Consider the following 421894-nt stretch of genomic DNA (forward strand, 5'->3'; position numbering starts at 1 on the left):
TCGAGCTGCCGACCCCGCGCGGAAACCTGCGCGCGGTCGATCACGTCGACCTTTCGCTGCAGGCCGGCCGCACGCTCGGAATCGTCGGTGAATCCGGTTGCGGCAAGACCATGCTCTCGCGCGCCGTGCTGCAGCTGCTGCCGAAGAAGGCGAAGCTGACGGGCCGGGTGATGTTCGACGGCGAGGATCTGGTGCGGCTCGAGCCTGAAAGCCTGCGGCGGCTGCGCGGGCGCGACCTCGCGGTCGTATTCCAGGACCCCATGACCTCGCTCAACCCTGTGCTCACCATCGGCACGCAGCTGATGGAGACGATCCAGGAGCACCTCGAGCTTGACGCTCCCGCCGCGAAGGCCCGCAGCATCGAGCTGCTCGCCGCCGTCGGCATTCCCGCCCCGGAGCAGCGGCTCGCGCAATATCCGCATCAATGCTCCGGCGGCATGCGCCAGCGCATCGCGATTGCGATCGCACTGTCCTGCGAGCCGAAGCTCCTGATCGCGGACGAGCCGACCACCGCGCTCGACGTCACCATCCAGGCGCAGATCCTCGATCTGCTCGCGCGCGAGCAGCGCCGCCGCCACATGGCGATGATCATCATCACCCACGATCTCGGCGTGGTAGCCGGCCGCGCCGACGAGGTCGCGGTAATGTATGCCGGCCGGGTGGTGGAGCGCGCGCCGACGCAAGCCTTGTTCAAGCGCATGCACATGCCCTACACCGAGGCGCTGCTGGCGGCGATCCCGAAGCTCGATACCGCGCCGCATACGCCGCTGCCGGCGATCTCGGGCCGTCCACCCGATCCGACGCGCCCGCTGAAGGGCTGCTCCTTCGCGCCGCGCTGCAGTTATGCCGGCGGGCGCTGTCATGAGGCCAAACCGGTCCTGACCAGCGCCGAGGTGTCGGGACATCTCTATGCCTGCTTCCATCCGATCCGGATGACGGAGGGGATCGAGGCATGATGCAGCTTGCCGCGCGCCCCGCGCCGCTTCTCAACGTCGACAATCTCGTGGTCGAATACGGCCTCGGCAACAAGATTGTTCATGCCGTTTCCGGTGTCAGCCTCCAGGTCGCGCGCGGCGAGACGCTTGGGCTGGTCGGCGAATCCGGCTGCGGCAAGTCGACGCTCGGGCGCGCGGTGCTGCAACTGCGCCGCGCCAAGTCCGGCCGCGTGATGTTCGACGGCGAGGACCTCACCACGATGGAGGGCGAGGCGCTGCGCCGGATGCGCCGCCGCGTGCAGCTGATCTTCCAGGATCCGATTGCTTCGCTCAATCCGCGCCGGCGCATCGGCGACATCGTCGCCGAGCCGCTGATCATCGCCGGGATCAAGGATGCCGCCGAGCGCAAACGGCGCGTTCACGAGGTGCTCTCCGCGGTCGGGCTCGACCCCGATCTCGTGGCGACCCGCCTGCCGCACGAATTCTCCGGCGGCCAGTGCCAGCGCATCTGTATCGCGCGCTCGCTGGTGCTCAACCCGGAGTTCATCGTCTGCGACGAGCCGGTGTCGGCCCTCGACGTCTCCATTCGCGCGCAGATCCTCAACCTGCTGGAGGAGATGAAGGCGCGCTTCGGTCTGACGCTGCTGTTCATCGCGCACGACCTCGCGGTGGTCAAAGCGGTCAGCGACCGCGTCGCGGTGATGTATCTCGGCCGGCTCTGCGAGGTCGCCCCCTCCGAGCAATTGTTCGCGCGGCCTGCGCATCCCTACACCGCGCTGCTGTTGCAGGCGATCCCGGTGCCGGATCCGGACGTGCGACCCGCCGAAAGTGTGGCGGCCGGCGAGCCGCCATCGCCGATTGCGCCGCCGTCCGGCTGCCGCTTCCGCACCCGCTGCCCGCGCGCGGATCAGCGTTGCAGCGCGGAGATACCGGAGTTGCGCCAGGTCGCACCCGGCCAGTTCGCGGCTTGCCATCATCCGCTGGCCTGAACTAAGACCGGTTTGTCTGGTCGCGCCGACCATGGCATGGTGGCGCGACAACAAGAAGCATGCGGGAGGACGCCGATGAAGAGTTTCAAGGTTGCCGATTTCAAGGCGCCGCTGCAGGAGGTCGACGAGGCGACGCCGCAGCCCTCGGGCACGCAGGTGCTGATCAAGGTGAAGGCCGCCGGCGTCTGCCACAGCGACCTCCACATCTGGGAAGGCGGCTACGATCTCGGCCATGGCCGCAAGCCGCTCTCGTTGAAGGACCGCGGCATCAACCTGCCGCTGACCATGGGCCACGAGACGGTCGGCGAAGTCCTCGCCTTCGGCCCCGACGTGAAGCCGACCGACCAGGGCGACCTGAAGGTCGGCGATGTCGGGCTGGTCTATCCCTGGATCGGCTGCGGCAAATGTGCAACGTGCCTCGCCGGTGACGAGAACATGTGCCTGACGCCGCGCTCGCTCGGGGTCTATTGCGACGGCGGCTATTCCGATCACATGCTGGTGCCGCATCCGCGCTACCTGCTCAATCTGAAGGGCCTCGATCCCGCGACGACCGCGCCCTATGCCTGCTCGGGCGTCACCACCTACAGCGCGCTGAAGAAGGTCGAGCAGCATTTCGACACGCCGATCGTGATGTTCGGCGCCGGCGGCCTCGGCCTGATGGCGTTGTCGCTGCTCAAGGCGATGGGCGGCAAGGGCGCGATCATGGTCGATATCGACGCGAGGAAGCGCGAGGCGGCGGAGAAGGCCGGTGCGCTTGCGACCGTCGATCCCAAGGCCCCTGACGCGCTGGAGCAGCTTGCCAAGAAGGCGGGCGGCCCTATCCGCGCCGTGATCGACCTGGTCGGCAACGCTGCTACGACGCAGCTCGGCTTCGACTGCCTGACCAAGGGCGGCAAGCTCGTCCTTGTCGGCCTGTTCGGCGGCGGCGCGACCTGGGCGTTGCCGCTGATTCCGATCAAGGCGGTGACGATCCAGGGCAGCTATGTCGGAAACTTGCGCGAGACGCAGGAGCTGCTCGACCTCGTGCGGTCCAAGAAGGTGCCGCCGATCCCGGTGACGCCGCAACCGCTCGCCAAGGCCAACGACGCGCTGCTGCAATTGCAGCAGGGCGCGGTGGTCGGGCGTACGGTGCTGACGCCGTAACGAATGCTCTCTCCCTCGTCATTGCGAGGAGCGAAGCGACGAAGCAATCCAGAATGTCTCCGTGGATGCAGTTCTGGATTGCTTCGCTTCGCTCGCAATGACGACCTGGTTGACACCTCCCTTGAGGCCTTAAATGTCCGCAAACAACGCCTTCCACATTGCCGTGCTCGCCGGTGACGGCATCGGCCCTGAAGTCATGGCGCCGGCGCTGGAGGTGCTGCGCAAGGTCGGCGAGAAGTCCGGCCTCGGCTTCCGCTTCACCGAGGCGCCGGCCGGCGCCAACCATTATCTCGCGACCGGCAAGTCGATGCCGAATAGCACCATCAAGCTTTGCGAGGAGGCGGACGCGATCCTGCTCGGGGCCTGCGGCCTGCCGTCGGTGCGCTACCCCGACAACACCGAGATCGCGCCGCAGATCGAGCTGCGCTTCATCTTCGATCTCTATGCCGGCGTGCGCCCGGCGCGCCTCATTCCGGGCGTGCCGAGCCCGATCGTCGGCGCGGACCAGCGCGGCATCGATCTCGTCGTGATCCGGGAGTCAACCGAGGGCCTGTTCGCCTCGATGGGCAAGGGCGTCGTCACCCACGAGGACGCGCGCGAGACCATGGTGATCACGCGCAACACCTCCGAGCGTCTGTTCGAGTTCTCGTTTCGCCTTGCCGAGCGGCGCAAGGCGCGCGGCAAGCCGGGCGCACTCACCTGCGTTGACAAGGCGAACGTCTTCAAGGCCTTTGCGTTCTTCCGCGGCATCTTCGACGAGATCGAGAAGAAGCATCCTGACGTGAAGACCGACCGGCTCTATGTCGATGCCTGCTCGGCGATGCTGGTCAAGCGTCCCTGGGATTTCGACGTGATGGTGATGGAGAACATGTTCGGCGACATCGTCTCCGACATCACCGCGAGCCTGATCGGCGGCCTCGGCATGGCGCCGTCCGCCGACATCGGTGACAAATACGCGGTGTTCCAGCCGTGCCACGGCACGGCGCCTGACATCATGGGGCAGGGCAAGGCCAACCCCACCGGCATGATCCTGTCCGCCGCGATGATGCTGGATTGGCTCGCCGACAAGCACGGCATCGAGAGCGCTGCGGAAGCCGGCGAGACGATCGAGCGTGCGGTGGACCAGGTCTATGCCGGCGGCATCAAGCCGATGGAATTCGGCGGCGGCAATGGCACGGCTGACATCACGAAAGCGGTGCTGGGAGCGCTGTAGGGGCTGTGCTCCTGGCCTCTCTCTACGACGAAATTACGTCCCCCTAAACTGCGGCTTCCGCTTTTCCATGAAGGCCTGCCGGCCCTCGCGGAAATCCGCGCTGTCCATGCAGGCATTGCCGATCACCTTGATCGCCTCCATGTCGCGCCGGCTCTCGTCCTTCAGCACCTGCGCGATTGTGATCTTGGCCGCCTTGATCGCGAGCGGGGCGTTCTGCGCGATCGTCTCGGCCATCGCCATGGTCTCGCCCCAGAGCTCGCCTTGCGGAAACACGCGCTCGACGAGGCCGATGCGCAGCGCCTCGGCGGAATCGATGCGCATGCCCGTATACATCAGCAGCCGCGCCCAGGACGGCCCGACCAGCGACACCAGATGCCGCAGGCCGTCATAGCCATAGGCGATGCCGAGCTTGGCGGCGGGAATGCCGAACTGGCTTTCATGCGAGGCGAGGCGGATGTCGGCGAGCATGGCGACCTGCATGCCGCCGCCGAGGCAATAGCCGTCGATGCAGGCGATGGTCGGCTTGGGATAATCGGCGAGCAGCGCGCGCTGGGCGGCGCTGCGCTTGGCGTATTGCTCGGATGCCGCCGCATTGTGCCTCACCTTCTCGAACTGGCTGATGTCGGCACCCGAGACGAACGCCTTGCCGCCGGCGCCGCGCAGGATCACGACGCGCACCGTGTCGTCGTCGCGCAAGGCCGTCAACGCCTCGCCAAATCCCTCCCACATCTCCAGCGACATCGCGTTGCGCTTGTCGGGATTGTTGAAGGTGAGGACGCCGACGCCATCGGCCGTGTGCGTCAGAATCTTGCCGTCGGCGTAAGGTGTTCCGGTCGTGCTGATAACGTCTGGCATCGCGCGCTCGCTGCTCGGTGGCGAGGCGCAATGTGCGGCGCAGGCACCGCCGCGGTCAACCGGCGCGGGAGAGGAGAGCCCGCATCCGCCCGTGCTGCGATTGCATGGCGCGCGGCGTTCGACGGAGGCGGAAAGGTCGGGGGAAGACCGCCAACAAAAGGGGCGGCCATGCCGCCCCGAGACCGGCCGCGCGCGGTTGCGCGCAGACATCTTTCGGCCGATCTCGTGCAATCCGGCCGCGCCCCCGTGACGCGGCGGATTGAACGTCGGCCGTGAAGGCCGGACCGTCGACCGGCCTCAGCTCTCGTTCGCCGCGATCGATTCCATCAGCGAGACGAGCTGACGCTGCACCGTCTGATCCTTGATCTTGCTGTAGGCGCGCAGCAGGCGGAGGCTGAAGGCCGAATCGAGAAAGAGCAGGCTCTCGACTTCGCGGGCCTTGTTGTCGCCGTCGTAGAAGAAGGTCACGGGCACATCGAGGGCGGAGGCGATCTGCTGAAGCCGGGCCGCGCCGACGCGATTGACGCCCTTCTCGTATTTCTGCACCTGCTGGAAGCTGACGCCGAGCTTCTCGCCGAGCTCGGCCTGCGAGATCTTCATCTCGACGCGCCGCAGACGGATCCGCTTGCCAAGCTCGATGTCCGGCTTGCCCGCGCTGCGCTGCTTCATTCTTTTGGCCGCTGCTTTCATCTCTGTTTTCACCTTTGTTCTTCGGTTGAAAATCCCCCGAAGAGCTGGGTCAGGGGTTCGCCCATATACGAGTCCTTGAATTCATGCGGGTGCACGAACTCTTCCTTAAACCACGGGAAGCGGGCCGGATTGAAAGCCTCGATCAGCCAGTCAATCATGTGCCGCACGCGCGGGATACGGCCGCTACCAGGGTGGTAGGACAGCCAGATATCCAGCGGTCGGTTCAGCTCGACCTCCAGTGGAATTAATTTCCCGCCGAGCGCAATGGCGTAGCTCGGGAAGACGCCGATGCCGGCGCCATTCGCGACCGCCCAATAGTTGGCGCTCGAGACGTTGGTCTTCATGACCAGAAGGTCACGTTCGGACACGCCCGGGAAGAAGCTTTCGAAGGATTCCTTGGCGGCGAGCTGGTCGGCGAATTGCAGCACCAGACGATGCTTGATCAATTCCGCCGCCGAGCGCGGCGCGCCATGCTTTGCGATGTATTTCTCCGAGGCCCAGAACATCAGATGCATGCGGCCGAGCCGCACCAGCTTGATGTCCAGCGCCGAGGGACGGGACAGATGAATGGCGACGTCGGCCTCGTGGCGCGAGACGTCGGCCGAGCGCATCGCGCAATGCAGGTCCACCAGGATCTTCGGATAGGCCTGCTGGAATTCGACCAGGCGGGGGGCAAGCCAAAATGTGCCGAGCCCTTCGGTGACGGCCACGCGGACCTCGCCCGACAGCGCGTTGGCCATCGAATCGCTGGCGCGCAGCACGTCGAAGGTGGCCGCCTCCATGCGTTCGACAGCGGAGACTACCAAGGCGCCCTCATCGGTGAGATGGGTGCCGTGGACGTCGCGCGTGAATAACGTGGTGCCGGTCTGGCGTTCGAAATCGTCGATGCGGCGCCGCACGGCGTTGATCGACAGAGACAGGCGCTCGGCCGCCGAGCGAAAGCTTCCGCATCGGACGACTTCCAAGAATATGCGGGCGGCGTCCCAGTCGGAGAGGCCGCTGATATTTGTCTTTGGGCGTTCCTCCAGAGGAACGCCCCTTTCCGCCAAGGAGTGCATACAATTCCCTTTGGAACGCTAAACTGGCAGAATCTGGCGCAAACCACAACCACGACGGGTTGGGGAACGACGAGTTTTGAACGTCATCCTTACTACCTTAGGGCGGTATTTGGATGCTCCCATGGGCTGGGAATTCGGGCGAGGCTAATCGGCTCGAGTGAGGGGTATGACGTGAGTTCCGTTGCGAGCCGCGAGATGGCTGCGGGAGTGCCGGCGCTGACTGCAATGAACGGTCTTGCGCAGGAGTCGGTGCTCTTCGCCGTTGCTGGATCAATCGCACCGCGTCAGGCGTTCGCTCCCGGAGCATTGCGGCGGTCGCCAAAGGCGCCGCATGGCGATGCGAGCGGGAACCCGGTTCCACAGCAGAAACACACTGAAATCAGGTTCGAAGGCGCAGTCGCCTCGTGCTATCTATCGTCTTCCATGGGGGCCGAAGGGGGCGTGACAGATACGTCTCGCAGGCCGAATTAACGGAAAGAACGCCGGTGTCGCATTCAGACGAACAGTTGCAGTCGGTGCTGGAAACGCTCGAGGAGTGCCGCAGGGTTCTCAATGCCTGCAACAGCCGCGAGTCGGCCGAGATGCTGTCCATCGTCATCCTCGACGTCAGGATGAAACTGAAAGGAATCGACAGTGCCGATCTCAAGGCGCTGTGCGACGAAATGCTGCGGAGCGCTGCCAGCGAGCCGCCGCCCCCTTCCAAGCAGACGCAGGACCAGCCCCGGCGTCCGCTGCTCCGCGTGGTGAAGTAGCCGCGCCGCCCAATCTCGCTTTCCGGCGAGGTTTGTGCGCGTCCCGATGCCGCATCTGTGATCACGGAGGGCATCGGGCGGAGCCCTGGCTTTGTGCGCCTCTGTTGCGCATTCTCCGGCATGGGCTACACCAGAGCCGGTTCGGCTCCGGGCCGGGCGCGGTTCCTGCGCGCCCTGACGGGGCCTGAGATGGCTCCGATTGCATCATGCAAAATGTTTCGATTCCGGCCGCACTGATTGCCGGCCTCGTCAGCTTCCTCTCGCCTTGCGTCCTGCCTCTGGTTCCGCCCTATCTGGTTTACCTCACGGGCGCCACGATCGAGCATGTCGAGAGCGACGAGCCGGTCGCGGCCTCCAAGCGCGCGATCATGATGTCGGCGCTCCTGTTCGTGCTCGGCTTCTCCACCATCTTCGTGGCGCTCGGCGCCAGCGCTTCGTTGATCGGCGGGCTGATCCGTGCCTGGTCGGCGGAGCTGTCGATCCTCGCCGGCATCGTCATCATCATCATGGGCCTGCACTTCCTCGGCCTGACGCGGATCGGCTTTCTGATGCGGGAAGGACGCCTGCCGATCCCCAAACCGGTCGGCCTGTGGGGCGCCTATATCATGGGCCTCGCATTCGCGTTCGGCTGGACACCCTGCATCGGCCCGATCCTCGCCGCGATCCTCTCGGTCGCCGCGGCGGAAGCCACGGTGACGAGGGGCGCCGGCCTGCTCGCGGTCTATTCCGCGGGCCTCGGCATCCCATTCCTGATCGCCGCGCTGATGATCGAACAGTTCTCCGCGCTGTTCGCGCGCATGAAGGGCCACCTCGTCAACGTCGAGCGCGCCATGGGCGTCCTGATGGTGCTCACCGGCATAGGCTTTCTCACCGGCGCGGTCTCGAATGTGAGCATCTGGCTGCTGGAGACGTTTCCGGTGCTGCAGACGATCGGTTAGGGCGCGCGGGGACCGGGTTTTCACGGACGAAAAAGTAGAGGAACCGTTGAAATCGGTCAGGCATGCTGTCACGGAACGACGATTCCAAACCTTTCCGGTCCCGAGGCGTTGCATCGGGGGACAACTCGCATGGTGGAGATCACGTGACCAAGACACTGCGCTTAGAACCCCTGTCGGACAACGCGGCGTTGGTTGCCTGGCAATTTTTGGGGCAGCCGCTGCAGGAGTGGCCGAGCTGGGTTCAGTCGAATTGCTCGCTGCAGAAGGATGCCGACGGAAAATTCGAGCTTCGGCACGAGCGGCGCAGCGGCACACAGATCGTCTATCTCGGCGAGTGGCTGGTGAGAGATCTCGATGGCGGCGTGGACTTCTACACGGACGCTGAGATCTGGTCGCGGTTCGCTGCCAAGCGCTGACGCGCTGAGAGATTCAGCCGACGCGTCGATCGCGCCTTAGTCTTTCCTGCTCGAGCTTCGGACGATCAAAAGCCTGTGTGGCTGGTGGGGCAAAAAGCCTCGCGGTAGGAGCCGCCCAGAGAATGCAATCTGTAGTAATATTTCATCGTACTACACCCTGAGGGGCAATTCTTCTGAACGTATACTGAAACGAGAATTTTGGAAGCGACATCTTCGGCGCCCCTCTCCCCTAAAGCATTTGAGCAGGAGCAAGCGATGGGAACCGACGTGAATGTTCATCCCGGTCACGGCAAGGCCGGACGTCAACCGACGCGACAATTTCTGGATACGCTTTCCGGACACGACGATCCGGGCATGTTTGGCCGGATGTTTCCGACCCTGGAGCCGCTGGCTGTCGACGACGGTCCGCTGCGCGAGCTCGCCGACGCGATGAAGGATCCCGCCCCCGGCGACGCCGCGGGAAACAACCTCAATGTCCCCGCGGGTTTCACCTATCTCGGCCAATTCGTCGATCACGACATTACGCTCGATCTGACCTCCTTCGGCGAGAAGGAAGCCGATCCGACGGCGGTCACGAATTTCCGCACGCCCGCACTCGATCTCGACAGCGTCTATGGTCTCGGCCCCGACGGCAGCCGTCATCTCTACGCGCGCAATTCGGCCAGCGACAGCGGCAAGACACCGGGCCCCAAGCTGCTGATCGGCAAGACCGTCAACGTCGATGACATCACCGGCGATCATCGCAACGACCTGCCGCGCAATCCCGAGGGGTTTGCCCTGATCGGCGATCACCGCAACGACGAGAACCTGGTCGTCGCGCAAACCCACCTTGCGATGCTGAAGTTTCACAACAAGGTCTGCGATCAGCTCGCGGCGTCCGGCAAGCCGGCGGGCGAGATCTTCGAGGAAGCGCGCCGGATCGTGACCTGGCACTACCAATGGATGGTCCTGCACGATTTCGTGGAGCGGATCACCGAGAGGGGGCTCGTCGCCAAGATCCTCGAGCAGGGGCGGCGCTTCTACCGCTTCAAGAAGATCCCCTACATGCCCGTCGAGTTTTCGGGCGCCGTCTATCGTCTCGGCCACAGCATGGTGCGCCAGGTCTATAGCCACAACCGGATCTTCACGCCCGGTGGCCTCGCGCCGGCGACCCTGGACCTGCTGTTCAGGTTCACCGGGCTGTCGGGCGGCATCATCGGCGATCTGGCACCAAACCCGATTCAGCCACCGCTCCCGCTTCCGGTGCTTTCGAGCAACTGGATCATCGACTGGCGGCGCTACTATAAGCTGTTGCCGAACAATCCTGCGGGCGTGGGGTTCAATCCCTCCCGCAAGATCGACCCGTTCATCGTGCCGCAACTCCATACCCTGCCTGGTGACGGCGGCAGCCTGCCGTTCCGCAACCTCAAGCGCGGCGTGTTGCTGGGATTGCCGTCCGGGCAGGACGTCGCCAAGGCCATGAAGATCAAGAATCCGCTGACGCCGGAGGAAATCTCGAAGGGGAGCGACGGCGCCGTGGCGAAGAAGCATGGCCTGCACCAGCACACCCCGCTCTGGTACTACATCCTCAAGGAGGCGGAGCAGCGTGGCGACGGCGAAAGGCTCGGCCCGGTCGGCGCGACCCTGCTTGCCGAGGTCTTCGTCGGCCTCGTCCATGGCGACCACCAGTCGTATCTCTGGCTCAAGGGCAAGACCTGGAAGCCGACGCTGCCGTCGCAAGTGCCGGGCGAATTCACGATGGCCGACCTGCTGCGTTTCGTCGGGGATATCAGCCCGATCGACGGCATCTCGACCGTCTAGACCAGACGCCCGCCAGCGTTGCAGACGATGGGCCGGACCGGCGCGCATCGCGCGCCGGTCTGGACGTTTGCAACAATGCTCAGGGCTTGAACACGTAGCCCGGCGTGATCGCCGCCGTCTCCGGGATCGGCGGCAGGTCGGCGAACAGCTGAGGACGGTCTTTCATGACCTTGAGAATGTGCTTCGGCTCGATATGCGCATTGACGTCGAAGGTCGATTTGAGGATGCCGAGCCGGGTGAGCCGGTCCTGGGCGCTCCACAGCGCGCGGTAGTTGTTCGCCGACAGCCGGCGGTCCGCCTGCTGGATGTTGAACTGCATCGCGGCCTCCGCGACCTCCTGCTTCAGGCCTGGAATCCAGCGCGTGGCGACTTGTGCCGCCAGCTTCGGGTTCTTGCGCATCCATTGGTCGGCCTCGGAGACGGCGGCGAGGAATTTCTCGATGGTCTCGCCGTTGGCCTGCACCCATGGGCGCAACGCGACGTTGAAGCCGATATAGGAGATCACGTCGCCGCCCCGAATGATCTCGACGGCGCCCGGCACGTCCTTGCCCGCGACGATCGGCCAGGGGTCCCAGCCCGAGAACGCGTCGATGCCCTTGGCGAGCAGGGCGACGGTCATGTCCGGGGGCGGGGTGTTGACCAATGTTACGTCGTCGGGTTTCAGTCCGGCCTTCTCCAGCGTCGCCAGGATATAGAGATGGTTGATCGTGCCGAACGACGCCGCGATCTTCTTGCCCTTCAACGTCGACAGGTCGCCCTTGACGATGCCCGAGCCTTCGCGCGCGATGATCGCCATCGTGGCATCGGAGCCGGCCTTGGTGGCGTTGCCGCTGTAATTGCCCAGCGCGACGAGGTCCATGCCGCGCAGCACCGCGCCGATCATGGGTACGCCGACCTGCACGATCTCGCTCTCGCCGGCCTGCAACGCGTTCAGCGCGTCGACACCGGTGGCGTAGGGGCGTGCGATCGTGACGTCGAGCCCGTACTTCTCGAAGAAGCCGCGCTCGAGCGCGATAGGCAGGCCAATCTGGTCGATGCCAGTGACCATGCCGGCCTTGAGTTTCGTCAGGGTTTGGGCGCTTGCCGGCACCATGCCGGCGAGAAGCGCCAATCCAAGCAGCAAGAGTCGTTTCATAGTCTCAGCCTCCCTCTTTTATCGGCCCCACCGCCGTCACCCAATAGGGCCGGGCCACGGCATTGAGGTCCGTTCTTTTGACACCGCGCAGCTCGATCGAATGCTCGTCCGTGCCCGAGACGCGTCCGTATTGCTGGAAGGCGAGCACGTGGAAACGCTCCGGCGTGAACGGCAGCTCGATCTGCACGTTCACCTTTTCCGACGTGCCCGTGAGCTGCGGCGAGATCTTTCCGGGCGCCGCGATGGTCAGCCAGAGCTGAAACAGCGCCCATGCCGCAATTGCGCCGAGCGCGATGCGCAGCTTGGGTGATCGCAGGGCTTCGGAGGCGATGCTCATGCTGCGCGCACCATCTGCAGCACGCGCGCCGAGAGCTGCTTGAACTCATCATCCCTGACGAGATCGTCCCAGATGCGAGGACGCGGCAGGTCGACCGCGACCTGATCGAGCACGCGTCCCTTCGACAGCACGACCACGCGATTGGCGAGAAACACCGCTTCCGACACGTCATGAGTGATGAAGATCACCGTCGGCTTGCGCTCCTGCCAGATGCGGGTCAGTTCCTCCTGGAGCGTCATGCGCGTCTGCGCGTCGACGCTGGCGAACGGCTCGTCCATCAAGAGGACGTCGGGGTTGTTGGCGAGTGCGCGCACCACGCCGACGCGCTGCTGCATGCCCCCGGAAAGCTCGTTGGGATAGCGGTGCGCCGCATGCGAGAGCCCGGCAAGCGCGAGATATTCATGCGCGATGCGGTCGCGCTCGGCCTTCGGCACGCCGCGCATCTTCGGCCCGAAGCCGACATTGTCGAGCACGGTCTTCCAGGGAAACAGCGCGAACGACTGGAACACGACGCCCCGCTCGGGGCCGGGCCCGTGCACCGGCTTGCCGTCGAGCAGGATGTCCCCCTTCGAATAGGGAATGAAGCCGGCGATCATGTTCAGGATCGTCGTCTTGCCGCAGCCGGAGGGGCCGACCACCGAGATGAACTCGCCGGGCTCGACGTCCAGTGAGACGTCGTGGACGGCGGTGACATGCGCGCCTGCATAAGGGTCGAAATAGGTCTTGCCGAGATTGCGCAGGGAGAGCGTCTTCATGATGTCACCAATCCCCAACGCTGGCCGGTCGCACGCTCGAGCGGGGCGAGAATCCAGGCGTCCACGATGTACCAGAGCAGTCCGAGAATGATCATGCCGAGGATGATCTCGACGGTCGACCCGGCGCGGCGCGCATCGAACATCATGAAGCCGATGCCCGACGTGCCGACGATCATCTCGACCGCGATCAGCGCGCGCCAGCCGTAGCCGAGTCCGTTGCGCAGGCCGGTGATGATGTTGGGCAGGGCGCCCGGCAGCGTCACCTCCCACAGCACGCGCGCCCGCGAAGCCCCGAGGCTCAAGGCGGCGCGTGACAGATCGCGCGGTACCGATTCGACGCCGAGCACGGTGTTGAGCACGACGGGGAACAGCACGGTGTAGACGATGACGAAGGTCATCGTCGTCAGACCGAAGCCGAACCAGATCAGAAGGATCGGCAGCCAGGCGATGTCGCCGATGGCCTGGAAGAACAGCAGCACCGGCCAGCAGATGCGATGCGCCCAGCGGCTGGTGCCGATCAGGATGCCCAAGGGTATGCCGAGCGCCATGCCGACCGCGGCGCCGGTCGCGAGCCGGATCAGGCTGTCCTGGAGATAGTCGGGCAGGATGCCCTTGTAGGTCAGCGTGAAGAATGCGCGGATGACGTCGGCCGGGCCGGGGAAGAACGCGCGTGGAAACAGCCCGGCCTCGCTGACCGCGGTCCACAGCGCCAGCACCGGGATGAAGGGAATGATCGCGGCGATGCCCGGCCAGCGCCGGGTCAGGCGGGCATAGCCGGCCCAGATTTGCAGCAGGACGTTCATGCGCGCCTCACCATGCCCCAGCGCTCGATGGTCGCGCGTTCCAGCGGGACCAGCAGCAAACGGTCGATCAGAAGCCAGAGCACGCCGATCACGATCATGCCGAACACGATCACCTCGGTGCGGTAGAAATCGCGCGCGACGAACAGCATGTAGCCGAGCCCGACATTGGTCGCGATCATCTCCGCGGCGATCAGGCCGCGCCAGGCAAAGCCCAGGCCGGTGCGAATGCCGGTGACGATATTGGGCAGCGCGCCCGGCAGCAGTACTTCGGTCAGCAGCGCCCAGCGGCCGGCGCCGAGCGAGGCGGCAGCGTTGCGCAGCGTGTGCGGGATGGTCCTGACGCCGAGAAGCGTGTTGTAGGCGACGACGAAGAATACGGCGTTGAAGATCACGAAGACGATCGCGCCGAAACCGTAACCGAACCACAGCGTCGCGATCGGGATCCAGGCAATGCCGGCGAGCACCGAGAAGAACCGGAACAGCGGCGTGAGAAAGGCCGCGACCGTCGGGCTGACGCCCATGGCGATACCGAGCGGCACCGCGGTGGCGATGCCGATTAGGGTCCCCAGGCCGACGCGCAAGAGGCTGGCGCCGACATGGGCGAACAACGTGCCGTCCCGGATCGAGTCAAGCGCGGCGGTGCCGACCGCGCCGACCGAGGGAAACACGCGCGGATTGACGTTGAACAGCGGGATCACGGCGGCCCAGACCGCGACCAGCGCAAGCAGCGGCGCGACGAACATTGCAGCGCCGGCCAGCGAGTTGACGCTGCGCATCAGCCGCGACGATCGGCCTTTCAGACTGCCCGTCAGCTGCATTCGACCTCCCTGACGCTCAGCTATGCCTGTACCGGCATTTCCCACTGATCATTGCTGGTATCGTAGCCGCGTCTCGCGCAATCGCATATCTGTATCGGTTGCGACCCTCCTCGCGATCCGCGCCGAGCGGGGATCCGGGCCGAGCCCCTCATGTCACGGTGCATGGCGCTTTCTCTTGCGGTTGAGGCTCGGCTTCCTGACGGCGCGCAGGGTCGATCCGTCCGCCTTGCGAGCCGCCGCGGCGATAATGGTCTTTCGGTTCGACAGCTTCGATCGGGTGTAGCCCAGCAGCCGTTCCATCGCGGCGCGCGCCTTCTCCGGGTTGCCGCTCTCGATGGCCCGCGCCGCCGTGACGTGGTTCGGCAGATTGTCCTTGAACCAGCCGCCGGGGCCGCCGACGGCAACGGTGAAGACGGTGCCCAGAATGGTATCGATCGCCCCGCGAAAGCCCTGGAGGACCGGATTGTGGGTCGCGTCCAGGATGGCGAGATGGAAAGCCTTGTCGGCAGCGAGGGCGCTGGCCTGGTCCTTTGCAGTCTGCATCGCCGCCAGGGCCGTGTCGATCCGCCAGCGGTCGTTCCTTGTTGCACGCTCGGCCGCAAGCGCTGCGGCAGCGGGCTCGATGATCGAGCGCACCTCCTGGATTGCCAGCAGAAGGTCCCGATCCGGCTCGTCCTGACCGACCAGCCAGCTTAGCACGTCGCGGTCGAGCAGGCTCCATTCGTGGCGCGGCAGCACGTGCGTGCCGTGGCGCGGCCGCACGCTGACCAGACCTTTGGCGGCGAGCGTCTTGATGGCTTCGCGCACCACGCCGCGCCCGACTCCGAAGCGGGCTTCGAGCTCAGGTTCCGGCGGCAGGGCTGTCCCGACCGGAATGAGATCCTGCGCGATCTCCCGGCCGAGCGTCGTCAGCACGGCGCGAATGCGGCCGGGCTTGATCGGCTTGTCGACGGGGCTCGGGCGCGCTCTTGCCACTCGTACGTTTCTCCCGTCCGGCCTGTCGCGGCTGGTTCGTTTGTAATTGGCTGCCACGCCCCGGCAGCTGCAATCATCGGATGTTTAACATCGGATGAATGGATGAGGGCAAGCGCAATTGTCGCAGCACACCCCGTGTTGCGTTGCGATATGCGCGTGGACCGCGGATCAAAGCGTCTCCTCCAGCGTGCAGGTCACAGTGCAGACGACGCCGCGCGGCAGGGGCAAGCCCCCGTGATCCGCTGCACCTCGGCATCGAGCACCATGCGCATGCTACGCACCGTTTCCAGCAAACGGCGCGCAGCCTCGCTGCGATCCTGATGGTAGTTGTAATAGGCAAGGCCCACCGCGAAAACGATCAGCGGTAGCGTCGTTCCGGCGACAAGGAGGCGAGCCGAACGGGCAGGGTAAGCTTTGGCGAACGCAGGCGTCCCGGTTCCAGCGCGGCAGCACCGGACAATGATTTTGAAGAGACCATAGGCGCAGGAATTGTGCTGCGCCACGAATTTTCGCCGTCCGTCCAGCGCGCTCCTGATCGCCGGAGACCTCGCGCCTCCGCCGCATACCGAAGCGGCGAGTTGCAGTGCAGCAGGCGTTTACGTGCAGTCCTGCGACGAAGGGGTAGCTCCAGCCCACGCGAAATGACTTCCGTCCCGCCGAGGTTTTTCATACGCTTGCCTCTCGCAAGCCGCATAACGGCTGCGCTCACGGCCCGGCGACAGGGCCGGAGCATCAAAGGGAGGGGAGACGATGAAGCGAAGGTCATTTCTCGCTGGGATCGGTGCAACCACTGCGGCAGCTGCCATCGGCATGCCGTCGATCCTGAGGGCGCAAGCCCCGATCACACTGAACGGTGCCGTGCAGTTCAATGACGACCATGCCTTCAATCGGGCCCTGCTGCGGTTCGAGGAGCTGGTGAAGAAATATTACGGCAAGCCCGTCAACTTCACCCTGCACAGGAACTCCTCGCTCGGCCTCGAGAAGCAGTATTTCGAGTACATGTCGCAAGGCAAGGCAGTCGATTACGGCATCGTCTCGCCGGCTCACATGTCGACCTTCGCCAAGGCCGCCCCGTTCATCGATGCGCCCTTCGTGTTCAAGGGCATCGAGCACATGAACAAGGTGGTCGAAGCCAATATCCTGGCGCCAGTCGCCGACGAGGTCGCGGCCAAGGCGGACGTGGTTCTGATCGGTTATGCCGGCGGCGGCATCCGCAACATCTTCGCCAACAAGCCGCTCAAGAACCTCGCCGACCTCAAGGGCCTCAAGGTGCGCGTGCAGGGCGCGCCGATCTGGTCGAAGACCTTTGCGGCCGTTGGCATGAGCCCCACGGTGATCGCCTATAACGAAGTCTACAACGCGATCCAGAACGGGGTGATATCAGCCGGCGAGAACGAAGCGGCCGGCGTCGAGGCGATGAAGTTCTATGAAGTGGCGCCGCATCTCAACCTGACCCAGCACGCCGTGTCGATCCGGCCGATCTGCTTTTCCGTCAAGACGCTGAAGACCCTGCCGAAGGATCTGCAGGACGCGATCATGAAAGCGGGCAAGGAGGCCGGCGATTACGGCCGCCAGCTCGAGTCGAGCGAGGAGGTCGTCAAGCTCGACACGCTGGAGAAGGCCGGCAAGCTCAAGCGCGTTCCGTTCGAGGAGCGGGACGCCATGAAGAAGCTCGCCGACCCCGTGATGGCCACCTACGCCAAGGAGATCGGCGCGGAGGGCATTTTCGAGAAGATCAACGTCGTCTGAGGCCGCCCTGTCCGCCGACAGCATTCCGGGCAGGCCCCGCTTCCTGCCCGGACATGGCGGATGAGCGCCGTACGGAGCTCCAATGTCCGAAATGCACGTCCCGTCCACACCGTCGCTGTGGCGTCGCGTCACCGCGGCCTATGCGAAATTGTTGGAATTCCTGCTTGCCGCCTGCGTCGGCATCCTGGTCATCCCCGTCACATTGCAGATCGTCTCGCGCTACACGCCGTTCATTCCCTCCTACATCTGGACCGAGGAGATGGCGCGATTCCTGTTCATCTGGACGATCATGATCGGCGCCATGGTCGGCATCCGCGAGGCTCAGCATTTCGAGGTCGACGTGTGGCCCGATTTGTCGCGGCGGTCGGAGGCCGCAGTGCGGATCCTCGCGCGGCTCGGCGTGCTGGCACTGGCCCTCGTGTTCGTGTCGGCCGGCATCGAATTCACACGCTTCGCCTGGAACAGGACGTCGGAGCTGGCCGATCTGCCGCTCTGGCTGATCCACGTCGCCTGGCCGGTGGCCGGCGTGACATGGATTGTGTTTGCGGGCGAACAGATGCTCGATGAACTGCGCGTTCTGGTCGGGGCACAGCAATGAACGGCACCGTACTTTCTGCCGGACAGGCCGCCATGGTGCTGTTCGGGGTCTTCGTCGGCCTGCTGATCGTGCGGGTGCCGGTCGCCTTCGCGCTGGGTCTTGCCTGCGTGCCGATCCTTCTGATCGAGCCGCGCCTGTCGCTGATGACGCTCGCGCAGGAGACTTTCAACGCATACAACTCGTTCATCCTGCTCGCGGTGCCGTTCTTTCTGTTGACGGCGAACCTGATGAGTATAGGCGGTATCACGGATCGCCTGGTGGCGCTGTCGCGCTCGATGGTCGGGCACTGGCCGGGGTCGCTGGCGCAGATCAACGTCGTGCTGTCGGTGTTCTTTGCCGGCATCTCCGGCTCCTCCACTGCGGATGCGGCGAGCCAATCGAAGATCTTCATCGATGCGCAGACCAAGGAGGGCTACGATCTCTCGTTTTCCATTGCCATCACGGCGGCCTCCGCGGTTCTTGCGGTCGTCATTCCGCCCTCGATCCTGATGATCGTGTGGGGCGGTCTGATCTCGACCTCGATAGCGGCGATGTATCTGGCCGGTATCGTGCCCGGGCTGCTGATCGCGGGCGCGCAGATGGCGACGGTGCACGTCTATGCGGTGCGCCGCGGCTACCCGACCTATCCGAAGTCGACCTGGGTCGACATGCGATGCGCCATCTGGCGGTCGATACCGGCGCTGATGACGCCGTTCATCATCGTCGGCGGCATTCTGCTCGGCTGGTTCACCGCGACGGAATCCGCCTGCGTTGCCGTGCTCTATTCCGTCGTGCTCTCGGCGTTCTTCTACCGCGAGACGGGAATCCGCGAATTGTACAGAGCCTTGCTCGACACTGGGCGCCTCGCCGGCGTAGCGCTGTTCTGCGTCGGCACCGCCAGTGCGTTCGGCTGGCTGCTGGCCTATTACAAGATCCCGCAAGAACTGCTGGCGAACGTTTCGACATGGGGCATGGGTCCCGTCGCGGCCGGCTTCTTCATCGCCTTCTGCTTTCTGGTGGTGGGCTGCTTTCTCGACGCCATCCCCGCGATCATCATCGTCGGCACCGTGCTGGAGCCGCTCGCCAGGTCCGTCGATCTGCATCCGGTCCAGTTCGCGATCATCTCCATCGTCTCGCTGGCCTTCGGATTGGTGACGCCGCCCTACGGCCTCTGTCTGATGATCGCCTGTTCGATCGCGGGCGTGCGGCTGCGCTATGCCCTGAAGGACACGGTCATCATGCTGATCCCGATGCTACTCGTGCTGGCGGCGGTGATCATTTGGCCCAGCGTGTCGCTGTTCCTGCCGCGCCTGATCGTGCCGGAAATGCTCAAGTGACCGCCTGATAGGAGGACCCCGCAGCCGGGCAGGGCTATCGCATCTGAGGGATTTTCCCCGTGGCCATCCTTCGAGACGCCCGCTTTAGGCGGGCTCCTCAGGATGAGGACGAAGTGTGCGGCAGCAGTCGAAACGGGCACTGACGCCGATTAGCCTCATCCTGAGGAGGCGCGTAAGCGCCGTCTCGAAGGACGAGGCGTGCTCGCAGGCCGCCGCAGCGAGTCATATGCGATCGTGCTGCCGCGGCCGACGGCCGCGGGTTCGTCGCGGTGGGCTACAGATTGCTTTCAGTGATCGCGGCGTAGATCATGCTGCGCAGCTCGCGGCGGATCGGATAGGCGCTCGACGGCAGCACTTGCGTCATGAAGATCGCGATCAGGTCCTCGGCCGGATCGATCCAGAACGAGGTCGTGGCGGCGCCGCCCCAATTGTATTCGCCGGGGCTGCCGGCGATCAATGTCTCGGCCGGGCGCATGGTCACGGCGAAGCCGAGACCGAAGCCGATGCCGTTATAGGTCGCTTCCGAGAACAGCGAGCGCGAGACGTCCGGCAGCGCACGGCCGCCCGGAATGTGGTTGGTGGTCATCAGCGCCAGCGTCTTCGGCCCGATCAGCCTGACGCCGCCGAGCTCGCCGCCATTGAGCAGCGCACGGCAGAAGGTCAGATAGTCGGCAACGGTCGAGCACAGCCCGCCGCCGCCGGAGATGAACGAGGGCGGCGACAGGAACGAGCTCGTTGCCGGGTCGTCCTGGAGCGTCAGCCCCTCGCGGCGCTGGCCCGCATGGAAGGTCATGCCGCCGCCGGGATCGGCGGAATAGCAGGCGGCGAAGCGATGCGCCTTCGAGGCCGGGACGTGGAAGTCGGTGTCGGTCATGCCGAGTGGATCGAGGATGCGCTGTTTCAGGAACTGCTCGAACGGCATGCCGGAGATCTTGCCGACGAGATAGCCGATCACGTCGGTCGCAACGGAGTAATTCCAGGACTCGCCCGGCGAAAACTCCAGCGGGATCTTGGCCAGGCCCTCGACCATGGTCTGGAGTGTGCCTGATTTTTCGACCTCGCCGATCTTTTCACTGCGGTAGGCGGCATCGACGTTGGAGCGTTGCTGGAAGCCATAGGTTAGGCCGGAGGTGTGGCGCAAGAGGTCGACGATCAGCATCGGCCGCGACGGCGGCCGGGTCAGGAACGCCGGATAGGTGCCGGCGACGAACACGCCGAGGTCCTTCCACTCCGGAATATATTTCGCGACGGGCTCGTCGATGGCGACGAGGCCTTCCTCGACCAGCATCATGAAGGCGACGCTGGTGAGCGGCTTGGTCATGGAATAGATGCGATAGATCGTATCGTCCTTCACCGGCACCTTGCGCTCGACATCGGCAAAGCCCTGCACCGAGCTGTGCGCGACCTTGCCGCGGCGGTAGACCAGAAGATGCGTGCCCGGGAAACGCCCGGCATCGATGTACCGGCGCTTGAGATGCGCATCGACGCGGTCGAGCGCGGCCTTGGACATGCCGACGGATTCGGGCGAAGCGGGGGTGGGGGCGAGCATCAGTTCCTCCGGGGCGTTTTGTCGGAAAGTTGATACCGAAATGACGGCCGCATTCCAAGCCGGTTGCGCTTAACGAGGCCGGGCCGGCTGGTGTAGACTCGGGCTCGGAACGCAAGGAGCCCGCCGGGGCCAACGAGAAGAACGCGAGGGCAAACGCACCATGACTCAGTTCACCGAGACCGAACTCACCGAAGCCGTCGTCAGGAGCTTCGACCACACGCCCGACACGCGCGCGAAATTTCTGCTGCAGGAATTGGTGAGGTCGCTGCACGATTACGTGAGCAAGACTGGTCTCACCTTCGCGGAATGGGAATATGCCATCGATTTCCTGACCCGGACCGGGCAGAAATGCACCGACACCCGCCAGGAATTCATCCTCTTGTCCGACGTGCTCGGCGTCTCCATGTTGGTCGACGCCGTCAATCACAGGGATCGCGACGGTGCCACGGAGACCACAGTGCTCGGCCCGTTCTATGTCGGCGAGCACAAGGTGACTGCGCACGGCACCGACATCTCGCCGAACAACCAGACCGGCGAGCGGATGTTCGTGCAGAGCCGCGTCACCGACCTCGAGGGCAAGCCGCTCGCCGGCGTTCCCGTCGACGTCTGGCACGCCGATGACGACGGCTTCTACGATTCCCAGAAGCCGAACTACGATGAGGTCGGCGCCTCGGCGCGGGCGCGCTTCATCACCGATGACGATGGCCGCTTCTTCTTCCGCACCATCCTGCCGTGCAGCTATCCGATCCCGACCGATGGTCCGGTCGGCGAGATGATCGTGCAGACCGGCCGCCACCCGATGCGCCCGGCGCATGTGCACTTCCTGGTCAATGCCAGAGGCTATGAGCCGCTGATCACGCACGTCTTCATGGACGGTGACAAATATCTCGACTCCGACGTGGTGTTCGGCGTGAAGGACGACCTCGTCGCCAAGGTCGAGCCGCGCAACGACCTTGAGATGCCCGACGGCACCAAGGCGAACGGGCGGTGGCATTTGATGACTTACGAATTCCACCTCAAGCCGGGCGGCGGCATGGCACCGAAGCCGCTCGGGATGAAGGCGACCGAGCCGGCGTGAGGATGCGAAATCTCAGTCATCCCCCGATATAGGCTGCCAACTCGTCGGGCGTTCCCTTTGGAAAGGCGTCTCTCAGATAATCGAGGAAAGCGGAGACGCGCGCACTGAGCAATCGCCGCGAGGGATAGAGCGTCCATAGGGCGATGTCGGCTCCCTCGACGTCGCCCCATCGAACGAGCGTGCCGGCGGCAAGATCGTGGCTGACGAGCGACAGCGGCAGCCTTGCGGCACCGATACCGGCTCTCACGGCATCGCGAACCATCATCAGGGATGACAGTCGAAGCACGGGATCGATCGCGATGTGCGATGGGCCGCTTGGCCGTCTGATGTCCCAAACCGCAGCTTTGTCATCGCCGCGCACGATGGCCGGAACGGCGAGGTTTCCTCTCGGGTGCTTCAGAGCGGGGCTGGCGACGACCAGCATTCGGTCGCGCAAGAAGATGCGGCCGACCAGGCTTTCATCCGGATCGGGATTGACCCGGATCACGAGATCAAAGCCTTCCTCGATCATGTCGACGTAGCGGTCATCGGTCGTAACTTCGAGCCGGACCTGCGGATGTCGAAGGGCGAAGCCGGCCGCGAGACGGCCCATCGCGGTTTGCGAGAAGAGCAGGGGTGCGCTGATCCGCAGCCTGCCCTTTGGCTTGTCTCCGCCCGAGGCGATCGCGGCCGCGGTTTCGTCGAGCTCGGTGAGAAGTGCGCCCGTCCGTTCATAGAGCGCGCGCCCTTCCTGGGTGAGCTTGAGCGTGCGCCCGCCGCGCTCAAACAGACGCAGATCAAGACTGCTCTCCAGTTCGGACACACGTCGAGACAAGGTCGCTTTCGGACGTCCTGCTGCCCGCGCGGCCTTTCCGAACCCTCCGTGACGGGCGACGAGATTGAAATCGGCAAGCGCAAGCAAATCCATCTGTTCCACCAGTGAGACGGTCTGACCAAATATAGCGTCTATCGGCTCGCGTGTGGATCATTAGTTTCCGGGTGTCTTCCAAAACCCAACCGGAGTGATCCCATGACCATCCTCGTTACCGGCGCCACCGGCACCATCGGCCGCAACGTCGTCGAGCAACTCGTCAAGCACGGCGCCGATTTGCGCGCACTCGTCCGAAATCCCGAGAAGGCCAACCTTCCGGCAGGTGTCGCCGTCGCCCAAGGCGACTTGCTGGACGTCGATTCCGTGCGCGCTGCGTTTTCGGGCGTCTCGACACTGTTCCTGCTCAACGCCGTGGTGCCCGACGAATTCACTCAGGCGCTGACTGCGCTCAACCTTGCCCGCGAGGCCGGCATCGAGCGGTTCGTCTATCTGTCGGTCATTCACAGCGACCTCTACGTGAATGTGCCGCACTTCGCCGGCAAGTTCGGGGTCGAGCGCATGATCGAGCAGATGGGCTTCAAGGCGACCATCCTGCGGCCCGCCTATTTCATGAACAACGAGCTCATGATCAAGGATGCCGTGACCGGATATGGCGTCTACCCGATGCCGATCGGCAGCAAGGGGCTTGCGATGATCGACGCGCGCGACATCGGCGAGATCGCTGCGATCGAACTGATCCGCCGCGAGACATCCGCAGCGCCGCTTCCGCTCGAACGCATCAATCTTGTTGGCCCTGAGACACTCACTGGCGCGAAGGCCGCCGCGATCTGGTCGGAGGTGCTCGGCCGCGCGATCGCCTACGGCGGAGACGACACCGCGGGGTTCGAGAAGAACCTCAGGCAGTTCATGCCGCCCTGGATGGCTTTCGACATGCGGGTGATGGGCGAGCGTTTCCTCACCGAGGGAATGATCCCTGAGCCCGGCGACGTCGAGCGTCTGACCGGCATGCTGGGCCGTCCCTTGCGCTCCTATCGCGACTTCGTCGCCGAGATCGCGGCCCCCGTTTGAGGCTTGCCAGAGCAGAAGCGCAGGCGGGCTGGCTGCGCCGCTCGCTATTAATCATGTGGCGAGCGGCAATCTCGATCAGCGCGCATGCAGCAAGGCCAGCAGCACGACGACGGCGCAGGCGAGCGCCGCCGTTGTCAGCTTCCAGAACATCAGCGGGCTGCGCTCCAGGAGCGGTGTGATGCGCGTGTCGAGATAGGCCGGGTTGGGCGTGCGAAGCTCGAAGATGAATTCCGAGAGATCCTCGTGCCGCTTGTAGGGATCGGGATGGAGCGCGCGCCGGAGCGCGCCGTCGACCCAGGCGGGGACGTTGCGGTCATCGTCGGCGGCGCGATATTTAAGCTTTCGCACATCCGCCTTGCGCCGGATTTTGGCGATTTGGGTGCCGTAGGGCAGCTTTCCCGTCAGCATCTGGTAGCAGATCACGGCCAGAGAAAACATGTCGGAGCGCGGCGAGCCGCCTTGCCCCAGGAAATATTCCGGCGCCGTGTACTGGACGGTGCCCAGGATTTCGTCGGCCTCCCCTGGCGGCGCCGCCTCGGCCACGCCGGCGACCCTGACCGATCCGAAGTCGATGATCTTGGCGGTGCCGGTCTTGTCGATCAGGATGTTGTCGGGCCTGAGGTCTTGATGCAGCATCTCCATGCGATGGAAGGCGCGTAGGCCTGCAGCGATCTGCTCGATGAGGCCGCGCACGGTTTCGAGATCGGGCCGCGGATTGTCGGTCATCCACTGCTTCAAGGTCTGCCCCTCGACGAACTCGGTCGCGACGTAGAGATAGCCGCGTCGCCGCGACTGCGACAGCGGCTTGAGCACATGCGGGCTGTCGATCCGGCGTGCGATCCATTCTTCCATCAAGAAGCGCTTGAGATAGGCGGCGTTGTCGCGTAGGTCGACCGACGGCAGCTTGAGCGCGACCGGCTGCTCGGTCTCGGTGTCGACGGCGAGGTAGATATGGCTGCGGCTGCTGCCGTGGATCTCGCGGACGATCCGGTAGCCGTCGAAGATCGCCCGCGGCTCCGGCAGCGTCGGCAGCGGCAATTCCGAGCTCTGATTGAAGATGCCGGCCGGATCGCGCTGCGGCACCGCATCGATCCGCAGGATCTGCACGGTGATGTTGTCGTCGCTGCCGCGCCGATAGGCTTCCTCCACGATCGCCTTCGCCGCCCCGTCCAGCTCGGCTGCGTGCTCGTCGATTGCACTCGTGACGAAACGCGCATCGACGAACTCGTACGCACCGTCGGTTGCCAGCAGGAAGGTGTCGCCGGCCTCGATTTCGATCGCCTGATAGTCGATCTCGAGCTGCGGATTGATGCCGAGCGCGCGGCCGAGATAGGTCTGCTCGGACGAGACGATGATGCGGTGATCGTCGGTCAGTTGCTCCAGCGCCTTGCCGGCGACGCGATAGACGCGGCAATCGCCGACATGGAAGATGTGCGCGGTGGTTGCCTTGATGACCATGGCGCTGAGCGTGCAGACATAGCCCTTGTCGCGGTCATAGGCATATTGGCTCTTGCGCGTCTGCGCATGCAGCCAGGAATTGGTCGCCTCCAGCACGCGGCGGGCGGAGGTCTTCACCGTCCACGATTCCGACGTGCAGTAATAATCCATCAGGAAGCTCTTGACCGCCGACTCGCTGGCGATCTGGCTTACCGTGCTCGAGGAAATTCCGTCGGCGAGAACGGCCGCGATGCCCTTCAAGCTGAGCAGCGGCTCTTCCGGAATCAGGACGCCGTGAAAGTCCTGGTTGATGGGCTTGCGACCCTTGTCGGAATGCTGGCCGACCGAGATCTGGAGTCCGCGGGGCATCGTCATCACCGGGAGAGGGGAGCCTCACCGTGCTTGGGCGAGGCTCCCCTGTCGATACCTATTCGATCAGGCCGCGACGCGGGGCTTCGCGGGCTTCTCCGCCTGTCGCTTCGGCAGGGTCATGACGTGGGTGGCATAGAGGGTCATGCCGGTGAAGGCGAGGCCGCCGACGAGGTTGCCGAGCACGGTCGGGATCTCGTTCCAGATGAGATAATCCATGATCGAGAACTTCGCGCCGAGCAGCAGGCCCGACGGGAACAGGAACATGTTCACGACGGAATGCTCGAACACCATGTAGAAGAACACCAGGATCGGCATCCACATCGCGATGACCTTGCCGGGGACGGAAGTCGAGATCATGGCGCCGACGACGCCGGTCGAGACCATCCAGTTGCAGAGCATGCCGCGCAGGAACAGCGTCGCCATGCCGGCCGCACCGTGCGCGGCATAGCCAAGGGTTCGGCCCTCGCCAATATTGCCGATGGCGGCGCCGACCTTGTCGGGCGCCTGCGTGAAGCCGAAGGTCGTGACGAAGGCCATCATGAAGGCGACGGTGAAGGCGCCGGCGAAATTGCCGACGAAGACGAGACCCCAATTGCGCAGCACGCCGTTGAGCGTAACGCCCGGGCGCTTGTCGATCAGCGCGAGCGGCGAGAGCACGAACACGCCGGTCAGGAGGTCGAAGCCCAGGAGATAGAGCATGACGAAGCCGACCGGGAACAAGAGCGCGCCGACCAGCGGCTGGCCGGTGTTCACGGTGATCGTGACGGCAAACCAGGCTGCGAGGGCCAGGATCGCGCCGGCCATGTAGGCGCGGATAATGGTATCCCGGGTGGACATGAAGATCTTGGACTCGCCCGCATCCACCATCTTGGTGACGAATTCCGAAGGCGCGAGATACGACATCAATGGTTCCTTTGCTTCGTAAGTGAGATCGACACGCCCCCGACGAGGGCGCGGCTGAACGTCATCGGCCGTGCGGGCAGCCTGCCGCGCACGAGGGCTATGGAAAGTTTGGAAGCCTTGGGAATCGCGTCACGAGGACTCTGAAGCCGGAGACCGCGAAGCAGGTGAGCTTCCGGGATGCAGCCGCCAGAGGCTGCATCAATGCGGCCAAGCCGCAGTCGTCGTTGACGCAACCTTAGAAGCAATTTGTGTGCCGTGGCGCGTCGATCGAAAAAGCTAGCAAATTCAGCTAGATGTCAGCTGCAGGGGGATGATTGGCAGAACTGCGGCGCCTCTTGCTTGAGCGGCTGCACAACGTTTGTGCGACGCACAAGGATTGAGCAGATCGCAAACTTCGCGTGCGGAACAGGGCTGCGTTAGTCAGACGCGGAATTACCAAGCATATGATTATCCATCATTTTTGGCGGTGGCAGGCTTGGCATGAAGCTTGAATAGTTCCAGGCCGACGCCATTGAAGCCGTCCCGCGAGACTTCTCATCCGAATTGCTGACGCACCCAAACGGGGTCTCCCCGTCGCGCGTTCGCATGCGCCTTTTTCTGGCGTCACGGACGGACGGGCTGCTCGTGCGCACTGACGCAATCATTCCGCAACGACGCAAAAGGACGACACGACCTATGACCAAGCGCATTCGCCGGCCCTCCGAGACTGGCCTCAGCCGCCGTCAATTGTTGAAAGCCACCGGCTCGACCGCCGCACTGCTCGCCGCCGCCAAGCTGAATTTCCCCGCCGGCGCCTTCGCGCAGGACGCAGGCCCCGAGGTCAAGGGAGCCAAGCTCGGTTTCATTGCGCTCTCCGATGCCGGCCCGCTGTTCGTCGCCAAGGACAAGGGCCTGTTCGCCAAGCACGGCGTGCCCGACACCGACGTGCAGAAGCAGGCGTCCTGGGGCACCACGCGCGACAACCTCGTGCTCGGCTCCGAAGGCAACGGCATCGACGGCGCGCACATCCTCACCCCGATGCCGTACCTGATCTCGGCCGGCAAGGTGACGCAGAACAACCAGCCGACGCCGATGTACATCCTGGCGCGACTCAATCTCGATGCGCAGTGCATCTCGGTCGCCAAGGAATATGCCGACCTCAAGCTCGGCACCGATGCGGCGCCGTTCAAGGCGGCGCTTGAGAAGAAGAAGGCGTCCGGCAAGGCCGTGAAGGCTGCGATGACCTTCCCCGGCGGTACCCACGATCTGTGGATCCGCTACTGGCTCGCCGCCGGCGGCATCGATCCCGACAAGGACATCGAGACCATCGTGGTGCCGCCGCCGCAGATGGTGGCGAACATGAAGGTCGGCACCATGGACTGCTTCTGCGTCGGCGAGCCCTGGAATCTCCAGCTCATCCACCAGGGCATCGGCTACACCGCCGTCAACACCGGCGAGATCTGGAATAAGCATCCGGAGAAGTCCTTCGGCATGCGCGCGGCCTTCGTCGACAAATACCCGAAGGCCAGCAAGGCGATCCTGATGGCCGTGCTGGAAGCCCAGCAATGGGCCGACAAGGCGGAAAACAAGCAGGAGCTGGCCGCCATCATGGCCAAGCGGCAGTGGATCAACTGCCCGGTCGAGGACGTCTACGATCGCACCGCCGGCAAGTTCGACTATGGCATCCCCGGCAAGGTGGTCGAGAACTCGCCGCACGTCATGAAGTACTGGCGCGATCATGCCTCCTATCCGTTCCAGAGCCACGATCTCTGGTTCCTCACCGAGGACATCCGCTGGGGCAAGTATGAGCCGAACTTCGATACCAAGGCGCTGATTGCCAAGGTCAACCGCGAGGACATGTGGCGCGATGCGGCCAAGACCCTCGGCGTCGCCGCCGCCGACATTCCGGCCTCCGCCTCGCGCGGCAAGGAGACCTTCTTCGACGGCAAGGTGTTCGATCCTGAAAATCCGGCCGCCTATCTGAAGTCGCTCGCGATCAAGCGCGTCGAAGTCTGATGGAGCCCTGCGGCCGCCTTTAGGGGCGGCCGCATCGTCCCTGCCACGCCGGAGAGAGATAGCGATGAACATGACTGCCACGAAGATCGAGGTTGAGACCGCGACGCCTGCTGCAACGATTGCGCCGGTCGTCACGCTGACGCCGAAGCGTCCCCCGCGTACTGAGGCTTACGCACGCATGGCACGCGAGACCGCCGTGCGCGTGATCCCGCCGCTGGTCGTGATCGCTCTGCTGACGCTGGTGTGGGAGCTGGTCTGCCGCAGAGCCGGCTCGGCGCTGCCGCCGCCCTCAAAAGTGTTTGCGGATACCAAGGAGCTGATCTTCGATCCGTTCTTCGACCGTGGCGGCATCGACAAGGGCCTGTTCTGGCATCTGTCCGCCAGTCTCCAGCGCGTCGCCTTCGGCTATTCGCTCTCGGCCATCGCCGGCATCGCGCTCGGCGTGCTGGTCGGGCAGTCGGTCTGGGCGATGCGCGGGCTCGATCCGCTGTTCCAGGTGCTGCGCACGATTCCGCCGCTGGCTTGGCTGCCGCTCTCGCTCGCGGCCTTCCGCGACGGCCAGCCTAGCGCGATCTTCGTCATCTTCATCACCTCGATCTGGCCGATCATCATCAACACCGCGGTCGGCATCCGCAACATCCCGCAGGACTATCGCAACGTCGCCGCGGTGGTGCAGCTCAATCCGCTGGAATTCTTCGCCAAGATCATGATCCCGGCGGCGGCGCCCTACATCTTCACGGGCCTGCGCATCGGCATCGGCCTGTCGTGGCTCGCGATCGTCGCCGCCGAAATGCTGATCGGCGGCGTCGGCATCGGCTTCTTCATCTGGGACGCCTGGAACTCCTCGCATATCAGCGAGATCATCCTGGCGCTGTTCTATGTCGGCATCATCGGCTTCGTGCTTGACCGCCTGATCGCGGGGCTCGGCAAGGTCGTCACCCGCGGCACGGCGCAGAACTGAGGAGAGGGGACATGACCGCCTACCTGAAACTCGACCACATCGACAAGGTCTTCACCCGCGGCACCGCCACCACGGAGGTGCTCAAGGACATCAATCTGACGATCGAGAAAGGCGAATACGTCTCGATCATCGGCCATTCCGGCTGCGGCAAGTCGACCCTGCTCAACATCATCGCAGGGCTGACCGGCGCCACGATGGGGGGCGTGCTGCTGGAAAACCGCGAGGTGAACTCGCCAGGGCCCGATCGTGCCGTGGTGTTCCAGAACCACAGCCTGCTGCCGTGGCTGACCGTCTACGAAAACGTCAGGCTTGGCGTCGACAAGGTCTTCGCCAAGACCAAGTCCCGTGCCGAGCGCGACGCCTGGGTGATGCACAATCTCAACCTCGTGCAGATGGCCCATGCCAGGGACAAGCGTCCATCGGAGATCTCCGGCGGCATGAAGCAGCGCGTCGGCATCGCGCGGGCGCTGGCCATGGAGCCGAAGGTGCTGCTGCTCGACGAGCCGTTCGGCGCGCTCGACGCGCTGACCCGCGCCCACTTGCAGGACTCGGTGATGGCGCTGCATCAGAAGCTCGGCAACACCATCCTGATGATCACCCACGACGTCGATGAGGCCGTGCTGTTGTCCGACCGCATCGTGATGATGACCAACGGACCGAGCGCGCGCATCGGCGAGGTGCTGGAAGTGCCGCTGGCGCGGCCGCGCAAGCGGCTCGACCTCGCGACCAACGCCACATATCTGAAGTGTCGCCAGCGCGTGCTCGAATTCCTCTACGAGCGTCATCGCTTCGTCGAAGCCGCGTAAGTCACGCGTTCACGCGAGATCTGCCCGCGCCCAATTAATCGACATCAAGCTCAATCCTTGTGCGTCGCACAGGGATTGAGCGAAACGCAAATTTTGCGTGCGGAAAAGCCCTGCAAACAATTCGGGCAATACGAATAACATCCTGAAATCCCTGTGTTTCCCGTATGCGCGCAACTGGCACGGAAATTGAAACGTCTTTGCGCGACGCCAACGACGACGTCCCTCAACATCATCAATCAGCATCGTGATCTCGCCACCGGGGTGAAGCCTCGGAGCGCGCCTCCGTGACCGGAGGCAGAGCCTGCAACGACGCAGCGGTGAGCCTGGAAGGGATACGCAATGACGAAGAATCCGACCCTGAACTCCAGCTGGATTTCAGACTGGCGCCCCGAGGATGAGGCGTTCTGGAACAATACCGGCAAGTCGATCGCGCGGCGCAATCTGATCTGGTCCATCGTCGCCGAACATATCGGCTTCTCGGTCTGGTTGATCTGGAGCATCGTCACCACCAAGCTGCCGCAGGCCGGCTTCCACTACACCACCGACCAGCTGTTCCAGCTCGTCGCCGTGCCGGGCCTGATCGGCGCCTTCATGCGCTTTCCCTACACTTTCGCGGTGACGACGTTCGGCGGCCGCAACTGGACCATCTTCAGCGCGGCGATCCTGTTCATCCCGACCTTGTCGCTCGCCTATTTCGTCAGCCAGCCCGACACGCCGTTCTGGCTCATGCTGCTGGTCGCCTCGACCGCGGGTCTCGGCGGCGGCAATTTCGCCTCCAGCATGACCAACATCTCCTTCTTCTTTCCCGACCGGATGAAGGGATGGGCGCTCGGCCTCAACGCGGCCGGCGGCAATATCGGTGTCTCCAGCGTGCAGCTCCTGACCCCGATCCTGATGACGCTCGCCGTCTTCAACCTGTATCAGGCGACGCCCGTCGACGGCATCTTCCTGCAGAATGCCGGCCTAATGTGGGTGCTGCCGATCGCAATCGCGGTGTTCGGCGCGGTGTTCTTCATGAACAACCTCACCACGGCGAAATCGTCGGTGAAGAACCAGCTCGCGATCGTCAAGCGCAAGCACACCTGGATCATGGCGTATCTTTATATCGGCACGTTCGGGTCCTTCATCGGCTATTCGGCGGCGTTTCCGCTGCTGCTCAAGACGCAGTTCCCCACCGTGACGATCTCGATCGCCTTCCTCGGCCCCCTGGTCGGCTCGCTGTCGCGTCCGCTCGGCGGTTGGCTCGCAGACCGGGTCGGCGGCTCCATCATCACGTTCTGGAATTTCATCGTGATGGCGGGCGCCACGGTCGGCGCGCTCTATTTCGTCGGACACAAGGATTTCATCGGCTTCCTGTCGATGTTCCTGATCCTGTTCGTGACGACGGGCATCGGCAACGGCTCGACCTACCGCATGATCCCCTCGATCTTCCGCGAGGAGAACCTGTTCAAGGTGCGCGGCAAGGGCGATGCGGCACGCAGCGCTGCCCTGAAGACCGCGAGCATCGAGAGCGGCGCGGCGGTCGGCTTCATCGGCGCGGTCGGTGCCGTCGGCGGCTATCTGATCCCGAGCGGCTTCGGCAAGTCGATCGCCATGACCGGCGGGCCGCAGCTCGCGCTCGTGGTCTATCTCGCCTTCTACGCCTCCTGCCTCGCTCTGACCTGGTGGTTCTACCTGCGTCGCAGCCCGCAGGGCGAAGGCGCGCCAAGCCTCGCCGAGGCGCGTGTGTGAGCACGACAAACTGGCACGAATGTCGCTTCTCCCCGTACGCGGGGAGAAGTCTCTCTGATGACGTTTGATCCATGAACTTTGTCCGCAATGGCGCGGACGAAGGCAGACCGAAACAGACAGGAGAACATTATGACGCCCGAGCAGATTACTCTCATTCAGCAGAGCTTCGCCAAGGTCGCCCCGATTTCGGAAGCCGCCGCGGTGCTGTTCTACGACCGCCTGTTCGAGGTGGCGCCGTCCGTGCGCGCGATGTTTCCCGAGGACATGACCGAGCAGCGCAAGAAGCTGATAGGCATGCTCGCCGCCGTGGTCGGCGGCCTGTCGAACCTGGAATCGATTCTTCCCGCGGCCTCCGCGCTCGCCAAGCGTCACGTCGACTATGGCGCCAAGGCCGAGCACTACCCCGTGGTCGGCGCGACCTTGCTGTGGACCCTCGAGAAGGGCCTTGGCGAAGCCTGGACGCCTGAACTCGCCGCAGCCTGGACCGACGCCTATGGCGTGCTGTCCGGCTACATGATGTCCGAGGCCTACGGCGCGCAAGCGCAGGCCGCCGAATAGGAGATGCGTTGTGAGTGAACCGCTGGTCATCGTCGGCAACGGTATGGCGGCCGCGCGTCTGGTCGACGAGCTCGCCAAGACCGCGCTCGGCCGCTATGCGGTCGCCGTGATCGGCGAAGAGCCGCGGCTCGCTTACAATCGCGTGCTCCTCTCCTCCGTGCTGGCGGGCGAGACCGGCGCGCACGAGATCGAGCTGCGGCCGGCCGGTTGGTGGCGAGACCGCGGCGTCACGGTGCGCTACGGCTATCGCGTCAGCGAGATCGATGTCGGCCGCCGTGAGCTCAAGATCGCGGGCGAGGAGAGCATGGAATATTCCAAGCTCGTGCTCGCCACGGGATCGACGCCGCTGCGGCTCAACGTGCCAGGCGCCGATCTTGCCGGCGTGCACACGTTTCGCGACACCCGCGACGTCGACCTGCTGCTGACACTGGCCGCGGCCAGGAAGCGCGTCGTCGTGGTCGGCGGCGGCCTGCTCGGGCTGGAAGCGGCCTACGGTCTCGCCAAGGCCGGCGCGCCGGTGACGCTGCTGCATCTGATGGATCGACTGATGGAGCGTCAGCTCGACGCGCCCGCGGCCGACCTGCTCAAGACGCTGGTCGAGCGCAAGGGTATCCGCGTCATGCTCAATGCCGCGACGGCCCGCATCCACGGCGAGGGCCACGTCCAGGCCGTCGAGCTGGCCGATGGCAGCCGCATCGAGGCCGATGCGGTGATCTTCGCCGCCGGCATCAAGCCGAACGTCGCGCTGGCGAAGGAGGCGGGGATCGCGGTCAACCGCGGCGTCGTCGTCAACGACGTGATGCAGACCTCCGCGTCCGATATCTTTGCGCTTGGCGAATGCGCCGAGCATCGCGGCACCTGCTATGGCTTGGTCGAGCCCGCCTACGAGCAGGCGCGCGTGCTGGCGCGGCATCTGGCCGGCCGGCCCGCCGCCTATCAGGGCAGCGTGGTCTCGACCAATCTGAAGGTCTCCGGCGTCAGCGTGTTCTCCGCTGGCGACTTCATGGGCGGGGAGGGCAGCGAGAGCCTCGTGCTGTCGGATCGCAGGCGCGGCACTTACAAGAAGCTCGTCATCGCCGACGGTCGGCTCACCGGGGCGGTGCTGATCGGCGATACGATCGATGCGCTCTGGTACCTCGAGCTGATCCGCAATCGCGACAAGGTCGCTTCGATCCGCACCGACATGATGTTCGGCCGCGCGCTGGCGCAGCCTTCGAAAGCGGCGTGATATGACGGCGATCGATCCAAATCTCCGCACCACCAAGACCACCTGTCCCTATTGCGGCGTCGGCTGCGGCGTGCTCGCAACGCCCGACGGCAAGGGTGGTGCAGCAATCGCGGGCGACCCCGATCATCCCGCCAATTTCGGCCGGCTGTGCTCGAAGGGCTCGGCGCTGGGCGAGACCGTCGGCCTGGAAGGGCGGCTGCTCTATCCCATGATCCGCTGCAAGGGCGTGCTGGAGCGCGTTGCCTGGAGCGATGCGCTGGACCACGTCGCCCACCGCATGCAGCACATCGTGGCGCGCGATGGTGCCGACGCGGTCGCGTTCTATCTCTCCGGCCAGCTCCTCACCGAAGACTATTACGTCGCCAACAAGCTGATGAAGGGGTTTGTCGGCACCGCCAATGTCGACACCAATTCCCGGCTCTGCATGTCGTCCTCGGTTGCGGGCCATCGCCGCGCTTTCGGCGCCGACACGGTGCCTGGCTGCTATGAGGATCTCGACCAGGCCGATCTGCTCGTCTTCGTCGGCTCGAACGCGGCCTGGTGTCATCCGGTGCTGTTCCAGCGCATGCTGAAGAACAGGCAGGAGCGCGGCGCCCGCATGATCGTGATCGATCCGCGCCGCACCGATACCGCCAGCGATGTCGACCTGTTCCTCGGCCTCAAGCCCGGCACCGACACCGCGCTGTTCTCCGGCCTGTTCGTGCATCTCGCCGACAATGGCGTGCTGGACCAGGATTACATCGCGCAGAACACGTCTGGCTTCGATGATGCGCTGGCGCGCGCGCGCAGCATCGCCGGCAGCGTCACCGCGACCGCGCTCGCCACGGGCCTCTCCGAGCAGGACGTCGCCGCCTTCTTCAGGATGTTCCGCGACACCGAGAAGGTCGTCACGCTGTATTCGCAAGGGGTCAACCAGTCGGCGCAGGGCACCGACAAGGTCAACGCCATCCTGAACTGCCATCTCGCCACGGGCCGCATCGGCAAGCCGGGCGCCTCGCCGTTCTCGCTGACCGGCCAGCCCAACGCGATGGGCGGCCGCGAGGTCGGCGGCCTCGCTAACATGCTCGCCGCCCATATGGGCTTTACGCCGCCCGACATCGACCGTGTCAGGCGGTTCTGGAAGGCGCCGCGCATCGCCACCCATGAAGGCCTGAAGGCGGTGCAGCTGTTCGAGGCCATCAACCGCGGCGAGGTCAAGGCGCTCTGGGTGATGGGCACCAATCCCGCGGTGTCGCTGCCCGATGCCGACATGGTGCGCGATGCCCTGAAGAAGCTCGAGCTGTTCGTGGTGTCCGAGAACGTGCTCTCCAACGACACCGTCGCGGCCGGCCCGCACGTGCTGCTGCCGGCGCTGGCCTGGGGCGAGAAGTCGGGCACGGTGACCAATTCCGAGCGGCGCATCTCGCGCCAGCGCGCGTTCCTGCCGGCGCCGGGGGAAGCGCGTCCTGACTGGTGGATCCTGAGCGAGACTGCAAAGCGTCTCGGCTTCGGCGACAGCTTCAACTACAAATCGGCCGCCGATATCTTCCGCGAGCATGCCGCGCTCTCGGCATTCGAGAACAATGGCAGCCGCGATTTCGACATCGGCGCGCTGACCTCGCTGTCGGACGAAGCCTTCGATGGTTTGAAGCCGGTGCAATGGCCGGCGCGCGAAGGCGGGACGCCCGGCGAGCGCTTCTTCGCTGCTGGCGGCTTCTTCACCAATGACGGCAAGGGCCGCTTCGTTGCGCCGGAGGTGCCGGCGCTGCGCGGCGAGACCGGTCCGTCGCACCCCTTAAGGCTCAACACCGGGCGCATCCGCGACCAGTGGCACACCATGACGCGCACCGGCCTGAGCCAGCGCCTGGGCGCGCATCTGCCTGAGCCTTTCGTCGAGATCCATCCCGACGACGCCGGCAAATACGGCATCGTCCATGACGGCTATGCCCGCATCACCACCGATTACGGCCAGTGCATCCTGAAAGTCGTCGTCAGCGAGTGGCAGCAGCGCGGCACCCTGTTCGTGCCGATCCACTGGAGCGCGATGAACGCCTCGCACGGCCGCATCGGGGCGATGGTCGCACCGTTCACCGATCCGTTCTCGGGGCAGCCGGAAGCCAAGGCGACGCCGGCCGCGATCGCGCCTTACGAATTTGTCTTCCGCGGCTTTGCATTGTCGCGCAAGCCGCTCGATCTGCCGCAGAACCTGTTGTGGACGCGCGTGACCGTCAGCGGCGGCTTCGGCTATCTTTTCGCCGACAACGCGGATCTCGCCCGCTGGCCCGCCTGGCTCGAGAGCGTCGCCGGCGAGGACGTTGCCGAATATCGCGATTTCGGCGGCGGGGTTTTTCGCGCAGCTTCGTTCGCAGGCGATCGCATCGAGACCTGCCTGTTCGTCGGCCCCGCGCATGATGCCGGCGACTGGGAGGTGGTGAAGAGTCTGTTCGCGGCCGATCAGGTCAGCGACGAGCAGCGCCGCATGCTGCTGTCGGGCAGGTCAAGCGAAGGCGCGGCCTCGACCGGCCCCATCGTCTGCGCCTGCTTCGGCGTCGGCCGCGGCACCATCTGCGACAGCATCGCCAGCGGCGCGCGCACCGCCGCCGACATCGGCGCCAAGCTCAAGGCCGGCACCAATTGCGGCTCCTGCATCCCCGAGCTGAAACGCCTGATTGCGATGACGGAAGTGCCTGCACAGCAGGCGAAGGTCGCGAGCGCGGCGGGATAGGTCTCGTAGGGTGGGTTAGCGCAGCGTAACCCACCACTCTTCGTCAATGCGGAAGCGAAAGAGAGGGGTTACGCCAAGGGACTGCGCTTCGCGCAGCCCCGGGGCTAACCCACCCTACGCAGCGCCCGCACCATTGCAATGTGGACCACCCCAATCGACGCGCCGGCTAATGTGCCGTATGGTGCCGCGCTCCTTTCAACATCCACAACAACCATGATGTACCTGGAAACGCCGCCGCGCCTGATCGAGACCAGGCTGTTCACCGCCATGCCCGAAAAGTTTCGCCGCAAGGGCGTGCGAACCGATTGGGCCGACGCCAATCGGCCGAACATACCGACCGAGAGCTTCATCGAGGGGCCGTCATTCGACAAGGACGGTAATCTCTATATCGTCGACATTCCGTTCGGCCGCATCTTTCGCATCGCGCCCCATGGCGAATGGTCGCTCGTGATCGAATATGAGGGCTGGCCGAACGGGCTGAAGATCGCATCCGACGGACGCATTCTGGTCGCCGACTACAGGCATGGCATCATGGAGCTCGATGCCGAAGCCGGCCGCGTCAAGCCGGTCGTGACCGGGCGCAATTCGGAATCGTTCCGCGGCTGCAACGATCTGCATCTCGCCTCAAACGGCGATATCTATTTCACCGATCAGGGCCAGACCGGCCTGCACGATCCAAGTGGCCGGGTCTATCGGCTGGGATCGAACGGCCGGCTCGACTGCCTGCTCGACACCGGCATCAGTCCGAACGGCCTGGTGCTCGACCCAGCCGAAACCGTGCTGTTCGTCGCGATGACGCGCGACAACGCGGTGTGGCGGCTGCCGTTCATGAAGGACGGCAGCGTGTCCAAGGTCGGCCGCTTCTGCTCGCTGTTCGGCACCAGCGGCCCCGACGGCTTGACCATGGATGCCAAGGGCCGCCTGTTCGTCGGCCACCCCTCGCTCGGCCACGTCTTCGTGTTCGCGCCGAACGGGGAACTGATCGCGCGCATCAAATCGTGCGCGGGACCGAACTGCACCAATGTCGCGATCGGTGGCGAAAACAAGGATCGGCTCTATATCACGGAGTCGTCGTCCGGCAGCGTGCTGGTGGCCGAAATCGGCGGATTGTAGCGCTGACGTTTCGCCTCTCCCCGCTTGCGGGGAGAGGCCGACGCGCAAAGCGCGGCGGGTGAGGGGGCCTCCGCGAGTCTCTTTGCTATCGAGTTTGCGGAAGCAGCCCCTCACCCCGACCCTCTCCCCGTAAGAACGGGGAGAGGGAAAAATAACAGCGGAGATCGGAGCGACCATGAACAAGAAACCCTTCGGCGAGATCGGCGCCAGCGTCTCCGTCATCGGGCAGGGCACCTGGTATCTCGACCACGGCGACCGCAAGCGCGCGATCGCGGCGCTGCAGCGCGGGCTCGATCTTGGCATGACCCACATCGACACCGCCGAGATGTACGGCGATGCCGAGCTCGTCATTGCGGATGCGATCGCAGGCCGGCGCGATGAAGTGTTCCTCGTTTCGAAAGTGCTGCCCAGCAACGCCTCGCGCCGCGGCACCATCACCGCCTGCGAGCGCTCGCTGAAGCGGCTGAAGACCGACCGGCTCGACTGTTATCTGTTGCACTGGCGCGGCTCCTATCCGCTGGAGGACACCGTCGCTGCGTTCGAGGAGCTGGTGCAATCAGGCAAGATCAAGTCCTGGGGCGTCTCCAATTTCGATGCCGACGATCTCGATGAGATTCTCGACGTCTCCGGCGAGGGGCGGATCGCCTGCAACCAGGTGCTCTACCACCTGAAAGAACGCGCGATCGAGCATGCGGTGATCCCGTGGTGTGAACGGCATAATGTTGCCGTCGTTGCCTACTCCCCTTTCGGCCACGACGATTTCCCCGCAGGCAGCAGCAAGGGCGGCGCCGTGCTGGCGCGCATCGCGGAGGCGCGACGTGCGACGCCGCGTCAGGTTGCGCTGAGCTTTCTCACCCGTGCGACTACGGTGTTCGCCATTCCGAAGGCCTCGTCTGCGGAACATGCCGGCGAGAATGCGGCAGCAGGCGACCTCGTGCTGACGAAGGACGAGATTGCGGCGCTCGACGCGGTGTTTCCGCGCGGGCCGAAGCCGCGCGGCCTGCCCATGCTGTAGTGCACAACGGGCAAGATTAACGGAGCATTGACGCGCGCGGCGGCTCGCGCATATCGGCATCCTGTTTTCGGAAGTTGTGAATGCGGAGCAGATGTCGTTTTTTACGGCTGTTCTCGATTCGCATTTTGCCCGGGTTCCAGCCGTGACACCGCCGCCCGCCGCAGCCGCAAGGCTCGACAGTATTCCCATGCCCGTTCCGGAGAAGAAGCAGCAGGCTCGCCGCGCGCCTGCGCGCGTCGATCATCCCTTCAAGGGCATTGCGCTGGTGTTGCTCTCGACGATCTTCCTCGGCTGCTCCGACGTCACCGCGAAATATCTGTCGACCAGCCTGCCTTCGATCGAGATCACCTGGATCCGCTTCGTCACGTTCGCGCTGCTATTCACGCCCGTGATGCTGCCGGGCTCGCCACTGCATGCGATGCGCACCGAGCGGCTCGGTCTGCAATTGATGCGCGGCGCCGCACTGCTCGGCTCGTCGCTGTTTTTCATCACCGGGCTTGCATTTCTGCCCATCGCCGAAGCCTCCGCCACCGGCTTCGTCTCGCCGCTATTCGTCACCGCGCTGTCGATCATCTTCCTGAGCGAGAAGGTCGGCATGCGCCGCTGGATCGCGACCGCGATCGGCCTGACGGGCGTTCTGATCATCCTGAGGCCCGGCACGAGCGCGTTCCATGCCGCCGCATTCTTCCCGATCATCTCGGCGTTCTGCTGGGCCGCCGCGCTGATCCTGACGCGGATGATGAGCGGTCGCGAAGCGGTGCTCACCACCATGGCCTATTCCGCGCTGACCGGCGTTGCGATCCTCAGCGTCATGGTGCCGTTCGTCTGGGTCACGCCGAGCTGGACCGCGATCGGGCTGGGCATCGTGATCGGCGTCGCCTCGACCGTGGGCCAGTGGATCATCGTGCTGGCCTATCGCTACGGCGATGCCTCGGTGCTGGCGCCGTTCTCCTATACGCAGTTGCTCTGGGTCAGCATTCTGGGCTTCTTCATCTTCGGCGAGGTCCCGGATATCTGGACGGTCGTCGGCGCCGCCTTCATCGTCGCCAGCGGTCTTTATATCGCCCATCGCGAGCGGGTGCGCCGCGCCCAGCTGCTGGTGCTGGAAGAGCGGTCCCCGAACCCCTGACGCAAGTTTGCACGTCCTGCTTCGTGCTATCACTCGCTCCAAAGGGGAGGAGCCGGATGCGCGCCGCGATTTTCAGGAACGGTGAGATTGTCGTAGGTCGGATGGCCGAGCCGACGCCGGGCCCCGGCCAGGTTCTGGTCAAGACGCTCGCCTGCGGCATCTGCGGCTCCGACCTGCACGCGCGCCAGCACGCCCATCGCATGGTGGAGATGGCGCGGAAGACCGGGCGCAAGCCGATGGACCTCAGCCGCGACGTCGTGTTCGGCCACGAATTCTGCTGTGAGATCGTCGATTACGGCCCCGGCACATCGCGCAAGCTGAAGCCGGGAACCCAGGTCTGCTCGCTTCCCGCGCTGGTGACGCCGCAGGGCATCGAAGGGATCGGCTACTCCAACGACAATATCGGCGGCTATGCCGAGGCGATGCTGCTGAGCGAAGCGCTGCTGCTCGAAGTACCCAACGGCCTCGCGCCGGAGCATGCCGCGCTGACCGAGCCGCTCGCCGTCGGCGTTCATGCCGTCGCCAAAGCCAATATCCGTGGCGGCGAGGTACCGCTCGTGATCGGCTGCGGCCCGGTCGGACTCGCGGTGATCGCCGCGCTGAAGCTCAAACGGCTGCATCCGATCGTCGCGGCCGACTATTCGCCGGCGCGGCGCGCGCTCGCCGCAAAACTCGGTGCCGACATCGTCGTCGATCCCCGAACGTCGCAGCCTTACGCGACCTGGGCCGAGCACGCGCAGATGTCGGAGGCCGAGAAGGCGGCGCGGCCGCCGTTCCAGGCCATGCTGCCCGCGTTGAAGCCCGCGATCATCTTCGAATGCGTCGGCGTGCCCGGCCTGTTGCAACAGGTGTTCGAGGGTGCCCCGCGCGATGCGCGCATCGTCGTGGTCGGCGTCTGCATGGAGAGCGACAGAAGCGAGCCCATGCTCGGCATCATGAAGGAGCTCAACGTCCAATACGTGCTCGGCTACACCCCGGAGGAGTTTGCTGCGTCGCTGCGCCTGATCGCCGAAGGGCAGGTGGACGCGGCCGCGATGGTAACCGCCGAAGTCGGCCTCGACGGCGTCGCCAAGGCCTTTGCCGATCTCGCCAACCCCGAAGCCCACACCAAGATCATCGTGCAGCCGTGGCGGTAGGAGTGTCAGTATTTCGCCGGCACGTACATCTCTGGCGGGACCGGGCCTCGCTGATAGTCGGGATGTCGCACGCGCGGCGGCAGCGTCACCGGAGCCCGCACGACCTCCTGGTACGGGATCTGAGTCAATAGGTGTGCGATGCAGTTGAGCCGGGCGCGCTTCTTGTCCACGGCATCGACGATCCACCACGGGCTATCCGGCAGATGCGTGTGCTCCAGCATCGTCTCTTTGGCCTTGGTGTACGCCTCCCAGCGACTGCGGGACTCGACGTCCATCGGGCTCAGCTTCCACTGCTTCAGGGGATCCTTGATGCGCATGGTGAATCGGAATTGCTGCTCGTCGTCGGTAATCGAAAACCAGTACTTGACGAGGATGATGCCGGATCGGATCAGCATGCGCTCGAATTCCGGCACGGTCTTGAAGAACTCCTGGTACTCCGCCTCCGAGCAGAAGCCCATCACGCGCTCGACGCCGGCGCGGTTGTACCAGCTTCGGTCGAATAGCACGATCTCGCCGCCGGCCGGCAGGTGCGCGACGTAGCGCTGGAAATACCATTGCGTACGCTCGCGCTCGTTCGGCGCGGGGAGCGCCGCGACGCGGCAGATACGCGGATTGAGCCGTTGCGTGATGCGCTTGATCACGCCGCCCTTGCCGGCGGCATCGCGGCCCTCGAACAGCACCACGACCTTCTTCCTCTCGCTCTGCACCCAGTCCTGGAGCTTGATCAACTCGCCCTGGAGGCGAAGCAGTTCCCGGAAATAGAGCCTGCGATCGACCGTCGGTTTCAGCGTTCCGGTCTCGTCGAGGAGCTCGTCGAGACGGGCATCATCCAGCTCCATCTCAAGTTCCTCGTCGAGATCGTCGGCCATTTCCTGGATGATGCGCTCGCGCTTGGATATCTCGGATTTGCGATCGGCTGCGGTCATGGGTTCTTCTCTCGGCTCGGATACCAGCACAACGACCATCGGCGGGGTTTGTTGCGCCCATGTGACAACATGCAATCCGGCGGACGCTTGGTCACACCGGCAGCGCGATCGAATATTTCACCTGGCTGAGCGCAAAGCTGGACTCGATCGAGGCAATGCCGTCAAGCCGGGTCAGCTTGGTCTTCAGGAACGTCTCGTAGGAGGCGAGGTCGGCGGCGACGACGCGGAGCAGATAATCGCGGTTCCCGGTCATCAGATAGCATTCCAGCACCTCGTCCCATTTCGAGATGGCGCGGGCAAAGCGGTTGAGATCCTCCTCCTTCTGCCGTGCCAGCTTGATCGAGATGAACACGCTGACATGCAGTCCCAGCGCCTTCTGGTCGACGGTCGCGACATAGCGCGAGATGACGCCGCGCTCCTCCAGGAGCTTGACGCGGCGATGGCAGGGCGAGACCGAGAGCCCGACCTTGTCGGCGAGCTCCTGCATGGTCAGGCGGCTGTCGTTCTGAAGATGGCTGAGGATCTTGCGGTCGATGGCGTCGAGCTCGGGCATTGGGATGAAACCTGCATTTTGTCCGCTGCGTTGGTAAAGTATCCCAATATCGGCGGGGATGGCGCGAAAAATTGAGAAGTTTGACGCACCGCGCAGGCGTATGATCGGTGCATATTTCCCGGAGCATCGCCATGCCCGTTGACCGCGCCCGTCTCGACATCCTGACCGCCCTCAGCCGCAAGGCGCTGTGGCTGTCGTCCTGGACCATCCACCACGCCAACCACATCCGCTCTAATGCGGATGGCCTCAAGGTCGGCGGCCACCAGGCCTCGTCCGCCTCGCTAGCCACCATCATGTCGGCGCTGTACTTCCACGTGCTGCGCCCTGAGGACCGCGTCGCGGTGAAGCCGCATGCGAGCCCGGTGTTCCACGCCATCCAGTATTTGTTCGGCCGGCAGAGCCGCGAGAAGCTGGAGAATTTTCGCGGCTTCAAGGGCGCGCAGTCCTATCCCTCGCGCACTAAGGACGTCGACGACGTCGACTTCTCCACCGGCTCGGTCGGCCTCGGCGTCGCGCAGACGCTGTTCTCTTCGCTGGTGCAGGATTACGTCAAGGCGCATGGCTGGATGAAGGATCGCCGCGAGGGGCGGATGATCGCGCTCGTCGGCGACGCCGAGATGGACGAAGGCAACATCTTCGAGGCGCTCGCGGAGGGCTGGAAGCACGGCCTGCGCAACACCTGGTGGGTGGTCGACTATAACAGGCAGTCGCTCGATGCCGTCGTGCGCGAAGGTCTCTGGGAAAAGTTCGAGACCATGTTCCGCAATTTCGGCTGGGACGTCGTCATCGTGAAATACGGCCGCCTGATGCGCGAGGCCTTCGCCGAGCCCGGCGGCGAGGCGCTGAAGACGTGGATCGACAATTGCCCGAATGCGCTCTACGCGGCGCTGTGCTTCCAGGGCGGCGCGGCCTTCCGAAAACATCTGCATGACGAGATCGGCGACCAGGGCCCGATCACAAAACTGATCGACAAGCGCAGCGACGAGGAGCTGCTGGCGCTGATGTCGAATCTTGGCGGCCACGACATGGCGAGCATGCTGGAGGCGTTCGATTCCATCGACCACGACCGCCCCGTCTGCTTCATCGCCTACACGATCAAGGGCGTCGGCTTGCCGTTCCAGGGCCACAAGGACAACCACGCCGGCCTGATGACGGTTGCGCAGATGGAGAAATATCGCGACAGCCAGAACATCCGGCCCGGACACGAATGGGACAAGTTCGAAGGGCTGCCGCAGGATGCAGCCGAGCTCGAGGCCTTCCTCGCGCGGGTGCCGTTCAATCAGGATGGCCGCCGGTTCACGGCGCCCGTCGTCGAGGTGCCGCAACAGCTCGCCTTCAAGCCGTCGCCGCAGATGTCGACCCAGCAGGGCTTTGGCCTCGTGCTGAACGAGATCGCGCGCAGCGACAGCGAGCTCGCCAGGCGCATCGTCACGACCTCGCCGGACGTCACCGTCTCCACCAATCTTGGCCCCTGGGTCAACCGCCGCGGCCTGTTCGCGCGGGCCGAGAAGGCGGACTTGTTCCGCAGCGAGAAAATTCCTTCGACCTACAATTGGGACGCTTCGCCAAAGGGCCAGCATCTGGAGCTCGGCATCGCCGAGATGAACCTGTTCATCATGCTCTCGGCGCTCGGCCTGTCGCACCAGATTAACGGCGAGCGGCTCTTGCCGGTCGGCACGCTCTACGATCCCTTCATCGAGCGCGGCCTCGATGCGCTGAACTACGCCTGCTACCAGGACGCGCGCTTCATGGTGGCGGCGACGCCGTCCGGCATCACGCTCGCGCCCGAAGGCGGCGCGCATCAGTCGATCGCAACGCCCTTGATCGGCATGGCGCAGGACGGCCTAGCCTCGTTCGAGCCGGCCTTCGTCGACGAGCTCGCCGTGATCATGGCTTTCGGCTTCGAGCACATGCAGCGCGAACCGGGCGAGGGCGGTTCGGTCTATTTGCGCCTCTCCACACGCGCCATCGAGCAGGCGCAGCGGATCATGACACCGGAGCTGCGACAGGGCATCACCGACGGCGCCTATTGGCTGCGCAAGCCGGGCCCGAATGCCGAGGTCGTGATCGCCTATACCGGCGCGGTCGCGCCCGAAGCGATCGAGGCGACCGGCTTCATCGGCGAGAGCCGCCGTGACGTCGGCCTGCTCGCGATCACTTCGGCCGACCGTCTGCATTCGGGGTGGACCGCCGCGCGGAAATTGCGGCGCGACCGCCGCGGCGTGCAGCATCTCAGCCACATCGAAAAGCTGCTCGCGCCGCTGCCGCGCGACTGCGGCATCGTGACCGTGATTGACGGCCATCCGTCTGCGCTCGGCTGGCTCGGCAGCGTCCGTGGCCATCGCGCCGAGGCGCTCGGTGTCGAGCAGTTCGGCCAGACCGGCAGCATCGCGGACCTTTATCGGCACTATGGCATCGACGCCAACGCCATCATCGATGCGGCCGAAAGCCTCACCACCGGCGGGCCGGTGCTGCATCGGAAGATGGCGGTGTAGCGGAGGTAACTGCCTCGTCATTCCGGGGCGACGCGAAGCATCGAACCCAGAATCTGGAGATTCCGGGTTCGATGCTTCGCGTCGCCCCGGAATGACGCCGTCGTCCACCTTGCCTCGTTCCCGCCATCGGCTCATATAACCTCCGCTCGCCGCAACGCTGGCCCCGCATATGGCGGGTTCAATTGCCGGCGCTTTCGTGCAAGGATGCCTGCCGAAACGCCCCCTCCAAGCCCCCAAGAAGAGGTTAACGATGGTCAATCGCATGCAATTCTACATCGACGGCGCCTGGGTCGACCCCGCCGTCAAGAAGTCCACCGCCGTGATCAATCCGGCGACGGAAGAGGCGATGTACGAGGTTGCGCTAGGCTCCAATGCCGACGTCGACAAGGCGGTTGCCGCCGCCAAGCGCGCTTTCGAGACCTTCTCCCAGACCAGCCGCGAAGAGCGCGTCGCGCTGCTCAGCAAGGTCATCGAGGTCTACAAGGGCCGCCTCAAGGAGATCGGCGCCGCCGTCTCCGACGAGATGGGCGCACCGCTGCCGATGGCGGAGAAGCTGCAGGCCGGCGCCGGCCTCGGCCATCTCATGACCACGCTCGACGTGCTCAAGAACTATCATTTCGAGGAGCCGGTCGGCACCGCCATGGTGCTGCGCGAGCCGATCGGCGTGGTCGGCATGATCACGCCCTGGAACTGGCCGCTGAACCAGATCGCCTGCAAAGTCGCGCCCGCGCTCGCCGCCGGCTGCACCATGATCCTGAAGCCATCTGAGTTCACGCCGACCTCGGCGCTGATCTTCGCGGAGATCCTTCATGAAGCCGGCGTGCCCAAGGGCGTGTTCAACCTCGTCAACGGCCTCGGCCCCGAGGTCGGCGCCGCCATGAGCGAGCACCCTGATATCGACATGATCTCCTTCACCGGCTCGACCCGCGCCGGCATCGACGTTGCGAAGCGCGCAGCGCCCACCGTGAAGCGCGTCAGCCAGGAGCTCGGCGGCAAGTCGCCGAACGTCATCCTCGAAGGCGCCGACCTCACCAAGGCGGTGACCGGCGGCGTGATGCACATGTTCAACAATTCCGGCCAGTCCTGCAACGCGCCCTCGCGCATGATCGTGCCGCTGTCGAAGATGAAGGAAGTCGCCGCGATCGCCAAGGCCGTCGCCGACAAGACCAAGGCCGGCGATCCCCGCGCCGAAGGCACCACCATCGGCCCGGTCGTCAATCGCGGTCAGTGGGACAAGATCCAGGGCCTGATCAAGAAGGGCATCGACGAGGGCGCAACGCTCGTCGCCGGCGGTCCTGGCCTGCCCGAAGGCGTCAACAAGGGCTTCTATGTCCGTCCGACCATCTTCGCCGACGTCACGCCTGACATGACGATCGCGCGCGAAGAGATCTTCGGGCCGGTGCTGACCATCATCGGCGCCAAGGACGAAGCCGACGCGGTCAAGATCGCCAATGATACGCCGTATGGCCTCGCGGGCTACGTCACGGGTGCGACGGTCGAGGACGCCAAGCGCGTCGGCCGCCAGATCCGCGCCGGCAACATCAACCTGCAGGGCGTACCCAACGACCGCACCGCGCCGTTCGGCGGCTACAAGCAGTCCGGTAACGGCCGCGAGTGGGGCAAGTTCGGCCTCGAGGACTTCCTCGAAGTGAAGGCCGTCGCCGGCTTCAACGCGGCGTAAGTTCTATCGTCTGAGTAAGCAAGACGCCGGAGCGGGCACCGCTCCGGCGTTTCTCTTGTAGCCCGCATGGAGCGAAGCGTAATGCGGGACCGGCCCCGGATTGCGCTTCGCTCCATCCGGGCTACGAAGTCTCTCCGCCGTCATTGCGAGCGTAGCGAAGCAATCCAGAATCTTTCCGCGGTGACAGTCTGGATTGCTTCGTCGCAAGAGCTCCTCGCAATGACGAAGGAGAAAGACGCGCCTATCCCCCCACCGCGCCCTGCGTGTTCACATACAACGCATAGATCGACTGGCTCGCGGCCATGAACAGGCGGTTGCGCTTGACGCCGCCGAAGCAGACATTGGCGCAGCGCTCGGGCAGGGCGATGCGGCCGATCATGACACCGTCGGGTGCGAACACCACCACGCCGTCGAGCTCGGGATCGCCCATGCCCCAGCCGCACCAGAGATTGCCGTCGATGTCGCAGCGCATGCCGTCGGGCGTGCCCGGCCCGGCATCGATATGGACGCGCTTGTTCGAGATCGTGGTGCCCTCGGGCGAAACGTCGTAAGCGAGGATCTTGCGGTTGGGCACGCCTCGCGATTCCACGACATAGAGGATCTTCTCGTCCGGTGAGAAGCACAGGCCGTTCGGTCCGAGCACGCCTTCGGCGACGATGGTCGCCTTGCCGGTATCGGGATCAAGCCGATAGACGTTGGGCTCGATCTCGGGCTCGGCCTTGTAGCCCTCGTAATTGCCGAGCAGGCCGAAGGTCGGATCGGTGAACCAGATCGAGCCGTCCGATTTGACAACGACATCGTTCGGCGAGTTCAACCGCTTGCCGTTGAATTGATCCATCAGCACGGTGATGCTGCCGTCATACTCGGTGCGCACCACGCGCCGGCCGCCGTGCTCGCAGGTGATCAGCCGGCCTTGCCGGTCGCGCGTGTTGCCGTTGGCAAAATTCGAGGGCTTGCGGAACACGCTGACCGCACCGGTCTCTTCCTCCCACTTGAGGATGCGCTGGTTCGGGATGTCGCTGCACAGGAGATAACGCCCATCGCCGAACCACACCGGCCCCTCGGCCCAGCGCAGGCCGGTCGCCAGCCGCTCCACCGCCGAAAGCTTCAGCCAGTATTTTTCGAAGCGGGGATCGAGCGCTTTGATCGCGGGATCGGGGTAATAGGTCGCCGGCCGCCAGCCTGGCCGTTCCTCCGTGTGGGACGATGCCTCATTCATGCCGGTTCTCTCGTTTCGTTCCCTCTGGACAATCCTGCTATCATTAGAGACACGTGACCGCAAATTCGATCACCAACGGCGAGGGACGACATGGCGCGTATTTTGATGACGGGAGCTTCGGGCGGAATCGGCACCAGCCTGCGGAAGCTGTTGCCGCCGATCTACCCGGATCTCCTTCTGTCCGATATCAAGCCGCCGGCCGATCTCGGCCCCGATGAAAAATTCAAGGCCGCGGACCTTGCCGATCTCGCGCAATGCGAGGCGATCTGCGAGGGCGTCGACGGCATTCTCCATTTCGGCGGTTATTCGGTCGAAGGCACCTGGGATCAGATCCTCCAGGCCAACATCATCGGCGGCTACAATCTGTTCGAGGCGGCGTACCGCAAGGGCGTCAAGCGCGTGGTGTTCGCCTCGTCGAACCACGCCGTCGGCTTCTATCCGCGCCATCACAAGATCGGCACCGATGTCACCCCGCGGCCCGACGGCCGCTATGGCGTCAGCAAGGTGTTCGGCGAGGCCGTCGGCGCGCTCTACGCCGACAAGCATGGGATGAAGGTGACGTGCCTTCGCATCGGCAATTTCGGCGACATGCCGCTGGACAAGCGCCGGCTCTCGATCTGGCTCAAGCCGGACGATCTCGTGCAGCTCTGCCGCATCGGGCTCGAGCATCCCGACATCCATTTCGAGATATTCTACGGCGCCTCTTTCAACGAGCGCGCCTGGTGGGACAACCACCGCGCCTACGAATTCGGCTATCGCCCCACCGGCCGCGCCGAAGATTTCCGTGAGCACGCCATGGCCGAGCAGGCCAAGCTGAAGCCGGACCCGGTCGGCGACTATTTCCAGGGCGGCACGTTCTGCAGCATGGAGTTCGACGCTGATCCGGATCGTGTGATCGACTGGAATAAGCGGTAGAGATCGTTCACCGGCCGAGCGTCAACAGCGGCTTGCCGGTCTCGACAATGTAGGTCGCAAGCTCCGCGGCGTTGCCGCTGCCGACATTCTTCACGGCGTGATGCACTCCGTGAGGAATGAGCAGCACGTCGCCGGCCTTCAGGATGACGGGCGGCCTGCCGTCGAGCCGATATTCCAGCTCGCCTTCGATCAGATAGACGAGCTCTTCGCCCGGGTGACTGTGCCTGACGGCAACGACGCCCGGAGGAAAGTCGACGCGAACCTGGATGACCTCGCGCCCGGGCGCACTCAGCGCTTCCTTCATGAGATGTGTGCGCTTGATGTCGCCCAGTCGTGGCTCTTCGGATCGTGCCGAGAGTGAAGCCAGGCTGATTGCGGCGATCAGCGCCGCCGCAACCACGGTTCCACGTTTCGTCATGTGAATGTCCTTTCGGATTGTGCAGGATGTTGTCGGTGAGCGCATCAACCGGCGGCAGCCGCCGGCATTGCGCGAAAGCTGATGGCCATGCGGTTGTAGGCGTTCATCAGGCTGATCGCGATCGTGAGGTCCACGAGCTCACGTTCTTCGAACACAGCGCGTGCGGCCTGGTATGCCTCGTCGGGCACGCCGGTCTCGGCGACCCGCGTCACCGTTTCCGCCCAGGCCAGGGCAGCCCGTTCGCGTTCGTCGAAGAGATTTCCGGCCTCGCGCCATGCCTGCAGCAGCGCGATCTTCTCGACCTTTTCTCCCTTGTTGAGCAGGTCGCGGGTGTGCATGTCCAGGCAGTAGGCGCAATTGTTGATCTGAGAGATCCGCAGATAAACCAGCTCGATCAGCGTGGCGGAAAGCCGGCTCTGCAGGACGTATCCGTAGACGCCCCCGAGCGCCTTGATGCCTGCCGGCGCGATCTGGTTGTAGTCGAGACGCTTACTCATGTTTCTCTCCTTGGCGGTGATTCTGCTGGATGGCGGTGGTCGGATCCTTCTCGCTGCTATCGATGGCGAACACCGCGAGCAGCGCGAGCCCCGCCGAGGTTGAATCGTATTTTCATGGCGGGGCTCCTGTTCGAGTTCGGCTATTGCGCTGTGGCTGAGCTCTCACCTGCGGATGACGGCCTTCAGCGAGTCCGTGAACACCCAGAAGGAAGCGGCGAGCAGGCCGACGTCCTTCAGCAGGAACTGACCCGGAGCGACCGTGATCGCGGGGACCCCGAGCTCCGGCACGACGACGCCGGGCGTCGAGATCATGAAGCTCAGCGTGGTGACGAACAGCCCGGCCGACAACAGGCCGCCGGCCGCGGAGTAGATCGGGCTGGACAGGCGGAGCGCGATCAGGAGCCCGATGCTGAGTTCGACGAAGCCGAGAAAGGTCGAGAAGCCGCGCACCGAGAACAGCGTGTAGAACCATCGCAGCAGCGGACTGTTCTCGACCAGGGGTACGAGTCCCTGTGCTTCGTAGTCGGTGAATTTCATCCCGCCGAACCAGGCGTAGATGATTGCGAGCGAGGCGTAGAGACCGATCCGGCTGATCGGTTCGGCGTAAGCGAGCAGGCGTTCAGACTGTTCGCGCCAACTGATCGTGCGACGCAGGGCGATGGATAAGGTGGACGATTGGCTGATGATGCGTGACATGGTGATCTCCGTTTGATGCCGGTTGTTCGCTCACGCATTCACGTGCGTGTGCAGGTTGTAGCGAGGGGCGGGAATAGTGCTCGAGAGCTTGTTCGTCATGGCAAGCCGCGCGCTCTCGTGGCGATCCCACTCCGACTTGTCGGCCAGCGCCGGGATCGTCACGACTTCGCCGAGGTCGAGACCGGCGAGGGCGGCGTCGACCAGGTCGTCGGCCGACATGACGATCTCTGCCGGAAGCTGGTGAACCGGCGTGCCCGCGATGTCCCAAAACTCCGTCGCAGTGGCGCCCGGCAGCACGGCCTGAATGCGGATGCCCTTCCCGGCGAGCTCGTGAACGAGTGACTGGGTGAATGCGAGCACGAAAGCTTTCGAGCCGCCGTAGACGCCGTTGAGCAGCTCCGGCGCGATCGCGACGATGGAAGCGATGTTGATGATCGTGCCGTGGCCGCGGGCGATGAATCCGGGCACCGCTGCGTAGGTCAGGCGCGTCAGTGCACCGACGTTGAGACGGATCATGTCTTCCATCTTGTCGATGTCGGAATCGATCAGCGGGGCCGAGGCGCCGACGCCGGCGTTGTTGACCAGCACCGAAATGTCGCCGTTGGTTCTGATGAGTTGCTCGACGCGGCGGAGGTCGGCAGGGGATGTGAGATCGGCTTCCACCGTTTCCACCTTGCGGCCAGTTTCGTTGCCGAGCCTGCGCGCGAGCGATGCGAGCCGCTGCCTGTTGCGCGCAACGAGGATGAGGTCGTGGCCGCGCTTCGCCAGGCGATCGGCGTAGATCGCGCCGATTCCGGTCGAAGCTCCGGTGATGAGGGCAGTGCCTGTTCTGGTCTGGGTCATTTTCGTCTCTCCTTCGGTTTGGGTGCGGAGAGGAATAGGCACTTCCGGCAATGGTGGGTATCTGGCAAAATCGGGATCTTTCCTTCCAGAATATGGAAGTGTCCCATGGATCGTCTCGAAAGCATGTCGGTGGTCCTGGCGGTGGCGGAGGCGGGCAGCCTGTCCGCCGCCGCGCGCCGTCAGAAAATGCCGTTGGCAACGGTGAGCCGGAAGGTTTCGGAGCTCGAGGAGCACCTCCAGACCAAGCTGTTTCATCGCTCGAGCCGCGCGCTCGTCCCAACGGACGCCGGTCGCTCCTACATCGCCGCGGCCAAGCGAATTCTCGCCGATCTCACCGAAGCCGAGCGCGTTGCCTCCGGCGAATACACCACGCCGCGTGGTGATCTCAGCATCACGACGCTGGTCGCGCTCGGTCGGCTATGCTTGCAGCCGATCCTTGCCGAGTTTCTTGCGGCATTTCCGGAGGTGGATGTTCAGCTCATCTTGCAGGACCGGACGCTCAACCTTCTGGACGAGAACATTGACGTCGCGCTTCGTGTCGGCGATCTCGCCGACAGCGGCCTGATCGCCGTGCGCGTGGGGGAAATTCACCGCGTCGCCTGCGCCAGCCCGTCCTATCTGAAGCTGCGGGGAACGCCGAAGGCTCCCGATGATGTCTCCGCCCACGACTGCATCAGCTATCCTCCGCTTCAATCGCCGGGCACGTGGAGATTCAAACGAGGGCAGACCGAGTATGCAGTGCCGGTGCGGTCGCGCTTCATTGCGAGCAATCTGGAATCGGCCATCGATGCCGCGCGCGCAGGCATCGGGATCACCGTCGTGTTCTCCTATCTGGCGTCGGATGCGCTGAGGTCTGGAGAGCTCGTTGCGGTCCTGCAGGACTTTCAACCGCCGCCGCAGCCGGTCAGCTTCGTCTACTCGCCCAACCGCTTCATGCCAGCGAAGCTGCGAGCGTTTCTCGACTTCGCAGGGCCGCGCCTGAGGGCGCGCTTGGCCGACAGTCCCGGAAACGTTGCGCCGCGGAGGCCGCGGGCGTAACTGCGGGCCCGCACATCAGAAATGCAGGTTGAGCCGCAACAGCGCCTGGTGCCGCTCGAACTGATCGAGGTTGAGGCTGCGAACGTCGCCGATCGCCTGGCCGGCAACCTGCATCTGCCAGGTGCCGGAGATGCCGACCTCCTTCGAGATGTTGTAGGAGAAGGTTGGGCCAGCAAAGACTGCGTCTCCCAAAAAGCGGTCGAGGCCGCCGCCGTCATAGGCCCGCGCGTAGCGCACGCCGAGGCCGAGCACGAGGTCTGGCTGCACTACGTAGGAGATCGCGGCCTGGAGCTGCATCTCGGAATCGTGTCGCCAAAGATTGGTCGAGATCTCGCGGGTTCCGCCGGTCCCGTACCAGACGTTGAAGGCGGCGAACAGCCTGTCCTTGACCAGCTCGCGATCGAACAGGGCGGCAAATTCTGCACCATATTGCGCGATGTGCATGCCGCTGCCGTCGTCGATCCGGCTCCAGCCGGGCTGCGCATGGAGAGTCAGCCCAAAGGGCGCGACGGCACGATCGAGCAGCTTGTAGCGCAGTTCGAGCGCCACCCCGCCGAAAGCGAGGTCGCGATGATCGGCAAGTCCCGGAACGCCATTGATGTGATGTCCGGTCAGTGCAAATCCTGGCGCGATCCGGAAGTTGTCCGAGACCGTGTATTTGACCTGATTGAGATTGGCCCAGGCTGCGTAAGTGCCGGAGCGCTTGCCGAATGCGCCGACATTCTCGAACTCGATCTCCATTTCGCCGGGCTTGCCGATGTCGGAGCCCATGCTGAAACCGAAGATGTGCTCGGTGTCGATCTCCGAATGAGCCGACGGCAAACCTCCCGTCAGCTTGCTGACGCCGGGGGCCGGTTCTGAGCCGGGCCAGGCATAGGCGAGGCCGCGTGGACCGTCGTCGGCAGAGGCGGAGACGCAACTCGCCAGATGACCGGCGACGACAATTGCGGCCGTTATTGCGCCCCGCAAGCTCAACTTTCTCAGCACGACATCCACCAACCCGCGCGAACCAAGGACACTGATCGACGCAAGGAGCTTGGTTCACGCGAAGCCCCTGCGATTGCAAGTCATTCGCAAGAACAATTCCACAGAATGGCCGGCCGTGCAACTACTTGCTAATCATTCTTAGTTGCGTTCAATGGAATTCACTTCGGCTGGGCGGCGGGTCGGGTCCGATCCACGCTGGAGAGGCTGGAAACGGGAGATTCCCTGCGCGTTCGGCGCCGTCCCGTGCGGCAATGCCGCGCGGTGCTCAGGAGTGCCAGAAACCAAGCGTCAGGCCTGCAAGTCGAGTTATTGACAATCAGGGCGCTGGCCTTACCACCACGACAAAAGCTGAAGGGAGCGCCCTGATGACGAGTGGCTTGCGCAAGGGTCTGACGAGCTATGGCGATGCCGGCTTCTCGCTGTTCCTGCGCAAGGCGTTCATCAAGGCCATGGGCTATTCCGATGACGCGCTGGAGCGCCCGATCGTCGGCATCACCAACACCTATAGCGACTACAATCCCTGCCACGGCAACGTCCCGCAGATCATCGAAGCCGCCAAGCGCGGCGTGATGCTGTCGGGCGCGATGCCGTTCGTGTTCCCGACCATCTCGATCGCCGAGAGCTTTGCGCATCCGACCTCGATGTATCTGCGCAATCTGATGGCGATGGACACCGAGGAGATGATCCGCGCCCAGCCGATGGATGCGGTGATCGTAATCGGCGGCTGCGACAAGACGCTGCCGGCGCAGGTGATGGCCGCGATCAGCGCCGACCTGCCGACCGTGGTCATCCCCGTCGGGCCGATGGTGGTCGGTCATCACAAGGGCGAGGTGCTGGGGGCCTGCACCGATTGCCGCCGTCTCTGGGCGAAATATCGCGCCGGCGACATGGACGATGCCGAGATCGAGGCGGTGAATGGCCGCCTCGCGCCGTCGGTCGGAACCTGCATGGTGATGGGCACGGCCTCGACCATGGCCTGCATGATCGAGGCGATGGGCCTGTCACTGCCGATGAGCGCGACGATTCCGGCGCCGCATGCCGAGCGCTTCCGTCTTGCCGAGGCCAGCGGCAAGGTTGCCGCGGAGATGGCCAAGACCAAGGGTCCGAAGCCGAGCGAAGTGTTGACGCCGGCCTCGTTCAAGAACGCGCAAGTCGTGCTGCAGGCGATCGGCGGCTCGACCAACGGCTTGATCCATCTGACCGCGATGGCGCATCGCTCGCCGCACCGGCTCGATCTCGCAGCGTTCGACCAGATCGGCCGCGAGGTGCCTGTGCTGGTCGATCTCAAGCCGTCCGGCGAGCATTATATGGAGCACTTCCACCACGCTGGTGGCGTGCCGAAGCTGCTGGCGCAGCTCGGCGATCTCGTCGACCTCGATGCCAAGACCATCAGCGGCCAGACGTTGCGGGAGATCGCGGCGAATGCGGAGGACGTGCCGGGCCAGGATGCGATTCGTCCGCGTGATAATCCGATCAAGAAGGAGGGCGGCCTCGCCATCCTGCACGGCAATCTCGCCCCGCGCGGCGCGGTCATCAAGCAATCCGCCGCCAGCCCGAAGCTGCTGCAGCACACCGGGCGCGCCGTCGTGTTCGAATCCGTCGAGGACATGACCTTGCGGGTCGACGATCCCGATCTCGACGTCAACGCCGACGACGTGCTGGTGCTGCGCAACGCCGGCCCGAAGGGCGCGCCGGGCATGCCGGAAGCCGGTTATCTGCCGATCCCGAAGAAGCTCGCGCGCGGCGGCATCAAGGACATGGTGCGCATCTCGGATGCGCGCATGAGCGGCACCGCGTTCGGCACCATCGTGCTGCACATCACCCCGGAATCCGCCGTCGGCGGGCCGCTGGCGCTGGTTGAGAACGGCGACATGATCCGCCTTGATGTGGCCAAGCGCAGCATCGAGCTCTTGGTTGACGCCGCCGAGTTGGAGCGGCGCCGCGCTGCGTTGAAGCCGGTGGCCGCGCCGGAAGAGGCGCGGCGCGGCTACGCCTGGCTGTTCAACGAGACCATCCTGCAGGCCGACGAGGGCTGCGATTTCGACTTCATGCAGAGGACGGGCCCGGCGAAGGGCTGAGCCGCCGACCGCAGTGGTATCGCATTTGGGAGCTTTCCCTGCGGCCATCCTTCGAGACGCCCGCTTTAGGCGGGCTCCTCAGGATGAGGTCGGAGTGCGCGGCTGCAGTTTCAACGGGCACTGACGCTGATGAGCCTCATCCTGAGGAGGCGCGTAAGCGCCGTCTCGAAGGACGAGGCGTACGCACCGGCGCCGCCCTGCCACCGATCGTGTGGCCGCTACTTGCTCTTGCTCGTGAACTTCTTCACGGCGGTGCGGAACGCTTCCGTGTTCATCGCCATGATGATCTTGTGCTCCTCGGCATCGAGCTGCTGCTTCACCGGCGTGGTCGCCGCCTGATAGACCAGCTGCTTGGTGCCGGCGATTGAAGCCGGCGGGTTCTGCGCGAGACGCTCGGCAAGTTTTCGCGTCGCGGTCTTCAACTCGGCCGCGGGGACGGTCTTGGCAACCAAGCCCCATTCATAGGCCTGCTGCGCGGTAAAATTATCCTCGGCGAGAAAGATCTGCAGCGCCCGGCGGGAGCCGACCGTGCCGACGATGCCGACCGTCGAGCCGCCGTCCGGCGACACCCCGATCTTGGCATAGGCCGGCGTGAACTTGGCATCGTCAGCGGCGATGCAGAGATCGGTGACGAAGGCGAGGCCCATGCCGGCGCCGGCGGCCGAGCCGTGCACGCTCGACAGCGAGATCTTCGGCATGCGCCTGATGATCTCGATGAAGGCGTGATAGTGCTTCAATAGCTCGCCGACGACGGGCGTCACCGTGCCGGCTTCGGCGGCGGCCCCGATCGTCTGCAGGTCGCCGCCGGCGCAGAACGCGCGGCCTTCGCCTTCGAGCACCACGACGCGGATGTCGTCGGCGCCTTCGAGATAGGCCGCGAGCTGCTCGAGCTTCTGCGCAATCGCAAAGTCGATTGCGTTGAATGCGGCAGGGCGGTTCAGCGTGATGGTCGCGATCGGGCCGTCGACCTTGAGCAGGGCGGGATCGTCGGGCTTTGAGACGGGAGCGGTCATCTGGATTCTCCGGCAGGAGGTCGAGGCTCGAACTAAATCGCAGAAGGGCAGGGGTGACAATCCCCGAACCACCGCTCTTGCGCCGGGCGGAACGATAGGCTCAAATGGAGCCGCTTTCGCCAAGGGACGGACACGAGCGCCGGCTCCTCGCAAGGCCAGCAAGCAAAATCAGCGAGAGAGGAGGCGGCATGGGTCACGCTCGTGTCTTCCGGAAATGGGCTGTCCGATGACTGGCCCGGTGATCATCGTCGGTGCCGGCCATGGCGGCTACCAGATCGCGGCATCGCTGCGCCAGGCCGGCTTTGCCGAGCGCATCTGCCTGATCAATGACGAGCCGCATCTGCCCTATCAGCGGCCGCCGCTGTCCAAGGCCTACATCAAGGGCTCCGCGGGCCCGGAGAGCCTGATGTTCAGGCCTGAGAAGTTTTACCAGGACCAGAGCATCGAGCTGATCGCCGGCCGCGCCGCCTCGATCGACCGCGCCGCGCGTAAGGTGCATCTCGCATCCGGCGAGACGCTGGACTATTGGCACCTCGTGCTGGCGACCGGCGCGCGCAATCGCCTGCTCGATCTGCCCAATGCCAATCTGCCCGACGTGAAATATCTGCGCATTCTCGATGACAGCGAGGCGCTGCGCGCGATCATGCCGTCGAAGACGCGCGCCGTGATCATCGGCGCCGGCTTCATCGGCCTCGAATTTGCCGCGACCGCCCGCATCAAGGGCCTCGAGGTCGACGTGCTCGAGCTCGCCCCGCGTGTGATGGCGCGGGCGGTGACGGCGGAGGTCTCCGAATATTTTCAGGCGCGCCACCGCGAGGCCGGCATCCGTATCCATCTCGGTGTGCAGGCGACCTCGATCGAAGCCGAGGCCGGCAAGGTCACCGGCGTGTCCTTGAGCGACGGGCGGCATCTGCCGGCTGACCTCGTCGTGGTCGGCGTCGGCGTGCTGCCGAACATCGAACTCGCGGCCGAGGCAGGGCTGCCGGTCGCCGCCGGCATCATCGTCGATGAATATCTGTCGACGGCTGATCCCAACATTTCGGCCATTGGCGATTGCGCGCTGTTCGCAAGCCCGCGCTTCGGTGGCTCGCTGCGGCTGGAATCGGTGCAGAACGCCACCGATCAGGCCCGCTGCCTCGCGGCAAAGCTGACCGGGGATAAGAAACCGTACGACAGCCATCCCTGGTTCTGGAGCGATCAGGGCGACGACAAGCTTCAGATCGCGGGACTGACGACCGGCTACGACCGCGTCGTGCTGCGCGGCGATCCCGCCAAGAAGGCATTCTCAGCGTTCTGCTATCACGGCGACAAGCTGCTCGGAATCGAATCCATCAACCGCGCCGGCGATCACATGTTCGGCCGGAGATTGCAGGCTATGGACCGCTCCATCACGCCGGAGCAGGCCGCGGACGAGAGCTTCGACCTCAAGAGCGCGCTGGCATGAAGTTCTTCTCCCTCTCCCGTTCTTACGGGGAGAGGGCTGGGGTGAGGGGCTTTCTCCGCGCATAGGATGGCAGTCGGACTCGCGGAGAGTCCCCCTCACCCGGAATTTGCTCTCGCAAATTCCGACCTCTCCCCGCAAGCGGGGAGAGGCGAAGAGGCCTCTACAGTATCGCCGCCACTTCCGCCCCCGTCGGCATCGACGGGCCGGCGCCCATGCGCTGCACGCTGATCGAGGCCGCGGCGTTAGCGAAGACGAGGGCCGTGCGCAAGGCTGCGCCCTCGGCCAGTTGCGCGGCGAGCGCGCCGACGAAGCAGTCGCCGGCGCCGGTGGTGTCGAGTGCCTTCACCACACGGCCGGCCACCGAGATCTCCTCGTGCCCGGCCAGCGCGAGCACGCCGCGCTTGCCGAGCGTGACGCAGATGGTCTGGTCCTCGCGCGCCTGAAGTTTTCGCGCGACATCGATGATGCGGCCGGCCGCGTCGCTCTCGGAGAGCTCAACGCCGGCGAGGAAGCCGAGCTCGGTTTCGTTCAGCACGAGGATGTCGACCAGCGCCAGCAGCTCGCCCGGCATCTTCTGCGCCGGCGCCGGGTTCAGCACGGTCACTGCCCCCGCCGCGCGGGCGCGGTGGAAGAAGGCAGCGATCGTCGGCAGCGGAATCTCGAACTGGCTGACGGCGACATCGCCCTTCAGCAGCGGCACGACCTTGACGTCATCAGCGCCGACCAGCCCGTTGGCTCCGGGAACGACGACGATGGTGTTGTCGGCCTCGGCCACCGTGATGATGGCCGTCCCGGTGTGCGCCTCGGCCGTCTCCACGACGTAGCCGAGATCGATGCCCTGGTCGCCGAGAAAGGCCTTCAGCTCAGCGCCCAACGAATCCCTGCCCAGCCGCCCGATCAGCGTGGTCCGCGCCCCTAACCGCGAGGCCGCGACAGCCTGGTTCGCGCCCTTGCCGCCTGGGAAATACAGGACCTGGCGGCCGGCGACGGTCTCGCCGATTCGTGGATGGCGATCGGCCGTCGCCACCACATCCATGTTGATGCTGCCGGCAACGAAGACCCGCCCCATCTCTTTCTAGACCCTGACCTCGAACTCGTGCCTGACCTTGGCGATATCGACCAGCGTCGGCAAGCCGGCCTCGTTGCCGAGGCGCTGGATCTTGTAGGTCGAGGCGGCGCGGGCAAAGTCGAAATGCTCGCGCCAGCTTTTGCCGGGATGGGCGAGGTAGGAATAGACATAGGCGCCGTGGAAGACGTCGCCAGCGCCGTTGGTGTCGATCACGCGCTCGCGCGGGATCGGCATCGCCGGCATCACCTGCACCGTGCCGGTTTCGTCGTACCAGAACAGGCCCTTCTCGCCCATGGTGACGCCGCCGATCTTGCAGCCGCGGCTCTTGAGATAGTCGAGCATCTTCTCCGGCGTCAGATCCATCTGCTCGCACAGGCGCTCGGCGACGATGGCGACGTCGATGAATTCGAGCAGCTCATGGGTGTTGGTGCGCAGGCCGCCGCCGTCGAGCGAGGTCAGGATGCCGGCCTCGCGGCACACCTTGGCGTAGTGGATGGCGGCATCCGGCTGGTGGCCGTCGACATGCAGCGCGCGGCAGCCGCCGAGATTGAGCATCGGAAAGGGATGGATGTGCTCGTCGTCGCGGCAGCGGACGATGGCGCGCTTGCCGTCCTTGGGCATGATGAAGGAGAGCGAGGACTGGTTGACCTTGCGCCCATGCAGCGAGATGCCGTACTTCGCGCACATGTCCTGGAACATGCGCCCCAGCCAGTCATTGGCTGCGGTCGCGATCAGGTCCGGCACGATGCCGAGCTTGGCGCAGCAGAACGCCGCCGTCACCGCATTGCCGCCGAAGGAGACCGCGTAGTCGCGCGCCACGTGCTTCTCGTCGCCGGTCGGCATGTGGTCGGTGATGAAGACGACGTCGATATAGGTCTGTCCGATGAAGAGAGCCTGCATTGCTTGTCCGTGATGCGCTTGTGGTCCCGGCCGGCGAGATTACTCTAGCACCGGTTCCGCTCCGGAGGGACGCTGAAATTATTCGCAAAACTGCCGTCCGAAGCGCTTGAGGTCAGCATGGTCCGGGAATACGACCATCACTGGCCCATGCCAAGCCCGGACAAACGCCGTCTTTCGCTCCCGGGGTTCCCGGTCCACAAAAAGGGTGCAGAATGATCACCGGCCTCGATCACATCGTCGTTCTCGTAGGCGATATCGGCGCGGCCAAGGCGGCCTATCAGACGCTGCTCGCCCGCGCGCCGGCCTGGCAGAACTCGGGCGAGGGCGCCGACCGGGTGCTGTTCACCCTCGACAACATGACCATCGAGCTGATGGCCCCTCACGGCTTCAGCGTCACCGCCGACCGTATGCGCGCACTGCTCGGCGACCAGGAAGGCATCCTCGCCAGCCTGTGCTTTCGTGTCGCCGACATCGGCAAGATGCACCGGCGGCTGGAGCGGGTGGCCCTGAGGCCTGATACGGTCGCCGAGGTCGAAAGCAGCCACGCCGCCACCGACGCCGTGCTGCACTGGAAGCGCACGCGGGCCGCGACGGAGCTGACACGCGGCGTGCGCATGTTCTTCCTGGAGCTGGCCGACGAGCGTCCGAAATCGGCCGCGACCGACATCGCGCCGATCGAGGGACTCGACCACGTCGTCGTCACCACGGAGGATTCCGAGCGCGCCGCCGCGCTCTACGGCGCCCGGCTCGGTCTTGATCTCGCGCTCGACCGCTCGCACCAGGACTGGGGCCAGTTGATGTTCTTCCGCTGCGGCGACCTCATCGTCGAGGTGGTGCGCCGCCCGGTCGCGGGCGGCGATGCCGCGCATGACCGGCTCTGGGGCCTGAGCTGGCGGGTCGGCGACATCGACGCCACCCGCGCCCGCCTGATCGCGAGCGGACTCGACGTCTCGGAGGTCCGCACCGGCCGCAAGCCGGGGACGCGCATCATGACCGTGCGCAACGGCACCTGCGGAATCCAGACCGTGCTGCTGGAGCGTTCGCCGAGGCCGGTGGAGTGATTCTGTCATTCCGGGGCGATGCGTAGTATCGAACCCGGAATCCATTTCGCGGCTGACTCTGCCGCCCAATGGATTCCGGGCTCGCGCCAAGAGGCGCGCCCCGGAATGACGAACATTCTCAAACTCACGCTCGCGTGCTACACGCGTCTTGTCGGCACCCAGCGAGCACCCGGTTTGGCGAAGGCAAAGCGAACTCTGAAATGGCAGCGTGACCCCGAGGGGATGCGGCTGCGCATTCTCGAAGCCGCCAAGCAGGAGTTTTCCGCCCATGGCCTTGCCGGCGCGCGCGTCGACCGCATCGCCGCCAAGGCCGGCGCCAACAAGCGCATGCTGTACTATCACGTCGGCAACAAGGACGAGCTCTATCTCGCGGTGCTCGAAGGCGCCTATGACAAGATCCGCAGCGAGGAGCGGGGGCTCGACCTCGAACATCTCGATCCGCCCGAGGCGATCCGCCGCCTGATCGAGTTCACCTGGAACTACTTCCTGCGCAATCCCGAATTCCTCTCGCTGCTGCAGACCGAGAACCTCGCGCGCGCCAAGCACCTGAAGAAATCGACCAAGGTCAAGTCGATGCACTCGCCCTTCGTCGAGATGATCCGCACCGTGGTGCGCCGCGGCGTCGACAGCGGCGACTTCCAGGTCGCGGTCGACCCCGTGCAGCTCTACATCTCGATCGCAGCGCTCAGCTTCTTCTATCTCTCCAATTCGGCAACGCTGAGCGTGATCTTCGGCCGCGATCTCCTGGACAAGAAGGCCAAGGAGGAGCGGTTGGCGCATATGGTGGGCCTGGTGCTGGCCGCGCTGACGGGGCAATCCGCGGCGCTGTTCGAGATCGCGAAGACGCCGAAGTCGCGCGCCGCGGTCGTGCAGGCGGTGTAGCCCGTAGCCATGATGGGGCGCCTTGCTCCGTTATTGCGAGCGCAGCGAAGCAATCCAGACTGTCTCCGCGGAAAGATTCTGGATTGCTTCGCTGCGCTCGCAATGACCACGTGGAGGCGCGTGCACCTCACTCCGCCCCCGTGCCCCGACGCAGCGCAGCAACGCTTACATTGCAGCGCGTCCGGGACACGGAAGGCGATAGTCCCGTCCCCAAAAGCTCCCGGAACCCCGAGCACAAAACGTCACAGGGAAAGCTCTGGACAGTATTTATCCAACGGGTTAATTTCTCCCCATAACGAAGAAGACTGCCGGGAGTGAAAATTGGCCGAGCCGAAGCCGCAAAACGCTGTTTCCAAGCTGCTGAATGCAGCCTGGGTTCGGCCGTTCTTGTTCCTGGTCTTCATCGTCGTCGCCTGGGATCTCGCGATCCGGCTGTTCAGAATCCCGGCCTACCAGATACCGGCGCCGCTCGACGTCGTCGCCGTGCTGCGCACCGAATGGCCGGAGCTGCTGCGCCAGTCCTGGCCGACCACCTATGCGACCGTCTGCGGCTTCCTGCTGTCGGCGCTGTTCGGCATTCCCGTCGCGATGTTGATCGCGGGCTCGAAGACGGTGGAGAGCTACGTCTATCCACTGCTGGTGTTCTCGCAATCGGTGCCCAAGATCGCGATCGCCCCGCTGTTTGTGGTGTGGTTCGGCTTCGGCATCATTCCCAAGGTGATCTCGGCGTTCCTGCTCGGCTTCTTCCCGGTCGTGGTCTCCGCGGTGCAAGGCTTCAAATCGGTCGATCCCGATATGGTCGATCTCGCCCGTGCCATGCAGGGCAGCCGCCTGCAGGTGTTCCGCGCGGTGAACCTGCCGCATGCGCTGCCGGCGATCTTCTCCGGTCTCAAAGTGTCGGTGACGCTGGCCGTGGTCGGCGCGGTGGTCGGCGAGTTCGTCGGCTCCAATTCCGGCATCGGCTACGTGATGCAGCGCTCGATCGGCACTTTCGACCTGCCGACGATGTTCGCGGCGCTGGTGATCCTGGCGCTGCTCGGCGTGGTCCTGTTCTGGATCGTCGACCGGGTCGAGAAGCTGGTCATTCCCTGGCATGTCAGCCAGCGCGAGGACATGATCTTTGCATCCTGACTAAAGCAACGAGCGGCCACCAACGGCCGACGCAACCAACGGCAAGGGAGAGAAACGATGAAGCGGTTGATTGGAGCTGCATCCGTAGCACTGATGGCATTCGCAGCCATGCCGGCGCAGGCAGCCGACAAGGTCGTGCTGATGCTGAACTGGTACGTCTATGGCGAGCACGCGCCGTTCTATTACGGCAAGGCCAAGGGCATCTACGCCGCCGAAGGCATCGAGCTCGAGATCCAGGAAGGCCGCGGCTCGGCTGCGACCACGCAGGCGGTTGCCGCCAAGACCGCGGACTTCGGCTATGTCGACGTCCCCACCATGATGCGCGCCGCGATCAAGGGCGCGCCCGTGGTCGCAACCGGCGTGCTGCTGCAAACGAGCCCGATGTCCGCCATGGGCTTCGCCGACAAGAACATCAGGAAGCCTGAAGACATCAAGGGCAAGACGGTGGCGATCACGCCGGCCGATTCCATGACGCAGATCTGGCCGCTGTTCCTGAAGAAGACCGGCCTGAAGGAAAGCGACTTCAAGACCGTCGCCGGCGACGGCCAGACCAAGCTCAACGCCGTCATCAACGGCCAGGCGGATCTGTTGCTCGGCTACGTCATGGATCAGTCGATGAAGATCAAGGACGCGACCGGCAAGGATGTCTATCCGATCAAGTTCGCCGACTACGGCATCAACATGGTCTCCTCGGGCGTCATCGCCAACACCGACTACGTGAAGGCCAATGCGGACCTCGTCCGCCGCTTCATGTCGGCGACGACCAAGGCGGTCGAAGCTGCCGAGAAGGAGCCGAAGGCGGCGGCGCAATCGATCCTCGATGCCAACCCCAAGGGCGGCAAGATCGACACGCTGACGCAGGGTTTTGAGCTGACCATCCCGCTCTACCGGACCGCGGAGACCAAGGGCAAGCGGCCGTTCCAGGTCACCGACCAGAACATGACCGAGACCGTCAACCTGCTGGTCGAATATGGCGGCCTCGACGCCAAGGCCAAGGAGAACCCGAAGGCTTTCTACACCAGCGATTACCTGCCGAAGAGCGGCTCGTGAAACCTGCGACTGTCATGAGTGAAACCGCGCAGTCGGCCGCTCATCTGAGACTGGTGAGCGACCGGGCTGCCGGCGATGCGTCGGGCATCAAGCTGTCGGGCGTGTCGAAGACCTACCGGACGCGCGACGGCGATGTGCCGTCGCTGCGGCCGCTCGACTTCCACATCAATGACGGCGAGTTCTTCGTCGTGGTCGGCCCTTCCGGCTGCGGCAAGTCCACGTTGCTCAAATTGATCTCGGGCCTGCTGGCGCCGACCACGGGCGAGATCCTGGTCGAGGGCCAGAAGGTGACGACGCCGCACGGCAATGTCGGCATCGTGTTCCAGAACGCGCTGCTCTTGCCCTGGCGCAACATCCTCTCCAACGTGATGCTGCCGATCGACATGAAGCGCCTGCCGCGCCAGGAATATCTCGACCGCGCCAAGTCGCTGCTGAAGCTGGTCGGCCTCGAAGGCTTCGAGAAGAAGTTGCCCTGGCAGCTCTCCGGCGGCATGCAGCAGCGCGCCTCGATCTGCCGCGCGCTGGTGCACGATCCGAAGATCATGCTGATGGACGAGCCGTTCGGCGCGCTCGACGCGCTGACACGCGAGCGCATGAATGTCGAATTGATGCGGATCCAGCGCGAGACGAAGAAGACCGTGCTCCTGATCACGCATTCGATTCCGGAGGCCGTGTTCCTCGCCGACCGCGTGCTGGTCATGACCGAGCGCCCCGGCGCGATCGCCGCGATCTACGACGTGCCGCTGCCGCGCCCGCGCTCGCTCGACGCGATGGCCGACCCGGTGTTTACGGAGCTGGTGCAGCGCATCCGCAAGCATTTCTTCTCGCAAGGGGCGTTGGACTGAAACCATGTCCCCCCGCCTGAAGCTGCGAGACATCGCCTTCTTCGAACGTCCCGTGCAGTTCGCGCGGCCGTTCCGCTTCGGTGCGATCACGATCAACGCGACGCCGCAGCTGTTCGTGCGGGCCGAGATCGAGGTCGAGGGCCGGGGCACCGCCGTCGGTGCCAGCGCCGAGCTGCTGGTGCCAAAGTGGTTCGACAAGCGGCCGGAGCTGTCGCCAGCGCAGACGGTGGACGAGTTGCGTCGCTCGCTGGAGATCGCGCGCGGACTCTATCTGGCACGGACCGGCTTCCAGACGGCGTTCGATCTGCATGCCTCCTGCATCGGTGCCCAGATCACGACCTGCGCGAAGAAGAATATTCCGGCGCTGGCTGCTGCCTACGGCCCCGCGGAGATCGACAAGGCCATTCTCGATGCGCTGCTCCGCGCCGTCGAGACCAGCTTCTTCGACGGAATAGCCGGCAACATCGCCGGCATCGATGCGCGGCTTTCTCCTGACGTGAGCGAGAAAGACATCAGGACGTTCCTCGCCGGCCGGGTGCCGCTCGAGCGTGTTGCGATCAGGCATACCGTCGGCCTTGATGATGTCGTGGAAGGCGAGGGCGGCGTTGCCGATCCACGCGAGAATACCAGAGCACGCTATTTCAAGCTCAAGCTGTCCGGCGATCCGGCTGCCGATGCGGCGCGGCTCGCCCGGATCGGCAAGCAGCTCGACACGCTTGGACGCGACTACAAGGTGACGCTCGATGCCAACGAGCAGTATGCCGATCTCGCCGCGTTACAGGCGCTGATGGACGGGCTCAATCGCGACGCCGCGCTGCGCCCGATTGCCGCGCGCCTGCTCTATGTCGAGCAGCCGATGCCGCGCGACATTACGCGGCGAACGCCGCTCGGCGCGCTGGGCACACGCGGCTTCATCATCGACGAAGCCGACGATTCCTACGACGCGTTCCCGGCAGCACGGGCGCTCGGCTATCGCGGCATCTCCTCGAAATCTTGCAAGGGACTTTACAAGTCCATCATCAACGCCACGCGTGTGGCGAAATGGAGCGCGCAAGGCGAAGCCTTCTTCATCACTGGTGAGGACCTCACCTGCCAGGCCGGCCTTGCCGTGCAGCAGGATCTTGCGCTCGGTGCCTTCATCGGCGTCACCCACGCCGAGCGCAACGGCCACCACTACGTCGATGGCTTCGGTGAAACGCCCATAGCAGAAGCTCAGGCCTTCGCCGCCGCGCATCCCGATCTCTATGCCGATGCCAGGCGGGGTATCCGGCTCTCCATTCACGACGGCGATCTCCTGACGGGATCGCTTCATTGCGCGGGCTTCGCCTCGTCGGTCCATCCGGACTGGTCGGCATTGCGCCCGCTCGCCCAGCCAAGATCTCAGGAGCAATTGGCATGACCACCCAACGCCTCGGCCTCATCATGAACGGCGTCACCGGCCGGATGGGGCTCAACCAGCATCTGATCCGCTCGATCGTCGCGATCCGCGACCAGGGCGGCGTGCGCCTGAAGAACGGTGACCGTGTCATGCCCGACCCGATCCTGGTCGGCCGCAGCGCCGACAAGGTCGAGGCGCTGGCCAAACGCTACAACATCACGCGCTGGACCACCGATCTCGATGCCGCGCTCGCCGACAAGAACGACACCATGTTCTTCGACGCCGCGACGACGCAGGCCCGTCCCGGCCTGCTGACCCAGGCCATCAACGCCGGCAAGCACGTCTATTGCGAGAAGCCGATTGCGACGAATTTCGAGGAAGCGGTCGAGGTCGTGAAGCTCGCCAATGCCAAGGGCGTCAAGCACGGCACGGTGCAGGATAAGCTGTTTCTGCCGGGGCTGAAGAAGATCGCTTTCCTGCGCGATTCCGGCTTCTTCGGCCGCATCCTCTCGGTGCGCGGCGAGTTCGGCTATTGGGTGTTCGAAGGCGGCTGGCAGGAGGCGCAGCGGCCCTCCTGGAACTATCGCGACGAGGATGGCGGCGGCATCATCCTCGACATGGTCTGCCACTGGCGCTACGTGCTCGACAACCTCTTCGGCAACGTCCAGAGCGTGAGCTGCATCGGCAACACCGACATCCCCGAGCGTTTCGACGAGCAGGGCAAGAAGTACAAGGCGACTGCTGACGATTCCGCCTACGCCACGTTCCAGCTCGAAGGCGGCATCATCGCCCACATCAACATGTCCTGGGTGACGCGGGTCTATCGCGACGACCTCGTCACCTTCCAGGTCGACGGCACGCTCGGCTCGGCGGTCGCGGGGCTCACCGACTGCATGATCCAGGCGCGGCAGGCGACACCGCGCCCGGTGTGGAATCCCGACGAGAAGCGGCTGCACGACTTCTACGGCGACTGGCAGAAGCTCCCGGATAACGTCACCTACGACAACGGCTTCAAAGAGCAGTGGGAAATGTTCATCCGCCACGTCTACGAGGATGCGCCCTACAAGTTCACGCTGCTCGAAGGCGCCAAGGGCGTTCAGCTCGCCGAATGCGCGCTGAAGAGCTGGAAGGAGCGCCGCTGGATCGACGTCGCGCCCATCAAAGTGTGACATTCCGATGCTCATGATTTCGTCATTGCGAGCGAAGCGAAGCAATCCAGACTGCCTCCGCGGAAAGACCCTGGATTGCTTCGTCGCTTCGCTCCTCGCAATGACGGAGAGAGGACCAAAATGAACAAGCCCGTCCAACCAATGTCATCCCTGTCGCTGAAGCTGCCCAAAGCCGATCGCTCGATCGAGACCTATCGGCTCGCGGCCTCGCGCACGTTCCCCGCAAAGCTCGAGGGGCCGCTGAACCGCATCGCCTTCTCGGCCGTGCACACGGTGGCTGATCCCTTTGCCGACAACGATCCCTGGCTGTCGGCCGCCGTCGACTGGGACAAGACCATCGCCTTCCGCGAGCACGTCTGGGACCTCGGCCTCGGCGTTGCCGAAGCCATGGACACCGCGCAGCGCGGCATGGGGCTGGACTGGCCGACCTCGCTGGAGCTGATCACGCGCTCGGTCGCCGCCGCCAAGCGGCGCAATGCGCTGGTGTTCTCCGGTGCAGGCACCGATCATCTCGCGGTCGAGGACGCTGGGAGCCTCGACGACGTGATCCGCGCCTATGAAGAGCAGATCTCGGCGGTGGAGAAAGTCGGCGGCCGCATCATCCTGATGGCCTCGCGGGCCCTCGCAAAACTCGGTCGCAATGCCGACGATTACGCCAAAGTCTATGACCGCGTGCTCTCGCAAGTCCGTGAGCCCGTCATCATCCACTGGCTCGGCGACATGTTCGATCCGGCGCTGGCGGGCTATTGGGGCACGAGGGATCTCGACAAGGCCATGGACATTGCCGTCGCCATCATCAACGGCAATGCCGCCAAGGTCGACGGCGTCAAGGTCTCGCTGCTCGACAAGCAGCGCGAGATCGACATGCGCCGGCGTCTGGACAAGCGGATCAAGATGTATACCGGCGACGATTTCAACTACGCGGAGCTGATCGCCGGCGATAGCGAAGGTTTTTCACACGCGTTGCTCGGCATCTTCGATGCCATCGCGCCGGCGGCGTCCTACGCGCTGTCGCGGCTGGCGGCAGGCGACGAGGCCGGCTTCCACGACGTGCTTGGCCCGACGGTCCCGCTGTCGCGTCACATCTTCAAGGCGCCGACGCGGTTCTACAAGACCGGCGTCGTGTTCATGGCCTATCTCAACGGACACCAGGATCACTTCACCATGGTCGGCGGACAGGAGAGCACGCGGTCCACGCTGCATTTGGCCGAACTGTTCCGTCTCGCTGACAAGGCCGGCCTGCTCGCCAACCCTGAACTCGCGACGCAACGGATGAAAACCGTGCTCGCCACCCACGGTATCGAATCCTGATGCGCGATTTTTCGTCCGACCACCGCTGGCTGTCGCTGAACACGGCGACCGTCCGCAAGCAGGGTGACCTCGTCGCCATCATCGAGGCCTGCGCGAAGCACGGCATCCGAGCCATCGATCCCTGGCGCGACCAGGTCGCGAACGTCGGTCTCGACCGCGTCGCGCGCGCGGTGCGCGAGGCTGGCCTTGATCTCTCAGGCTATTGCCGCGGCGGCATGTTCACCTCGGATGTCTCGCGCCGGGGCGAAGTGCGCGACGATAACAGGCGCTGTGTCGATGAAGCCAAGGCACTGGGCGCGCCCTGCATCGTCCTCGTCGTCGGCGGCCTGCCGCAATATTCGCGGCCGGGCAGTCAGGCTTCGAAGGATCTGGTGGCAGCGCGCGGGCAGGTCGAGGAAGCGCTCGCTGACATGCTCGACTACGCGAGGCAAGCCAAGCTGCCGTTGGCGATCGAGCCGTTGCATCCGGCCTATGCGGCCGACCGCGCCTGCGTGAACACAACCAAGCAGGCGCTCGATATCTGCGACCGGCTCGACCCCGGCCGCACCGGCATGCTCGGCGTCGCGCTCGACGTCTATCACATCTGGTGGGATCCGGAGCTGATGGACCAGATCGCACGCGCCGGCCGGGACCGCCTGCTGGCGTTCCATGTCTGCGACTGGCTGGTGCCGACCAGGGACGTCCTCAACGACCGCGGCATGATGGGCGACGGCGTCATCGACATCAGATCGGTGCGTGCAGCGGTCGAAGCGCAGGGCTTTGCCGGCTATTCCGAGATCGAGATCTTCTCCAACGAATGGTGGGGCAAGCCGATGGACGAGGTGCTGAAGACCTGCATCCAGCGACATCGGACGGTGGTGTAGTTGCCTCGAGTGTCTCGTGAAAAGTCAGACAATTGCGCTATCATCGATTTTACCGTCGAATCCCGGACTATCACTCGTCAATTCGATCTGCGAAGCTCTGCCGACACAAATGCGCTTGCGACCAAGCAGGCGCGGAGGGAGGTTCGCAGTGGAGAAAGTGCGACGCTTGCGTGCGATGAGCTCACTGTGCCGTCAACAGGCCGCGTACAACAGCATGAACAAATGGAAGCTGCTCGCAGAGGCAGAATACTGGGATCATCTGGCTGACCTCGAGCTATCTTCCCATTTCCAACAATGCAACGCCATTGGCTTGAATGAGGTAGAGCAGCCTCAAGCGATCACAGATGCGAAGTGCTGAGCGGAAGACGATTTCCGCCGCGTGAGGACAGAAAGGCCGTGTACTCATAAAAGGAAGTCGGGCTGATCGTCCAGAGCAGCACTGCTTGTGACCCACAGCGGAATTGCCTCGTGTTCAGATCCAATAACGCAAGTACAGGGTTGCCGTATCATCTGTGTGCTCGCTGTGCGGCAACGTCTGAAGCTTGAAAAGGCGCGCGATCATGATCGGGAAAGCTCCTCCATGAGCGCCTTGGCGGAACGAAGGTCCGGCGTTTCGAAGCCTTCCGTAAACCATCCGTAAACCGAGCCAAGAAGGCACCGCGCGTCGGCTATCCTACCCTGGTCGTGCCAAAGCCGAGCCAAACTCATTGCGGCACGTAATTCAAAGGACTTTGCGCTCTGGCTTTGGGCGACCTTGAGTGCAGTTTGCAAATACCCCTCGACCTCGTCAGCTGGAGCACCACGAATCCGGTGCAGTTCGCCATCGATGCATGCAAGTTCTGCCTCCCACATATGCTCGTCACTGCGCGCGGCAAGGACCTTTGCTTCGGCAAGGGCATCGACGCCGTTGTCGTAGTCACCTGAGTGGAGGTAGGTGGCCGCGAGCATCCATAAGTACCGAACCTGGTACCAACTGGCTCCGAGCCTGTTCCGCTCGTTCAGGCTGAGGCGCATGAGCGCCAGGCCGCCCTCCACGTTGCCCTCTTGGGCCATGGCCCAGCCCCGCAGGATGAGGCCGCTCTCGCGCCAATAGTTCAAGCTGTTCTGATCGGCGAGATCGATGATGGCCTCGGCGTGCGCTTTGACGGCCGCCACGTCACCCATTAGCTCCGCAGTGGCCGCCCCGCCATAGACCTGCACATGCGCGGTAAGGTTCGTCTGATTCAACTCAATAGCGTATTGAGATGCGGCACGGCTAGTCCGCTGAGCCTGTTCGGGGTAACCCAGAATCCAAAGCACAATCGCCAAGTAGGGTAGCGCCGAGGCCTTTGGGTCATGTACGTAGTGCACAGGTGGCGGCCGATGCGCCTCCGGCTGATAGCGACTCAAGATCGTTTCGAACTCCGAGCGTGCGGTCAGAAACTCACCGGCATGCATGGCGGTTAGCGCAGCCAGACGATGCACAGCTAGTTCCAGCGCTGTGTCACTGGTGCGCTCGGCGGCGCGCTGCGCCTCGGCAACGAGGCTCTGCATGGCAGCAAAGTCGCCGCGCACGAAGTGGAAAATGAATTTGCCGCTAAGGGTGGAAAACAAGGCGCTCGTGTCGTCGAGTTCATAGCAGAGCGCATGAGCCCTGCTGAAGGCTGTGCCAAGCTGCGGAGCCGTGTATCCGTGAATGGCAATCAGTGGACCTCCGATTGCTGTTTGCAGAGCGAGCTCCTGGCGATCGCGCTCCGGCCCTTGTGGATTGGACCTGAGTGCCTCCAGCCCCCTTGTGAGATGAGTGATCGCTTCGAGATTTGCGGAACGCCCAGCCGCAATGCGGCCGGCCCGCAGCCAATAATCCACCGCCTTTCCTGCCAGTCCACCCTCGGTGAGATGCAGAGCGATCGTCTCCGGCTCCGCCTCCGCACGGGCAGGGTAATGTTGTTCGAGAGCTGCAGCTATGCGGGCATGGATCTGCTGCCGCTTGCTCTTTAGAAGACTCTCGTGCGCGATGTCCTGCACCAGCGCATGTTTGAAGCTGTAGCCAACATTCGGAGGTACGCCACGACGGAATATCAGTTCCGCGGCCAATAGGTCATTGAGAGCATGCTGGAGCGCGTGCTCGTCGAGCGCCGTTACAAGGCGCAGAAGATCGTGTCCGAATTCGCGTCCGATGCAAGCTGCAATCTGGGCAACTTCCTTGACCGGCGCCAATCGATCAAGCCGGGCCATCAAGGAGTCCTGCAGCGTCGTCGGGATCGCCAGCGGCGGTAATGGGCCGATCAGCTCATAACGGCTGCCGTGGTCTTTGAGCAGCCCGGATTCGACGACGGCTTTGGTGAGCTCCTCGACGAACAACGGCACGCCATCGGTCTTGGCCAGAATCTGCTCAAGCACCTCCTGAGGGAGTGTTTTGCCGCCCGTGATCCGGTCAACGACTGCCGCCCCTTGCCGACGTCCTAATCGGCTTAGAAAGAGCGCTGTCACATGTCCATGACCCGTCCAGCGCGGAACGAACTCGGGCCGGAAGGTAATGATCATCAAGATCGGAAGCCGCTGCATCTCGTCGACAAGCCGATCGAGAAATTCGAGCATGGTAGGGTCCGCCCAATGGACGTCCTCGTAAATGGCAAGGACCGGCTGTCTTGCCGCCAAGCCTTGTATCTGTTCCAGAAGGGCCTGGAATGTTCGCTCCTTCTTCTGGTGTGGACTAAGTGCAAGGGGTGGGTATCTGTCCCGTGTCGGGATTGCCAAGAGGTCCGCGAGAATCGGCGCGCTCTCCTGCACATCGTCCGTACCAAGCGCGAGCATGGCCTCGAGCTTGTCGAGCTGTTCGTCGGAAGCGTCCTCCCGCCGTATTGCCGCTGCCCGTTCAAGGAGGCCAACGACGGGATATAGAGCGGTGTTGGTATGAAATGGTGAACAGAAATGACTCAGCGGCGTGTGCGGCACACGGGCGACCTGGTCGCGTAAGGCTCGCACGAGCCGCGACTTGCCAATGCCAGCTTCGCCGCCGAGCAGGACGATCTGTCCTTCCCGCTCTTTCGCCCGATCCCAGCGATCCAGGAGCAATGCAAGTTCTTCATTCCGTCCGACCAGTGCGGTCGTTGCCAAGCCATGCCGAGCCTCGAACCTGCTCTCTGCCGCGCCTTCACCAATGACAAGCCACGCCTGCACCAGTTCCGGGAAACCTTTGAGAGGCACCGTGCCGAGGTCGCGGTACGTGAAAGCTTCGCCGAGTAGGCGGCGGGTCGATTCCGCAATCACCACATCACTTGGGTTGGCCAGATCTTGCAGTCGGGCGGCTAGGTTTGGTGTTTCGCCGATGACTGCGCGCTCGCGAGCCTCTCCCTCGCCAATCAGCTCGCCGACCACGACCAGACCGGTTGCGATGCCGACGCGAGCGGCGAGCGCTGCACCACTGGGTTCGGTAAGCGATGCGACCGCCTTGGTCACCCGAAGCCCAGCGCGAACGGCGCGCTCCGCCTCATCTTCGTGCGCGCGCGGCCAGCCGAAATAAGCGAGTACGCCATCGCCCAAGAACTTGGCTATGTGGCCTTCGAATCGGTCGATCTCGCCGACCACGGTGTTGTGGTAGGCCTGCAAGAGGTCACGCAGCTCCTCGGGATCGCGCCCTGAAGCAAGTGCAGTCGAGCCGACCAGGTCGACGAACATGACTGTGAGCTGTCGACGCTCCGCGTCCGAAGGGATCGATGGCTTCACGTAGCCGGCAGGGCGATTGGCCTCGACCGCCACCGGGGTGATCGGCGGAGCGAGTGCATGGATTGCCTTTAGCACAGCCTTGCGTGGGCCGAGTGGCAAGCCAAGCTCCCGCAGGTCGGCTTCGGTCAGTTCTGGCAAAATTTCGGACGTGATTTCAGCGTCACAAAAGGTCTTTATGTAGCGCTCCAGCCCGAGACCGCGAAGCCATTGCGCGATATCCACGACAAGCCTCCTCGTGCCGCATCAGGCAACGGTCAGCTCAATTGAACGTATGCAACTTCAGCTTCAGCGAACCATCTGCCTGACGCTCAAACACGTGGGTTGCGATCCCGCCTGCAGGTTGGCTGGCGCCATCCGCTGTCTTACCGTTGGCGCTCCAATGGGCCGTGCCGTAGACGATCTTCTCATCTCCGCCGGCGTCGATGACGACCAACCTGTGATCGGTGAATCCGCTTGAAAACAGCCCAGCAAAGAAGCTCTCGATCTCTGTCGGACCGGATATCACCTGATGCGTTGGCGGCAACAATTTGGCGTCTGGCACGTAAGTCGCCGTGATAGCCCTGGCATCTGCTTTGTTGAATGCTGAATCCCACGCGGCGTACGCCGCAGCAATGTCGTGTCTTATGGAGGAAGCTAAGGCTGTCATGATCCCTCCCTCAAACGCGGGCTTGCTTTCGTTGGAGAACGATAACGTCACCTGACGTCGTTCGACCGCTGCAAACTGCAACGAGGGAACGCGACGCCGCCTTCATTGGGCTGCGACCTGTTGCAGTCTGTTGAAGCGCGCCTTCTGCTCGCTGCTCAGCGTGGCATAGAACTCGTCCAGGGCGGGTTCGACCAGCTTGGCGGCCGTCAGCATGGCCTCGAGCCGATGCTGCATCGTCTCCAGCCGTCCGACAGGTGTCAGCGGCGCATCGTTCGGACAGGCCGCCTGTAGGCCCTCAACGCCCTTCGCCGTCGCTTCGCTGAGGCGGTCGAGCGCCTCCTTCTGCTTGCCGGCTGGGTGGAGCACAGCCTCGATCCTCTGGATCGGCAACTGCGTCAGCCCGGACTTCGGATCGCCACAGCCCTCGCTACTCGCCTCCTGCTGCTGCGGCGAGCGCTCGCCGACATTGGGGCCAAGCGCGTTGAAGCGGGCCTGCTGCTCGTCACTGAGCGAGTTGTAGAAATTCTCCAGTGCCGGTCGAACGATCTTGACGGCTTCAAGCGTCGCGCTGATGCGGTTCATCATCGCGCGCAAGCGGCCAGGGGGAGTCAGTGCATAAGTCTCCGCGCAGGAATCCTTGAACACACCGGCAGCGTTGGCCGCCGCCGTCTTCAGCTCGTCCAACAATGCGCGTTGCTCCGGCGTCGGCCGCACCGCCTGTGCGATATCGGCAAGCGGCCAGGCGGTCACGCCCTTGTCCGGCGTGGCACACAATTGCTGAAGCGTCTGCGGGCTCACGCTGGCACGCTGGCGCGCGCGGTAGCCGCCGCCGGCTTGAGGGTAGTCATACGAGTTGGTGCTGGCATAAGCGGAGTAGGGGCCATCACCGCCCCAGAACACGGTGTCGACGAAGTCGTCATAGGCGTACGCCCAATATCCGGGCTCGTAGCCATAGGACCAGAATGTGTAGTTGAAGATGTCGGAATAGGCGTAAGGCCAGAACAAGGGCCCAAGCCAAGCCACGAACACCGCGGGATGACGGTGACGCCAGGCCTGCCGGGGTGCCCAGCCGCTTTGGCGCGTGACGAGAGCCGCTTGGGTCAGCGCAGTGGACTGCTCGCGGAAGCGTTCCGCAAACCGTCCGCGCTCGGCGGCCTGCGCAGCGGCTGCAAGTGCCGGAGCGCGCTCCGCCGGAGCCTGCAGCCCAAGCCGCTGCTGGCGCGCCAGGTCAATTTGCTGCGCGCGCTGCTCTCGGCCAAGCAAGCGGTTTTGCGCCTGGAGCATTCGCTGCTGCGCCCGTTGCGCTTGCACGCCTTCGGGCTTTTGCGACTGCAATTGCTGCACCCGCTGCTGCAGGCGTTCGATGCGGGCCTGGCGCTCCGTCGTCTGGCGCGACAGCATGTCGCGCTGCCGCTGCTCGACGTGCTGCGAGCGCTGTTGCACGCGTTGCTCGCGCTCAAGAAGACGGCTCTGCGACTGCAGCAGCCGTTGCTGCTGTTGCTGCGCCCTTGCGCCTTCCGGTTTCTGCGATTGCAGTTGCTGCACGCGCTGCTGCAAGCGGTCGATGCGGTCTTGGCGTTCCGCGGATTGGCGCGAAAGCATCTCACGCGGCGGTCCCGAACGCTCGCTCACGGCCGGGGGTGCACTTGGGCGCGAAGGGGCGGCGATCTGCGGCGTCGGCCGCGGCGCCATGGCCGGACGTTGCGGCGCTGCCGGCGGGCGATGGATTTCGCGCCGGGGCGCTGCCACCTGCGGGGCGGCTCGGGGGGCACTGATTTGTGGGGTCGGACGCGGTGGCGGTGAGGCGATGTGGGGCGCCGGACGTGGCGCCATCGCCGGTCGCTGCGGCATGGCTGGCGGCGCGGCGGGACGCGCCATGGCTGGCGGAGCCGCCGGACGTGCCATGGCTGGCGGTGCTGCTGGCGGTGCGGCTGGACGAGCCATAGCCGGTGGTGCTGCCGGGCGGGCCATGGCCGGTGGTGCTGATGGCGGCGCTGCGGCTGGTCCTGGTGGTCCTCCACCCCGTCCGTGTCCGAGAGGTCCCTGGGCTGGCGCGCTCGTCGTCAGCATCGAGACGCCAACCAAAACAGCCGTCAGGCAAACGCCACGCGGAAGCATGATCCTAGCTCCCAACTCGTAATCGCCCACGACTTTCAACGCACAGACTGTGGAATCGTTCGTCCTTGGCCACGGCCGGCATTGCGATCTTCCGACGCAGCCAGTCTCAAGAGAAATCCTGCGTCAGGATCGCGGCGAACCGCTCCAGCGCCCAGTCGACCTGGTCGCTTGTGATCACGAGCGGCGGGGCGATGCGGATCGTATGCTCATGGGTATCCTTGGCGAGGATGCCCTTGCCCTGAAGCGCCTCGCAATAGCGGCGTGCCAGCCCGGCCTCGGGATGCAGCTCGACCGCCAGCATCAGGCCGCGCCCGCGCACCTCGCGGATCGTATTGGCGCGAATGTCCTTCAAGCCCTCCAGAAAGCGCGCGCCTTGCCTCGCCGCGTTCTCAATCATGCCTTCCTCGACCAGCACGCGCATCGCCGCGCGGGCCACGGCGCAGGCAAGCGGGTTGCCGCCGAAGGTCGAGCCATGCTGCCCGGGCCTCAATGTCCCGAGCACGTCGTTGTTCGAGAGCACGGCCGAGACCGGATAGAAGCCGCCGGACAGGGCCTTGCCGAGCAGCGTCACGTCCGCCTCAATTCCCTCGTGCTGTTCGGCGAGCAGCTTGCCGGTGCGACCGAGCCCGGTCTGGATCTCGTCGAGCACCAGCATCACATTGTTGGCGGTGCAGAGCTCCCGGACCTCAGTGAAATAGCCGGCCGGAGGAATGACGACACCGGCTTCGCCCTGGATCGGCTCGACCAGAAAGGCGACCGTGTTTGGGGTGATTGCTTCCGCAAGCGCCGGGGCGTCGCCGAACGGGATGACCTTGAAGCCCGGCGCGAACGGCCCGAAGTGTCCGCGTGTCTCGGGGTCGGTTGAAAAGCCGACGACGCCCAGCGTGCGTCCGTGGAAATTGTTGGCACAGACGATGATCTCGGCCTGGCCGTCCGGCACGCCCTTCACCTCGTAGCCCCATTTGCGGACCGACTTGATCGCGCTTTCCACCGCCTCGGCGCCGCTGTTCATCGGCAGCACTTTGTGGGAACCGGTGAGCGCGGCGATCTCCTCGTAGAACAAGGCGAGCTGGTCGTTGTGGAAGGCACGCGAGGTGAGCGTCAGCCTGTGCGCCTGTTCGACCATCGCCGCCAGGATCTTGGGATGGCAGTGGCCCTGGCTGACCGCCGAATAGGCCGAGAGGCAATCGAGGTACCGGTTGCCTTGGGTGTCCCAGACCCAGACACCTTCGCCGCGCGACAGGACGACCCCGATCGGCTCGTAATTGCGGGCCCCGAAGCGCGCTTCTGTCGCGATGAAATCAATGACCGACGAGCTCATCTGCCGTCACTCCATTGCTGCGCGCGGGGGCGTCAATCGACCGCACCGGCGGGTCGCGCCCAAATGAATGTGGGTATCGGTTTGTCAGCTCGGAAGCCTTGATGCGCCGATGGCGCGGCGCGGCCTGATAGTCCCGAAATGTCAGGTGGTTCTGCCGGGCCACAGGGCACCGTTCCGCGACCCAGGCTCTACTGTGCATGGGGTTGTTTTCGCAGTTTGGTTGCCGGCCCCTCAGCCAAGCGCGCAGGGCACGCTCAAAAAGCCGCGGAACCGCACCCGTCCGCCGCGCACCGGCTGACCGCTGACGGCATAGTTCGGAAAGCGCGCCAGGAAGCGCGAGATCGCAATCGCCCCCTCCAGCCGCGCCAGGGCCATGCCTGCGCATTGATGCGCGCCTGTGGCGAAGGCGAGGTGCCGGTTCGGCGTGCGCGCGATATCGAAACGCTCGGGGTCGGGAAACTGCGCGGGGTCGCGATTGGCAGCCCCGATGCACAGCGTCACCGACGTGCCGGCATCGAGCATGACGCCGCCGAGCTCGACCTTCTCGGTGGTCATGCGGTTGCCGAGCTGGTTGGAGCTCTCGTAGCGCAACATCTCCTCGACCGCAGTCTTGATCATGTCCGGGTTCTCGATCAGGCGCTGCTTCTGGTCGGGATGGCGGTCGAGCGCCACGAGGCCGTTGCCGATCAGGTTGGTGGTGGTCTCGTGGCCGGCATTGAGCAGGAAGATGCAATTGTGCAGCAGCTCCTTCTCGGTCAGCCGCTCGCCGTTCTCTTCCCCCTGGATCAAACGCGTCAGCACGTCGCGCTCGGGATTGCCCGGCTTCGCGCGCCGCCGCGACACCAGCGTCTGCAGATAAGCGAGGAAGTCCGCCACCGCCTTGTTGCCGCGCGCAGCTACTTCGGGCGACACTACGGGTTCGAGAGCACCCAGGATCGCCAGCGACCAGTCGCGCAGCGGCCCGCGCTCCTCGTGAGGCACGTCGAGCAGGTTGCCGATCACCTCGATGGGAATCGAAGCGGCAAAATCCTCGATCAGTTCGCAAGCGCCCTTGGTTTCGATGGCATCGAGCAGGCCGTCGACCAGCTTGATCAGGTCCCCCTCCATGCTGGCGATCGCGCGCGGCGACAGCGCGCCCATGATCAGGCGGCGGACGCGGGTATGGGACGGCGGATCGTTGAACACGAGGCTCGTGGTGTGGTGCTCGTAGAGCGGGGTGTCGCCGTATTTCGGCGCGAACTCGCGCTTCTTGTCCGAGCTGAACGACTTGGTGTTCTTGTAGGTGGTGACGAGATCATCGTAGCGGGTCAGGAACACGGTGCCGTTGCGCAGGCGCTTGACCGGCTCGTTCTCCCGCAGTGCACGATAGGTCGGATAGGGGTTGTCGTAGAACTCCGGCGTCAGCTTCTCGAGGTCGAAGCTTGCCGCCAGCGCCTTCGCATCTGCGTTCATCCCGTTATACTCGCCGGTTAAAGCCGATATGCCGTTTTTGTTGTTCTGGTCGGCGCATGCATGCGTCTACAGTCTTTCTACCTTGCTAGCCGACCGGACAGGAAAATGCACGCACGCGCTGACGCTGCCGACACGGCGCCGAACTGGCCCGACGATATTTTCGCGACCCTCCAGCGCTTTGACGTCCGGCAGGTGCCTTACGTTCCGGACGCCGGTCATTCCAAGCTGATCCAGCGCGTATTGGCCTCCTCCACCATGCGCGGCATTGCGCTGACGACGGAGGAGGAAGGCGTGGCGCTGCTCGCCGGCGCCTGGGCGGGCGGACAGCGCGGCGTGCTGCTGATGCAATCGAGCGGCGTCGGCAATTGCATCAACATGCTGTCGCTGATCCCGATCCTGCGCTTTCCGTTCCTCACGCTCGTGACGATGCGCGGCGAGTGGGGCGAGTTCAATCCGTGGCAGGTGCCGATGGGCTCGACCACGCAAGGCGTGTTCGAGCTCTCCGGCGTCAAGGTGCTGCGCGCCTCGCACGCTGCCGAGGTGCCTGCCGTCTTGGAAGCGGCCGCGGCGCAGGCCTACAACGCGCTGACGCCAACCGCCGTCCTTCTGTCGCAGCGCCTGATCGGCGCCAAGGTTTTCACCAAATGAGCAAGGCCAATCTCCTCGACCGCCGGCAGGTGGTGTCCACGCTGCTGGCGAACCGCAAGAACGTCGTCGCGATCGGCGGCCTTGGCGCTTCCACCAACGACATGTGCGCCGCCGGCGACCACGCCCGCAACTTCTACCTCTGGGGCGGCATGGGCGGCGCCGCGATGATCGGGCTGGGTCTGGCGCTGGCGCAGCCGAAGCTGCCGGTATTGGTCATCACCGGCGACGGCGAGATGCTGATGGGCATGGGCAGCCTTGCCACCATCGGCCTGCAGAAGCCGGCCAACCTCTCGATCGCAGTGCTCGACAACGAGGCCTATGGCGAGACCGGCGGCCAGACCAGCCACACCTCCGCCGCCGCCGACCTCGTCGGCATCGCCAGGGCTTGCGGCATTAACGACAGCCGGGCCGTCACGACCATGGCCGAGGTCGAGGCCTTCGCCAAAGCCGTCCATGACGTCTCTGCGGGTCCGCGCTTTGCCAATGTGAAGATCGACAGCGGCGGCCTGGAGCGGATTCTGCCGACGCGGGACGGGACCTACATCGTCAACCGGATCCGTGCTGACCTCGGCTTCCAGCCGATCTAGGCGGTCCGTCCATCCCCGAACGCCTGCACGCGGGCCGTGCAGGCTCGACCAATTTCCATTGATTCTAGGTCGCACGCAGGTTGCGATGCAACATAGTGCTTGACTCCTGCGTGGGTGAGTGCTTACTCACCCAGCATGAGCTCATTGCGTATGACGAGCGACCTGAGGCGTCAATTGATCCTCGGCGCCGCAAAGCGCTGCTTTGCCCGACACGGCTATAACGGCACCACGACCAAGAGCGTGGCGGCCGCCGCTGCCATTTCTGAAGCGCTGCTGTTCAAGCATTTCCCGTCCAAGGCGGCGCTCTACGCCGAGATCCTCAGCGACGAATGCGAGGCGGATCCCGCTCTGATGGAGCTGCTCGAGCGCGAGCCGTCGACGGCTACGCTGGTCGAGGTGATCCGCGGCATGGTCGAACACTTCCTCCAGATCGCCGACGGTCCCGATCAGGAAGAGGCCCAGCGCCTGCGGCTAATGGCCACGAGCCATTTGGATGACGGCGAATTCGCCCGATTGCTGTATGCCAAGATCGAGACGCTGATCGGCGCTGTCTTCGTCGCCTCGCTCGAGCGTGCGGTTGCGAGCGGTGACGCGCGGCCCTGCGCTGGCGATCCGCTCAACCTGTTCTGGTTCGCGCATCATGCGGTGATGACCGCGGCGCTGACCAGGCTGCCGGCCACGCCCTGTCTTGCTTACGGCAGGGCGACCGACCTGGAGCGGCAGCTCTGTGAGTTTCTCCTGAGGGGTATCGGACTTAACGACGCCGCAATTGCTTCGCATCTGGGCCGCAATCAGGCCGCGGATGCGAACCGGGCGGCGATTGCAGAAAGTGCATGACATGAACATCGTGGCCGAAAACAAGATTTCGGGGCAACCGATCGACAACAAGGCTCCCAAGCGTCCGGTCCGGCCAGTGCGTTGGTTCATCATCGTTGGCACGCTTCTGGCCGTGCTCGTCGGAGGGCTCGTCTGGTTCAATTACTTCCGCGGCCAGATGATCAAGCAATTCTTCGCCAACAACAAGCCGCCGCCGACCGCTGTCAGCGCGGCCGAGGCGAAGTCCGAGGTGGTGCCGAACCTGCTCACCGCGGTCGGCAGCCTCGTCGCCGTGCATCAGGTCGACGTCAGCGCCGACGTCAACGGCCGTGTCACCGCGATCAAGTTCGAGCCGGGCACGCGCGTCGAGGCCGGCACGCCGCTGGTGCAACTGTTCGACGCGCCCGAGCAGGGCGATCTCGCCAATTACAAGGCGCAAGCGACCGTCGCGCAGCTGTCGCTTGAACGCGCCAAGCAGCTGGCCTCGCGCCAGTTCGGTCCGCAGGCGACCGTCGATACCGCGCAGGCTGCCTATGACCAGGCCCAGGCGGGCATCGCCAAGACCGAGGCGTTGATCTCGCAGAAGCTGGTGCGCGCGCCGTTCGCCGGCGATCTCGGCATGCGCAAGGTCGAGGTCGGCCAGTATCTGACCGCCGGCACGGCGATCGTGTCGCTGACCGATCTGTCCGAGCTGTGGGCCAACTTCACGGTGACGGAAAAGGATTCCGGCAGCCTCAAGGTCGGCCAGGTCGTGCGGTTGAAGGTCGACGCCTATCCGGGCCGCACCTTCGAGGGCAAGATCACCACGATCGAGCCCCAGATCTCGACCGATACTCGCAACATCCGCGTGCAGGCCACGATTGCCAATCCGGAGAAGATCCTGAAGCCCGGCATGTTTGTCACCACGACCGTGGTGCTGCCGGAAAAGCCGGCCGTGATCACGGTGCCTGAAACGGCAGTCGATTACACGCTGTACGGCGACTCGGTGTTCGTGATCACCGAGAAGAAGGAAGAAGACGGCAAGACCAGCCTGTCGGCGGTGCGCACCTTCGTGCAGACCGGCAACCGGGTCGAGGGTCGCGTCGAAATCGTCAAGGGCCTGAAGGTAGGCGACAAGGTCGTCGCTCTCGGCCAGCTCAAGCTGCAATCAGGCGCGCCGGTATCGATCTCGACCGATCCGGCCCCGCAGATCCCGGCGCAGCCGCCGCGCTACTGACAATATCCTCGCGTGATCCGGCCCGGCCGGATCACGCGTCTTGAAAAAAAGAAATCGAGATCGCCCGCGATGGCCTTTACCGACATTTTCATCAAACGACCGGTCCTGTCGGTCGTCGTCAGCCTGCTGATCCTGCTGATCGGCCTGCGCGCGGCAATGGTGCTGCCGATCCGGCAATATCCGAAGCTGTCGAATACGGTCATCAACATCACGACCGTCTATCCCGGCGCGTCCGCAGACCTGATCCAGGGCTTCATCACCACGCCGATCGAGCAGGCGGTCGCGTCCGCCGAAGGCGTCGACTACATCACCTCGTCCTCGGTGCTCGGCACCTCGACGATCCAGGTCTACATCAAGCTGAATTTCGATCCGAACCAGGCGCTCACCGAGGTGTTGGCGAAGACTAATTCAGTGAAGTACCTGATTCCGAAGGAATCCAACGACCCGATCGTCACCAAGACCACCGGCCAGACCACGGCCGTGATGTATCTCGGCTTCTCCTCGGACGAGCTGTCCGGCTCGGCCATCTCCGACTATCTGACGCGTGTGGTGCAGCCGGTGCTGTCGACCGTCGACGGCGTCGCCTCGGCCGACATTTTGGGCGGCCAGACCTTTGCGATGCGGCTGTGGCTCGATCCCGTGAAGATGGCGGGCCGCAACGTATCGCCGGCTGACGTTGCGGCGGCGATCCAGGCCAACAACTTCCAGTCCGCGGCCGGCCAGACCAAGGGCTATCTGATCGTCTCGAACGTCTCGACCAACACGGGCCTGACCAACGTCGATCAGTTCAAGAAGATGATCGTCAAGGCCAAGGACGGCGGCTTCGTGCGGATGGAGGACATCGCCACCGTCGAGCTTGCAGCCCAGAGCACGGATGCCAGCGTCGCCTTTAACGGCGAGCGCGCGATCTTCATTGGCGTGCAGGCGACGCCACAGGGTAATCCACTGACGCTGGTCAAGGGTGTGCGCGCGCTGTTCCCCGAGCTCGAACGCAACCTCCCGCCCTCGATGAAGATGAAAGTCGCCTACGACTCGACCAAGTTCATCCAATCTTCGATCGACGAGGTGCGGAATACATTGGGCGAAGCCGTCATCATCGTGATCGTGGTCATTTTCCTGTTCCTGGCCTCGCTGCGCTCCGTCATCATTCCCGTCGTCACCATTCCGTTGTCGATGATCGGCGTCTGCACGATGATGCTGGCGCTGGGCTTCAGCTTCAACCTGCTGACCCTGCTCGCGATGGTCCTGGCGATCGGCCTCGTCGTCGACGATGCCATCGTCGTGGTGGAGAACATCCATCGCCATCTGGAGGAGGGCAAGACGCCGGTCCAGGCCTCGCTACAAGGCGCGCGCGAAATCGTCGGGCCGGTCATCTCCATGACCATCACGCTCGCCGCCGTGTACGCGCCGATCGGGTTCCTCGGTGGCCTCACCGGGTCGCTGTTCCGCGAATTTGCCTTTACCCTCGCAGGCTCGGTCATCGTATCAGGCGTGATCGCGCTGACGCTGTCGCCCATGATGTGCTCGGTGCTGCTGAAGAACACCGAAGAGGGCCGCTTCGCCAAGTTGGTGAACCGGGTGTTCGGCGCCATGACGCGGTGGTATGGCCGCAAGCTCGACCGCTCGCTCGACTACAAGGCCATCACCGGCCTGTTCGCCGTGACGATCCTGGGACTCGTCGGCTTCCTCTACATGAACACTTCGAAGGAGCTGGCGCCCGAGGAAGATCAGGGCATCGTGTTCGCGGTGACCAAGGCGCCGAAATACGCCAACATCGACTATGTCGATTTCTACGGCGAGAAGCTCGACAAGGAATTCCAGAAATTCCCCGAGACCGATCTGCGTTTCGTGCTGAACGGCATCAACGGCCCGCAAGGCGGCATTGCCGGCATGCTCTTGAAGCCCTGGGACGAGCGCACACGCTCGTCGATCGCCTTGAAGCCGCTCGTGCAGGCCGAGCTCTCCAAGATCGAGGGCGTGCAGGCGTTCGCGTTCAACCTGCCGCCATTGCCGGGCGGACCCGGCGGTCTGCCGATCCAGATGGTGATCAATTCCACGGCCAGCTTCCAGACCGTCTATGAGCAGATGGAGAAGCTGAAGGAGGCTGCACGCAAGAGCGGCATGTTCATCGTCTCCGATAGCGACCTCGCCTACAACCAGCCGAACGTCGAGGTGACGATCGACCGCACCAAGGCTCAGGACCTCGGCGTCAACATGCAGAACCTCGGCTCGACGCTCGCGGTGCTGCTCGGCGGCAATTACATCAACCGGTTCAACCTCGAGGGCCGCTCCTATCAGGTGATTCCGCAGGTGCCGCGCGGCAAGCGGCTGTCCCCGGAATCGCTCGGTGGCTACTATGTGACGACCAACACCGGGCAGCAGCTTCCGTTGTCGACCGTGGTCTCGATCAGGACCAAGACCGATCCGAATTCGCTGACGCACTACAACCAGCTCAATTCGGCGACGTTCTCCGCCGTGCCGATGCCCGGCGTGACCGTCGGCGCTGCGGTCGACTTCCTCGAAGGCGAGGCCAAGAAGCTGCCGCAAGGCTTCAGCCACGACTATCTGGCTGACTCCCGGCAATACGTGCAGGAAGGCAATCAGCTTGCCATCACCTTCGGCTTCGCGCTGATCATCATCTTCCTGGTGCTGGCGGCCCAGTTCGAGAGCTTGCGCGACCCGCTGGTCATCATGATCTCGGTGCCGATGGCAATCGTCGGTGCGCTGATCCCGCTGTTCTTCGGCATGGCGACCATAAACATCTACACCCAGGTCGGTCTGCTCACCCTGGTCGGCCTGATCACCAAGCACGGCATCCTGATGGTGGAGTTCGCCAACGAGCTCCAGGTTAACGAGCGGCTCGACCGCCGCTCGGCCATCGAGATGTCGGCCCGCATCCGTCTGCGGCCGATCCTGATGACCACGGCCGCGATGGTGACCGGCCTGATCCCGCTCCTGACCGCGACCGGCGCGGGCGCGGCCAGCCGCTTCTCTATCGGTCTCGTTGTCGTCGCCGGCATGTCGATCGGCACGCTGTTCACGCTGTTCGTGCTGCCGGCAGTCTATGTGGTGCTGGCGACCGACCATCGCGCGGCGGCCGATTCGGAGCGGAACAAGCAGATCGGCGAGCTGGACCTCGATTCAAAGGCGCTACGGCCGACCTGAGGCCGCCGGCAGGCTAGTCCCGAAAGGGCGGCAGCGGTGATCCGCTGCCGCCCTTTTCGTTGGGTCTCGGGCGAGCTCCTCGCCGCGCTTGCGAGAGACAAGGTCCGGTCTTCTTGCTAGGTTCCGTGGAATGAGCCTGTCCCTCCACCCCGATACACCTCGAGCCGGGACATTGCCGAGCGCGGCCCCAGGCGAGGTCGCCTCCGGCGACACGGCGGGGCGCGGAATCCGGACCCGGCTCTTCGCCAAATACGTCGCGCTTTTCGTGGCGGTCGTCGCCATTGCGCTGCTCGGCAATGGCCTGTTCGAGGTCTACTTCTACTATCGCGAGCACAAGGCCTCTCTGATCCGGGTCCAGCACGAGCAGGCCGAGGCGGCCGCTGCCAAGATCGGCCGGTTCGTCAAGGAGATCGAGAACCAGCTCGGCTGGACCACGCAACTGCCCTGGTCGGGTGGCTCGATCGAGCAGCGCCGGTTCGACGCGCTGCGCCTGTTGCGCCAGGTTCCTGCGATCACCGAGCTGGCCCAGGTGGATTCGACTGGCAAGGAGCGGCTGCGGGTCTCGCGGCTGGCGATGGACGTGCTCGACAGCGGGATCGACCTGTCGAGCGATCCGAAGTTCACCGAAGCGGTCGCGCGCAAGGTCTATTACGGGCCGGTCTATTTTCGCCGGGAGTCCGAGCCCTACATGACGCTGGCGCTGGCGGGCGCACGCAAGGATGCCGGCGTCAGCATCGCCGAGGTCAATCTCAAGCTGATCTGGGACGTCGTGTCCCAGATCAAGGTCGGCGAGCACGGCAACGCCTACGTGGTCGGCCCGGAGGGCCGCTTGATCGCGCATCCCGACATCAGTCTCGTGCTGCGCAACACCGACATGTCCGGCCTTGCGCAGGTACGCGCCGTGCAAGCCGGCGGCGCCATGCCAGACGTGCTTTCCGAGGCCCACAACATCCAGGGGCAGAAGGTGCTGACCGCATCGGCCCCGATCGAGCCGCTGCGCTGGACCATGTTCGTCGAGCTGCCGGTCGAGGAAGCCTATGCCGCGCTTTATGCTTCGCTGCAGCGCCTTGCAATCGTGCTGCTCGCGGCATCCATCTTCGCGGTGCTGGCCGGGATCTTCCTGGCGCGCCGCATGGTCGGGCCGATCCAGGCGCTGCGGAGCGGCGCGGAACGAATGGGCGGTGGTGATTTCTCCCAGCGCATCTCGATCAAGACCGGCGACGAGCTCGAAGGACTCGCCGACCAGTTCAACGACATGGGCGCGCGCCTGCAGGAATCCTATGCCGACCTCGAAAAGAAGGTGGAGCAGCGCACGGCCGAGTTGCGGGAGGCGCTCGAACAGCAGACCGCGACGTCGGAAGTGCTGGAAGTCATCAGCTCCTCCCCCGGCGAATTGGAGCCGGTGTTCCGCAAGATGCTGGAGAATGCTACGCGGGTTTGCGGGGCTCAATTCGGTACGATGAATCTGTGGGACGGCAGTAAATTCAATATCGCCACGGACTACAACATTCCGCCCGAATTCTCCGCCTACCGCAAGCGGACGCCGATCCTTCCACACCCAGGATCGATTCTGGCTGCAGTCGTTTCGACGCATCAGCCGGCGCAGATCCGTGATTTGAGAGAGAGTCCGACCTACAAGGCCGGCGTTCCCAATGTCGTTGGAATGGCAGATATTGCCGGGGCCCGGACGCTCCTCGTCGTTCCAATGCTGAAAGAGGACGATCTGATTGGCGCGATCACCATTTTCCGACAAGAGATTCGCAGCTTCACGGATAAGCAGGTCGCTCTCGTCCAGAACTTTACCAAGCAGGCCGTCATCGCAATTGAGAATACGCGTCTGCTGAAGCAGCTTCGGGAGCGCACCACTGAGCTGTCGCAGTCGCTCGATGAGTTGCGCACCGCGCAGGACCGCCTGATCCAGACCGAAAAGCTCGCTTCCCTCGGCCAGCTCACCGCCGGCATCGCGCACGAGATCAAGAACCCGCTCAACTTCGTCAACAATTTCTCCGCGGTCTCGACCGAGCTGATCGACGAGCTCAACGAGATCCTGCAATCGGCCGTGCTCGACGGCAAGACGAAGGAGGAGATCGACGAACTGACCGGCATGCTCAGGGCCAATCTCGAGAAGGTGGTGCAGCACGGCAAGCGCGCCGATTCCATCGTCAGGAACATGCTGCTGCATTCGCGCCAGGGGTCCGGTGAGCATCGTGCCGTCGACATCAATGCGGTGGTCGAGGAGAGCCTCAATCTCGCCTATCACGGCGCGCGCGCCGAAAGGCCCGCCTTCAACGTCACGCTCCAGCGCGATTTCGACCCGGATGCCGGCATGATCGAGGTGTATCCGCAGGAGATCACGCGCGTCTTGCTGAACCTGATCTCGAACGGCTTCTATGCCGCGGCCAAGCGCAAGGAGAGCGAGGGCGATGCATTCGAGCCCACCTTGCGCGCGGCAACGAAGAATCTCGGCGACAGGGTCCAGATCCGGATTCGCGACAACGGCACCGGGATTCCAGCCGAGGTGAAGGAAAAGATGTTCAATCCCTTCTTCACCACCAAGCCGGCCGGCGATGGCACGGGACTCGGCCTTTCAATGAGCCACGACATCGTGGTGAAACAACACGGCGGCACGATCGACGTGGACACCACACAAGGTGTATTCACCGAGTTCATCATCACGCTGCCGCGGACGATGGCAGCGGGCGACACTTCCGGAGGAAAGTCTTGAACGTTTACATCCTGGTCGTCGATGACGAGCCCGACGTCGAGGCACTGTTTCGGCAGCAGTTCCGGCGCGACCTGCGCGCCGGCCGGTTTCAGATGGAGTTTGCCCTCTCGGCCCCCGAGGCGCTCGAGCGCGCCGCCGAAGTCCGTGATCCCTCGCTGATCCTGATCCTGTCGGACATCAACATGCCCGGCATGAGCGGGCTCGACATGCTGCCGAAGGTGCGTGCCGCGCATCCCGATGTTCCCGTCATCATGATCACGGCCTATGGCGATGCGGAGACGCGCCGCAAGGCGATCGAACGGGGCGCCGTCGGGCTCCTCACCAAGCCGATCGACTTTGCGCTGCTGCGGCAGGAGATCGACACGAGGCTCGAGCAAGCCGCATGACTGCGACCATCCTCTTCGTCGACGACGAGCCGGATCTCGAGGCGCTGATCCTGCAGAAATTCCGCAGGCAGATCCGCGATGGGCAGCTCGCGCTGATCTTCGCGCGCGACGGCCTGGAGGCGCTGGAAGCGCTGGAGCAGAATCCGCATGTCGACATGGTGGTCTCCGATATCAACATGCCGCGAATGGACGGCCTGTCGCTACTCGCGAAGCTCCAGGAGGCCCAGGAGAAGAAGTCGACCATCATCGTCTCGGCCTACGGCGACATGAGCAACATCCGCACCGCCATGAACCGCGGTGCGTTCGACTTCCTGACCAAGCCGATCGACTTCGCCGACCTCGAAGCTACGATCGAGAAGACCGTCCGCCATGTGGAGATGCTGCGCGAGGTGCGGCGGCGCCAGATGGAAGCCGAGCGCGCCCATGCCTCGCTGTCGCGCTTCTTCTCGCCGGAGATTGCAAGGCGGCTGGCCGCGAACGTCGATGGCGACGGCATTGAGGTGCAGTGGCGCGATGTCGCCACCCTGTTCACCGATATTACAGGCTTCACCTCGCTGGTCGAGACCGCGCCTCCGCAGACCCTGGGCGAGCTCCTCAACGAATATGTCGGCGGCATGACCGAGATCGTCTTCGCCCATGAGGGGACGGTCGCCAAGATCATCGGCGATGCGATCCAGGTGCTGTTCAACGCCCCCGGCGACCAGCCGGACTATGCAACGCGCGCGGTCGCCTGTGCCCATGCTCTCGACGCCTGGGCGGAGGACTTTTCGGCGCGCTGGAAGGCAAGAGGCGTGAATTTCGGAGCTACCCGCATCGGCGCTCATGCCGGTCCGGCGCTGGTCGGCAATTTCGGCGGCAACCGTTTCTTCGACTACACGGCCTATGGCGACACCATCAATATTGCGGCCCGGCTTGAGGCGGCGAACAAGCACCTGGGAACGCGCATTTGCGTTAGTGCCAGCGTTGCGAATGGGGCCGAAAACTTTCGTGGCCGTCCCGTGGGCGACCTGATGCTGCGCGGACGCAGCGAGCCGCTGCGCGCATTCGAGCCGCTGCCGCAGGCGAGGTTCGAGGCGCCAGCGACGGCGCAATATGCCGAAGCGTTTGCCAAGATGGAGGCCGGCGATGCCGCGGCCATGCCGTCCTTCGCCGCGCTGGTCGGCATGCACGCCGACGATCCGCTGGCCGGATTTCACCTGAAGCGCCTGCTCAACGGCGCCAAGGGCACTCGCATGCAACTGGAATAGGAGTCCGTCATGACGCGCGAATTCTCGGCCGGCAACTATCGTTTCATTCCGTCCGTCTTCCAATATTCCGCCGGTGCTGCCGCGGATGAGGGCTACGAGATCGAGCGGGTCCGGTTCGACCGCCTGGTGCCGCTCGCCGAAGGATTTGCGCTGGCGGCAAAGTTCATCCAGGAGGCGGGCCGCCCGCTGACGGCGTTCTGCGCCTGCGAGCTGCGCTCGCCAGCGGCCTTCAGCGAAGAAGGCTTTCGCGCGTTCAATCTGCACTATGTGAAGACGCTGTCCGAATGGGGCATCTTCGACGGCAGCACCAATCCGGTGGCGCGCAGCAATGTCTGCCCCGAGATCGATCCGCCGTCCGAACCGTCGTTCTATGCGTTCTCCTTCACGCGTCCGACGCGGTCAGATTTGCCGAGCTTCGTCATCGCCGGCGGCGCCGAGGCGCGCGAGGGCAGCGGCTCCTATGTCGAGCGCACGGTGCGCTACCGCGATCTCAGCCCGGAGGGGCTGCGCGAGAAGGTGCGCTTCACCACCACGTCGCAGATGGAAAACCGGATGGCAGCCTTCGGCTTCGGCTGGAAGGATACAACCGGGGTGCAGGCCTATTCCGTGCACGACTTTCACCATGCGCTGGTGGACGAGTTGGTCCGCCGTGGCGCGCTCCGCTCCGGGCTGACCTGGCATTTCGCCCGTCCGCCGGTGGTCGATCTGGAATTCGAGATGGATTGCCGCCGCGTGCTGCGGGAAGTGGTGATTTGAGGTCCTCACCAAGAGGAATAATCAGCGCTGCCTTGGGTCGAGTGCGTCGCGCAGCCCGTCGCCGAGCAGGTTCAGCGACAGCACGACGAGGAAGATCGCAAGGCCTGGCCAGATTGCCATCCAGGGCGCCTGGGTCAGGAAGCGTTGTGCCGCGTTGAGCATGCTGCCCCAGGACGGCGCCGGCGGCTGCTGGCCGAGGCCGAGGAAGGAGAGGGCGGCCTCGGCGATGATGGCCGCAGCGATCGAGAGCGTCGCCTGCACCAGAAGCGAGGGGAGGATGTTCGGCAGGATGTGCGAGAGCGCGATCCGCCACGGCGGATTGCCGAGTGCGCGTGCGGCCTCGACATAGTCTTCGGCTTTGACGACGAGCACCTGGCCGCGGGTCAGGCGGATGAAGATCGGCGTCGCCGAGATGCCGATCGCAATCATGGCATTGCCGAGGCTCGGGCCGAGGAACGCGGCGAGCGCGATCGCCAGGATCAGGAACGGGCAGGCCAGCATCGCATCGGTGATGCGGCTGATCAGCGCGTCGGTGAAGCCGCCGCGGTAGCCGGCGAGGAGACCGAGCGGCACGCCGATGCCGAGCGCGATCGCGACCGAGATCAGGCCTGCGAGCAGCGAGGCGCGCGCGCCGTAGACGACGCGGCTGAGGATGTCGCGGCCGAGCTCGTCGGTGCCGAACCAGTGGGCCGAGGTCGGCGGTTTGCGCACCAGGCTCCAGCTCGTCGCGACGGGATCATAGGGCACGATGAGCGGAGCGAGCACGGCAAGGGCGATGAACATCGTGAGCACGACGAGCCCGAACACCGCTGCCTTGCGCTTGAACAGCCGCCGACGCGCGCGGCGGGCCGGGCTATCCAGCTCGTCGGCTCGCGTGAGAGGGCTCGGCAGCGCGGCGTCGGTCATGGATCAGCCCCGGAGCCGCGGATTGACGAGGATGTAGGCGATGTCGGCCACCAGATTCAGCGTGATGTAGACCGTGGCCGTCACCAGGACGACGCCCTGCACCACGGCATAATCGCGGTTGAATACGGCATCCACGATCAGCTTGCCGAAGCCGGGAATGGAGAAGATCTGCTCGGTCAGGACCGCGCCGGAGAGCAGCGTACCGAGCTCGAGCGCGCCGAGCGTGATGACGGGGGTCAGCGCATTGCGCATGGCATGCTTGAGGATCACCGTGCGCTCCAACAGTCCTTTGGCGCGCGCGGTGCGCACGTAGTCGCTTTCCAGCACCTGAAGCATGGCGCTGCGCGTATGCCGCATCAGGATCGCGGCGATCGCATTGCCGAGCACGAAGGCCGGCATGATGGTGACGGCCAGGCTTGCGCGCCAGTTCTCGGTGAGCGGCACGTAGCCGGAAGCCGGCAACCATCCAAGCTCGATCGAGAACAGGAAGATCAGCATGATTCCGAGCCAGAAGTTCGGCGTTGAGATGCCCCACAGCGCAAAGAGATTGGCGCCGTAGTCCCACGCGGAACCCTTCTTCACGGCCGCGACGATGCCGGCGGGAATGCCGATCAGCAGCGCGATCAGAATCGCCATCGAGCCGAGCTGCAGCGTCACCGGCAGCTTCTGTGCGATCAACTCGCGCACCGGCATCTTGTTGCGCAGCGACTCGCCGAAATCGCCAGAGAGCACGCCCTTGATCCAGTAGGCGTACTGCACCGGGACGGGCTGATCGAGCCGGTACTGGCGGCGGATCTGCTCGATCACGGCGGGATCGCGCTCCTCGCCCGCCATCACCAGCGCGGGGTCACCCGGCAGCAATTGCTGCAGCGAGAAGATCAGCACCGAGACGAAGAACAGCGTCGGCACGATCTGCACAAGGCGGCGGGCGAGGAAGTTCAGCATCCTCGCAGCGTCACTTCAGCTTGAGGCCGACAACGCGGACGAGGCCGTCCGGCATTTGCCTATAGCCTTCGAGCTTGGTCGTGTGCGCGATGATGATGCGGCGGTGATAGAGGTAGAGGATGGCGTGATCTTCCAGCTCCAGCTTCGCAAGTCTCTCGTAGGCGGCCTTGCGCTGAGCCATGTCCGACGTACGGCGGGCATCGTCGAGCGCCTTGTCCGCGTCGGCGTTGGTCCAGGCACTGTAGTTCTGCGGCGCATCCTTGCGCAGGAACACGTAGGAATTGCCATCGGGATCGATGCGTCCGCTCCATGCCAGCATGAAGGCCTGGTATTCGCCGGACTCGGCCTGCTTCAGCGACGTCGCAAACTCGGTGACGCGGATCTTCATATCGAAGCCCGCCTCGCTCGCCATGGATTGCACCACTTGAGCCACCGCTTCGGTCTCGGCACCCTTTGGTACCAGGAAGTCAACGCTGACTGGCCCAGTGACGCCGGCTTCCTTCAGGAGGGCCTTGGCTTTGGCGATGTCGCGGCCGTGGATCGGAAATGCGCCCTGATAATAGGGGTGATCGGGATTGACCCATTGGTTGCCCGGCTTGAATTCGCCGTTGAACACCACTTGGTTGATCGCCTCGCGGTCGATCGACCAGTCGAGTGCCTGCCGCACCTTGGCGGATTGGCTGAGCGGGCCCTTGGCCTTGTCCTTGCCGATGTTGAGCGTGATGCCCTGATAGCCGAGCTCGATGGCGGTCGCGACCTTCAGCCGGGAGTCGGCGCGCACCTCCTTGAGGTCGGTGGCGAGCACGCGCTCGATCAGATCGAGGCCGCCGGATTTCAGGTTTGCGAGCCGCACGGTGGCATCGACGATCGGCTGGAACACGATCTTGTCGATGAAGACGTTGTCCTTGTTCCAGTAGTCGGCGAATTTCTCGAACACGATGCGGTCCTGCTGCACGCGCTCGACGAACTTGTAGGGGCCGGCGCAGACCGGGCGAAGGCCGAACTTGTCGCCGGCCTCCTTGGCGGCCTTCGGCGACATCATCATTCCGGCGCGGTCGGTGAGCTGAGCGAGCAGGGGCGAGAACGGCGACTTCAACACCAGCTTGATCGTGAGGGGATCGACGATTTCGACGCGATCGACCGAGGCGAGCTCCGGCTTGCGGAACGAGCCGGGGAACGTCAGATGCCGTTCCAGCGAGAATTTTGCGGCCTCGGCATCGAACGGCTCACCGTCGTGGAATTTCACGCCGGGCCGCAGCTTGATGACCAGCGCCTTGCCGTCGTCGGCGGTTTCGCTCGAGAGCGCCAGCTGCGGCACGATGTTGAGCTTCTCGTCGATGTCGAACAGCTTGTCGCAGAAGGAGGAGAACACGATGCGGCCGACATAGGTGCGCGCCATCGTAGGGTCGAGGATATCGGGGTCTTCGGCGAGGCCGATGCGCAACGTGGTCTGGGCCTGCGCGGCCCCGATCGACACCAGCACAGCGGCGGCTGTTGCGGCCAGGCGAAACATCTTCATCGGTCAATCCCCATTGCTTCGGCTATTTCGTTGCGGACGCGGCGCACTGTATACCAACCCCGTCGGGGCTGCTGCCTTCCGTCTTTTGGCTGAAGGCCGCGACCAGCTTTGCAAGCGCCGGCGAAAACCCGCCGGCGGTGGGTAGAATGGCGTCGGCAGACGGCAGCTCCGCGGTGCGGTGACAGGCGGTGGCATGGCCGGTGCGGTCAGCTAGAAGCGCAGGCGCCTCATTGCGGCAGCGCTCGATCACGAACGGGCAGCGGGTGTGAAAGCGGCAGCCGGCGGGCGGATTGAGGGCGCTCGGGATTTCGCCCTCCAGCAGCACCGTCGTTCGTTTCGCCTTCGGCTGCGGCAGCGGGATCGCCGACAGCAGCGCGCGGCTGTAGGGGTGGCGCGGCGCGGCGAACAGCGCGTCGGCTTCCGCCGTCTCGACGATTTGGCCGAGATTCATCACCGCGACGTGGTCGGCGATGTGCTTGACCACGGCAAGGTCGTGCGAGACGAAGATGTAGGCGAGGCCAAGCCGGTCCTGGAGCTCGCGTAGCAGATTGAGGATCTGCGAGCGGATCGAGACGTCGAGCGCCGAGACCGGCTCATCGCAGATGATGAGCTTCGGCTCGACCGCGAGCGCGCGGGCGATCGCGATGCGTTGGCGCTGGCCGCCGGAGAATTCATGCGGATAGCGCCGGGCGAGGCGCGGCTCCAGCCCGACCAGCCGCAGCAGTTCGGCGACGCGCTCGGCCCGCCGCGCCGGCGGCACCAGATCGTGCAGCGCTAGCGGCTCGGTCAGGATCTGGCCGACTGTCATGCGCGGATTGAGCGAGGCGTAGGGATCCTGGAAGATGATCTGCGCCTCGCGGCGGAAGGCGCGCAAGGTCCCGGCGTCGAGCGCCAGCAGGTCGCGGCCGTCGAAGCGAATCATACCAGCGTCTGGCTCGATCAGCCGCAGCACCAGGCGGCTGACGGTGGACTTGCCGGAACCGGATTCGCCGACCAGGGCCAGCGTCTTGCCGGCCTCCAGCGAGAAGGACACGCCGTCGACCGCCTTGACGTGCGCCAGCGCGCGGCCGAGCAGCGAGCGCTGAGCGACGAAATGCTTGACCAGGCCTTCGACTTCGAGGAGCGCCATCACGACACCAGCAATTCGAGCGGCGCGCGGATGCAGCGCGAGAGGTGGCCGTCGCTGAGTTCGACCAGTGGCGGCGGCACCTTGGTGCAGGCGTCGAGCACGAAGGGGCAACGCGCGGCGAAGCGGCAGCCGGCGGGCGGCTGTGCCATGTTCGGCACCATGCCTTCGATCGTCGCAAGCTGCTCGGCGCGGTGGTCGAGCCGCGGGATCGAGCCGAGCAGGCCGACCGTGTAGGGATGCTGCGGCGCGGAGAACAACTCGTCGACCGGCGCCCGCTCGACGATCTCGCCGGCGTACATCACCGCGACCTCGTCGCAGACCTCGGCGACGACGCCGAGATCGTGGGTGATCAAGATGATCGCGGCGCCGCTCGCGGCCTTCAGCTCGCGCATCAGCTCCAGGATCTGGGCCTGCAGGGTGACGTCGAGCGCGGTGGTCGGCTCGTCCGCGATCAGCAGCCGCGGGTCGCAGGCGAGTGCCATCGCGATCATCACGCGCTGGCGCATGCCGCCGGAGAGCTTGTGTGGGTAGTCGTCAATGCGACGCTCAGGCGAAGGGATATGGACGCGGCGCAGCAGCTCGATCGCGCGGTCGCGCGCGCTCCTCCGCGAGCCGCCCCGGTGACGCAGGATCGTCTCGATGATCTGGTCGCCGATCGTAAAGCTCGGATTGAGCGAGGTCATCGGCTCCTGGAAGATCATCGCCAACCGATTGCCGCGCAGATCGCGCAGGGTCTGGTCCGGCGTGGTCAGCAGGTCGAAACCGTCGAAGCGGATCGCGCCACTTATTTCCGCGCTCTGCTTCGGCAGCAGGCCCATGATCGCCAGCGACGTCACGCTCTTGCCGCAGCCGGATTCCCCGACGAGACCGAGCGTCGCGCCATTGGCGACGCTGAGATCGACGCTGTCGACCGCGTGGGTGATACGGCCGTCGTCGCCATGAAAGCGGATACGCAGATCCTTGATCTCGATGAGGGGGCTGGCGCTCATGATCGTCTCGCGCGCGCCGCTTCGATGCTGGCGTCGATGACGCTGCGATCGGTGTTGCCGGCCGGGTTCTGCCGCGTCGGCATGGAGGCGCGGAAATGCACCCAGAGCTCGTGGCTGACGCGCTCGAGCCGTTCGAGCTCACCGAGCGGATCGGAATGGTCGTCGGCGCGAATGTCGAGGGCCGGCCATTCCTCCTCGCCGTGGATCACGAGCGCGGCCGATTGCTTGCCGCGCTTGTCGCCGCCGGCGGCTTCGCCGGCGCGCATCGCCGCGATTAGTCGACGAGGGAAGGGCAGGCTGTCATTTGCGATATATGTCTTCGCGGTCTCGTCGAGCACGTCTGGGCCGGCGAGCATATTGCCGGCGATCGAGAAGCCGCTGCCCGCGACGTGGCCGCACCAATCAACGCAGTCGCGCCCGGTATGCGCGGCGATTGCGCCGCTGGCATCCATGATATGGACCTGGCGGCTCTCGCGGCCGCCATCGGTCGTCAGCAGCGTGGCGAGCACGTCGTGCGCGTTGAGGCCCTCGCGCAACAGCTTGACGCCGTCAATGCCGTAATAGGGATTGACGAAGGCCTGCGTCGCGATCGCGCCGAGGCCGGCGGCGATGTAGGGCACGCGCGCGCCGACGGCGAAGAAGCGGGTCGCAACCGCGATGCCGAACTGGCCGGTGGCAGGATCGCGCGCGATGATCGACCAAGTCATGTGCTGCCTTCAGCGTCCCGCCGCGTAGCCCTGCATGCCGCGCGGATTGGCGGCGGCGCGCCGGCGCGGACCCACGCGTGAGGCCGCGGTCAGGCGTCCCTCGGACCAGTCGGGACCGATCTCGACGATATGCCCTCGCTCGCGCAGGTTCTCGATCGTTGCCTTCGGCACGCGGTTCTCGACCACGAGCACGCCGGGACGCGCGGTGCGCGGCCAGAACGAGATCGGGAAATGTTCGGAATGCCAGGCCGGCGCGTCGATGGCTTCCTGGAGATTGAGGTTACAATGGACGTGGCGCAGGAAGAACTGCGTGATCCACTGGTCCTGCTGATCGCCGCCCGGCGAGCCCCAGGCGAGGTAAGGCTCGCCGTCGCGCAGCGCCATGGTCGGAGAGAGGGTGGTGCGCGGCCGCTTCCCCGGCGCGAGCGCGGCGGGATGGCCTTCCTCCAGCCAGAACATCTGAGCGCGGCTGCCGAGGCAAAAGCCGAGCTCGGGAATGATCGGCGAGGATTGCAGCCAGCCGCCCGACGGCGTCGACGACACCATATTGCCGTCCCTATCGATGATGTCGAAATGCACGGTGTCGCCGCGCACCTCGCCGAAGCGGCCCACGGTCGGCTCGCCGGCGCCGAGCGCGCCGACCGCCTCGCGCTGGCCCTCCGCGCGGCGCAGCTTGACGACACCGCCGAAGCCCTCAACCGAGCCCGGAATGAAATCGAGCGAAGCCTTGTCGGTGACGAGCTTGCGGCGCTCGTCGTTGTAGGTATCCGACAGCAGCGTTGCGATCGGGATCTCGTTGAACTTGGGATCGCCGTAAAATTTTTCACGGTCGGCGAAGGCGAGCTTGGCGCATTCGATCTGGAGATGGATGAACTCCGGCCCGGTCGGATCGAGGCCGTCGAGTGCAAAGCCCTTCAGCAGCGCGAGCTGCTGCAAGGTGACCGGACCCTGACTCCAGACGCCGGCCTTGCAGACGGTGTAGCGGCCATAGTCGTAGGTGAGTGGCGCCTCGACTGTCGGCTGCCAGCGCGCCATGTCGTCGGCGGAGAGCACGCCGCGATGTGGCGAGCCGCTGACGTCCATCACCTCCTGGGTTCGGCAGAACTTGTCGACGGCTTCCGCGACGAAGCCTTGCGACCAGGCTTTGCGCGCGCGCTCGATCTCCGCATCGCGGCCACCGCCGCCGCTTTCCGCCTCGCTCAGGATCCGGGCGTAGGTCGCAGCCAGTGTCTTGTTGGTGAACAGCGTGCCTGGCTTCGGCACTTCACTGTTCGGGAGGTAGACCGCGGCGGACGTCGGCCAGTGCTTGCGGAACAGCTGCTCGACGGTCTGGATCGTGGCGCAGGCGCGCTCGACCAGCGGATAGCCGTCGCGGGCGTAGGAGATCGCCGGCTCCAGCACGTCGCGCACGCGCATCGTTCCGTAGTCGCGCAGCAGCATCATCCAGGATTCGAAGGTGCCGGGAACGCAGGCGGCGAGCAGACCCGTGCCCGGCACCATGTCGAGGCCTTCGCTTCTGTAATGCGCGATGGTGGCCCGCGCCGGCGCCGGGCCCTGGCCGCAGATTACCTCGGTGCGGCCGCGCTTGACGTCATGCACGATGATGGGCACGTCGCCGCCGGGACCGTTCAGATGCGGCTCGACCACCTGGAGCGTGAAGGCGGTGGCAACGCCGGCATCGAAGGCATTGCCGCCCTTTTCCAGGATGGCCATGCCCACGGCAGTCGCAATCCAGTGCGTCGAGGCGACGACCCCGAACGTGCCCTCGATCTCGGGCCTCGTCGTGAACGGATCGGGATTGATATTACTGCCCATGGGACTTCACCACCTTATTTCCGGCGCGTGCAATTGATCACAGGGCCACGCCGCTTCCAAATGCGCAGGCTGCATGGCACGCGCGCGTCACGCCGGGACCGGCGCGGTGTTGACCGCATGGCAGGCGACGCCGTCGATCAGTTCCGGGGTCTCCTTGCGGCAGAGATCGAACGCCAGCGGACAGCGCGGATTGAAGGCGCAGCCGGAGGGCGGATTGATCGGGTTGGGGATCTCGCCCTTGACCGGAATGCGCTGGCGGCCGCTCATGGCAAGATCAGGCACGGCGCCCAGCAGCATCTTGGTGTAGGGCATGCGCGGATTTGCGAACAGCTCGCGTCCGTCCGCGATCTCGACGATGCGGCCGAGATACATCACGCCGACGCGGCTCGCCATGTGGCGCACCACGGCGAGGTTGTGGCTGATGAACATGTAGGTCAGGCCGAACTTGTCCTGGAGGTCGCGCATCAGGTTCAGGATCTGCGCCTGCACGGAGACGTCGAGCGCCGAGGTCGGCTCGTCGCAGACGATGAATTCGGCGTCGGACGCGAGCGCGCGCGCGATCGCGATGCGTTGGCGTTGGCCGCCGGAGAATTCGTGCGGATATTTCAGCCGGTCGTCCGGATGCAGGCCGACGAGGCTGAGCAGCTCGCCGACGCGAGCCTGGATGTCGCGCTCGCCCTGGATCAGGTCGAAGGCACGGATCGGCTCGGAGATGATGGCATCGACCCGGAAGCGCGGGTTCAGGCTCGCATAGGGATCCTGGAAGATCATCTGGATGCGCCGGCGCAGCTTCCGCCGCGCTGGCGCCTGCCGCGGGTCGGTCATGGAGACGCCGTCGATCAGCACGTCGCCGGCGCTTGGCGGCAGCAGGCCGACGACCATGCGTGCCACCGTGGTCTTGCCGGAGCCGGACTCGCCGACCAGGGCAAACGTCTCGCCCTTCCTGATGTCGAAGGTAACGTGATCGACTGCCTTGAGATATTCGAGATGTCCGCCTTCAAGCACGCGGTTGAGCCAGGGTTTCGAGACGTCGAAGACGCGGCGCAGGTTTGTGGCCTGGACGAAGGGAGCACTCATGCCACGCTCTCCGCCGGCACGTCGTCATAGAGGTGGCAGGCCACCGATTGCGCGCCGCGCGGCAGCGGCTCCGGCCGATCGACACGGCAACGATCGAAGGCGAAGGCGCAGCGCGGATTGAACGAGCAGCCGCGCGGGATCGCCGACAGGCGCGGCATCGAGCCCGGGATCTGCACCAGGCGCTTGTCCTCGCCCGCAAGCGTCGGGATCGCGCCCATCAGGCCCTTGGCATAAGGATGCAGCGGATTCTTCACGACGTCCTGCACCGGGCCGATCTCGGCGACGCGGCCGGCATACATCACCGCGACGCGGTCGGAGGTTTCGGCGATCACGCCCATGTCGTGCGTCACCAGCATCACCGCGGTGCCGTGGTCGCGTCCGAGCCGCTTGATCAGCGAGATGATCTGGGCCTGCACGGAGACATCGAGCGCGGTGGTCGGCTCGTCCGCGATGATCAGCTCGGGCTCGGCACAGATCGCGAGCGCGATCACGACGCGCTGGCGCATGCCACCGGAAAACTCGTGGGGATAGCCGTCGATACGCTTTTCCGGCGCGGGAATGCCGACTTCGGCCAGGAGGTCGATGGCGCGGCGGCGGGCGGCCGACTCGGACAGATTGAGGTGGGTGCGGATCGTCTCCACGATCTGGTCGCCGACCTTGTACAGCGGATTGAGCGATGTCAGCGGATCCTGGAAGATCATGCCGATGCGCTTGCCCCTGATACGGCGCATCTCCTCCGGCGGCAGATTGTCGATGCGCAGGCCCGCGAGATGAATCTCGCCGCCGGCAATGCGGCCGGGCGGATCGATCAGGCCGATCACCGCGAGGCCGGTGACGGACTTGCCGGCTCCGGACTCGCCGACGACGCCGAGCACCTCGCCTTTGGCGATGTCGAAGGAGACGCCGTCGATGGCGCGCAGCGTGCCGCGGCGGGAGGCAAACTCCACGTGAAGATCGCGCACGGAAAGGACGGGTTCGGTCATGGACGAGGCGTATTCATCGAAGCTTCGGATTGAGCGCGTCGCGCAGCCAGTCGCCGAGCAGATTGATCGACAGGATCAGCGCCGCGAGCGCGAGCCCCGGGAAGGCGACGATCCACCATTCGCCGGCGAACAGATAATTGTTGCCGATGCGGATCAGCGTGCCGAGCGAGGGCATGGTGTCGGGCAGGCCGACGCCGAGGAAGGACAGCGTCGCCTCGGTGATGATGGCGAGCGCGAGGTTGATGGTAGCGATGACCAGAATCGGGCCCATCGTGTTCGGCAGCACGTGCCGCAGCATGATCTTCGGCGCCGGCAGGCCGATCAGCTGTGCGGCGGCGACGTAGTCCTTGTTCTTCTCGACCATCACGGAGCTGCGCACCGTCCGGGCATAGCCGACCCAGAAGCTCAGGCCGATCGAGATCACCAGCACCACCAGCATGCTGGTGGCGTCCAGCCGGTTGCCGAGGATCGACTTCGCGATGCCGTTGACCAGCAGCGCGATCAGGATCGCAGGGAAGGTCAGCTGCACGTCGGCGATCCGCATGATCACGCCGTCGACTGCCCCGCCGAAATAGCCGGCGATCAGGCCGAGGGCGATGCCGAGCGCGCCGGCGAAGATCACGCCGGCGACGCCCACGGCGAGCGAGATGCGCATGCCATAGAGAATCGCGGAGAACACATCGCGGCCCTGCTCGTCAGTGCCGAGCAGGAACGGGCTCTGGCCGTCCGCAGTCCACAGCGGTGAAATCCGCGAATTCATCAATTGCAGCTGTGCCGGATCGAACGGGTTCTGCACCGCGAGCACGGATGCAAAGATCGCAAGCAGGAAGAACAGGACCGTGATGGCCGCAGCCACCATGGTGAGCTTGGAGCGGCGGAACGAATAGAACAGGTCGCTGTCGAGCGTGCGGCTGAACCAGCCATGGGCGGCCTGCACCGGTTGTGCGCTCTGCTTGTCGGAATTGGAGACGACTGCGTCGGACATGCAGGTTGTCCTATGCGGCGCGACCGACGGTCGAGCGCAGGCGCGGATCGACCACGGTGTAGAGAATGTCGACCACCAGATTGATGGTGACGAAGATCAGTGAAACCATCAGCAGGTAGGCGGCCATGATCGGAATGTCGACGTTTTGCACGGCCTGGACGAACAGAAGCCCCATGCCCGGCCATTGGAACACGGTTTCAGTGATGATCGAAAATGCAATAACCGAGCCAAACTGAAGCCCTGCGACGGTGATCACCGGAATCAGCGTGTTCTTCAGCGCGTGGCCGAAATGGATCGCACGCGTGGTCAGCCCCCTCGCGCGGGCGAAGCGGATATAGTCGGTCCGCAACACTTCCAGCATCTCCGCGCGCACCAGCCGCATGATCAGGGTCATCTGGAACAGACCGAGCGTGATCGAAGGCATGATGAGCGCCTTCAGTCCCGACACCGTGAGCAGGCCCGTCGTCCACCAGCCGAGCTTGACCACCTCACCGCGGCCGAACGAGGGCAACCAGCCCAATGTCACGGCGAACAGGTAGATCAGGAGAATGCCGATCAGGAAGGTCGGCAGCGAGATGCCGATCAGCGAGACCGCCTGGAATAGTTTGGCCAGCACGGTATCGCGCTTGAGCGCCGAATAGACGCCCATCAGGATGCCGAACACCATTGCAAACACGGTCGCACAGATCGCAAGTTCCAGCGTCGCGGGCATGCGCTCCATCAACAGGGCCGCGACCGGCTGGCGGAACTGGTAGGAGACGCCGAACTTGAACTGCGCCGCATCGGCGAAATAGCGCACGAACTGCACCGGCACGGGGTCATCGAGGCCGAGCGACTTGCGCACGATCGCGCGTTCGGCGGCCGAGGTGTCGATCGAGACGATCTGGTTGACGGGGTCGCCGGCGAAGCGGAACATCGAGAACGCGATGATGCCGACGGCGAACATGACGCCGATGGCCTGAACGGCGCGGCGAAGCGTGAAAGCGAGCATGCCTTCCACTGTCCTTGGGTGAGCGTACGGCCGACGTCCTTGGCGGCCGGAAAAGAAAAGGTCCCGGAAGGTGGATGCCGCCGGGACCTCGTGTTCAACCGACGCTATTCCTTCTTGGTTGCCCAGTGGAACATGACGAGATTGTCGGCGCGCTGCGGCAAGTTCACCTTCTTCGACACGCCCCAGGCCAGCGCCTGCTGGTGCAGCGGGATGTAGGACCAGTCCTTTGTGCCGATGTCGTAGGCCTGCTTGATCAGCTGGTTGCGCTTGGCGGTGTCGGTTTCGACCAGCACCTTGTCGGTGATGGCGTCGAACTCCTTGTTGCAATAGCCGCCTAGATTGGCCTCGCCGCGCGAGGATTTCGCATCGTCGCGGCAGCCCATGATGTCGTAGAGCACGTTGTGGGAGTCCATCGTGCTCGGGGTCCAGCCCAAAAGGTAGAACGAGGTCTGGTAGCCGCCCTGCTTCAGCACCTTGGCGAAGTACTGGGCCTTCGGTTGCGCCAGGAGATTGATCTTGACGCCGATACGGGCGAGCATGCCGACCACGGCCTGGCAGATCGCGGCGTCGTTGACGTAGCGATCGTTCGGGCAGTCCATGGTGACCTCGAAGCCGTCGGGGTAACCGGCTTCGGTCAGGAGCTTCTTGGCGCCGTCAGGATCGAATTTCGGCCGCGTGAACTCCTTGGACAGCACGAACAGTTCCGGTGCGATCATCAGCGCCGACGGCGTCGACAGCCCGCGCATCACGCGCGTCTTGATCAGCTCGATATCGATCGCCTTGTAGAAGGCCTCGCGGACGCGGACGTCCTTGAACGGGTTCTTGCCCTTGATGTTGGAGTAGAGCAGCTCGTCACGCATCTGGTCAAAGCCGAGGAAGATGGTACGCAGCTCCGGTCCCTTCAGCACCTGGGCGTTCGGGCTGGAATCGACGCGGGAGATGTCCTGGATCGGAACCGGCTCGATGACGTCGACTTCGCCCGAGAGCAGGGCGGCGACGCGGGTGGCGTCGGAAGCGATCGGGGTGAAGATGATCTCCTTGAGATTGCCCTCGACCTTGCCCCAGTAATTGGGATTGGCCTTGAACACCGTCTTCACGCCGGGCTGATGGCTTTCAATGATGAAGGGACCGGTGCCGTTCTCGTTCAGTGAGGCATAGCTCGGCGTGGTCGCCGCCACCGGCGTCGGATCGACGACGTTGTTCTCCTCGGCCCATTTCTTGTTCATGATGTACCAGACATCCCACGCGTTATGCAGAATGGGATTTGGCGAGGGCAGGACGAAGTCGACGGTATAGTCATCGACCTTGACCACCTTGACGTCCGGCGCAAGGCGAGTCTGCATGTTCGACCCCTTCTTGCGGACGCGATCGGCCGAGAACACCACGTCGTCGGCGGTGAAGGGGTTGCCGTTGTGGAATTTCACGCCCTTGCGCAAATGGAAGCGCCAGCGCGTCGGCTCTGGGGTTTCCCAGCTTTCCGCCAGCGCCGGAATGATCTTGAGGTCCTTGTCGCGCGCCGTGAGGCCCTGATAGACGTGGCCGAGATGAGCGTGGGTGGTGCTCTCGTTCAGGGTATAGGGATCGAGCGACTTCAGGTCACCCTGGTTGGCATAACGTAGCGTCTGGCTCGATGCTGGCGAGACCGCCAACGCGAGCGTACCGGCGAGTGTCGCCGCAAACAGACTTTGACCGACTGACATTCTTGACCCTCTCCACACTGCCGCGCCGGTGATTTTTGATTGTTCGGCGAGGCTGACTGATCCATGTTGCCCAGAGTTCTCGAGCCGTGCAAGCGTCATTCCAGCAAGGAACGCGCCAAGTTGCGCCGCTGTGCAGCAATGCTGCCCGGCAATCCCCGGCAGGCCGGCGAGCTTCTGCGCGGGGCGCGGGCCGACAATTTGATTGACCATACCCGTCGATTGGGGAAGCTGGTCCTAGCGGCTTCCCCTCAGGTCGCTTGCCTTGCAGACCTTCTCGCGGTGATACTCCGACAGGCCGCTCGAATCTCATCCGGAGGGGACATGAAGGTTAACATCGAAATCGACTGTACCCCCCTCGAAGCCCGTCAGTTCTTCGGTCTGCCTGACGTGGCGCCGATGCAGACCGCCGTCATGGACAAGCTGCAGCAGCAGGTGCTCAGCAATATTGAGAAGGTCTCGCCGGAATCGCTGATCCAGAGCTGGTTCACCTTCGATCCCAAAATCGCCGAGCGGTTTCAGGACATGTTCGTCGCGATGGCAGGCCTCGGCGGCACGCGCAGCGGCGACAAGAAAAAATAGTGTCGCCCGGGCCGGACGGGGCGCTGCAAGAAGGCCGGCTTCGTCCGCCGGGTCTCGGCCTGCTGCTCGCCGAGGCCCGTGGGCTATTCGAGTTGAATGCGAGCCTCTTGCTGTCGCCGCTCCTGATGCGGGCGCCGCGGGGCGATGGCCATCCGGTGCTGGCGCTGCCGGGCTTTCTCGCCAGCGACCTCTCGATGGTGCCGATACGGCGCTACCTCAGCGAGCTCGGTTATGCGGCGCATGCCTGGCGGATGGGCCGCAATCTCGGCGGGCTCGGGCGCATGCGGGATTCGCTGCGCATGCGCTTGGCCGAAATCCATGCCGCCACGGGACGCAAGGTCAGCCTGGTCGGGTGGAGTCTCGGCGGCGTCTATGCCCGCGATCTCGCGCTTTGGGCGCCGGACAAGGTCCGCTACGTCGTCACGCTCGGCAGCCCTTTTGCCAACGATGTGCGGGCGACCAACGCGACACGGCTCTATGAGACGTTATCCGGCGAGAAGGTGGAGGACTTTGCGGAAGCGCGCGAGGCGATTGCCGGCGACCTGCCGGTGCCGGCAACGTCGATCTATTCGCGCGCCGACGGCGTCGTGAACTGGCGGACCTGTCTGCTGCGCCCCTCCGACCGTGCCGAGAACATCGAGGTGCACCTGGCGAGCCATATTGGGCTTGGCGTGAACCCGGCGGTGCTGTGGGCCGTGGCGGATCGCCTGGCGCAACCGGAGGGAGACTTCCGGCCATTTGACCGGGCGGGGCCGTTTGCCATTGCATATGCCCCGCCGGACCGGGCAGTATCGGCCTGACGAGAAGCGCCGCCAAGGCGCCCGTCGAATACTCGGGAGGGAACCATGGCTGACGGTAAGAAGCTGTCGTCGCTTGACGCGTCGTTTCTCTATCTGGAAACACCGGAGATGCCGATGCATGTCGGCAGCATGGCAATCTTCCGCCTGCCTGACGACTACAAGGGCGATTTCTTCGAAGAGTTCAAGGCGATGATCGTCTCGCGCCTGCACATCGCGCCGATTCTCAAGGCGCGGCTGGAGAAGGCGCCGCTCGACATCGATCATCCCTCCTGGGTCGAGGACGACCAGTTCGACATCGATCGCCACATCTTCCGGGCAAGCCTGCCGCAGCCGCGCGACCGCGCCACGCTCGAGCGCATCGTCGGCTGGATGCATGCCAAGCTGCTCAACCGCGCCCGTCCGCTCTGGGAGTTCTACGTGTTCGAGGGCATGAAGGACAACGAGGTCGGGCTCTATTCCAAGATGCACCATGCCGCGATCGATGGCGGCGCCGGTGCGGCGCTGACCAACATGATCTACGACATCTCGCCGATCCCGCGGAAGGTCGATCCGCCGACCGCGGGCAGCAAGCCCGGGCAGGAGCCGCGCGACATCGCCGCCAACCTGCTCGACTCCTATCAGCAGCTGTTCAGCCAGCCGCTGGAGGCTTCGCAAGCGGCGAAGAACCTGCAGCTGCCCCGCACCGGCAAGAGCGATATCGGCTCGATCCTGTTCGACAACGCTATGTACCAGATCGAGAGCGCGGTGCGCTTCGCCGGCAACATCCCGACCGTGCTCAAGAGCGTCTCCGACGTGCTCGGCAAGATCGCCGATCCGAAGTCGCGCGAGAGCCTTGCCAGCATGGTGTCGCCGCCGACCATGCTCAACAAGACGATCTCCTCAGAGCGGAGCTTTGCCGGCGTATCGATCCCGCTGTCGCGGGCGAAGGCGCTGGCCAAGCAGGCCGGCGGCAAGCTCAACGACGTGGTGCTGGCGCTCGCCTCCGGCGTCGTCCGCCGCTATCTCCTGCGATACGGCACGCTGCCGGCGAAATCCCTGACCGCAGCGGTGCCGATCTCGCTGCGGGAGGAGGGCAACACCGAGGCCAACAACCAGGTGTTCGGCATGATCTGCTCGATCGCCACCAACATCGAGGATCCCAAGGCGCGGCTGGAAGCGATCATCGCGCAATCAACCAAGTCCAAGGAGATGTCGCATCCTTTGCGGGCTTTGATGCCGCAGGTCTCCAACATCTCGATGCTGGGCGCGCCGATCATGGTGCAGATTCTGGCGCTGCTCTATAGCCGCTCGAACCTCTCCGACGTGCTGCCGCCCGCGGCCAACATCACCGTGTCCAACGTGCCCGGGCCACGGCAGACGCTCTATGCCGCCGGTGCCGAGCTCTTGCACATCTTCCCGGTGTCTATCTCGACCCACGGGCAGGCACTCAACATCACCGTGCAGAGCTATCGCGACCAGCTCGATTTCGGCTTTATCGTCGGTGCCAACATCATCCCGCATGTGCAGGTGATGTGCGACATGCTGCCTGAGGAATTCGCCGCGCTGGAGGCGGCGTACACGCCGCCGGCCGCTGATGTCAAGGGCGCCGCCGAGTAAGGACTTTGCAATGATTGAAATGCCGCCGCTCAAGTTCGCGACGACGAACGGAATCCGCATGGGCTATTACGAGGCGGGCCCGTCCGATGACAAACCGCCGGTCGTGCTGTGCCACGGCTGGCCGGAGCTCGCATTCTCCTGGCGTCACCAGATCAAGGCACTAAGCGAGGCCGGCATCCGCGTAGTCGCGCCCGACCAGCGTGGCTACGGCGCGACCGACCGGCCCGAGCCGGTCGAAGCCTATGACATGGAGCACCTGACCGGCGATCTCGTCGGTCTGCTCGATCATCTCGGGATCAACAAGGCGATCTTCGTCGGCCACGACTGGGGCGGCTTCGTCGTCTGGCAGATGCCGCTGCGGCATCCCACGCGCGTCGCCGGAGTCGTCGGCGTCAACACCCCGCATTGGGACCGCATGCCGATCGACCCGATCGCGCTGTTCCGCCAGCGTTACGGCGACCAGATGTACATCGTCCAGTTCCAGGATCCCGCGCGCGAGCCGGACAAGATCTTCGGCAGCCGCGTCGAGCAGACCTTCGACGCCTTCATGCGCAAGCCGCTGGCAAAGCCGGCAGCGAAACCGGACGAGCCGCCGATCGCGGGTGTCGGCGCCTCGTCGAAGACCAACCTGGCTTTCCCGCAGATGATTGCGGCGTACGACGCCAAGGTCGATCCGCGCACGCCGATCCTGTCGGCTGATGAGAAGAAGGTGTTCGTCGACACCTTCACGAAGACCGGCTTCACCGGCGGCATCAACTGGTACCGCAACTTCACCCGCAACTGGGAGCGCGCCGAGGGGCTGGACCACCACATCCACGTGCCCTCGTTGATGATCATGGCGGAGAATGATGCCGTGCTGCCGCCCTCGGCGGCCGACGGCATGGAGAAACTGATCGATGATCTCGAGAAGTATCTGGTGAAGGACAGCGGCCATTGGACGCAACAGGAGAAGCCGGAGGAGGTCAGCGCCAAGCTGATCGAGTGGCGGAGAAGGCGGTTTGGCTAGCGGTCGTCATTGGGAACGCGTCATTCCGAGGAGCCCGCGACAAATTGCCAAGCAATTTGCGCTGGCGACGAAGCAATCCAGACTGCCTCCACGGATACATTTCTGGATTGCTTCGCTTCGCTCGCAACGACGACATTGAGGCAGGGGGACTACATTTCGATGTCATCCAAGAACCGTCTGGACCCGATTCCGCAGCCGCCGACCAAGCCAGTGGTCGGCAATATGCTGTCGCTGGACGCGGCCGCTCCCGTGCAGCACCTGACGCGGCTTGCCAAGGAGCTCGGTCCGATCTTCTGGCTTGACATGATGGGCTCGCCGATCGTCGTCGTCTCCGGCCACGATCTCGTCGACGAGCTCTCCGACGAGAAGCGGTTCGACAAGACGGTGCGCGGCGCGCTGCGGCGCGTGCGTGCGGTCGGCGGCGACGGCCTCTTCACCGCCGACACCCGTGAGCCGAACTGGAGCAAGGCGCACAACATCCTGCTGCAGCCTTTCGGCAACCGCGCCATGCAGTCCTATCACCCGAGCATGGTCGACATCGCCGAGCAGCTCGTCCAGAAATGGGAGCGGCTCAACGCCGACGACGAGATCGACGTCGTCCACGACATGACCGCGCTGACGCTGGATACGATCGGCCTGTGCGGCTTCGAGTACCGCTTCAACTCGTTCTACCGGCGCGACTACCATCCTTTCGTCGAGTCACTGGTACGATCGCTCGAAACCATCATGATGACGCGCGGCCTGCCGTTCGAGCAGCTCTGGATGCAGAAGCGGCGCAAGACGCTGGCCCAAGACGTCGCCTTCATGAACAAGATGGTCGACGAGATCATCGCCGAGCGGCGCAAGAGCGCGGAAGGCATCGACGACAAGAAGGACATGCTCGCCGCGATGATGACCGGCGTCGACCGTTCCACCGGCGAGCAGCTCGACGACGTCAATATCCGCTACCAGATCAACACCTTCCTGATCGCAGGGCACGAGACCACCAGCGGCCTGTTGTCCTACACGCTGTACGCGCTGCTCAAGCACCCGGAGATTCTCAAGAAGGCCTATGACGAGGTCGACCGGGTCTTCGGCCCCGACGTCAACGCCAAGCCGACCTATCAGCAGGTGACGCAGCTCACCTACATCACGCAGATCCTCAAGGAGTCGTTGCGGTTGTGGCCGCCGGCGCCGGCCTATGGCATCTCGCCGCTGAACGACGAGACCATCGGCGGCGGCAAGTACAAGCTCAGGAAAGGAACGTTCGTCACCATTCTGGTGACGGCGCTGCATCGTGATCCAAGCGTGTGGGGTCCCAATCCCGACGCGTTCGACCCCGAGAATTTCAGCCGCGAGGCGGAGGCAAAACGGCCGATCAATGCCTGGAAGCCGTTCGGCAACGGCCAGCGCGCCTGCATCGGCCGCGGCTTCGCCATGCATGAAGCAGCGCTCGCACTCGGCATGATCCTGCAGCGCTTCAAGCTGATCGACCACCAGCGCTACCAGATGCATCTGAAGGAGACGCTGACGATCAAGCCGGAAGGCTTCAAGATCAAGGTGCGGCCGCGTGCCGACCGCGAGCGCGGCGCCTATGGCGGGCCAGTTGCGGCTGCGTCCTCGGCACCAAAGGCGCAGCGTCAGCCCACCACGCGGCCCGGCCACAACACGCCGATGCTGGTGCTCTACGGCTCCAATCTCGGCACCGCCGAGGAGCTCGCAACGCGCATGGCCGATCTTGCCGAGATCAACGGTTTTGCCGTGCATCTCGGCCCGCTCGACGACTATGTCGGCAAGCTGCCGCAGGAGGGCGGGGTGCTGATCATCTGCGCCTCCTATAACGGCGCGCCGCCGGACAATGCGACGCAGTTCGTCAAATGGCTCGGTGAGGATCTGCCGAAGGATGTCTTCGCCGGTGTGCGCTACGCCGTGTTCGGCTGCGGCAACAGCGACTGGGCCGCGACCTATCAATCGGTGCCGCGCTTCATCGACGAGCAATTGTCGAAGCATGGTGCGCGCGCGGTCTATCCGCGCGGCGAGGGCGATGCCCGCAGCGATCTCGACGGCCAGTTCCAGAAATGGTTCCCCGCCGCCGCGCAAGTCGCGACCAAGGAGTTCGGCATCGACTGGAATTTCACCCGCACCGCCGAGGACGATCCGCTCTATGCAATCGAGCCGGTCGCGGTGACCGCCGTCAACACCATCGTCGCCCAGGGCGGCGCAGTGGCGATGAAGGTGCTGGTCAATGACGAGCTCCAGAACAAGTCCGGCGCGAATGCTTCCGAGCGCTCGACGCGCCACATCGAGGTGCAGCTACCGGCCAACCTCAGCTACCGCGTCGGCGATCACCTCAGCGTCGTTCCGCGCAACGATCCTACGCTGGTTGATTCGGTTGCCCGCCGCTTCGGCTTTTTGCCGGCCGATCAGATCAGGCTTCAGGTGGCCGAAGGCCGGCGCGCGCAATTGCCGGTCGGCGCGGCCGTGTCGGTTGGCCGCCTGCTCAGCGAGTTCGTCGAGCTGCAGCAGGTCGCGACGCGCAAGCAGATCCAGATCATGGCCGAGCACACCCGCTGTCCCGTCACCAAGCCGAAGCTGCTGGCCTTCGTCGGCGAGGAGGCGGAGCCGCTCGAGCGCTATCGCAGTGAGATCCTCGCCAAGCGCAAATCGGTTTTCGACCTGCTGCTCGAATATCCGGCTTGCGAACTGCCGTTCCACGTCTATCTCGAAATGCTGTCGCTGCTGGCGCCGCGCTATTACTCGATCTCGTCCTCGCCGTCGGTCGACCCCGCGCGTTGCAGCGTCACGGTCGGCGTGGTCGAAGGTCCGGCTGCCTCCGGCCGCGGCACCTACAAGGGCATCTGCTCGAACTATCTCGCCAACCGGCGGGCGGGCGATACGATCTACGCAACCGTGCGCGAGACCAAGGCGGGCTTCCGCCTGCCGGATGATCCATCCGTGCCGATCATCATGATCGGCCCGGGCACCGGACTTGCGCCGTTCCGCGGCTTCCTCCAGGAGCGCGCGGCGCGCAAGGCGAAGGGAGCCACCCTCGGTCCATCCATGCTGTTCTTCGGCTGCCGCCATCCCGACCAGGATTTTCTCTACGCGGAGGAGCTGAAGGCGATGGCGGCGAGCGGCATCACCGAGCTGTTCACGGGGTTCTCGCGCGCGGACGGGCCGAAGACCTATGTGCAGCATGTGCTCGCGGCGCAGAAGGACAAAGTCTGGCCGCTGATCGAGCAGGGCGCGATCGTCTATGTTTGCGGCGATGGCGCGAAGATGGAGCCGGACGTAAAGGCCGCGCTCGTCGCGATCCATAGCGAGAAGAGCGGCAGCGATGCTGCGGCAGGCGCGCGCTGGATCGAGGAGATGGGCGCGAACAACCGCTATGTGCTGGACGTCTGGGCGGGAGCGTAGCCGCAGATCGTGGGGTGGGTTAGCCCCGCGGATTGCGCGAAGCGCAAACCGCTAGGCGTAACCCACCAATTCTGTCCGAGCGGTGGGTTTCGCCTTCGGCTAACCCACCCTACAATCCTGTTCGTGCTAAAGCATTCCCATGATTCCCTGGGAAAAGATCGACACCGCCAAGATCCCCGGTTCCGACGAGGAGCTCCGCCTGATGCGGCGGGGCAAGGAGTTCTCCATCAAGCTCGGCACCAACGAGCTGATGAACAGCCGCCTGTCGGGGTCGGAAGCGGCGCTGGCAACCCTTGCCGCGAAGCAGATCGAGAAAGTCGCAAAGCCCGTCGTTCTCATCGGCGGTCTCGGCATGGGTTTTACGCTACGCGCGGCGCTGGCCGTGCTCGGAGCCCAGGCGAAGATCGTGGTCTCCGAGTTGGTGCCGTCGGTCGTCGCCTGGGCGCGAGGCCCGATGGCCGAGGTCTTCGGCGATAGCCTCGATGATGCCAGGGTGAGCATTCGCGAGATCGATGTCGGTGAAATCATCCGGGCGAAGCGTTCGGCCTTCGACGCCATCCTGCTCGACGTCGACAACGGGCCCGAAGGGCTGACCCGGAAGGGCAATGACGCGCTCTACGATGCGAGCGGGCTGCAGGTTGCGAAGACGGCGCTGCGGGCGGGAGGCGTGCTGGCCGTCTGGTCGTCGGGACCCAATCCGCCGTTCACAGGGCGCCTCAAGCGCGCCGGCTTCGACGTCAACGAAGTCAACGTTCGCGCCACCGGCAGAGGCGGCGGCGCGCGCCACGTGATCTGGATCGCGCGGAAAGGCGCGCCTCGAGGCTAGAACATCGTGTTGCCGTTCGCCGGGTTTTCAGGAATCTCCTGAATGACGTCCCAATGCTCGACGATCTTGCCGTTCTCCAGCTTGAAGATGTCGACGATCGCGCGGCCCCTGGTGCCGGGCTCGCGAACGGAGTGGACGTGCAGGATGACGAAGTCGCCCTCCGCGAAGCTGCGCTTGATCTCGCTGCGCGAGTTCGGAAACTTCTCGCGCAGGAAGCCGATGAACTTCCGGAAGCCCTCCGGCCCGTCGGGAGCGGTTGGATTGTGCTGGACGTAACGGTTGCCGACATAGGCGAGGGCGGCGTCGGCGTCCTTCTGATTGAGGCCCTTCTCATAGAAGGCCAGCACAGTTTGGCGGTTGGCTTCTTCCTGCGCGCTGGCCGCCATCGCGGCGCCGCCGGCGAGAGACAACATGAGAATGGAAGCGGCCATTGCCGCCGATCGAATGATGAAGTGCATGTGAGCTCCGAGAGGCCGCAGCCTCTGTCTGGCGTCTGAGACGGTCTGTATAGCCTTCATCGGAACCCGCGTTAAGACAGGCACCGGCTGCTCACATGGTCACCTGGAGGAGACCGGCCGGCCTAGGCCGCCTGCGCCGCCGCGCCATGCGCGTGCTTGTCGATCGCGTCGATGATCTCCGGCCAGAAGCGCATGGGCAGCGCGTGGCCCATGCCCTCGATCATCAGCAGCTTTGCGTTCGGGATCGACGCGGCCGTGTCCTTGCCGCCTTCGGGGCGGACCAACGGATCGACGGTGCCGTGGATCACGAGCGTCGGAGCCTTCACGGCGTGCAGCCGTTCCTTGCGGCTGCCGGAGGCAAGCACGGCGCGGAGCTGACGGCCGACGCCGGCCGGATTGAGCCCGCGCGCGAACACCCGCTCGGCGCGGCCGGGGTCGAGCGCTTCCTCTTCCGGGAAATGCCCGGCGCGCAGCACCTTCCAGGTCTGGCCATAGCGGACGATGAACTCCTCCTTGCTGCGCGGCGGCGGTGCCATCAGCACCGCGGCGGCCTCGCGCGTCGGCGGCGGCACGCGCGGATTGCCCGTCGTCGACATGATCGAGGTCAGCGAGCGCACGCGGTGCGGAAACGACAGCGTCACCTCCTGCGCGATCATGCCGCCCATGGACGCCCCGACGAGATGCGCCGACTTAATGCCGAGCGCATCCATCAGCCCGACCGTGTCCTTTGCCATGTCGATCAGCTTGTAGGTCGCGGCCACCGGGATGCGCAAGAAGCGCAGCTTCAGCAGCTCGAACGGCGTCAGCCGCTTGCCGCCGGTGAGATGGCTCGACTTGCCGATGTCGCGATTGTCGAAGCGGATCACGCGGAAGCCGCGTGCGGCGAGCTGCTCGCAGAATGCATCGTCCCAATGGATCATCTGCGCCCCGAGGCCCATGATCAGCAGCAGCGGCTCGGCATTGTCGTTGCCGAAGATCTCGTAGCAGATATCGATGCCGTTGGCGCGGACGGTCTGGGGCGGTTGATGGGCGGTCACGGGTTCCTCCTGCTGACCGATGCTGTATCGCACGGTTTCATTTCACGAAGAAGCCGCGTCTCCGACGTTGCGTCGGTTGCTTGCCGGTTGACCGGCACCGCGCAACGGTGTGGTATGGCGGGACAAGAAGGGTGCAAAGCCCTCCGCATTGGGAGGACGCCGATGACCGACAAGATCACTGATCCGGTCGCCTTGTGGCAGAAGATGGTTGGCGAAATGGAGAAGGGTTTCAACTCCTTCGCGACCAAGGCGATGGAGACGCCCGAATTCTCGCAGGCCATGAACCGCGCCGGCGGCGTTGCTGCAGGTGCTCAGAAGCAATTCGGCGATCTCATGGAGAGGTACCTGATCTCGATGAACCTGCCGAGCCGCGAGCAGATGACCGGCATTGCGGAACGGCTCCAGTCGATCGAAGGCCAGCTCGGCGAGATCAAGTCGATGCTGAGCCAGATGTCGGCCACGTCGGGCGCGCCGCAACCCGGCGCCGCGCCGCGGCCACCGCGAACCAAGCGTCCGCCGTCCGAAGGCGGAGACCAAAAATGAACGCGCCGGCGGGACTTGATCTTGCCTCGATCCCGGAGCGCATCCAGTCCGAGGTGCAGCGCGCGATTCAGCGCAGCATCAAGGGCGTCGAATATTTCTCGACCTCGGGCCCCTCGCTCGGCTCTACGCCAAAGGACGTGCTGCACTCGCGCGGCACCATGAGCCTCTATCACTACCGGCCGATGTCGGACGAGATCTACCGCGTGCCGGTGCTGATCGTAATGGCAACCACCAATCGCGGCTACATCCTCGACCTCGTGCCCGGCCAGAGCTTCATCGAGTTCCTGCTGAAACGCGGCTACGACGTCTACATGCTGGACTGGAGCGCGCCGAGGCCGGAGGAGAAGAGCCTGCGCATGGAGGACTATGTCCTCGACTTCATTCCGGACTGCGTCCGCCGCGTGCAAGCCGATTCCGGCGAGCAGGACGTCTCCGTCATCGGCTATTGCTTTGGCGGCGTGCTGTCGCTGCTCTACGGCTCGATCCACAAGGACGGGCCAATGAAGAACCTGATCTGCTTCACCACGCCGATCGACTTCCGGGAGATGAAGCTGTTCTCGAACTTCTCCGACCGCCGCTATTTCGACGTCGACCACCTCGTCGACAGCGTCGGCAACGTGCCGCCGGAGATGATCCTGTCCTCGTTCGAGATGCTGCGGCCGGCCTCGCGCACGGTGAGCCAGATCCAGCTCTGGGAAAACATCTGGAACGACGAGTTCGTGAAGTCGTACCGCATGTTCGACCGCTGGGCGACCGACACGCTGCCGCTCGCCGGCGAATATTTCCGCACCATCACCAAGGACCTGATGTGGGATAACAGGCTGTTCAACGGCACCATGTCGGTCGGCGGCCGTGCGGCCAGGCTCGAGAACATCACGGTGCCGATCCTGCATGCGGTCGCCGAGCACGATCACATCGTGCCCTATGAGGCCGCCAAGCACCTGATCGCCAAGATCGGCTCGACCGACAAGGAAGAGGTGATCCTGAAGGGCGGTCACGTCTCGCTCGTCGCCGGCGCCAACGCGGTGAAGCGGCTGTGGCCGAAACTGGATTCCTGGCTGGGAAAGAGATCGACATGAGCGAGCAGCGTTCCTATCCGCGCGACGTCAAGACCGACGCGGGCGCTATCGAGATCCGCCTGATGTCGCCCGCAGACGAGGCCGCGGTGCTGGCCTTCGGCAAGGGCCTGCCGACCCACGACTTGTTGTTCCTGCCGCGCAACATCAGCGAGCCGAAGGTGCTGTCGGCCTGGGTCAAGGAAATCGAGCGCGGAGCTATTCAGAGCCTGCTCGCGGTGAGAGAGGGCAGGGTCGTTGGTTGCGGCACGCTGGTGCGCGATCCCCATTCCTGGTCGCCTCATGTCGGTGAGATCCGGATGGTGGTTTCGCCCGAGGTCCGCGGCAAGGGCGTGGGCAAAGCGCTGTCGCAGGAGACTTTTGCGCTGGCGCTCGGAGCGGGCCTGGAAAAGCTCTCGGTCCAGATGACGGTGGATCAGCAGGCGGCGATCGCCCTGTTCGAGAGCCTCGGCTTCAAGGCCGAGGCCCTGCTGCGGGACCATGTCCGGGACGTCGACGGCAAGACCCACGACATCGTCGTGCTCGGCCATAACATCGCGCAGGTCCAGGCTCAGATGGAGGCCTACGGCCTGCCTGGCGCCGTGCAGCACTAAGCAGGAGGCGTCCGACATTGGGTCCGGATCGGAACCCATTCACGTGCCCCCATGGCTACGGAAGCATCACGATGTCTCTCGTGAGAGTTGTTCACAATCTCGTGATATCGCACTGCAATATCAATATTGCGATGCACAATTAACCGTGCCATATAGGTCGTGCCCCGGGCCAATGCGGACGGGGTGAGCCCATAGCTCAAACCATTGAGGATGGAGAGAACCCCATGACCACTGAAACCAACACCGCTTTCGAGGGCTTCAAGGACGCTTTCAAGAACATCCAGAACCTGGAAGTTCCCGAGGCCGCCCGCGAATTCGTCAAGAAGACTGCCAATACCGCCAAGGACCGTGCTGCCGAGGTGTTTGCTGGCTCCGAGCGCGTGACCGCCGCCGTCGAGAACGCGGTGACCGAGTCCATCACCGAGGCCGGCAAGATCAGCCGCAACATCCAGCAGGCGATCTACGAGGACGCCGAGGCGTTCTTCTCGGGCATCGACAAGCTCGCGTCCGCCAAGTCGGTCAGCGAAGCCGTCGAGATCCAGTCGAGCCTGCTCCGCTCCCGCGGCGAAGTGTTCGTCTCGCGCGCCAAGGCGACCGCCGACTATCTCGGCAAGCTCGCCGCCAACGGTGCGAAGTCCGCTCAGGACAATTTCGCCAAGGTCTACAGCAAGACCGCCTGATCTGGCGCCTGAGCACAAACTGAATTTGAGGCCCGCTTCGGCGGGCCTTTGTTTTTGCGCCGCCGTCATTGCGAGGAGCTCGCGACAAAATTGCGTAGCAATTTTGCGCTGATGCGACGAACAATCCAAAGTCTTTGAACGATTCTGGATCGCTTCGCTCGCAATGACGAGTACTGTGATGCAGTCATGGACTCATCTGTCACCTTTTCCTTCGACGCCCCCGGCGATGCCGCACGAGCGGCCGAGCTGCGCCGCGTCAAGGCGCTGGCGACTTTGGTGCTGGCCGCGACGCTGGCACTGTTCGTCGTCGCGAAATGGCTTCTGCCCGTGCATCCCGTGTTCGGCTTCATTGCCGCCTTCGCCGAGGCCGCGACCATCGGCGGGCTCGCCGACTGGTATGCCGTGGTGGCGCTGTTCAAGCGGCCGCTCGGCCTGCCGATCCCGCACACCGCGATCATCCAGAGCAACCAGGCCCGCATCGCCGACAAGCTCGGCGAATTCATCCAGGTGCATTTCCTCGAGGCGGGTCCAGTCGAAGCCAAGCTGAAGGAGATCGACTTCGGCTCCTTCGTCGCCGACTGGTTGCGCGACCGCAAGCGCAGCGACGACCTTGCGCGCTTTGCGCTGCGGCTGTTGCCGGAGGCCGTATCCGCAACCGAAAGCTCCGGCCTGATGACCTTCATCATCCGCCGCATGTCCTCGCAGCTCCAGGCGATCGACCTCGCGCCGCTCGCGGCCGGCACGCTGCGCGGCTTCGTCGCGGAGGGACGGCATCAGATCCTGTTCGACGATCTCCTGCGCGTGATGCACGAGACCTTGAACCAGACGGAGACGATGGCGATGATCCGCGAGAAGGTGCGCGCGGAATTGCCGACCCTGCTCAAGCTCTATCGTGCCGACAAGTTTCTGGTGAACAAGATCGTGGCCTCCGCCACCGCCTTCTTCAACGAAGTGCGCAGCGACCCCAAGCATCCGTTCCGCGGCGAGTTCGACCGCATGGTGCTGAACTTCGTCGACAGGCTCGGCACCGATCAGGCCTATATCGACCGCATCGACGGCCTGAAACGCGATCTCCTGGCGCGGCCGGAGCTCGCCGATCTCGCCCGCACCGTCTGGGCCAACACGCGCTCCTTCATCGAGCGCAGCGCGAGCGGCGAGACGCAGGTGCTGCAACATCATCTCGCCGGGATGTTCGTCTCAGCCGGCGAGGCGCTCGCCAGCGATGCCGAGTTGCGCGGCGAGATCAACAAGGGTCTCGTCACCGTGCTGCGCAGCTTCGTCGCGGACCAGAAGAGCGGCGTCTCCACCTTCATCTCCGATCAGGTCAAAGCGTGGAATATGACCCAGCTGATTTCGCTGATCGAGATCAACATCGGCCGCGACCTGCAATACATCCGCTTCAACGGCTCGTTGATTGGCGGGCTCGCCGGGCTCGCGCTCTACACCGTAGAATTCCTGCTCCGATGGTTGTGACTTTTGCGTCACGGCCGTTAGCATTAACGCGCGGACCTATTGTCGCCCCGCGTCTCTCCCGCTTGAATACCAGGAACCGGCCGCCTAGCTGATTCATGTTGCGCTGCGGAACGATCCAGAAGCCGGCGAGTTGGAATCTGTCTACGCATTTGCCGGCCTCGCCGGCCTCCTTTTCAGCGATTCTTCCTAGGGGACCATTGATGACCGCTACTGCCCAAACGCTGCGTCCGCCGTCCCGTACCTTGATGTTTCTGGAAGGACGCGCGATCCACGAGTTCGGCGCATTCCTCGGCGCGCTGCCGCTGCTGAGCCTTGCGCCGCGCGGCGATGGGCATCCGGTGCTGGTGCTGCCGGGCCTCGTGGCCTCCGACACCTCCACTGGCGCGCTGCGCACGTTTCTGAGCAGCAAGGGCTATGCAGTGGCTGGTTGGCGCCAAGGCCGCAACTACGGCCTGCGGCCCGGCGTGCAGGATGCGATGCTCGGTCAGATCCGAGAGCTCAACGACACCCACGGCCGCAAGATCAGCTTGGTCGGTTGGAGCCTCGGTGGCATCTATGCGCGCCAGCTTGCCAAGATGGTGCCGGACAGCGTGCGCCAAGTGATCACGCTTGGTAGCCCCTTTGCCGGCGATCCACGCTCGACCAACGCCTGGCGCGTCTATGAATGGGCGAGCGGCCGCAAGGCCGACGAGGTTGATCCGCGTTTCGGCGGCGAGCTTGTCGCTCCGCCGCCGGTGCCGACCACCGCCATCTTCAGCCGTACCGACGGAGTCTGCGCCTGGCAAGGCTGCATGGAGAAGACGGGCGCACAGACCGAGAGCATCGAGGTCGAGAGCAGCCATTGCGGCATGGGCCATCATCCGGCCGCCGTCTATGCCGTAGCCGATCGCCTCGCGCAGAAGGAAGGCCAGTGGCGCCCGTTCGATCGCAGCGGCTGGCGCAGCGTGGTGTATCCCGATCCGCATCGGTAGCGCTCCTCTTCACCTCTCCCTGCAAGCTGGGCGAGGTCGGATTGCATCGGAGATGCGATAGCGGGGAGAAGGAGAAGAGCCGTCGTCCCGCTCCACTGTCGCGCCTGCACCAAACGCGCTAAGGCTGCCGCATGGCGCATCCGCTCTCTCGTATCATCGACCAGCTCAAGCGCGAGCCCTCGCGCACCGGCTCCATCGTCATCACAGTGTTTGGTGATGCCATCGTGCCGCGTGGTGGCTCGGTGTGGCTCGGCACGCTGCTGGAATTCTTCGAAAGCCTCGACATCGTCAGCGGCGTGGTGCGCACCGCAATGTCGCGGCTTGCCGCCGACGGCTGGCTGACGCGCGAGAAGGTCGGTCGCAACAGTTTCTATCGCCTGGCCGACAAGGGCCGCCAGACGTTCGAGGCCGCGACGCGCCACATCTACGATCCGCCGCCGTCCGACTGGACCGGACGTTTCGAGCTGCTGCTGATCGGCAATGGCGAGGATCGCGACGCATCGCGCGAAGCGCTGCGCAATGCCGGCTTCGGCAGCCCGCTGCCGGGCGTATGGGTCGCGCCATCGGGCGTTCCGGTGCCGGATGAGGCCGCGGGCGCGATCCGCCTCGAAGTCTCGGCGGAAGACGACAGCGGCCGCCGTCTGCTCAGCGCGAGCTGGCCGCTCGATCGGACCGCCGATGCCTATCTGAAATTCATGAAGACGTTCGAGCCGCTGCGCGCCGCGATCGCGCGCGGCACGGATCTGTCCGAGGCCGACGCCTTCACCGCGCGGATCCTCTTGATCCACCATTACCGCCGCGTCGTGCTGCGCGATCCATTGCTGCCCGAGAGCCTGCTGCCGCCGGATTGGCCGGGCAGGGCGGCCCGCGAACTCTGCGGTGAGATCTATCGCGCGCTGCTTGCTCCGTCCGAACAATGGCTCGACAGCCATGGAACCAATGAAAAAGGGCCGTTGCCGGCCGCGCGAAAGCTGCTGGAACGAAGGTTCGGCGCCTGATCATTATGTTACAGAAATATCTTGCATGATGTAAATCTTGTTATATATTCTCTCCCAATAAACGGGAGGATGCGCATGTACACCCAGGCGCTGAACACGGCCGAGACCGCTGATCGCGATCTCGAGGACGCAGGCAAGGCTGCGCAATTCCAGGCCCGCATCGATGCCGAGGAGCGCATCGAGCCGAACGACTGGATGCCGGCGGCCTATCGCAAGACGCTCACCCGCCAGATCTCCCAGCACGCCCATTCTGAAATCGTCGGCATGCTACCAGAAGGCAACTGGATCACGCGCGCCCCGACCTTGCGCCGCAAGGCCGCGCTGCTCGCCAAGGTGCAGGATGAATGCGGCCACGGGCTCTATCTCTATGCCGCCGCCGAGACGCTCGGCTCCTCGCGCGAGGAGCTGGTCGACGCCATGCTCGCCGGCAAGGCCAAATATTCATCGATCTTCAACTATCCGACGCTGACCTGGGCGGACATCGGCACGATCGGCTGGCTGGTCGACGGCGCCGCGATCATGAACCAGATCCCGCTGTGCCGCTGCTCCTACGGGCCTTATGCGCGCGCGATGATCCGCGTCTGCAAGGAGGAGTCCTTCCACCAGCGCCAGGGTTACGAGATCATGGTGACGCTGTGCCGCGGCTCGGAGGAGCAGAAGGCGATGGCGCAGGACGCGCTGAACCGCTGGTGGTGGCCGGTGCTGATGATGTTCGGCCCGCCGGACGCGACGAGCCAGCACAGCGACACCTCGACGAAGTGGAAGATCAAGCGCTTCTCCAATGACGAGCTGCGCCAGAAGTTCGTCGATGCCACCGTGCCGCAGGCGCAATATCTCGGCCTCACCATTCCCGATCCCGGCATGATTCAGGACGCCGACGGCCACTGGCGCTACAGCGAGATCGACTGGACCGAGTTCAAGCAGGTGCTGGCCGGCAACGGCCCCTGCAATCGCGACCGCATCGCCGCGCGCCGCAAGGCGCACGAGGAGGGCGCCTGGGTGCGCGAGGCGGCAGCTAGCTATGCAGCCAAGCGCGCCCAGCGTCAGACCGCCCAGGCTGCCGAATAGGAGACCGATATGGCCACGCCGAACACGCCGCTGTGGGAAGTCTTCATTCGCAGCCGTAACGGGCTCGCGCACAAGCATGTTGGTTCGCTGCATGCGAGCGATGCGACCATGGCGCTGCAGGCCGCCCGCGACATCTACACCCGGCGCGGCGAGGGCCTGTCGATCTGGGTCGTGCCCTCGAGCGCGATCACCGCGAGCGATCCCGCCGAGAAGGGCATGATGTTCGAGCCGGCGGAATCCAAGATCTACCGGCACCCGACGTTCTACGAGGTGCCGGATGAAGTGGGGCACATGTGATGGTGGTCGCCAACATCCAGGTCTCCGAAACCCCGCTGGTGATCTACGCGCTGCGCCGCGCCGACGATGCGCTGATCCTCGGTCACAGGCTGTCGGAATGGTGCGGGCACGCGCCGATGCTGGAAGAGGACATGGCGCTCTCCAACATCGCGCTCGACCTGATCGGCCAGGCGCGGGAGCTCTACACCTTTGCCGCCAAGGTCGAAGGCAGGGACAACGACGAGGACAAGCTCGCTTACTTGCGTGACGTGCGGCAGTACCGCAATCTTCTCCTAGTCGAGCAGCCCAACGGCGATTTTGCCCAGACCTTGGTGCGGCAATTCTTCTATTCCGCCTTCGCCGATCTCTACTGGCGCGCGATGATGAATTCGCGCGATGCGACGCTGGCGGCGATTGCTGCGAAATCGGAGAAGGAGAGCGCGTACCATCTGCGCCATGCCTCGGAATGGATCATCCGGCTCGGCGACGGCACGGAGGAGAGTCATCGCCGGGCGCAGGCTGCGATCGACAATCTCTGGGCCTTTACCGGCGAGATGTTTGCCGTCGACGACGGCGAACGCGCTCTGATCCATGCCGGCATTGCCGTCGATCCCGCAAGCTTGCGCGGGCGCTGGCTGGCGACTCTCTCGGAGGTCACGCGTGAAGCAACGCTCGCGCTGCCGCAGAACGACTGGATGCAGCAGGGCGGTCGCTCCGGTCGTCACAGCGAGCATCTCGGCCACCTCCTGTCGGAGCTGCAATCGATGCAGCGAACTTTCCCGGGGCTGATATGGTGACGGTGACCGATGACGCCGTGCTGCGCCAGCGCGCCTGGGACGCCGCCGCAAGCGTGGTCGATCCGGAAATTCCGGTGCTGAGTATCGCCGATCTCGGCGTGCTGCGCGACGTCGTTCTCGACGGCGATCATGTCGAAGTCGCGATCACGCCGACCTATTCGGGCTGCCCGGCCATGAACATGATCGCGCTCGAAATTGAGCTCGCGCTGGAGCGCGCCGGTTTCCATCAACCGAAGGTACGAACCGTGCTGTCGCCGGCCTGGACCACGGACTGGATGAGCGAGGAAGGCCGCAAGAAGCTGCGCGCCTACGGCATCGCGCCCCCGCAAGCCGCGAGCTCGCGCCGCGCGCTGTTCGGCGCGCAGACGGTGGCGTGCCCGCAATGCGGCTCGGACAAGACCGAGCTGCTGTCCGAATTCGGCTCGACCTCCTGCAAGGCGCTCTGGCGCTGCAAGGCCTGCCGCGAACCCTTCGACTATTTCAAGTGCCATTGACCATGTCCGCAGCCGCACCGCGCTTCCATCGCCTCGCCGTCAGGGACCTCCGCCGCGAGGCCACGGACGCCGTCTCGATGACCTTTGCCATCCCCAACGAACTCGCCGGCGATTACGCCTTCACGCCCGGCCAGTATCTGACGCTGCGCGCCACGCTCGACGGCGAAGAGGTGCGCCGCTCCTATTCGATCTGCTCCGGCCCTGACGACGGCGAGATCCGTATCGCCGTCAAGAAGGTCGATGGCGGCGCATTTTCGAGCTGGGCCGCCGAAGATCTCAAATGCGGCGACGAGCTCGACGTGATGACGCCGACCGGCCGCTTCGGTCTGGTCCCGCCGACAGATCGTGCGCGCGTTCATGTCGGCTTCGCCGCCGGCTCCGGCATCACGCCGATCCTGTCGATCGTGAAGGGCGTGCTCGCGCGCGAGCCGGGCAGCCGCTTCTTTTTGTTCTACGGCAACCGCACCACCGACAACATCATGTTCCTCGAAGCGCTCGAGGAGCTCAAGGACCGCTTCATCGATCGTCTCTCGATCTTTTACGTGCTCTCCGGCGAGGAGCAGGACATTCCGATCCTGCATGGCCGGCTCGACGGCGACAAGGTGAGGGTGCTGCTCCGCGCGCTGGTGCCGGCGGCCAGCGTCGATCACGTCTTCATCTGCGGTCCTCTTGGCATGAGCGAGGACATCGAGGCGACCTGCCGCGATCTCGGCATCGCCGACGAGCGCATCCATGTCGAGCGCTTCGTTTCCGAGTTCGGCGGCAAGCCGCGGCCGAAAAAGGCGGTTGCGCCCGACGCGCCGCCGAAGGCGATCGCCTCGCTGATCATCGACGGCAAGCGCCGCGACGTGCCCGTCGCCGAGGACGAGGCCATCCTCGATGCCGCGCTGCGCGCCGGCGTCGATCTGCCCTTCGCCTGCAAGGGCGGCATGTGCTCGACCTGCCGCGCCAAGCTGGTCGAAGGCGAGGCGCCGATGGACATCAACTATTCGCTGGAACCGTGGGAGCTCGAGGCCGGTTTTGTTCTCACCTGCCAGGCCAAGCCGTCCACCGAGCGCGTCGTGGTCGATTATGATCATGTCTGATCAGGCGTTCTGCGGCTCCGCAATGCAAATGCGTCGCAATATTTGACAGTGTGAGCCAACCAGAACAACATCATGAGCAAACGTCTGGCCGGGAGAAGCACGTGAACGTGAAAGCCGCCCTGTCGTCTGAGGATATCGCCCGCGCCTGCGCCGATGCGATGTGGGCCGAGGACGATGCCTCCAAAGGTCTCGGCATGGAGATCGTCGAGATCGGCCCGGGCTTCGCGACGCTCGCCATGACGGTGCGGCCGGACATGGTCAACGGCCAGCGCATCGCCCATGGCGGCTTCATCTTCACGCTCGCCGATTCCGCCTTCGCGTTCGCCTGCAACTCGCACAATGAGCGCGTCGTGGCGGCGCAGGGCCAGATCACCTTCATCAAGCCCGGCAAGCTCGGCGATCGTCTCATCGCCAAGGCGCGGGAGATCACGCGCGGCGGCCGCTCCGGCATCTACGATGTGCGTGTCACGGTGGGCGAGGTCGTCATCGCGGAATTCCGCGGACATTCCCGCGTCATTCCCGGCAAATGGCTGCCGGCGCAAGATCAATAAAACCAAACAAAAAAGAACAGGCAATGTGGGGAAACGAGGATGGCTCTGACGAGGCTCAAGGAAGGTGGCAACGCCTATAGCGCCGAGATGGATGCGCATGAGCGCGCCTCGCGCGGCGAGATCATGGCGCTGCAGAAGCAGCGGTTGGCGTGGTCGCTGAAGCACGCCTACGACAACGTCGCGCATTACCGCAAGGCTTTCGACAAAGCGGGCGTGCATCCGTCCGACTTTCGCGATCTCTCTGATCTTGCCAAATTTCCGTTCACGGTGAAGACGGACCTGCGCGACAATTATCCCTTCGACATGTTCGCCGTGCCGCGCGAAAAGCTCGTGCGGGTGCATGCTTCATCCGGAACGACCGGAAAGCCGATCGTGGTCGGCTATACGCAGCGCGATATCGACACTTGGTCCGAGGTGATGGCCCGCTCGATCCGCGCCGCCGGCGGCCGCACCGGCATGATCATCCACAATGCCTATGGTTATGGCCTCTTCACCGGCGGTCTCGGCGTGCACTACGGCGCCGAGAAGCTCGGCTGCACCGTGGTGCCGATCTCCGGCGGCATGACCGAGCGGCAGGTGCAGCTCATCAACGATTTCCGCCCCGACATCATCACGGTAACGCCGAGCTACATGCTGGCGATCCTCGATGAGTTCAAGCGCCAGAAGCTGGATCCGCGCCAGTGTTCGCTCAAGATCGGCATCTTCGGCGCGGAGCCCTGGACCAATGCAATGCGCGCCGAGATCGAGGACGCTTTCGACATGGACGGGACCGACATCTATGGCCTGTCCGAGGTGATCGGCCCGGGCGTCGCTCAGGAATGCATCGAGACCAAGGACGGCCTGCACATCTGGGAGGATCATTTCTACCCGGAAGTGATCGACCCCGAGACCGGCGCGGTGCTGCCTGACGGCGAGAAGGGCGAGCTGGTCTTCACGTCGCTCACCAAGGAAGCCTTTCCGGTGATCCGCTATCGAACCCGCGACCTGACGCGGCTGCTGCCGGGAACGGCACGGCCGGGCATGCGGCGGATGGAGAAGGTGACCGGGCGCTCGGACGACATGATCATCCTGCGCGGCGTCAATCTGTTCCCGACCCAGATCGAGGAGGTGCTGCTCGCGACCGACTGGTGCGGCGGCCATTTCATGCTCGAGCTCACCCGGGAAGGCCGCATGGACGAGCTCACCATCATCGCCGAGGCGCGGCCCGAGAGCTGGGACGGCCGCGGCCTCGTCGACCATGCGGATCGAATTTCGACCCACATCAAGAATACGATCGGCGTCAGCTCCAGGGTGCAGGTAGTTGCGCCGGCCACGCTGGAGCGCTCGCTCGGCAAGGCCAAGCGGCTCTTCGACAAGCGGCCAAAGGACTGACCGGACGGATTGACTCGACCGGCGCCAGAGGCGACAAGGCCCGCGAGAAATCGCGGGTCTTTTCATGTCAGCCGATGCCAAAACCGTCGAAGCGCGCTGTGTGCGCCTCAGCGCCAAAGCTGAAAATGCCGCTGCGCTTGCGCCGACAATTGAGCGGCAGATGCTTGCGCGCGGGCCGAACGATCTTCTGATCGAGGTGAAGGCTGCCGCGGTCAATCCCTCCGACGTCAAGGCTGCGACCGGGCTGATGCCCTATGCCGTGTTCCCCCGGACCCCCGGCCGCGACTATGCCGGCGTGGTGATTGACGGGCCCGCCGCCACCATTGGGAACGAAGTGTTCGGCTCGTCCGGGGACCTCGGCATTCGTCGTGACGGCACTCATGCGAGCCATCTCGTGGTCGAAGCCGATGCGGTCGTGGAGAAGCCGAAGACTGTGTCCTGGGAGGAGGCCGCCGGCATCGGCGTGCCCTTCGTGACCGCGATGGAAGGCTTTCGCAGGGCGGGCGTGCCGAAGCGCGGCGAGACCGTTCTGGTTTTCGGGGTGAATGGCAAGGTCGGTCAGGCCGCGGTGCAGATCGCGACCTGGCAGGGCGCGCGCGTGATCGGTGTGGTGCGCAGGGCGGAAGCCTATGAAGGCCACACCAACGCGCCCATCGAGGTGATCGACGCCTCCGCCACCGAAATCGCCGCGCGCGTGCACGAATTGACCGGCGGCAAGGGCGCCGACGTCGTCTTCAACACGGTCGGCGATCCCTATTTCCAGGCCGCGCACAAATCGCTCGCGCTTCGCGGCCGCCAAATCCTGATCGCCGCGATCGACCGCATCGTGCAGTTCAACATCCTCGAATTCTATCGGGGCCAGCACACTTATGTCGGCATCGACACGCTGGGTCTATCCTCGGCCGCGACGGGCGCGGTGCTGCGCGACATCGGGCCGGGTTTTGCCAGCGGCCATCTGAAGCCGTTTCCGATCAGGGCGAATGCGATCTATCCGCTGGAGCGCGCGAAGGAAGCGTATGTTGCGGTCGCCGGCTCGTCACGTGACCGGGTGATCCTGAAGCCGTAACCATGGAATCCACGCAACTCGTTATCCTGGCAGGCCTGGCCATCGGTCTCGTCTACGGTGCCGTTGGCCTGCTCAGCGGTTTCTGCCTGATGAGCAGCATGCGCGGGTTTCTGGCGGAGGGCGACGGGCGGCTGGTGCGGACCTACGCGCTCGCAATCGCTGTTGCGATCGCCGCGAGCCAGTTCCTCGCCGGCAGCGGCACGGTCGATCTCGGCAAGTCGATCTATCTGCAGCAATCGTTTTCGCCGGCGGTGCTGTTCCTCGGCGGCCTGCTGTTCGGCTACGGCATGGTGCTTTCGAACGGCTGCGGCTCGCGGGCGCTGGTGCTGCTCGGCCGCGGCAATCTCCGCTCCTTCGTGGTCGTGATCGTGCTCGCGATTGCCGCGCAGATGACGCTGAAGGGCCTCATCGCACCGGCGCGCATTGCGCTGGTCCAGGCAACGCAAGCCACGGCTCCTGCCAATTCGCTGCCGTCGTTGCTGGCGACGCTCGGCTTCACGGAATCGCTTTCACGCGCGCTCGCCGCGGCCGCGACAACCGTCGCGCTGAGCCTGTTCGCTTTCGCGCATCCTGCGTTCCGTCGCTCGCCCGGTCAGGTCGTGGCGGGCATCATTGTGGGCCTCCTCGTCGCCGGGGGCTGGCTGGCCACCGGCTATCTCGGTGCCGACGACTTCAATCCGGTCCCCGTGACCTCCCTTACGTTCGTCGCGCCGATCGCCGATAGCCTGCAATATGCCATGCTCTCGACTGGACTGACGCTCAACTTCGGCATCGCGACGGTGGCCGGCGTCTTCGCCGGCAGTCTGGTGACGGCACTCGCAACTGGCCGCTTCAAGCTCGAAGGCTATTCCTCGCCGCGCCACATGCTCCGCTCAGGGACCGGTGCCGCGCTGATGGGGATCGGCGGCGTGATGGCGTTCGGCTGCTCGATCGGGCAGGGGCTCACCGGCGTGTCTACGCTCGCGCTGGGATCGTTCGTCGCGGCTGCCGGCATCCTGCTCGGCACCGCGGCGGGCCTGCGCGGGGTTCTGCGGGTTCAGCCTCTCGCGGTGGCCTGACTGCGCAACAACCGATCGCCCAGCGTCGCAAGGCCGATGCCGGAGACGATCAGCGCGGCCGCGACGGCAAGGCTCGCGTCGATGGGTTCACCCAGAAGGATCGCAGCGCTGGCGATGCCGACCAGCGGTGTCCCGGTGGTGCCGAGCGACGTCGTCAGGGCTGAGATGCTCTTGTTGACCATCGACATCGCCCAATAAGCCAGGACCGTTCCGACCAGGCCCGAATAGAGAAACAACAATACGAGCCTCCACGACCACTCCACATGCGGGAGGCCATCCACAGCTGTCGCGCCGACCGACAGCACGATCGTTGCCACGAGCACCTGCCAAAGCAAAAGCTGAAGCGGAGATCCGATCCAGCGATGCGCGCGGATATAGATGATGTTCGCAGCCCAAGAGATCGCGGCCAGGATGACCATGCCGGCGCCGAGCAGCACGTTTGGGTTGGTCCAGTCGATCGAGGATGGATTCAGGATGACGGCAAGGCCGATCAGCCCGAGCAGAGCGCCGGCGAGCTTCGGCGCCGTCAGCGTGTCCTTGCCGAAAAGGGGCGCGGCGAGTGCGACCCAGAGCGGCGTGGTGTAGCCGAGCACGATGCCCTTGCTTGCGGGCAGGAAGCGAAGGCCGCTGGCAACCAGGATCGAGAACAGCGTCATATGCAGCAGCGCCACGCTCAGGATCACGGGAAAGTCGCGTCGCTCCGGGATCACGAGATTGTTGCTCAGTCCGAGCAGCACGAACAATCCAGCCAGCGCGATCCAACTCCGGATTGCCGCGCTCCACAACGGCGGGACGAACTGCACGAGCTGCTTGGTCACCGACCAATTCACGCCCCAGGCCAGCACCACGATGAGGAACAGGCCGATGGCCGCACGGGGTGACAGGGTGTTCATGTCGCAGGTCCTTGAAGCAGTCCGAGCCGCCGGATAGCATCCCGACTGGCATTTGAAAAAGTGCCAGATTGGAGAAGAAGAGAGTGCCAGTATCCGACACGACGATCTCCGCGTTGATCGAGCTGAAGCGGACCGATGGCGAGGGGCTGGTGGCGCAACTGACGAGCCAGCTGCGAGGCCTGATCGCGACCGGCCGCCTCGGCAAAGGCTGCGTTCTGCCGTCGAGCCGACGGCTTGCGAGCGATCTCGGCGTCTCGCGCAACACCGTCACATACGCGTTCGAGCAGCTCGCGGCCGAGGGATATGTCGCGGCGTCTCATGGCCGCCGTCCCGTGGTCATGATCGACGGCCACGAACGCATCGAACGGGGCGCCGTCGCAGCGGGCGAATGCGTCGGCAAACTGCAGCTCTCGCCTTGGGCTACGAAGCTCCAGCAGGCCGACTGGCCGATGTCTTATCGAGGGGAGCTCAAACCGCTGCGCCCGGGGCTGGGCGATTTCAGGGAGTTTCCGAACGAGGTCTGGGCACGGTGCCTGCGCCGCAGCGCCGTGCATGCAGGCAGGCGCGAGCTGGGACCGGTCAACCGGCTGCGCCTGCGGGAGGCGCTGACGCATTATCTGGCGACGAACCGGGACGTCCGCGCCACGGCGGAGCAGATCATGATCCTGCCGAGCGCGCAGGCCGCGCTGACCTTGATTGCTGCCACACTCATTTCACCGGGCGATCATGTATGGGTTGAAGACCCCGGCTATCCCGGCGCGGCGGCTGCCTTTCACGCATCCGGCGCGCGCCTGACCGGCATCAGGCTGGATGAACAGGGCATGCAGCGAATGCCAGGCCTTGGAGCTCCCGGGCTGATCTTCATGACGCCGTCGCATCAGCACCCAACCGGCCGGTTGATGTCGCTGGCCCGTCGAACCGAGTTTCTCGCGGCAAGCCGGCCCGGCAGGACCTGGATCGTCGAGGACGATTACGACGGCGAATTCCACTACGACAGCCGGCCGGTGCCGGCCTTGCAGGGGTTAGATGCCCATGGCCGTGTGTTCTATGTCGGCACATTCTCGAAGGCGATGAGGTCGGACATCCGGCTCGGCTATCTGGTAGCGCCGGCGGCGCTGGTCAGCACCTTGGAGATCGCGCAGCAGCACATGGGACTGATCGCCGCCAGCCACATTCAGGAGGCGCTGGCCGAATTCATCGCCGATGGGCACTTCCTCGCGCATCTGCGCCGCATGCGCCGGCTCTATCACGCGCGCCGCGATCATCTTGTCGAGGAGCTGCAGCGGCATCTCGGTGGCATGCTCTTGGTCGAGGTGCCCCCCGGCGGTATCCAGCTCGTCGCCCGTCTCGAGCGCGGCCGCACTGATCGGGCGGCGGTGAAGCGGCTGGTCGAGGCGGGCGTCGAAACGCGCGCCTTGTCCAGCCTGGCGCTCGGCAAGCCGCGCGATCACGGCCTGCTGCTCGGCTTTGCGGCGTGGCGCGAAAACGAGATCAGCGCGGCCGTGCGCACGATGGCGTCGTGCTTCTAGTGGGGCATCGCTACTCCACCGCTTTCGTCACGATCCGGATCTCCGATGTCAGCGTCCGGTGCACCGGGCACTTGTCGGCGATCTCCATCAGCTTCTTGCGCTGCTCGGCATCGAGCGCGCCGTCGATCGCGATGTCGCGCTCGATCTGGTCGAGCATGCCCTCGCGGGTCTCGCACTCCGCACAATCCTTGGCGTAGATCTTGGAATGCTTCAGCGTCACCGTGACGCGGTCGAGCGGCAGCGACTTGCGGTCGGCATAGAGACGCATGGTCATTGAGGTGCAGGCACCTAAGCCGGCGAGCAGGAAATCGTACGGGCCGGGTCCGGCATCCGCGCCGCCAGCCGCGAGCGGCTCGTCCGCCACCAGATGATGCGGGCCGACGGTGATGGTCTGGTTGAACTTGCTCTTGCGGGTCTCCTGCACCACGACCTTGCGCGGCTCCTCCGGCAGATCCATCGCCTTCGCGGGCGTCGCTGCATCGACGTAACGGCTGGCCCAGGCCACGATCACGTCGGCGGCGTAGAGCGCGTCAGCAGGCTTGGTCAGAAGATGATCGGCATGGTCGAGCGAGACGAAGCTCTTGGGGTGTCTTGCCGCGACGAAGAGCTTCGTTGCGTTGTCGATGCCGACGGTGTCGTCGAGGGGCGAATGCATCACCAGCAGCGCCTTGTGCAGGCCGGTGACGTCCTTCATCAGCTCGTGCTCGGCGATATCGTCGATGAATTCGCGCTTGATCCGGAACGGGCGTCCCGCAAGCGAGACTTCGACCTCGCCTTGTGCGCGGATGTTGTCGAGATGCTCCCTGAACAGGCCGGTGACGTGGGCGGGATCCGAGGGCGCCGCGATGGTGGCCACCGCTCTCGCCTCGGGAATCCGTCCGGCAGCGGCGAGGATCGCGGCGCCACCCAGGCTATGGCCGATCAGGATCGAGGGCGCCTTGCGGGTCTCGCGCAGATGATCGGCCGCGCGCACGAGATCGGCAACGTTGGAGGAGAACGTCGAGTTGGCGAAATCACCGCCGCTGGAGCCGAGCCCGGTGAAGTCGAAGCGCAGCACCGCGATGCCCTTGGCGGCGAGCGCGACCGAGATGCGCTTGGCCGCCAGCGTGTCCTTGCCGCAGGTGAAGCAATGCGCGAACAGCGCGAAAGCCGCGGGCTCGCCGTCAGGCAGCTCCAGCGCGGCCGCGAGCTGATGGCCGCCTTCGCCGGTGAATTGAAAGCGTTCCGTCGGCATGGGCTTCCCCCCGTCTTGCTCGAACCTAATCGCCCGAATAGCGCTGCTCGGCCCAGGGATCACCGCGGTTATGATAGCCGCGGACTTCCCAGAAGCCCGGCGCGTCCTCGGTCAGGAATTCGATGGCCTGGAGCCATTTCGTGCTCTTCCAGAAATAGAGGTGCGGCACGACCAGCCGCACCGGGCCGCCATGCTCCTCCGTCAGCGGCTGGCCGGACCAGCTGTGGGCGAGCAGCGCGTCCTCGGCGGCAAAATCCTCCAGCGCGAGATTGGTGGTGTAACCGTCATAGGAATGCAGCACGACGAAGCGAGCATCCTCGCGCGGCTGGCAGGCCACCAGCAGCTCACGCGTGGCGAGCCCTTCCCATTCGTTGTCATAGCGCGACCAGGTCGTGACGCAATGGATGTCCGAGGTGAACCGGGACTGCTTCTGCGCGGCGAATTCGGCAAAGGTCCAGAAAACGGGGGTCTCGACCGCGCCATAGACGTCGAGCCGCCAGCGCTCGCGCGAGACCGGCGGCGTGACCCCGAGATCGAGTACCGGCCAGTCCTTGGTGAGGTGCTGCCCGGGCGGAAGCCTTTGATCCTCCGGGCGTGTCATCTTGCCGGTGAGAAAGCGGCCCTCGCGCGCCCACTTCTCCTTGGTGCGCGTCAGCTTGCTGTCGGATGGCGTCTCGTCGGTCATGGCCTGTGCTCGTGGCGATGCATGGCGGAGGCGTGCTTGGTGTCGCGCCCGCCATGAAAGGCCTGTCCGCTTCCTTTGGGAAGGCCTTACATCGCCTTTCCGAGCAAAAATGGCAACTGGCGGGGGCCGCGCACCGTTCCTTGCGACCAAGTCACAGTGCCTGCCGGATCGAGCCGGAAGTCGGGAATCCGCTTCAGCCATTCCTCCAGCGCCACCTGCATTTCCATGCGCGCGAGGTTGGAACCGACGCAGCGGTGGATGCCGAGGCCGAAGGCCGCGTGACGATTCTCGCGCCGGTCGATCACGACTTTGTCAGCGTCCGGAAACATCGTGGGGTCGCGGTTGGCTGCCGGGAACGACAGCAGCACCATGTTGCCCGGCTTGACCGGACAGCCGGACACCGTGGTCTCCTTGACCACCTCGCGCGCCATCGTCACCGGCGAATAGGCGCGCAGCAGCTCCTCCACGGCGGTTGGAATCAGTCCGGGCTCGGCGATTAGCCGCTCGCGGTCGGCCGGCGTCTTCGCAAGATGCCAGAGCGAGGAGCCGATCGCGCTCCAGGTGGTGTCGATGCCGGCGATCAGCAGCAGGCGCAGCGAGCCCATCACATGGGTGTCCTCGAGCGGATTGCCGTTCTTGTCCCTGGCGTTCATCAGGTAGGAGATCAGGTCGTCGGTGGGCTTGCTCTTGCGCGCTTCGATGTGGCCGCCGAAATAGGCCGTCATCTCCTGCACGGCCTGGAGCAGCTTGCTCTCGTCCTTGATGCCGAGCTCGAGGATCATGTGGATCCAATTGATGAAAAGGTCGCTGTCGCTCTCGGGAATTCCGAGCATGTGCGCGATCGCCCGAACCGGGATGTGCTTGGTGTAGCGCGCCGCAGCGTCCACCCTCTGCTCGGCGAGGAAGTCGTCGATCAGCTCGTTGCAGATGGCGCGGACGCGCGGCTCGAGCTTCTTCATCGCGTCCGGGGTGAACGGCGGCAGCAGCAATTGCTTGGCCGGCTTGTGCTCGGGCGGATCGGAGGTGATCGGCGGGGCTGCGTTCCTGCTGGTGATTTCCGGCCGTACGTCGCGGACGATGATGCGGCGGGAGGAGAAGTGCTCGGTGTCGTTGGCGATCTCGCGCACGGCCTCATAGGTCGTCGGCAAATAGCAGCCGAGGAAGCGTTTCGTGTGCACCACGGGGCTTACGGCTCGCAGCTCGTCCCAGATCGGGAACGGGTCCTCGGTCCATTGCGGATCGGTGTGGTCGAAATCATGAACCCAGTCGGTAACGGGCGGATGGGCGACAGGCTGGTCGACGTCGGACATGGCAGGGAATCCCTTGGCTCGTATTCGCTGAACGCAGCGGGGCGGCAACGGCCGCACTATTCCTCGATCACATCGATTGCGATTTCCGGGCAGTTGGATTTCGCAAGCCAGGCCTTGTCCTCGAGTCCCGGAGGGACGGTGCCGTCACCAGCTTCGTGCGCGTTGCCGTATTCGTCGAGCTCGAAAAGCTCCGGCGCGAGCGCCTTGCAGCGGGCATGGCCCTGGCATTTGTCGGGATCGACGTGAACCTTCAGTCGCTCTGCCATTCTCGGCTTCCTTGGTCGTGTGCGCGCGACGGCCCGAAGGCGGCGCGTTTCCTCATCTCGGTTCTATTTAAGTTATATACTATTACATTCGCGGCGGGCTTCCCTTGTCAAGCGGGAACTTGTAGGCTTCGCCCCGACATGCGTTCACGACCAGCCCGCAAGCCCGCGAAGACCTACCACCATGGCGATCTTCGCGATGCGTTGATCGAGGCCGCGCTGCAAGAGGCGGAGCGGGGCGGCGCGGAGGCGATCAGCATCAAGGCGCTTGCCAAGAAGCTCGGGGTCTCGCAGCCGGCGCCATACCGGCATTTTGCCGACCGCGAGGCGCTGCTCGCCGCCGTCACCGCGCAAGCATTCCGGCAGCTCTCGGCGCTCTTGCGTGATGCGATGGCAAAGCCGTCGCAGCAATCGAAGCTCTCGCGGCTCGCACAGGCGACGCTCGATTTCGGCTTGCGCCGGAATGGCATCTACCGCCTGATGTTCGCCTCGCGCACGGTGTCCTGCGCGGCCAAGGGCAGCGAGCTGCACGAGGCAACGCGGGAGACCTTTGCGCTCGTCATCGAAGCTCTGGAAGCGCCCGCCGTGGGCTATTTGCGCGAACGGCAGGCGCTCAAGATCTGGGCGGCGCTGCACGGCGTGGTGATGCTGGCCGAGCAGGGCCTGTTCACGGGCGAGGCGGCGCATGCCACGCGCGAGGAGCTGGTCGAGGATTTCGTCAACGAGACGAAGGCTGCGCTTGCGGTCGCGATCAAGGATGCGCGACGTCGGACCAAGGCCGGCGCTTAGAGCATGATCCGGAAAAGTGCATGGCGGTTTTCCGAAAAGATCATGCTCAAACAATAACCTAAAGCGCGATGACGATCCATCCTAATCGCATCGCGCTTTAGGCCTTCGCCTTCAGCAGCTTCATCAGCTTTTCGACCGCGCTGTCCGGCGTGGTCACGACGGGGCGGCCGGTGGCCTCCGCGACCAGCGGCGCCGTCGCGGCGATGCTGAATTGCGCCAGCGCGATGACGTCGCAATCGCGCAAGCTCCGTGAGGCCTCCGCGATCAGCCGGTCATGCGTGGCGCGGTCGCCGCGGTCGAGCGCGGCCAGCGCGCCGTCGGCGAGCTTCGGCACCACCTCGACGGAGGCGGGAAACTCGGGCGGCATCGACGCCAGCGTCGGCTGAAAGGTCGAGAGCAGGCCGATGCGCCGGCCGATGGTCACCGCCCTCTCGATCATGGCCTCGTTCGGCTTCAGCACCGGCATCGGCGCATGCGCGCGCGCGACGGCCTCGATGCACGGGCCGAAGGCGGAGCAGGTGAACAGGATTCCATCCGCTCCCGTCGCCGCTGCATAGTCGCCGAGCGCGAGGAACCGTTCCGTCATGGCATTGTTGAGTTGCCCGTCGCGGGCGAGATCCGCCGAGAGACTGTCGTCAAGCAGGTTCATCAGCCGCGCCTCGGGCCACGCCTGCGCAAACGCTGCCTCGATCGGGGCGATGGAATGCTTGAGGGCGTGGATAAGGGCGATGCGCATGGGGGGGCTCGATGCTTCTTCTCCCTCTCCCCGTTCTTACGGGGAGAGGGTCGGGGGTGAGGGGCTCTCTCGGCACAAAAAGGTGAGAGTTGGACGCGCGGAAACTCCCCCTCACCCGGATTGCTGCGCAATCCGACCTCTCCCCGCAAGCGGGGAGAGGTGAACTCCCTTACTTGAACGGAATGGCGTACATCAAGCCGCCTTTGCTCCAGAGGCCGTTGAGGCCGCGATCGAGCTTGAGCGGGCTGGCCTTGCCGACATTGCGCTCGAAAATCTCGCCGTAATTGCCGCCGGCCTTGATCGCCTTGACCAGCCATTTGTTGTCGAGCCCGAGCCGCGAGCCGAGGTCGCCGCTGGCCCCTAGCAGCCGCTGGATCGCAGGCGTTTGCGACTTCGTCATCTCCTCGACATTGGCTTGCGTGACGCCGAGCTCCTCGGCCTCGATCAGGCCGTAATGCAGCCAGGCGATGATGTCGCTCCAGACCTCGTCGCCATTGCGGGTGAAGGGTCCGAGCGGCTCCTTGCTGATGGTCTGCGGCAGCACAATGTAGTCGGCTGCGTTCGGCGCGGCCGTGGTCACCGCGCCGGCGAGGGCCGAAGCGTCCTGGGTCATCGCATCGCAGCGGCCGCCGAAGAAGGTCTGGTACATGGTGTCGACGCGCTCGAACACCAGCGGCTTCCAGTCGATGCCGTTGGCGCGGCCGTAATCGCCGAGCGTGACCTCGTGCGTGGTGCCCTGCGCGACGCAGACGGTGGCGCCCTTGAGGTCCTTCAGCTCCTTGACGCCGAGGTCCTTCTTCACGACAAAACCCTGGCCGTCGTAGAAGTTGATCGGACCCTGCCGCAGGCCCAGCGTCGCGCCGCGCAAATAGGTCTGCGTCGAGTTGCGATAGAGCACGTCGATCTCGCCCGATTGCAGAGCGGTGAAGCGGTTCTGAGCCGTCAGCGAGACGTAGCGCACCTTGGTAGGATCGCCGAGCACGCCGGCCGCCAGCGCGCGGCAATAATCGACGTCGAGACCCCTGTAATTGCCTTGCGAGTCCGGCGCCGAGAAGCCGGCAAAACCGGCACTGACGCCACACACCAGCGTGCCGCGGCTCTTCACCGTATCGAGCGTCGCCGCCGCTGCGATCACCGTCGATGCCGCGAGCAGGCCCGCTGCGATAACCACTTTCCTCATACTACTCTCCCCTCACTGATTGACACTACGCAACACGCTGTCGACGGCCGTGCCCAGCTTGTCGACGATCAGGTCGATTTCGTCCGCCGAGGCGATATAGGGCGGTGCCAGCAGCACGTGGTCGCCGCGCACGCCATCGACGGTACCACCGGTGGGATAGCAGCCGAGGCCACCGGCAAAGGCCTCCGCCTTGATCTTCTGGTGCAGCTTGAGGGCCGGATCGAACGAGGTGCGGGTAGCGCGATCGGCGACCAGCTCGATCGCCCAGAACAGGCCGCGGCCCCTGATGTCGCCGACATGGCGATGATTGCCGAAGCGTTCGGTCAGGCGCTGCTCGAGCTGCTTGCCGCGCTCCTTCACGCGGTCGAGCAGGCCATCCTCGCGGATCACATCCTGCACCGCGAGCGCCGCAGCGCAGGCGAGGGGATGCGCCAGATAAGTGTGGCCGTGCTGGAACGCGCCCGAGCCTGCGCGGATGGTGTCGATGATCTTGCCGCTTGCCAGCATCGCACCAATCGGCTGATAGCCGCCGCCGAGCCCCTTTGCGATCGCCTGGATGTCGGGGGCGACACCTTCTTGCTCCCACGCATGCATCGTGCCGGTGCGGCCCATGCCGCACATGACCTCGTCGAGAATGAGCAGCGCACCGTGACGGTCGCAGATCTCGCGCATCGCTTTGAAGTAGCCGTCCGGGGCGGTCACGGCGCCGGCGGTGGCGCCGACGACGGGCTCGGCGAGGAAGGCGGCGACGGTGTCGGGGCCGAGCCGCTGGAACTCGGCTTCGAGCTCGGCGGCGAGGCGCGCGACGAACCGCGCGTCCGACTCGCCCTCGCGCTTCTCGCGATAGGCGAACGCCGGCGTGACGTGGCTGAAAGCGGTCGAGAGCAGCGGCGCATAGGGAGCGCGACGCCAGGCATTGCCGCCGGCGGCGAGCGCGCCGAGCGTGTTGCCGTGATAGCTCTGCCGCCGCGCGATGAAGTGCTGCCGCTGCGGTTCGCCGCGCTCGATGAAATATTGCCGCGCCAGCTTGATGCTGGCTTCGATCGCCTCCGATCCGCCGCTGACGAAATAGGCGTAGGCGAGCCCGCCGGGCTCGTGTCCGACCAGTGTTTCAGCAAGTGCTTCCGCCGGCTCGGAGGAGAAGAAAGCCGTATGCGCATAGGCGAGGGTGGACGCCTGCTTGGCCATCGCCGCGATCACGCGCGGATGCTGGTGGCCGAGGCAGGAGACCGCCGCCCCGCCGGAGGCATCGATGATGCGACGTCCGTCCTCGGCGAAGAGATAAACGCCCTCGCCGCCGATCGCCTTTGGCGGGGTTTCGCGCAGCGAGCGATGCAGCACGCGGCTGGTGCGAGTGCTCATGGGTCAACCTTTCTCCGGGACGTAGGTGGAGGCAGCAGTGAGCCGCGCCTCGGTGTTTTCCAGCCGCTTCTTCGCGGCGGCGCCGCCGAGCGAGAATGTGACCGCCGCGAGCGACTGCGCGATCGCGATCGCGCCCGTGAGACTGGGGAAAAAGCCGGGCGAGGAGGCTGCCTCGAACAGCAGCACATGGTCGGCGCCTTCGGCCATCGGTGCCGACAGGCTGTCCGCAATCGCGATCAGCGTCGCGCCGCTGCGATGCGCGGCCTGCGAGACGCGGACGCTCGCATGCGTGTAAGGCAGGAAGCCGATGACGATGACGGCTTCGCTGGGCCGGAACGCGCCGAGATCGAGGTCGTCGGGCCCGGACGTGCCGACGAGCTGCACCTGTTCGGGCCGGAACAGGCGCAGCTCGTAGTTCAGGAGTTCCGCGACGCTGCGGCAGCTGCGATAGCCCGCGATCCAGATCCGCTTGGACTCGTGCAGCGCGCGCGCCGCTTCCGCGATCGGCTGTGCCGGGATGCGCGGAAGGCCGGCGGCCTCGGCCTCGAGCTTGTCGAGGATGAGCGTAACATCGGCGTTCGGCCCGTGACGGCGGCCTCTTGTGCGGCCGGAGAAGGGCGCGGTCTGGGACGGCCGCCGCGCCTCGGTCAGCGCCGCACGCAGCTCGTCCCATCCGGAATAGCCGATCGCTTTCGCAAGCCGCGTGAACGCGGCGGGATCGGCACCGGCTTCCGCTGCGAGATCGCGCATCGAGCGGGTGGTGGCATCGTAGTCGTTGGCGGCGACGAAACGGCCGACCTCCTGTAAGCGCAGGGGGAGCGACGGCAATGCGATGCGCAGTTCGCTCAAGGGCGAGGATTTCGCGGGCTCGGCCATGAAACATTTGTTGCATGAATCTGAGTTCGATGCAACAGTTGACGTGCGTCGCCGGAAACCGCTGCATTCGACGAAGGATTTTTGTGCTGTGACCGCCGATCATCCCAGGCCGCCGCCGCGCCGCCGCTTCGTGCTCGGCCGCAACCAATTGAAGGGCCTGTTCTGGCAGGTCCTGGTGGTCGGCATCGCGATCGCAGTGATCGCCTTCCTCTGGTCCAATACCGTCACCAATCTGTCGGCCCGCCGCATTACGACCGGCTTCGCTTTTCTCGGCCGTGAGGCCGGTATGCCGATTGCCGACAACCTGCTCGCCTACAATCCTGGGGATACCTACCTCTGGGCCTTCGTCGTCGGCGTCGCCAACACCTTGCGCGTCGCCGTGATCGGTATCGTGCTCGCGACGATCCTCGGCACCCTGATCGGGATCTCGCGGCTGTCGGCCAATTGGTTGCTGTCGCGGCTTGCCGCGGTCTATGTTGAAACGCTCCGCGACATCCCGCTGCTGCTCCAGCTGCTGTTCTGGTACGTGCTGATGCAGGCGCTGCCGGCTGCACGTGCCGCCTGGCGGCCCGTCGAGGGCATATTCCTGTCCAATCGCGGCCTGATCCTGCCTGCGATCCCGTTCGGTCCGCCGCAACTCACGGTGCTCGGCACCGCGGTGCTGGGCTGTGCGGTGTTCTTCCTCTTCCGTCGCTGGTTGGTCGCACAGCAGATGCGCGACGGCAAGCCGCGGCCGGCCTGGCCGTCTGCGCTCGGCCTCATCGTCGTGGTGCCGGCGGCGGTCTCGCTGGTGCTCGGCGCGTCCTGGACGGTCGAGTGGCCGCAGCTGCGCGGCTTCAATTTCGTCGGCGGGCTGACGCTCGCGCCGGAATACTTCGCGCTGCTGATCGCACTGGTGACCTACACCTCCGCCTTCATCGCCGAGATCGTGCGCAGCGGCATCCAGTCGGTGCCACGCGGGCAATGGGATGCCGCCAACGCACTCGGCCTGCGTCGCAGCTTCATGCTGCGGCAGATCATCCTGCCGCAGGCGCTGCGCGTCATCGTGCCGCCGATGACGAGCCAGTATCTCAACCTGACCAAGAACTCCTCGCTCGCGGTCGCGATCGGCTACCAGGACGTGGTCTCGATCGCCAACACAACGCTGAATCAGACCGGACAGGCCATCGAAGCCATCGCGCTGATCATGGCGGTGTTCCTGACCATCAGCCTTTCGATCAGCTTCTTCATGAACTGGTACAATGCGCGCATCGCGCTGGTGGAGCGCTGATCATGACCGCGATCACGGACATCCCCGATGCACCCCGGGCCGCTCGCCGACCGCAGCTGGGCAATCCGGTGCTGCACTGGCTGCGCAAGAACCTGTTCTCCTCGATCCCGAATGGGATCATCAGCATCCTGCTGCTGGTGCTGCTCGCCAAGGGCATTTTCAGCTTCGTGCAATGGGGCATCGCCAATGCGGTCTGGCTGACGCCCACCAACGATTCCAGCGCCTGTCGCGCCGCGCGTGGCCTCGGCGCCTGCTGGGCCATTGTCCCCGAGAAGTATCGCTTCATCCTGTTCGGCACCTATCCGTTCGACGAGCGGTGGCGGCCGGCACTGTCGGTTGTGCTGTTCATCGCACTGTACTACCTCTCGACCCGCCGCGCGCTGTGGCGGCGCGAGCTGGTCTATCTCTGGATCGGTGCACTGGCGCTGATCAGCGTGCTGATGTGGGGCGGCGTGCTTGGCCTGTCCTTCGTCTCGCAGGACCGCTGGGGCGGCTTGCCCGTGACGCTGATCCTGGCGACGTTCGGCCTCGCTGTCGGCTTTCCGCTCGGTATCCTGGTCGCGCTCGGGCGGCGCTCGAAGCTGCCGGCGATCCGCTCGCTCAGCGTGCTCTATGTCGAGCTGATCCGCGGCGTGCCGCTGGTGAGCCTGCTGTTCATGGCGAGCGTGATGTTTCCGCTATTCATGCCGGCCGGATTCAACATCGACAAGCTGCTGCGCGCACAGATCGCGATCATCCTGTTCGCCGGTGCTTACCTCGCCGAAGTGATCCGCGGCGGGCTTCAGGCCGTGCCGCGCGGGCAATATGAAGCCGCCGACGCGCTCGGCCTGTCGTACTGGCGCAAGCACCGGCTGATCATCCTGCCGCAGGCTATCCGCCACGTCATCCCGCCGCTGGTCAACACCTTCATCGCCTTTTTCAAGGACACCAGCCTGGTGCTGATCATCGGCATCTTCGACCTGCTGACGACGGCGAAGACCGCGATCATCGATCCCGCCTGGCAGCAGTTTTCGGTCGAGGTCTACATCTTCGTGGCCGCGATCTACTTCGTCTTCTGTTTCGCGATGTCACGCTACAGCCGGAGCCTGGAGGCGCCGACAACGCCGAAGTGACGGTTTCTCGTTTGGTGCCGCTTGTTTGCGCTTGCGCCGATTTCTGATCTTGATCTCTAATACCAGAGGTTGCTCCTGCGGTCGATCTGGCGAGGCTGTCATGCGCGTGGCCGTTTTGCGGCAATTCACCGCCGCCCAGATTTGCGTCCTGATCTTCACAACCGCTCTCGGCGTGTCATCGTGCGCCGCGGAGGGGTTGCGGCGCTATCGCGCGCCGATCGGTGAGAGTTCGATTTCGGGAATTTCGTCGGGCGCGTTCATGGCCGTTCAGTTCGGCACGGCATGGTCGTCGGTGATCAAGGGCGTCGGTGTGGTCGCGGGCGGCCCTTATTGGTGCGCAAAGGCGGACGCGTTCGACGCCGTCACCTGGTACTGGGGGCCGATCCGGCGGGCCACGGGTGCATGCATGAAAGGGCCGGCGTCGGATCTGAATCCGAAGGATTTTACGGCAAAGGCCGACGCGAAGGCCGCAGCGGGCGAGATCGACCCTCTCAGCAATGTAGGCAGGCAGAAGATCTATCTCTTTCACGGCTACAATGACGCGATCGTCGACAAGGCCGCGACCGATGCGGCCGCCGATTTCTATCGCCATTATCTGGGGGATGCTAATCGCGGCAACTTGTTCTATCAGGCCACGCTCGGCGCGGGCCACTCGTTCGTCGTGGCGAAACAGGGCGCACCCGGGCTCAACGACTGCAAGGCCAACACGGCGCCCTATATCGACCAATGCGGCTATGACCAGGCCGGCGTCATACTGCAGCATATTTACGGCCGCCTGAATCCGCCCAATGCCGCGCAGCTTGCAGGTTCGGTGAAGAGCTTTGATCAATCGATCTATACCACGCCGCATCTGCCCGATGCGCTGAGCATGGGCGATACCGGCTATGTGTTTGTACCCAGGGATTGCGAGCAGGGCAGTCCGTGTCGAGTCCACGTCGCGCTCCACGGATGCAAGCAGGACGTCGCCGATATCGGACGCAAATTCGTGGATGAGGCCGGCTACAATGAGTGGGCGGACACGAACCGCATGATCATTCTCTATCCGCAGACCAAGACCAGCCCATACTGGCCAAGCAATCCGCAGGCCTGTTGGGATTGGTGGAGTTACGTCAACCATCAGGATAGCTACGTGACGAAGTCCGGATCGCAAATCAAGGCGATCAAGGCGATGCTGGATGCGCTCACGGCCGCTGCGGCGGCGCCCGCCGGCGCGACCGCGCCCTCGCTATCGGCGCCGCAGTCGCTCACGGTGATCGATACGTCGGATAGCGGCGCTGACCTGGCCTGGTCTCCAGGAGACGACGGAACAACCTACCGGGTTTCGCGTGCGGGACCCGATGGTGCGTTCCAATCGGTTGGCGACGTGACAGGCGCGAGCTTTGGGGATTCCGGTCTGACGCCGCAAACAACATATCGATGGCGTGTCTCGGTCATTCTGAACGGGGCGGTGGGCCCGAGCTCCGAGGAGGCGACCGGCACCACGCGATCGACGCCTCCTCGCTGCGCTAATCCCGGCTCCTGCCCGATCGCCAAATAGCGAACCGAGCAACCGCCCCAGCCTGGAAGCGGCCAGCGGGAGGTGAGGTCTCGTGTCCCGGCTCTGCGACGCAGCGCTGGCGCGCTGCCCCTTGTCCGTGACACGAGAGTGAGGCTAGTCCTTCACCTTCGGATCGATCGGCGTCGTACCGCGCAGGCCCAGAATATCCTCCAGCACCTTCGCTCCGGCGATCACCTGCGCGTCGGCGCGCGGCGCGCCGACCACCTGCACGCCGACCGGCAGGCCCGAGGCCGTGAAGCCGCAGGGCAGGGAGAGAGACGGGCAGCAGGCCAGCGTGATGGCGTAGACGATGCCGAGCCACTCGACGTAGTTTTCGAACCTCTTGCCGGCGCATTCGGCGACATAGCGATGCTCGATCGGGAAGGGTGGAACGATCGTGGTCGGCGTCAGCAATAGATCGTAGCTCTTGAAGAACTCGACTGCCCGCGCCGTCATGCCGACGCGCTGCGCCTCGGCGCGCGCAAGCTGCTCCACTGTGAGCTTCAGACCCTCCTCGATGTTCCAGATCACCTCGGGCTTGAGCAGGTCGCGCTTGGTGCGCAACAGATTGGCCTTGGTGATCGCAAAGTCGAAGGCGCGCAGCACGTGGAAGCATTCATGCGCCTCGCGCCAGTCCGGATGCGCCTCCTCGACGATGGCGCCGGCTTCGGCGAAACGTTCGGCGGCCTTTCGTGTGATCGCCTTCACTTCGGGATCGACCGGGGTGATGCCGAGATCGGGCGAATAGGCGATGCGCCTCGGCCGCTTGCCCGCCTGGGCCGCCGACAGGAACGAGGTTGCGGGAGCCGGCAGCGACAGCGGATCGTCGGCATAGTCGCCGCTCATGGCATCCAGCAGCAGCGCGAGATCCTCGACGTTGCGCGCCATCGGGCCGACCACGCCGAGATTGCGATCGATGCCGGACTTTGGGGTATGCGCGACGCGGCCGATGCTCGGCCGCATGCCGACGACGCCGCAGAAGGCCGCGGGGCTGCGCAAGGATCCGCCCATGTCGGAGCCCTGGGCGAGCCAGGCCATGCCGGTCGCCAGCGCCACCGCCGCGCCGCCGGAGGAGCCTGCGGCCGATTTCGTCGTGTCCCAGGGATTGAGCGTCGCGCCGAACACCTCGTTGAAAGTGTTGCCGCCGGCTCCGAATTCCGGCGTGTTCGACTTGGCGTAGACGACCGCGCCGTTGGCCTCGAGGTTCTCGACCATGAGGTCGGATTTCGCGGGGATGTTGTCCTTGAAGATCGGCGAGCCCTGCGTGTTCAACACGCCCGCAACGTCGGTCAGATCCTTGATTGGCACCGGCAGCCCGGCGAGCAGCCCGCGCGCGCCGGCCGGCTTCTGCATCAGTGTCTTCGCACTCTCCCGCGCGCGATCGAAGCACAGCGTCGGCAGCGCGTTGACCTTGCCGTCGACCTCCTTGATGCGCTTCTCCAGCACGTCCAAGAGCTCGAGCGGCGAGACGTCGCCGGAGCGCAGCTTGTCGACGACGGTGCAGGCGGTTTCGCGGATCAGATCCTGGGACACTAATTTACTCCTGTGCTTATTCGAGGCTCGTCATTGCGAGGAGCGAAACGACGAGCAATCCATACTGGTTGCTGCAGAGGCATTCCTGGATTGCTTCGCTGCGCTCGCAATGACGAGAATAGAGTTAACCCCATCCGGCGCTGATGCCGCCGTCGACGGTGTAGATCACGCCCGACGTATAGCCGGCGCGATCCGACGCCAGGAACGCCATGAGGTCGCCGATCTCGCGCGCATGCGCGGGACGGCCGAGCGGCAGGCTCTTCTGGAATTCCTTGTAGCGGCTCTCGTCGCCGAACTGGTGCTTGGCCCGCGTCTTGAGCAGGGTGACGTGGCGGTCGGTGCCGACGGGGCCGGGATTGATGCCGACCACGCGGATGTTGTCGCCCAGGCTCTTGCCGCCGAGCGCCCGTGTGAACGCCATCAGCGCGGCATTGCCGGCGCTGCCGCAGATGTAGTTGGCGTCGAACTTCTCGCCGGCCGCGCCGATGTCGTTGACGATGACGCCGCCGCCCCTGGCTTTCATCTGGGCGTAGATGTAGCGAGTCAGGTTGATATAGCCGAACACCTTCAATTCCCAGGCGTGCCGCCAGGTCGCCTCATTGATCTTGTCGATCGAGCCGCCGGGAATGTCGCCGGCATTGTTGACGAGGACGTCGATGTCGGCGGCTTCCTTCGCCAGCCGGGCCACGTCGTCCTCCTTGCGCAGATCGACGATGCTCGTTGTGGCGTCGATCTGGTGCGCGGCGCGCAAGCGGTCGGCCAGCGCCTTGAGCTGATCGCCGCTACGCGCCGCGAGGAGGAGATGCGCGCCTTCCTCGGCGAAGGCCTCGGCGGCGGCTGCGCCAATGCCCTTGGACGCGCCGGTGATCAGGACGCGCTTGCCGCGCAGATGCAGATCCATGGGGTACTCGTTCGTGGGAACAGGATCAAATCAGTAGGCGCTTGGCCGCGCCATGGTCAACATTGCAGTGCAGCGTTGCACTGCCGCCGCGTTTGGTCCATTGCAGTGCAGTCAGAAGGCGGCGACTGCCGGACCAACCAAGGACGTTCTCGATGAGCAAGAAACAATACCGGATCGCGGTCATTCCCGGCGATGGCATCGGCAAGGAGGTGATGCCGGAGGGCCTGCGCGTTTTGGAGGCGGCGGCGAAGAAGCACAACGTCTCGCTGCATTTCGACCATTTCGACTTCTCGTCTTACGACTATTACGAGAAGCACGGCCAGATGATGCCCGACGACTGGAAGGAGAAGATCGGCGAGCACGATGCGATCTATTTCGGTGCGGTCGGCTGGCCGGCCAAGATCCCGGACCACGTCTCGCTGTGGGGCTCGCTGATCAAGTTCCGCCGCGAGTTCGACCAGTACGTCAACCTGCGCCCGGTGCGGCTGATGCCCGGCGTGCCGTCGCCGCTGGCGGGGCGCAAGCCCGGCGACATCGATTTCTGGGTGGTGCGCGAGAACACCGAAGGCGAATATTCCTCGGTCGGCGGCCGCATGTTCCCGGACACCGACCGCGAGTTCGTGACGCAGCAGACGGTGATGACCCGTACCGGCGTCGACCGCATCCTGAAATTCGCCTTCGAGCTCGCGCAGTCGCGGCCCAAGAAGCACCTGACCTCGGCGACCAAGTCCAACGGCATCTCGATCACCATGCCCTATTGGGACGAGCGCGTGGAGGCGATGGCCAAGAAGTTTCCAGGCGTGAAGTGGGACAAGTACCACATCGACATTCTCACCGCGAACTTCGTGCTGCATCCGGACTGGTTCGACGTCGTGGTCGGCTCCAACCTGTTCGGCGACATCCTCTCCGATCTCGGCCCGGCCTGCACCGGCACCATCGGCATCGCTCCGTCCGGCAACATCAACCCGAAGGGCGATTTCCCATCCGTGTTCGAACCGGTGCACGGCTCGGCGCCCGACATCGCAGGCCAGGGCATCGCCAACCCGATCGGCATGATCTGGTCCGGCGCGATGATGTTCGAGCATCTCGGGGAGAAGGAAGCCGGCAAGTCGATCGTCGAGGCGATCGAGCGCACGCTCGCCGAACGCACGCTGCGCACCAAGGATCTCGGCGGCAATGCCGACACGACGGCGTGCGGCAAGGCGGTTGCGGATATGGTGGATTAGTTCGCCGCTTCACCCTCTCCCCTTGTGGGAGAGGGTGGCTTCGATGCGAAGCATTGAAGACGGGTGAGGGGTCTGTTTCCGCAGAGGCAGACCTATCAGCCGTAAAATTGTTCGCCGAGAGAACCCCTCATCCGGCGCTTCGCGCCACCTTCTCCCACAAGGGGAGAAGGGAACGGCAGCAGTGCTTTGGCCTACGACTACACATACGACTTCCGCGACGGATGGAATATCGGCGGATAGTCGTTCTCGTCGAGCAGATCGAGAAACGGATCGAGCCCCCTGGACTTGATCAGCCCGAGCTCCTGATGCGAGATCAGGTTCACGGTCAGGATCTCCACCGGATCGCCCGCAATCTCCAGCGCCTCGGCGATCTCCTTGTCGGGGCCGATGATCGGTGTGAGCAACAGGAACGTCTGGAAGTCCGTTCCTGCAACCGGCGGCCACGGAAGCGCGACGCGATGGCCGAAGCCGAACCAGGTCGTGTCGATGAACGGCAGATTGGCCAGCCAGCGCAGATTGGCGCAAACGTCCTGCGTCGGCTCGCGGACGTACCACATCAGCTCGGCCCGGGGCTTCGCGTCGCCGGGGACGCCGTGCATCCGTTGCTCGCTCATCCCGTTGGTGAGAAGGACATAGCCTTCGTCGGAGCCCTCCTGGCAGACCGGGACGAAATCGCGGCCGAAGGCGTGGATGTCGATGCGGCGCTCTGCGTTATCAGTGAATGTGCGCTCGGGCTCGCCAAGCTCGCTCTCGTAGATGGCGAGCCGTTGCCGGTAGAGATCGGACCCGGGCGACGGAAGGTTTGAGCCGGACACGAATTTTGCGAGACGGGAGAGCATGCGAACCTCGGGCGGATGCAATCGGATATCCGCATTGTCGCAAGGTCATGCGGGGCGGTTCAAACCCGTGCCGTGCGCACGTCGACATTTCGCCGCCGTCCAGTCTCTCTTGCGCGATTGGTCATGAGGCGCGAGGCGACGCCGAGGAGCGCGCCTCGCTCCGATCAGCTCGCGATCTTCTCGATCGCCGTCTGTTCCAGCCCGAACTTCTTCCCGGCATCCAGGATCTCCTGCCAGGTGGTTGGGTCGACCGGGATGCCCTCGGCGAGACGTTTCTTCTTGATCTCGCGCTCCGGCTCGCCCGCGATTCTGACCTTGTCGACGCCGGGGGCAGGCGGCGAGCCGGTGTGCCAGCTCACGAAGCTCTCAACTTCGCGTGCAAGGTTCTCGCCGGTGCCGAGCTTGCCCGGATCGATGACGATCGAGAGCATGCCGTTAAGGACGTTGTACTTGCCTTCGGACGAGCCCTTGACCACCTGGCCGCCGGAGAGCGCGCCGCCGAGGATCTCGCACACCAGCGCAAGGCCCGAGCCCTTGTGCTCGCCGAACGGGAGGATGGCACCGTAGGGCGGAATCACGGTGTAGCGCGGATTGATCGTGGGCTTGCCCTCGTGATCAATGATGGTGCCGACCTCGAGCTCGACGCCCTTGTTATGGGCAACACGGGTCTTGCCCTGCGCGATCCTGCTGGTGGCGAAGTCGAGCACGATCGGATCCTTGCCGGCGCGTGGGATGCCGACGCAGAACGGATTGGTGCCGTGGCGTGCGTCGCTGCCGCCCCAGGGCGCCACGATCGGGCGCGAGATCACGTTGACGAAGTGGATCGAGACCAGCCCGTGGTCGATGCACTGCTCGGCCCAGTGGCCGATGCGGCCGATGTGATGCGAATTTGAGAGGCCGACAAGGCAAACACCGTTCTTCTTTGCGCGCTCGGCCGCGAGCTCCATCGCTTCATGGCCGATCACCTGGCCGTAGCCGGTGAGGCCGTCGAGGGTGAGAAGCGGGCCGGTGTCGAGCACGATCTTGACGTGCGAATTCACGGCGAGGCCGCCATTGGTGACGCTCTGGACGTAGCGCGGAATCATGCCGACGCCGTGCGAGTCGTGTCCCTTCAGATTGGCTTCGACGAGATTGGTGGCCACGAGCTCGGCCTCGCGGTCCGAGGAGCCGCCGGCCCTGACGATGGCATGGATGGCCTTGGTGAGCGGCTCAGCCTTGATGATGCGATAGTCGGCCATTGTTGTTGCTCTTATCCCTTCACGATCCGGCGGCAATGAACCAGCGCCGCTTCAATCAGGTTCTCGCTCGCTTCCGGCGTGCGGAAGGCCGAATGCGCCGACAACGTCACGTTCGGCAGCTTCGTCAGCGGATGATCGCCGGGCAGCGGCTCGATGTTGAAGACATCAAGGCCGGCGTGGCGAATATGGCCGGACTTCAGCGCCTCGATCATGGCGGCCTCGTCGACAACAGCGGCGCGGGCGGTGTTGATGAGAATGACGCCGCGTTTCATAGCAAGGATCTTCTCGCGCGTGATCATGCCGCGCGTCTCGTCGTTGAGCAGCAGGTGCAGCGACACCACGTCGCTTCTCGCCAGCACGCTGTCGAGATCGGTAAATTCGACCCCCGGATAGCTCTTCGGCGAACGGTTCCAGGCGATCACCTTCATGCCGCTGCCGGACGCGATGCGCGCGACCTCCGCGGCGATGCCGCCGAAGCCGATCAGGCCGAGCGTCTTGCCGGTGAGCTGCATGCCGTCCTCCCGCAGCCAGTTCCCGGCGCGCATCTCGCGGTCCATCATCGCAATGACGCGGGCCGACGCCCACATCAGCGCGATCGCGGATTCCGCAACCGCCGTGTCGCCGTAGCCCTTGATCAGATGCACGGAGATGCCGAGCTCGGCGAGCTCTTCCGGATTCATGTAGCTGCGCGCGCCGGTACCGAGGAACACGACGTGCTTCAGCCCGGTGCATTTCTTCGCGACTTCGGTCGGCAGTGCGGTGTGGTCGACGATCGCGATCTCGGCGCCGTCGAGAATATCAGGATATTGCTCGGGCGTGATGTCGGGATTCCTGTTGATCCGCACCTTGGGATCGCCGGGCTTCTCCAGCCGCTCCATGATCACGGCCAGCGATTCATTGGCGTCGACGAAAACTCCGCGCATGGTTCTCTCCGCTCAGGATGCGACGCCGGCGACTGCCAGCACGGTATGCATGAGGACGTTGGTGCCCGCGGCGCAGTCGCCCTGCGTCGCATCCTCCAGCTCGTTGTGGCTGATGCCGTCCTTGCAGGGCACGAACACCATCGCCGCCGGCATGATCGTGTTGAGGTTGCAGGCGTCGTGGCCGGCGCCGGAGGTGATGCGGCGCGAGGAATAGCCGAGCGTCTTCGCGGCGTTCTCGACGGCAGCAATCAGCTTCGGATCGAAATGCGTCGGCGGCTTGCGCCATACCAGATCGATCTTGACCTCGACCTTGCGGCGCGCGGCGATCTCGGCGATTGCCGCCCGCAGATCGCGGTCGAGCGCATCCATGATGGCGCCATCGGCACTGCGGCAGTCCATGGTGAAGGCGATCTCGCCGGGAATGACGTTACGCGAGGGATTGGCGATGACGGCCTCGCCGATCGTGCCGACGGCGTTCGGTCCGTGCTTCGTCGCAATCGACTCCATCGCCAACACGATCTCCGACAAGGTCGCCAGCGCGTCGCGCCGGAGCGGCATCGGTGTGGAGCCCGCATGGCTCTCGAAGCCGGAGATCTTGCCGTCGTACCAGAGCACGCCCTGGCCGGAATCGACCACGCCGATGGTCTTGCCTTCGGCTTCCAGGATCGGCCCCTGCTCGATGTGCAGCTCGACGAAGCAGCCGAGCTTCTGGAAGCCGACCGGCTTGGCCCCGCGATAGCCGATGCCGTCGAGCGCCTGGCCGACGGTGGTGCCCTCGGCGTCCTTGCGCGACAAAATGTCGTCTGTGGTGAAGTCGCCGACATAGGCGGCGGAAGCCATCATCGCCGGTGCGAAGCGCGAGCCTTCCTCGTTGGTCCAGTTCACGACGCAGATTGGCGCCTCGGTTTCGATGCCGGCATCGTTCAGCGTGCGGATCACCTCCAGCGCGCCGAGCGTTCCCAGGATGCCGTCATACTTGCCGCCGGTCGGCTGGGTGTCGAGGTGCGAGCCGATGCCGACGGGCAGCTTCGACATGTCGCGGCCCTTGCGCAGGCCGAACTGTGATCCGAGCGCGTCGACGTGGACTTCCAGTCCGGCATCCTCGCAGGCCTTGCGGAACCAATCGCGCACCTGCTTGTCTTCACGGCTCAACGTCAGCCGCCGCACGCCGCCTTTGGCCGTCGCGCCGAATTGCGCGGTCTCGTGGATGGAGCCCCACAGGCGGGCGGAATCGATTTGCAGGTTGGTCGCGGCTCGGCTCATGCGGTCGTTCTCTCTTTTGTCCGGCGCCTTTTTCAATGACGCGCCTGTGCGGGCGCGTCAACCGCGAGGCTGCTCTGCGCAATTTGCCGTGCAAGCTCGGCGACGCGCTCCACGGCGACGACATCAGGCGAGGCCAGCCAGCTCGCGGTGAAGGTCAGCGGCGCGATGGAAAGATCGGTGTCGAGCAGCTGCAGCCGTCCGTCGGCGAGTTCGTTCTCGACGATGGCGTCGGGGATCACGGCGATGCCAAGGCCCTCGACCGCCATGTGGATAACGGTCGCCAGCGAAGCGGACGCATGCAGGCGGATCGGCGGCAGCTCCGGCCGGTCGAACACCTCGCGCACGACCTCGTAGGGCTTGGTCTTGCGCGGGAAGGTGATGATCGGAAACCGCGCGAGGTCCGCCGGCGTCACCGGGCCCTTGCCGAGCCCGAGCGACGGACTTGCGAGGAAGCCGATCGGATAATCGGCGAGCACGCGGTTGTGCACGCCGGAGGCGGACAGCGGTCCGACCACGAAGGCGAGCTCGATCTCCTGTGCGAGAAGGCGCGCGGTGAGGTTCGGCGTGATATCGACCTCGATCTCCAGCGACAGGTTCGGATAGACCTCGTTGACGCTCTTGACGAGCCGCGGCAGCCAAGTGTGCACGATGGTCTCGGCGACGCCGAGCCGCATCACGCCGCGCATCGCGGAAGCATCGCCGATCTCCGCCATCATCGCAGCGCGCAGGCCGATCAGCTTCTCCGCGTAGACCATCATCTGTCGGCCGCTCGGGGTCGGGGAGGCGATGCGATGATCGCGGTTCAGGAGCTTCACGCCCATCTCGCGCTCGAGCTGGGCGATGCGCTGGGAGATCGCCGGCTGGGTGGTGTTGAGGCGTTGCGCGGCGCCACGAAAGCTGCCGAGCTTCACGACCCATAGGAATGTCTCGATCGACCTGAAGTCCAGCATTGGAAGGATTTTCCAAATCGATAAATCAGATTTATCGAGATTGATTAGAAACGAAGATTAGACTTTATAGCACGCTTGGTGTTGGCTTGTCTTTGTCGAGTTTATAGGCAGGTCGATCACATGACTGTTTTGGTGGCAGCGCAGCAAACTGAAACACCAGACGCCCTCCCGAGCCGCAGGGCCCGGCTCGCCTACCGCGAGGGGCTGGTCGCATCCACCGCCGGCGCCGCCCCCGGATATGTCCAGGGCAATCTGGCGATCCTGCCGGCGGAATATGCCGGTGCGTTCCACCGCTTCTGCCAGCTCAATCCCAAGCCGTGCCCGATCATCGGCATGTCCGATGTCGGCAGCCCTTACATCCCCTCGCTCGGCGCCGATCTCGACATCCGCACCGACGTTCCGCGCTACCGCGTCTGGCGCGACGGCGAGGTCGTGGACGAGCCCACCGACGTGAAGAGCTACTGGCGCGACGATCTCGTCACCTTCGTGCTCGGCTGCTCGTTCTCGTTCGAGGAGGCGTTGCTCGAGGAGGGCATGCCGATCCGCCACATCGAGAAGAACGTGCGCGTGCCGATGTACCGCACCAACATCGCCTGCGGTGTATCAGGTCCGTTCGCCGGTCCCATGGTGGTGTCGATGCGTCCGTTCAAGCCGGCCGATGCGATCCGCGCGGTGCAGATCACCTCGCGCTATCCGGCCGTGCACGGCGCGCCCGTGCATCTCGGCCATCCGCATCTGATCGGCATCAAGGATATCGCCAAGCCCGACTACGGCGATCCGGTGCCGGTCGCCGACAACGAGATCCCGGTGTTCTGGGCCTGCGGGGTGACGCCGCAATCGGTCATCAACGCCGCGAAACTGCCGTTCGCGATCACGCATTCGCCCGGCCTGATGCTGGTGACCGATCTCAAGAACAGAAACATGGCCGTGATTTAGTGGGCAGCGTCTGCTGCTTCTTCGGGCTTTACCGCATCCACCAATCGCTTCATTCGATCAGCCGAAATTCAGTAACAGGGGACTTTGCCATGACGATCACTCGCCGCGACGTGTTGTTGGGGGCCACCGCCACTGCCGCCCTAGTGCCGCTGGCAGCGCGCGCACAGAGCTCGGAAGTCGTGATCGGCGTGATCTATCCCTTCTCCGGCGGCAGCGCGCAGCAGGGCGTCGACGCGCAGAAGGCCTATGAGACCGCGCTCGAAGTCATCAACAAGGATAGCGATTTCGACCTGCCGCTGGCAAAGGGCGAAGGCCTGCCGGGCCTCGGCGGTGCCAAGATCCGTCTCGTGTTCGCCGACCATCAGGCCGATCCGCAGAAGGGCCGCGCCGAGGCCGAGCGCCTGATCACGCAGGAGAAGGTCTGCGCCGTCATCGGCACTTACCAGAGCGCGGTGGCCGTCACCGTCAGCCAGATCTGCGAGCGCTATCAGGTCCCGTTCCTGTCCGCCGACAATTCCTCGCCGAGCCTGCACCGCCGCGGCCTGAAATATTACTTCCGCGCCTCGCCGCACGACGAGATGTACTCGGCTGCGATGTTCGACTTCTTCGACGCCATGAAGAAGAAGGGCACCAAGATCGAGACGCTGTCGCTGTTCCACGAGGACACCATCTTCGGCACCGATTCCGGCAATGCCCAGACCAAGATCGCCGGCGAGCGCGCCTATAAGATCGTCACCGGCATCAAGTATCGCGCCAACTCGCCCTCGCTCTCTGCCGAGGTGCAGCAGCTCAAGACCGCCAATGCCGACGTGCTGATGCCGTCGAGCTACACCACCGACGGCATCCTCCTGGTCAAGACCATGGCCGAGCTCGGCTACAAGCCGAATGCGATCGTGGCGCAGGACGCCGGCTTCTCCGAGAAGGCGCTCTACGATGCCGTCGGCGACAAGCTCGAAGGCGTGATCTCGCGCGGCACCTTCTCGCTCGACCTCGCGCAGAAGCGGCCGATGGTCGGCAAGATCAACGAGATGTTCAAGGCCAGGTCCGGCAAGGATTTCAACGACCTCACCTCGCGGCAGTTCATGGGCCTGATCATCCTCGCCGACGCCATCAGCCGCGCCAAGTCGACCGACGGCGAGAAGATCCGCGACGCGCTGGCCGCGACCGACATCCCGGGCGAGAAGACCATCATGCCCTGGAAGCGCGTCAAGTTCGACGAGATGGGCCAGAACAACGACGCCGATCCGGTGCTACTGCAATATGTCGGCGGCAAGTTCGTCACCATCTTCCCGCCGCAGGCCGCGATCGCCGAGGCGATCTGGCCGATGAAGTAAGCGCTGCGGGGGCAGCGGAGCAGGCGGGGTGGGAAGCAAGCTGCTCCCACACCGTCATTGCGAGGAGCGAAGCGACGAAGCAATCCAGACTGCTTCCTTCGAAACATTCCTGGATTGCTTCGCTTCGCTCGCAATGACGAAGCCTGTCGTGACGTTTCGAACGGGGGACCAGAGTTGACAGCCCAAGCCATTATCCAGAGTCTCGCGAGCGGCCTCCTGATGGGCCTGCTCTACGGATTGATCGCGGTCGGCCTCGCGCTGATCTTCGGCCTGATGGACGTCACGAACTTCGCCCATGGCGAATTCCTGATGATCGCGATGTATCTGTCTTTCTTCCTGTTCGCGTTCTTCGCCATCGATCCGCTGTTGTCGGCCCCGTTGGTCGCCGCGGCACTCTTCATATTCGGAGCGGTCGTCTACCTGCTCCTTGTACGTTTCGCCATGCGGGCCAAGGCCAACGCCGGCATGGTGCAGATCTTCACCACCTTCGGCCTCGCCATCGTCATGCGCGGCCTTGCGCAGTATTTCTTCACGCCGGACTATCGCAGCATCCCACAATCCTGGCTCGGCGGCAAAACCATCTCGGTCGGCGGAATCTTTCTGCCGGAGCCGCAACTGGTCGGCGCGCTGGTCTCGATCGCCGCTTTTGCAGGTCTCTACTTCTTCATCCACCGAACCGATTTCGGCCGCGCGATCGAAGCGACCCGCGAGGATCCCGGTGCAGTCGCGCTTGTCGGCATCGACAAGAACCGCGTGTTTGCATTCGGCTGGGGGCTCGGCGCCGCGCTGGTTGGTCTCGCCGGCGCGATCATGGCGGTGTTCTTCTACATCTATCCCGACGTCGGCGCGTCCTTTGCGCTGATCGCCTATGTCACGGTGGCGCTCGGCGGCTTCGGCAGCGTGTTCGGCGCCTTCGCCGGTGGCATCATCGTCGGTCTCGTCGAAGCGGTCACCGCGCTGGTGCTGCCGCCGTCGCTGAAATCGGTCGGCATTTACTCGGTCTATCTGCTGGTCGTCTTCATCCGGCCGCGCGGCCTGTTCGGATCGATGTGATGGACAAGGATTTTGCAGCGCGGCGCCGCCGCGACCTCATCATCGCCGCAGCGCTCGCTACCATTGCCGCGCTGACGCCGTTGTTCGTGAAGGACGTCGTCGTCCAGAACATCCTGATCCTGACACTGATGTATGCGGGATTGTCGCAGAGCTGGAATATCCTGTCCGGCTATTGCGGGCAGATCTCGCTCGGCCACGCGCTGTATTTCGGCCTCGGGGCCTATACCACCGAGCTGCTGTTCACGAAGTTCGGCGTGCTGCCCTGGTTCGGCATGCTGGCGGGCGGGGTGGTGTCGGCGCTGATCGCGATGGGGCTCGGCTATCCCTTCTTCCGCCTCCGCGGCCATTACTTCGTGATCGCCACCATCGTCATCGCCGAAATCGGCTTGCTTCTGTTCCACAACTGGGAATGGGCAGGCGCTGCGATGGGTATCACCATTCCGATCCGCGGCGACAGCTGGCTGAAATTCCAGTTTCTGCGCACCAAGCTGCCCTACTTCTATTTCGCGCTGGCGCTGTGCTGCCTCGCCTGGTTCGTGACATGGTGGCTGGAAAACTCCAAGTGGGGATTTTGGTGGCGCGCCGTCAAGGACAACCCGGAGGCGGCCGAGAGCCTCGGTGTCGACGTGTTCAATTCCAAGATGGGTGCGGCCGCGGTCTCCGCCTTCCTTGTCGCCGTGGGCGGCAGCTTCTACGCCCAGTTCGTCTCCTACATCGATCCGGAAAGCGTCATGGGCTTTCAGTTCTCGCTGCTGATGGCGCTACCGGCCGTGCTCGGCGGCATCGGCACCCTGTGGGGGCCGGTGTTAGGGGCGGCCATCCTGATCCCGCTGACTGAGCTGACGCGCTTCAAGTTCGGCGGCTCGGGGCGGGGTGTCGACCTCATTGTCTACGGCACGCTGATCGTTCTGATCTCGCTGGCCCTGCCGCGCGGCCTGCTGAGCCTGTTTTCACGCCCGAAGAAGACGGGAGCTGCCCGATGAGCGCGCTGCTCGAAACCCGCGGCGTCTGGCAGCGCTTCGGCGGCCTCGTCGCCAACAGCGACGTCTCGATCTCGGTCGGCCGCGGCGAGATCGTCGGCCTGATCGGCCCGAACGGCGCCGGCAAGTCGACGCTGTTCAATCTGATCGCCGGCGTGCTGCCGCCGACGCAAGGCTCGATTTGGTTCGACGGCGAGGACGTCACCCGCATGCCGGCGGCGATGCGCTGCCGGCGGGGCATCGGCCGCACCTTTCAGGTCGTGAAGAGCTTCGAGACCATGACGGTCATAGACAACGTCATCGTCGGTGCCCTCGTGCGTACCACCGTGATGCGCGAGGCGCGCCGCAAGGCGCATGAAGTGCTGGAGTTCACCGGCCTTGCCGCGCGCGCCGACGTGCTCGCGAGCGACCTCGTGCCGGCCGAGAAGCGCCGGCTCGAAGTCGCCCGTGCGCTCGCGACCGAGCCGAAACTGCTGCTGCTCGACGAAGTCCTCACCGGTCTCACGCCGACCGAAGCGCAGACCGGCGTGGCGCTGGTGCGCAAGGTGCGCGATGCCGGCATCACCGTGCTGATGGTTGAGCATGTCATGGAGATCGTGATGCCGCTGGTCGATCGCGCCATCGTGCTCGACCTCGGCAAGGTGCTGGTCGAGGGCAAGCCCGCCGACGTCGTGCGCGATCCCAAGGTGATCAAGGCATATCTGGGAGATCGTCATGCTGTCGGTGCGTGAAGTCACCACCGCCTATCAGGGCCTGGTCGCGATCTCCGCGGTCTCGATCGAGGTCCAGAAGGGCGAGATCGTCTGCGTCGCCGGCGCCAACGGCGCAGGCAAGTCGACGCTGCTGAAATCCATCGCCGGCGCCGAGCGTCCGCGTTCCGGCACGGTGACGTTCGACGGCAAGCGCCTCGACGGCATGGCGCAGCATCACATCACGGCCACCGGCATCGCCTATGTGCCGGAAAACCGCCGCCTATTTCCGCGTCTGTCGGTGCGCGACAACCTTCGCCTCGGCAGCTATCTCTACAGGGGCGAAGCGAACCGCGAAGAGCCGCTCGATCTCGTCTTCAAGCTGTTTCCGCGCCTTCAGGAGCGCCTGGAGCAGCGCGCCGAGACGCTCTCCGGCGGCGAGCAGCAGATGCTCGCGATCGGCCGAGCGCTTATGACCCGCCCGCGGCTGTTGATGCTGGATGAGCCGTCGCAGGGCATCATGCCGAAGCTGGTCGACGAGATCTTTCAGGCCGTGAAGCTCATCCGTGACTCCGGCATGACCGTCCTAATCGTCGAGCAGCGCATGGCCGAGTGTCTCGAAATCGCTGACCGCGCCTACATCCTGCAGACCGGCCGCGTGCTGATGCAGGGCTCGGCGGCGGAGATCAAAGGCAATCCGGATGTGCGGAAGGCGTATCTGGGGCTGTAGCTCCGAGCGTGCTACCGTAGCCCGGATGAGCGCAGCGATATCCGGGGCAGGTGGTCACGCATGTCGCTTCGCTCATGCGGGCTACGCTTTCTTCGCCGCGGAAGCGGCCTTCAACATTTGCTCGACGATTCCATCAAATTCGCTTTTGGCAATCGGGTCTGCCTTGCCGATCTCGTCATATGCCGGGCTTGTCTCTGGCCACCAACGATAGTGACGCCCGGCCCGATCAAGGACCCGGGCCGCTGCTTCAACCTCTGCGTCCGTCGGGCTCGTTGCCTGCATCGCTACATGCTCGTGCCCATGCTCCGGCAGTGTCACCCCGAACACCTTCACCAGATCTGTCACCTGCTCCGGCGATAGGTACCGCGGGTTCATCCCGCGCAGCAGCAGGTACAACTTGGCCGTCTCCTCCAGCTCCTCCGTCGCGAACACCGCAGCTTCCAGCGTGTTGCTGGCGACGACCGGGCCGTGATTGGCGAGCAGCACGGATGAATATTTCCCAGCCAGCCCCTTGATCGCATCTGCGACCGCGGGATCGCCAGGGCGGTAATAGGGCACGAGCGCGGTGGCGCCGCATTTCATCAAATAATAGGCCGTCATCGGCGGCAGCGCGGCGCGCGGATCGATCTCGGGCAGCATCGACAGCGCCACCGAATGCGTGGAGTGCAGATGCACGATGGCCCGCGCGCCGCCGCGCGTGTCGTAGAGCGCATTGTGCAGCGGAACTTCCTTGGTCGGGGCATCGCCCGAAACCAGCCGGCCCTGCTGGTCCAGCCGTGATAGTCTTGCGGGATCGAGGAAGCCGAGCGAGGCGTTGGTCGGCGTCACCAGCCAGCCGCCATCGTCCAGCTTGACGCTGATATTGCCGGAGGAGCCCGGCGTCAGCCCGCGCTCGAACAGGGATCGTCCGAAGCGGCAGATGTCCTCGCGCAGCAATGTCTCATTGCTCATGGCCGTCATGCCTGCTTGTCTCACGCTTTGGCAGCGCGGCCAAGCCGTGTTATTCGGTTGCCAAGCTGCCGCAAAGGGCGGCCATCTGGGAAACGCTCGCAAGGGTCAGTTGCATATGTCCGCCTCCACCTCACAAAATCAGCGTATTGCCGTCGTCGGGCTCGGCTCGATGGGATTTGGCATGGCGACCTCGCTCAATCGAGCCGGCCATGTCGTGACCGGCTGCGACGTCTCGGCGGATGCCGTCGCGCGTTTCGTGAAGGACGGCGGCGCGGGGGCCAAGACGCCGGCCGAAGCGGCCAAGGACGCCGCTATCGTCGTCAGCGTGGTGGTCAATGCCGCGCAGACCGAAACCATCCTGTTCGGCAAGGATGGCGCCGCCGAGACCATGCCGAAGGACAGCGTGTTCGTCTCCTCGGCGACGATGGATCCCGACGTGGCGCGCCGTCTTGCCAAGCAGCTGGAGGCGACCGGCCGGCACTATCTGGATGCGCCGATCTCCGGCGGGGCGCAGCGCGCCGCGCAAGGCGAATTGACGATTCTTGCCTCGGGCAGCTCGGCCGCATTTGCCAAGGCGCGGCCGGCGCTCGATGCCATGGCTGCAAAGCTCTACGAGCTCGGCGATGCCGCCGGGCAGGGCGCTGCGTTCAAGATGATCAATCAGCTGCTCGCCGGCGTTCACATCGCCGCCGCCAGCGAAGCCATGGCGTTCGCAGCCAAGCAGGGCCTCGACATCCGCAAGGTCTACGAGGTGATCACGGCCTCGGCCGGTAATTCCTGGATGTTCGAGAACCGCATGCCACATGTGCTCGACGGCGACTACACGCCACGAAGCGCGGTGGAGATCTTCGTCAAGGACCTCGGCATCATCCAGGACATGGCGCGCAGCGCCCGATTCCCCGTGCCGGTCTCCGCCGCCGCGCTCCAGATGTTCCTGATGACATCGGCCGCCGGCATGGGCCGCGACGACGACGCATCGGTCGCGCGCATGTATGCGCAGGTCACCGGCGTCAAGCTGCCCGGCGACAAGTAACAGAGGATTTCCAATGCCCCGTTTCGCCGCCAATCTCTCGATGATGTTCACCGAGGTGCCATTCCTCGACCGCTTCGATGCCGCCGCGCAAGCGGGCTTCACCGCCGTCGAGTTCCTGTTTCCCTACGAGCATCCCGCCGAGGCCGTCGGCGAACGGCTCAAGCGCAACGGCCTGACCCAGGCGCTGTTCAACCTGCCGCCGGGCGACTGGAACGCCGGCGAGAAGGGCTTTGCTGCGCTGCCATCGCGCTTTTCCGATCTCAAGGCGAGCCTGGAGACGGCGCTGCCTTATGCCAAGGCGACGGGCGTCAAGCGCCTGCACCTGATGGCCGGCATCGCCAATCGCGGCGAGCGCGTCGCGATCGAGGCCTTCTACAAATCGGTGGCCTGGGCCGCCGAGTTCTTCGCGCCTCACGGCATCGATGTCGTGATCGAGCCGATCAACGCCCGCAACGTGCCCGGCTACTTCCTCAACGATTTCGGCTTTGCGCGGGATCTGATCCAGGAGCTGAGGCTTGCGAACCTGAAGCTCCAGTTCGACATCTATCACTGCCAGATCATCCATGGCGACGTCACCATGCGGCTGCGCGAGATGATGCCGATCATCGGCCACATCCAGATCGCGAGCATTCCCTCGCGCAACGAGCCAGACGGCGAGGAGCTGAACTATCCGTTCCTGTTCGATGAGCTCGACCGGCTCGGCTATGCCGGCTTCGTCGGCTGCGAATACAATCCGCGCGGCAAGACCACCGATGGCCTCGCCTGGTTCAAGTCCTATGCGGGAGTGAAGCCGTGACCCCAGCGTTGGGCTGCATCGCCGACGATTACACCGGCGCCTCCGATCTCGCCAACACGCTGACGCGCGCCGGCCTGCGCACCGTCCAGACCATCGGCATCCCTGCCGACGATCTGGCGCTGCCCGAGGTCGATGCCGTCGTGGTGTCGCTGAAGAGCCGCTCGATCGAGGCCGGCCTTGCCGTGTCGCGCTCGCGCGCGGCGGACAAATGGCTGCGCGGCCGCGGTGCGGGCCACGTGCTGTTCAAGATCTGCTCGACCTTCGATTCCACCGACGCCGGCAATATCGGTCCGGTCATGGATGCGCTGCGCGCCGATTGCGGCGAGGGAGCCGTGCTGGTGACGCCGGCCTTTCCGGAGACCGGGCGCACCGTCTATCAGGGCAATCTGTTCGTCGGCGCCGTGCCGCTCAGCGAGAGCCCGCTGAAGGACCATCCGCTCAACCCGATGCATGATTCCAACCTGGTGCGCGTGCTGGCGCGCCAGAGCAGCACGCAGATCGGCCTCGTCGATCTCGCCACCGTCGCGCGCGGCGCGGAGGCCGTGCGGGCGCGGCTGGCCGAGCTCGCCGCCAGAGGCATCGGTGCTGCGATCATCGACGCCGTGTTCGACCGCGACCTCGAGACCATCGGTCTCGTCGCCGCTGAACATCTTCTGTCGGTCGGCGCGTCCGGCATGGGCCTCGGGCTTGCGCGCGCGCTGGTGTCGACGGGCAAGGTGAAGCCGGCACCGAGCAGCGAAACCGGCGCGGCCGTCGGCGGCCTGGCGGCATGCCTTGCCGGCAGCTGCTCGCAGGCGACGCTTCAGCAGATCGCCAGCGCCGAACGCATCATGCCGGTGCTTCATCTCGATCCGGAGCGGATCGTCGCGGGCGCCGCTGAAGCGCAGCGTGCGCTGGACTGGGCGAGGCCGCGGCTTGCGGAAGGTCCGGTGCTGATCGCTTCGAGCGCGACGCCGGACGCCGTTGCGGCCGTGCAGGCACGCCGTGGCCGCGATGCCGCAGGCCACGCCATCGAGCAGGCCATGGCCGGCATCGCCGAGGGGCTAGTGCAGGCCGGCGTCCGTCGCTTGATCGTCGCCGGTGGCGAGACATCCGGCGCCGTGGTCGATCGGTTGAAAATTCCTGGATTTCTCGTAGGAGTAGAAATCGCGGCGGGAGTCCCGGTGCTGCGCGCGGTCGGTGCAAGCTCCGGCGAGATGTTGCTCGCTTTGAAATCTGGAAACTTTGGCGGTCCGGACTTCTTCTCCGACGCGCTTAGGCTCATGCGCTGAGCGCAGAGCCTCCTTAGTCCATCGTTCATTTCTTTCGGCTTCGGTACTCGTACGGAGCCGCAGTTAACATTTGCGCAGGTGCTCTGCGCTCAGATGTCGCCGCAGCTCCTCTTTGGTTGATTCTTAGAGCTTCGACGCGCATCCGCGCCAGCACAACGAGATCCGATTATGTTCGCCAACATTTCCATCCGCGCCAAGATCATCAGTGTCGTGGCATTCCTGCTCGTCGCGATGGCCGGCATGGGCCTGCTCGCCATCATGAAAATGCGGTCGATGAACGCCAACACGGTCGACATCACGATGAATTGGATGCCCAGCGTGCGGGTGCTGGGCGAGCTTCGGGCGAGCGTCATCACCTATCGCAACGTGGTCCGCCAGCACATGCTTTCCGACACGCTGGACGAGAAGCTCGCCAACGAAAAGACGGCCGTGACGGTGCTCGAGGCGCTTGCCAAATACCGCAGCCGCTACGAGCCGATGATCACCTCGCCGGAGGAGAGGGCGCTCTACACCCAATGGGCAAAGCTCTGGGACGATTACAAGAGGGGCACCGAAGAGGTGATGGCGCTCTCGCGCAAGGAAGCCGGCAAGATCCCACACGAGGCCCGGGAGCTGAATACGAAGACCGTCAACAAGCTCGGTCTTCAGGCAGACGAGGTCCTGACCAAGGACATCGAGCTCAACACCAAAGGCGGAGAACAGGCCGCTCAGGACGCCGCCGACAGCTACGCCTATACCTTCATGCTGGTCTCGGCAATTCTCGGCGCCGCCATCGTCATCGGCATCGCCGTCAGCTTCTATCTCGTCCGCGACGTCTCTAGCGGCATCAACTCGATCACCCTGCCGATGCAGGCGCTGGGCCGAGGCGACCTCTCCGCCGAAGTCCCGCATCGCGGCGAGAGGACCGAGATCGGCGCCATGGCCGACGTGCTCCAGATCTTCAAGGAGGCGTTGATCGCCAAGAAGGCCGCCGACGAAGCCGCCGCGGCCGACGCCGAAGCCAAGATCGAGCGCGGCCGCCGCGTCGACGACATCACCCGCGAATTCGAAACGATGATCGGCGAGATCGTCCAGACCGTGTCATCGGCCTCGACCCAGTTAGAGGCCTCCGCCTCGACCTTGACCGCGACCGCCGACCGCTCGCAGCGGCTGGCGACCACGGTGGCCAGCGCGTCGGAGGAAGCCTCCGCCAACGTGCAGTCGGTGGCCTCGGCGACCGAGGAGATGGCCTCGTCGGTCGGCGAGATCAGCCGCCAGGTGCAGGAATCGGCGCGGATGGCGGGCGATGCAGTCGGTCAGGCCCGTGCCACCACCGAGCGCGTCAGCGAATTGTCCAAGGCCGCCGCGCGCATCGGCGACGTCGTCGAGCTGATCAACACCATCGCCGGCCAGACCAACCTGCTGGCGCTGAACGCCACCATCGAGGCGGCGCGCGCCGGCGAAGCCGGCCGCGGTTTTGCCGTCGTCGCCTCCGAGGTGAAGGCGCTCGCCGAGCAGACCGCGAAGGCGACCGGCGAGATCGGCCAGCAGATCTCCGGTATCCAGGCGGCGACCAACGATTCCGTCGGCGCCATCAAGGAGATCTCCTCGACCATCGAGCGCCTGTCGGAGATCTCGTCGGCCATCGCCGCTGCGGTGGAAGAGCAGGGCGCCGCGACGCAGGAGATAGCCCGCAACGTTCAGCAGGCGGCGCATGGCACCCAGCAGGTGTCGTCCAACATCACGGACGTGCAGCGCGGCGCGACCGAGACCGGCACGGCCTCCTCGCAGGTGCTGTCCGCGGCGCAGATGCTGTCGAATGATTCGGGCCGGCTGAAGAACGAGGTCAGCAAGTTCCTGACCAACGTCCGCGCCGCGTAGACAGACGTGGGTTCCACAAGCAAGGGCGGCGCCATCGGCGCCGCTCATAGTTTTTCCTGCGCGCGTTGCGCTGTCGATATGCCCGTAGAATTGCGACGTACTCTTCAGCGAAAGCTCCGTACTACTGCGTAGCGTCGTTAAACCTAACAATCCTGAGCGACGGTAAGATCGTGGCGGAAGTCGTAGCACGATCGGAGCCGGTCCGGACCAGCAACTCCCGACCGTCAGCATTGGGGAGGATTTAATGTCTTGGATCAACAACCTTCGTATTTCCATTAAGGTTTCCGCCGTATTCGCGGCGATCTGTCTCGTCGTCGCCGGCAGCACCGCAGCCATCTACAACTCGCTGAGCGTAATGAATTCCACGGCGAAGATGACAGTGCATACCTATCAGGTGCTGGAGCAGCTTTCCGAGCTTGTCGGTGCGATGGTCAATCAGGAAACCGGCGTTCGCGGCTATCTCGTGTCTGGCGATGCCGGCTTTCTCGCTCCTTACGAAGCCGGGCTGAAACAATTTCAGACTGCGGCGGCCAAAGTCGGCAGCCTGACCTCGGACAACGCCACGCAGCAGAAGCGACTCGAGCAGGTCAAGGCGCTTGCCAACGACTGGGCAACCAACGTCGCGCAGCGCGAAATCGCGCTGATGAAGGATCCGGCAACCCAGGCGAAGGCGCGTGAGCTCGAGGCTTCCGGAGCCGGCAAGAAGTCGATGGATGGCCTCCGCGCCGTCGTCCAGGAAATGGACAGGGAAGAGCGGTCGCTGTTGTCAGTGCGGGCGGCTGCCTCCGACGCCGCCTCGTCCAGCGCCACCATGGCCATGCTGATCGGAGGCCTCGTCACCCTGCTGCTCTCGCTCGTGGGCGCCTTCGGCGTCGCCTTCGCGGTCACCCGCCCGATCCAGCGCATCACGACCGAGATGGGTGTTCTCGCGAATGGGGACACCTCGGTGATCGTATCGGGTATCGAACGCAAGGACGAGATCGGTGAGATGGCTCAGGCGGTCCAGGTGTTCAAGACCAATGCCATCGAGGTTGAGCGGCTGAAGGCGGAACAGGCTGAAACCGAGCGTCGCAATGCCGAGCAGCGCAAACGCGACATGGTCAGGCTCGCCGACGACTTCGAGAGCGCCGTCGGCCAGATCATCGGAACAGTGTCGTCGGCATCGACCCAGCTGGAAGCATCGGCCACCACCCTCACAGGTACGGCCGAGCGGTCCCAGAAGCTCGCGACCACGGTGGCCGGCGCTTCGGAGGAAGCCTCCACCAACGTGCAGTCGGTGGCCTCGGCGACCGAGGAGATGGCCTCGTCGGTCGGCGAGATCAGCCGCCAGGTGCAGGAATCGGCGCGGATGGCGGGCGATGCAGTCGGTCAGGCCCGTGCCACCACCGAGCGCGTCAGCGAATTGTCCAAGGCCGCCGCGCGCATCGGCGACGTCGTCGAGTTGATCAACACCATCGCCGGCCAGACCAACCTGCTGGCGCTGAACGCCACCATCGAGGCGGCGCGCGCAGGCGAAGCCGGCCGCGGTTTTGCCGTCGTCGCCTCCGAGGTGAAGGCGCTCGCCGAGCAGACCGCGAAGGCGACCGGCGAGATCGGCCAGCAGATCTCCGGTATCCAGGCGGCGACCAACGATTCCGTCGGCGCCATCAAGGAGATCTCCTCGACCATCGAGCGCCTGTCGGAGATCTCGTCGGCCATCGCCGCTGCGGTGGAAGAGCAGGGCGCCGCGACGCAGGAGATAGCCCGCAACGTTCAGCAGGCGGCGCATGGCACCCAGCAGGTGTCGTCCAACATCACCGACGTGCAGCGCGGCGCGACCGAGACCGGCACGGCCTCCTCGCAGGTGCTGTCGGCGGCGCAGATGCTGTCGAACGATTCCGGCCGGCTGAAGAGTGAGGTCAGCAAGTTCCTGACCAACGTCCGCGCCGCGTAAGACGCGGCCGTGGATTGATCAAACCAGGAGCGGTGCCAAATGCGCCGCTCTTTTTTTCTGCGGTAGCGTGATGTCGTCTGGCGGTAGGATCATGGGGAGCCGACCGTAAACATACGGGGCGCCCATTTCATGGATAGTTAAATTCGCCTTACGAGAATTGAGGGAAGACGCCTCGAACAGCGGCCGTCCTGTCTGGAATGAACGCATATCGCATTGTTTGGGGGCTCTGATGCGCAAGAATCTTCCCGTCACCACCGTTGAATATCCGGTCAGTGATGAGACGTTGATCGTTTCGCGGACCGATCTGAAGGGCAAGCTCACGTACTTCAACGAGGACTTCCTCGCGGCCGCCGGCTTCACGTCCGCGGAACTGATGGGCCAGCCGCACAATATCGTTCGTCACCCGGACATGCCGCCGGAGGCATTCGACAATCTCTGGGACACGCTGAAGGCCGGCAAGCCCTGGCTCGGCGCAGTCAAGAACCGCCGCAAGAACGGCGACTTCTATTGGGTGCTGGCGACGGCTTCTCCGATCCGCGAGAACGGCGAGGTCAAGGGCTATACGTCGATCCGCACCAAGCTGCCGGCCGACCAGCGCAAGCTCGCCGAAGAGGTCTATGCCGCCATCGGCGAGAAGAAGCCGCATGGCTATCGCATCGACGCCGGCATCATCCGCCGCCGCTCCTGGCTCGACCACTTCAGCATCTTTACCGGGACGCTGAAGGCGCGCCTGGTCACGATGATGGTGCTGCAGTCGCTGTTCATGCTCGCGCTCGGCATCGGTGGCGCGGTCGCCACCGGCGGTTCGACCAGCCTGATCCTGTCGCTGCTGGCTGTCGCCGGTGCGGCTATCGTCGGCTTCGCAGGCCTTGCGATCATGCGTGCTATTCAGGGACCGATGCGGCAGCTCAACGACACGCTGGTCAACCTCGTGCAGGACAAGCTTGACAATCGCATCGTGATCGAGCGCGACGACGAGATCGGCGAGGCGCTGCGCAACCTTCAGACCGTGCAGACCATCGTCCGTTTCAGCCGCGACGAGGTGCAGGCGGTGCAGCGCCGCGCCGAGGCGCAGCGCAAGGCCGACATGACCAAGCTTGCCGACGGTTTCGAGGCGGCGATCGGGGAAATCGTCGAGACCGTATCGGCCGCCGCGACCGAGCTCGAGGCATCGGCCTCGACCCTGTCCTCGACCGCGGGCCGGGCGCAGGAGCTGGCCACGGTGGTCGCGTCCGGCTCGGAGGCCGCCTCCAGCAATGTCCATTCGGTGGCTTCGGCTGCCGAGGAGATGTCGTCCTCGGTGCGCGAGATCGGGCGGCAGGTGCAGGATTCCTCCCGGATCGCCAGCGAGGCGGTCAGCCAGGCGCATGCCACCACCGAGCGTGTCAGCGAGTTGTCGCGGGCTGCGGCGCGGATCGGCGACGTCGTCGAGCTCATCAATGCGATTGCCGGCCAGACCAACCTCCTGGCACTCAACGCTACCATCGAGGCGGCGCGGGCTGGCGAAGCCGGCCGCGGCTTCGCGGTGGTGGCCTCCGAGGTCAAGGCGCTCGCCGAGCAGACGGCCAGGGCCACCGGCGAGATCGGCCAGCAGGTCGGCGGCATCCAGGCGGCGACGCAGGATTCGGTCAGCGCCATCGGGGAGATCAGCTGCACCATCGCGCGTCTGTCGGAGATCGCTTCGGCCATCGCGACGGCCGTGCAGCAGCAGGGCGCAGCGACCCAGGAGATCGCCCGCAACGTGCAGCAGGCCGCCCTGGGCACCCAGCAGGTCTCGTCCAACGTCGGCGACGTGCAGCGCGGCGCCTCGGAGACGGGATCAGCGTCCACGCAGGTGCTGTCGGCGGCCCAGATGCTGTCCCGCGATTCCAACCGCCTCAAGCTCGAGGTCGGCAAGTTCCTGAACTCGGTTCGCGCCGCCTGACTCTCGACCGCGTCGGAAAAACAGGCGCCGAAGGGCTGAGATCTCGTAGGGTGGGCAAAGGCGCTCTTGCGCCGTGCCCACCATTCTTTCCGGATCACACGAAGGCCGTGGGCACGCTTCGCTTTGCCCACCCTACGAGATCACGCCACCCGGCACTCGGGCACGTTATCTTCTGCCATAGCGATTTCGCCGAGCGAGCCGACCGGGGTGCGATCCATGGCGAGCAGATGCGCCAGCGTCGCGCCGTCGCTCGCCGGGACCCGCGCCAGCGTGCGGCGATCGTCCTCTGTCCGCAGCATCACGACGCCATGCTCGATATTGCCGCCGCGGCCGTAAAGCACGGTGAAGCTCTCGACCTTGCCCTTGCCCGTGGTCTCCGTGACGAACTCCGGCACCGCGCGCTTGTTGCGGTCCGCCTCGGCCTGCACGCTCGTTTCCTGCACCAGCGCCTCGCGCGGCGCCGTCTTCGACACCACCAGCGCGTGGTGCTTGGTGACGAAGCCGCCCTGGCCATAGAGCAGGCCGAGCTTGGCGCCGTCGCGCAGTCGCCGCACCATCGCGCAGGCCGCATGCGTCATGTAGGTGTTGAGCGGCGCGCCGAAGAAGGTGAGGCCACCGGTCACGGTCGGCTGCACGTCGGGGCCCAAGCCCAGCGTCCGCCGCGCCATCTTGGGCACGCAGGGGAAGCAGCTGTAGAGCTCGATCGCGTCGAAGGTCTTGCGGTCGCCGCCGGCGAGGTCCATCACGCTCTTGAGCACGGCATTCTGCGGGTGGCTCTCGTAAAACTGGTCGCGCATCAGATAGTCGCGCGGCTCTTCCGCCGAGGCACCGCCGAGCGGGTAGACCAGTTTGTCTTCGGCGATCCCGGCCGCGCGTGCCTTGGCGAGACTGGTGAGCAGCAGCGCACCGCCCATGTTGACGCTGGGATTGGCCACCATCAGCTTGTTGTAGGGCCAGGCGATCAGCCGGTTGTCTGCGGTCGGCGTCGTGATCTCCTCCGGCGCATAACGCCGCTTCAGCCAGGCGTATGGATTCTCCGCGGCGGCTTCCGAATAGCGCGACCACAGCGTGCCTGATTCCGCCATAGCTTCGCGCGGCGTCTGCCCCCAATGCGCCGAGGAGGCCGCCTCATAGAACGGATAGACGGTCACAGGCCGAAATACGCCGAGCTTCACTGCTAAGGGCTTCTGGAACGCCGCGCCGCGCTTGGGTTCCTCGACGTCATGGGCGAACGGCGTCCACGGCAGCTTGACGCCGGCGCGCTCCGCCTTGGTCGCGCTCGATTGCGCTTCCGCGCCGCACACCGCCGCAACGCTGCACTCGCCGCGCGCGATGCGCTTGGCCGCCTCGTGGATGTAGCGGATCGGGCTCTCGCCGCCGACTGGGCCGTAATAGCAATGCGCGGGCGAGATGCCGAGGCGCTCAGCCAAAAGCTGCTCCGGATCGCGATAGCGCCAGCTCAGGAAATTGACGACGTCGAGCGATTGCACCTCGCCGAGCAGCTTTGCGCCGGCGTCTTGTTCAGCCCGCCGCAGCGCCTGTTCGAGCAGGTCGAGCGGTTCGAGACCCTCGGCGATCTCCTTCGGGCGATCGACGATCTCGCCGATGCCGACGATGACGGGGATGCGGTCTTCGGGGATATTGGTCATTTCTTCTTGCTTCAGTTCACGATGTCAGTTGTTCGTCATTGCGAGCGCAGCGAAGCAATCCAGGATCTTTCCGCGGAGGCAGTCTGGATTGCTTCGCTGCGCTCGCAATGACAAGTGGGATCGTCACTCCGCCACCAGCGCATTCATGTGCTCGACGGCTTCGGCGAAATCCTGCTTGAACTCCTGTACCACCGCACCCGCCGATTTCACGCTGTCGATCAGGCCGACGCCCTGGCCGACGAAATAGCTGACGAGATCGCGCGCCTTGGCGTTGCCGCTTGCGGCGGCTCGGTCGATCGAATGGAAGGCGTCGCGGCTAATGATGCTTTGCAACGGCATCGGAAGCGCGCCCGGGCTATCCGGCGCGCGGTCCCAGGCGTCGGTCCAGACTGAGCGGAGCTGCCGGGCCGGCTTGCCGGTGCGGCCCTTCGAACGCACCGCATCGCGCGAGGATGCCGCGATCATCTTCTCGCGAAAGATCTCGCTTGTCTCGGACTCGACCGTGGCCAGCCACACCGAGCCGGTCCAGGCGCCGGCCGCGCCCATCGCCATGCAGGCCGCCATCTGCCGTCCCGTCATGATGCCGCCGGCCGCCAGCACCGGCACGTCGCGGATCGGCTTGATCGCCTTGATCACCTCCGGCACCAGCACCATGGTCGAGACCTCGCCGCAATGGCCGCCGGCCTCGGTGCCCTGCACCACGAGGATGTCGACGCCGGCCGCGACCTGGCGCAGCGCGTGCTCCTTGGCGCCGACCAGCGCTGCGACCGGCACGCCATGCTTCTTGCCCATCTCGATCATCGCCTTCGGCGGCACGCCCAGCGCATTGGCGATCAGGCGGATCGGATGATTGAAGGAGACCTCGAGCAGCTGAAGCGCGGTCTTGCCGTCGAACGGCTGCGGCTGGTTGTCCGCGACCTCGGTGGTGGTCAGCTCGATGTCGTACTTCTTCAGGAGATCGCGCGTGTAGTTGCGGTGCTCCTGCGGCACGCGCGCTTCCAGGCTCTTCCAGGTGACGTCCTTCTCGCCGGCTGTCGAGATGTTTTCCGGGATGAGCACGTCGATGCCGTAAGGCTTGCCGTCGACGTGATCATCGATCCACGTCAGCTCACGCTCGAGCGTGTCCGGCGTATGCACGGTCGCGCCCAGCACGCCGAAGCCGCCGGCGCGGCTGACGGCGGCAACGACGTCGCGACAATGGCTGAAGGCGAGCAGCGGGAATTCGATCCCCAGCATGTCGCAGATCGGCGATTTCATGGCTCTCTCCCGGCGGCAGGCTTCGCATTCTCGTTGCTTTCGCTGGCAAAGCAAAGTGACGCTAGCGGATCGATGACATGCCGGATCTGGCGAGGCATCTTGTGTATAGACGTCGCTCTATCCGCGCGCCGCAGGCCCTGCGGGCACCCCGGAATGACGGAGGGGAGGGGCTGCCATGACAAAACGCAGAGTTGTCCCATCCGGCAATGCATTGCGGCGCCCTTGTCATCGGCCGTTTGCGGGCTAATTAATGCAGACGCATCTTTTTGCCCGGAGCCCCGCATGACCGATGCCCCTTACGTGCCGCCCAAAGTCTGGACCTGGAACAAGGAGAACGGCGGGCAATTCGCCAACATCAACCGACCCATTGCCGGCCCTACCCACGACAAGGAGCTGCCAGTCGGCAAGCATCCGCTTCAGCTCTACTCGCTGGCGACGCCGAACGGGGTCAAGGTCACCGTGATGCTGGAGGAGCTCCTGGCGCTCGGCCACAAGGGCGCCGAATATGACGCCTGGCTGATCAAGATTGGCAATGGCGATCAGTTCGGCAGCGGCTTCGTCGACATCAATCCAAATTCCAAGATCCCGGCGCTGATGGATCGCTCCGGCCCCGAGCCTGTCCGGGTGTTCGAGTCAGGCTCGATCCTGTTCTACCTCGCCGAGAAGTTCGGCGCCTTCCTGCCGAAGGACGTCAAGGCCCGCACCGAGGCGATGTCCTGGCTGTTCTGGCAAATGGGCAGCGCGCCCTATCTCGGCGGCGGCTTCGGCCATTTCTATGCCTATGCGCCGACCAAGATCGAATACGCCATCGACCGTTTCGCAATGGAGACCAAGCGCCAGCTCGACGTGCTCGACCGGCGTCTCGCCGACAACGAATATCTCGCGGGCAAGGACTACACCATCGCCGACATCGCGGTGTGGCCCTGGTATGGCGCGCTCGCCAAGGGGCTCGTCTATGGCGCCGGCGAATTTCTGTCGGTGCAGGACTACAAGAACGTGCAGCGCTGGACCGACCAGATTGCGCAGCGCCCCGCCGTGAAGCGCGGCCGCATGGTCAACCGGGTCTCCGGCGATCCCGCCAGCCAGCTCCACGAGCGCCACGACGCGAGCGACTTCGAGACCAAGACCCAGGACAAGCTCGTGCCCGCAACGTAGCTGACGGGTTCATCACCTCTCCCCGCAAGCGGGGAGAGGTCGAATTCGATCGCAGATCGAATTCGGGTGAGGGGGTACAGGTCCCTCGACAGTCTCGCGCGTGGAGAAAGCCCCTCACCCCAACCCTCTCAGCGCGAGCCAAGCTCGTCGCGGGCCCGTAGGAATGGGGCGAGGGAGCGCACCGTTGCTGCGGCCTATTTCTTCATGCCCTCCGCCGCCGGAAACACCACGCGGTCATCGGTGCGGCAGTAACGGTCGGCGAACATGCGGCCGATCGGGTGATAGCGGTCCATGTGCACCCGCATCGCCTTGTCGTCCCAGAGCTCGTCGCGGATGTGGAAGTGGAGGCCTTCGCCCATGATCAGCCGGCGATCGTCGTTGACGTCGATCAGCTTCCAGAGCTTGCACTCCATCGCCCAGGGCGTGTCAGCTAGCCGTGGCACCCCGATCTTCGTCGAGGGCGCAAGCTTCAGCCCGAGATAATCGGGCTCGCTGATCTCAGGCGGAAAATCGCCGCTGCTCTCGTGCATCGCCCGCGCCAGCGGCTCGTCCGTGAGGTTGACCACGAATTCACCGGTGCGCTGGATGTTGAGAAACGTGTCCTTGTCCTCGCCGTTCGGCTTGCGGTTGGCCGCGAACATGCAGAGCGGCGGATCCTCGCAGAAGGCGTTGAAGAAGCTGAACGGGGCGGCGTTGACCACGCCGGTCGGCCCGAGCGTGGTCACCCACGCGATCGGCCGCGGCAGAATGAAGGACGTCAGCACCTTGTAGCGCTCGCGTGGCGTCAGCTCGCTGGCGGCGTAGTCCATTGGGGCTCCTCGGCTTTCTTCGCCTCTCCCCGCCTGCGGGAAGAGGCCGATGCGCGGAATGCGCGGCGGGTGAGGGGGCTCTCCGCGAGTCCGACTGTCACCGTCCTCGCGGAGAATCCCCCTCACCCTCTCCCCGCAAGCGGGGAGAGGGGAAAGAGATAAGGCGCCTTACGCCATGCTCAGCTCGTGGCGGCCCACCACCATCCAGTGCACCTCGTCCGGACCGTCGGCGAAGCGCAGGTGCCGCACGTCCTGATACATCTCGGCGAGCGGGGTCCAGTGCGAGATGCCGGTGGCGCCGTGCATCTGGATGGCCTGATCGATGATCTTGCAGGCGCGCTCGGGCACCATGGCCTTGACCATGGAGACCCAGACGCGAGCCTCCTTGTTGCCGAGCACGTCCATTGCCTTCGCCGCTTTCAGCACCATCAGCCGCATCGCCTCGATCTCGCAGCGCGCCTGCGCGATGATCTGCATGTTGCCGCCGAGATGGGCGATCTTCTTGCCAAAGGCCTCACGGGTGAGGCCACGCTGCACCATCAGGTCGAGCGCCTTCTCGGCCTTGCCGATGGTGCGCATGCAGTGATGGATGCGGCCGGGGCCGAGGCGGAGCTGCGAGATCTCGAAGCCACGGCCTTCGCCGAGCAGGATGTTCTCCTTCGGCACGCGCACATTGTTGAAGCGCATGTGCATGTGGCCGCGCGGGGCGTGGTCCTGGCCGAACACGTACATGGGACCGAGCACCTCGACGCCGGGCGTGTCGCGCGGCACCAGGATCTGCGACTGCTGCTTGCTCGGCGCCGCGTCCGGATTGGTCTTCACCATCACGATGAGGATCTTGCAGCGGGGATCGCCGAGACCCGAGATGTAGTACTTCTCGCCGTTTATCACCCATTCGTCGCCGACCAGTTTCGCGGTGGTCGAGATGTTCTTGGCGTCGGAGGAGGCGACGTTCGGCTCGGTCATGACATAGGCCGAGCGGATTTCGCCGTTGAGCAGCGGCTTCAGCCATTTCTCCTTCTGCTCTTTGGTGCCGACGCGTTCCAGCACCTCCATGTTGCCGGTGTCGGGCGCCGAGCAGTTCATGGTCTCCGAGGCCAGCGGACTCTTGCCGAGCTCGGCCGCGATATAGGCGTAGTCGAGATTCTTCAGGCCCTGGCCGGTCTCGTCATCGGGCAGGAAGAAGTTCCAAAGGCCTTCCTGCTTGGCCTTGTTCTTGGCCTTCTCCAGCACCTCGAGCTGCTTCGGCGTAAAGCTCCAGCGATCTTCCTTGCCCTCGCCGGCCTTGGCGAACTCGATCGACATCGGCTCGACGGTATCGCGGATGAACTTCTTGACGTGATCGTAAAGCGGCCGGACCTGGTCCGACATCCGCAAGTCGTTGAGCTCGTCGCCGGGATTGAGCGTGTAATTGGTGGTGCGGGGAATGTAGGTGTGTTTTGTCATTGGTCCTCCCGGGATCGCTAGAATGTGTTGTGCCCAAGAATAGTCGCAGCGCCGGCAAAGTGCGAGGGCGCATTTTCACGCGTGAGGCCATGCCATGCGATGGAATATCGCAAGGCCGTTTGAAATGTTGTTTGAATGGGAGCGACGCGCAAGTCAGCTCTAGCGCCCACCGATCCCCAGGGCGCCGTCATTGCGAGCGTAGCGAAGCAATCCAGAATCTTACCGCGGCGGCAGTCTGGATTGCTTCGTCGCACCCGTGCAAAATTGCTTCGCAGTTTTGTCACGGACTCCTCGCAATGATGAGGAGAGACCGGTCGGCCTTAAGCCGGCATCCGATGCATCGCGCAGATCTTGTTGCCATCGAGATCGCGCAGGTAGGCCAGATAGAGCTTGCCGCCCGGGCCCTGGCGAATGCCGGGCGGATCCTCGATCGATTTTGCGCCGGCTGCAACGCCCGCCGCGTGCCACGCATCGACCTGTTCCGGCGAATTGGCGGCAAAGCCGATCGTGCCGCCGTTGGCGCAGGTCGCCGGCTCGCCGTTGATCGGCTTCGATACCGAGAACACTCCGGTCTTGGTGATGTAGAAGATGCGGTGGCCGTCGACCCTGGCCGGCCGCACCTCGAGCGTGCCGAGCAGTTGGTCGTAGAACGCCTTGGCCTTGTCCAGGTCGTTGGTACCGATCATGACGTGTGAAAACATTTGCCCGTTCCCTCAGTGTTGTAGCCCGGATGGAGCAGAGCGAAATCCGGGTCTTGCTTGCTTTTGGCCGTCCCGGATTCGCTGCGCTCCATCCGGGCTACGAGAATCAAAACGCGGTATAGCCGCCGTCGATCACGAACGTATCCGCGGTGTGATACGACGACGCCTTGCTCATCAGATACACCGCGATGCCGCCGAAATCGGAGGCTTCGCCGAAGCGCCGCATCGGAATCCGCGGCATCACGTTGGCTACGAACTTGTCGTTCGCCATGAGCCCTGCGGTCATGTCGCTCTTGATCCAGCCCGGCAGGATCGCATTGGCGGTGACGCCGTGACGTGCCAGCTCGACGCCGAGCGCGCGCACCAGCGCGTTGATGGCGGCCTTGGTCGCGGCATAATGCTCGTTGCGCGCCGTGCCGAAGATCGAGGCGAGGCTCGAGGTCGCGACCAGCCGGCCAAAGGGATCGCCGGCATTGGCGCGATCCGTCATGTGCTTGGCGGCGGCCTGGAACGCGTGGAACACGCCGTCGAGATTGGTCGCGAACATCGTGCGCCATTCTTCCTCGGTGCGCTCGATGAAGGCGCGCCGGCCACCGCCGCCGATGCCCGCATTGGCGAAGCAGCCATCGACCCGGCCGAAGGTGTCGAGCGTCGCCTTCATCGCTGAAGCGACCGAGGCCGGATCGGTGACGTCGCAGACGCGGCTGTCGACCGTGCCGGACAGGCCCTCCATGCTCGCGGCAGCGGCCTTGTTCTTGTCAGCATTGCGGCCCCAGATCGAGACGTTGCAGCCCTGGCCCGCGAGCGCCTGCGCGATACCGAGCCCGATGCCGCCATTGCCACCGGTGATCACGGCCACGCGGCCGGAAAGGTCGAAGAGATTCATGGCGCGTTTCCTGTTTTTTGACTGCGGCGCATCAGCCGCTGCGCACAAGATTGCTTGCTATGCTCCGATCACCATGGACAAGACCGCGCCAAAAATCAAATATGCGCCCCGGCAAAACGAATTCCGGCCTGCGAAACTGGTGCGGGCCGCAACTGATGAGGAAACCATGCAGTTCAAACACGTCACGCTCGACTTCGATGGCTCGGTCGCGATCCTCAAGCTCGACCATCAGGAGGTGATGAACGCGGTCTCCGTCGACATGCTGGGCGGTCTTTCCGAGGCGCTCGATGCGATCGAGGAGAAGAAGGACGAGGTGCGCTGCGTGGTGCTGACCGGTGCGGGGCGGGCGTTCTGCACGGGCGCCAATCTGCAAGGCCGCAACAACCAGGCGAAGAAGACCAAGGCCGGCCTTACGCTGGAGACCGGCTTTCATCCCTTCCTGCGCCGCATCCGCAACCTGCACTGCCCGATCGTCACCGCGGTCAATGGCCCGGCCGCCGGCGCCGGCATGAGCTTCGCGCTGCTCGGCGACATGATCCTATGCGCGCGCTCGTCCTATTTCCTGCAGGCCTTCCGCCGCATCGGCCTCGTGCCGGATTGCGGCTCGACCTGGCTGCTGCCGCGCCTCGTCGGCCGCGCGCGCTCGATCGAATTGTCGTTGATGGGCGAGCGCTTGCCGGCCGAGAAGGCGCTGGAATGGGGCCTTGTCAACCGCGTCTATGATGACGGCGACTTGATGGAGGAAGCGATGAAGCTGGCGCGCGATCTCGCCAGCGGGCCGACCGTGGCGCTGTCGCTGATCCGCAAGCTCTATTGGGACAGCCCGGAAAATTCCTTCGAGGATCAGCTCAATCTGGAATTCCAGTGCCAGCTCCGCGCCGGCGACACCGAGGATTTCCGCGAGGGCGTCGGCGCCTTCCTCGAGAAGCGGCCCGCGCAGTTCAAGGGCAAATGATCGAGGCGGCGCTTTCACGCAGCGTCCGGCGCTGGTGCAAAGGGGCGACCGGCGTCACCGGGGCGGCTAAATTGTCGGGCGGCGCCAGCCAGGAAACCTGGCGCTTCGACATCACCCATCCCGACGGGCCGATCGGCGCGATCTTGCGGCGCTCGCCAAAGGGCTATGGCGCCGCGCCGACCCGTGCGGCTGGCCTTGGCGCGGAAGCGCAGCTGATGCAGCTCGCCTATGAGGCCGGCGTGCCGTCGCCCCGCGTGATGCATGTGCTCACGCCGGAGGACGATCTCGGCACCGGCTTCATCATGCAGCGGGTCGAGGGCGAGACCATCGCGCGCAAGATTCTTCGCGATGAGGAATACGCGGCGGCGCGGCCGCATCTGGCGCGGCAGATCGGTGGCATCCTCGCGGGCCTTCACAGGCTACCGCAGGAAAAATTGCCTGCGCTGCGCAACAGGGGCGCGACCCAGGAGATCGCCGAGTTCGAGCGCGACTATCGCAGCCTGAACTGGCCCAAGCCCGTGTTCGAGCTGGCGCTGCGCTGGCTGCGCGACCGCGATCCGGGTCCCTCGGCCGAGACCACGCTGGTGCACGGCGATTTCCGCAACGGCAATCTCATCATCGGCGCGGATGGCGTTCGCGCCGTGCTCGACTGGGAGCTCGCCCATCTCGGCGATCCCATGGAGGACCTCGGCTGGGTCTGCGTGAACTCCTGGCGCTTCGGCGAGATCGACAAGCCCGTCGGCGGTTTTGGCACGCGCGAGGAGCTGTTCGCCGGCTATGAGGCCGCAGGCCGCAAGGTCGATCCGGACCGTGTCAAGTTCTGGGAGGTGATGGGCACGCTGCGTTGGGGCATCATGTGCGGCGGCATGATGCAGCGCTTTCGCGAGGGGCCCGACCATTCCATGGAGCGCGCCATGATCGGCCGCCGCGCCAGCGAGACCGAGATCGATCTGTTGCGGCTTCTGGCGCCGCGCGGGAGCTGACACATGCAGGACGAGCCGACCCCGATCGAGCTGACCAAGGCAGTTGCCGATTTCCTCCGCAGCGACATCACGCCGCTGATCTCCGGCCACCAAGCCTTCAAGCTGCGCGTCGCCATCAACATCCTCGACCTCGTCACGCGGCAGCTGACGCGGGAGGAGGGAAGCGATGCGAAGGAGGTGGAGCGCCTGCGCGCGCTGCTCGGCATCGACGGCTCGGTCATGGAGCTCAACCGTGTTCTCGCACATCGCATCGCGAGCGGGGAGATGGATCTCGCGACCCCAGGCCTCGCCGAGCACCTGTGGGCAACCACGATGGACAAGCTGGCGGTCGATCAGCCGAATTATGCCTCGTACAAGCGCGAACTAGGACGAAGCGGGTAGGTCTCTCCCCCTCATTGCGAGGAGCCCTTGCGACGAAGCAATCCAGACTGTCTCTGCTGGGCAGCCTGGATTGCTTCGCTACGCTCGCAATGACAGTGTTGAGAGAGGGGGCGCTCCTCTCTCCGCCGTCCTTCCGGGGCGTCGCGAAGCGACGAACCCGGAATCCATTCATCCGCACGTTCTGTCGCTCAATGGATTCCGGGCTCGCGCCTGTCGGCGCGCTCCGGAATGACGAGTGGGGAGACCCGTTTCCTACTTCCCCACCCATTTCGGCGGCCGCTTCTCGGAAAATGCCTTCGGGCCCTCGATGTAATCCTGCGAGGCGACCATCGCCTGCACGGCCGGATAATCGCGTTGCTCCGCGATCGCCTGCTCCAGCGACACGCCAAGCCCCTTCTGAATCGCCTGCTTCGAGGCCCGGATCGACATCGGCGAATTCTTGGCGATCATCTCGGCCCAGCGCAGCGCGGCCGCGAGCGCCTCGCCCTGCGGCACCACCTCGTTGACGAAACCGAGCTCGAGCCCTTCCTTGGCGCTGACATGGCGCGCGGTGAGGATCATGCCCATGGCGCGCTTCAGCCCGATCTGGCGCGGCAGCCGGTGCAAGCCGCCGGCGAGCGCGGCAAGGCCGACGCGCGGTTCGGGCAGGGCGAAGGTCGCGTTGTCCGCGGCGATGATGAGGTCGCAGGCGAGCGCGATCTCGAAGCCGCCGCCCATGGCAACGCCGTTCACCGCGGCGATGATCGGCTTGTCGCAGTCGAAGCGTGAGGTGAGGCCGGCGAAGCCGCCCTTGTCCCAGCCGCGTTTTCCCCCCGCTGCCTGCCACTTCAGATCGTTGCCGGCGCAGAACGCCTTATCGCCGCTGCCCGTGACGATCGCGATCCACTGCTCGGGATCGGCGGAGAAATCGTCAAACACCTTCTGAAGCTCGAAGTGCGCATCGGTGTGCAGCGCGTTGTAGACCTCGGGCCGCGACAGCGTCACGATCGTGATCGGCCCCTTGCGTTCCACCTTTGAGAATTTCAGCTCCATCGCGCGCTCCCGGATTTTCTTTCAAAGGAATATTGGCCCCATACTACCGTGCGGGTGCGCCAGAGCACCATCGAATTGCGCGGGCGCGCCTTGCGCTCCTCACATCTCGGCTTGCTTGACTTGCACGCGCTCTTCTCACCTTAATCGCACCAAGCAAGAATGCGCCCAGCGCCTTAACGCAAAACGATAAAATCAATCCGGGAGAGAACCTGTGGATTTCTCATTGCCTGCCGATCTCGTCGCCTATCTCGGAGAGCTCGACCGTTTCATCGAACGCGAGATCAAGCCGCTGGAACGGGCCGACGACAACATCCGCTTCTTCGACCATCGCCGCGAATGGGCGCGCACCGATTTCGACAATGGCGGCCTGCCGCGTCACGAATGGGAGGCGCTGCTGCGCAAGGCCAAGGATCTTGCGGATGCCGCCGGGCATTTGCGCTTTCCTGTGCCGAAGCAATACGGCGGCAAGGACGGCTCCAACCTCTGGATGGCCGTGATCCGCGAGCATTTTGCCGCAAGGGGTCTCGGCCTGCACAACGACCTCCAGAACGAGCATTCGATCGTCGGCAACTTCCCCGTCGTCACCATGCTCGACCGCTACGGCCGCGACGACCAGAAGGCGATGATCGACGGCTCCATTAAGGGCAAGTACCGCATCACCTTTGGCCTGACCGAGCCGCATCACGGTTCGGATGCCACCCACATGGAGACGCGCGCGGTGGCAGCCACCCGCGACAACGTCAAGGGCTGGATCATCAACGGCGAGAAGATGTGGACGACCGGCATGCACGTCGCCACGCACTGCGCGCTGTTCGCGCGCACCAGCGGCAACGATGGCGACGCCCGCGGCATCACCTGCTTCCTAGTGCCGGCCAAGAGTCCCGGCGTCAGGGTCGAGGAGTACATGTGGACCTTCAACATGCCGACCGACCATCCGCGTGTCAGCTTCACCGACGTCTTCGTGCCGGAGGATGCGCTGTTCGGCGAGGTCGGCCGCGGCCTGTCGCTGGCGCAATGCTTCGTGCACCAGAACCGCATTCGCCAGGCGGCAAGCTCACTCGGCGCCGCGGTCTACTGCATCAACGAGAGTGTGAAATACGCGCGTGAGCGCAAACCGTTCGGCAAGGCACTGGCCGAGAACCAGGCGATCCAGTTCCCGCTGGTCGAGCTCGCCACGCAAGCCGAGATGCTGCGCCTCTTGATCCGCAAGACCGCCTGGGAGATGGACCAGCTCGACGAGGAGCAAATCGAGCGCACCCTGTCCGACCGGGTCTCGATGTGCAATTATTGGGCAAACCGCCTCTGCTGCGAGGCCGCCGACCGCGCCATGCAGGTCCATGGCGGCATGGGCTATTCACGCCACAAGCCGTTCGAGCACATCTACCGCCACCACCGGAGATATCGCATCACCGAAGGCAGCGAGGAGATCCAGATGCGGAAAGTGGCGGGATTCCTGTTCGGGTATATGGGGCCGGGGAAGCATTAGACGCTCGCACCGCTATCGTAGGGTGGGTTAGCGCTGCGATTGCGCGAAGCGCGATCGCAGGGCTTAACCCACCAGCGCCATCCGCGTGGATTGCAAAGAGGTGGGTTACGCCTACGGCTAACGCACCCTACGGCACCGCGGATCAATTCACCCGCCGATCCTTCCCCGCCCAATACGGCTCGCGCAGCTGCCGCCGCAGGATCTTGCCAGACGGATTCCGCGGCAGCGCAGGCAGGAATTCCACGCTCTTCGGCGTCTTGTAGCCGGCGATGCGCGTCCGGGTGAAGTTGATGATCTCGGTGGCGGTCGCCTGCGTGCCGGGCTTCATCACCACCACCGCCTTCACCGCTTCGCCCCATTTGTCGTCGGGCACGCCGATCACGGCGGCTTCCGCGACATCGGGGTGGTCGCACAGTGCGCTCTCGACCTCGGCCGGATAGATGTTCTCGCCGCCGGAGATGATCATGTCCTTGATGCGGTCGTGGATGTAGAGATAGCCGTCCTCGTCCATGTAGCCGGCATCGCCGGTGCGCAGCCAGCCGTCGCTGCGCAGCGTGGATGCGGTCGCCTCCGGCAGGTTCCAGTAGCCGGCCATGTTGGAGCCCGAGCGCGTTGCGATTTCGCCGACCTGCCGCGGCGGCAGCGGCTTGCCGTCCGGATCCAGGATCGCGATCTCGACGCCCGGCAGCGCCTTGCCGGCCGAGCGCATCCGCTCCAGCCCCTCGACGTGATCCTCCGGCGGCAGCGCGACGATGGTGCCGGTGGTCTCGGTCATGCCGTAGAGCTGCACGAAGCCGCATTTGAAGACCTCGATGCATTCCTTCAGCAGCGCTGCGGGAATCGGCGAGGCGCCGTACAGCATGTATTTCAGCCGCGAGAAGTCGACCGTCCTGGCGCGTGGCTGCCGCACCACGAACTGCATCGCCGCCGGCACCATGAACAGTTTTGTGATGCCCGACTGCTCGAAGAAATCCAAAACCTTGGTCGGGTCGAACTCGCGTGCGATCACCCCGCGGGCGCCGTGATAAAGTCCCATCACGCCCCAGCCGGAGCCACCGATATGGAACACCGGCATGGCCACCAGGGAGACGTCATCGGTCGACCACCGGTTCCACTCCGGCTTGTCCTCGGCATTGCCGGATTGCACCAGGTTGAGGAAGTTGGCATGCGACAACATCGCGCCCTTCGGCTTGCCCGTCGTGCCCGACGTGTAGAGCTGGATCGCGATGTCCGTGGTGTCGATCGGCACCTTCGGATCATCGCCGCTCTGCGCATCGCGCCATGCCGTAAAATCCGGCCATTCCGGCGCGCCGCCCTCGGTGGTGATGACGGTGCGCACGCTTGGTATCTGCTCCCTGATCTGGCGCACTTGAGTGATGAACTCCGGCCCGGCGAACAGCACCGGCGCCTTGCAATCTGAGACGATGAAGGCGACCTCGGGCCCTGCTAGCCGCCAGTTCACCGGCGCCATCACGACGCCTGTCTTCATCGCCCCCATCAGGAGCTCGAAATAGATGTCGCTGTTTTTGCCGAGATAGGCGATGCGGTCGCCCTTCTTTACGCCCATTGCGAGGAGCGCGTTCGCGACCTTGTTGGTCTTGATGTCGAACTCGGCGAAGCTGGTGGTGCGGCCCTCGAATTCATAGGCGATGGCGCTGCCGCGGCTCTTTGCACGCTCGCGCACCATGTCGGCGAGGTTCGCCAGTTTCTGTATGGACATGTTTCTCCCGCAGGCGTTTGTTTTTATGCCCGGGAGTGTGGCGTCATCCGCCGGTGAAGACAAGATGGGCTCCGCTGTCGTCCCGGACAAGCGCGCGCCTCAAGCGCGCGCAGATCCGGACCCATAGCCACAGGAAGTTGTTTGGCGAAGACACGCAGTTACCTGTCTCGCGCCACGACTGCTCCCTGTGGTTATGGGTCCCCGCCCCCGTGCGCTTTGCGCACTAGGCGGGGACGACAACTGGGGGCGTGGTGAAAACGTCAGCCCCTTACATGTCCGCGCATTTGCAATGCGCCGTCATCCCCGCTTCGCGCGGTCCTTCTCGTTCTGCGCCATGATGCTCTCGCGCGCGGTCTTCCAGTCGTCGTCGCTCCAGTCGCGGAGCTGGTAGAAGTTGCCGCCCATGGCGAGCGCCTGGGCGCCGTCCATGGCGATGGTCTCGCCGTTGATCCAGTCGCAGCCGCCGGAGATCAGGAACACCGCGACGTTCTGCAGTTCCTCCATGGTGCCGACCCGGCCCATCGGGTTCATCGCCCTGGTGCGCGCGCCGGCTTCGTCACCGGGCTTGATGCGCTTGCTCATGCCTTCGGTCGGGATCTCGCCCGGCGCGATGGTGTTGAGGCGGATGCCGTAGCGGCCCCATTCGGTCGCAAGCGACATCGTCATGGCATGGATCGCCGACTTGCTCATCGCCGACGGCACCACGTAGGGCGAGCCGTTGCGCACCCAGGTCACGGTAATCGAGACCACGTTGCCGGGTTGCTTGTCCGCGATCCAGCGCTTGCCGACCGCATGTGTCACGTAGAACGTGCCGTGCATGACGATGTTGGCGACCGCATCGAAGCCGCGCGGCGAGAGCTCCTCGGTCCGAGAGATGAAATTGCCCGCGGCATTGTTGATGAGGTCGGTGAGGGGGCCATCGCGGAAGATGCTCTCGATCATCTCCTCGACCGCAAGCGCGTTGCGGATGTCGACGCCGTGGCTGGTGACGCGGCCGCCATACAGATCCATCAGCTCGGTTGCGGTCTCGTCGCACACGATCTTGCGCCGACCGCAAATGTGCACCTCGGCGCCGAGCTGGAGAAAGCGCGCCGCCATCGATTTGCCGAGACCGGTGCCGCCGCCGGTCACGAGAATGCGCCGGCCGGCCAGAAGATTTTCCTTGAACATGGCTGTTTCCCCCGTAGGGATTGTCAGTTAATTGGTCGATTGACTAAATCCGGCCGCCGGCGTCCTGTAAAGCGGCACTGAACAAGAACAGGCAGGAACTAGGGGAGAATTCGTCCATGGAAGATCGCGTCTCGATCTCGATCTCGGAAGGCGTCGCCGATGTGCGCCTGGTGCGCGCCGACAAGATGAACGCGCTGGATCAGCCCATGTTCGAGGCCCTCGTCGCCGCAACCGACCGGCTGTCGAAGGCGAAGGGCGTGCGCGCCGTCGTGCTCTCGGGCGAAGGCCGCGCCTTCTGCGCCGGGCTGGACATGGGGCGTTTTGCCGCCATGAAGGAGAAGGGTGGCAACGGAATTCCGGGTGGCGAAAATCGCGATCTCACGGTGCGCACCTATGGCAAGGCCAACTTCGCGCAACAGGCGGTGTGGGGCTGGCGCCAGCTACCGATGCCTGTGATCGCGGCCGTGCACGGCGTCGCCTTCGGCGGCGGCTTCCAGCTCTCGCTCGGCGCCGACATGCGCTTTCTCAGCTCGGATGCGCGCATGTCGATCATGGAGATCAAATGGGGCCTCGTGCCCGACATGGCTGGCACGCCGATCCTGGCCTCGCTGGTGCGCGATGACATCCTGCGCGATCTCACCTACACCGGACGGATCTTCTCGGCGCAGGAGGCGCTGGCTTACGGCCTCGCCACGCGCATCTGCGACGATCCGCGCGCTGCGGCGCTTGATGTCGCGCGCGAGATCGCAGGGAAAAGCCCCGATGCGATCCGCGCGGCCAAGCGGATGCTGAACAATCTCTCGGTCGATCCGGGCCCGGCGCTGCTCGCCGAATCCGTCGAGCAGCAGAAGCTGATCGGCAGCCCCAACCAGACCGAGGCCGTGCGCGCCAATCTGGAAAAGCGCGCGCCGAATTTTGCGGATTAGCTTTGGGTCATTCCGGGATGCGCCGTAGGCGCAGGCCCGGAATCCATCGAGCCGCATCGTTCGCTGTGAAATGGATTCCGGGTTCGATGCTGCGCATCGACCCGAAATGACGGCACAAACAACAACAAAGAAAAACAACAATGAGCCAAACGTCCCCCTTCCTCGGCATCGTCTCCGGCGAGCGCCGCCGCTCTCACGGCGAGGTCACTGAGCGCGCCGACCGCATCGCCTCCGGCCTCGCCAAGATCGGCGTCCGCCAGGGCGATTGCGTCTGCATGCTGATGCGCAACGACATCGCCTTCCTCGAAGCCGCCTACGCCGCGATGCGGCTGGGCGCCTATGGCGTGCCGATCAACTGGCACTTCAAACCGGAGGAGATCATCTACATCCTGAAGGATTCCGGCACCGCCGTCCTGATCGCTCATGCCGACATGCTGCACGGTTTGCGCGATGCGATTCCTGAGGGAGTCACCGTGCTCAGTGTGCCGACGCCGCCGGAAATCCGCTCCAACTACAAGATCGATCCGGATCATCTGACGAAGCCGGACTTCGCGATCGACTTCGAAGCCTGGCTCGCGCAACACCCGCCCTATGACGGCCCGATCGTGCCGCAGCCCATGAACATGATCTACACGTCGGGCACGACAGGCCATCCCAAGGGCGTCCGCCGTAACGCGCCGACGCCGGAGCAGCAGGCTGCCGGTGAGCGCATGCGTGCGATGATCTATGGGCTCAAGGCCGGCGCCCGCGCATTGCTGCCGGGGCCGCTCTATCATTCCGCGCCGAACTCGTTCGGCATCCGCGCCGGCAAGCTCGGCGGGGTGCTGGTGCTGATGCCGCGCTTCGAGGCGGAGGAATTCCTGCAGGCGATCGAGCACTACAAGATCGACACCATCTTCATGGTGCCGACCATGTTCATCCGCCTGATGAAGCTGCCCGAGGAGGTGCGCAGGACGTACGACGTCTCCTCGCTCCGCCACGTCATCCACGCCGCCGCGCCGTGCCCGGCCGACGTCAAGCGCGCCATGATCGAATGGTGGGGGCCGGTGATCTACGAGTTCTACGGCTCGACCGAATCCAGCGCCGTGACCTTCGCGACCTCCGAGGATGCGCTGAAGAAGCCCGGCACCGTCGGCAAGATCTCGCCGGGCGCCGAGCTGCGCTTCATCGGCGACGACGGACGCGTACTCGGCGTCGGCGAGATCGGCGAGATCTATTCGCGCATGGCCGAGATGGCCGATTTCACCTATCACAACAAGCCGGAGAAGCGCGCCGAGATCGACCGCGACGGCTTCATCACCTCCGGCGACGTCGGCTATATCGATGAAGACGGCTACGTCTTCATCTGCGACCGCAAGCGCGACATGGTGATATCAGGCGGCGTCAACATCTACCCGGCCGAGATCGAATCCGTGCTGCATGCGGTGCCCGGCGTGCATGATTGCGCCGTGTTCGGCATCCCCGACGCCGAGTTCGGCGAGGCGCTGATGGCGGTGGTGGAGCCGCAACCCGGGGTCACGCTCGCTGCTTCCAATGTCCGCGCCGCGCTGAAGGCGCATCTGGCCGACTACAAGGTGCCCAAGCACATCGAGATCCGCACCGGCCTGCCGCGCGAAGATTCCGGAAAAATCTTCAAGCGCCGCCTGCGCGATCCCTATTGGGAGCAGGCGGGGCGGAAGATCTAGCTACTTCGTAGCCCGGATGGAGCGAAGCGTAATCCGGGATCTCTCGCCGTGGAAAGATCATCCCGGATTACGCTTCGCTCCATCCGGGCTACGCCCCGCGCGCTGGAAGCGTCCTAGCACGGACAAATTCCGAGCCTATATGGATGGGATCATCCACCTCCGGATCGTCCCATGGCCCCCGTTTCCATCCTGCTCAACATCCTCTGGATCCTCATCGGCGGCGCCTGGATGGCGTTCGGCTGGCTGATCGCCGCGATCGTCATGGCGATCACCATCATCGGCCTGCCCTGGGCGCGGGCGGCGTTCAACATCGCCGTCTACACGCTGCTGCCGTTCGGCTCCCGGGCGGTCAACCGCTACGATGTCACCGGCGTCGAGGATATCGGCACCGGCCCGCTCGGGGTGATCGGCAATATCATCTGGTTCGTGCTCGCCGGCTGGTGGCTCGCACTCGGTCACCTCCTGACCGCGCTCGTCCTCGCCGTCACCATCATCGGCATCCCGTTCGCCTGGGCCCATCTGAAGCTCGCCGGCATCGCGCTCTGGCCGATCGGCAAGGTGATCGTGCCGGCTTAGGACGTCGCCTCAACGTCGGCGTTCGGCGGCAGAGCGGAGCCGTGTGGCGCCGTCGCGGACTCAATCGCGCGGGCTACTTCTTTTTTGGTGTCAACCAGTCCTCGTCTTCCAGGGACGGTGCTTGTTTCTGCTGTTCCAGGATTTTTCTGTACTCCTCCGGGATCACCTGGCTGCGAGATGCTTCATGCAGCGTGTGCGGGAACCAGGTCGCAATGCCGGGGAAGGCAATCATCAGGCCAACGCAGATCACCTGCAGCACCATGAACTGGAACATGCCAGCGTAGATCGTTCCGAGACTCCAGCCCTTGACCACCTGCTTGAGATAGTACGCTGACATGGCGACGGGCGGCGACAGGAAAGCGGTCTGCAGCACCACCGCAACCAACGCTCCGAACCATATGAGGTCGATGCCCATGCCTTTCACGACAGGATAGAAGATCGGCAGAAACACCAGGATGATGGCCGGCCACTCAAACGGCCACCCCAGCAGGAAAATGAGAAGGAGCACGACAATCAGCATGAGGCTCGGCGGCAACTGCAGGCCGAGCATCGTCTCGGTGATCCAGTTCGCTGAGCCAAGGCGGGCGAACACCGCACCGAAAATGTTCGACGTGACCGCCAGCAGGAGGACCATGCTCGACGTCGCCATCGTCGAGATCAGCGCCCGTTGCAGTCCGCTGAGCGAGAACCTGCGATATGCGATGGCCAGGATCAGCGCGCCGACGCTGCCGATGCCGGCGGCCTCCGTCGGCGTCGCAAGCCCCCCGATGATCGAGCCGAGCGTCGCCGTGATGAGCCCGAGCAGCGGCAGCGTTCCGACGGCCACCTCGCGTGCAATGTATCCAGCGGAGTAGATCCGCTCATCCTTTGGCACTGGCGGCCCGAGCTTGGGATTGATGAAGGAGCGGCCCATCAGATAGATGATGTAGACGCCGGCCAGCAGAAAGCCCGGTCCGAAGGCTGCAGCATAGAGATCGGCGACCGAAACCCCGAGCACCGGCCCCATCACGATCAGCATGACCGACGGGGGAATGAGAATACCGAGCGTGCCGCCCGCCGTGATGGTGCCCGCTGAAAGCTTGGCATCATAGCCCGCCTTCGTCATGATTGGCGATGCCATGATGCCAAGAACGGTGACGGCTGCGCCGACGATGCCTGTCGCCATCGCGAACACGGTCGAGGTCAGGATGACGACGAGGAAGAGTGCGCCGCGCACCGGCGCAAGCAGCATGCGGAACGCCGTAAAAAGGCGCTCCATGAGTCCCGCCTGCTCGGTGATGAAGCCCATGAAGATGAACAGCGGTACGGCGGCGAGAAGTTCTTCCTTCATCATGCCGATGGTCTGGAAGTAACCAAGCTCGAAGACCGTCCCGCCCATGCCCCAGTAGCCGAACGAGAAGGCGAGAAACAGCAACGTGAACGAGATCGGCACACCGATGAAGATCGCGCCCAGCAGCACCAGCAGCATGATGAGGCCGATGAGCGCTTCTGCGGTCATATCTCGACTTTCTCCTTATGCTCCAGCTCGACGCCGGTGCGCGCCATGTAGATGCTCTTGATCAACTCGGACACGCCCTGGACCAGCAGCAGGAGGCAGGCGAGCGGCACGACGAATTTGAACGGCCACAGCACGGGCCGCCAGGGAGTCTGGTCCGAAGTCTCGTTGATCAGCCAGGCGTAGTGAAATTCGTTCCAGCTGATCAGGAACAGCATGATCAGGCTCGGGAAGAAGAAGACGACATAGGAGATCGTATCGATCCAGCCCTTCCTACGGATCGAGAACTTCTCCCAGAAGAAGTCGGTACGGATATGAGCACCCTTGTGCAGCGCGTAAGCGGCGCCAAGCATGAAGAGCGAGCCGTAGAGCATGTAGGTTGCGTCGTAGGCCCATATGGTCGGCGCGTTGAACAGGTAACGCGCCCCAACCTCATAGGCGACGGCGAGAACCAGCGGCACCGAGAGCCATGAGATGATCGTGCCGGTCCGGTCGGTGAAGCCGTCGATCATCCTGATGATAGCCAGAAGCGCCGGTGGCTGCCCGCCTGTTATCTCAGCCATGCCTCGCCCCTTTCGCCGATCATTCGTGCGGCGCAAAGCAGGCCGCCTGCGTGCGAATTGAGGGCGGTCAAATCGGCCGCCCTCGGAGGAAGTCCTATTTCTCGGTTGGGAAGTAGTAGTTCGCCATGAAGGAGTATGGCGGGAAGTAAGACCTCTTGTACGGGACCACAGCGCTGGCATACGCCTTCTGCGAGTCGTGCACCTTCTTGAAGAACGGGTTCCTGGCGCCCTCGGCGGCCGCGATCTCGTCCCATTTCTTGATGAAGGCCAGCAGGATCTCCGTCGGCGTGCGGAGAATCTGTACGCCGTGCTTCTGCTGCATCTCAATCAGCGCATCGGCGTTCTGGCGCTGCCACTTGGTCCACCAGACGAGGAATGTCTCGTTGGCCGCCGACTTGATGATCTCCTGATGTTGCGGGCTGAGCTCCTTCCACACATCGCCGTTGATGACGAGCTCGCCGACCGTCACGTTCTCATGCAAGCCGGGTGAATAGTGATACTTCCAGACGTTGTGGAAGCCGAGCTGCATGTCCTCGATGCCGCCGACCCATTCGGCGCAATCGATCACGCCGCGTTGCGCGGAGGGAATGATTTCTCCGCCCGGCATGTTGACCACCGTGAAGCCGAGCGCCTGCCACACTTCGCCGGCCATGCCGGTCTGGCGGCATTTCATGCCCTTCATGTCCTCGACCGTCTGGATCGGCTTCTTGAACCAGCCGAACGCCTGCGGCCCTGCAGGCAGGATTGGAAACACGACGAGGTTGAGCTTGAGCTCCTTCTGATAAAACTCGTTGTAAAGCTCGAGGCCGCCGCCGTGATAGAGCCAACCCATCACGTCCATGAAGTCCATGCCGAAGGTGCCGCCGGGACCGCCGGTGAACAGGATCGCGGTCTTGTTCTTGCCGGTCCAGTAGCCGGCCCACGCATGCGCTCCGTCGAGCACCTTCTTGTTGGTTGCGTCCAGCACCTCGAACGCCGGCACGACCTGGCCGGCGGGCATCGCCTCGATCTTCAGCGCGCCGGCTGACAGCTTGTTCACTCGATCGACGAAATAGGTGAAGTTGTCATAGAGCGTGAGCGACGCCGGCCATGTGGCCTGCATCTTCAACACCTTCGTCTGCGCCATGACTGTTGTGGTGGATACGACAAACGCCGAAGCGATCAGGGCAACGGCGACCAGTCCCAGAAACATGCGTTTCATGAGCCATCTCCTCCCTTGGACAACGTGACCGCGGCGAACTATTCTCTTCGTTGTTCTTGGTCGCCAAGTCTTCAAACCACGTCTGTCATCATTCTGCCACCATCGCCGCAAGTTGTCATCTTGCTTTCTGGCCGTAGCAAGCGCTGGAATTGGACATGGTCGACTCAGCTCTTGGCCACGAACCTCATTCGTTTGTTGCGCTGGCTGTCGGTGGCAAACCAGACGCCGGGGGCAGCCTTTGGCTGCGGCGGGACGGGGCCAGGCGATGCGGCGCACACCATGCTCGCGTTGCCCGACGGGCAAAACACGCCAATGCAGGTCAAGTGGCGGGAGTGCAAATATTCTGATTGACCGAATTCGCTGTTTCGGGTAAACCGCAGCACATCCCGGCTCGTCAAAGGGACGTTTCGCGATCGTCACGATACGTAGGCCGGGATGCGATGGACGCGGCAGCGCCGCGCGCGTGACGGGATGGCAGGGCGGGCAAACCCGTGAGCCATCGCGATCCGCGGCACGACACGGTGTGGTCACAGCGTTGCTTTTCGGCACTGGGGGCGAGCACGCGCGAGCTTCCGACTGTCCGGGGAGGGACGTCCGCGGACGGCAAAAGCGTGTGGTCCTGACGCCCGGGGTCTGTGCGTCAAGGCTTGCGGTGGTGAAGCGGCCCGACCGGGTGCGCGCATCAGTGATCCGCAAGGCGACGGGGGCAATAGTGCATCGCTCCCCGGGGAGAGCGCGCCATAAGCCGTAAAACCATTGCGCAGGGAAGGCCGGGATGTTCCGGCATCACCTGTGGTCACCCCGCGTGCGTCTTGTCGCGTGCGGACCTTGGGTGCCGGCTGGCGCCCGGCCTTCCCTGCGCCCTTGCTTCTCGATGAGGGCGAAACGGACAGCAAAACTTCGGGCGCCTGCGCCGCGAGACCGCGAAGGCATGTTCTATGAAAGACAAAGAGAAAGCTTCCGTGCCCCGGACGCAGCGCAGCGCGACGCGTCTTCGCGGCGTGGTGCGCTGCTGAGCCGGGGCCCATATTGCGGGCGTTGTGCTCTGTGGCTTCTGGATCCCGGCTCGGCGCAGCAACGCTTGCGGCGTTGCTGCTTGGGGACACGCGATCATGAGCCCGGCCCTGCCGCGCCGCCACCAAGTTCATCTTGCACTGCGCTAGCTCGTAGGATGGGTAGAGCGCAGCGAAACCCATCATCTGTTCGCCGATTGCCATGCTCAGGCTATTCGCCTTCTCTTCAAGAAAAGCATCAAGGCAAAGATTGAGTATGCAAGGCCACACCCCACCATCACAATGAGGTAATGCAGCGCCGTGAATGCGTTTGTCGGCTCACCCGCGGCGTCCGGATCTATTGTGCTCCATAGACCAATGAACGCTGGCAACGCTGCGAGCAAACATCCAAAGACGCACAGGTGGATGATCCATGGTGGGCCTTGCGTCCGCAGAGCAGATACTCCGCCCACCATTGTCACGAAAATGGGGGCGAGCCAAATCCAATCGAAGACGATCAAGAAGGGGCGCGCCATTTAGTCGAACTGCTCCGAATATGAACGACCTTGCCGTTTTGCTTGTTTCGCGGCAGTTCAATCTACAGTTCTGGTGCCATTCAGCCAAGTGCGCGGCGTCCGCTTGTAGCCCGAGCAAGCTCGTGGAATGGGTAGAGCGTCTGCGAAACCCATCAACCTGTCCGCCGATGACGCAACGTGATGGGTTTCGCAGCGCTCTACCCATCCTACGCATTTCGAGATAGCGGAGCCTATTTTTCAGCGCCATGGCTCGTGGTCTGCGCCCCAATCCCTCGCGCTGCCCGTCGGGCAAAACACGCCAAATGCAGGTCAAGGGGCGGGAGTGCAAAATATTCTGATTGACCGAATTCGTTGTTTCGGTTAAACCGTAGCGCATCCCAGCCCGTCAAAGGGACGTTTCGCGATCGTCACGATACGTAGGCCGGGATGCGATGGACGCGGCAGCGCCGGCGCGTGACGGGGTGGCAGGGCGGGCTGAGGCCCGTGAGCCGTCGCGATCCGCGGTACGACACGGCGCGGTCACAGCGTTTCTTTTCGGCATTGGGGCGAGCACGCGCGAGCTTCCGACTGTCTGGGGAGGGACGTCCGCGGACGGCAAAAGCGTGTGGTCCTGACGCCCGGGGTCTGTGCGTCAAGGCTTGCGGTGGTGAAGCGGCCCGACCGGGTGCGCGCATCGATTATCCGCAAGGCGACGGGGGCAATAGTGCATCGCTCCCCGGGGAGAGCGCGCCATAAGCCGTAAAACCATTGCGCAGGGAAGGCCGGGATGTCCGGCATCACCTGTGGTCACCCCGCGTGCGTTTTTCGCGTGCGGACCTGGGTGCCAGCCGGCGCCCGGCCTTCCCTGCGCCCTTGCTTCTCGCTGAGGGCGAAACGGACAGCAAAACTTCGGGCGGACCACGCCGCGAGACCGCGGAGGCGTTTTTATTTCCAGAACTAGCTCATCTCGTGCCCCGGACGCAGCGCAGCGCTTCTTCAGCGATGCGCTGCAGAGCCGGGGCCCATATTGCAGCAATGTGCCCTGCGGCTCTTGGATCCCGGCTCGGCGCAACAACGCTTGCGGCGTTGCTGCTTGTCCGGGACACGCGATCATCACCCCGGCCCTGCCGCGCCGCCATCAAGTTCATCTTGCACTGCGGTAGAAAAATATCGCACACTCCGCCGGACCGGGCCGCCAAGGGCGCGAGCAGGGGAGCGAGCCATGTCCCTCCAGACCGTACCATCCGACAGCACTGAGCAGCGCCCCAACCGCCCTGAGGATGTCCAGGCGATGGAGGCCGATGCCCGGCTGCGGGACGATATCCGCCTGCTCGGGCGCATTCTGGGCGACACCGTGCGCGACCAGGAGGGCGCCGACGTGTTCGACCTGGTCGAGCGCATCAGGCAGACCTCGATCAGGTTCCACCGCGACGAGGACCGGCTCGCCCGCCGCGAGCTCGAGCAGATCCTCGACAGCATGTCGACCTCCGAGACGGTGCGGATCGTCCGCGCCTTCAGCTATTTCTCGCACCTCGCCAACATCGCCGAGGACCAGAACAATATTCGACAGATGCGCGCACGCGCGGCGGCCAAGAATGGCAGCTCCGGCGTGCTGGCGGAGACACTGGCGCACGCCAAGGCGGCGGGCATTGGTCCCGATCAGCTCCGCACCTTCTTCAAGACCGCGCTGGTCAGCCCGGTGTTGACCGCGCATCCGACCGAGGTCCGCCGCAAGAGCACCATGGACCGCGAGATGGAGATCGCAGCCCTGCTCGATCGCCGCGAGCGTGTCGCCATGACCGCGGAGGAGGCCGATGCCGGCGACGAGCAGCTCCGCCGCGAGGTGCTGACGCTGTGGCAGACCAATCTGCTCCGCCGGACCAAGCTCACCGTGCTGGACGAGGTCGCCAACGGGCTGTCGTTCTACGACTACACCTTCCTGCGCGAGGTGCCGCGGCTCATCAACGCGCTGGAGGATCGGCTGGAGGAGGGCGGCGAGCAGGCGGCCGGCGAGCTCGCCTCGTTCCTGCGCATGGGCAGCTGGATCGGCGGCGACCGCGACGGCAATCCCTTCGTCACCGCCGACGTGATGCGCGGCACGCTGCGGCTGCAGTCGAGCCGGGTGATGCAGTTCTATCTCAACGAGCTGCACGTGCTCGGCGCGGAGTTGTCGATCGCAGCCCATCTCGCCGACGTCTCCGAGGAGCTGCGCACCCTGGCGGAGCGCTCGCCGGACACCTCGCCGCACCGGAGCGGCGAGCCCTATCGCCTGGCAGTCTCAGGCATCTATGCCCGCCTCACCGCGACGGCCGAAAAGCTCGAAGTCGAGATCACGCGCCGGCCTGTCGGCAAAGCGGCGCCTTACGAGAGCGTCAGGGAGCTGCTGGCCGATCTCGACGTGCTGCATCGCTCGCTGATCTCCAACAACGCCCGCGTCATCGCCCGCGGCCGGCTGCGGCTCTTGCGCCGCGCGGTGGATTGCTTCGGCTTTCACCTGGCCCGGCTCGACATTCGCCAGAACTCGGCCGTCCACGAGCGCACCATCGCCGAGTTGATCGACGCCGCCAATCCCGGCATGTCCTATCTCGCGCTTGGCGAGGACGCCCGCATCTCGCTGCTGACGAACGAGCTGCGCTCGACGCGCGCGCTGGTCTCGCCCTTCGTCAAATACAGCGACGAGACCATGGGCGAGCTCAACGTGTTCCATGCCGCCGCGGAAGCGCATGCGAAATTCGGCTCGGACGCCATTCCCCAATGCATCATCTCGATGTGCAAGGGCATGTCCGACATGCTCGAGGTCGCCGTGCTCCTGAAGGAGGTCGGCCTCGTCCATCCCTCCGGCCGTAGCGCCATCAACATCGTGCCGCTGTTCGAGACCATCGAGGATTTGCAGGCTTCCAGCGGCATCATGGACCGCATGCTGTCGTTGCACGATTACCGCCGGCTCGTCGACAGCCGCGGCAGCGTGCAGGAGGTCATGCTTGGGTACTCCGACAGCAACAAGGACGGCGGCTTCGTCACCTCGGGCTGGGAGCTCTACAAGGCCGAGATCGGCCTCGTCGAAGTGTTCGAGCGGCACCACGTGCGCTTACGTCTGTTCCACGGCCGCGGCGGCTCCGTGGGGCGCGGCGGCGGGCCGAGCTATGACGCCATCATCGCGCAGCCCGGCGGCGCGGTGAACGGCCAGATCCGCATCACCGAGCAGGGCGAGATCATCTCGTCGAAATATTCCAACACCGAGGTCGGCCGCAACAATCTGGAAATCCTCGCCGCGGCGACGCTGGAGGCAAGTCTGCTGCATCCGCGCCAGAGCGCGCCGCGCCGCGAATATCTGACCGCGATGGACGAACTCTCGAACCTCGCCTTCAAGGCCTATCGCGGCCTCGTCTACGAGACCGAAGGCTTCGTCGAGTACTTCTGGTCGTCCACCGTCATCAACGAGATCGCCACGCTTAACATCGGCAGCCGTCCGGCTTCGCGCAAAAAGACCCGCGCGATCGAGGATCTGCGCGCGATTCCCTGGGTGTTCTCGTGGGCGCAATGTCGCCTGATGCTGCCGGGCTGGTACGGCTTCGGCAGCGCGGTCGAGCAGTGGATCGCGGAGCATCCAGAGCAGGGCATGCCGTTCCTGAAAGAGCTCTACCAGGAATGGCCGTTCTTCCGCATGCTGCTGTCGAACATGGACATGGTGCTGGCCAAGAGCTCGATCGCGATCGCCTCGCGCTATGCCGAACTGGTGCCGGACGAAGCCTTGCGCGAAAAAATCTTTGGCCGCATCCGCCGCGAATGGCATTCCTGCATCGAGACGCTGCTCGACATCATGGGCCAGGACCGGCTGCTCCAGGGCAACCCGCTGCTGGAGCGCTCCGTGCGCCACCGCTTCCCCTATCTCGATCCGCTCAACCACGTGCAGGTTGAGCTCTTGAGAGAGCACCGCGCGCAGAACCCCGACGAGCAGGTGCTGCGCGGGATCCAGCTGACGATCAACGGGATTTCGGCGGGCTTGCGGAATACGGGGTAGGGCGAATTGCGAATGGCGAGTAGCGAATAGAAACCCTATTCGCCATTCGCCACTCCCTATTCGCGCAATCTCACACCGGATCCCAGGTGAAGATGTCGGCCGAACGATCGAGCTTGTAGAACGAGCCCTTCAGCGCCGGCATGCCGTGTTCCGCGATCGACTGCGGAGTCCAGCCTTCGCTCCGCTGCACCGAGCGGATCGGACGGTTCTGGCTGAACAGGAAGATCTCGTTCATGCGCACGCCAAAAATCTGGCCGGTGACGTCCTTGGCGGAATCGCCGAGCAGGTAGCCGCAGAGCGGCGCGATCTTCTCCGGGCCCATCTGCTTGATCTTCTCGACGCGCGCCTTCTCGGCGTCGGTCTCGGTCGGGATGGTGCCGATCATGCGGGTCCAGGCGAACGGCGAGACGCAGTTGGAGCGGACGTTGAAGCGGCCCATGTCGAGCGCGATCGACTTCGACAGCCCGACGATGCCGAGCTTGGCCGCGGCGTAGTTGGCTTGGCCGAAATTGCCGATCAGGCCGGAGGTCGAGGTGAAGTGCACGAACGAGCCCGACTCCTGCTCGCGGAAGATGCGCGCTGCGGCGTGGCTGACGTAGAACGAGCCCATCAGATGCACCTTGATGACGGCTTCGAACGCTTCCACGCTCATCTTGTGGAAGATCATGTCGCGCAGGATGCCGGCATTGTTGACGACGCCGTCGAGCCGGCCGAAATGATCGGTCGCGGTCTTCACGATCTTGCTGGCGGGGATCGCTTCCGCGACGCTCTCGAAATTGGCGACCGCCGTGCCGCCGCGCTTCTTGATCTCCTCGACCACCTCCTCGGCAGGCGCCGCGTTCGCGCCGGCGCCGTCGGCGGCTCCGCCGGGATCGTTGACGACGACCTTGGCGCCCTCGGCGGCGCACAGAAGTGCAATCTCGCGCCCGATGCCACGGCCTGCGCCGGTGACGATGATGACCTTGTCTTGCAGTGATTTGCTCATGTGGGTTCTCCGCTATGCGTTCCGGCGTTTCTTACCTCGCCCCGCTTGCGGGGAGAGGTCGGATCGCATCGAAGATGCGATCCGGGTGAGGGGGTACAGGTCTCGCGGCCATCTCATCCGTGGAGAGAGGCCCCTCACCCCAACCCTCTCCCCGTAAGAACGGGGAGAGGGAGAGGCGAGCGGCGCATTACCTCTCGTTCGTAAACACGATCGTGCCACTCGCCGCGAACATGCCGCCGACGCCGTGGCACACCGAAATCTTCGCGTTCGGCACCTGTGCCGGCGCGATGCCGCGCATCTGGCGCACGCTCTCCTGCAGCGCGTACATGCCGTACATGCCCGAATGCATGTAGGACAGGCCGCCGCCATTGGTGTTGAGCGGCAGTTTCCCGCCGGGACGCGTGTTGCCGTCGGCGATGAACTGGCCGGTCTCCTCATAGGGCATGAAGCCGAGATCGCCGAGGCCGAACAGCGGCAGATGCGCGAACGCGTCGTAGATCATGAGATGGTCGACGTCGCCGTGGGCGATGCCGGCTTCCTTGAACGCCAGCGGCCCGGCGGTCTTGAACGCACGCGAGGAGTTGAACGTCTCCATCTGGCTGACCATCGGCGTCTCGACGCTCTCGCCGGTGCCCATGATGTAGACCGGCTTGCGCGGAAAATCCCTGGCGCGGTCGGCCGAGGTCAGGATCAGCGCGCCGCCGCCGTCGGTGACGAGGCAGCACTGCAGAAGCCGGAACGGATAGGCGATCATGCGCGAGTTGAGGACATCGTTGACCGTGATCGGCTCCTTCATCATCGCGCGCGGATTCTTCGCCGCCCATTCCCGCTGCACCACCGCCACTGAGGCAAGCTGCTCGTGGGTGATGCCGTAGGTCTTCATGAAGCGCAGCACGGGAATCGGGAACATGCTTGGCGGGCCGTAGACGCCGAAAGGAGCCTCGAACTGGCCGTTGAGGCTGTCGGCCGGCGTCGAGCGCGGCAGTTTGCCGATCATCGACTTGCCGCTCTCGGCATGGGTGATCAGCACGGTCTTGCACAGGCCGGCCTCGATCGCCGCAGCGGCATGGCGGACATGCAGCATGAAGGAGCAACCGCCGACCGAGGTGCCGTCCACCCAGGTCGGCTTGATGCCGAGATAGTGGCAGACCTGCTGCGGCGTTTCGACGGCGGTGGCAAAGCCGTCGATGTCGGACAGCTTCAGCCCGGCGTCGGCAATGGTGTTGAGCGCGGCATCCGCGTGCAGCTGGAGCTGCGAGGCGGTCGGGATGACACCGAGCTCGGTGGTCTCGGCTGCGCCGACGACGGCAACCTGGTTCTTGCGCATGGCCTTACCCCTTCGCCGGGCGGAAGACGGGGAGGGTGATCTTGTCGTCGAGCTCCTGGAACGCGACCTCGAGCTTCATGTCGAGTTCGAGCGCCTCGGGGGTCTGCGGGCAGTCGATGATGTTGCTCATCATCCGCGGGCCCTCGTCGAGCTCGACCACCGCGATGGCGTAAGGCGGCGTGAAGCCCGGCGCGGCCGGACGATGGTTGATCACGTAGCTGTAGAGAAAGCCCTTGCCGCTGGCCTTGAAGATGCTGACCTTGCGCGAGGCGCAGGAGGGGCAGAACGGGCGCGGCGGGAAGTAGACATGGGCACAGGCATCGCAGCGCTGCAGGCGCAATTCGCCGGCCTTGGTGCCGTCCCAGAAGTGCTGGGTCTCCGGCGTCGGTTTCGGTCGCGCGCGCTGCGGTTCGGCCATGTGGGCGGCTCCTCCCAAAAGCAGGTCTCGCGCCCGCCGGTTTCGAACTTGATGCGACAATCGACCATGGCGCGTCAACGGTCCAGCAATGCGCATGCATGCCATCATGCGCACAATGCTTGTGTCGAGCTGAGCCAGCGCTATAGATTGCGCGCGAAATATTCCGTGAGACAGACATGCCTGATTTTCCGACACTGGCGCAGCTTGCCGAAGACCTCGAAAGCGGCCGCACCACCTCCCGCAAATTGGTCGAGGCCTGCCTCGCCAGGATCGCCGACCCCGCGGGCGAGGGCCAGCGCGCCTTCATCCATGTCGACAAGGACGCCGCGCTCGCGGCGGCGGATGCGATGGATGGCTTGCGCAAGGCCAAGGCGGCGCCGTCGCGCTATGCGGGCATCCCGGTCTCGATCAAGGATCTGTTCGACATCAAGGGCCAGGTGACGCGCGCCGGCTCGCGCGCGCTGGATGACTCAGCCCCTGCCGAGCACGATGCCGCGACGGTGGCGCGGCTGCGCAAGGCCGGCTTCGTCGTGATTGGCCGCACCAACATGACCGAGTTCGCCTATTCCGGCATCGGCATCAATCCGCATTTTGGCACGCCGAAGGGGGTCTGGAACCGGTCCGAAGGCCACGTGCCGGGCGGCTCGTCCGCCGGCGCGGCGGTGTCCGTGCTCGACGGCATGGCGCATGGCGCGCTCGGCACCGACACCGGCGGCTCCTGCCGGATTCCGGCTGCCTTCAACGGCATCGTCGGCTACAAGCCGACGCAGCGCCGCGTGCCGCTCGACGGCTCGGTGCCGCTGTCGTTCTCGCTCGATAGCATCGGGCCGCTGGCACGATCGGTCAGTTGCTGTGCCATACTCGATGCCGTGCTCGCGGCCGAGCCGATCGTCGCCTTGAGGCCGCGGCCGATCCAGGGCATGCGCCTCGCGGTGCCCACCACGATCGCGCTCGACGACCTCGACGCAGAGGTGGCCAAGACCTTCGAGCGCGCGCTGAAGACGCTGTCCGATCACGGCGCCATCGTCGAGCGTATCGAGATGGCGGAGTTCCATGACGTCGGTCCGATGAACGCGAAGGGCGGTTTCGCGGCGTCCGAGAGCTATGCCTGGCACCGCTATCTGATCACGGCCAAGGGCGACGTCTACGATCCCAGGGTCGCGGTGCGCATCATGCGCGGCGAGGCGCAGAGCGCGGCCGACTACATCGACCTGCTCAACGAACGCCGCTCGCTGATCGCGCGCGTCAATGCGCGCATCGCGCCCTATGATGCGCTGGTGCTGCCGACCACGCCCAACACACCGCCGAAGATCGCCGACCTCGCCGACGATCAGGCGTTCACCCGCGAGAACATCCGCGCCTTGCGCAATTGCAGCCTGATCAACCTGATCGACGGGTGCGCCATCTCGCTGCCCTGTCATCGCGAGGGCGACGTTCCCGTCGGCCTGATGCTGGCGGGCGCAGGAGGCTCGGACCGCCGTATCTTCGAGCTTGCTGCCGGCATGGAGGCCGTCATCCGTGTTTGATCTCACTTTCACCGTCGATGCCCAGGACACCACCACGCCGCTGACGCTGGCGATCGACCAGCTGGTCATCGCCGGCTGGACCGGCCGCGACACGGTCGCGCGCGACAAGCACATCGCCGAGCTGGAGGAGATGGGCATCGCCCGCCCGGCCTCGACGCCGATCTACTATCGCGCCTCGGCGCGCCGGCTGACCCAGGAGGACAGCATCGAATGCACCGGTGGCGATTCCTCCGGCGAGGTCGAATTCGTGCTGATCGGCTGGCAGGGCCGCATCTTCGTCGGCTGCGGCTCCGACCACACCGACCGCAAGGTCGAGGCCTACAACGTCACTGTGTCCAAGCAGATGTGCGACAAGCCGATCGCCTCGACGCTGTGGGAGCTCGAGGACGTCATCGGCCATTGGGACAAGATGATCCTGCGCTCCTACGCCACCATCAAAGGCGAGCGCGTGCTCTACCAGGAGGGCACGTTGGATGCGATGCTGCCGGTCGCCGACCTCATCGCGCGCGGCTTTGACGGTGGCAAGTTCCCAGCCGGCTGCGCCATGTTCGGCGGCACGTTCGCCGCCAAGGGCGGCATCCGCCCGGCCGACCGCTTCGACTTCGAGCTGGAAGACCCCGTGCTGAAGCGAACGATCAGGCACGGCTACGACGTGGCGACGTTGCCGGTGAGGGGGTAACTCGCGCCACAAGCGACGGCCTCGTAGGGTGGGCAAAGCGAAGCGTGCCCACGTATTGCGAAGACGTGGGCACGGCGCAAGAGCGCCTTTGCCCACCCTACGAAACTGCCGGTGAGGGGCTGATCTCTCTCCGCGGAACTAGTCTGGATTGCTTCGTCGCAAGGGCTCCTCGCAATGACGGGAGAGATACGGAAATCGGGTGGCCGTGGCGGTCGCCGTCTGCCACACCCCGTCATTCCGGGGCGCGCCCACTTGGGCGCGAGCCCGGAATCCATACTCCCGATCGTGGTTATGGATTCCGGGCTCGCGACTTCGTCGCGCCCCGGAATGACGGATGTGAATGGGATGATTGCTATGGCCATCGCGAAACGCGTTTCCGCACCAGACTCCGTTCCCAACCTCGCCGCCCATGTCGACGCCCTCGACTGGCCGCAGATCACCGCCGAGCTCGACACCCAGGGCTGCGCCGTCCTGAAGAACCTGCTGACGCCTGACCAATGCCGCGCCATCGCCGCGCTCTACCCGGACGATGCGCACTTCCGCAGCCGCATCGTGATGGGCCGCCACGGCTTCGGCCGCGGCGAGTACAAGTACTTCGCCTATCCGCTGCCCGATCTGATCGCGCAGCTGCGCCCGGCGCTCTACGCGCATCTTCAAGCCGTCGCCAATCGCTGGAACGAGGCGATGGGGATCGACATCCGCTATCCCGCCGCACACGCGGCGTTCCTGAAGCGCTGCCACGATGCCGGGCAGGCGCGGCCGACGCCCCTGCTGCTGCAATATGAGGCCGGTGATTACAATTGCCTGCACCAGGACCTCTATGGCGAGCACGTGTTCCCGCTCCAGGTCGCGATCCTGCTCTCCGAGCCCGGACGCGACTTCACCGGTGGCGAGTTCGTGCTGACCGAGCAGCGCCCGCGCATGCAGTCTCGCGCCGAGGTGGTGCCGCTGGCACAGGGCGATGCGGTCGCCTTCGCTGTGCATCATCGTCCGGTGCAGGGGACACGCGGCACCTACCGCGTTAATCTCCGCCACGGCGTCAGCCGGATCAGGTCCGGCCAGCGCCACACGCTGGGTGTGATTTTTCACGATGCCAAATGAGCGGAGCCGTTGACGGCTGATTTGTTCGATAGCGTCGCAGAAGCCCAACCGTCGCGCGAAAACATCGCCGATGGGGCCGTGCTGCTGCGCGGCTTCGTCAAGCCGATCGAGAGCGGGCTGATCGACGCCGTGCGCGCCATCGTGGCGCAATCGCCGTTCCGGCGGATGACGACGCCGGGCGGCCATCTAATGTCGGTGGCGATGACCAATTGCGGCGAGCGCGGCTGGATCACGGATCACACCGGCTATCGCTATGATCCCATCGATCCGCGCACCGGTGCGCCATGGCCGGCGATGCCGCCGCTGTTGGCCGATCTCGCCCGCGGCGCCGCGGAGCAGGGCGGCTTTGAAGGCTTTGCGCCCGATGCTTGCCTCGTCAACCGCTACGAGCCCGGCACGCGGCTGTCGCTGCACCAGGACAAGGACGAGCTGGACTATTCCGCGCCGATCGTCTCGGTCTCGCTCGGCCTGCCCGCGACCTTCCTGTTCGGCGGCCTCGCGCGCAATGACAAGCCGCGCCGCTTCCGCCTCGTCCATGGCGACGTGGTGGTCTGGGGCGGGGCCAGCAGGCTCGCCTATCACGGCGTCGCGCCGCTCGCCGACGGCGAGCATCCGCTGCTCGGCCGGAAGCGGATCAATCTGACCTTCCGCAGGACGCGCTGACGCGTTTCCTCGCCGCCTTCGCTCGTCTAAGCTTCGGGCGGGGAGGCGGCGACATGACCACCACACAGAACTCGACCGGCACGGGCACGGCGAACCGCACGGGGCTTTATCTCGCAGGCCTGCAATTGGTGTTCACGCTGGGCTGGACGACCTACGTTGTCTACCTGCCAAAGCTGGCCGCAGAGGTCGGCATCGCGCCGTCCGCCGTGATCCTCATCCTGATGCTGGATCAGGCGATCTTCACCATTGCGGACACCGCGATGGGAATCGCCGCCGACAGGCTCGCGCCCCATGTCGGCAGGCTCGGCCTGTTCGTTGCCCTCGTGACCGCGATCTCCTGCGGCGCCTTCGTCGCGCTGCCCTTCGTTGCCGGAGCCGGCGCGGCGGCGCAGGGCTGGTTCATCGCGCTGATCGTGGTCTGGTCGATCACGTCCTCCGCGTTGCGGGCGCCGCCGCTGACCTTGCTCGGCAAGTACCGCGCCAAGCCGCAGGTGCCGTTCCTCGCCGCGCTGACCATGCTCGGCTACGGCGTCGCCGGCGCGCTCTCGCCCTATCTCGGCGTGGTGCTGCGCGAGCACGATGCGCGGTTGCCGTTCGTGATCTCCAGCGTGGTGCTGCTCCTGACCGCGCTCGGGCTGTCCAGGATCGAGCACGACGTGGCGCGCGACACCGTGCCGCCCACACCGGACGAAGCGGCAGCACCGCTCGGTCTCGTCCCGATCGCCTTCATCGTCGCGATGGTCGCGCTCGCACTCGGCTACCAGCTGCACTTTGCCATGAACAGCGCGCCTCTCTATTTGCGCTTTGCAGCTGCCGGCGACCTGCAATGGCTGATGCCGGTGTTCTGGATCGGCTTCAACATCGCGATGTTTCCGGCAAGCCTCGTCGTCAAGCATCGCGGCGGCCTCGTCGTGATGGGCGCCGCCGGCCTGGTCGGTGCGGTGGCGATTGCGGCGGCCGAATTCGCCGGCAACCTCAACACGCTGATCGCCGCGCAATTTCTCGCCGGAGCTGCCTGGGGCTGCATGCTGATGAGCGCGGTCTCGGCTGCGCTCGCGATCGGCTCGACCGGCGCGGAAGGCAAGGTCACGGGCCTCGTCTTCTCCGCGCTTGCCCTCGGCACCTTCGCGCGGATGGCGGCGGTTGCCGGCGGCCTGCAGAAGATGCCGGAATACATGCCGCTGCTGCACTGGGCGCCGGTCGCCTGCTGGTCGGTCGCAGGCGCCGGTCTGCTGGTGATTGCAGCCGCGCGGCTGCAGGGAAGGTCCGGCCTCAAGGCTTCGGCGGGTGAATGAAAGCCCACGGGCTGACTTCGGAATCCCTGGGCACCTCGACTGAAATCAGCACCGGCCCGCCGTGGCCGAGCGCCTTCTCCATCGCCGCCTTGAACTGCTCCGGCGCGGTGACGCGCGCCGCGGCGACGCCAAAGGACTCCGCAAGCTTGACGAAATCCGGATTGATGAGGTCGGACGCCACCACGCGGCCATCGAAATGCTGGCGCTGGTCGCGGCGGACATTGCCATAGGCGTTGTTGTTGAACACCAGCGTCACCACACCGATGTTGAACTGCACGGCGGTGGCGAGCTCCTGCACGCCGAACATGAAGCCGCCGTCCCCGGTGATGGCCACCACCGGCTTGTCGGGATTGGCGACCTTGGCGCCGAGCGCGGTCGGAAAGCCCGAGCCGAGCGTGCCCTGGTAGCCCGAGGTGATGAAGGTGCGCGGCTGGTACACCGGAAAGCCGTACCAGGAGGCGAAGCCGACCTGCGATAGTTCGTCGGTGACGATCGCGTTCGCCGGCAGTACCTCGCGCAGGATGTTGAGATAGGCCATCTGCGGCTGGACCCGCTGGATCTCAGCTTGCGCGGCCGCGGTTGCTTCGCGGATCGCGCCGCGCCGTCCGGAGGTCTTGCTGTAGCCGGCCTTGCCCACGGCGGCAGCGAGATCGCGGGTCGCGGCCCTGGCGTCGGCGACGATCGCAGTGTCGGACGAGAGCCGCCGCATCTCGACCGGATCGATGTCGATGCGGATGCACTTCAGGCCAGCGGGCCGATACGGCCAGCGCGACATGGTCGGCAGCTCCAGCCGCGTGCCGATGCCGATCATGAGATCGGTGTTCGGCCACAGCCTGTAGGCCGCGGCCATGGTGAGCCCGAGCTCGTGCGCATTGGAGACGATGCCGCGGCCGCTACGGAAGGCGACCACGGGCGCATCGATCATCTCGGCGAGTTCGAGGATCTCCTCACCCGCTTCGATCGCGCCGCTGCCGACGAAGATCATCGGCGCCTTGCTGGTCCTGATGAGCGCGGCGGCCTGCTTGATCATATCAGGATCGGGCTGCGGCGCCGGCAGCGGCTCCAGCACCTGCGCAGGCACTGTTGCCGCGCGCTGCGTGAAGACGTCCCAGGGCATCTCGACCGAGGCGGGGCCGCGCCGTCCCGACATCATCTCCTGGAACGCGCGTGCCACGATCGTCGGCGCATTGCCGGGATATTCGATGCGCTCGGCCCATTTCACATAGGTGCGCAAGGTTGCGAGCTGGTCCGGCATCTCATGCAGATGGCCGCGACCCTTGCCCAGGAACGAAGTCGGCACCTGGCCGGTGACGCACAGCACCGGCTCGTTGCAGCCGAACGCGGTGAGCAGCGCCGCGCTGGCATTGAGCACGCCCGGGCCGGGTACCACGCTGAACACGCCGGGCCGGCCGCTGGAGCGCGCATAGCCGAATGCCATGTAGCCGCAGGCCTGCTCGTGCCGCGCGCCGATCACCTTGAGCTGGGCCTGGTGGAAGGCGTCGAACAGGCCGTAGACCTGCGCGCCGGGCAGGCCGAACACGGTGTCGACGCCGTGGGCGACAAGCCCGCTTACGATCGCTTCGCCGCCGGTGAGGCTGGTCATTTGGCTATTCCATTTCGCTTGTTGTTCAGGCTTCGTCGACCACGCCGTTGCGCAAGCGTCCGATCCCCTCGGCCTCGACCTCGACGATGTCGCCGGGCTTCAGATATCGCGGCGGATCGAACCGCGCACCCGCGCCGGTCGGCGTGCCCGTGACGATGATATCGCCGGGGACGAGGGTTGCGAAGGTCGAGATATAGTTCAGGAGATAGCGGAACGAAAACATCAGCCGGCTGGTGCGATCATCCTGTCTGAGCTCGCCGTTGACATGCGTGGTGAGCCTGATGTCGGCGACCTGCGATTCCCGCGTGTAGGGCACGAGCCACGGGCCGAGGCTGCCGCTGGAATCGAAGTTCTTGCCTTGCGTCACGTTGAACTTGGCGTGGCGCAGCCAGTCGCGCACCGAGCCCTCGTTGCACAGTGTCAGAGCCGCAATGTGATCGAGCGCTGTGCTTTCGGGGATATGCCGGCCTGGCTTGCCGATCACCAGCACGATCTCGCCCTCATAGTCGAGCTGCGCGGAGGCGCGCGGGCGCACCAGCGGCGTGTCGTGGCCGACGAAGGAGCGGGGCGAGCGCATGAACATGCTCGGATATTTCGGCGCCTCCTGGCCGTCCTTGTACTCGGCATTGCGGTCGGGATAGTTGACGCCGATGCAGATGATCTTCTCCGGCGCCGGGACCGGCGGCAGCCAGGTGATCTCAGTGAGCGCGTGATCCGGTTTGCGGCCAGCGGCCTCTTCGGCAAAGCTGATCAGCTTGCCCGCAGCGATCACCTCGCGCAGCGTGGGATAGTCTCTGGCGTGACGCGCGGAGAGATTGACGATGCCGCCCTCCAGGACGGCGCCATAGCTGACATCACCCTTGACGGAATAGGTGGCGAGACGAGGCAGCTTCATCAATCCGCCACCAGCACATCGGCCACGAATTTCGGCTCGCGCACGGCCTGCCCCGTGAACGGCGAGCCCTGCTCGAACCAGGAACGCGGGGCAGGGGCGCCCCACAGCGTCTGACGGCGCGGATCGCGCAGCGACCAGCGCAGCGGCTCGTGGTCGTGGTCCCCGGTGAAATAATCGCTGGTGTAGAGCTCGAGGCGGTGTCCGTCGGGATCGCGCACATAGAGGAAGAACGCGTTCGAGATGCCGTGGCGTCCCGGACCGCGTTCGATGTTCTTCACGAAGCCCTGCGAAGCCATGACGTCGCAGAGATGGATGATGTTCATCGCCGTCGGCGTCCAATAGGCGAAATGGTGCAGCCGCGGACCCTTGCCGTTGGTGATGGCGAAATCGTGGACATTGCCCTTGCGATGCATCCAGGCCGCGGCGATGCGCCCGTCCGGCCCGTCCTCCTCGGCATATTCGGTGAGGCGAAAGCCGAGCCGGGCGTAGAATTCCATGGTGTCCTGCACTTCGGCGGCGAAGACGTTGAAATGGTCGAGCCGCTGCGGGTGGCAGCCCCGATAGAGGTCGTAGCGGCGCAAGAGATGCGGCCGCCGCTCCATCGCCGCGTAGAGCTCGATTCTAAAGCCAAAGGGATCGGTGAATTGCAGCGTGCGGCCCTGGAACGGCTGGTCGACGAAGGCGTAGGCGAGGCCGTTCTCGGACAGGAACGCGGCGGCCTTGTCGAGATCTTTGTCGTTGCCGACCTTGAAACCGAGCCGGGCGCAAGCCGGCGCGGGGGCTTTCCGTAGCACCAGGGAGTGATGCTGGTGCTCCTCGGCCGCGCGCAGGTACACGACCTCGTCGTCCGCGTCCTCGACATGCAGGCCGACCATGCTTTCGTAGAACTCGCGGCTCAGCTTCAAATCGGTGACGTCGAGCACGACGTGGCTCGAGCGAATGATGTTGAACGGCGGCTCGAAGACGTGTTGCGGTACCGGCATGTGCGTTTCCCCTCTCTCGGCTTCGTCATTCCGGGGCGTGCGAAGCACGAACCCGGAATCCATTCATCCACCAACTCTGCTGCTCGATGGATTCCGGGTTCGGCTCTTCGAGCCGCCCCGGAATGACACCGCCGCTAAATTCCCAGCTTCTGAATCTTGTGCGTGCCCCGCGCCAGCGAGACGTGCTTGGTTTCCATGTAGAAGTCGAACGAATAATCGCCGCCGTCGCGCCCGATGCCTGAAGCCTTCATGCCGCCGAACGGCGTCGGCAGGTGGCGGACATTCTCCGAGTTCAGCCAGATCATGCCGGCCTCCAGCGCATCGGCAACGCGCAGCGCGCGTCCCATGTCATTGGTCCAGACATAGCCGGTCAGACCGTAACGGATGTCGTTGGCGATCTCGACCGCGTCCGCCTCGTCGCGGAACGGCAGCACGGTGAGGAACGGCCCGAACACCTCTTCCTGCGCCACCCGCATCTTGCCGTGCGCCCCGGTCACCAGTGTCGGCTCGACATAATGCCCGCCGCCGGGCCCGTCATAGGCCTTGCCGCCGACCGCGATCGTCGCGCCGTCCTGGCGCGCCACGTCGAAATACGAGCAGACCTTTGCCAAGTGCCGCTCGTGGATCAGCGGGCCGATCTCGGTGGCGGGATCGAGGGGATGGCCGACCTTGAGCGCCTTCACCCGCGCCGTCAGCTTCTCCACGAATTCTTTCGCGATGCTCTGCTGGATCAGCAGCCGGCTCGAAGAGGTGCAGCGCTCGCCATTGAGCGAGTAGATCATGAACACGACGGCATCGAGCGCGCGGTCGAGATCGGCGTCGTCGAACACGATCACCGGGTTCTTGCCGCCGAGCTCGAAATGCACGCGTTTCAGCGTGGGCGCGCCCTGCATCATGATGGCCGAGCCGGTCGCGCTCTCGCCGACGAAGCCGATTGCCTTGATGGCGGGATGCTCGGTCAGCGCCTTGCCCGCTTCCTCGCCAAAGCCGTGCACGGTGTTGAGCACGCCGTCGGGCACGCCGGCTTCCTTGACGAGCCTGGCGAGAACGGAGGCCGTCACCGGCGACCATTCGGCCGGCTTGTGCACGACCGTGCAGCCGGCCGCAAGCGCTGGCGCGATCTTCCAGGTCGAGAGCATGAACGGCGTATTCCAGGGCGTGATCACGCCGACCGGGCCGATCGGCACCCGCGTCGAGACGTTCCAATGCTCGTCGCTCGGCGTGTTGAGGCCGTCGCGCGCCTCAGCGCATTTGTCGGCGAAGAAGCGGAAATTTTCGGCGGCGCGGATCGCGGCCTTGGCCATGAAGCGATAGGCCTGCCCGGTATCGATGCATTCGAGTACCGCGATGTCCTCCGCATTGTCCTCGATCGCGTCGGCCACCCGATGCAGCAGCTTCTTCCGCATCGCCGGCCCCATGTCGCGCCACGACTTGAACGCGAGCGCAGCCGCGGTCGCCGCCGCGTCGATATCCTCGGCATTGCCCCGCGCGACGCTGGCGAGCACGGCGCCATCGACCGGCGACCTGGTCTCGAAGGTCTCGCCGGAGATCGAGGCGACGGTCTTTCCGTCGATCATGTGACCGATGCCGTCCGCGCGCAGAGTCTTCAAAAGCGGCGCGAGGCGGTCACGGTTGGCCTGGAACAGATCGGCTTTCGGCGTGGGCTTATCCATGAGCGGCCTCCGCTTTCAGGGCGTCGTGAATGTTGTTGCGCTTCCAGCTGGTGTCCTTGTCGTTGATCTGCATGTCGAACGACAGGGCGAACTTGCTGGCGGCGAAGACGGGATCGAGATGTCTTGAGAGCGCCTGGAAGACGTGCTCGCCGGCCTTCTGGCGGGTAGGCAGGTCGCGGCCCTCGCCGATGCGCAGCACCATGTCCAGGAATCCGTAGTCCTGCCGCGCGTCCGCGATCGCATAGTGCTCGCACCTGACAGCACGAACGCGGATGCCGCCGAGCGGGAAGATACCGGTCTCGCTAGCTGCCTTGCGCACGACCTCGCACACCGCGGCGATGTCGAGGCGGCCGTCGAGATTGGCCGAATATTCGATGGTGAAATGCGGCATCGCGGTTTCACTCCCTGTCTTCAGGCGAAGTAGCAGCTGACCGAGCCATAGGCGCCATAATCGGCCTGGATTGTGTCGCCCTTGCGGGTCTCGATCGGACGGATGAACGAGCCGGCGAGCACGACCTGGCCCGGCTCGAGCGCCAGCCCAAGCGGGGCGATCTTATTGGCGAGCCAGGCGACGGCAGTCGCGGGATGGTTGAGCACGCCGGCGGCAAGGCCGGTCTCTTCCAGCTGGCCGTTCTTGAAGCACAGCGCTCCGATCCAGCGCAGGTCAGCATCCAGCGGGCGGATCGGCCGCCCCCCGAGCACGATGCCGGCATTGGCCGCATTGTCGGCGATGGTGTCGAAGATCTTTCGCGTCGCCTTGGTCTTGGGATCGACGCGCTCGATCCGTGTATCCAAAATCTCCAGCGCCGGCACCACGAAGTCGGTGGCGTTGAGCACGTCGAATAGCGTGCAGTCGGGCCCAGAAAGGCGCTTGCTCATGACGAAGGCGAACTCGGCCTCGACGCGCGTCGCGATGAAGCGCTCGGTCGGCACCAATCCGCCATCGGCGAAGAACATGTCGTCGAGCAGCACGCCGGAATCCGGCTCGTCGATGCCAAGCGCGCTCTGCATCGCCTTCGAGGTCAGGCCGATCTTGTGGCCTTTGACCACGCGCCCCTCGGCGATCTTGACGTCGACCCAGGCCTTCTGAATCGCGTAGGCCTCCGCGATGCTGATGTCCGGGAAGTCCTGCGAGAGCTGCCGGATCTGCGTGCGGGTCTTCTCCGCCTGGTGCAGACGCCTCGCACAAGCTTGGATATCGTCGTTGGAAAGCGCCATTTGTGATCTTACAAATCGTGGTGCCCGAGATACTTAACATGTTAAGTGAATGCGTCAAACACAAATTCGGCTTGCTGCACTGCAAACGTTTTGCGGCTTGAAAGGGCGTCATGACGAAGAAATCCGCCGATCCCGTCAACGGTCACCCGCCTGCTACGCGCCAGGTGCCGATGCGCGATTTCTCGCGTTCGCTGCCGATGTCGCTGCTGCGGGCCCGGGAAGCTGTGATGCGGCAGTTTCGTCCCTCGCTGCGCGAGCACGGCCTGACCGAGCAGCAATGGCGCATCCTGCGGGCGCTGGCGGCGATCGAGGCGGTCGAGGTCACGGAACTCGCGCGCACCGCGTTCCTGCTCGGGCCGAGCCTGTCGCGCATCCTGCGCGACCTCGAGGCGCGCAGCCTGATCGAGCGCAAGACGGCGAAAGCGGACCAGCGCCGCAGCATGGTCTCGATCTCGAAGGAGGGGCTGAAGCTGATGGCCTCGGTCGCGCCGACGTCGGAGGCGATCTATGCCGAGATCACGCGGCGTTTCGGCGCCCGCAAGCTCGCCGAATTGCAGGAGATGCTCGGCGAACTCGAACGGAGCCTTGCGGGGCTCGGCAGCACCGATGATACCCTCGCGGAGGGATGAACCCTGATATGCGTGCGTGCGCGGCGAGAGCCATGGACATTGACGCTTTTTTTCGCTCAAAGTGCGGCCCAACCCGATCCGCGGCGAAGTGAGAGCAACAGGGAAGGAAAGGCAACGTGGCCAATAAAGTCAAAGAGATCTGGAAGTCGGGCAAGGCGGTCGTCAACGCGTGGCTTGCCATTCCCTCCGGCTTCTCGGCCGAGATGGTTGCGCAATGCGGCTTCGACAGCGTCACGGTCGACATGCAGCATGGCGTGCAGGACTATCTCTCGATGGTGCAGTGCTTCCAGGCCATGGACAAGCATCCGGTCACCCCGATGGTCCGCGTGCCCTGGAATGAGCCCGGCATCATCGGCAAGGTGCTCGATGGCGGCGCCTATGGCGTGATCTGCCCGATGGTCAACACGCCGCAGGAAGCCCGGAACCTGGTCTCCTATTCGAAATATCCGCCCAAGGGCGTGCGCTCCAACGGCCCGATCCGCGCCGGCATGTACGGCACCGCCGGCTCCTATCAGAAGACGGCCAACGACGAGATCGTGCTGCTGCCGATGATGGAGACGCGGACCGCCGTCGAGAACATGGAAGCGATCCTCGACGTCGAAGGCATCGACGGCGTCTATATCGGCCCGTCCGATCTCGGCTTCTCCTATGGCCTCGAGCCCAAGCTCGACCGCAGCGAGCCCGAGATTCTCGCGATCTACGAGAAGATCATCAAGGAGTGCGGCAAGCGCGGCCTCAACCCGGGCATCCATTGCAGCGGCGCCGAAGGCGCGGCGCGCGCGATCAACATGGGCTTCAAGCTGGTGACGCTGTCCAATGAAGTCGGCCTGATGACGACCTACGCCAAGATGCAGGTGAACGCCACCCGCAAGGATTCGGGCGGCAAGGCCTGATAAACTCGCGAACGGCGAATGGGGAGTAGCGAATAGGGCTACTCCCTTTTCCATTCGCCACTCGCCATTCGCTATTCGCCTCCGAAGGAGACTCCCATGACCATCAGTCCCGTCATCCGCCTGCATCCCGATGATGGCGTGGTGATCGCGCGCGCCAGCCTGCCGCCGGGGACATTGGTGGCAGAGGGCGTGACCACGGTCGATCGCATCCCCTCCGGCCACAAGGTCGCGATCAAGCCGATCGCGGTGGGCGAGCCGGTCAAGCGCTACGGCCAGATCATCGGCTTTGCCACCCAGGCGATCGCGCCGGGCCAGCACGTGCACACGCAGAACTGCGGCATGGGCGATTTCGCCAAGGACTACGCCTATTGCGCCGACGTCAAGCCAACGCCGAATTTCGACCTGCCGGCGACCTTCGAAGGCATCCGCCGCCCGGACGGCCGCGTTGCCACGCGCAACTATATCGGCATCCTCACCTCGGTGAATTGCAGCGCCCATGTCGCCAGCCTCGTCGCCGACGTCTTCAAGAAGAACCCCTTCACCGGCGACAATCCGCTGGCCGACTTCCCCAATGTCGACGGCGTGGTCGCACTGACCCACAAGACCGGCTGCGGCATGACGCAGAACGAGCCGCTGGCGCTGCTTCGCCGCACGCTTGGCGGCTATGCACGGCACGTCAATTTCTCGCACGTCATCGTGCTCGGCCTCGGCTGCGAAGTGAACCAGATCGGCGGCCTGATGGAAGAGCAGAAGCTCGCGGGACGCCTGCGCGCGATGGATATCCAGGAGGTCGGCGGCACCCGCAAGACGGTGGAGGCGGGCATCGCCTTCGTGCGCGAGGCGCTCGCCGATGCCGACAAGGTCAAGCGTGAGACGGTGCCGGCAAGCGAGCTCACCGTGGCGCTGCAATGCGGCGGCTCCGACGGCTATTCCGGCGTGTCAGCCAATCCGGCGCTCGGCGCTGCCAGCGATCTCATCGTCCGTCATGGCGGCACCGTGATCCTGTCGGAGACGCCGGAGACCTACGGCGCCGAGCACCTGCTAACGCGCCGCGCCGTCAGCCGCGAGGTCGGCGAGAAGCTGGTCGACCTGATGCGCTGGTGGGACGAGTACACCGCACGTGAAGGCGCCGAGATGAACGCCAATCCGAGCCCCGGCAACAAGGCCGGCGGCCTCACCACCATCCTGGAGAAGTCGCTCGGCGCGATGGCCAAGGCCGGCACCACCAACCTCGTCGAGGTGCTGCGCTACGCCGAGCCCGTCACCAAGAAGGGGTTCGTGTTCATGGACACGCCCGGCTACGACCCCGTGGCCGCGACCGGGCAGGTCGCAGGAGGTGCCAACCTCGTCTGCTTCACCACGGGCCGCGGCAGTGTGTTCGGCTGCAAGCCGGCGCCGTCGATCAAGCTCGCCACCAACACGCCCATGTACAGGCGCATGGAAGAGGACATGGACGTCAATTGCGGCACCATCCTCGAAGGCGAGGAGAGCGTCGAACAATGCGGCCAGCGCATCTTCGATCTCATCCTCAAGACCGCCTCGGGCCAGCCGACCAAGAGCGAGAGCTTCGATTTCGGCGGCGCCGAGTTCGCGCCCTGGGTGCTCGGCGCGACGATGTAGTCGCGCGAGCATCGCCGCGCAACCCATCAAGCGCCGCCGGTATCCGATGATCGCAACCGGAATCGGAGCGCGTGTGGCGATCCGAAATGCAACGGCCGTTCGCTAAGTAATGATACGGAGGTGGGCGCCTCCCGTGAGAAGTTCCCGGCTTACACCTGGTTAACACTGTTGCCGTAGACAGGAGGCGATGCGGCTTCACAGCGTGGTGGGGCCGGCGTGATTTGAGGATCGAGCCGATGCAAGCGATACGTCCCACTGGGGTGGAAAATCTCCTCGGTGAGGAGGAGCTGATCGTATCGAAGACCGATCTCAAAGGCCGCATCACCTACGCCAACGACGTCTTCATCCGCATGGCGAAGTACTCGTGGAAGGAGCTGATGGGCGCGCCCCACAGCCTGATCCGCCATCCCGACATGCCGCGCGCCGTCTTCAAGCTGCTCTGGGACACGCTGCAGTCCAAGCAGGAGATCTTCGCCTACGTCGTCAACCTGGCGAAGGACGGCAGTCACTATTGGGTATTCGCCCACGTCACGCCGACATTCGACGAGCGCGGCAACATCGTCGGCTATCACTCCAACCGTCGCAAGCCGGATCCCGCGCAGATCGAGCGCATCAAGCCGATCTACAAGACGCTGTGCACTGAGGAGGCGCGGCATGCCAACGCCAAGGAGGGCATGCAGGCGAGCTTCGAGGCGATGGTCGGGCTGCTCAAGCAACAGGGTGTCGGTTACGATGAATTTGTGCTCTCTCTCTAAGGCGCAGGGAGCAACCGCGCTCGCGTGTGGTCTTGCCGTCCTTGCGTTCGTTCTCTCGCTTCTCGGCATGACCGGGATCGCGAGTGCCGCTTCTCTCGGCGCGACGATCGCGCTCTCCGGCTATGCCGTCTGGTGCCAGCACCGCACCGCGGTTGCCGTCGACGAGGTCGCCGCTGTGTGCCGCAAGGCGGCGGGCGGCGATCTCGAGGCGCGCATCCTCAGTGAGCGGCAGGCCGGGCGGATCGGCGCCATCCAGAGATCGGTCAACGACATGCTCGACATTACCGATGCGTTCCAGCGCGAAGCTTCGGCGTCGATGGAGTATGCCAGCCGCGGCAAGTATTTCCGCAAGATCCTGGCGCGCGGATTGCCCGGCTCGTTCCGCCGCTCGGCGACCGTCATCAATGCCGGCACCGACAGTCTCGGCCGCCGCGTCGTCGAGATCGCGGACCTCGCCAGGCGGTTCGGCACGCATCTCGATCAGGTTGCGGGCACGCTGATGGGCGCCGCGACCGATCTCGAATCCGATGCCGGCCAGATGGCGGCGGCGGCGGAGAAGACCAGCCTGCAAACCTCCGGCGTGCTCTCCGCGTCCGACCAGGCCTCGCGCAACGTCGCCACTGTCGCCAGCGCCGCCGAGCAGCTCGCATCGTCGATCGCCGAGATCAATCGCCAAGTGGCCGGCTCGACCGCGAGCACGGGACGGGCGGTGAACGAAGCCAATCGCGCCGGCAGCGAGATCCGGAGCCTTGCGGACGCCGCGATGCAGATCGGCGACGTCGTCAAGCTTATCAGCGAGATCGCCTCGCAGACCAACCTGCTCGCGCTCAACGCCACCATCGAGGCGGCGCGGGCAGGGGACGCCGGCCGCGGCTTCGCGGTGGTGGCCTCCGAGGTCAAGAGCCTCGCCAACCAGACCGCCAAGGCGACCGAAGAGATCAGCGCCAAGGTTGGCGAGATGCAGCAATCGACCACCAATTCGGTCGCGGCCGTCGAGGCGATCGCGCAGACCATCGCCGAGATCAACGGCATCACTGCCTCGATTGCCGCCTCGATCGAGCAGCAGGGCGCGGCGACGCGCGAGATCGCCCGCAACGTTCACGAAGCCTCCGCCGGCACCTCGCAGGTCTCCTCCAACGTGACGGGCATCAGCGAGGCCGCCGCCGACACCGGCCGCGTCGCTGCACGCGTCAACCACGCCTCCGAACGCGTCCACGGCGAAGTCGAGACGCTCCGCCGCGAAGTGACCCAATTCCTGCAAAGGCTGACCTCGGCGGCGTAGGGCTTTCAAACCCTCTCCCCTTGTGGGAGAGGGTGGCTTCGCTGAAAGCGAAGCCGGGTGAGGGGTCTCTATCCTCACGAGCGGTTTTGCGGGTTGAGAGAGACCCCTCATCCGGCGCTTCGCGCCACCTTTTCACAAGGGGAGAAGGGAAGAGCCTCGCCGGCGCGGCCCAATAACAATCACCATCACCCGCCCCGCACCTTACCTAGGCACCCCGTGCCCGTTGTTAGTGCTTGATCGCGTTCACCTCAGGTGTTCTGCTCAAAAAAGCTGCTGGAGCACCGCAACCCGTGTCGATCTACGTCGCGCTACACCATGTCACGCATTACAAATACGACCGCCCGATCGACCTTGGCCCGCAGACCATCCGGCTGCGACCGGCGCCGCATACGCGCACGCCGATCCTGAGCTATTCGCTCAAGGTCACGCCTTCCAATCATTTCGTGAACTGGCAGCAGGACCCGCAGGGCAACTGGCTGGCGCGCTACGTCTTTCCGGAGAAGACCACCGAGCTGAAATTCGAGGTCGACTTCACGGCGCAGATGACGGTGGTCAACCCGTTCGACTTCTTCGTCGAGCCCTATGCCGACAGCTTCCCGTTCGACTATCCCAAGGATCTGAAGACGGAGCTCGCGCCGTATCTCGAGACCATCAAGCCCGATCGCCTGTTCGCCAAGTTCCTCGATTCGATCCCGCACGAAGCCCCGAACACGGTCAATTTCCTGGTCGACCTCAATCGCGAGATCCAGAAGAAGGTCCGCTACATCATCCGCATGGAGCCGGGCGTGCAGACGCCGGAGGAGACGCTTGTCTCCGGCGCAGGCTCATGCCGTGACTCCGCCTGGCTCTTGATCCAGACCTTGCGCCATCTCGGGCTCGCCGCCCGCTTCGTCTCGGGCTATCTGGTCCAGATCCGTCCCGACATCGATCCGATCGAGGGGCCGCCGGAAGTCGAGAACGATTTTACCGATCTGCACGCCTGGGCCGAGGTCTATCTGCCCGGCGCGGGGTGGATCGGATTCGACGCGACCTCGGGCATGCTCGCAGGCGAGGGGCACATCCCGGTCGCAGCCACGCCGCACTACCGTTCGGCGGCGCCGATCTCTGGTGGGGCCGGCTTTGCCGAGGTCGAGTTTTCCTTCGACATGAGCGTGAGGCGCATCCGCGAGGCGCCGCGCATCACAAAGCCGTTCTCCGACGAATCCTGGGCGCGCCTCGACGATCTCGGCGAGCAGGTCGATGGCGATCTCGCCAGCGCGGACGTGCGCCTCACCATGGGCGGCGAGCCGACCTTCGTCTCGGTCGACGATCTCGAGGCCGGCGAGTGGAACACGGAGGCCGTCGGTCCGACCAAGCGCACGCTCGGCGACGATCTGATCCGCCGCCTGCGCACGCGCTTCGCGCCGGGCGGGCTGCTGCATTACGGCCAGGGCAAATGGTATCCGGGCGAGAGCCTGCCGCGCTGGGCCTTCGGCCTCTATTGGCGCAAGGACGGCGTGCCGATCTGGAAGAACGCCGACCTCATCGCCAGAATCGAGAAGCCCAGGAGACCGGAGGTCAAGGATGCCGAGGCCTTCATGGAAGGCACGGCGGCGCGGCTCGGCGTCGACCTCGGCTACATCATGCCGGCCTATGAGGATCCCGCCTATTGGCTGCAGAAGGAAGCGGAGCTTCCGGTCAACGTCGATCCCACCGATTCAAAGCTGTCCGATCCCGAAGCGCGCGCACGGATGGCGCGGGTGTTCGATCAGGGTCTGAATACGCCGCGCGGCTTCGTGCTGCCGATCCAGCGCTGGAATGCGCCGCCGCGCTGGCGCAGCGAACGCTGGCCGCTGCGGCGCAATCATCTGTTCCTGACGCCGGGCGATTCACCGCTCGGCCTGCGCCTGCCGATCGGCTCGCTCGGTCACGTCCCGCCCAACCAATATCCCTACATCGTCGAGCAGGACCCGATGGAGCCGCGGGGCAGGCTGCCGGTGTTCACCCGCATGGCGCGTCCGCCATCGCCGCCGCGTACGGCCCCCGAGCATCTCAACACCGCTATACCCGTGCGCACGGCGATGGCCGTGGAGATCCGCGACGGCGTAATCTGCGCCTTCATGCCGCCGGTCGAGCGCATCGAGGATTATCTCGAGCTGATCTCGGCGCTCGAGGACACCGCCGAGGAGATGCAGCTTCCGGTCCATGTCGAGGGTTATCCGCCGCCGTTCGATCCGCGGATCGAGATGATCAAGGTGACGCCCGACCCCGGTGTCATCGAGATCAACATCCAGCCGGCCAAGAGCTGGCGCGATGCGGTCGAGATCACCACCGGCCTCTACGAGGATGCGGCCAAGGTCCGCCTCGGCGCCAACCGTTTCCTGGTCGACGGCCGTCACACCGGCACCGGGGGCGGCAATCACGTCGTGGTCGGCGGCTCCTCACCGCAGGACTCGCCGTTCCTGCGCCGGCCCGATCTTCTGAAGAGCCTGGTGCTGTATTGGCAGCGCCATCCGGCGCTGTCCTATTTCTTCTCCGGTCTTTTTATCGGCCCGACCAGCCAGGCGCCGCGCATCGACGAGGCGCGCCACGACAGCATCTACGAGCTCGAGATCGCGCTCTCGCACGTGCCGCCGCCCAGCTACCAGACGCCGCTCTGGCTGGTGGACCGGCTGTTCCGGCATCTATTGGTCGACATCACCGGTAACACCCACCGCGCCGAGATCTGCATCGACAAGCTCTATTCGCCGGAAGGACCCACGGGCCGGCTCGGCCTCGTCGAATTCCGCGCGCTCGAAATGCCGCCGGATCCACGCATGTCGCTGGCGCAGCAGCTCCTGATCCGTGCGCTGATCGCAAAGTTCTGGCGTGAGCCGCTGAGCGGCAAGTTCGTGCGCTGGGGCACCGCGCTGCACGACCGCTTCATGCTGCCGCATTTCATCTGGGAAGATTTTCTCGATGTGCTCGGCGAGCTCAAGCAATCGGGCTATCCGTTCGAGCCGGAATGGTATCTGGCCCAGCTCGAATTCCGCTTTCCCGCTTTCGGCCGCATCCACCATGGCGGCGTGACGCTGGAGCTGCGGCAGGCGCTGGAGCCCTGGCACGTGCTCGGTGAGGAGGGCTCGGCCGGCGGCACCGTGCGCTATGTCGATAGCTCGGTCGAGCGGCTCCAGGTCAAGGCCGAAGGCTTCGTCGAGGGCCGCCATGTCGTCACCTGCAACGGCCGCCGCCTGCCGATGACCCCGACCGGCCGCTCCGGCGAGGCTGTGGCTGCCGTCCGCTTCAAGGCCTGGCAGCCGGCCTCCGGCCTGCACCCGACCATCCCCGTGCACGCGCCGCTGACCTTTGACCTGATCGATACCTGGAACGGCCGCTCGCTCGGCGGCTGCGTCTACCACGTCGCCCATCCTGGCGGGCGCAACTACGACACCAAGCCGGTCAATACCTACGAGGCCGAGGCCCGGCGGCTGGCGCGCTTCCAGGACCACGGCCACACCCCGGGTCCGATGCAGCCGCCGCCCGAGGAACGCACAAATGAATTTCCGCTGACCCTCGACTTGCGGACCCCGCTCCTGCAATGAGTATGATGGTGGGGGAGGGAAAGGCCCATGGGCGAGGGCGCAGCCGAAGACAACGACCAGGCGGGCAGGGCAAATGCCCAGCAGCGGATTGCGCAGTGGGTCCGCGACTATAGCCGCCTGCCCGGCATCCCCGACGAGTTCCTGGGGCCCGACGGTGCGCCGCGCGCGGTCTGGAGCCGCTTCTTCGACGCCTTCGGCGCGCTGGCGCCCGACGAGATCGAGCGCCGCTTCGGCATGGCCGATCGCCATCTCCGCGAGGCCGGCGTCACCTACCGCGCGCCCGGCGATAGCGCCGACCGGCCCTGGTCGATCAGCCATCTGCCGCTTTTGATCGACGAGGCCGACTGGCAGCAGCTTTGCGCCGGCATCACCCAGCGCGCCGAGCTGCTCGAGCGCGTGCTGCGCGACATTTATGGCGAGGGGCGCCTCGTGGCCGAAGGCGCGCTCCCGGCCGCGGCGATCGCCGGCAGTCCCGAATATCTCCGTCCGGTCTGCGGCGTGCCGCCGCCCGGCGGACGTTATCTCTCGATCTATGCCGCCGATGTCGGCCGCGGGCCCGACGGCCGCTGGTGGGTGCTCGGCGACCGCACCCAGGCGCCATCGGGTGCGGGCTACGCGCTGGAGAACCGCCTGGTGCTGTCGCGCGCCTTCTCCGATCTCTACAAGTCGATGAACGTGCCGCGCGTCGCGCCGTTCTTCGAGGCGTTCCGCGACAGCTTGCGCGCGCGCGCCGATCGCGACGAGCCCAGGATCGGCGTGCTCACCCCCGGCAGCTTCAGCGAGACCTATTTCGAGCACGCGACGCTGGCGCGCTATCTCGGCTTCCTGCTGGTCGAGGGCGACGATCTCGCGGTCAGCGACGACCGCGTCCACATCCGCACCGTCGCCGGCCTGAAGCGGCTGGATGTGCTCTTGCGCCGGGTCGATTCCAACTCGCTCGACCCGCTCGAGCTCGATGCCTCCTCCCGGCTCGGTGTGCCCGGCCTGATCGACGTGCTGCGCAAGGACGGCGTCGTCGTCGCCAACATGCCGGGCTCGGGCGTTTTGGAGGCGCGGGCGCTGCTCGGCTTCCTGCCGGCCCTGAGCCGCCGCCTGCTCGGCGAAGACCTGAAGATGCCGCACATCGCGACCTGGTGGTGCGGCCAGCGCGTGGCGCGCGACGAGGTGCTGGCGCGGCTCGACGAGGTCGCGATCGAAGGCGCCTATCGGCGCGGCGTTCCCGGTTTCGACAGCAATGGTCCGGTGCTCGCGAGCGAGCTCGACGCCAGCGGACGGCAGCGCCTGATCGATGCGATCAGCGCGCGCGGCATGGACTATGTCGGCCAGGAGGTGGTGCGGCTCTCGACCATGCCGGTGTGGGAGCACGGGCAGCTCACGCCGCGCCCCTTCGTGCTGCGCGTGTTCGCCGCCGCCACGCCGGACGGCTGGGCCATCATGCCCGGCGGCTTCTGCCGCATCGCCGAGCAGCCGGACGCGCGCGCGGTGTCGATGGGCGACGGCGCGCGCGCCGCCGACGTCTGGGTCGTCTCCGACAAGCAGGTCGCGACCGCGACGCTCCTGCCGGCGACCGACAAGGTGCGCATCCGCCGCATCGCTGGCGTGCTGCCGAGCCGCGCCGCCGACAATCTGTTCTGGCTCGGCCGCTATCTCGAGCGCGCCGAGGCGACGCTGCGGCTGGTGCGCGCTTTGGGCTCGCCGAGCGGGCCGAACAAGGGCACGGCGGCCTCGGTGCAATCGGCCGAACGCATCCAGCGCCTCCTTGTCGCCTGGGGCGCGGTCTCGCAATCCTCGCGCACGGCCGCGGGGCGTATCGTCGCCGAAGCGCTGCAGGGCGCGGAGCGTTTCGGCTCGGCCCTGTCGCTGGTGAGGGCGGCGCAGCGCACGGCGACCTCCTTGCGCGAGCGGCTGTCGCCCGATGCCTGGCAGGTGATCACCGAGATGGCCGAGCGCCTCGCCATCGAGGTGGAGGACGACGACAGCGTGCTGAGCGCCGCCGAGCTGACCTTGCAGGAGCTGGCGAGCTTCGCAGGGCTCGCGCAGGAGAATATGAATCGCGCCGCGGGCTGGCGCTTCCTCGACATCGGCCGCCGCATCGAGCGCGCCATCAACACCACGCGCTTCACCCGCCAGTTCGCCTATGACGAGGCCGGCGACGAGGATCTCGACATCCTGCTGACGCTCGTGGATTGCCAGATCACCTACCGCTCGCGTTATCTGCTGGCGCCCATTCTGGCCCCGGTGCGCGACCTCGCGGTGCTCGACGGCTACAATCCGCGTTCGGTGGCGTTTCAGGTGACGACGCTGAACGAGCACATTGCGGCGCTGCCGAGCCTGAAGGAGCATGGCCTGATCGAGAAACCGCAGCGTCTCGCCGTGGCGATGCAGGCGATGCTCGCGACCGCCGAGGCCGAGAAGCTCGAGGTCAAGACGCTGTTCGCCCTGGAGCAGGATCTGCTCAGCCTCGGCGAGGCGATCGGGCAGCACTACTTCCCGCACGGTCCCAATGCCAGCCGGCCGGAAAAGTTGACGGGGCTGGCGTGATCTACGACATCCGTCACGTCACCACCTACGAGTACGAGAATCCCGTCAGCTTCGCCCGCTGCACGCTGCGGCTGGAGCCCAGAATCGGCGTCGGCCAGGAGCTGATCTCGCACGAGGTCGAGATCCAACCGCGCCCGGCCGAGCGCAATGTGCGGCGCGACTTCTTCGGCACGCTGACCGAGAGCGTGACGATCGAAGCCGCGCATCGCAATCTGCGCATCGACTCGCGCTCGCGGGTTTCGATCTCGCGCCGACCGCCGGCGCGCGATGCGGTCAGCCCGCCCTGGGAGAGCGTCCGCGACATCGCGTTCGAAGCCACCAGCCTCGGGCCGTCCTCGCCGGTCGGTTATGTCTTTGCCAGCCCCCTGGTGCCGGTGCTGCGCCCGGTCAGCGCCTATGCCGGGGTGAGCTTTCCGCCCGGCGTGGGCATCCTCACCGGCGCCGTCGACCTGATGCGACGCATCCGCGGCGAATTCCGCTACGATCCGAAGGCGACCGTGATCTCGACGCCGCTCGACGAAGTCTTCGACAAGCGTCACGGCGTCTGCCAGGACTTTGCGCATGTCATGATTGCCGGGCTGCGCGGGCTCGGCCTGCCGGCGGCCTATGTCAGCGGCTATCTGCGCACCATTCCGCCGCCGGGCCAGCCGCGGCTGCAAGGGGCCGACGCCACCCATGCCTGGGTGTCTCTCTGGTGCGGGGCCGAGCTTGGCTGGGTCGATCTCGATCCGACCAACGATCTCCTCATCGGCAACGATCACATCGTGCTCGCAATGGGGCGCGATTTTTCCGACGTCTCGCCGGTCGACGGCATCATCGTCGGCTCGCCCAAGCAGAAGCTCGGCGTCGCCGTCGACGTGCTGCTGGTGGAGTAGGGTGGGTACGTCAGCCTCTTCGATGCAGCACAACCACATGCCCAGGAGTGGCGTATGCCGCCCTCTTTACAGCGCTAAGCGGTCAGCACGTCTTCGATCCGGATCGGCAGGGTGCGGACGCGCTTGCCGGTCGCATGAAAGACGGCGTTTGCGATCGCGGGGGCGATACCGACCAGGGCGATTTCGCCGAGACCCTTGACCCCGAGTTCATTGACGTGCGGATCAGCCTCCTCGACGAAGTGCGCTTCGATCTGGGGAATGTCCAGGTTGACGGGCATCAGGTAGTCGGCCATGTGAGCGTTGACCGGCCGGCCGTCGCGCGCGTCGAGAACGGTGCGCTCCATCAGCGCCATACCGATGCCGCCGACCATGCCGCCGGTGCATTGGCTGTGGGCGAGACGCGGGTTGACGACGCGGCCGATGCCATAGGCGCCGACCGCGCGGCGGACGCGGATCGTGCCGACGTCGGGATCGACGGCGACCTCGACGAAGACGGCGCCGAATGAATGCATCGAGAACCTGGCAGCGGCCTCGGGGTCGCGCTGAGACGATGCCGTGGCTTCGATCGGTCGATCGTTCCGGCCCTTCGCGGCCTGTTCCCGCACGGCGATGCAGGCGGCGCGGATCGCGGAGCCCACCGAGGCCATGGTCCAAGAGCCGCCGTGGGATGGGGCAGGCGGATAATCCGAGCGACCAAGGCTGAAGCGCACCTTTTCGACAGGGAGCCCGAGAGTCTCGGCGGCGACCTGCGTCATCGACGTATAGGTGCCCGGACCCATGTCGCTGGCCGCGATCTCGACCTCGGCTGTCCCGTCGCGAAGCAGCCGCGCCCGCGCAGTGGCCGGTGCGTGAAAGGCGGGATAGCTTGCCGAGGCTACTCCCATCCCGATCAGCAGGCGGCCGTCGCGCATCGAGCGCGGTTCGGGCGTACGGCGCGACCAGCCGAACCGTTCGGCCCCGAGATCGTAGCATTTCATCAGCGATCGGCTGGAGAAGGGCTTGTTTTCTCCCTCGTCGATCTCCGGCTCGTTCCGGCGCCGCAGATCGATCGGATCCAGGCGGAGCTTATAAGCCAACTCGTCCATGGCGCATTCGAGCGCGAAAACGCCGCTGGCCTCACCGGGACCACGCATGTGGTTTGGCGTTCCGGTATCGAGCGGGACCAGACGGTAGCGCGTCCGCACGTTGGGCGAGGAGTAGAGGAACGTCGTGACCGAGGTCAGAGCTTCCATGAATTCTTCGTAGCGACTGGTCTCGCCCGTGCCTTCGTGCACCACGCTGATGAGCGTTCCGTCCGCCGTGGCGCCGAGAGCGATCCTCTGCACCGTGCGCGGCCGATGTCCGGTGGTGAAGAACATCTGCTTACGCGTTAGGACGAGCTTCACCGGGCGCCCCACGTGCCGGGCGGCCATGGCCGCGAGCGTCACATGGGGCCAGGTTCTGAGCGAGGTCCCGAAGGCCCCGCCGATGAACGGGCAGATGACCGTCACTTTTTCGGGCGACAGACCGAAGATCGCCGCGATCTCGGCCTGCTCGTTGACGACGAACTGGCTCTTGCTCCAAAGCGTCAGGCGGTCGCCGTTCCAGCTGGCGATCGTCGCATGCGGCTCCATCGGATTGTGGTTCTCGCGCGCGATGTCATAGGTCTCATCGACCTTCACCGGCGCGTCGGCCAGGGCCTTATCCGCACTTCCGCGCGCCTTGTCGGCGGGCAGCCGGGCGTCCGGCTGTTTGCCAGCCTCGGGCACGATGGGACGGGCTTCGGGACCTGCGGAATCGATGATTGGCCGCTCGGCCTTGTAGGTGAGGCGCAGCGCCGCGGCGGCGCGCTCCGCCTGCGCAATGGTTGCGGCAACGACGAGCGCCACCGGCTGTCCGTGGAAGCGCACATGGTCGTCCTGCAGCACATGCAGCCGCTCGCCCGTCGCCGGATCGATGTAGCTCTTGTGCGGGCGGTACGCCAGGCGTGGCGCGTTGAGATGCGAGAGGACGGCGAGAACGCCCGGCATCTTCTCGACCGCCGCGCTGTCCACGCCGGTCACTCGTCCAAGCCCTATTGTGGCGCTGACGATCACGGCATAGGCCTGGCCGGGCTGATTAAAATCGGCCGCGTACCGCGCGGAGCCCGTGACCTTGGCACGGCCATCCACGCGGGGCAGCGGCTGTCCGATGACGCTGATGGTCATGCAATTCCTCCCGTCATTTCGAAGGCGCGGACGATCGTCCGCGGCAGGAGTTCGAGTTTGTAATGATTGCCGGACAGCGGGCGGGCCCCTTCCAACGCCGATCGGGCGGCCGCCTCAAACACCTGCCGGCCCGGTACCTTGCCGATTAGCGCCGCTTCCACCGCGCGCATGCGCCAAGGTCGGGTGCCGACCCCGCCAACCGCGAGCCGCGCGCCGCGGATCACGCCGTCCACAACGTCGAGCGCCGCTGCCGCGGAGACCAGCGCAAATTCGTAGGACGCGCGGTCGCGCACCTTGAGATAGCGCGCCCGGCGGCTATCAGGCCCCTCGGGGACCCGCACTTCAACGATGAGCTCGCCCGGCAGCAGCGTGTGTTCGAGATGGGGAGTGTCGCCGGGCAAGCGAAACAGCTCCTCGACCGGGAAAGTGCGCTCGCCCTTCGGCCCCCTGACCCGCATAGTGGCATCGAGCGCGACCAGCGCGACCGCAACGTCCGAGGGGTGCGTCGCCACGCAGTGATCGCTGGTGCCGAGAATGGCGTGACCGGCATTCAGGCCGTCGCGTGCGGCGCAACCCGAGCCAGGGCTGCGCTTGTTGCAGGATGCGTCGAGCATCCGAAAGTAGGGGCAGCGCACGCGCTGGAGCAGGTTGCCGCCGATCGAGGCCATGTTGCGCAGTTGCGGCGAGGCGCCCTCGATCAGGCTCTCGGAGATCAGCGGGTAAAGACGCTGAACATCGGAATGGGCGGCGATGTCGGCCATCCGCGCGAGCGCGCCGATGACGAGGTCGGACCGGTCGACGCGAATACCGGACAGCGGAAGCGCGTTGATGTCGACGAGCTGCTGTGGCTGCTCCACCTCGTCGCGCATGAGATCGACCAATGTCGTGCCGCCGGCGATGAGGCGGCCTCCGGAGGATGCGGCGGCGACGGCGGCCTCGATGGAGGTCACCTTCTCGATCGTGAACGGGAGCATGGTCAGACCCTCTTGGCGGCGTCGGCAACGGCGGCGACGATCCCGGGATACGCCCCGCAGCGACAGATATTGCCGCTCATCCAGAACCGAATGTCCTCCGGCGAGCCCGCATGGCCTTCGGCGATGCAGCCGACGGCCGACATGATCTGCCCGGGGGTACAGAAGCCGCACTGCAAGCCGTCGTGCTCGACGAATGCGCTCTGGAGCGGATGAAGCTCACCATTCTTCTCGAGGCCCTCGATCGTCTCGACAATGGCCCCGTCATGCATCGCAGCCAGCGTCAGACACGACACGACCCGCCTGCCGTTGAGAAGGATGGTGCAAGCGCCGCAGGCGCCCTGATTGCAGCCCTTCTTCGTACCGGTGAGACCGAGATCTTCGCGCAGAAGGTCGAGCAGGGATTGCCGCGTATCCAAGTCGAGCTCCTGTCTCGTTCCGTTCACGTTCAGACGAACCCGTGCCGTCGATGCAGCGGGCTTGCTTTCGGATGCGGGTTGCGCGGTAACCTGGGGCACCACCGCCATGGAAGCCGCTCCGCCGACAGTCAGCAGGAGCGAACGGCGCGATACTCCGCCCCGCGTGCTTTCGGTCTCAGCAGCGCCGGCGGCGAACGGTTCTTGGTTTTTCATGGTGGTCGGGATCCCCTCGGATGATCCGGCCCAGTAGGCCATGATCCCGACGGACGCACCGTTCCGATATTGCGGCGACTATCGCAATCTTGCGACGAAGTGGCGCCCGCGCCTGTGGACTCTGCTTCTCGCCCATCGCGGCCAAGGCAGCCCAGCTGTGAGTGGTAGACCGGGCGCAATGAGATCAAGCCCAACCCACGTGCCACTTGCCATCGGAGTTGTCTCGATACCGCGAAGTCAATCATGCGCACTATTTGTGCAATCAGCCAGACATTGCGACATTTCGACCGCAGCTTCCATTCCCGCCATGTCGTGAAACATGGTATGTCGATGAAGCGCCTGTCGCGGGTGCGGCCAAATATGACATAACCAAAGCGATGCCTGATCGAAATCCTTTTCAGACGATGGTCCGGCTGCTATCGGAAGCCCCGCCGCCTTTGGCACCCATCCAGTTAAACTGCGGCACACAACTCACTCATCGTTTTGTTCGCGGCACGCGTTATGGCTATGCCCCAGGCATGCCCGGACACCTTGTCGGCACCTACTATGGAGAGCCTCAGCACAGTGCGTGGACGGTTGAGCGACGGCGGCTCTCTGCCCCGCTGCGGCCGAATTCTATCACTGTGATTCCCGACCGGCATGATGGAGATTGGGAAGTTGAAGGACCGCTCCACGTGTCCCATGTCTATCTCACCAACGAACGACTGGAGCATTGCCGAACACTCATCGGTGGGCGAGGCAAGGTAGAGCTGGCGCCACGCGTCGGCAGCGAAGACGCTGTGACCTCACAGCTTCTTGCAATCCTCAGCGACCCCGACGTCATTGTCGATCCTTCGGCAAAGTTGCTGGTCGATCGCGCGGTTGACCTACTCTGCATCCAGCTATTGCGTTCGCACAGCATAGTGCAGATGCCGCAGAGCCTCGCTTATACTCGCGGCGGGCTCGCGCGCTGGCAGCTCAGGCGTGTGACCGAATACATGCTGGCGCATCTCGACAAGCCGATCGGCCTTGACGAACTAGCGTCCCTGGTCGGCCGCAGCCGCTATCATTTTTGCTCGGCGTTCCGTCTCTCGACAGGATTGACGCCGCATGTCTGGCTAACTCGGCAACGCATGTTGCTTGCACAACGCCTGCTGAATGATCCAAATCTATCGATCAGTGAAGTTGCGCTCGCAGTCGGATATTCAACGCCGTCGGCTTTCGCCCAGACTTTCCGCAGAATTGTCGGCACGACGCCGCGAAATTTCCGCCGATCCTTGTAGCCTCACATCGGATGTCAGCTTCTGGCCCATCTCCGACCCGGGCGAGGACGCCAGCGCGCTGCTATCGAGGTGGAGCGGACTCTCCAAGGAGTGCAGCGCGGGCTTATGAATACGCGCCCCTGGAAAGGGTCGGCGCTCGCCGTCACCGCACCATGGTCTCGCGATCCCAGGCCTTGTAGTCGGGCGAACCTTGGATGCGGATCGGACCGTCGTAGCCGTATTCCACCATGTGCACGGTCACATAGTCCTCCCCGAAAAATGCGACGCCGTAGGATTGCGGCAGGTCGCAGGCGCTCAGCAGCTGCGTCTCGGAGAACAGCGGAAAGCTCGCATGGTTGGTGCCGCGCAGCGACGAGACGGGGACGCCTGCAATCGAGCCTGCGAGAGGCAAGTGGCAATGCCCGAAGAAGACGTGGCGGATCTTCGCACGATGACGGCTGACGAGATGGCGGAAAGGAGCTTCGTCGATCAGGCCGATCTGGTCGAACGGGACGAGATGCACAGGCATCGGGTTATGGTGCATGAAAAGCAGGAACGGCCCGTCATGCTCGGTAAGCCGGGCCTCGAGCCAGCCGAGACGATCGTCGCAATAACGGCCGGCGTGCGTTTCCGGATGGGCGGTGTCGAGGAACAGGCAGCGGCCGGCAGCCGTATCGTGGATGCCCTGGACGAAGCCGTTGTCGTCGGCGAGGTCGGGGAACACGCTCAGGAAGGCGGCGCGCCGATCATGGTTGCCGATGCACAGGCGCACCGGCAGCGGATATGCGTCGAGGCGCTGCTTGAGCCATTGATAATCGGCGAGATCGCCCCAATCCGAGAGGTCGCCGGTGATCACCATCAATTCGGCGTCGTGATGATCGTGCAGCGCATGCGCCAGCGCCCGCTCGAAATTGACGCGCGGATCGCGGCCGCCGATGGTCGCACCGGGCGCCGTCAGGTGAATGTCGCTCAGATGCAGCAGTTTCATCGCCAGCTCCGGTCATCGAGGCGGCACGGGGCGCCGAGGACGTCCCGTGCCGGGGGATGTGAGGATGGTCAGCGCGCCGCGCCTGTGGTCTTCGGCAGCAGCTTCTGCACGTCAGCCGTCATGTCGGCGAGGACGGCCTCCGGCTCCTTTGCGCGGGCGCCCGAGATGATCGAATTGAGATGATCCTTGATCACGTCGGTGATCTTCAGGCCGTTGTCGCCGGGGAAGGCGTACCATTTGGTGAGCAGCGCGAGCTGGCTGACCGCGGTGTAGTTGTTGGGGTTCTTGACGTAGAAGTCCTTCAGATAGACCTCGTTGGCGACCTTGTTCGGCGGCATGTAACCGGTGGTCTCCGCCATGATCGCGGCGCCCTTGGGGCCGGTCCAGAATTTCACCGCTTCCCAGGCGGCATCGCGCTTGGCCTTGTCCTTGGCGAGGATCAGCACGACGTTGCCGCCGGCCGGCAGCCTGCCCTTGGTGGAGGCGACGTCCGGGAACGGAATCGTCTTCAGCGCGAACTTGCCGCCGGTCATCTGCGTGACCTTGTTGAGGTCCGAGGTCGAGGTGACGTGGAAGCCGGTCTTGCCGGCCGCGAACGCCGCGCGCATCGACGGCTGGTCGAGATTGGGCATGCCGGCCTCGTTGACGAGCCGCGCGATCGTATTGATGGCGAACTTGCCTTCCGCTCCGTCGAACGCGACCTTGGTCTCGTCGGCATTGAGCATGGTGCCGCCGCGCGCGAACACCGGCGCCTGCCACAGCCAGTTGCCGGTGATGTCCCAGGCATAGGTGACGCCGTTGGTGTCGTTGCCGAGCGCCTTGATCTTCTTGGCCAGCGCGATCAGCTCGTCCCAGCTCTTCGGCAGATTGTTCACGTCGCCGCCGGCCTGCTTGACCAGGTCGAGGTTGACGTAGACGATCGGCAGCGAGATCGCGAAGGGCAGGGCGTAGACCTTGCCGCTGGCGGTGCCGATGTCGAACATCGCCTGGTGGAAGCCCTGCTTGTCGAAATCCTTCTCCGCGGCGATGTAGCCGTCGAGCTCGGCCGGGATGTTCTTGTCGACCAGGACGCGGATGCGGTTCAAGCCCTGGAACGAGACGTCAGGCGTCTGATTGGTCACGGCCTCGCGCAGCACCTTCTGGGTGCCGTCCTCGTAGGATTCGTAAGGCGCCCGCATCGTGACCTTGATCTCCGGGCGCACCTTGGTGAATTCCTCGGCGATGCGCTTGTGCGTCTCGGTGAACAGCTCCGGATAGGGATATTGCATCACGATCTCGGTCTTTGTCTGCGCGAGCGCAGATCCGGCCGCAAGCGACAGAGCCGCCGCGGCGATGATGGTCTTCAGCATGATAGACTCCTTGTTTGAGGTGACGTGGCTACTTGATCCCGGTGAGGGTGATGCCCTCGATGAAACGGCGCTGGGCAAAGAGGAAAGCGATGACGAGCGGCGCGATGATCACCATCGCCGCCGCCATCAGCGGGCCGTAGCTGGTGCCGGCCTCGCTGTTGCGGAAATGGGCGACCGCGAGCGGCGGCGTGCGCAAATGCTCGCTGTTGAGCACGATCAGCGGCCAGAAATAGTCGTTCCAATGCGCGACCACGGAGAAGATGCCGAAGGCGGTCACTGCGGGAATCGCGGCCGGCAGCATCACCCGCCAGACGATGCCGAATTCGGAGATGCCGTCCATGCGCGCGGCGTCGACGAGATCGTCGGGCACGGTCTTGAAGAACTGGCGCATCAGGAAGATGCCGAACACCGAGATCGTGAAGGGCAGCACCAGCGCGGCATAGCTGTCGAGCAGGCCGATCTTGTGCAGCAGCAGGAAGACCGGGATCGCGGTCGCCTGCGGCGGGATCAGGATCCCGAACAGCACGAGCGCGAACAGCGTCTCGCGGCCGAGGAAGCGGAGTTTTGCGAGCGCGTAGGCCGCCGGCAGCGCCACCATCACCTGCAGCACGAAGATCGAGGCCGTGACGATGATTCCGTTGAGCAGGAAGCGCAGCAGATTGGCCTTGGCGAAGGCCTCGCGCAGATTCTCGACAAGCGCGAACTGGTGCGGGATCAGGTGCAATTCGCTGGAGAAGATCTCGGTCTGCGGCTTGGATGCGGTCGAGATCATCCAGATGAAGGGGGCCAGCATGAGCGCGGCGCCCGCGATCAGCAGCACGTGGCGGAGGATCGCCCGGACTGGGATGGGATGCGCGTTGCTCATGTGTAGTGCACGCCGCGATCGGCGAGCCTCGATTTGATCAGGGTGAGCGCGAGGACGAAGACCAGGAAGACGACGGTGATGGCCGCGGCATAGCCCGAGCGGAAGAATTCGAAGCCTTCCGTGTACATCGTGTGGATCAGAACCTCGGTGGATTTCGACGGGCCGCCCTTGGTCAAGACGTGCACGGTGTCGAACACCTGGAACGAGCGGATGCCGGAGATCACGACGACGAAGGTCGTGACCGGCCCCAGCATCGGCCAGGTCACGAGGCGGAAGCGTGCCCAGCCGCTCGAGGCGCCGTCGATCTCGGCCGCCTCGTAGAGCTGCTTGGGAATGGAGACGAGGCCGGCGAGGAACAGCACCATGTTGAAGCCGACGGCCTGCCAGATGCCGATCGCGCACAGCGCATAGAGGGCGGTGCTGCGGTCCTGGAGCCATGCGAAGGCCGGCAGGCCCGCGCCGCGGAGCAGCCCGTTCACCAGGCCGAATTGCGGATGCAGCATGAATTCCCACACCACCGCCATCGCGATCAGGGTCGCCATGACGGGGAGGAAATAGATCGTCCGGTAGAGGCTGCGCAGGCTGGTGCCGCTCTGGATCAGAAGCGCGATCGCAAGGCCCGCGATCACGGCGCCGGGCACCACGATCACGACGTAAGTCAGCGTGTTGCGCAGCGCGGTCCAGAACACCTTGTCGGCGAACAGGTCCTGGTAATTGGCGAGCCCGATCCAGGAGAAATGCGGCGCGCCGAGCTGATAGTCGGTGAAGGAGAGGGCGATCACGCCGGCGAGCGGACCGAGCAGCATGACCAGCATGAGCGCGGCGGCCGGCGTCACCAGCGCGTAGGCGGCATGGCTCCGCCTGCTGCCATGGGCCGGCAGCGTGCGCCTTGTCGTGCCCGCGGGAGCGCCGGCGGCCCCGATCGTCATGGAGCCGTCAGACATGGGCGGGCTCACGGATGCGCTCGGCCTGCTCCATTCTGAGCTCGATCCGCTTCCCGGCGGGATCGAACATCCGCACCGCGTCTGGTGCGAAGCCGAAGGCGACGGAGCTTGCCATCGCCGGCAAATGCTTGAGGTCCGCGAGCCGCGCGATCAGGCGCGACCCGGTGCCTTCGACCGCCAGATGCACGAAGGCCTCGGCGCCGAGATTTTCCAGATGGACGACGGTTCCGGAGAACGGCCCGGTGCCGAGCTCGATCCGCTCCGGGCGGACCCCGATGCGGCAATCGCCTGCCGCCGCATGGCACGTGAGCTTCAGCGTGGTCCCGAGCACATCGACGCCGCCGTCCTTGCGGATCCGGCCGGGGAGAACGTTGATCTTGGGGCTGCCGATGAATTCGGCAACGCGGATGTCGCCGGGCTCGTTGTAGATCTCGGCCGGCGTGCCGGCCTGGACCAGCTCACCGCCCATCATGACGGCGATCCGGCTCGACATCGTCATCGCCTCGGCCTGGTCGTGCGTGACGTAGACGAACGTCGCCTTGAGGCGGCGATGCAGCTCGGCGAGCTCTGCGCGCATGTGGACGCGCAGCTTGGCGTCGAGATTGGAGAGCGGTTCGTCGAACAGGAAGGCCACCGGCTCTCGCACCATGGCGCGTCCGACCGCGACGCGTTGCCGCTGTCCGCCGGACAATTGTCCGGGCTTGCGCCGCAGCAATGGGGTGATGTCGAGCTGCTCGGCGATGCCTTCGATGTCGGCGCGAATGTGCCGTTCCTTGGCGCGCCGGCCCGGCAGCAGCGCACCCAGTAGCGGCAGTCGCTCGATCGCGGAGAGGCGCCGCATCCGCAGCGGCACCGCGATGTTGTCGAAGGCGCTCAAATGCGGATAAAGCGCATAGGATTGGAACACCATCGCGAGGTTACGCGCGCTCGGGCGAATGCCGTCCACGGGGCGGCCGTCGATGCGGACCTCGCCGGAATTCTGCGGCTCGAGCCCGGCAATGATGCGAAGCAGGGTCGACTTGCCGCAGCCGGACGGGCCGACCAGCGAGATGAATTCGCCGTCGGCGATGCGGAAATCGATGCCTTTCAGGACGTCGGTGCCGTCAAAGGACTTGCGGATTGCGGAAAGTTCGATTTGCGCCATGCGCGCTGATCCCCTGCTGGCCCATTTGCGGCGCACGAGGAGTAGGAGGCGCGTCTGACATTCACATAACGGTCAATGGCCCGGCTTATGGTCGTCCCAAGTTTTGCTTTCAGGTCCGGAAGACGGGGAAGAACGATCTTGGGTTGCTTGTTGTGGCGTTGACGTCGTCGCGTGTCCGGGCGGTCAATGCGGTGTTCGAGACCGGCAGCTTTGCCGCTGCGGCAAGGCGGCTCGGGGTGTCGCAGCCGGCCGTTGCGCAGCTGGTGCGGGATCTGGAGGCCGAGTTCGGGGTGGCGCTGTTCGACCGACACGGCCAGACCCTGATCGCGACGTCGCTGTGCCGGCGGCTCTATGCCGCAACGAGCCGCATGCAGGCGGTCGAGGCGGATGCGCTCGCCATCCTGCAGCAGCGCGACGAGCTCACGGGGGGTGAGCTTCGCATCGGGCTCGGCAACGCCATGCCCGGCATGGCGTTGATCGCGGCGTTCCGCAACCTCTATCCGAAGATCCAGATCAACATCGAGATCGGCAGCTGGTCGGCGATCATGGCCGCGGTGGTCGACCAGCGCGTCGACGTCGCCGTATTGCCGGAGGTGCCGCAGGACAACCGCTTCCGGCGCGAGCCCTGCGTGCAGCAACGCGTCGTTGCGATCTGCCATCCCGTTCACGACCTCAGCCGCCAGTCGCGCGTGTCCATCGCCGGCCTCGTGCAATATCCGCTGGTGTTCCGGACCCGGGATTCCGCGACCCAGCGCGCCGTCGACCGGGCGTTTCGCGCCCTCAACCTGCGCGCCAGTCCGGCGATCATCGTCAATACGCGCGAGGGGATGCTGGAGGCGGTCGCCAACCGGCTTGGCGTCGGCTTCGTCTGGGAGCACGGCTCGAGCCGCATCGACCGGATCGCGAAGGTGGCGATCGCGGAAATCGAGGCGGAGTCGCCCGAATACATCTTCTCGCTGGCGGGCAAGCGCGGCAAGCTGGTCGAGCTGTTCTATCTCGCCAGAAGCCTTTTGCGCCCGGCCGACGGCGCCGATATCCTGGCCGCGCCCTGAGCGGCGGCCGCCTTCCCGCCGCTTTGGGTTGTGCTGAACTGTGACGGCAACCGTGATGTTGCGCAGCGGGACGGTAAGGTATTTGCGTATTTTCCGTCCCCGAAGTTTGGTTACCCGGCCCAAGATGGGCTATGCTCCCCGCTGCGTCGACGACAAGAATGAGACGTCGGGAGATGGCATGGGATACCAGCGGCGGACGGGGCTGCGTCCATGATAACCTTACCCAGACTGGCAGCTGAATCGCTGGAGCAGTTCCTCGGCAACTTCATGCGCCGCCGGTACGATGAGACTTCCGCAAGCATCGTTGCCAGCGCAACCCGTACCGCGATGGAATGCATCGGCAACAGCGATGCGCTCTACCACAATATCGAGCATACGATGCTGGTGACCCTGGCCGCCCAGGCGATCCTCCGCGGCCGAAGCCTTCATACCCATCTTTCGGCGGAAGATTACGTTCATGTCCTGATCGCCTGCCTCGCCCACGACATCGGCTATGTCCGCGGCCTGTTCGAGGAGGATGACGCCGACGGCTTCGTCATCGACGCCGCCGACAACAAGATCTCGCTGCCGCGCGGTGCATCGGACGCGAGCCTGATGATGTATCACGTCGACCGCTCGAAGCTGTATGTGACGCGGCGGCTGCGCCATATCCCGGGAGTCGATCCGGAGCGCGTTGCCCGCGCCATCGAGGGGACGCGCTTTCCCGCCCGTGAAGGCCAGGAATACGACGACGAAGCCTCGATCCTGCGTGCGGCCGACTTCATCGGCCAGCTCGGCGATCCCAACTATCTGCGCAAGGCCAACGCGCTCTATTACGAGTTCGAGGAGGTCGGCATCAACCGCCAGCTCGGCTACGACTCGCCCGCCGACATCGTGAACCGCTACCCGCAATTCTATTGGAACAGCGTCGCTCCGCACATCCAGACCGAGATCGGCTATCTCAACAAGACCGAGATCGGCCGGCAATGGATCGCCAACCTCTACAGCAACGTGTTCCGCGCCGAACGTGACATCTCGCTGTCCGGTCCGCAGAAATAAGCCCCTTGTAGCCTCGTAGCCCGGATGGAGCGTAAGCGAAACCCGGGATTGGCGGATACAGGCGTCCCCGCATTGCGCTTCGCTCCATGCGGGCTACAAGAGCTCTGCGCAACGAGATCATCCGTGAGCAAATCATGCAACAAAAAACCATCACCACTGATATCCTCGACATCGCTTATCGCGAATACGGTGCGCCGGACGGCTGGCCCTGCGTCATGGGGCACGGCTTTCCCTATGACGCGAACGCCTATGCCGAGACCGCGCCGATCCTCGCCGAGGCCGGCGCCCGCGTGCTGGTGCCCTGGCTGCGCGGCTACGGGCCGACGCGGTTTCGCTTCGCCGAGACGCTGCGCTCCGGCGAGCAGGCGGCGTTAGGTGCCGATCTCCTGGCCTTCATGGATGCGCTCGGTATCAGGCGCGCCGTCGTCGGCGGCTACGATTGGGGCGGGCGTGCCGCCTGTGTGGTCTCGGCGCTCTATCCGGAGCGCGTGGTCGGTCTCGTCTCCGGCAATTCCTACGATATCCAGAACATCGCCCTCGCCATGGAGCCGGCTTCGCCGCCGGAGGAGGCGGCGTTCTGGTATCAATATTTATTCCACAACGAGCGCGGCCGCCGCGCGCTGGAGCGCAACCGCCGCGGCTTTGCCCGTCAGCTCTGGACGATGTGGTCGCCGAAATGGGCCTTCGACGACGCGACGTTCGAGACAAGCGCCGTGTCCTTCGACAATCCCGATTTCGTCGATGTCGTGATCCATTCCTACCGCCATCGCTACGCCCTCGTGGCCGGCGATCCCGCCTATGCGGGGATCGAGGCAAAGCTCGCCGCGCAGCCGCCGATCCGTGTCCCGACGATCGCGGTCGACGGCGACAGCGACGGCGTCAATTCCGGCACCGCCCACCACGCGCGCAAGTTCGAGGCATTTTTCGAGCGGCGCGTCTTCACCGATGCCGGTCATAATCTGCCGCAGGAGCGGCCGGCCGAATGGGCTCAGGCCGTGATCGACGTGCGGAAAGCGGCTGCGTCATAGGCGGCCCCGAGGCGCCCTCGGCGCACCTCATCATGAGGGGATTGGCGGGTCGGCACTAGGCCATCCATCCGTTCCCCAAATTTCCCCGACTTTCGGGAACCTTTTCCGATTGCGGCCGTCCAAGCTGTGGGCCCGCTTCCATATGCGGGCTCGTTGCAGGGGAGAAGCTTGATGAAGTCACAAGTGCGCAAGCTGGAACGTGTCGCCGTGGCGCAGACGCCGACCGATCGGCCTGACAGGGCGGAGGTCGAAGAGGCGATCCGGACCATGATCCGCTGGGCCGGCGATGATCCCGCGCGCGACGGTTTGCGCGAGACACCTGCTCGCGTTGCACGCGCGTTCGCAGAGTATTTTTCCGGATACGCGCAGGATCCGACCGAGATCCTGCAAAAGACCTTCGAGGAGATCGAGGGCTATGACGAGATGATCGTCCTGCGCGGCGTTCGCTTCGAGAGCCATTGCGAGCACCACATGGCGCCGATCGTCGGTCGCGCCTGGGTCGCCTATATTCCGCAGGGGCGCGTCGTCGGCATCTCCAAGCTCGCACGCGTGGTGGACGTCTACGCAAAACGGCTCCAGATCCAGGAGAAGATGACCGCACAGATCGCCAACACCATCAACGACGTGCTCAAGCCCGAAGGCGTCGGCGTCATCATCAAGGCGACGCATCACTGCATGACCACGCGCGGCGCGCACAAGCCCGGGACCGATCTCGTCACCAGCCGTATGCTGGGTGTGTTCCGCGACAATGCGCTGACGCGCCAGGAACTGCTGGGGCTCGCCAGTTCGGACGATTGACCTGCGCTCGGCGCTGACCCGCCGCATTCGATCTTGATTTGCGTCAAGGTTGCGGCAGGCGAGGTCTGCTCTGCTGGGTGTTGTCTCGGTCGGGTGCGTGCTATCATGGCGTGTGCCCGGGGGCTTCGCATGCAGGAGTGGCCCATGACAACTGCGTCAGATACGTCTCATCCGTCCGGTCTCGGCTCGGGAATGGCTGCGCTACACGCCAAATGGGGCTGGATCGTCGCGCTCGGCGTCGTCTACCTGATTGCCGGCTTCGTCGCGCTCGGCAGCATGGTGATGGCAACGGTGGCGAGCGTGATCGTGGTCGGCGCAATGATGATCGTCGCCGGCGTCACCGAGGTGATCGGCGCATTCCAGATGAAGAGCTGGGGAAAGTTCCTGATCTGGGCCTTGCTCGGTGTGCTCTACATCGTTGCCGGCTTCCTCACCTTCGCGAACCCGCTCTTCGCCGCGGTTCTGCTCACGCTGTTCCTCGGCGCCTCGCTGCTGGCCTCCGGCGCGGTCAGGCTGTTTCTCGCCTTCAGCATGAAGCGCGAAAGCCCGTGGGGCTGGGTGGCGGTGTCGGCCGTCGTCACGCTGCTGCTCGGGCTGCTGATCCTGGTGCGCTGGCCGGTGAACAGCGTCTACATCCTCGGCCTGTTCCTCGGCATCGACCTGATCATGGCCGGTGCCGGATGGGTCAGCTTGGGCTTCGCCTTGAGGCGGCGCGGCTAAAGCATGATCCGGAAAAGTGCCGAAGCGGTTTTCCGGAAAGCTCATGCGTCAAGAACAACCTGACGCACGATGACGATTCATCAAAATCTCGTCGCGCTTCAGGCGATGCCATCAGCAACTCGACGCAAGACCATCTTGATGAACTCCGCTGATCTGACGCGCTGACAAGAAGCAGCGCGCCGCGCGGTCGTTTCGCCGCGGCGACAATCATTGGGGAGAAACCATGAAAGCCGCTTTGGCCCTGGCCGCAGCGCTGGCTGCCGCCTGCTTGTCCGCTCCTGTCTCCGCGCAAAAATCCTACGGTCCTGGAGTTAGCGACACCGAGATCAAGATCGGCAACACTATGCCCTATAGCGGCCCGGCATCGCCGCTCAGCATCACGGGACGGGTGATCTCCGCCTATTTCGACGAGATCAACGAGAAGGGCGGCGTTGGCGGCCGCAAGCTCAACCTGATCTCGCTTGACGATGCCTTCTCGCCGCCCAAGACCATGGAAGCCGCGCGGCGCCTCGTCGAAGGCGACGGCGTCGCCTTCATCTTCGCCACCATGGGCACGGCGCCGAGCTCGGCGATCGCAAAATATCTCAACAGCAACAAGGTGCCGCAGATCTTCCTGATCAGCTCGGCCTCGAAGTGGAACGATCCCGCCAACATGCCTTGGTCGATCGCGCTGCCCTGGGCGCCGAACTACACCAGCGAGGCTGCGATCGACGTCGCCTATGCCCGCGCCAGGAACCCGAATGCGCGCTTTGCGGTGCTCTACCAGAACGACGACGCCGGCAAGGAATATCTTCGCGGCGTTAAGGAGGCGCTCGGTGCCGACGCCGACAAGGCGATCGCGATGGCCTCGAGCTTCGAGGTCGCCGATCCCACCGTCGATTCCCAGGTCCTGACGCTCGCCAATACCAAGGCCGACGTCTTCATGATCTATTCGGTGACGCCGCGCGCCTGCGCGCAGGCGATCCGCAAGGCGCACGAGGTCGGCTGGCAGCCGACGCGCTTTCTGGCCTCCGGCTGCGCCAACAAGGCTACCGTGATGGCGCCCGCTGGCCTGGAGGCCGGCAAGGGTGTGCTGTCGCTCGGCGCGCTCAAGCCGTTCGTCGAGGCGCCGAAGGACGATCCGGCGATGACGGCCTATATCGACTTCATGAAGAAGCGCCTGCCCAATGCCGACATCAACAACGTCGCCGGCCTCTATGGCTACACCGTCGCCGAGGCGCTGGTGGCGCTGCTGAAGCAGTGCAAGGACAATCTGACGCGCGAGAACATCATGGCGCAGGCCGCGAATCTGAAGAACGTGCCGCTGTCGCTCCTGATGCCCGGCATCACCCTCAACACCACGCCGCAGGATTTCCGCCCGATCAAGGACGGCTACATGCTCCAGTTCGACGGCAACGACTGGGTGGTGGCAAGCGAGCTGTTGCGCGGGACGTGAGAGGCGGGTTCTCGCGGCGGATGCGAAATCGTAGGGTGGGCAAAGGCGCACTTGCGCCGTGCCCACGATCTATCAATGATGACCGAGAAAGAGCGTGGGCACGCTTCGCTTTGCCCACCCTACGAGACTGATGTCTCCATCACGTCATGGCCGGGCTTGTCCCGGCCATCCACGCATTTCCCCGCGGCACGAAGAACGTGGATGCCCGGGCCTTCGCCTCGCCGAAGCGGCTTCGGCCGCGCAGGCGGGATAAGCCCGGCATGACGACCTCAAATGTAGCGAACAGGAGACCACCATGGACTTTCACCACTCCGCCCGTTCGCTGGAGCTCCAGGACCGCGTTCGCCAGTTCATGCAGGCCCATGTCGAGCCGGTCGAGGAGCTCTACTACGAGCAGGTCAAGCCGGAAGCTTCACGCTACAAGACTCCGCAAATCCTTCAGGATCTGAAGCGGCGGGCGCGCGAGCAGGGGCTCTGGAACCTGTTCCTGTCCGGCGAGCACGGGCCGGGTCTGACCAATCTCGAATACGCGCCGGTGAAGGAGATCATGGGCCGCATCCTCTGGGCGCCCGAGGTCTTCAACTGCTCCGCGCCCGATGTCGGCAACATGGAGGTGCTCGCAAACTACGGCACCAAGGCGCAGCAGGAGCGCTGGCTGAAGCCGCTCCTGGAGGGGCGCATCCGCTCCGGCTTCTCGATGACGGAGCCGCAGGTCGCCTCCAGCGACGCCACCAACATCCAGTGCGAGATCCGGCGTGACGGCGACGACTACGTGATCAACGGCCGCAAATGGTTCACCTCGGGCGCGATGAACGAGGATTGCGAGATCCTGATCGTGATGGGCAAGACCGCACCCGACCATCCCGACCGCCATCGCCAGCAATCCATGATCCTGGTGCCGAAGAATACGCGTGGGGTGCGCATCCTCCGCGACATGCTCACCTACGGCTATGACGATGCGCCGGTCGGCCATCCCGAGATCGTCTACGACAACGTCCGCGTCCCCGCCGAGAACATTCTGCTCGGCGAGGGCCGCGGCTTCGAGATCGCGCAAGGCCGGCTCGGCCCCGGCCGCATTCACCACTGCATGCGCCTGATCGGCTGCGCCCAGCGGGCGCTGGAATTGATGTGCCAGCGCGCGGTCTCGCGCGTCGCCTTCGGCAAGCCGCTCGCAGAGCAGGGCTCGGTACGCGAGGACATCGCGCACTCCTTCTGCGAGATCGCGCAGGCGCGCCTGCTCACCTTGCAAGCCGCCGACAAGATGGACCGCGAGGGCAACAAGGCCGCGCGCGACCTGATCGCCGCGGCCAAGATCGTGGTCCCGAGCATGGCCGCCCGCGTCATCGACCGCGCCATTCAGATCCACGGCGCCGCCGGGGTCTCGCAGGACACGTTCCTCGCGCGCGCTTACGTCTATGCCCGCTTCATCCGCATCGGCGACGGGCCGGACCAAGTGCATCTCGCGGCCGTCGGCAAGGAGCTGATCAGGCGCGGCGGGGTGATGGGGTAGCGCCGTGGCCCTTGGCCGGATTGCGCATCGGCGGCGCTTCGAAGCGCCGCGACGGGCAAGTCTTTTGGCCGCGATGCAGTATGGCCTCAGATCAGTGTAGTACGATAGTAACTGCTGACCGAGAGTGACCCTGCACGCCATGGCGGGTTCACCCAGGTGAAAGAGCACAGATCGCTTTTGCGCGAGAAAACGTCCGATGCCGAAGGCGAGCGCGCAAGACTGGACAGCATCATCGATTTCGAGCGGCGGCACTTGCTCGCGGACCTGCGCGCCGGTCGTCCGGATGTGATCCTCGTGGATACCCGGCTGCTCAGCGCGGTCCCGTTCGACTGGCTGGCCTGGGCAAGGTCCGATCCGGAGCTCCAGGCCGAGCTAAGTCGTTACCGCGAGCTCGAGGATGCCGGCGGCCGCGTCCGGATCTTGGTCGCTCGATCGGGTTCGGAGCGGTAACCCCGTTCGGTTGCCAGCCGCGGCACAGGCGCCACGCTCGGCATGCTGACATCATGCCCCTGTTTTGCCCGACGAGTCAAAATCGGTCCGTAAAAACAGCAGGGCTTCGCGCCGGGCCGCCAAGCCATTGAAAAAGCTGACCCCCGTCTACTGTGCATGGGGTTGTTTTTCCGTTTTTGCTGGAGCGACCGTTTTCGCGGCGCCAGGCGGGCCGCTACCCCGCCTTGGCGATGCGACCGTCCGCCGACCCCGCGCGCAGATTCTGGAAGAACGTCTCCACCTCCCGCGACAGCGTCTGCGCCGTCTCGGTCAGGCTGCTGGCGGCGGTGAACACCGAAGCCGCCGCAGTATCGGTCTCGCCGATGGCATCGCGCAGCGAGGTGATGTTCGCCACCAGCGTCTCGTTGCCTTGGGCAGCGCTTTGCGCGTTGGAGGAGATCTCGCGCGTGGCCTGGTCCTGCTGACTGACGGCGCCGGCAATCGCGGACGTGACCTCGTTGATCTCGCGCACCGCCCCGCCGATCTCGCGCACGGCGTCGACGGCGTTCCGCGTCGAGGCCTGGATCATCGCGACGTTCTCGCTGATCTCGGCCGTGGCCTTGGCGGTCTGGCCCGCGAGCGCCTTCACCTCGTGGGCGACGACGGCAAAGCCGCGGCCGGCATCGCCGGCGCGCGCCGCCTCGATGGTGGCGTTCAACGCGAGCAGGTTGGTCTGCTCGGCGATCGCCTGGATCAGGTTGAGCACGCCGTCGATGCGTTGCGTGGCTGCAGCGAGGCTCTCGATCTCGGAGATCGACTTCTCGGTGCGCTGGCCGGTCTGCTCGACCGCGCCGGCGCTCTGTCGCACCTGGCGGCCGATCTCCACCACCGAGGCCGAAAGCTCCTCGGCCGCGCCCGCCACCGCGGTGACGTTGTGCGAGGCCTGCTCGGTGGCGTTCGCCGCGGTGCCGGCGCGGCTGCTCGCATCCGCAGTGACACGCGTGATGGTCTGCGCGGTCTCGCGCATGACGGAGGCGTTGTCGCTGAGGCCGCGCATGATCGCGCCGATCGCCTCGCGAAATTGCTCGACGGACCGCTCGACGTGACGGGCGCGCTCCTCGCGCGCGGCGGCGTCTTGCGACACTTGCGAGGCGAGATTGCGGTTGCGCCCCATCGAGTCCTGGAACACCTGGATGGCGCGGGCCAGCGCGCCGATCTCGTCGGCGCGGTCGGAGTGCGGCACCACGACATCGGCGGCGCCGTCGGCGACCTGCTTGATGGTTGCGGTGATCGCGGCGAGCGGCCGGGCGATCGAGCGGGCAATGATGACGATGCCAGCGACGACGAGGGCCAGCGCCACGCCGCCGAGGCAGGTGAGGATGAACGACAATGTGCGGGCGGTCTCGGTCTGCTGCGCGATCTGCCTGCCGCGCTCGGCATAGACCTTTGACAGCGCCTCGAGGTCCTTGTTCAGCGCCGAGCGGACGCTGCGGTTGGCGTCGTTGTCGCCCCATTCGCGGCCCGCTGCCGCGTTGATCTCGACGCCGCGCCGCACTAGCTCCTTGCGGAACTCGACGAACTGCTCGATGCGCTTCTTGAAGGTCGCGAACTGCTCGGCATCGTCGGCCTTGACGATGGTCTCCCAGCGCTTCACGACGTCGAGGATCTGGGCGTTGAACTTGAGCAGGCCGTCGCCGTATTTCTTCACCACGGCCGGCTCGGTCGACATGTAGATGCCGCGCGATTCCATCACCACCGCATAGACGAGGGAGTTGACCCGCTCGACGTTCAGCGCGGCGGCATTGGCCGTCTCAATCGCGACTGCGAGGTCCGCGCTGCGGCGGCTGTTGTAGTCGGACAAGATCGCGATCGCTGCCGTGAGCAGCGCGAACAGCGCGAAGATCGCATAGAGCTTGCTGGCAAGCGTGAAGCGGCCTGCCGGCTTGGCGGCATTCCCAGATCGGTCGGATGTCATGCTGTTCAAGGAGCCCGGATTGGCCTGACCGGCCGGTGAACGGGGTCAGGCAAATTGTTGCAAAACTATGCAGAACGAAGATGGACGCCTCGTTAACGCGCGGCCTGGCCGCCTCCGTCCTTGGTCGAAGGAAAGGCAAGTCATTTCAGCGTCTTGATCCGAAGGTTTAGTTTCAGGATAGTCTTTTGGGATAGTCTTGGAGTCGGCCGTTGGCCGAGCAACCCCGGAGAGACCCTTGGTCTACCGCCACAGCATCGACGCCACGACCTACAGCTTCCCTGACCTGCGCGACCTGCTCGCCAAGGCGACACCCCCGCGCTCCGGCGACCGGCTGGCCGGCATTGCCGCTGCCAGCTCCGAGCAGATGATCGCCGCGCGGATGGCGCTCGCCGATGTGCCGCTCGGCCAGTTCCTGCAGGAAGCCGTCGTTCCCTACGAGGCCGACGAGGTCACCCGCCTCGTCATCGACAGCCATGACGCCAAGGCGTTCGCGCCGGTGGCATCGCTGACGGTCGGCGCCTTCCGCGACTGGCTGCTGTCGGACGCCGCAACGCCCGAGATCCTGCGCAAGCTGGCGCCCGGCATCACGCCGGAGATGGCGGCCGCGGTGTCGAAGCTGATGCGCAACCAGGATCTGATCCTGGCGGCGCGGAAATGCGAGGTCACCACCGCCTTTCGCAACACTATCGGCCTGAGGGGGCGGATGAGCACACGCCTGCAGCCGAACCATCCCTTCGACGATGCCAGGGGCATCACCGCCTCGATCCTCGACGGCATCCTGCTGGGGGCGGGCGATGCCTGCATCGGCATCAATCCCGCCAGCGACGACCCCGCCGTCATCGCGCAATTGCTGCGGCTGCTCGACGAGATCATCGCGCGGCTGCAGATCCCGACGCAAGGCTGCGTCCTGACCCATGTCACGACGACGCTGTCGCTGATCGGGCAGGGCGTGCCGGTCGACCTCGTCTTCCAGTCGGTCGCGGGCACCGAGGCCGCCAACCGCAACTTCGGCATCGACCTCGCACTGTTGAAGGAGGCGCAAGAGGCCGGGCTGTCGCAGTCGCGCGGCACGGTCGGGCGGAACCTGATGTATTTCGAGACCGGCCAGGGCTCGGCGCTGTCGGCGGGCGCCCATCACGGCGTCGACCAGCAGACCTGCGAGGCGCGCGCCTATGCGGTCGCCCGCGCCTTCGCTCCGCTGCTGGTCAACAGCGTGGTCGGCTTCATCGGCCCGGAATATCTCTATGACGGCAAGGAAATCATCCGCGCCGGGCTGGAGGATCATTTCTGTGGCAAGCTGCTCGGCCTGCCGCTCGGGGTCGACATCTGCTACACCAACCACGCCGAGGCAGATCAGGACGACATGGACAATCTCCTGACGCTGCTCGCCGCCGCCGGCGTCACCTTCATCATGGGTGTTCCCGGTGCCGACGACGTCATGCTGAACTACCAGTCGACGTCTTTTCACGACGCGCTCTATGTCAGGGACGTCTTCGCGCTGCGCCGCGCGCCGGAATTCGACGACTGGCTGGCGCGCTCGGGCATTGCAGGTGCCGATTTCCGGATTGCCGGCGATGCAGGCCTGCTGCCCGATTTTGCCGCGCGGCTGATCGCATGAGGCGGAAGGTCAACTCGGTTGGGAAACCATCGGCGCCTCTCGGAATTATGCTTACGCCACAATATTGAGAAATTCCGGCGACAGCATTACGCTATGTGTCGGGCTGGCAATTTCCGCACCATCGGTTGAGTGTGGCGGGGGAGCTTTGATGCGAGCTGAAAGTAACGGAACGTCCCGGCGGATTCTCTGCGTGTTTCCGCGCTACACCTCGTCCTTCGGCACGTTCGAGCATTCCTATCCCCTGACCGATGGCGTCCGCGCCTTCATGCCGCCGCAGGGCCTGCTGCTGATCTCCGCCTATCTCCCGAAGGAATGGCAGGTCAAATTCGTCGACGAGAACCTGCGCCGCACGACGAGGGAGGAGTTCGAATGGGCGGAAGCCGTCTTCGTCAGCGGCATGCACATCCAGCGCCAGCAGATGAACGACATCTGCCGCCGCGCCCATGAGTTCGATCTGCCGGTCGCGCTCGGCGGGCCTTCTGTCAGCGCCTGTCCCGACTATTACCCGTCCTTCGATTATCTGCATGTCGGCGAGCTCGGCGACGCCACCAACCAGCTGATCGAGATCCTGTCGCGCGGCACCTCGCGGCCCGAACAGCAGGTCGTGCTCACGACCAAGGACCGCGTGCCGATGACGGAGTTTCCGATCCCGGCCTACGAGCTCGCCGACGTGAAGAAGTACTTCCTCGGCAGCATCCAATATTCCAGCGGCTGTCCCTACCAGTGCGAGTTCTGCGACATCCCCGGCCTTTACGGCCGCAATCCGCGCATCAAGACGCCGCAGCAGATCATCGCCGAGCTCGACCGCCTGCGCGAATGCGGCATGACCGACACGGTCTATTTCGTCGACGACAATTTCATCGGCAACCGCAAGGCGGCCATGGACCTGCTGCCGCACCTGATCGAGTGGCAGAAGCGGACCGGCTACGTGGTGCGGCTCGCTTGCGAGGCCACGCTCAACATCGCCAAGCGCCCCGAGATCCTCGAGAAGATGCGCGAGGCCTATTTCATCACCATCTTCTGCGGCATCGAGACGCCGGATCCCGACGCGTTGAAGGCGATGCAGAAGGACCACAACATGATGGTCCCGATCCTGGAGGGCGTGCGCACCATTAACTCCTACGGCATGGAGGTGGTCTCGGGCATCATCATGGGGCTCGACACCGACAAGCCGAACACCTCGGAGGCGCTGCTCGCCTTCGTCGAGGAGTCCCGGATTCCGCTGCTCACCATCAATCTGCTGCAGGCGCTGCCGAAGACGCCGCTATGGGACCGGCTTGAGCGCGAGGGGCGGCTGGTCGAGGACGATGGCCGCGATTCCAACGTCGACTTCCTGCTGCCCTATGACGAGGTCGTCGCGTCCTGGAAGCACGCCATGGCAGTCGCTTACGCGCCCGACAAGGTCTACGCGCGCTATCAGCACCAATGCGACCACGTCTATGTGAACCGGCTCAAGGTACCGGTGCCGGACGAGATGAAGACCTGGCGCAGCATCCGGCGCGGCCTCGTCATACTGCGCAACATCTTCTGGAAGGTCGGCGTGCTCGGCGACTATAGGCGCGTGTTCTGGAAGTTCGCGCTGGGCCGCATCAAGCGCGGCGACATCGAAGGCCTGATCGGCTGCACGCTGGTCGCGCACCATCTCATCACCTTTGCGCGCGCGGCCTCCAGCGGCAAGCAGAACGCCTCGAACTATTCGATCCGGCTGCGCGAGGCCGCCGTGCCCGCCGAATGATGCCACATGTCTGACCCGGCCCTGCCGCGCCGTCCGACCCTCGATTTGCGCTCGTTTACGCCTGCGCGCGTCGCGCTGGGGCGCAGCGGCGCGAGCCTGCCGACAAGAGCGTTGCTCGATTTCACGCTGGACCATGCCCGCGCGCGCGATGCTGTGCATGCGGCCTTCGACACGCCGCGTCTCATCGCCGATCTCGACGCACTCGGTGTTGCGGTGACCGAGGTCAGGAGCCGGGCGGTCGATCGCGGCGACTATCTGCGGCGGCCGGATCTGGGACGACAGCTCGACCCCGGCTCGGCTCAGCGTCTGGCACGAAGCATCTCGGCGCCGTGCCAGCTCGCGGTCGTGATCGGAGACGGCCTGTCCACGGCGGCGGTCCATAGCCATGCGGCGATCGTGGTAAGGCGCCTGTTGCAATCGCTTGCGCAGGGGGATGCTGTCGCGGTTCGCCGTGTCGTCGTCGCATCGGGCGCGCGCGTCGCGCTCGGCGACGAGATCGGCGCTATTCTCGGTGCACGCATGGTCGTGATGCTGATCGGCGAGCGGCCCGGCCTGTCCGCGCCCGACAGCCTCGGCGCCTATCTGACCTTTGCGCCGAGGCCCGGCCGCACCGATGCCGAGCGCAATTGCGTCTCCAACATCCACCACGCCGGGTTGAGCCACGAGGAAGCGGCGTTCAAGATCGCCTGGCTGGTCCGCGAGGGGCTGGCCCGGGAGATCACCGGCGTGGCGCTGAAGGACGAGAGTGCGGACCGCGCGCCGCGCCAGATTGGCACATCCTCGCCGGGATGACGGTCATTCCAGGCCCGGATCGCCGCTTTTCGATCGATTCGGCCGGGCTTGGCCTGCTTGCGAAAAGACCTGTTGACCTGCTAAACCGCTGCCGGCGATTTTCCGCGCATTTTCAAAGGGCAAGCCTCCCATTGGTATGGCGTTTTCAAGCCGGTCGCGCGGCGCGATAAGCTCACAGCCCGAGCCGATTTAGGAACTGGACAAGGCATGCTCGAAAAGCACAGCGAGAGTGAGGTTCATGTCGACAAGGTCGAGCAGGGATCTACGTCCTCCATCGCCTTCGGGCTGGAGCGTCTCGGGCTGATCGCCGTTCGGGCCCCGATCGTCTCCTGCATCATCCTGCTCGCGTTGATAGTCGGCGCCGTGTTCGGGATCTACCGGATCAAGATCGACGATTCGCTGTCGCAGCTGTTCCGCTCCGACAGCCGCGAGTTCCGCCAGTACGAAGAGGTCACCAAGAAATTCCCGGCGGAGGAGTTCGACGTACTCGTCGTGGTCGAGGGCAAGACCCTCCTGGAACGCAGCAACCTCGAGAAGCTGCGCGACTTCGTCACCGACCTGCAGCTGGTCGAAGGCACGCGCGGGCTGGTCTCGCTGTTCTCGGCGCGCCAGGCGCCGGCCCCCGGCAAGCTGCCGGCGGCCCTGTTCCCGCCCGAGCTACCGGAGGGCGCGGCCTATGACAAGTTCATCGAGACCGTCAAGAACAACGAGATCATCCGCGGCAAGCTGCTGTCGGAGGACGGCACATTGGCGCTGGTCGTGCTGTCGCTCGATCCGGAGGTGGTCGCTTCCAACAAGTTGACCAAGACCGTCGCCGACATCCGTGCGCTGATGAAGGAGACGCTCGGGGACACCGGCCTCAACGTGCAGCTCTCCGGCGTCCCGGTGATGCAGCTCGAGATCCGCAACGCGGTTGAGCGCGACGGGCTGACCTACAACATCCTCGGCATCCTCGCCGGCTGCATCATCGCCATCATCTTCTTCCGCAAGATCTCGTTCATGATCGCGGCGGCATTCCCGCCGATGATCGCTATCCTGCTGGCGCTAGGCGCGCTCGGCTGGGCCAATTTCAACCTCAACATGTTCCTGAACGTGATGACGCCGCTCATCATGGTGATCAGCTTCTCCGACTCGATGCAGCTGACCTTCGCCGCGCGCGATAGGCTGATCGCGGGCCAGGACAAGTTCACCGCGTTCAAGAACGCGGTGCTGGTGGTGGGCCCGGCCTGCGTGCTGACGCATGGCACCGCCGGCATCTCCTTCATCGCGCTGCAATTCTCCGACTCCGATCTGATCCGCAAGTTCGGCGAGGCGGGCCTTGCCGCCACCATCATCGCGCTGGTCGCGGTGCTGTCGCTGGTGCCTGTCTTCGGCGTGCTGTTCGTGCGCAACGAGAAGGTCTTTGCAGTCAAGTTCCAGGGCGCTGATGCCGGCGTACAGGCGCTGCGCAATTTCTGCTACTGGATTGCGGTGCGCATGGTCGGCCGGCCCGGCCTGTTCAGCCTGCTGGCGGTGCTGTTCGTCGGCGGCCTCGGCGTCATCTATGCCAATCTGGAGCCGCGCTACCGGCTCGCCGACCAGGTGCCGGACAAGCGCCAGGCGGTTGCCGCCAGCGACCGGTTAGACGCCAAGCTGACCGGCGCCAATCCCGTCAACGTGCTGATCGTGTTCCCCAAGGGTGAAACGCTTTATTCGCCGCAGACGCTCCAGACCATCGCCGAGGTGCATGCGACGGTCGAGAAGTCCGCAGGGGTGGGCAACGTGTGGTCGCTGGAGACGCTGCGCCGCTGGCTGGCGGAGAAGGCCGGCAGTGCCGATGTCGCGACGCTGAAGGAATATGTCAGCGTCATCCCCGAGCACCTGGTGCGCCGCTTCATCGACGCCGAGCAGGACGCTGTCGTGGTGGCCGGCCGCGTGCCGGACAAGGATTCCAGCCAGCTCCTGCCGATCGTCGACAAGCTCGATTCGGAGCTCGACGCCGTCCGCAAGAAGCATCCGGGCTATGAGATCGCCGTGACGGGTCTCGCCGCCATCGCCGCGCGTAACTCGGCCAACATGATCGAGAAGCTGAACCACGGCCTCACGATCGAATTCGCGCTGGTCGCGATCTTCATCGGCCTCGCCTTCCGCTCCTGGGTGGTGACACTCGCCTGCATCCTGCCGGGCATCTTCCCGGTGGTGATGTCGGGCACGGTGCTGTGGGCGATGGGCGAGGGGCTGCAATTCGCCAGCGTCGTTGCGCTCACGGTCTCGTTCGGCCTCGGCCTTTCCGCTACCATCCACTTCCTCAACCGCCTGCGGCTGGAGAACAAGCCGGGTGTCGGCTCGGCGCTCGCGGTGGAGCGGGCCACCGTGCTGGTGGGACCTGCGCTGATCCTGACCACGGTGGTGCTGGCCTGCGGCCTTGTCGTCACCGTGTTCTCCGACCTGCCATCGCTGCGTCTGTTCGGCTGGCTCAGCGCCTTCTCGATGGTCATGGCGCTGGTCGCCGACCTCTTCATCCTGCGGCCGACGGCGATGTGGCTGATCAACCTGCACGGCAAGCTGCAGGGCACGGACAAGCCGGCGATCTGAGTGGCTTCCACCGGACATGGAATCGGCGCAGTCTGAATGACTGCGCCGGAGTTCCGGTCGGGGACGAATCATGCAGCACGACGGCGCGATCGTGGCGTTTCAGCAGAAGCGAGGCGGCGATTCAGCCGCCTTTTTCGTCCCGTTCCTGACATCGGGTATGACCCTGCTCGACGGCGGCTGCGGGCCCGGCACCATTACGGCAGCGCTGGCGGGGCACGTCGAAAGGGCCGTCGGCCTCGATATCGAGCCGACGGCCATTACCGCCGCCAATCGGCTCGTGTCGGCGGCGGGCTCGACCAATCTGGCCTTTGTCGGAGCCGACATGACGGCGCTGCCGTTCGACGATGGAACGTTCGATGCCGTGTTCTTTCACGCGGTGCTCTACCATCAGAGCCGAGAGATATTGGCGCGAACGCTGGCCGAAGCGCGACGTGTGCTGAAGCCGGGCGGCCTCGTCGCAACGCGCGATGCCGACGTCGGCGGCAACGTTCTTCACCCTGAAATCGACGGCGTGCGGCTCGCGCTCGATCTTTGGCAACGCTGGTACCAGCACGACGATCCGGAGGCGCTTCGCTTCGGGCGCCGGCAGGGCTCCATCCTCCGAGCCCACGGCTTCGCGCCGGTCTGGGCCGGTGCGAGCTACGTCAACCACAGTGCCGATGCGCAGAGCCGCAGCGAGGCCGTTGCCGATGCGCAGCGGAGCCTGCTGGGGCTCGGACCGCAACTCGTGGCCAGGCGGCTCGCGACAGACGATGAGATCCGGGCCGCGCTTGCCGGCTGGAAGGCCTGGGAACGCGATCCGGACGCGGTCTATTTCCGATGCCGCTGCGAATGCATCGCGCGAAAGGACTGATCCGGCGCGGTTCGGCTCACGCCTCGACGCGGACGATTCCATAGGGATTGAACTTGAAGTCGCCCTCGGCGTAGTCCTGCTCCCGCGACAGCGCGAGCTTGCGGTCGCGCAGCGTTGCCTCGATGCCGCGCTCGGCCATTGCGTCCGCGATTTCGTCCATCAGATTCGCTGCGTTCCGGTCGCTGCCGCGCGATCGCGCGACATAGATTTCCGGCAGTCCGACGAGGTGGAAGCCGACGCTTTCGTTGTAGGTGTCGCCGGCAAGCGGACGCTTGGCGAAGGCGAGGCGACAGGATCGGCCCATCGCTGGCGTGACGGTAAGGCCCTGGTTCGTGTTTGCGGCGGCCTTGCACTCGCGGGCCAGTTGCCGCCATCGCGTGAGTCCGTGGGCAACGCCCGCGCTTTCTCCTTTCACGGCCGTGGCGCCGGCCTCGATCATCTCCTCGACAATTCGCAAGGCGGCAGCTGAATAGGCGACCGTCTTGTGCTGCTCCATCGGCGGGCTCAGCACGTAGAGGACCGCTTTGTGATTGAGTACGGCCATTTCGTCCGCCTCGGACCACGCTTTCGGAAAGACGCGGTCCCAGCACACACCGAAAGAGCGCTCCATGTGCGGATCGGGTTTGGCTTGCGAATAGGTGCGGTCGATCTCGAAGCCGAAATCGGCGATCGTCTTCGCCACCGCCTTGGGCGGATGCAGCAGGCTTTCATTCTTGACGAGGAAGCAGAGCACGTGACGCGGCTTCACGGACGAAGGCTGCATGTTCGCTCCCTGCTGATCGCTGGCGAAGGCGCGGCTGGCCACGAAGAGCCCGGCGGCCTTCAGCAGATTTCTGCGGATCGGGTCCATCTCAGCAAATCCAGCCGGTCAGTTCGTGTCAGCAAAAAGCCCCCGGCTCGCGAGAACCGGGGGCATGTTCCTCATTGCGTGCGAAAGGCCTTCAGCCCTTCGTCATCGTGATGTTGACGCCGCGGATCTCGCCCTTGGACGAGATCTGCACCGTCTGCTTGGTGCCGTTGGTGCGCAGCGACAGGTTGGCGGCAAAGCCGTTGGCCTCGACGAAGACCTCGATCTGGCCGCCGCCGGCGGTGCCCTGGAGATTGCCGAAGATGTTGCGGCTGGACTCGCTCCAGTTGCCGGAGATGCGGTCGCCCTGGCTCGTCACGTCGCTGGTGAGGTTGAACTTGTAGCTGTCGGAGGCGCAGCTCAGCGCCTGCTTCAGGTTGAGGCCGCTGCCGGCGACCTTATAGTCCGCTTTGCAGCGAATGCGCTCGGTGGAGCCGTCGGACAGCGACACCGTGCCGGTTCCGGTCCACGCGCCGTCGAAACCGGCAAACGGTCCGGACGACTGCGCGTGGCTTGCCGATGCCGAGAAGAGCAGCGCCACCCCGATGCCGGCCGCCCTGATTGCCAGTCCAGATCGCCAAAAGAATGTCATCTCGAATATCCCGCTTTGGAACGACGTTCGCTTCGATCGAGAACGTCTCGCCACATCGAAAGTTTAGTGCTCCGAGCAAGTCGCAGGTTCAAAGCCCTGCGGCCAGAGACGGCGGTTCACGCGGCCGCGCCGTGCTTCCAGGGGCCGCGATTTGCCGCGCTTCGTCATGTTTCCGGCAGCCGAGGACGGGCGAAGAGATGCAGCGCGGCAACAGGTCTGCATTAAAACGCAATGCTCCCGAATTATGATGTAGTATCAATCCCTTACATCTGTCAATGAAGGCGCGGGGAAGACCTGATTCGGCGGGGGCGGCGCCAATTTGGCCGCATTTGCCAGTGCTTGTGCCTTCCCTGAGGCCGCTACAAGCGGCGACTTGCCATCAGAACCAATCCGTTCCGGCCATCCGCCCTGCGCAGTCCGGGATCGGTGCGATTCTGCCGTCAGAATGAAGGAATACAATGCGCAATCTTCTCGTCGCTCTCACCCTGCTGTCGGCCTCCCTTTCGACGGCAGCGTTCGCCCAACAAGGGCGTGGCACGGACGCCGAGCAGAAGGCCTGCACCCGCGATGTGCAGAAGTTCTGCCGCCCGGTCATCGACCAGGGCGATTTCACCATCCTGGCCTGCCTCAAGGAGAACCGGGCCAAGATCTCGCAGGCCTGCGACCAGGTGCTGAAGAACCACAATCAATAAACTCGGCCATTGGCCTAGAAAGGCGGCCCTCGGCCGCTTTTCCGGGCCCAATTCGAAGGGGCAGCCATCGACGGACAGGATTGGTTTTGCGGCCGTATTCCCCTATATGGGGGCCGCGGCGGCGTCGCGGCGTGAGCCCGCCCGAGCGAAAAAGCCCTTCCTGTCCAAACGATTGTAAACCAGCCCTCGATGACCTCTGCGAGCGAATTGCGATCCGGCAAGGGTGACCGCGACGAGAATTTTCCCGTCGCGTCCTGGATCATTCATCCGCGTCATCGCGCCCTGATCCTGGCCTATTACAATTTCGTCCGCACCGCGGACGACATCGCCGATCACGCCACGCTCCCCCCCGACCAGAAGCTCGCTTATCTCGATCTGCTCGAGGCGGAACTGCTCGGCAAGGGTGACACCCAGCCTGAGGCCGTGAGCTTGCGCCGCGCGCTGGCCGAGCGCGGCATGGCGCCACGTCATGCGCTCGACGTGCTGATCGCCTTCCGCATGGACGTGACCAAGCTGCGCTATGAGACCTGGGACGAGGTCATCCATTATTGCCGCTACTCGGCGATGCCGGTCGGCCGCTTCATGCTCGACGTTCACGGCGAGAGCACCTCGACATGGGCCGCCTCGGACGCGCTCTGCGCGGGCCTTCAGATCAACAATCACCTGCAGGATTGCGGCAAGGATTATCGCGAGCTCAACCGCGTCTATCTGCCGCGCGATGCGCTGGCAGCACACGGCGCCACCGTCGAGCAGCTCGGTCTCGCGCAGTCGCCGCCGGCGATGCTGGCCTGCCTGCAGTCCCTCGCCGCACGCAACGAGGCGCTGCTCGGAGAGGGCAGGTCGCTCGCAGCCGAGATCCGGGATTTCCGTCTCGGCGTCGACGTCTCCGTCATCCAGGCCTATGCCGACCGCATCGTGCGCTTGCTCAAGGTACGCGATCCCTTGCGGGAGCGCGTGCATCTGAACAAATTCGAGCTGCTCGCCTTCAGCCTCGCCGGGATCATCGGCGAAGTTGGCCGCCGTGCGATCCGTCGCAAGGCCATTTCCAGACCGGGGACTGCCCATGACGCTTGAGGCGACCACGCCCGGCGCCAATTACGGCTCGACCGCATCCGGCAGCTCGTTCTATGCCGCGATGCGCATCCTGCCGCGTGATCAGCGCGAAGCGATGTTTCAGATCTACAGCTTCTGCCGCCAGGTCGACGACATCGCCGATTCCGACGGCCCGCGCGACGAGCGGCTCGCCGCACTTCAGGAATGGCGCAACGATATCGACGCGCTCTATCAGGGCCATCCGCCGCCGCGGCTGAAGGACTACGTCGCCTCGGTGAAGACCTTCGGGCTCAAGCGCGAGGATTTCCTCGCCATCGTCGACGGCATGGAGATGGACGTGCCGCAGGACATCCGTGCGCCCGACATGGCGACGCTGGATCTGTATTGCGACCGCGTCGCCAGCGCCGTGGGGCGGCTGTCGGTGCGCGTGTTCGGCATGCCCGAGGAAGACGGCATCCTGCTCGCGCACCACCTCGGCCGCGCGCTGCAGCTCACCAACATCCTGCGCGACATCGACGAGGACGCCGGCCTTGGCCGGCTCTATCTGCCGCGCGAGGCGCTGCTGCATGCCGGCATCACCTCTGATGATCCGAACCGCGTGATCGCCGAGCGCGCGCTGCCGAAGGTCTGCATGCCGCTGGCGCAGCGCGCCAAGGTGCACTTCGAGAAGTCGGACGAGATCATGAACCGCAACAGGCGCCGCGCCGTGCGCGCGCCGCGGATCATGTCGAAATACTACCATTCCATTCTGGACCTCCTGATCGCGCGCGGCTTCACCGCGCCGCGCGAGCCGGTCCGTGTGTCGAAGATCACGCGCATCCTGATCCTGCTCCGTTACGCTTTCATCTGATGCAAAACACAGCTCACATCATCGGCGCTGGAATTTCCGGCCTCTCCGCCGCCGTGCGGCTCGCCAATGCCGGCTTCAAGGTCGCCGTGCACGAGGCGACGCACCAGGCCGGCGGCCGCTGCCGGTCCTATTTCGACGGCGCCACCAATCTCACCATCGACAACGGCAATCATCTGCTGCTGTCGGGCAACAGCCATGCGCGCGCCTATGCGCGCGCGATCGGCACCGAGGCGGGCCTGGTCGGCCCCGAGCGGGCGCAATTTCCGTTCGTCGATGTCAAAACCGGGCAGCGCTGGCAGATCGATCTCGGCGATGGCCGGTGGCCGACCTGGATGCTCGACGAAAGCCGCCGCGTGCCCGACACCGGCCTTTCCGATTATCTCAAGCTGGCGCCACTGATCTGGGCGTCGGAGGAGATGCTGGTCGGCAAGTCGATTCCGACCGAGGGCATCCTCTATCAGCGCCTGGTGCAGCCGCTGCTGCTGGCAGCTCTCAACGTCGATCCGCCCGAGGGCTCGGCCGGGCTCGCCGGCGCGATCGTGCGGGAGACGCTGCTTGCGGGCGGGCAGGCCTGCCGTCCGCTGATTGCGCGCGATGGTCTCAGCGCGGTTCTGATCGAGCCCGCCGTGAAGTTTCTGCAAGAGCGTGGCCACACCGTTCAGCTCGGCCATGAGCTGCGCTCGTTCGTCAGCACGGACGGCAAGGTGACCGCACTGAATTTCGGCAGCGAGGATTTGATCCAGCTCGGCGCGGGCGATGTCGTCGTGATGGCGGTGCCGCCGCGCGCGGCAGCCAACCTGCTGCCGGGGCTGAAGACGCCGACCGAATTCCGCGCCATTGTGAACGCGCATTTCCGCTTTGAGCCGCCGCCGGGCTCGGCGCCCATCCTCGGCGTGATCGGCGGCGTGGTGGAATGGCTGTTCGCGTTCCCGAACCGGCTCTCGGTGACCATCAGCAATGGCGACCGCCTGGTCGATATGCCGCGCGAGGAACTGGCGCAGACGATCTGGAACGAGGTCTGCCAGGCGGGAGGTGTATCCGGTGAGCTGCCTCCTTGGCAGATCGTGCGCGAGCGCCGCGCCACATTTGCGGCGACGCCGGCCCAGAACGCCCTGCGTCCCGGGCCGGTCACTGCGCTGAAAAACCTGTTCCTCGCCGGCGACTGGACTGCTACGGGATTGCCAGCAACCATCGAGGGATCGGTCCGGTCGGGTGACCGCGCCGCCGATCTGGTTCTGGCCGCCAAAGGATCCTGAAAGGCGGCCCGACGGGCAATTCTCCCGGTCAACTTTCAATCGACTATCGGAGCAATCGAGCGACATGGATTCCGTGACCGCGACCAGCCGCGAAGCTTTGGAATCGAGCATTGCGTCGGCGACCCAGGGCCTCCTCGGCTTCCAGCAATCCGATGGCCATTGGGTGTTCGAGCTCGAGGCCGACTGCACGATTCCGGCCGAATACGTTCTGCTGCGCCATTATCTCGCCGAGCCAGTCGATACCGTGCTCGAGGCCAAGATCGGCAATTACCTGCGCCGCATCCAGGGCGCCCATGGCGGCTGGCCGCTGGTGCATGACGGCGAGTTCGACATGAGCGCCAGCGTGAAGGCGTACTTCGCGCTGAAGATGATCGGCGACTCCATCGACGCGCCGCATATGGTGCGGGCGCGCGAGGCAATCCATGCCCGCGGCGGCGCGATCAACAGCAACGTCTTCACCCGCTTCCTTCTCGCGACCTTCGGTGTCGTGACCTGGCGCGCGGTGCCGGTGCTGCCGATCGAGATCGTATTGCTGCCGTTCTGGTCGCCGTTCCACCTCAACAAGATCTCCTACTGGGCGCGCACCACGATGGTGCCGCTGATGGTGATCGCCGCGCTGAAGCCGCGCGCGAGGAATCCGAAGGGCGTCGGCATCGACGAATTGTTCCTGCAGGATCCGCGCTCGATCGGCATGACCGCCAAGGCGCCGCATCAGAGCATGGCCTGGTTTCTGTTGTTTCGTTCGCTCGATGCGATCCTGCGCGTGATCGAGCCGCTGTTTCCGAAGAGTCTGCGCAAGCGCGCGATCGACGCCGCGCTCGCCTTCACCGAGGAACGGCTCAACGGCGAGGACGGCATGGGCGCGATCTACCCGCCCATGGCCAACATCGTCATGATGTACGACGCCCTCGGCAAGGACGAGAACTTCCCGCCACGCGCGATCACGCGCCGGGGCATCGACAAGTTGCTCGTCATCAAGGACGACGAAGCTTATTGCCAGCCCTGCGTCTCTCCGGTGTGGGACACGACGCTCACCGCGCATGCGCTGCTGGAGGCCGGCGGTGACAAGGCGGTGCCGGCCGCCAAGCAGGGCCTCGACTGGCTGATTCCGAGGCAGGAGCTCGAGGTGAAGGGCGACTGGGCGGTGAAGCGGCCCGACGTGCGCCCGGGCGGCTGGGCCTTCCAATACAACAATGCCCATTACCCCGATCTCGACGACACCGCCGTCGTGGTGATGTCGATGGACCGCATGCGCCGGGAGCACGGTGCGGCCGGCTATGACGACGCGATCGCCCGCGGCCGGGAGTGGATCGAGGGCATGCAGAGCGACGACGGTGGCTGGGCCGCCTTCGACGTCAACAACCTCGAATATTACCTCAACAACATCCCGTTCTCGGACCATGGCGCGCTGCTCGATCCGCCGACTGAGGACGTCACGGCGCGATGCATCTCGATGCTGGCCCAGCTCGGTGAGACCGCCAAGACCAGCAAGCAGGTGGCCGCCGGGGTCGCCTATTTGCGGAAGACCCAGCACCCGGAGGGGTCCTGGTACGGCCGCTGGGGTATGAACTTCATCTATGGAACCTGGTCGGTGCTGTGCGCCCTCAACATGGCCGGCGTCGACCACAAGGACCCCATGATCCGCAAGGCGGCGGCCTGGCTGACCTCGATCCAGAACGACGACGGCGGCTGGGGCGAGGACGCCGTCAGCTACCGGCTCGACTACAAGGGCTGGGAGGCCGCCCCCTCGACCGCCTCGCAAACGGCATGGGCCTTGCTTGCCCTGATGGCGGCAGGCGAGGTTGATCACCCGGCCGTTGCCCGCGGGGTGGAGTACCTGATTGCAACACAAGACAAAAAAGGACTGTGGGACGAGCAGCGGTACACCGCCACAGGCTTCCCCCGCGTGTTCTATCTACGTTATCATGGTTACCCAAAGTTCTTTCCGCTGTGGGCGTTGGCGCGGTATCGGAACTTGCGGAACACCAACAGCAGGGTGGTAGGGGTCGGAATGTGACTTTGGGGACGGGGGACTATGTTACCGCGGGTCAGGCCATCGACCCGCGGCCGATACTGATCGTGACCGGATTGGTTCAGGAGGCCCGCATCGCGGCCGGGCCCGGAATGGCGGTCATCTGTTCATCCAGCAGCCCGACCCAGTTGCGGGCGCTTCTGACGGTGGTGGATCCTGAGACGATTCGCGGCGTGATCTCGTTCGGCGTGGCCGGCGGGCTCGACCCAAGCTTGCGCTCCGGCGACGTCGTGCTGGCGACCGAGGTGCTCTCCGGCGACACACGCTGGGCCGCTGGCCTGTCGCTCGGCGACGACCTGATCGAGCGCCTGACCTCCGGTCGCCGCCGCGTGGTGCGCGGCAGCCTCGCCGGTGCCGAGGAAGTGGTCACGAAGCGCGCCTGCAAGGCGGCCCTGCACTCCGAGACCGGGGCCGCCGCGGTCGACATGGAAAGCCACATCGCCGCGGCATACGCCGCCGAGGCCGGGCTGCCCTTCGCCGCCGTCCGCGTCATCAGCGACCCCGCCCACCGCGCGCTGCCGGCGCTCGCCCGCGCGGCGATCAAGCCGAACGGCCAGATCGACCTCGGAGCCGTGCTGCGCGGCATCGTGCGCAATCCGGCAACGCTGCATGCCCTGGTCTCGACCGGCATCGACTTCAACCGCGCCCTGCGGTCGTTGCGCGGCTGCCGCGATTATCTGATCGGGACGGAGTTCGTCGAGAGCGAGGCCTTGGTGTCGAAGGCGGCGTGAGCGGGGGCTTCGATCTGAGAATAAAGAAAGGGCCCGGTCGCCATTGGCGTCCGGGCCTTTTTGTTTCGACGTTCGTAGCCCGGACGGAGCGAAGCGTAACCCGGGGCCTTGGAGAGACCATCCCGGGTTTCGCTTGCGCTCCATCCGGGCTACGGGCTCTGCGCTTTACGCCGCCGTCGACGCCTTCTGCGCTGCTTTCGCCTGCGCAGCCGCAGCTTCGTCCTTGCGGATCTCCGAGAGCTTCTTCTGGACCTGCTCGGAGAAGATGTACTGCGCCGGGCGCTGCTTGGAGAGGTCGATCTCCGGCGCCATCGGGCCGCTCGTCCGCACGCCGCGCAGCGCCACCCACATCGCCTTCAGCGGGTTGTTGAGCGCTGCGGTCGCAGCCGTGGGCTCGTAGCCGCAATGGGCCATGCAGTCGGCACACTTCTCGTACTTGCCGGTGCCGTAGGAATCCCAGTCGGTGGTCTCCATCAGCTCCTTGAAGGTCTTCGCGTAGCCTTCACCGAGCAGGTAACAGGGCTTCTGCCAGCCGAAGATGTTGCGCGCGGGCATGCCCCACGGGGTGCATTCGTATTCCTGGTTGCCGGCGAGGAAGTCCAGGAACAGTCCGGAATGCATGAAATTCCACTTCTTGCCCTTGCCCATCGCAAAGACGTCGCGGAATAGCTTCTTGGTCTTGGTGCGGTTGAGGAAGTGCTCCTGGTCCGGCGCGCGCTCATAGGCGTAGCCCGGGGACATCGAGACGCCGACGCCGAGCTCGGTGGTGAGGTCGAGGAATTTGGCGATCTCCTCGGCCGGGTGGCCGTCGAAGATGGTGGCGTTGACGTTGACGGTGAAGCCGCGCGCCTTGGCCGCCTTGATCGCCGACACCGCGCGGTCGAACACGCCCTTCTGCGACACGGCCTTGTCGTGGTGGTCGCGCAGGCCGTCGAGATGCACCGAGAAGAACAGATAAGGCGAGGGCTCGAACAGATCGAGCTTCTTCTCCAGCAGCAGCGCGTTGGTGCAGAGCGAGACGAACTTCTTGCGCGCGACGAGGCCGCGCACGATCTCGCCGATCTCCTTGTGGATCAGCGGCTCGCCGCCGGGAATAGCGACCATCGGCGCGCCGCACTCGTCGGCGGCGTCCCAGCACTCCTGCGCCGTCATGCGGCGGTTGAGGATCGCATCGGGATAATCGATCTTGCCGCAGCCGACGCAGGCGAGGTTGCAGCGGAACAGCGGCTCCAGCATCAGCACGAGCGGATAGCGCTTGCGGCCAAGCAGTTTCTGCTTGAGCAAATAGCCGCCGATACGCATTTCCTTGAAGAACGGGATAGCCATTACAGGTTTCTTTCTGGGCTTTTCAATTCGGGTGGGTCAGCTCGCGGCCAGTTGGGCCGGAAGCCGGAATTCGATGTTTTCCTCGCGGCCCGGCAACACCGAGACCTTTACCGGTCCGATCCGCCGCATCGCTTCGATCACGTCATCCACGAGTACCTCGGGCGCCGAAGCGCCGGCCGTGACGCCGACGGTCCTGGCATCCTTCAACCACTCCGGATTGAGCTCGCTGCCGTCGGCAATCAAATAACTCGCGACGCCGGCCTCGGTGCCGATTTCGCGGAGCCGGTTCGAGTTCGAGCTGTTGGCAGCGCCCACCACCAAGATCACGTCGACCAGCTTGCTCAAGTCCCTTACCGCAGATTGGCGGTTCTGTGTCGCATAGCAGATATCCCGGATATCCGGACCTTGAATGTCTGTAAAGCGGGCCTGAAGGGCCGCGATGATGTCCTTGGTGTCGTCGACCGACAGGGTGGTCTGGGTGATGTAGGCCACTGGCGTATCCGCCGGCAGGGTCAGCGCCTTAACCTCTTCAACGCTCTGGACAAGCTGCACCGGCCCGGGGACCTGGCCCATCGTGCCCTCGACCTCGGGATGGCCGGCGTGGCCGATCAGGATCAGGGTGCGGCCCTTGCCGATGTAGCGCTTCCCCTGATTGTGAACTTTCGTTACCAGCGGGCAGGTGGCATTGAGCACCGGAAGGTCGCGCGCGACGGCCTCTTCCTCGACGCTGCGGGCGACGCCATGCGCGCTGAACACCGTCACCGCCTTCGGCGGTACCTCGGAGAGTTCCTCGACGAAGATGGCTCCTTTGGCCTTCAGGCTCTCGACGACGTATTTGTTGTGCACGATCTCATGGCGCACGTAGACGGGCGGGCCGTACTTCTCCAGCGCCCGCTCCACGATTTCGATTGCTCGTACCACCCCCGCGCAGAAGCCGCGCGGTTGCGCCAGATAAACTTCCATTGGACGCCCATCACGCAAGTTGCACCAATCCGCTCTTTGCAGTCCCCAAGCGGCACTCCGATACTGACCAATGAGTTGCAATATCCGCACCATTGGTTCGCGCCTGCGGTAGCCACCCACCCCTGTGGACGGCTCCGGCGCATGGAGGCGCAATACTTTGTGTCAAAAAATCGGCGGTAGGGGAAGGTGGAACCGCTGAGGGAGGCGTCTATGAGGTATTTTAGTAGGGGATTGCGGTGTGCCTGCGTGCGCGACATTCCTGCATAGTCCTTCGTCACGTTCCCGCCTCAACTCCCTGGCTATACCGGCCGCCCCGCATGATTTTGCCACGGTCTCCCGCCGTTTACCTCGAACCTTCTGGCGGCGAGAACCACCCAAAACAGCAATAGGTTTCGGCCGGGAACTCCGATAAACAGCGGGCGTTTCCGGCAAGCTGTTAACCGCAGAAAGAAAAGAAGTGCTGCAAAGCGTCGTCGTTGCCATCGTCAGGGCCTGCACCCGGTTTGCCTCCCTCGTCGTCGTTCTCGGGCTCCTGCTGTCGGTGGGGGCGGGCTATTACGCTGCGCGCCACTTCGCCATCAACACCGATATCAACTCGCTGATTGCCCAAAATCTGGACTGGCGGCAGCGTGACCAGCAATTCGACAAGGCGTTCGATCAGAACGAAATGATCCTCGCTGTGGTCGAGGCCAGGACGCCGGAAATGGCGAGCGCCGCGGCAGACGCGCTCTATGCCAGGCTGAAGGACGACAGGACCAACTTCCACTCGATGCAGCAGCTCGGCAGCGGCGCGTTCTTCGAGCGGAACGGCCTGTTGTTCCTGCCGACCGAGGAGGTCGGCAAGATCACCGGCCAGTTCGAAGCCGCCGCGCCGCTGATCGAGATCATGGCCGGCGATCCCTCGATCCGCGGCCTGACCGGGGCGCTGGAGACCGGCCTTGCCGGCGTCAAGCGGGGCCAGGTCAAGCTCGATAGCACCGAGCGGCCCTTCAACCTGATCGCGCAGACGGTCGAGACCGTGCTCAACAAGGGCAACGCCAGCTTCTCCTGGCGCGAACTCGTCAGCGACGAGCCGCTCAAGGATTCCGACAAGCGCACCTTTATCGAGTTCAAGCCGATTCTCGACTACAACGCGCTGGAGCCCGGCAAGGATGCGACCGACGCGATCCGGAAAGCGGCGGCGGATCTGGATTTTGCCGGCAAATACCAAGCGCGGGTGCGGCTGACCGGTCCGGTGCCGATCGCCAACGAGGAATACGCGACCGTTCAAGAGGGCGCGGTCGTCAACGCCGTCGGCACGATTCTCGTCGTGCTGGTCATCCTATGGCTCGCGCTGCATTCGTCGAAGATCATCTTCGCGGTGTTCGTCAATCTGTTCGTCGGTCTGGCGATCACGACAGCGGCCGGCCTGATGATGGTCGGATCGTTCAACCTGCTGTCGATCGCGTTCGCGGTGCTGTTCGTCGGCTTAGGGGTCGACTTCGGCATCCAGTACAGCGTCCGCTACCGCTCGGAGCGCTACAAGCACGATGATCTCGCGGGCGCGCTGGTGCTGGCAGCCAAGCGCTCGGCGGTGCCGCTGTCGCTGGCGGCGATGGCGACGGCCGCGGGCTTCCTTTGCTTCATGCCGACCGACTACAAGGGCATCGCAGAGCTCGGCCAGATCGCCGGCGTCGGCATGCTGGTGGCGTTCATCTCGTCGATCACCGTGCTGCCGGCGCTGCTCAAGCTTTTGAACCCGCCCGGCGAGCCGGAGCCTGTCGGGTACGCCTTCCTGGCGCCGCTCGATCACTTCCTGGAAAAGCATCGGGTGCTGATCGTCGGCGGCACGCTGCTGCTCGCGCTCGGCGGCCTGCCGCTGCTCTACTTCATGAAGTTCGACTTCAACCCGATGAACCTGCGCAATCCGCACGCCGAGTCGATCGCCACCTTCCTCGATCTGCGCAAGGACCCCAATACTGGTGCCAATGCCATCAACGTGATGACCACGTCCGAGGAGCAGGCAAGGCAGGTCGAGGCGAAGCTGGAGAAGGTGCCCGAGGTGCTCAGGGTGATGTCGCTCGACAGCTTCGTGCCGCAGGACCAGCCGCCGAAGCTGAAGCTCATCGCGCAGGGCGCCAAGGTGCTGAATCCGGCGCTCAACCCCGATCAGATCGACGCGGCGCCGACGGACCAGGAGAATGTCGAATCGCTGAAATCGTCGGTCGACAATCTGCGCCGGACCGCGGGCGACGCGAAGGGCCCGGGCGCTGTTGCCTCGCGCCGTCTTGCCGACGCGCTCGAGAAGCTCGCCAACGGCGACGAGGCCACGCGCAACAAGGCGCAGGACGTGTTCGTCGCGCCATTGAAGATCGTGTTCGACCAGCTCAGGAACGCGATGCAGGCAGGTCCCGTCACCCTGAGCTCGCTGCCGCCCGATCTCGTCAGCGCCTGGAAGAGCAAGGACGGCATCATCCGCGTCGAGGCGCTGCCCAAGGGCGATCCCAACGACAACGATACGCTGCGCAAATTCGCGGCGGCGGTTCTCCAGGCCGAGCCGACTGCGATCGGCGGTCCGGTCTCGATCCTGAAATCCGGTGACACCGTTGTGAAGGCGTTCATCCACGCCGGCATCTATGCGCTGCTGGTGATCGGGCTGCTGCTGTGGATCACGCTGCGCCGCTTCGTCGACGTGCTGATGACGCTGGTGCCGCTGCTGGTTGCCGGCGCGGTGACGCTCGAGATCTGCGTGTTGATCGGCCTGCCGCTCAACTTCGCCAACATCGTCGCGCTTCCGCTGCTGCTCGGCGTCGGCGTCGCCTTCAAGATCTATTATGTCGTGGCCTGGCGCTCGGGCAGGACGAACCTGCTCCAGACCAGCCTGACGCGCGCGATCTTTTTCAGCGCGCTGACGACCGCGACCGCGTTCGGCAGCCTGTGGCTGTCGAGCCATCCCGGCACGTCCAGCATGGGCAAGCTGCTGGCACTGTCGCTGGTGACGACGCTCGCCGCCGTGCTGCTGTTCCAGCCGGCCCTAATGGGCAAACCCCGCAATCTCAGCGAGTAGGCAGATGTCGCCGACCGGGTCGGCGGCGCCCTTCTGACCGGGCTTGGCTGCGCCGGCGGCCTTGGGAGCTGCGGGCGCAGGCGTGGTGGTGCCGCTCCCGGCTTGGGCTGCTTGGGCCCCTTGCCCCGCTTGCCCCCCTTGGGGCTTCGGCGCAGTGCCGCTGGATTTCGCTGCGCCCTTGGCCATTGCGTTGGCAGGGCTCGAAGGGATCGGCGGGCCGACCCGGGTCCAGGTTTCGCCGCCGCAGAGGAAGCCCATGACGCAGCCCTTGATCTCGAGCTGGTCGGGACCGGCCGGCGTGATGGTCGCGCTGTAGAGCTGGCCGTCCTTGGCGTTGTAGACCTGTCCTTCCCACTGATCGACGCCGGGCTTCTTCTTCATGTCGATCAGGGTTGCCATGCCGAGCGTCGGCCTGTTCTTTTTCGAGGCGTCCGGATTGTTCTCGTCGCGTCCGCCGGGCTGTTTTTCCCAGGAAACCGCGCCCCACATGCTGCCATAGCATTGGGCGACGCGAATGTTGGCAACGCCGTCGGCGACCCGCCAGTCGCCGGTCGGATCCGCGGCGAGCGCGGGCGTCAGGCCGGCGTAACCGCCAGCCAGTATTAGTCCGGTGTAAAGGGCCAAACGCATGTGTGTTCCTTGGCAGTGCAACATGGTCTAAAGCTGTGCTTGCGAAGATGGTCCGAAAAAGGGCAAAAGGCCGCACAGACCGTTTTCAGTAACGGTCCGTTTTCAGTTGACGAGACGGCCCTCAACCGAAGTATGTAGCGGATGCACAGCCCAAATCCAGACATGTCTCAGCTATTCGCGGACCGTCAGGCCCAGCGCAGCACCCTGCATAACCGGTATCTGAACGAGCAGTTCGTCCGGGTTCTCAAGACCATCGGCTACGATGTCGGCTTTCAGAAGGGGCATGGGCAGTATCTCTACGACCGTGAGGGCGCGCGCTATCTCGACCTGTTGTCCGGCTTCGGCGTGTTTGCGATCGGGCGCAATCATCCGGTCATGCGCGAGGCGCTCAAGAGCGTGCTCGATGCCGACCTGCCCAACCTCGTCCAATTCGACGTCTCGACGCTCGCAGGTGTGCTGGCTGAGCGCCTCCTGAAATACGTTCCCTATCTCGACAAGGCGTTCTTCGCCAATTCCGGCGCCGAATGCGTCGAGGCCGCGATCAAGTTCGCGCGCGGCGCGACGGGGCGTCCCGGCATCGTCTATTGCGCGCACGGCTATCACGGACTGACCTACGGCGCGCTGTCGCTGACCGGCGATGCCAATTTCCGCACCGGCTTCGAGCCGCTGCTGCCGGGCTGCACCGCGATCCCGTTCAACGACCTGGCGGCGCTGGAAAAGGCGCTGGCCTCGCGCGAGGTCGCAGCCTTCGTGGTCGAGCCGATCCAAGGCAAGGGCGTCAACATGCCCACCGACGAGTTCCTGCCCGGCGCGGCCGCGCTCTGCAAGAAATACGGCACGCTGTTCGTCGCCGACGAGATCCAGACCGGCATGGGCCGCACCGGCCGCTTCCTCGCGGTCGAGCACTGGAACGTCGAGCCCGACATGGTGCTGCTATCGAAGTCGCTGTCGGGCGGCCACGTGCCGGTCGGCGCCGTGCTGACGCGCAAGAGCATCTTCGACAAGATCTTCAACCAGATGGACCGCGCGGTGGTGCACGGCTCCACCTTCTCCAAGAACGACCTCGCGATGGCCGCGGGCATAGCCACGCTCGACGTCATGGAATCGGAGAAGCTGATCGATGCGGCCGCCAAGCGCGGCGCCGAGCTGCGCCTCGCGCTGACGCGCATGGTGCCAGGCTACGAGCTGCTCAAGGAAGTCCGCGGCAAGGGCTTGATGATCGGTATCGAATTCGGCCCCCCGAAGTCGCTGCGCCTGCGGGCCTCCTGGAACGTGCTGGAGACCGCCAACAAGGGCTTGTTCTGCCAGCTCATCACCGTGCCGCTGTTCAAGGATCACAAGATCCTCACGCAAGTCGCCGGCCACGGCAGCCACACCATCAAGCTCTTGCCGCCGCTCACGATCACCGAGGAAGACTGCGCCTGGATCGAGCGCGCCTTCGACGACGTCATCGCCGGCAGCCACAAGGTCCCCGGTGCGATCTGGTCGCTCGGCAAGACGCTGGTGGACAACGCGGTGCGCAGGTCGGCTTAGAGACGTTCGCTCAGGCCGCCTCGGTCCGCGGCCGAACCTTATTTGGCAAACTCGCGCACGGCTTCCACCACGTGCTCCGGCACTTCCTGCGCGACGCAGTGGCCGGCATTCTCGAAAACCCGTGTGGTCACACCCGGGATCAGCGACACAGCGCGTCGCGCCATCTCCTTGTAGATTGGACCCGACTTCGCCGCTGTCGTGACGCGCACCGGGCAGTCGATCTCGCTGAGCATCGCGAACGGATTGCCGCGGGCATCCCCAATGTAGACCTGCTCCATCGCCTCGTAGATGGGAAGCAAGATCGCGGCTTCGATTTTGGGCGTGCAGCAGAGCCGGACGCGGCCGTCATCCAGGGGCGCGAAGCCGTGGCGCACATACGTCCGTAGCGAGGTTTCGGTCCAATCCGCAAACGCCGGTGCTGCGCGGTAACGTTCGAACACTGCGTCGGGACTGTCGAACTCGGCGCGTCGGCGTAGCGTGCCCTGCACGCGGGCGAGCGATTCTTCGCTCAATCCTCCGGAGCGCGCCGCGCGCGGGTCCATGACGGTCGGCTCCATCACGAACAGGCGTGCGAAGCGACCGGGCAGGAGTTTCGCCGCGAGAAGGAGATCGGTCGCACCCGCGCTGTGGCCGATCCCGTAGATGTCGCGGAGATCGAGCGTATCGACCACCCGGCAGATGTCGTCGGCGTAATCAAGGAAGTGATAGGCGCCGGGTTTGTGGCTTGCGCCATGACCGCGTCGGTCGAGGGCATAGACGGTGTAGGTCGATGCGAGCTCGCGCGCGACCTCGTGCCAGACGTCGGCGACGAAGCCGGTGCCGTGTACGAGCAGGGCAGGCGGCTTGCCGCTGTCGCCCCATTGCAGCATGGCGATCTCTGCGTCGGCGGGACCGATTGAGAAACGGTGCGGATCGATCATGAGCGATGGGATGCTACTTCGCATCCTCCAGAATCATCGTGGCGCCCTTCTCAGCGATCATCGCGGTCGGCGTGTTGGTGTTGCCCGAGGTGATCGTCGGCATGATCGAGGCATCGACGATGCGCAGGCCGTCGAGGCCGTAGAATCGCAACCGCTCGTCCACCACCGCCATTGGATCGTTCGCCGTGCCCATCTTCGCGGTGCCGACGGGATGGAAGATGGTGGTGCCGATGTCGCCGGCGGCTTTTGCGAGGGAGGCATCGTCGTCGCCGACGGAGGGGCCGGGCAGATATTCGCTGGGGCGATATTTGGCCAGCGCTTTCTGCTGCATCAGGCGCCGCGTGGTGCGAATGGCGTCGGCGGCGACCTGGCGGTCGTCGTCGGTCGACAGGTAATTTGGCGCGATGATCGGCTTCTCGTCAGGCGTTGTCGCGCGCAACCGCACAGTGCCGCGCGAGGTCGGTTGCAGATTGCACGCGCTCACCGTGATCGCAGGGAAACGGTGCAGGGGATCGCCGAACTTGTCGAGCGAGAGCGGCTGCACGTGGAATTGGATGTTGGCGCGGGCGCGCGTCGCATCGGAGCGCGTGAAGATGCCGAGCTGCGACGGCGCCATGGTGAGCGGGCCGCGGCGGCGGACAGCGTAGTCGAGCCCCATCAGGCCGCGGCGCAACAGATTGTAATAGGTCTCGTTCAGCGTGCGCACGCCCTCGACCTTGTAGATCGCGCGCTGCTGCAGGTGATCCTGCAGATTGCGCCCGACGCCGGGCTTGTCCATGACGATGTCGATGCCGAGCGGCGACAGCCAGTCGGCCGGTCCAATGCCGGAGCGATGCAGCACCTGCACCGAGCCGATCGAGCCTGCCGAGAGCACCACCTCGCGCTTTGCGCGCGCCTCGATGATCTCGCCGTTCTGGATGAAGCGCACGCCGACGGCGCGGCCCTGCTCGATGATGAGGCGGTCGACCAGCACGTGCTTCTCGAGCCGCAGATTGGGGCGCCTCAAGGCCGGCTTGAGGAAGCCGCGCGCCGAGGACCAGCGCCGGCCGCGCTTCTGGTTGACGTGGAAATAGCTGGTGCCTTCGTTGTCGCCGGTGTTGAAATCCGGGATGCGCTTGATGCCCATCTCCTCGGCGGCGTCACCGACCGCGTCGAGAATGGCCCATGACAGCCGCGGTGCCTCGATGCGCCAGCCACCGCCGGCGCCGTGATGCTCGCTGGCGCCGAGGAAGTGGTCCTCGAGGCGCTTGAACAACGGCAGCACGTCGTCATAGCCCCAGCCGGTCAGGCCAAGCTGGCGCCAATGATCGTAGTCGGCAGCCTGTCCGCGCATCGAGATCATGGCGTTGATTGCCGAGCAGCCGCCGATCACCTTGCCGCGCGGATAGGCCAGCGAGCGGCCGTTCAGGCCGGGCTCGGCCTCGGTCTTGAACATCCAGTCCGAACGCGGATTGCCGATGGCGAAGAGATAGCCGACCGGGATATGGAACCAGATCCAGTTGTCGTCGCCGCCGGCTTCAAGGATGAGAACGCGGTTGCCTGGGACAGCCGACAGCCGGTTGGCGACGATGCAGCCCGCGGTGCCGGCTCCGACGACAATGTAGTCAAACTCACCTTCAAGCCGCCTCGGCATTCTGCTTCCACCCGGATGGTCTCTTTGCTTTCCGTTAATAGGCAGACGCAGCCGACCTGGACAAGCCCGGCCATGCCGGGTGAACAGGGCTAGACCCCGATTGCCGGCGGGTTGGGTGGACCGACGCTTGCATGGTAGACAGACCTGCATTTCCAACAGCTCGAGACCTTCCATGCCCATCGTGAACCGCGTCGCCGACCTTCAACCCGATATCCAGGCCTGGCGGCGGGACATCCATCAGCACCCCGAGCTGCTGTATGATGTCCACCGCACCGCAGCATTCGTTGCGGACCGGTTGCGGGAGTTCGGCTGCGACGAAGTCGTGACCGGTCTCGGCCAGACCGGCGTCGTCGGCGTGATCAAGGGCAACAAGCCCACCGGCGAGGGGCTCAAGGTGATCGGCATGCGTGCCGACATGGACGCGCTGCCGGTCGAGGAGCAGACCAATCTGCCTTACGCCTCCAAGATTCCCGGCAAGATGCACGCCTGCGGCCATGACGGCCACACCGCGATGCTGCTCGGGGCGGCCCGCTATCTCGCCGAGACGCGCAATTTCGCCGGCGATGCCGTGGTGATCTTCCAGCCCGCCGAGGAGGGTGGCGCCGGCGGCGCGGCCATGGTCAAGGACGGCCTGATGGAGCGGTTCGGCATCGAGCAGGTCTACGGCATGCACAACGGCCCGGGCATCCCGGTCGGCTCGTTCGCGATCAGGCCGGGCCCGATCATGGCGGCGACCGACGAAGTCGACATCATGATCGAGGGTGTCGGCGGCCACGCCGCGCGTCCGCACAAATGCGTCGATTCCGTGCTGGTCGGCGCGCAGGTGATCACGGCCCTGCAGTCGATCGTCTCGCGCAGCGTCGATCCCCTGGAATCGGCGGTCGTATCGATTTGCGAATTCCACGCCGGCAACGCCCGCAATGTCATTCCGCAGACTGCGACCCTGAGAGGCACCATCCGCACGCTGTCGCCGGAGGTGCGCAAGCTGGTCGAGAAGCGCGTGCATGAGGTCGTGGCGGGCATGGCGCAGATCACGGGCGCCAAGATCGACCTGCACTACAAGCGCAATTACCCGGTCGTGAACAATCATGCGGCGGAGACCGAAGTGGCACGGCGCGTCGCCACGCAAGTCGCGGGCGAGGCCCATGTCCACGAGATGGCGCCGCTGATGGGCGGCGAGGATTTCGCCTACATGCTGGAAGCGCGGCCCGGGGCCTTCATCTTCTGCGGCAACGGCGACAGCGCCGGCCTGCATCACCCCGCCTACAATTTCAACGACGAGGCGATCGTCTACGGCACGTCCTATTGGGTGAAGCTGGTCGAGGAGCAGCTCGCGGCGTCGTAGGACCGGGTCCGAAGCACAGGTGAAAGGGCCCGTGCATTCCGCGGGCCCTTGTCTATTTGAGAAATCGGATCGTCAACAACGGCGTGAGGCCATTCCCGCTGTATTCACGCAGCCCGTGCGGCCTTCTTCTGCAGGCCGGCGGCGATCTTCAGATCTTCGACGAAGCGCCGATATTCCAGAACCTTGGCTTCGGGATCAGGTAGTCGCAGCAGATAGGACGGGTGCACCGTCACCAGCGCCTTGCGCCCGTCGGGAAGCTCGATCAACCGGCCGCGGTTCTTGCCGATGGGGGTGATCTTGCCGAACACGCTCTGCGCGGCAGTGGCGCCCATTGCCACGATGAGATCGGGCTGGATTGTCGAAACTTCCCGCTCATACCATTGCCGGCACGCCCGGATCTCAGGTGTGTTCGGCTTCTGGTGCAGGCGGATCTTTCCGCGCGGCACGAATTTGAAGTGCTTCACCGCGTTGGTGACATAGACCTTCTTGCGGTCGACGCCGGCCTCCTCCAGTGCGCGATCGAGCATTTGCCCGGCCGGGCCGACGAAGGGATGGCCGGCGAGGTCTTCCTTGTCGCCGGGCTGCTCGCCGACCAGCATGATGTTGGCATTCTTCGGCCCTTCGCCGAACACGGTCTGTGTCGCGTCCTTGTAGAGATGGCAGGCGCGGCAATGCGCGGCCTCCTCGCGGAGCGTTTCGAGATCGTCGGCAGCTGACTTGCGTTTCATCGGAGCCTCCGGCCGCTTCTGAGGCTTGTGCGGATCGGTTGCGGCATTGGCGATCATGGCGCCGGTCATGCGCTCGGCGTCCTCGATCAAGGGCTTAATGATCGAAGCCTCGGGCAGGTTCCTCCAATATTTCTTCGGCATCTCGGCCTGCATCGCCTTCACCTTGAGCCGGGCCGGATTGAAGATGCTGGCATAGTAGCGCCGCCAGGTTTCCTCCAGCCGGTCTTCGCCCGGCGCCTCGCTCTTGCTGACGCCCGGCGTGAACGAGAGCGCATGGCCGTCCCAATGCGCGCAGAGGTCCGGCGTCAGGATCGACCAGGGCATGTCGGCAAAGCGCTTGGCGAAGAACGGCGCGGCGAGCTCGACGACGTGATGCTCCGGCTCGAACCAGGCGACGTAGTGCGCCTGGCGTTCCCGGCCGATCTCGCGGAAGCGCACGAAGGCATGCATCTTGTGCTCGTCGCGATAGACCGCTTTCGCCATGGCCGAGACAAGCGCGACATCGGGGTCGGTCGCGACCTCGATGAGATCGTGATTGTCCTTCAGCCGGAACAGCAAGCGATAGAGGATCGCAAAGCGCTCGCCGTCGCGATGCAGGATCGCCGCCTTGGCAAGCTCGACGAATTTTGCCGAGACGGTGAACGTGCCGTCGTTCACCTCGAGGATCGGAGACGGCGAGGACGGTGCGAACAGCTCGGCTTCGTGGCCCTGCACGGTCCAGGTGACCGCGCCGGGCGGCACGTGATGGAGCACGAGGCTGCGCGCGGCTTTGCGCCAGCCGTCGAAATCGGTTTCGGTGTCGAGCATGATGTACTGCATCAGAAGCCAAATCCCAGTTGCGTTGCTTTCGGCTTGAACCGTTCGATCAACCCGGCGGCATCGAGACGATGCGGTGAGGGGCGGTGATCGCTGAGGACGATGAACGGCAGCGCCTTGTCGCGGGGCACATGCAGCCGCGCGAGATCGGCGAGGCGGATCGTGGTGGTGCGCCGCGTTGCGAGGATGCGTTCGACCGTCCTGGTGCCGAAGCCCGGAACGCGCAGCAGCTCCTCGCGGCTGGCGCGGTTGACGTCGAGCGGGAAGCGGTCGCGGTGGCGCAGCGCCCAAGCCAGCTTGGGATCGATGTCGAGCGGCAGCATCGCGCTGTCGTCGACGATTTCGCCAACGTCGAAGCCGTAGAACCGCATCAGCCAGTCGGCCTGGTAGAGCCGGTGCTCGCGCAGCAGCGGCGGCGCGCGCAGGGGCAGCGCGCGGCTGGCATCGGGGATCGGGCTGAAGGCGGAGTAATAGACGCGCCGCAGCCGGTAGGCGCCGTAGAGGTTGGCGCTGGTGTGGAGAATGGTGTGATCGGAGGCGCTATCTGCGCCGACGATCATCTGCGTACTTTGTCCGGCGGGCGCGAAGCGCTGCGGTTTGGCCTTCGTCTTGGCGCTGCGGCTCTCCTCGGCCTCGTCCAGCTTCAGCCGCAGCCAGCCCATGGTGCGGCGGATCGCGCGCACGTCCTTCTCCGGCGCGAATTGCTGCAGGCTCGTCTCCTCAGGCATCTCGATGTTGATCGAAAGGCGGTCGGCATATTTGCCGGCCTCGGCGATCAGCGCGTCGTCGGCCTCGGGAATGGTCTTCAGATGGATGTAGCCGCGGAAATGATGCTCCTCGCGCAGTTTTCGCGCGACGCTCACCACTTGCTCCATCGTGTAATCAGGGCTGCGGATGATGCCGGAGGAGAGAAACAGGCCCTCGATGTAATTGCGCCGGTAGAAGTCGAGCGTGAGCCTGACCAATTCGTCGATGGTGAAGCGGGCGCGTGGGACATTCGAGGAGGCGCGGTTGACGCAATAAAGGCAATCGTAATTGCAGGCGTTGGTCAGCAGCACCTTGAGCAGGGAGATGCAGCGTCCGTCCGGCGCGTAGGAATGGCAGATGCCCATGCCCGGCGCGGTCGAGCCCATGCCCTTGCCGTCGCTGGAATCCCGCTTCTCGGTACCGCTGGAGGCGCAGGATGCGTCGTATTTGGCGGCATCCGCCAGAATCTCCAGCTTGCGTTGTACGTCCATGTTTGAATCTCTTTGATTCCGCTCATGAATCTTTGGATGCGCCAATTCGATTGACTCTGCCGGCGCCGTTAGCTTTATATTAGAACATATCATGAACAAATGAGCCAGCCGCTGGTTCTCTTTTTGAGAGCCATCGGCAATCACCTCTGAGGAGCGGCGAGCATGAGCGGCGCACGTATGAGCGCGCTTGCGATCCTGCGCGGCCAGATCGAGCGCATCGAGACGGCGGAGGTCGTGCATCCGCGCGATCGCATCGCGCTCGGCCATGGCGCGGCCGACGCCGCGCTGAAGGGCGGGCTCGCGCGCGCGGCGATCCACGAGGTGTTTTGCGAGGGGCGACAGGGCGCGGCCGCGACGGGGTTTGTCATGGGCCTTGCGGGACGCGTGAGCGCGCGCCGGCCGCTATTGTGGGTGCGGCAAGATTTTTCGGAGCTCGAAACCGGCGCGCTGTCGATGAGCGGGCTATCCGAGCTCGGTCTCGATCCGCGCCGTGTGGTGATGGTGCGCGCCGCCGATGTCGAGAGCGCGCTGCGCACCTCGGCCGACGCGCTCGCCTGCGATGCGCTCGGCGCCGTCGTGCTCGAGCTCTGGGGCGAGACCAGGCAGTTCGATCTGGTGGCAAGCCGCAAGCTGACGCTGGCCGCGCAAGGCTCGGGCGTGACCGGCCTCTTGCTGCGGATGGCCGCGCAGCCGCTGCCCTCGACCGCGGAGACACGATGGATGCTGCGTGCGGCGCCTTCGCCGCCGGGCTCGGTGTGGAGTGCCTGGGGCGCGCCGGTGTTCGATGCCGAACTCTTGCGCAATCGTCATGGCCCCTGCGGCCGGTGGATCATGGAATGGAATTGTGATGAGTGCCAGTTCAGTGAACCGTCGACGTATCCTCAGCCTGTGGCTGCCGCGCCTGCCCATCGACAGGATCCAGCGGTTCCTTGGCAGCGCCGGGCTGGGTAAAACCAACCATGAGCCGAGCATTGTCGTCATCAAGGACAACAATGCGCTGGTGATCCATGCGCTGGACGAGGCCGCCGAGCGCCTCGGCCTGTATATCGGCCAACCGCTGGCCAATGCGCGGGCGATGTGCCCGGATTTGCGTGTGTTCGACGCCGATACCGTGGCCGATGCGAAGACGCTCAGCGATATCGCCGATTGGTGTGACCGCTTCACGCCGCTGGTGGCGCTCGATCCACCGCACGGGCTGTTCCTGGACATCACCGGTTGCGCGCATCTGTTCGGCGGCGAGGCCGCGCTGCTCAAGACGCTGGTCCGTGCGCTCGGCCGGCAAGGCTTTGCCGTCAGCGCGGCGATCGCGGGCACCTCGATCTGCGCCCGCACGCTGACGCGGCAGGTATCCGGCACCATCGTGGCCGATGGCGGCGAGGCGGAGGCGATCAGGTCGTTTCCAGTCTCCGCGCTCGGTGCGGGTGAAGCCATCACCACCGGCCTGCGCCGTGCCGGGCTGAAAACCATCGGCGACGTCGCATCGCGCAGCGCCTCCGAGATCACGGCGCGGTTCGGCGCGCGCTTCTCCACGCTGCTCGCCCATGCATTGGGGCAGGGTGATGCGCCGATCAGCCCGCGCAAACCGCTGCCCGATTACATCGTCGAGAAGCGCTTTGCCGAGCCGATCGCAACCGACACCATGATCGCGATGACGCTGTCGCGGCTCGCCGACACGTTGATCGCGTCCATGGAGAAGCAGGGCAAAGGCGCGCGGCGGCTTGAAGCGGCGTTCTTCCGCACCGACGGTGTGGTGCGTACGATTACGGTCGAGACCGGACGTCCGGTGACGCGAAGCGCCGTGGTCGACCGCTTGTTCCGCGAGCGGCTCGATGCACTCGCTGATCCCCTCGATCCCGGCTTCGGCTTCGACATGGTGCGGTTGTCGGCGAGCCGCACCGAAATCGTGGTGCAGGAGCAGCGCGATCTCGATGCCCATGTCCACGACAATGACGAGCTCGCGGCGCTGATCGACCGCATCGCCGCGCGGATCGGCGGCAGGCGTGTCGTCGTGCACCTGCCGCAGGATACCCACATCCCCGAAAGCGCGGTGCGGGCCGCATCGGCGCAGCATCATCTCGCTGCTGCCATGCAGGCTGAATGGCCGGCGCGCGTCGCGAGCGAGCCGCCGCTGCGTCCCTTGCGGCTGTTCGACAAGCCGGAGCCGATCAAGGTGCCGTTCGCGACCGTGCCAGACGGTCCGCCGCATCAATTCACCTGGCGGCGCGCGCTGCATGCGGTGGTGCGGGTCGAGGGGCCCGAGCGCATCGCGATGGAATGGTGGCGGCAGGACGGCAAGCAGCTGACGCGGGATTATTTCCGCATCGAGGATGCCGAAGGCCTGCGCTTCTGGATCTTTCGCGACGGTCTCTATGAAGGCGAGGTGTTCGACGGTGACGGCAAGCCGGCGTCTCCCGGCTGGTATGTGCACGGTCTCTTCGCATGAATACCCTTAGCTATGCCGAGATCGGCATCACCACCAATTTCTCCTTCCTGCGCGGCGGCTCGGATCCGCGCGCCTATGTGCATCAGGCGAGCAAGCTCGGGATTCCCGCGATCGGCATTGCCGACCACAACACGCTTGCCGGCGTGGTGCGCGCCTACCAGGAGCTTGACAATGACGAGGTGCTGCACAAGCCGAAACTGTTGATCGGCGCTCGCATCGTCTTCATTGACGGCACGCCCGACATCCTGGTCTATCCACGCGATCGCGCGGCCTATGGCCGGCTGTGCCAGCTCCTGACAAGGGGCAAGCGTGGCGATGACATCACGCGGATCGAAAAGGGCGAGTGTCATCTCAGGCTTGACGATCTCCTGGAATTCTCGGAAGGCCAGCTCCTGGTGTTGACGCTGCCGCATCGTTTCGAGCTGGCGCGGGCGCTGGATGTCCTCGCAAAGCTGAAGGCGAGCCGTGCCGAGGGCGTGTGGCTGGCGGCGAGCCTGCTCTATCGCGGCGACGACAAGCGTCGCCTCTTGCGGCTCGATGATCTCGCCGCAAAGGCCAAGGTGCCGCTGCTCGCGACCAATGAGGTGCTGTATCACGATCCCGGCCGCCGTCCGCTTCAGGACGTGCTGACCTGCATCCGGGAAAAGACCACGATCGAGGCGATTGGGCGGAAGTTAGAGGCCAATGCCGAGCGCTTCCTGAAGACGCCGCGTGAAATGGCGCGGCTGTTCCGCGATTTTCCCGAGGCGATTGCGCAGACCATGCGCTTTGCGGACGCAATCGAGTTCTCGCTCGATCAGCTGAAGTATCAATATCCCGACGAGCCGGTACCGCCGGGCAAGACCGCGCAGGGGCATCTGGAGGACCTGACCTGGGCGGGCGTCGACAAATATTTCGGCGGCAAGATCGACGACAAGCTGCGCGCGACCCTGAAGAAGGAGCTCGCGCTGATCGCCGAGCTGAAATACGCGCATTACTTTCTCACCGTGCACGATATCGTCCACTACGCGCGCAGCCAGAACATTTTGTGCCAGGGCCGCGGCTCGGCGGCGAACTCGGCCGTGTGCTACGTGCTCGGCATCACCTCGGTCGACCCGACCAAGGTGGACCTGTTGTTCGAGCGCTTCATCTCCAAGGAGCGGCTGGAGCCGCCCGACATCGACGTCGATTTCGAGCATTCGCGCCGCGAGGAGGTGATGCAATATGTCTATCGCCGCTACGGCCGCCACCGCGCCGCGATCATCGCCACCGTCATTCATTATCGCCCGCGCAGCGCCATCCGCGACGTCGGCAAGGCGCTCGGCCTGACCGAGGACGTCACCGCCGCGCTCGCCGACACCGTTTGGGGCAGCTGGGGCAAGGGCCTCAACGACATGCAGGTCCGGCAGGCCGGGCTCGATCCGAACAATCCCATGATCAACCTCGCGGTCGAGCTTGCGACCGAGTTGATTGAATTCCCGCGCCATCTGTCCCAGCATGTCGGCGGCTATGTACTGACCCAGGACCGGCTCGACACCTATGTGCCGATCGGCAATGCCGCGATGGACGACCGCACCTTCATCGAATGGGACAAAGATGACGTCGATGCACTGAGCATGATGAAGGTCGACGTGCTGGCGCTGGGCATGCTGACCTGCATCAGGAAATGTTTCGATCTGATCGACCAGCACAAGGGCGAGCGTTTTATGCTGGCGAGCGTCCCGCAGGACGACCCCAGGGTTTACGACATGCTGTGCCGCGGGGAATCGCTCGGCGTGTTCCAGGTCGAGAGCCGCGCCCAGATGAACATGCTGCCGCGGCTGAAGCCGCGCACCTTCTACGATCTCGTCATCGAGGTCGCGATCGTGCGCCCCGGGCCGATCCAGGGCGACATGGTGCATCCTTATTTGCGGCGGCGGAACGGGCTGGAAAAGGTGAGCTATCCGTCTCCGTCGCCGGAGCATGGCGACAAGGACGAACTCTACAAGGTGCTGCACAAGACGCTCGGTGTCCCGCTGTTCCAGGAGCAGGCGATGCGCATTGCGATCGAGGCCGCGCATTTCACCTCCGAGGAAGCCAACGGCCTGCGCCGCTCGATGGCGACCTTCCGCAATGTCGGCACCATCGGCCAATATGAGGAGAAGCTGATCGGCAACATGGTGGCGCGCGGCTACGATCCCAACTTCGCCAAAAGCTGCTTTGACCAGATCAAGGGATTTGGATCCTACGGCTTTCCGGAGAGCCATGCCGCGAGCTTTGCACAGCTGGTCTACATTTCGTCGTGGCTGAAGCACTATCATCCCGACGCCTTCTGCTGCGGTCTGTTGAATTCGCAGCCGATGGGCTTTTATGCGCCGGCGCAGATCGTCAGCGACGCCCGCAAGAACGGCGTCGAGGTGCGCGACATCGACGTGTCCTACAGCTTTGCACAGAACACGCTGGAGGAGGGGAGCGGTCAGTATTGCGCCGTGCGCCTCGGCTTTCGCCAGATCGATGGATTCCACTGGCTGGACGAGGATGAGGAGCGCCTGAAGCGCTCTCAGTCGTCATTCCGGGGCGCGCGTAGCGCGAACCCGGAATCCATCGCGCCGCATACGCCTGGCGGAGGAATGGATTCCGGGCTCGACGCTGACGCGTCGCCCCGGAATGACGGTGTCGAGAAAGCCCAGGACTGGGCCGACCGCATCATTGCCGCGCGCAACCGCCGTCCCTTCACCTCGCTGGAGGATTTCGCCCGCGACACCGGTCTGCCCAAGCGCGCGCTGATCCTCTTGGCGGATGCCGATGCGTTCCGCTCGCTCGGGCTCGACCGCCGCGAAGCGCTGTGGCAGGTGCGGCGGCTGCCCGACGACGTGCCGCTGCCGCTGTTCGAGGCGGCGACCGCGCGCGAGCAGCCGGACGAAGGCGCAAAACCGCTGCCGGTGATGCCGCGCGCCGAGCAGGTGGTCGCGGACTACCAGACCATCCGGCTGTCGCTGAAGGGCCATCCGATGGAATTCCTGCGCGAGATGTTTACGCGCGAGCGCATCGTGGCCTGCAAGGAGATCAGCCATGAGAACGAGCGGCGCCGCGTCCGCTGCGCCGGTGTGGTCCTGGTGCGGCAGCGGCCGGGCAGCGCCAGCGGCGTCGTGTTCATGACGCTGGAGGATGAGACCGGCATCGCCAATGTCGTGGTCTGGCCCAAGATCATGGAGCAGTACCGGAAAGAAGTGATGGGCGCGCGCCTCATCCTGGTCGAAGGCTACATCCAGAGCAGCCCCGAAAAGGTGACGCATCTCATCGCCCAGCGCATGATCGACCGCTCGCACGATCTGGTCGGCCTCGCCAACGATGCGCTCGGCCGCAAGCATCCGCTGCCCGCAGGCGCCACCTTGGTCGAGCCGCTCAACGAAGACCCCCGCGCGCTCACGGATATGCCGGCACAAAAAATCCGCCACCCCCGCAACGTCCGCATCCTGCCGCCGTCGCGGGATTTTCATTGAGCGAGCGCGGGCTACTGCCGACGTTTGTTGCGATGATTGCGCCTCATTCTCAGTCGTCATGCCCGGGCTTGACCCGGGCATCCACCTCTTTCGGAGTGCGCAGCAGTGCGTGGATGGCCGGTCAAGCCCGGCCATGACGGAGGAGAGAGAGCTCGGCAAGCTGCCCTCAAAAATTCACCCTGTTCGAAATCGCGCCGTCCACGACGAAATTCGAACCCGTCGTGAATCCCGACACCGGGCTGGCCAGAAACACCGCCGCGCTCGCGATGTCCTGCGGCGTTGCCATGCGGCCGGTCGGGTTGCGCTTCATCGCGTCCTGGTACCGCTCCGGCATGTTCTTCTCGATCATCTCCCAGACGCCGCCTTTGAAATAGACGGTGCCGGGCGACACGACATTCACGCGGATCTTCTTCTTCGCGTATTGCCGCGCCAGTCCCTTGGCCATGTGGATCAGCGCGGCCTTGATCGGGCCGTAGGAGCTGGCCGTGTCCGCCTGCGCCGCGGAGATCGACGAGATGATCACGAAGGCCGCATCGCCGCTGCCGGCGCCGCTTGTCTCGAGGAACGGTCGGGCGGCGTCGAAGGCGTGCACGGCGCCGAGCACATCGAGCCGAAAGTTCTGCTCCCAGGATGCGGGATCGTGCCCTTGCGCCATTGCGCCGGCATTGGAGAACAGCAGGTCGATGCCGCCGAGCTCTTGCGCAGCCGTCTCGATCCAGCTTTTCAGCGCCGCGCCGTCGGTGACGTCGACGGGGCCGCCGGTGGCGCGGATGCCGCCCGCCTTCAGCTCCGCGACGGTGGCCGCAACCTGATCGGCGTTTCGCGCGCACACCGCGACATTGGCGCCTTCGCCGGCCAGCGTCGCCGCAATCGCCCGCCCGATGCCACGCGTGCCGCCGAGCACCACAGCGTTCTTGCCTTTGAGACCGAGATCCATTGTTGGCTCCTTTTTGTTGGTGCTGCGAGTGTAGCTGTTTCGCGAGGCGCCCAGAAGCCTCCACGTCGTCATTGCGAGCCACCGGGTCCGCGCAAAGCGCGGCCCGATGACAGGCTCCGCGAAGCAATCCAGAAATGCATCCGCGGAAGGATCCTGGATTGCTTCGTCGCAAGGGCTCCTCGCAATGACGCGGAGACACTTCACTCCGGCGCCGCTCCCACCGGCGGGCCGCCGGGCGGGCGGTGCAGGAAGGTCAACGAGGCATAGGCGCCGGCCCAGGAGCCGATTGCGGCAAAGGCAACGTAGAAGACGTTCTCGGTGTAGCTGATCACGGCGTAAGAGGAGAGCAGGTACCAGACCGCGCTCCAGTTCGCCGCCGGGATGCGCTTGCGCGCGATCACGGCCGAGGTGAACATGACATAGACGGCGTCGGTGGCCGCCGTCGCGATGAACACGGCACCTGCGATGAGGGGATCGATGGCGGCCATTGCAATCCTTTCTGCGATCATGACACGGTCGCGAAAAGTACAGCAAATGAGCGGGGAGAGAAGCAGCCATGCAAAGCCCCGCCGACATTCTGGCTGCGGAATCTCGGTCGGCTCGAGGGCGGATTGAATACCCCGGATGTTACGGGAGAGGCCGTACATTCTGCGTTCATAGAGCACATGCAATCTGGCTTCGGCACGTTGAAGGCGGTGCAGCATTCCGTTTGGCTGTCGAAGACGCCGGCGCAATGGAGTCGTCCGGCGATGCCGCTCGGCAGTCATCCGGCACAATGGCCGGGCCGAAGCTGACATGAAGCTGACATGTCGCAAAATTTTAACGCAGACGGAAAGGGCCGACGCGTTTTTTAGGTTGTTTGAAATCCCAAATCGGCACTATTAGCGCGACCGATGCGGCAATCATTTGCCGAGATCGTCGCAGACACGACCGGGCCCCATGGCAGTTGAGATTACCAAGCGATTGCACGTGATTGCAAAACAACGGGTGATCGCATCCGTAGTTTTACTAGCTGTCGCCGGCGCCGGTGTCGGAGCGTACGGCTTGTTCTCTTCGGGCCCGAAGGCAAAAAAGCACTCCGAGATCTCCAGCCAGTCGCGCAGGAACGCGCAGACCTTCACGCCGACACCGTCCGAATGGGCGACGCTGACGATTGAACCGGTCGCCGCCAGGAGCTTCCGGGCCGAGTATGTCACCGAGGGCAAGGTCGCGGTCGACGAGGATCGTTCGACGCCGGTGTTCTCGCCCTATGCAGGCCGTGTCACCAAGCTGCTCGCCAAGCCCGGCGAGACGCTGAAGCAAGGGCAACCGCTGTTTACGATCGAGGCCGCCGACACCGTGCAGGCCCAGAACGATTTCATCGCGGCGATGACCTCGCAGAACAAGGCGAAGTCGGCGCTCGAGCTTTCCGACATCCAGTTCAAGCGCGCCAAGGACCTCTACGAGGGCCATGCCATTCCGCTCAAGGATTACCAGCAGGCGGAAGCGGCCCAGGTGCAGGCGCAAAACGACATGCGCTCCTCGGTGGCGGCGCTGGAAGCCGCGCGCAACAAGCTGCGCATCCTCGGCTTCACCGACGAAGCCACCAAGACGTTCCAGGAAAAGGGCGTCATCGATCGGGAGATCACGATCTACTCGCCGATCTCCGGCACGGTCGTGCAACGCAAGATCGGCCCGGGCCAATACGTCAATTCCGGCGCCAGCGATCCGGTCTTCGTGGTCGGCGACCTCTCCACGGTCTGGCTCACGGCCTTCGTGCGCGAGAGCGATGCGGCCGCGGTGTGCATCGGGCAGGACATCACCGTCAATGTGATGGCGCTGCCGGGCCGTCCGTTCAGCGCCAAGATCAACTACGTTGCTGCCGCGATCGACCCCGCCACCCGCCGCCTGCAGGTCCGCGCCACGATCGACAACAAGGACGGGCTGCTCAAGCCGGAAATGTTCGCGAACGTCACGATCTATTCGGCCGGCGACCGCGCCGCGCCGGCGGTGCCGAAGCATGCGCTGATCTACGAGGCCGACAAGGTCCGCCTCTGGGTCGCGCGCGAGGACAAGTCGGTCGAGCTGCGCCAGATCAAGATCGGTCTCATCAACGGCAACCTCGTCGAGGTCACCAGCAATCTGAAACCCGGCGAGCAGATCGTCACCAAAGGCAGTTTGTTCATCGACCGCGCGGCGTCCGGCAGCTGATCGACGACCCAAGAAAATTGAAGACCTGAATGGATCGTCTCGTTGCCCTTGCCGTCAACCGGCGTTTCCTGATGGTCGGCATGTTCGTCGCCGTGCTGATCGGCGGCTTGATCGCGTTCAACCGGCTCAACATCGAAGCCTATCCCGATCCGACTCCGCCGATGGTCGACATCGTGACGCAGAGCCCGGGCCTGTCGGCGGAAGAGATCGAGCGCTACATCACGATCCCGATCGAGACCCAGGTTGCCGGTCTGAAGAACGTCACGACCATCCGTACCATCTCGCTCTACGGCCTCTCCGACGTCAAGATCCAGTTCTCCTTCGCCTACACCTATGACGAGGCGTTGCAGCAGGTCTTGAACCGCCTGGCTCAGCTTGCGCCGCTGCCCGGCAACGTGCAGCCGCAGATCTCGCCGCTCAGCCCGATCGGCGAGATATTCCGCTACCGTCTCGTCGGGCCGCCGAACTACAGCGTGCTCGACCTCAAGACCATTCAGGACTGGATCCTGCAGCGCCGCTTCCGCGCCGTGCCGGGAGTCATCGACGTCACCGGCTGGGGCGGCAAGAGCAAGACCTACGAGATCCAGGTCGACTTCAACAAGCTGGTCGCTAACGGGTTGACGTTGCCGCAACTGCTGCAGGCGGTCGGCAATTCCAACGTCAATGTCGGCGGTAACACCGTTGATATCGGCCAGCAATCGGCGGTGGTGCGCGGCGTCGGCCTGATCCGCTCGATCGACGACCTCGCCAATACCATGGTGGCGCAGACCGGCGGCAATCCGGTGCTGGTGAAGGACGTCGCCACCGTCACCGTCGGTCAGAAGCCACGTCTCGGCATTGCCGGCCTCGACGATTCCGACGACATCGTGCAGGGCATCGTCCTGATGCGGCGCGGCGAGCAGAGCTCGCCGACCATCAGGCGCGTCCACGAGCTCGTTCAATCCATCAACAACTCCAGCATCCTGCCGCCCGGCGTGCGCATCGAGCGCATCTACGACCGCGGCGACCTGATCGAGCTCACCACCCACACCGTGCTGCACAACATGGTGGTGGGCATCCTGCTGATCGTGCTGTTGCAGTGGATCTTCCTCGGCGATCTCCGGAGCGCGCTGATCGTCGGCGCCACCATCCCGTTCGCGCTTTTTTTTGCGGTCATCATCCTGGTGCTGCGCGGGGAATCGGCCAACCTTCTGTCGGTCGGTGCGATCGATTTCGGTCTCATTGTCGATGCCACCGTGATCATGGTGGAGGCGATCTTCCGCCGCCTGACGCAAACGACACCGATGTCGGAATCCGAGCATATGTCGCCCGAGACGCTGTTCGGCATGAAGAGCCATGCCATCCTCAGCGCGGCCGCCGACGTCTCCCGATCGATCTTCTTTGCCGCGGCGATCATCATCGCGGCGTTCCTGCCGCTGTTCACACTCTCGGGCGTCGAGGGCAACATCTTCGGACCGATGGCGCGGACCTATGCCTACGCACTGGCCGGTGGCCTGCTTGCCACCTTCACCGTGACTCCCGCGCTGTCCGCGATCATCCTGCCGGCGCATGTCGAGGAGACCGAGACGAAGGTGATGCTGATCCTGCACCGGCTCTACATGCCTGTGCTGAACTGGGCGGTCGCCAACCGCAACATCGTCCTCGGCGCCGCGGTCGGTCTGGTGTTGATGACGGTCGCGCTCGCCCGGCTGCTCGGCCTCGAATTCCTGCCGAAGCTGGAGGAGGGCAACCTCTGGATCCGCGCCACGCTGCCGCCGACCATCTCGCTGCAGGAAGGCAACAGCTACGTCAACGAGATGCGCAAGGTGATCCGCGCCCGGCCCGAGGTCGAATCCGTCGTGTCGCAACACGGCCGTCCCGACGACGGTACCGACGCCGCCGGCTTCTTCAACGCCGAGTTCTTCGCGCCGCTGAAGCCCGTGAGCCAGTGGCCCGGTACCCGCGACAAGGAAGAGCTGACCGCGCAGCTGCTCAAGCAGCTCGACGATCGCTTCCCCGGCGTCGAGTTCAACTTCTCGCAATATCTCCAGGACAACGTCTCCGAAGCCGTCTCCGGCGTGAAGGGCGAGAACTCGATCAAGCTGTTCGGCAGCGACCTTCAGGCGCTCACCGACACCGCCAACAAGATCAAGTCCGTGCTCGCCACCGTGCAGGGCGTCACCGACCTTGCTGTGTTCACTTCGCTGGGCCAACCGACCGTCCAGATCGACATCGACCGCGCCAAGGCGGCGCGCTACGGCCTTGCACCGGGCGACATCAACGCGACCATCAAGGTCGCGATCGGCGGCGACAGCGCCGGAGATCTTTACGAGCCCGGCAGCGACCGCCACTTCCCGATTATCGTGCGCCTCGCGCCGGAATACCGCCGCAGCGCCGAGGCGATCCAGAATTTGCGGATTGGCGCGCCCGGACCGAACGGCACCGTCACGCAGATTCCCTTAAGCGAGGTCGCGACCATCAGCCTCGTCTCGGGTGCGGCCTACATCTATCGCGAGCAGCAGGAGCGTTATCTGCCGATCAAGTTCTCGGTGCGCGAACGCGATCTCGGCAGCGCGATCCGCGAGGCGCAGCAGAAGATCGCCGCGCAGGTACAGCTGCCGCCGGGCTCGCACATGGAATGGGTCGGCGAGTTCGGCAACCTCCAGGATGCGATCCGGAGGCTGTCGATCGTGGTGCCGATCTCGCTGGCGCTGATCGGCGTGCTGCTCTGGTTTAATTTCGGCTCGATGACCGACACGCTGCTCGCGATGAGCGTGATTCCGATGGCGATCTTCGGCGGCGTGCTCGGCCTCTTGATCTCGGGCACCGCGTTCAGCGTCTCCGCGGCGATCGGCTTCATTGCGCTGTTCGGCATCGCGGTGATGGACGGCATCATCATCCTCTCGCAGTTCAACCAGCTGATCGAAGAGGGCATGGACCGCATGAGCGCGGTGGTGCGCACCGGCGAGCTGCAGCTCCGGCCGGTGCTGATGACCTGTGTCGTCGCAGGCGTCGGCCTCCTGCCGGCAGCGCTGTCCGAAGGCATCGGCTCGCAGGTGCAGAAGCCGCTCGCGGTTGTCGTCGTCACCGGCATGATGCTGGCGCCGGTCGTGATTCTGGTGACCTTGCCGGTGCTGATCTCCTTCTTCTCCCGCCGCGCGCGCTGACCGTCAGAACCCGTAGAGCCGCGCCGGATTGTCGACCAGGATCTTCTTGCGCACCTCGGCATCCGGCGCCCACACCGGAAGCTGGTTGAGCAGGCGGCCGTCGTCGATCTGATAGAGCGGCGCGATGTCGGTGGGCTTGCGGCCCTCGACGCGGCTCGAATCCGGATGCGGCCAGTCGGTGCCCCAGACGATGCGGTCCGCATTGGCCGCGATCAGCGCGCGGGCATAGGGCACCATGTCCTGATAGTCGGGCGCCAGCTTCGACGAGCGATAGGCGCCCGAGATCTTCACATAGGCCTTGCCGGACTTCACCAGCGCGACGAGGTCGGAGAAGCCCGGCTGCTCCAGCCCGAGCGAAGCGTGAAGGCCGCCGAAATGGTCGAACACGACCGGCACCGGCGCCGTCTCGACGAGGTCCTTGATCGCGGAGATCATGGCCAGCGTGGTGTAGAGCTGCACGTGCCAGCCGCGCGCCTTCATGCGCTCGACGGCGGCGGAGAAGCGCGGCCGGCCGACATTGGGGTCGTTGACGCCGCCGGTCGCCAGATTGAGGCGGATGCCGCGGAAGCCGTCCTGGTGCATCGTATCGAGCGCGCTCTCCGGCGTCTTGTCGTCGATTACGGCGACGCCGCGCGCGGTCTCGCCGCGCGCCTTCATGCCGAACAGTGTGGAGGAATTGTCGGTGCCGTAGACGCTCGGTGTCACAATCACCACGCGCTCGATATGCAGCGCCTTGTGCAGCGCCGCCATTTCTTCCGGCGAAGCCGGCTCCGGCGTATAGACGCGGCCCGTGAAGAACGGAAACTTTTCGACATCGCCATGAATGTGGGTGTGGCAGTCGCAGGCATGCGCCGGCACATCGAAATTGATCGGCGTCGCAGGCTGCGCCGCGCGGGCATGGGCTTTGCTGGTCATGGCTACTCCGGCCGCAAGGGAGGCAAGCAGGACGCTGCGTCGGCTGAGCACGATTTCTCTCCCGGTCTGTTTTTTTATCGGCGAGTGGGAGGAGAATATCACATCAGCCGGGTAACCGCTCCGCTTCGCTGCATAGCTGCTCGACAAGCTCCGCAAGCGGACGTGAGCCGTCCACGCGTACGACCGGGCAGGGCAGGCCGGCGAGCCAGGCTTCGTGCTTGGCGAAACTGCGGCCTTCGCGATCGCCGGCTTCGTAATGGGAAGCCCATTCGACGAAGTCTTCGGTTTCGCCATGGCGCCAGCCGCCCGGCGCGACGGCATCAGCGCCGAAATGGGCGGCTTCGCGGGCGCGCAATCGCTTCATACGAATCTCGCGCGGCGCGGTCACGAAGACGACCAGGTCGAAGTACGAAACGAGCTCTTCGCCCCAGCCGGTGACGGACCCGCTCAGCACCCAGTCGAGACGCGGCAAGAACATCTCGTGCATCAGGCGCAGGCGGTCGGCGGCCGGGCGGGTCGTCCGATAGGGCGGCACGGTGGGCAGCCAGAAATAGTCGTCGCTGTCGTGATGCGGCAGCGCAAGCTGCCCGGCGAGCGCACGACCGATCGTGGTCACGCCGCAGCCCGAGGCTCCCATCAGATGGATGCGGCGGCTTTTCATCGGCCTCCACCAGAGAGATTTGAGGCTACTGCCCCGACGGCGTGCGCAGGCCGTGCCAAGCGTCGCGGACCTGGTGGTAGTGCACCTCGGGCAGATAATCCGGCGTGTTCAGGTTAAGCGTCTTGACGTCGAGATGGCCGATGGCGCTGAGCAGCGTGTAGGAGGCGATCACGCGGTCGCGTTGCGCGCCGATCAGGCGGGCCTTGGCCTGGATCAGGTCGGCCTGCGAGTTCAAGACGTCCACCGTCGTGCGCTGGCCGCCGGCGGCCTCGCGCTGCACGCCCTGCAGCGCGACGGTGGCCGCCTTCACCTCGGACTCCGAGGCCGAGACCGTGATCTTGGCGCCTTCGTTGGCAACCCAGGCGCTGACCGCCGCCGTCCGCGCTTGATTGCGCACCTGGTCGAGCACGAGCCGGCTCTGCGCCGTGATCTCCTTGGCCTGCCGGGTCTGCGCCGCGGCCTGGCCGCCGTCGTAGATCGGCGCGGTGACATTGGCGACGATCGAAGCCTGGTCCTCGGCGAGGGTGCTGAGCGCCGGGTCGTTGTTGCGGCTTTTGCTGGCGCTGCCCTGGATCGTCGCGCTCGGCAGCAGCGTCCCTTCGGCGATGCGGATGTTGGTGGAGGCGACATCGACGTCGAAGCTGGCGGCCATCACCGCCGGATGCTGGCGGATCGCCATCGTCATGGCATCCTCGCGGCTCTTCGGCAGATAGCGGTCGACGGCCTCGGCAGGCCTGAGCTGCGAGGGCGCATTGCCGATCACCTGCGCATAGGTGGCCTGGCTGACCGCAAGCGCGACCTCGGCCGCGTTGAGATCGGCAAGGCCACGATTGAGGCGGGCCTCGGCCTGCGCGGTGTCGGTCGGCGTGACGTCGCCGGCATTGAGCCTGCGCTGGGTGACGGAGAGCGTCTCGCGCAGGAAGGCGACGTTGGAGCGCTGCGCCTCGACCAGCGACTGGTTGGCGAGAACATTGGTGTAGGCGGTGACCGCATCGAGCAGCACGCCCTGGCCGACATTGCGGAGCGCTTCGCGGCCCGACTGCACCTGGAGCTCGGCGGCCCGCACGCCGTTGGCGGTGCGGAAGCCGTTGAACAGGCTCTGCGTCACGGTGACGCCGATGATCCAGGGCTTCAGATTGCCGGTCTGGATGGTGTTGTCCGGCAACAGATTGCGCACCGATTGCAGGCCGGCGCTGAGGCTCGCCACGATCTGCGGCCGGTAGCCGGCCAGCGCCTGCGGCACGTTCTCGTCGGTGGCGCGCTGGCGCGCACGCTCGGCATTGAGCTGCGGATTGGTCTGATACGCTTTTGCCAAGGCGTCCGGCAGTGCTTCGGCCCATGCCGCGGAGGGAAGGGCGCACGAGAACGCCAGCGTGGTCCATGTCGCAAGCGCATGACCCGCGCTCGATCGACGTCGCGTCACCCCGCGACCAGCTCTGGCGGTACGCCCAATCATGTAATCTCGCTTAACCCCGGCTGTCCGCCCCCGCCGACGATGGCCTCTTAACTGTTTAGCCAGCCGAGGTCCCGCAGGCAAACTGCCGCGGGCAAAACTCCCATGTATTCCGTGCTTGTTGCAGGCGCGTCACAGGCTGTGCGCGGGAAAGCGCCAGAGCCTTACACCGGCCTGACCGGCTCGTGCGCTACCGGTTCTTGTTCACAGGCTTGCGCTTCTCGATGAACGCCGCCATGCCCTCCGAGCGGTCCTCGAGCGCGAAGGTCGAATGGAACAGGTTGCGTTCGACGCTCATGCCTTCGGAGAGCGTGGTCTCGAAGGCGCGGTTCACCGCTTCCTTGGCCATCGCGGCCGCAGGGCGCGACATCGCGGCGATCTTCTCGGCGGCCGCCATGACCTCGTCCATCAGCTTGTCGGCGGGTACGATACGGCTGACCAGGCCGGAGCGCTCGGCTTCGGCGGCGTCCATCATCCGGCCGGTGAGGCAGAGGTCCATGGCCTTGGACTTGCCGATCGCGCGCGTCAACCGCTGGGTGCCGCCGATGCCGGGAATGGTGCCGAGCGTGATCTCGGGCTGGCCGAACTTCGCGGTGTCGGCGGCGATGATGAAATCGCACATCATGGCGAGCTCGCAGCCGCCGCCGAGCGCGTAGCCGGCGACCGCGGCGATGGTTGGCTTGCGACAGCGCGCGATGCGGTCGCCCCCGATCGCGGCGAAATCCTCGGAGAACATGTCGATGAAGCCCTTGGGCTGCATCTCCTTGATGTCGGCGCCGGCGGCAAAGGCCTTCTCGTTGCCGGTCACGACGATGCAGCCGATGGCGTCATCGGCCTCGAGATCGTCGACCGCAGCTGCGATCTCGCGGAAGACGCCGAACGAGAGCGCGTTGAGCATCTTCGGCCGGTTCAGCTTGACGATGCCGACCGCGCCGACGCTCTCGACGATGATGTGTTCGAACGTGCTCATGCTCCACCCACGCTTTCGATTGAGCGGGCAATGTGCCCGCTGGCGCGGATGCCTTCAAGGGGGCCGGACGCGGGACGCGCGCGGGGTCGCGTCCCGGCGGAACCGGCCATCAGGCCATGAACATGCGCGCGGCGGAGGCCAGGGTCAGCAATGTGCCGACGCCGATGAAGATCTTGCCGATCAGGGAGCTCTGGTCCCAGGCCGAGCTCTGCTGGCTGCTGGCCATCACCGGCGCCGGCCGCGGCTGCGCCTCGGTTGCGGCGATCACCGCCTTCTGCGGCGGCCGGGTCTCCTGCAAGGCCCGATCGATGTCGTTGAGTTGATCGGGCGCGACGACCTGGCTTTCGGGGCTCTCGGCGCTGGTATTATCGGCGGCTGCCTGGACGTTGTCGTTGGCGCGGTTCGTCATCGCGGAGGCTGCCGCGGCAGTCGGCGTGTCGGCGGCGAGCTGCGCATTGGCGTTGGCGACCTCCGGAGCCAGCTGGCTCGAGGCCGGGACCTGACTGTCGGCCTTGTCGTTCTTGGCCTCGTCGGGCTTGGCCGCCGTGTCCTTCTTGTCGGCCTTGTCCTCGGATTTCTGCCCCGTCTTCCTGCTGTCGGTGCGGCGCGAGTCTTGGCGCCGGTGCTTGGCCGTATCGGCCCCTTTGTCGGCGTTCTCCGATTTGTTGCCTGCGGCCGAGTTCGGCGCCGCCTGTGCGAGGCCCCCGGATAGCAAGACAAGCCCGGCCAAAACGATCAGGGCCGCGCGCGCGCTGGTTTTCATCATGTCGACGATCTCCCCAATTCCGCCCGTCCCGGCAGCGAACAGAGACCCCGGGGCGTGACGACAGCGGGGCAGAAAATGGGAATCTTCGGGCTACACCGGGCAAAAACGCGGCAGACCCCTCCCGCAGCCGCCCGCCCGATGCAGGACGCACCGATCGGTGTTAAGAGCCGTCGCAGATGTTTGCGGCCGCATCGGTCGCGCGGCCCGGATCTTGATCACGAATTCGTGATATGTTTGGCGCCCGCGTAACAAATTGAAAGAGCGGCCGAATTGCATGGTGAGGGGCGCGCGTGCGCGGACGTGAGGACGAGTGGACCGGCCTGATGCGGTCGGCCCTGGCTGGCGATGATGCGGCGTATCATCGTCTGTTGAAGGCAGTCGCGCCGGTGCTGCGGGCCGCCGCGAGGCGTGGCTTGGCGCGGGCGGGTCAGCCGCCCGACCAGGCCGAGGATATCGTGCAGGAGATTCTGTTGGCGGTACATCTGAAGCGGCATACCTGGGACAGCGAAGCCCCCTTCGCGCCCTGGCTGTTTGCGATCGGCCGCAACAAGCTGATCGATGCGCTCCGGCGGCGCGGCAGGCGCGTGTTCGTCAACATCGACGATTTCGCCGAGACGCTGCCGGGCGAGGCGCCGCAGGACACCGCTTCGGCCGGCGAGGTCGCCGCCCAGCTCGGAACCCTGCCGCAGCGTCAGCGCGACGTGCTGCAATCGATCGCGGTCGAGGCCGCCTCGATCAAGGATACGGCGGCAAGGTTGTCGATGAGCGAGGGTGCGGTCCGGGTCGCGCTGCATCGCGGACTTGCGGCGCTGACCGCCAAATTGCGGGACCATTGATCATGGACACCGATCAACTCATTCGCTCGCTCGCCGCCGACAATCCGCATCGCGCGCCCCGCGTCGGCGCCGTGCTGAGCATGGCGCTGCTGGTGGCTGCGCCGCTGTCGATCCTGATCTTTGTGACGTTCTTCGGCGTGCGCGCCGACGTCATGAGCGCCATGCGCAACCCGTTCTTCGACATGAAGTTCGCGGTGACGTTGTCGCTCGCGATCCCCGCCATCATCGTCAGCCTTCATTTGTCGCGTCCCGAAGCCCTGCTGCGCGGCTGGGGCTGGCTGCTGCTGCTTCCCGTCGGGCTGCTCGCCGTGGCGATTGGCAGCGAGGCGATGATGGCGCCGGCGATGCCGATGACGATGCGCCTGGTGGGTAAGAACTCCAGGGTCTGCATGGTCGCGATCCCCGCAATGGCGCTGCCGCTGCTTGCGGGGGCGCTGTTCGGCCTGCGCCACGGCGCGCCGTCTCGTCCCGCGCTCGCCGGAGCGCTCGCAGGGCTGGTGTCGGCGGGACTTGCGGCGACCCTCTATGCCTCGCACTGCACCGACGATTCCCCGCTGTTCGTCGCGACCTGGTACACGCTCGCGACCGCGCTGGTGACGGCGATCGGCGCGGCGGTGGGATCGAGGGTGTTGCGGTATTAAAGCATGATCCGGAAAAGTGCGAAGCGGTTTTCCGGAAAGATCATGCGCAACCAACAACCTAAAGCGCGATGACGATTCAAAATTTCATCGCGCTTTAGCGCGCACGGCTTCATGCCGCCGGCGTCGCGTGCAACTGCATGCGGTGGAAGCGCAGCACCTGTTGCGCGGTCGATGAGCGCAGCGCCTCATAGGTGTCGCGCAGCTTCAGCATGTCGGTCTGCGACCCGCCGGAGAGCTTCTCGCGCAAGGCGATGATGGCGCGCACGCTCGACCATTGCATGCCCGCGGCCTTGGCGAGGATCATCACGCCTTCGGTGCGGCTCTCGATCATCATGGTCTCCGCCGTCTCGACCGCGATCCCCGCGAGCGCGGCCAGCGCCGCGTTCGTCTCGTCGAACTTGCCCTGCTCGGCGAAGGTGGCGACCTGGAGCTCGTTGAGGCGGCCGTCCTCGTGCAGCGACTTCACCAGCGCGCGAGCCATCTCCGTCTGTTTCGTCCTGGCGACGGCGCGAACCCGTTGGGCCGCTTCCTCGACGGCCCTCGACACCTCGTCCGCGAGCTCGGGATGCGCAGTCGCGAGCTTCCTGCGCACGCTCGAGGATGCCTTGGCGACCAGCCTCAGATAGTGATGGCGCGGCAGGTCGGGCCGCAGGCCGATGCAGCCGGCGAGGTCGTCGTCGCGCTCGGCGCGGATGACGAGGTCGGCGAGACTCTCCTCCGAGAACCGCGCGCCCGGATTGCCGGCCGTCGACTGCACCACGTCCTCATTGCCCCGCGCCACCAGCACGTCGGTCAGCGCTTCCGACAGCGTCCGCCGCAGCGAGATCGCCTTGAGATGCGCCTGGTCCCTGGTGCGCGCAATCTCGACCAATGTTGCCTCATCCAGCCGCTCCGACTTCGACAGCACGGGGCCGGAGACTTCGATCACCTCGTCGAGCGCGAGCGTGCGGATGATCTGCGGCGGCGCAGCCGCGATCGGCGCGAGCCGCTCGGCGAGCAGCGCCTTGGCCGACGTCTCGATCTGCTCGATCAGGCACTGGAACACGTCGTCGAACACGCGGATATGGTCGTCGGAATAGTCGACCGCGTTGCCCACGAAGAGATCGGTGACGCGGCGGAGCGTCTCCACCCGGCGCGCGACGGTGCCGTGCGAGAGGGCAGCCTGCAACTCCTCGAGCAGGCTTTCGGATGGTCTTGCGGAATTGGATCTCATTGCTCTGTCCTGGAGCGGTCGGTCCGGCAGCGGCTTCTGTCGCGCCGGAGCAAAAAGGATCGGTCAGCTCGCTGCAATGCAGTTGCGCCCTTGCGCCTTGGCGGAATAGAGCGCGCTGTCGGCGCGCGCGAGAAACGTGTCGGCAGTATCGACGTCGCGCAGCGTCACGACGCCCGCGGAAATGGTCACCCGCATGCTGGGGGAGAACGCGCCCCAGTCGAGATCGGCGACGATGCCGCGCAAGCGCTCGAGCGTGCGGAGCGCGACGTCACCCGACGTATCCGGCAGCAGCAGCAGAAACTCCTCGCCGCCGTAGCGGCCGAAACTGTCGGCCGGGCGGATGTTGGCGAAAATGGTGATCGCGAAGGTGCGCAGCACCTCATCGCCAATGGGATGGCCGTAAGCGTCGTTGATGCGCTTGAACCAGTCGAGATCGATCAGCGCGATCGCGAAGGGCGTGGATCCCCGCCGCGACTTTTCGATCTCGGTGTCGAGAAGCCGCATGATGCAGCGGCGGTTGTAGGAGCCGGTGAGCTCGTCGAGCTCGGCCAGTTCCTCGATGCGTCGATAGGCGGCCTTCAATTCGATGCTGCGCTTGTACAGGATCTTGCGTAACGTGGCGCCGAACAGGCCGAGGAAGGCGCACTGCCCGATCACCAGCACGAAGCAGAGCATCGAGGCGGTCCGCTGCAGCCGGGTCGCGACCGGCAGTCCGATCGGCAGGTCCGACCCCAGGAACACCACGGTGAGCCCGCAGGTGGCGAGGCCCCAGGTGAGCATGGCCTGGCTCGACGTCATCCGCAGCGTGCCGAACGCGAAGATCAGAAACAATACGGCAAGGAACGCGACCCCGATGGTGGGCACCGCGAGCAGGAACACCAGTTGCAGCGCCATATGCGCCGAGATCTGATAGACGGTGAGGTAATGATCGTCGAAACGGTCGCCGAAACCGGCCTCCGACAGCACCGTGAAAGTCCCGATGATCAGAAGGCCGCCGAGCCAGAACAGCGTCGGAACGGCCATGGAGACCGCGCCGTCAAAGGCGTAGAGCAGCAGGACCGCGCCGCCCAGCGAGTAGCTCGCGACCTGGCCGATATACATCTGGCGGCGCTGCCAGACGCGGCGCGCCCTGACCTCGGGAGCCGTCGTCTCGGGCGCGAAGACGAGATCCGCGACCTCTGCGGCATTCCTCTCCGGAAAGGACGTCGCGGCCGTACCCATGGTCCCGCCAATGGTGGATGTCAGCGTAAAAACCTACGTGGCAAGCCTTTAGGTTTGGTATCCTTTGAAATCGAATCCGAACCGTGCAGCAGGGAACAAGGCGATCATCTAGCGTGAGAATTTTACCGATGATCACGCATCGTGTGCGCTGCGGTCGAGCCGAAGCAAGGCTTGGCGCGACAAAGGTGGTGCGGGGCTGCTATGGAACCGGATGAGGCCGGGCTGCCTATGTTCGGGCAGGCATTCCGCAGGGAATATCGCAGTATTATGGTACCGATTCGGATGAGCGACGCTGACCACCACGGGTGGGACGAGAAAAATGCCCGTATGTGGGGTAGCTCACACAAGCCCCCGTATGACTGCGGTAGGTTCAACAATTTTGCCCCCCACATCGAACCGTCCACCGCATCGACCCGACCAACCTTGCGAGACGGCCATTGAGCGCGACACAGGCGGCTTCAGACGAGATCCTGATCGCCAGGATCGCTCAAGGTGACCGGCTCGCCATGCAGGTGCTGTACGGGCGGCACCATGTCAGGGTTTACCGGTTCGGGCTGAGGCTCGTGCGGGACGAGCAGGCGGCGGAAGACCTCATCAGCGAGGTGTTTCTCGACGTCTGGCGTCAAGCGGGCAAATTCGAGGGCCGATCTGCCGTTTCCACCTGGCTGCTGGCAATCACCCGATTCAAGGCCCTGTCTGCGCTCCGGCGCAGGAAGGATTTCGAGCTGGACGAAGACGCCGCCAACGCGATCGAGGATACGTCCGACGATCCGGAAACGGTGGTGCAGAAGAAGGATACCAGTGAGGCGTTGCGGGAGTGTCTGACGGGCCTCTCGCCGGATCATCGGGAAATCGTCGATCTCGTCTACTACCACGAGAAGTCCGTGGAAGAGGTGGCCGAAATCGTCGGGATACCAGAGAACACTGTGAAGACGCGCTTGTTCTATGCGCGCAAGAAACTGGCCGAACTGCTGAAGGCAGCCGGCGTCGAGCGAGGCTGGCCATGATGGCTTTGAGCAAGAAGATGCTGGAGCAAGAGCCCAGTGAAATTGAACTGCTGCTGCCCTGGCACGCTGCCGGCACGCTGAACGCGCGCGATGCGCGCCGTGTCGAGGAAGCGCTGGCGCGCGATCCGGACCTGGCGAAGCAATATGCGGCGATCCGCGGCGAGTACGAAGAGACCATTCATCTGAACGAGAGCCTGGGCGCTCCGTCGGCGCGCGCGATGCAGAAGCTGTTCGCCGCGATCGATGCCGAGCCGGCGAGGGCGAGCGGCTCGCTGCCGCTGTCGGCGCGTATCTCGACCTTCTTCGCGAGCTTGTCGCCGCGCACGCTGGCGTGGTCGGCGAGCCTCGGTGCCGTCGCGCTCGTGCTGCAGGCCGGCATCATCGGAGCCGTGCTGATGAAGAACCAGCCGGCGACCTTCCAGACCGCTTCGCTCTCGACCAGCGCACCGATCACGCGCGAGCTTGGTAGCGCCGCCGCGCCGGCGCGCGCGCTGGTGCGCTTCACCCCCGAGGCGCGCGTCGCCGACATCACCGCGCTGCTCGACAGCTACCAGGCTTCGATCATCGGCGATGCCAAGGGCGGCATGTTCCGCCTCCAGTTCGACAAGGCGATGAGCCAGGACGAGCTCGCTTCGCTGCTCGGCAGGATGCAGCGCGAGAAGTTCGTCAACCTCGCCGTCGCGGCGCCCTAGGCGCGCCGCCGAGCCGATGACGGGCAAATCCGAGAGCAGGGTGCGCACTGGGGCCCGCGCTTCATCCGTCGGCGTTGCGCTTCTGGTCGCCTTCTGTTTCGGCGTGGAGCTTGCGCAGGCGCAGGCGATCATGCGCACGCCGACGATCAGCGTTCCCTCGCGCACGCCGACCGTCTCTCCAAACATCACCCCGCGGGTCAGCCCGAACATCGCTGCGCGCGCGGTGAGCGTTGGCCGCGGCCCGGGGACGATGGCGAGCATTCCCACGACGTCGCGCATCCGGCCGACGACGCCGGTGCTGCCCCATGCGCGTTACTCGCCGAATCTCTATCCGGCCTGCACCGCAGCCTATCGCAGTGCCGACGGCGAATGTCTGGCGCAGCCGAACGCGGGCGGCGAGGGCACCGGAAAATCCGGCAAGAAGAGCGCCGGCAAAGGGGGTGGGAACAACACGCCGGTGGTGCTGACCTCGCGCAGCTTCGCAGGCGAATTCGTCGCCGAGATCGACGGCGCGCTGTCGACGGCCGAGGCCGACGAGCTGGCGCGTCGCCACGGCCTGACCCGCCTCGCTTCCGAGAATTTCCCGCTGATCGGAGCCACGTTCGGTCTGTTCCGCATAACCGACGGCCGGCCCTATGAGACCGTGCGGCGCGAATTCGCGGCCGACGGCAGCGTGCGCTCGCTGCAGCCGAACTTCCGCTACGTGCTCCAGGACCAGAAATCGTCGGCCGCCACCGAGGGCGATCCTGCGCAATACGCGCTGGCAAAGCTGCGCCTGCCGCAGGCGCATACGTTGGCGCACGGGGCCAACGTCACGATCGCCGTAATCGATTCCGGCATCGACGCCCGGCATCCCGAGCTCGCCAATTCCGTCGCCGACAATTTCGACGCGCTCGGCAGTGCCGAAGGGCCGCACGTCCATGGCACCGGCATCGCCGGGGCGATCGCGGCCCATGCCCGTCTGATGGGCAGCGCCCCCGAGGCCCGCATCATCGCCATCCGAGCCTTCGGCGGTGCCAATGGCGGTGCGGAGAGCTCGTCCTATATCATCCTGCGTTCCCTGAATTACGCCGCCGAGCACGGCGCGCAGATCATCAACATGAGCTTTGCCGGTCCGAAGGACGCGGTGATCGAGCGCGCGATCGCGGCGACGGCCGCGCGTGGTCTCATTCTGATCGCGGCCGCCGGCAATGCCGGGGCGAAATCGCCGCCGCTCTATCCGGCGGCCAACCCCAACGTGATTGCGGTCAGCGCGACGGATCGGCAGGACAGGCTGTTCTCCGCCTCCAACCGCGGCAACTACATCGCCGTCGCGGCCCCCGGCGTCGACATCTTCCTGCCGGCACCCGACGGCAAATACCAGGTGACGTCGGGAACCTCATTCTCGGCCGCCTATGTCTCAGGCGTCGCGGCGCTGCTGCTCGAGCGCAACCACACACTCAAGCCGGAAGCGCTGCGCATGACGCTGGTCAAGACCGCACGCGACCTCGGCTCGCCCGGGCGTGACGACCTCTTCGGTGACGGCCAGGCGGACGCGTTTGCCGCCGTCATGGCTGTTCCTGCCGACAGCGCGACGCCGGTCGCTGCTGCCCCCGGTACAACAAAACGTGAAGATGCTCCGAAGCGTCGCGACGAGCCGGGCATACGCGCGATCGAGCAGCCTTCGTTGTCGAGCGCGGAGGATAAATCCGCGGTTTCTCAGGCAGATAGGCCGGCGGCGCGATAGCGGTCGCGACAAATCTGCGCGACGGGACGGCGTCAAAAAAGCGAACCCCCGGATTGAACGTTCAGCCCGCTGCCCCGACCAACTGATGTGGGAGCGGTCATCCCTCCCCATCAGTCATATCAGGCGCGAGCGCCCATCCACCCCAAGCGCCCATATGGCTCGACCCGTCCGGTTGTCCCCCCGGACGGGTCTCTTCTTTTCAGAGCGTTTTCGAGCGAAGCGGGTGCCGGTTCGCGTGAAGAAAACGCGTCAAGACAAGATTCTGGCGTCCGATTTTTCGAAGCTTCGCATCCGTTCAGCTTGCAGTTGAAGGTCGCCGTGGCCTCGGTCGCCGTCGCGAGCGAGTCCCGCCGCAACTCCGTCATGCTTGTGCGAAGCTTGACTCGAAAACACGGAAAATCACCGCACGACTACGGTGTTTGACGACGAATGCCGCGTCGTTGCTGGACAAGTCAAAACTTTTCCACAAAATATTCATGTCGCGTCTAAATTGATTCGTGTGCGTTGCGTCCCCCGCGTCCGTGTTTTCTCCTGACGGGCTGGTTCATGACACATCGCCAAGAATTTGCTCGCGAAGAGTTCGTTCGCGACGCGGCCGGCAGCCGCCAAATCGCGGCACGCTGGTGCGCTCTCGCCGAGCAGCGCCTGCAACATCTCTCCGAGATGTTTGAGACCGGCCGCTGGCGCCGCTATCATTCCGAGATCGCCTTCCTCGAAAACATCCAGGAAGCCAAGCGCGCCGTCCAGACTTGGCGCGCCCTTGCGACGGGGGCGGACGTCGCCGAGGCGGCTGCGAGCGTGACGCCGGCATTCGGTTGGTCGCCGGCGACGATGCCTCGCATGGCGCCGCGCGAGCAGCAGGCGCAAACGATGCAGCCCAAGGCCGTTCACATCGCTCCCGAGACCGTCATGCCGGTGAGGCTCGATCCGAAGCCCGACGTGCTCGCGGAGATCACCGAAGCCCCGATCGCGCCGCTTGCTATGCCCGTAGCTTGGCCGTCGTTCACCGCGCCTGCCGAGATGCCGCCGCTGAGGGCACCCGCTGCGAAGGCACCGTTCACTGCGCCTGCCGAGAGATCGCCGCTCGCGGAGCCGGCCGCAACACGGCCATTCGCCGCGCCGGAAGTGAGGCCGCCGGTGCCTGCCGCGAAGCCGCCGAAGACCGCGCCTGCAGCAATGGCGGCGCTCCTGCCGCAGTTCGCCCCGCCCGCCGAGGAAATCGTCGCCGCCCCCGAGCGCGTCGTCGAATTCACTTTCAGCCTCGACGGCCTGGAAGCGAAGTACCCGCTGCTGCGGAACGCCTTCTAGCGCCGCACCGCATTGCCGCCGACCACCAGCTGCGCAAAACGTTGTGCGCCGTCGGCGGATAGATCCGACGTCACCGCGCGGGCGTGATCGAGGCCGACCACGGCGCCGCGCGGCGTCTCGGAGATCATGTTGTTGTTGACGAGCGCGGTGCCGGCGCCCGGCAGCACGGAGACGCCGACGCCGGCCAGCGCCTTGCGGATCACGTTGCCCGTGATCGCGACGTCGCGCAGATATCTGCCCCAGCCGGCGACGATGCCGTAGGACGGCGCGTTCTCGATCACGTTGCCGGTCACCGAAGAATCCGCCTCGATGTAGATGCCGACGCCGGCATCATCGTCGGGCGCGGTGCCGATCGGCCGCTTCGGGATCAGGTTGCGGATGATGTTGCCCTGGACCACCGCGATGCGGCCGCCCTCGTTGAAATTGCAGACCGAGACGCCGACGGCCGCGCCGTCCACGATGTTGTTGGCGATCACCGCGGCCTCGAATGCGAACTCGGAATAGAGCGCGACCTCGCGCACGTCGCTGACGCTGTTGCTACTGATGTGGATGTTCGAAGCCGAGTTGCCGCGCACCGCCGAATAGTCGCAATTCCTGATACGGTTGCCGCGCACGATCACGTTGCTGGCGCGAAAGGCGTTGATGGCATTGCCGAACTGGCCCGAGCCGCCGGGGCCGGCCTTGATGTTCTCGATGCGGTTGTCGGCGACCAGCGTGCCGTCATCGCCGATCGCGGTGCGCAGGATCTCGATCCCGTTGTCGTTGGTGCCGAGAATCGTGTTGCGGCAGACGCTGAGGCCCCTGGCGTCGAACGACACGACCGCTGTCACCGCGATGTCGATGAAGATATTGCCGGAGATGTCGCCCGCGACCTGCTCGAGCCAGATGCCGCTGCCGCCCGAGCTCGTGATAGCGCATTCGCTGATGCGCACGTCGCGCCCGCCGAGGACGTGGATCAGGCCGCGCCGTGTCGGCAGCGGGATGCCGCCGCCGTCGAAGGTGATGCCGGTGAGGCCGATCGCATCGGAGCCGTCGCTCTGGATCGCCGAGGCGCCGCCGGTGAAGACGAGCTTGGTCGCGCCGCGCACGCCGATCAGCTGCGCGCCGTTCGGCAGCCGCAACAGACCGGTCCGGTACACGCCGGGTGGCAAGGCGAGCGGCAGTTGCGCCCGAGCGGCCTCGTCGATGGCACGCTGCAGCGTGCGGGTCTGGTCCTCGCTGCTGCCGGGCCGCACACCATATTGCGTGACATCGCGGCCGAGCAGCGACGTCAGCGGCGCGGCGCGAGCGGCATCGGCCGGCATGGCCAGCGCACCGGCAATGCCCGCGGTCGAAGCCCCGATGAGATGACGGCGATTGAGGTTCATGACGCGTCCTCCGGCGGACGCGGGAGGTGTCCGCAGCGGTTTCGTAGCGCAGCAGGGCGAGGACCGTGAGGATTGTTCGCGGTAGGGTTAAATGTTTACGCAAGAGACGGTGCCGTAGGGTGGGTTAGCCGTAGGCGTAACCCACCATGTCACCGCGAGTACGGAACCGTTGATGGAGATGAGGTGGATTACGCTTTGCTAATCCACCCTACGAAGCGCGCGCCTTGCGTGCCAACTGCACCATCTCCATCAGCATCGCTTCCCCCGCATCCACCAGTTCCTCCAGCGTGATGCGGGCTGCGCCCTTGCGGCGCACGCCGCCGCTGCGCGCGAGCAGCGGAATGTGGATGAACGCCGCAAGCCTGGGTCCGCCCGCCTTCACGCGCTCGATCGCGCGCCAGCTTAAGTAGTTGCAGAGATAGGCGCCGGCGTCGCGCGAGGGACGCGCGTCGATGCCGGTGAGTCGCGCGGCACGCAGCAGCCTTGCGGTGTGCGGGCCGAACATCATCGCGTCGGCATGGCCGGCGATGCCGCGCTTGGCCGAGCGGGTGTTGGCCGCATCGGGCCAGAGCATGGTGACGGCGTTGCGCGCCCGCGTCTCGATGCGCAGGTAAGGCGTGCGGGCGGCGAGGCCGAACATCAGCAGCGCGTCGGGCTTTTGCGCAGCGAGCACGTCGGGCAATTGCCGGTCGACCGCGGCATAGGTGACCGGGAAGATGTGGCTCGAGAGCACGACATCGTCGAGCGCGGGCCGGCGCAATTGCGCCAGCCGCGCCACCAGCGGCTGGGTCGGATTATGGGGCGCACCGGGAAACGGGCCGAAGCCGGTGAGAAGAATGCAGAGCTTGTCGCTCATTGCAGCAACTCCAGAATCTGATCAGCGGCGAGCGCCGGCGTGAGATGGCCATCGGCGACCTCGGCCTCGATCTTGCGAACCTTGGTCCGCACCGAGGCCTCGCTGCGCAGCCGTGCCAGCATGCGCTGCTCCAGCATCGACCACATCCACTTCACCTGCTGCTCGCGCCGCCGCGCGGCGAAATCGCCGGAGGCGTTCATCGCCTTGCGGTGATCCAGAACCTTCTGCCAGATCTTTGCGATGCCGTCGCCGGTCAGCGCCGAATAGGTCTCGACCGGCGGATGCCAATGCTCGGACCGCGGCGCCAAGATATGCAGCGCGCCGCGATAATCGGCCGCGGTGATCTTGGCGCGCTTCAAATTGTCGCCGTCGGCCTTGTTGATCGCGATCATGTCGGCGAGCTCGACCAGGCCCTTTTTGATGCCCTGCAGCTCGTCGCCGCCGCCCGGCAGCATCAGGGCAAGGAAGAAGTCGGTCATGTCGCAGACGGCGGTCTCGGACTGACCGATGCCGACCGTTTCCACCAGCACGACGCCGAAGCCGGCGGCCTCGCACAGCAGCATCGCCTCGCGCGTCTTCGCCGCGACACCGCCGAGCGTGCCCGAGGACGGCGAGGGACGGATGAAGGCTGCATCGGAAGCTGACAGCCGCGCCATCCGCGTTTTGTCACCGAGAATCGAGCCGCCGCTGCGCGCCGAGGACGGATCGACCGCGAGCACCGCGACCTTGTGGCCCTGCTCGATGAGATACGTACCCAACGCATCGATCGTGGTGGATTTGCCGACGCCGGGCGAGCCGGTGATGCCGACGCGATATGCCTTGCCGGTGTCCGGCAGCAGCATCTGCACCAGCTCCCGGGCCAGTGCCTGATGGTCGCCGCGCCGGCTCTCCACCAGCGTGATGGCCCGCGCCAGCGCCGCACGGCTGCCGGAGCGAAGGTCACGGGCGAGGGATCTGATGTCGGTGGATTTGGGAACAGTCATCATTGCTTATGGGCGCGCGAGTCCACGTCAACTCGACGGTCGCACGCGCCCTTCGACGAAAGATTTCAATGGAGAGAGATGATCTTGAACGATCGCCCATACAATCCCAACATCCGTTGCATGATAGGCGTGACGCAAACGATTGCCGAAATTCACCATTGCTTGCCAATCTATGCTCGACGCATCTTTCTTCATCTCGTCGGGCAACCGCCGTGCGGCCTCGCAAATGACTTCCAAATAGCGTTCAGTGGCCATACGGCTGGTCTTGTCGGCGGTGAATCGCGCGAAGTCATAGCCCGCAAGCAACGCCTCGATCTCGATAATGGCCTCGAGAATGTCTCGCAACCGGTCCTCGACGGTGGGCGGCATTCAGAACACCTCGACCAAATCGTCGGCGATGCGTTCTGCCATGCGGGGCTTCAGTAAGTTTCGCATCGATATTTGAGTTTCGAGGCCGATGTGATCCTCGATCAGTTTTACAGCCTTGAAGTAATCGAAACGTGGCTCTTGCCCATGCGGGGTCGTCTCGACCAGAACATCGAGGTCGCTGTCGGGGCGCGCGTCGCCGCGCGCTCGGGACCCAAACAGGAACAGGCGATTGATGCCCGCAGCCCTCAAGGCGGGAGCAAGCTCTCGGAGCTTCCCGACAATCGTCTGGAGTGGAATGTCTGCGACCTCGGTCATGGCCGGACATTAGCACAGGGCGAGGGCCCGGCCCAGCGATAGCGGGCCTGCTCGGCCTGCCCCGGCGGGTCAGGCGAGGGCCGCCCGCCCGATATCACCGGGTCGTTGCCGCCGCGGTCTGCGGCTGTTTCACCTTGCGCCAGATCCACACCATGACCGGCCAGAGCAGCGCGCCGATCGCCATCGCGGCGAGGATGGCCGCGACCGGACGCTCGAAGAACGGCAAGATGCTGCCGTCCGACTTGATCAGCGAGGTGACGAAGGCCTGCTCCACCATGGTGCCCATGACGATGCCGAGCACCATGGCGGCGACGGGATAGCCGTTCGTCTCCATGACATAGCCGATCACGCCGAAGGCGGCGACGGTGACGACGCCGAACATGTTGTTGCCGATCGCGAACGAGCCAACCGCGCAGCACAGCATGATGATCGGCATGATCGCCGAGCGCGGTGCCAGCAGGATGTAGGTGGCGACGCGGATCATCGCGATGCCGAGCGGGATCATCAAGATATTCGCGATGATGAACATCAGGTAGATCGCATACATGCTCGACGCCTTCTCGGTGAACAGCGTCGGGCCGGGATTGAGGCCCTTCATGTAGAGCACGCCGATCGCGATCGCGGCGATGGTGTCGCCGGGGATGCCGAACAGCAGCGAAGGCACCCAGCCGGAGGCGATGCTGGCATTGTTGCTGGCGCCGGCCTCGACCAGGCCCTCGACATGGCCGGTGCCGAACTTTTCCGGCTCCTTGGAGAAGCGCTTCGACATCGCATAGGAGACCCAGGCGGCCATGTCGGCGCCGGCGCCGGGCAGCACACCGATGATGATGCCGACGATGTTCCCGCGCGTCATCTGCCAGCGATAGAGCTTGGTCAGCTTCCATTGGCCGGCCATGATGCTTCCGAATTTGCGCCGCGGCAGCGGCGGCGGTTCGGGCGTCAGCATCGCGCGCATCACCTGCGCCACCGCGAACACGCCGACGAGGGCCGGGATCGGCTCGATGCCGCCGAACAGATCGGTCAGGCCGAAGGTGAAGCGCGGGATGCCGCCGGGATTCTCGATGCCGATGCAGGCGACGAGCAGGCCGATGAACATGCCGGCGATCGCCTTCACGGGCGAGGAACGCGCCACCAGGGTGGCGCACATCAGGCCGAGCAGCGCCAACCAGAAATATTCGAAGGTCGAGAACGACAGCGCGATTTCGGCCAGCGGCGGCGCCAGGATCATCAGCGACAGCACGCCGGCGATGCCGCCGACCGCGGAGAACCAGACGCCGGCCCCTAGCGCGAGCTCGGCCTGGCCCTTGCGCGTCATGGCGTAGGCTTCATCCGCGTAAGCCGCGGATGCGGGCGTGCCCGGAATACGCAGCAGCGCGCCGGGAATGTCGCCGGAGAAGATCGCCATCGAGGAGGCCGCGACGATGGTCGCGATCGCCGCGATCGGTGACAGATAGAAGGTGACGGGGACGAGCAGGGCGGTCGCCATCGTCGCCGACAGGCCCGGCAGCGAGCCGATCACCAGCCCGTACACGGAGGCTGCGAACATGGAGATGATGACCTCCCAGGTGGAGATCAGCGCGAACGCATCAATCAGGGTCTTCAACATCGATCACCAGGGCGTCGGCAGCAGGCCAACCGGCAGCGGCACGCGGAGCAGCTTGCCGAAGATGAGATGAATGGCGAACGGCGAGAGCATCGCGAGCGGCAGCGCCAGCTTCCATTTCGCCCCGAGCGCGGTCGAGGTCACGTAGACCATGATCGCCGCGGTGATGACGAATCCGAGCCGGTCGGCGGCAAGAACGTAGAACAGCAGCAGCGCCGGCGGCAGCAGCGCGCGCAGGCCGTAGAGCTTGCCCTGCGGTGGCGGAGCAGCCGCCTGGCCGTCCTCGAACGGGACCAGCTCTTCCTCCTCCTCGAAGGAGCGCCCGATGCCGAACACGATCGCGAGCCCGCACAGTGCAAGGCCGCAGCCGATCACCAGCGGAAATACATTGGGGCCGACCGGCTGCCCCGGCACCGGCGGCAGAATGTAGCCGCCGTAGGCGGCAGCCGCGCCGAGCGCGACGAGAAACGATCCCGTGACGGAGTCGGGAAGACGCATAGGGGAGTCCTACAGGAGGTGCGCTCCCTCTCCCCGCTTGCGGGGAGAGGGTTGGGGTGAGGGGAAGTCTCCGCGGGGGAGGTGAGAGATGAACTCGCGGAGAGTTCCTCGCACCCCGATCACGGCGTCGCAGGTGCGGATCACGCCTTGCTCAGGCCCGCGGCCTTCATCGCCTGGCCCATCTGGGCGTCGCCCTTGTCCATGAAGCCCGCGAAATGGGCCGCATCGCCCCACACGGTGCCGAAGCCGCGATTGCTCATGAAGTCCTTGAACTCGGCGGAGTCGTAGACCTTCTTCAGCGCCGCCGTGAGCTTGGTTGCGATCTCCGGCGGCAGATTTTTCGGCCCGGCAATGCCGCGCCAGGCGCCGGTTGCGTAGTCGATGCCCATGGCCTCCTTCAGCGTCGGCACGTCCTTGAACACCGGATTGCGCGCGGGCGCCATGATGGCAAGGCTCCTGGCCTTGCCGGCCTCGATGATGGCGCGCGCTTCCGGCACCGAGCAGGTGGTGAGATCGACACCGCCGGCCGCGAGATCCTGCATTGCGGGTGCCGCGCCGTTCGACGGCACCCAGGCGACCTGGTTGGCGGGCAGGCCCATCGCCTGCATCCAGCCGACCAGCGCCAGATGCCAGATGCCGCCCTGGCCGGTGCCGGAAGCCTTGAACTTCCCCGGAGGCGCCGCCTTGATCGCGTCGGCGAGCTCCTTGACCGTTTTGTAGGGCGAGGAGGAGGAGACCTGGATGCCCGGCGGATCCTCGTTCATCAGCGCCAGCGGCGTGTAGCTCTTCGGCGTCAGGTCGGTGAGGCCCTGCCAGTGCATCATCGAGATTTCCACCGTGAGCATGCCGATGGTGTAGCCGTCGGGCTGCGCGGTCGCGATCGCGCTATGGCCGACCACGCCGGAGCCGCCGGTGCGGTTGACCACGTTGAAGGGCTGGCCGAGGTCTTTCTCCAGCAGCGCTGCGACGATGCGCGCGGTGGCATCGGTGCCGCCGCCGGCGCCCCAGGGCACGATCACGGTGACGGGCCGCGCCGGATAGGCTTGTGCGAGCGCGGGCTTGAAGCCGAAAGCGGCGGAGGCCGCGAGAGCGGCGGTGGAAGCCGCAAAGCTGCGGCGCGAAATCTTGGACATTGAATGCCTCCCAGCGGCGCCCGTGATGTCAGGCGCTCTTGTCAACTCCGGCATTCTAGTCGGCTTTACGTCGCCGCCGCAAGGTAGCGCTACCAACTGGAATCGCCATGTTGTGTGAAAGCAGACGGCCCGTCGAATGGGCGGTCGGAAATCGGGTGGGTTTTGTCCGCGCGCCTAGCCAACCTGTGCGCGCAACGAAACCAAAGGCAAGCCACCGATGACCCAAGCCTATTACAGCGCCGTGCTGGACCACCCGCTCGACGACGTCTGGTCCCTGATCCGCGATTTCAACAACTACCCCGCTTATATCGACGGCGTGAGCGAGAGCGAGATCGAAGACAACAGGCGCGGCGATGAAGTCGGCGCCGTCAGGCGCTTCTGCTATCTCGGAAACTGGATCCGCCAGCGCCTGGTCGATCACTCGGACCTGCAGCACAGCCTGACCTATGCCGGTCTCGAAGCGATACCCTATCCGCAAGACGACGGTAGCCCGAGTCCGGCACCGGCGCGATACCAAGGCACCATGCATCTGCGGCCGATCATCGAAGGCGACCGCACCTTCATCGAATGGTCGGTTGCGCTCGAAACTGAACCTGCGGACGCCGAGCGCTGGAAAGCGCTGTTTGCCTCCTGGATTCCCGATTGGACGGATTCCCTCGCGCGGACATTGGCCCGGACCCGTTTGCGATCCCGTTAGCCTCAGCTCACGGCTCGTCCGCGTCGCCCTTGGGCCGCGCGCCGCCGAAGATGCGGGCGCCCTCCGATGTGAGGTAAGGCTTCAGCGTCTCCCACGGCACGAAAGCGACATACTCGCCCTCAGCGTAGGGGCCGACGGCATAGGGCGGATAGTGGAAGTTGAGGCCGGAACTCCTGCCGGCCTCGGTGGAGGGCGCGAGCGTCACCGCGCCGATCTTGAGGAGGCGCGGCTCCACGGACTTGAACCACTCGTCGGTCGCGGTCTCTCCGGCGCCGCGCTTCTTCTTCTCGTCCGTCAGCGAAGCGATGATGGCCTTCACCATCGCCTTCATGGTGGGGCCGCCATCGGCGGTCTCGGTGAAGAATGGACGGATCGAGATGCGCTTGTTGGCGGCCTTGTCCCACAGGATCGTGTTCACGTCCGAATTAGGATGGGCGCCGCGTGTGTTCATGTAGTCGTTGCGCAGGACGCTGACATAGCGGTCGGTAGCCACGGAGCGGATTTCATATTTGCGCTCGAACTCCCAGCCGCCCTCCTTGAAGAACTGCGGGTCCGCTTTGCGCGCGGCAGCGGCTTCCGCGGCATTCTTGTCGAGCCACTTCTTGCCCTCCGCGAGGCAGTCCGCCGCCAGCGCCGCATCCGCCTTGATCCTGTCGCCGAGGAAGACGCGCGCTTCGATGCTCTTGGTCTTGACGATCGCATCGGGTTTGGGATCGGCGGCGTGGGCGGAAAACGCACATGTTGCGCTCAGCGCCAGGGCGACGCTCAAACCGGCGATGAACTTCAAGGTTAGTGCTCCTGCGTGAGCGTCAGAATATTTCGACAATATCGTCTGCGATCCGCTCCGCAAAGCGGGGAGAGATGGAGCGGCGAACAGTTGCCTGTGCTTGCAAGCCAGTCGCATCCTCGATGATGTGCTCGACATCGATCAAGTTGAGCAGGGAAAACGAGGTGTCCGGCTCGATCTCGACGAGCACGTCGATATCGCTATCAGGCCGATAATCGTTGCCGGCTCGCGAGCCGAAGATGGCAAGCTTTGCTACGCCCTTGCCTCGGATGGCATCCGCGTTCTTGCGTATCGCAGCGACGATTTCGTCACGCGTCATGGACACACCTGGCCGTCACACGGCCAGTCTATCATCTACTCCGCCGCCTCGCTATGCCCCAGCCGGGCGTTCAGCTTGCGGATCAGCTCCTCGGCGGCGTCCGCGATCACCGTGCCGGGCGGGAAGATCGCCTCGGCGCCGGCGGCATAGAGCGCATCGTAATCCTGCGGCGGCACCACGCCGCCGACGATGATCATGATGTCGTCGCGGCCCTGCTTCTTCAGTGCGGCTTTCAGCTCCGGCACAGCGGTCAGATGGGCGGCGGCCAGCGAGGAGACGCCGAGGATGTGCACGTCGTTCTCCACCGCCTGCCGTGCGGCTTCGTCGGCGGTGGCAAACAGCGGCCCGATGTCGACGTCGAAGCCGATATCGGCGAACGCCGACGCGATCACCTTCTGGCCGCGGTCATGGCCGTCCTGGCCGATCTTGGCGACCAGGATGCGCGGGCGGCGGCCTTCCGCCTCCTCGAAAGCGTCGATCAGCGCCTGAACCTTCTCGACCTGGGTGCCCATGCTGGACGCCTCCCGCTTGTAGACGCCGGTGATGGATTTGATCTCGGCGCGGTGCCGGCCGAACACTTTCTCCATTGCGTCAGAAATTTCGCCAACGGTCGCCTTGGCGCGGGCCGCATCGATCGCGAGCGCCAGCAGATTGCCGTTGCCTTCGCCGGCCGAGCGCGTCAGCGCGGCGAGGGCGGCATCGACCTCCTGCTGGTTTCGCTCGGCCTTCAGCCGCTTGAGCTTGTCGATCTGAAGTCGCCGCACATTGGTGTTGTCGACCTTCAGGATCTCGATTTTGTCCTCGTCCGTCGGCTTGTACTTGTTGACGCCGATCACCGCCTGCTTGCCGGCGTCGATGCGCGCCTGCGTCTTCGCCGAGGCCTCTTCGATACGCAGCTTCGGCACGCCGGCTTCGATCGCCTTCGCCATGCCGCCGAGCTCCTCGATCTCCTGGATATGGCCCCAGGCCTTGGCGGCGAGGTCGCGCGTGAGCCGCTCGACATAATACGAGCCGCCCCAGGGATCGATGATGCGGGTGGTGCCGCTCTCCTGCTGCAGGAACAGCTGGGTGTTGCGGGCGATGCGCGCCGAGAAATCGGTCGGCAGCGCCAAGGCCTCGTCGAGCGCGTTGGTGTGGAGCGATTGGGTGTGGCCTTGGGTGGCCGCCATCGCCTCCACCGTAGTACGCATCACGTTGTTGAAGACGTCCTGCGCGGTCAGCGACCAGCCCGAGGTCTGGCTGTGCGTGCGCAGCGACAGTGAGCGCGGGTCTTTCGGGTTGAACGGCTTGAGCAGCTTGGCCCAAAGCAGGCGCGCCGCGCGCAGCTTGGCAACCTCCATGAAGAAGTTCATGCCGATCGCCCAGAAGAACGACAGCCGCGGCGCGAAGCGGTCGACGTCGAGCCCTGCGGCAAGGCCGGCGCGCAAATATTCGACGCCGTCAGCCAGCGTATAGGCGAGCTCGAGATCCTGCGTCGCACCGGCCTCCTGCATGTGATAGCCGGAGATCGAGATCGAATTGTACTTCGGCATCTTTTGAGAGGTGTAGGCGAAGATGTCCGAGATGATCCGCATCGAGGGCGCCGGCGGATAGATGTAGGTGTTGCGCACCATGAACTCTTTCAGAATGTCGTTCTGAATGGTGCCCGACAGCTTCTCCGGCGGCACGCCCTGTTCCTCGGCGGCGGCGACATAGAGCGCGAGGATCGGCAGCACCGCGCCGTTCATGGTCATGGACACGCTCATCTGGTCGAGCGGAATCCCTGCAAACAGCGTGCGCATGTCGTAGATGGAATCGATGGCAACGCCGGCCATGCCGACATCGCCGCCGACGCGCGGATGATCCGAGTCATAGCCGCGATGGGTGGCAAGATCGAATGCGACCGAGAGGCCCTTTTGCCCCGCCGCGAGATTGCGGCGATAGAACGCGTTGGAATCCTCCGCCGTGGAGAAGCCGGCATATTGCCTGACCGTCCAGGGCTGGTTGACATACATGGTCGGGTAGGGGCCGCGCAGGTACGGCGCGATGCCCGGATAGGTCTCGAGGAAATCGAGCCCGGTCAGATCAGCCTCGCCATAAGCGGGCTTCACCAGGATGCCCTCCGGCGTCAGCCACGGCTCGGCGCTGCCGGCAGGGGTGGCAGTTGCAGCTCGCTCGAAAGCGACCTCGGCGAAATTGGGAATGCGGGTCATTCCTTGGAATCCTCAAACCTGCGATTGCGCTCGATCAGCTTTTGCACATTCTTCTTGTAAACGGGATCGTCCAGGCGGCTCTGAGTCATGCGGCCAGTCCCGTCCCAGAGCAGCCATGCGAGCAGCTTTTCAGTCTTCCATTCTGCCAGACCGAGCAACGTTTGTCCGAGCAGCTGAAACATGGATCGCCTCAATCATGATCCGGATGCTGATGGCTGACGATGGTCGCCATCTTCTCCGGTCCGTAATTCTGCTGTGTGGTCTGGCTCGGCAGATTGGCGATGCCGACGACCCAGCCGAGGCGGGATTCGATGCCGAACTGACGCGTCGGCACGACCCGGTCAGGGCGATCGAAGGTACCGGTCATGATCTCGATGCGATCGCCGTCGATGCGGCCGAAGCTCAGCGGCGTGCCGCAGGCGGCGCAATAGCCGCGATCGGCGATCGAGGAGGAGCGGAAGAACGACGGCTTGCCCTTGGTCCAGGCGAAATCGGTCTTGTTGATGTCGGCCAAAGAGGCGAACGGCGCGCCGCTCGCCTTCTGGCACATCCGGCAGTGGCAGATCGAAATCCTGGTCGGCGCCGTCATGACCGCAAATCGCACGGCGCCGCATTGGCAGCCGCCGGTGAGAACGGGTTTGCTGGTGTCAGTCATCGCTGTTCCATCCGTCGGTAGGCGTCCTGCAGTGCCGCAAGCGCATCGCCTCCGGCGAAGACAAAGCCCGTGACGCCGGCGGCTCGCAGCGCCGCCTCGGCCTCGGCCGGCCGGCCCGCTAGGTAGATATGTCGCCCGCCGGCCAATTGCAGGGCCTTTGCCGCGGCTTCGGCGTGTTCCGCATAGACCTTGTCGCTGGAACACAGACAGGCCAGCTCGGCGCCGGAGGCCTTGAAGGCCGCAGCCAGCTTGGCCGGATCGGCAAAGCCCTCGCTGCCTGTGGCCTCAATGCCGCCCGCCTCGAAGAAGCTCTTCGCGAACGTCGCGCGCGCGGTGAAATCGGCGGGCGTGCCGAGATTGGCCAGGAACACCTTTGGCCGTGCGCCCCGCGCCTTCAAACTCGCGTCGGATTTGTCGCGCAGCGCCTCGAACGGTTCCGCGAGACGGATCGGCGGCAGCGCCTCGAACTTGTAGGTCTGTTCGCCGTAGGGTGGAAGCGCGATCGGCGCTGCCTTCAGGACAGTGGCTTCGCTCTCGTGCAGGTTCGGAAACTCGCTGGCGCCGGTCAGTATGTCCCGGCGCTTCGCGATATTGGCCTCGCGCGCCTTGCGCGTGGCCGCGACCTTGCTTTGGAACACACCCTGCTGAAGCGCCGCGAACGCGCCACCGGCGCTCTCGCTCTCCTGGAACAGGGCCCACGCGGCATCGCACAGCTGCGCCGTCAGAGTCTCGATGCCACCAGCCCCCGCCGCGGGATCGCTGACCTTGGCGAGGTTGCATTCTTCCAGCAGCAGAAGCTGCGTGTTACGCGCCACGCGCCGCGCGAACGTATCGGGCAGGCCGAGCGCCAGCGTATGCGGCAGCACGGTGATGGCGTTGGCACCGGCCAGTCCCGCGGCGAAGGCCGCCATGGTCGCGCGCAGCATGTTCACGTAGGGATCGCGTTGCGTCAGCATGCGCCAGGCGGTATCGGCCGCGATGAACAGCGGTTTCGGCGTCAGCCCGCAAGCGGTCTCGATGCGCGCCCATAGCAGCCGCAGGGCGCGGAACTTGGCCATGGTCAGGAATTGGTCGGCATCGGCGGCGAGCCGCGCATAGACCATGTCCTGCGCGGCTTCCAGCGGAATGCCTGCGCCTTCGATCGCGCGCAGGTAAGCGACACCGCAGGCGAGCACGAAAGCGAGCTCCTGCACCTCCGAGCCGCCGGCATCATGGACCACGCGGCCGTCGGCGGAGGCGAACGGCCCCTTGAAGCCGAGCCCGGCGAGGCCCTTGATGGCGCCCGTAATCGCGGGGGCAATTTCGTCCCAGGTATAGGGGCTGTGGCCCCACACCGCGCCCGCCGCGAGCGGATCCAGCCCGAAGCGGATGTTGCAGGTGCCGGGATCGAGGCCGTTGCTCTTCACATATTCCGCGACATGGATCGCGGCCATCCGCGATTGCGGTCCGATCTCGAGCTCGATGCCGATGCTGGCGTCGAGGTGAATGTCTTTCAGGATCTTTGCCACCGCCTCGGCCGACGGTTCCAGGCCGAAACCGCGTGCGCCATTGGCGCCGGCGAACACCAGCGCAAGCCCGGTCGCACCGTTCTCCAGATCCTGCAGCGCCTGCGCATTCGCGAGCGCCGCATCGGGATGGTCGATCCGCTGCACGACCTGCCACGGCGCAGCCGGCGGCCGGCCCATCACCGGCGCAATGCCCTTCGCGCGCGGATAGAGCGGTTCGATCTTGATGCCGTCATAGGTCTTGCCGACCAGCTTTTCGAACGGCGCGCCCTTCAGCACGCTGTCGACCAGCTTGCGCCAGTCCTCAGGCGTGGCCTTGGGAAAATCCGCCGCCAGCGGCAGGTCGTCAGTCACGGAGGTCATGCGGCGCGGGGCTCCCGAACGTCTTGTTATTCGCAGGCGAAATTGCCATGGCGGACCGTTCCTGCAAACGGTTGTTTTTGGTTAACCGGTATCCGGAAGCCGCTCAATGCCTTGCGCCGAGACGCTGGCGAGCCCGTCACGCACACGAATGCCCGAGATCACGCGGTCAGATGCGATTTCGGCCAGCGGCACCAGCACGAAGGCGCGTTCGAACAGGCGCGGATGCGGCAGCGTCAGGTCGGGCTTCTGCAAGGAGACGTCGTCATAGGCGATCATGTCGAGATCGAGCGTGCGCGGGCCCCAGCGCCGCCCTTTGGTTCGCGCGCGGCCGAACTTCTGCTCGACTTTCTGCAGCACGAACAATAGCGCATGCGGATCGAGGCTGGTCTCGATCTCGATGCAGGCATTGATGAAGGGATCCTGGTCCTCGTCGCCCCAGGGCGGGGTCGTATAGTCGGACGAGCGCGCGATCAGCGCCGCCTGTGCCATGCCGCAGATATGAGCGATCGCCTTCTTGAACGTCGCGCGGACATCGCCGACATTGCCGCCGAGTGCGATCAGCACGCTCGCCATGCTAGGGATGCCGCGAGCGCGTCAGCACGATGCCGACATCGTCGAAGATCGCGGCGATCGGCGCGTGCGGCTTGTGCACGGTGACCTTCACGGCGCGGATGCGCGGAAAGTGCGACAGGATGGCATCGGCCACCGCGCCGGCCGCGCGCTCCAGGAGTTTGTAATTGGTGTTCTTGAACGCCGCCGTCGTCGTCGCCACGACATCGGCGTAGGACACCGTGTCCGCGAGCCGGTCGCTGCGCGCAGGCTCGGACAGGTCGGTATAGAGCTCGAGATCGATGACGAAACGCTGGCCGACCTCGGTTTCGTGATCCATCACGCCGTGGCGGGCATGGATCGACAGGCCGGTGACGAAGATCGTGTCGGTCATTGCTTGCTCTCGATGGCCTGCGCCACCCGCAGGGCCTGCAGGGTTTCGGCGACGTCGTGGGTCCGGATGATCTTGGCGCCGCGCTGCGCGGCGATCAGATGCGCGGCGATCGAGCCGGCGAGCCGCTCCGATGGTTCCGACGGCGACACCGAGGCGATGAAGCGTTTTCGCGAGGCGCCGACCAGGATCGGCAGGCCGAACATGTCGAGCTCGCGCAAGCGCGCGAGCGCGGTCATGCTCTGCTCGGCGGTCTTGCCGAAGCCGATCCCGGGATCGAGCACGATCTTGTCGCGCGCGATGCCTGCCTTCGCGGCAATATCGAGCGAGCGCAGGAAGAATGTCTTGATATCAGCGACGATGTCGATGGCGGGATCGACGCTGTCGCGGTTGTGCATGACGATGACGGGCACGCCCCTGGCGGCGATCAGCGGCGCCATGCCGGCTTCGCGTTGCAGGCCCCAGACGTCGTTGGCGATCGCCGCGCCCTGGTCGAGTGCGAAGGCCACCACCTCCGCCTTCATGCTGTCGATCGAGACGGGTACACCGAGCGCCACGACGTCCGATAACACCGGCTTCAGCCGCGCGAGCTCTTCCGACGCCGTGACCGGCCGGGCGCCCTTGTAGGGCCGGGTGGATTCGGCGCCGATATCGATGATGTCGACGCCGGCGGCGACCATCGCCCGCGCCCGCTCCAGCGCCCGCGCCGGCGCGATGAACTCGCCGCCATCGGAGAAGGAATCCGGGGTGATGTTGAGCACGCCCATCACCGCAGGAAGCCGCCGGCCCACGAGCGTCCGCAGTGCGCCGATCCCGGCCGAGCCGGCCGGCGGGACGGAAGGGGAGGGCGAGGCATTCATGCGCGTGGCATTGCGCTGTCGGGCAGGGGGAGTCAAGACGGGATTGGGGCCAGTCGCGGCCATTCCGATGCGTGCAGACGGCCGAGAGGATGCGATGTTCTTGCTCACCCTCCGTCATTGCGAGCGCAGCGAAGCAATCCAGACTGTCACCGCGGCAAGATTCTGGATTGCTTCGCTGCGCTCGCAATGACGATCTGGGAGCAGTGGTACCCCAACCTCTCCAGCTTGGTCCGCAGCGCTAATACGTAATCTTCGGCGGCAGCTTCTTGGCCTTGGCGATGATGTCGCCGACCGACTTCTCGGAAGGCAGGACGCGGACCAGCTTCTTCTTCTCGTTGGCCTCGCGCATGCTCTGCGCCAACCTTGCCGGATTTCGATAGGCGAGCTCCCGCACCGTCGTGACGCCGGCGGCGCGGACGAGCCCGACCTTGGCCCTGCCCATGCCGGGGATGCGCATGTAGTCGGAGACGTTGGCCCATTCCAGCAATTGCTGCTCGCTGATGCCGGTCTTGGCCGAAAGCGCCTTGCGGCCCTTCACGGTGGACGCCGCCTCGAGCAGCGCGTCGGTGGTGCGGATTCCTTGCGCCTTCAACTTGTTGGCGGCAAAGGCCGGCAGGCCCTCAATCTCGGAAATCGGATATGTCATGATGCTCGATATGAAAAGCGTCGCTCAGGCGAACTGGCTGAGGCCCGGCGTCCCCGCGATGATCTTGCCCATCTGATCCGCTCCGATTTTGTCTCGCCCGTAGCGGAAAAGTTCACGGGCGACGTTTTGAATCTCGGACATGCCGAGCCCCAGGCCCATCAGGCGGGTGCCGACGGCCATCAAGCCGCCGCCCATCAGCCGCGACAGGCCGCCACCGCTCCTGGACGCTTCGATCGCAGCTTCCGCTCCGGGGATCTGGTCGATCAGGGCCTGCACACTGTCGGAAGGGCCCTCGTTGCGAAGGAAGGCCAGGATAATGCCGACGGTCTTTTCAGCGACAGCACCATCTATGCTGGCGTTTGTCGCCAGCCGTCCGATCAGCTCGTCCATAAGACCCCGCCCCTCAGCCGGTTTGCATGCCGGAATATTGCTTTCGAAAATGATCTTGAGCCGGTGTGACGTGAAATACAAGCGATGAACGCAGGCGCCGTCGCGAACGCGCGAAAAGTGTTGCCGCCGTGCAAGAGCCTAGAACGAATCGGCAAAAAATTGCCGCTATGCGAACGCCCCATTCCGACTTTCGGCCGATGTTGTCCGTCTGTTTCCGACAATGTCGCATGCGCAGGAGCCGCTGAACCGATTTAATCGGCGCACGAGATGCGTTAAACTACGGAATTGGTGCATTCGGGTTTCGCGACGCGAAACTCGGCAGAAAGATCAGAGAGAATAATGACCGCACAGGACAGCAAGCTCGGCGATACCGACGACAAGATCTTCGTCGGCAAGGGAGACGAGCAGGCTTGGCTGACGCTTGCGCTGGCCAATCGCCACGGCCTCGTCACGGGTGCAACCGGAACCGGCAAGACCGTGTCGCTGCAAGTGATGGCGGAAGGATTTGCGCGCGCCGGTGTTCCGGTCTTCGCGGCCGACATCAAGGGCGACCTCTCCGGAATCTCGGAAGTCGGCGAGGCCAAAGACTTCATTCTCAAGCGCGCCAGCGAAATGGGTCTCAAGTTTCAGCCGGACCAGTTCTCGACCGTGTTCTGGGACGTGTTCGGCGAGCAGGGACATCCGGTCCGCGCCACCGTCACCGAAATGGGGCCGCTATTGCTGGCGCGGATGCTCGACCTGAACGAGGTGCAGGAGGGGGTTCTCAACGTCGCGTTCCGCGTCGCGGACGAGAACGGCCTGCCATTGTTGGACATGAAGGATCTGCGATCGCTGTTGGATGCGATCGTGCCCGCCAGCGGCAAGAAGGGACCGGATGCTGAGGAAGATCCTTTAGCCGAGATCCGGAAGGCCGCGCAGAGCTTCGGTAATGTGAGCAAGGCGACGGTTGGAACCATTCAACGCCAGCTGCTGGTGCTGGAAAACCAGGGCGGAACGAAATTCTTCGGTGAGCCTGCACTGGAGCTGAAGGATTTCATGAAGACCGATAGCGACGGTCGCGGCATCGTCAACATCCTGGTTGCCGACAAGCTGATGGAGAGCCCCAGGCTTTACGCTACCTTTCTGTTGTGGTTGCTGTCGGAGTTGTTTGAGGAATTGCCGGAAGCCGGCGACCTGCCGAAGCCAAAACTGGTGTTCTTTTTCGACGAGGCGCATCTGCTGTTCAACGATGCGCCGAAGGCGTTGATGGACAAGATCGAGCAGGTGGTTCGTCTGATCCGCTCCAAGGGCGTCGGTGTCTATTTCGTCACCCAGAATCCGATCGACGTGCCGGACAAGGTGTTGGCCCAATTGGGCGGTCGCGTGCAGCATGCGCTGCGCGCCTTCACGCCGCGCGACCAGAAGGCGGTCGCCGCTGCGGCGCAGACCTTCCGGCCCAACCCGAAGCTCGACACCGCCAAGGTGATCACGGAGCTCGGCAAGGGCGAGGCGCTGGTGTCCTTCCTCGAGGGCAACGGCACGCCTTCGATGGTGGAGCGGGTGATGATCCGGCCGCCGACGGCGCGGATCGGGCCGATCACGCCCGAGGAGCGCAAGGCGATCATGAGCAGGAGCCCGGTGAAGGGCAAATACGATACCGCGGTGGATCGTGAGTCCGCCAATGAGATGCTGCAGAAGCGCGTAGCCGGCACGGCTGCGCCTGCCGACGCACAAGATGGTGGAGCCGGCGCAGGCGGCGGCGTTCTCGGCCAGATCGGCTCGATCGTCGGCACCATCTTCGGCACCAACGTCAAGCGAGGTCGTCTGTCGACCGGCCAGGTCATTGCCCGCGACGTGACGCGATCGGTCACCAACCAGGTGATCGGCGGGATGGCCGCCAATATCGGCAAGTCGCTCGGCGGCCAGCTCGGCGGCTCGATCGGCCGTACGCTGGTCCGCGGCGCGCTCGGCGGATTGCTACGGCGTTAGGCAGAGCGCCCGGTTTGAGGCAGTCGTCGTATGCGGTGAAGCTCTAGAACGTTGACCGTCGCCTGATATCTGCTCGTCCGAGCTACCACGGCGCACAAATTCAGGTGAAGGGCTCTGCAAGCCTTCGCCGGTCTGCTAGGTCCTGTGTCGTCGCCGCTCAGGACTACATCGTGACCCCGCCCGCCCCGTTGGCCAAGCCTGACGCACCCAGACGCCCGTCGCTGGTTGCGCCGCTGGATCTGCTTTTTCTGCTCTGCTGCGTCCTCCTGATCGCCGACGTGCTTGTCCCCGAGATTTTCGGCCGCGGCAAGACCAAGGACTACTCGCTCTGGTACTGGGCCGGACAGCAGGTCCTGGAGGGTGGGCCGCTGTATCCTGCCACGGCCGTCGAGCATTTCGATTTCATCTATCCACCGCTGCCGGCAATCCTGCTGGCGATCCCGAGCTGGTTCGGCAAGATCCCGCTCTATGTCGTCCTGTCGATCTTGAACGCCGTGGCGTGGTGGTACACCGCGGCGTTCTCCCAAGTCATGACCGGCTCGGACCGCGCGCCGGGTCGTTGGCTCGAGGCGCTGCCGGTCGTCGCCACCGTGACCTTCGTGTTCGACATGTTCGACCTCGGCCAGCCGAACCTCCTCCTTCTGGCGATGATGCTCTACGGCTTCTGGAGCTTGCGGCATCAGCGATCGTGGCTGGCCGGCTTCATGTTCGCGCTCGCCGCCGCCATCAAGGTGTTCCCGATCGCCGTGCTGCCCTATCTGGCCTGGCGGCGCAAATGGGCGGCCCTGGTCAGCGCGATCGTCTTCACCGGCATTCTTCTCTATGTCGTGCCGGCACCGATCCGCGGCTTCGAGCGCAACGCGGCCGAGCTGGCGACCTGGTACCAGGGCATGGTCGGGACCAGCTCGGAAAAGGGCTTTGGCCAGCGTGACGAGCAGAACTGGTCGTGGGTCAACCAGTCCCTCATTGCCGTCACGCATCGGCTGGTCCGGCCGATCAACTACAATCAGGACGATCCCAGCAAGCCGCCGCGCACCATGAATCTGATCGAGGTCGACTACAGGACGGCGAACTGGATCGTGCTCGCGCTGTCGGCGCTGCTCGGGCTCGGCTTTGTTGCGGTCATGCCGCGGCAAGCGCGGCGGACGGCGCGCTCGGATGCCGAAGAGCTCGGCATCTTGTTCTGTCTCATGACGGTCGCCTCGCCTCTGGCCCGGCAATACTATTTCATGTGGCTGTACTTCCCGGTGACGGTGTTGATGCATCGGGCCGCCTTCGACGAGCGAGCGCATGTGCGCCTGGGAACCTGGCTTGCCCTCAGTGCGGCCGGCATCCTCATGCTGTTGTCGCTGCCGTGGTTTCCGCTCGCCTGCCAGGCTTGGGGCAACAACCTCGCTGCGACCGCCATCCTCGCAGGGTGTCTCGCCTGGCACATCCGGCATCCGCCGCTTGCGGCTAGCCCTAAGGCTGCACCGGCGCTAAAACCCGGACCTCTTGAGACTTAACAATCAGGATAGCAATCATGGCCAACGCGCAGCTCCAATCCGTGCTCGACCACATCGACAAGGATTTCGATAACAGCCTGCAGCGCCTGTTCTCGTTGCTGCGGATCAAGTCGATCTCGGCCGATCCCGCCTTCGCCGATGATTGCAAGGCTGCCGCCGAGCATCTCGCCAAGGACATCGCCAGCCTCGGTGTTGCCACCGAGGTGAGGCCGACCGCGGGTCATCCCGCCGTCGTCGGCAAGACCGGCGCGGGCGGCCGGCCGCACGTGCTGTTCTACGGCCATTACGATGTGCAGCCGGTCGACCCGCTCGATCTCTGGCACCGTCCGCCGTTCGAGCCCGTCGTCACCGATCATGCCGACGGCCGCAAGATCATCGTCGCGCGCGGCGCCGAGGACGACAAAGGGCAGGTGATGACGTTCGTCGAGGCCTGCCGCGCCTGGAAGAAGGTGACGGGCTCGCTGCCGGTCGACGTCACCTTCCTGATCGAGGGCGAGGAGGAGGTCGGCTCGAAGAACTTCGTGCCCTTCATCGAGGCCAACAAGGACGAGTTCAAGGCCGATTACGTGCTGGTGTGCGACACCAGCATGTGGGACCGCAACACGCCGGCGATCACGACCTCGCTGCGCGGCCTGCTCTATGAAGAGCTCAAGATCACCGCCGCCAATCGCGATCTGCATTCCGGCGTGTTCGGCGGCACCGCGATGAACCCGATCCGCCTGCTCACGAAGATCCTGGGTGGCCTGTTCGACGACGACAACCGCATCACCATCCCCGGCTTCTATGACGGCGTGAAGGACACGCCGCCCGATATCCTGGAGCAGTGGAAGAAGCTCGATTTCACGCCCGAGACCTTTCTCAAGCCGGTCGGGCTGTCGCTCCCGGCTGGCGAGAAGGGCAGGCTGCTGGTCGAGCAGGCCTCGACGCGCCCGACCTGCGATGTCAACGGCATCTGGGGCGGCTATATCGGCGAGGGCTCCAAGACCGTGATCCCCTCGCATGCTTCGGCCAAGGTCTCGTTCCGCCTGGTTCAGGGCCAGGACCCGCAAAAGATCCGCAAGGCCTTCCGTGATTACGTGACGGCGCGCATTCCCGGCGACTGCAAGGTCGAGTTCGGCGACCATTCCGCCGCGCCCGCAGTCGCGCTCGACTGGACCATGAAGCCGCTCGCCGCCGCCAGCAAGGCGCTCGCGGAGGAATGGGGCAAGGAGACCGTGCTGATGGGCTCGGGCGCCTCGATCCCGATCGTCGCCGACTTCAAGCGCACGCTCGGCCTCGACTCGCTGCTGGTGGGGTTTGGCCTCGACGACGACAACATCCACTCGCCGAACGAGAAATACGACCTGCAGAGCTTCCAGAAGGGCATCCGCTCCTGGGCAAGGATCCTCGCCGCGCTGGCGGAGGTGAAATAGGCACGGTGCGGTAGGGTGGGCAAAGGCGCAACGCGCCGTGCCCACCATCTCTCCGGATGACGAAGGAAGAAGACGTGGGCACGCTTCGCTTTGCCCACCCTACGAGAGTATTCGCTACGAAGACTCTCTCCCGTCATTGCGAGCGCAGCGAAGCAATCCAGACTATCTCCGCGGAGGGATTCTGGATTGCTTCGCTGCGCTCGCAATGACGACTCAAACAAAAACGCCGCCCGGAATTGGGCGGCGTTTCATTCCAATACGTGCAGAGGTAGTTCGACGGAAACACTACCTCAATTTCGTGAATATCTCAAGACCGGTAGCCGGGATTGACGCGGTCGAGCTTGCGCAGCAAGGGCGGCCACACGAGGTTGTTTGCGCGCAGCTCGGCGCGGTCGCGGTTGGCGAGCAGCTCGGTGTTCTTCTCGATCGCGATCTCCTCGACCGGATAGACCGGCGTGCCGAGCGCGCGCGTGCGCACCTGCATCGAGCAGGCGCGCTCGAGATGGTACATGCGCTCGAACGCGGAGGCGACCGAGCGGCCGACCGTCAGCGTGCCGTGATTGCGCAGGAGCATGTGGTTGTGGTCGCCGAGATCCTTCTGCAGCCGTGGCCGCTCCTCGTGGTCGAGCGCGATACCTTCATAGTCGTGATAGGCGAGGTCGTGGGTGACGAGCTGGGCGGTCTGGTTCAGGGGCAAGAGCCCTTCCGCGCTGCTCGACACCGCGGTTCCGTCGAGGGTGTGGAGATGCAGCACGCAGATCGCGTCCTCGCGCACCTCGTGGATCGCCGAATGGATGGTGAAGCCGGCAGGATTGATGCTGTACTCGCTCTCGGAGAGCTGATTGCCGTGCAGGTCGACCTTGACGAGGCTGGAGGCCGTGATTTCCTCGAACATCAGCCCGTAGGGATTGATCAGGAAGTGATGGTCGGGACCGGGCACGCGCGCGGAGATGTGGGTGTCGACCAGATCGTCCCAGCCGTACAGCGCGACCAGGCGATAGCATGCGGCGAGATTGACCCGTTGCTGCCACTCCGCCTCCGTCATGTTGGAGGGGACTTCCCTCAGGCGGGCTTCTGCTGGCGACATGGCTGATCTCTCCGAACCTCGTTGTTGCGGAGGAGGAGCGTAGTCGCGGGAGAGGCTTGCGGCAAGGCGCGAGGAGCGTGGCTGTCAAGCGTGGCCCGCATGGAGCGCGTAGCCCGCATGGAGCGAAGCGGAATGCGGGGCAGCTCGCACGATGCCACAGGTCCCGGATTACGCTTCGCTCCATCCGGGCTACGGATACGGAGAAATCCTACGGTGCCGGGATCGACAGCAGGCTGGAAATGCCGCGGCCGCGGATGTCGTAGACGCGCGCGAACACCACGTCGTCGCGCTTGATCTCGACCATGACCGGGGCGGTGAGGCCCTTGCAGTAGAACTCGCCGAGCGTCATGGCGAAATCGGCCGCGTTGGAATCCCAGCCGATGGTGAAGTCGGGCCCGAGCGCCACCTGGGCCGGGCGCTGCGGACCGCACACCGCCACCTTCCATTTGCGGTTGCCGGGCGGCACTTCCTGGCGCTCGACGAGCTGCTCGCGCAATCCGTCGGAGGCCTGCTTCAAGGCGAGGCCCCAATAGTCCAGCATGAAGCGGTCGTCGGCGCCGCGCACGGTGCCGGCAATGTGGTTGAAGTGCGTGTATTGATAGGGGTGCAGCCGGATCATCTCGGCGAGCGACAGCGCAAGGCCGAAGCAGAAGGTGGCGAGCACGACCGGCTGCCAGGTGCGGTGATTGGCCCGCAGGCGCTCCATGGTCCAGGCGAAGGCGACGCCGCCGAGCACCGCCATCGGCGGGATCACGAAGACGAAATGGCGGATGCCGTTGTAGAGCGCCGGGCGCTTCACCATCGCGATCGCGAGCGGCAGGGTAGCAGCCAGCGTCAGCATCAGGAGGATGGTCTTGCGGCGTGCCGGAACCTCGCGCCGCGGCAGCATGGCGAAGGTGCTGACGATCGCACCGCCCATCAGAACCAGCATCACCTCGGGCAGCTGCAGGGCGAACAGCGTCGGCAGATACGACCAGGGCATGTCGGGCACCGACACGATCGCACCGTCGAACATCTCCTTCCATGGCTTCTCGAAGAAATGCGAGAAGTAGGTCAGCGCCGCCAAGGGATTGCCGGGCTCCATGATCGACCACGGCCAGATCAGGCCCATCACGAGGTAGCCGAGCACGAGGCCTGGCAGCAACACATAGACGACATGGGCGAAGCGGCGAACGGATTCGCGCGGACCTTCGGTGCGCAATTCCTCCAGGAACAGCGGCACGAAGCCGACCACGGCGTAGACCAGCGCGAGTCCGCCGAGAACACGGCAGCCGAGCGAAAGGCCGGCCCCCAAGCCGACGATCAGGATCGTGCGCGGCGATGGCTGCGGATATTCCTCGGCGAGCCGGACGAAGCCGAGCATCAGGACGACCATGGCGACCGCGAAGGGTGCATCCTTCGGGTTCATGAACATGTGGCCGTAAAAGGTCGGGCAGAGCGCAAGCAGGAGGAGGGAAGCCAGACCGGCAAGCGGTCCGCCGATGCGGCGGCCGAGCCGCCATGTCACGGCAAGCCCGATTACGCCGACGATGGCGCCGACCAGACGGCGGGTCTCGAACAGCTCGAGCGGAATGACCTTGTGCAGCAGGGCCGCGACCATGTCGAAGCCGCCGCCATACATGTAGAGATTGGCGAAGGAGAGCGCCGCGGTGTCCTTGAAGCCGGAACCGAACATGCGCAGCAGCAGGTCGGCATATTCGGCGTGGGTGTAGTCGTCCCAGCCGAGCCCGTAGTCGCGGAAGGTCAAGCCTGCAATGACGGCGACCGCGGCCAGCACCAGCATGGCGAGATCGTCGCAAGTCCGTTCGATCGAGCGCCGCTGAGGCGTGTCGATCGCCGAAGTCGTGATGGATGTCATGGCTATCGGTGCCCCGGAATCCCCTTTTGGCCCTGCTGGCGCGCGCGGGCCTCAACCCCGGACTCCCTATAGCGCAGTTCCATTACCAAGTAATTGGGCATTATGGCTAAATTCCTGATGCGACGCAGCAATTCCGGTTGGCACCCATTCAGATGACGTTGCGAGCAGCTTTAGCAGTAGCGAGCCCCGGCTGAAGGGAATGTGAATAAGTCCCTGATTTCCTTCCCTTTAGGAACACCGCCCAGAATTGGCCGTTGGCGTGGAACAGCGTATGACGGTATCGTGGCGTAGCGGTTCTCGCGCGTGATGCGCGGCCGGGGGTGAGTTCGATGAATTTGGCATTGCTGATCGTGGGGATTTGCGCCGTGCTGGCGGGTCTCCTCGCGGTGATTTTCGGCATGACGATCAGGGAATTCAGCCTCGGTGGGACTCTCATAGTCTCCGGCACCATTGGCGTCTGCTCCGGAATGTTACTGGTCGGCCTGCATCTGGTGCTGCTCGAGCTCAGGGGCATCGCACGCCGGCTGGCCGGTGCGGTCGCGCCATCCGAGGTTCGGGTCAGGCCCGCGCTGCCGGGCCTCGCTGTGCCTGGCGTAGTCGCGCCCGAGCCGGTGCCCGCTGCGGCGGTGAGAGCCGAGCCGGCGCCGCCGCCACCGCCCGCAAGTCCGCCGCCGTGGCAGAGCGAAGCTGCAGCGCGCGAGCGGCCGCGTGCCGAGGCACCGCAGCAGGAGCCGGAAGCCCCGACACCGCCTCCCGCTCCGGAAGCGTCGCGCCGGCGCAACCTGCTGTTCGCCTCGACCTCGCGCAAGGAGCGCGAGCGCGCGGAAGCAACATCCACTGAAACTGCCCCGCCGTCCAAGGAGCCCAGCGAGGCCCCGAACCTTTCGCCCCCTGCGAGCTTTGACGTCGCCTGGCCGAAGCCGGACCGTGCGCGCCCGCCGGAGCCGCCGGCCGCCCAACGCCGTCCGCCGCTGCCGCGCTCGCCGTCGACCTTGGCGGAGACCGCTCCTGAGCCGGCGCCCGAGCCGCCGCCGCCCGTGGAGCCCCCGCCGGTGACGGTGCTCAAGTCCGGCGTCGTCGATGGCATGGCGTATTCGCTCTATTCCGATGGCTCCATCGAGACGCAGATGCCGGAGGGCATGATGCGCTTTGCCTCGATCGACGAGCTCCGTGCCCATCTCGACCAGCGCGGTTGAAGCGACCGCGCGCTCAAGTAGACGGGCGCTTTTCACCAGTAATCAGTGCCTCGCCGTCAGTCATCGTGTTTCAGCCGAATGTATTCTTGACAGGGAATACTTCGGTGTCGTCAATCCTGTAAGCCACAAGCGGACAAGGGAGGGCGCATGTCGGATGCGGGGGCGAAGAATTTCATCGAGCTGACCGCGAGCATCGTGTCGGCCTATCTCAGCAACAATCCGACGCCGGCGGCCGAGATTCCGAACCTGATCAGTCAGGTGCATGGCGCCTTGGTGCGGGTCTCGTCAGGCCGCACCGAGACCGCGCCGCTGGAGCCGGCCAAGCCCGCCGTCTCGCTCAAGAAGTCGATCGCGCCCGATTATCTCGTGTGCCTCGAAGACGGCAAGCGCTTCAAGTCGCTGAAGCGCCATCTGCGCACGCAGTACAACATGACGCCGGAGCAGTACCGCGAGAAGTGGGGCTTGCCGGCCGACTATCCCATGGTCGCCCCGAACTATGCAGTGGCGCGCTCGCAACTGGCCAAGCAGATGGGCCTCGGGCAGCAGCAGCGGAAGCGGAAGTAGTCGGGGTCTTGTAGGGTGGGCAAAGGCGCAAAGCGCCGTGCCCACGAGTTTTCATTATACACAGGAGGTGGGCACGCTCCGCTTTGCCCACCCTACGAGAGCATCTTACGACGCTTCCGCGAGCGCCTCTCTCGCATCGGTCTTGATGCGCTCGACCATCGAGCGCAGGCCATTGGAGCGCTGCGGCGTCAGATGATCGCGAAAGCCGAACTCGTTGAACACGGCGATCGCGTCGGTATTGAGGATCTCCCGCGGCGTGCGGCCCGAATACAGCGCGAGCACGATCGCGACCAGCCCGCGCACGATATGGGCGTCACTGTCGCCGCGATATTTCAGGACCGGCTCGCCATTGCTGCGATCGACCGTCTTCTGCAGCCAGACCTGGCTGACGCAGCCCTGCACCTTGTTCTCGGCCGAGTGTTCCGCCTCCGGCAGCGGTTCCAGAGTGCGGCCGAGCTCGATGACGTACCGGTAGCGGTCGTCCCACTCGTCCAGAAGCTCGAAATTGTCCCTGATTTCGTCAATCGTCGTCATATCGGCCCGCAGTTCCCGCCTACCGCCAATATAGAGACGCGAAGCCCTGAAATCGATAGGGCCTGGACGCTAATTCGCCGGCCCCGGTCCGCGCCATTCGAGCGCAAGGTCGTCCTGGGTCAGGGTATCGCGCGGCGCCTCGCTCGCTGCAAAATCGCCTTCGCCGGCCAGCGCGATCGAGCCGGTATGGTCGGGCGCCTTCTTGCTGTCGGTCTTGCTGCCGTCGTTCCTGCCGCCGTCGTTCTTGTCGTTGGTGATGTGCTCCTTCTTGTCGTTGATGATCTGATAGAGCTTCTTCGCGCCGTCCTGGGCGCGCTGGCCGATGATGGTCGCGGCCTGGCCGCCGACCTCGCAGGCCGCCGGCTGGCGCTTGCAGAACTGGGTCACGTCGGAAACGGCCGCCGTCGCGGCTTGCACCGCATCGGCGGCGCCGATCTGCGGCAGCTTGTCCGATTCGGGCGTCTTGTCCCGCGGCAGAAGCACCAGCACCAGCCCGAGCCAGAATGTGATGCGGAGCAGAAAGCGCATCTTATCGACCTGTCCGTTAGACTCCGCCCGCGGCGATCTCCCGCGGATATCGGACCTAGCGATCCTCGATAAATCGCAAGTGATTGCCTTGAGCTTAATTCGCGGAAAATTGACGCAAAATTCTTCCGCAGCGACGTTCCGGTAAATTTTCGATTGACGCCCGTACCCATGGTTCTGCCGGCCGCCCGCATCCACCAATTCGAAACCATGCGGAGCAGGGCGAAACCCCGCGTTCACCATTCGCAGCGAAGACGTCGCCAAATCGTCTAAAAAGCTCCGCGATAACGCGGTGTCCGGCCACACGCTGTGCCGCCTTAGCACTCGTTTAAGGTCGCTCTGACACGGTGGCTCAACGACAAGGAGGCGTTCCGGCGCGTCTTCCAAGAGACGATTGAGCCGAAGCGCGAGACCCGTGACAGTTTTGAGTATCATCCGCGATTGTCTCGATGCACTGCTGCATCCCTCCGCGCGCTACGATGCGCTGATGCGCGCGCGCCATCGCGCCTTCATGGCACCGCGGCTGCTCGGCAGCCTCGCCGCCTTCGCTGCATTTCCGGTCTATCTCGCCATGCGCGGCGCGCCGAGCGCGATCGAGGTCGCGGCCTTTGCCTGGCTGATCGCGCCGATCATGTTGTCCTGGTTCCTGTCGCGCACCGGCCGTTACGAGGGCGCACACGTGCTGTCGTCGCTGGCGCTCGCCGGCCTGATCATGGCTGTCGCGATCACGACAGGCGGCATCGAATCCTTCGCCGCGGTCTGGCTGATCGTGGTTCCGCTCGAAGCTGCGCTGTCGGCCTCGCGCCGCGTCGCGGCGTTTGCCTCGCTGCTTGCGCTGTCCTGCGCCGGAATGCTGATTCTGGTCAGCCAGCTCGGCTGGCTGCCGGTGGTTGAGCCGAGTGCCGCCGAGCGCGGCGTGCTGATGGCTTTCGGGGTCACGTCTGCCACTCTTTATGCCGCCGGCCTCGCCTTCGGCGCGGAATCGCTCGCGCGCACCAGCGTCGCGCTGTTGTCGCGCGAGGAGGAGCGTTACCGCCTGCTGGCGCGCAACATGAGCGATGTCATCTCGCGGCATCAGCGCAACGGTGCGGTGCAATTCATCTCGCCGGCGGTGGAGGCCATGCTCGGAGCGCAGGTGGCGCAACTGCTCGGCCACGGCCTGTTCGACCGTGTCCATGTCGCCGATCGGCCGGCCTATCTCACGGCACTGTCCGACGCGGCGCGCGGCGAGGTGCGCAGCGTCGAGTTCAGGCTGCGGCGCGAGCCCGCCGCCGAGCGCGGCCAGGTCGATTTCATCTGGGTCGAGATGCGCTGCCGTCCGCTCGATCAGGACAGCGCGCGTGACGTCACGTGCGAAGCCGAAGTCGTCGCGGTGATGCGCGACGTCACCGACCGCAAGCTTTTCGAGCAGGCGCTGGACCAGGCGCGCAGCGCCGCCGAGGCGGCCGATGCCGCCAAGACGCGCTTCCTCGCCACCATGAGCCACGAGCTGCGCACGCCGCTCAACGCCATCATCGGCTTCTCCGAGATGATCGCGCAGGAGCAGGCCTTGATGCTGGGTGCTGCGCAGCGCAAGGAATACGCCCAGCTGATCAACGATTCCGGCCAGCACCTGCTGTCGGTCGTCAACGGCATCCTGGACATGTCGAAGATGGAATCGGGCAATTTCGAGATCGCGTCCGAGCCGTTCGCGCCGCGCGCTTCGCTATTGCATTGCTGCAATCTGCTGGCGCTGAAGGCGCGGGAGAACGGCATCGACCTGATCACCGACGCGCCGCAGGACCTGCCCGTCATGACCGGCGATCCCAGGGCCTTCAAGCAGATCGTGCTCAACCTCGTCGCCAACGCCATCAAGTTCACAGAACGCGGCGGTCAGGTCTGCGTATCGGCCGCGGTGTCCGGCTCGCAGCTGACGCTGCGCATCAGCGACACCGGCGTCGGTATCGCGCCCGACGATCTCAAGCGCATCGGCGCGCCGTTCTTCCAGGCCGGCACGACCTATCAGCGCCGTCACGAGGGCACCGGCCTTGGACTTTCGATCGTGAAGAGTCTCGTGGCGTTGCATCTCGGCGAATTGACGGTACAAAGCAGGTTGGGCGAGGGCACGGCGGTCACCGTCAAGCTGCCGCTCGTCTACACGCCGCCGCAAGCCAAGCCGGCCGAGCGCAAGATTGCGACTCTGACGCCTGTGCTGCGCCAAGAACTTCAAGGTCAGGATCTTCAAGACCAAGCTCACGACCAGTCTCAGGACCAACCCGCTCTGGTGAAGAAAAGTGCCTAAGAAGTCTGCCAAGGACGAAGCCGCTCCGCGCCGCCGTGGCGCCAAAGCTGCGGTTGTCGACGTCGAGACCGAGCGCAACCTCGTGATGCGCGTGCTGCTGCACAGCCCCAAGGACACGCTGGCCGGCCTCGTCGCCGTCGCCGCGATCGCCGCGATCGTTGCCAATGCGCTGTTCCTCCAGACCGGCCGGCATCCCGCGCCGATGTTCGGCACGGTGATCAATCTTCCCGCGCCGTCGTCCGTGCCGCTGTCGAATCCCATGCCGCGTCCGCGCCCCGTCGGCGCCGATACCTCGCCGCTCGAGCCGCGCGCGACCGAGTTCCGTGTCGAGCCTAAGCCTGCCGAGCCCAAGCCCGCCGAGCGTGCTGCCGAAAAGCCGGTCGAGGCGACCGCCTCGACGCGCTCGAATGATCCGATGACCAATCTGGTCAAGGCGACCACCTCGACGCCGCCCGCGGCCCTGCGTCCCCCGGCGCAAAGCCCGGCCGCACGCCGCATTGCCGGCGTGCAGCGCGCGCTGTCCGAATACGGCTACGGCAATCTGAAGATCACGGGCACCATGAGCGGCGAGACCCAGGCCGCGATCCAGAAGTTCGAGCGCGAGCACAAGATGCAGGTCACCGGCCAGGTCTCGGACCGGCTGCTGCGCGAGCTCGCCGCTGCGATCGGCCGCCCGGTCGAATAGCCGCACGTCGAGTGTCGTTGACGCAGGTCAATTGCCGGCGCCGGCACGATGGACCGGATCCGATACGATTGCGATTTGAGTGGGATCAATGACGGCCGGCGGCCGCAGGAACAAGATGGCTCATCTCATCAAGGAAGAGAGGTCGTCATGTTCAAGGTCTCGATTCTCGTCTGGATCATGCTCGGCACGACGCTGGCGGGCATCAGCCTCATCGTGGTGCTGATGGTCCCGAGCTTCGCCGCCGACGCCATCAGGAACATTCCCTATGCCGTGGCGGTAGGATTTGCACTCGCTATGCCGCTGTCATACTTCATCGCAACGCAGATTCGCGGTGGTCAGGACGGCACGCGCAAGGCGTGAGACGTAAAGCTGGCGTGAGGCCTCGCACTGGCCTATCGTCGAATTCATGCGTTTGAAATCCAATATTTGGGTGGCGGCTTACTTGCGCCGGTGCCAGACCGAGGGCGTGTTCGGCGCCGTGCGGCGTCGCGGTGCCGAGGAGGCGGGCGCGGTGTTCGTGAAGGTGTCGCTGCTCGACGGCCATGCCATGCTGTATGCGCCGGCGCCGCAGACCGTCTATGACGACGGCCGGCCGGTCGACCGCTTTTTCGTCCCTGTCGCGCCGCAGCCTCTGCCGGATCACACGATCGAGGAGCGGCTGACCAAGGAAATCCGCTTCGATCCGGATGCCTGGATCGTCGAGACCGAGGATCGCGCGGGCCGGCATTTTCTGGAATTGGCCAAGGCGTAGCCTCAACCGTCATTGCTCGCAATGACGGGGTTGGAGTTCGTTGCGTGCCTCACCGCTGCCGCTCGCTGAGGCGGCGTAAGCAAATCAGCGATCCGACGGATTAGTCCCCGTCCGCACCGCCGGGCTCGAGCCGGGCTGCACGCCCGGCCGCGTCTGGCTCGCGCCGGCGCGTGCGCGCTGGCGCTCCCCGTCATGCAGCGAGGACTGATACTTCGCGCGGGTGACCGCGAGCGTCGAGCCGCGCCAGGCCGCCAGCATCACCAGCGCCGATCGCTCGGCGAGACGGTCATAGAGCCGCGACAGGCGGTACACGGCGTTCACGGACGTTCCGATCTCCGGCTTGAAGAACAAGAGAATGCGCTGGAACACCGGGCTCGGCATGTCGAGCGCGCGTGCGGCAACGGCAAGCGCCTCGCCGCCGGCATCGTCGACGATCTGGGCTGCGACGCGCGAGGGCAGGATCAGGCTGTCGCCGAGCTCGAAGGTGAAGCTTTCGATATCGCCCGCGATCGCCGCCATCTCCAGGATCTGGATCGCGCGCTTGGCGCGCACGGTCGGAATACGGGGGGCGGCTTTCAGCGGGGTCTGCGCCAGATTGTGCAGGATCAGCGCGCGCTCGGAGGCGCCGGCGCGGAAGAACATGTCGTGGATCTCGGCCGCCTCTTTCGGCTGCATCGCCAAGTTGGCGGCCATGCGTTGCTCGGCCTCGGTCGGCACGCGCGCCGGAGCAGACGCGCGCGGCGGGGCGGGGATCTCCCGGGCCAGTGGAACCCTGCGGCCTTCCTGGGTGGCGACCAGGCCGAGCTTCTGCAGGATCGGGACGGGCGTCTGCGGATAGACCGCGAGGCGGGCCTTGACGGCCGCGCGCGTCGCATCGTCGACTTGGTCGATCAGCCGCGTGGCGAGCTCGACGAATTGCCGCTGCTCGTCGTCGCTGTGGGTGCTCGTCTGGACATAGAGGTCGGTCAGCACGCGCAGCAGCGTCGGACGGACATCGACACCTTCGCGACGGGACAGGGTCATCAGCCCGTCGAATCCGGGAAACAGCGACTTGGTCATGGAGGCGTACGCAACTCGGGAAAGATACTTGGGGGCGAGCCTAGCGCAGCTTCGTTTAAAGCCTCGTTAAGGAAAACGAGGCGTGAAGCCGGCCCTGCAATTTGAGGCGTTGTCGTGCCGCAACGGGACGGCGCGGCGCGGTCCGTGCGGCTACGGTTGAAGCGGCCCGTTTACACCCCGTTAACCATGAGCTGATCTTAATGAATGCATGTTGCTGGGGCGCGTTCGGTCGCGCGGCAATTGAAGAGAGCTGACATGGGGACCATCATCGAATTTCCGGCCGGTCGCCGGGTGGGCTCGTCCGGGGATGTCGCTCCGCGCGCGGACATGGGAACGGTTCTGATCCTTCCCGTGATTCGAATCGAGCGCGAGGCGGACGAAACCAGCGGCGATCGCGGACCGGAGCAGGGCACAGCGCCGGGGCGCCGTCGTCGCCGCCGCTGACATTCGGCTTCATGCAATGCCGGACGTCATCCGCCAGATCCGGCCTGTCCTATCGGCCGTCCTGCTCACGCTGCTAGGCGCGTTGCTCGCGGCGTGTAGCGGCGGCGACTTCGGCCGCACCCGCGAGAGCATGCGCAGCGACGACATGCATCGCTGGCTCGGTGCGGAGGTCACCTCCAGCGTCGGCCTGAGACCATCGCAATTCCAGCTCACCGACGAAGAGCGCCAGCTTCGCGATCTCGCCTATCCCATGATCGAGCCGCCGCTGTCGCGCCCCGCATGGAAGAGCGTGTTCGGCGACTACAAGGCGCTGCCCTCGCCGTGGCGGCAGAAGGTCGTGTTCGACCGCACCATGTACGGGCGCACCCTGATCGACGAGCCGCACCGCTCGCATTCCTCGCGCTATGCGCAGCTGATCGAGGACGTGCGCAACGACATCACCCGCTTCGAGCCGTTCTTCGCGTCCGCGATCCGCGTCATCGATCTCGACAGGAAGCGCGATGCCAGCATGGCGCGTGTCTCCGCGCTGTCGCCGAGGGAGAGGGACGACGCGGTCGCGCGCATGCAGGAGAACTCGCTGATCATCCAGTGGGTGCAGCAATGCCTGGAGCAGCGCATCTCGTCCTATCGCTGGGCGCTGGAGCGCCTGGTGATCCAGGCCCCCGACGGCATGGCCGCCGATGCCGACCGCCTGATCGGCGAGCTCGCCGCCCAGACCGCCAATCCGCCGGTCCAGGGGCAACCGCCCTATGGTCGCGCGGTGGTCTCGAAGGGCTAAGCACGGGTCCTCAGCCCTTTGAGCGCGGCCGCCCCGCGGCCGATCGGCCCGATTCCCCGGGCCGCCTGACCGGTTCCACGGGAGTGCGCCGCCTGTGGCCGCCCGACCTGTCGAGGTCTCCGGGAACCGCATTGATGGCCCTTGTCCTTCCGCGCCGGCCGGATAGGATCGCATCGTTTCTTCGAATTCATTTTATCCAAAGGTCCTTCGAGATGAGCTTAAACGCCGCGCATCCGCGCAAGAGCCGTCTGGACATTTCCTCGGGCCGCCTGTTGGCAGTTGCCATTCTGCTCGGATCGACTGGCTCCGCGGCCGCGCTGACCAAGGAAGCAGCGCTCGAGAATTGCCGGATGAGCGTCGGCAAGCCGATCGTGCAGGCCTGCATGCGCGCCGGCGGCGCCAATCTCGAAGCTTGCCGCGCCAAGGCCTCGCCCCAGGTCAGGGCCTGCGTAATGGCGGCGCTGAACGCCGCCAATGGCCGCGCCAATGTCGCCGTCGAGCTTCCCAAGGAAACGGCGCCAAAGCTTGAGGCAGGCACGGCACTGCCGAAGGATTTCGTCGCCCCGCCGCGCAGCATCTCCGACATCACGGCGATCCTCGACGGCGACAAGCCCAACGAGAAGATGATCGCGGAATTGAAGTCGGAGGCCGACTCCGTGCCCACGGGCAAGGAGTCCCGCCAGGACCTCGCGCAGCTCTATTTCGATCGCGCCAATGCACGCGCGCAGCTCGGCCGGCTCGCCGAAGCGATGGCTGACGCCGACAAGGCCGTGGAGGTCGGGCGCGGCGCCGTCGGCCCGAATTTGCTGGGGCGCATGTTGCAGCTCCAGTCCCTGCAACACTCGCTCGCGGGCGATCCGAAGCGCGCGCTCGAGATCATGCAAAGACTTTTGCGCGAATCGGCCAGCATGCCCGGCGCCAAGGGATTTCAGTTCGTGACGAACCGTGGGATCGCGGTCGTTCTCATCCAGATGGGCGACCTCGCACAGGCCGAAGCCTATCTCCGCCGCACCCAGACCGCGATCCAGGAGGCCCGCACCAGCGGCCATCCCAATTGGCGTGCGGCCTATGCGAAGTTCGGCCAGAGCTGGGAAGGCGAGCTGGAGCTCACTCGCGCCGCGATCTTCGAGGCACGCGGACAGTTCGCCGATGCCGAGGCCGCCTATCGCACCGCCGAGCTGCGCAAGCGCGCAAGCACGAAGGCCATCATGGCGTCGGACAGTGCGCCGGCTGAGACCCTTCTGCTGCAGGCGATCGATGGCACCGTGTTGAGCCAGGCGCGCATGAAGGCGAAGCAGGGCAAGCTGGCCGAGGCCGAGGTGGATGCGCGCCGCGCGCTGCTGTCGCGCCTGAAGGATACCGGCAAGTACAATCCGGTCACGCCGCGCTTCGTCATGGGGATGGCGGGCATTTTGGTCGACCAGGGCCGCTACGAGGAGGCCGAGAAGCTCGGCCGTGTCGCCCTCGACATCAACAAGACGGTGGGTGTGCCCGAGGATTCGCAGGCGACGGTGCAGTTGCTGTCGCAGCTTGCGGGCATCCTGACGCTTCGTCGCCAGAACGCCGAAGCGGGCGAGATGTTTGCGAGGATAGAAAAGGCCGTCGCCGGCTGGGACCCGCAGCGCCGCCAGGTCTTCGAGCTCAATCCCTCGCGCATCCTGTCGCTCTACGATTCCGGGCAGCTGGACGCCGGCATTGCCGCCGCGGAGCAGCTCGTGAAGAGGCAGATCGCCCGGGTGGGGGAGAATCATTTCGACGCCGCCTCGGCACGCGGCACGCTGGCGGTCGGATTGATGCGCGCCCGCCGCGATGCCGACGCAATCCGCGAGTTTAGGGCCGCCATTCCGGTGATGATGGCGAGCGCCAACGATAACGCCGACGACGAGAACACGACCGTGGTGGCCGCGCGCAGCCAGCGGCTGCAGACCATCGTCGAGAGCTATCTGCTGCTGCTCGGCAGGGTGGAAGGAGGCGGCACCAATGTCGGCGAAGAGACATTCAGCCTGGCCGATGCCGTCCGCGGCCGCTCGGTGCAGCAGGCGCTGGCTGCCTCGAGTGCGCGTGCGGCGGCAAAGGATCCCGCGCTCGCCGAGCTCGTGCGGAAAGAGCAGGATCTGAGCAAGCAGGTCAACGCCCAGCTCGGTACGCTTAACAACGTGCTCGCGCTTCCCGCAGCGGAACGCGACGAGAAAGGCGTGCAGCAGATACAGGCCTCGATCGCGGCGTTGCGCGGCCAGCGCGACAAGGCGCGCCAGGAGATCAAGCAGAAATTCCCGATCTATGCCGATCTCGTCTCGCCCAGGCCGCCGAGCGTCGCCGAGATCCGCGCGACGCTGACCGACGGCGAGGCCATGCTGTCGTTCTATTTCGGCCAGAACGGCAGCTTCGTCTGGGCCGTGCCGAAGTCGGGGCCGGTGGCATTCGCCGCCGTCCAGGCCAGGATCGGCGACATCGAGAGCAAGATCCGCAAGCTGCGCGAGGCGCTCGAGCCGCAGGCGGCGATGATCTCGGACATTCCACCGTTCGATCTCAAGCTCGGCCATGAGTTGTACGAGCTGCTGCTCAAGCCGGTCGAGAGCGGCTGGAAGCCGGCCAAGAACCTGATCGTTGTCACCAACGGTGCGCTGGGCCTGCTGCCGCTCGCCTTGTTGCCGACGGCACCGGCGGAGGTGGCCGCCGACGAAGACCCGCTCTTCGTCGGTTATCGCAACGTGCCGTGGCTGGCGCGAACCCATGCCGTGTCGACGGTGCCGTCGGCGGCGGCGCTGCGCACGCTGCGGCAGTTGCCGCCCGGCAAGCCCGGCCGCGGCGACCTCGTCGCGTTCGGCGATCCATATTTCAACAGCGATCAGCACGCCGAGGCGGAAGACACGGGTGAGAAGATTCAGGTCGCCGATGCCGGCGGCAACATCACGCGCGGCGGGCCGCTGAAGCGGCGCAACAGTCCCAAGCTCGACGGCGTCGACAGCGCCGAACTCGGTCTGCTGCCTCGGCTTCCCGATACCGCCGATGAGTTGAAGTCGATCGCGCTGGCCTTGCAGGCGGATCCCTCGAAGGTGCTGTTTCTCGGCAAGAGCGCGACCGAGAGCGCGGTGAAGACGATGAATCTCTCCGGCTTCAGGATCCTGGCCTTTGCGACCCACGGTCTGGTCCCGGGCGAACTCAACGGGCTGACGCAGCCGGCGCTCGCTCTGTCGTCGCCGGTGGTGACGGGCGAGGGCGGCGACGGACTGCTGACGATGGAAGAGATTCTCGGTCTCAAGCTCGATGCGGACTGGGTCGTCCTGTCGGCCTGCAATACCGGCGCCGGCGCAGGCGCAGGGGCCGAGGCGGCCTCCGGGCTGGGCCGCGCGTTCTTCTACGCCGGCACGCGCGCCCTGCTGGTGACGAACTGGTCGGTGCACTCCCAGTCGGCGCGGCAATTGGTGACGGACCTGTTCAAGCGACAGGCCGACGATCCCAAGCTGTCGCGCAGCGAAGCGCTGCGCCAGGCGACGATGGCTCTTGTCGATGGTCCCGGCTATCTCAACAGCGAGGGCAAGACCGAGTTTGCCTATGCGCATCCGCTGTTCTGGGCGCCTTACACGATCATCGGCGATGGCGGCTTGCGTTGACGAATGGGAAAGGGGGCAAGGAAAATGAAGCGGAATGCTCTACTGGCTCTGGTGGTTGCAGGTCTGTTGGCCGCGGGATCCTCGCGCGCCGCGCCATTGATCACGGAAGAGGAGGCCAAGCTGCCGCCTCCCAAGGGCGCGGTCGCCGTCGATCAGCGCGGCATCATGCGCGGCCCGAAGATCGAGTTCGTCTCGCCGGGCGCTCCCGCGAATTCTCCTCTGCGGCTGGTGTTGAAATTCCAGTCCTATGGCGGGGCCAAGATCGATCCGGAATCGGTCAAGGTGATCTTCCTCCGAACGCCGAACGTCGACCTGACGCCTCGGGTCAGGCCCTTCGTGCAGCCAGATGGCATCAACATGCAGGATGCGGAGTTGCCGCCGGGCGAGTACACGATGCGTGTCGACATCAAGGACAGCGATGGCCGGCCGGGCACGACCGTCTTCACCCTGAAGGTTGCGCCCAAGTGAGCTCGCAGGTGAACTCGCAAGTGGCGTGCCTCTACTGCCGGTCGGAAAATGCCGAGGGTGCGCTGGTCTGCGCCTCGTGCGGGCGCGACATCGCCGTTCCCGCCACGTTGCTTGCCGAGCGCGACGATCTCTTGCGCAAGCGCGAGGATCTGCGCGATGAGCTGAAGCGGGCCAGAGGCGAGATCGAAGCCATTATGAGGCGAGGGAAGTCGCGCTAGCGATGGAATGTCCGTTCTGCGCCGAGACGATCAAGGACGAAGCGATCGCGTGCAAGCATTGTTCGCGCGACTTGCGCGTCGTGCGACCGACGCTCCTCGAGATCGACGAGATCGTTGCCGAGCTGGACAAGCTCAGGCGGGATCTCGATCGCGTCAACGTCCGTCTCGAGCGCTACAACAATCCGCTGCGCTATTACGGAACGCATGCGGTGCTCTATGTGGTCATTCCAGCCCTGCTGCTGGTGATCGCGCACGTGCTCGTGACCATCACCTTCAACGTGTCCCCGATCCCGCTCCGGATTGCATCGATCGCCATACCGCTGCTGTTCGGCTTCGTGGCTTATCCGTTGCACCGGGTATCCGCCCTGACGGCGTTCGTGCTGGCGTTCCTGGCAGCGGCCGTCAGCGTCCTGTCAATGCTGACGGTTACGGGGATCCATGACCATGTTCCGATCCTTCCGACGATCTGGATCGAATGGCGTGAAGTGTTCGAATATGGCGCGAGCATCCTGCTCGCCTTCGTCTCCGGCAACATTCTCAGCGTCGTGATCTTCCAGATCCTGCCGCGTGTGCTGACGCAGGGAGGCAAGCCGAACGCTTTCGCATTCAGGGTGGCGCGGCTGCTCGGGCAGCATGTCGGCGAGGAACAGCTGCGCCGTCGTGCCCGCTTGATTCAGGATCTCATGCAGACCGTCGGGCCCCTCGCGGGCGTTGCTGCGACCGGTATCGGCTCGATCTATGCGGGGTTGAAGGGCTTGCTGGGATAGCTCGACTGCACCTTCGCAGGCGCGCTTGCAGCCTAGCGCGCTTCCACCACTTCGCCGTCCTCTTTCACGAACCGGCCAACCGGATTGTCCAGGAGATCGACCACGGCTTCCGACGGCCGGCACAAGCGCGTGCCCTTTGGCGTCACCACGATCGGCCGGTTGATGAGGATAGGGTGGGCGATCATGACATCGAGGAGCTGCTCATCGCTCCATTTGGGGTCGTCCAGGCCGAGCTCCTTGTAAGGCGTTCCCTTCTCGCGCAGCAGCGCGCGGACCGGAATGCCCATGCTCGCGATCAGTTCCTTGAGCTTGTCCCGCGAGGGTGGAGTCTTCAGATATTCGATGACATCAGGCTCGACGCCGCTCTGCCGGATCATCGCCAGCGTGTTGCGCGAGGTGCCACAGGCGGGATTGTGATAGATCGTGACGGTCATCGAACTGTCTCCGTGATTGCGACCGAGGCGGACGCGCGTGAGCGGCCGAGCAACCAGTTCATCAGCAGCATGCCCGCGAAGGCGCCGCAGAGTTCCGCGAGGATGAATCCGGGCAGGTCAGCGGGGCGAATGCCGGCGAACGTGTTCGTCAGCGACCTTGCGATGGCCACCGCAGGGTTGGCAAACGACGTGGAAGCCGTGAACCAATAGGCGGCCGTGATGTAAAGGCCGACCAGCCCGGGGATGGCCGTCCGCTGAAACCGGATGCCGGCCAGGATCGTCGCGACCAGCCCGAACGCAGCGACCGCTTCGGCGAACCATTGCGGCCCTCCGGTTCGGACCTTGGTCGAGAGGTCGAGCAGCGGCAGGCCGAACATCAGATGCGCCGCCAGCGTTCCCGCGATGCCGCCAGCGATCTGCGCGATCACGTAAAGCGCGGCCTCGTTGACCGGCAGCTCGCGCTTGCCGGTGAAGACGAGCGTCACTGCGGGATTGAGATGTGCGCCGGAGATCGGACCGAGCACCGTGATCAGGACAACCAGGATGGCCCCGGTCGGCAAGGTGTTGCAGAGCAGCGCAAGGGCGACGTCCTTGGTCAGCGTTTCCGCCATGATGCCGGAGCCGACCACGGTGGCGACGAGAATACCCGTGCCGAGCGCTTCAGCCGCGAGGCGCCGCGGGAGATCGAAACTGTCCATCAGCCGGCCTTCGGCGCCAAATCGGTTGCACCTTCGGAGCGGCCGATTTCGCGCAGCTTGATGCCGAGCGAAAGCTTGTCGATGCTCCTCAGCGGGAGGTTCACGAATGTAGCGATGCGGTTTCTCAGATAGCGAAACGCGGTGACGAATGCCGCCTGTTTCTCCAGTTCTGAACCCTCTGCCGCGGCAGGATCCTCGATGCCCCAATGTGCCGTCATCGGCTGGCCCGGCCAGATCGGACAGGACTCGCCCGCTGCGTTGTCGCAGACGGTGAAGACGAAATCCATCACCGGTGCATCCGGAGCGGCAAACTCCAGCCAGCTTTTCGAGCGCATTCCGTCGGTGGGATAGCCCGTCTGTTCCAGCGTGCGCAACGCCAGCGGATGAACTGCGCCTTTCGGGGCGCTGCCGGCGGAGAAGGACTGAAAGCGGCCGCCGCCGTCCTTGCGCAGGATCGACTCAGCCAAGATCGATCGCGCCGAGTTGCCGGTGCATAGGAACAAGACGTTAAACCTGTGATCAGACACGGCTTCGCTCCTTTCGTTTTGGCGAGCAGCACGATTGCAAGGTCTCGACGACGGGCTCGCAAACCTCCGGCCGTCCGCCGCAGCAATCGCGCAGCAGGAAGAGCGCGACGTCGCGGAATTCGCCGAGATTGGCGCGGTAGACGATCGAGCGACTGTGCCGCTCGGAGGACACGAGGCGGGCGCGGCTCAGAATCGACAGATGCGCCGACAGCGTGTTTTGCGGGACTTCCAACAGGCGGGCGAGATCGCCGGCCGCAAGACCGTCAGGCTCGTGCCTGACCAGCGTCCGGAACGCCTCCAGACGGGTCGGTTGAGACAGCGCGGCGAGCGCCAGGACGGCTTGCTCTGTTTCCATATATCCAGATTTATGGAATTATAGGGGGCAAGTCAATCTGGAAACCTCCGGTCCATGGAGTGAGCGGTAATTTCCAATATTCTAGAAATATGGTTTGACGATTGATGCGCACGGGCGCATCATGTCGCGCATGAAGATCGACGACGCAGCAGCACGCCTGGAAGCCCTGGGGAATCGGACCCGCCTGCAGATTTATCGCGCGCTGGTCCGGGCCGGGCACGCGGGCATGCCGGTCGGCCGCTTGCAGGACAAGCTGAAGATCCCGGCCTCGACGTTGTCGCACCACATCAAGACGCTGGTCTCGGTCGGATTGGTCAGTCAGATCAGGGAATCGACCACCCTGATCTGCCGCGCCAATTTCGACGCCATGCGCGGGCTGGTCGATTTCCTGGCCGCCGAGTGCTGTGCGGAAGAAGCGGGATGCAAGGCTGCGCAGACCGCAGCCTGACTCATTTGATCAGTTATTCCATAATTCTAGAAGGATGGAGAGTTCGGAATGGACAAGACGGTAGCCATCATCGGGGCGGGGCCGGTCGGCCTCGCGGCCGCCGCTCATGTGCTCGAACGCGGCATGTCCCCTGTCGTGCTCGAAGCCGGACCCGAGGCCGGGCATGCGGTACGGCAATGGCAGCACGTCCAGCTCTTCTCGCCGTGGGAATACAACGTCGACAAGGCCGCGGCGCGCCTGCTTGCGCCGACGGGATGGAATTCGCCGGATCCAAGCTCCTATCCGACCGGCGGCGAACTGATCGAGCGCTATCTCGCGCCGCTGGCAACGCGAACGCCGCTGCGCGAGACGATCCGGACCTCGAGCCGCGTCACGGCGATCAGCCGCGCCGGCTTCGACAAGGCGAAGACGAAGGGGCGGGACCAGGCGCCGTTCGAAATCCGCTATCAGAACGGCAAAGGCGATGAGGCGCTGCACGCCGATGCCGTCATCGACGTCTCCGGCACGTGGTTCTCGCCCAATCCCGCCGGCAGAAACGGTCTGCCGGCGCTCGGCGAACGCGAGTGCGCCGGCCGCATCGCCTATGGCATGCCGGCGGTGCGAGGCTCCGCTCGCAGCAGATACGCCGGCAAGTCCGTCGCCGTGCTCGGTGCCGGCCATTCCGCGCTGGGCACGCTGATCGATCTCGCGCGGCTCGCCGAGGAGGCGCCCGGCACCAGGCCCGTTTGGCTGCTGCGCGGCGACGATCCGGCAAAGGCCTTTGGCGGCGGCCGCAACGACAAGCTTGCCGCGCGCGGCGAGCTGGGGTCAGCCTTCGCCGCGCTGGTGACTGCCGGAAAGATCGCGGTCGAGACCGGCTTCGCTGTCACTCACATTTCGGAGATCGAAGGCCGCCTCAGGATTTCGGCAGGCGCCGGCTCGGCCGCGCGGAATGTGATTGCGGATGAGCTGGTGGTGTCGACCGGCTTCCGGCCCGATCTCTCGTTTCTGTCCGAGCTGCGGCTGCGGCTCGATCCGGCGATCGAGGCGCCCCTCGCGCTCGCGCCGCTCATCGACCCCAACGAGCATAGCTGCGGAACGGTGCGGCCTCACGGCGCGCGCGAGCTGGCGCATGATGAGCCGGGCTTTTATCTCGCCGGCATGAAATCCTACGGACGTGCGCCGACCTTCCTGATGATGACGGGATACGAGCAGGTCCGATCGATCGCCGCCGACATCGCCGGCGACAAGAAGGCCGCGGCACGGGTCGAGCTCGTGCTGCCGGAGACCGGCGTCTGCACCCGCGGCAGCGTGGCGTCCGCCGCCGCGGCGGGATGCTGCGGCGGTCCGGCCAAGGCCGAACCTTCGGCCTGCTGTGCCGCCGATGAATCCGTCAAGAAGGCGGGCGGTGCGGGGTGCGGCTGCTCATGAGTCGAGGCACTGCAGGCCCGCTCACCGTCGTCATCGCCCTCGGCACCGCGCAGACCATCGCGTGGGCGTCGAGCTACTATCTTCCTGCCATCCTGGCAGCGCCGATCGCGGGCGATCTCGGTCTTGCGCCGACTTACGTGTTCGGCGCGCTATCGGGAGCGCTCGTCATCTCCGGCCTGCTTGGTCCGCGCGTTGGGCACGCCATCGATACGTTCGGTGGGCGCGGCCTGCTTGCCGTCTCGAACCTCGTTTTCGCGGCGGGCTTGCTGCTGCTGTCCGTGGCCTATGGCGTAGCGGTGCTGATCGCAGCCTGGATCCTGCTCGGCATCGGCATGGGCATGGGCCTCTATGAGGCCGCGTTCGCGACGCTTGCGCGCATTTACGGCGCCAATGCGCGACGAACGATCACCGGCATCACCCTGATCGCCGGTTTCGCCAGCACACTCGGCTGGCCTCTCACGACATGGCTCGCCACGGAGTACGGCTGGCGCGCGGCCTGCCAGCTTTGGGCGGTGATCCACATCGGCCTTGCCTTGCCGCTCAACCTTGCGCTGCCCCGTGCCGCTCCGTTGCATCAGGAGGCTGGACCGAGCACGGGCGCAAGCCAGCAATCCGGCGGACAGAGCGAAACCTTCGCAATGATATTGCTGGCGTACATGTTTGCGGCCGCAAGTTTTGTCAGCTCCGGAGTCTCGGCCATCCTGCCAACCATGCTGGTTGCGTTCGGCGCCACGCCGGCACAGGCGTTGCTGGCGGGAGCACTGGTCGGACCGGCACAGGTCGGCGCCCGCCTTCTGGAAGCAGGATGGCTTGGCCGGTTTCATCCGCTGCTGTCGGCGCGGCTCGCCATGCTCATGAATCCGATCGGGGTGCTTGCGCTGGTCGCGGGCGGCCCTTTGCTCGCACCGCTCTTCACGGTGCTGTATGGCGCGGGCAACGGCATCATCACCATTGCCCGTGGTACGCTGCCGTTGGCGCTGTTTGGGCCGGTCGGGTTCGGTAGACGGGTCGGGATGATTTCGCTGCCTTCGAGGGCAACGGGCGCCTTCGCGCCGCTTGCGCTGGGACTGATGGTGGAGCATCTCGGCAGCAGCGCGCTCTGGATCGGCGCGCTGGCCTCGGTCTCTGCATTCTTCGCGCTTCTGCTGCTTCGTGGGGATCACACGACATGAGTCGCTGTCCGATGGGAGGAGAACATTCGTAGCTTGCGCGGCTGGCCGCTGATTGCGGTGATGTGTATCGGCCAGCTAGGCAATCTGCTGCCGCACGTGACCTTGTCCGCGAATTTGGCCCAGCATCTGATGCCGGTGTGGGGATTGTCCGCCGCCGAGGGCGGGATGATGGCGAGCGGCTACGCGTTTGGCTACATGCTGGCGGTGCCCGTGCTGACGACACTGACCGATCGCATCGACGCACGGCTCGTGCTCCTCGGCGGCTCTGTCGTCAGCGGACTTGCGACCGTCGCCTTTGGCATCTTCGCGCAAGGCTTCTGGTCGGGGACCATCATCTGGTCGCTGGCCGGCCTTGGTTTTGCCGGTGCCTACATGCCGGGGCTCAAGGCACTGACCGACCGGTTGCCCGCCGGCGACACCTCGCGGGCGGTCACGCTCTACACGTCGAGCTTCTCGGTGGGGGTCGGCCTGTCGTTCCTGATCGCCCAAGTCCTCGCCGACGGCTGGGGATGGCGGACCGCGTTCTACGTGACCGGCATCGGTCCCATCGCGATGGTGGTCGCGTGTCTCTTGATCGAGAGCCGCAGTCCCGCTCCAAGATCAGGACGCCTTTTGAACTTTGCGCCCGTCTTCGCCAACCGGGAGGCGCTCGGTTACATCTTCGGCTACGGCGCGCACTGCTTCGAGCTCTACGGCATTCGCACCTGGCTGGTCGGGTTCTGGACCTACGTCGTCGCGCATCAGGGTGCGCCCTCATGGCTGAGCCCGGTCCTGATGAGCTTCTGCTTTGCAGTGATCTCCATGCCGGCCAGCATCCTCGGCAACGAGGCCGCACTGAAATTCGGGCGACATCGGGCGATCACGGTGGTGATGATCGCCTCGGCTTGCGTTGCCCTCGTCATCGGCCTGAATGCGACGGCTCCGGCATGGGTGCTTGCGCTGCTGCTGATGATCTATGGCCTGACGGTGCCGGCGGATTCCGGTGCGTTGACGGCCGGCATGTCGGCTGCGGCTGTCTCCGAGCATCGCGGGGCGACTCTGGCCCTGCATTCGACCGCCGGGTTCGGCCTATCGGCGATCGGAGCCTGGGGAACCGGGGTTGCCCTCGATGCCGCTGGCGGCCCCCAGAGTGCAGAGGGCTGGCTGCTGGCCTTCATCGTGCTCGCGGCCGGGATCGCGCTCGGCCCGCTCGCGCTGCTATGGTCGCGGACGGCGCGGTCCGACGAGCTGGTATCGAAGTCGCGATAGGCGAGGCAGGATGCGGGCGGTCGGCCTGACAGGCCTCGGAGCCTCGGTCACGAATGCTTGACTTTGATCAAAGAATGCATTCGGCCGCAGACTATGGTACTCAGGCAACGTTGCGGTTCCCAAAGGTATCCAAAAGGTTAAAAGCACGTTTCATGCGGATCGTTCGGACCATCCTGGCATTCGCCATCGCCATCTCCCTGGCGATGCTGCCGGCTGGCGCGTCCGCTTCCGGCCTCGCGATGTCGTCGGGTGACATGAAGGCGGCCATGCAGGTCGGCGGCGACGACGATATGTCGGTGCACGATTGTTGTCCCGACATGAAGGGAACGGGCTCCGACACCGGCTACCAATGCGGGATGGGCTTCTGCTGTGTCGGCGGCACCGTCGCACTGGCGGACATTCGTCCCCTGGCGTTCGAATTCCTTGCCGTCGCGGCAGCGGAAACCGCTATTCCTGCCGATCAGGTCGTCGACTCGCGCGGCGGCAGTCCTCCCTTCCGGCCTCCTCGAATCTGATCTCTCAGGACGCGCGCGGGCACGCCCCGCGCGGCGATGACTGATGTGCGCGTTCATGCGTCGCGGTCGAGATCAATTCATGAGGACAGGACAATGCTTTCCAAGTTCAGCACTGCGGCTGTTGCCGCCACCCTTTCGCTCGCCGCTTCAGTCGCTCTGGCGGGTGCCGGCGATTACGCCTTCGAGCCGGTCAATCCCGAGATGAAGAAGGGCGACGACGTCACGCTCGCCGTTCGCTTGACCAACAAGCAGACCGGCAAGCCGGTGCCCGACGCCGTCATCTTCAAGACGCGCGTCGACATGGCTCCGGACGGCATGGCCGAGATGGAATCGGCGGTCGAGCCACTGCCCTCCAAGGAGCCGGGCGTCTACGCCTTCAGGACGGACCTGCCGATGGCCGGCCGCTATCAGGTCACGCTCTCGGCGAAGGTGCAGGGCGAGCCTGAGACGGTCACCGGCAAGGTCATCGTCAAGGCGATCAAGTGAGCTTTCGGGCGCCGTCGGACGGTGCCCGAACTTCTCTTTCCCATTCACATGGACGCGCGCTCCGAGCGCGCGAAACAACCATGAAGACGTTGCGTCTCTTGACGACTCTCGCGCTCGGCAGTGGCCTCGCCCTTGGCGCGTACTGGTTCTCGAACGAGGGGCGCTGGTCGGTCCATGCCGAGGTGACCCCGGCTGCGGCGCCAGCGGACCGGACTCCGCTCTACTATCGCGATCCGAGCGGCGCGCCGCTTTGGTCCGCCGGGCCGAAGAAGGACGACCGCGGGCGGGACTATCTGCCGGTCTACGATGACGACAAGGCCGCTCAGGCAGAGCCGAAGCCACCGCAGGCGGCTTCATCGCGAAAAATCCTCTACTACCGCAATCCGATGGGGTTGCCCGACACCTCGCCGGTGCCGAAGAAGGACCCGATGGGGATGAACTATATCCCCGTCTACGAAGGCGACGACGCCGATGACGGCACGGTGAAACTGTCGCCCGGCAAGATCCAGCGCAGCGGCGTGAAGTCCGAGCCGGTGGCGCGGCGATCGGTCCAGGTCCTGGTCAAGGCGCCCGGTACGATCCAACTAGACGAGCGCCGCGTCTCGGTGATCGCGATGCGGGCCGAGAGCTTCGTGCAGAAGATCGCGGACGTCACCACCGGCTCCCGCGTCAAGGCGGGCCAGCCGCTGATGGAGATCTACAGCTCGGCGGTCGCCTCCGCGGCGGCCGACTATCTTGCGACCATCACCTCCAAGACCGTCGGCGGGGTCGAGATCTACGGCCGCGGCTCGCGGCAACGGCTGATCAATCTCGACGTCCCCGAGCGGGTGATCGCTGAGATGGAGAGAACGCGTGTCGCGCCCGTCACCATCCATTGGTCGGCGCCGCGCGACGGGATCGTGCTCGAGCGCAACGCGATCGAAGGCATGCGCGCCAATCCCGGCGACGTGCTGTTCCGCATCGCCGACACCTCGCTGGTCTGGGCGCTGGTCGACGTCGCCGAGCGCGATCTCGGCAACATCGCGGTCGGGCAGTCCGTCGCGGTGCGCGCGCGCAGCTTCCCCGGCCGAAGCTTCACCGGCAAGATCGCGGTGATCTATCCGCAGGTGAACCGCGAAACCCGGACGGTTCGCGTCCGCATCGAGCTCGCCAATCCCGAAGCGTTGCTGCTGCCGGACATGTATGTCGATGCCGACGTCGACACGGCCGATAGCGCGCTTGTCCTGACGATCCAGGACAGCGCGGTGCTCGACACCGGCACGCGGCAGGCCGTCCTCGTCGACAAGGGGGACGGGCGCTTCGAGCCGCGGGAAGTGAAGCTCGGCCGGCGCGGCGGCGGCTTTATCGAGGTGCGCGACGGCCTTGCCGAAGGCGAAGCGGTGGTCACATCCGCCAACTTCCTGATCGATGCGGAAAGCAATTTGAAGGCCGCGCTGAAAGGCTTTGCCGAGGCTGCGCCTCAAGCCGCCGACGGCGGCCATGCGACGGGAGAGCACAAATGATCGCCCGCATCATCGCCTGGTCGGCGCGCAACCTGCTGCTGGTGCTGTTCGGGACCGGCTTTGCGGCGGCCGCCGGCTTCTACGCGCTGCTTCATCTCCCGCTGGATGCGATCCCCGACCTCTCGGACACCCAGGTCATCGTCTACACCGAATATCCCGGCCAGGCGCCGCAGGTGATCGAGGACCAGGTCACCTATCCCTTGACGACGGCGATGCTGACCGTGCCGAAATCGAAGGTGGTGCGCGGCTTCTCCTTCTTCGGCGTGTCGTTCGTCTACGTGATCTTCGAGGACGGCACCGACATCTATTGGGCGCGCTCGCGCGTGATGGAGTTCCTGAACGGCGCCACGTCGCGGCTTCCCGTCGGCGTCACCCCCACCATCGGGCCCGATGCGACCGGCGTCGGCTGGGTCTACCAATACGCCGTGATGTCGAAAGAATTGAACCTCGCCGACACGCGCACGATCCAGGACTGGAATCTGAAATTCGCGCTCGCCAAGGCCGAAGGCGTGGCCGAGGTCGCCAGCATCGGCGGCTTCGTCAAGCAGTACAACGTGGTGCTCGACCCGCAGCGCATGCGCGACCGCGGCATCAGCATGCAGAAGATCCGGGAGGCGATCCGTGCCAGCAATGCCGACGTCGGCGGCCGCACGGTCGAGCTGTCGGAGTTCGAATACGTCATTCGTGGCAAGGGCTACATCAAGAGCATCAACGATCTCGGCAACATCGTCCTGAAAACGAGCAACGGCACGCCGGTGCTGCTGCGGGACGTCGCCAATGTCGAGCTCGGACCCGACGAGCGGCGCGGCATTGCGGAGCTGAACGGCGAGGGCGAGGTCGCAAGCGGCATCGTGCTGCAGCGCTTCGGCGTCAACGCGCTCGACGTCATCGAAAACGTCAGGAAGCGTTTCAAGGAGATTGCGAGCAGCCTGCCGAAATCGGTCGAGATCGTCCCGGTCTACGACCGCTCGGGCCTGATCTATTCGGCGATCGACACGCTCAAGCACACGCTGTTCGAGGAGAGTATCGTCGTCGCGCTCGTCTGCATCGTGTTCCTGCTCCATGTCCGCAGCGCGCTGGTCGCGATCTTGATGCTGCCGGTCGGCGTGCTGATGGCGTTCGGCGCCATGAAGCTGCTGGGCCTGGGATCCAACATCATGAGCCTCGGCGGCATCGCGATCGCGATCGGCGCCATGGTGGATGCCGCGATCGTCATGATCGAGAACGCGCACAAGCACCTTGAGCGCGCCGAGCCCGGTCAGTCGCGTGTCCAGATCCTGATCGACGCGGCATCCGAAGTCGGCCCGGCGCTGTTCTTCAGCCTTCTCATCATCACCGTGTCGTTCATGCCGATCTTCACGCTGGAATCGCAGGAGGGGCGGCTGTTTAGCCCGCTGGCGTTCACGAAGACCTTCGCGATGGCGGCCGCGGCCCTGTTGTCCGTCACGCTGGTGCCGGCGCTGATGGTGATCTTCGTCCGCGGCAGGATCGTGCCGGAGAGGAAAAACGTCATCAACCGCTTCCTGATCTTTATCTACCGCCCGGTCATTAAGGGCGTGCTGCGTGCCAAGACGCCGGTGATCCTGGCTTCGCTGGTCGTGCTCGCCGTTACGATCTGGCCGGCGCGGCAGCTCGGCACCGAGTTCATGCCGACGCTGAACGAGGGCACGCTGCTCTACATGCCGACGACGCTGCCCGGCATCTCCGTGACCAAGGCGGCCGAGCTGATGCAGACGCAGGACCGCATCATCAAGTCGTTCCCGGAGGTCGAATCGGTCTACGGCAAGGCGGGGCGGGCGGCGACCGCGACCGATCCGGCGCCGACCGAGATGTTCGAGACGGTGGTCAGTCTGAAGCCGAAGGAGCTTTGGCGGGAAGGCGTCACCATCGACGGCCTGATCGCGGAGATGGACAAGGCGCTGCAGTTTCCGGGCGTCTCCAACGCCTGGACCATGCCGATCAAGGCGCGCATCGACATGCTGTCCACCGGCATCCGCACCCCCGTTGGCGTCAAGGTGATGGGCACCGACCTCGTCGAGATCGACCGGCTGGCGAAGCAGGTCGAACGGGTGATCAAGACGGTGCCGGGCACCTCATCGGCCTATGCCGAGCGCGGCATCGGCGGCTACTATCTCGAGATCGTCCCGGATCGCGAGGCGCTCGCCCGCTATGGCATCCTGATCCAGGACGTTCAGGACACCATCGCGGCGGCGCTCGGCGGCCAGACCGTCACGACGACGGTGGAGGGGCGGCAGCGGTTCACGGTGAACATGCGCTATCCGCGCGACCTGCGCGACAATCCCAAGGCGATCGCCAGCGATATCCTGGTGCCGATGCCCGCAGGCGGCGCGGTGCCGCTCGGCGAGGTCGCGAAGGTCGAGCCGGCGCGCGGGCCGACCTCGATCCGGACCGAGAACGGCCAGCTCGCGACCTACGTCTACGTCGACATCCGCGATCGCGACATCGGCAGCTACGTCGCCGATGCGCAACGCGCCGTGACTGACAGCATCCAGTTCCCATCAGGATATTACGTGGTCTGGAGCGGTCAGTACGAATATCTCCAGCGCGCCGCGGCGCGCCTGAAGATCGTGGTGCCGGTGACGCTGACGATCATTTTCCTGCTGCTGTACCTGAATTTCAGGGCCATGACCGAAACCCTGATCGTGATGCTGTCGCTGCCCTTCGCGCTGGTCGGCGGCATCTGGATGATGTGGTGGCTCGGCTTCAACATGTCGGTCGCCGTCGCCGTCGGCTTCATCGCGCTTGCCGGCGTCGCCGCCGAGACCGGCGTCGTGATGCTGATCTATCTCGAGCATGCACTGGCCGAGATCAAGGCGACGTGCAGCGCCGAGGGCAGGGGCCTCACCCGGCAGGATCTCCACGAGGCGATCATGGTGGGCGCGGTCGAGCGCGTCCGTCCCAAGATGATGACGGTCGTCGCCATCATGGCGGGCCTGCTGCCGATCATGTGGAGCACCGGAACCGGGTCGGAGATCATGCAACGAATTGCGGTGCCGATGATTGGCGGCATGATATCGTCGACGCTGCTGACGCTGATCGTGATCCCGGCGATCTTCGGGTTGGTGAAGGGTGTCCGCCTGCCGCCCACGCGCGAGGACAGAGAACAACCGGCTGAGATGCCCAAGCCGATCGGCGCCAGATTGCGCGTCGTGGAGCCGGCCGGATGAGGCGAGCCGTGACGCACGATCATATGTCAGGGCGACGGAGTGACAGAAGAGGAAGCCGAAGATGAAGCAACGCGCATATCTGATGACCCGCCGGTCCCTTGTCGGGCTGATGGCCGCGGCAGCTTTTGCAAGGCCCGCCGCGGCAGCATCCGACGCAGCCGCGCTCACGGTGCACCGGGATCCGAGCTGCGGCTGCTGCGCCGGCTGGGTGCAGCATCTGCGGGACGCAGGATTTACCGCCCAGGTGGAGGAGACTCCCGACCTCGAGCCGATCCGGGCGCGTCTCGGCGTCCCCTCGAACCTGGTCGCGTGTCACACGGCAGAGGTCGCCGGTTATGTCGTCGAGGGGCACGTGCCGGCCGCGGCCGTGCGACGCCTCCTCGCGGAGCGTCCAAACGCGAAGGGAATAGCCGTGCCGGGCATGCCGGTCGGATCGCCGGGCATGGAAGGCGGCAAGCCGCAGCGTTACGAGGTCGTGCTGTTCGGTGCCGACGGTCAGAAGCCGTTCATGCGCTTCATCGGCGCGCAGGAAATTGATTGAGAGTGCTGCGCGAGGCTAGAGTGCGATGACATGAGCCCTGATCGCGCAACGACGGAGGTGCGCTCCCTCTCCCGCTCGCGGGAGAGGGTTGGGGAGAGGTGCTTCCGCAATGGGACAATCCCCAAGAGGAGAAAGCCCTCACCCGGCGCTTCGCGCCGACCTCTCCCGCAAGCGGGAGAGGTTGCACCGAGCCCGTGGCAATCGATTCAACCTAAGGTCATTCCGCCTAGCCATACTACGGCTGCGGCGGATAGCGCTCGAAGGCCGGCAGTTCGTGCGCATGCTCCATCCAGCGCAGGCGCTCGGCGACCTGGATCTGCATCGTGGCAGGCACGACCTCGGGGTCGTCGTAGGTCGCGCTCTGGATGTCGATGACCCCCGGCAGCATGTTGGCATTGACGTAGAACAGCCCGGTTCCGCACGCGCTGCAAAAGTGCCGCCGCCCGTGTTCCGAGGAGCGGTAAACCTTCGGCTCGCCCTTGGTCACCTTGACCGCGCCCTCGGGGTACATCGTCCAGCCGACGACAGGAGCGCCGGCGTGTAGCCGGCAATCGCGGCAGTGGCAAAGCGCGTGTACGATCGGCTCGCCTTCGACCTCGTAACGGATTGCGCCACAATGACAGCCGCCGGTGATGGTGCTCATGCGTTCCTCCGATCGAAGATGACGTTTCAGATCGATAGCCCTCGCGCCTTTTGGCTTCAACAACGCAACCAAATCGGGATTGCGTCGTACTGTCGCCTGACAGCTGCTGCCATTTCCGACGAGCGCGACCAGGCTAAGTTCGCGCCCGTGTGCGTTCAGTCCGCATCAGCCGTTGCTTCACCGTCCGCGCGATCGCAGCCGGCGCCTCCTCGGGGATCGCAAAGCACGAGCTCGCGTTGATCTCGCAGAGCACGTAGGTGTCTGCGCCGGCCGCATCTTTCGGCCCGTACAGGAAGTCCGCATCCCAGATCACCGGCAATGACGACTCATCGATGCCGAGCGTTGCCATCATCTGCGGCGTCCATTCGTCCTCCATCGCTCCTCGCAGCGCCTGGAATGGCGGAGCATCAGGCCCGTGCATGATCCGCGGCCCGGGCTGCGCCTCAGGCGCCTCCGGTCCCTCCGGCGGCGGCGGGATCAGCGCCTTGATCTTCTGGTGTCCGAAGCCTGCGACTTTGGCGCCGCTCATGTAGCAGCGGATCATGCCGTCGGGCAGGCGCGGTTGAAACGCCTGGTCGATGATGCAGCCGCCCCAACCGAAATAGGGCTCGCACCGTGCGAGCAGCGCATCGATCGGCATGTCCTCAGGCATGCTGCCGCGCTGCGCATGCAGCATGCGGACCATGTCTTGGCTGTCGGGCAGGGCCTCAACCTTCCAGACCCCCTGGCCGCCATTGCCGCGGTTCTGCTTCAGCACGCGCGGGCCGCTGGCACGAAGGCGCGCCGGAAACTGGCTGCGGAAGCTTGTGGCGGTGTCATAGCGGTGCGTGTCGGCGCCCCAGCCCAGATGCCGTGTCCGGTAGAGCACCTCCTTGACGCCCATCTTCAGAATGATGTCCGGATGCGCGCTCACCCATGGCCCTTGCGCCGCGACGTCGCGCAGCAGGGCGTCGAGCTCGGCGCGGGTCTTGCCCTGGTGGATCGGATCGACCCAGACCAGCACGCCGTCGGCTGCAAGCAATTGGTCGCGGACCGCGCCCGCAAAGCTCTCGTCATAGATCACTGGGAAGGCGTCGATGCCCGCGGCGGCGAGCGCTTCGAAGACGCGGACGAAGCGGCTGTTCTGCGCCGTCGCCTCGCGCCGCGCGACAATGTCGCCGCGCGAGAGGATGGCGATGGTTCGGAGGGGAGAGGAGTGACGTTCGGTGTCCATGCGCAAGCTCCACGGAATTGCGTGCTGCGCAGAGCTTGGACCTGGGTCTCACGGGGAGTCTGCATCGTCCCCACGCCGACAATGTATGTGAAACCGACTTGTAGTTTCAAGATGGCGGCTGGCGGGTTGCTTCAAAGGGTGAACTCTTCTTGACGTGGCGCGGCCGTGCGCCGGTTGACAGTTCTGTCCTGCGGGTTTTTAGTCAGCGCGACGGGGATGTGCGATCTCCCCGTGAGGCGACATGCCCAAGCATCGCGTCCTGATCACCAAGGGCGCAGCATGTCATCACACATCGCAACTCCATTCCACGACCCTCCCGGCATCCGAACCACCATGGCATGCGCCTCCGCGGCGAGTCCGCTGTGGGTGGCGGAACAGCCAGAGCGGCCTCACATATCCGACGTCACCTGGGGCAGGGACACACCCAGAGCTCAAGGGAGCTGATCCATGCATAGGACTGTTTCGGCACTGATCGGCGTCGCTGCCTGCTTCATCACGAACGCTCACGCGCAGAGCATCGACTGGCAAAAGGTCGATGAGACGCTGGGCCGCAAGCCCACCGTTGCGGACGATGTCCATCGCTACGGCTTCCCGCGCACCGATCTCACCGTGACGTTGGATGGCGTCACGATCAAACCGGCGCTGGCGCTTGGCGGCTGGCTGGCGTTCAAGCCTGCGCATGACGGAACGATGGTCATGGGTGACCTCGTGCTGCTTGAGACCGAGATCAATCCAGTGATGGCGAAGATGATTACGAGCGGTCTCGAGATTACTGCCGTGCACAACCATCTGCTGCGCGCAAGCCCGGCGACATTCTACATGCACGTCGCCGGACACGGCGACCCTATCAAGCTGGCGTCGGCAATCCGTGATGCGCTCGCCGAAAGCAAGACGCCCCTGACGGTCGCCGCAGCCGGGAATCCGCCCTCTATCGATCTCGACACCGCAAAGCTCGATCAGATCATCGGCGTCAAGGGGCAGGGCAATGGCGGCGTCTACCAGTTCAATGTGAAACGGCGCGACCCGATCACGGAGAACGGCATGCTGCTAACCCCCGTCGGTCCAATGGGCGTCGCGACCGCCATCAATTTCCAGCCGACCGGCGGCGGCAAGGCCGCCATCACCGGCGATTTCGTGCTGACCAGCGACGAGGTGAATCCAGTCATCGCGGCGCTGCGGACGCATGGCATCGAGGTGACGGCGCTGCACAGCCATATGCTGAACGAACAGCCGCGACTCTTCTTCATGCACTTCTGGGCCAATGACGACGCGATCAAGCTTGCTGAAGGCTTTCGCGCGGCGATCGACAAGACCGCCAGCACCAAGAGCTGATCCAAGGCACAGAAAATGCACCGTGAGGCGTTTCAATGATTGAATGTCTGACGTGTTGGGCAGCCGACAATGCGCGCCGCTTTGGCCTTTGCGTCGCGGGCGTCAGCACGGGCCGGTCTCGTCCTGGCCGCCTATGCTGGCTGTGCTGAAGGGAGGAAACGCCATGGCCGAGAGCCTGAATTTTGACGACGCTCCTGCAGGAACAGCGCCGGCAGGGTCCGAAATTTCCGGCCTTCTGTCGATGGCGGGACCCATGGAGAGCCAGCCGGCGATACAGAAGCTGCGCGCCATCCTGCCGCCGCAAGAGCCCATCGCACATGCCCGCGAGTGGGCGAAGTCGCACCGCCCGAGATATTGACCAAGGCCTGATCCGGCTTGCAGGGCGAGGACAATCTCGGTGACTGTGGACGACGTTCGAGCAGCATCAGCTTGCCGACACGGCTTCGCTTACGCCGTCCTCATTGTCCGCGAGGATCGTCTCCGATAGCAGCGCAGCGGCCTTCTGCAGGGGAGCTATGAACCGATCCAGCTCGGTGAAGCTCACCCGTGCCACGGGAACAGACACACCCAGGCACGCGATCAGCTCGCGATCCGGTGAGAGGATGGGAACGGCACAGCCGACCACGCCTCGCACATATTCTTCATTGGTCTTGGCCCAGCCGCGCTTGCGGGTCTCATCGAGCACCTTCATCAGGTGCTCGACGTCCACGATCGTGGTTTCGGTGTATCGCGTCAGCGTGAGCGCGTGGCACAGCTTCTCGCGCGCGCGTTCCGGCAGCCGGCTCATGTAGATCTTGCCGGTCGACGTGCAGTGGAGCGGGGCCGCTTCGCCGGGATTGAATTGCAGGCCTTGAGGTTGCGATACGCGGACGCTGTCGACGTAAGCAACGACGTTGTCCCGCACGACGCCGATCTCGCATTGCTCGCCGATTTCGGCGGCGACGGCGCGGAGCACCGCGTGCCGGCGGGCGGTACGGAAAGCTGCGCCGATGACGCGGGCCGACAGCGTGACCATTTGATTGCCGACCACGTACCGCTTCGTTCCCACGGCTTTCTGAAGCAGCCCGCGCTGCTCCAGATTTCCGATGAGCCGATGCGCAGTCGGCAGCGGCAGGGACAGCGCAGCGGCGATGTCCGCGACCGAGGCTGCTCTGGTCTGGCTGGCGACATAGCCAATGATCGCGAAGGCGCGGTCCAATGGCCCGTCGGTACTCGGCTGCTGCATTTCGCCAGTCTCCACCCGAAGTACAAATTATCATTTTTCGGAATGAAATATACTGGAATATGAAAATTTGTATAGGCACTTTTGTGTCGTGCCCATATCGTTGGCGCTGCTCGGTGGTGAACAGGATTTGTGCAGTGCGAGCCACCGGGGAAGTGCTTCAGGAGATCGGGATGTCAGGCCATTACGACGTCGATGCCGTGCGGAGGGAGTTTCCGGCTGCCGAGCGGATCACCTATCTCGATTCCGGCTTCCAGACGCCCCTTGCGCGCCCCGTCAAAGCGGCGATCGATCGTTTTCTGAGCGAAGGTCTCGAGACCGCCGGCCCGAAGAGCGTCTGGCTCGATCGCGTCGAGCAGACGCGCGAAAAGCTGGCGCGGTTTCTCGGCGTATCGGGCGACGGGATCGCCTTCACCAAGAACACCTCGGAAAGCATGAACATCGCCGCGAATGCGCTGCCGCTGCGCGCCGGTGACAAGGTCCTGATGATCCACGGCGATCATCCGAACAACGCCTACGCGTTCCTCAATCTGCGGCGCAAGGGTGTGACCGTCGCATTCGTGCCGATGACGGAGATCGTGAACGCCGACAGTCTTCGTCCCTACATCGATGCGAGCACGAGGGCGATCTCGATCTCGCAGGTGACATTCCATGCCGGCCATCGTTTCGACATCGAAAGCATCGGCGCCCTCTGCGCGGAGAAGGGGCTCCATTTCGTCGTCGACGTGATGCAGGCGATCGGTGTCGTGCCAATCGATGCGAAAGCCATGCGCGCGACCTTCATCGGTTCGGGCAGCCATAAGGGGCTGCTCGTGCCGCAAGGGCTGGGCCTGCTCTATTGGGACAAGTCGAGGGCTGAGCTCGAGCCGACCTATCTTGCGGCTGCGAGCCTCGCTGAAGTCCCAGTCGATCTGATCGCCCGGCCTGACAGGCTCGATCCGGCCCCGAGCGCGCGCCGCTTCGAGCTCGGCAATTTCAATCTTCCGGCGATCCATGCCCTCGATGCCTCGCTCGACATGATCGAAGCGCTGGGCGTCGAGAACATCCAGAACCATTGTTTCGATCTCGGCGATCATCTCGTCGCCCGGCTCGATGTGCTGGGCGTTCGCCTGGTCGGCCCTCGCGCGCGGCAGCATCGCGCGCCGCACATCTACGTCATTGCGCTGCCCGCGGCCGAATGGCTCGGCCATTTCGAGGAGAATAACGTCCGCGTGTCGCCGGAGCGGGACGGCATTCGCGTGTCGTTCGGGATGTTCAACACGATTGCCGACGTAGACCGCCTGATCGAGGTCATCCAGCGGCGCGGCGTGAAGCCATCATCGAGAGCCGCATAGGCTGTCCAGCAAGGAGACGTACATGACGAAGTTTGCATGTGTCTTGAGCATTCTGTCGGTCATTGGCGGCCTCGGCAGCGCCGCTTCTGCCGCCGACAGCCCCACGCTGGCCAGGATCAAGTCGAACGGCGCCATCACCATCGGTCATCGCGAGGCCTCGATCCCGTTCTCCTATCTCGGTCCCGACCAGAAGCCGATCGGGTTCTCGCTCGACCTCTGCGCGGCCATCGTCGAGCGCATCAAGGCGGAGACCGCCTTACCCAATCTCAAAGTCAATTACGTTCCGGTGAACTCGTCCAATCGCATCCCGCTGATCCAGAGCGGCACCGTCGACATCGAGTGCGGCGGCACGGCCAACGACAGGAAGCGGCAGGAGCAGGTCTCGTTTTCCGTCGCCACCTTCGTCAGTCAGCCGCGCTGGCTGGTCAAAGCGGACAGCGGCCTGAAGACGGCCGGCGATCTCAAGGGCAAAACCATCGTCGTCACCCAGGGCTCGAATGCCGTCGGCTTCGCGCAAGGCGTGAATGCGAAGGAGCAGCTCGGCTTCAACATCGTCCAGGCAAAGGACCATGCCGAATCCTTCCTGATGCTGAACACCGGCCGCGCGGCCGCGTTCATGGAGGACGACATTCTGCTCGCCGGCCTCAAGGCCGCAGCTCCGAAGCCGGATGCGCTGATATTTCTCCCCGAGGGTTACGCCAAGATCTATTATGGCCTGATGTTCACGAAGGGCGATACCGGCTTCAAGGCGCTGGTCGACGACGTTCTGTCGAAGCAGATGGCATCGGGCCAGTTCGAAAAGACCTACGCCAAATGGTTCACCAGGCCAATTCCGCCCAAGAACGAGAACCTGGCGTTTCCGCTGACGGTCGAGCTCACGGAACGGATCGCGCGTCCCAGCGACGCGGTGGACTAATTGCGACGTCGGCGGAGAGTGTCCCGCAAACCGAGCCCTGAGGTTCGCCATGTTTGCAGTGCTTCTTGAACAGACCGCAGACGGCCAGCGCTATATCGACTGGCTCGTGTCGGGCCTCGGCTGGACCCTCGCGCTGGCGTTCTTCGGCTGGTGGATTGCCTTCGCGGTCGGGATCGTCGTCGGCATCGGCCGCACTGTGCAGAACCGAGCCGTCGCGGCACTTGCCCGCCTCTATGTGGAGATCTTCCGCAACATCCCCGTGCTGGTGCAGATGTTTCTCTGGTACTTCGTCCTGCCGGAGATTCTTCCCGCCTCGCTCGGGAACGCCATCAAGCAGATTCCGCCGCCCTGGGGATCGTTCTTTCCGGCACTGGTGTGCCTCGGTCTCTACACCGCCGCCCGGATCGCCGAACAGGTGCGTGCCGGGATCGAGGCCCTGCCGAAAGGTCAGGTCGAAGCGGCAAGCGCGCTCGGGCTCAGCGGGTATCCGACCTATCGCTACGTCATCGTGCCGCAGGCGCTGCGCCTGATCATTCCGAGCCTGACCAGCGAGGTGATGGGCATCTACAAGAACACCTCGGTCGCGCTCACGATCGGGCTGATGGAGCTGACGGCGCAGGCCCGCCAGATCAGCGAAGCGACATTCCAGACCTTCACCGCTTTCGGCGCCGCGACGCTTGTCTACCTCGCGCTGGCGCTCATCGCCTATCAGGGGATGGCGTTGATCGACAGGGCCGTGCGCATTCCGGGGACGAGCCCTGCGGACGATGCAGTCAAGCCGGGCGCGACGCACGCCATCCAACCGCTTGATTCCCTGCCTGACGCGATGGAGGTCGTGAAGTGACCAGCCTCGATTTCTCCGTTGTGCTTCAGGCGTGGCCTTACCTCTGGTCGGGCCTGCTGTTTTCCCTGGCGCTGACCGCCGTTGCTTTCGTGGTCGGCCTGGTCCTCGGCACCTGCCTGGCCCTCGTGCAGCACTTCGAAGTGCCCGTGCTCGGCAAGCTCGTGCGCGGCTATGTCGCCCTGATGCGCTCGATCCCGCTGATCCTGGTCCTGTTCTGGTTCTTCTTCCTGGTGCCGATCGTGCTCGGTCATCTCGGCGGAAGCGGGCGACCGGTCCCGATCGGCGCCACCTGGACCGCCTTCATCACCTTCGGCCTTTTCGAGGCGGCCTATTACTCGGAGATCATCCGCGTCGGATTGCGCGCCGTGAACCGGGGTCAGTTCGAGGCCTGTCAGGCCCTCGCATTGTCGACCTTCGATACCTATCGCGCCGTGATCCTGCCGCAGGTGCTTCGCGTCGCCAGCCCGATCATCCTGAGCCAGACCATCATCCTGTTCCAGGATACCTCGCTGGTCTACGTGCTCTCGCTCACCGATCTGCTTGGCGCAGCCTCGAAGCTGGCGCAGCTCAATGGCCGTCTGGTCGAGATGTATCTGGTGATTGCGGTGGTCTACCTCGCGATCAGTTCGGCGGCATCGCAATGCGTAGCGTCCTTGCGCAAGCGATATGCGATCGCGGGACTACGCCGCTAGCGCTGCGCACGGTCATCCCAGTCTTTGGAGAGGAAAAATGCTTGAGTTCGCTGAGGGGAATCGGGCGTCCATCGTCACCGTTGAAAATTTGGTGAAGCGGTTCGGCCATTTCACGGCCCTGAACGACGTCAATCTCACGGTCGCGGTCGGCGAGAAGATCGTGCTGTGCGGCCCCTCCGGCTCGGGCAAGTCGACCTTGATCCGCTGCATCAACCACATCGAAAAGCACGATGCGGGGCGCATCGTCGTCGACGGCATCGAGCTGTCGGACCGGATGACCGACGTCAACGGCGTTCGTCGCGAGGTCGGCATGGTGTTCCAGAGCTTCAACCTGTTTCCGCACCTCTCGGTCGTCGAGAATTGCATGCTGGCGCCGATGAAGGTGCGGGGCCTGTCCCGCACTGATGCGCATGAGCGCGCGATCGGTCTGCTCCGCAAGGTGCGCATCCACGACCAGGCGAACAAATATCCGGGGCAGCTCTCCGGCGGCCAGCAGCAGCGCGTCGCCATCGCGCGGGCGCTGTGCATGCAGCCGAAGATCATGCTGTTCGACGAGCCGACCTCGGCGCTCGACCCGGAGATGGTCAAGGAGGTGCTCGACACCATGGTGGAGCTCGCGAAAGACGGCATGACCATGGTCTGCGTGACGCACGAGATGGGCTTTGCCCGCGAGATCGCGGACCGGGTGGTGTTCATGGATCGCGGCTCGATCGTCGAGGAAGCCGATCCCGAAACCTTCTTCCGCGCGCCGAGGACGGAGCGGGCGAGGGATTTCCTCGGCCAGATCATCCATTAAAGCGCGATGCGATTAGGATGAATCGTCATCGCGCATTAGGTTATTGTTTGAAGCATGATCTTTTCGGAAAACCGCTTCACACTTTTCCGGATCATGCTCTAGCGATCCGTCTCGATCTGCGAACCGATCGAGGGCGCATCGCCGGTTGCGGCATTGTTTCGAACCAGCCTACTCATGCCGCCAGATTCTCACCGCCGAAATGACCAGGATCACGGCCAATCCCGGCAGAAGAATCGAATTCGGGACGACGCCGAGAAGCAGGCCGCCTATGAATGTCCCGACGACCGACCCGATGGCCATTGCAAGCATGAACTGCCAATTCGCGCGGAGCACCGAAAAGCTCTGGTCGCGACTATAGCGCGCAAATCCCACCAGCATGGTCGGCAGGCTCACCGCGAGCGAGAGGCTGCCCGCGAGCTTCACGTCCGCGCCGAACAACAGGATCAGGGTGGGGATCAGGAATTCCCCTCCGGCAACGCCGAGCAACGATGCCACGATCCCGATCGCAAAGCCCGCTGCTATGCCCGCGACGATCAGGCTCACGCCTGTCAGCGCCGGTGGGGTTGCCGCCTCGTTGCCATGTGCGAACAGAAGCATGCCGGCGATCAGGAGCAGCAGGACGGCAATGATCCTGTAGAGCGTCCCGGACTCCAGACGCGTCGCCCAGGATGCCCCCGCATAGGCGCCGACGAGGCTGCCCGCCAGCAGGTTCAGGATGATCGGCCAATGGGCATGTATCTCCGCGAACGGAACGGCGCGTGCGCGAAACGGCAGTGCGCTCGCCACCACGATCAGGCTCGTCGCCTTGTTCAGAATCACGGCCTCGAGGCCGCGAAATCCGAACAGGCTGATGAGCAGGGGCAGCCGAAATTCTGCACCGCCGAGACCGATCAAGCCGCCCAGAGTGCCGATGATTGTGCCCGAGCCGAACGCGGCAGGATTGTTTCGCATGGACACGGAAAGATGCGCCAAAGACAACACCCGCGACGGACGGCTCCGTGCGGGTGTGATCAACTCTCGATGATGCCAGTATGCCCCTGTTTTGCCCGACGAGTCAAAGGTACGCAGGCGTCCCCGGCGGTATCGTTGCGGTCGGCGGAAGAGCGTAATGATTTCAACGCCCAGCTACTGTGCATGGGGTTGTTTTCGCACTTTTTGTTGGCGGCCGCGCTCACCGCCGGCTGCGCGGTGCCTCGGCCTTGGCCGGCGGCTCGGTCTGCGGGGCGCAGGTCGCAGCCTGGAGCGAGCCTTGCGCCTGCTGCATCAAGCCGGGCTCGGGCGCGAGCGCCTTCATCAGGATCAGGCCGGTCGTGGTCGGGGAATCGATGATCAGTCGGTCGGCCGCGGTGACCTCTTCGTCCTCCGGCAGCTCGCTATGCTGCGCTTCCGTCATCAGATCGAGCTCGATCACCTTGCGGCCCGCGGAGCGGTCGTTGATGGCGTAATAGGCGATCTCGTTGCGGGTGTAGAACGACACCGAGGTGTAGGCCTGGCTCACCGGCACGGTGAGCTTGATCGGCCCGCCAGACAGATCATAACGACAGATCGCCAGCGCGAAGGCCGGATCCATGAACGGCATCGGCGAATTGTTGGGATCGGCGAAGGGAAGCTGGGTGACGGCGTTCACCCTGGTCATCGGCGTCAGCCGCGAATAGGCATCCTGTGTGGCAATCCGCGGCAGCGCCAGCACGCTGACGAGATGGACCACGAGGCCCAGCACCACGCCGGCGACGACGGTGAAGACGAGCCGGATCATGAGCAGCCCACCGTGGTGATGCTCGGCATCGGCGCATCGCGCTGGGTGCGCGTTCCAACGCCGACCGGCGTGTCGTAGAGACGCAGCATCAAGGCGTAGCGCTCGATGCCGCCGGTCGGCAGCCAATTGCCGGCGCGCGAGCGCGAGGCGATCCGGATCTCGAACGAGCCGTCGGAGGAGCGCACGATCTCCTGGCTGGTGAAGCCGTAGCGCTGCAGCGAATTGGCGACGAGATGGCCTTTGCGGTCGTAGAGCGTCAGCGTCCAGAACCGCGCCGGCGGCGTCACGCCGGAGACGACCACGTCGCAGCGGCCGTCGAGCGCCTTCTTCCTGTCGTCGGTGGTGGCGGTGAAGGCGACACCGTCGCCGGTGCCGATCGGCAGCTCGCCGTTGCGGACGATGGTGGCGCGCGAATAGGGATCGACGTCGGCGGTGCCGGTGCGCGGCCGTGCCGTCCAGGGGCCGATGGTCAGCGCGCCGATCTCGGTGCCGCGCGTCGTGGTCATCCACGTCGCGCCGACGCCGACGACCGTCGCGAGAAGGAGCGCCGTCAATGTGGTCAGGATCAGCCGCACTTGCTTTCGATCAGTTCTTGCGCGGGGCAGAGGCGTTGGCGTTGTCTTCCGCATAGTTCTGCGGGAAGGCGAGCGCGCTCGTCGACGAGGACGGCCTAGCCGGCTTGCTGTCATTCGCCGTCGATTTGTTCGCGGCCTTGGCCGCATCATCCAGCAGCTTCTCGACCCGCACCAGGATGTCCGCGCCGCGCTTGGTCAGCACCGGCGGCGGACCGGGCTTGGTCTCCAGCACCTTCGGCGCCGCGTTGGCCTGCGCGTTGCTCACATGCTGCGGCGGCAGCTTCTGGCCCATGCCGATGCCGGGAATCTCCCGGACCTCCACGCCCTGATGCGCCACGAGCATGATGTCGTGCCAGGTCTGCGCCGGCAGCGAGCCGCCGGTCATGCGGTTGGTCGGCGAGTAATCGTCGTTGCCGTACCACACCGCGCAGGTGAAATTGCCGGTGAAGCCGACGAACCAGGCGTCGCGATAGGCATTGGTCGTGCCGGTCTTGCCCGCGGTCGGAATGCCGTCCAGCGCGGCGCGCCGTGCGGTGCCTTCGCTGACGACGTGGCTCATCATGCCGGACATGTCGGCGGCGACGGAAGCCGGGATCGCCTGCCGCGGCTTCGGGCCGTCGCGGTCCCAGCGCCAGACCAGGTCGCCCGCGCCGGTGCGCACTTCCAGCACCGCATGCGGCGTCACCGCCTTGCCGCGATTGGGGAAGGTCGCGTATGCGACAGCGTGCTCGAGCACGTTGACCTCGTCCGAGCCGATCGGCAGCGACGGCGTGTCGGGCAGCGGCGCCTTGATGCCGAAGCGGCGCGCGACCTCGACGATCTTGGCGCGGCCGACCTTGGCGGGGTTCTGCGTCTTGGGCTCGTTCTTCCGGCCGATCTCGATCGACAGCTTCACCGGCACGACGTTGATCGAACGGGTGATCGCCTGCGTCAGCGTCACCGAGCCGGAATAGGAATGGCCATAATTCTGCGGGCACCAATTGCCGATGCAGACCGGGCCGTCGACCACGATCGAGTTGGGCGTGTAGCCGTTCAGCAGCGCGGTGGTGTAGACGTAGGGCTTGAACGAGGAGCCGGGCTGGCGATAGGCGTCGGTGGCGCGGTTGAACTGGCTGGCGCCGTAGTCGCGGCCGCCGACCATGGCGCGGATGCCGCCGTCGAGATCGGCGACGACGGTCGCGGCCTGCGTCGCGTGATAGTCGCGGCCGAACTGGCGCAGCTGGTTCTCGACAGCGTCTTCGGCCGCCTTCTGCACGTTGGCATCGATCGCGGTGCGCACCACGAAGACGCGCTCGGTGTAGGACTTCGGGAAGGTATCGACCAGCTTGCGCATCTCGTCGAAGGCGTAGTCGAGATAATAGTTCGGCGAGGCCTCGTCGCGGCGGTCGACCGCGAAGGCCGGGTTGCGGCGGGCGCCGAACACCTGGCCCTCGGTCATGAAGCCGGCATCGACGAGGTTGTCCAGCACGACGTTGGCGCGCGCGCGGGCGGCGGGCAGGTTGATGTGCGGGGCGTACTTGGTCGGCGCCTTGAACAGGCCGGCGAGCATCGCCGCTTCCGCCAGCGTCACGTCGCGCGCGGACTTGTTGAAGTAGAAATGCGCCGCGCCGTCGACGCCGAAGGTGCCGCCGCCCATATAGGCGCGGTCGAGATAGAGCTTGAGGATCTCGTTCTTGGTCAGGCGCCATTCCAGCCAGATCGCGAGGAAGGCCTCGTTGACCTTGCGTTCGATGGTGCGCTCGTTGCTCAGGAACAGGTTCTTGGCGAGCTGCTGGGTGATCGAGGAGCCGCCCTGGCGCACGCCGCCGGCTTGCGCGTTGGTGACGAGCGCGCGCGCGGTGCCGGCGATGTCGATGCCGAAATGCTCGTAGAAGCGGCGGTCCTCGGTCGCCAGCGTCGCCTTGATCAGCACGTCCGGAAAGTCTTCCAGCGGAATGGAGTCGTTGTGCTTGATGCCGCGGCTGCCGATCGGGTTGCCGTAGCGGTCGAGGAAGCTCACCGCGAGGTCGGACTTCTTCAGCCAGTCCTCGTCCGCGGTCTCGCGGAAGGCCGGAATGGCGAGGGCGAGCATCACGACGAGGCCGCCAAGCCCGAGGGTTGCGGCCTCCGAGAATGGCTCGATGAACACCCAGCGCTTCCACCGCCCGACATAGAAGCGGTCCATGAAGGTCGAGTAGCGCTCGTAGAGCTCGCGGATGCCCTTGGCCGAGGAGAACAGCGAGGAGTCGATGCGCGCATCGAGATCCAGGAAGAAATTCCGGATCCTCTGCTTCCAATGCGGTGGTATGATCTGGCGCACCTAGAACCCTTGCGGCTTGCTTCGAAACCGTTCAAGCACCCGGCCGGGGCGGCATCGAGACGTCTTGCGGGTATGTTGCGGCAAACCCAAGGCGCCCGGCCAGCATCCGAGGGACTTGCTGTTCCTTCTAGCCGAGCGGGGCTCATAAACCAATGGCCACGCTCGCTATTTTGAACAACAGGCCTAATTGACCCCCGGTTCATTACGGGCCTCAAAGGGGCCTCGCTTGCACCATTGCCGCCGCGCGCCCTAGATGGCGTTGCCGTAGCTCTTTCGAACTGTTGTTGAGGCGCATGACCGCAGCTCCCAAACGATCTCAAGGCCAGGAAGGATTCTTCTGGAAAACCAAGACGTTGGAACAGATGTCGGAGCGCGAGTGGGAAAGCCTGTGCGACGGCTGCGGCCGCTGCTGTCTGAACAAGCTCGAAGACGAGGATACCGGGCAGATCTACTTCACCCATATCGGCTGCAAGCTGCTCGACGGGACGAGCTGCGCCTGCAAGGACTATCCGAATCGTTCCGACAAGGTTCCGGACTGCGTCCGCCTGACCCCGGCCAATGTCCGCACCCTGAACTGGCTGCCGCCGAGCTGCGGCTACAAGCTCGTCGCCGAAGGGCGCGACCTCTATTGGTGGCATCCGCTGGTTTCGGGTGACCCCAACACCGTGCACGAAGCCGGCGTCTCCGTGCGCGGCCGCGTGGAGGGCAGCGAGGAGGAGGTCCCGGACGAGGAGCTCGAGGACCACATCGTGCAATGGCCGGCGACCTTGCCGAAGCGGGCGCGTCTGAAGAAGCGACCTTGAACAGCTGTGCGCAGCGGTCGCATGCAGATGCGCTTCACATTCAGGGGTTGAGGTGCTAAGCTGGTTGTAGATTCTGCTATGGCTATATTCAGGTTGTTTTGAATTGCTGAAGGTACCCTAGGATTTTTGGGGGCCCCATGATTTCCGATCCGGTTCACCCGATACCGACCGACGACGAGAACAAGCCGCTGGAACCAACCACTGCGCTCTGCCTTTCCGGCGGAGGATATCGCGCGATGGTGTTTCATGTCGGCGTCCTGTGGCGCCTATATGAAACAGGACTGCTGAAGAACGTCAGGCGCATATCGAGCGTTTCCGGCGGGTCGATCACTGCCGGCATGTTGGCGCTGGCGTGGCCGGGCCTCAGCTTCACACCCGACAGCGTCGACAGCGATTTCATTCCGAAATTCGTCGCGCCGTTGCGCGCCTTCGCCGGCATCACAATCGATGCCGAGTCGGTCATCCTGGGCGCGCTGTTACCAGGCAGCATCGGCGATCGGATTGCCGAGGCGTATGACGATCACCTGTTTCGCGGCAAAACTCTGCAGGATATGCCTGACGAGCCGCGCTTCGTGATCAATGCGACGAACGTGCAGTCAGGCGCGCTCTGGCGCTTCATGAAGCCCTATATGCGCGACTACCGCGTCGGCGAGGTGAAGAATCCAGAAATTCTGCTGGCGCAAGCCGTGGCGGCGTCCTCAGCTTTTCCTCCGGTCCTCTCTCCCTTCGAATTGCGCCTCAAGGACAGCGATTTCGTGCCCGGTACCGGGCTCGACCTGCAGCGGCCTCCATTTACAACGCGCGTCGTTCTCAGCGATGGCGGCGCCTACGACAATCTCGGCCTTGAGACCGCATGGAAGCGCCACCAGACCGTTCTGGTCAGCGACGCCGGCGGCAAGATCGAGGCTGAGGAGGAGCCGGAGACGGACTGGCCGCGGCATTCCTACCGGATCCTCAATCTGATCGACAATCAGGTGCGTTCGCTGCGCAAGCGCCAGGTCATCGACTCCTTCAAATCGGGAACGCGCAAGGGCGCCTATTGGGGCATCCGCACCGACATCGCGAATTACGGGCTGGCCGATGCTCTGCCGTGTCCTTTCGAGCGTACATTGCAACTTGCGGAAGTGCCGACACGTCTGAAGCGGTTGGACGCGACGACGCAGGAAAGACTGATCAACTGGGGCTACGCCGTGTGTGATGCAGCCCTGCGCAAGCATCTCGCGGCGGTCGGGCCGCCGCCCACCTTTCCCTATCCGGAGTCTGGTGTCTGAGGAAGACGACAATGGCGGACGACAAGGGGCGTAAGCGGCGTGCAAAACCGCAAAGCGGCACACCCAAGAGCCGCGGGCCGACTTGGCCGGTCTCGGCCGACGGAAGACCCAAGCAGTTCTCCGTTCCGCCCGAAGTGGTCGAACATATCCTCCTGGGTCCCCGCGACGACAGGCGCGTGCTGCAGGACTCGCCGCTGCTCGGCGATGTCTGGGCGGCTTACGCTCTCGATCCGGGCATCGCCCAGGACGTTCTGATTACGCCGCACAAGAATGCGACCGCGGTGAGCGTGGCCCGTACCATCGCAGGCGCGCTGAAAGTGCCGGTCGAATCTGCGCCGCCTGGCCGGCCTCCAACAAAGGCCAAGGTCGCCTATTTGCAGGGGCTCGTCGGTGCGCGGCTCTATTTCGACCAAGTGCTGCGCATCCTGGTGCCGCGGACACAATGGTGGCGCGAGCCGAAGGTGGCCGAAAGGATCGAAGGCGTGGATGCCGGCGATAATCAGGGGACGATCAAAAAGCTGCTCCAGCAAGGGCCGAAGAGATCCAACGCGCTGCGCGAACGCACATTGGACAATGCCACGTCGCTCCAAAGGTATATCGCGCTCGCCGGATTGATCTACTGGATTTGCAAGCTGGAACGTCCCGTCGGTTGGGACGAACCACTGGAGCCACTGACCTTTGAGCAGGCATTGGAACGATACCGGGACTATGCTGACGAGATTCTCTCCGGCATGTTCGCACTTTATGAAGTAGTCAAAGCGGACGAGAATGCTCGGCAGCAGAACGACGGCGTCGATACCAGGAGCGAGCCGGCGGAAGAGAGACCAACTTGTATTTTCCAGGTATCGCTCAACCGATCGGCCGTTCCCGCGCTCGATCGGTCGGTGCCAGCGGTCAAGGCCGACGCTGCGAGGTCGCTGTTCAACGTCCAGTGCAAGAACATCGTTTGGGCAGTTCTTGATTCCGGTATTCAAAACAATCACGACGCGTTCATGACGTCCGGCGAGAAGCCGACGTCGCGTGTCAGGAAAATCTTCGACTTCACGAATATTCGCGAGATCGTTAGCAGTGAGACGGGTGACGTCGATGCTCAAACCCGCGAAAAGCTGATCCGAACGTCCGGGCTCGCTGAAGCCGAGGTGGACGTCAATCTAGAGAAGATTGCCGAAGACTTCGAGAAGGAGCGCCCCATCAACTGGGCGACCGTCGAAAGGCTAATCACGGTCAAGAGGCCGGATCCAAACGACAAGTCTGAAAAGCTGCCCAGTTCGCACGGGACCCACGTTGCCGGAATCATCGGAGCGGACCAGAAGGACGGCAAATACGCTGGCGGCATGTGCCCGGACATCGGACTCTACGATTTCCGCGTGCTGGGTGCGAGCCTGGAGGAGACCGAGTTCGCCGTTATCGCTGCCATGCAGTACATCCGTTACGTCAACGAGCGGCACAACTACATCATGATTCACGGCGCGAATCTCAGCCTCTCAATTCCCCATAACGTGCGCAATTTTGCATGTGGGCGGACGCCGATTTGCAACGAATGCGAGCGTTTGGTCGAAAGCGGAGTGGTGGTCGTGGCCGCAGCGGGCAATCGCGGCTTTCAGAAATTCGAAACGAAGGACGGTCCGTTCGAAAATTACGCCGCCTTCAGTATCACCGATCCAGGAAACGCCGAGGGCGTCATCACGGTTGGATCGACCCACGGGAATTGGCCGCATACATACGGAATCAGCTTCTTCTCGAGCCGCGGTCCAACCGGCGACGGCCGCGCGAAGCCGGATCTCGTCGCGCCCGGTGAGCGAATTCTATCGACCGTTCCGAATGATGATTGGGCTCCGGAATCGGGCACCAGCATGGCGGCTCCCATGGTCAGTGGAGCCGCGGCGATGCTGCTCGCCCGATACGAAGAGCTGATCGGGCAGCCGCGTCGGGTCAAACGCATCCTGTGCGAGAGCGCGACGGATCTTGGCCGCGAGCGCAGCTTTCAGGGGCACGGCATGCTCGACGTGTTGCGGGCTCTTCAATCGATCTGAGGAGGAATGCGATGCATTTTAGCCTTGACGTCTTGCGTGCCCGCAAGGGCGATTGCCTGATCCTTCATTTCGGAACAGCTGACGATCCGCATCTGATGCTGATCGATGGAGGACCTGCCAAGGTCTATAAGCCACATCTGGCGCCGAGAATCGCGCAGATTCACCGTTCGCGCGAATTGGAGCCGAATGATCCCTTGCCGATAGACGTTGTGATGATCAGTCATATCGACGACGATCACATCAGGGGCATTCTCGAACTAACGGCGGATCAGCTGGGCAACAGTCCCGATCTCCGTCTGAAGGTCGCCAGCCTGTGGCACAACAGCTTTGACGATCTGCTTACGACTGCGCCTGAAGAACTGTTGTCCGGATTTGGGCCGGCGTCATTCGAGGCAGGCACTGCGCGCAGGCCGGATTTTGACGCAATCGAGCCCGACGAAGAATCCGACGAGGAAGAGGTGCATCAGACGGTGGATGTTCTCGCCGGCATTTCGCAAGGCCGTCAATTGCGTGATGATCGGGAAGTCTTGCAACGTCGGTCGCCGGCACGTCGGCAATGGAAACTGAACCACAAATTCGACGGCGAGCTGATCGTCGCAACCGAGGATACGGAAGCGGTGACGTTGGATGGCGGCCTCAAGATGACCGTGGCCGGACCGATGCAGCCGGAATTGATGGCCCTTCAGGAGGCCCACGATAAATGGCTGCGGGAGCAAAAGCAGGGGAAGAAAAGCCCGGAAGCAATGCTGGCGGCATTCGTCGACAAGTCGGTGCCCAATCTCTCCAGCATCGTCGTTTTGGCTGAAATGGGCGGCAAGAGCATGCTGCTGACCGGCGACGCGCGTGGCGACAAGGTCTTGGAGGGACTTGAGCTAGCCAGGTTGCTCGCCCCCGGAAAGACGCGCCACGTCAATCTTCTCAAGGTGCCGCACCACGGCAGCGACAACAATATGGAGACGATCTTCTTCGAACGTCTGCCTGCCGATCACTACGTCTTCTCAGGCGATGGCGAGCACGGTAACCCCGAACGAGCGACCCTGGAAATGCTGCTGAAAGCACGGGGCGTCGACGCCGAATACACAATCCACCTGACCTATCCGATTGACGAGATCGATATCGAGCGCCAAGCCGACTGGGAAAAGGAGCAGGCGAAGGAAAAGGCGCGCAAGAAGAAGAATCCGGCAACCAAGAAGCCGGTTCGAGAAAATTGGTCGCCGGAAAAGCACAGCCTCGGCGCTCTGTTCCGGAGCAATCCCAAGTTCGGCAAGAAAGTGGTCATCGTTGATCCCGGCAAACCGCATCTGATCAACTTGCTGGACCCGATCGAGCTTTAGTGGGCTGGGGGGCGCTCAGGCTCCAAGTAGTACCTCAATACGGCGCCGCTCCGCCTGTCGATCACGGAGCCGCGAGGATGCGTCGGCGGGATGCACCCATGCGTCGCGGTGCCTGCCTGGGAAGAAATTTCCCCTCTACATTGGGCTGCATAGTACGAATCCTTCGCGGTGTTGCACCGCGTCACGACGCCCGATCGAGATGAACAAGTTCGACCGGCAGAGCGATTCTGCCGACATCCAGGCCTTGCCCGACGACATTGCCGAAGAGCTGTCCCGCCTGCCGAGCGAGGTCATCAGCGTCGACGACGCGCCCTCGATCGCCCCGCCGGTGCCGCTGAGCTCCGACGAGGTCCGCACCATCGTCATCAGCCTGATGCTGACGATGTTCCTGGCCGCGCTCGACCAGACCATCGTGGCGACGGCGCTGCCGACCATCGGACGCCAGTTCCAGGACGTCTCCAATCTGTCCTGGGTGATCACCGCCTATCTGCTCGCCTCGACTGCGGTTGCGCCGGTGTTCGGCACGCTCAGCGACATCTACGGCCGCCGCGTCATGATCATCATCTCGCTCAGCCTGTTCGTCGCGGGCTCGGTGCTGTGCGCGATCGCGCCGAACATGCCGATGCTGATCCTGGCACGCGGGCTTCAGGGCCTCGGCGGCGGCGGCATCATGCCGGTGGTGCAGACCGTGATCTCCGACGTGGTGAGCCCGCGCGAGCGCGGGCAGTACCAGGCCTATTTCTCGAGCGTCTGGATGGTCGGCGGCATCCTCGGCCCGGTCATCGGCGGCGTGTTCGCGGAGCATCTGCACTGGTCGATGATCTTCTGGATCAACCTGCCGCTTGCGGCCGCAGCACTCGCATTGCTGCTGCCAAAGATGAAGAAGATCCCGGTGTTCCACCGCAAGCGCAAGGTCGACTGGCTCGGCGGCCTCTTGCTGATGGCGTCCGCCGTGGTCTTCATGCTGGTGCTGACCTGGGGCGGGACGCGCTATGCTTGGCTTTCGCCGACGGTGCTGGCGATGGTGGGCGGTGCCGTCGCGCTCGCGGTGACCTTCGTGTGGCACGCCCGGCGGGCCGACGAGCCGTTCTTGCCGCTGCCCTTGTTGACGGGATCGGTGGCGCCGTTCGCGCTGACCGCGGGCGGCTGCGGCCTCGGGGCGATCACCGGCCTGACCGTGCAGCTGCCGCTCTATTACGAGCAGGTCTATCATCTCACCGCCAGCGAGGCGGGGCTTGCGCTGATCCCGCTCGCGGCGGTCTCGACCGTCGGCGCGGCCGTCGCCGGCCGCACCATGGCTCGGGCCAAGCACTACAAGCGCGTCGCCATCGTCGGCACGTCATGGGCCGCGCTGTGCGGTCTCGTTCTCACGGTCACCACCTTGCCGCTCTGGGGCCTGCTGCTGCTGATGGCCGCATTCGCGCTGGGACTCGGCACGACTTTTCCGGTGTGCGTGGTCTCGCTGCAGAATTCGGTGGCGCGTCCGCAAGTCGGCACCATCACCGGCGCGATGAACTTCTTCCGCTCGCTGATGTCCTCGTTCACGGTGGCGGCCTTCGCCGCGATCCTGCTCATCGCGCTCGGCACCGACGTCCCGCTCGCCGGCGAGCAACACGCCGCGGGCGCCGTCGCGATACCCGCCGACGACATGCGGCACGCCTTCCGCTACGTGTTCGGCGCCGCCACCGCGCTGATGACGATCGCTGCGCTGTGCCTGATCGCGATGGAGGAGCGGCCGCTGGCTGGACCGTCGGCCAAGCAGCCCGTGGAGATGGCCGAGTAGGCTAGCCGCCTCGATCGGCGTAAGGCTCGTTTGCGACATTGCCCTCGGCGGCCTTTCGCGCCGCCGCTGCAAGATGGGTCTTGAGCTGCGCCAGCGCGTCGGGGGACCAATCATGGACATCGGTGACGGCGACCCAGGCATCGACGTAATGTTCGGGCGCATAGACATGGCCAAAGCCCATCGGCGTATTGGTCGCGACCGCCATGTCGAGGGCGAGCTGCAGCATCGTCACGACTGGATACCATCGCAGCTCCGGTGACACATCCGGCCCGCGCGGCGCCGTCATCCAGTCAGGGGCCCGATAGGCGTCGTGATAGGCGAAGAAGGTGATCGCGTCGCTCGCATATTGCAGATAGACGACGCGCATCGGACCCCAGGGCGCATCTGCCGGCACCGTCGGTCCATTCTGGTTCATGAAGCGCACGAAGCGGCCGTCGCGGAATTCCGGCAGCCAGGCCGGCGTGCCCGGATTGCGGTTTGCCGTGATCGAGCGCCAGATGCGACTTTCGAACGGCGCGCCGCTCAAAAGTGCGCCCGCAATCGGATCGCCGATCATCTCAAACAGCTCTGCGGATTTTTCCGAGTTCATCGCGCCGAGGCTCAGTCCGTGCAGGTACAGCTTCGGCCGCCGGTTCTTCGGCAGCGTCGCCCAGTAGCCGTAGATTTCCGAAAACAGGGCGCGCGCCGCCTCTGCACCGGATTCGGGCTGAAACAGCAGCGTCAGCGGACTGTTGAGATAGGAATACTGCATCGCGACACTGGCGACGTCGCCATGGTGGAGATATTCGACGGTGTCCATCGCGGCAGGGTCGATCCAGCCGGTTCCGGTCGGCGTAACGACGATGAGTGTGTCGCGTTCAAACCCGTGCTGCCGCTTGAGCTCGTCGAGCGCAAGCCGGGCGCGCGCTTGCGCCGTCTCGGCGCCGCCAAGGCCGACATAGACCCGCACGGGCTCCAGCGCGGGCCTTCCTGTAATGGCGCTGATCTCCGTTGCGGTCGGCCCCGAGGCAATAAATCTGCGCCCCATGCGTCCAAGCTGCGTCCACTTCACCAGCGAGGCGGCACTTCCCGTTCGTTCGGGCGCGGTCGGCTGCGGCCGCTCGGGCTCGAGCAAGGCGTCGACTTCGCGAAAGGACACATCGAGCGCGTTGAACGCCGTGCGGATCAGGACATTGCTGGCGATTGACCAAAACAACAGGCCCGCGGCGAGCACGCCGATGACGTTCGCGATCCTCCGCGGAATGACGCGCCTCGCACGCGCGGCGATGAGGCGCACGGCAAGCGCGAACAGCCGCGCCAGCACCAGCAGCACGACGAACGTCATCACGGCGATGGCGCAGACCTTGAGCGGATGGGCGGTCTCGACTGGCGCCATCTTCATCACGGTGCGGATCGAGTTCTGCCATCCGGCCGCCCGCCACAGAAAAACAATGACGACGAGCAGGCAGGCGGCCGCCACCAGCGCGTTTGCGGTCGATCTCAGGCGCGCCGGCGGCTCGGGCAATTCCAGATAGTGCCACAGCCAGCGCCAGACGTTGCCGGCGAGATAGCCGATCCCGAAGCAGGCGCCGGCGATGGCGCCCTGCGTGAGATAGCTCCGCGGGATCAGCGTCGGCGTCAGCGCGGCTGCGAAGAACAGGGCACCGAGCATGAGGCCGACGCCGGAGAACGACAGCAATTGCCGCTGAATGAGCCACGCCAGTTTGCCGAAAGCACCCACCGCGCGATTCAACCTCAGCTATTGCCTGACAGACCACTCTTGCGCGGCAGCACGATCGTGAATTCAGTAAACTTGCCCGGCTCGGTCGCGACGTCGATCGTGCCGCCGTGCTGCTTCACGACGATGTCGTGGGTCATCGACAGCCCGAGGCCGGTGCCTTCGCCGGCTGGCTTGGTGGTGAAGAACGGATTGAACATTTTCTCCTTCACATCGTCGGCAATGCCGGTGCCGTTGTCGCGGATCGTGATCTCGACGTCATCGCCGCGATCGCGCGTCGCGGCGGTCACAATCGGCTCGTAACCGGCGGCACCGTCGGCCTTGCGCCTGATGACCGCGTGGAAGCCGTTCGAGATCAGGTTCAGGAGCACGCGGGTGATTTCCTGCGGAAACACTTCGGCCTGTCCGGCCGCTGGATCGAGCGCGCGCTTCAGCGTCACGTGGAATCCGGGCTTCTCGGCGCGTGCGCCGTGATAGGCGAGATTCAGGCTCTCCTCGACCAATGCATTGATGTCGCTCAGCCCATGCTCGCCGCCGCCTTCGCGCGAATGCAGCAGCATGTTCTTGACGATGGAATCGGCGCGGCGGCCGTGCTGCACGATCTTGCCGAGGTTGTCCTGCAGAAGCCCCGTCAGCTCGTCGACCTCGCCGCGGACGTTCTCGGGGAGCGGGACTGGCGCGAGCACCCCGTTCAGCTCCTCGGTCAGCTCGGCAGACAGCGAGGCGAAATTGTTGACGAAGTTGAGCGGGTTCTTGATCTCGTGCGCGATGCCGGCCGTGAGCTGGCCCAGTGACGCCAGCTTCTCGGTCTGGATCAGGCGGTCCTGCGCGGCGCGGAGATCATCGAGCGATCTGGCGAGCTCGCTGGTGCGGTCCTGAACCTCGTTGAACAGGCGCGTGTTCTCGACCGCGATCACGGCCTGGTCGGCAAAGGTCTTGAGCAGGTTGATGGCTTTGTCCGGAAAATAACCGGGCTCCCGCCGCGTGACGGCGATGGTGCCGATCGCAAGGCCATCGCGCAGCATCGGCACCACGAGGATGCTGCGATAACCGCGTGTTCGCGCCAGCTCCTTCATGGCCTCGGTAAGATCAGGCTCGTTCTGCATGTCGCTGCGGAAGGCATACTCGCCGCTGCTCGCCACCCGGCTGTGAATGCCCGATGAGGACAGCGGCGTCGGAAATGAGTTCAGCAGATCCGCATTGCCGGCCTCATTGTCGGTCGTGAAGGCGGCCAGATGCAGCATGCCGTCGACGACGCGGGTGACGGTGGAGGAGTGCGCTCCGATCAGCGCCTTGGCGCTGTCGGAAATGGCCTGGAACACCGGCGTGACATCGGACGGTGAAGCCGCGATCACCTTGAGAATGTCGGCAGTCGCAGTCTGACGTTCCAGTGCTTCCTTGGTCGCGTTGAACAGGCTGACATTCTTGATCGCGATCACGGCCTGGTCGGCGAAGGTCTGCAGCAGGCGCACATGATGCTCGGCGAAGTTGCCGGTCGCGCGTCGCGTCGCGGTGATGATGCCGATGGCTTCGCCTTCGCTCATCAGAGGCGCGAACAGCATGCTGCGATAGCCGCGGGCCCGCGCGATGTCGCGCGCGGCCGGCTCGACCTCGGTGTCGGGCAATTGCGCCGCGGTACCATTGGCCACGAGCTGATAGGGCGGGAATTGTGCGAACGGCACCGGGAACGAGGCCTGGAGCACGCGGTCGCCCGCGGGATCCGTCGGGGTGAATGCCGCAAGGTGCACGGCGCCGTCGACATAACGCAGCACCGCGGTGGAGAAGCCGCCGATCAGCCGGTTGGCGTTGGTGGCGATGGCCTCGAATACCGGCTGCACGTCGGACGGGGAGGCCGCCATCACCTTCAGGATATCGGCCGTCGCGGTCTGGCGTTCCAGCGCCTCCTTCGTCTCGTTGAACAGGCGCGCGTTCTCAATCGCGATCACGGCCTGGTCGGCGAAGGTCTGCAGCAGCTGGACGAGGTCGGGCGCGAATGATCCTGGCTCGGCGCGGGTGACGCTGATCATGCCGACCGGCGCGCCCCGGTTCATCAGCGGCATGAATAGCACACTGCGGAAGCCGCGCAGCCGCGCCAGCTCCCGGTTCAGTTCAGGGACGTCGGCCGCCTCGCTGTCGGGAAACTGGATCGTCTGGCCCTCCCGCACGAGGCCAAAAGTCGGGAAGTCCGCGATCTTGCGCGGGAACGACGCCTTGAGCCCCGCGTCCGCCTCCGGATTGGTCGGCGTGAACGCCACGAGGTGAAGCTCGTCGCCGATGAACTGAAGCACGGTGGCGGAGAAGCCGCCGAGCAGGCGCTTTGCGCTGGCGGCGACCGCCGTAAAGACCGGCCGCGCATCGGACGGCGAGGCCGCGATGGTACGCAGGATCTCGGCGCTGGCGCTCTGGCGATCCCGAGCCGTCGCAAGCTCGGCCCGCAGCTGCGCAATCTCGGCGGTGGCCGACCGCAATCGGCGCTCGAGTTCCTCGATTTCCTGCAAAACGGTCGTCATTCCCGGTCCAGCTTGATGCCGCGGCGTGCGCGGCACCGGGCCGGATTATCACAACTTCTGCGGCCGGAGCCAGCGGCTCGCAGCCGTGCCCGCACCGGCTCCGCTCACGTGCCGGGCCGCGACACCTCGGTCTCCTTGGCTGTGATGAACTCCAGCAGCACCGGCACGCCTTCCCTCGTCTTCGCGATGCCGCGCTTGATCGCGGGCACGATGTCCTCCGGCCGCGTCACCCGCTCTCCGTAGCCGCCGAAGGCGCGGGCCATCGCGGCGTAGTCGCCGGAAATGTCGGTCGAGCGATATTTTTCGGTCGAGATCGGCATCACCTTCAGCTCGATCGCCATCGAGAAATTGTTGAGCAGGATCGACATGATCGGGATGCGCTCGCGCACCGCGGTCTCGAAATCCATGCCGGTGAAGCCGATCGCAGCATCGCCCCAGACGTTGATGCAGAGCTTGTCGGGCTTTGCCAGCTTGGCGCCCATCGCAAGACCGAGGCCGTAACCAAGCTGCGTGGTTTTGCCCCAGCCGAGATAGGTGAGGGGCTCGACCGATCGCCAGAACGGCGAGAGCTGGTCGCGCGGGCTGCCGGCATCGTGGGTGATGATCGTATTCGCGATGTCCACGGTGTGCTGGAGATCCCACAGCACGCGATAGGGGCTGAGCGGCGCGTCATTGCTGGTCAGCTTCGGCATCCATTTCGCCAGCCATTCCTTGTGCGAGGCTGCGATCTCGGCCGCGGCGGCGGATGCATCGCGATCCGCGGTGACGGTCTTGCCGATCTCCTCCAGCAGCGCGTCGAGCACGAGGCCGGCATCGCCGACCAGGCCGATCTTCGCTTCGACGTCCTTGTTGAGATGATTGGGATCGAGCGTCGAATGAATGATGGTCTTTCCCTTCGGCATCGCGATGCCGAAATTGGTCTCGGTGAAGGAGCAGCCGATGCCGAAAATGACGTCGGCCTCGGCCAGAAATTTCGGCACCGCGCGCGGCACTGCAAGGCCGCCGGAGCCGAGCGACAGCGGATGCGTCTCCGGAAACGATGATTTGCCACCCAAGCTGGTGGTGACGGGGATCGCCAATCGCTCGGCGAGCCGTTTCAGCTGCGGCCAGGCCTGCGCGTAATGCACGCCCTGGCCGGCATAGATCACCGGCCGTTTTGCGTTCACCAGCAGGCTGGCGGCTTCCTTGACGTGAACGGGGTCGGCGCCGTAGCGGGTGCGCAACACCGGCGTATAGTTCAGTGGCTCCGACACCTCCTCGTTCCACATGTCCGAGGGGATCTCGACGATGACGGGCCCGCCGCGGCCGTTCTTCAGCTTGGTGAAGGCGCGGCGGAAGATGTTGACGACTTCGCTCGCGAGGATAATCGGCTCGGACGATTTCGCGAACGGCTTCATCGTCTCGCTGGAATTGAAGTTCGGCTCGATATGCGCCAGCCTGCGCTGATAGCCCATCGGCAGCACCAGCACGGGAACGGATTCGCCGAAGCACTGCGCCACGCCGCCCATCGCATTCTCCGCGCCCGGCCCGTGCTGCATGCAGAAGGCGCCGATGCTGCGCCCCGACGTCACCCGCGAGATGGCGTCCGCCATGTGGATGCCGACGCGCTCCTGCCGCACCATCACGGGGCGGATCTCGGCCTTGGCTGCGTGCTCGATGAGATGGTTGACCGGATAGCCGCAAAGGATCTCGATCCCCTCGCGCCTCATGATTTCCGCAATGGCGGTGCCGAGCTTCATGGCGTCTCTCTCCCTGGCAAGGCCGGTTGATCCGGCTTGTTGGCAAGAGAGGATCAGGAATTTCCGGAAGCGTAAAGCGCGTGCGGCAGGCGCGGCGGTAGGCCAGCTATGCGTCGCGAGCGTGCACCGGCTCCATCCCGTGATGGTCGCTGCAGCCGCTCGCGGTCGGCTGCAGCAGGCGCTGGGCCGCAAGCAGATCCGGTGTCCCGAACCCCTCGGTGAACTCGTGATAGATCGGCGAGAGCAGCCGGACAGCCTTGGATCTGCGGTCGGTGGCGATCCAATGTGCCGCGAGATCGGTCGCGATCCGCAATTGGAACGTCAGCGCGCCTATCCTGCGCGCTTCCGCGAGCGCTTGCTGAAACCGCTTTTCGGCGCGCAGCGGCTCGCCGGTGTGGAGAAGGATCGCGGCGTCAACTCTCTGGAGCTCCGGACGGCACCAGCGCTCGCCTTGGCGTTCCTGATGCTCGATCGCCCGCGTGATGGCTTCTTGCGCCTCCGCGATCCGCCCTTGCTTCAGATAGGCGCGGGCGAGGACCGCGAGATAGCTGCCGATCCGCATCAAGAACCGGCATTCTGTCAGTTCGTCGATCGCGGCTCGAATATCCTCCACCGCGCGTGGATCGCCCCGCAGGTCGCGAAGGCATGCGGAGAAATAGCGCTCGACCGGAACCCAGCGTGAGATGCGCTCGCGTTCAAGGTTGCGACGCAATCGCTCAGTGTAGCTCGCGAGCGCGTCAAGATTGCCGGTTTCGAGCGCAACGGGAAGGGCGGCGAGCCCAAATGCGTTCGACTGTGACACCCAATGGCCGCTGCGGTCCGCGGCATCGATGGCGTCCTTGGCGAGCCTCGCCGCGTAGTCCGCTTGCCCTTGCATCCACGCGACGAAGGGCAGATTGAAGCGGACGGTGATGAACCGATAGACTTCGTTCGCGTCCTTGCGCGAACGCCCTTCGGCCAGCGAGTAGGTCGCTGCAAGACGGTCGAGAACAGGGCGGCTCCTGCTCAATTCGCCGGCAAAAGCGCGAGCCCAGGCCAGCGCGCGATCGGCTTCGGACGTCGCCGTCAGATCGCGATCGCGGTCGGCGAGCTCAGTGGCCTCTTCAAGATAAGATATGGCGCGCTCGACCTGGCCGATCTGCAGCAGGTAGAAGCCGAACCCGACCAGCGCCCGCTGCTGATATTCGATGTTGCCGGCCCGCTTTGCAAAGAGGATGGCATCGAGCCAGGCAATCTCGTTCTCATTCGACATCTTGCGGGCGTAGAAGAGGCTCCACCCAAGGGCGCAGGCGAGTTTTGTCTTCGACAGATCGTCGCACGGGACGGTCTTGGCCAATGCGAGCGCGTCCGCATACCGCGCCTGCGCTTCCGACAGGATCGACGTCTCCGACCACAAGGTGATCGCCGCAACCGTGAGCCTGATCCCGAGTACGGCATCGCCGTGCTCGCCGAACGCCCATGAAAGAGCGGCGCGCAAGTCGGCGATGCGGCCAAGGTAACGCTGGGTCCAATCGGCCGGCTCGCGCCAGTTCCACTCCTCCTCGGACTGCTCGAACAGCGTGAGGACACGTTGCGCATGACGGCGCAGCGCCTGGTCGCAGGCAGGATCGGCCCGGCGCCGCTCGCTCGCATAGCGGCATGTGCTGTCGAGCAGGCGATAGCGCAGGCTCGCGCCATGTGCCTGCGCGCTCAGGAGCGATTTGGCAACGAGACTGCCGAGGCCGGTGACGACGTCGACCGGCGTGAGCCCTGCCGCTTCGGCGACGAAGACCGCGTCCTCGACCTCGAATGCGTCGCTGAACACCGAGAGCAGGCCGAACAGTCTGGCTTCCCGCTGCGACAGCAGTCTGAAGCTCCAGTCGATCGTCGCCATCAGCGTTTCATGACGCGGCGGCGCGCCATCGGCGGCGGGGGCACGAAAACCCAAATTCTGGTCGAGCAACTCCACCAATTGGTGAGGATTGAACCTGCCGATCTGGGCTGCCGCCAATTCGATGGCCAGCGGGAGGCCGTCGAGCGAGTGGCAGATTGCGGCAACGGCCTCGCAATCATCATCGACGAATTGGTAGTCCGCCCATTCGGCGGCGCGGCTGACGAACAATTGCACTGCCGGAAACCTGACGGCTTGATCTGGGGTCAGGGCGTGGCCGGGTTTGGGTGAGACCAGGGAGCCGAGCCGGACGACGTGCTCGGTGGCGGTGCCGAGCGGTTCGCGGCTCGTCGCAAGCAGCTTGGACGGCGATGCCTCCGCCATGAACCTGCCGGCGAAGATCGTTGCGGCTGGCAGGACGTGCTCGCAATTGTCCAGAATGACCAGCATCTGCCGCGGTTTCAGATAGTCGATGGCCGCAGCCAGGCTGTTGTCCGGATTGCCCCGGATGCCCAATGCCGTCACCAGTGCGGCGCCGAACAGCGTCGGGTCGGAGATCGTTGCGAGATCGACGAAGCACACGCCGTCGCGGCACTGTGACGCAAACGCCTGGGCGACGGCCAAGGCAACCGTCGTCTTGCCGATTCCTCCCGCGCCAGCCAGCGTCACGTGCCTGTTGCCGGTCAACAGACCGGTGATATCGTCGATTTCCGCTTCACGACCAACGATGCCGCGCAGCAATGGCGGACTGGACGAGGGGAGCGGTTCGGCGAGCGCAAGATCGTCCTCGACCTCGCCGGTGCTGATCTGCACGTGCGCGATGAACTTGTATCCGCGGCGCGCCACGGTCGCGATGTATACGGGCTCGATCTGGGTATCTCCCAGCGAACGCCGCAAGCTCCACATGTTGACCTTGAGATTGCTGTCGTGGACGAACGTGCCCGGCCACGCGGCCGCCATCAGCTCAGTCTTGCTGACCAGCTCGCCGCAGCGCTGCACCAGCAGCTGCAAAAGCTCGAATGCACGTCCACCCAGCTTGACGGGGCGCCCTTTGAGAAGGAGCAACTGGCGGCTGGGGATCAGTCGAAATGGGCCGAAGCAGTAGGTGAGCTCCCGCCGGCCGGTGCCCCGTTGTCGTGTCTCCGTGGCAGCCCGCATTGATCATTGCCAATCGATCGAATAGATCGACTGGTATTATCATGCACTGCAATATTTTTGAAGGGAACCCTTCCGGGTCGTACGATTTGCCGCAGGACAATTGACACACGCGCGCGCCGGACGGCTCGGCTATTTTTTGGGCTTGCCAAGAACGGCCATGCGCATGACTTCGACGCCGCCGTCGGCAAGTTCCGGAAGCTTGGCGAACCAATCCTTCACATAAGGCATCGCGTTGTGTGCGTCGAAATCGGCCTGGCTGGCGAACACTTCGTAGAAGATGAAGTGGCCCGGCTTGGCGCGGTCTTCCTGAAGGAAATAGATCAGGTTCTTGGGATCGCCGCGGACCAAGTCGATCAGCGGCAAGGTGACGGCACGCAGCATGTCTTCCTTTCCAGGCTTGGCGCGCACCTGGGCCACCACGGAATATGCCCCCTCCGGGATCTCCCCATAGTGCATGCGCGGCGCCTCCTGAGCCATGGCCGGAAGCGTCGCCGGCGCCACGGAGGCGATCAGCAGGGCGGCAAGCGAGTTGCGGACGAGAGTTTGCATGGTGAAGTCCTCGACATGTGATTGGATCGCAGAGTGACCAGCCAGGACACCTGACAGCCGCCCCGCACGAGAATCTAGCGCAGGATCTTCTGTTGCCGTTTTGCCAAGGCCTCGCTGAAGCGCTTCTTGACCGGACCGAGCGCCTTGACGAATTCGAGCTGCTCGCCTTCGGGTCCTTTGCAATAGATCAACTCCCAGCCGTTCGAGGGTTCGGCGGTCACCCGGTTCGTGTTGGTGCTGCGGGGCGCGGCCTTGCGATCCGCTTCCGTCATGACGCGGATGGTGCGGTTCGCCCTCACCTGCGTCATGCCGCGGCGCGCCGATTCCGCTTCGAGATCCGCAATGAACTTGTTGAAGTCGACATCGTCGCGAACATAGAAACAGATGTGCATCATGCGCGGAAAGGCCGGGCTCATGTGCTCCAGCGGTTCGGCGAAACTCTTGGCGCTGCCCATGGGCTGATCAGCCTCGCGATATTGCAGCAGCTCCAGCACCATGTTGTCGAACTGGATGAACCGGACATCGAGCCGCTGTGCCCCGCTTCGCAAGTCGGGCACGCCAATTGTTCGCGGATTGATCCCGCGTGCGTTCGCCTCGATCTCCTGGTCGGCCAGCAGCGTATTCTGCACCCCGTCCCCCTGGAAGTCGCCGTGCCGGAACACCTCGGTGCCGCCAAGCACCTCCGTGTAGAACTGGTACGCCCGCTCCATGTTCTGGACCGTCAGCCCGAAATGCTGGACGCCCTGGAGCCGCGCGCCGAGCGGTGCCTCGTCGCGCTCCGCATCCTGTGTCGCGGCCCGTGCGTCGATTGCCGTGCCGGCTATGATGCCGGTGACGACGGCGGCGCCGGCGGTTTGAAGCAGGGCGCGGCGACCCATCTCGGTGGTGTTGTCGGTTTCATCTGTCATGTTGCTCTCCTTGGTCGTTCGGTGGATTGGTTAATCAGCGGCGGGAAGCGGAGCTGCGGGGCTGACCAGCCCCTCGGAGCGCAGCTCGCGCCAGAACTCCGCCGGGATGGCTTCCTCGAGCGCCGCGCGATCCTCGGCGATGCGGCTTGGGCGGCTCGCACCGGGAATGACGGCGGCAACCACGGGATTGGCGAGCGCGAACTGCAGGCCGGCCGCCTTCATGCTGATCCGATAGCGGTCTGCGATCGCCTTGATCCGCGCCACCTTCTTGAGGATTTCGGGAGGCGCCGGCGCATACTCGAAGTTCGGGCCGCCGACGAGCGCGCCGGAACTGTAGGGGCCGCCGATCACGATCGCGAGCTCGTGCTCGGCGGCCATCGGCATCACCCGCTGCAGCGCCCTTGCATGGTCGAGCAGCGTGTATCGGCCCGCGAGCAGGAAGCCGTCGGGGCGCGGCTCTTCGAGCGCGAGCAGCAGCTCGATCGGCTCGACCCGGTTGACACCTAGTCCCCACGCCTTGACCACGCCTTCGTCGCGCAGCCGGTCGAGCGCCCTGAAGGCGCCCTTGCGGGCGCTTTCGAACACCGAGAGCCACTCGTCGCCGTAGAAATCCTGCGCAACGTCGTGCACGAAAGCGACGTCGATGTGGGAAGTCGCGAGCCGCTTCAGGCTGTCCTCGATCGAGCGCAACGTTCCGTCCCGGGAATAATCGTTCACGATCCGGTTCGGGCGGCCGTACCTGAATACGCCGCCCTTCTCACCGAGGTCGCGGGCATCGACGTCCTCGATCTCGTCCAGGATCAGGCGGCCCACCTTGGTGCTGAGCACGTAGTCGCTCCGCGGCCGGCCGGCGAGTGCGGCGCCGATGCGGATCTCCGCAAGCCCCGCGCCGTAGAACGGCGCGGTGTCGAAATAGCGAATGCCGTCGTCCCAGGCTGCGTTCACCGTCGCGAGCGCTTCCCGCTCCGGGATGTCGCGGAACATGTTGCCGAGCGGCGCCGCGCCGAACCCTAGTCGTCCCGGCAGAATATCCTTGAGGGCCATGTTGCTAGTCCTTGTCTGCGAGGGCCAAGTCCGCCCGTGTGCGGCACAGCCGATCTCAGTCGGTCGCTGACGTGTCTGCGCTTCTGATGAACGCCGCGACCTCGCGCGGATGCGACAGCATGACGGCGTGGCTGCTCTTCATCTCCGTCACCTTCGCGCCGGAACGCTTGGCCATGGTGCGCTGTGCCGTCGGCGGGATCATGTGATCCTCGCTCGTCACCATGTAATAGGTCGGCTTCGTCTTCCACGCCACGCGATCGACCTTGGTCTGCACCGCCTGCAATCCCCAGGGCAGCTGCGCGGCGCCCATGAAGCGGGTCGTGGCCGGGTCGACATCGGCCGCGAAAGAGGTGGGGAATTTTGCGCGGTCGACGAGCAGATAATTGCCCTCGGTGACCAGCGGAGCTTTGTGCTCGCCGGCGGGCACCGGTGCTTCCGCCAGCGTGCTGACGGACTCTCCGGCGTCAGGAGCAAAGGCGGCGAGATAGACCAGGCTGCGAACCTTGGGATTGTCGCCGGCTTCCGTGATGACCATCCCACCATAGGAATGCCCGACCAGAATGACGGGATGCCGCGCCTTGGCGATCACGCGCTCGGTCTCGGCGACATCGTCGCGAAGCGTGATCGTCGGCTGCTGAACGACGAGCACCTCATAGCCCGCCTCCGAGAGGATGCCGTAGGTGTCCTTCCAGCCCGAGCCATCGACGAAGGCGCCGTGCACGAGAACAATCGAAACATTCCTGTCGGCCGCGGCCGCGGGGGCGGCGGTTGCGATCGACAACGCGGCAAGCGCGGAGGTAAGCGGCTTCATGTCAGGCTCCTGTCATCTATACGGCGACATTGCCGTTGGTGCGCCATCTATAGGGCGCGCCCGCTTTGCGGTATTTCCGATTCCTGCGCGATGACGCACGCATCTTGCTGAGGTGCGAGGAGATTGGCCTTGAAAGCCGAACGCGCGCCGCTCCAAGCCTTTGCGCTGCCTGGCTTTTACCTCTTTTAACCGTGCCGCCTCTGGACTTCGCTGGCGCAGCTTGTGAGTAATTCGCGATCGGCGTGGCAGTGACCGGGCTGCAACTCACCACCGGATGGAATGATCGCTCGCGCGATACGGGGCCGGGAATCGCCGCAACGAAGCGGAGGTCGTAATGGCGCTCGTGACGCATGGAGATCACAAGTACAAGAACAGCGAGAAGCTCGCGGCGGTCAATGATTGGCCGGGGCTGAGCATCGAGCATCGCAAGTTCGAGGCGGGCTGTCAGGCAACGCCCGTTCCCATCTGCACCGAGCTCGTCATGCTGCTGTCGGGCGGAGGGATGGTGTCCCGCGCCGGCAACGGCGAAATCCAGAAAAGCCTCGCGCGTCCGGGCATGAGTTATCTCGTGCCTGTGGGCACGCAGGAGAGCCACCTCGAGCTTTCCGACCGGATGGAATGTCTTCATCTCTATCTGCCGCCCGCGCTGCTCGACCACAGTGCACTTGCGGATTTCGACATCGATCCGGCCAAAATCGAGATCGCCTATGCGCACGGTCTGGCGGACCAGGTGCTCTTCCACATCTGTTCGCCGCTTCGCGATCTGCTCCATCGCCCGCGCCAGCCGACCGACGCGCTGTTCGTGGAGGGGATCCAGGTCGCGCTTGCTGCGCATCTTTTGGGCAATTACACCATCGACCGTTGGCGCGCACCCGACAAATCGCCGGCGCTCGACCCAAGGCGCCTCCAGCGCGTGCTGGACTATATCGAGGCGTCTCTCGGCAGCGATGTCAGGCTCGAGGATCTGGCGGCCCAGGCCTGCCTCAGCCCCTATCATTTTTCCCGGCTGTTTCGCGAAGCGACCGGATTGTCACCGCACCGTTACGTCACCGATCGCCGCGTCCACGCCGCGCGACAGGAGCTCGCGCGCGACCACCTGTCGCTGGTCGAGATTGCCCTGGAGTTCGGCTTCGGCTCGCAGGCCAATTTCACGCGCGTGTTCAGGAAGGCCGCAAATCTCACCCCGGGCCAGTACCGCGAATTGTGCTGCGGCGGGACCGAGATGGAGACCGACCCCGACGATGCCGCATCGCGCAGGAATTGCGCATGATCCCGCAGGATTCGGAAATATTCATCAACGTGCATCGGGCAGTGCTGTTGCAGCGACCAGGTAGGCGAGAGGACATATCGGCATGATCGAGCTCAAGGTGAACGGGATCAAGCGCCAGGTCGACGTCGTGCCCGAGATGCCCCTGTTGTGGGTGCTGCGTGACGAACTGGGCATCACCAGCGCCAAATACGGCTGCGGGGTCGCGCAATGCGGGGCCTGCACCGTTCACATCGACGGCAAGGCGGTGCGGTCCTGCCAGGCCCATATCGGCGAGGTCGCGGGCAAATCGGTCGTCACGCTCGAAGGCCTGCACAACAAGGACCAAAATCCGGTCTTGCAGGCCTGGATCGCGCATCAGGTGCCGCAATGCGGCTACTGCCAGACCGGTCAGATCATGCAGGCCATCTCGCTTCTTGCATCGATCCCAAAACCGACTGACGAGCAGATCAACCAGGTGATGTCCGGCAATCTCTGCCGCTGCGGCACCTATCCGCGCATTCGTGCGGCGATCCATGCGGCCGCCGCAAACAAGATGGCGGAGAAGTGAGATGGGCGACATGCAAACCCTTTCGCGTCGGGCTTTCGTGTTCGGCTCTGCCGCGGTCGCCGGTGGCATCGTTTTCGGTGCCTATGGTCCGGCCGAAGCGGCCGCGCCGAGTGCCGATGGCAATCCGCTGGCCGCCGGACTCGGCCCGAATTCCGTCACCTTCAATCCATGGGTCGAGATCAGCCCCGACAAGATCACGCTGATCGCGCAACACGCCGACATCGGTCAGGGTGTCGGCTCGGTGCAGCCGATCATGATCGCCGAGGAGATGGACCTCGACCCCGGCCAGTTCGAAGTCCGCTTCGCCGGCCCGAGTCCCGCTTACTTCAACACCGGATTCAAGGAGGAGCTGGCGCCGTTCCTGGCCGCGGACCAGAGCCCTGCGGCCGAAGCAGCACGTGCTGCGGCGCTGGAAAGTCTTCGCAAATCCGGCCTGCAGATGACGGGCGGCTCGAGCACGATCCCGGACACCTATGAGAAGCTGCGCGTGGCAGGGGCAGTTGCGCGCGAGACGTTGAAGGCAGCTGCGGCCAAACGTTCGGGCGTCGCAATCGCCGACATCCGCACGCAATCCGGCCACGTGATCCTGCCCGACGGAAGCAAAATTCCGTACGTCTCACTGGCGGCCGAGGCCGCAAGAATTCCGCCGGTGCTCGATGCGCAGCCGCGCGATCCCTCGACCTGGCGCATGCTGGGCAAGCCGATGACGCGCCTCGACGTGCGCGCCAAAGTTATGGGCGAATTGCAATTCGGCATCGATCAGAAGATGGAGGGCATGCTCTACGCCTCAGTCAAGCTGAACCCCGGCAAGGGCCAGCCGCTGAAATCCTACGACGCCAGCAAGGCGCGCGCGATGCCGGGCGTGAAGAAGATCCTCGAGATCAAGAACGGCGTTGCGGTGATCGCCACCAACAGCTGGTACGCCATGAAGGCGGTCGACGCGATCGCTTGCGAGTGGGCGCCGTCGGCCTATCCCGCCGAGCAGGCCGATCACTGGAAGGTGCTGGAATCCTCGTTCAAGCCCGAATTCCTCGGCAAGGAGTGGCGGACGATCGGCGACGTCGAAGCGGGCCTGAAGAGGGGCAAGCTCGTCGAAGCCGAATATCGCGCTCCTTACGTGGCACATCAGCCGCTCGAGCCCTTGAACGGGGTCGGTCTCGTCACCGACAAGGGCCTGGAAATCTGGGTTGGTCATCAGAGCCCGCAGGCGGTGCAAGCGATTGCGGCGAACGCTATCGGCCTCAAGCCGGAGCAGGTCATCTTCCACAATCAATGGACCGGCGGAAGCTTCGGCCATCGTCTCGAGTTCGAGAACGTCCGCGTGCTCGCGGAGATCGCCGACCAGATGCGCGGGACGCCGATCAAGCTCGTCTTCTCGCGCGAGGAGGACTTTCTCCAGGATATTCCGCGGCAGATTGCGATCGCGCGTCACAGGGGGAGCGTCGCCAACGGCAAGATCGTTGCGACCGACCTGCAATTGGCATCGACGGCGCCGTTCAAGGGACTGCTCGAGCGCATGGGTGCACCCTCGAAGGATCCCGATCCTCAATTGGCCGCCGGCACGTGGAACGTCTATTACGACATCCCCAACTTCCGCGCCATCAGCTACGAGGCGCAAGGGCTGTCGCCGTGCACCACCTGGCGCTCCGTGGGAGCGTCCACAGCCGGCTTCTTCACCGAAAGCTTCATTGACGAATTGATCCACGCAGCCGGCCTCGATCCCATGAAGGCGCGCATCGCGATGTGCAATGTGCCGCATTATCGCAAGCTGCTGGAGACGGTCGCGGAGATGTCGACCTGGAAGGGGCCGCTCGGCAAGGGCAGGGGCCGCGGCGTCGCCTTCGTCGAGTCGTTCGGGACACCGGTTGCCGAGGTCGTCGAGGTGACGGCGACGGACCGTGGCATCCGGATCGACAAGGTCTGGGTCGCGGTCGACGTCGGCAAGGTGATCGATCCCGTCAATTTCGAGAACCAGGTCCAGGGCGGCGTCGTCTGGGGCCTAGGCCACGCGATCAATTGCGAAATCACCTACTCAAAAGGCGCGGCGCAGCAGACCAATTACAATCACCATGAGGCGATGCGGATCCACCAATGCCCGGTCATCGAAGTTCGCGGGCTCGAGAACGATCCGAAGGTGAGGGGCCTCGGAGAGCCGCCGGTGCCACCCGCCGCGCCTGCGCTTGCCAATGCGATCTTCGCGGCGACCGGAAAGCGCATCCGCGAAATGCCCTTCAACAAGTTCATCGATTTCGTGTGAGACACGCCATGCAGAGATCTCTGATCGCGTTGGTCTTGGCAGCGTCGGCCGTCGCCGCCCTGACCGGGATCGTCGCCGCGAAGGACGAGGCCGCCAAGGACCTGCTGCCGCCCGGCAGCGTCAGCCGCGCCGAGGGGCTGGAGGCGTGGAAGCGGATCGAAGCCGTCGTGACCCATCCACGGTGTGCCAACTGCCATGTCGATGCCAAGGCGATACCGATCTGGACGCCGGCCGGCGAAACCAAGCCTCGCCCGCATGGCATGAACATCCATGGCGGCGAGAGCCGCATCGGAGCGGAAGCGATCCCGTGCTCGACCTGCCACATGACCTCGACCCAGGCGAACGAGCCGGCGCCCTCGCCGCCGCGCGCCGGCATCGATTGGCAGCTCGCCCCGGTGGCTTTCATCTGGTTCGGCAAGAGCGGCGCCGAGATCTGTGCCCAGATGAAAGATCCCAAGCGCAACGGCGGTCGCGACGCCGCTGGTCTCGTCGGGCATTTGCGGCACGATGCCTCGCTGAGCGGCTTCATCCCGCGCGGCTGGGCGCCCGGAGCCGGCCGCTCAACGCCGCCCGGCACCTTCGAGGATCACGTCAAGGACATGGCGATGTGGGGCGCGGCCGGACAACCCTGTCCGAATTGAGGCGGTCTCCGCCGCGGCAAGGCGATCCCAGATAGCATTATCGAAAGGAGAAAACCATGACCCAACACGTCCTCTTCATTGTCACCAACGCAGCCGTGATCGGACCGCATAGTCGCAAGACCGGCTTCTTTTTCGCCGAGGTTGCCCATCCTTTCGAGGTGCTCGACAAGGCTGGGATCGCGGTGGAGTTCGCGTCGCCGGCCGGGGGGTGGACGCCTTACGATGCATATGACGAGAAAGATCCTGCTCAGAAGGATTTCCTCGCCAGCAAACCCTTTCGCCGCCTGAATCACAGCCGTAAATTATCCGAGGTGGATGCCGCCGACTACGACGCCATCCTGATACCCGGCGGTCTTGGTCCCATGGTGGACATCCAGCGCAATGCGGCGGTCCAAAGTGCCGTTGTGCGAGCCTGGAGCACCGGCAAGCTCGTCGCCGCTGTCTGTCACGGGCCGTGCGCGCTGCTTGGCGTCGACCTCGGCGATGGCGTCCCGTTCGTGCGCGGCAAGAAGCTGACATCCTTTTCGAAGAAGGAAGAGTACGACTATGCGCGCGATGACGTACCTTACGAGCTCGAGGATGCGTTGAGGGCAGAGGGTGCCGAGTACTCGTCCGCGGCCAATTGGCAACCTCACGTCGTCGTCGATGGCCGGCTCATCACGGGCCAGAACCCCGCCTCTGCCGGAGCGCTCGGAAAAGAGTTGCTGGCCGCCCTCAAGGATAGGAGCAGCGGCGCGAAAACCTGAAGATTCGCAAGGACGAATTCGAGCGGGATGGGCGCGGCATCTGAAGCTGTGCTTACATCCCTCTTTGCAGCAGGGCTATCGCATTTGGGAGTTTCCCCGGCGGCCATCCTTCGAGACGCCCGCTATGGGCGGGCTCCTCAGGATGAGGGCGGAGTGCGCGGCAGCCATTTCAACGAGCACTGATGCTGACTAGCCTCATCCTGAGGAGGCGCGTCAGCGCCGTCTCGAAGGACGAGGCGCAGGCCGCCGCCACAAGTCATATCCGATTGCTCTGCTATTTGCAGCTCTGGCAGATCATCAGCTTTCGCTTCAACGCCTCATCTTCTTGATCGAGACCATCCGGATCGGACCTGGCGTCCCTTGCTGCGCGTGAACGCACGGCCGGCGTCACGCGGCTCGGAGTGCCAACGTCATCGACGGTGCCGACGCTGAAGCCATCGTAGTCGGCGGCCGGATTCGGTTGAGGCCGGCCAATCACGGAAGGCTCCCTGCTGGACGTCGCTGCTGGAGTTCCGTTCGTCGTTACCCGGGCGGGCTTGGTGGCACCCGGGCGTGGCGGCGCTGCATCGGGCCGAGCAAGCGAAACCGGCGGCGCGGCCGAAGTTTGGCCTCTGGCGCTGTCGTGCGGCCAGGCGACGACAGACATGAGGCCGATCGTCAGGAGCATCACGCGTCTCATCCGCATTCTCTCGGCAGCGCTGGTTGATCGATTGACGGCATGGCTCGTCGAGCCCGTTCCGCCGGAGAATATCAGCACCCAGAGGGCCGTCAAAGCGCCGTAGCCTGGATGAAGCGAGGCGCAATCCGGATTATTGTTTCCGCCGGCGCTACGCCGTTTCCTGCAGCGCCCGCCGCAGCCTTCGGATGATGACGCCGCGGGCGCGGTCGTCGGCGGCGGCTGCGACGCGATCGTTGATGTCGAGCATCAGCTCGGACATCTCGTTGTGCCAGTCGAGACGCGTCACGGCCTCCGGCGACAGTCGCCGGCGACGATCGGCGTCGAGCACGCGCGGTTCGGGTGCCGCGAGCTCGAAAGTGTCGTCCAGCATCGGCTGGTAGATCCTGGCCGCGGGAATGATGCGCTCGGCGATGCGCTCGGCCAGGCCCGCAACCGCCGCTTCCTCGCCGTGGACCAGGAACAGCCCGCGCGCGATGGGACGACGCGCCGCGATCCAGCTGGCCATGCCGGCTCCGTCGGCATGACCCGAATATTCGTCGATCATGCGGATGCGGGCGGCGACCTTGATCTCGTCGCCCTGGATGCGGACGGCCTTGGCCCCGTTCTGAAGGAAGCGGCCGAGCGTGCCGTTGGCCTGGAAGCCGGCCAGAAGCACGGTCGCGCGCTCGTTCCACAGCCAGCGCTTCAGATGATGGCGGATCCGGCCCGCATCGCACATGCCGCTCGCGGCGATGATGATGTGAAATCCGGACAGACGCATGATCGCCTTGCTCTCGTCCGCGGTCTCGGTGAATTTCAGATGCGGCGAGTTGAGCAGGCGCGTGGCGTCGACCGACGGATCGAGGCTCTCGGAATGGCGGCGGAACACTTCGGTCGCGCGGATCGCGAGCGGTGAATCGAGGAAAATCGGCGCCGTCGGAATCTCGCGGTGCTCCATCAGGTCGACGAGATCGACGATCAGCTCCTGGGTGCGCTCGACCGCGAAGGCCGGCAGCAGCAGCGCGCCGCCGGCCGCCGCGGCATCGCGCACCTCGGCCGCGAGGTGCTTGCGGCGAAGCGCAGGTGTCGTGGCCTCGCGCGCGCGGTCGCCATAGGTCGATTCCGAGATGACGTAGTCGAAATCGCTCGGCGCTTCGGGATCGGGCTGGAGCAGCTTGGCCTCCGGCCCGACGTCGCCGGAGACGAGCACGCGCAGCGGCCGCGCCGCGCCTTGCTCGGCGATTTCCAGCTCGATCGAGGCGGAGCCGAGCAAATGGCCGGCGTTCCAGTAGCGTGCGCGGACGCCGGGGATCACGTCGGTCCATCGTTCGTAGTCGACGGCGCGGAACGATCGCAGCGATGCGATCGCGTCGGCCTGCGTGTAGATCGGCTCGACCTCCTTGCGCCCGCGCGAAGCATTGCGCCGGTTGAGCTGCTTGACCTCCGATTCCTGGATGTTGCCGGCATCGGGCAGCATGTAGGAGCAGAGGTCGATCGTGCCGCGCGTCGCCAGGATCGGCCCCTCGAAGCCCGCGCGCACGAGCTTCGGCAAGAGACCGCTATGGTCGATGTGAGCGTGCGTGAGCAGCACCGCATCGATGTCGGCGGGGCGAAACGGAAAGGCGCGATAATTGAGCTCCTTCAGCGTCTTCTGGCCCTGGAACAATCCGCAATCGACCAGGAAACAGCCGCTTGCGGTCTGGAACAGATAGCTCGAGCCGGTCACGGTGCGGGTGGCACCGCAGAATCGAACGGTGATGCTCATCTGTCATTCTCCGAGGGGCTTGCCGTTGATCGCATAGCCGTCGTCGGCCGCAGTCGCGCTGGCCGCCAAATCGTGCTCCGACCGGCCGAACGTGTAGACGCGATAGAGTGGCTCGCCCTGCTCGACGCGGTCGCCGATCTTCTTGAACAGGCGGATGCCTGCGCCCTTGTCGAGCGGCGCGCCGGCGGTGCGGGCGAGGCGGTTCAGACGCAGGCAGTCGATTGCGGACACGATGCCATCATGCCTCGCCTCGACGTCGAAGCTGAGCGGTCCGAGCTCGTTGCTGCATGTCGAGGGGCCCTGTGCGTCGATGATCTTCTGCATCTGCTTCAGTGCCGCGCCGCTATCCAGCAGTTCGCGCGCCCGGGCATAGCCGGCCCCGCCGCGCAGCTTGGGATCGTATTCCAGCAGATGGGCGGCGAGCCGGAGCGACTTCTCGCGCAGATCGCGCGGCGCATCCTTGTCATTGCCGAGCACCGCCATGACGTCGTTGGCCTCCAGCACCGGCCCAATGCCGTTGCCGATCGGCTGGCTGCCGTCGGTCGTGATCACCTCGACCGTCCGGCCGAAGCGGTCGCCGACGAATTCGAACAGCTTTCGCAGCCGCATGGCCTCGACGCCGCCGGTGACCTTCGCGGTCGGCCCGACCGGAATGTCGATCAGCAGATGGGTCGAGCCTGCCGCGATCTTCTTGGACATGATGGACGCGACCATCTGCTCGCGAGTATCCAGGCTCAGCGGGCGCTCGACCGAGATCAGGACGTCGTCGGCCGGCGACAGGTTCACGTGCCCGCCCCAGATCAGGCAGCCGTTGCAGGAGGAGACGATCGCCTTCATCTCCTCGACGGAGATATTCACCCGCGCCAGCACCTCCATCGTGTCGGCGGTGCCGGCCGGCGAGGTGATCGCGCGCGAGGAGGTCTTCGGGATCGGCAGGCCATGCGCGGCGACGATCGGCACCACCACCATCGAGGTGCGGTTGCCGGGGATGCCGCCGATGCAATGCTTGTCGACGACGACAGGGGTCGGCCAGACCAATTGCGTGCCGGCCTGCGCCATGGCCCCCGTGAGGGCGAGCAGCTCGTCGCTGGTGATGAAGCTCGCCGACCCGATCAGGAAGGCGGCGATCTCCATGTCGGAGTAGCGATAATGGGCAAGGTCGCTGATGATCGCGCCGATCTCGGCCTGGCTCAGAGTTCGTCCGCGGATCTTCGCACGCACCGCTTCCAGGCTCTCCGGAGGCGAGGCGGGCCTGACCGTGACCTCCGTTCCGACCGCTTCGGCGAAGCGCCGGAACGCAGGCTCGGAGAGGCCGATCTCGTCGGGAGCCGCGAGCGTATCGTCGTCCGTGATCAGCAGGGTCGCCAGCAGAACCTTGCCGCCCTGACGAAGCTCGACGCGGCTGAAACCGCGGAAGATCTCCGCGCGCAGCGCCTTGGAGCGCCTCGAGACGACGACGACGTTCTCACGGCCGGTGTCGAGGCGGACGCGGCGGATCTTCAGTTGGGAATGCGGAAGGTCTGGATGCATGGACGGGCCGGCAGCAGGGAGTCGGACCTCCATGCTTAGACGTCGCCGTCCCGATGCTGTTGACCCAGATCATGGCCCGCCGCTCCGGCGGGCAGCCGCTGCGCAGGCCGTTGGCCGGCGGTTACTTCATCGCCGTGCTGACCGAGTTGAACTTGTTGTTGAGCAGCGCAGCGCCCGTGCTGTTGACGATGGTCACGATTGCCAGAGCGATCCCTGCGGCGATCAGGCCGTACTCGATTGCGGTTGCGCCATTCTCATCGGCAAGGAAGGACCTAAGCAGACGCATTGCCAACTCCTGTTCATCCGATCCGATGGATGGTCGCGTCGTTATCGGACTTGCAAATCGATCGAATAAATCTTCGAGCGCGCCAAAACACGGCGATCGCACCTTACCTCGTACGACGGCATTCATTAAATTAGGGTTCCGTCGATCTGTTCAAATGAAGTCAAACCGACAGCCTGTTGCATTGCCCCCATTGGCTTGGCCGCTTAACCGATTGTTGAGCCTGTTCGTCAACGAATAGGCAAGGATGTCTCGATCGCGCTCATCCGCGCCGGCCGTCCGCATTCAGCGCCCGCAACATCGCGATGCGGGCGAACATCACCCAGCCGCCGCCGGTCTCGGCCGCATTGATCAAGGTCTCGATCGCCGTCTGCCAATGCGCCTCGTGCTGAGCGTCCTCGGGCAGCTCCATGATGTAGTCGGCGGCTTCTTGAAGCGTGAACAACTTGCGCTTGTTGCTCACGCGGACGGGATCGTCGAACGCCGTCGACCAGGGCATGTCAGGCCGGCCGATCGGCGAGGAGAGACATCACGGCGTGATCGCGGGGCGTGGTGCTGTCAGCCGGCCTTCTTTGCCCGCGCCGGCGCGCGCACCGGCTTGTCGGCGGCCTTCTTCGGCGTGGTCGCAGCCTTCGCCGCAGCGTCCTTGCCGCCCTTGCCTGATATCGGCAGCAGCATCTCGCGCTGGCCCTCGACGCGCTTCTTCGGCTTCTTGGCCTTGGTGTCCTTGGCGGTCTCCTTGTCCGTGTCCCTGGCGACCTTCGCCGCGGGGGCCGCGTCCTTCTCGTTCGCGATGCTCTTCTTCAGCGCGTCCATCAAGCTGATGACGTTGCCGCCGGTCTTCGGTGCGGCCTTGGCGGTGATCGGCATGCCGCTGCGCTTCTTGTTGATGAGATCGATCAGAGCGGTCTCGTAATGATCCTCGAACAGCTCGGGCTCGAACGCGCCGGACTTCTTCTCGACGATGTGCTTGGCGAGGTCGAGCATGTCCCTCGTCAGCTTCACGTCCTGGATGTCGTCGAAATATTCCTTCTCGCTGCGGACCTCGTAGGGGTAGCGCAGCAGCGTGCCCATCAGCCCGTTCTCGAGCGGCTCCAGCGCGATGATGTGCTCGCGGTTGGTCAGCACCACGCGGCCGATCGCGACCTTGTCCATGCTGCGGATGGTCTCGCGGATCACCGCATAGGCGTCGTGGCCGACCTTGCCGTCCGGCACGAGGTAGTAGGGGCGGATCAGATAGCGGTTGTCGATGTCGGCCTTGGGCACGAACTCGTCGATCTCGATCGTGTGGGTGGAATCGAGCGCGATGTCGTCCAGCTCGTCCTTGGTGACCTCGATATAAGTGTCGGTGTCGACCTTGTAGCCCTTGACGATGTCCTCGGAGGTCACCTCGTCGCCGGTCTCGGCATCGACCTTGAGATACTTGATGCGGTGGCCGGTCTTGCGGTTGATCTGGTTGAACGAAACCTTCTCCGTATCCGAAGTAGCCGGATAGAGCGCGACCGGGCAGGTCACGAGCGACAGACGCAGAAAACCCTTCCAATTGGCGCGGGGGGCCATGGGCTACTCCAGACGCAACAGCGGACAAGCTTTGAGGATACCATCGCCCAGTTGCGAATCATAGCAACCGCCGGCGCGGAATCTTGCAACGGCGTTAATCGCCGCCTGCGCCGTGTTTGCTGGACCGGAACATCGCCCGAGATGACGCGTTGCCCCGGCAATTCATCGCCGAGGAGGTCGCGGCCATCCGACGCGACAGCCACAGATCGAGGTCACCATGGCAACCAGGCGAGAGCAGAACCGGATCGTCGAAACTCCGACCGAGGCGCGCCAGGGCGAGCCCGGACCTTCGGTGGCGGCGCTGCTCGCCATCTCGACCGGGCTTGCGATCCTGATCCTCGCCGTCGTCTGGTTCGTGTTCTTCCGGACCTGACGGCCGGATCAGCACGCCGGCACCTTCCGGCTCGCCGCGCGATGCGGCACGTTGCGCCCACCATGCCGCCGGCTCCTCCGGCGGCATGGTGGGCGCAGTCGCATTTGCGCGCGCCGGGTCGTACATGACCAAAAAGTAACGTAGCCCGGTTCCCTGCGTTCATATTCAGTTCACGCCCGAATTGCTCATCTGTGGCGGTGTTCATGTCGCCTGTTCTTGCAGCCTATCCTTGGAGAGAAGCGTGCGCCTGCTCGTTGTTGAGGACGACCCCGATCTCAATCGCCAGCTCACCAAGGCGCTGACCGACGCCGGCTATGTCGTCGATCGGGCTTTCGACGGGGAGGAGGGGCACTATCTCGGCGACAACGAGCCGTATGACGCCGTGGTGCTCGATATCGGCCTGCCGAAGAAGGACGGCATCTCGGTGCTGGAAGCCTGGCGCCGCAACGGCCGCACCATGCCGGTCCTGATCCTCACTGCACGCGACCGCTGGAGCGACAAGGTGCAGGGCTTCGATGCCGGCGCCGACGACTACGTCGCAAAGCCGTTCCACCTGGAGGAGGTGCTGGCGCGCATCCGCGCCCTGCTGCGCCGCTCCACCGGCCATGCCCAGAGCGAATTGACCTGCGGCCCGGTTACGCTCGACACCCGAACCGGCCGGGTCAGCGTGTCGGGCAATCCCATCAAGATGACCTCGCACGAATATCGGCTTCTGGCCTACTTGATGCACCATTCCGGGCGGGTGGTCTCGCGCACCGAGCTGGTCGAGCATCTCTACGACCAGGATTTCGACCGCGACTCCAACACCATCGAGGTCTTCGTCGGCCGCATCCGCAAGAAGCTCGACGTCGACATCATCCAGACCGTCCGCGGCCTGGGCTATCTCCTGACCCCGCCGCCGGCCCCGGGCGCCTGAGGCGTTCCGGCCTTTGAAGTATCTTGGCTTGACGGGAGGCCGAACAGGGCCCTTGGTCCGGTCATGACGTCCGACCACCTGCCATCCTGCGCCGCCCGGGATCATTCCGATGGCCGCTAGCTCGCTTGCGAACCGACTGTTCCTGTCGGCGACCGCCTGGCTCGTGGTGATCCTGGCCATCACAGGCGTGGTGCTGTCGTCAGTCTACAAGAACGCCACCGAGCGCGCCTTCGACCGCCGGCTCAATCTCTATCTGCGCACCCTCATCGCCGAGGTCGCAACGCCCGACGAGCCGCCGGACCGCCAGTTCCAGTCGCTTGGCGAGCCCCTGTTCGACCTGCCGCTGTCCGGCTGGTACTGGCAGATCACGCGGACCGACACCGAAAAGCCGGAAGTGCGCTCCTCGCGCTCGCTTTGGGACAAGAAGCTACCGAAGCTCGAAGAGCAGGGTGCCGAGCTCACCGCCGCCGGCATCCGCCTCGCCTATGTCGACGGGCCGGAAGGGCAGAATCTGCGCATGGTGGAACGGCCGGTCGATCTCGGTGCCGACGGCAAATTTCTGGTCAGCGTCGCCGGGGACGATACCGAGATTTTCGACGAGACACGCAGCTTCGACTACTATCTCGGCGGCACCTTCACGGCGCTCGGCATCGTGCTGCTGCTGACGACCGTGTTCCAGGTCCGTTTCGGCCTTGCACCGCTCAAGCGCATCTCGGACGCGATCGCCGACATCCGCTCCGGGCGGGCCGAACGGCTCGAGGGCGAATTCCCGGTCGAGATCGCGCCGCTGGCGCGCGAGACCAACGCGCTGATCGACGCCAATCGCGAGATCGTCGAGCGGGCGCGCACCCATGTCGGCAATCTCGCTCATGCGATCAAGACGCCGCTTTCGGTCATCGTCAACGAAGCCAGCGCGCATGCCGCCGATCCGTTCGCGGAGAAGGTGATGGAGCAGGCGGATGTGATGCGCGACCAGGTCGCCCATCATCTGGAGCGCGCCCGCATCGCGGCACGGGTCTCGGTGGTCGCGACCGTGACGGAGGTGGCGCCTGCCATCGAGGGGCTGCGGCGGACCATGGAGAAGATCCATCGCGACCGCGGCATCGTGGTCGAGGCCAAGGCCGATCCATCCGCCAAGTTCCGGGGCGAGCGGCAGGATCTTGAGGAGATGGTCGGCAATCTCGTCGACAATGCCTGCAAATGGGCGGCCTCCCGCGTCCTCATTGAGGTCCTGGTCGAGCCGCAACAGCGGGCCGGCGCCGGCCCGCGTTTGCGGGTCATCGTCGACGACGACGGCCGTGGTCTGTCGGAAGCCGAGCGCGCCCAGGTCGCCCGGCGCGGCAAGCGCCTCGACGAGTCCAAGCCCGGGTCGGGACTGGGGCTGTCGATCGTGACCGACCTCGCGGCCCTCTATGGCGGCAGCCTTTCGCTCGGCAGCGCTCCGACTGGGGGTCTGCGCGCCGAGCTGGTTCTTCCCGGACTATAATCCCTTGTTTCGACGACAATTTCCGGCGCGGCCGAGGCTCCTCCAGCGAAGCATGGGAGGCATTCGAGGCAGCTTCCTAAACGGCTTCTTAAGTGGGGACCCCCTATGATCGCGCCGGACCCATCCCATGTCCGCCATTTTACCGTGCATTACCCGGGCGCATGAGCCAGACATCGATCGAGCGGCTGAGGGAATATCTCGCGCAGCTCCCGCCGCAGTCGCAGGCACTGCTGATGCGGGAGTTCGAGCGTGCGCTGGAGCGCGGCCAGGACACGGCGGTGGCCACCCTCGTGCTCGAGCAGCTGCGCAAGATCGTCCGCAAGAGCGAGGCCGACGAGGCTTTGCCGCCGCGCACGGACGATCTGTCGCGGCTCCTATTCCAGGTGTTGGAACCGTTCCTCGTCGAAGCGGGCACTCCTGTCAGGGCCGGCCAGATTCGCCGCTCCTCGCTGCAGCCGATCTGGCAGTGGCTTGGCCGTGACGGCGCACCGGACAAGGTGAACGAATTCGAGGCGGCGCTGGCGCGCATGCCGGCGGACAGTGCTGGGCAGGTCGAAGCCCTGGCGCAGAAGCTTCAGGCGGTGGCCGCGGACGCCATCTTCGAGCTGACGGGGCCGGGCGGCGGCGACAAGTCGCGGGCGCTGGCCCGGGTCGGACCGCCCAACGTGATCGAGGATCTCTATTCGATCGGTGCGGTGCTCCAGGTCCGGGACGCCATTGCGACATTGAACGAGAAATTACCGCGCACCTTGCGGGCCTTCGGGGATTCCCAGATCGCCTCGGTGACGTCGGCGCTCAACATTCCGGCGCTTCAGACGCCGCAGATGCTGCCTTTCGCCTTGTCGATCGTCGTGCAGCGGATGACCGCGCCCTGGCAGATCATCCGCCTTGCGGTCAAGATAGCGGCGTCCGATGACGAGATCCGCGTCGCGGCGACGCCCTACGGTATGGCCGTCCCGATGGCCCTGCACGATTTGTCCTGCGTCGCCGCGGTCCTGCGCATGGACATCAAGCGCGGCCATTTCGACAATGTCGCCGGCAACCTCAAGACGCTGCACGACGGCGTGCGCGGACTGCGCACCGAGCTCGACCTGCGCAACGATTCGACCTGGGGCAAGCAACTGACGTCGATCCGGGCCGACATCTCCAATGCGCTGCAGTCCGAGATCGACAGCGTTCCCGGCCGCGTCCGCCGCATCCTGCGCCAGCGCCCCGAAAAGGACATTCCGCCGGGCGCGCGGATCGACAGCACCGAAGTCGAGGAAACGGTGGCACTGATCGACTTCGTCGCGACGTGCCGCAACTATGCGAGCGAGCTTGCGATCAACGAGGTGACGCTGCGTACCTTCTCCGATCTCCAGCAATATGTGGAACGGTCGACCGAGCAGCTGGTGCAGTCGCTGCGTGCCGCCGATCACAAGGTCCGCACCTATCGGCAGCAGCAGGTGCAGGCCGCGATCCGCTTCTGCCAGGTGCTGTTCGGCGACGATTACGCCTCATTGATGAGCCGGGCCGCCGAAAATGCACTCACGGGCGAGCGCAAATCGTCGCGCGCAGGCTGATCGGCGCGCATTTTTCCTGATCACAATTTTAAGTTGACGACGCCGATGGCGCACCGTACTTTCGCGGTGCAAGTCTGGAAATTTCCATCTGTAGGCGCATGAAACCGGTCATCAGCTCGATTGAAATTGAGAACCGCGTCATCGTTGCCAAGTATCAACGGCTGATGGTTGGAGCCAAGGTGGTGCTGGTCGAGAAGGCCAGCGATCGGCAGCTGCCTGAGACCGCCACCAGGGTTGCATCTCGGGTTCCGGTCGGAGCGCTGCGCATCAGATTGCCGGATGCAATCAAGCCGGGAACATACTTCCTAAAGGCCTTCGACGGGCACGGCGAGCAGGCCGCGCAAAGTGTCGACTTCGAGATCGGCTAAGCCGTTGGATTTTCACCTTTTCGGCACTACATGCGGTTGCGCCGCCTTGACAATTGTCAATTGCCGCATCGTCCGGCCGTGGTGTAAAGGCACCTACAGGCGCGGTTCGGGCGCCGCCGGAAGCTTGCCAGATGACGCTATGGTTCGTGTTCGCGCTGATGACGGTCGCGGCGATTTTCGCCGTGCTCTTGCCGCTTGGCCGCACCAGCCGCGCACAAGATCAGGGCAGCGAGGTCGCGGTCTACAAGGACCAGCTGGCCGAGATCGAGCGTGATCTCGCCGCAGGGTTGATCTTGGCGCCGGAGGCGGAGGCTGCGCGCGTCGAGGTCAGCCGCAGGCTGCTCGCGGCGGCGGCCAGCGAGCCGGCAACGGCGCCGAAGTCGAACCTCAAATGGCGCCGTGCGGCGGCCGTGCTGGCGCTTGCCGGACTGCCGCTCATCGCGGCCGGCGTCTACATGCCACTCGGCTCGCCCCGGCTGCAGGACTTTCCCCTTGCGCAGCGGGAGCGCGGGGGTGGCATGGCGCAGTCGCTCGAGAACCTCGTCGTGCAGGTCGAGCAGCATCTTGAGAAGAATCCGACGGACGGGCGCGGCTGGAACGTGCTCGCGCCGGTTCTGGAGCGGCTCGGCCGCTTCGACGACGCGGTGCGCGCCTATCGCAACTCGCTCACCTACAATGGCGAAAGCGCGGAGCGCAGGTCCGATCTCGGCGAAGCGATCTCGGCTGCCGCCGGCGGCGTGGTGACCGCCGAGGCCAAGGCCGAATTCGAGCGCGCACACGCCTTGAACGCCGACGATCCCAAGGCGAATTACTTTCTGGGCCTTGCCGCCGAGCAGGACGGCCGCAAGGACGACGCGGCCAATATCTGGCGCGCGCTGCTTGCGAAAGCGCCTGCGGATGCGCCGTGGCGTGCCCTGGTGCAGTCCTCGCTGGCGCGGGTCGGTGGGGGCGGCACGCTGCCGGCGCTGTCCGACGAGACGATTGCTGCCTCCAAGGACATGGCCGAAACCGATCGCAACGCCATGGTGCGCGGCATGGTCGATCGTCTCGCGACGCGGCTGAAACAGAACGGCGACGATGTCGAGGGCTGGCTGCGTCTGGTGCGCGCCTATCTCGTGATGGGCGAGCGGGACAAGGCAATGGGCGCTTCGGCCGATGCCCGGCAGGCGGTTGCCAGCAACGCCGAGCGGCTGCGCCAGCTCAACGAAGGCCTGAAGACTCTCGGGATCGGCGGATGATTTCGGGACGACAGATGCGGAGAACGGATACGCCATGACGCGCAAGCAGCGACGTATGACCATCATCGGCGGATCGCTCGCCGTGCTCGCGCTCGCGGCCGCGCTGGTGCTCAACGCGCTGCGCGACTCCATCGTGTTCTTCTCGACCCCGACCATGGTCGCCGAGAAGCATGTCGAGCCCGGCAAGCGGTTTCGCCTCGGCGGCCTGGTGCAGCCCGGCTCGCTCCAGCGCGGCGACAATCTTGCGGTGACGTTCGAGGTCGCCGACGGCAACGCCAAGCTGCCGGTCGCCTTCAAAGGCATTCTGCCCGATCTGTTCCGCGAAGGGCAGGGCGTCGTCGCGGAAGGCGCACTCGATGCCAACGGCGTGTTCAAGGCCGATACCGTCCTTGCCAAGCACGACGAGACCTACATGCCCAAGGACGTCGCCGATGCCCTGAAGAAGCAGGGGCACTGGAAGGACGATTACGGTCCCCAAGGTTCCGGCACCCAAGCTTCTGGCGCTGCCACCCCCGCGGCGACGACCGCGCAGGGTAATCCGCAGGGAGCGGTGCGGTGATCGCGGAATCAGGACATTACGCGCTGGTGCTGGCGCTCGCCCTCGCACTGATCCAGTCCGTCGTGCCGCTGATCGGCGCGCGCCTTGGCGACGCCGCCCTGATGAACGTGGCGCGCTCGACCGCACTGGCTCAGCTGCTGTTCGTCGGCGCCTCGTTCACGACGCTGGTGATGCTGCACGTGAACTCGGATTTCTCCGTCGCCAACGTCTACGAGAATTCCCACTCGATGAAGCCGCTGCTCTACAAGATTACCGGCGTGTGGGGAAACCATGAAGGCTCGATGCTGCTGTGGGTGTTGATCCTCGCGCTGTTCGGCGGCTTGGTCGCCAGCTTCGGCAATAATCTGCCGCTCTCGCTGCGCGCGCATGTGCTGGCTGTGCAGGCCTGGGTCGCCAGCGCGTTCTACCTCTTCATCCTGATGACATCGAACCCTTTCCTGCGCATCGCCAGCCCGCCGATCGAAGGACGCGATCTCAATCCCGTGCTTCAGGACATCGGTCTCGCCGTGCATCCCCCGATGCTCTATCTCGGCTATGTCGGCTTCTCGATCTCGTTCTCCTTCGCGATCGCGGCGCTGATGGAGGGACGGATCGATGCGGCCTGGGCGCGCTGGGTGCGGCCCTGGACGCTGGTCGCCTGGATCTTCCTGACCCTCGGCATCGCCATGGGCTCGTACTGGGCCTATTACGAGCTCGGCTGGGGCGGCTGGTGGTTCTGGGATCCGGTGGAGAACGCTTCGCTGATGCCGTGGCTCGCCGGCACCGCGCTCTTGCATTCGGCGCTGGTGATGGAGAAGCGCAACGCGCTGAAGGTCTGGACCATCCTGCTCTCGATCCTGACCTTCTCGCTGTCGCTGCTCGGCACCTTTCTGGTGCGCTCGGGCGTCATCACCTCGGTGCACGCCTTCGCCACCGATCCGACCCGCGGCGTGTTCATCCTCTTGATCCTGTGCCTGTTCATCGGCGGCAGCCTGTCGCTGTTCGCGGGCCGCGCCACCTCGCTGAAGCAGGGCGGCCTGTTCGCGCCGATCTCGCGCGAGGGCGCGCTAGTGCTGAACAATCTGCTGCTCACCGTGGCCTGCGCGGTGGTGCTGTTCGGCACGCTCTATCCGCTCGCGATGGAGATGCTCACCGATTTCAAGATGTCGGTCGGCGCACCCTTCTACAATCTGAGCTTCGCGCCGCTGTTCGCGCTGCTGCTGCTCGCGGTGCCGTTCGGGCCGATGCTGGCGTGGAAGCGCGGCGACCTGCTCGGCGTGATGCAACGTCTGCTCGCGGCCGGCGTTGCCGGACTGGTCGTGGTCGCCATCGTCTGGGCCTGGGTGCGGGGCGGCAGCGCGCTGGCGCCGCTCGCGATCGGCCTCGGCGTCTTCGTCATCGCCGGCGCGGTCACCGATCTGGTCGAGCGGACGGGCCTGGTGCGCCTGCCGTTCGCAACGGTGCTGCACCGGGCGCGCGGCCTGCCGCGCTCGGCCTGGGGCACCGCGTTCGCGCATGCCGGCCTCGGCGTTGCGCTGATCGGGATCGTCTGCGAGACCACCTGGAACAGCGAATACATCGCGACCATGAAACCGAACGAGACTGCCCATGTCGCCGGCTACGATCTGAAGCTCGACGGACTGTTTCAACGCCAGGGCCCGAACTACCGCGAGATGATCGCAGAGTTCAAGATCAGCCGCGATGGCGAGGCGGTCACGGTGATGACGCCGTCCAAGCGCAGCTTCACCACCCGCGGCTCCTCGACGACGGAGGCCGCGCTGTTGACCAGCGGCGCGAGCCAGCTCTACGTCTCGCTCGGCGACGCCACCGCCGAAGGCGCCATCGCCGTGCGCATCTATCACAAGCCGCTGGTTCTCCTGATCTGGTGGGGACCGGTGCTGATGGCGTTCGGCGGCGTGCTCTCACTCTCCGACCGCCGTCTGCGGGTCGGCGCGCCGAAGCCGGCGCGGGCCAAGCAGCGCCTCCAGCCCGCGGAATGACCCGATGCGCCGGATGATGGCCGCGTTCATCGCGTTGGTGTTGCTGGCTTTGCCGGCGGCCCACGCCGTGCAGCCCGACGAGATCATGCCGGATCCGGTGAAGGAATCGCGCGCGCGCGAATTGTCGCGCGAGCTTCGCTGCATGGTTTGCCAGAATCAGTCGATCGACGATTCCGATGCGCCGCTGGCACGCGATCTCAGACTGCTGGTGCGCGAGCGCATCGCGGCCGGCGACAGCAATTCGCAGGTGCTCGATTTCCTGGTGGCGCGGTACGGCGAGTTCGTGCTGCTCAAGCCGCGCTTCGAGCTGCAGACCCTGCTGCTGTGGCTGCTCGGGCCGGTGCTGCTGATCGGCGGCGGCCTGGCGCTGTGGCTGCAAATCCGCCGCCGCTCGCGAACTGGTGTGGACGTACCGGCACCGCCGCTCACGCCCGACGAGAAGGCACGGCTCGCGGCCTTGATGTCGGACGAACCCAAATCGCCCTGAAGCCGTCTACGTCGTGCCACGCAGTGCGCGGCAACGGCTGCGTGGTTCATGCTAAATTGACCTTTGTCTGGAAGCTTGTCGCGAGATTTGATTCCAGCTCCTGAGTCCCCCGATGTTCGCGAACAGCAATCTGACGATCCGCTTCCTGGTCGGCGCCGTCGTCGCTGCGTTATTGTTCCTGCTTGGCATCGGCGGCGGCACCGGCTTCATCGCGGTCCTCTATCTCAACAACGAGATCACCAGCCTGTCCTCGAACTTCGCCGCGCTGAGCGGCCCGGCGCGCGACCATGCCATGCAGATCTACCAGCAGGCGCAGACCGCGTTTTCTTATTTCCTGGTCGCCTGCGGCGTGATCGCCGTCGTCGCTTTCGCGATCTGCTTCACCACCTGGTTCGCCGTGCGCAACGGCATCCTCAATCCCCTCGCGGCCATCGTGCATGCCATGCGCGAGGTTGCCGACCAGAAGTTCGAGACATCAGTCCCGGGGCTCGGCCGCACCAACGAGATCGGCCTGCTCGCCGGTGCGCTGGAGGTGTTCAAGACCAACGGCATCGAGCGGCGCCGCCTCTCCGAGCAGCAGCTGCATGAAGCGCAGCATCAGGCCGAGCGGTCGAAATTCCTCGATAACAGGATCAAGCGCTTCAACGATCTCGTCGCCAGTGTCGTCGCCAGCGTGGCGTCATCGGCCGTGCATCTGAAGACCAACGCGGAGACGGTGTCGCGGACCGCCAACGACACCAGCACCAAGGCCAATGCGGTCGCGAGCGCGGCGAGCCAGGCCAGCGCCAGCGTGCAGACGGTTGCAGGGTCCGCCGAGGCGATGACGAACTCGATCGGCACGATCAGCCGCCGCGTCACGGACGCGACACAGCGCGCCGAAGGCGCTGCAAGCCAGGCGGAGAAGAGCCGCGATACCATTCACACGCTGTCGGATGCCGCCGAAAAGATCGGTGAGGTCGTCCAGCTCGTCCAGGCGATCGCATCGCAGACCAATCTCCTGGCGCTCAACGCCACCATCGAGGCGGCACGGGCCGGCGAAGCGGGCAAGGGGTTTGCGGTGGTCGCCTCGGAAGTGAAGAACCTGGCGCATCAGACCAGCAAGGCGACGGAGGAGATCACCTCGCAGGTCGCCAGCATTCAGGGCATCACCGCGGAGACCCGCGGCGCGATCGACGGCATTTCCAGGACGCTGTCGGAGATCTCGTCGATCATGTCAGGCATCGAGGTCGACACAGCCCAGCAGCGCAACGCCACACAGGAGATCACGCGCAGCGCCCAGGACGCCGCGCGCGGAACCCTCGACGTCTCCAACCATATCGTCCAGATCACCTCCACCTCGGCCGAGACCGGCCGCATGGCGGCCGAAGCCAGGGATTCGGCCGTCGATCTGTCGCGGCAGGCCGAGACCTTGAAGCGCGAAGTCGACGAGTTCATCGTCAGTGTCAGGGCGAGCTGAGGGGCCAGAATTCGCGCCTGCCGCCTTGTCGGGGAACTCGATTAAGTTCCTGTAAGACCACGATTTTTGGCCTGTGCTAAACTGCCGCATCGGCCTCGACCATCATTACGAAAGTTTAACCCCGCCGCCAGCGCGCGGTAAGGCGGGAGTCCCCATCTTCAGGTCCGCAAGGTGCCGGCATCCGGCACCAACAGGAATTCAGGGCTCTGGAGATTTCCGCATGAACGATCGTATCGACCTTTCGAACCTCCCGTCCTACCGGCAGCCGCGCCGGTCGGTGTTTTCCGCGCGCAAGCTCGCGCTGATGGCTTCCGTCGTCGCCGGTCTCGGCGCGGCCGTCTATGGCTTCAGCCCGTCGACCTCGCCGGCCGACCTGTTCTCCAGCCCGGCGCATGCGCAGGTCAACAACGAGGTCCGCAAGGTCGAGCGTCCGGTCGGATTCGCCGACGTCGTCGAGCGCGTGAAGCCTTCGGTGATCTCGGTCAAGGTCAACATGAAGGAGAAGACCGCCAGCAATGACGACGGCGACGATTCCTCCTCGCCGTTCCAGCCGGGCTCGCCGATGGAGCGCTTCTTCCGCCGCTTCGGTGGTCCGGATGGTTTGCCCCCCGGCCTGAAGGGCGGCCGTGGCCGCGTCGTGCAGGGGCAGGGCTCCGGCTTTTTCATCTCGGCTGACGGCTATGCCGTGACCAACAACCACGTGGTCGATGGCGCCGACAAGGTCGAGGTTACCACCGACGACGGCAAGACCTACACCGCCAAGGTGATCGGCACCGACCAGCGCACCGACCTCGCGCTGATCAAGGTCGAAGGCAGCACGAACTTCCCGTTCGCCAAGCTCGCCGACAGCAAACCGCGGATCGGCGACTGGGTGCTCGCGGTCGGCAATCCCTTCGGTCTCGGCGGCACCGTGACCGCGGGCATCGTCTCGGCGAGCGGCCGCGACATCGGCAACGGCCCGTATGACGATTTCATCCAGATCGACGCGCCCGTGAACAAGGGTAATTCCGGCGGTCCGGCCTTCGACACCAACGGCGAGGTGATGGGCGTCAACACCGCGATCTACTCGCCCTCCGGCGGCAGCGTCGGCATCGCGTTCTCGATCCCGGCCAACACCGTCAAGAGCGTGGTTGCGCAGCTCAAGGACAAGGGCTCGGTCAGCCGCGGCTGGATCGGCGTCCAGATCCAGCCCGTCACCTCCGACATCGCCGACAGCCTCGGCATGAAGAAGGCCGAAGGCGCGCTGGTGGCGGAGCCGCAGGCCAACGGTCCGGCCGCGAAGGCCGGCATCGAGTCCGGCGACGTGATCACCGCGGTCAACGGCGACCCCGTCAAGGATGCCCGCGAGCTCGCCCGCACGATCGGCGGCATGGCGCCCGGCGCGTCCGTGAAGCTCAATGTGCTGCACAAGGGCCAGGACAAGGTCGTCAACCTCACCCTCGGCCAGTTGCCGAATACGGTCGAGGCCAAGGCCGATACCGACAAGGACAGCGGCAAGGGCGCCAGCAAGGGCACCGACGTGCCGAAGCTCGGCATGACCGTTGCGCCGGCCAATTCCGTGGCCGGTGCCGGCAAGGAAGGCGTCGTGGTCACCGAGGTCGATCCGAAGAGCGCGGCGGCCGAACGCGGCTTCAAGGAAGGCGACGTGATCCTCGAGGTCGGTGGCAAGAGCGTGGCGACCGCCGGCGAAGTCCGCGACGCCATCAATGCGGCGCGGACCGACAACAAGAACAGCGTCCTGATGCGCGTGAAGAGCGGCGGCCAGTCGCGCTTCGTCGCGGTGCCCATCGCCAAGGGCTGAGGCCTTCAGGAGGCCCACGAGATGAAGGGTACCGCCGGCATCAGTCGCCCCCGCCGCCGGTGCCCTTCGGGGAAGCAGCGCAACGCTGGCTTCCCTCATCTACCTTCCGGTGGAATTACGCCCCCCTCCGTCGGAAGGCCTAGGGCGGTGAGGTCCCCCCAGCCTCACCGCCCGCCTTTTTCCCGCTTCGAGCCTCTCCTGCTCGGCTTGCATGCGGTTGTCGCTCGCGCCATGTTTAGAGAAGGTTGACCTCCTTGACCGCCGCCGAACGCACGATGCGCCTCCTCATCATCGAAGACGACCGCGAATCCGCCGACTACCTCGCCAAGGCGTTTCGCGAAGTCGGACACATCGCCGACCACGCCGCCGACGGCGAGGAAGGCCTCGCCATGGCCGAGAACGGCGAATACGACGTGCTGGTGGTCGACCGCATGCTGCCCAAGCGCGACGGCCTGTCGCTGATCGGCGCATTGCGCGACAAGGGCAATACGACGCCGGTGCTGATTCTCTCCGCGCTCGGGCAGGTCGATGACCGCATCAAGGGTCTGCGCGCGGGCGGCGACGATTATCTGCCGAAACCCTATTCCTTCGCCGAGCTGCTGGCCCGCGTCGAAGTGCTGTCGCGCCGCCGCGGCGGTCCCGCCGAGGAGACGCTTTATCGCGTCGGCGATCTCGAGCTCGACCGGCTCTCGCATCGCGTCGCCCGCGGCAAGGACGAGCTGACGCTGCAGCCGCGCGAATTTCGCCTGCTCGAATATTTGATGAAGCACGCCGGCCAGGTGGTGACGCGGACCATGCTGCTGGAGAATGTCTGGGACTATCATTTCGATCCGCAAACCAACGTCATCGACGTGCACATCTCGCGGCTGCGCTCCAAGATCGACAAGGGCTTCGAGCGCCCGCTGCTGCACACGATCCGCGGCGCCGGATACATGATCCGTGACGGCATGAGATAGGGCGTTCGGCGTCGATCTACGGCGCGCCTGCAATCATCGGCTGCGTCTTCATTTGCACCGCCGTCCGAGGGTTGCGGGCGATACTGGCCTAACGCCTCGTCCGATGGCAAGAATATCCGACGTGTGGTAGTGGACGTTTCACCGGGGTGAATCCGTCCACGATCAGGAAGGATATTCAAGCTTGCAAGTCGCCGCCTTCCCGTCCGACCGAGCTGAAGAGATCCTCGTGTCGGCTTCCAAGCTGTTTGCCCGCCATAGCTATGCGAATGTGACGATGGAGCAGGTCGCAGCATCGGTTCGATCGGTGCCGGGAGCGCTGTACCACTACTTCCGCGACAAGGAAGACCTGATCTTTCACTGCTACCTGCGCGGTCTTGCGATCTACAGGCACGAAATCGAGACGGCGGCCGAACCCGGGATAGACGGGCTCGAAATCGTCAGGCGCTTCATAAGAGCCCGGCTGCGGCCTGAAGGCCAGCGCATGATCCTGTTCTCCGACATCGATGCACTGGCTGCGTCTTACAGCAAAGACGTGCATGCCAGGCGCTGGCAGAATGCCGCGCTGCTCGCCGACTTTCTGAAGCGTGGCATTGCCGACGGCTCGATTGCCTGCGAGGAGCCGCTCCTTACGGCCGTCGCCCTCATCTCCATCCTGGATTGGGTTCCGTTCTGGTTCTCCGAGCGCGATTATTATTCGCGCCAGCAGGCGATTGATGCCATTGACGACATCATCACGCATGGGGTGTATCGGCGTGAGATTGCCTTACCGGACATGCCTGAAGCGCCGAGCCTGGCACCATTTCTCCAGTCCCGCTCGAAATTGAACAAGCGCGCCGCGAAGCTGGACAGGATGCTCTCGATTGCTTCGGACAGTTTCAATCGCAGGGGCGCGTCCGGTACGTCGCTCGAGAGCATCGCGGCGGAGGCAGGCATGACCCGCGCCGGCATCTATTATCATTTCAGCGAGAAGGAGCGCCTCTTGCTGGCTTGCCTGCGAAGAGGTCTGGCCGGTGAGATCGGGATTCGAGAATATTTGCAGGACCTGAGGCTCGGGGCGTTCGATTACGTCGTCCAGAGAGTCCGCCTGTTGTTGATGCTGCACGATACCCCTTGCGGCCCGAAGGCGACCTACCACAACATCAACTATCTCAACGACGTTGACCGCAAGCACTATGTCAGGCAGGTGCTCGCAACGATCCAGCAGGACCAGAGAAACCACCAGTGTTGGATCGACGAGGGATACTTCCGCAGCGTCGACACTTACTTCGCCGAACGCGTTCTGACTGGAATGGGCCACTGGTACCCGATCTGGTTCAGGGACGAGCGGAGCTGGTCTCCGATGCAGATTGCCGATTATTTTTCGCGGCTGTTCCTTTTGGGGCTCAAGTCCCGTCGGGGAGTGGTATAAAGCAACCGATCTGAGACCCTGATCGCGCTCTTCATCCTTTCCCGTTCGGACTTGATGACAGCCGCAGATTGAGCGCGGCTTTGATCCCAAAAGTTGCCTGTGAATTCAATATTCCGGACGGCGCGCGGCAATCTTCACGTTGAGGCCGCAATTACTTCTTGCACCGAAACTTTACACAGTATTCAATATTGGAGTAGCGAAGAGTGGGCGCGACCGACGTTGTGAGTCAGCTTCGATCGCCAAGGACAAGAACATACAAAAGGGAGAAGGCCAGGATGCACAAGCTCGCAATTGCTGCGGCGGCAGCGCTGACGATGCTCGGAGGAGCGGCATTCGCGCAGGAAACAATCAAGTTCGGCTACATCGATCCGCTGTCCGGCGGTGGCGCCAGCATCGGTGAAGGCGGCTTGAAGACGTTCCAGTATCTGGCTGACGAGATCAACGCCAAGGGCGGCATATTGGGCCGCAAGATCGAGATTCTGCCTCTCGACAACAAGACCAACCCGCAGGAAAGCCTGGTGCAGGCGCAGAAGGCCATCGATGCCGGCGCCCGCTTCATCACGCAAGGCAACGGCTCGTCGGTCGCCGCAGCGCTGTCCGACTTCGTTACCAAGAACAACACGCGCAATCCCGGCAAGGAAGTGCTCTACTTCAACTATGCCGCCGTAGATCCGAGCCTGACCAACGAAAAGTGCAGCTACTGGCATTTTCGCTGGGATGCGAGCTCCGACATCAAGATGGAAGCGCTCACCAGCTACATGAAGGATGTCCCCGCGATCAAGAAGGTGTACCTGATCAACCAGGACTACTCCTTCGGCCAGTCGGTGCGTGCGGATGCGCGCAAGATGCTGGGCGCCAAGCGGCCCGACATCCAAATCGTCGGTGACGAACTGCATCCGCTGTTGAAGATCACCGACTTCTCGCCTTATATCGCCAAGATCAAGGCTTCGGGCGCCGATAGCGTCGTGACCGGCAACTGGGGCCAGGACATCGCACTGCTGCTCAAAGCAGCGGCGGACGCCGGCCTGAAGGTCAATTGGTACACCTACTATGCCGGCGGCGCTGGTGGTCCGACCGCAATCAAGCAGACCGGTCTCGACCATCAGGTCTTCCAGATCACCGAGGGCTTTGCCAATTCCGGCCACCAGCCGGCGATGGACTTCGAAAAGACCTTCCGTGCCAAGGTCAACATGTCGCTTTGGTATCCGCGCGCCGTCAACGAGATGCGCATGTTCAAGGCCGCGGCCGAGAAGGCCAACTCGCTCGACCCGGTGAAGGTCGCGGCTGCCCTCGAGGATCTCAAGTTCGAGGTGCTGGATGGCGGTGAGGGCGTCATGCGCAAGGACGATCACCAGTTCTTCCAGCCGATCTACATCTCCTCCTTCGGCAAGCTCGCTGCAGACGAGCCGTTCGACGAGGAAGGCACCGGCTGGGGATGGCATCTGGTTTCCAAGATCGACACATCCAAGACGATGGTTCCCACAACCTGCAAGATGACCCGGCCGTAAGCCTGGAATAGCTTTGCCTTCCCGCAGCCGACAGCGGCTCGCGGGAAGGTTGCTGCTCGCATCCGGACCGACTTCGCCGGGGCCGTTTCTGTCCCGGCCAGAGGTGTGATTACTGTGCTTGAACTGATCGTTATATCGACGCTGAACGGTCTGCTGTTCGGCATGCTGCTGTTCCTGCTGTCGAGCGGCCTGACCGTCATCTTCAGCATGATGGGCGTGCTCAACTTCGCCCATGCCAGCTTTTACATGCTCGGCGCCTTCTTCGGTTTCCAGCTCACCAAATGGATTGGCTTCTGGCCGGCCCTGCTGCTGGCTCCGCTGCTGGTCGGCGCGATCGGCATGGCGGTCGAGCGCTACGGCCTGCGCAATACGCACAAGCACGGCCATGTGGCGGAGTTGCTCCTGACCTTCGGTCTTGCGTTCGCGATCGAAGAAATCGTGGCGATGATGTGGGGCAGGAGCCCCGTCGATTACCGCGTGCCGGCGCTGCTCGACTTTCCGGCCTTCACGATCTTCTCGACGAATTATCCCGCCTACAAGATTTTCATGCTGGCTGTGTCGATCCTGATATTCATCGTGTTGCTGATGGTGCTCAAGCGCACGAGGGTGGGCCTGATCGTTCAGGCCGCGCTGACGCATCCCCATATGGTGGGGCATCTCGGTCACAATGTCGGACGCATATTCATGCTGGTGTTCGGCGTCGGCAGCGCGCTGGCGGGAATTGCCGGCGTGATCGCCGGTCCGGCGCTGGTGACGCAGTCCGACATGGCCGCGGCGCTGGGACCGATCCTGTTCGTCGTCATCGTGTTTGGCGGCCTCGGCTCCTTGCCGGGCGCCTTCATCGCCTCGCTGGTGATCGGCCTGATACAGACCTTCGCGGTGGCGCTGAACGGTTCGTTGGCGAGCGCCTTCGGTCCGCTCGATCCGTCGGCAGGGCCGTCCGTGCTCACCGACATCTGGAACGTCACCATTGCCCAGGTGGCGCCGATCGTACCCTACCTGCTGCTGGTGATCATTCTGATCGTACGCCCCATGGGCCTGATGGGGACGCGCGAGACATGAACGCCAAAACGACATCGACGCCGACATCGACAATCGCAGGGAAGCCGGCCGGCGACGGCCTGCGCTTCTACGGCATATGGCTTGCCGGCATCGCCGTGCTGATCGTGCTGCCGCTGATCTTCTCCTCCGGCGGCTCGCTGACGTCCTTCAGCCTGATCGGCATCGCGATCGTGTTCGCGCTGTCCTACAACATCCTGCTCGGCCAGACCGGCCTCTTGTCGTTCGGCCATGCGGTGCATTACGGCCTCGGCGGCTTCGCAGCGTGCCACATGATGAATGCAGTGGTCTCGCACGGCTGGCCAATCCCGCTGCCGTTCATACCGCTGTTCGGTGGACTCGGCGGCCTCGTTTTCGCGATCATCATCGGCTGGCTGATGACCAAGCGGGCTGGTACCGTGTTCTCGATGATCTCGCTCGGCATTGCCGAACTGGTGGCGTCGTCCTCGCTGATCCTGCGTTCGGTGTTCGGCGGCGAGTCCGGAATATCGACCGACCGCACGGCTTTGCCGAAGATCTTCGGCTTGAGTTTCGGCCCGCAGCTTCAGGTCTATTACCTCATCGCGTTCTGGCTGGTGATCTCGGCCGTCGCGATGTATGCGCTGACGCGGACCCCGCTGGGGCGAATCAGCAATGCGGTGCGGGACAACCCCGAGCGCGTCCAGTTCATCGGTTATGATCCGCACGTGGTGCGCTACATCGCCTTCTGTTTTGCCGGCTTCTTCGCTGGCGTGGCAGGGGGCCTGGCCGCGATCAACTTCGAGATCGCCAACGCCGCCTATCTCGGCGCGATCCAATCCGGCCTCGTGCTGTTCTCGACCTTCATTGGCGGCGTCGCGTACTTCTTCGGACCCATCCTGGGTGCAATCCTCGTGACCTATCTTCAGCTCGGGCTGACCAGCGTCACCGGCGCGTGGCAGCTCTATTTCGGCATTATCTTCATCGGCATCGTGATGCTGTCCCCCGGCGGCATCGCCGGGCTGGTCATGATGCACCGGCCGCTGGTTCGCGCCGGAACTCTGCCGACGGTGATCCCTTCCTATCTGATCGCGGCGGTGCCGACCTTGGCACTGGCTTGCGGTGTGATCCTGACGATCGAATCGATCTCGCGCACGCATAGCGGTCAGGGCAATCCGATCAACCTGTTCGGCGTTGCCTTCAGTCCGGCGTCGCCGCTGACGTGGGCGAGCGCGGCGGTCCTCCTCATCGGCGGCTTCTTCGTCGCGCGCCTGAGCTGGCGGCGCGTCGCCGAGGCATGGGACCGCGCGGCGACGGTCGCGCGCGATCGGGGGTACTTGGCATGACGGCAGCGATCGAAGTCCGCGCCGTTGAGAAGCGCTTTGGCAATGTCGGCATCATCCGCGATCTCAATCTCAGCGTCGCGCAAGGTGAGCGTCACGCCATCATCGGTCCGAACGGTGCCGGGAAATCGACGACGTTCAATCTCATCAGTGGCCACATCAAGCCGACCTCGGGCGAGGTGAGACTGAACGGCGATGTGATCTCCGGCCTCAGGCCGTTCGAGATCAACCGGCGCGGCCTGTCGCGGTCGTTCCAGGTCACCAACGTATTCGCGCGCATGTCGGTCTGGGAGAACGTCCGCTGTGCCGTGCTGTGGGCGACGGGGCACCGTTACGCCTTCTGGAAGAACGTCGATAGCCTGCCGGAGGTGCGCGAGCGCACGGCGCAAATCCTCGACGACATCCATCTGACGCATCGGCGCGATGTTCCGGCCGGCTTGTTGACCTACGCGGAGCAGCGCGAACTCGAGATCGGCATCACCATCGCCAGCGGCGCGACCGTCGTGCTGCTGGACGAACCGACGGCGGGCATGAGCCACGCCGAGACCGACCGCGCGGTGTCGCTGATCCGGCGCCTGACCGAGGGCAAGACCCTGGTCATCGTCGAACACGATATGAGCGTTGTGTTCGGCCTGGCCGACCGCATTTCCGTGCTGGTCTACGGCCACATCATTGCTTCCGGCACGCCGGAGGAGATCAGGCGGGACCCGAAAGTTAAGGAAGCCTATCTCGGCGAGGAGGCGCACTGATGCTGGAGGTCAGGGACCTGCACGCCTATTACGGCAAGAGCCACATTCTCCAGGGCGTCGATCTCGACGTTGCGGCAGGCGAGGTCGTCAGCCTGCTCGGCCGCAACGGCGTCGGACGTTCGACCACTGTCAAGGCGATCATGGGCGAGGTTGCGCCGCAAGGCACGATCCGCTTCAAAGGCAAGGACATCGCGGGGCTGCCGAGCTACAGGATCGCGCGCCTCGGTCTCGGCTATGTGCCGGAGCATCGGGACATCTTTCCGGGGCTGACGGTCCGCCAGAATCTGCTCCTCGGCATCAAGGATACGCGGCGTCCCGGCAAATGGCAGCTTCAGGACATGCTCGACATGTTTCCGAACCTTGCCGCGCGGGCAGATACGCCTGCGGGGGTGCTGTCAGGCGGCGAGAAGCAGATGCTCACGACGTGCCGGACCCTGATGGGCGACCCCGATCTCATCATGATCGACGAGCCGACCGAAGGTCTTGCGCCCTTGATCGTGCAGCAGGTCGGCGATCTCATCGCCCGCATTGCGCAGGCCGGCGTCGCAATTTTGCTCGTCGAGCAGAAGCTGTCGATTGCGATGAAGATCTCCAACCGCGTCTACGTCATGGGGCACGGTCGTGTGGTCTTCGAAGGTACGCCCGAGCAACTGAAATCAAACAGCGACGTTCGCGCGCAATGGCTGGAAGTGTGAGGGAAGCCGGCGGGTTTGACCGCAATGGCGCGATGCCCTCGACAAGGACGTCCGCCCGTAACGGCTGATGTTCCTCAGCGTGGTCGGAAGGGGAGGCCCACAGCGGATCACTGCTCCCGCAGGCTCCGTCCGGTGTCCGCATGGCCCGAGCTTGCGGGGATTTAACTTGGTTCCGATCGAGTGCCCCTTTAACGTTCCGCGTGCGCCTATCATGTGTGGTCACGAATGCCTTTCGCGTTGCTCGTTCCACAAGGGACCTAGGCGCAGGTGCGACAATCTATAGGCTATGTTATTGTAAACAAAGCGAAATACGTGAGTTTCGATGCTCGTGATGCAGGCGCGTAGTTGAAACTGGGTACATGATTCGTGACGGCATTCGGTAAACTCGTCCGCACCACGGCGTTCCGGCTGACGCTGGTCTATCTGCTGCTGTTCGCGATGTTCGCGGCCTCGCTGCTGGCCTATTTCGCCTGGAATACGCGGCGGCTGATCACCGAGGAGATCACGCAGACCGTCAATGCCGAGACCTCGGAGATCAACGAGATCTACGACCGCCGCGGCCTAGTCGGTCTCGTGCGCACGATCGAGTATCGGGCGCTGCGGCCAGGCGCCAATCTCTATCTCGTGACCACGCCGACGGGCCAGGCGATCGCCGGCAATGTCGGCTCGCTGGCGCCGGGCGTTATGGCGACGCGCGGCTGGTCGGAGACGGCCTACCGGCGGATCGAGGACAGCGATGACCGCGATCATCGCGCGCTCGTTCGCGTCACCGAATTGGAGAACGGCTTCCGGCTTCTGATCGGCCGCGACTTGGCCGAGCGGCGGCGCCTGTTCGGCATCGTCGCCAAGGCGGCGCAGTTTTCGGTCTTGATCGTCGTCGTGCTCGGCCTCGGCGGCGGCATCTTCGTCGCGCGGCGGGTGCTGAGGCGCATCGACGCGATGACCGGCACGGCGCAGCGGATCATGACCGGCGATCTCAGCGAGCGCCTGCCCGTGGGGCGCAGCGGCGACGAGATCGATCGCCTCGCCGAGAACCTGAACGCCATGCTGGAGCGGATCGAGGCGCTGATGGCGGGGCTGAAGGAGGTTTCCGACAACATCGCCCACGACCTCAAGACGCCGCTGACGCGGCTGCGCAATCGCGCCGAGGAGGCGCTGGCGAGATCGGGCTGCGAGGCGGATTATCGCGCCGCGCTGGAGCGGACCATCGAGGAGTCCGACGGGCTGATCCGGACCTTCAACGCGCTGCTGATGATCGCGCGCGCGGAATCCGGACAGGCGCGCGGCAACATGGACGACTTCGACGCCGCAGAGGTCGCGGAGGGCATCCACGAGCTCTACGAGCCGCTCGCCGAGGACGACGGCATGACCCTGAAGGTCAAGTGCGAGCCGACGCCGGTTCATGCCAATCGCGAGCTGATCAGCCAGGCGCTCGCCAATCTTGTCGAGAACGCGATCAAATACGGCCAGCCCGCGGCACAGCCGGCGGGAACCGTGGTCAGCATGGACGCGAGGCAAATCACGATCGAGGCGAGGCGCGAGGGCGACCAGGTGCTGCTCAGCGTCACCGATCGCGGCCCCGGCATCCCCGAAGCCGACCGCAAGCACGTCATCGAGCGATTCGTGCGGCTGGAGGCCAGCCGCACGCTGCCGGGCTCGGGCCTCGGCCTCAGCCTCGCCTCGGCGGTGGCGACGTTGCACGGCGGCGAATTGCGCTTGGGCGATGCCCATCCCGGCCTTGTCGCCACGCTCGTGCTGCCGGCGCGCGCGGGCGCCGGCGACAGGGTTGCTCCGCCAACACCGGATGTGCCACAGAAGGTGGCATGAACCACTCCGCGCCGGGAAACGCGGACAAGCATGGTGAGAGGCTGGCCGCACGCTTCGCCGAGGCTCCCCATATTGCCGCTTCCGCAACCGATGAACCCCGTTTCGAAAGCTGGCTGGCCGAGCTCGAGCCGGCACAATCGGCCCGTCTCGAAACGCATCTCGGCCATCCCTTCGCCCGCGAGATCCTGACCGGGATTGCGGAATTCTCGCCCTATCTGTTCGAACTGGTGCGCGCCGATGCCTTGCGTCTGATCCGGCTGCTCGAATGCGATCCGGATGCGCATCTGACGGCGCTGATCGCGGAGGCGCGCAGCGCGGTGCTCGCGGCTTCGGAGGAGGCCGAGGTGATGCGGCTGCTCCGCCGCATGAAGGCTGAGGCTGCGCTCCTGATCGCGCTGTGCGATATCGGCGGTGTCTGGCCGGTGATGCGGGTGACGGCGGCGCTGACCGATGTCGCGGTGTCCTCGGTGCAGGCGGCACTGCAATATCTGCTGCGGCAGGAAGCCGCACGCGGCAAGCTCTCACCGCCCAATCCCGAGGCACCCGAAGAGGGCTGCGGGCTGATCGTGCTCGCGATGGGCAAGATGGGTGCGGGCGAGCTGAACTATTCCAGCGATATCGATCTCATCGTGTTCTTCGATCCCGATGCGACGACCCTCGCGCCCGATATCGAGCCGCAGCCGTTCTTCGTCCGCGTGACGCAAGGCATGGCGCGCATCCTGCAGCAGCGCACCTATGATGGTTACGTCTTCCGCGTCGATTTGCGGCTGCGGCCCGACCCGTCCTCGACGCAGGTGGCGATCTCGCGGGACGCCGCGCTGAACTATTACGAGCGGGAAGGGCGCACCTGGGAGCGCGCCGCGATGATCAAGGCGCGGACCTGTGCCGGCGATTCAAAAGCGGGCGAGGCATTGCTCGCCGAGATCGGGCCGTTCGTCTGGCGCAAGCATCTCGACTTTGCCGCACTTGCCGACGTACACGACATGAAGCGGCAGATGCAGACCTATCGCGGCCAGAGCGAGGTTGCGGTCGAGGGCCACAACGTCAAGGTCGGACGCGGCGGCATTCGCGAGATCGAATTCTTCGCGCAGACCCAGCAATTGATTGCCGGCGGCCGCCATCCGGAATTGCGGGTGCGGCCGACACTGCGGGCGCTTGACGTGCTCGCCGCCAGCAACTGGATCACTGTGGCGGCGCGTGACGAGCTGGCGACCGCCTACGAATTCCTGCGCCGTGTCGAGCATCGCCTGCAGATGATCGCCGACGAGCAAACCCACACGCTGCCGGAGGACAAGCAAGCGGTCGAGCGCTTTGCGTGGTTCTTCGGCTATCGGACTCGGGAGGCCTTTGCGCGCGACCTCTTGCGCCAGCTCCAGATCGTCCAGGGCCATTACGAAAAACTGTTCGAGGGCGATGACCCCACCGGCACGGCGAGGCTGCCGGCGCTCGACTACGGTGCGGGCCCCGATGATCCGCGCCTGCTGCAGCACCTCGCGACGCTCGGCTTCAAGAAGCCCGCCGCGGTCGCGCAGACGGTGCGCGACTGGATCACCGGCGACTATCGCGTCTTCCGCGTTGAGGCGACGCGAAGCGCCTTCGTCGAGTTCGTGCCGGCCTTGATCGACGGCCTTGCCCATGCCGAAGAGCCGGATCGCGCCGTCGTTTCGTTCGATCATTTCCTCGGCGCGCTGCAGCGCGGCGGCCGGCTGATCACGCTGCTCGGCCAGAACCGCGATCTCGTCGCGCTGGTGGCGCTGGTGCTGGGAGCCGCGCCGCGGCTCGGCGACATGCTGGCGCGGCAGTCTCAGCTGATGGATGGCCTGATCGATCCGCGCTTCTTCGGCGCCATGCCCGACAGGCAGGAATTGTCGGGGCGGCTCGCGACCACCGTGCAGGACGCCGGCTCATACGAGGAGTTCCTCGATCGCCTGCGCCTGTTCGGGCAGGAGAGCCTGTTCCTGATCGGCACACGCATCCTCTCCGGCACCGTCTCGGCGCAGCAGGCGAGCACGGCCTTCGCCGACGTCGCGGAGGGAATCGTCCACACCGTGCACGGTCTCGTCGCCGATCGCTTCGCCGCCCAGCACGGCCGCATCAAGGGTCAGGAGACCGCGATCGTCGCGATGGGCCGGCTCGGCAGCCGCGAGATGACGGCCTCGTCCGATCTCGACCTGATCCTGCTCTATGATTTCGACGGCGACCATCCGGACTCCGACGGGGTGAAATCGCTTCACGGCGCACACTATTTCGCCCGTTTCACCCAGCGCCTGATCAGCGCCTTCACGACCCGCACCAATTACGGCGTGCTCTACGAGATCGACATGCGGCTGCGGCCCTCGGGACGCGCAGGTCCGGTGGCTTCGAGCCTCGTCTCGTTCGCGGACTACCAGGCCAACGAAGCCTGGACCTGGGAGCACATGGCATTGACGCGTGCGCGCGTGGTCTCGGCTTCGCCCGAATTCCGGGAACGGATCGAGCGCGTCATCCGCGATGTCCTCACCCGCCGCCGCGATCCCGCCATCACCGCCAACGACGTCGCCGACATGCGGCGCGCGATCGCGCAGGAGAAGGGCGAGGCGGATTGCTGGGATCTCAAGCATGCCGCCGGCGGCATGGTCGATATCGACTTCATCGCGCAGTATCTCCAGCTCGTGCACGCGCACGACAAACCCGAGATTCTCGACGTCAGCACCATGCAGGTGCTGGAGAATGCCTGCAGGATCGGCGTGCTCGCGCAATCCGAGACGGAGATTTTGCGGGCCGCGGCGCGGCTCTATCACGACCTCACGCAGATCCTGCGTCTCTGCGTCAGCGAGCGCTTCAAGCCTGATACCGCCGGCACCGACCTGCAGCGCGTCATGGCGCGCGCCGGCGACGCGCCGGATTTCTCCTCGCTGGAGGCGCGGGTGAAGGAGACCCAGAGCGAGGTGCGGCGCGTGTTCAGGGCGCTGCTGGAAGAGTCATAGCCTGCTTCAGCGCGGTGACCGAGCTCATCGCTCAGAAGCTGCGATTGCGGATTCCGATCGATTTGCAACCGCAATCGATCGATACGGATTGGTCATGAAAGTTGGGTCGGCTGCGGGTTTTTGCGTGTTGGTGCAGGCCCGGCGTGCTAGCTTGCGTGCCACGATGGAATCCGAGGGGACGGCCGGTTGATCGACAAGCTTGAACTATTGCTGGCGCTGGCGAAGGAGCGTCATTTCGGACGCGCGGCCGAGGCCTGCGGCGTGACGCAACCGACGATGTCGACCGGGCTCAAGCAGCTCGAGGAAATTCTCGGCGTGATGCTGGTCCAGCGCGGCTCGCGCTTTCAGGGATTTACGCCGGAAGGCGAGCGGGCGCTCGACTGGGCGCGGCGGATCGTGGGCGATGCCCGGGCGATGCGCGACGAGATCAACGGGCTGAAGCATCAGCTCTCCGGCGAGATCCGGATCGCGGCGGTCCCGACCGTGCTCGGCATGGTCGCCGCGCTGACGACGCCGTTCCGTGCCAAGCATCCGGAGGTGCGCTTCCGCATCCAGTCCACCACCTCGTCCGAGGTGCTGGGCCTGCTCGAAAATCTCGAGGTGGATGCGGGGCTGACCTATATCGAGAACGAGCCGATCGGCAAGGTGCGCACCATCCCGCTCTACAACGAGAGCTATCGCCTGCTCACCGCGCCGGACGCGATGTTCGGCGATCGCGAGACGGTGACCTGGACCGAGGTCGGGCAAGTGCCGCTGTGCCTCTTGACGCCAGACATGCAGAACCGCCGCATCATCGACCGCGCATTGCGATCGGTCGGCGCGGAGGCGACACCGACGCTGACGTCGAACTCGCTGCTGGTGCTGTTCACGCACGTCAAGACCGGGCGCTGGGCCAGCGTGATGCCGGCCAAGCTCGCCGAGACGCTCGGCCTGTCGGACACCGTCCGCTCGATCCCGATCGTCGACCCCGAGGTCAATTACAGCATCGGCCTGGTGATCCCGCAACGCGATCCCATGACGCCGCTGATTGCAGCGCTGGTCAACGTCGCGCGCGAAGTCGCGCCGACACTGCAATCGTAAGCGGAAGGTCTTTTGGCTGAGCCGAGTGAACCGAGAGCTCTTCTTCCCCTCTCCCCTTGTGGGAGAGGGTGGCTCGCCGCGTAGCGGCGAGACGGGTGAGGGGTATCTCTCCTCCCGAAAGTATTGCGCGTGGATAGACACCCCTCATCCGGCGCTTCGCGCCACCTTCTCCCACAAGGGGAGAAGGGCATCCCAGATCGAAACTGACTCGATCGTTGCTCGCGGTTTTAAGCCGCAGCCGATATCCCGGCCGCCTTCACCGCATCCCGCGGCAGGGTCACGCGGACGACGGTGCCGACCTCGATCTTCGAGCGCAGGCGCATCGAGCCGCCGTGGAGCTGCGCCAGTGAGCGGGCGATGGCAAGGCCGAGGCCCGAGCCGTGATAGGTCTTGGTGAGCTGGCTCTCGACCTGCTCGAAGGGACGCCCGAGCCGCGCCAGCGAATGCGGTGCGATGCCGATGCCGGTGTCGGCGATCATCAGCACGATCCTGTCGTCGAGCTGCCGGCTGCGCACCACGACCCGTCCGCCGTCGGGCGTGAACTTCACGGCGTTGGAGAGCAGGTTGACGATGATCTGCTTGGTGGCGCGGCGGTCGGCGACGACCGAGATGGATTTTGCGATGTCGGCATCGAGCGTCAGGTGCTTGTCCTGCGCACGGCCGGTGACGACCCTCAACGATTCGGCGAGCGTCTGCGCGAGGTCGAGCTCTTCCATGTCGAGCTTCATGCGGCCGGCCTCGATCTTGGACATGTCGAGGATGTCGTTGATGACCTCGAGCAGATAATGGCCGCTGGTCAGGATGTCCTGGCAGTATTCCTGGTACTTCTCGCTGCCGAGCTCGCCGAACATGCCCGACCCCATGATCTCGGAGAAGCCGATGATGGCATTGAGCGGCGTGCGCAGCTCGTGGCTCATATTGGCGAGGAATTTCGACTTGGTCTGGTTGGCTTCCTCGGCGCGGGTCTTCTCGCGCTGGTACTTCTCGGCGAGGTCGGCGAGCTCGACCGCCTGGCGCTCCAGCGCGGCCTGCGAGCGCTTGAGGTCGATGACGGTGGCGCGCAGGCGCAGATCGTTGTCGACCAGCTTCTGCTCGTGCTCCTTGATGCGGGTGATGTCGGTGCCGACCGAGACGTAGCCGCCGTCCTTGGTGCGGCGCTCGCTGATGTGCAGCCAGCTGCCGTCATCGAGCTGCGCCTCGAAGGTGCGCGCCCCCGGGCCTTGGGCCGCGGTCTCGTTGTGGCGGGTGCGCACCTCCGGCATGCGGCCGACCTCGAGCACGGTCTCGTAGGAGGTGCCGGGGATGACGGCGCTGTCGGGCAGCTTGTGCAGGCGCTGGAAGTGCGAGTTGCAGAGCACCAGGCGGTCGCTCGCATCCCACAGCACGAAGGCCTCCGGAATGGTCTCGATCGCGTCGCGCAGGCGGAGGTCGGCTTCCACGGTCTTTTCGGCGAGGCTCTTCTGCTCGGTGATGTCGACGGCGATTCCGATCAGGTGCACGCTGGAATCGGTCGCGCCGCGCGTCTTCTCGCAGCGGACGCGGAGCCAGATCCAGTGGCCGTCGACATGCTGCATGCGGAAGGTCTGGTCGATATGGTCGATCTTCTCGGAGATGAGCTGGTCGGCGATCGCGAACAGGTCGATGTCATCGGACTTCACCAGCGCATTGACCTCTCCGAAGGTGAGGAGTTCGTGACGGCCGTCGAGACCGAGGATCGAGAACATCGACTGCGACCAGAAGATCCGGCCGCGCGACAGGTCCCAGTCCCACAGCCCGCAGCGGCCGCGGTTGAGCGCCGTGTCGATGCGGCCGCGCACCGCGTCGTTGATGAGGTCGCCTTCGCGGGCGCGGGTCGACTGCCAGTGGAAGGCGAAGCCCAGGATCAGGACGACGAAGCCCGTGGTCGCCGACAGCGTCACTGAAAGCGCGGCGTCCGAGCCCCAGATCGGCTCGTTGCGCTCCTGGATCACGGTGACGAAGCCGGGCAGTGACTTGATCTGCCGCGAGGTCGCCATCGCCGCGTTGCCGCTCGGCAGCGTCAGGTCGGAGACGTTGGCGTCGCGTGGCGGCGCCGCGACCAGCTGCGCGGTCGTGATCGCATCGAGCAGGCGGTCGTTGCCCGAGGGGTCGCTGTCGGCCGGGATGCGCGCGAGGATGCGGCGGTCGATGCCGGCGGAGGTGACGATGACGTGCCGGCCCGAGGCCGTGGCCCAGGACGGAATGAGATCAGGCAGCAGCGTCGGCAGGCCCTCGATGGTCTTGAGCCGCTCCTGGCGAACCGAAGTGAGGCGGTCGATGCGCTCGGCGAGCAGGTCGCCGAGCGCCGAAATGTCGTGTCGGATCACCAGCCGCTTCTGGCGCGTTTGATCGACCACCTGCACGAAGGCACCGAGGCAGATCGTGATCAGGAAGGCGATGATGAGCGTCGGCACGGCGCGACGCAGCGCCGGCTCCGCGATCAACAGCCGATGATAGGCAGGTTTCGCGATCGATTGCGCCAATCCCTTGATGGAATCGGATTGGACGCACGCGTTCGCGGCGTCTGCACGCGACATGCCTTCGGCCCCCTGAAAAACGAGTTCCGGAAGCAGCCCCACGTCACTTCCGAATCACACCGATTTGAATCCAGTTTTCGCGGGCTGTCGAGAGTCAACGAATCGTTAACGCGAAATTATTCTTATCCAACACGCAGTTTGTGCGTCGCGCGTCCGCAAAGGCACGGGTGCAACGAGTCCGAAACGAGAACGTGTGACTCGTCGCGCATTCTTCATCACGCCCGCGGCGGCTCGGCGTGGCTGATGACGCGCTTCACGCTCGGGAACGCGCGCCGCAACGCACGCTCGATCGCGTCGACATGCTCGTGCACCTTGATCACGCTCATCGACGGTGTTGCGCGGCAGTGGAAGTTGACGATCTCGCCGGCGTCGGTGTTGCGGACCCGCACATTGTGGATGTCGTGGATCTCGCTGCCGGCGGCATATTCCGTCAGCGCGGCGGCGATGGTCCGCACCCGGTCCGGCGTGGCATCGACCCCGAACGGAAGTTCCGGTTCCAGCGGCTCGATGTGAACGTCGACCTCGACGTCCTCGCCGAACTCCTCCTGGATGTTGCGCTCCAGCGTGTTGGCGATGTCGTGCGCGGCCTCGAGCTGCATGTTGGCATCGACCTCGAGGTCGATGCTGACGATCAGCTTGACGCCGAGATCGTGCACCGTGACGTGGTGGACGGCGAGGGCGGAATTGCGCGCGATCACCATGATGCGGTCGCGCACGGTCTCGTTGTCGCGCGCGACGGGCACTGCGGCGAAGGTAAGGTCGGCATCGCCGAAAGCCTTGGCGACGGCGGCCTGCGCGTTGCGCTTGATGTCCTCGACCCGGTCGATCGGATAGGTCCGCGGCACCTTCGCGATAGTGTCGATGAACGTGGTCGCTCCGACCATGCGCACGCGCAAGCGTTCGACGTCGATCACGCCGGGCACGCTGCGGATCGCCGCTTTGGCCTTCTCCTGCGCGCCTTCGGGAGCGCGATCGACCAGCGTCTGCACGGTCGAGCCGGCCATGCGCAGGCCGAGCGCTGCGATCATCACCGCAACCGCTGCGGCCGCCGCGGTGTCGCCCCACCAGAAGCCGAGCCCAGCCAGGATCAGGCCCACGATCACGGCGCAGGAGCCCATCACGTCCGAGGCGAAATGCAGCGCGTCGGCCGCCAAGGCCTGGCTTCTGGTCTCCCGCGCGGCACGGTGCAGGGCGCGGGCGCGCCAGAGATTGACGGCGATATCGATCACCAGCACCACGAACGGCACGGCAGAGATGGTCGGCGGCGGGGTTCCCTCGCGCAGCCGGCTATAGGCCTCAACCAGGATGCCCCCGGCCAGCACGTAGAGCAGGGCGGTGACGCCGAGCGCGGAGATGCTTTCCAGCTTGCCGTGGCCGTAATGGTGCTCCTCGTCGGCGGGCTTGTCGGACACCCGCACCACCGCCCAGGTGATGATGGTCGCAACCAGGTCGATCAGGGAATGCAGGGCTTCCGAGATCAGCGCCAGCGAGCCGATCGCGATCCCGACCGCGAACTTGGCCGCCGCCATGCCGCCGCTGGCGAAGATCGAGATGGCCGCGACCGAGGTTTTGTCGTGCTGGGAGGTCATGGGCGGGGATTTAGCAGCCCCGTGTGGGACATCAAGCGATGATCCACAGGATGTAGTCGCTAGTGAGTTGCAGGAGCGGTCTACGCCTTGCTCCGGCCCCGTAGCAACCATTAAGTTGCGGCGGTATTTTCACGCCAGGGCGTACCTCGGGCAACAACGGTGTTGGCGTAGATAAGGAGCTTCCTGGCGCAAGCGATCAGGGCGACGCTGTGCGCTTTTCCTGCGGC

At 64.9% G+C, this 421894-nt stretch carries 369 protein-coding genes and 3 pseudogenes (1 of these 372 only partly in view); 211 read left to right on the forward strand and 161 right to left on the reverse strand.

Translation table 11 applies throughout. The annotated features are described in order from the left end of the window. The 4 genes from I6F36_RS15600 to I6F36_RS15615 form a co-directional block, all read left to right on the forward strand. Window positions 1–956, forward strand: partial view of an ABC transporter ATP-binding protein gene (locus tag I6F36_RS15600; RefSeq protein WP_057026784.1) — the 3' portion only. It extends 37 nt beyond the left edge of the window; 956 of the gene's 993 nt are visible here — the last part of the coding sequence; the start codon falls outside the window, past its left edge; its stop codon occupies window positions 954–956. Continuing rightward, window positions 953–1924 (forward strand): ABC transporter ATP-binding protein, encoded by a 972-nt coding sequence (locus tag I6F36_RS15605; RefSeq protein WP_225171712.1) that lies wholly within the window; start codon window positions 953–955, stop codon window positions 1922–1924. The genes I6F36_RS15600 and I6F36_RS15605 overlap by 4 nt, the downstream gene beginning before the upstream one ends. Window positions 1925–1999: 75 nt before the next feature. Then, complete coding sequence (locus tag I6F36_RS15610; protein WP_036025902.1) at window positions 2000–3067, forward strand: alcohol dehydrogenase; 1068 nt, start codon at window positions 2000–2002, stop codon at window positions 3065–3067. Window positions 3068–3200: 133 nt separating this feature from the next. Continuing rightward, on the forward strand, window positions 3201–4280 hold the full coding sequence (locus tag I6F36_RS15615; RefSeq protein WP_225171713.1) for an isocitrate/isopropylmalate dehydrogenase family protein: 1080 nt from the start codon (window positions 3201–3203) through the stop codon (window positions 4278–4280). A gap of 33 nt (window positions 4281–4313) precedes the next feature. On the opposite strand, the gene I6F36_RS15620 is transcribed toward I6F36_RS15615, so the two are convergent. From I6F36_RS15620 to I6F36_RS15630, 3 genes are all read right to left on the reverse strand, one after another. Continuing rightward, window positions 4314–5135: an enoyl-CoA hydratase gene (locus I6F36_RS15620; RefSeq protein ID WP_225171714.1), complete on the reverse strand. Its 822-nt coding sequence runs from the start codon at window positions 5133–5135 to the stop codon at window positions 4314–4316. Window positions 5136–5432: 297 nt separating this feature from the next. Further along, window positions 5433–5804 carry a helix-turn-helix domain-containing protein gene (locus I6F36_RS15625; protein WP_020608151.1) on the reverse strand — a complete coding sequence of 124 codons (372 nt, stop codon included), beginning with the start codon at window positions 5802–5804 and terminating at the stop codon, window positions 5433–5435. Window positions 5805–5833: 29 nt separating this feature from the next. Next, complete coding sequence (locus I6F36_RS15630) at window positions 5834–6883, reverse strand: LysR family transcriptional regulator (RefSeq protein WP_036025896.1); 1050 nt, start codon at window positions 6881–6883, stop codon at window positions 5834–5836. Between the two features lie 515 nt (window positions 6884–7398). On the opposite strand from I6F36_RS15630, the gene I6F36_RS15635 reads away from it, so the two are divergent. The 4 genes from I6F36_RS15635 (at window position 7399) to I6F36_RS15650 (ending at window position 10789) form a co-directional block, all read left to right on the forward strand. After that, complete coding sequence (locus tag I6F36_RS15635; protein WP_225112735.1) at window positions 7399–7635, forward strand: hypothetical protein; 237 nt, start codon at window positions 7399–7401, stop codon at window positions 7633–7635. A gap of 206 nt (window positions 7636–7841) precedes the next feature. Further along, window positions 7842–8573, forward strand: coding sequence for a cytochrome c biogenesis CcdA family protein (locus I6F36_RS15640; RefSeq protein WP_036004503.1), 732 nt, complete (start codon window positions 7842–7844; stop codon window positions 8571–8573). A gap of 143 nt (window positions 8574–8716) precedes the next feature. Further along, a complete protein-coding gene (locus I6F36_RS15645) occupies window positions 8717–8989 on the forward strand; it encodes a hypothetical protein (protein WP_036025895.1) in 273 nt (90 codons plus the stop codon). Between the two features lie 255 nt (window positions 8990–9244). Further along, on the forward strand, window positions 9245–10789 hold the full coding sequence (locus I6F36_RS15650; RefSeq protein ID WP_225171715.1) for a heme peroxidase family protein: 1545 nt from the start codon (window positions 9245–9247) through the stop codon (window positions 10787–10789). A 79-nt stretch (window positions 10790–10868) separates the two neighbouring features. Here I6F36_RS15650 and I6F36_RS15655 read toward each other — a convergent pair whose 3' ends face one another. The 7 genes and pseudogenes from I6F36_RS15655 to I6F36_RS15685 form a co-directional block, all read right to left on the reverse strand. Then, entirely contained in the window at window positions 10869–11924 is a 1056-nt protein-coding gene (locus I6F36_RS15655; protein WP_036004511.1) for an ABC transporter substrate-binding protein, read from the reverse strand. A 4-nt stretch (window positions 11925–11928) separates the two neighbouring features. After that, a complete protein-coding gene (locus I6F36_RS15660; RefSeq protein ID WP_036025891.1) occupies window positions 11929–12261 on the reverse strand; it encodes a hypothetical protein in 333 nt (110 codons plus the stop codon). Beyond that, window positions 12258–13016, reverse strand: a complete 759-nt coding sequence (locus I6F36_RS15665) for an ABC transporter ATP-binding protein (protein WP_225171716.1) — start codon at window positions 13014–13016, stop codon at window positions 12258–12260. The genes I6F36_RS15660 and I6F36_RS15665 overlap by 4 nt, the downstream gene beginning before the upstream one ends. Further along, entirely contained in the window at window positions 13013–13819 is an 807-nt protein-coding gene (locus I6F36_RS15670; protein WP_036004520.1) for an ABC transporter permease, read from the reverse strand. Before I6F36_RS15670 ends, I6F36_RS15665 begins: the two co-directional genes overlap by 4 nt. Continuing rightward, window positions 13816–14637 (reverse strand): ABC transporter permease, encoded by an 822-nt coding sequence (locus tag I6F36_RS15675; RefSeq protein ID WP_225127429.1) that lies wholly within the window; start codon window positions 14635–14637, stop codon window positions 13816–13818. The genes I6F36_RS15670 and I6F36_RS15675 overlap by 4 nt, the downstream gene beginning before the upstream one ends. A 153-nt stretch (window positions 14638–14790) precedes the next feature. Continuing rightward, the gene (locus I6F36_RS15680; protein WP_036004523.1) at window positions 14791–15612 is read right to left on the reverse strand and encodes a FadR/GntR family transcriptional regulator; all 822 of its coding nucleotides are present in this window, start codon (window positions 15610–15612) and stop codon (window positions 14791–14793) included. A gap of 230 nt (window positions 15613–15842) precedes the next feature. Next, window positions 15843–16090: pseudogene (locus I6F36_RS15685) on the reverse strand (hypothetical protein); the annotation flags it as partial. Window positions 16091–16362: 272 nt separating this feature from the next. On the opposite strand from I6F36_RS15685, the gene I6F36_RS15690 reads away from it, so the two are divergent. The 3 genes from I6F36_RS15690 to I6F36_RS15700 all read left to right on the forward strand — a co-directional run bounded on the left by I6F36_RS15690 (window position 16363) and on the right by I6F36_RS15700 (window position 19275). After that, window positions 16363–17361: a TRAP transporter substrate-binding protein gene (locus I6F36_RS15690; protein ID WP_036004529.1), complete on the forward strand. Its 999-nt coding sequence runs from the start codon at window positions 16363–16365 to the stop codon at window positions 17359–17361. Window positions 17362–17443: 82 nt separating this feature from the next. Beyond that, window positions 17444–17959: a TRAP transporter small permease gene (locus I6F36_RS15695; RefSeq protein WP_057026775.1), complete on the forward strand. Its 516-nt coding sequence runs from the start codon at window positions 17444–17446 to the stop codon at window positions 17957–17959. After that, entirely contained in the window at window positions 17956–19275 is a 1320-nt protein-coding gene (locus I6F36_RS15700; protein ID WP_036004535.1) for a TRAP transporter large permease, read from the forward strand. The genes I6F36_RS15695 and I6F36_RS15700 overlap by 4 nt, the downstream gene beginning before the upstream one ends. 274 nt (window positions 19276–19549) lie before the next feature. Here I6F36_RS15700 and I6F36_RS15705 read toward each other — a convergent pair whose 3' ends face one another. Further along, window positions 19550–20824: a serine hydrolase gene (locus I6F36_RS15705; RefSeq protein WP_225127423.1), complete on the reverse strand. Its 1275-nt coding sequence runs from the start codon at window positions 20822–20824 to the stop codon at window positions 19550–19552. Window positions 20825–20984: 160 nt separating this feature from the next. Here I6F36_RS15705 and I6F36_RS15710 point away from each other — a divergent pair, with 160 nt between their 5' ends. Continuing rightward, window positions 20985–21902 (forward strand): intradiol ring-cleavage dioxygenase, encoded by a 918-nt coding sequence (locus tag I6F36_RS15710; protein WP_225171717.1) that lies wholly within the window; start codon window positions 20985–20987, stop codon window positions 21900–21902. A gap of 16 nt (window positions 21903–21918) precedes the next feature. Here the strand turns inward: I6F36_RS15710 and I6F36_RS15715 are convergent, their stop codons facing one another. Then, entirely contained in the window at window positions 21919–22809 is an 891-nt protein-coding gene (locus I6F36_RS15715) for a LysR family transcriptional regulator (RefSeq protein ID WP_225139620.1), read from the reverse strand. Between the two features lie 102 nt (window positions 22810–22911). Between I6F36_RS15715 and I6F36_RS15720 the strand changes: the two genes are divergently transcribed. Beyond that, window positions 22912–23781 carry an SDR family oxidoreductase gene (locus I6F36_RS15720; RefSeq protein WP_225171718.1) on the forward strand — a complete coding sequence of 290 codons (870 nt, stop codon included), beginning with the start codon at window positions 22912–22914 and terminating at the stop codon, window positions 23779–23781. A gap of 75 nt (window positions 23782–23856) precedes the next feature. On the opposite strand, the gene I6F36_RS15725 is transcribed toward I6F36_RS15720, so the two are convergent. Then, on the reverse strand, window positions 23857–25593 hold the full coding sequence (locus tag I6F36_RS15725) for a bifunctional protein-serine/threonine kinase/phosphatase (protein ID WP_225127416.1): 1737 nt from the start codon (window positions 25591–25593) through the stop codon (window positions 23857–23859). Between the two features lie 60 nt (window positions 25594–25653). After that, on the reverse strand, window positions 25654–26493 hold the full coding sequence (locus I6F36_RS15730) for a formate/nitrite transporter family protein (RefSeq protein WP_036004575.1): 840 nt from the start codon (window positions 26491–26493) through the stop codon (window positions 25654–25656). Between the two features lie 675 nt (window positions 26494–27168). Here I6F36_RS15730 and I6F36_RS15735 point away from each other — a divergent pair. From I6F36_RS15735 to I6F36_RS15745, 3 genes are all read left to right on the forward strand, one after another. Beyond that, window positions 27169–28488, forward strand: a complete 1320-nt coding sequence (locus I6F36_RS15735; RefSeq protein ID WP_036025871.1) for a CmpA/NrtA family ABC transporter substrate-binding protein — start codon at window positions 27169–27171, stop codon at window positions 28486–28488. Between the two features lie 64 nt (window positions 28489–28552). Continuing rightward, complete coding sequence (gene ntrB, locus I6F36_RS15740; protein ID WP_074447510.1) at window positions 28553–29449, forward strand: nitrate ABC transporter permease; 897 nt, start codon at window positions 28553–28555, stop codon at window positions 29447–29449. Window positions 29450–29460: 11 nt separating this feature from the next. Then, window positions 29461–30255, forward strand: coding sequence for an ABC transporter ATP-binding protein (locus tag I6F36_RS15745; RefSeq protein ID WP_036004558.1), 795 nt, complete (start codon window positions 29461–29463; stop codon window positions 30253–30255). A gap of 9 nt (window positions 30256–30264) precedes the next feature. Here the strand turns inward: I6F36_RS15745 and I6F36_RS15750 are convergent, their stop codons facing one another. Beyond that, window positions 30265–30498 (reverse strand): hypothetical protein, encoded by a 234-nt coding sequence (locus I6F36_RS15750; RefSeq protein ID WP_141697547.1) that lies wholly within the window; start codon window positions 30496–30498, stop codon window positions 30265–30267. 96 nt (window positions 30499–30594) lie between these two features. Here I6F36_RS15750 and I6F36_RS15755 point away from each other — a divergent pair, with 96 nt between their 5' ends. From I6F36_RS15755 to I6F36_RS15790, 8 genes are all read left to right on the forward strand, one after another. Then, the gene (locus tag I6F36_RS15755; protein ID WP_036025866.1) at window positions 30595–31986 is read left to right on the forward strand and encodes an MFS transporter; all 1392 of its coding nucleotides are present in this window, start codon (window positions 30595–30597) and stop codon (window positions 31984–31986) included. Window positions 31987–32115: 129 nt separating this feature from the next. Further along, complete coding sequence (locus tag I6F36_RS15760; RefSeq protein WP_225171719.1) at window positions 32116–32544, forward strand: globin family protein; 429 nt, start codon at window positions 32116–32118, stop codon at window positions 32542–32544. Window positions 32545–32554: 10 nt separating this feature from the next. Continuing rightward, on the forward strand, window positions 32555–33772 hold the full coding sequence (locus I6F36_RS15765; RefSeq protein ID WP_225171720.1) for an FAD-dependent oxidoreductase: 1218 nt from the start codon (window positions 32555–32557) through the stop codon (window positions 33770–33772). A 1-nt stretch (window position 33773) separates the two neighbouring features. Beyond that, complete coding sequence (locus I6F36_RS15770) at window positions 33774–36476, forward strand: nitrate reductase (protein WP_225171721.1); 2703 nt, start codon at window positions 33774–33776, stop codon at window positions 36474–36476. Between the two features lie 216 nt (window positions 36477–36692). Next, a complete protein-coding gene (locus I6F36_RS15775) occupies window positions 36693–37589 on the forward strand; it encodes an SMP-30/gluconolactonase/LRE family protein (RefSeq protein WP_225127605.1) in 897 nt (298 codons plus the stop codon). A gap of 175 nt (window positions 37590–37764) precedes the next feature. Next, window positions 37765–38604: an aldo/keto reductase gene (locus I6F36_RS15780; protein WP_225127411.1), complete on the forward strand. Its 840-nt coding sequence runs from the start codon at window positions 37765–37767 to the stop codon at window positions 38602–38604. Window positions 38605–38791: 187 nt separating this feature from the next. Then, window positions 38792–39733, forward strand: a complete 942-nt coding sequence (locus I6F36_RS15785) for a DMT family transporter (protein ID WP_057027221.1) — start codon at window positions 38792–38794, stop codon at window positions 39731–39733. Window positions 39734–39789: 56 nt separating this feature from the next. Continuing rightward, on the forward strand, window positions 39790–40869 hold the full coding sequence (locus tag I6F36_RS15790; RefSeq protein ID WP_225123688.1) for a zinc-binding dehydrogenase: 1080 nt from the start codon (window positions 39790–39792) through the stop codon (window positions 40867–40869). A 5-nt stretch (window positions 40870–40874) separates the two neighbouring features. Here I6F36_RS15790 and ppk2 read toward each other — a convergent pair whose 3' ends face one another. Both ppk2 and I6F36_RS15800 read right to left on the reverse strand, forming a co-directional pair. After that, window positions 40875–41795, reverse strand: coding sequence for a polyphosphate kinase 2 (ppk2, locus tag I6F36_RS15795; RefSeq protein WP_036037707.1), 921 nt, complete (start codon window positions 41793–41795; stop codon window positions 40875–40877). Between the two features lie 91 nt (window positions 41796–41886). Next, window positions 41887–42348 (reverse strand): Lrp/AsnC family transcriptional regulator, encoded by a 462-nt coding sequence (locus I6F36_RS15800; RefSeq protein ID WP_027571162.1) that lies wholly within the window; start codon window positions 42346–42348, stop codon window positions 41887–41889. 131 nt (window positions 42349–42479) lie between these two features. Between I6F36_RS15800 and I6F36_RS15805 the strand changes: the two genes are divergently transcribed. Continuing rightward, window positions 42480–44843, forward strand: a complete 2364-nt coding sequence (locus I6F36_RS15805; protein WP_225127410.1) for a transketolase — start codon at window positions 42480–42482, stop codon at window positions 44841–44843. Between the two features lie 250 nt (window positions 44844–45093). Next, window positions 45094–46524 carry an aldehyde dehydrogenase family protein gene (locus tag I6F36_RS15810; protein WP_225171722.1) on the forward strand — a complete coding sequence of 477 codons (1431 nt, stop codon included), beginning with the start codon at window positions 45094–45096 and terminating at the stop codon, window positions 46522–46524. 241 nt (window positions 46525–46765) lie between these two features. On the opposite strand, the gene I6F36_RS15815 is transcribed toward I6F36_RS15810, so the two are convergent. Continuing rightward, complete coding sequence (locus I6F36_RS15815) at window positions 46766–47743, reverse strand: SMP-30/gluconolactonase/LRE family protein (RefSeq protein WP_225127408.1); 978 nt, start codon at window positions 47741–47743, stop codon at window positions 46766–46768. Window positions 47744–47833: 90 nt separating this feature from the next. On the opposite strand from I6F36_RS15815, the gene I6F36_RS15820 reads away from it, so the two are divergent. Further along, window positions 47834–48658 carry an NAD(P)-dependent oxidoreductase gene (locus I6F36_RS15820; protein ID WP_109144535.1) on the forward strand — a complete coding sequence of 275 codons (825 nt, stop codon included), beginning with the start codon at window positions 47834–47836 and terminating at the stop codon, window positions 48656–48658. Between the two features lie 7 nt (window positions 48659–48665). Here the strand turns inward: I6F36_RS15820 and I6F36_RS15825 are convergent, their stop codons facing one another. From I6F36_RS15825 to I6F36_RS15840, 4 genes are all read right to left on the reverse strand, one after another. Continuing rightward, window positions 48666–49076, reverse strand: coding sequence for a cupin domain-containing protein (locus I6F36_RS15825; RefSeq protein WP_036025852.1), 411 nt, complete (start codon window positions 49074–49076; stop codon window positions 48666–48668). Window positions 49077–49120: 44 nt separating this feature from the next. Continuing rightward, window positions 49121–49573: a carboxymuconolactone decarboxylase family protein gene (locus I6F36_RS15830; protein ID WP_036025851.1), complete on the reverse strand. Its 453-nt coding sequence runs from the start codon at window positions 49571–49573 to the stop codon at window positions 49121–49123. 162 nt (window positions 49574–49735) lie between these two features. Next, complete coding sequence (locus I6F36_RS15835) at window positions 49736–50269, reverse strand: YkgB family protein (protein WP_082641336.1); 534 nt, start codon at window positions 50267–50269, stop codon at window positions 49736–49738. Window positions 50270–50299: 30 nt separating this feature from the next. Then, window positions 50300–51112, reverse strand: a complete 813-nt coding sequence (locus tag I6F36_RS15840; protein ID WP_036004628.1) for an SDR family oxidoreductase — start codon at window positions 51110–51112, stop codon at window positions 50300–50302. A gap of 105 nt (window positions 51113–51217) precedes the next feature. Here I6F36_RS15840 and I6F36_RS15845 point away from each other — a divergent pair, with 105 nt between their 5' ends. Continuing rightward, complete coding sequence (locus I6F36_RS15845) at window positions 51218–52150, forward strand: LysR family transcriptional regulator (protein ID WP_109144533.1); 933 nt, start codon at window positions 51218–51220, stop codon at window positions 52148–52150. A gap of 15 nt (window positions 52151–52165) precedes the next feature. Here the strand turns inward: I6F36_RS15845 and I6F36_RS15850 are convergent, their stop codons facing one another. Beyond that, the gene (locus I6F36_RS15850; RefSeq protein ID WP_225171723.1) at window positions 52166–53137 is read right to left on the reverse strand and encodes a hypothetical protein; all 972 of its coding nucleotides are present in this window, start codon (window positions 53135–53137) and stop codon (window positions 52166–52168) included. 365 nt (window positions 53138–53502) lie between these two features. Here I6F36_RS15850 and I6F36_RS15855 point away from each other — a divergent pair, with 365 nt between their 5' ends. Further along, entirely contained in the window at window positions 53503–55215 is a 1713-nt protein-coding gene (locus I6F36_RS15855) for an IlvD/Edd family dehydratase (protein ID WP_225171724.1), read from the forward strand. 218 nt (window positions 55216–55433) lie between these two features. Here I6F36_RS15855 and I6F36_RS15860 read toward each other — a convergent pair whose 3' ends face one another. Continuing rightward, complete coding sequence (locus I6F36_RS15860; RefSeq protein ID WP_225171725.1) at window positions 55434–56228, reverse strand: enoyl-CoA hydratase/isomerase family protein; 795 nt, start codon at window positions 56226–56228, stop codon at window positions 55434–55436. Between the two features lie 226 nt (window positions 56229–56454). Between I6F36_RS15860 and I6F36_RS15865 the strand changes: the two genes are divergently transcribed. Continuing rightward, the gene (locus I6F36_RS15865; RefSeq protein WP_036004678.1) at window positions 56455–57672 is read left to right on the forward strand and encodes an NAD(P)/FAD-dependent oxidoreductase; all 1218 of its coding nucleotides are present in this window, start codon (window positions 56455–56457) and stop codon (window positions 57670–57672) included. Window positions 57673–57832: 160 nt separating this feature from the next. Here the strand turns inward: I6F36_RS15865 and I6F36_RS15870 are convergent, their stop codons facing one another. Next, window positions 57833–58741, reverse strand: coding sequence for a ribokinase (locus tag I6F36_RS15870; protein WP_225171726.1), 909 nt, complete (start codon window positions 58739–58741; stop codon window positions 57833–57835). A 6-nt stretch (window positions 58742–58747) separates the two neighbouring features. Then, complete coding sequence (locus I6F36_RS15875) at window positions 58748–59641, reverse strand: sugar kinase (RefSeq protein ID WP_057027031.1); 894 nt, start codon at window positions 59639–59641, stop codon at window positions 58748–58750. A 212-nt stretch (window positions 59642–59853) separates the two neighbouring features. Here I6F36_RS15875 and I6F36_RS15880 point away from each other — a divergent pair, with 212 nt between their 5' ends. From I6F36_RS15880 to I6F36_RS15925, 10 genes are all read left to right on the forward strand, one after another. Beyond that, entirely contained in the window at window positions 59854–60702 is an 849-nt protein-coding gene (locus I6F36_RS15880; RefSeq protein WP_225171727.1) for a VOC family protein, read from the forward strand. 174 nt (window positions 60703–60876) lie between these two features. After that, entirely contained in the window at window positions 60877–61584 is a 708-nt protein-coding gene (locus tag I6F36_RS15885) for a TetR/AcrR family transcriptional regulator (RefSeq protein WP_193375190.1), read from the forward strand. Window positions 61585–61905: 321 nt separating this feature from the next. Continuing rightward, on the forward strand, window positions 61906–62715 hold the full coding sequence (locus I6F36_RS15890) for an ABC transporter permease (protein WP_225127396.1): 810 nt from the start codon (window positions 61906–61908) through the stop codon (window positions 62713–62715). A gap of 57 nt (window positions 62716–62772) precedes the next feature. Further along, window positions 62773–63765, forward strand: coding sequence for an ABC transporter substrate-binding protein (locus I6F36_RS15895; protein WP_036025832.1), 993 nt, complete (start codon window positions 62773–62775; stop codon window positions 63763–63765). Window positions 63766–63779: 14 nt separating this feature from the next. Then, window positions 63780–64610, forward strand: a complete 831-nt coding sequence (locus I6F36_RS15900; protein WP_192893460.1) for an ABC transporter ATP-binding protein — start codon at window positions 63780–63782, stop codon at window positions 64608–64610. A gap of 4 nt (window positions 64611–64614) precedes the next feature. Beyond that, on the forward strand, window positions 64615–66009 hold the full coding sequence (locus tag I6F36_RS15905; protein ID WP_225171728.1) for a hypothetical protein: 1395 nt from the start codon (window positions 64615–64617) through the stop codon (window positions 66007–66009). Further along, window positions 66006–67157 carry a Gfo/Idh/MocA family protein gene (locus I6F36_RS15910; protein ID WP_036004662.1) on the forward strand — a complete coding sequence of 384 codons (1152 nt, stop codon included), beginning with the start codon at window positions 66006–66008 and terminating at the stop codon, window positions 67155–67157. Before I6F36_RS15905 ends, I6F36_RS15910 begins: the two co-directional genes overlap by 4 nt. Before the next feature lie 120 nt (window positions 67158–67277). Then, window positions 67278–68468 carry a dihydrodipicolinate synthase family protein gene (locus I6F36_RS15915; protein WP_225127392.1) on the forward strand — a complete coding sequence of 397 codons (1191 nt, stop codon included), beginning with the start codon at window positions 67278–67280 and terminating at the stop codon, window positions 68466–68468. Further along, window positions 68468–69331: a sugar phosphate isomerase/epimerase gene (locus I6F36_RS15920; protein ID WP_225171729.1), complete on the forward strand. Its 864-nt coding sequence runs from the start codon at window positions 68468–68470 to the stop codon at window positions 69329–69331. Before I6F36_RS15915 ends, I6F36_RS15920 begins: the two co-directional genes overlap by 1 nt. A 148-nt stretch (window positions 69332–69479) precedes the next feature. After that, window positions 69480–69689, forward strand: a complete 210-nt coding sequence (locus I6F36_RS15925; RefSeq protein ID WP_225123842.1) for a hypothetical protein — start codon at window positions 69480–69482, stop codon at window positions 69687–69689. Window positions 69690–69889: 200 nt separating this feature from the next. Here the strand turns inward: I6F36_RS15925 and I6F36_RS15930 are convergent, their stop codons facing one another. The 3 genes from I6F36_RS15930 to I6F36_RS15940 all read right to left on the reverse strand — a co-directional run bounded on the left by I6F36_RS15930 (window position 69890) and on the right by I6F36_RS15940 (window position 75287). Then, on the reverse strand, window positions 69890–73261 hold the full coding sequence (locus tag I6F36_RS15930) for an adenylate/guanylate cyclase domain-containing protein (protein WP_225171730.1): 3372 nt from the start codon (window positions 73259–73261) through the stop codon (window positions 69890–69892). Window positions 73262–73298: 37 nt separating this feature from the next. Beyond that, window positions 73299–73685 carry a nuclear transport factor 2 family protein gene (locus I6F36_RS15935; protein ID WP_225171731.1) on the reverse strand — a complete coding sequence of 129 codons (387 nt, stop codon included), beginning with the start codon at window positions 73683–73685 and terminating at the stop codon, window positions 73299–73301. A 102-nt stretch (window positions 73686–73787) separates the two neighbouring features. After that, on the reverse strand, window positions 73788–75287 hold the full coding sequence (locus tag I6F36_RS15940) for a Spy/CpxP family protein refolding chaperone (RefSeq protein ID WP_225171849.1): 1500 nt from the start codon (window positions 75285–75287) through the stop codon (window positions 73788–73790). A 197-nt stretch (window positions 75288–75484) separates the two neighbouring features. Here I6F36_RS15940 and I6F36_RS15945 point away from each other — a divergent pair, with 197 nt between their 5' ends. Beyond that, entirely contained in the window at window positions 75485–75631 is a 147-nt protein-coding gene (locus I6F36_RS15945) for a hypothetical protein (protein ID WP_225127611.1), read from the forward strand. Window positions 75632–75909: 278 nt separating this feature from the next. Here I6F36_RS15945 and rocD read toward each other — a convergent pair whose 3' ends face one another. Together rocD and I6F36_RS15955 are read right to left on the reverse strand one after the other, a co-directional pair. Continuing rightward, window positions 75910–77124 carry an ornithine--oxo-acid transaminase gene (gene rocD / locus I6F36_RS15950; protein ID WP_225171732.1) on the reverse strand — a complete coding sequence of 405 codons (1215 nt, stop codon included), beginning with the start codon at window positions 77122–77124 and terminating at the stop codon, window positions 75910–75912. Window positions 77125–77355: 231 nt separating this feature from the next. Next, window positions 77356–78576, reverse strand: coding sequence for a cytochrome P450 (locus I6F36_RS15955; RefSeq protein ID WP_225149925.1), 1221 nt, complete (start codon window positions 78574–78576; stop codon window positions 77356–77358). 105 nt (window positions 78577–78681) lie between these two features. On the opposite strand from I6F36_RS15955, the gene I6F36_RS15960 reads away from it, so the two are divergent. The 9 genes from I6F36_RS15960 (at window position 78682) to I6F36_RS16000 (ending at window position 90122) form a co-directional block, all read left to right on the forward strand. Continuing rightward, window positions 78682–79224 carry a phosphonopyruvate decarboxylase gene (locus tag I6F36_RS15960; RefSeq protein ID WP_036004713.1) on the forward strand — a complete coding sequence of 181 codons (543 nt, stop codon included), beginning with the start codon at window positions 78682–78684 and terminating at the stop codon, window positions 79222–79224. After that, window positions 79221–79811 carry a thiamine pyrophosphate-dependent enzyme gene (locus I6F36_RS15965; RefSeq protein ID WP_225171733.1) on the forward strand — a complete coding sequence of 197 codons (591 nt, stop codon included), beginning with the start codon at window positions 79221–79223 and terminating at the stop codon, window positions 79809–79811. Before I6F36_RS15960 ends, I6F36_RS15965 begins: the two co-directional genes overlap by 4 nt. Window positions 79812–79946: 135 nt before the next feature. Then, window positions 79947–80648 carry a TetR/AcrR family transcriptional regulator gene (locus tag I6F36_RS15970; RefSeq protein WP_063822469.1) on the forward strand — a complete coding sequence of 234 codons (702 nt, stop codon included), beginning with the start codon at window positions 79947–79949 and terminating at the stop codon, window positions 80646–80648. Between the two features lies 1 nt (window position 80649). Next, window positions 80650–81843, forward strand: coding sequence for an efflux RND transporter periplasmic adaptor subunit (locus I6F36_RS15975; RefSeq protein ID WP_036004727.1), 1194 nt, complete (start codon window positions 80650–80652; stop codon window positions 81841–81843). Between the two features lie 69 nt (window positions 81844–81912). After that, on the forward strand, window positions 81913–85008 hold the full coding sequence (locus I6F36_RS15980; protein WP_036025801.1) for a MexW/MexI family multidrug efflux RND transporter permease subunit: 3096 nt from the start codon (window positions 81913–81915) through the stop codon (window positions 85006–85008). Between the two features lie 130 nt (window positions 85009–85138). Then, window positions 85139–87733, forward strand: a complete 2595-nt coding sequence (locus I6F36_RS15985; RefSeq protein ID WP_225171734.1) for an ATP-binding protein — start codon at window positions 85139–85141, stop codon at window positions 87731–87733. Then, the gene (locus I6F36_RS15990) at window positions 87730–88119 is read left to right on the forward strand and encodes a response regulator (RefSeq protein WP_025034870.1); all 390 of its coding nucleotides are present in this window, start codon (window positions 87730–87732) and stop codon (window positions 88117–88119) included. Before I6F36_RS15985 ends, I6F36_RS15990 begins: the two co-directional genes overlap by 4 nt. Then, window positions 88116–89366, forward strand: coding sequence for an adenylate/guanylate cyclase domain-containing protein (locus tag I6F36_RS15995; protein WP_036004735.1), 1251 nt, complete (start codon window positions 88116–88118; stop codon window positions 89364–89366). Before I6F36_RS15990 ends, I6F36_RS15995 begins: the two co-directional genes overlap by 4 nt. A gap of 9 nt (window positions 89367–89375) precedes the next feature. Continuing rightward, a complete protein-coding gene (locus I6F36_RS16000; RefSeq protein ID WP_036004738.1) occupies window positions 89376–90122 on the forward strand; it encodes a hypothetical protein in 747 nt (248 codons plus the stop codon). A gap of 21 nt (window positions 90123–90143) precedes the next feature. Here the strand turns inward: I6F36_RS16000 and I6F36_RS16005 are convergent, their stop codons facing one another. The 12 genes from I6F36_RS16005 to I6F36_RS16060 all read right to left on the reverse strand — a co-directional run bounded on the left by I6F36_RS16005 (window position 90144) and on the right by I6F36_RS16060 (window position 103868). Beyond that, window positions 90144–91028, reverse strand: a complete 885-nt coding sequence (locus I6F36_RS16005; RefSeq protein WP_225171735.1) for an ABC transporter permease — start codon at window positions 91026–91028, stop codon at window positions 90144–90146. Window positions 91029–91031: 3 nt separating this feature from the next. Beyond that, window positions 91032–91973 carry an ABC transporter permease gene (locus I6F36_RS16010; protein ID WP_025034874.1) on the reverse strand — a complete coding sequence of 314 codons (942 nt, stop codon included), beginning with the start codon at window positions 91971–91973 and terminating at the stop codon, window positions 91032–91034. A 10-nt stretch (window positions 91974–91983) separates the two neighbouring features. Beyond that, complete coding sequence (locus tag I6F36_RS16015) at window positions 91984–93492, reverse strand: ABC transporter substrate-binding protein (RefSeq protein WP_225114425.1); 1509 nt, start codon at window positions 93490–93492, stop codon at window positions 91984–91986. A gap of 22 nt (window positions 93493–93514) precedes the next feature. After that, the gene (locus I6F36_RS16020) at window positions 93515–94621 is read right to left on the reverse strand and encodes an ABC transporter ATP-binding protein (protein ID WP_225114426.1); all 1107 of its coding nucleotides are present in this window, start codon (window positions 94619–94621) and stop codon (window positions 93515–93517) included. Next, window positions 94621–95610, reverse strand: coding sequence for an ABC transporter ATP-binding protein (locus I6F36_RS16025; RefSeq protein WP_225171736.1), 990 nt, complete (start codon window positions 95608–95610; stop codon window positions 94621–94623). Before I6F36_RS16025 ends, I6F36_RS16020 begins: the two co-directional genes overlap by 1 nt. Next, the gene (locus I6F36_RS16030) at window positions 95607–96317 is read right to left on the reverse strand and encodes a DUF1028 domain-containing protein (protein WP_225171737.1); all 711 of its coding nucleotides are present in this window, start codon (window positions 96315–96317) and stop codon (window positions 95607–95609) included. The genes I6F36_RS16025 and I6F36_RS16030 overlap by 4 nt, the downstream gene beginning before the upstream one ends. A 9-nt stretch (window positions 96318–96326) precedes the next feature. Further along, on the reverse strand, window positions 96327–98132 hold the full coding sequence (locus I6F36_RS16035; protein ID WP_225146103.1) for a gamma-glutamyltransferase family protein: 1806 nt from the start codon (window positions 98130–98132) through the stop codon (window positions 96327–96329). An 87-nt stretch (window positions 98133–98219) separates the two neighbouring features. Beyond that, window positions 98220–99209: an ABC transporter ATP-binding protein gene (locus tag I6F36_RS16040; RefSeq protein ID WP_036025780.1), complete on the reverse strand. Its 990-nt coding sequence runs from the start codon at window positions 99207–99209 to the stop codon at window positions 98220–98222. Beyond that, complete coding sequence (locus I6F36_RS16045; protein ID WP_057027053.1) at window positions 99206–100192, reverse strand: ABC transporter ATP-binding protein; 987 nt, start codon at window positions 100190–100192, stop codon at window positions 99206–99208. The genes I6F36_RS16040 and I6F36_RS16045 overlap by 4 nt, the downstream gene beginning before the upstream one ends. A gap of 13 nt (window positions 100193–100205) precedes the next feature. After that, a complete protein-coding gene (locus tag I6F36_RS16050; RefSeq protein ID WP_036004773.1) occupies window positions 100206–101177 on the reverse strand; it encodes an ABC transporter permease in 972 nt (323 codons plus the stop codon). Window positions 101178–101187: 10 nt separating this feature from the next. Further along, window positions 101188–102168 carry an ABC transporter permease gene (locus tag I6F36_RS16055; RefSeq protein WP_225171738.1) on the reverse strand — a complete coding sequence of 327 codons (981 nt, stop codon included), beginning with the start codon at window positions 102166–102168 and terminating at the stop codon, window positions 101188–101190. Between the two features lie 104 nt (window positions 102169–102272). After that, window positions 102273–103868, reverse strand: coding sequence for an ABC transporter substrate-binding protein (locus tag I6F36_RS16060; protein WP_225171739.1), 1596 nt, complete (start codon window positions 103866–103868; stop codon window positions 102273–102275). A gap of 321 nt (window positions 103869–104189) precedes the next feature. Here I6F36_RS16060 and I6F36_RS16065 point away from each other — a divergent pair, with 321 nt between their 5' ends. From I6F36_RS16065 to I6F36_RS16090, 6 genes are all read left to right on the forward strand, one after another. Then, complete coding sequence (locus tag I6F36_RS16065) at window positions 104190–104447, forward strand: DUF6489 family protein (protein ID WP_035710680.1); 258 nt, start codon at window positions 104190–104192, stop codon at window positions 104445–104447. Continuing rightward, window positions 104447–105247, forward strand: coding sequence for an alpha/beta fold hydrolase (locus I6F36_RS16070; RefSeq protein WP_225171740.1), 801 nt, complete (start codon window positions 104447–104449; stop codon window positions 105245–105247). Before I6F36_RS16065 ends, I6F36_RS16070 begins: the two co-directional genes overlap by 1 nt. A 45-nt stretch (window positions 105248–105292) precedes the next feature. Further along, window positions 105293–106843, forward strand: a complete 1551-nt coding sequence (locus I6F36_RS16075) for a wax ester/triacylglycerol synthase family O-acyltransferase (protein WP_225171741.1) — start codon at window positions 105293–105295, stop codon at window positions 106841–106843. A gap of 10 nt (window positions 106844–106853) precedes the next feature. Next, a complete protein-coding gene (locus tag I6F36_RS16080; protein ID WP_225171742.1) occupies window positions 106854–107849 on the forward strand; it encodes an alpha/beta fold hydrolase in 996 nt (331 codons plus the stop codon). 159 nt (window positions 107850–108008) lie between these two features. Further along, window positions 108009–111245, forward strand: a complete 3237-nt coding sequence (locus I6F36_RS16085; RefSeq protein ID WP_225171743.1) for a bifunctional cytochrome P450/NADPH--P450 reductase — start codon at window positions 108009–108011, stop codon at window positions 111243–111245. 139 nt (window positions 111246–111384) lie between these two features. Continuing rightward, entirely contained in the window at window positions 111385–112071 is a 687-nt protein-coding gene (locus I6F36_RS16090) for a spermidine synthase (protein ID WP_225152677.1), read from the forward strand. On the opposite strand, the gene I6F36_RS16095 is transcribed toward I6F36_RS16090, so the two are convergent. Both I6F36_RS16095 and I6F36_RS16100 read right to left on the reverse strand, forming a co-directional pair. After that, window positions 112068–112529: an ester cyclase gene (locus tag I6F36_RS16095; protein ID WP_225127369.1), complete on the reverse strand. Its 462-nt coding sequence runs from the start codon at window positions 112527–112529 to the stop codon at window positions 112068–112070. The genes I6F36_RS16090 and I6F36_RS16095 overlap by 4 nt on opposite strands. A gap of 122 nt (window positions 112530–112651) precedes the next feature. Beyond that, on the reverse strand, window positions 112652–113566 hold the full coding sequence (locus tag I6F36_RS16100) for an alpha/beta fold hydrolase (RefSeq protein WP_036004891.1): 915 nt from the start codon (window positions 113564–113566) through the stop codon (window positions 112652–112654). Window positions 113567–113728: 162 nt separating this feature from the next. Between I6F36_RS16100 and I6F36_RS16105 the strand changes: the two genes are divergently transcribed. From I6F36_RS16105 to I6F36_RS16180, 16 genes are all read left to right on the forward strand, one after another. Further along, window positions 113729–114109, forward strand: coding sequence for a hypothetical protein (locus I6F36_RS16105; RefSeq protein WP_036004795.1), 381 nt, complete (start codon window positions 113729–113731; stop codon window positions 114107–114109). After that, window positions 114106–115188 (forward strand): alpha/beta hydrolase, encoded by a 1083-nt coding sequence (locus I6F36_RS16110; protein ID WP_225152680.1) that lies wholly within the window; start codon window positions 114106–114108, stop codon window positions 115186–115188. The genes I6F36_RS16105 and I6F36_RS16110 overlap by 4 nt, the downstream gene beginning before the upstream one ends. Beyond that, the gene (locus tag I6F36_RS16115) at window positions 115185–115778 is read left to right on the forward strand and encodes a GNAT family N-acetyltransferase (protein WP_036004801.1); all 594 of its coding nucleotides are present in this window, start codon (window positions 115185–115187) and stop codon (window positions 115776–115778) included. Before I6F36_RS16110 ends, I6F36_RS16115 begins: the two co-directional genes overlap by 4 nt. Before the next feature lie 224 nt (window positions 115779–116002). Then, window positions 116003–116458 (forward strand): phasin, encoded by a 456-nt coding sequence (locus I6F36_RS16120; protein WP_036004804.1) that lies wholly within the window; start codon window positions 116003–116005, stop codon window positions 116456–116458. 186 nt (window positions 116459–116644) lie between these two features. Next, window positions 116645–117931 (forward strand): DUF445 domain-containing protein, encoded by a 1287-nt coding sequence (locus I6F36_RS16125; protein WP_225171744.1) that lies wholly within the window; start codon window positions 116645–116647, stop codon window positions 117929–117931. Between the two features lie 200 nt (window positions 117932–118131). Beyond that, window positions 118132–118902 carry a triacylglycerol lipase gene (locus I6F36_RS16130; protein ID WP_225127364.1) on the forward strand — a complete coding sequence of 257 codons (771 nt, stop codon included), beginning with the start codon at window positions 118132–118134 and terminating at the stop codon, window positions 118900–118902. Window positions 118903–119033: 131 nt separating this feature from the next. Then, on the forward strand, window positions 119034–119900 hold the full coding sequence (gene paaX, locus I6F36_RS16135; RefSeq protein WP_036025750.1) for a phenylacetic acid degradation operon negative regulatory protein PaaX: 867 nt from the start codon (window positions 119034–119036) through the stop codon (window positions 119898–119900). A 75-nt stretch (window positions 119901–119975) separates the two neighbouring features. Continuing rightward, window positions 119976–120968: a 1,2-phenylacetyl-CoA epoxidase subunit PaaA gene (gene paaA, locus I6F36_RS16140; protein ID WP_225171745.1), complete on the forward strand. Its 993-nt coding sequence runs from the start codon at window positions 119976–119978 to the stop codon at window positions 120966–120968. Window positions 120969–120977: 9 nt separating this feature from the next. Then, window positions 120978–121265, forward strand: coding sequence for a 1,2-phenylacetyl-CoA epoxidase subunit PaaB (gene paaB, locus I6F36_RS16145; RefSeq protein WP_109144501.1), 288 nt, complete (start codon window positions 120978–120980; stop codon window positions 121263–121265). Beyond that, window positions 121265–122041, forward strand: a complete 777-nt coding sequence (gene paaC, locus I6F36_RS16150) for a 1,2-phenylacetyl-CoA epoxidase subunit PaaC (RefSeq protein ID WP_225171746.1) — start codon at window positions 121265–121267, stop codon at window positions 122039–122041. Before paaB ends, paaC begins: the two co-directional genes overlap by 1 nt. Beyond that, a complete protein-coding gene (gene paaD, locus I6F36_RS16155) occupies window positions 122035–122535 on the forward strand; it encodes a 1,2-phenylacetyl-CoA epoxidase subunit PaaD (protein WP_225171747.1) in 501 nt (166 codons plus the stop codon). Before paaC ends, paaD begins: the two co-directional genes overlap by 7 nt. 2 nt (window positions 122536–122537) lie before the next feature. Beyond that, a complete protein-coding gene (gene paaE / locus I6F36_RS16160) occupies window positions 122538–123620 on the forward strand; it encodes a 1,2-phenylacetyl-CoA epoxidase subunit PaaE (protein WP_036043142.1) in 1083 nt (360 codons plus the stop codon). A 101-nt stretch (window positions 123621–123721) separates the two neighbouring features. Further along, window positions 123722–124171 (forward strand): hydroxyphenylacetyl-CoA thioesterase PaaI, encoded by a 450-nt coding sequence (gene paaI / locus I6F36_RS16165; protein WP_225171748.1) that lies wholly within the window; start codon window positions 123722–123724, stop codon window positions 124169–124171. Window positions 124172–124210: 39 nt separating this feature from the next. Beyond that, window positions 124211–125542 (forward strand): phenylacetate--CoA ligase PaaK, encoded by a 1332-nt coding sequence (gene paaK, locus I6F36_RS16170; protein ID WP_225171749.1) that lies wholly within the window; start codon window positions 124211–124213, stop codon window positions 125540–125542. Between the two features lie 64 nt (window positions 125543–125606). Beyond that, window positions 125607–126608 (forward strand): zinc-binding alcohol dehydrogenase family protein, encoded by a 1002-nt coding sequence (locus I6F36_RS16175; protein ID WP_225171750.1) that lies wholly within the window; start codon window positions 125607–125609, stop codon window positions 126606–126608. A 2-nt stretch (window positions 126609–126610) separates the two neighbouring features. Further along, window positions 126611–127666 carry a YeeE/YedE family protein gene (locus I6F36_RS16180; RefSeq protein ID WP_225143782.1) on the forward strand — a complete coding sequence of 352 codons (1056 nt, stop codon included), beginning with the start codon at window positions 126611–126613 and terminating at the stop codon, window positions 127664–127666. Here the strand turns inward: I6F36_RS16180 and I6F36_RS16185 are convergent. Continuing rightward, the gene (locus I6F36_RS16185; RefSeq protein WP_109144494.1) at window positions 127645–128559 is read right to left on the reverse strand and encodes a DMT family transporter; all 915 of its coding nucleotides are present in this window, start codon (window positions 128557–128559) and stop codon (window positions 127645–127647) included. The two genes, I6F36_RS16180 and I6F36_RS16185, sit on opposite strands and share 22 nt — an antisense overlap. A gap of 83 nt (window positions 128560–128642) precedes the next feature. Between I6F36_RS16185 and I6F36_RS16190 the strand changes: the two genes are divergently transcribed. Next, entirely contained in the window at window positions 128643–130088 is a 1446-nt protein-coding gene (locus I6F36_RS16190; protein WP_225171751.1) for a PLP-dependent aminotransferase family protein, read from the forward strand. 10 nt (window positions 130089–130098) lie between these two features. On the opposite strand, the gene I6F36_RS16195 is transcribed toward I6F36_RS16190, so the two are convergent. The 4 genes from I6F36_RS16195 to I6F36_RS16210 form a co-directional block, all read right to left on the reverse strand. Next, on the reverse strand, window positions 130099–131322 hold the full coding sequence (locus I6F36_RS16195) for a bifunctional alpha/beta hydrolase/OsmC family protein (protein ID WP_225171752.1): 1224 nt from the start codon (window positions 131320–131322) through the stop codon (window positions 130099–130101). Between the two features lie 25 nt (window positions 131323–131347). Beyond that, window positions 131348–132007: a sulfite oxidase-like oxidoreductase gene (locus tag I6F36_RS16200; RefSeq protein ID WP_036004844.1), complete on the reverse strand. Its 660-nt coding sequence runs from the start codon at window positions 132005–132007 to the stop codon at window positions 131348–131350. An 86-nt stretch (window positions 132008–132093) separates the two neighbouring features. After that, entirely contained in the window at window positions 132094–133317 is a 1224-nt protein-coding gene (locus I6F36_RS16205) for a cytochrome P450 (protein WP_225171753.1), read from the reverse strand. A 56-nt stretch (window positions 133318–133373) separates the two neighbouring features. Further along, entirely contained in the window at window positions 133374–133583 is a 210-nt protein-coding gene (locus I6F36_RS16210; RefSeq protein ID WP_018648108.1) for a ferredoxin, read from the reverse strand. Window positions 133584–133721: 138 nt separating this feature from the next. On the opposite strand from I6F36_RS16210, the gene I6F36_RS16215 reads away from it, so the two are divergent. Then, window positions 133722–134369, forward strand: a complete 648-nt coding sequence (locus I6F36_RS16215; RefSeq protein ID WP_036025733.1) for a TetR/AcrR family transcriptional regulator — start codon at window positions 133722–133724, stop codon at window positions 134367–134369. 97 nt (window positions 134370–134466) lie between these two features. Here I6F36_RS16215 and I6F36_RS16220 read toward each other — a convergent pair whose 3' ends face one another. From I6F36_RS16220 to I6F36_RS16235, 4 genes are all read right to left on the reverse strand, one after another. Further along, complete coding sequence (locus I6F36_RS16220) at window positions 134467–135105, reverse strand: aspartate/glutamate racemase family protein (RefSeq protein WP_109144491.1); 639 nt, start codon at window positions 135103–135105, stop codon at window positions 134467–134469. A gap of 169 nt (window positions 135106–135274) precedes the next feature. Further along, a complete protein-coding gene (locus I6F36_RS16225) occupies window positions 135275–136285 on the reverse strand; it encodes an amino acid ABC transporter substrate-binding protein (protein WP_225171754.1) in 1011 nt (336 codons plus the stop codon). A 12-nt stretch (window positions 136286–136297) separates the two neighbouring features. Then, window positions 136298–137647 (reverse strand): aspartate aminotransferase family protein, encoded by a 1350-nt coding sequence (locus I6F36_RS16230; protein ID WP_225152697.1) that lies wholly within the window; start codon window positions 137645–137647, stop codon window positions 136298–136300. A gap of 3 nt (window positions 137648–137650) precedes the next feature. Continuing rightward, window positions 137651–138523, reverse strand: coding sequence for a MurR/RpiR family transcriptional regulator (locus I6F36_RS16235; RefSeq protein ID WP_074447505.1), 873 nt, complete (start codon window positions 138521–138523; stop codon window positions 137651–137653). 88 nt (window positions 138524–138611) lie between these two features. On the opposite strand from I6F36_RS16235, the gene I6F36_RS16240 reads away from it, so the two are divergent. The 3 genes from I6F36_RS16240 to I6F36_RS16250 all read left to right on the forward strand — a co-directional run bounded on the left by I6F36_RS16240 (window position 138612) and on the right by I6F36_RS16250 (window position 142442). Next, complete coding sequence (locus I6F36_RS16240) at window positions 138612–139793, forward strand: amino acid ABC transporter permease (RefSeq protein ID WP_036004908.1); 1182 nt, start codon at window positions 138612–138614, stop codon at window positions 139791–139793. A 2-nt stretch (window positions 139794–139795) separates the two neighbouring features. Continuing rightward, a complete protein-coding gene (locus tag I6F36_RS16245) occupies window positions 139796–140905 on the forward strand; it encodes an amino acid ABC transporter permease (protein WP_225171755.1) in 1110 nt (369 codons plus the stop codon). Window positions 140906–141005: 100 nt separating this feature from the next. Next, window positions 141006–142442, forward strand: a complete 1437-nt coding sequence (locus I6F36_RS16250; RefSeq protein ID WP_225114870.1) for a hypothetical protein — start codon at window positions 141006–141008, stop codon at window positions 142440–142442. A 114-nt stretch (window positions 142443–142556) separates the two neighbouring features. Here I6F36_RS16250 and I6F36_RS16255 read toward each other — a convergent pair whose 3' ends face one another. Together I6F36_RS16255 and I6F36_RS16260 are read right to left on the reverse strand one after the other, a co-directional pair. Then, the gene (locus I6F36_RS16255) at window positions 142557–143975 is read right to left on the reverse strand and encodes an amidase family protein (protein ID WP_225171756.1); all 1419 of its coding nucleotides are present in this window, start codon (window positions 143973–143975) and stop codon (window positions 142557–142559) included. Between the two features lie 124 nt (window positions 143976–144099). Further along, entirely contained in the window at window positions 144100–144876 is a 777-nt protein-coding gene (locus I6F36_RS16260; RefSeq protein WP_225139558.1) for an SDR family oxidoreductase, read from the reverse strand. A 152-nt stretch (window positions 144877–145028) separates the two neighbouring features. On the opposite strand from I6F36_RS16260, the gene I6F36_RS16265 reads away from it, so the two are divergent. Then, a complete protein-coding gene (locus tag I6F36_RS16265; RefSeq protein ID WP_225171757.1) occupies window positions 145029–146102 on the forward strand; it encodes a tartrate dehydrogenase in 1074 nt (357 codons plus the stop codon). Window positions 146103–146299: 197 nt separating this feature from the next. Here I6F36_RS16265 and I6F36_RS16270 read toward each other — a convergent pair whose 3' ends face one another. The 5 genes from I6F36_RS16270 to I6F36_RS16290 form a co-directional block, all read right to left on the reverse strand. Beyond that, on the reverse strand, window positions 146300–146941 hold the full coding sequence (locus I6F36_RS16270; RefSeq protein ID WP_225171758.1) for a suppressor of fused domain protein: 642 nt from the start codon (window positions 146939–146941) through the stop codon (window positions 146300–146302). A gap of 164 nt (window positions 146942–147105) precedes the next feature. Continuing rightward, window positions 147106–148179 (reverse strand): malate/lactate/ureidoglycolate dehydrogenase, encoded by a 1074-nt coding sequence (locus I6F36_RS16275; protein ID WP_225171759.1) that lies wholly within the window; start codon window positions 148177–148179, stop codon window positions 147106–147108. Between the two features lie 11 nt (window positions 148180–148190). After that, the gene (locus tag I6F36_RS16280; RefSeq protein ID WP_225139555.1) at window positions 148191–149102 is read right to left on the reverse strand and encodes an NAD(P)-dependent oxidoreductase; all 912 of its coding nucleotides are present in this window, start codon (window positions 149100–149102) and stop codon (window positions 148191–148193) included. Window positions 149103–149114: 12 nt separating this feature from the next. After that, window positions 149115–150365: a Zn-dependent hydrolase gene (locus I6F36_RS16285; RefSeq protein ID WP_225171760.1), complete on the reverse strand. Its 1251-nt coding sequence runs from the start codon at window positions 150363–150365 to the stop codon at window positions 149115–149117. Between the two features lie 32 nt (window positions 150366–150397). Then, window positions 150398–151315 carry a LysR family transcriptional regulator gene (locus I6F36_RS16290; RefSeq protein ID WP_036004923.1) on the reverse strand — a complete coding sequence of 306 codons (918 nt, stop codon included), beginning with the start codon at window positions 151313–151315 and terminating at the stop codon, window positions 150398–150400. Between the two features lie 120 nt (window positions 151316–151435). Between I6F36_RS16290 and I6F36_RS16295 the strand changes: the two genes are divergently transcribed. The 6 genes from I6F36_RS16295 (at window position 151436) to I6F36_RS16320 (ending at window position 157037) form a co-directional block, all read left to right on the forward strand. After that, entirely contained in the window at window positions 151436–152251 is an 816-nt protein-coding gene (locus I6F36_RS16295) for a putative hydro-lyase (RefSeq protein WP_225171761.1), read from the forward strand. Between the two features lie 89 nt (window positions 152252–152340). Next, window positions 152341–153585 carry an ABC transporter substrate-binding protein gene (locus I6F36_RS16300; RefSeq protein ID WP_225171762.1) on the forward strand — a complete coding sequence of 415 codons (1245 nt, stop codon included), beginning with the start codon at window positions 152341–152343 and terminating at the stop codon, window positions 153583–153585. Between the two features lie 174 nt (window positions 153586–153759). After that, the gene (locus tag I6F36_RS16305; RefSeq protein WP_036004931.1) at window positions 153760–154638 is read left to right on the forward strand and encodes a branched-chain amino acid ABC transporter permease; all 879 of its coding nucleotides are present in this window, start codon (window positions 153760–153762) and stop codon (window positions 154636–154638) included. Beyond that, window positions 154638–155621 (forward strand): branched-chain amino acid ABC transporter permease, encoded by a 984-nt coding sequence (locus I6F36_RS16310; RefSeq protein WP_036004933.1) that lies wholly within the window; start codon window positions 154638–154640, stop codon window positions 155619–155621. Before I6F36_RS16305 ends, I6F36_RS16310 begins: the two co-directional genes overlap by 1 nt. Continuing rightward, window positions 155618–156349 carry an ABC transporter ATP-binding protein gene (locus I6F36_RS16315; RefSeq protein WP_036025702.1) on the forward strand — a complete coding sequence of 244 codons (732 nt, stop codon included), beginning with the start codon at window positions 155618–155620 and terminating at the stop codon, window positions 156347–156349. Before I6F36_RS16310 ends, I6F36_RS16315 begins: the two co-directional genes overlap by 4 nt. Further along, window positions 156333–157037, forward strand: a complete 705-nt coding sequence (locus I6F36_RS16320; protein ID WP_036025699.1) for an ABC transporter ATP-binding protein — start codon at window positions 156333–156335, stop codon at window positions 157035–157037. The genes I6F36_RS16315 and I6F36_RS16320 overlap by 17 nt, the downstream gene beginning before the upstream one ends. Before the next feature lie 288 nt (window positions 157038–157325). Here I6F36_RS16320 and I6F36_RS16325 read toward each other — a convergent pair. After that, window positions 157326–157997: pseudogene (locus tag I6F36_RS16325) on the reverse strand (aldolase); the annotation flags it as partial. 106 nt (window positions 157998–158103) lie between these two features. Here I6F36_RS16325 and ltnD point away from each other — a divergent pair. From ltnD to I6F36_RS16355, 6 genes are all read left to right on the forward strand, one after another. Further along, window positions 158104–159021, forward strand: coding sequence for an L-threonate dehydrogenase (gene ltnD, locus I6F36_RS16330; RefSeq protein ID WP_225171763.1), 918 nt, complete (start codon window positions 158104–158106; stop codon window positions 159019–159021). A 13-nt stretch (window positions 159022–159034) separates the two neighbouring features. Further along, on the forward strand, window positions 159035–159817 hold the full coding sequence (otnI, locus tag I6F36_RS16335; RefSeq protein WP_225146079.1) for a 2-oxo-tetronate isomerase: 783 nt from the start codon (window positions 159035–159037) through the stop codon (window positions 159815–159817). After that, on the forward strand, window positions 159814–161088 hold the full coding sequence (otnK, locus tag I6F36_RS16340) for a 3-oxo-tetronate kinase (RefSeq protein ID WP_225171764.1): 1275 nt from the start codon (window positions 159814–159816) through the stop codon (window positions 161086–161088). The genes otnI and otnK overlap by 4 nt, the downstream gene beginning before the upstream one ends. Before the next feature lie 168 nt (window positions 161089–161256). Next, window positions 161257–162948 carry a methyl-accepting chemotaxis protein gene (locus tag I6F36_RS16345; protein WP_225171765.1) on the forward strand — a complete coding sequence of 564 codons (1692 nt, stop codon included), beginning with the start codon at window positions 161257–161259 and terminating at the stop codon, window positions 162946–162948. Window positions 162949–163192: 244 nt separating this feature from the next. Continuing rightward, on the forward strand, window positions 163193–164881 hold the full coding sequence (locus I6F36_RS16350) for a methyl-accepting chemotaxis protein (protein ID WP_074447502.1): 1689 nt from the start codon (window positions 163193–163195) through the stop codon (window positions 164879–164881). A gap of 229 nt (window positions 164882–165110) precedes the next feature. Next, a complete protein-coding gene (locus I6F36_RS16355) occupies window positions 165111–166805 on the forward strand; it encodes a methyl-accepting chemotaxis protein (RefSeq protein WP_225171766.1) in 1695 nt (564 codons plus the stop codon). A gap of 140 nt (window positions 166806–166945) precedes the next feature. On the opposite strand, the gene I6F36_RS16360 is transcribed toward I6F36_RS16355, so the two are convergent. Together I6F36_RS16360 and I6F36_RS16365 are read right to left on the reverse strand one after the other, a co-directional pair. Continuing rightward, a complete protein-coding gene (locus I6F36_RS16360) occupies window positions 166946–168454 on the reverse strand; it encodes an acetyl-CoA acetyltransferase (protein WP_225171767.1) in 1509 nt (502 codons plus the stop codon). A gap of 123 nt (window positions 168455–168577) precedes the next feature. Further along, window positions 168578–169711, reverse strand: coding sequence for a nitronate monooxygenase (locus tag I6F36_RS16365; protein WP_225171768.1), 1134 nt, complete (start codon window positions 169709–169711; stop codon window positions 168578–168580). Window positions 169712–169993: 282 nt separating this feature from the next. Between I6F36_RS16365 and yghU the strand changes: the two genes are divergently transcribed. Next, the gene (gene yghU, locus I6F36_RS16370) at window positions 169994–170866 is read left to right on the forward strand and encodes a glutathione-dependent disulfide-bond oxidoreductase (protein ID WP_225171769.1); all 873 of its coding nucleotides are present in this window, start codon (window positions 169994–169996) and stop codon (window positions 170864–170866) included. Window positions 170867–171060: 194 nt separating this feature from the next. Here yghU and I6F36_RS16375 read toward each other — a convergent pair whose 3' ends face one another. The 4 genes from I6F36_RS16375 to I6F36_RS16390 all read right to left on the reverse strand — a co-directional run bounded on the left by I6F36_RS16375 (window position 171061) and on the right by I6F36_RS16390 (window position 174708). Beyond that, window positions 171061–171675: a flavin reductase family protein gene (locus I6F36_RS16375; protein ID WP_036016244.1), complete on the reverse strand. Its 615-nt coding sequence runs from the start codon at window positions 171673–171675 to the stop codon at window positions 171061–171063. A gap of 168 nt (window positions 171676–171843) precedes the next feature. Next, window positions 171844–173121 carry an acyl-CoA dehydrogenase family protein gene (locus I6F36_RS16380; RefSeq protein WP_036023003.1) on the reverse strand — a complete coding sequence of 426 codons (1278 nt, stop codon included), beginning with the start codon at window positions 173119–173121 and terminating at the stop codon, window positions 171844–171846. Window positions 173122–173441: 320 nt separating this feature from the next. Continuing rightward, entirely contained in the window at window positions 173442–173822 is a 381-nt protein-coding gene (locus tag I6F36_RS16385; RefSeq protein WP_109144469.1) for a VOC family protein, read from the reverse strand. A gap of 106 nt (window positions 173823–173928) precedes the next feature. After that, window positions 173929–174708: an SDR family NAD(P)-dependent oxidoreductase gene (locus I6F36_RS16390; protein ID WP_225171770.1), complete on the reverse strand. Its 780-nt coding sequence runs from the start codon at window positions 174706–174708 to the stop codon at window positions 173929–173931. A 166-nt stretch (window positions 174709–174874) separates the two neighbouring features. Here I6F36_RS16390 and I6F36_RS16395 point away from each other — a divergent pair, with 166 nt between their 5' ends. From I6F36_RS16395 to I6F36_RS16405, 3 genes are read left to right on the forward strand one after another with little or no spacing between them, the layout of a single operon-like run. Continuing rightward, window positions 174875–175663: an enoyl-CoA hydratase/isomerase gene (locus I6F36_RS16395; protein WP_036016260.1), complete on the forward strand. Its 789-nt coding sequence runs from the start codon at window positions 174875–174877 to the stop codon at window positions 175661–175663. After that, on the forward strand, window positions 175660–176646 hold the full coding sequence (locus I6F36_RS16400; protein ID WP_225171771.1) for a phosphotransferase family protein: 987 nt from the start codon (window positions 175660–175662) through the stop codon (window positions 176644–176646). Before I6F36_RS16395 ends, I6F36_RS16400 begins: the two co-directional genes overlap by 4 nt. Window positions 176647–176649: 3 nt before the next feature. After that, on the forward strand, window positions 176650–177027 hold the full coding sequence (locus I6F36_RS16405; protein WP_036016253.1) for a DUF6285 domain-containing protein: 378 nt from the start codon (window positions 176650–176652) through the stop codon (window positions 177025–177027). 252 nt (window positions 177028–177279) lie between these two features. On the opposite strand, the gene I6F36_RS16410 is transcribed toward I6F36_RS16405, so the two are convergent. After that, window positions 177280–178059: an enoyl-CoA hydratase-related protein gene (locus I6F36_RS16410; RefSeq protein ID WP_225171772.1), complete on the reverse strand. Its 780-nt coding sequence runs from the start codon at window positions 178057–178059 to the stop codon at window positions 177280–177282. Window positions 178060–178270: 211 nt separating this feature from the next. Here I6F36_RS16410 and I6F36_RS16415 point away from each other — a divergent pair, with 211 nt between their 5' ends. Beyond that, a complete protein-coding gene (locus tag I6F36_RS16415) occupies window positions 178271–179545 on the forward strand; it encodes an acyl-CoA dehydrogenase family protein (protein ID WP_225171773.1) in 1275 nt (424 codons plus the stop codon). A gap of 142 nt (window positions 179546–179687) precedes the next feature. Here I6F36_RS16415 and I6F36_RS16420 read toward each other — a convergent pair whose 3' ends face one another. Further along, the gene (locus tag I6F36_RS16420; protein WP_225171774.1) at window positions 179688–181265 is read right to left on the reverse strand and encodes a fatty acid--CoA ligase; all 1578 of its coding nucleotides are present in this window, start codon (window positions 181263–181265) and stop codon (window positions 179688–179690) included. A 297-nt stretch (window positions 181266–181562) separates the two neighbouring features. After that, on the reverse strand, window positions 181563–182435 hold the full coding sequence (locus I6F36_RS16425; RefSeq protein WP_225145120.1) for an SDR family oxidoreductase: 873 nt from the start codon (window positions 182433–182435) through the stop codon (window positions 181563–181565). A gap of 116 nt (window positions 182436–182551) precedes the next feature. On the opposite strand from I6F36_RS16425, the gene I6F36_RS16430 reads away from it, so the two are divergent. The 3 genes from I6F36_RS16430 (at window position 182552) to I6F36_RS16440 (ending at window position 185622) form a co-directional block, all read left to right on the forward strand. Further along, window positions 182552–183361: a crotonase/enoyl-CoA hydratase family protein gene (locus I6F36_RS16430; RefSeq protein WP_225171775.1), complete on the forward strand. Its 810-nt coding sequence runs from the start codon at window positions 182552–182554 to the stop codon at window positions 183359–183361. A 140-nt stretch (window positions 183362–183501) separates the two neighbouring features. Then, window positions 183502–185046: an acyl-CoA synthetase gene (locus tag I6F36_RS16435; RefSeq protein WP_225171776.1), complete on the forward strand. Its 1545-nt coding sequence runs from the start codon at window positions 183502–183504 to the stop codon at window positions 185044–185046. 171 nt (window positions 185047–185217) lie between these two features. Beyond that, on the forward strand, window positions 185218–185622 hold the full coding sequence (locus I6F36_RS16440) for a YccF domain-containing protein (RefSeq protein ID WP_036006208.1): 405 nt from the start codon (window positions 185218–185220) through the stop codon (window positions 185620–185622). A gap of 73 nt (window positions 185623–185695) precedes the next feature. Here I6F36_RS16440 and I6F36_RS16445 read toward each other — a convergent pair whose 3' ends face one another. The 3 genes from I6F36_RS16445 to I6F36_RS16455 form a co-directional block, all read right to left on the reverse strand. Next, window positions 185696–187120, reverse strand: coding sequence for a TRAP transporter large permease subunit (locus I6F36_RS16445; protein WP_063710704.1), 1425 nt, complete (start codon window positions 187118–187120; stop codon window positions 185696–185698). Continuing rightward, the gene (locus I6F36_RS16450; RefSeq protein ID WP_085968941.1) at window positions 187117–187680 is read right to left on the reverse strand and encodes a TRAP transporter small permease subunit; all 564 of its coding nucleotides are present in this window, start codon (window positions 187678–187680) and stop codon (window positions 187117–187119) included. Before I6F36_RS16450 ends, I6F36_RS16445 begins: the two co-directional genes overlap by 4 nt. Window positions 187681–187774: 94 nt before the next feature. Beyond that, window positions 187775–188881, reverse strand: coding sequence for a TRAP transporter substrate-binding protein (locus I6F36_RS16455; protein WP_036006206.1), 1107 nt, complete (start codon window positions 188879–188881; stop codon window positions 187775–187777). Window positions 188882–188896: 15 nt separating this feature from the next. On the opposite strand from I6F36_RS16455, the gene I6F36_RS16460 reads away from it, so the two are divergent. Beyond that, on the forward strand, window positions 188897–189232 hold the full coding sequence (locus tag I6F36_RS16460; protein WP_225127317.1) for a hypothetical protein: 336 nt from the start codon (window positions 188897–188899) through the stop codon (window positions 189230–189232). A gap of 2378 nt (window positions 189233–191610) precedes the next feature. Then, window positions 191611–194409 (forward strand): phosphoenolpyruvate carboxylase, encoded by a 2799-nt coding sequence (gene ppc, locus I6F36_RS16465; protein ID WP_225127315.1) that lies wholly within the window; start codon window positions 191611–191613, stop codon window positions 194407–194409. A gap of 70 nt (window positions 194410–194479) precedes the next feature. Here ppc and I6F36_RS16470 read toward each other — a convergent pair whose 3' ends face one another. From I6F36_RS16470 to I6F36_RS16480, 3 genes are all read right to left on the reverse strand, one after another. Continuing rightward, window positions 194480–195394, reverse strand: coding sequence for an SDR family NAD(P)-dependent oxidoreductase (locus tag I6F36_RS16470; RefSeq protein ID WP_109144458.1), 915 nt, complete (start codon window positions 195392–195394; stop codon window positions 194480–194482). Window positions 195395–195581: 187 nt separating this feature from the next. Next, window positions 195582–196721 carry a thiolase gene (locus tag I6F36_RS16475; RefSeq protein ID WP_225171777.1) on the reverse strand — a complete coding sequence of 380 codons (1140 nt, stop codon included), beginning with the start codon at window positions 196719–196721 and terminating at the stop codon, window positions 195582–195584. A gap of 4 nt (window positions 196722–196725) precedes the next feature. Beyond that, window positions 196726–197139, reverse strand: a complete 414-nt coding sequence (locus I6F36_RS16480; RefSeq protein WP_027558650.1) for a Zn-ribbon domain-containing OB-fold protein — start codon at window positions 197137–197139, stop codon at window positions 196726–196728. A gap of 176 nt (window positions 197140–197315) precedes the next feature. On the opposite strand from I6F36_RS16480, the gene I6F36_RS16485 reads away from it, so the two are divergent. The 5 genes from I6F36_RS16485 to I6F36_RS16505 all read left to right on the forward strand — a co-directional run bounded on the left by I6F36_RS16485 (window position 197316) and on the right by I6F36_RS16505 (window position 202403). After that, window positions 197316–198665 (forward strand): amidase, encoded by a 1350-nt coding sequence (locus I6F36_RS16485; protein WP_225171778.1) that lies wholly within the window; start codon window positions 197316–197318, stop codon window positions 198663–198665. Continuing rightward, window positions 198658–199344 (forward strand): DUF2848 domain-containing protein, encoded by a 687-nt coding sequence (locus tag I6F36_RS16490; protein WP_225171779.1) that lies wholly within the window; start codon window positions 198658–198660, stop codon window positions 199342–199344. Before I6F36_RS16485 ends, I6F36_RS16490 begins: the two co-directional genes overlap by 8 nt. A gap of 354 nt (window positions 199345–199698) precedes the next feature. Then, window positions 199699–200445 carry a 2OG-Fe(II) oxygenase gene (locus I6F36_RS16495; protein WP_225171780.1) on the forward strand — a complete coding sequence of 249 codons (747 nt, stop codon included), beginning with the start codon at window positions 199699–199701 and terminating at the stop codon, window positions 200443–200445. A gap of 9 nt (window positions 200446–200454) precedes the next feature. Further along, the gene (alkB, locus tag I6F36_RS16500) at window positions 200455–201108 is read left to right on the forward strand and encodes a DNA oxidative demethylase AlkB (protein WP_036023030.1); all 654 of its coding nucleotides are present in this window, start codon (window positions 200455–200457) and stop codon (window positions 201106–201108) included. Between the two features lie 53 nt (window positions 201109–201161). Further along, window positions 201162–202403 carry an MFS transporter gene (locus tag I6F36_RS16505; protein ID WP_225171781.1) on the forward strand — a complete coding sequence of 414 codons (1242 nt, stop codon included), beginning with the start codon at window positions 201162–201164 and terminating at the stop codon, window positions 202401–202403. Here the strand turns inward: I6F36_RS16505 and I6F36_RS16510 are convergent. From I6F36_RS16510 to hpaH, 6 genes are all read right to left on the reverse strand, one after another. Continuing rightward, window positions 202381–204006: a thiamine pyrophosphate-dependent enzyme gene (locus I6F36_RS16510; protein WP_225171782.1), complete on the reverse strand. Its 1626-nt coding sequence runs from the start codon at window positions 204004–204006 to the stop codon at window positions 202381–202383. The genes I6F36_RS16505 and I6F36_RS16510 overlap by 23 nt on opposite strands. A gap of 25 nt (window positions 204007–204031) precedes the next feature. Next, complete coding sequence (locus tag I6F36_RS16515) at window positions 204032–204901, reverse strand: fumarylacetoacetate hydrolase family protein (RefSeq protein ID WP_225155545.1); 870 nt, start codon at window positions 204899–204901, stop codon at window positions 204032–204034. Then, the gene (gene hpaD / locus I6F36_RS16520; RefSeq protein ID WP_225171783.1) at window positions 204901–205884 is read right to left on the reverse strand and encodes a 3,4-dihydroxyphenylacetate 2,3-dioxygenase; all 984 of its coding nucleotides are present in this window, start codon (window positions 205882–205884) and stop codon (window positions 204901–204903) included. The genes I6F36_RS16515 and hpaD overlap by 1 nt, the downstream gene beginning before the upstream one ends. 134 nt (window positions 205885–206018) lie before the next feature. Next, entirely contained in the window at window positions 206019–207557 is a 1539-nt protein-coding gene (hpaE, locus tag I6F36_RS16525) for a 5-carboxymethyl-2-hydroxymuconate semialdehyde dehydrogenase (RefSeq protein WP_225171784.1), read from the reverse strand. Continuing rightward, window positions 207550–207948, reverse strand: a complete 399-nt coding sequence (locus I6F36_RS16530) for a 5-carboxymethyl-2-hydroxymuconate Delta-isomerase (RefSeq protein WP_157281287.1) — start codon at window positions 207946–207948, stop codon at window positions 207550–207552. Before I6F36_RS16530 ends, hpaE begins: the two co-directional genes overlap by 8 nt. Window positions 207949–207968: 20 nt before the next feature. Beyond that, window positions 207969–208775, reverse strand: a complete 807-nt coding sequence (gene hpaH / locus I6F36_RS16535; RefSeq protein ID WP_225171785.1) for a 2-oxo-hept-4-ene-1,7-dioate hydratase — start codon at window positions 208773–208775, stop codon at window positions 207969–207971. Between the two features lie 110 nt (window positions 208776–208885). Here hpaH and hpaR point away from each other — a divergent pair, with 110 nt between their 5' ends. From hpaR to I6F36_RS16575, 8 genes are all read left to right on the forward strand, one after another. Then, entirely contained in the window at window positions 208886–209404 is a 519-nt protein-coding gene (hpaR, locus tag I6F36_RS16540; RefSeq protein ID WP_057027114.1) for a homoprotocatechuate degradation operon regulator HpaR, read from the forward strand. 116 nt (window positions 209405–209520) lie between these two features. Next, window positions 209521–210297, forward strand: a complete 777-nt coding sequence (locus tag I6F36_RS16545) for an HpcH/HpaI aldolase/citrate lyase family protein (RefSeq protein WP_124160740.1) — start codon at window positions 209521–209523, stop codon at window positions 210295–210297. 96 nt (window positions 210298–210393) lie between these two features. Then, window positions 210394–211917, forward strand: coding sequence for a UxaA family hydrolase (locus I6F36_RS16550; RefSeq protein ID WP_225127299.1), 1524 nt, complete (start codon window positions 210394–210396; stop codon window positions 211915–211917). Window positions 211918–212153: 236 nt separating this feature from the next. After that, window positions 212154–212672 (forward strand): PAS domain-containing protein, encoded by a 519-nt coding sequence (locus tag I6F36_RS16555; protein ID WP_036006163.1) that lies wholly within the window; start codon window positions 212154–212156, stop codon window positions 212670–212672. Further along, entirely contained in the window at window positions 212650–213954 is a 1305-nt protein-coding gene (locus I6F36_RS16560) for a methyl-accepting chemotaxis protein (RefSeq protein ID WP_036023048.1), read from the forward strand. The genes I6F36_RS16555 and I6F36_RS16560 overlap by 23 nt, the downstream gene beginning before the upstream one ends. 290 nt (window positions 213955–214244) lie before the next feature. Then, window positions 214245–217514: a transglutaminase family protein gene (locus tag I6F36_RS16565; protein WP_225127297.1), complete on the forward strand. Its 3270-nt coding sequence runs from the start codon at window positions 214245–214247 to the stop codon at window positions 217512–217514. Window positions 217515–217541: 27 nt separating this feature from the next. After that, window positions 217542–220055 carry a circularly permuted type 2 ATP-grasp protein gene (locus I6F36_RS16570; protein ID WP_109144443.1) on the forward strand — a complete coding sequence of 838 codons (2514 nt, stop codon included), beginning with the start codon at window positions 217542–217544 and terminating at the stop codon, window positions 220053–220055. Beyond that, complete coding sequence (locus tag I6F36_RS16575) at window positions 220052–220930, forward strand: transglutaminase family protein (RefSeq protein ID WP_225127295.1); 879 nt, start codon at window positions 220052–220054, stop codon at window positions 220928–220930. The genes I6F36_RS16570 and I6F36_RS16575 overlap by 4 nt, the downstream gene beginning before the upstream one ends. Before the next feature lie 74 nt (window positions 220931–221004). Here I6F36_RS16575 and I6F36_RS16580 read toward each other — a convergent pair whose 3' ends face one another. From I6F36_RS16580 to I6F36_RS16590, 3 genes are read right to left on the reverse strand one after another with little or no spacing between them, the layout of a single operon-like run. After that, window positions 221005–223116 carry a xanthine dehydrogenase family protein molybdopterin-binding subunit gene (locus tag I6F36_RS16580; protein WP_225171786.1) on the reverse strand — a complete coding sequence of 704 codons (2112 nt, stop codon included), beginning with the start codon at window positions 223114–223116 and terminating at the stop codon, window positions 221005–221007. Then, entirely contained in the window at window positions 223113–224090 is a 978-nt protein-coding gene (locus I6F36_RS16585) for a xanthine dehydrogenase family protein subunit M (RefSeq protein ID WP_225127291.1), read from the reverse strand. Before I6F36_RS16585 ends, I6F36_RS16580 begins: the two co-directional genes overlap by 4 nt. 2 nt (window positions 224091–224092) lie before the next feature. Continuing rightward, window positions 224093–224614 carry a (2Fe-2S)-binding protein gene (locus tag I6F36_RS16590; RefSeq protein ID WP_085968940.1) on the reverse strand — a complete coding sequence of 174 codons (522 nt, stop codon included), beginning with the start codon at window positions 224612–224614 and terminating at the stop codon, window positions 224093–224095. A gap of 779 nt (window positions 224615–225393) precedes the next feature. On the opposite strand from I6F36_RS16590, the gene I6F36_RS39865 reads away from it, so the two are divergent. After that, entirely contained in the window at window positions 225394–225981 is a 588-nt protein-coding gene (locus tag I6F36_RS39865) for a helix-turn-helix domain-containing protein (RefSeq protein WP_158284419.1), read from the forward strand. 142 nt (window positions 225982–226123) lie between these two features. On the opposite strand, the gene I6F36_RS16600 is transcribed toward I6F36_RS39865, so the two are convergent. From I6F36_RS16600 to I6F36_RS16620, 5 genes are all read right to left on the reverse strand, one after another. Next, window positions 226124–226948 (reverse strand): phosphodiesterase, encoded by an 825-nt coding sequence (locus tag I6F36_RS16600; protein ID WP_225127289.1) that lies wholly within the window; start codon window positions 226946–226948, stop codon window positions 226124–226126. A gap of 68 nt (window positions 226949–227016) precedes the next feature. Further along, window positions 227017–228297 (reverse strand): ABC transporter substrate-binding protein, encoded by a 1281-nt coding sequence (locus tag I6F36_RS16605; protein WP_225127287.1) that lies wholly within the window; start codon window positions 228295–228297, stop codon window positions 227017–227019. A gap of 28 nt (window positions 228298–228325) precedes the next feature. Continuing rightward, the gene (locus tag I6F36_RS16610; RefSeq protein ID WP_225171787.1) at window positions 228326–229162 is read right to left on the reverse strand and encodes a carbohydrate ABC transporter permease; all 837 of its coding nucleotides are present in this window, start codon (window positions 229160–229162) and stop codon (window positions 228326–228328) included. Next, window positions 229159–229977 (reverse strand): sugar ABC transporter permease, encoded by an 819-nt coding sequence (locus tag I6F36_RS16615; protein ID WP_338076430.1) that lies wholly within the window; start codon window positions 229975–229977, stop codon window positions 229159–229161. The genes I6F36_RS16610 and I6F36_RS16615 overlap by 4 nt, the downstream gene beginning before the upstream one ends. A 121-nt stretch (window positions 229978–230098) precedes the next feature. After that, a complete protein-coding gene (locus tag I6F36_RS16620; protein ID WP_225171788.1) occupies window positions 230099–231250 on the reverse strand; it encodes an ABC transporter ATP-binding protein in 1152 nt (383 codons plus the stop codon). Between the two features lie 152 nt (window positions 231251–231402). Here I6F36_RS16620 and I6F36_RS16625 point away from each other — a divergent pair, with 152 nt between their 5' ends. The 8 genes from I6F36_RS16625 to I6F36_RS16660 all read left to right on the forward strand — a co-directional run bounded on the left by I6F36_RS16625 (window position 231403) and on the right by I6F36_RS16660 (window position 239281). Then, window positions 231403–232302 carry a LysR family transcriptional regulator gene (locus I6F36_RS16625; RefSeq protein ID WP_225171789.1) on the forward strand — a complete coding sequence of 300 codons (900 nt, stop codon included), beginning with the start codon at window positions 231403–231405 and terminating at the stop codon, window positions 232300–232302. A gap of 210 nt (window positions 232303–232512) precedes the next feature. Continuing rightward, window positions 232513–233340 (forward strand): HD domain-containing protein, encoded by an 828-nt coding sequence (locus I6F36_RS16630; protein ID WP_036023069.1) that lies wholly within the window; start codon window positions 232513–232515, stop codon window positions 233338–233340. A 134-nt stretch (window positions 233341–233474) separates the two neighbouring features. Further along, on the forward strand, window positions 233475–234368 hold the full coding sequence (locus I6F36_RS16635; RefSeq protein ID WP_225171790.1) for an alpha/beta fold hydrolase: 894 nt from the start codon (window positions 233475–233477) through the stop codon (window positions 234366–234368). A 171-nt stretch (window positions 234369–234539) separates the two neighbouring features. Beyond that, window positions 234540–235166, forward strand: coding sequence for a GTP cyclohydrolase I FolE (gene folE / locus I6F36_RS16640; RefSeq protein WP_225171791.1), 627 nt, complete (start codon window positions 234540–234542; stop codon window positions 235164–235166). Between the two features lie 144 nt (window positions 235167–235310). Further along, window positions 235311–235886 carry an HdeD family acid-resistance protein gene (locus tag I6F36_RS16645; protein ID WP_225171792.1) on the forward strand — a complete coding sequence of 192 codons (576 nt, stop codon included), beginning with the start codon at window positions 235311–235313 and terminating at the stop codon, window positions 235884–235886. Between the two features lie 223 nt (window positions 235887–236109). Beyond that, entirely contained in the window at window positions 236110–237321 is a 1212-nt protein-coding gene (locus I6F36_RS16650; protein WP_036006122.1) for an ABC transporter substrate-binding protein, read from the forward strand. Between the two features lie 295 nt (window positions 237322–237616). Then, entirely contained in the window at window positions 237617–238831 is a 1215-nt protein-coding gene (locus tag I6F36_RS16655) for an acyl-CoA dehydrogenase family protein (protein WP_225145147.1), read from the forward strand. Window positions 238832–238987: 156 nt separating this feature from the next. Further along, window positions 238988–239281: a hypothetical protein gene (locus tag I6F36_RS16660; protein WP_225127281.1), complete on the forward strand. Its 294-nt coding sequence runs from the start codon at window positions 238988–238990 to the stop codon at window positions 239279–239281. Window positions 239282–239495: 214 nt separating this feature from the next. Here I6F36_RS16660 and I6F36_RS16665 read toward each other — a convergent pair whose 3' ends face one another. Then, the gene (locus tag I6F36_RS16665) at window positions 239496–241235 is read right to left on the reverse strand and encodes a methyl-accepting chemotaxis protein (protein ID WP_225127280.1); all 1740 of its coding nucleotides are present in this window, start codon (window positions 241233–241235) and stop codon (window positions 239496–239498) included. A 235-nt stretch (window positions 241236–241470) separates the two neighbouring features. On the opposite strand from I6F36_RS16665, the gene I6F36_RS16670 reads away from it, so the two are divergent. From I6F36_RS16670 to I6F36_RS16690, 5 genes are all read left to right on the forward strand, one after another. Next, window positions 241471–242853, forward strand: coding sequence for an ethanolamine ammonia-lyase subunit EutB (locus I6F36_RS16670; RefSeq protein ID WP_225171793.1), 1383 nt, complete (start codon window positions 241471–241473; stop codon window positions 242851–242853). Window positions 242854–243001: 148 nt separating this feature from the next. Continuing rightward, window positions 243002–244588: a B12-binding domain-containing radical SAM protein gene (locus tag I6F36_RS16675; RefSeq protein WP_036023085.1), complete on the forward strand. Its 1587-nt coding sequence runs from the start codon at window positions 243002–243004 to the stop codon at window positions 244586–244588. Between the two features lie 6 nt (window positions 244589–244594). Beyond that, window positions 244595–245380 (forward strand): ethanolamine ammonia-lyase subunit EutC, encoded by a 786-nt coding sequence (eutC, locus tag I6F36_RS16680; protein WP_225171794.1) that lies wholly within the window; start codon window positions 244595–244597, stop codon window positions 245378–245380. A gap of 207 nt (window positions 245381–245587) precedes the next feature. Then, window positions 245588–247954 (forward strand): RND family transporter, encoded by a 2367-nt coding sequence (locus tag I6F36_RS16685; protein ID WP_225171795.1) that lies wholly within the window; start codon window positions 245588–245590, stop codon window positions 247952–247954. A gap of 70 nt (window positions 247955–248024) precedes the next feature. Further along, window positions 248025–248807, forward strand: a complete 783-nt coding sequence (locus I6F36_RS16690; RefSeq protein WP_225171796.1) for a class I SAM-dependent methyltransferase — start codon at window positions 248025–248027, stop codon at window positions 248805–248807. 16 nt (window positions 248808–248823) lie between these two features. Here I6F36_RS16690 and I6F36_RS16695 read toward each other — a convergent pair whose 3' ends face one another. Next, a complete protein-coding gene (locus tag I6F36_RS16695; protein ID WP_225171797.1) occupies window positions 248824–249657 on the reverse strand; it encodes a hypothetical protein in 834 nt (277 codons plus the stop codon). 91 nt (window positions 249658–249748) lie between these two features. Continuing rightward, on the reverse strand, window positions 249749–250246 hold the full coding sequence (locus I6F36_RS16700; RefSeq protein WP_036006098.1) for a hypothetical protein: 498 nt from the start codon (window positions 250244–250246) through the stop codon (window positions 249749–249751). A gap of 458 nt (window positions 250247–250704) precedes the next feature. Here I6F36_RS16700 and I6F36_RS16705 point away from each other — a divergent pair, with 458 nt between their 5' ends. The 6 genes from I6F36_RS16705 (at window position 250705) to I6F36_RS16730 (ending at window position 256860) form a co-directional block, all read left to right on the forward strand. Further along, window positions 250705–250938 (forward strand): hypothetical protein, encoded by a 234-nt coding sequence (locus I6F36_RS16705; RefSeq protein ID WP_025035011.1) that lies wholly within the window; start codon window positions 250705–250707, stop codon window positions 250936–250938. A gap of 189 nt (window positions 250939–251127) precedes the next feature. Then, entirely contained in the window at window positions 251128–252012 is an 885-nt protein-coding gene (gene hpnC, locus I6F36_RS16710; RefSeq protein ID WP_036023092.1) for a squalene synthase HpnC, read from the forward strand. Then, window positions 252002–252841: a presqualene diphosphate synthase HpnD gene (gene hpnD / locus I6F36_RS16715; protein ID WP_057027142.1), complete on the forward strand. Its 840-nt coding sequence runs from the start codon at window positions 252002–252004 to the stop codon at window positions 252839–252841. Before hpnC ends, hpnD begins: the two co-directional genes overlap by 11 nt. After that, window positions 252841–254097 (forward strand): hydroxysqualene dehydroxylase HpnE, encoded by a 1257-nt coding sequence (gene hpnE / locus I6F36_RS16720; protein ID WP_225171798.1) that lies wholly within the window; start codon window positions 252841–252843, stop codon window positions 254095–254097. The genes hpnD and hpnE overlap by 1 nt, the downstream gene beginning before the upstream one ends. Before the next feature lie 64 nt (window positions 254098–254161). Next, window positions 254162–256114, forward strand: a complete 1953-nt coding sequence (shc, locus tag I6F36_RS16725) for a squalene--hopene cyclase (protein WP_036006090.1) — start codon at window positions 254162–254164, stop codon at window positions 256112–256114. After that, window positions 256111–256860 carry a phosphorylase gene (locus I6F36_RS16730; RefSeq protein WP_057027145.1) on the forward strand — a complete coding sequence of 250 codons (750 nt, stop codon included), beginning with the start codon at window positions 256111–256113 and terminating at the stop codon, window positions 256858–256860. The genes shc and I6F36_RS16730 overlap by 4 nt, the downstream gene beginning before the upstream one ends. 165 nt (window positions 256861–257025) lie before the next feature. Here the strand turns inward: I6F36_RS16730 and hpnH are convergent, their stop codons facing one another. Further along, window positions 257026–258186 carry an adenosyl-hopene transferase HpnH gene (gene hpnH / locus I6F36_RS16735; protein WP_036006086.1) on the reverse strand — a complete coding sequence of 387 codons (1161 nt, stop codon included), beginning with the start codon at window positions 258184–258186 and terminating at the stop codon, window positions 257026–257028. Window positions 258187–258222: 36 nt separating this feature from the next. Next, a complete protein-coding gene (gene ispH / locus I6F36_RS16740; RefSeq protein ID WP_036006084.1) occupies window positions 258223–259149 on the reverse strand; it encodes a 4-hydroxy-3-methylbut-2-enyl diphosphate reductase in 927 nt (308 codons plus the stop codon). A gap of 457 nt (window positions 259150–259606) precedes the next feature. Here ispH and I6F36_RS16745 point away from each other — a divergent pair, with 457 nt between their 5' ends. After that, the gene (locus I6F36_RS16745; RefSeq protein WP_109144425.1) at window positions 259607–262195 is read left to right on the forward strand and encodes an MMPL family transporter; all 2589 of its coding nucleotides are present in this window, start codon (window positions 259607–259609) and stop codon (window positions 262193–262195) included. On the opposite strand, the gene I6F36_RS16750 is transcribed toward I6F36_RS16745, so the two are convergent. After that, entirely contained in the window at window positions 262163–262825 is a 663-nt protein-coding gene (locus I6F36_RS16750) for a DUF2147 domain-containing protein (RefSeq protein WP_036006080.1), read from the reverse strand. The two genes, I6F36_RS16745 and I6F36_RS16750, sit on opposite strands and share 33 nt — an antisense overlap. Before the next feature lie 141 nt (window positions 262826–262966). Here I6F36_RS16750 and hpnO point away from each other — a divergent pair, with 141 nt between their 5' ends. Then, window positions 262967–264358, forward strand: coding sequence for an aminobacteriohopanetriol synthase HpnO (gene hpnO / locus I6F36_RS16755; RefSeq protein WP_036006078.1), 1392 nt, complete (start codon window positions 262967–262969; stop codon window positions 264356–264358). A 38-nt stretch (window positions 264359–264396) separates the two neighbouring features. Here hpnO and I6F36_RS16760 read toward each other — a convergent pair whose 3' ends face one another. Then, window positions 264397–265278: an alpha/beta fold hydrolase gene (locus I6F36_RS16760; protein WP_036023102.1), complete on the reverse strand. Its 882-nt coding sequence runs from the start codon at window positions 265276–265278 to the stop codon at window positions 264397–264399. A gap of 13 nt (window positions 265279–265291) precedes the next feature. Further along, entirely contained in the window at window positions 265292–266911 is a 1620-nt protein-coding gene (locus I6F36_RS16765) for a GMC family oxidoreductase (protein ID WP_036006074.1), read from the reverse strand. Window positions 266912–267083: 172 nt separating this feature from the next. Between I6F36_RS16765 and I6F36_RS16770 the strand changes: the two genes are divergently transcribed. Further along, the gene (locus I6F36_RS16770; protein ID WP_225155565.1) at window positions 267084–268256 is read left to right on the forward strand and encodes a M20 aminoacylase family protein; all 1173 of its coding nucleotides are present in this window, start codon (window positions 267084–267086) and stop codon (window positions 268254–268256) included. Window positions 268257–268360: 104 nt separating this feature from the next. Here I6F36_RS16770 and I6F36_RS16775 read toward each other — a convergent pair whose 3' ends face one another. Both I6F36_RS16775 and I6F36_RS16780 read right to left on the reverse strand, forming a co-directional pair. After that, on the reverse strand, window positions 268361–269803 hold the full coding sequence (locus tag I6F36_RS16775; RefSeq protein WP_225171799.1) for a UdgX family uracil-DNA binding protein: 1443 nt from the start codon (window positions 269801–269803) through the stop codon (window positions 268361–268363). Further along, window positions 269803–271038: a putative DNA modification/repair radical SAM protein gene (locus I6F36_RS16780; RefSeq protein WP_225171800.1), complete on the reverse strand. Its 1236-nt coding sequence runs from the start codon at window positions 271036–271038 to the stop codon at window positions 269803–269805. The genes I6F36_RS16775 and I6F36_RS16780 overlap by 1 nt, the downstream gene beginning before the upstream one ends. A 162-nt stretch (window positions 271039–271200) precedes the next feature. Between I6F36_RS16780 and I6F36_RS16785 the strand changes: the two genes are divergently transcribed. The 3 genes from I6F36_RS16785 to I6F36_RS16795 are packed head-to-tail and all read left to right on the forward strand — an operon-like array spanning window position 271201 to window position 276942. After that, window positions 271201–271989: an ImuA family protein gene (locus I6F36_RS16785; RefSeq protein WP_225171801.1), complete on the forward strand. Its 789-nt coding sequence runs from the start codon at window positions 271201–271203 to the stop codon at window positions 271987–271989. Further along, on the forward strand, window positions 271886–273481 hold the full coding sequence (locus I6F36_RS16790) for a DNA polymerase Y family protein (RefSeq protein WP_225171802.1): 1596 nt from the start codon (window positions 271886–271888) through the stop codon (window positions 273479–273481). Before I6F36_RS16785 ends, I6F36_RS16790 begins: the two co-directional genes overlap by 104 nt. Then, window positions 273478–276942 carry an error-prone DNA polymerase gene (locus I6F36_RS16795; protein WP_225171803.1) on the forward strand — a complete coding sequence of 1155 codons (3465 nt, stop codon included), beginning with the start codon at window positions 273478–273480 and terminating at the stop codon, window positions 276940–276942. The genes I6F36_RS16790 and I6F36_RS16795 overlap by 4 nt, the downstream gene beginning before the upstream one ends. A 166-nt stretch (window positions 276943–277108) precedes the next feature. Here the strand turns inward: I6F36_RS16795 and I6F36_RS16800 are convergent, their stop codons facing one another. Together I6F36_RS16800 and I6F36_RS16805 are read right to left on the reverse strand one after the other, a co-directional pair. After that, on the reverse strand, window positions 277109–277879 hold the full coding sequence (locus tag I6F36_RS16800; protein ID WP_225171804.1) for an SDR family NAD(P)-dependent oxidoreductase: 771 nt from the start codon (window positions 277877–277879) through the stop codon (window positions 277109–277111). Window positions 277880–278079: 200 nt separating this feature from the next. After that, complete coding sequence (locus I6F36_RS16805; protein WP_036006055.1) at window positions 278080–278367, reverse strand: hypothetical protein; 288 nt, start codon at window positions 278365–278367, stop codon at window positions 278080–278082. Between the two features lie 90 nt (window positions 278368–278457). On the opposite strand from I6F36_RS16805, the pseudogene I6F36_RS16810 reads away from it, so the two are divergent. The 3 genes and pseudogenes from I6F36_RS16810 to I6F36_RS16820 form a co-directional block, all read left to right on the forward strand. Continuing rightward, window positions 278458–278673: pseudogene (locus I6F36_RS16810) on the forward strand (CoA transferase); the annotation flags it as partial. 145 nt (window positions 278674–278818) lie between these two features. Further along, entirely contained in the window at window positions 278819–280069 is a 1251-nt protein-coding gene (locus I6F36_RS16815; protein ID WP_225171805.1) for an efflux RND transporter periplasmic adaptor subunit, read from the forward strand. A 29-nt stretch (window positions 280070–280098) separates the two neighbouring features. After that, the gene (locus tag I6F36_RS16820) at window positions 280099–283215 is read left to right on the forward strand and encodes an efflux RND transporter permease subunit (RefSeq protein WP_225145166.1); all 3117 of its coding nucleotides are present in this window, start codon (window positions 280099–280101) and stop codon (window positions 283213–283215) included. A 3-nt stretch (window positions 283216–283218) separates the two neighbouring features. On the opposite strand, the gene I6F36_RS16825 is transcribed toward I6F36_RS16820, so the two are convergent. The 5 genes from I6F36_RS16825 to I6F36_RS16845 form a co-directional block, all read right to left on the reverse strand. Continuing rightward, window positions 283219–284181: an amidohydrolase family protein gene (locus tag I6F36_RS16825; RefSeq protein WP_036023125.1), complete on the reverse strand. Its 963-nt coding sequence runs from the start codon at window positions 284179–284181 to the stop codon at window positions 283219–283221. Window positions 284182–284233: 52 nt separating this feature from the next. Continuing rightward, window positions 284234–284791 carry a hypothetical protein gene (locus I6F36_RS16830; protein ID WP_225171806.1) on the reverse strand — a complete coding sequence of 186 codons (558 nt, stop codon included), beginning with the start codon at window positions 284789–284791 and terminating at the stop codon, window positions 284234–284236. Window positions 284792–284816: 25 nt separating this feature from the next. Next, a complete protein-coding gene (locus tag I6F36_RS16835) occupies window positions 284817–286247 on the reverse strand; it encodes a TolC family outer membrane protein (protein WP_085972056.1) in 1431 nt (476 codons plus the stop codon). Between the two features lie 187 nt (window positions 286248–286434). Beyond that, window positions 286435–287214 (reverse strand): enoyl-CoA hydratase, encoded by a 780-nt coding sequence (locus I6F36_RS16840; RefSeq protein ID WP_036006037.1) that lies wholly within the window; start codon window positions 287212–287214, stop codon window positions 286435–286437. A gap of 109 nt (window positions 287215–287323) precedes the next feature. Next, window positions 287324–287980 carry a hypothetical protein gene (locus tag I6F36_RS16845; RefSeq protein WP_225171807.1) on the reverse strand — a complete coding sequence of 219 codons (657 nt, stop codon included), beginning with the start codon at window positions 287978–287980 and terminating at the stop codon, window positions 287324–287326. Between the two features lie 290 nt (window positions 287981–288270). Between I6F36_RS16845 and I6F36_RS16850 the strand changes: the two genes are divergently transcribed. Both I6F36_RS16850 and I6F36_RS16855 read left to right on the forward strand, forming a co-directional pair. Beyond that, window positions 288271–288816: a sigma-70 family RNA polymerase sigma factor gene (locus tag I6F36_RS16850; protein WP_225133443.1), complete on the forward strand. Its 546-nt coding sequence runs from the start codon at window positions 288271–288273 to the stop codon at window positions 288814–288816. A 2-nt stretch (window positions 288817–288818) separates the two neighbouring features. Then, a complete protein-coding gene (locus I6F36_RS16855; protein ID WP_109144411.1) occupies window positions 288819–289457 on the forward strand; it encodes an NrsF family protein in 639 nt (212 codons plus the stop codon). Between the two features lie 109 nt (window positions 289458–289566). Here I6F36_RS16855 and I6F36_RS16860 read toward each other — a convergent pair whose 3' ends face one another. Together I6F36_RS16860 and I6F36_RS16865 are read right to left on the reverse strand one after the other, a co-directional pair. Beyond that, the gene (locus I6F36_RS16860; RefSeq protein WP_225133444.1) at window positions 289567–290670 is read right to left on the reverse strand and encodes a DUF2336 domain-containing protein; all 1104 of its coding nucleotides are present in this window, start codon (window positions 290668–290670) and stop codon (window positions 289567–289569) included. 63 nt (window positions 290671–290733) lie between these two features. Then, complete coding sequence (locus tag I6F36_RS16865; RefSeq protein WP_225171808.1) at window positions 290734–291891, reverse strand: GGDEF domain-containing protein; 1158 nt, start codon at window positions 291889–291891, stop codon at window positions 290734–290736. Between the two features lie 437 nt (window positions 291892–292328). Between I6F36_RS16865 and I6F36_RS16870 the strand changes: the two genes are divergently transcribed. The 4 genes from I6F36_RS16870 to I6F36_RS16885 all read left to right on the forward strand — a co-directional run bounded on the left by I6F36_RS16870 (window position 292329) and on the right by I6F36_RS16885 (window position 296624). After that, window positions 292329–292898 (forward strand): sigma-70 family RNA polymerase sigma factor, encoded by a 570-nt coding sequence (locus I6F36_RS16870; RefSeq protein ID WP_036006024.1) that lies wholly within the window; start codon window positions 292329–292331, stop codon window positions 292896–292898. Beyond that, window positions 292895–293590, forward strand: a complete 696-nt coding sequence (locus I6F36_RS16875) for a hypothetical protein (protein ID WP_036006022.1) — start codon at window positions 292895–292897, stop codon at window positions 293588–293590. Before I6F36_RS16870 ends, I6F36_RS16875 begins: the two co-directional genes overlap by 4 nt. Window positions 293591–293606: 16 nt before the next feature. Next, a complete protein-coding gene (locus I6F36_RS16880; RefSeq protein WP_225171809.1) occupies window positions 293607–295316 on the forward strand; it encodes a S8 family serine peptidase in 1710 nt (569 codons plus the stop codon). A 546-nt stretch (window positions 295317–295862) separates the two neighbouring features. Next, complete coding sequence (locus tag I6F36_RS16885; protein WP_050995884.1) at window positions 295863–296624, forward strand: TIGR03809 family protein; 762 nt, start codon at window positions 295863–295865, stop codon at window positions 296622–296624. On the opposite strand, the gene I6F36_RS16890 is transcribed toward I6F36_RS16885, so the two are convergent. The 8 genes from I6F36_RS16890 to I6F36_RS16925 form a co-directional block, all read right to left on the reverse strand. Next, window positions 296621–297991: a TIGR03808 family TAT-translocated repetitive protein gene (locus tag I6F36_RS16890; RefSeq protein ID WP_225171810.1), complete on the reverse strand. Its 1371-nt coding sequence runs from the start codon at window positions 297989–297991 to the stop codon at window positions 296621–296623. The genes I6F36_RS16885 and I6F36_RS16890 overlap by 4 nt on opposite strands. A gap of 208 nt (window positions 297992–298199) precedes the next feature. Further along, window positions 298200–298847 carry a pyroglutamyl-peptidase I gene (locus I6F36_RS16895; RefSeq protein WP_225171811.1) on the reverse strand — a complete coding sequence of 216 codons (648 nt, stop codon included), beginning with the start codon at window positions 298845–298847 and terminating at the stop codon, window positions 298200–298202. Then, entirely contained in the window at window positions 298844–299830 is a 987-nt protein-coding gene (meaB, locus tag I6F36_RS16900; RefSeq protein WP_156446883.1) for a methylmalonyl Co-A mutase-associated GTPase MeaB, read from the reverse strand. The genes I6F36_RS16895 and meaB overlap by 4 nt, the downstream gene beginning before the upstream one ends. A gap of 27 nt (window positions 299831–299857) precedes the next feature. Continuing rightward, window positions 299858–300199, reverse strand: coding sequence for a DUF86 domain-containing protein (locus tag I6F36_RS16905; RefSeq protein ID WP_225171812.1), 342 nt, complete (start codon window positions 300197–300199; stop codon window positions 299858–299860). Continuing rightward, window positions 300200–300514 carry a nucleotidyltransferase family protein gene (locus tag I6F36_RS16910; RefSeq protein WP_036006010.1) on the reverse strand — a complete coding sequence of 105 codons (315 nt, stop codon included), beginning with the start codon at window positions 300512–300514 and terminating at the stop codon, window positions 300200–300202. A 94-nt stretch (window positions 300515–300608) separates the two neighbouring features. Further along, window positions 300609–302120, reverse strand: a complete 1512-nt coding sequence (locus I6F36_RS16915; RefSeq protein ID WP_036023147.1) for a tripartite tricarboxylate transporter permease — start codon at window positions 302118–302120, stop codon at window positions 300609–300611. Window positions 302121–302123: 3 nt separating this feature from the next. Next, a complete protein-coding gene (locus I6F36_RS16920; protein ID WP_225155575.1) occupies window positions 302124–302615 on the reverse strand; it encodes a tripartite tricarboxylate transporter TctB family protein in 492 nt (163 codons plus the stop codon). 140 nt (window positions 302616–302755) lie between these two features. Further along, the gene (locus I6F36_RS16925; RefSeq protein WP_225155576.1) at window positions 302756–303748 is read right to left on the reverse strand and encodes a tripartite tricarboxylate transporter substrate binding protein; all 993 of its coding nucleotides are present in this window, start codon (window positions 303746–303748) and stop codon (window positions 302756–302758) included. 217 nt (window positions 303749–303965) lie between these two features. Between I6F36_RS16925 and I6F36_RS16930 the strand changes: the two genes are divergently transcribed. Further along, window positions 303966–304445, forward strand: coding sequence for an SRPBCC family protein (locus I6F36_RS16930; RefSeq protein WP_225133447.1), 480 nt, complete (start codon window positions 303966–303968; stop codon window positions 304443–304445). 7 nt (window positions 304446–304452) lie between these two features. Here the strand turns inward: I6F36_RS16930 and I6F36_RS16935 are convergent, their stop codons facing one another. The 11 genes from I6F36_RS16935 to I6F36_RS16985 all read right to left on the reverse strand — a co-directional run bounded on the left by I6F36_RS16935 (window position 304453) and on the right by I6F36_RS16985 (window position 313102). Continuing rightward, window positions 304453–305232 carry a DUF3298 and DUF4163 domain-containing protein gene (locus tag I6F36_RS16935; RefSeq protein WP_225171813.1) on the reverse strand — a complete coding sequence of 260 codons (780 nt, stop codon included), beginning with the start codon at window positions 305230–305232 and terminating at the stop codon, window positions 304453–304455. A gap of 22 nt (window positions 305233–305254) precedes the next feature. Beyond that, entirely contained in the window at window positions 305255–305551 is a 297-nt protein-coding gene (locus tag I6F36_RS16940; protein WP_109144401.1) for a nucleotidyltransferase family protein, read from the reverse strand. Window positions 305552–305586: 35 nt separating this feature from the next. Continuing rightward, the gene (gene scpA, locus I6F36_RS16945; protein ID WP_225171814.1) at window positions 305587–307743 is read right to left on the reverse strand and encodes a methylmalonyl-CoA mutase; all 2157 of its coding nucleotides are present in this window, start codon (window positions 307741–307743) and stop codon (window positions 305587–305589) included. Then, window positions 307740–307925 (reverse strand): hypothetical protein, encoded by a 186-nt coding sequence (locus I6F36_RS16950; protein WP_225149875.1) that lies wholly within the window; start codon window positions 307923–307925, stop codon window positions 307740–307742. The genes scpA and I6F36_RS16950 overlap by 4 nt, the downstream gene beginning before the upstream one ends. 8 nt (window positions 307926–307933) lie before the next feature. Next, on the reverse strand, window positions 307934–308398 hold the full coding sequence (locus I6F36_RS16955; RefSeq protein ID WP_057027174.1) for a GFA family protein: 465 nt from the start codon (window positions 308396–308398) through the stop codon (window positions 307934–307936). Next, window positions 308395–310266, reverse strand: a complete 1872-nt coding sequence (locus tag I6F36_RS16960; RefSeq protein ID WP_225171815.1) for a methylmalonyl-CoA mutase family protein — start codon at window positions 310264–310266, stop codon at window positions 308395–308397. The genes I6F36_RS16955 and I6F36_RS16960 overlap by 4 nt, the downstream gene beginning before the upstream one ends. Window positions 310267–310347: 81 nt before the next feature. Further along, on the reverse strand, window positions 310348–310839 hold the full coding sequence (gene folK, locus I6F36_RS16965) for a 2-amino-4-hydroxy-6-hydroxymethyldihydropteridine diphosphokinase (RefSeq protein WP_036023159.1): 492 nt from the start codon (window positions 310837–310839) through the stop codon (window positions 310348–310350). Window position 310840: 1 nt separating this feature from the next. After that, window positions 310841–311209: a dihydroneopterin aldolase gene (gene folB, locus I6F36_RS16970; RefSeq protein ID WP_036005989.1), complete on the reverse strand. Its 369-nt coding sequence runs from the start codon at window positions 311207–311209 to the stop codon at window positions 310841–310843. Further along, complete coding sequence (gene folP, locus I6F36_RS16975) at window positions 311206–312066, reverse strand: dihydropteroate synthase (protein WP_225144057.1); 861 nt, start codon at window positions 312064–312066, stop codon at window positions 311206–311208. The genes folB and folP overlap by 4 nt, the downstream gene beginning before the upstream one ends. 238 nt (window positions 312067–312304) lie before the next feature. Continuing rightward, window positions 312305–312712, reverse strand: a complete 408-nt coding sequence (locus I6F36_RS16980; RefSeq protein WP_036005985.1) for a DUF4332 domain-containing protein — start codon at window positions 312710–312712, stop codon at window positions 312305–312307. A gap of 24 nt (window positions 312713–312736) precedes the next feature. Beyond that, window positions 312737–313102, reverse strand: coding sequence for a DUF2267 domain-containing protein (locus tag I6F36_RS16985; RefSeq protein ID WP_128262632.1), 366 nt, complete (start codon window positions 313100–313102; stop codon window positions 312737–312739). 339 nt (window positions 313103–313441) lie between these two features. On the opposite strand from I6F36_RS16985, the gene I6F36_RS16990 reads away from it, so the two are divergent. From I6F36_RS16990 to I6F36_RS17000, 3 genes are all read left to right on the forward strand, one after another. Then, a complete protein-coding gene (locus I6F36_RS16990) occupies window positions 313442–315070 on the forward strand; it encodes a helicase HerA-like domain-containing protein (RefSeq protein ID WP_225127228.1) in 1629 nt (542 codons plus the stop codon). Window positions 315071–315240: 170 nt separating this feature from the next. Continuing rightward, a complete protein-coding gene (locus tag I6F36_RS16995) occupies window positions 315241–316575 on the forward strand; it encodes a glycosyltransferase family 87 protein (RefSeq protein WP_225171816.1) in 1335 nt (444 codons plus the stop codon). Between the two features lie 17 nt (window positions 316576–316592). Beyond that, window positions 316593–317987, forward strand: coding sequence for a M20/M25/M40 family metallo-hydrolase (locus I6F36_RS17000; protein ID WP_036023170.1), 1395 nt, complete (start codon window positions 316593–316595; stop codon window positions 317985–317987). 307 nt (window positions 317988–318294) lie between these two features. Here I6F36_RS17000 and I6F36_RS17005 read toward each other — a convergent pair whose 3' ends face one another. Both I6F36_RS17005 and I6F36_RS17010 read right to left on the reverse strand, forming a co-directional pair. After that, entirely contained in the window at window positions 318295–319074 is a 780-nt protein-coding gene (locus I6F36_RS17005; RefSeq protein WP_036005973.1) for a class II aldolase/adducin family protein, read from the reverse strand. Between the two features lie 208 nt (window positions 319075–319282). After that, a complete protein-coding gene (locus tag I6F36_RS17010) occupies window positions 319283–320932 on the reverse strand; it encodes a glycosyltransferase family 39 protein (RefSeq protein WP_225171817.1) in 1650 nt (549 codons plus the stop codon). Between the two features lie 329 nt (window positions 320933–321261). On the opposite strand from I6F36_RS17010, the gene I6F36_RS17015 reads away from it, so the two are divergent. Continuing rightward, window positions 321262–322128, forward strand: coding sequence for a DUF308 domain-containing protein (locus I6F36_RS17015; protein ID WP_225171818.1), 867 nt, complete (start codon window positions 321262–321264; stop codon window positions 322126–322128). A 147-nt stretch (window positions 322129–322275) separates the two neighbouring features. Then, the gene (locus I6F36_RS17020; RefSeq protein ID WP_036005917.1) at window positions 322276–322692 is read left to right on the forward strand and encodes a MucR family transcriptional regulator; all 417 of its coding nucleotides are present in this window, start codon (window positions 322276–322278) and stop codon (window positions 322690–322692) included. 105 nt (window positions 322693–322797) lie between these two features. Here the strand turns inward: I6F36_RS17020 and I6F36_RS17025 are convergent, their stop codons facing one another. Further along, window positions 322798–323226 (reverse strand): SufE family protein, encoded by a 429-nt coding sequence (locus I6F36_RS17025; protein WP_225144052.1) that lies wholly within the window; start codon window positions 323224–323226, stop codon window positions 322798–322800. 69 nt (window positions 323227–323295) lie between these two features. Further along, entirely contained in the window at window positions 323296–323754 is a 459-nt protein-coding gene (locus I6F36_RS17030) for a DUF5330 domain-containing protein (protein WP_225171819.1), read from the reverse strand. Window positions 323755–324166: 412 nt separating this feature from the next. On the opposite strand from I6F36_RS17030, the gene I6F36_RS17035 reads away from it, so the two are divergent. The 4 genes from I6F36_RS17035 (at window position 324167) to I6F36_RS17050 (ending at window position 327468) form a co-directional block, all read left to right on the forward strand. Further along, window positions 324167–326032 (forward strand): HAMP domain-containing sensor histidine kinase, encoded by a 1866-nt coding sequence (locus tag I6F36_RS17035; RefSeq protein WP_057027184.1) that lies wholly within the window; start codon window positions 324167–324169, stop codon window positions 326030–326032. Next, a complete protein-coding gene (locus tag I6F36_RS17040; RefSeq protein ID WP_225171820.1) occupies window positions 326025–326717 on the forward strand; it encodes a peptidoglycan-binding domain-containing protein in 693 nt (230 codons plus the stop codon). Before I6F36_RS17035 ends, I6F36_RS17040 begins: the two co-directional genes overlap by 8 nt. A gap of 147 nt (window positions 326718–326864) precedes the next feature. Further along, a complete protein-coding gene (locus I6F36_RS17045) occupies window positions 326865–327077 on the forward strand; it encodes a hypothetical protein (protein WP_024339804.1) in 213 nt (70 codons plus the stop codon). Window positions 327078–327123: 46 nt separating this feature from the next. Beyond that, complete coding sequence (locus tag I6F36_RS17050; protein ID WP_036005907.1) at window positions 327124–327468, forward strand: DUF1491 family protein; 345 nt, start codon at window positions 327124–327126, stop codon at window positions 327466–327468. Between the two features lie 84 nt (window positions 327469–327552). On the opposite strand, the gene I6F36_RS17055 is transcribed toward I6F36_RS17050, so the two are convergent. After that, window positions 327553–328527 (reverse strand): DUF2336 domain-containing protein, encoded by a 975-nt coding sequence (locus tag I6F36_RS17055; RefSeq protein WP_036005905.1) that lies wholly within the window; start codon window positions 328525–328527, stop codon window positions 327553–327555. Between the two features lie 255 nt (window positions 328528–328782). Between I6F36_RS17055 and I6F36_RS17060 the strand changes: the two genes are divergently transcribed. From I6F36_RS17060 to I6F36_RS17085, 6 genes are all read left to right on the forward strand, one after another. Continuing rightward, window positions 328783–328971 (forward strand): hypothetical protein, encoded by a 189-nt coding sequence (locus I6F36_RS17060; RefSeq protein ID WP_036005903.1) that lies wholly within the window; start codon window positions 328783–328785, stop codon window positions 328969–328971. Window positions 328972–328987: 16 nt separating this feature from the next. Next, on the forward strand, window positions 328988–329749 hold the full coding sequence (locus I6F36_RS17065; protein ID WP_036023191.1) for a hypothetical protein: 762 nt from the start codon (window positions 328988–328990) through the stop codon (window positions 329747–329749). Window positions 329750–329961: 212 nt separating this feature from the next. Continuing rightward, window positions 329962–333363, forward strand: coding sequence for a CHAT domain-containing protein (locus tag I6F36_RS17070; protein ID WP_225171821.1), 3402 nt, complete (start codon window positions 329962–329964; stop codon window positions 333361–333363). Window positions 333364–333387: 24 nt separating this feature from the next. Then, window positions 333388–333831: a hypothetical protein gene (locus I6F36_RS17075; protein ID WP_057027189.1), complete on the forward strand. Its 444-nt coding sequence runs from the start codon at window positions 333388–333390 to the stop codon at window positions 333829–333831. Window positions 333832–333839: 8 nt separating this feature from the next. Then, the gene (locus I6F36_RS17080) at window positions 333840–334049 is read left to right on the forward strand and encodes a hypothetical protein (RefSeq protein ID WP_036005954.1); all 210 of its coding nucleotides are present in this window, start codon (window positions 333840–333842) and stop codon (window positions 334047–334049) included. A gap of 2 nt (window positions 334050–334051) precedes the next feature. Beyond that, window positions 334052–334816, forward strand: a complete 765-nt coding sequence (locus I6F36_RS17085) for a hypothetical protein (protein WP_036005895.1) — start codon at window positions 334052–334054, stop codon at window positions 334814–334816. Between the two features lie 32 nt (window positions 334817–334848). Here I6F36_RS17085 and arsC read toward each other — a convergent pair whose 3' ends face one another. From arsC to I6F36_RS17105, 4 genes are read right to left on the reverse strand one after another with little or no spacing between them, the layout of a single operon-like run. After that, window positions 334849–335250 carry an arsenate reductase (glutaredoxin) gene (gene arsC / locus I6F36_RS17090; RefSeq protein WP_036005892.1) on the reverse strand — a complete coding sequence of 134 codons (402 nt, stop codon included), beginning with the start codon at window positions 335248–335250 and terminating at the stop codon, window positions 334849–334851. Continuing rightward, a complete protein-coding gene (locus I6F36_RS17095) occupies window positions 335247–335948 on the reverse strand; it encodes an MIP/aquaporin family protein (protein WP_225171822.1) in 702 nt (233 codons plus the stop codon). The genes arsC and I6F36_RS17095 overlap by 4 nt, the downstream gene beginning before the upstream one ends. Continuing rightward, the gene (locus tag I6F36_RS17100) at window positions 335948–336475 is read right to left on the reverse strand and encodes an arsenate reductase ArsC (protein ID WP_225127215.1); all 528 of its coding nucleotides are present in this window, start codon (window positions 336473–336475) and stop codon (window positions 335948–335950) included. The genes I6F36_RS17095 and I6F36_RS17100 overlap by 1 nt, the downstream gene beginning before the upstream one ends. Then, complete coding sequence (locus I6F36_RS17105; protein ID WP_225127214.1) at window positions 336468–336830, reverse strand: helix-turn-helix transcriptional regulator; 363 nt, start codon at window positions 336828–336830, stop codon at window positions 336468–336470. Before I6F36_RS17105 ends, I6F36_RS17100 begins: the two co-directional genes overlap by 8 nt. Window positions 336831–336960: 130 nt before the next feature. Between I6F36_RS17105 and I6F36_RS17110 the strand changes: the two genes are divergently transcribed. The 9 genes from I6F36_RS17110 to I6F36_RS17150 all read left to right on the forward strand — a co-directional run bounded on the left by I6F36_RS17110 (window position 336961) and on the right by I6F36_RS17150 (window position 347340). Continuing rightward, the gene (locus I6F36_RS17110; RefSeq protein ID WP_036005951.1) at window positions 336961–337278 is read left to right on the forward strand and encodes a helix-turn-helix transcriptional regulator; all 318 of its coding nucleotides are present in this window, start codon (window positions 336961–336963) and stop codon (window positions 337276–337278) included. A 48-nt stretch (window positions 337279–337326) separates the two neighbouring features. Next, complete coding sequence (locus tag I6F36_RS17115) at window positions 337327–338688, forward strand: NAD(P)-binding domain-containing protein (RefSeq protein ID WP_225171823.1); 1362 nt, start codon at window positions 337327–337329, stop codon at window positions 338686–338688. Next, complete coding sequence (locus I6F36_RS17120) at window positions 338673–339860, forward strand: MFS transporter (protein WP_225111723.1); 1188 nt, start codon at window positions 338673–338675, stop codon at window positions 339858–339860. Before I6F36_RS17115 ends, I6F36_RS17120 begins: the two co-directional genes overlap by 16 nt. A gap of 60 nt (window positions 339861–339920) precedes the next feature. After that, the gene (locus I6F36_RS17125; protein ID WP_225150099.1) at window positions 339921–341108 is read left to right on the forward strand and encodes an MFS transporter; all 1188 of its coding nucleotides are present in this window, start codon (window positions 339921–339923) and stop codon (window positions 341106–341108) included. A 53-nt stretch (window positions 341109–341161) separates the two neighbouring features. Beyond that, entirely contained in the window at window positions 341162–341623 is a 462-nt protein-coding gene (locus I6F36_RS17130) for a hypothetical protein (RefSeq protein ID WP_346656661.1), read from the forward strand. A gap of 93 nt (window positions 341624–341716) precedes the next feature. Then, entirely contained in the window at window positions 341717–342109 is a 393-nt protein-coding gene (locus I6F36_RS17135; protein WP_225171824.1) for a FixH family protein, read from the forward strand. An 80-nt stretch (window positions 342110–342189) separates the two neighbouring features. Continuing rightward, window positions 342190–343611, forward strand: a complete 1422-nt coding sequence (locus tag I6F36_RS17140) for an efflux RND transporter periplasmic adaptor subunit (protein ID WP_225171825.1) — start codon at window positions 342190–342192, stop codon at window positions 343609–343611. After that, window positions 343608–346799 (forward strand): efflux RND transporter permease subunit, encoded by a 3192-nt coding sequence (locus I6F36_RS17145; protein WP_225127209.1) that lies wholly within the window; start codon window positions 343608–343610, stop codon window positions 346797–346799. Before I6F36_RS17140 ends, I6F36_RS17145 begins: the two co-directional genes overlap by 4 nt. 61 nt (window positions 346800–346860) lie before the next feature. After that, window positions 346861–347340, forward strand: coding sequence for a DUF411 domain-containing protein (locus tag I6F36_RS17150; RefSeq protein WP_036005872.1), 480 nt, complete (start codon window positions 346861–346863; stop codon window positions 347338–347340). Between the two features lie 235 nt (window positions 347341–347575). Here the strand turns inward: I6F36_RS17150 and I6F36_RS17155 are convergent, their stop codons facing one another. Continuing rightward, window positions 347576–347983, reverse strand: coding sequence for a GFA family protein (locus I6F36_RS17155; protein WP_225171826.1), 408 nt, complete (start codon window positions 347981–347983; stop codon window positions 347576–347578). A gap of 133 nt (window positions 347984–348116) precedes the next feature. Further along, on the reverse strand, window positions 348117–349196 hold the full coding sequence (locus I6F36_RS17160; protein WP_225171827.1) for a Cj0069 family protein: 1080 nt from the start codon (window positions 349194–349196) through the stop codon (window positions 348117–348119). A 447-nt stretch (window positions 349197–349643) separates the two neighbouring features. Here I6F36_RS17160 and I6F36_RS17165 point away from each other — a divergent pair, with 447 nt between their 5' ends. Both I6F36_RS17165 and I6F36_RS17170 read left to right on the forward strand, forming a co-directional pair. Next, the gene (locus I6F36_RS17165) at window positions 349644–350528 is read left to right on the forward strand and encodes a DUF1259 domain-containing protein (protein ID WP_225171828.1); all 885 of its coding nucleotides are present in this window, start codon (window positions 349644–349646) and stop codon (window positions 350526–350528) included. 163 nt (window positions 350529–350691) lie between these two features. Beyond that, the gene (locus I6F36_RS17170) at window positions 350692–350886 is read left to right on the forward strand and encodes a hypothetical protein (protein WP_225111727.1); all 195 of its coding nucleotides are present in this window, start codon (window positions 350692–350694) and stop codon (window positions 350884–350886) included. Between the two features lie 66 nt (window positions 350887–350952). Here I6F36_RS17170 and I6F36_RS17175 read toward each other — a convergent pair whose 3' ends face one another. Continuing rightward, window positions 350953–351753, reverse strand: coding sequence for an IclR family transcriptional regulator (locus tag I6F36_RS17175; RefSeq protein WP_036005860.1), 801 nt, complete (start codon window positions 351751–351753; stop codon window positions 350953–350955). A gap of 170 nt (window positions 351754–351923) precedes the next feature. Here I6F36_RS17175 and I6F36_RS17180 point away from each other — a divergent pair, with 170 nt between their 5' ends. Genes I6F36_RS17180 through I6F36_RS17200 form a run of 5 tightly spaced genes read left to right on the forward strand, consistent with a single transcriptional unit; the run spans window position 351924 to window position 356332 of the window. Further along, the gene (locus I6F36_RS17180; RefSeq protein ID WP_225171829.1) at window positions 351924–353084 is read left to right on the forward strand and encodes an aminotransferase class V-fold PLP-dependent enzyme; all 1161 of its coding nucleotides are present in this window, start codon (window positions 351924–351926) and stop codon (window positions 353082–353084) included. Window positions 353085–353106: 22 nt separating this feature from the next. Continuing rightward, window positions 353107–354000 carry an amino acid ABC transporter substrate-binding protein gene (locus tag I6F36_RS17185; RefSeq protein ID WP_036023221.1) on the forward strand — a complete coding sequence of 298 codons (894 nt, stop codon included), beginning with the start codon at window positions 353107–353109 and terminating at the stop codon, window positions 353998–354000. Between the two features lie 49 nt (window positions 354001–354049). After that, complete coding sequence (locus I6F36_RS17190; protein ID WP_036023223.1) at window positions 354050–354844, forward strand: amino acid ABC transporter permease; 795 nt, start codon at window positions 354050–354052, stop codon at window positions 354842–354844. Continuing rightward, on the forward strand, window positions 354841–355536 hold the full coding sequence (locus I6F36_RS17195) for an amino acid ABC transporter permease (RefSeq protein WP_036005852.1): 696 nt from the start codon (window positions 354841–354843) through the stop codon (window positions 355534–355536). Before I6F36_RS17190 ends, I6F36_RS17195 begins: the two co-directional genes overlap by 4 nt. A gap of 37 nt (window positions 355537–355573) precedes the next feature. Continuing rightward, window positions 355574–356332, forward strand: coding sequence for an amino acid ABC transporter ATP-binding protein (locus I6F36_RS17200; protein ID WP_036023225.1), 759 nt, complete (start codon window positions 355574–355576; stop codon window positions 356330–356332). 168 nt (window positions 356333–356500) lie between these two features. Here the strand turns inward: I6F36_RS17200 and I6F36_RS17205 are convergent, their stop codons facing one another. The 4 genes from I6F36_RS17205 to I6F36_RS17220 all read right to left on the reverse strand — a co-directional run bounded on the left by I6F36_RS17205 (window position 356501) and on the right by I6F36_RS17220 (window position 360962). Continuing rightward, on the reverse strand, window positions 356501–357283 hold the full coding sequence (locus I6F36_RS17205) for a sulfite exporter TauE/SafE family protein (protein WP_036005848.1): 783 nt from the start codon (window positions 357281–357283) through the stop codon (window positions 356501–356503). Window positions 357284–357503: 220 nt separating this feature from the next. After that, window positions 357504–358088: a DUF1254 domain-containing protein gene (locus I6F36_RS17210; RefSeq protein ID WP_225171830.1), complete on the reverse strand. Its 585-nt coding sequence runs from the start codon at window positions 358086–358088 to the stop codon at window positions 357504–357506. Beyond that, window positions 358085–358663, reverse strand: a complete 579-nt coding sequence (locus I6F36_RS17215; RefSeq protein WP_036005844.1) for a DUF1214 domain-containing protein — start codon at window positions 358661–358663, stop codon at window positions 358085–358087. The genes I6F36_RS17210 and I6F36_RS17215 overlap by 4 nt, the downstream gene beginning before the upstream one ends. Before the next feature lie 10 nt (window positions 358664–358673). Next, window positions 358674–360962, reverse strand: a complete 2289-nt coding sequence (locus I6F36_RS17220; RefSeq protein WP_057027197.1) for a transglycosylase domain-containing protein — start codon at window positions 360960–360962, stop codon at window positions 358674–358676. 293 nt (window positions 360963–361255) lie between these two features. On the opposite strand from I6F36_RS17220, the gene I6F36_RS17225 reads away from it, so the two are divergent. The 5 genes from I6F36_RS17225 (at window position 361256) to I6F36_RS17245 (ending at window position 368186) form a co-directional block, all read left to right on the forward strand. Next, window positions 361256–361765 (forward strand): YcgN family cysteine cluster protein, encoded by a 510-nt coding sequence (locus I6F36_RS17225; RefSeq protein ID WP_036042979.1) that lies wholly within the window; start codon window positions 361256–361258, stop codon window positions 361763–361765. Between the two features lie 236 nt (window positions 361766–362001). Further along, window positions 362002–363036 (forward strand): patatin-like phospholipase family protein, encoded by a 1035-nt coding sequence (locus tag I6F36_RS17230; RefSeq protein ID WP_249787846.1) that lies wholly within the window; start codon window positions 362002–362004, stop codon window positions 363034–363036. 11 nt (window positions 363037–363047) lie between these two features. After that, window positions 363048–365069 carry a S8 family peptidase gene (locus I6F36_RS17235; protein WP_081492903.1) on the forward strand — a complete coding sequence of 674 codons (2022 nt, stop codon included), beginning with the start codon at window positions 363048–363050 and terminating at the stop codon, window positions 365067–365069. Between the two features lie 11 nt (window positions 365070–365080). Beyond that, entirely contained in the window at window positions 365081–366403 is a 1323-nt protein-coding gene (locus I6F36_RS17240; protein ID WP_109144371.1) for a hypothetical protein, read from the forward strand. Between the two features lie 199 nt (window positions 366404–366602). Further along, window positions 366603–368186: an MDR family MFS transporter gene (locus I6F36_RS17245; RefSeq protein ID WP_225171831.1), complete on the forward strand. Its 1584-nt coding sequence runs from the start codon at window positions 366603–366605 to the stop codon at window positions 368184–368186. Window position 368187: 1 nt separating this feature from the next. Here the strand turns inward: I6F36_RS17245 and I6F36_RS17250 are convergent, their stop codons facing one another. The 8 genes from I6F36_RS17250 to I6F36_RS17285 form a co-directional block, all read right to left on the reverse strand. Then, window positions 368188–369837, reverse strand: coding sequence for an alpha/beta-hydrolase family protein (locus tag I6F36_RS17250; RefSeq protein WP_050995889.1), 1650 nt, complete (start codon window positions 369835–369837; stop codon window positions 368188–368190). An 83-nt stretch (window positions 369838–369920) separates the two neighbouring features. Beyond that, window positions 369921–372413: a GAF domain-containing protein gene (locus I6F36_RS17255; protein WP_225144033.1), complete on the reverse strand. Its 2493-nt coding sequence runs from the start codon at window positions 372411–372413 to the stop codon at window positions 369921–369923. A gap of 104 nt (window positions 372414–372517) precedes the next feature. Further along, window positions 372518–374206, reverse strand: coding sequence for a thiamine pyrophosphate-requiring protein (locus I6F36_RS17260; RefSeq protein WP_225144067.1), 1689 nt, complete (start codon window positions 374204–374206; stop codon window positions 372518–372520). Between the two features lie 52 nt (window positions 374207–374258). Then, entirely contained in the window at window positions 374259–377087 is a 2829-nt protein-coding gene (locus I6F36_RS17265; protein ID WP_225171832.1) for a winged helix-turn-helix domain-containing protein, read from the reverse strand. 222 nt (window positions 377088–377309) lie between these two features. After that, window positions 377310–377729: a putative quinol monooxygenase gene (locus I6F36_RS17270; RefSeq protein WP_036005829.1), complete on the reverse strand. Its 420-nt coding sequence runs from the start codon at window positions 377727–377729 to the stop codon at window positions 377310–377312. A 74-nt stretch (window positions 377730–377803) separates the two neighbouring features. Further along, on the reverse strand, window positions 377804–378637 hold the full coding sequence (locus tag I6F36_RS17275) for a VOC family protein (RefSeq protein ID WP_036005827.1): 834 nt from the start codon (window positions 378635–378637) through the stop codon (window positions 377804–377806). 30 nt (window positions 378638–378667) lie between these two features. Beyond that, window positions 378668–379681, reverse strand: coding sequence for an aldo/keto reductase (locus tag I6F36_RS17280; RefSeq protein WP_225127196.1), 1014 nt, complete (start codon window positions 379679–379681; stop codon window positions 378668–378670). A gap of 55 nt (window positions 379682–379736) precedes the next feature. Beyond that, window positions 379737–380492: an alpha/beta hydrolase gene (locus tag I6F36_RS17285; protein WP_225127195.1), complete on the reverse strand. Its 756-nt coding sequence runs from the start codon at window positions 380490–380492 to the stop codon at window positions 379737–379739. A 334-nt stretch (window positions 380493–380826) separates the two neighbouring features. Here I6F36_RS17285 and I6F36_RS17290 point away from each other — a divergent pair, with 334 nt between their 5' ends. The 5 genes from I6F36_RS17290 (at window position 380827) to I6F36_RS17310 (ending at window position 385953) form a co-directional block, all read left to right on the forward strand. Then, window positions 380827–381762 carry a helix-turn-helix domain-containing protein gene (locus tag I6F36_RS17290; protein ID WP_225127192.1) on the forward strand — a complete coding sequence of 312 codons (936 nt, stop codon included), beginning with the start codon at window positions 380827–380829 and terminating at the stop codon, window positions 381760–381762. A gap of 82 nt (window positions 381763–381844) precedes the next feature. Further along, entirely contained in the window at window positions 381845–382309 is a 465-nt protein-coding gene (locus I6F36_RS17295) for a (2Fe-2S)-binding protein (protein WP_036023261.1), read from the forward strand. Window position 382310: 1 nt separating this feature from the next. Further along, on the forward strand, window positions 382311–384566 hold the full coding sequence (locus tag I6F36_RS17300) for a xanthine dehydrogenase family protein molybdopterin-binding subunit (RefSeq protein WP_225171833.1): 2256 nt from the start codon (window positions 382311–382313) through the stop codon (window positions 384564–384566). Window positions 384567–384574: 8 nt separating this feature from the next. Beyond that, on the forward strand, window positions 384575–385207 hold the full coding sequence (locus I6F36_RS17305) for a hypothetical protein (protein ID WP_036023264.1): 633 nt from the start codon (window positions 384575–384577) through the stop codon (window positions 385205–385207). Window positions 385208–385263: 56 nt separating this feature from the next. Further along, complete coding sequence (locus tag I6F36_RS17310) at window positions 385264–385953, forward strand: type 1 glutamine amidotransferase domain-containing protein (protein ID WP_225171834.1); 690 nt, start codon at window positions 385264–385266, stop codon at window positions 385951–385953. Between the two features lie 274 nt (window positions 385954–386227). Here the strand turns inward: I6F36_RS17310 and I6F36_RS17315 are convergent, their stop codons facing one another. The 6 genes from I6F36_RS17315 to I6F36_RS17340 form a co-directional block, all read right to left on the reverse strand. Further along, window positions 386228–386632, reverse strand: a complete 405-nt coding sequence (locus tag I6F36_RS17315; protein ID WP_225171835.1) for a hypothetical protein — start codon at window positions 386630–386632, stop codon at window positions 386228–386230. 148 nt (window positions 386633–386780) lie between these two features. After that, complete coding sequence (locus I6F36_RS17320; protein WP_225171836.1) at window positions 386781–388376, reverse strand: MBL fold metallo-hydrolase; 1596 nt, start codon at window positions 388374–388376, stop codon at window positions 386781–386783. Window positions 388377–388379: 3 nt separating this feature from the next. Then, complete coding sequence (locus I6F36_RS17325) at window positions 388380–389906, reverse strand: thymidine phosphorylase family protein (protein ID WP_225171837.1); 1527 nt, start codon at window positions 389904–389906, stop codon at window positions 388380–388382. A gap of 121 nt (window positions 389907–390027) precedes the next feature. Beyond that, complete coding sequence (locus I6F36_RS17330) at window positions 390028–390192, reverse strand: Flp family type IVb pilin (RefSeq protein WP_036005811.1); 165 nt, start codon at window positions 390190–390192, stop codon at window positions 390028–390030. 259 nt (window positions 390193–390451) lie between these two features. Continuing rightward, on the reverse strand, window positions 390452–390688 hold the full coding sequence (locus tag I6F36_RS17335; protein ID WP_225149853.1) for a hypothetical protein: 237 nt from the start codon (window positions 390686–390688) through the stop codon (window positions 390452–390454). Between the two features lie 59 nt (window positions 390689–390747). Continuing rightward, entirely contained in the window at window positions 390748–391749 is a 1002-nt protein-coding gene (locus I6F36_RS17340; RefSeq protein ID WP_036005804.1) for a Ku protein, read from the reverse strand. Window positions 391750–391966: 217 nt separating this feature from the next. Here I6F36_RS17340 and I6F36_RS17345 point away from each other — a divergent pair, with 217 nt between their 5' ends. From I6F36_RS17345 to I6F36_RS17445, 21 genes are all read left to right on the forward strand, one after another. Then, window positions 391967–392122 (forward strand): hypothetical protein, encoded by a 156-nt coding sequence (locus I6F36_RS17345; protein ID WP_167361642.1) that lies wholly within the window; start codon window positions 391967–391969, stop codon window positions 392120–392122. Window positions 392123–392363: 241 nt separating this feature from the next. Next, complete coding sequence (locus I6F36_RS17350; protein WP_036005801.1) at window positions 392364–393038, forward strand: response regulator transcription factor; 675 nt, start codon at window positions 392364–392366, stop codon at window positions 393036–393038. Between the two features lie 109 nt (window positions 393039–393147). Beyond that, complete coding sequence (locus tag I6F36_RS17355) at window positions 393148–394524, forward strand: sensor histidine kinase (protein ID WP_109144361.1); 1377 nt, start codon at window positions 393148–393150, stop codon at window positions 394522–394524. Window positions 394525–394685: 161 nt separating this feature from the next. Beyond that, window positions 394686–396086 (forward strand): hypothetical protein, encoded by a 1401-nt coding sequence (locus tag I6F36_RS17360; protein WP_225171838.1) that lies wholly within the window; start codon window positions 394686–394688, stop codon window positions 396084–396086. A 98-nt stretch (window positions 396087–396184) separates the two neighbouring features. Then, window positions 396185–396454 carry a hypothetical protein gene (locus I6F36_RS17365; RefSeq protein ID WP_057027207.1) on the forward strand — a complete coding sequence of 90 codons (270 nt, stop codon included), beginning with the start codon at window positions 396185–396187 and terminating at the stop codon, window positions 396452–396454. 131 nt (window positions 396455–396585) lie between these two features. Beyond that, window positions 396586–397692, forward strand: a complete 1107-nt coding sequence (gene ccmI, locus I6F36_RS17370) for a c-type cytochrome biogenesis protein CcmI (protein ID WP_036005789.1) — start codon at window positions 396586–396588, stop codon at window positions 397690–397692. A 34-nt stretch (window positions 397693–397726) separates the two neighbouring features. Further along, a complete protein-coding gene (gene ccmE, locus I6F36_RS17375) occupies window positions 397727–398251 on the forward strand; it encodes a cytochrome c maturation protein CcmE (RefSeq protein ID WP_225127177.1) in 525 nt (174 codons plus the stop codon). Further along, complete coding sequence (locus I6F36_RS17380; RefSeq protein ID WP_225171839.1) at window positions 398248–400230, forward strand: heme lyase CcmF/NrfE family subunit; 1983 nt, start codon at window positions 398248–398250, stop codon at window positions 400228–400230. Before ccmE ends, I6F36_RS17380 begins: the two co-directional genes overlap by 4 nt. 4 nt (window positions 400231–400234) lie before the next feature. Next, window positions 400235–400717 (forward strand): cytochrome c-type biogenesis protein, encoded by a 483-nt coding sequence (locus I6F36_RS17385; RefSeq protein WP_036005780.1) that lies wholly within the window; start codon window positions 400235–400237, stop codon window positions 400715–400717. Window positions 400718–400829: 112 nt separating this feature from the next. Next, window positions 400830–402173: a methyl-accepting chemotaxis protein gene (locus I6F36_RS17390; protein ID WP_225171840.1), complete on the forward strand. Its 1344-nt coding sequence runs from the start codon at window positions 400830–400832 to the stop codon at window positions 402171–402173. A gap of 220 nt (window positions 402174–402393) precedes the next feature. Then, on the forward strand, window positions 402394–403974 hold the full coding sequence (locus tag I6F36_RS17395; RefSeq protein WP_036005773.1) for a Do family serine endopeptidase: 1581 nt from the start codon (window positions 402394–402396) through the stop codon (window positions 403972–403974). A 275-nt stretch (window positions 403975–404249) separates the two neighbouring features. Further along, on the forward strand, window positions 404250–404930 hold the full coding sequence (locus I6F36_RS17400) for a response regulator transcription factor (protein ID WP_036023302.1): 681 nt from the start codon (window positions 404250–404252) through the stop codon (window positions 404928–404930). A 181-nt stretch (window positions 404931–405111) separates the two neighbouring features. Further along, window positions 405112–406338, forward strand: coding sequence for a TetR family transcriptional regulator (locus I6F36_RS17405; RefSeq protein ID WP_225171841.1), 1227 nt, complete (start codon window positions 405112–405114; stop codon window positions 406336–406338). Window positions 406339–406613: 275 nt separating this feature from the next. Beyond that, a complete protein-coding gene (locus tag I6F36_RS17410; RefSeq protein WP_036005770.1) occupies window positions 406614–407846 on the forward strand; it encodes a branched-chain amino acid ABC transporter substrate-binding protein in 1233 nt (410 codons plus the stop codon). Window positions 407847–407960: 114 nt separating this feature from the next. Next, on the forward strand, window positions 407961–408908 hold the full coding sequence (locus I6F36_RS17415; protein ID WP_036005767.1) for a branched-chain amino acid ABC transporter permease: 948 nt from the start codon (window positions 407961–407963) through the stop codon (window positions 408906–408908). Beyond that, on the forward strand, window positions 408905–410209 hold the full coding sequence (locus tag I6F36_RS17420; RefSeq protein ID WP_225171842.1) for a branched-chain amino acid ABC transporter permease: 1305 nt from the start codon (window positions 408905–408907) through the stop codon (window positions 410207–410209). The genes I6F36_RS17415 and I6F36_RS17420 overlap by 4 nt, the downstream gene beginning before the upstream one ends. Further along, window positions 410206–410955, forward strand: coding sequence for an ABC transporter ATP-binding protein (locus I6F36_RS17425; protein WP_036005761.1), 750 nt, complete (start codon window positions 410206–410208; stop codon window positions 410953–410955). Before I6F36_RS17420 ends, I6F36_RS17425 begins: the two co-directional genes overlap by 4 nt. Beyond that, complete coding sequence (locus tag I6F36_RS17430) at window positions 410955–411650, forward strand: ABC transporter ATP-binding protein (RefSeq protein ID WP_036005758.1); 696 nt, start codon at window positions 410955–410957, stop codon at window positions 411648–411650. The genes I6F36_RS17425 and I6F36_RS17430 overlap by 1 nt, the downstream gene beginning before the upstream one ends. 366 nt (window positions 411651–412016) lie before the next feature. Then, entirely contained in the window at window positions 412017–413477 is a 1461-nt protein-coding gene (locus I6F36_RS17435) for an ATP-binding protein (protein ID WP_036023279.1), read from the forward strand. Continuing rightward, window positions 413474–416443 carry a bifunctional [glutamine synthetase] adenylyltransferase/[glutamine synthetase]-adenylyl-L-tyrosine phosphorylase gene (locus I6F36_RS17440; RefSeq protein ID WP_225171843.1) on the forward strand — a complete coding sequence of 990 codons (2970 nt, stop codon included), beginning with the start codon at window positions 413474–413476 and terminating at the stop codon, window positions 416441–416443. The genes I6F36_RS17435 and I6F36_RS17440 overlap by 4 nt, the downstream gene beginning before the upstream one ends. Window positions 416444–416629: 186 nt before the next feature. Beyond that, window positions 416630–417523, forward strand: a complete 894-nt coding sequence (locus tag I6F36_RS17445) for a LysR family transcriptional regulator (RefSeq protein ID WP_036005748.1) — start codon at window positions 416630–416632, stop codon at window positions 417521–417523. 227 nt (window positions 417524–417750) lie between these two features. Here the strand turns inward: I6F36_RS17445 and I6F36_RS17450 are convergent, their stop codons facing one another. Then, the gene (locus tag I6F36_RS17450) at window positions 417751–420078 is read right to left on the reverse strand and encodes a PAS domain-containing sensor histidine kinase (protein WP_225127168.1); all 2328 of its coding nucleotides are present in this window, start codon (window positions 420076–420078) and stop codon (window positions 417751–417753) included. Between the two features lie 215 nt (window positions 420079–420293). Further along, window positions 420294–421667 (reverse strand): cation-efflux pump, encoded by a 1374-nt coding sequence (locus I6F36_RS17455; RefSeq protein ID WP_128262575.1) that lies wholly within the window; start codon window positions 421665–421667, stop codon window positions 420294–420296. Window positions 421668–421894 lie beyond the last annotated feature (227 nt).

Origin of the sequence: Bradyrhizobium sp. BRP19, from assembly GCF_020194195.1 — a bacterium.
Classification (GTDB): Bacteria; Pseudomonadota; Alphaproteobacteria; order Rhizobiales; family Xanthobacteraceae; genus Bradyrhizobium; species Bradyrhizobium yuanmingense.

Bases quoted from the DNA above. Each gene is read 5' to 3' on its own strand.
- I6F36_RS15605 (WP_225171712.1), top strand. From the start codon at position 953: ATGATGCAGCTTGCCGCGCGCCCCGCGCCGCTTCTCAACGTCGACAAT.
- I6F36_RS15610 (WP_036025902.1), top strand. From the start codon at position 2,000: ATGAAGAGTTTCAAGGTTGCCGATTTCAAGGCGCCGCTGCAGGAGGTC.
- I6F36_RS15615 (WP_225171713.1), top strand. From the start codon at position 3,201: ATGTCCGCAAACAACGCCTTCCACATTGCCGTGCTCGCCGGTGACGGC.
- I6F36_RS15620 (WP_225171714.1), bottom strand. From the start codon at position 5,135: ATGCCAGACGTTATCAGCACGACCGGAACACCTTACGCCGACGGCAAG.
- I6F36_RS15625 (WP_020608151.1), bottom strand. From the start codon at position 5,804: ATGAAGCAGCGCAGCGCGGGCAAGCCGGACATCGAGCTTGGCAAGCGG.
- I6F36_RS15630 (WP_036025896.1), bottom strand. From the start codon at position 6,883: ATGCACTCCTTGGCGGAAAGGGGCGTTCCTCTGGAGGAACGCCCAAAG.
- I6F36_RS15640 (WP_036004503.1), top strand. From the start codon at position 7,842: ATGCAAAATGTTTCGATTCCGGCCGCACTGATTGCCGGCCTCGTCAGC.
- I6F36_RS15650 (WP_225171715.1), top strand. From the start codon at position 9,245: ATGGGAACCGACGTGAATGTTCATCCCGGTCACGGCAAGGCCGGACGT.
- I6F36_RS15655 (WP_036004511.1), bottom strand. From the start codon at position 11,924: ATGAAACGACTCTTGCTGCTTGGATTGGCGCTTCTCGCCGGCATGGTG.
- I6F36_RS15660 (WP_036025891.1), bottom strand. From the start codon at position 12,261: ATGAGCATCGCCTCCGAAGCCCTGCGATCACCCAAGCTGCGCATCGCG.
- I6F36_RS15665 (WP_225171716.1), bottom strand. From the start codon at position 13,016: ATGAAGACGCTCTCCCTGCGCAATCTCGGCAAGACCTATTTCGACCCT.
- I6F36_RS15670 (WP_036004520.1), bottom strand. From the start codon at position 13,819: ATGAACGTCCTGCTGCAAATCTGGGCCGGCTATGCCCGCCTGACCCGG.
- I6F36_RS15675 (WP_225127429.1), bottom strand. From the start codon at position 14,637: ATGCAGCTGACGGGCAGTCTGAAAGGCCGATCGTCGCGGCTGATGCGC.
- I6F36_RS15690 (WP_036004529.1), top strand. From the start codon at position 16,363: ATGAAGCGAAGGTCATTTCTCGCTGGGATCGGTGCAACCACTGCGGCA.
- I6F36_RS15695 (WP_057026775.1), top strand. From the start codon at position 17,444: ATGTCCGAAATGCACGTCCCGTCCACACCGTCGCTGTGGCGTCGCGTC.
- I6F36_RS15700 (WP_036004535.1), top strand. From the start codon at position 17,956: ATGAACGGCACCGTACTTTCTGCCGGACAGGCCGCCATGGTGCTGTTC.
- I6F36_RS15705 (WP_225127423.1), bottom strand. From the start codon at position 20,824: ATGCTCGCCCCCACCCCCGCTTCGCCCGAATCCGTCGGCATGTCCAAG.
- I6F36_RS15710 (WP_225171717.1), top strand. From the start codon at position 20,985: ATGACTCAGTTCACCGAGACCGAACTCACCGAAGCCGTCGTCAGGAGC.
- I6F36_RS15715 (WP_225139620.1), bottom strand. From the start codon at position 22,809: ATGGATTTGCTTGCGCTTGCCGATTTCAATCTCGTCGCCCGTCACGGA.
- I6F36_RS15720 (WP_225171718.1), top strand. From the start codon at position 22,912: ATGACCATCCTCGTTACCGGCGCCACCGGCACCATCGGCCGCAACGTC.
- I6F36_RS15725 (WP_225127416.1), bottom strand. From the start codon at position 25,593: ATGACGATGCCCCGCGGACTCCAGATCTCGGTCGGCCAGCATTCCGAC.
- I6F36_RS15730 (WP_036004575.1), bottom strand. From the start codon at position 26,493: ATGTCGTATCTCGCGCCTTCGGAATTCGTCACCAAGATGGTGGATGCG.
- I6F36_RS15735 (WP_036025871.1), top strand. From the start codon at position 27,169: ATGACCAAGCGCATTCGCCGGCCCTCCGAGACTGGCCTCAGCCGCCGT.
- ntrB (WP_074447510.1), top strand. From the start codon at position 28,553: ATGAACATGACTGCCACGAAGATCGAGGTTGAGACCGCGACGCCTGCT.
- I6F36_RS15745 (WP_036004558.1), top strand. From the start codon at position 29,461: ATGACCGCCTACCTGAAACTCGACCACATCGACAAGGTCTTCACCCGC.
- I6F36_RS15750 (WP_141697547.1), bottom strand. From the start codon at position 30,498: ATGCTGATTGATGATGTTGAGGGACGTCGTCGTTGGCGTCGCGCAAAG.
- I6F36_RS15755 (WP_036025866.1), top strand. From the start codon at position 30,595: ATGACGAAGAATCCGACCCTGAACTCCAGCTGGATTTCAGACTGGCGC.
- I6F36_RS15760 (WP_225171719.1), top strand. From the start codon at position 32,116: ATGACGCCCGAGCAGATTACTCTCATTCAGCAGAGCTTCGCCAAGGTC.
- I6F36_RS15770 (WP_225171721.1), top strand. From the start codon at position 33,774: ATGACGGCGATCGATCCAAATCTCCGCACCACCAAGACCACCTGTCCC.
- I6F36_RS15775 (WP_225127605.1), top strand. From the start codon at position 36,693: ATGTACCTGGAAACGCCGCCGCGCCTGATCGAGACCAGGCTGTTCACC.
- I6F36_RS15780 (WP_225127411.1), top strand. From the start codon at position 37,765: ATGAACAAGAAACCCTTCGGCGAGATCGGCGCCAGCGTCTCCGTCATC.
- I6F36_RS15785 (WP_057027221.1), top strand. From the start codon at position 38,792: ATGCCCGTTCCGGAGAAGAAGCAGCAGGCTCGCCGCGCGCCTGCGCGC.
- I6F36_RS15790 (WP_225123688.1), top strand. From the start codon at position 39,790: ATGCGCGCCGCGATTTTCAGGAACGGTGAGATTGTCGTAGGTCGGATG.
- ppk2 (WP_036037707.1), bottom strand. From the start codon at position 41,795: ATGACCGCAGCCGATCGCAAATCCGAGATATCCAAGCGCGAGCGCATC.
- I6F36_RS15800 (WP_027571162.1), bottom strand. From the start codon at position 42,348: ATGCCCGAGCTCGACGCCATCGACCGCAAGATCCTCAGCCATCTTCAG.
- I6F36_RS15805 (WP_225127410.1), top strand. From the start codon at position 42,480: ATGCCCGTTGACCGCGCCCGTCTCGACATCCTGACCGCCCTCAGCCGC.
- I6F36_RS15810 (WP_225171722.1), top strand. From the start codon at position 45,094: ATGGTCAATCGCATGCAATTCTACATCGACGGCGCCTGGGTCGACCCC.
- I6F36_RS15815 (WP_225127408.1), bottom strand. From the start codon at position 47,743: ATGAATGAGGCATCGTCCCACACGGAGGAACGGCCAGGCTGGCGGCCG.
- I6F36_RS15820 (WP_109144535.1), top strand. From the start codon at position 47,834: ATGGCGCGTATTTTGATGACGGGAGCTTCGGGCGGAATCGGCACCAGC.
- I6F36_RS15825 (WP_036025852.1), bottom strand. From the start codon at position 49,076: ATGACGAAACGTGGAACCGTGGTTGCGGCGGCGCTGATCGCCGCAATC.
- I6F36_RS15830 (WP_036025851.1), bottom strand. From the start codon at position 49,573: ATGAGTAAGCGTCTCGACTACAACCAGATCGCGCCGGCAGGCATCAAG.
- I6F36_RS15835 (WP_082641336.1), bottom strand. From the start codon at position 50,269: ATGTCACGCATCATCAGCCAATCGTCCACCTTATCCATCGCCCTGCGT.
- I6F36_RS15840 (WP_036004628.1), bottom strand. From the start codon at position 51,112: ATGACCCAGACCAGAACAGGCACTGCCCTCATCACCGGAGCTTCGACC.
- I6F36_RS15845 (WP_109144533.1), top strand. From the start codon at position 51,218: ATGGATCGTCTCGAAAGCATGTCGGTGGTCCTGGCGGTGGCGGAGGCG.
- I6F36_RS15855 (WP_225171724.1), top strand. From the start codon at position 53,503: ATGACGAGTGGCTTGCGCAAGGGTCTGACGAGCTATGGCGATGCCGGC.
- I6F36_RS15860 (WP_225171725.1), bottom strand. From the start codon at position 56,228: ATGACCGCTCCCGTCTCAAAGCCCGACGATCCCGCCCTGCTCAAGGTC.
- I6F36_RS15865 (WP_036004678.1), top strand. From the start codon at position 56,455: ATGACTGGCCCGGTGATCATCGTCGGTGCCGGCCATGGCGGCTACCAG.
- I6F36_RS15870 (WP_225171726.1), bottom strand. From the start codon at position 58,741: ATGGGGCGGGTCTTCGTTGCCGGCAGCATCAACATGGATGTGGTGGCG.
- I6F36_RS15875 (WP_057027031.1), bottom strand. From the start codon at position 59,641: ATGCAGGCTCTCTTCATCGGACAGACCTATATCGACGTCGTCTTCATC.
- I6F36_RS15880 (WP_225171727.1), top strand. From the start codon at position 59,854: ATGATCACCGGCCTCGATCACATCGTCGTTCTCGTAGGCGATATCGGC.
- I6F36_RS15895 (WP_036025832.1), top strand. From the start codon at position 62,773: ATGAAGCGGTTGATTGGAGCTGCATCCGTAGCACTGATGGCATTCGCA.
- I6F36_RS15900 (WP_192893460.1), top strand. From the start codon at position 63,780: ATGAGTGAAACCGCGCAGTCGGCCGCTCATCTGAGACTGGTGAGCGAC.
- I6F36_RS15905 (WP_225171728.1), top strand. From the start codon at position 64,615: ATGTCCCCCCGCCTGAAGCTGCGAGACATCGCCTTCTTCGAACGTCCC.
- I6F36_RS15910 (WP_036004662.1), top strand. From the start codon at position 66,006: ATGACCACCCAACGCCTCGGCCTCATCATGAACGGCGTCACCGGCCGG.
- I6F36_RS15915 (WP_225127392.1), top strand. From the start codon at position 67,278: ATGAACAAGCCCGTCCAACCAATGTCATCCCTGTCGCTGAAGCTGCCC.
- I6F36_RS15920 (WP_225171729.1), top strand. From the start codon at position 68,468: ATGCGCGATTTTTCGTCCGACCACCGCTGGCTGTCGCTGAACACGGCG.
- I6F36_RS15935 (WP_225171731.1), bottom strand. From the start codon at position 73,685: ATGACAGCCTTAGCTTCCTCCATAAGACACGACATTGCTGCGGCGTAC.
- I6F36_RS15940 (WP_225171849.1), bottom strand. From the start codon at position 75,287: ATGCTTTCGCGCCAATCCGCGGAACGCCAAGACCGCATCGACCGCTTG.
- rocD (WP_225171732.1), bottom strand. From the start codon at position 77,124: ATGAGCTCGTCGGTCATTGATTTCATCGCGACAGAAGCGCGCTTCGGG.
- I6F36_RS15955 (WP_225149925.1), bottom strand. From the start codon at position 78,576: ATGAACGCAGATGCGAAGGCGCTGGCGGCAAGCTTCGACCTCGAGAAG.
- I6F36_RS15960 (WP_036004713.1), top strand. From the start codon at position 78,682: ATGCACGCACGCGCTGACGCTGCCGACACGGCGCCGAACTGGCCCGAC.
- I6F36_RS15965 (WP_225171733.1), top strand. From the start codon at position 79,221: ATGAGCAAGGCCAATCTCCTCGACCGCCGGCAGGTGGTGTCCACGCTG.
- I6F36_RS15970 (WP_063822469.1), top strand. From the start codon at position 79,947: ATGAGCTCATTGCGTATGACGAGCGACCTGAGGCGTCAATTGATCCTC.
- I6F36_RS15975 (WP_036004727.1), top strand. From the start codon at position 80,650: ATGAACATCGTGGCCGAAAACAAGATTTCGGGGCAACCGATCGACAAC.
- I6F36_RS15980 (WP_036025801.1), top strand. From the start codon at position 81,913: ATGGCCTTTACCGACATTTTCATCAAACGACCGGTCCTGTCGGTCGTC.
- I6F36_RS15985 (WP_225171734.1), top strand. From the start codon at position 85,139: ATGAGCCTGTCCCTCCACCCCGATACACCTCGAGCCGGGACATTGCCG.
- I6F36_RS15995 (WP_036004735.1), top strand. From the start codon at position 88,116: ATGACTGCGACCATCCTCTTCGTCGACGACGAGCCGGATCTCGAGGCG.
- I6F36_RS16000 (WP_036004738.1), top strand. From the start codon at position 89,376: ATGACGCGCGAATTCTCGGCCGGCAACTATCGTTTCATTCCGTCCGTC.
- I6F36_RS16005 (WP_225171735.1), bottom strand. From the start codon at position 91,028: ATGACCGACGCCGCGCTGCCGAGCCCTCTCACGCGAGCCGACGAGCTG.
- I6F36_RS16010 (WP_025034874.1), bottom strand. From the start codon at position 91,973: ATGCTGAACTTCCTCGCCCGCCGCCTTGTGCAGATCGTGCCGACGCTG.
- I6F36_RS16015 (WP_225114425.1), bottom strand. From the start codon at position 93,492: ATGAAGATGTTTCGCCTGGCCGCAACAGCCGCCGCTGTGCTGGTGTCG.
- I6F36_RS16020 (WP_225114426.1), bottom strand. From the start codon at position 94,621: ATGGCGCTCCTCGAAGTCGAAGGCCTGGTCAAGCATTTCGTCGCTCAG.
- I6F36_RS16025 (WP_225171736.1), bottom strand. From the start codon at position 95,610: ATGAGCGCCAGCCCCCTCATCGAGATCAAGGATCTGCGTATCCGCTTT.
- I6F36_RS16030 (WP_225171737.1), bottom strand. From the start codon at position 96,317: ATGACTTGGTCGATCATCGCGCGCGATCCTGCCACCGGCCAGTTCGGC.
- I6F36_RS16035 (WP_225146103.1), bottom strand. From the start codon at position 98,132: ATGGGCAGTAATATCAATCCCGATCCGTTCACGACGAGGCCCGAGATC.
- I6F36_RS16040 (WP_036025780.1), bottom strand. From the start codon at position 99,209: ATGAGTGCTCCCTTCGTCCAGGCCACAAACCTGCGCCGCGTCTTCGAC.
- I6F36_RS16045 (WP_057027053.1), bottom strand. From the start codon at position 100,192: ATGACCGAACCCGTCCTTTCCGTGCGCGATCTTCACGTGGAGTTTGCC.
- I6F36_RS16050 (WP_036004773.1), bottom strand. From the start codon at position 101,177: ATGTCCGACGCAGTCGTCTCCAATTCCGACAAGCAGAGCGCACAACCG.
- I6F36_RS16055 (WP_225171738.1), bottom strand. From the start codon at position 102,168: ATGCTCGCTTTCACGCTTCGCCGCGCCGTTCAGGCCATCGGCGTCATG.
- I6F36_RS16060 (WP_225171739.1), bottom strand. From the start codon at position 103,868: ATGTCAGTCGGTCAAAGTCTGTTTGCGGCGACACTCGCCGGTACGCTC.
- I6F36_RS16065 (WP_035710680.1), top strand. From the start codon at position 104,190: ATGAAGGTTAACATCGAAATCGACTGTACCCCCCTCGAAGCCCGTCAG.
- I6F36_RS16075 (WP_225171741.1), top strand. From the start codon at position 105,293: ATGGCTGACGGTAAGAAGCTGTCGTCGCTTGACGCGTCGTTTCTCTAT.
- I6F36_RS16080 (WP_225171742.1), top strand. From the start codon at position 106,854: ATGATTGAAATGCCGCCGCTCAAGTTCGCGACGACGAACGGAATCCGC.
- I6F36_RS16085 (WP_225171743.1), top strand. From the start codon at position 108,009: ATGTCATCCAAGAACCGTCTGGACCCGATTCCGCAGCCGCCGACCAAG.
- I6F36_RS16090 (WP_225152677.1), top strand. From the start codon at position 111,385: ATGATTCCCTGGGAAAAGATCGACACCGCCAAGATCCCCGGTTCCGAC.
- I6F36_RS16095 (WP_225127369.1), bottom strand. From the start codon at position 112,529: ATGCACTTCATCATTCGATCGGCGGCAATGGCCGCTTCCATTCTCATG.
- I6F36_RS16105 (WP_036004795.1), top strand. From the start codon at position 113,729: ATGACCGACAAGATCACTGATCCGGTCGCCTTGTGGCAGAAGATGGTT.
- I6F36_RS16110 (WP_225152680.1), top strand. From the start codon at position 114,106: ATGAACGCGCCGGCGGGACTTGATCTTGCCTCGATCCCGGAGCGCATC.
- I6F36_RS16115 (WP_036004801.1), top strand. From the start codon at position 115,185: ATGAGCGAGCAGCGTTCCTATCCGCGCGACGTCAAGACCGACGCGGGC.
- I6F36_RS16120 (WP_036004804.1), top strand. From the start codon at position 116,003: ATGACCACTGAAACCAACACCGCTTTCGAGGGCTTCAAGGACGCTTTC.
- I6F36_RS16125 (WP_225171744.1), top strand. From the start codon at position 116,645: ATGGACTCATCTGTCACCTTTTCCTTCGACGCCCCCGGCGATGCCGCA.
- I6F36_RS16130 (WP_225127364.1), top strand. From the start codon at position 118,132: ATGACCGCTACTGCCCAAACGCTGCGTCCGCCGTCCCGTACCTTGATG.
- paaX (WP_036025750.1), top strand. From the start codon at position 119,034: ATGGCGCATCCGCTCTCTCGTATCATCGACCAGCTCAAGCGCGAGCCC.
- paaA (WP_225171745.1), top strand. From the start codon at position 119,976: ATGTACACCCAGGCGCTGAACACGGCCGAGACCGCTGATCGCGATCTC.
- paaB (WP_109144501.1), top strand. From the start codon at position 120,978: ATGGCCACGCCGAACACGCCGCTGTGGGAAGTCTTCATTCGCAGCCGT.
- paaC (WP_225171746.1), top strand. From the start codon at position 121,265: ATGGTGGTCGCCAACATCCAGGTCTCCGAAACCCCGCTGGTGATCTAC.
- paaD (WP_225171747.1), top strand. From the start codon at position 122,035: ATGGTGACGGTGACCGATGACGCCGTGCTGCGCCAGCGCGCCTGGGAC.
- paaE (WP_036043142.1), top strand. From the start codon at position 122,538: ATGTCCGCAGCCGCACCGCGCTTCCATCGCCTCGCCGTCAGGGACCTC.
- paaK (WP_225171749.1), top strand. From the start codon at position 124,211: ATGGCTCTGACGAGGCTCAAGGAAGGTGGCAACGCCTATAGCGCCGAG.
- I6F36_RS16175 (WP_225171750.1), top strand. From the start codon at position 125,607: ATGTCAGCCGATGCCAAAACCGTCGAAGCGCGCTGTGTGCGCCTCAGC.
- I6F36_RS16180 (WP_225143782.1), top strand. From the start codon at position 126,611: ATGGAATCCACGCAACTCGTTATCCTGGCAGGCCTGGCCATCGGTCTC.
- I6F36_RS16185 (WP_109144494.1), bottom strand. From the start codon at position 128,559: ATGAACACCCTGTCACCCCGTGCGGCCATCGGCCTGTTCCTCATCGTG.
- I6F36_RS16195 (WP_225171752.1), bottom strand. From the start codon at position 131,322: ATGCCGACGGAACGCTTTCAATTCACCGGCGAAGGCGGCCATCAGCTC.
- I6F36_RS16200 (WP_036004844.1), bottom strand. From the start codon at position 132,007: ATGACCGACGAGACGCCATCCGACAGCAAGCTGACGCGCACCAAGGAG.
- I6F36_RS16205 (WP_225171753.1), bottom strand. From the start codon at position 133,317: ATGTCCGACGTCGACCAGCCTGTCGCCCATCCGCCCGTTACCGACTGG.
- I6F36_RS16210 (WP_018648108.1), bottom strand. From the start codon at position 133,583: ATGGCAGAGCGACTGAAGGTTCACGTCGATCCCGACAAATGCCAGGGC.
- I6F36_RS16215 (WP_036025733.1), top strand. From the start codon at position 133,722: ATGCGTTCACGACCAGCCCGCAAGCCCGCGAAGACCTACCACCATGGC.
- I6F36_RS16220 (WP_109144491.1), bottom strand. From the start codon at position 135,105: ATGCGCATCGCCCTTATCCACGCCCTCAAGCATTCCATCGCCCCGATC.
- I6F36_RS16225 (WP_225171754.1), bottom strand. From the start codon at position 136,285: ATGAGGAAAGTGGTTATCGCAGCGGGCCTGCTCGCGGCATCGACGGTG.
- I6F36_RS16230 (WP_225152697.1), bottom strand. From the start codon at position 137,647: ATGAGCACTCGCACCAGCCGCGTGCTGCATCGCTCGCTGCGCGAAACC.
- I6F36_RS16235 (WP_074447505.1), bottom strand. From the start codon at position 138,523: ATGGCCGAGCCCGCGAAATCCTCGCCCTTGAGCGAACTGCGCATCGCA.
- I6F36_RS16245 (WP_225171755.1), top strand. From the start codon at position 139,796: ATGACCGCGATCACGGACATCCCCGATGCACCCCGGGCCGCTCGCCGA.
- I6F36_RS16250 (WP_225114870.1), top strand. From the start codon at position 141,006: ATGCGCGTGGCCGTTTTGCGGCAATTCACCGCCGCCCAGATTTGCGTC.
- I6F36_RS16260 (WP_225139558.1), bottom strand. From the start codon at position 144,876: ATGGATCTGCATCTGCGCGGCAAGCGCGTCCTGATCACCGGCGCGTCC.
- I6F36_RS16265 (WP_225171757.1), top strand. From the start codon at position 145,029: ATGAGCAAGAAACAATACCGGATCGCGGTCATTCCCGGCGATGGCATC.
- I6F36_RS16270 (WP_225171758.1), bottom strand. From the start codon at position 146,941: ATGCTCTCCCGTCTCGCAAAATTCGTGTCCGGCTCAAACCTTCCGTCG.
- I6F36_RS16275 (WP_225171759.1), bottom strand. From the start codon at position 148,179: ATGGCCGACTATCGCATCATCAAGGCTGAGCCGCTCACCAAGGCCATC.
- I6F36_RS16280 (WP_225139555.1), bottom strand. From the start codon at position 149,102: ATGCGCGGAGTTTTCGTCGACGCCAATGAATCGCTGGCCGTGATCATG.
- I6F36_RS16285 (WP_225171760.1), bottom strand. From the start codon at position 150,365: ATGAGCCGAGCCGCGACCAACCTGCAAATCGATTCCGCCCGCCTGTGG.
- I6F36_RS16290 (WP_036004923.1), bottom strand. From the start codon at position 151,315: ATGCTGGACTTCAGGTCGATCGAGACATTCCTATGGGTCGTGAAGCTC.
- I6F36_RS16295 (WP_225171761.1), top strand. From the start codon at position 151,436: ATGACTGTTTTGGTGGCAGCGCAGCAAACTGAAACACCAGACGCCCTC.
- I6F36_RS16300 (WP_225171762.1), top strand. From the start codon at position 152,341: ATGACGATCACTCGCCGCGACGTGTTGTTGGGGGCCACCGCCACTGCC.
- I6F36_RS16310 (WP_036004933.1), top strand. From the start codon at position 154,638: ATGGACAAGGATTTTGCAGCGCGGCGCCGCCGCGACCTCATCATCGCC.
- I6F36_RS16315 (WP_036025702.1), top strand. From the start codon at position 155,618: ATGAGCGCGCTGCTCGAAACCCGCGGCGTCTGGCAGCGCTTCGGCGGC.
- I6F36_RS16320 (WP_036025699.1), top strand. From the start codon at position 156,333: ATGCTGTCGGTGCGTGAAGTCACCACCGCCTATCAGGGCCTGGTCGCG.
- ltnD (WP_225171763.1), top strand. From the start codon at position 158,104: ATGTCCGCCTCCACCTCACAAAATCAGCGTATTGCCGTCGTCGGGCTC.
- otnI (WP_225146079.1), top strand. From the start codon at position 159,035: ATGCCCCGTTTCGCCGCCAATCTCTCGATGATGTTCACCGAGGTGCCA.
- I6F36_RS16345 (WP_225171765.1), top strand. From the start codon at position 161,257: ATGTTCGCCAACATTTCCATCCGCGCCAAGATCATCAGTGTCGTGGCA.
- I6F36_RS16350 (WP_074447502.1), top strand. From the start codon at position 163,193: ATGTCTTGGATCAACAACCTTCGTATTTCCATTAAGGTTTCCGCCGTA.
- I6F36_RS16355 (WP_225171766.1), top strand. From the start codon at position 165,111: ATGCGCAAGAATCTTCCCGTCACCACCGTTGAATATCCGGTCAGTGAT.
- I6F36_RS16360 (WP_225171767.1), bottom strand. From the start codon at position 168,454: ATGACCAATATCCCCGAAGACCGCATCCCCGTCATCGTCGGCATCGGC.
- I6F36_RS16365 (WP_225171768.1), bottom strand. From the start codon at position 169,711: ATGAAATCGCCGATCTGCGACATGCTGGGGATCGAATTCCCGCTGCTC.
- yghU (WP_225171769.1), top strand. From the start codon at position 169,994: ATGACCGATGCCCCTTACGTGCCGCCCAAAGTCTGGACCTGGAACAAG.
- I6F36_RS16375 (WP_036016244.1), bottom strand. From the start codon at position 171,675: ATGGACTACGCCGCCAGCGAGCTGACGCCACGCGAGCGCTACAAGGTG.
- I6F36_RS16380 (WP_036023003.1), bottom strand. From the start codon at position 173,121: ATGACAAAACACACCTACATTCCCCGCACCACCAATTACACGCTCAAT.
- I6F36_RS16385 (WP_109144469.1), bottom strand. From the start codon at position 173,822: ATGTTTTCACACGTCATGATCGGTACCAACGACCTGGACAAGGCCAAG.
- I6F36_RS16390 (WP_225171770.1), bottom strand. From the start codon at position 174,708: ATGAATCTCTTCGACCTTTCCGGCCGCGTGGCCGTGATCACCGGTGGC.
- I6F36_RS16395 (WP_036016260.1), top strand. From the start codon at position 174,875: ATGCAGTTCAAACACGTCACGCTCGACTTCGATGGCTCGGTCGCGATC.
- I6F36_RS16400 (WP_225171771.1), top strand. From the start codon at position 175,660: ATGATCGAGGCGGCGCTTTCACGCAGCGTCCGGCGCTGGTGCAAAGGG.
- I6F36_RS16405 (WP_036016253.1), top strand. From the start codon at position 176,650: ATGCAGGACGAGCCGACCCCGATCGAGCTGACCAAGGCAGTTGCCGAT.
- I6F36_RS16410 (WP_225171772.1), bottom strand. From the start codon at position 178,059: ATGGAGCTGAAATTCTCAAAGGTGGAACGCAAGGGGCCGATCACGATC.
- I6F36_RS16420 (WP_225171774.1), bottom strand. From the start codon at position 181,265: ATGTCCATACAGAAACTGGCGAACCTCGCCGACATGGTGCGCGAGCGT.
- I6F36_RS16425 (WP_225145120.1), bottom strand. From the start codon at position 182,435: ATGTTCAAGGAAAATCTTCTGGCCGGCCGGCGCATTCTCGTGACCGGC.
- I6F36_RS16430 (WP_225171775.1), top strand. From the start codon at position 182,552: ATGGAAGATCGCGTCTCGATCTCGATCTCGGAAGGCGTCGCCGATGTG.
- I6F36_RS16435 (WP_225171776.1), top strand. From the start codon at position 183,502: ATGAGCCAAACGTCCCCCTTCCTCGGCATCGTCTCCGGCGAGCGCCGC.
- I6F36_RS16440 (WP_036006208.1), top strand. From the start codon at position 185,218: ATGGCCCCCGTTTCCATCCTGCTCAACATCCTCTGGATCCTCATCGGC.
- I6F36_RS16445 (WP_063710704.1), bottom strand. From the start codon at position 187,120: ATGACCGCAGAAGCGCTCATCGGCCTCATCATGCTGCTGGTGCTGCTG.
- I6F36_RS16450 (WP_085968941.1), bottom strand. From the start codon at position 187,680: ATGGCTGAGATAACAGGCGGGCAGCCACCGGCGCTTCTGGCTATCATC.
- I6F36_RS16455 (WP_036006206.1), bottom strand. From the start codon at position 188,881: ATGAAACGCATGTTTCTGGGACTGGTCGCCGTTGCCCTGATCGCTTCG.
- ppc (WP_225127315.1), top strand. From the start codon at position 191,611: ATGTCCCTCCAGACCGTACCATCCGACAGCACTGAGCAGCGCCCCAAC.
- I6F36_RS16470 (WP_109144458.1), bottom strand. From the start codon at position 195,394: ATGAGCAAATCACTGCAAGACAAGGTCATCATCGTCACCGGCGCAGGC.
- I6F36_RS16475 (WP_225171777.1), bottom strand. From the start codon at position 196,721: ATGCGCAAGAACCAGGTTGCCGTCGTCGGCGCAGCCGAGACCACCGAG.
- I6F36_RS16480 (WP_027558650.1), bottom strand. From the start codon at position 197,139: ATGGCCGAACCGCAGCGCGCGCGACCGAAACCGACGCCGGAGACCCAG.
- I6F36_RS16485 (WP_225171778.1), top strand. From the start codon at position 197,316: ATGCCTGATTTTCCGACACTGGCGCAGCTTGCCGAAGACCTCGAAAGC.
- I6F36_RS16495 (WP_225171780.1), top strand. From the start codon at position 199,699: ATGGCCATCGCGAAACGCGTTTCCGCACCAGACTCCGTTCCCAACCTC.
- I6F36_RS16505 (WP_225171781.1), top strand. From the start codon at position 201,162: ATGACCACCACACAGAACTCGACCGGCACGGGCACGGCGAACCGCACG.
- I6F36_RS16510 (WP_225171782.1), bottom strand. From the start codon at position 204,006: ATGACCAGCCTCACCGGCGGCGAAGCGATCGTAAGCGGGCTTGTCGCC.
- I6F36_RS16515 (WP_225155545.1), bottom strand. From the start codon at position 204,901: ATGAAGCTGCCTCGTCTCGCCACCTATTCCGTCAAGGGTGATGTCAGC.
- hpaD (WP_225171783.1), bottom strand. From the start codon at position 205,884: ATGCCGGTACCGCAACACGTCTTCGAGCCGCCGTTCAACATCATTCGC.
- hpaE (WP_225171784.1), bottom strand. From the start codon at position 207,557: ATGGATAAGCCCACGCCGAAAGCCGATCTGTTCCAGGCCAACCGTGAC.
- I6F36_RS16530 (WP_157281287.1), bottom strand. From the start codon at position 207,948: ATGCCGCATTTCACCATCGAATATTCGGCCAATCTCGACGGCCGCCTC.
- hpaH (WP_225171785.1), bottom strand. From the start codon at position 208,775: ATGGCGCTTTCCAACGACGATATCCAAGCTTGTGCGAGGCGTCTGCAC.
- hpaR (WP_057027114.1), top strand. From the start codon at position 208,886: ATGACGAAGAAATCCGCCGATCCCGTCAACGGTCACCCGCCTGCTACG.
- I6F36_RS16550 (WP_225127299.1), top strand. From the start codon at position 210,394: ATGACCATCAGTCCCGTCATCCGCCTGCATCCCGATGATGGCGTGGTG.
- I6F36_RS16555 (WP_036006163.1), top strand. From the start codon at position 212,154: ATGCAAGCGATACGTCCCACTGGGGTGGAAAATCTCCTCGGTGAGGAG.
- I6F36_RS16560 (WP_036023048.1), top strand. From the start codon at position 212,650: ATGAATTTGTGCTCTCTCTCTAAGGCGCAGGGAGCAACCGCGCTCGCG.
- I6F36_RS16570 (WP_109144443.1), top strand. From the start codon at position 217,542: ATGGGCGAGGGCGCAGCCGAAGACAACGACCAGGCGGGCAGGGCAAAT.
- I6F36_RS16580 (WP_225171786.1), bottom strand. From the start codon at position 223,116: ATGACCATCAGCGTCATCGGACAGCCGCTGCCCCGCGTGGATGGCCGT.
- I6F36_RS16585 (WP_225127291.1), bottom strand. From the start codon at position 224,090: ATGCTCCCGTTCACGATCGAGAAGGTGACCTCCATCGAGGCCGCCGTC.
- I6F36_RS16590 (WP_085968940.1), bottom strand. From the start codon at position 224,614: ATGGCGGTGGTGCCCCAGGTTACCGCGCAACCCGCATCCGAAAGCAAG.
- I6F36_RS16600 (WP_225127289.1), bottom strand. From the start codon at position 226,948: ATGAAACTGCTGCATCTGAGCGACATTCACCTGACGGCGCCCGGTGCG.
- I6F36_RS16605 (WP_225127287.1), bottom strand. From the start codon at position 228,297: ATGCTGAAGACCATCATCGCCGCGGCGGCTCTGTCGCTTGCGGCCGGA.
- I6F36_RS16610 (WP_225171787.1), bottom strand. From the start codon at position 229,162: ATGAGCAACGCGCATCCCATCCCAGTCCGGGCGATCCTCCGCCACGTG.
- I6F36_RS16615 (WP_338076430.1), bottom strand. From the start codon at position 229,977: ATGCTGGTCATGCTGCTCGGTCCGCTCGCCGGCGTGATCGCCCTCTCC.
- I6F36_RS16620 (WP_225171788.1), bottom strand. From the start codon at position 231,250: ATGGCGCAAATCGAACTTTCCGCAATCCGCAAGTCCTTTGACGGCACC.
- I6F36_RS16630 (WP_036023069.1), top strand. From the start codon at position 232,513: ATGATAACCTTACCCAGACTGGCAGCTGAATCGCTGGAGCAGTTCCTC.
- I6F36_RS16635 (WP_225171790.1), top strand. From the start codon at position 233,475: ATGCAACAAAAAACCATCACCACTGATATCCTCGACATCGCTTATCGC.
- folE (WP_225171791.1), top strand. From the start codon at position 234,540: ATGAAGTCACAAGTGCGCAAGCTGGAACGTGTCGCCGTGGCGCAGACG.
- I6F36_RS16645 (WP_225171792.1), top strand. From the start codon at position 235,311: ATGACAACTGCGTCAGATACGTCTCATCCGTCCGGTCTCGGCTCGGGA.
- I6F36_RS16650 (WP_036006122.1), top strand. From the start codon at position 236,110: ATGAAAGCCGCTTTGGCCCTGGCCGCAGCGCTGGCTGCCGCCTGCTTG.
- I6F36_RS16655 (WP_225145147.1), top strand. From the start codon at position 237,617: ATGGACTTTCACCACTCCGCCCGTTCGCTGGAGCTCCAGGACCGCGTT.
- I6F36_RS16665 (WP_225127280.1), bottom strand. From the start codon at position 241,235: ATGACATCCGACCGATCTGGGAATGCCGCCAAGCCGGCAGGCCGCTTC.
- I6F36_RS16675 (WP_036023085.1), top strand. From the start codon at position 243,002: ATGCGAGCTGAAAGTAACGGAACGTCCCGGCGGATTCTCTGCGTGTTT.
- eutC (WP_225171794.1), top strand. From the start codon at position 244,595: ATGTCTGACCCGGCCCTGCCGCGCCGTCCGACCCTCGATTTGCGCTCG.
- I6F36_RS16685 (WP_225171795.1), top strand. From the start codon at position 245,588: ATGCTCGAAAAGCACAGCGAGAGTGAGGTTCATGTCGACAAGGTCGAG.
- I6F36_RS16690 (WP_225171796.1), top strand. From the start codon at position 248,025: ATGCAGCACGACGGCGCGATCGTGGCGTTTCAGCAGAAGCGAGGCGGC.
- I6F36_RS16695 (WP_225171797.1), bottom strand. From the start codon at position 249,657: ATGGACCCGATCCGCAGAAATCTGCTGAAGGCCGCCGGGCTCTTCGTG.
- I6F36_RS16700 (WP_036006098.1), bottom strand. From the start codon at position 250,246: ATGACATTCTTTTGGCGATCTGGACTGGCAATCAGGGCGGCCGGCATC.
- I6F36_RS16705 (WP_025035011.1), top strand. From the start codon at position 250,705: ATGCGCAATCTTCTCGTCGCTCTCACCCTGCTGTCGGCCTCCCTTTCG.
- hpnC (WP_036023092.1), top strand. From the start codon at position 251,128: ATGACCTCTGCGAGCGAATTGCGATCCGGCAAGGGTGACCGCGACGAG.
- hpnD (WP_057027142.1), top strand. From the start codon at position 252,002: ATGACGCTTGAGGCGACCACGCCCGGCGCCAATTACGGCTCGACCGCA.
- hpnE (WP_225171798.1), top strand. From the start codon at position 252,841: ATGCAAAACACAGCTCACATCATCGGCGCTGGAATTTCCGGCCTCTCC.
- shc (WP_036006090.1), top strand. From the start codon at position 254,162: ATGGATTCCGTGACCGCGACCAGCCGCGAAGCTTTGGAATCGAGCATT.
- hpnH (WP_036006086.1), bottom strand. From the start codon at position 258,186: ATGGCTATCCCGTTCTTCAAGGAAATGCGTATCGGCGGCTATTTGCTC.
- ispH (WP_036006084.1), bottom strand. From the start codon at position 259,149: ATGGAAGTTTATCTGGCGCAACCGCGCGGCTTCTGCGCGGGGGTGGTA.
- I6F36_RS16750 (WP_036006080.1), bottom strand. From the start codon at position 262,825: ATGCGTTTGGCCCTTTACACCGGACTAATACTGGCTGGCGGTTACGCC.
- hpnO (WP_036006078.1), top strand. From the start codon at position 262,967: ATGCACAGCCCAAATCCAGACATGTCTCAGCTATTCGCGGACCGTCAG.
- I6F36_RS16760 (WP_036023102.1), bottom strand. From the start codon at position 265,278: ATGATCGATCCGCACCGTTTCTCAATCGGTCCCGCCGACGCAGAGATC.
- I6F36_RS16765 (WP_036006074.1), bottom strand. From the start codon at position 266,911: ATGCCGAGGCGGCTTGAAGGTGAGTTTGACTACATTGTCGTCGGAGCC.
- I6F36_RS16770 (WP_225155565.1), top strand. From the start codon at position 267,084: ATGCCCATCGTGAACCGCGTCGCCGACCTTCAACCCGATATCCAGGCC.
- I6F36_RS16775 (WP_225171799.1), bottom strand. From the start codon at position 269,803: ATGCAGTACATCATGCTCGACACCGAAACCGATTTCGACGGCTGGCGC.
- I6F36_RS16780 (WP_225171800.1), bottom strand. From the start codon at position 271,038: ATGGACGTACAACGCAAGCTGGAGATTCTGGCGGATGCCGCCAAATAC.
- I6F36_RS16785 (WP_225171801.1), top strand. From the start codon at position 271,201: ATGAGCGGCGCACGTATGAGCGCGCTTGCGATCCTGCGCGGCCAGATC.
- I6F36_RS16790 (WP_225171802.1), top strand. From the start codon at position 271,886: ATGAGTGCCAGTTCAGTGAACCGTCGACGTATCCTCAGCCTGTGGCTG.
- I6F36_RS16795 (WP_225171803.1), top strand. From the start codon at position 273,478: ATGAATACCCTTAGCTATGCCGAGATCGGCATCACCACCAATTTCTCC.
- I6F36_RS16800 (WP_225171804.1), bottom strand. From the start codon at position 277,879: ATGGATCTCGGTCTCAAAGGCAAGAACGCTGTGGTGCTCGGCGGCACG.
- I6F36_RS16805 (WP_036006055.1), bottom strand. From the start codon at position 278,367: ATGGCCGCCATCGATCCCCTCATCGCAGGTGCCGTGTTCATCGCGACG.
- I6F36_RS16815 (WP_225171805.1), top strand. From the start codon at position 278,819: ATGGCAGTTGAGATTACCAAGCGATTGCACGTGATTGCAAAACAACGG.
- I6F36_RS16820 (WP_225145166.1), top strand. From the start codon at position 280,099: ATGGATCGTCTCGTTGCCCTTGCCGTCAACCGGCGTTTCCTGATGGTC.
- I6F36_RS16830 (WP_225171806.1), bottom strand. From the start codon at position 284,791: ATGAAAAGCCGCCGCATCCATCTGATGGGAGCCTCGGGCTGCGGCGTG.
- I6F36_RS16835 (WP_085972056.1), bottom strand. From the start codon at position 286,247: ATGATTGGGCGTACCGCCAGAGCTGGTCGCGGGGTGACGCGACGTCGA.
- I6F36_RS16840 (WP_036006037.1), bottom strand. From the start codon at position 287,214: ATGAGCACGTTCGAACACATCATCGTCGAGAGCGTCGGCGCGGTCGGC.
- I6F36_RS16845 (WP_225171807.1), bottom strand. From the start codon at position 287,980: ATGATGAAAACCAGCGCGCGCGCGGCCCTGATCGTTTTGGCCGGGCTT.
- I6F36_RS16855 (WP_109144411.1), top strand. From the start codon at position 288,819: ATGGACACCGATCAACTCATTCGCTCGCTCGCCGCCGACAATCCGCAT.
- I6F36_RS16860 (WP_225133444.1), bottom strand. From the start codon at position 290,670: ATGAGATCCAATTCCGCAAGACCATCCGAAAGCCTGCTCGAGGAGTTG.
- I6F36_RS16865 (WP_225171808.1), bottom strand. From the start codon at position 291,891: ATGGGTACGGCCGCGACGTCCTTTCCGGAGAGGAATGCCGCAGAGGTC.
- I6F36_RS16875 (WP_036006022.1), top strand. From the start codon at position 292,895: ATGATGGCTTTGAGCAAGAAGATGCTGGAGCAAGAGCCCAGTGAAATT.
- I6F36_RS16880 (WP_225171809.1), top strand. From the start codon at position 293,607: ATGACGGGCAAATCCGAGAGCAGGGTGCGCACTGGGGCCCGCGCTTCA.
- I6F36_RS16885 (WP_050995884.1), top strand. From the start codon at position 295,863: ATGACACATCGCCAAGAATTTGCTCGCGAAGAGTTCGTTCGCGACGCG.
- I6F36_RS16890 (WP_225171810.1), bottom strand. From the start codon at position 297,991: ATGAACCTCAATCGCCGTCATCTCATCGGGGCTTCGACCGCGGGCATT.
- I6F36_RS16895 (WP_225171811.1), bottom strand. From the start codon at position 298,847: ATGAGCGACAAGCTCTGCATTCTTCTCACCGGCTTCGGCCCGTTTCCC.
- meaB (WP_156446883.1), bottom strand. From the start codon at position 299,830: ATGACTGTTCCCAAATCCACCGACATCAGATCCCTCGCCCGTGACCTT.
- I6F36_RS16905 (WP_225171812.1), bottom strand. From the start codon at position 300,199: ATGCCGCCCACCGTCGAGGACCGGTTGCGAGACATTCTCGAGGCCATT.
- I6F36_RS16910 (WP_036006010.1), bottom strand. From the start codon at position 300,514: ATGACCGAGGTCGCAGACATTCCACTCCAGACGATTGTCGGGAAGCTC.
- I6F36_RS16915 (WP_036023147.1), bottom strand. From the start codon at position 302,120: ATGTTGAAGACCCTGATTGATGCGTTCGCGCTGATCTCCACCTGGGAG.
- I6F36_RS16920 (WP_225155575.1), bottom strand. From the start codon at position 302,615: ATGCGTCTTCCCGACTCCGTCACGGGATCGTTTCTCGTCGCGCTCGGC.
- I6F36_RS16925 (WP_225155576.1), bottom strand. From the start codon at position 303,748: ATGTCCAAGATTTCGCGCCGCAGCTTTGCGGCTTCCACCGCCGCTCTC.
- I6F36_RS16930 (WP_225133447.1), top strand. From the start codon at position 303,966: ATGACCCAAGCCTATTACAGCGCCGTGCTGGACCACCCGCTCGACGAC.
- I6F36_RS16940 (WP_109144401.1), bottom strand. From the start codon at position 305,551: ATGACGCGTGACGAAATCGTCGCTGCGATACGCAAGAACGCGGATGCC.
- scpA (WP_225171814.1), bottom strand. From the start codon at position 307,743: ATGACCCGCATTCCCAATTTCGCCGAGGTCGCTTTCGAGCGAGCTGCA.
- I6F36_RS16950 (WP_225149875.1), bottom strand. From the start codon at position 307,925: ATGTTTCAGCTGCTCGGACAAACGTTGCTCGGTCTGGCAGAATGGAAG.
- I6F36_RS16955 (WP_057027174.1), bottom strand. From the start codon at position 308,398: ATGACTGACACCAGCAAACCCGTTCTCACCGGCGGCTGCCAATGCGGC.
- I6F36_RS16960 (WP_225171815.1), bottom strand. From the start codon at position 310,266: ATGACCTCCGTGACTGACGACCTGCCGCTGGCGGCGGATTTTCCCAAG.
- folK (WP_036023159.1), bottom strand. From the start codon at position 310,839: ATGGCGAGCGTGCTGATCGCACTCGGCGGCAATGTCGGCGATGTCCGC.
- folB (WP_036005989.1), bottom strand. From the start codon at position 311,209: ATGACCGACACGATCTTCGTCACCGGCCTGTCGATCCATGCCCGCCAC.
- folP (WP_225144057.1), bottom strand. From the start codon at position 312,066: ATGAATGCCTCGCCCTCCCCTTCCGTCCCGCCGGCCGGCTCGGCCGGG.
- I6F36_RS16980 (WP_036005985.1), bottom strand. From the start codon at position 312,712: ATGACATATCCGATTTCCGAGATTGAGGGCCTGCCGGCCTTTGCCGCC.
- I6F36_RS16985 (WP_128262632.1), bottom strand. From the start codon at position 313,102: ATGGACGAGCTGATCGGACGGCTGGCGACAAACGCCAGCATAGATGGT.
- I6F36_RS16990 (WP_225127228.1), top strand. From the start codon at position 313,442: ATGACCGCACAGGACAGCAAGCTCGGCGATACCGACGACAAGATCTTC.
- I6F36_RS17000 (WP_036023170.1), top strand. From the start codon at position 316,593: ATGGCCAACGCGCAGCTCCAATCCGTGCTCGACCACATCGACAAGGAT.
- I6F36_RS17005 (WP_036005973.1), bottom strand. From the start codon at position 319,074: ATGTCGCCAGCAGAAGCCCGCCTGAGGGAAGTCCCCTCCAACATGACG.
- I6F36_RS17010 (WP_225171817.1), bottom strand. From the start codon at position 320,932: ATGACATCCATCACGACTTCGGCGATCGACACGCCTCAGCGGCGCTCG.
- I6F36_RS17015 (WP_225171818.1), top strand. From the start codon at position 321,262: ATGAATTTGGCATTGCTGATCGTGGGGATTTGCGCCGTGCTGGCGGGT.
- I6F36_RS17020 (WP_036005917.1), top strand. From the start codon at position 322,276: ATGTCGGATGCGGGGGCGAAGAATTTCATCGAGCTGACCGCGAGCATC.
- I6F36_RS17025 (WP_225144052.1), bottom strand. From the start codon at position 323,226: ATGACGACGATTGACGAAATCAGGGACAATTTCGAGCTTCTGGACGAG.
- I6F36_RS17030 (WP_225171819.1), bottom strand. From the start codon at position 323,754: ATGCGCTTTCTGCTCCGCATCACATTCTGGCTCGGGCTGGTGCTGGTG.
- I6F36_RS17045 (WP_024339804.1), top strand. From the start codon at position 326,865: ATGTTCAAGGTCTCGATTCTCGTCTGGATCATGCTCGGCACGACGCTG.
- I6F36_RS17050 (WP_036005907.1), top strand. From the start codon at position 327,124: ATGCGTTTGAAATCCAATATTTGGGTGGCGGCTTACTTGCGCCGGTGC.
- I6F36_RS17055 (WP_036005905.1), bottom strand. From the start codon at position 328,527: ATGACCAAGTCGCTGTTTCCCGGATTCGACGGGCTGATGACCCTGTCC.
- I6F36_RS17060 (WP_036005903.1), top strand. From the start codon at position 328,783: ATGGGGACCATCATCGAATTTCCGGCCGGTCGCCGGGTGGGCTCGTCC.
- I6F36_RS17065 (WP_036023191.1), top strand. From the start codon at position 328,988: ATGCCGGACGTCATCCGCCAGATCCGGCCTGTCCTATCGGCCGTCCTG.
- I6F36_RS17070 (WP_225171821.1), top strand. From the start codon at position 329,962: ATGAGCTTAAACGCCGCGCATCCGCGCAAGAGCCGTCTGGACATTTCC.
- I6F36_RS17075 (WP_057027189.1), top strand. From the start codon at position 333,388: ATGAAGCGGAATGCTCTACTGGCTCTGGTGGTTGCAGGTCTGTTGGCC.
- I6F36_RS17085 (WP_036005895.1), top strand. From the start codon at position 334,052: ATGGAATGTCCGTTCTGCGCCGAGACGATCAAGGACGAAGCGATCGCG.
- arsC (WP_036005892.1), bottom strand. From the start codon at position 335,250: ATGACCGTCACGATCTATCACAATCCCGCCTGTGGCACCTCGCGCAAC.
- I6F36_RS17095 (WP_225171822.1), bottom strand. From the start codon at position 335,948: ATGGACAGTTTCGATCTCCCGCGGCGCCTCGCGGCTGAAGCGCTCGGC.
- I6F36_RS17105 (WP_225127214.1), bottom strand. From the start codon at position 336,830: ATGGAAACAGAGCAAGCCGTCCTGGCGCTCGCCGCGCTGTCTCAACCG.
- I6F36_RS17110 (WP_036005951.1), top strand. From the start codon at position 336,961: ATGAAGATCGACGACGCAGCAGCACGCCTGGAAGCCCTGGGGAATCGG.
- I6F36_RS17115 (WP_225171823.1), top strand. From the start codon at position 337,327: ATGGACAAGACGGTAGCCATCATCGGGGCGGGGCCGGTCGGCCTCGCG.
- I6F36_RS17125 (WP_225150099.1), top strand. From the start codon at position 339,921: ATGTGTATCGGCCAGCTAGGCAATCTGCTGCCGCACGTGACCTTGTCC.
- I6F36_RS17130 (WP_346656661.1), top strand. From the start codon at position 341,162: ATGCTTGACTTTGATCAAAGAATGCATTCGGCCGCAGACTATGGTACT.
- I6F36_RS17135 (WP_225171824.1), top strand. From the start codon at position 341,717: ATGCTTTCCAAGTTCAGCACTGCGGCTGTTGCCGCCACCCTTTCGCTC.
- I6F36_RS17140 (WP_225171825.1), top strand. From the start codon at position 342,190: ATGAAGACGTTGCGTCTCTTGACGACTCTCGCGCTCGGCAGTGGCCTC.
- I6F36_RS17145 (WP_225127209.1), top strand. From the start codon at position 343,608: ATGATCGCCCGCATCATCGCCTGGTCGGCGCGCAACCTGCTGCTGGTG.
- I6F36_RS17150 (WP_036005872.1), top strand. From the start codon at position 346,861: ATGAAGCAACGCGCATATCTGATGACCCGCCGGTCCCTTGTCGGGCTG.
- I6F36_RS17155 (WP_225171826.1), bottom strand. From the start codon at position 347,983: ATGAGCACCATCACCGGCGGCTGTCATTGTGGCGCAATCCGTTACGAG.
- I6F36_RS17160 (WP_225171827.1), bottom strand. From the start codon at position 349,196: ATGGACACCGAACGTCACTCCTCTCCCCTCCGAACCATCGCCATCCTC.
- I6F36_RS17165 (WP_225171828.1), top strand. From the start codon at position 349,644: ATGCATAGGACTGTTTCGGCACTGATCGGCGTCGCTGCCTGCTTCATC.
- I6F36_RS17170 (WP_225111727.1), top strand. From the start codon at position 350,692: ATGGCCGAGAGCCTGAATTTTGACGACGCTCCTGCAGGAACAGCGCCG.
- I6F36_RS17175 (WP_036005860.1), bottom strand. From the start codon at position 351,753: ATGCAGCAGCCGAGTACCGACGGGCCATTGGACCGCGCCTTCGCGATC.
- I6F36_RS17180 (WP_225171829.1), top strand. From the start codon at position 351,924: ATGTCAGGCCATTACGACGTCGATGCCGTGCGGAGGGAGTTTCCGGCT.
- I6F36_RS17185 (WP_036023221.1), top strand. From the start codon at position 353,107: ATGACGAAGTTTGCATGTGTCTTGAGCATTCTGTCGGTCATTGGCGGC.
- I6F36_RS17190 (WP_036023223.1), top strand. From the start codon at position 354,050: ATGTTTGCAGTGCTTCTTGAACAGACCGCAGACGGCCAGCGCTATATC.
- I6F36_RS17200 (WP_036023225.1), top strand. From the start codon at position 355,574: ATGCTTGAGTTCGCTGAGGGGAATCGGGCGTCCATCGTCACCGTTGAA.
- I6F36_RS17205 (WP_036005848.1), bottom strand. From the start codon at position 357,283: ATGCGAAACAATCCTGCCGCGTTCGGCTCGGGCACAATCATCGGCACT.
- I6F36_RS17210 (WP_225171830.1), bottom strand. From the start codon at position 358,088: ATGATCCGGCTCGTCTTCACCGTCGTCGCCGGCGTGGTGCTGGGCCTC.
- I6F36_RS17225 (WP_036042979.1), top strand. From the start codon at position 361,256: ATGACCGCAGCTCCCAAACGATCTCAAGGCCAGGAAGGATTCTTCTGG.
- I6F36_RS17230 (WP_249787846.1), top strand. From the start codon at position 362,002: ATGGTGTTTCATGTCGGCGTCCTGTGGCGCCTATATGAAACAGGACTG.
- I6F36_RS17235 (WP_081492903.1), top strand. From the start codon at position 363,048: ATGGCGGACGACAAGGGGCGTAAGCGGCGTGCAAAACCGCAAAGCGGC.
- I6F36_RS17240 (WP_109144371.1), top strand. From the start codon at position 365,081: ATGCATTTTAGCCTTGACGTCTTGCGTGCCCGCAAGGGCGATTGCCTG.
- I6F36_RS17245 (WP_225171831.1), top strand. From the start codon at position 366,603: ATGAACAAGTTCGACCGGCAGAGCGATTCTGCCGACATCCAGGCCTTG.
- I6F36_RS17250 (WP_050995889.1), bottom strand. From the start codon at position 369,837: ATGCTCGGTGCCCTGTTCTTCGCAGCCGCGCTGACGCCGACGCTGATC.
- I6F36_RS17255 (WP_225144033.1), bottom strand. From the start codon at position 372,413: ATGACGACCGTTTTGCAGGAAATCGAGGAACTCGAGCGCCGATTGCGG.
- I6F36_RS17270 (WP_036005829.1), bottom strand. From the start codon at position 377,729: ATGCAAACTCTCGTCCGCAACTCGCTTGCCGCCCTGCTGATCGCCTCC.
- I6F36_RS17275 (WP_036005827.1), bottom strand. From the start codon at position 378,637: ATGACAGATGAAACCGACAACACCACCGAGATGGGTCGCCGCGCCCTG.
- I6F36_RS17280 (WP_225127196.1), bottom strand. From the start codon at position 379,681: ATGGCCCTCAAGGATATTCTGCCGGGACGACTAGGGTTCGGCGCGGCG.
- I6F36_RS17285 (WP_225127195.1), bottom strand. From the start codon at position 380,492: ATGAAGCCGCTTACCTCCGCGCTTGCCGCGTTGTCGATCGCAACCGCC.
- I6F36_RS17290 (WP_225127192.1), top strand. From the start codon at position 380,827: ATGGCGCTCGTGACGCATGGAGATCACAAGTACAAGAACAGCGAGAAG.
- I6F36_RS17295 (WP_036023261.1), top strand. From the start codon at position 381,845: ATGATCGAGCTCAAGGTGAACGGGATCAAGCGCCAGGTCGACGTCGTG.
- I6F36_RS17300 (WP_225171833.1), top strand. From the start codon at position 382,311: ATGGGCGACATGCAAACCCTTTCGCGTCGGGCTTTCGTGTTCGGCTCT.
- I6F36_RS17305 (WP_036023264.1), top strand. From the start codon at position 384,575: ATGCAGAGATCTCTGATCGCGTTGGTCTTGGCAGCGTCGGCCGTCGCC.
- I6F36_RS17310 (WP_225171834.1), top strand. From the start codon at position 385,264: ATGACCCAACACGTCCTCTTCATTGTCACCAACGCAGCCGTGATCGGA.
- I6F36_RS17315 (WP_225171835.1), bottom strand. From the start codon at position 386,632: ATGAGACGCGTGATGCTCCTGACGATCGGCCTCATGTCTGTCGTCGCC.
- I6F36_RS17320 (WP_225171836.1), bottom strand. From the start codon at position 388,376: ATGAGCATCACCGTTCGATTCTGCGGTGCCACCCGCACCGTGACCGGC.
- I6F36_RS17325 (WP_225171837.1), bottom strand. From the start codon at position 389,906: ATGCATCCAGACCTTCCGCATTCCCAACTGAAGATCCGCCGCGTCCGC.
- I6F36_RS17330 (WP_036005811.1), bottom strand. From the start codon at position 390,192: ATGCGTCTGCTTAGGTCCTTCCTTGCCGATGAGAATGGCGCAACCGCA.
- I6F36_RS17335 (WP_225149853.1), bottom strand. From the start codon at position 390,688: ATGCCCTGGTCGACGGCGTTCGACGATCCCGTCCGCGTGAGCAACAAG.
- I6F36_RS17340 (WP_036005804.1), bottom strand. From the start codon at position 391,749: ATGGCCCCCCGCGCCAATTGGAAGGGTTTTCTGCGTCTGTCGCTCGTG.
- I6F36_RS17345 (WP_167361642.1), top strand. From the start codon at position 391,967: ATGGCAACCAGGCGAGAGCAGAACCGGATCGTCGAAACTCCGACCGAG.
- I6F36_RS17355 (WP_109144361.1), top strand. From the start codon at position 393,148: ATGGCCGCTAGCTCGCTTGCGAACCGACTGTTCCTGTCGGCGACCGCC.
- I6F36_RS17360 (WP_225171838.1), top strand. From the start codon at position 394,686: ATGAGCCAGACATCGATCGAGCGGCTGAGGGAATATCTCGCGCAGCTC.
- I6F36_RS17365 (WP_057027207.1), top strand. From the start codon at position 396,185: ATGAAACCGGTCATCAGCTCGATTGAAATTGAGAACCGCGTCATCGTT.
- ccmI (WP_036005789.1), top strand. From the start codon at position 396,586: ATGACGCTATGGTTCGTGTTCGCGCTGATGACGGTCGCGGCGATTTTC.
- ccmE (WP_225127177.1), top strand. From the start codon at position 397,727: ATGACGCGCAAGCAGCGACGTATGACCATCATCGGCGGATCGCTCGCC.
- I6F36_RS17385 (WP_036005780.1), top strand. From the start codon at position 400,235: ATGCGCCGGATGATGGCCGCGTTCATCGCGTTGGTGTTGCTGGCTTTG.
- I6F36_RS17390 (WP_225171840.1), top strand. From the start codon at position 400,830: ATGTTCGCGAACAGCAATCTGACGATCCGCTTCCTGGTCGGCGCCGTC.
- I6F36_RS17395 (WP_036005773.1), top strand. From the start codon at position 402,394: ATGAACGATCGTATCGACCTTTCGAACCTCCCGTCCTACCGGCAGCCG.
- I6F36_RS17400 (WP_036023302.1), top strand. From the start codon at position 404,250: ATGCGCCTCCTCATCATCGAAGACGACCGCGAATCCGCCGACTACCTC.
- I6F36_RS17410 (WP_036005770.1), top strand. From the start codon at position 406,614: ATGCACAAGCTCGCAATTGCTGCGGCGGCAGCGCTGACGATGCTCGGA.
- I6F36_RS17420 (WP_225171842.1), top strand. From the start codon at position 408,905: ATGAACGCCAAAACGACATCGACGCCGACATCGACAATCGCAGGGAAG.
- I6F36_RS17425 (WP_036005761.1), top strand. From the start codon at position 410,206: ATGACGGCAGCGATCGAAGTCCGCGCCGTTGAGAAGCGCTTTGGCAAT.
- I6F36_RS17430 (WP_036005758.1), top strand. From the start codon at position 410,955: ATGCTGGAGGTCAGGGACCTGCACGCCTATTACGGCAAGAGCCACATT.
- I6F36_RS17440 (WP_225171843.1), top strand. From the start codon at position 413,474: ATGAACCACTCCGCGCCGGGAAACGCGGACAAGCATGGTGAGAGGCTG.
- I6F36_RS17450 (WP_225127168.1), bottom strand. From the start codon at position 420,078: ATGTCGCGTGCAGACGCCGCGAACGCGTGCGTCCAATCCGATTCCATC.
- I6F36_RS17455 (WP_128262575.1), bottom strand. From the start codon at position 421,667: ATGACCTCCCAGCACGACAAAACCTCGGTCGCGGCCATCTCGATCTTC.